Origin of the sequence: Streptomyces sp. NBC_00250 (assembly GCF_036192275.1) — a bacterium.
Classification (GTDB): Bacteria; Actinomycetota; Actinomycetes; order Streptomycetales; family Streptomycetaceae; genus Streptomyces.
Genome location: NZ_CP108088.1, coordinates 8,002,305 through 8,463,677, shown reverse-complemented (window position 1 = coordinate 8,463,677; position 461,373 = coordinate 8,002,305). Strand labels below are relative to the sequence as shown.

The following is a 461,373-nucleotide window of genomic DNA, read 5'->3' as shown; positions in this document are numbered from 1 at the left end:
CCTCGCGTCGATACTTGCGTCATGATGCGCATCCGTAAAGATCATTCACCCCAACCCTGACCTGATGCTCCATCAGGAAACGCGGCATCGAGTCGGCATCGGTACCGCACAGAACCGCCCTCAGCCGCTACGAAACGCCAAGGTCAATAACTCGTCACACCCGGCCTGACCTGAGAAAACCCTGCTCAGCGACCTACCTGCTCATCTCACCAGGAGGTATCCGTGAGGATGCTGATCAACGTGCCTTAGTTTGGTGCGGCCGCAGGTCAGGGCCATGCTGTGGAGCCGTTGGTCAGCAAACTCCCAGCATCAGTCAGGAGCGGTGTCAGTGGCGACCAAACTCATCCGCGGGATGGGCAGCTTCTTCAAGACCTGCAGCTGCAAACGGCAGGGCGGATGTGCACACCCCTACGCTATCCGGTTCCGCGACGGAACGGGACGACAGTGCGAGGAGTCGGGCTACCCGACGCAGGACGATGCCCTCGATCGTCTCACGCAGATCTACAGGGAGAAGCGCAGCACTCCCGTGCAGCAGTCCGAGTTGAAGCGCACGCTGGGCAAGCAGCGTTTCGGTGAGTACGCAGGCACCTGGTTGCCGCGCCAGCGCCACTTCGCGCCTGGCACGGTACGCACGGTCAAGCAGCTGCTCGACCGCCAGATACTTCCGGCCCTCGAGTCCCGGCGCATCAACACTTTCTCGCCGACCGTCGTAGACGACTTCATCATGTCCATGGAGGAACGCAAGGTCGGGCTGGCCACGCAGCAGAACGCCTTCGACACCCTCAAGAAGATCCTCCGGGACGCCCACCGCAAAGGCGGGATAGCCCACGACCCCTTCCAGGATGTTGTCCCACCGGAGTACATCCCCAACCGGATCACCATCCCCACACTGGAGGAGATCCACGCACTCAAAGAGGCCGCGTCCGAGGCTCTCGTCGTCATCATTGACCTGATGTCCGGGTGTGGGCACCGGAACGGTGAGGCGTACGCAGCCAACCTCGATGGGATGGTCGCGGACGACGTGTACCGCATCACCGAGCAGATCGAGGGGAAGACCCGCCAGCGCGCCCCGCTCAAGCACCGCAGGCCCGGCGACTTCCGCGAGGTCCCCATGCCGGCGACGGTCCGGGACTCCCTCCTCAGGTACGCCCACGATGTCGGCGCAGACGAGAACGGCTTCCTGCTGCGTACTCAGCGCAGCCCCTACTGGTCGCACACCACCCTCGAGTACCAGTGGAGCGCGGCCAGGAAGCGGGCCGGCATCACGCGCAAGCTCAACCCGTACTCCCTGCGCCACTTCTTCGCCTCGAACTGCTTGTCCAAAGGAATACCCATCACCGACGTGGCCGAGTGGATGGGGCACTCGAACATCAACATGACGTACCGCATCTATCGCCACCTGATGCCGGCTTCAATCGGGCGCGCAGCCAAGGTCCTTGAGGCCGGACTCTAGCGGGAAGCCAAAAGGGGCCGGGTTTCCACCGGCCCCTTCTTCACGAAACCTTCTGCTGCTGCGCCCACCTCTCAAGATCCTCAACCTTGAACTTGAGCCGCCCGCCAAAGTAGTAGCGAGGGATACCGTACCTTCGCGAATCGCGATACATCCAGCGCCGAGACATGTCCAAATACTCAGCCGCTTCAGCGATTCCAAGGAACCGACAACTCATATGACACCTCGTTTCTCACCAGCGTTTCGGCCCCGATGCTACGGAGCTAAAGCGGCCACCCCTAATGCGGGAGGACGGGCTCGTGATCCTTGACGAGAGCGGTACCGCGAGTTGACGGCATGCTGAGTGGTCGGCCATGACGGCCTCCGTCGGAGCACCAGTCCAGCTGTCGGAGACGGCTTGGCGCGGGGTTACGACTGGGATGGATTCCACTCCACCGGCTTGCACGGAACAGCCGGGGAGCGCAGCCGGGCCGGCAATCAGCCGCTCCGCATCCGAAGGAATAGACCGAGGCCCTCGCTGATTGTCCCAAAGTCGGCTCGGACACAACGGGGGAAAACTGGTGAGCGAACTCAAACTATTCCGACAGGATGCCGATGGCCGGGATGTTGGGCTTCGTAGCTCGACGGTGGCGCTGGAGGTCGAGCTGCAGCGGCGGGTCGAGGCCGGTCTGGAGCAGATGCTTGGTATCCGGTTCCTGGCGTCGGAGTACGCGACTGGTCCGTGGCATTGGGGGCGGATCGACACCCTCGGGTTGGACGAGAACGGCAGTCCGGTGGTGATCGAGTTCAAGAAGGGCTCCGACAGCGGGGTGCTGTCGCAGGCCGTCTCGTACATGGCGTGGCTGGAGTCGGCGCACCATGAGTTCGAGGCGCTAGTCCGGAGGGTACTGGGCGCGGAGTTCGCCGAGCCGATCGACTGGCGGCGTCCGCGGATGGTCTGCATCGCGGCCGGCTTCTCCCATCACGACCGGGTGGCTGTGCAGCGGCTGCCCGAGCGGATCGACCTGGTGCGCTACCGCGCCTTCGAGGGCGGCCTGCTGAGTCTGCTGCTCGTGGACTCCTCGCCCGGTATGCCGAGCACGATGTCTCGGCGGAGCCGAGAGCGGGACGCGGTGGTCGGCAGCGCGCCGGCGGCTCCTTCGCCTGCGGGTGTCGGTCTTGTCCCGGAGTGTCTGCGGGATCTGTACGCGGAGCTGGACGAGGCGCTCACGGCATGGGGCGAGCTCGAGGTGGCCCCGCTGCGGCACTACATCGCCTACCGACGTCTGGTGAACGTGGCGTCCGTGCTCTTCCGTCCGAAGCACCAGGTGATCCTGGTCTATCTCAGACTCGACCCGGACACGGTCGTGCTGGAGGAGGGCTTCACCCGCGACATGCGCGGCGTCGGGCACCTCGGGACGGGGGACCTGGAGGTGCGTCTCGCCTCGGCAGCGGACCTGGAGAAGGCGGCGCCGTTGATCCGGCGGGCGTTCGAGGCGGCGTGACACAAGCGGAAGGGCGGCTGGAGCATCGGTTACTCGATGCTCCAGCCGCCCTTCCGCGTCTGCGGCCCGCGGCCTCGGGTTCTTCGTTCTCATGATCAGTCCTCTGGTCCGACCAGGGCGAAGTCGTCCTGTTCCAGCTCTGCGCGGAGTCGCTGTTCGGCCACGTCGGCGTAGTGCGAGGACAGCTCGACGCCGACGAAGTTCCGGCCTTCTCGGAGGGCGGCGACGCCCGTGGAGCCGCTGCCGGTGAAGGGGTCGAGGACGGTGCCGCCTTCGGGGCAGATCTGGACGAGCTGCTGCATGATCTCGACGGGCTTCTGCGTGATGTGGACCCGGTCCTTGCGGGGCTGGGAGGCGATGTAGTGGCCGGGCAGGTAGAGGTCGCGGGTGTTGTCGAGGGATCCCTTGACGCCCCAGATGATGAACTCGGAGTCCTGTTTCGGCCCGCCCTTGCGGGGCCGGCTGGCGGGCTTGATCCACGGGATGGTGCCGCTCCAGGTCCACCCGGCCATCTGCAGGGCGTCGGTCGTGGTCGGTTCCTGGCGCCAGTCGGAAAAGACCATGGCCACCGCGTGCTCGGTGGACGCCCTGTACGACTCGGTGAGCAGCTCGGTCAGCCAGGAGCGGTAGGAGCGCTGGTCGCGGTTCTCGCCGGGGAAGTTGGCGAGGTCGTGCGCCGAGTTGCTGGTGACGTACTTGGCGCGCGCGGTGCGTCCGGTGCGCTCCGAGCTCGTACGGCCGCCGGAGTTGTACGGGGGGTCGGTGATCACGGCGTTGACGCTCTCGTCCGGGAGGGACTTCAGCACGGTCAGGGCGTCGCCTCGGTGCAGCGTGTAGCTCATGGGGGCCTCTTTCAGAGAGCGGAGGGGCTTGGGCCCGCGCCGACAGCGCGTAACGGCGCTCGTCTCTGGCGGGGTTGAGCCGGAGGTTAGCCGTGGGTTCCGGCCGGACCTAACGAGGCGGCGGTGGCTCGGGACCAGCCTCGGGGTCGTTTGGCGCGGCCGGAATCGCGGTCTACTGTCTCGCCGTGTCGCCGGGACGGAGCCTCGCTCCACCCCCGCTGACCTGTGTGCATCCGTGTCGCATGGTCCAATCGAGCAGTGCACGGGAAGCACGTTCCTCCTCGTTTCCCCCGCCACCAGGAGCCCCAGTGTTCTGCCTGAGATTACGAGCGCGGCTGGCTGCCGCGCGTGACCTGAGACCGGTGTCCGGGAGCTACCAACTCCCCTGATCCGGGCCCGCCCGAGCGGCGGATGCACATCGGCGCGGTGCCAGCGGCTTTGCACGAGAAGTCGGCACCGCGCCTCCTACGAAACCGAGGAGCCGCTGCGATGCAGCATGCCCTTATACCTCCACGTCCCGACCCGACGCCGTCACCCGGTCTGCGGCGGCCATGAAGAAGACCACCATGTCCGTCGTCGGTCTGTTCGCGACCGGCCCACTGCTGATGGCCGTGCCGGTTCTCGCCTTCGGCGCCGGGACCGCTTCCACCTCCTGCTCGACCGGCGATGCACGGTCTGTGGATACCGCAGCGGTCGCCGACCAGGTGAAGGCCATCCTGGTCGGGGGCGACAAGGGTTCGGTCTCCGTGCCCGGTCTGGACAATCCGGCCGAGCAGATCCCCTACGCCAAGACGATCCAGGCCACCGGCGTCGCAATGAACATCCCTGCCCGGGGGCAGACCGTGGCCCTGGCGACCGCCCTGCAGGAGAGCGGCCTGCGGAACCTGACCTGGGGCGACCGCGACTCGCTGGGGCTCTTTCAGCAGCGGCCGTCTATGGGCTGGGGCACGGCGAACCAGATCCTCGACCCGGTACACGCCAGCACCAAGTTCTACGAGGGGCTCAAGAAGGTCTCGGGCTGGCAGTCCCTGTCCGTCACCCAGGCCGCCCAGGCGGTGCAGCGTTCAGGCTTCCCGGAGGCGTACGCCAAGTGGGAGCCCCTGGCCACGGCCTTGCAGAAGGCCATCGAGCCCCTGCTGTCGAGGGCCGGTGGCACGTCACCGGCCCCGGCGCCGTCCGGCTCGGCCGAATCCGGCAGCCCTTCGCCCAGTACCGCGGGCGGCTGCGGTGCCGAAGAGGACGGGGCCGACTTCGGCACCATCCCGGCCGGCGCGCTGCCGAAGGAGTACAGCATCCCCGCAAGTGCTCCGCCGAAGGTCCAGGCGGCGATCCGGTGGGCGCTCGGCCAGCTCGGCACGCCGTACCAGTGGGGCGGGAGCTGCACCGACTCCCACGGCGACACGGCGATGCGCCGGTGCGACTGCTCCTCCTTGATGCAGCAGGCGTACAAGGCCGCCGGGGTCGCCCTGACGCGGACGACGTACACGCAGGTCAAGGAAGGCAAGTCGGTCTCGGCCGACGCTCTTCGGCCGGGTGACCTGATCTTCACCGAGGGGACGGCCGCAGTGCCCGAGCACGTCGGCATGGCCATCGGGCAGGGCCTGGTCGTGCACGCCCCGCGCACCGGCGACGTGGTCCGCATCGCAACCTTCGCCTCCTGGAAGCCGCAGATTCTCGCGGTCCGCCGAGTCGTCTGACCGGCGCTCCTCCCTTCCCCCTTTCTTCATCGCACCGCCGCCCATCCTCACGGGCTTCGGCGCGCCTTGAATCGAACTGGAGTTCCTCATGTATCTCGCTGACCAGGTCATACAGCTCGCTTACGATCCCGGGATCAAGCCGAACGAGGGCGGGCTGCCGGGCCTGAACGTCCTCAAGCAGGTGATGGGCTCCATCAACCTCTTCGGCCTCGTCGCCGTGGTCGGCGCGCTCGCCGTCAGCGCGGGCGTGTGGGCCTGGGGCCACCACTCCGGCGGCCACCAGGCCGAGGCGAACGGGAAGAAGGGCGTCCTGGTGAGCGCCGGCGCGGCCCTCCTACTCGGAGCCGCGAACGGCGTGGTCGCGTTCTTCAGCACGCTGGGGACGCAGGTCCGCTGATGCCCTCCCATTCCTCGAACCCCGGCGGCGCAAGTCGCGTGCGCCGCCGGGCGCTGCTCGGCACCGCCGTCCTGGCGGTGCTCGTCGCCCTCTCCGGCCTAGCCGCCTACCTCACCCGCGACGGCAGGGCGCCTTCCAAGGCTCCCGATGCGCAGCCGAGTTCGTCCGCGTCTTCTTCTTCCACGGCCGTCTCGCCGTCCGGGCCGCCCGTATCGATCACCCGTCCTCGTGCCCTGCCGGTTCCTCCGAGGACCACCGACCCGATCGCGTTCGGGAAGGCAGCCGCGGCGGCTCTGTGGTCGTACGACACCCGGGCCTACTCTCAGGCCGAGTTGCGAGGTGCTCTGCACGCGTGGCTGTCTTCGGAGGCCAAGTACGCCGACGCGGCCTCGGTCGACAGGGGTATCCCCTCGCCGGTCCTGTGGAAGGAGATGGCCGCCAACCGTCAGTTCGCCACCGCCACGGTGGACGAGGGGCACTTCCCGAACGCGTTCACCCGGGCCCTTCAGGAGGACCCGGGCGCGATCACCCAGGCGTACATCTACGCCGTCACGGTCTCCGGCAAGCAGGCGATCGTTTGGAAGGGCTCGCCGGGCGGCGCGGAGAGCCGTGCCACCACCCTCGCTGTCCAGTGCCGCCCCAACAAGCCCTGCGCCCTGGTCGGCGTCATGCCGTCCGTCGCGCCCTGACCCCCGTACCCGAAAGGAGGTACCACCATGGACGTCTGCGGGATTCCCATGATGGACAAGGTGTGCACCGCCGTCGACTTCGCCACCAACCCAGCCGGAGCCGTCACCGACGGCATCGGCGCGTGGATCGCGAAGTCGGCAGGAGAACTGGCGGCCAGCGCGGCTGACCTCGCCGCCAAGGCCGTTGACGAGACGACCGCTATCGACCTCCATGCCGGATGGTTCCGGGACAACTACGAGCTGCTGCTGCCCATCGGGCTCGCGCTGACCGTCGGCACGTTCTGCATCCAGCTCATGTTCGCGGCCTGGCGGCGCGACGAGCGGGCCATGGCCCAGGCCGCGATCGGCACCATGACCGGCGTCCTGTTCAGCTTCTGCGCCATCGCCTTCACCACCGTCGCCATCACCGTGGTCGACGCACTGTCCGAGGGCCTCTTCCAAGCGGCCAACACGTCGGTCGACGACGCGATCCGCCGCGTCGTGAAGATCAACCAACTGGGGGCGATGTACGGCCTGGGCTGGGGCGTTCCCGCCTTGGTCGCATTCGGGTGCGCGATCGGCGCCTTCCTGTACTGGGGCGTCATGGTCGCCCGGAAGGTCGGCGTCCTGATCATGGTCGCCCTCGCCGTGTTCGCCGGTGCCGGCGGCGGCTGGGAGGTCGCCAAGCGCTGGCGGCGCGGTTGGATCGAGGCCACCGCCACCCTGGTCGTGTCGAAGCTCCTGATGACCGTGGTCTTCCTGATCGGCGTCTCCGCCATGGGCAAGACCGAAGCGAACGACGGTATGTCGGCCCTGTCCGACGCGATGGCCGGCATCGTCGTGATGGTCCTGGTGCTGCTGTGCCCCTACGCCACGTACAAGTTCGTCCGCTGGGCGAGTGACGGCGGCGGCCACGACGACCTGCACCGCACTGGCGTCGCGGGCATGGCCATCGCTGCCGGGGCGGCGAAGACCGCCGGCAGCCTGGCGATGCGGGTCGGCACCGGAACCCCTGCTCCCCAGGGCCCGAGCCAGGTTCCCGGCGCGGGTGCCGACGGTGTCGCCTCCGGCATCAACCCCGCCGGCGGCAACCTCAGCGAGGAGGGCATCGGCGCCGGCCCGCCCAAGCCGCAGACCCGCTTCCGGTACGGCGAAGACCCGAACGCCACCGGCGACAAGGGCCGGGCCCTGATCCAGCGCCCCGGCATCCCGCCGCTCATCACGCGGCCTGGGGAGAGCGATACGGAAAGTTCCGCCGCCGACTCCCAGGGCGCGACTGTCCCTTCCGGTGTGCTCTCCGGCGCGGCGGGGCCGGTCGGCAGCATGACCTACATGCCGTCCGTCGGCCCCGCGCCCACGGGGACCGCTGCCCCGGTCGCGCCGCCGTCCGCGGGGCCGCCGGCCGCCGGTTCCCCGACGCCGACGACCTGGGTGCACCCCACCCAGCCGCCTTCGGGTTCCTGACCCCCCACCCCCGGGGGCGGGCTGTCCCGCCACAGCCCGCCCCCTCCTGAACCGACCACCAAGGGAGTTCCGCCATGCACTCCAGAAGAGCGCCGCACGCCCCGTCCTCCGTTCGCTCTCACCGTCTGGAACCACAATGTCCGGCAAGCATCAGGCCGAAGTCCCCTCGGCCACCGTGAAGTTCCCTCACCGCAGCAGGCGCGGTGTCCTGCTCGGCCTGACCGCCCCGCAGCTACTCGTCGCCGGCCTCACCGGCCTTCTCCTGCTCACCGTGATCCTCACCCGCGGCGTGGTCGGCGCTCTCGCGCTCAGCCCCCTGTGGGCCGTCATCGCCCTGCTCGTCTTCGCCCGCCACCGGGGCCGTGCCCTGGCGGACTGGGCCCCGATCGTCACCCGGTACGCCCTGCGCCGGATGCGCGGCCAGCTCGTCTGGCTCACCCGCCCCTCGCGCCGGCCGACCCGTGAAGGGCTCCTCCACCTGCCCGGCACCGCCGCCAGCCTGCGCGTGACCACCGCTCCCGACGGCCGGTACGGGGCGGTCCACGATCCTCACCAGGGCACGCTGACCGCCGTGGTCAAGGTCTCCTCCCGCGCCTACGCGCTGCTCGACCCGGGCACCCAGCACGCCAACGTCAGCGGCTGGGGACGGGCCCTGGCCGCGCTCGCCCGGACCGGGCAGATCGCCCGCATCCAGGTGATCGAGCGCACCGTCCCGGACTCCGGCGACAGCCTTCGCCGCTACTGGGAGGAGCACGGCCGGGCCGACACCCCGGTGGCCGGCGGGATCTACAACGAGCTGATCCAGAGCGCGGGCCCGGCCGCGGCCCCGCACGAGGCGTACGTCGCGGTGTCGCTGGACGCCAAGGCGGCACACCGGCTGATCAACCAGGCTGGCGGCGGTCTGACCGGGTCCTTCAGTGTCCTGGCACAGTTGACGTCCACCTTCGAGCAGGCCGCGCGGACCGCCGGGCTCAGTCCCACCGGCTGGCTCACTGCCCGCGAGATCGCGGCCGTTGTCCGCACCGCCTACGACCCCAAGGCCCTCGCGGCGCTGGACCGCTGGTCCGCCACCGGCCGCCCTGAGGCTGAGGCCGCCGCTGCCGGACCCGTGGTGGTCGTGGAGAAGGCGGCCCACATCGCGACCGACTCGGCCGTCCACGCCACGTACTGGGTGGAGAACTGGCCGAGGACGGAGACGTCGGCGGGTTTCCTCCACCAGCTCCTGTTCACTGGCGGCGTGCGGCGCACGCTGTCGCTGTCGTACGAGCCGAAGGGTCTGGACGCCGCCCTGCGCGACGTCCAGCGCAAGAAGGCCAGCGTGATCGCGGACGCGGCCGAGCGCACGCGGCGCGGCCAAGTCGACTCCGAAGCGGACTCGATCGAGTACCACGACATCAAGACGCGCGAACGGCAACTCATCGCCGGCCACGCGGATGTTGCCCTGACCGGTCTGCTGACCGTCTCGGCCGACTCCGAGGAGGAGCTGCGTACTGCGTGCGCGGTCGTGGAGACCGCCGCCGTCGGTGCCCAGCTCGACCTCCGGCCGCTGACCTGGCAGCAGGCCGAGGCGTTCACCGCCGCCGCTCTGCCGCTCGCCCTCGCCGTGTGATCCCCGCGCTCCTCTGCTGAAAGAGCACTCCCGTGTCCCGCACACCCAGCCCGACCGCGCAGGACTTCGTGCCCTTCGCCACCGCCGCGCTCGACTTCCACCGCGCGCTCAACCTTCCCGGAGGCCCCCTCGTCGCTAGTCGTGCCGAGCTGGACGCCCTGCACTCCCATCTCGTCACGCTGCACGGGCTGCTCGACGCCCACGCCGTCCGCGTCGGACAGCTCCTCCCGGCCGAGGGCGACCACCTGCGTGCCGCCCGCACCCGGATCTGGCTCGCCGCCGATCACCTCCACGCCGCCTACCACGCAGCTCCCCGGGCGGACTCCGGCGAGGTGCCCGTGAGCGAGGCGTGCCGGGCCGGCCTTCCCGAAGGCGCGCCGGAGCTGACCATCTGCCAGCGCCATCAGCGCACCGCACACCTGGTCCGCCGTCGTACAACACCTGCCGACCTGCACGCCCCGTTCACCGGCCTCGTCCGCCGCTGACCCACCACCGCCTGCCTGGAGAAACGTTCATGCCCCGTACCCGCGCCAGCGCCTCTCCCCTCTTCGTGCCCCACAAGGCATCGCGCACCCAGCGGAAGGCCGCCCGAGCCGGATTCGCGGACGCCCACCGCCAGGCCCGCCTTGCCGGGGCTCCCCCGAAGCACCGCGCCGAGGAAACCGCCTCCCCGGAACTGCGGCCGGTCTACCCGTTGTCCGGACGCCCCGGCCCGGCTTCGGCCCGCGGCGGCAAGCTCAGCCTGCCCGCCCACCGAATGACGACCGCCACCGCCTCCGGGGCCTATCCGTTCGTCGCCGAGGGCGGCCTGGGGGCGGAGGGCGTCTTCATCGGCCGTGATGTCCACGCCGAAGCCGCGTTCTGTTTCGACCCGTTCTCGCTGTACGGCAGCGGCCGGATCGAGGGCTTCACCAACCCCAACGCCGTCCTGGCGGGGATCATCGGCATGGGCAAGTCCGCGCTGGCGAAGTCCATCGCCACCCGGTCGATCGCCCACGGCTACCGGATCTACATCCCGTGCGACCCGAAGGGCGAGTGGACGGGCGTCGCCCAGGCCCTCGGCGGCTACAGCATCGCGCTGGGCCCCGGTCTCCCGGGCCGGCTGAACCCACTGGACGCCCCGGCCCGGCCCACCTCCGTCAGCAAGGACGACTGGGCGACCGAGGTGCGAAAGCGCCGCCTGCTGCTCCTGGCCGGCCTGGCGCGCACAGTCCTGAAGCGCGACCTGCTGCCGATGGAGCACACCGCCCTGGACCTCGCCCTCGACCTGGTCGTCGCCGAGGCCGCCGCCCGTGGCACGGTGCCGCTGCTCGGCGAGATCGCGTACGTCCTCGGCTCCCCTGAGCACCTCGACCGAGCCCTCGGCCACCAGACCGGACACCTGGGGACGGCCGCCCAGGACATCGCGCACGCCCTGCGCCGCCTCGTGCACGGCGACTTGAGCGGCATGTTCGACGCCCCGAGCACTGTGGCGTTCGACCCGACCGCGCCGATGCTGTCCATCGACCTCTCCCGCCTCGGCGGCGCCGGCGACGACACCGCGTTGGTGTTGGCCATGACCTGCGCGAGCGCGTGGATGGAGTCCGCCCTCGCCGACCCCGACGGCGGTCGGCGCTGGGTGATCTACGACGAAGCGTGGAGGGTGATGCGCCACGTCGGCCTGCTGGAGCGGATGCAGAGCCAGTGGAAACTCTCCCGCGGGCTCGGCATCGCGAACCTCATGGTCATCCATCGGCTCTCGGACCTGCTCTCGGCGGGCGACGCCGGCTCGCGCGGCCGGGTCCTGGCCGAGGGCCTCCTGGCCGACTGCAGCACGCGCATCATCTACCGGCAGGAGCCCGACCAGCTCGACGCCGCCGCGTCCCTGCTCGGCCTGACCGGAGTCGAGACCCAGGCCGTGTCCGCCCTGACCAAGGGCCGGGGTCTGTGGAAGGTCGCGGGCCGGTCTTTCATCACGCAGCACATCCTCCACCCGGCCGAACGCGAGCTGTTCGACACCGACGCCCGCATGGCGGCCTGAGCCATGTCCGGACGATCGATCATGCCTGTTTCCCCGGACTCTCCTTCCTCGGCCGAGAACCAGCCGCCGACAGCCACCGATCACCTGGCGTGGCAGAGGCACATCCCGGCGCTGGCCTCCGCCATCGCCGGGATCCGGCAGGCGTCCGACGCCTGGGACGCGGTCTCGGACTCCTACTGCGACGCCGACGGCTGGCCCGTCGACGAGAAGGGGTACGAGGACGGCAAGGTGAGGCGCGATGCCGAGGCGTGGCGGCACGTCGAGGTCTTCCTCGACCACGGTCCCGAGGTCCTGGCCAGCGTACACGCCGCCGCCTGCGGCGCCGACTACGTCGAGGGGCCGATCAGCGAAGACCTCCGCCGGCTACGCGGCATCGACACCGCCCTGGAGCACGCGGGGCAGCTCCGGCGCGAGTGGGACCAGATCATGGCCCTGATGGACGCCTCGCTCCCCGGCTCGCGGAAGCTCTACGAGGGCCGGGCGCAGGAGGAACGGAACGCCGACGGCTGGCACTACGCCGACGAGTTGGCCATCCGCGGCCTGGCCCTCGTACGGGCCGCCGACTACCTGGCCGACCGAGCGGACCCCGAGCAGTCCTCGCGGACCGAACGAGCTCGGGTGGCTCTCGCCCGATCCGCCTCCGGCCGGCGCGGGAGCCTGCCCGCCTCTCCCCCTCCGCCACCGCCGACCGACTCACCGGTGCCGGGCCGTTCCCGCTGACGCCCGTAGCACCGAGCCCCGGCGGGACCAAACCGTCGAATCACCAGAACCTCGTGGACCACCGCCCGCCCGGCACCGCGTGACCTCGGCCCGCGCCGCCAGCCGTCGAGGCGTCCTACCACGGAGAAAAGCCCATGCACCAGGACAACCCCCTGATCACCTTCGAGCAGGAGGGCTCACGCATCACCGCGTGGCCCAGGACCCGCTCCTCCCCTGTTGTCTCCGAGGATCCGAAACGGGATCACGGGTACGGCTACCTCACCGCTCCCCTCCGCCAGCCCCGACCTGGAGGTAACCGTCGAGTACGGCCTGAGCGACTACATCGTCCACGCCGCCCTCCCCGACGGCAGCTCGATGATCATCTCGCCATCACAAGAACCGCCGACCAAGGACCACGAGAGCTGGACGGTGATCCGCCACCGGGAGGCCGGGCCTGCGGTGTACGAAGTGATCTACGACTCGGAACCCGGCGGGCCGCACGCCCAGCACGGCGGCAGCATCCCGAGTCTGCTCGCCGCCGTCGACGCCCGCCTGGACCAGCTCGGCGTACCGCCACGCCCCGAGCAGCAACGCTCCTCCCGGGAGCGCGCTGCCGACGCCGCCCATCCCGACAAGGCCCGGAGTCCGGTAGAACAGACCGCCCTGCCGACCTCTGCCTCGCCACGGGTGAGCGCTGCTCTCGCGCCCTTGCCGTCGGCCGGACCGCGCACGGTCCGCACGCGCCTGGCGACAGACCCGCCCCCGCGTCCCGTGCTGCCACCCGCGCGTCCCTCCACCGCCCCTGGTCGCTGAACTCTTCCCGCCTCGGAGTACGCCGTATGCCTCTCACCAGCAGAACCGCTCCGGCCCTCGACCTCCCCCGTCATCGAGCCTGCACCGGATGGATCAGCCGTGTTGCCCACCATCGCCGAAGAGCTGCTGCCCGACGTCGCCGTCGGCCGCCACCCCGACTACGGCATCGTCGCCGCGAACCCCAAGAACCTTGCCGCCAGCACCTGGATGCTGGAGAGGCTCGACTTCCACCCCGTCTTGGGCAAGCCGACCTTGTACGCCCTGGCCGACCAGCAACGTGACGGGCAGGGCCGCGCCACCCGGGCCGTAGCGCTGCTGCGCAACGCCGGTTTCCGCGTCGACACGGACGCCGTGTTCAACTCCTCTCTCGTCCCCGACGCGGAGCCCGTCCCGTCCCGGACTGCGCTCGGCGAGCCCGATGTCGCGTTCGCCGAGCATCCGCGGCTCGGGATCGTCGCGGCCATCGACAGCCGCGCCTCGGGGCTCACCGGACTCGCCCTGGTCGAACACGGCTGGCGGCACGATCCCCACCTGGACATCTACACGCTGCCCGCCGCTATCGGCCGCGCCAAGGCCCTGGGGAAGGTCGCCGGCGCCACGCTGGCCCTGCACCGCTCCGGTGCTCAGGTCGCGGTGCAGCCCCACCTCGCCCAGGACGTAGCGGCCCGCCACCGCCCCGCACCCGCGCCAGCCGCGTCCCGCGACCGCACCCAGGATGCCGGCATCCGTAGCTCTCCGATCAGCGCCGCCGCGCTCGCCGCCAGCCCAGCCCTTGCCGCCCTCCCGGGCAAGGCACCGGTGCCCGCTCCCGCCACCTCCGTCGCGGCGGCGCGGCCGGTCGACCCCCGCATCGCGTTCTCCCGCGACCGCTGATCAAACTCCCGTAAGGAGACTCCCACATGGCCGTTATCGGTAAGCCCGGCTATCGCAGCCTGCGGAATGCCCTCCGGGGATGGCCGGAAGTACGGTTTGTGACGGGGGAACCGCTACTCGAACAGGTGCCGGTGGGTCAGGCTCCAGGTGATTCTGTCGCCGAGTTGGGTCAGCAGGCCGTTGGATGCCCAGGTGGCCTGGGGCTCGTGCCCTCGCTCGGCAAGGCGGCGCACGAGGTCGGCGTTGTCGCGCTGTCGGGTGATGACGGCGTCGACGATCCCCTCGGTCGAGTTGATCCCGTAGACGGTGCAGAAGAGTTCCAGCCGTCGGCGGCGGTCCGGCGGTCCGGGGTAGTGGAGCCAGCGCAGGCACTCGGCGTCGTCGCGGAACGGGGCAACGTATTCCAGGGCGTAGGCCACGTCGTGCAGCCGCGGCGCGGGGCGGGCGAAGTCCCAGTCGATGATTCCCACCGGCCGGTCGCCCTGCCAGACGACGTTCCAGGGGCCGAAGTCTCCATGGCAGACGACGTCGTCGTCGCCGAGTCTGGCCTCGCCTCCGGACCACGTCGCCCCGGGCGGGGGCGAGAAGTCCGCGCACGCGTCGTGGTAGTCGCGCAGCAGCCGGGCGAAGGCGCGAAGTCCGTCGTCGGACACGACTTTCTCCCAGGCCAGCGGTCCGGCGTCGCCATCGAAGTAGGTGAGGACCTCGCGGCCCTCGTCGTCGAATCCCAGCGGGCGGGGCGCGTAGCGGAAGCCGACCTCTTCCAGGTGCTGCAGAAGCGCGTGGATGGTGGGCGTCCATGGCTGGGCGGGTCTGCGGACGGTGTCACCGATCCGTACGACCCGCCGATGAGCCCCGTCCTGCATTACTTCCTCGCGCGCCATCCCGGTGAAGTTACAGGTCCGGCCGAGCACCAGCATCTCGATATCGCAGGGATGGGCGGCGTGGCCGGCTCGGCCTCAGCGTCGGCTGATCTCGGCGGCGTACTCGGCACCGAAGCCCTGGCTTTCGCGGGTCCAGTTGTCCCCGGTGGACTGGTGGAATCCGAGCAGCCGGCTGATGACGACGGCGGGCAGCTCCGAGGCGATGTCCATCAGCGACGCATGGCGCGCGAGTTGAGGCGGGACGCCGATCGCCTTCAGGCGCCGGCCGAGGGTGTGCGGGTCGATCGGCTGTCCGGGGTAGGTGCTGTGGAACAGCCACTTGGGTTCCTCGATCGGGACGGTGGCCGCGCGGCCGTTCCGGCGCTCGACGAGCTGGCGGATCAGGTCGTCCAGGGGCGCGGGGATCTCGGCGGGGACTCGCCCGAGCTTGAGAGCGAGCGTGTCGCCACGGTCGACGATGTGCTCGGTGGTGAGGCGGCTGATGCGGCCAACGGGCTGGGCGAACAGCAGCAGGAGCAGGCCGGCGGCCCGGTCGGCGACCTGGAGTTGCTCGTCGTGGACGAGGTGGCGGACCAGGGCCCAGCGTTGGTCCTTGCTGATGATGCGCGCGGCGAAGTAGTTGCTGATGACCGGTGCGGTCAGTGGTCGGCTGTGGCCGCGTTTACTGGTCCAGAGCAGGAATCCGCGGACCGTGGCGCGGGTGGTGGGGCCGTCGCTGAGCCAGGCGTCCAGCTGGTCCTGGGTGCAGGTGCCCAGGGTGGCGCCGTCGTCGTGGAGCCATTCCAGCAGGCGGGCCACGTTACGGATCTCGACACGGACGGTCTCGGCCCGGCCGTGGGTGATCAGCTGTCCGCCGGGCAGGCGGCGGAGTCTTCGCAAGGGCTGCCAGTTCGTGTAGTTGCGCAGGATCCTGCGCTCCTCGGCGGACGAGACGCGGGCGATGTTCTTGGTCAACCAGCGTTCCAGCCGGGCCAGTTGCTCGTCCCGGGCGGGCAGGGCTCCTGCTGCGACCAGCGCGGCACGCAGATACTCCACGGTCGGCGCGGTGGCGAAGCGGTCGAGGATCTCGTGAGTGACCGGCCCGTGCTCGGTCGCCAGGGCCTGGAGGACGGCTCTGCGGGCGGAGACCTTGTGAATCCAGTGCAAGACGGTGCGGGGCGGCGGCTTCAGCAGCGCCTGGAAGACGGGTTCCAGTTCCGGGCGCATGAGGCCGCCCTGCGGGCTCAGCACTTCGCGCAGGTCGGCGGAGCGTGCGCAGGCGGGACACCGTCCGTGCCGGTAGAGGCGTTCGACGGACCCGCACTCAGTGCAGGGACGGTGGGCGGCGGGATGCTTGGCCCAGCAGGTCTGGCACAGGGGCTTGCCCTCGGGCGTCCGGCCGCTGGTGCGGAAGACCCCGCCGCAGCCGGCGCACGGCTTGGGCTTGTTGCCGCAGTTTCCGCACAGCGGCTCGCCGGTGGCGGTGCGGTTGTTGACGCGCCGGTGCTTGCCGCAGCTGGCGCACACGGCTTCCTCGCGCTCCCTGGCGCTGCAGGGCAGGCACTTGGGGGCGTCGGTGGCGGCGAAGTAGCACGGTCCGTGTTCACCGCAGGTCGCGCAGATGGCAGTGGGGATCTCCCGGCAGGCTGCGCAGACTCCGCCGTCGTCGGTGCGCAACTTCCTGAACCGCAGCGCACCGCAGACACTGCACGGCCTGTGGTTGAAGGGGTCGTGCTGACGGCAGGTGCCGCACACGGGCTGGCCGTCGAACCTGCGGCCGCCAATCGGCCGGGCGCGTCCGCAGACCGCGCAGGTTGCGATCTTGCTTTCACGTCGGCATGGCTCGCAGCAGCGCAGCCCATCACGGCGCTGTTTGAGGTCGGTGGTGCGCTGGCAGAACGGGCACGAGGGGACGACCACGCCGTGGGCGCCACGATCGATCAGCGCCTGGATCAGGGCGGAGATCTTGGGTGGCCCCTCGGCGCCGCGTCCGGTCAGCAGGCCAGGGGTGTCTTCCAGTACCCACAGCAGCCGGAGCTGACCGGGGCGGGTGGGTTCGACCGAGCAGACGGCCTGCTGTGCAATGCCGGGCGAGACGCCGAAGGGGCCGCCGGCGATCAGCTTGGCCAGTTCCTCGGCCGGGTCTGTGGAGCCCCAGGGCGGATGGGCCCGGCAGCGGGGCCGTCCGGCCCGGTCGCGTCCGGCAAGCGTGGTGCTTCCGCAGATCACGCAGGGGTTGGCGCGCACAATGCGGCGGTTGCTGCAGGCACTGCAGATACGTGCGCCGTCACCGAGGCCGGTCAGTGGACGCTCGCGCCCGCAGTCGCCGCAGCGGGGCAGTACCAGCTTTTCGGCGCCGGCCTCGCGCAGTGCCCGGATGAGCCGTTCGATCGCGCGTGGTCCCTCGGGGCGACCGGACGTCAGCAAGTCCCCTCTGGCCTGGAGAACTTCGGCGAGCATCCGCAGCTGGGGCCGCTGGAGGAAGACCGCCTGGAGCACGGCGACGACGTCGATCCGCTCACACGCGGGATCGGCCGACCGGACGATCTCGCTGATCACGGCCTCGGGCTCCGTAGCGGAGCGCGGCAGCTCAGGCGCGGGCACGACCGGCGCCTACTCGGGCACGATCCGGGCCCGCCTGGGCCGCAAGTCGCCGAGCCCGGCCTCCTTCCCGGGCGCCGTCCCGTCGCCGGCCGCGGCGCTGTGGCGGCGCCGCGAACCCGCTGCCGCAACAGGCTCGATGAGCTCGTCCATGCTGCAGCCCAGGATGTCGAGCAGGGCCATGAGGGTCTTCAGGCTCAGCCGCTCGGGCCGTTCCACCACCAGGCGGTAGGTCTGGCTGGGCGACAGGTCGATACCGCGTTCGGCCAGCAGGGGACGCAGGTCGGTGGTCGAGAACATGCCGCGGGTGGCCATCACCTCCCGCAGATGCCAGCGGTAGTCCAGCTTCGGCGTCACGTCGTCTCCCTACTGTCCGCCCTGAAGGGCGTGGTCCAAGACCTTGCGCATCATCGTGTTCATGAAGTCCCCGCTCACTCCGGTGTACAGGGCGGTCGTGGAGGCGTAGCGGTGGCCGACCTGCCGCTGGACGAAGGCCGGGTCCGCGCCGTCCTCGATCTGGTGGGTCACGTGGCTGTGCCGAAGGCAGTGCGGGACCAGGGCCTTGTCCAGGCCCAGCGCGTCGCGGTAGGCCGCGAACCGGTCCTCGATCTCGCGGGCCTGCAGACGCCCGCCGCGTTCGGTCAGCCACAGCGCCGACTGCTCGGGGGCCGCCGCATAGCGGGGCCGGGCGTTGATGACGTAGTCCTCGACCGCTTCCACGGCCCAGGGCATGACGCTGAGCGTCGTGCGTCGGCGCGGCGGCGACCCCTTGGTCCGTTTGCCGTAACGCACGTGCAGCGAACCGAAGTTGCCCAGCTCCGGGGCTTTCGGGTTGCGGTAGAAGTCGGTGATGTCCAGCCGGGAGGTCTCGGTGCAGCGAGTGCCCCAGCCGTACATCAGCTTGAACACGGTGGCGTCCCGGTAGGCCGCGAGCGCTCCCTTGCGCCCCAGCCGGATCGCCCGGTCGACTTGGGCGTCCGCGTGGTCGAGGAAGACCTGGATCTCCTCGCGCGTCATCGGTCGCCGCTCGGCGCCGCCCTCGTAGTCAGCCAAGTGCGCGGCGGTGTTCCACTCATGGCAGATCTGCACCGGGTGCACCCCGAAGCGGACCTCGCACTCGGCCGGCCACTGGTAGTGCGGCGAGGTGACGTAGTCGCAGAACATCCGGATCGCGCTCTGGTAGCTGCGGATCGTCGACTCCGCCCGCTTCAACTCAGCGATCAGGTACGTCATCCACTCGTCGAGGTCCGACGCCGACCACTGCCACGGATAGGCATTGGTGTACGCGGCGAAGCGCCGCACCACGCTTTGCCGGTCGCTGATCGTGTCCGGCTGCAGGCGGCGTCCGCCGCGCTGCTGCCGTCCCCAGCCCTCGATCATCGCCTCGAAGACCGCGTCCTCGGGGTGCAGCAGAGACACGCCCTGGAGCAGCACGAGCTGCGCTGAAGCCTCCCGCAGTTTCGCTCCGGGCATCCGTCCGCCCCCTCCATTAGCCGCGCGAATCATGCAGATGCACTCACACGCGCAACACCCCAGGCCACTGGCCTCAACTTCGAAGAGAGGTACTCGGCATGAAGCCGCAGAACACCAGCTCAACCAACTCGGGATCACGCATCCAATGCAATTCCCCGCGGTCGAAGACCATCTGGCCGATCGACCACCCCTGCGGTCACCACACCGACCGTGACCTGTCCGATCGGCCGGCCGACCGCCGCACGAGCTTCGCCGAATGGCTCGCCAAACAGGAGTGCACCGACTGCTGGTACGCCTCCAAGAAGAACAACGAGCAGGACAAGGAGGCCTGGGCGAAGGCCAAGCGAGCCGGAGAGCAGGCCGAGTCCGAAACCTGGTCACAGCAGTACCGCATGCCTCCGCTGGAGGGAACCGAGCGCGCCATCCCCTGGGGTGTGCGCTGCCGCCACCAGATCCTGGCCGCCGCATACACCGCCCTGGTCCTCGAAGGCGACGCCAGCGAGGCGGAGTGGAGGGAGATCGAGGAGACCGCTCGCGCCATCACCCGCGCCGGCTGGTGGATCGACCAGCGCTCCTCCGAACCCGACGACCTCACCGAACTGCTCCAGGCCGCCACCGACGCCGACCGCCCCACCGAGAACCCCTACTTCTGACCGCCCAATGCCTCCATGCCCTCGTTACGGGATTTCCGGCGATATTCCCTCTTGCTACGAGATCGTGGTGATTTTGAGGGTCAGATTCGGCACCCAGGGAGCTTCAACAATCTGTGCACGGATCAATCTACCCTTGTCTGTGATCACACAGATCGAGTTACCGGGGATGATTCCAGACTCGGCCACCTCATTCGAATGCATCATGACCCTTTCAAGTCCGCCCCCGTTCGCGGCAGCCTCGCAGGCTTCTTTACTGAAGGGTTGACGCTTCGAAAGAACGCCGGCGCGGCTGTCTCGTGCCGTCCCGAATTCGACCGGGGAGCAGCCGAACCAGTTCAGATCTGCCGGTGCGGCAGCGTCCTCGTCATCCGGCTCGTCCCTGCCGACTCGGGTGACGAAAGGGTACGAGTCAAAGTCGATGTGGCTGGCGTAGTCGCATGTGCTGTCGCCATTGAGGCGGAGAGGGAGCGGCTCGCCCGGGAAGGGCTTGGCTGGCTCGCTGCTCGACTGAGGGCTTTCCACCCTGCCCGAGGCCGAGGGGTCCGGAGACGACGGCGTGGAAGGGGTGGGCTTCGCGGATGGAGTCTCCGTAACCAAGGGCTTCGCGTCTTTCTTCTCGTCACCATCGTCTGAGGTGCTGACAAGGAAGACGCCAGAAATCACAGCCGCCAACACAACGCCACTGGCTCCGATCAGTTGCGCCCTATGTGAGGCACGAGCACCAATATGAGCCGCCCGGATCGCAGGGTCGACAGGTGGTTCCGTATTTGGGTCTTGATTGGAAGAAGGTGACGTGTTGGCGCTGTTCGAGTTGTCGGCTGCCATCTGCTCCCCGTTCTAACCGGCTTGATGCACCCCGATATCTATCGCATGCACCGCGGGGTCGACAACCCGGAACGATTTAAGGCCACTTGGCCTGATCCTGCCCAGGGCATGCGCCAGGGCAGTGTCCTCCATAGATCGTCAACACGCCCGGATCAAAGACGCGCCTACCAGCGATCTCCGGCCGGGCCAAACCCGGAATCCTACGGATCCTCTCCCTGTCGGCCCGACCTCCCGGGCCCTCGTTTCTACGTTCTCTTTCGAGGTAGCCTCCGTGATCGCCCATCTGCAGCGCGCCAGCGACACCGCCAGCCTGCTCGCGTACCTGTGCGGGCCGGGTGAACGCGGTAACCAAGTCAGCCCCCGGTGGATCGCGGGCAATAGTCACGGGGCGCCGATCGAACTGCTCGCCGAGCCGGGCTCGCTGGCCTACTTGGCCCAGGTGATCGACGCTCCCGTCGATCACCTCGGGGCCCGTGCTCCCGCTCGGCCAACGTGGGTCTGCTCGGTCAGGTCCGACCTTCGTCGGCCGGACCTGACCGACGCGCAGGGGGCCGCCGTCGCCCGTCGGCTGGTGTCCGCCACCGGCATCGCCCCGGACGGTGATCCGGACGCCTGCCGGTGGATCGCCCTGCGCAACCAGCCCCGGCAGATGCACGTCGTGGCCACCATCGCCCCGTGAGGACGGCGGCCTGCACCACGGCTATCGCGACGCCTTCCGCCTCCAGACCGAGTGCCGCCGGATCGCGGCCGAACTGGGGCACCTGGCCACCACCTCCCATCCGACTTCCCGTGCCCAGGAGACTTCTGTGCCCGCTCCTCCGATCACCATCTCCTCCGAGTTCAGCGGCAGCGTCGTGGCGAAGGGCGCCAACGACGATTTTTCCGCCATGATCCTCAAGCACGCCGGCTTCCAGCAGATCGAGGACTGGCACGGCCGGCGCCACCGGCTTCCCACCACCACCCCGGTCGCCGACCGGGTCGCCATCGCCAGCCACGCGGCCGAGATGCTCCGTGCCGCCCGCTACGGCGTCGATCTCGCGCCTTCCCTGGACACGGCCCGGATGAGCACCCCGGCGAATCCCCTTGGGCACTACGCCGCCGGAGCCGCGCTCCTTCAGATCACGGACCGGATCAGGTCGGCCGAGAGCGGTGAGGACCTTCGGCGAGCGGTCGACCAGCTGCTTCATCCCGAGCACGGGGTCGTGGAGCGTGTCCGGGAAGCGCTGGAGGCGGCAGGCTGGCAAATCGACGACCTCGACGACGAGGCGTACGCGCTGGCTGACCGGTTCGGCTTCGCGGCGGAGTTCGTCAGCTCGGCGCAGTCGGAACTCGTCGACTCGGAAGACGAGCTGCGCCGTGTCGGCAACCCGCCTCAGTCCCAAACCGAGACGCGGACGCACTCCTCGGATCCGTCTGCTTCTCAGAGTGCGGCGCTGGCCGTGTCGCCTGCGGCGGCCAAGGCCGAGGTCGTCTCGGCCGTCGGCACCGAGTTCACGGACGCCCGCGCGGCTGCCTACCCGCCGCGTGCCTCCGGGCCTCGGCGGTGATCGGGGCGTTCTATTCCTCCGCGACCTCCACCGGCCTGTCGCGTACGTATCTCATGCGGCCTGGCCAGCCAGCACCGTCAACAAGGAGGAACCGTGCCCGAGTACTACTCCAGCATCGGAGAGGCCATCGGCGCCGCGATGCGGCACAACATCCGGCTCGCCCACGGCGGCAGGAGGCCGAGCGTCGACCCACCCTGCAGGTCCGTCGCCTGCCGTCGGCTTCCGCCGATCCGTACTCCGTTCCCGGGATGATCGGTGGCCGGGATCATCGAGGAGGTCAACGGCGCGCTTGTCGGGGCTCTGCCTCAGCTGACCGAGCTCGTCGCCGCTGCCGCCGACTGGGTCCGCGTCCGCCTGGCGTTCGACGACCCGCACCACAACTCCGCCATGGAGACCTGGACGCGGCTGGTTGCCGCCCACGGCCTGCTCCTGGAGGTCCATGAGCAGTTGACGGCTGCTGAGGACGGGATCGCCGCGTGCCCGGCCGAGCGTATCGACCCCCGGCACCACAAGATGATCGGCGTCCTTCGGACGCGGGACCTACTCGACGACGTCCTGGGCGCCGGTGCGGTCGCCTCCGCCCCGGACAGCCGGGGCCCGGAAGCGGACCGTCGGTTCTCCGCGAGCACGTCCTCGTCGTCGACGCCCCCTTTCGCGTCTCCTCCTGCCTCACCCCGCTCTCCGGAAGGGCTCCCCATGGCCAACTTGGCTGACGTCTATGGCACCGACGTCGAGATCTACTCTTGGGCCGATGGCCTGGTCTGGGCCGATGGCCGAACCGACCTTCCCGCCTCAGCCGATCGCGTTCTACGCTCCTGCGGGTTCACCGCTCCGGCCGACCCTGGCAATCCCGCCTCCTACAGCCTCGAATCGCACATTGCCGGCCCGGACCGACAGCTGGCCGCTTCCTCTGCCACGAGCCAGCTGACCGACCTGGGGTACCGCGTCGCGATCGACCCGGACCTGGTCGTCGGCTACGTCGGCGAGACCGTCGATACCGACGCCCGGCGTCTGGCCGCCGCCCGCCGGGTCTCACCCGTCGCGTCCAAGGCCCACACCGGCACCCCGTCGCCCGCCGCGCCGCCTCCGTCCGCGGCGCGTCCCGTCCCCCGCTCCCGCTCCCGCTCCCGCTGAAACGTTCCCATTCGATCCGCAAGGAGTAGCTCCGTGAGCTGCACGAGAGCCGAGCGCGCCCCGCCCCGCCCGCTCGCACCCCAAGGAACTGCCCGTGCCCTCCCCGCGCACCAGCGCGCCGTCGACCACCTCCGGCTCCGACGCGCTCCTCTACCTCCTGTTCGGCGTCCTCGGCGCCGCCATGACCTGCGGCTCCCTCGCCTGGCTGGCCGGCAACCTCACCAACGCCCTTGTCGGCAGCGGCCTATGGGCCCCGTTCCGCGTCACCGACGCCCTGCTGCACCCCGAGGTGCTGTGGCCGGCCTTGAGCACCACCTCGCTGTTGGTCGGCGTCCGCTTCGTCCCCGGCCTGCTCACCCTGGCCCTGCTCACCACCGGCCTGGTGCTGTGGATCCGCTGGCGCTCCGGTGCCAAGACCGGTCTCGCCCGCAAGAGCGATCTGGCGCCGCTGCTGGACAAGGAGATCACCGCCAAGGCCAAGGGCCTGCGGCCGTCCCTCGGCGACCGGGAGCACAAGGAGATCGCTCCCGCCGACCGCGGCATCCTGCTCGGCACCCTCGACCCGGGTCGGGTCGATGTCCGCGCCTCCTGGGAGGACGTGATCGTTGCGATCATGGCCCCGCGAAGCGGGAAGACCTCCGGACTGGCGATCCCCGCGATCCTCGCGGCTCCCGGCCCGGTCCTGCTCACCAGCAACAAGGCGGCGAACGACGCGTTCACCGCCACGGTGGATGCCCGTGCCGAGGTCGGCACGGTCTGGACGCTCGACCCCCAGCAGATCGCCCACCACCCGCGTGAGATGTGGTGGGACGTCCTGGCCGACGCCCGCGACCTTGCCGGGGCGAAGCGGCTGGCCGGGCACTTCGTCGCGGCGAGCGTGGACGAGTCGAGCGGCTCCGACTTCTGGTCCACCGCCGCGTCCAACACCCTCGGCGCCCTGTTCCTGGCCGCCGCGAGCCACCGGCGGCCGATCACCGACGTGCTGGCCTGGCTCGCCTCCCCCGCCGACCGGACCCCGGTCGACCTGCTCACGGACGCCGGTCACTACGCGGTCGCAGCCCAGCTCCAGGGCACCGTCTCCGGTGCGACCGAAACGCGCGACGGCATCTATGAGACGGCGAGGCAGTACGCGAGCTGTCTGCTCGACCCGGACGTCGCCGCCTGGGTCATCCCGAACGAGGACCTCCCCGAGTTCAAGCCCCTCGCGTTTGCCACCTCCCGCGACACGCTGTATCTGCTGAGCAAGGACGGCGGCGGCAGCGCGTCCGCGATCATCGCGGCGGCGGCCGACGCCGTGATGCGCGCGGCCGTGATCGTCGCCGAGCGATCCGGCGGACGGCTCGACCCGCCCGCCCTGTGCGTCCTCGACGAGGCCGCCAACGTCTGCCGCATCTCTGATCTTCCGGACCTGTACAGCCACCTGGGCAGCCGGGGCGTCATCCCGATGACGATCCTGCAGAGCTACCGGCAGGGCCAGCGGTGCTGGGGCGAGGTCGGGATGGACGCCCTCTGGTCCGCCGCCACCGTCAAGATCGTCGGATCGGGCATCGACGACGCCGACTTCGCCGACCGACTCAGCCGACAGGTCGGCGACCATGACGTCCAGACCGTCTCGGTGTCGACGAGCGAGGGCGGCAAGTCCACCTCGGTGAGCATGCGCACCGAGCGGATCCTGCCGCCCGACGCGATCCGCGCCCTGCCCAAGGGCAAGGTGCTTCTCTTGGCCACCGGTCTGCGGATCGCCATGCTCAGCATCCAGCCTTGGTACAAGGAGTCCTCCGCCAAGGTGGTTGGGCCGGCCTCCGCCCGCGCCACGAGGGCGATCACCGAGCGGGCCCTGGCGAAGACCGTCGGCCACGACGACTTCGGGCTGTCGGCATGAGCGCGTCCATGCCGCGTTCTGTCCGGCTGGCGCAGTCGCCGGTCGTCCTGCGCGAGGGCCGGTGGTGGGTGGTCGGCGAGGCCGGGGCGGTTCCCGTCTCCGATCCCTCGTTCGCCACCGTGCTGAACGGCTTCGCCGAGGCGGTGGCCGCTGCCGACCGGGCGGTCGCCGATCTGCGAGCCCGACCGGGTGAGCCATCCGCTTCCAGCATGCGAGGTCGTCGATGAACCCACTGCTGGACGCCGAGCAGGCGGTCCTCGGCGCGGTGCTGCTCGACCCGGGCCAGCTCTCGCACCTGGAGTGGCTCGCGCCGGATCACTTCTACCGGCCGGTCCACCAGGCGCTGTTCGCCGCGCTGCGCAAGCTCCGAGGCGATGGCCACCACGCGGTGGAGGGCGAGGGGCCGGTGCCGCTGTCGTGGGTGACCGATGCTGTCGACGAGGCCGGCCTCCATGTCAGGGGGCTGACCGCGTCGTACGCCCATCTCCTGGTCTCGGCCTGTCCGCGTCCGGCGCATGCTCCGGTGTACGGCCGCATGGTGCTGGAGGGGGCTATCCACCGCACCGTCACCCAGCACGCGATCCGGCTACACCAGGAGGCTCGCACGGGCGCCCTGCGAGGCGAGGTCGAGGGAGCGCTGCACTACGCGGACGTCCTGACGGGGGTGCTCACCGATCTCGCACGGCGGTGGGGCACCGAACCACGCCCCGTCGCGCCCGCGACGTCGCCGGTCACTGTCCCGCCTGCCCTTCCGCAGGCTCAGGCCGATCGGGTTGTCGAGGACGAGGAGTTCCTTCTGGCCGTCCTTGTCGAGCGACCGGCCATGGGCGAGGTGGTGGACTGGCTGCGTCCGGGTGACTTCGTCGACCCGGCCCACGGGCAGCTCTACCGGTGCCTCGGGGCGCTGCACCACCGGGGCGAACCCATCGACCGGATCACCCTGCTCTGGGAGGCCCAGCGGCGCGGCCTACTGGCCGACGGCACGCTGTCGGGCGACCAGTTCGCCGCCATCTGCGACGGCGTGGGGGCCGGTGACGCCGAGTGGCTCGGCAAGCAGGTGATGCGTTCCTCCCTCTCACGTACCGCCTCCGCCTGCGCCCGTGTGGTTCGCGCCTTGGCCGAGGACGAGGCCCTGGCCCCGGGGCGGCTCATCAACCACGCCCTGCACGCGCTCGGCCTGCTCGACGAGGTCCGCGCCCGCTGGGAGAGCGCACACGGCAGGCCGACCTCCCGGGCACGGGCCCCCGCGCCTTCCCCGGGCGGGCCTCCGCTGTCGCGGGTGCACGCGGCCCTAACCCGCAGTACGCCGCGCCCCGCGCCGTCTCCTGCGGACCGGCTCCGCCCTGGTCCCACCCCCGCCGCCGCGCGCCCGCCCTCGCGCAACCACGGTTGACGCCCCTTCCACCGTTCCATCTCCATGTACAGGAATTCATCGTGCCCACGAACTCTCTCTCCGACGCCCTGGCCATACGTGCCACGGCCTCTGCCTTCGACGCCCAGCGCGGCAAGCTCCCGGTCGCGGGCGACCCCCACCGCCTCCCCAGTAGCGTCGCCGTCGCCCAGCAGATCTCCGAACTCGGCAAGCTGATCACCGAGCTGGGCGACGAGGTCCTCTTCCGCACCGTCAACAGGGAGCACGGCTCCAGCACTTCCCTGGCCGTCTCCAGCTTCTCCGCCGCCGTACGACCCGCCGGTGAGGCGGCATCCGCCCTCGGGGAAGTTGCCCAGCAGCTCGCGTTCCTGGAACGGACCGAGCACCTGCACGACCGACCCGATGCACGGGATGCCCGGGAGGCGGCGGGCCAGGTGATCGACGAGGCGCTCGGGACGGCAGACACGGCCCTGCGGGAGGCGGCCGACTCCCTGCACGCCGCCTCGACGGCGGTCTCGCCGCCGTCCTCACGGCTCCGCGCCGCCCTCGGCCGGACCACCACCCCCGTGTACGAGGCCGTATCGGCTGCCCCCGCGGCGCCGGTGTCGGCGACGGCTGTCGCGCCCCGAACTGTACGGGGCCGGTGACATGCCCGCCACCGTCTCCCGCCCTCCACTGATCGGGTCGCTCTGTTCCGGGTACGGCGGCCTCGACCTGGGGGTGCAGGCAGCCCTCGGCGGCACCCTGGCCTGGCACGCGGAGGTCGATCCGAACGCCTCGCGCATCCTGGCCCGCCACTGGCCTGGCGTCCCCAACCTCGGCGACATCACGACCGTCGACTGGTCCGCCGTCCCCCGGGTGTGCGTCCTGACGGCGGGCTTCCCCTGTCAAAGACGTCTCAGTCGCCGGCCGCCGGGCCGGACTCAACTCCCAGACCCGTTCCGGGCTGTGGCTGCACGTCGCCCATGCGGTCAAGGCCCTCCGACCCTGCCTGGTTGTGATCGAGAATGTGCGCGGCCTCCTCACCTCCCCCGCCGGTTCCCCTGGCGACGTGGAACCCTGCCCGTGGTGTCTGGGAGACACCGCAGGTCAGCCTCCTCTGCGGGCACTCGGTGCCGTACTCGGATCCCTGGCCGACCTCCGGTACGACGCGAAGTGGCTCGTGCTTCGTGCCTCCGACGTCGGGGCCCCGCACCGGCGCGAGCGGACCTTCCTCGCCGCCTGGCCCGCCGAAGACCCTGTTCAAGACGCCGACCAGCAACATCGGCAAGAACGGTGGCTCGCAGCACCCGGCCAAGAGGAAGAGCGGGGGCCACGGTCCGAACCTGGCCGACGAGGTCGAGTGGCTCCTGCTGCCGACCCCGAAGGCGTCGGACGGGATCAAGGGCTCGCCCAACCAGCGGCACGGCAATGGGGACATGACCCTGCCCAGTGCGGCGGCCTCACTCTCCCCCGCCCGGCGAACGGGCGGCACGGGCCGTCGCTCCGGCAAGGAGCGGCGCTCTCCCCTGCCGTCGGTGGTCCTGCCGCTGTGGGCGGAGCCGTCGCCGGAAGCCGGGGAGGCGACCGGCAGTGGGGACCGTACACAGCCGCCATCACCCGATGGGAGACGCTCACCCGTCCCGCGCCGGCACCCACGGACGCGGCCGGTCGGCTCCGCGCCGACTTCGTCGAGTGGATGCAGGGGCTCGACGCCGGGTGGGTCACCGCCACCCCGGGGCTCGGACGACCGGCGCAGCTCACAGCGCTCGGCAACGGCGTCGTACCCCAACAGGCTGCACTCGCTCTGCAGTTGCTGGCACCGCCGTTCCCGCGCTGTCCGCGCTGCGCAGCCGGGTAGCGGCTCCCTACCGGGCAATCCCGGCCGGGCCAAACCGCGGTTTCTCCGCATCCTCTCGGGCATGTCGCCGTCTCACAGATGGAGCACGCCCTCATGTCCGACACCAGCCCGACCGCCCCCGCCCCTGAGCCGTTCCGGGTTTCCGACGGGGAGCTCGACGACCTCGCCAGCACCCTCGCCAAGACCATGGCCGAGGTCAGGCGGCACGGCGTCATCCTCGACCGCCTCGGCTCCGAACCCGATCCCGTACCCGCTGCCGACCGGGAGACGGACGGAGCTCCGGAAGCTGAGGCGGCCGACCCCGAGCAGGCCGACGGCCCCGCCTCGGTGTTCATTCTCGCCCTGGGCGGAGAGACGTACGTCGTCGAACTCGCCGCCCTCAGCGACTGGGTGAACCACCTCCTCCTGCCGGTATACGGCCGGGAGATCAGCACGACGCGCCCCTGGTGCGCACATTGGCACGAGCACCCGGAGGCCGTCGCCCGGCTCCACGCCCTCTGGCTCGCGTGGCAGCAGTTCACCGACACGGAGGCCGGCCTGGCCGGTCCGTCGACCTGGCACCGCGACCACCTGGACCAGGCCCTGGTCCACCTCCGCGCCCCGGACGGCCCCTTCGCCGCGTGCACGACGAGCCCAACCCGCCCCAACCACCGGGTCCTGGCCATCCCTGCCCTTGAGCAGTCAGGGGTGGCGGCGTGAACGACGGATTCGACTTCGATTTCGATCTCGACGAACTCGCCCCCGCCGATGCCGCGTCCGAGGAGGCGGTGGAGAGGTTCTGGTCCGGTGACCTGACGGCGCTGTCCCAGCACCACACCACACCCAACGGCTCCCACAGCTTCGTCGTCGCCCACGATCGGTCCGTCACGTGGGGAGCACCCGGCGAGCCTCAGGTCATGGCGATCGCAGTCGCCCGGGATCTCACCCGGTTCACGTTCACCCTGGAGACGAGCTACCACGCCACGATGTCCTTCGCCCAGAACTGGCTGGTCGAACGCGGCTGTCCGCCCGAGAAGATCGCCAAGGTGCACGGCGGCTTCGCGAAGCCCGCCGACGACCTCACCGCGTGGGTCGAACGGCAGATCCGCGAGTCGGGCGGCCGGTACGAGGTCCTCGACAACCACACCTCGGATTCCGACCCGAACGAGTCATGGACGCTGACCCGCGACTCCCGCGCCGCCGAAGCGCCGATCCGGGTCTTCCACGAAGAGTGGGACCAGGACGCCGACACGTACACGATGCGCGAGGGCGCCTTCGCCGACGTGGACGTCGCCCGCTCCTGGCTGGACGACCGCAGCAGCCCGTTGCCCGAGCCACCGGAGTACCGCGATGACAACGGCGCCGTCGTCCGGGCTCGCGTCGCCCGCATCGCTCTCGCCCGGTCGGCCAGTGTCTCCGCGCCGAAGGCCAGCCTCGACTCCCCCCGTACGCCTCCGGCGGGACCGGTCCAGCGTCCAGTACAGGGGAGGCTGCTGTGAGCCGCGCCCGCTTCGCCTTCGCCGCACACCCTGACGCCATCGCGGACCTCCGGGAACTTCCCGACAACATCCGCGACCTGGCGCTGCTGGAGCTGCAGAACCTGGTCCACGGAAGTGACGACTGCCTGCCGCTGAAGGGCCACCTCGCCGGCTTCCACAAGGTCTACGTCGACCCCTCCGTCGCCTACCGGCTGGTCATCCAGTTCCGCCCGGCCCCACCGACCTCGAACCACCAGCGCGAGGTCTACCTCGTCGCCGCCGGAAGCCGGAAGGACTACGCGGTCTACCGCACGGCCCACCTCCGCACCGCCCCTCAGCAGATCACCGAGTCGGCCTCCGCCGCCGAGGCCCGGGTCCAGGCCGCCCGCTCCCGTTCTTCCTTCACCGCCGGCCGCCCGACGGCCTCCCCGGCAGCTCCTCCCGCAACGGCCCACTCCACGGCCGCCGCTTCCCGAAAGGTCCCCCAGCGATGACCACCGATCATGCCCCACTGTCCCGTACCGACCTGGCCGGCCTCCTCGCCGAGGCCGCGCAGAGCGTCTCCGGAATCCTCACCGCCGAGTACCCGACGGCCGCCAGCCGCTCATACCTGCACCCCGTACTGGGCGCGCTGTCCGCCGGTCCGCACGTGGTGGGCGAACTGACCGATCGACTCGAAGAGTTCATGGCCGCCGAGCCGCGTCCCGCCACGCCGGCGGGTCTGTTCACCCTGGCCTCCTACGCCTCCGCGCTGGGCTGGCTCACCGAGTCCCTCGCCGAGCTGACCACCGCCGTCGACCAGATCTGCACGCACGTGGGCATCCCCACGAAACCCGGGGACCTGGCCTTCGCCGCGACCGAAGACGCCGAGGAGGAAGACGGGTTCGACTTCAACTTCAGCGTGCTGGAGCTGGCGGCGATCCGCACCGCCGCCGAGGCCGCCGGCCTCCCGCCGGGCGACTACGTCGACGTGCTCTCCCAGTCGCTACTCGCGGCCTCCCAAATCACCGACGCCTGCATGGAGATCTCCAGCGGCCTGCTCGAAGACGCCGCGTACATCCTCGACGAGGCGGCCGACCGCATCTGGATCGGTGGCGAACCAGGGGGCCTGCCCACTCTGGTCCGTTCGCTGCTCGCCCGGATGGAGTCGGCCGAATGAACCCGCGCGATACGCCCGACCGGCCGACCTTCTTTCCCATCGGTTCGTTCGACGCCCAGCGCATCGAGGACGCGTTTTCCCTGATGGGACCCAAGTGGACCACCTGGTCGGTGATGACCATGGCCCAGGAAGGCCGTCCCATGCGGGTGCGGGATGTCGCCGCCAGGCTCCCCTTCGTCAGCGAGCAGCTGGTCGGCAAGCGGCTGGCCGCCATGCACACCGACGGACTGGTCACCCGAACCGACAAGCGCCACGGGGCTCCGTACCGGCTCAGCGCCCTCGGCGAGTCCCTGACGCACGTGCACCGCACCTTGGCCGACTGGTCTCGGAACTACCTGTCGCCCGGCGCGATGGCCGAAGCCGAACGTGTCGAGGACGCCGTACAGCGTCTGCGACTGCGGCACTCCATCGCCATGATCCAAGTCCTCGACGCGGGCGGCCCCATGCGGTTCGTCCACATCGCCGAAGGCGTCGACCTGGACGTCAGCTTCACCCGGCATCGCCTCCTCCGGCTCCAGGCCGACGGCCTGGTCACCCGCACGGGCCCGCGCCACGGCGACCCCTACGTGCTGACCGGTGCCGGCCGGGAGCTGGGCCCCGTCTACGCGACCGTCGAGCACTGGAGTGCCCCCTTGGCCACGCGGTGGACCCCGTCGCCCCCTGTCCCCGTCGCGACGGCCCAGCGGACCCACTCCGGGCTCCCGTTGGGGTCGGACGACGCCCGGACCGCAGCGGCCCTGCGTCGGAGCGCTGCCGTACCGAACGCCCTGTTCAGCCACGCCTCCCAGCCACAATCACGGGTGCCGACGGCCGCAACCGCCTCGTGGGCCCCGGGACGGGTCAGGTAATCCGGGTGGCGCCCGGAACCAGAGGCACCCCGCCATCGCCACAGCGTCCACGTGCGCTCCGGCCCTTCCCCACGCTGCGCACGCGGGCGCGTTCCCCTCCTCCCACACGCGTCTGGAGCTTCGACCATGCCCGCTCTTCCCGCCCGTCCCGCCACGAAGAGGTACTGGTCAGCCCCATGTGCCTCGCCGGCTCCAACGGGACCGGAGACGCCGGCTTCGCCCCCGTGGCCCACTGGCCGCACCACTACCTCGACGACGGCCCCTGCCAGCTCCTCGTCACCTCTCCCGACCAGCGGATCCGGATCGGCTGGTTCGGCGACGACTTCGAACTGTGGAGGATCACCGCAGCCGAGGAGGCCGTCGCCACGCCCCGATGGACAGCGATCTTCAACCACGTCACCCCGGCCGAGATCGTCGCCGGCCTCACCACCGCCTAGGCCCGCGACTACGCCGAATCCGACCCGTACGAGAACAACGGACGCTTCCTGGCGGACCCGTCGTCGTACTGGGCTGATGCCGTCCAGCCGCTGCTCGATGCCGGCTGGCGCCGAGGGGCAGCCAAATACGGAACCGTCGAGATCACCGCTCCCGACGGACAAGCAGGTGCCCTGATCGACAACCCTCTCTCCGGAAGGGACGACGAGACCGTCACCTTCTGGGCCGGCCCCCGAGGCTGGGGCACGCGCGCGGAGGCCGTGTTCACTGCCCGCACCCCGTCCCACCTGATCGCCGCGACGGCCGCCGTCATGGCGAATTCGGCCCCGGTGGTCCGTGAACGGCACATGATCCACCCCAAGGTGGACCACCTGGTCACGCTGACCCCGATCGTCCCGACTACCGCTCCCCAGGTCTCTCACGCTCCGACCCCGCTCGACGTACGCCGCACCGCTGTCACCGAGGCCGTCCGCCGTGTCGCTCGGGCTCCGCGTACCGCAGCCGACCTCCGCGTGATGGCGGCCCAGAGTCGCACCACGTCCTCGGCGCAGAAGCGGTCGAGCACCCTCGCGCCCATAGCCGCAGCCCGACCGCCGGCCGCTTCGTCGGCTCCCCGGCACAACCGATGACTCTCGCCCGGACCTTCCTGGACGCCCCCTCCGCCCCTCCAGACAACAGGAGTTCCCTCATGCCCGACAGCAGCACGCTCGGCCAGGCCACGTCCATGATCGAGAAGGCGTGGGGCTGGCCATCGGAGCCCTGGAAGTCCTCGCGGTCCGCCGCCCCTGCGACGACCCGCTCCTGCGCTTCGCCATGCACATCCGTACGGCCCTGGCCATCACCGACACCGCGGTGACCGTTCACCAGGACCGTCTGCACGCCCTGACCCGGCCCGGGTACGTGCCGGCCTTCTACGAGCTGGACCGGATCGTCAACTCGGCGGCCAGCCTCCGCGTCGCGCTCGCGGAGAGCGGTACGTACGTGCAGGCGATCAGGCGCGTGGTCGAAACACGAGAATCCGCCTCGACCGCGGACCGGGGCATGGCGGCTCACCTGTCCCGGGCCGCTGTCGCCCGCTCGGGGCTCGCTCCACGGGCCCCGGGGCCAGGTGGCCCGACCAGCCCGTTCCTGCAGCCGTCATCGGGCGGCCGGCGCCCTCCCCGGGGCCGCGTCGCTGAACGATCAGGCGAGGTCCTCGTCGCGGTGGGCATCCTCGGTGCGGGCGCCCACCGCGCGGGCCAGTTGCTCCAACGTCAGCTCGACGTGCCGTCCATCCGCGACCCGGTGCTCCACCACCGCGTCCTCGTCCGGCCACCTGTCGGACTGCGCCCCGACGCACCACTGGCCGACGGCGACCATCGCGATGTCGCCCACGGTCCACGGCCGCCCGGCGGCGCGGATCTTGCGCTCCAGCCCAGCCCCGTCCCAATGTCTGCTCGGCTCCTGCATCCCTGCTCCTCCTTCGCCCCCGTACGGCCGCTGCCACAACTCGGTTGCGACAACCCCGGCCGTCGTTCCATTCCCGCGCCCGAAATTCTGGGCGTCTGCCCGTGATCAGTTCACCCACGGCAGACAGGGCATCCCCTGAAACGACTACGGACTTCGGCACACCCCATGTCAACGTACGGGTGTCGGGAAAAACCGCAGGTCAACGAAGGAATCGTCCAACCGTGAACGCCTCCGCCACCCTCCTGCCCGCCGTCATCCGCCCCGCCATGGAAGACCGCCACTGGCTCTCCTCGGACCACTGCGCCACCCCGGTCCTCGAACTCCTTCGCGCCCTCGACTGGACAGTCGTCGACACCCCGGAGGCCAACGTCCACGCGACGAGCCCGGACGGCCGCGTCTATGTCGGCTGGCTCCCCGAGGACCCCGCCGCCTGGACGCGCGACATCGTCTGGCGGGTCCAGGTGCAGCCAGCCGAAGGCACCGCGTGGGTACAGGAGTTCGGTATCGACACCCCCTCCGAGGCCGTGGCCGGGTTCGTCGCCACCCTCGTCGCCCACTCCCCCTATTGAATCGGTGAGGCGAACGACGCCAGTGGCAGCGCGGGCTCTCCCAATGACCCAGCTCCCTGACGTCCACCGCCCCGCCCATCCAGGGGCTTCTCCCCAACACGAGGAACACACCGTGTTTTTCCACGCCCCGCTCACCAACCACCACGCCGACGGCACCCTCTGCCCGGCGGACCACAAGCACACCAGCTCCGGCAAGCCGCTCCACGCCGACTGCCCGGGGCGCTCGTACACCCAGGCCGTCTGCTCCTGCGGCGGCTGGGAGATGAAGCAAAGCGGCAAGGGCTACGTCAACGAGTGCCGCAAACGGCACCTCGCCGACCACGCCCAGGGGCCGAAGGTCCTCCGGGACCTGCTCCGTCTCGACGCTCCCTGACTCTCCGACCCGCCCACCCGTACCGCTCTCGGAGGCTTCCTTGCCCCAGTACATGACCGTCGGCCACCTGCTCCGCCAGCTCCAGGACCTCGATCCCACCCTGCCGATCCGGCTCGCCGTCAACCCCGACTTCCCCTTCACCCACTACGTGGGGACCGATGTCGTCGTCCAGGACGGCAAGGCGTTCATCCCCGACGACGGCCAGGAGGACTACCTCCCCACGTCGGTACGCGGCGCCCTCACCTGGTCCTGACCCTTCCCCCACTCTCCGGAGGCCCTCATCTCGTCGCACATACTCCCGCTGCACGGCCTCGCCGTACGTCCCATGCCGGACGGCGTACGCGGCGCGCTGGTCCATCGCGTCTCCATACGGCACGACGGCCCACTCGACGTCACATGGCTCGCCGCCAGAGCCCCGAAGCTCCCCCTCGGCCGCATTCGCCTCCACTGGGAGCCCGCCTCTCGCTCCGGCTGGAACGTCACCGCCCACCTGGGCCTGGCCACCACCGAGGTACACCTCGCCTCCTGGCCCGCTGTCCCGGCCGACTGGCCGCGCCTGGTCCGCCCGACCCTCCACGAGGTGACCGGCCTTTGCGCCGCCCTCGCGTTCACGACCGACGCCCTCGACCTCTCGAACCGCCTCGCCAAGGTTTGATCGAGATTCAGAAAGGCCGCCCCTCGCCGATCAGGCAGGGGCGGCCTTGCCGTGCGCCCGGCCGCACATGCGTGCAGGCCTGCATGGCGGTCTTCGACTGGATGGCCTGGTACAACCCCCAAGCGGCGGCACTGCGCCCTCGGTTACCACAGCCCCATCGGCTACGAACGGCACCACGCGGCGAGCGTCGCTAACCTGGACTTGGTCACATAAGAGGCGAGTGCCCATGAAATTGAGCAAAGCCCGCACCTATTACGCGCCACCTCGGGTCGGCGTACAGGCCAAGATCTGTTCGCGCAGGTCGGCGATATCGATGCCCAGGCGTTCGGCTGTCTCGGGGAGTCGAATCCCGGGTACTGCGGTGGCGAGGCGGAGTGCGTCTTCGTGCTGTGCGCACTCCAGCCGAGTGGCGTTTCGTAGGTGTGCCCGTGCCTGTGACGCGGCGTCGCTGATAAGTGCGTGGACCTGTTCCGGATCCGGTGCCGGTGCGGGAGGAGCCGCGGGAGCCGGGAGGCCGGGCACCGGTTCGTCGATCAGTTCGGGTGTGTAGGTGGGTAGCAGGGGCGGTTCGGCGCATTCGCGGTACCAGGCCCATGCGTGGTGGGCGGGGATGTGGATCTTTCCGCCAGGCGTCGTGCGGTTGGTGGTGACAGGCTGGTCCTTGCCGGTGGCGGGGGGCTGCGTGGGGTGTTCGGGTAGTCCGCGGAGTGTGGCGAAGTCGGTGGGGTAGGTGGCCAGGCGTGCGGTGACGGCGTGGGTGAGGGCGGCGATGTGGCGGCACGGTGAGGTTCCGCAGTCGCAGCTGAGGGTGATCTCTTCGGGCGTGGGTTGGGTGGGAACGCCGCCGGTATGGTCCGGGTTGGTCAGGCATTCGGGGAGCTTGCCGGTGCGGACGGCTTGGTGGTGGCCGCAGGTGGGCGAGGCTGCTTGCCAGGCCGTGATCTGGTGGTCGGTGAGGGCTGGCAGGGTGATCGTGGGGTGTGCGGGTGTGGTGTGGTGGCGGTCGGTGGCGGTGGCGCTGATGCGGCCTGGAAAGAGGGTGAGGTGGGTGAGGCCTCCTGCGGACAGGTCGTTGTGGCCGGCGAGCCAGAGGGCCTCGTCGCTGATGGCGGCGTGGAGGAGGGTCTCCCAGGTGCGGGCCCATGTGTTCAGGGTCATCGCTGTGCTCCTAGGGCGATCAGGTCAATGATCTGGTCGTCGGTGAGTTCGGTGAGGGCGGAGTAGCCATCGGCGAGTACGGCGTCGGCGAGGGCCCGTTTGTGCTTGAGGAGTTCGTCGACGCGGTCTTCCAGGGTGTTCTCGGTGATGAGCGGGTGCACGGTGACGGTGCGCTGCTGGCCCAGGCGGTGGGCGCGGTCGATGGCCTGGCTCTCCTTGGCGGGGTTCCAGGGGCGGTCGAAGAGCACGACGTGGTTGGCCTGGGTGAGGGTAAGGCCGGTGCCGCCGGCTTTGACGGTCATGACCATGAGCTGGCCGGAGCGGGCCTGGAAGGTGTCGACGATGCGCTGGCGTTCACGGACGGAGGAGATGTCGCCGCTGTAGTAGAGCGGGGTGTGGCCGTGGCTGCGCAAGTGCCGCAGGAGCAGTTTGGCCATGGTCCGGTACCGGGTGAAGACCAGCGTGGATTCTTCAGGCGCGGTCAAGGTGGGGAGCAGGTCGTCGAGTGCTCCGATCTTGCCGGACCGGGCTGCCGCCTGCTCGGGGTCGTAGTCGTCCTCCAGTGAATCTTTGAGGTACTGGGCGGGCGTGTTGCAGATCTGCTGCAGCTTGTTGAACAGCTCCAGCAGCAGGCCTTTGCGGTGCACTCCGTGGGCGTCGCGGATCTCGTGGAACGTGTCGTCGGCGGTCTGCTGGTAGAGCTCGATCTGTTCCTGGGTGAGGCTGACGACGCGCGGCCGGATGTCCTTGGGCGGCAGCTCAGTCAGGATGCCTGGGTCGCTCTTGCGGCGGCGCAGCATGAACGCGCTCATGAGGCCGGACAGGCGTGCGGTTCGCTCCGTGTCGGCGATGTTGTCCTCGATGGGGCGGGCGAACTGATCGCGGAAGACGCGCTGGGTGCCGAACAGCCCGGGGTTGAGCCAGTCCATGATGGCCCAGGCCTCGGTGAGGTTGTTCTCGACCGGGGTGCCGGTCAAGGCCACCCGGACGCTGGCCTTGATGCGGCGCAGGGAGCGGGCGGTGGCGGTGCGGTGGTTCTTGACCATCTGGGCTTCGTCGGCGACGACCAAGTCGAACGTCATGAGGGCCAGCAGGTCGATGTCGCGGCGGAGTGTTTCGTAGCTGGTGATGACGATCGTGCGTGAGGTGGCGTCTTCGAGGGTGCGGTCGGCTCCCAGGTAGCGCAGGGTCGGCACGGTCGGGGCGAACCGGTGGGCTTCGCGTTCCCAGGTGATGACGACGGAGGCGGGGCAGACGATCAGAGTCGGCCCCGTGGCGCTGGTCGTGATTTCCCGGCGGTGCAGGTGCAGTGCGAGAGCGGTCAGCGTTTTACCCAGGCCCATGTCGTCGGCGAGCATCGCGCCGAAGCCCGCGTCGCTCGTGTTGGCCAACCAGGCCAGGCCGAGCTGCTGGTAGTCGCGCAGGATTGCTTGCAGGGCTCCCGGCTCGGGGACAGGTGTCGTGCGGGAGCCGGTGCGCAGGAAGTCAACGAGGCTGGCAAGAGAAGCCGTCGGCTCGCAAGGCACGGCCTGACCGTCGATGTCGATGGCCCCGGTGAGGGACGCGCGTAGGGCCTGGTCCGAGGGGATCGGGCCGAAGGTGCGGTCGGCGGCACGGCGGGCGGTGTCCTCGTCGACCATCACCCACTGGTCACGCACCTTGGCCAGCGGCCGTCCCGCCTGGCCGATGTCGTCCATCTCCTGGTCGGAGAGGTCGGCGTCGCCGAGCGACAGCTGCCACCGGCCGTCCAGCACGTCGTCGAGAGAGAACCGCGGCCGCGGCACGGCCACGGACGAATCGGCTCCTGCCCCGACCATGACGCGTGTGCGCAGCATGCTGGTCCACTGCTGGTGCCAGTACACGCTGAGTCCGGCCCGTTCCAGTTGATCCCGTGTGGCGCCCAGCAGCAGGACAGCCTCGCTGGCCAGCAGCGTGAACCGGTCGGGTACCGGGCACTCCAGTAGCCGCCCGGCCGGCTCCCACACCTCGGCGATACGCCGCAGCCGCCGACGGATGGACCCCATCACCGCCTCGTCCCCGGCCACCTTGGCAACCGACTGGAACAGCTGCTCCTTACGGCTGTCCGCAGTGGGCTGGGCGACCAGCAGCTCCGCCCACAGCAGTTCCGTGTCGTCGGGGCTGGAGCTCTTCGGGGCGTGTACGGACAGCTTCAAGTCCACCGGCGCCACCTCGGCGCGATCGTCCTCCGCACGATCGACCCACTGGTGCAGAGCGGAACTGCGCTGCTGCCGCGGAATGGGGGCGGCGAAGGGCATGTTCCCCAGGACAGCCGAGGTGCCGGGGCCCCGCAGCATCGCTTCGGCGACGGCGTTGAGCCCGGCACGGATCGCGACACGCGGCGCCCACAATTGGTAGGGCCGGGCGTCGGTGGCTGCCCCGCAGTGAGCGGAAGGCACCATGGCCTGACGCAACTGCCGCGCGTGGTTGCGTTCGTGCTCGTTGAGCGGGCCCAGGCGCCACACGTCGACACCGTGGCTGTCCAGCGTCGGATACACCCGTCCGTCGGCCACCACGGACAGCCCCAGCCGGATCGCCTGACGCCACAGCTGCACGGACGGGGCGAGATGGTCACCGTCGGGTGTCCGTGCCATGGTGTTGGCCAGCAGCCGTACGGGCACCTGCCAGCATCCCACCCGGCGGGGGCCGACCGCGATGCCCTGTCCGGGCAGGAGGAGATCGGCCGTGCAGCATCTGATCGGCTTGTGGCAGGAGCCCGTCACCGGGGTCCCGTCGGCCCGGTAGAGCAGGAATCGGCCGGCCCCGTCCTGCAGATCAAAGGTGATCTCCAGTCCCTGCCGCAGCAGTTCCACCAGCGCGTCCTCGGCGGCTGCCACCTCGTCGCGGCCCGCGAGGGGCCCGGCCGGACTCCGGTGGGAGCCCACGCCGCCCGCACCGGCGGCCGCTTCAGCCTCCGACTCCCGGGCGGCGGGAACACTGCGCTCACCAATCTGGCCCTCCACCGGAGTGGCCAGCAATTCGATCATCGCTTCGGCGGCCTGGCGCTGCGCGTCACGCTTGTTGGGTCCGTGGCCGACGGTCTCCAGCCACTCCACGTGCACCTTGCAGGTGATCTGTGCGGCAAACCCGGCGGGGTCCTTTGCAGGGTCCGCGATGCTCAGTTTGCTGATCTGGCCAGCCTGTCTGAGCTCGTTCAGGAGCATCAGGGGGTTCTTGCCGCCGAGTTCGGGCACCGGGATGCGGCCGAGGCGCAGACCGCGGCCTGCCTTCACGGCGCGCTGAACGGTTTCCAGCAGCTGACGCGCTGCCGTCAACCGCGTGCTGGCTCGGCCGAGCCCCCGGCCGGCGGCTGTGAGCAGCTCACCACGGTGCACACAGGCAGCTACGCACACGAACAACGGCTCGAGCCCCGTGATGCCGGGCGCGCTCGTGAAGACGAGCTCACTGATCACACCGGATTCCGCCAGCACCTTCAGCTGCTCCTGCGGATCCTTCTCCTGCACGGGTCCATCGCCCGTCACAGCACGTGGGCCGTTGCCCTGAATCGGCAGCGGTGCCTGCACCGGCAGGGCGGCCAGCTGGGCCAGCAGCCGGATGACGGCAGCCCCGCGCGCCAGCCGCTTGTTGTTACGCCAAGGGCCGAGCTCGCTGACCTCCTCGCCGTCGACAACGCAGGTCACACGCATCCTGAACAGCGGCTGACCGGACTCGCTCTTGCGTACCTCTTCCGCATAGGACGGCGTCGGTCCGTAGCGCAGTGACTGATGCAGGGTCAGCACAGCAACGGCGACGGCGGGATCGTGAGCCGCAGCCAGCGCCGCCTCGCGGGCAGGCTGCCATGCTGCTGCCCGTGCGGTGAACAAGACGGAGTGCAGGTCGCGCGGGATCAGCTCTCCAGCGCTGATCCGCAGCACGATCTCGGCCACCTCCGCGGGCGCGATCTGGGGGCGTTCCAGAGCTTGTTGAAGACGGGTCGGGAAGGACACGTCCCGAGCCTGAGCCGGTGGCGAGGACGATGAGAAGCGGCCGGCTGGCACCCACCCGGACAGGGGGCTGTCCTGTTCGACCGGCTCGGCTCCGCACAGGTGCCCGAGCAGGCTCACGGCCGCGCTCTGATGGGCGGCCTTGCGGCTGGGGCGCGTCACCACGGCGCCATGGGCGTTCACACCAGGCTGCCGCCACCCGGCTTGAGCGCTGAACATCTGCGGGTTCGCACCAGGCACCTCGCGGATCACGAATGCCGACGGGATCCCGATGTCCTGACAGTGGGTGTGGAGCACGGAGGCGGCCAGCTCAGGCCGGGCCGAGACGATCGCCCACGCACCGGAGACGGCCGCCTGGGCGGAGGGGAGCGACGAGGCCCTCATCAACAGCAGGCGCAGATCCTTGATGCCGAGGCGTCCGGAGCCTCCACGTGCGGCGGCCTCGGCAGCGAGCTCGGCAGGCACATGGCGGTTTTCCCACGCTGCCTCCAACAGCCGGGAGAACACATGCGGATCCACCGACTCAAGAGCAACACGGGAACTGGACGCGGGATGCGGCACACGAACGGTGGGACTCGACAGACGTGGCGGTACGGAGGCCATCTCAACCCTCACGGAGAAACACGAGGAAATGGGGCAGCCGACAGCAAAGCACCTTCGACGTGACCGGTCCCCGGCAGGCAAGATCCGCCGCAGTATGAAGGAGGATGCCGTTGACCGGCACGTTCTCGCCCACGGAGGCCAGCGGGGAGAGCCGGAACATGCCTGCGGCGACCGACTCTTTCGGGGGACAGAACGTCGGGACCGTGCGGTTCACCTGTCAGGAGGACGGCGCACGGCGCCGTCCTCACGCATGCCCCTGCTCTGGCCGCCGTCAGTGCAGCAGGGACGTCACTGAACCGCTCACAGGCGCAGCCACTCGATCGTGTCGGACAGTTCCTGGTGTTCCGATGAGCCCTGGAGGGCGTTGACGCGCTTCTTGTGGAATGCGACCGCTTGGCCGTTCCTGTTCGTACAGCTCTCGCCCGAGGCGGCATCGCAGTAGCCGCATTCCAGGGTCAGCGGCAGCTGTTCGAGTTCGCTCTTGAGATCCGCGTGTCTCACCCACCGGTGGGTGAGACACGCGAAGACCCCTTCGGCAGTCGTACAGGTAGCGCCCCCGTCCACGGGGTAGCCGCACAGTTCGCCGTCGCGCGGATCGTGGTGCTCGCACCGTTCGCTTCCCTCACGTCGTTTGAAGGAGCAGCGCAGCCCTCGGGAGTACTCCACCCAGCGGGAGTCCTCAAGTTCCTCGTCCAACGTCACGGTGCACCGCTCCGGGAAGGGATCCGGGACACCATCGGGCAGCGGCCACTGGTGCTCGACGCAACGCTGGTTCGGCGCACCGACGAACACCCCGCACGGACCCCATGCCGGGTAGTTGGAGTAGCGTCCCGTGCGCGACGATGTCCAGAAGCACACGGGCCGAAGAAGGGCCTCGAACTTATCCCGTAGCTGACGGGCCTCAGGACTGGGTACGTACTGCAGGAGCCGGAAGGCTTCCTCGACCTCCTGGGCGGAGATCTCGACGCGCCGGGCGGCACCATTGCGCCTGCGTGCGATCACGCGTGCCAGCTTGGGCGGAGTGGGGGTGGTCCTCGACATGGAGCCGATTTGTACCGCAGCGCGGCGATGCCGACATGATGTACACGCCGACACCGCCCACGCTGCAAAGAATCAGCGCCTGAACGCTGCAAGCGCAGCTTAGCCGCAAATCGACTGAAAGACGTGGAAGCGGGGGTTCGGCGGCTGGGGCTGCAACGGCAGCGGCACCAGCCGGGTCGCCGCCGCGATCCTCGCCGGCGCCCCGGCCTCGGCACCCCGGAGAAGGCAGCCTTTCCGTGAGCGGCGATCCTTGCCGATCGCGCCTACACGGGCGCCAGCCCCTGGGTCACCACTAGCCTCAAACGACCGGCCGGTGGGGGAGCTCACTCCCGCTCAGCGCACCGTCAACCGCTCCCTCACCCAGACCCGGGCCCCTGTAGAGCGCGCCGTGGCACAGCTGAAGTGCTGCGGAGCCCCTGGCCAACGCTGCCCACACTGCCAGTTACGTCGGCCTCGGCTCCGGCCCGAGCGCCACCGACATGTCGGTGGCGCTCCTCGGCTCTTCGTACTGCGCTCGCCTACTCCAGGTAAGTGCCGGCGAAAACACCGTCGAAGCCGAGCGCAGATAGACCCTCCTCGACGGTGGGGTAGGTCGTGCCGTACGGGCTGGCGGCCAGGGCGTCGAAGTCGGCGCGGCTGATCTCGGGTTCGATCCACTGATTGCTGCACCGGCAGCGGACCCAGACGTTGCGGCCGTGGTTGATGAGCAGCCAGTCGCGTCGGGCCCGGCAGGCCGAGCACATCACGGGCATGCCGCCGAGGGCGAGTTCGTGTGGGTGGCTGACGCAGCGCGTTGCGCCGGGGCCATCGGTCGGCTGCATCTCGTACTGAAGTTGCACCAGGGGGTCGGTGCCCGTGGGAAGTATGGGCAGCGCGGGTGCCGGCTCCGTGGTGCCGTCGGTAGTTCTGGGCACGAGCGTCATCTCCCGGTCGAGGGCTTCCTGTTTTCATCCGTAACAGCAGGTGGAACCGGCTGTCCAGGCATTTCGTAGAGTCTGGTCGGTCGGTGGCAGGCCTTCCGTACGCGCTGATCAGCGGCGCGGTGGGCGGCTGCGCGGGTCAGAGACGGCAGGGCGGGGCGCCGCTGTGGGTGAGTTCCGTTCGCTGGTGCGGTTGGCCGAGGTCTTGGTCGGGCGGGTGCCGGCCTGCGGGCGACGGGAAGCTTCGCCCGCGTGGGCGGGGAGCTGGGCGAGGCGGCGAAGGCGCCAGACCAGGACGTCGTTCACGTCCGCGGCGGTGTCGAGTTCGCGCATGTCGATGGCCTGTTGCAGGAGGTCCTCGGGGTCGTGGCCGGCCTGCTCGGCCTGGGCGAGGGTGGCGACCAGGGCGTCCGTCTTCATCGGCGTGCCGTCTGCTCGTACGCCCTGCTCCGGCAGGGCCGCGCGGAGGGTGGCCTCCTGTGTCCGACGCTGAGCCTCGGGGAGGGCACGGCCTTGGTCGTGCAGCACCCGCATCGGCGTGGCGGCGGCCTGACGGTAGGCAGTTCGCAAATGCTCGGCGGCCTGTCGGGAGGCATGGGCCTGCTGGGCGTGACTGCGGGCGGAGTGCCAGCGGGCGGCTGCGAGGGTGACCAGGACCAGGGTGGAGACGAGCATGGCTGTGGTGCCGCCGTCCTCGCCCCGGCCGAGCGCGCCGCCGGCCTGAACGATGCCCCGGGCGGCCGAGCGGAGAGCCCGGGTGTCGGCGCGCTCTGCTCGGACGTGGCTGCGGGTCGCCCGCTCGAAGGCTCGGGCAGCGGCAGCCAGCTCGGCGCGGGTGGCGGCCGGGGAGGTCTGGGCGACCGCGTCCAGGAGTTCTCCGACGCCGACGAGCTGGGCGGCGGCTTCATCGTCGTCGCCGTCGAGCAGGACGGCGGCACGCTCGGCGATCCCGGTGGCGCTGCGTCGCTCTCGGGCGGGCGGGGACCAGTCCGCCCGGGCGCCGGCGGCTGAAGGCGTTGCCCGCTCGGCGGTACCGTCGGCGAGCCGGAGGCGGATCTTCGGAAGGGACAGGTCGGGGGCCAGTTTGGAACCGGGGTACCAGATCGGTTCACCGTGGCGGTTGCGGTCGCCGGGCAGGGCCACGTTGTAGCCGAGCGCGTCGCCGGACGGGGCGTGGCGCACCTTCACGCGTAGGCCCGCCTCGCGGAGCCGGGTGAAGAACTCCTTCTCGTCGTCTGCTCCCGCGACGGCCTGTCGGACGGCTTCGCGGAGCGTCTCGCGGGAGGTCTCGGGGCGGCCGGTGCGCTCGGCCTTGAACTTCTCGGCGCTGGTGGGGTTCTTCGCTGCGGTGCCGTCGCCGGCGTTGAGGCGGCGCAAGCCCATCTCCTCCTCGATGCGCCGGCAGACGGCCTGGGCCTTGTTGAAGTCATAGTTGAGGCGGGGATTGCGCAGGTCGCCACGGACCAGAGTGGCGACGATGTGGATGTGGTCTTCCGCGTGACGGACGGCGATCCACCGGCAACCGTCGGGATCACCGGCCGGGGCTATGCCGGTGGCGTGGACGATGCGCTGGGCGACGGCGTTCCACTCCTCGTCGGAGAGCCGCCGGTCGCCGGGGGCGGTCCGGACCGAGCAGTGCCAGACGTGCTTGGCGGGCGCGCGGTCGCCGGCTTGCTTGACCCGGAGGTCGAGGGCGGCGGTGAGGCGGGCGAGGGTGACTTGCGGGTCGGTGTCGCGGCCAGGGTCGGGGGCGAAGCCGTCCCAGGAGCCGACGAGGTGCGCGTCGGTGTGCTCCTCGCGCCGACCGGGGCCGTAGAGGTAGACGAGGAGTCCGTGGGTGCGGGAGCCACGTCCAATGTCGGGAACCATCACAGCCGCCTGTCGACCAGGTCGTTCGCCGCGTCGTCGAGGCGGCCGAGGGACCGGGTCAGAACGCTCAGTGCGTGGTCGAGTTCGCCGGGGAGGGGCTGTCCGCCGACGTTGTGGACGTAGGCTATCTGGTTGATGTTGTTGCCGATCCGGGCCAGGGCGGTACGCAGGGCAGCGAGTTCGTCGATGGCCGTGTCGAGTCGTTCGTTGGTGTGCAGGGCGGCCGAACCGCGGGCGGCGGCCAGGCCGGCGGCGGCGAGGAATCGGGCGACGGTGACGCCGCGCAGCGCGGCGGCGGCGACGATCTCGGCTTTCTCAGCGTCGGAGAGGCGGGTGGTCGTCTTGCGGGCGCGCTCGCTCGGGTTGCGGCTGCGGCGGCGCGGCTTGCGGTCGGGGAAGGCGGGCGGGCTCGGGCTCGGCTGCTCGCGGTCGGCGGGCTCGTCTGCTTCTCCCCCGGTGACCGGCGCCCCCTGGTGCTGGTTGCCCGGCTGGTTCCCGAGCGCCCTCGCTCGGGAACCAGCCGGGCCTCCCCGCCCTCTGGGGCGGGGGCAAGTGCGTGCGACGGGCCGTAGGACCGTCGTACGCGATAGCTTGCTCCGCCGGGAGCCGTCGTGGGGGCACGCTGCTCTTCGGTCGTGGTCACCGCCGGGTCGTCGGTGGTCACCGGCTCGTCTCGGGGTTCTGCTGCCGGATTTCTCGGACGAGTTCCTCGATCCAGTCCATGGCGAGGACCGGGTGGTGAAGGGTCCGGGGGCGATCGTGCTGCTCTCGCTGCACGATCCAGGTGGTGTCGGGACCGGGCTGGGCGCGGTGGAGGTGGCCGCGCTGGTGCAGGACGGACAGCCAGGAGTCGACCTCGGCGGGGGTGGCCGGGTGGGTGCGCACGGGGGTGTTCTCCGCTCGTTTCGAGAGGGATGTGGGGTGGGGGACCGGGGGCGGGTGACCGGCTCGGTCACCCACTCCGTGGTGTCCGGTCAGTTCCGGGCGGAGGTGACCGGCTGTCCGTGCTGCTGGCGAAGCTGGGCCATCAGGGCGGTCAGGGTGTCGCTGGACAGGGGGATCTGCTGACCTCGGATCGCCTGGGCGACCACCTTGCGGGTCAGCTTGTCCTCGGCCCTGACCGCTGACCGGGCGATTTTCAGTAGCTCCTCGGTGTCCGGGTCGGACCGCCGGACACTCGGTGTCCGAGCTTCCCGGTCGGTGACCGGGAGGCCGGTGACCGGCGGCTCGGTGCCCGGCTGACCGGCCCGGTCAGCGCCCTCGTCCGGCTGACCGGGGTGACCGGTGACCGCCGGCGGAGTGGCCGGAAGGCCGGTGCCCGGCACCGCGTCCGGCTGACCCGCCCGGTCAGCCCCCCTGTCCGGCTGACCGGGGTGGCCAGTGACCGAGGCGGCGTTGCCCGGACGGCCGATGACCGGGATACCGCTGTCCACCGGGTCACTGCCCCCGGTCAGTGACCGAGGAGCGGGCACCCGCTTCTCCAGGGACAGCGGGGGCCGGCCGGTCGGGTCAGTGACCGGCTGTCCGGCTTCGACCTGACCGGACTCCGGTCGCTGACCGACCCGGTCGGCCCGGGTGACCTCGATGCCGTCGCGCCGGTCACCCTGACCGAGGTCACCGGTCTGACCGACGTCCTCGCGGTCAGCGTGCCCGACCGGCTTCCGGGCGATGAGGATGTAGAGGTGGACGGCACCGGCCAGTGCGAGAGGGGCGATGGTGGACAGCACCGCGACCACCGTGTTGCCGAGCCGCAGCCCGGTGCCGGCGACCGCTTCCTCGTTGAGCCGTACCGCGTGGAGTGCGTTGGCCCAGATGCTGGCGGCGGTGGCCGTGCCGAAGAGCGTCCAGACGTAGAGCCGGGCGCGCAGGGGTGCGTCACGGAGGACCAGGAGGGCTCGGATGCCGTAGGCGATGAACCCGTCGATCACCAGGGGGAAGAGGTAGGTGAGGAAGCCTCGGATGTGGATGGCGACGGCCATCTGCTGGAGGGCGTCGTACGACAGGGCGCACCCCGCGCCGCCGAGGGCGATGACGGCCGCTCGGTCCCAGCCGGATATGTGCGCAGTCTTCGGCACGGTCGTGGCGGTCACGCCGCCGTCCCGAAGTCGTCGCGGCCCAGGTGCTCGCCGGCGGCCTCGGATGGGGCGGTGTCCGACTCGGGCTGGTTCAAGTCTCGGTGGCTCAGGGCACGGCGGAGTTCGCGGTAGAGCTTCTTGGCGTGCTCCCCGCTGATCTTCAGGAGCCAGGCCAGGCGCTGCTCGGTCACTCCGTGGCGGTAGGCGGCGTGGACGACCGCAGTGCGCTCGGCGGTGGTGAGGTGGACGTCGCGTCCGGCGATGGTGTCGTTGACACGGCTGTAGTCGAGGCGGTGGGCGATCTTCCCGTGGAGAGGTCCGCGCTCCTCCTCGGTCAGTCCGCCTCGGATGCCGTCGGTGTCGTTGCCTTCCAGGGCTGCGTCCAGACAGGTGCGGCGGACCGGGCACTGGCCGCACAGCGCCTTCGCTGCGGTGATCTTGTCGGTCTCGTCGGGGGCCGGGAAGAAGATCTCGGGGTCCACCGGGTTGTACTCGGTGCTCTGGCAGACGGCATCGACCTGCCAGGTGTGGTCGCCGAGCGACCGGTGGCGAGCAGGGCGGATCGTCGTGCTGGTCATGCGGGGTGCTCCGATCGCTCTCCGCGCGCAGGGGCGTTGGCGGAGAGGTGCGCTGGGTCGGGGAGGTGCTCGGGGCGGCGCGCAGAGGGCGCGGCCCGGCATGTTGGCCTGGGGCGGGTCAGGCCGCGAGACGGTGGCGTCTGCGGTCGACCGGCTCGAACTCGACCCGGGTGGTCATCTGTGCGAGCCGGGATGCGACGCGGTCACCGAGGTGGGCCCGGAGGTCACTGATCGCCAGGTTGGTGGTGATCAGGGTCGGAAGCTCGTAGTTGTACCGGCGGTTGATCAGCCGGTACGTCACTTCCTCGACCCACTCGCTGGCCTTGGCCGCGCCAAGGTCGTCGATGATCAGCAGCGGGCAGCGGCTGACGGCCGCCAGCTCCCGCTCGCTGTCGGCTCCGGGACGGGGCCGCAGGTCGGCGTACAGGTCGGCGGCGGTGGCCGCGCGCCAGCGCACGCCGACTCCACTCTGCACCAGCCGCCGGACGGCGCCGTACGCCTGGTGCGTCTTGCCCGCGCCGACGACGCCGGCCATCAGCAGGCTGGGGCCGGTGGTGACCTGTCGCCTGGCTCCCTGGTTGGGAGCGACGGCGGCCTCGGTGACGGTCCGGACCCAGGCCAGGACCTGGGGGTGGTCGGCGACAGCGGCCCGGTAGCGCGGGGGCATCCCGGCCGACAGGGCCTCCAGCGGGGAGTACGGCTCGGGCTCCTCGGCCTGTGCGGCGGCGGAGTCGATGTTGCGGGCGGCCAGGATCCGGGCCATCCGGTCCAGGGTGCCCTCGCCGATGGTCTGCGGTTCGCGGTGACGGGTGCGCATCACAGGTCCTCGGCGTAGGCGGCAGCGGCGTTGGACGGGTTGGTCCACGCCTGGTGGGCGGGCACGTTAGGCCGGATTCCCGGTCGCGCCAAACCGCCGGAGCGGGCGTTCATGGCCTCGTTGACCATGCTGGTCAGCACGCTCGGGTGCTTGGGGTTGGCCGCGAAGTTCGCCAGCCCGGCGCGGATGTGCTCCGGGGTGATGCCCTCGCCCAGGAGCTTCTTGGTGATCCGGCCGAGGTGTCCGATCACGTCGCTGGGCGGGCGCTCGTCGCAGGCGGCGACGTACTCGCCGACGAGCTGATTGGCCGAGACGCCATCTGCGGGCGCCGTGCGCCCCGTAGGGACAAGAGATCCAGGATCCAAGATCCTAGATCCAGGCGCCGAACCTTCTCCGAGCTTTCGGGGAGGGTTCGGGGAGTCCTCGACGAATGCGTTCTGACCTGCGCTTTTCGCACCCTCGTGGTGACGGGTTCCGACGATGTCCTCGAAGGCGTCCTGACGGGCGGCGAAGGTCTCGTCCGCGTGCTCGCGAAGAATCGCGGTGGATGGCGGGGGCGGATCAAGGGTTCGGGGAGTGTTCGGCGAAGCCTCGGCGAGTCCGCGGCGAGTGGTGGACGAGTCCTCGGCCCGCTTGGTGCAGGCGCCCTTGCAGGGGGCGCACCGGGCGGCGGCCTGGTGCTGCGGGCAGGAGGGCAGGCGAGACTGGCTCGGCTTGTCGATCTTCTGGTGCTCGGACCAGGTCACGATGTGGAGGTAGCGGCGGCCGTCACAGCCCGTGTACCGGCAGATCAGGCCGGCGGTCGCGAGCTGGTGGAGGTCGTCTTCGACGTGGACCGAGGTGTGCTCGGCACGGAGGGGCCAGAGGAGCCCGGCGATGATCGCGGCGTTGTCACGGTGGCGGCCGTGGTCGTCGGACTGCGTGAGCAGCCCGAAGAAGGTCCGCTCGGCCTCGACGCTCACTTCGGCGAGCGACTCGGAGAAGAACGCCTCCGGCTTGATGGTCCGTATCCGCGCCATGTCAGCGGCCCCGACCGGTGGCGGTCAGGTCGCTGCGGGTGAGGGCGGCGTCGGAGAGCTCGAAGACGTGCGGCCGGGTCCAGTCCGCCTCCGGCCAGACGCGCAGGATCCAGCGGGCGGCGACCCGAACGGTCGTACGGTTCGGCTCCAGGGTCTTCCCGGCCGCGTCCTTGACGATGGCGTGCAGGTGGGGCCACTTCTGCTTCGGATCGTTGAGGCTGACCCGGATTGTGGCCGCGCCCGGGATCACGGCGGCGAGCTGGGCCGCGAGGCGGTGTCGGCGGTCGGTGTCCGGGCAGGTCAGGGTTCCGCTCGGCATGGCGAGCATGCGATACTCCGTTTTTCGTAGGAGCGCGGTGCGGCGGTCTCGTGCAAGAAGCCCTGCCACCCGCGTGATGTGAATTGGCACCTCTCGGGGTGCCGGCCCGGCGCTTGGGAGTTGGTAGCTCCCGGGCGCCGGTTTCAGTTGCCCAGCCACGTCATGGGCCGTGCGCTCACATTTGCCCCGCCTCCTCTCTGGTGCTCGTTCCACCCCTCTCCCGGGGCGCCGCCCGGCGGGGGACGACGAACATACGTAGACACCTGCGGCAAGTCCATCCCCGGCTCGTTGCAGGTCACACAGGGCTCGCGACGGCCGGTATCGGTGAAGGTGGCGCCGCGAACGGCCGACAACGACTGGATAACCGGATCCGACGGCGCGTTGCGCAAGTCGGCACGACAACGCAACATGCATAGGGGTCCCCAGGGCCTGGCGCCATAGAGAGCCGGAGCCTGACGACCAGGTGCGATACGGAAACGTACGTCAGTTGCGCAGATGTATCAAGTCTGGATTACAGTTGCTCCAGAGGCCCCCACCACGGGCCCGATAGCCGCCCTGCAGGAGTTCATGTGCCACGTCAGTTCGACGGCAGTCGCGTACGTGCTGTCCGGCGGGGCAAGGACCTCCACCAGAAGGAGTTGGCCGAGATGGTGGGCGTCAGCGCCCCCACTATCGCGAGATGGGAGAGCGGCCAGGACTTCCCCAAGGGCGAGAAGCTTCCCGCGATCGCCGCGGCGCTTGGCCAGCCGCTCGATGCCCTCTTCCCCCATGACGGTCCACCGGACCTGCAGCTCCTGCGCTGCGACGCCGGCCTCAGCGTGGCGCAGGCCGCTGCGATCATCGGCGCGAGCCGCGTACCGGTGAGTAACGCCGAATCCGGCCGGCGCCGACTCAGCGATGCTTACGTGCAGCCGCTCGCACGGGCGTACGGGGTGACCGCAGAGCAACTGTCGGACGCCCAGGACTGCTCGTTCGGGCTTCGCCCCAGGGCCCCGCGTGACGAGCAGGCGTCCGCCCCCCGCACGGTCGGAGAGAAGATCAACTACCTCCTGCAGCACGGGTACGTTGGTCAGGAAGCGCCCTCTGATGAGGAAATCGCACGGCTCGTCAATGAGCATGCGGGCGTGGCGGCCGTCACCGCCGGCGACATCGATGCTCTTCGCGCGGGTGCCACGACGGAGGCTTCTGATGTGGTGCGTGCCGGCCTAGCCGAGGCGCTCCAGGTCGACGCGGCCCTCTTCCAGGACGATGCCCAGGTCGACCCTGCGGCCCGCGAGTTCCTGGAGGCACTCCGCTTCCTCGGCTCGATTCACCGAGGGCAGATCCTCGGCCTGGCTGCCCGCGGCAACAGCAGGGGCCTGTCTGCCGAGATGATGGCCCACATCAACGAGCTCGTCGGAGAGCTCAAGCACAAGCTGCCCGAGGTGCACGACGGGGAGTGACGCCGCCGGTCAGCACTACTCGCGGGCTTGGACGTCCGAGGTGTATCCGCTCTGCCGGCTTGGTAGCTGATACGGACCGTCGACCGTGCGTGGACAAGGCCGGTACGAGCTGTTTCGCAGCCGCGTCAATGGCCGACAACAGCGAAGGGACTACGGCGATACCCCTTGCTGAGGTATCGCCGTAGTCCCTTCGATCTTGCTGTTCCCGGCGCTCCAACGCCGGAGGCGGAGGCTTGCTCACCCTCCGCGGCCACTGCTACCGCGACTGCCTGCCTCGGCGGGCGAACGTCGACGTCCTGGGCAACTTTGCTGTGCCGAGGTGTGGGCGAGCAGGGGCGATGGCTCAGTTCCGACATCGGGACCGGTCGGACCGCCGAGCGGCCGACGCCGGGCTAGGACGCCGTAAGGTCCACGCCGAGCAGCTCGGAGAGAGTGGCCACCGTCTGCTGGGGGTCCTGGTTGTGCACCCCCGCGAGGCCGAGCTGCTCCGCTGCCTGGACGTAACCCTCGGTGTCGTCGACGAAGACGCACTCCTCGGCCGGCAGATCCATGAGCTTGAGCGTGATCTCGAAGAGCTCGGGGTCAGGCTTGCGCAGCAGGTGCTGCTCGGAGATCACCACGACGTCGTACAGCCGCTCAAGCTCGTAGCCGTCGTACAGGTCCCAAGGCGTCAAGCCCACGGAGTTGGACAGGATGCCCACCTTGATCCCGGCTCGCCTCGCTGCGGCAGCCGCACTGATCATCAGCGGCTCGGGGCGAAGGTCGCCGAAGATGCGGCCCATCAAGTTGCCAGCCGGCACGCCCAGCATCTTGCCGGCAAACTCGTTCCACTCGGTCTGGGAGACCGCTCCGCGCTCGAGGTCGCTGGTGATCCGGACGCCCTCGTCGTCCTTGTACAGGGCCGTGAGGCAGGCGCCCTGTGGAAGTCCCTCGCGCTGCTCGAAGGCGAGCACTGCGGGCAGCAGCGGAGTGGTGAGAACGCCTCCGAAATCGAGGATGAGGCCGGTGCGGCGGTTGGACATGCGAGAACTCCAGATTGCTGAGATTTCGGACGCCCATCCAGAACGGACAGCGTCGCGGCCCGGTTACGTGTGGCGACGGGAGTAGCTGTGCGTCGCAGGCCGGGGTGCACTTACGGGGCGGAGCATGACCTATCAGTCCGCATGACCCACGGTACCAGCCCAGTTCATACAGCAGATGGTGCCAAATCTCACTCACCATCCCGCCATTCAAGATCGCTATGCAGCCTGGTCCCGCTCGACGGGAAATAGGGTCTGAACCGAGAAATCAGACTGTGAACCTCATTGCAGGCTACCGACCCGGTTCGGATTCCACCTCTGCGGAGTGCAGGAGAAGCTCCCGGGCTTGATCCGTGGTGATGTGCGAGTAGGCCGTGCTGACTCGTGCTAGCCACGCCGATTCACTGTCGGTGTCAACGAATGGCTTCTCTCGCAGGGTGACAGCGGCATACAGATTGGCTGGCACGGTGTCAGCGGCCTGGAGTGCGGCCTTGATCCAGTACGCTTCCGCGGCCGGCTCTGGGTCGGGGTGCGAGGCGGTGATGTCCTCGGCGGCGAACATCAAGTCTCGTGGAGCGTAATAGCGCAGCTTCTCGCAAGCGTCAGCAATGTCCTGCGTCCATCGGTCCAGGCGAACATCGATAGGGACGCGGATGTGCATGAGTTCCGCGAGGCGTCTTCCCGGTGGATACAGGCTCGTCCCGGGAAAAGCATCCACCAGGTCAAACCAGAGCGGGTAAGTCCTGCAAAGGGTGCGCCAAGTCTTCCATCGGGCCGCCGCCGCGCGGGTGGTGGGGATGCTCGCGCCTACGGCAACGATCAGGAAGAGCACGTTCATCCATATCGATGTGGAATCTACAAGCAGCTGCACCGTGGTAGCGCTTAGAGGGAATGCGACGGTAGCCCAAACGATGCTGATACGGGCCGCTGTATGGGTCAGGCCCATCCACATCGAAAGCCCCATCAAGCCCAGCCCGACACGCATGCTTGTGCTCTCGGCCTGTCGTGCCGCTCTCGTCCACTGGTAGCCACAAACCGCGGTCGTGATGAGCGGGAAGAAGTAGAAGACGGTCATGTAGACCGCAACCCCCCATTGCCCAGCGTGGTCGATGAGGAAGTTTCGGCTCGGCTTGTCGCGGTCCACCACGGTGAAAAACAGGACCGTGAGCAGGATGACACCTATCGCCCCCACGCCATAAGATGCGCGGGCGATCCGGCGGGAGACCGCTACGTGCCGGGGTACGACTGTCTCCGAGCTCTTCCCGTAGCTGGTGGCGACGTAGGCCAGGGCCGCGATGATCGCTGCAGTACTGGCGAAGTGCCTGAGCAAGGCGCTCAGGTCCACTACAGGAATGCGATCCACCGCATCCATTGCTGCTGGCGTGTAGAGCCACAGAGCTACGGCGAATCCCGCATAGCCGCCCCAGAGCGCCCGGCGGTGAGCATCAGCGTACCGAACTGCAGGGAATCGCCATACGGCGATGACGGTCATCACAGCCGCAGTAAGGTATTTAATGTAGTCGAACACGGAACCAGAGGATATCTGCGCCGGCTGCACGTTTCGCCGGCCCGGAAAGGTCGGCTGACCGCAGCCATAGCTGCCAGTAGGTGGACTGCGCGATGCGGCGGAAGCCGTAAGGCCAGGAACGGTGCCTCGGCGGTCGCCAGCCGATCGCGGTTAGATTCGGCGCCGCGGTGGAGCAGCGACTGGATGAGCAAGTGAATGCTCCAGGAGGCTGACCAAGTCATCTCCCGTGAACGACTGACGGCGCGCCAGCCGCTTTATCAACGAGGCCGAAAGCTCGGCCTGCTTTTCCTCGGGGCTGCCGAAATCTACGCGCCCTTGGACCAGGGCCGACGGGAAACGCCGAAGGACTTCCTGACGAACGCGCTCGGGGACGTATCGCTCGATCTCGGCATCCGTCAGGGAGGTCCCGTGGTCCAGCCACTCGTGCGCGAGCTCATGGAGGATGATGTGCTCGGTTTGATTGCGACACGAACGGCGGCGATAGAGAATGATCGTGAACTCCGGCGCTTTGACCCGAAGGCCGCATGCTGTGCCCAGGCCCCCGTCGGTGTCATCCAGTGGCACTAGCTGAATCTGGCGACCCAACGCGCCCTCCATATTCCGCACCAGCGCCTCGACGCTGAAAGGAGCGGGGATAGGGAGATCGGCGAGCAGTCTCTCGCACTCCTTCACGAGGGCGCGCCGTGAAGGGTCTCTACGCCAACGCATAGTCGCTCCATTGAAATGCCACTGAGGTGTTCACTGCCAGCCCGCGAGGCGCTAGTAGCCAGGAGCTTGTGTTTGAGGTGCGCGGTGGTCGGCCGACACGCTCTGTCTACGCCTAATCGTACAAGGAGGAAAGTGTGGTCCATGCGGACGGGCGTGTTGTGAAGGTCACCAAGCGCGACAGTCTCGCAATCTGGATTCCAAGATCGAAATTTAGTGACGGCGCGTTAATTGATCTTTTTGAATGCTTCTGAGGTGAGGCTGGTCCACCTGTGCTTGCGCGGTCCAGTCCGGTCGGGGCAGGACGCCTTCACTGAGCCTTTTCCAACCTCACACTGAGGCGTGATGAAGGACGAGAACGGCTTGGACGATCGCGGTGATGCGGTTGGTGCTGCAGCGGAGCTTCCGTAGGAGTCGCCAGCCCTTCAGGGTGGCCATGGCCTGCTCTCCGAGGCAGCGGATCTTGGCGTGTGTGCTGTTGTGCCGGTGCTGCCACCGTTTGAGACGACGGCCGCGGAATGGTACCCGGATGCAGCCGCCGGCGCCCTGATACGCCTTGTCGGCCCAGCACTTGAGGCCGGCCTCGGTGAGTGCGTTGACGATGCCGTGGGTGCGGGCGGCGGTCAGGTCGTGGGTGGAGCCGGGCAGCGCGGGCGAGGCCCATAGCAGCCGCCCGAAGGGATCGGTGAGGACTTGGACGTTCATGCCGTGACGTTTGTGTTTCCCGGAGTAGTACGGAGTGTCGGCGGCGATCCGGTCGATCGGCAGCAGGGTGCCGTCGAGGATGACGAAGTTCGGATCGTCCTCATCGCCTCGGCCAGGGACGGGGCGAGGGCGGACAGGGCCTCGACGGCTTCACGTATGTAGCGGTAGACGGTCGCGATCCCGATGCCGAATCCGGCGGCGAGCTGGGCGTAGGTGTCACCGCACCGCAGGTGGGCCAAGGCGAGCAGAGCCTGACGTGCGGCGGAAAGGCGTCGCCATCGCGTCCCGATCTCCCGCCGCCTGGCTGCCAGCTGTCCGGTCAGGAACCGCAAGGTGCGGCTGGACAGATCAATCGAGGACGGGTAGACAAGCACGCGAAGCTCCTGGCAGACACAGGTGATCTTGGTCGAGAACCCGTCTACCAGGAGCTTCGTCGTTGCGCAGGACTGTCCAACTCACGGTCAGCACCGCCAGCTTGGAAAAGGCTCACTGACAAAGTGACGAGTTGACTGGCCAGCGTCTTAAGTACGGCCGCGATGAAGTTCACAGGAGAGTGTCGAGCATCCGTACTCTCCCGCTCGACGTTGTTGGCACTGCTGAGCGTCAAGAGGACCTTTCCGTAGAACATCACAGGGTCCGGCTCCTCGACGTCCACGGCTCTGTCGTCGATGCCCCGCGCCCGCCACTGATTCGCAATATGACGGAGATGGAGGAGGAATCTCGCTCGGGCTGACGCATCCTCTTCACTGACCGGCGACTCCTGGAACGTCGAAGCCATCAGCTGAAGCCGTTCGACAACTTTCGAGGCTGTGGGAAGCGGGAGCGTCGGTCCGACGCGGATCCCCGCGAACTGAACCTCAGGCGTGGGTGCGGTGCTCACCGATGGGAAGGGCTTTTTGCCTCTGCGGCATGAGGAGCGCCCGTCCCGCGGACAGTCGGGGCAAAGGTAACGAAGGTATGCGTTCCGGGACAGCAACTGCTCCTGGGCATACTTGATGAGCCGAATCGCTTCCAAAGCGATCCCCTCGGCTTCCACGCTGCGATCTCCGAGCGAAACGGTGAAGCGCTCAATCGGCCTGGAAGAGCGATCTTGAATCGCAATGTCGGCCAGGAGGCCAAACACCCACCCCTTCAAGGCGGCATTCAGCCCGTCTAGCGTTGAGGCGGCGGCACGACCATCGCTGAGGTCCGAGTAACAGAGGAGGGCCACACATGCTCCTTACAGGTAGCGACGAGGTTGCTACCTCTAGGCCTGGGACGAGGTCGTATCGGCAAACATTCTCCGGGACCGATATGTGACATGCGTCACGCCCTGCTGCGCCCGTGGTGAGTGAGTAGATCCGGCCGACGGGCGCCCAGCGGCTTCAGCCCGATCTCACCAGGCGGGCGCCAGCAGCAGGTCTCGGATGACACCGCCGAGGGCTCGGGGTCCCGGCCCATCGGCCTGATGACCCTGCGAGTCGGCGTTCTGCCCACCCTCGGTGGGCTCAGTTCTGGTCTCATTCATCCCCGTCCGGACACGTCCCGAAGGGCCAACCCGAACACTCCGCCCCAGGTCAGGATGGGTATGACCCCCGGCGTACGGCCATACGAACGTTTGGAAAGCGTGTTGCGGGCAACCCCTCACGAGTTCGAATCTCGTATCCTCCGCACCCGCCCGCCAGGGCAAACGTAAGGCTTCGACCGCAGTGCGGTCGGGGCCTTCATCGTTCCGTGGTTGCAGATTCGGTTCAGGTCACCCGATCAGGCACTGTCATCAGCATCGATCAGGAGCCTCTGGGCGGCATCGCGGTGTTGCCGCGAGCCAGCGGAGCCCAGAGCGAACTTCTGGCCGAGGTCACTCGAACCTCTGGTTCCGAAGGGCACCCGACACCTCACGTGCTGGGCGATACGGGGCTGTTGGTCTGCGGGGACCGATACCCGGCGGGCGCCGGCTGCGGGCTGCGGGTACCGATGGCGACGGTGGGTAGTTGAGGCAGGCTGACGTGGACCTCCAGGCCCCCGTCGGGGTTCGGACGGGCGGTGACGGTCCCGGCATGGACCTGGGCGATGGAGCGGACGATGGACAGGCCCAGTCCGGCGCCCTTGGTGGAGCCGGTGCGAGCGGTGACGCCTCGCCGGAAGGGCTCAAACAGCTCGGGGAGGGTGTCCGCGGGCACGTAGGGTCCGCTGTTGTGGACGACCAGTCCACCGTGCGGGGATGTGCGGATCTGCAGCGCGCCGCCGCGGTGGTTGTGCCGGATCGCGTTCTGGACCAGGTTGGTCACGAGGTGGGTGAGCAGGACCGGGTTGCCCAGGACGCTGACCGGGTGCAGGTCCAGGTCGACCGTGACGCCGGAGGCGGTCGCGACGGACTCATGTTGGCGGGCCACCTCGGCGGCCACTTCGTCCAGCGCGACCGGTTCGCGGTGGGTGAGCCCTTGTTCGCCCTGGGCGAGGAGCAGCAGTCCGTCGATGAGGCGTTCGGCACGGCGGTTGGCGTCGAGGAGCTGCTGCCTGACCGTGTTGAGGCTGTCGGGTGAGGGGGAGGTGTCGGCGAGACCGATCTGGATGGCGGCGCGTTGGATGGTCAGGGGGGTGCGTAGTTCGTGGGAGGCGTTGGCGATGAAGCGCCGCTGACTGGAGAAGGCGTTGTGCAGCCGGTCAAGGAGGTCGTCGAAGGTGTCGGCGAGTTCCTTGAACTCGTCGCGGGGGCCGGTGAGGGCGATCCGTTCGTGCAGGTTCTCCCAGGACAGCCGCCGGGCGGTCGTAGTGATCGCGTGGACCGGTCGCAGGACGTGCCCGGCCATCCACCAGCCCAGCAGCATAGCGAGGAGCACCAGCAGGGCGAGTGCGATGCCGGAGACGGTCAGTAGCTCCTGCAGCATTTCGTGCCTGTATCGCGCGATGGCGTCGGTCACCGCCCCCGGCACGATGTTCGGCGGCTGCACGGCCGACTGCCGCCATTGCCCGGGCAGCGAGGGGAGCGGTCCGACGATGGGGGGTCGGGAGCCGAGCGGTGTGCCCGCTTCGGTTCCGACGGACACGGTCCTAGCAGTGGCCGTGCGCTGCTGGAACCACAGGTAGATGACGGTGATCAGTAGCGTGCCGGCGAGGAAGAACAGTCCGCCGTACAGGGCGGTCAGGCGGACCCGTACGGTCGGCAGCAGGCGGCGTACCTTCCTGGGGTGGTCGGCCTGGACGGGCGGGTGGACGGGGTTGGGGTGCACGGGCGCCGCGTTCATATCCGGTAGCCGATGCCAGGCAGGGTCTCGATCATCGGGGGCTGTCCGAGTTTGCTGCGGAGCCTGGAGAGGGTGACGCGGACGGCGTTGGTGAACGGGTCGGCGTTCTCGTCCCAGGCGCGTTCCAGCAGCTCCTCCGTGCTGACCGCCGCCCCCCTGGCCCGCAGCAGCACTTCGAGGACGGCGAACTCCTTGCGGGACAACGCCAGATAGCGGCCGTTCCGGTGGACCTGGCGGTTCGCGGCGTCGAGCACGAGGCCGCCCTTTTCCAGGATGGGCGGCAGTGCGGTCTGGGTGCGGCGGCCGAGCGCCTGGACTCGGGCGACCAGTTCGTCGTATTCGAAGGGCTTGGGCAGGTAGTCGTCGGCGCCCAGCCGCAGTCCTTGGACCCGGTCGGCCACCGTGCCGGCTGCGGTGAGCATGAGGATGCGGGTGCGGGCGCCTCTCCCGGTCAGCTCCCGGCAGATCTGGTCACCGTGGACGCCGGGCAGGTCGCGGTCCAGCACGAGCACGTCGTAGTCGTTGACCGCCAGCCGCTGCTGGACGCTGGGGCCGTCGTAGGCGATATCGACGGCCATCGCGTACGCGCGCAGACCCGCTGCCACCAGGTCGGCGAGCACGTGCTCGTCCTCGGCCACCAGTACGCGCATCGCTCGTTCCCTTCTTCCTGTCCGCGGGTCGCCGCCGGGCATATATCGGGCGCCGGCTTTCCCTGCGCCAAGTGGTATCGCGTCGAATGTTTCTGCGGCATAACAGAAAACTGGAACGCCCATGAAATGCCGAGCCGCGTATTCCTTGGTGCCGACGGCCGAATCCGGCCCTAGGACGAAGGGTACGAGAAGATGAAGATCAGCACACTGATCCGGCCTGCTCCCACGCTGCGCACGCCTTCCAGGCTCCGGCGGGGGCTGGCCGGTGTGGGGGTGGGAGTGGCGGCACTGGTGCTGGCCGGCTGCGGCGGCGGCCAGGACGGCGGCCCGAAGGTGGCCAGCCTCGGCAACGGCTCGCAAGCCGGGAGTTCGGCGAGTCCGTCTCCGGGGGCGGCGAACCCCGAGGACGCACAGTTGCAGTTCGCCCGCTGCATGCGCGACAAGGGCGTGGACGTGCCGGACGCGCAGGCGGGCGGTTCCGTCAGGCTCGGCGGTCCGGGCCAGGACCCGACCAAGGTGCAGGCGGCCCTGCAGGAATGCCAGCATTTCCTCAGCGCCGGCGGTTCGAACATGAACGACCCGAAGGCCAAGGACATGCTCACCAAGATGGCCCAGTGCATGCGCGAGCACGGCGTGAACATGCAGGACCCGGACGGAAGCGGTTCGCTGCGCGTCGAAGGAAATGTGGACCCGCAGAAGATGGACGCGGCGAACAAGGCGTGCCAGTCGGTCATGTCGAAGCCGGCCGGCTCTGCGCCCGGGAGCGGTGCGGGATGATCCACCGACAAGAACAGGATGACGTGCCAATGAACCCTGACCACGGCGCAGCGGCCGGCCCCGGCACGGTCACCGGCCCACCCGACCCCGACCCGATCACCGCTGCCCTCCCGGTACCCGGCACGCCTGCCTCCGAGGCGGCGCGCCCTGGCCGGCGGGGAGGTCGCTGGCTGGTCGTCTGCACGGCGCTGGTCTTGGTGGCAGGCTGCGCCGCAGCGTACCTCGCGGTCCGCCCCACGGGAGACAAGCAGGTAGCCGGCACGGCCCGGCCGACGACAGCAGCGGTCACCAGAACCGACCTGGTGGAGCAGGACAAGGTCGACGGGACGCTCGGCTTCGACGGCTCCTACACGATCACCGCGGGCTCCGGTTCCGGTCCCGGCACGGCGGGTGGCGGCCCATCCAGGACGTCCGGTGCGTCGAACGCGGGTGCCAACGTGCTGACGTGGCTGCCCGCTCAGGGACAGACCATCGAGCGCGGCCAGCAGGTCTACCGCGTGGATGACAAGCCGGTTCCGCTGCTGTACGGGTCGGTCCCGTCCTGGCGTGACCTGAAAGTGGGCGTGTCCGACGGTGCGGACGTGCAGGAGCTGAAGGAGAATCTCAAGGCCCTCGGCTACGGCAGCGACCTGGCCGACGACAAGCACTTCAGCGATGCCACCGCCCAGGCGGTCAAGAGCTGGCAGAAGGCTCAGGGGCGGTCACAGACCGGCACGGTCGCGCTCGGGGATGTCGTGGTGGAGCCCACCGCGATCCGGGTCGCCTCCGTCACCGGGACGGTCGGCGCCCCCGCTTCCGGCACGGTGCTGAGCGCCACCGGTACGAACCGGGTGGTCAGCGTGAACCTGGCGACCGGCAAGGTGGCCTTGGCCAAGCAGGGAGCGGCCGTGCAGGTACAGCTGCCTGGCGGCACGACGACCTCAGGTCACATCAGCGACGTCGGCACCGTCGCCACAGCCCCCGACAACGCCGGCAGGGCGGGCCCGGCAGGCAACAGCCAGGCCGGCTCCGGCACCGACAACGCCACCATCAAGGTGAAGGTCACGCTCGACAAACCCGCGGACGCGGGCAGACTCGACGGGGCCCCGGTCACGGTGCTGTTCACCAGCGACGAGCGCAAGAACGTGCTGGCCGTACCGGTGACGTCGCTGCTGGCCACCGTCCAGGGCGCCTACGCCGTCCAGGTCGTGGCCGACGACGGCACCACCCGCCTGGTGCCCGTCACGCTCGGCATCTTCGCCGGTGGCAACGTGGAGGTCACCAGCCCGGACCTGCACGAAGGCGTGAAAGTGGAGGTCCCCTCCTCATGATCCCCGTCATCGAACTCGACGGCGTCGGCAAGTCCTACCCCGGGGGCGTACACGCACTGCGCGAGGTCTCCTTGCGGGTATGGCCCGGCGAGCTGCTGGCCGTCGTCGGCCCCTCCGGGTCCGGCAAGTCGACGATGCTGCAGCTCATGGGAACCCTGGACCGGCCAACCGCTGGACACGTCAGGGTGATGGGCCACAACGCCGCCCGCCTGACCGACCGTCAGCTGTCAGCCGTGCGCTCCCGCTGGATCGGCTTCGTCTTCCAGCAGTTCTTCCTCACCCCACACCTGAGCGCGGTGGAGAACGTCGCCACCGGGCTGCTCTACCACGGTGTGCCACGACGCCGCCGCCGCTCCCTCGCCGCCGAGGCGCTGGGACGCGTAGGCCTGGGCCACCGGCTCGCCCACCGGCCCCACGAACTCTCCGGCGGTGAACGCCAGCGCGTGGCCATCGCCCGCGCCCTGGTGGGGCGGCCCGCGATCGTGCTCGCCGACGAGCCCACCGGAGCGCTGGACTCCGCCTCCGGCACCCAGGTGATGCGGCTGCTGCACGAGCTCAATGCCGACGGCACCACCATCGCCGTCATCACCCACGACCAGACCATCGCCCGATCGCTGCCCCGCCGGGTCGAGATCCTCGACGGCCGCATTCGCTACGACAGCGAACCACTCGACCCGATGACAGCCGCGGTGATACTGCCCCCGCCGCGCTACGAGCCTAGGGACGAGACGTGAACACGGTCACCGCACCGACCCGGACCGAGGCACCCGCCCCACTACCGGCGTCCGCCCGCCTCAGCCCCGGCGACGTCATCCGTGTCGGACTGGTCGGCGTCCGCGGGCGCCCGCTGCGCGCGTGCCTGTCCGCCCTCGGCATCGCGATCGGCATCGCCGCGATGGTCGCCATCCTCGGCATCACCGCCGGCAGTCAGGCACAGATCGAGGCCCAGATCGCCAAGGTCGGCACCAACCTGCTCACCGCCACCACCGGACAGGACCCGTTCGGAACCAAGTCCGAACTGCCCGCGGAATCCGCGACCATGGTGAGCCGGATCGCACCCGTGCGCCAGGTCTCCGCCGTGGGCACGGTCTCCAACGCCACCGTGCACCGCAACGACAAGACCGACCAGCGCGACACCGCCGGCATCGCCGTCCAGGCCACCCGGCTCGACCTGCCCGCCACCATCGGCGCCACGATCGCCAAGGGCACCTGGCTCAACGCGGCCACCGAGCAATACCCCGCAGTCGTCCTCGGCTCCGTCGCCGCCGACCGGTTCGGCATCCACACCCCCGGCACGGCCGTCTACCTGGGCGGCCAGTGGTTCACCGTCGCCGGCATTCTGAGCCCCGTCACCCTCGCCCCCGAGATCGACCGCTCCGCCCTGATCGGCTGGGACGCCGCCGCCAAGCTCGGCTTCGACGGACACCCGACCACCATCTACGTACGCTCCGCCGACGAGGCGGTCAACGACGTGCACGACGTTCTCGCACAGACGGTCAACCCGCAGCACCCCGAACAGGTGAACATCAGCCGCCCCTCCGACGCCCTCACCACCGCGCTCGCCGTCAAGAACACCTTCAAGCTGATGTTCCTCGGGCTGGGAGCGATCGCCCTGCTGGTCGGAGGTATCGGAGTCGCCAACACCATGGTCATCTCCGTGCTCGAACGACGAGCCGAGATCGGCCTGCGCCGGGCCATCGGAGCCGGCCGCGGCCAGATCAAGCTGCAGTTCCTCACCGAATCTGTGGCCCTCTCCGCCCTCGGTGGCATCAGCGGCGTGGTCATCGGTCTGGCCGTCAGCGTCGGCTGGGCACTCAACCAGAACTGGCCCGTCACCATCCCCACCCAAGCCGTCCTCGCCGGCGTAGGGGCCGCCGTCACCATCGGAGCCCTCGCCGGCCTCTACCCGGCAACCCGCGCTGCCCGCACCTCCCCCGCCGAAGCACTCGCATCCAGCTGACCACCACCGTTCACCACACCCGGTGCTCCTCACGCGGACAAGCAACTCCCCGGTCTCAGTTCTGGTCTCATTCACCACCGTCCGGCCAGGTTCAACGACTGGCCAACAACCACCTCCGCCGCAGGTCAGCACCGGTACGGACGCCGGTGAACTGCATTCGAAGGTGGCAGCACCGGCACAACAGCACACACGCCAAGATCCGCTGCCTCGGAGAGCAGGCCATGGCCACCCTGAAGGGCTGGCGACTCCTACGGAAGCTCCGCTGCAGCACCAACCGCATCACCGCGATCGTCCAAGCCGTTCTCGTCCTTCATCACGCCTCAGTGTGAGGTTGGAAAAGGCTCGCTGATCGTTTCAGAATGACGCGCTTGGTCAGATGGATGTGCGCTGCGAAGATGCGACCTCGACCGGACGGTGGAGGACGGGGGCACCAGATGACGCAGTGGCGGCTCTTGCGGGGAGATGTCCTGGTCGGTGAGCTCAGTGAGTACGGCTGTGATCAGCCGTTCTTCCTGGCGCGTTTCACCCCGGGACCAGGCGGGGAGAGCGTGAGGGCGTTGTTCGAGGCCTGGGCGGCCTTCAGAGGCCCGGATCCGGATGGGGCCAGGTTCGTCGCCCTGGCCAAGCCGTTGCAGGACTTGGGGCTCACACTGGCTCCGGTTGACGGCCGGCAGCCTCCGTTGCAGCTCTTCAAGAACTGCATGGTGCGTATCGATGGGTCTGAGGCTCGCCTCCGTTACTGACACAGCGGTTGGCTGTCCGCACGCCGGCGAAGACATATCAGGCTGCAGGCCAGTTCGAGCAGCCCGTGGTGGAGGTTGGCGCGTCGTTCGTAGCGGGTGCGGAGTTGTTCGATTTGGTGCAGCCGGCGAAAGTGCGCTCGACCACCCGGCGCACCTTGCCCGGTCCGGAGCCGTGGGCGCCGCCGCGTCGGGCGATCAGGGGTTTGATGCCACGTTTCCACAGCAGGCGGCGGTACTTGTCGAAGTCGTGGCCCCGGTCGGCATACGGACGGGGCTTGTGGCGGGGACGTCCCAGCAGTCCCGGATCGATGGGATGGCGTCCAGGAACGACAGGAGCTGGGTGACGTCGTGCCGGTTGCCGCCGGTGGGCATGACGGCGAGCGGGGTTCCACGTCGGTCGACGATCAGGTGGTACTTGGAGCCGGGACGGGCACGGGGGACCGGCCAGGGTCCGACATGATGCCCCCTTTGAGGGCCCGGACGTGCGACCCGTCTACGGAGCAGTCGTTCAGGTCCAACAGGCCGGCGTGGCGAAGCTCGGTCAGTAGGGCGGCGTACAGGCGTGGCCAGACGCCGGCCTCGGTCCAGCCCCGCAGCCTCAGGATGACCGGAGCGCCAACTGGGCGGGCACCGCGAACGGCCTCTTCGCCCGAGGTTCGGAAGTTCTTCTCTGTCATAGTGCCCAAGCCCTGCGCCTGTCGCTCACGTGGCCGTGATCCCCAGGGACATGCTCACTCTCAGTCCAGCCCGCCGGTGGCTTCGAGGTGAGCAAGGAAGGTGGCCACGAGGCGGGGGCGGGGGACGTCGGGAACAAGCGCGTCGGCCAGGTCGGCTTCAAGGCCCCACTCCGTGTTGAAGGTGATACTGGTGCCGTCCGGGACGACGCTGTCCCACAGCCACTTAGCGAACTCCGCTGCGGCATGGGCCGTGCAGTCCTCGATGGCGACCCCTTCCGGGGACCGCTTGGCGATGCCCTCCAGTTCCTCCTCGCCGAGCGCGATGCCGAAGTGCATGACGGACCCGTGCACGGGGCCTTCGTCCCCCTCTTCGACACGGACGAACGTGTCCATCTTCCGCTCGCGCAGCTTGGCCTCGATCCCCTCGTAGGTCAGACCCCATGCGGAACCCTCGGCCGGGCCGAAGACGTACATGGTGCGGAGTTCGGCCAGTTCGGACGCGTCCACGCGTTCGCTCTCTCGTCGTGTGCTGCTGCGGTTGGTCAGGGTACGTATCGGGCGTAGCCCTTGACGCCGTAGGCGGCCATCATGACGCGCCAGTAGGCCACGGAGTCCGCGTTGTTGGTGACCGTCTCGACGCCTCGCATCTCCTTGTTCCGAGGGTCGTTGAGAGCGGCGTTGTACTTCGCGAGCTCCTTGCGGTCCTTGTCGTACAGGAAGTCCTTCTTGCCGGACCGGTGGTTCGTGCGGAGTTCGTCGAGCGAGCGGTAGCACGGCTTGTTCGGGTTGTTGACGTACTTGGCCTCGATCGCCATGCCATCGCGGTTACGGAAGCCGTCGACCATCAGGGTGCTGTTGGCGCTGATGCCGAGCGGGATGGGACCTCGTACTCCGGGTATCCGGCGACCCGCTTCTGGTAGGCGATCTCGGCGGGATTCCCGCCGGACACATCTCCGGCGCGCAGGGAGTTCAACCACGTCTGGAAGTTCTGCTGCTCGGGCGCAATGAGGGACGGGAAGCGGGGGTCCTGAGCTGTCGGTGCGGCCATCGGCTGTACGCGAGGCCCGGTCGGCGGTCGATAGACCACGGGGACCGGGAGGGGAAGCCGGATCAGCGGTGCGAGGAAGGGCGGCAGCGACGGGAGAGGGAGGAAGCCGCCTCCGTCAGGTTGCGGCATGGGGACCCTGGACGCCGAGCTGTCGAGCGCGGGCGGGATGTTGCCCAGGCGGGCAATGCGCGTGTCGCCCGTGACGAGTTCGTGGAGCCCGCCCTCGTGCCCCTCGCCGCCGAAGAGTGGGCGCTCCCAGATGGCGAGCGGCTCGCCGATGAGCGGGTTGTCCTCTTCCGGGATCCGCTGGAGCGCAGTGCCGATGTGGTCCGCGTACGCCTCGCAGGCGCTGGCGATCATCCGGCACGCGGACGGCAGGTTCGCCATCAGGGTCTCCTCCTCGCCGGCTTCGGAGGGAGGCGGGGTCTTGCCCACGAACACGGTGAAGAAGGTCTGGACCGCCTCGGCCGTCTCCCCGAGTTGCTGGGCGCTCGCGGTACGCCAGGCGCTGTCGGAGTCCCAGTAGGCGTCGTCGAGGATGCTTGCCGCCGAGCGCCAGGCGTTCGCCGTCTTGGTGAGCTTGTCGCGCTGGCCGTGGAAGCGGGAGCTGAGCAGGTACTGGTCGGTCCAGCTGGTCTCGCCGACGACCTCGGGCAGTTCCTCGGCGTTGTAGCTTCCACGTGGGTTGCAGTCTGGCCTGGAGGGCTGGGAGCCGATGTCGGGCGCTGTGCTCTGGCCGAGCAGGGACGCTGCGATCGCGCTCTCCTGCTTGAGGAAGTCCTCGGCGGCCTTGAGCATGGCGCCGGCTCCGTTCGCCATCACCTGATGGGCGAGGCCTGCCGCCTCGAAGACCGTCTTCACCGCCGGCTTGTACACGGCGGCGAAGGCACGGCCGGCGTTGTCGTCTCCTGCCATCCCGCCATGGGCGCTGAGTTCGGTGAACAGCAGACCCAGCATGTCGTAGATCAGGTCCCGCAGCCGCACCATGGACCACGAAGCGTTGACGTAGTTCCCGGCCTTGTGTTGAAGATTCAAGACTCCCCCGTACCTTCGCCCACCAGGCTGTTCGATGGACCGTACACGTTGGCTAGGGGAGGAGCTCCGCCACACCGGGCACGTGGAGCATCTCTGTCCGATTCCTGCCGGAGGCGGGCTTGACCGCTGCCCTCGTGGGATTCTGATGCCTTGCCAAGCCCTTGGAGCTTCGGCTCCTTCCCGACACGGTATACCCGAGTACCGTCAGCGTCGTTCCCGTCGGACGTGTCCGCCGACGCCGTGGCCAGCACGATCCAGGCGGCCTTGGCGCCACGTTCCGTGACGTGGAACCCCCACTGCCCCCGGGCCAACTCGTTCACGATGCGCAGGCCGCGTCCCCGCTCGACGAGCAACCTGCCCGCTCCCTCGGTCGGTTCGACGTCCGGCGGGGGCGTGGCACCGAGGTAGAGGCCCGTGGGGAGCAGCGGGTCCCCGTCGTGGATCTCGCAGATGTACCTCCCGGCGGCCGAGCGGACGTGCACCTCGTACGGGCCACACGCGTGCTCGTGCGCGTTCGCCACGAGCTCCGAGACGGCTAGGACTCCGTCACTGATGACGTCCCCGGACAGGCCCAGGTCCTTGAGGACGCGTCGCAGGACCGCGCGGGCTTCGCCGGTCGGGTTGAGGGTGTGGTCGGTCCAGCGGTACACGAGGCCGAGAGCGGCGGATGGCGCGCTGATCATCGGGCGACGGACCTCCTGTGGGTGACAGCGATGGCCTTCTCCCGGGGCTGCGGCTTGGTCGCGGAAGTACGACCAGTACGCCGCTGAAAGGCGTACGCCGCAGGGAGCACCTGGCTTCGGGTACGCGGCCCCAGAAGGATCGTGGCTCAAGCACCAGCCACGAGGCCGGTCGCGAGTCACGCGCTCAACGATGGCTGCCGGTGCCCCTGATGCTCATGGGCGTTTATGAGCGCAGGGTGCGAGTGGGCGACAGGGCGCTCCTGCGAGACCGCCGACCCGCCGCCGGCCTTCACCTCCGCCCGTCTGGTCACTGGGAGTATGAGCGGGTGAGCGCTGACGTGTTGGGACGCTGGGTGCCGGATCGTCCCGAGGATGTGGCCACGGTCTTCGCCAAGGCGGACTTCCCGTGGTGGATCGCCGGTGGCTACGCGATCGAACTCGCGGTCGGCCGCGAGCTGCGCGCACATGGCGATCTCGACGTCCTCGTCCTCCGGCGTGACCAGGACCGCGTACGGGATCTCCTGGCCGACTGGGACCTGTACGTGGCGGACCCGCCCGGCCAGGGGGAGCTTCGACCGTGGCGTCCCGGAGAGGTCCTTCGGCCGCCGCTCCACGACATCTGGTGCCGCCGCACACCCGAGGCGCCCTGGTCGGTGCAGCTCATGCTGGACGAGGCCGAGGGTACCCAGTGGGTCTCGCGGCGCACCCCGGAGATCCGGCTCCCGATCGACCGACTCGGGCGGACGAGCGAGACGGGCATCCCGTATCTCGCGCCCGAGGTGCAGCTCTTCTACAAGGCGAAGGCGCCCCGGGAGAAGGACGAGATCGACTTCGAAGCGGTGCTGTCGCTGCTCGGCGCTCCGGCACGCACCTGGCTGGCGGACGCGATCAGTGTGATCGCGCCCGATCACCCCTGGCTCAGGCGGCTCCTGCCGGTCAGCCGAACGTGAGCAGCGGAACGTCGTAGAGGTCGGGGTTCCGGGGCCGGGTCATCGTGGGCGACGTGACTTCTACGACCAGCAGCTCGCTGAGGAACTGGACTTTGGCGCTGAGGAGGTGGCTCGTCCTGCCGTCGGCCGACTGGGCCTTCAGGCCGGCGCTGACATGGATGTGCGGGAGTATCCCGCCGGTGGCCGGGTCGTGAGCGAGGGTGCCGGCGCCGAACGCTTCGACGTTGGTGACGTACGTCTTCGCCCAGACCGGCGCGTCCGGGTCCGCGAGCTTCTCGCAGGCACCCACGATCTCGGCCTCCGCGAAGGCTCCGATGAACGAGGGGATGTAGCCCTGCCGTACGCCGTTGTCCCGGCAGAAGGTGGACAGCGCCGCGAAGAAGTCCTCCCCGTGGTCGAAGGTGACGCCGAAGGTACGGCCGACGGTCAGCTCGTGAGCACGCATGCGCGGGTGTCTCCTGATGGGGTGGGATCAGCGGGCGGAGGCGGTGGTGAAGGTAGCGCGGACCGTCGCCCCGTCGGCGCCCTGGGCGAGCAGGGCGTGCAGCAGGAGCCGCGCCTGGTACGGGCCGAGGTCTCCGGCGCCGATGAGCCCGCGGCCGAGGAGGTCCTTCTCGGAGCCGGGGAAGCCGTACGTGTCGGACAGGACGGGGCCGTTGCCGATGCGGGAGGCGAGGACCACGGGGATGCGGGACGCGAGCTTGGTGAGCCCTTCGACGAGACGCTCCGGGACGTGGCCCACGCCGAAGGCCGCGACCACGAGCCCATCGCAGTTGCCTTGCCACAGGTCGAGCAGGGCGCCGTCGTCGCCGAGGGTGACGGTATAGAGCCCGACACGCGCCTCCCGGTCGGGGGCGCCGACCAACGGTCCACGGGACGACAAGCCGCCACCCACCATCCGCACCCGGTTCTCCGCGATCCGCGCGACCGGGCCGCACGCCGGTGAGGTGAAGGCGGCGGGGCTGGTGGTGTGGGACTTGCGGACGGTCCGTGCCGAGTGGACCTCGTCGCCGAGTACGACGAGGCAGCCGGCGCCCCGGAGTACGGGGTCGGCGGCGGCCTGGACGGCGGCGTGGAGGTTGGCCGGACCGTCGGCGCCGGGCAGGGTGGGGTTGCGCATCGCGCCGGTGACGACGACCGGCTGCTCGTGGCCGTGGTAGAGGTCGAGGAGGAAGGCGGTCTCCTCGATGGTGTCGGTGCCCTGGGTGATGACGACACCGTCGACGTCTCCGGTCTCCAGCTCCGCCGCGACCGCGGCCGACAGTGCGGTGAGGTCCTCGAAGGTCAGGGAGGCGCCGGGCAGACGTCGGAAGTCCCGAACCTTGAGGCCGATGCCGCTCGTGGCCAGGGCGGGTACCGCAGCGAGGAGTTCGTGCGCCGAGAGCGCCGGTACGACTCCTCCGGTGGCGGGATCGGTGGTCATGGCGATAGTGCCGCCGAGGGAGAAGACCGCCACGTTCCTGACCGACTCCGTCATATCCCTGCTCCCCTGTCCGGACGCCGCCGAGCGCGGCCTCACGAGTGGTTCACGCAGGCTATCGGGTCGGCGCCGTCCGGGTCCGAGGAATGATCACCAGCTGCTCGGCGACGAACCGGCAGGCGGCCTCCAGCCCTTCGAGGCCGAGCAGCCGACTGCGCGGCCTGGCGAGCCGCTCCGTGCCGACGGCCGACAACTGTGCGCACCGGCGACCGAGCCAGGAGGCGTCGAGGCCGAGGTACTCCGCCGTTGCCGCGAGGCGCTGTCCGGCCCGCTCGGCCGCCGTGGCCGAGTGGTGGCTGACGTGGCCCGTCACATCGGCGAACGTCCGGAGGGCTCCCGGCCGCGCGGTGACCGCGAGGTGGGACGCTCCATCGGTGCGTACCCATGAGGCGATGACGGCGCGGCGCCCGTGGGAGAGCGCGAAGCCGTCGGTGTGGGCGAAGCCTCCGTCACCGGTCACCCAGGTGCGGATGCCGAAGGACTCCATGACCGCGATGGCGAGGAAGAGCAGAACGCGCTCGTACGCCGGCGAGGAGGCGACCGCCGTCTCGGGGACGCAGAACCCCCGGCCGCTGGTACCGCCCGGACGCCGGGGTGCCATTCGTTCGAGATAGCGGTACTTGTGCCGGAAGAACAGCCAGGTGGCCGCCTCCTCACCGCGCTGTTCCCTGGTCCAGAAGACGGGTGCGTCGCCCAGGTGGTCACGCTGGCCCAGGATGTACCGGGCGGCGGTCTCCGAGCCGATGAGCATCCGGGAGACCTCGGTCAGTCCCTGGTCGGAGGCGATCGGCGAGCCTGGGGAAGCGGTGAGCGAAGCCAGCGAGGTGTGCAGGGTCTGGTCGTCGCCGAGCAGTGCCGCCTCGAATCCCGATACGGCCCACAGGATGCCGTAAGTCAGGTCGTCCAGTTCGTACGCGGCGGGGATGTCGACCGGGTCGGAGGCGGCGGCACGTACGCCGCTCGGTCGGGCGTCGGTGACGAACTGCCGGACCGCCCCGTCCACCGTGCGGTTCGCGACGACGAGCGCGCGCATCGGCATGGTGCGCCAGGCATCCAGCTCCGGGCGGGAGTCGAGTCTCAGGCTGTCCCCGAGGAAGGAGGCCGCGGGAAGGGTCAGTACGGGGAGCGCCGTCGTCGACACGGACCGGCCGGCGGGTAACAGAAGCTGGCCCGGACCTTCCGGCAGCGCCGCGTACCCGCGGGCTCCAGTGTCTGCCGTTCCCGGTCGGAGCGTGGCGTCGGGAATGTGCGGATCGGCCGTGGGCAGGAGCCCGAGCAGCTCCTCCGGGACTCCCAGCGCATCGGTCCACTGGACGAACTGCCGTCGGTCGCGGATCTGCTTGAGGCCACGTTCCAATCTGCTGACCTCGGCCTGGTCGATGCTGACCATCCGCGCCACGCCGGCCTGGGAGAGGCCCGTGTGCTTCCTGAACAGCTTGACGACGGTGCCGAGTTCCCATGCGGCCACGGCTCGCCGGACCGTCGGATCACGCCAGAAGGCCGGGTCGGCCCGTCGGGCGGCCGGCCCGTCCTGGCACGAGGCGCATCGTGTACCGGCGTTGAAGCGACTGAGAAGGGCACCGCAGCGCGTACACCGCCGCTGTCCGCTGTCGACCATGGTCGGCATTCTCTCTCGCTCTGCGACCACCCGGACACGTTCCGCTGGTGGGGCTCATAAACACTCATAGGTGTGGGCCTTCGTGGCGGCCATCGTGGTGGAGCACCACCGACCGGAGCCGCGTGCCGCGACTCCCCGGACGTGAGGATCCGACCTGTGACCTCGTTGACCATGCCGCCCCGGCCACCCGGTTCGCCGCCGCTGGCCCATGCCTGGCAGACGCTGGCGGACGGGCTGCTGACCCAGCGGCTCCATCTCCATCTCGACGAATGGCGGGCTGCCGTCGCCGAGGAGAAGGCGCTGCCGGACGTGCCGGGCGCCGATGTCTCCGTGCTGGCCCAACGCCCGTCTCCGCTGCTGGCAGGCGACGGGCCCGCGATGGCGCTGCTGGAGGACGCCGGGCTCGGCTTCTGGTGGGAGCTGCCCCAGCGGCACGGAGCGGAGTCGCGGAACCGGCGCGGGGCGCTTCACCGCGCCGCCGACACCGCTGCCCAGAACGTCCTCGCGGGGCAGACAGGGGCGTCCTGGTCCGACGCCGTGACCGCCGTCGCCGCCGCCGCCGCGTGGTGGGTGGGCTTCTTCACGGTCATCCGCCACCGCGGGGTGCACCACATCACGCTGGAGCCGCACCCGGGCCCCCTCCACGAACGGGCCCTGGGCACCGCGGTGGGCGTCGTGGCCCACGGCATGGCCACGCGGGTGCTGGAGGCGGCGCTGCGTGACTCCGACGATGACCCGGCCCTCCGCGCCGCGTACTGCCGGGCCATCGAGGCCGGCATCTGCGCCGAGCCCGAGCTCCCCCGCCTCATCGACGAGTTGGCAGAGCTGCGGCTGGTGGACCTGGTGTCCACCACGGCGCGCTGGCGGGGTCGCTTCACCAAGTACGCCGGCGGCACGGGGGCGGGGCAGGTCGAATGAACCACCGCTATCCGTTCATCGTCATCGAGGGGCTCGACGGCACCGGCAAGACGACGCTGCGCAAGGGCCTGTTCCGGCTCTGGGAGGGGCTCTACGGCGTCACCCCGCTGTGCATGCTCACCACCAACTTCCTTGCCGCAGACCAGGCCGCCGCCATCGTCACCGGCAAGTACCAGCCGAACGCCGGGAACCGTGACGCCTACCTGTCCGCGATCGCGGCGGACAAGCGGGCCACGCTGGATCGCCTCGTGCTCCCCCAGCGGCCGGCCCGGCCCGTGATCGCGGATCGCTGGCTCCTCAGCGAGCTGGCCTTCTTCGCCGTGAAACACGACATGAGGGTGTCGGAGACGTACGAGGTGCTGGCCGCGCAGCTCACCGCGGCCCCGGATCTCACGCTCGTCCTGGACCTGGAGACCGACGCCTCGATGAGCCGGGCGCAGGCCCGCCAGGGTGACGCCGTCCGGGCCGACTGGGACGTGCACGACGTCCAGAGCCGGGTTCGCGAGACCTACGAGGCCGTGGTCACGAAGCCCGACGAGTTCCCGCTCCTCGGCGACGTGGTCCGCCTGGACGCCCGCCGGCCCCGGTCCGAGGTGCTGCTCACCGCCTGGGACGTACTGCGCGAACGGCAGCTGGTGCCGTCGCTCGCCGCCCGTGCGGAAGGAGGAGAAACTCATGACTGACGGCACGAAGGCGATGCATCTGCGTGAGGCCCTCGCCGACAGCGAGCGGAAGCACCCGCTCCTGGCGATCGGTGCGGTCAACGCGCTCGCCGCGCATGTCGCAGCGGAATCGGGCTTCGACGCCCTGTGGGTGAGCGGTCTGGAGGTGTCCGCGGCCTCCGGGCTGCCGGACGCCAACGTTCTGGGCCCCCGGGACCTGTCCGACGTGGTCGCCTCACTCGGCCGTGTCACCGAACTGCCCGTCATCGTGGACATCGACAACGCGGGCGGCTCGGGGCGCACGGCGGAGCGGTTCGCGTACGACCTGATGCGCGCCGGAGCCGCTGCGGTGTGTGTCGAGGACAGCGCGTACCCGAAGTGCAACAGCTTCGCGGCCCACCGGGCCCAGAAGCTCGCCGACCGGGACCTTCTGTGCGAGCAGGTGGGGCGTATACGGAAGGTCGCCGGTGACGGCCTCGTGGTCGTGGCCCGCACCGAGGCCCTGATCGCCGGGGAGGACATGGCCACGGCGATCGCGCGCGCCGAGGCGTACGCCGAGGCCGGGGCGGATGCGGTACTCATCCACTCCAAGGACGCGACCGGTGATCAGGCGTGGGGCATCGGACGTGCGTGGAGTCACGGCGTACCGCTGGTCAGCGTGCCGACGGCGTTCCCTGACCTGAGCGCCGCTGAACTCGGCGAGGCCGGCTTCGGCCTCTGTATCTACGCGAACCAGCTCAGCCGTGCCGCCCTCGCGGGTATGCGCACCGCCGCTCGTCAGTTCCGGCGCGGAGGGAGTTTCCGCTCCACCGTCGCGGGGTCTCTGGCGGAGGTCGGCGACCTGATGCGCGTCGGCGAACCGGAGGCGCTGTCGTGCCTCTGACGCCCGAACTGCCTCGGATCAGTGTCTCCGTGAAGGCGGCGATCGTGCGCGACGGTGCCGTCCTGCTGCTGTCGTACGACGACGAGGCCGGGTTCCACTACAACCTTCCCGGCGGCAAGGCCCAGGTCGGCGAGGACCTGCGCCAGGCCGTGAACCGCAAGGTCGCCCAGGAGACCGGCCTCCAGGTCGTGGCCCGGCGTCTGCTGTGCGTCGTCGAGTACGTCCCCGAGTCGTGGCAGGGCGAGTTCGGGGACGTACAGAAGGTCCAGTTCAACTTCCTCGCCGAGCAGGTGGACGACGCCGAGCCGCGCATGCCGGAACCGCCGGACCCCATCCAGGTGGGCTTCGAGTGGGTTCCGCTGGAACGTCTGGGCGACGTGTACCTGCTGCCCCGGATCAACCGGCCGCTGTCGGCGGCGTTGAGCGGGGAGCTCGCCGACCCCTTCGTGGACAGGTGGTGACCTTCATGGATCCGACGCTGAAGGATCTGCGGGAGTGGCTGCTACGGGAGCATTCCGGGACGGTCTGTGCCGACCGGCTCCGTGTGGTCGCCGACGAGCTCGCCGACCTGACCGCCTGCGGTCTGCCGGGAGCCGTGGTGGAACTCGGCTGCTACAGGGGCGCGATGGCCCTCTGGATCCGTAGCGTGCTCGACTCGCTGGGCGACCGCGACCGCGACCGCGAGATCCACGTCTACGACTCCTTCCAGGGCATGCCCGCGCCCGGCGCCGAGGACTCGGACCATCTGGCGACAGGCGAGCTCCGGTCGTCCCCGGACGACGTGCGCGCCACGCACACGACGTGGGGCAGGCCGGCGCCGGTCATACATGCGGGATGGTTCGACGAGACCCTTCCCAATGAGCTGCCCGAGGAGATCGCGTTCGCCTACCTGGATGGCGACTTCTACGGCTCGACTTTCACGGGACTCAAGCACTGCGTCACCCGCCTGGCCCCGACGGGCGTGTTGCTCGTCGACGACTACGCGGACACCGCGGTCAATCCGCGGGCCTGGGACGGGCTCCCGGGGGTGAAGCGCGCCTGCGACGCGTACTTCGGCGCACCTTCGCCCGTGACCGTCGTCGTCGGCGAGGGCGATCTCGCCTTCGGCCGGTACGAGAAGCCGGAGTCCCTCGGATGAACACTGTCCTGGTGCTACGCGGTGCGGCGGACACGAACGCGATCCGCCGCGCCCTGCCCGATGTCCTCGTGCACGAGTTGCCGGACCTGCACTCGCCTCCGCCCGCCGACACGGGCATGCTCGTCCTGCGTTCCGGCGTCCGCCTAGGCGAGCGGGAGCTCGACGCGCTCCCTCGTCTGCGGCACGTCATACGGACCGGCTCCGGCATCGACCACATCGACGTGAACGCCCTCCGGCACCGTGGCATCACACTGCACCGCAACGCCGAGGCAGGCGCGGGCGCCGTGGGCGAGTGGGTACTCGCCGCCGCCCTCGCCCTGGCCCGGCGGATCCCGTTGGGGCAGCACGCGCTATTGCTCGGCCAGCACGAGAAGCAGGCGTGCATGGGTGCGTCACTCGGGAGCCTGGCCGCAGGGATCTGGGGCGCGGGCCCGGTAGGGCTGGCCGCCGACTGGGCCCTCGCGCCCTTCATGGACCGCACGGCCTTCGCTGCGTGGCCGTCGAACCCTCCCGGTCTGCGGGAGCTGTCGCCGACAGCCCTCATGGAGCAGTCGCAGGTACACGTGATCGCTCTGCCGCTGCGTCCCACGACCGAGCAGCTCATCGGCGAGGACTTCCTCACACGCGTCGCTCCGCAGCGGCCTCTGCTGATCTGCGCCGGGCGGCTGGAGACCCTCGACGTCGCCGCCTGCCTGCGGGCGCTGGCGGACGAGAGGCTCTCGGGCCTCGCCCTCGACCCGGTCGAGCGGGAGCACCTGCCGCTCCTCACCGGCTCCACGACGCCGCTCAACTTCCTGACCTCGCCCCACATCGGCGCCCAGCGGTCCGACGTGCGCGGCGCGCTCGACCGATGGGCCATCGATCTCCTCAGGGAGATCACCGCCGACGACAAGATCCTGATCGAAGGAGGCCACCGGTGAACCCATCGGCACGACTGCGCCGGGAGATCGCCGACAGAGTCGCCCAGGCACTGCTCGCGTCCGGCGAGGCCCGCGAGGTCTGGCTGGAGGGAGCCCTCGCCTGCGGCTTCGCCCACGCGGCGAGCGACATCGACCTGCGTGGCATCGTGGACGGCGCCTTTCCGACATGGGAGTCGCGCATCGTGGACGGCGTCCGTGTCGACCTCCAGGCGACGGCGCCGCAGCGGGCAGAAGAGCTCCGTCACCTGCTCCGCTCCTTCGACGTCCACCGCGACGACCTCGGATCGTTCCGCCGGGTACGCGCCTCGATGCACGACCTCATGTGTCTGCGTACCGCTCTCTCCTACAGCTCCGGAAAATGGAACCCGGTGCTCGCTCCCGGGGAGCGCCAGGGCTACCGACGCTGGGCGGTCGCCGACCAGGCCGAGGTGGCGGCGAGTCTCGCCGAGGACCTGACCGGCCTCGTCGAAGACGGCTTGGTCGAGTCGGCCGACGTCGTGTGCCGGAAGCTGGAAACCTGTCTCGCCGCGCTCGGCTGCGCGGCGGCCGGCCACCCGGTCCTGGGCGACAAGTGGCTGCCGCTACTTGTACCCAGCGCGCCGTTCCATCCGCCGATCGACCCCGCCCGCCCGGAAACGTGGGAGTGGTTCCGTCCGGTTCAGCGACGCGTGACCAGAGCGCTCCTGGACTGCTGGCCCGTCGACGACCCGCTGCAGAAGCCCCCCAACCTGGGCGCCCCTGACGCCGGCTGGCTGCCCCAGCGGTACGCCGACGGCTGGTTCCTTCGCCGCGGCGACGTCCACATCCCCATCACCGGCGGACAGCTTCTCGGGTGGCTGTCCACGGTTTCCACCGATGGCGCGTAGACCGCGCCTCTCCTCCTCGGGAGTCCTCTGATGCCCGTCGCCCGCACCGCACCCACGAACCTGGAGAATCTCTACGCCCCGTTGTCGAGCACCGGACCGGACACGGCGGTCTCCGTCATCCTCAAGCTCCGGGGAGAGACCTGCGACATCGACTGCCTGTACTGCTTCGAGAAGCGCAAGGAGTCACCGGGCGGTGCCCGTATCAGCGCGGCACAGGTCCACCGCCTCGGTTCGATCTTCTCCGGGCGTCCGCTCAGCGTCGAGCTCCACGGCGGGGAGCCCCTGACCGCCGGCCGGGAACGGATCGCGGAGATCCTGGACGCGCTCGCCGCACAGCCGAACGTCATCCGCGTGAGCCTCCAGACCAACGGCCTCCAGCTCGACGACGCCTGGCTGGACCTGTTCGAGCGGCACTGTCCGGAGCTGGAGATCGGCATCTCCCTCGACGGGGACGCGCTCGGGAACTCGTGGCGGGTCGGTTACGACGGCCGCCCCACGCATCCCCGAGTGGTCGAAGCCCTGGAACTCCTCGGCCGTCGGGACCGCCGAGTAGGCGTCATCTGCGCCGTCACCCCGTACGTCCTCGGTCGGGCCTCCGAGGTCATGGAGCACCTCTCCTCCTTTCCCGCCGTGACGACGGTCAGCCTGGTGCCGTGCTTCGACGCGGCGGTCACCCGGTCGACCACGGCGGCCGGATCTCGTGCGCCGACCAGTCGGGCACTCCAGCGACGTGCCATCGGCCCCACCGGCCCGGCCTGGGCCGTCACGCCTCGCCAGTACGCCGACTTCGTGCTGGAGGCCGCCCGCCACTGGGTCGGCGACGGCCTGTTCCGCCGCGTCAAGCTGGAACCCGTCGTCTCCGTCATCCGCCGCCTAAGGGGTCTACAAACCCGGTCCTGTCACTTCTCCGACTTGAAGTGCGACCACGTCCTCACCCTCTATCCCGATGACCGCCTGGGAAGCTGCGACGAGCTGCCCTGGCCGCAGGCCGGCCTCGCCGCGCTCGGCGGCGTGCACGCCGAGCCGGACGTAGCCAGCGCCCAGGGCCGCTCTCCCCTGCTTCAGCAAGCACGCTCCCTGGTCACGAAGTGCACGACCTGCGACTACCGCGACACCTGCGGCGCGGGCTGCCCGGCGGTCCGCCTCCGCTTCGCCGCCGCGGGCGACGAAGACGCGTACTGCGACCATCGCATGCGCCTGATCGACGGCGTCGCAGCCCTGCTCGCCCAGCCGGACCTACCGCCCGGCACCTCCTGTTCCCGGCTGCGCTGGCGTCCCGTCCGCCCCAACGACATGCACCACGTCGCCGCCTTCCTGGCCCGCTGGGACGACCCCACGGTGCCCCGCACGCCCGCGCACCTGCAAGTCAGCACCCACGGCAACATCAACACGGTCGGCCTCCCCGGCGTGCACGAGGCAGACGATCTCGACCCCCACCATCCTCAGTGGTACGAGGGCATCGAGCCCGGCGTCCGCCCGGTCGTCGACGTGCTCGCGGCGGGCTGGAACACCGTCACCTATGACAGCTGCCAGGGCCACACCTACGCCGGCCTCCCCGAAACCGAGCCCCGCTTCGCCGCGGTCGGCATCCTGCCGCGCGACCGCGGCGAGTACACACGTACAGCAGCGCGCCTGTGCCGAGCCGCCAGCCGTGCCGAGTCCTCCCTACCCGGCGCGTGTTCGCTGCTCCTCGGTCGCAGCGAGCTCACGTGCCGCACCACCGGCCGGGTGTATCCGACGCTCGACCTCCATCTCGTACCCGCTCCCGGCACCACGCCTGCCGAGTACTTCGAGGACCTCGCCCAGGCCGTACACGTACTCACGGAGGCCCTGGCCGAGGCCGCCTCTGCCCCGCCTTCCACCCCCTGCGCATGCGGAGGCGAGCAATGATCCACATCGCCGAGACTCTGTCGATCCGTACCGTGGAGGGCTTCCTCAAGCCGGACGAGGTCGAGCGACTCAACCTCGTCATGGACGACACGCTCAACTCCCTCGGACGCGACCGGTACGGCACTGGCCGCCGCACCACCATCCACGAGATCCCCGGTCACTCCCCCGCCGAGGCGCAGGACGTCTACGAGCCGGCCAGCCGGATCGAGATGACCGACATCCCGCGCGAGGCGACCACCCTCCTCGACCAGGCCCTGAAGGTCCACATGCCCGCCATCACGCGCACGCTGCCGTCGGTCACCGGCCACCGGCCGTGGATCTACCTCGAATACGGTGCCGGCCAGTACGTCACCCCACATGCCGACGGCATCGCCCCCGATCCCCTCACCCGTCCCCGCCAGATCGCCGCCGCGACGGTCACTCTCACCGACGTCCAGGAGACTGGCGGCGCGTTCTACGTGGAGACCACGGGCAGCGACACCATCTGGACCACCGCCGAGGCGCCGACAGGGTCGGGTTACGCCCAGAGGATGCGCTTCGCACACGACGGGACGGACATGTCCTCCCCCTGGTTCCGCACCATGCCCCGCACCCGATGGAGCGTCGCACCCGCTCCCGGCACGCTCGTGCTCTTCGGCAGCCAGCTCGTCCACGGCACCGAACCGGTCCGCACCGGCCGCGTTCGCAAGTTCCTCACACTCTTCGTCTCCGGGTAGGAGGCTTCGCCGCCATGACCGACCCCCGCGGCCCGCCCCACAACGGCCCCTCCCCCAACCCACGGCCCCGACCAGAGGAGAGAGCGAGCAGTGGCAGAAGACAAGACGTTCGACGAGTTCCTGGAGGCAGTCGCGTCCCTGCGCGACAGCGACCCCGTGCGCACCACCGCGCACACCTCCAACGCGGCCACCGAGACCTGGCTGGCCACCACGGTGCAGCCCGACGCCGCTGAGCCCACCACCGAGGCCTGACCGCCACGGGGCCGGGCCCGTCCCGCCCGGCCCCGTTCCATCCCCGGAGCCCCAGATGAGCACTCTCTCCCCGGAAGTCCTGGTCGCCCTCGACGGCATCGCCGACCACCAGCGCCTACGGACCAGCCGTGTCGCCTCCGTACTCGGCAACCGCCTCGGCTCGTCCGCCCTCGACTACGCCGTGGCCCACCACCTGCTCGAAGGCGCCGAACACTCCGCACGCGCCCGGGACGCGGACCGCCTCGACTGGTACCGCAATGCGACGGTGCGAGACCTGACCCACCTGTCGGCCGGCCCGCACATCGTGCTCAGCCCGCGCCCGGGGGAACTGCTCCGCTCAGAGATCTCCGAAACCGCGTACTACCTCGTAGGCCCCGACACCAGCCCGGCCTCACCCGAGGCCCGTGACCTCGTTCGTGCCGCCCTCGCCTCCGCGACCGAGCACGGCTTCGGCACCCTGCTCACCCAGCACGCCCCCGTCATCTGCCTGCTCAACCGCCGCCGACTCGACGAGACCCTCCACAGCTGGGCCCTCACCCGCCTCCCCGGCACCGTCTTCACCGACTACACCGCCCACCCCGAGATCCTGGCCCGCGACCTGATCCACGAGGCCGCCCACAACTGGCTCAACGACGCCCTGGCCGCGCACGACGTGCACCTCCCCGCCGACGTCACCTTCTTCTCCCCCTGGCGAGGCACCCAGCGCCCCGTCTACGGCTTCCTGCACGCCTGCTGGGCCTTCTCCCTCACCGTGCTGTACGCACGGCAGGCCCGCCGTGCCGCCACAGGGTCTGTGGTCCCCTTCCTCGACGCCCATCTGGGCCAGCAGGAGGGCCAGTTCACCGCCGTCGCTGACTCGCTGGTAGAGGCGCTCTCCTACGTCTCCACCGAGGTGGTCCGTGATCGCATCAGCCGCGCCGTGGGCAGAGCCGCTCACGGGATGTAGCGTCGGTGGGTCGGGCCGCTCCGGAACGGGCCCCGGGTCACCACTCAGGGCACAGAGACGTGCATGTCGATGGGCGGGCCGGGTCCGGCGGTCCATCGCCGCTCAGGCGATGTGACACCACACGGTCTTGCCGTCCGCGACCTGGCAGGCGCCCCAGCGGGTGGCCAGCGCCTGCACCAGCTCGAGGCCCCGACCGTGCTCCGCGTCGTCGTCGGCGTTCGTGACGACCGGCAGCCGCGGGTCCGGGTCGGTCACCACGATCGTCAGACCGCACGCGTTCCAGTACACGTCCAGCCGGACCGGGAACGGCTCACCGCCCACGTCGGCGTGCGTCAGCGCGTTTCCGAGCAGCTCCGTGGCCAGCAGCGCCACCGTGTCGACCATCGGCTCGGCACATCCGCGAACCTTGAGGGTCTCGATCAGCCGCCGCCTCATCGCGCTGATGCCCGCGACGTGATCCGTGCTGAGAGTCAGATCCGGCCCGGAAGCGCCTACGACGCAAGGCCGGGTACAAACGGCTGCTGTAGTCATCAGGACTCCAAGGGATGAATCGGACGATGTATCCACACTCGCCGGTCCACCCACCCCGCACAGCCGTAGTACTACCTGTTCGCTGCCAGGTACGACCCGCGTAGTACCTGGGGTGCCGGATGGCAGGTGTGGCAGCACGTTCCAGGTACTGGGGGGAAGGTCTACGCGGGCCGGGCCCTACCCCGCCAGAATCGTCATCGTCGGCGGTCGGTAGAGGATCACCGCCCAGGGCTCAAGCGTCTGAGTGGCCGGCCATCCAGGTGACGATCTGTGTGCGGGAGCGGAACCCGAGCTTGACGAGGATCTTCTGGACATGGCCCTCAGCGGTGCGCGGGGAGATGGCCAGTGCTGCGGCGATCTCCTTATTGGACAGACCCCGGAAGACCTGAGTGGCGACCTCCCACTCCCGGCGGCTCAGCAGATCCTTGCCAGACGCGGGCGACCCGGTCCGGGCAGTCGCATCCTCGCCAATGGTCACGCCGAGGGCGAAAGCGACCGCCTGGTCGATGCCGAAGCCGTGCCCGCGGGCCACGGCTGCGTCGAACGGGCCCTCGCCGAGTTGCTCGCGGGCCAGTTTCCCAAAGAGCTTCCTCGTGCTGTCGTAGAAGGCGATGGACCTGAGCAGCGTGGCCTTCTCGCCCAGCCTCTCGGTGATGCCCAGGAGAACGGCGCCGCGCTCGTTCTCGCCACTGACGACACCCGCCCCCGCCATGAGCAGGGTGGCCAGGCCCGTGCCCGTGATGTCCCTGAAGGCCTGCGCGATCCGGAGGACTTCACGCCCTCGGCCGACTGCTGCGATCGGATCGAGTCGGCCGAGTTCGGCGAAGCCGAGGGCGATGAGCGCCCAGGAGCGAAACCACTGCTCCCCGTGGTTCACGCAGTAGCCGAGGGCCTCCTCGGCGGCTGCTGCGGCTTGGTCGAAGTCTCCGAGCTGGTCTTGGGCCAGGGCCAGCAGGAGGAGCGCCTGCACCTTGGCCTGCAGCTCGGCCGAGTCCGTCCCGTCCACCTCTCCAAGGCGTCGCAGAGCTTCTTTACCCAGTGCGACTGCCGCGGCCAGGTCACCGTCGCTCAGGGCGATCAGCCCTTGACTGGCCAGGGAACTCGCCGCCAGTGGCCGGTCTCCGAATCGCTCCGCGAGGCTCTCGCACTCCCGCTGCACCCCTGCGGAAGCGGCCTGATCGCCCTGGATGGAGGTAAGATGCCCCAAGGTCCTCAGGGCGCCGGCCCGCGCACGTGACGGCTCGGTATCGAGGGCGAGCGCCCGCTTCAGCCAGTGGCGGCCTTCCCCTACAGGCCCGGACGCAACCCAACATGCGTCCATGGCCGCGAGGATCCGAATGGCCTCCTGGCTCTCACCAGGAGCGGAGAGACTGAACTCGAGAGCGGCGCGCAGATCGGCGCGCATCGCCCGCATCCGCCCCGCCCAACGGACTTGCTCGGGGCCGAACCACTCCTTCTCCATCTGCGTGGCCACGGCAAGGAACCAGTTCCGATGCCGCCGGGCGAATTCAGGCTGACGGCCGGACTCTTGCAAGCGCTCCCGCCCGTACTGAGCGAGCGTGTCCAGAAACCGGTACTGCACGCCTCCGAGCCGCTCCTGCCTCATCAAGATCGACTTGTCCGCGAGGCCGGTGACCGTCTCGAGGACCAGCCCGGCCGGCAGGTCCTCCCCGCCGCACACGTCCTCGGCCGCAGCCAGGCCGAACCAGCCGGCGAACACAGAGGACCGAGCCCACAGCAGGCGTTCTTCGTCCGAACAGAGCTCATGGCTCCAGTCGACGGTGGCCCTCAGGGAGCGTTGCCGGGTGGGGACCGCGCGGTCCCTCGTCGCCAGGACACCAGACTGGTTCTCGATATACTGGAGGATCTGCCCCGGGGACAACACCCGAGTCAGGCCTGCGGCCAACTCGAGCGCCAGCGGCAGGCCGTCCAGCCGAAGGCAGACCAGTGCGACCGTGGCTACGTTCTCCTCCGAGAGAAGGAATCCGCTCGCTGCTGCGGCGCGCTGGGCGAACAGCGTAATCCCTGGATACTCGGCGGCAGCCGCAAGCGTCATGGGACGACCACCGCCCGGATCCTGCGGAGCCGGCACCGGAAGCGCCTTCACAGGCCACTCGGGCTCTCCTCTCATGCCCAAGGAGTGCCGGCTGGTCACGAGCATCCGGACATCAGGGGCCTGCTGCAGGACCACACGGATGAGTTCCGCACAGGCCGAAGCGACGTGCTCGCAGTTGTCGAGCACCAGGAGCATGTTCCGCTCGCGAAGGAAGGCAGTGACAGCCTCCAGCCCACCGCCCCTGGCCGCGCTGTCGATCCTCAGTGCGTCCACCAGCGAGTAGGCCAGTAGACCACCGTCCGTCAGGGGCGCCAGGTCGACGAAGCGCATGCCGCCCCCGAACGACCGGCGAACCCGAGTGGCCACCTGCAGGGCGAGCCGTGTCTTGCCGATGCCTCCGGGTCCGGTCAGCGTGACCACCCTGGAATCGGACAGGAGCGCACTCACTTTGCCGATGTCCTCCATCCGCCCCACGAAGCTCGTCAGCTCGGCGGGCATCTCCCCGGTGGAGCCGCGGTGGAACGGAACGGTATCTGCCATGTTCAATGGTTGCACCCGCTCTCTTGGGACGATCGCATCTGCGACTGCTGCTCCTTGTCAGCCGCCCTGACGGGCGGCCCAGGCGGCTATGTGGGCGCGAGAGGTGAAGCCGAGCTTCGTGAGGATGTGATCCACGTGCCCTTCGACGGTCCGTGGGGAGATCACCAGGTCCTCGGCGATCTTCCGGTTGGACAGGCCCCTTGCCACCAGGCCCGCGACCTGGCGTTCCCGTGGGGTCAGCAGACTGGGCTCCGCGTCCGCGGTGCCCGCATCGGCAGACCGCCCGGGTTCATCGCCTTCGATGCCGAGCGCATGGTCGATCGCCGCGTCGAGATCGAGGGCGTAGCCCCGCGCCACGGCCGCCTCGAAGGGCGTCCCACCGAGCTCCGCTCTGAGCTGCGCGGCGAGAGCATCATTCACCGCGGACTCCATCTCGCTGAGGGCAGGTACTCCGAGCTCGTTGCAGACCTGCCGACGCGCTCCGAGGAGTTCGGCGGCGCGTCCGAAATCGCCCTCGGCCACCAAGGAGCGAACCAGTAGCAAAAAGGAAGTGGCCAGACCCATCACGTTGTCATAGTCACGTGCGATCCGGATGCATTCCCTCGCATACCGGATCACCGCTTGGTGGTCGCCGGCGCCGAACTCCGCGATGGCCCGGCCGGCCAGCGCCCACACTAGGTCCGCATGCCCCCCGAACTCCACGCTGCAGCGTTCTGCCTCCTCGTGGGCGCTGACCGCCTCGTCGTAGTGGCCGAGCATCGCGTGCGCGATGATCACAGCGGCCAACAGCTGTGCCCGCTCCGGCCCTCCGGCGTACTCGGGGCACGCCAGTGCCTGCTTCGCGCGGGCGAGCACCGTGGCGTAGTCGGCCTGGTTCACCGCCAGCTCCGCCTCGACGCTGTGCGCACGGGCGACCATGAGCGGGTCGTTCAGGTGCCGCGCCACGATGTGGCAGTCTTTCAGGGCCGCCTCGGCAGGGGCGTAGTCCGCCCGCCTGGCGCAGATCGAGGCCAGACTCCGGAGGGCCATCGCGCGGGCCAGGGTGGGTTCCGTGTCGGCGGCCAGGGCCCTCTCCAGCCACAGCCGCCCCTCACTCGCCTCAGCGCCCGCATGCCAGTGCGGCAGCAGTCCGGCGGTGAGCTTCAGCCCGGCCTGTCCTTCCCCTGTCGTCGTCACGCAGTACTCCACAGCGGCCCGCAGATTGCGGTACTCACGACGCAACCACCGCGACCAGTCCAGCTGGTCGGGGCCCCACCACTGCGTGGCCATCTTCTCGGTCTGCTGCAGGTACCAGTCGCGGTGGCGCCTGGCGAGCATCCCCTCTTCGCCCGCTGCGCGCAGCCGGGTGGCCCCGTACTGGGCGAGGGTTTCGAGCAGCCGGTACTGCAGCTCGCCGAGTTCTTCCTCGGGGACCAGGATCGATTTGTCCACCAGTCCGGCGAGGATGTCCAGGACCTCCTCCCGCGGTAGGTCCTCGCCCGAGCAGACGCCTTCGGCCGCATCCAGGCCGAACCTGCCGGCAAACACCGAAGCCCGGGACCACAGGAGCCGCTCGTGCGGCGTGCACAGTTCATAACTCCATTCGATCGCCGCCTCCAGGGTGCGGTGCCGGTCGGGCACCGTGCGGTCGGGCGTGCCCATCGCCCCGAGCCGCTCGTCGTAACGCCGGACCAGCTGCCCCGGGGAGAACACCCGGGTCTGGACGGCGGCCAGCTCGATGGCCAGAGGCAAACCGTCCAGCCTGCGGCACAACCGCGCCACCTCCGGCCAGTCCTCCCTGTCAGGGGAGGCCCCACTGGCCGCCGCGGCCCGCTCCGCGAACAGCACCAGCGCCGGGTACTGCACCGGCGCCGGTGCACTCCGCGCGCCTCCCACTCTGAGATCCGGATCCGGGACGCGCAGTGGCGGAACCCGCCACACACACTCACCGGTCGCCCACAGGCGTTCGCGGCTCGTCGCCAAGATCCGTACCCGCGGCGCCCGGCGGATCACCCTGTTGATCAAGGACGCGGCCTCAGCGACGATCTGTTCGCAGTTGTCGAGGAGGAGCAGAACCTGCCGCTCGGACAGGAAGTCCAGGATGACGTCCGCGGCCTCATGCCCCGACCGGTCGTGGATCCGCAGGGCCTCGATCACGGACGCGTCCAACGCCGTGCGAGTCGTCGCCGCGGACAGGTCGATGAACCACACACCGTCCGCGAACGCCCTCCGAAGGGCGGTAGCCACCCGCATCGCCAGCCGCGTCTTGCCAACGCCGCCGATACCCGTCAGGGTCACAACCCGGAACTCGGACAGCGCGGCCCTGACCGCAGTGATGGCCTCCCGACGCCCCACGAAGGTCGTCAACTCCACCGGCATGCCGGTATCACCCCAGCGAGTCCGCACAGGAGTGGCCATATCCGGAACGGTAGGTCGATCCAGCAGACACGGCAACGTGGCGCCCACAACACAGGCAAAACACGCGCGGCGCCTTGTTTTCCGAGCCCTGCCGCTGTTGGGCCGGGCGATGGCGCGTTCTCCAGGGGGCATGTCCGGCGCGGCGGCTGCCCGGCGTGCGGGCAGATGACCGCAGACCCGCAGTGTCACGGCCGCAGCACGCACCGTGAGGGGTGCTTCCAGATCGCTCCGCCAGCGTGCCTCGGGGAGGTGTCAGCCGAGCGCGGACCCTGCTGCGCCGAGGGTGCCGCGCAGCCACTGTTCGACCCCTGGCGTACGCGGCCCGCAGAGCCGTGAATCCCTCGATCGCGAGATCGCGGCGGCGCATCGCCACCTGGCCACAACTCGACGAACGGAAGGCACCCAGGGAAATCGCTTACCTGTGCAATGCGGGAGGGGGTCCGCCACCAGGATGGGACCTCAGGCGGGGAGACTCCACCGCTGGTTGGCGCCACCCCAGCAGGTCCACAACAGGACCTTGGTTCCGTCGGTGGTACCTCCACCGAGGACGTCCAGGCACTTGCCGGACCGGGGGTTGCGCAGCTCGCCGGCCGGGGTGGGCGTCCACTGCTGGGCGCCCGTCGCGTTGCAGTCCCACAGCTCGACCTTGGTGCCGTCGGCGATACCTCCGCCGAAGACGTCGAGGCACTTGCCGAGGGCGCGCAGTTCACCGGACGGGGTGCGGGTCCACTGTTGGGCGTACCCGCCGTTGCACGTGGAGAGCTGAACCTGGGTGCCGTTCGTGGTGGCGGCGCCGGAGACGTCCAGGCACTTGCCCGCGAGGCCGAGCATCGGGCCGGGTGCCGGGGCACTGAAGGCGAAGTCGTCGACGTCGAAGAGGCTTGAGCCTGTACCGGTGAAGGTCAGATGGACGTCTGCGCGACCAGAGGGCACGGCCTTCAAGGTCGTCGAGACGTCCTTGAAGGCCGTCCAGCCCCCGGTGTTCGGGACGGCGACGGAGCCGAGGACCGGGCCGGTCGGGGAGCCGTCACGGATCTGGATCGTGCCGCCCGCCCCGCCAGAAACGACACGCGCCTTGAAGGTGGTCGATCCGCCGACCGGGAGGTTCGCGTACGAGACCCAGTCGCCCGGGTCGAGGTAGCCGAGCGTCTGGCCGTTGTCGGCCCCCTCCTTGGTGACGGGCCGGACACCCTGCCCCGTCTGGAACGACTCGGCTTGGACGGTGCCCGTCCCGCCGCCCGAGGGTGTGCAGTCGGCATTGACTGCCCCTGCCGTGTAGCGGATCCCGCCCAGAAGCATCTTCCGGAACGCCGGGTCGGCATAGGAGTCCTTGGTGTGGCCCATGCCGGTGTACCAGGAGCGTCCACCCTGGTGGTTCTTGCACCACGTGATCGGGTGGTCACCCATGGCGCCGCTGCCGGCGCTGTAGCTGGTCTCGTCGAGGGACGCCAGGACATGCACGGTGGTCCGGGGGTTCGACCTGTAGGCGTACCACTCGTCGAAACGGCTCCATGATGCGGGCAGGTGCGCGGTGCTGGGGTTAACCAGGTCCTCGACCTTGACAGCAGCTTGCTGCTGGGCGGGGTGGGTCTTGAAGTACGCACCGACGAGCTCCCCGTAGAACGGCCAGGAGTACTCGGTGTCGGCGGCGGCGTGGATCCCCACGTAGCCGCCGCCACTGCGGATGTACCCCTCAAACGCCGCCTGCTCCGCGTCGTTGAGGACATCGCCGGTGGTGGAGGCGAACACGACCGTTTTGTAGGGGGAGAGACCGGTCCGGGTGAAGACGGTGTCGTCCTCCGTGACGTCCACGGTGAATCCGTTGGCGGCCCCCAGATCTTTGATCGTCTGGATGGCCGTGGGAATGGAGTCGTGCCGGAAGGTGTCCGTCTTCGAAAACACGAGCACCTTGTACGACGGGTCGGCCGGAGCCGCCGACGCATCCGCCGCCGGGGCGAGGGCGAGCGTGGTCGCCAGGGCCGTGGCGAGGAACGACAAGGCTCTTCTGATCACGTGGAGTCCTTCCGCTTCTGGGTAAGGGTGCCTTGACACGTGCGCACCACATCTTCGTGCCAGCCGCGAGGCTGCCGAGGTCGACGATGCGGTACGGGCCCGGGTCGGCGACGAGGATGCCGCCGCCCCGGGCCGGATGAGTCTCAGTGCCTCCCGCGCGCGCTGCGTCGACGCAGGAAGAAGACGGTGCCGCCGCCGACGGCGATGAGGGCGCATCCGATGATGCCGGCGCTCACGGCATTTTCGGCGGCGGGACCGGCTCCGGTGGTGGCGAGCGCTTCGCCGTGGGCCGACGGGCCGGGGGCGACGGTGACGGGGCCGATGGCAGCAGGGTCTTCGGTGGTGTGGGGTGCCGGGGCCGCGGTGCTGGCGGACCGGGAACGCACCCCGGAGGGTCGGGCCGCGGGAAGCGCCGCACCCGGATCGGTCTTGGCATCGGCGCCGAGCCGGATCCGGACGTCGGCCCCCGTGGCGCTGACCCGCTCGACGCTGATCGACAGCTGCGCCGCGGTGTCGGTGAGCGGGGTGCTGCCGGCTGCGAACGAGCCGCGGGCCGACGTGTCGTCCCGCTTGGCATTGCTGACCATGACCGCGTGGTCGTAGCGGCCTTCCGGGACGCGGTAGAGGTTCACACCCTGGGCGATGTCGATGTCACGGGTGGCGGCATCGGGGATGCGGTATTCGATGACGATGCGGTCGCCGTGCGCGTTGAGCGGAAGGTCGACCGCGCGGACCCCGGAGGTGCCCGCCGTGTGCAGTGGGGTGAGACGCACCGTCGTGGAGCCGGTGGGTGTGACGGTCTGCTGGGTCGTGAGCCACTGGTGGGCCAGGAGCTCGGGCGCGCTCAGGCCCTTCTTCGCACCGCCGGCGCCCATGGGAGTGCGGCTGCTGTAGCCGTCGCGAGTGCAGTCGGTAAGGGTGCCGGCCGGGCACAACTCACGTTCCTGGTGAGCGAATCCGAGGTTGTGTCCCACCTCGTGGTAGACGGCGGCCTTGTCGGCGACCGCTCCTTCGTGGAACCAGGTGACGGGGCCGGGCTGTGAGCCCAGCCCCCACCAGCTGCCGCAGAAATCGGTTCGGAAGACGACCGAGATGCGGTCGTACTCCACGTCGGAGACCGCTTTGCGGGCGAGTTCGGCTATCTTGCCGGTTTCACACGCGGCGGAGTCGTCCAGGTCGATCGTGAACGGCCCGAACACGCCATCGCCCTTGGCTGGGACGACGCTCATCCGATGGCCGGAGTTTTCCGCGTAGTACGAGGCGAGGGAGTCGCCAGCGCCGAAGAAGTTCTGCACGGCCAGGTCATGCGTCTTCTGTGCGTCGGCGAGAGGGTGGTTCTTGAAGTTGACGAGCACCACAGCGTGGCGGTCGACGAGTTCCGGGGCGGCAGCGACCGGTGACGCGAAGAGCGCCTGAGCGGCGGCCACGACGCACGTGGTGCCCGCCGCGATCAGCGGGGCGACCTTGAAGGCCGGGCGCCGCGCGGGCCCGGTGAGCAGGGCAGGTAAGCCGGTAGCGGCTCGGGAGGGGAATAGGCGAAATGCCATCGGAGGGGAGACCTTTGACTTGGGGGTGTGGTGACGCACGCGGCTCGGGGGCGCAGGGGGTAGGGCGCCCTGGTCCGTGGCCGCATCGGGGGGGACGGAGCTTCCGTCGTTGCGCCCGGAAGGCCAGACCGATGTTCCGACCTTCGGGGGGCAACGCAAGCCCGGAGCAGAGCTCAATTCCTGGGATGAATCGCTGTCGCGACGGAGCTAGCGTACCGAATCCACAAGCGGTTTGGAGATTCCTGTTCTTATTTTTGCCTGCTCAAGCAGAAGAGCTCACTCTGGCTGTCACAATTGATCAACCTTCCACCACATAGTCCGACCTCTCATGCATCCGACCGGGCATGGTGAGGATGGGTTGACGACGAGCTTGCTGCCGCGCGGATCGGTGCTGGAAGTTCGGCACACCGGCGGTCACGAACTGAGGGCGGACTGCCGTTCGACGCACAGGCCCACGACCGCCCTGCCCCTACGAGGCCGTACGCCGCATCTGGCGGGGCACGAGGCCCGGACCCTGCGGCAGCCCCGGAAACACCTCCCCCATGACGTGGCGACTGCGGGGGCCGCCCTCTTCCGGATCGCTGCCCAACGGACCGTCTGCCGAGTCGCGACCCGACCCCTCCCCCGGTCCCGGCCCAACCCCGTCCGGGCCGGCGGCGGCGCACCGCGACGCGGTGCGCCGGTGGCGCACAGAGCCGGGCAGCGGTGCACCGTCCTCGGCGAGCAGACGGACGATGACGGCCACCGAACGCCGGTAGCCCCACGCCAGCAACCGAAGGCTCGCTCCGGCCTCGCACCAAACCCTCAGCCGCCGGGCGAGCCGTTGCCGGCCACCCGACGCTCCCCGCCGGCTCTCACAGCACGGACAATCCCTTGCCATGTCCAGCCCCGTCCGGAGATCCCCGCGGTTCCGCGGTCCGGGCGGCTGATCCGAACCGGCTTCCTGGTCGTCCCTCACGAGGTCACCAGACCTCAGTAGGGCATCGGCATGCCGGACGGTGTCCGCAGGTCCTGTGGAGGCCGCGGAGCCGGACGCCGGATTCGACGCTGCAGTACCTGACGCATGGAAACCACCACCTGAGGTTGATCGGACTTCCATGGTCGAAAGGGGCGATCCTGCGTGCCTGAGTAAGCGCTACTCAGTCACCCAGCACACCCGCCGAGTGACGCTCTGGAGCTACGGCGACTGTGTAAACGGGTGCGGGTGCGCAGGGAGCCGCCGCACCAATGGGCGAGGGCCGTACCCGCCGGCGGGTACGGCCCTCGCCCATCAGCTGAGATCTGTTCACGGGGGACGAGTCGGATCAGTCTCCGCCTCGGGGTGGACGCAGCGGACGGATCACGACCATGACCCGGCGCGACTCCTAGTAATGGCCCGCCGCGGCGGGGCTGCCGGTGAGCTGCAGGGTGCTGTCCAACTGCTGCCAGGTGCCTGACGGTCCGTCTCCGATGCGGTACCACTGCCACAGGGTGTTGTCGGTGGCGCGGGCATAGACATTGACCCGGGAACCCACCTGGGCAGCCGTCGGCGCGCCGACGCTCGCGCGGCCGAGGTCGTACCAGGAGGACGACCAGCCACCGGGGGCGGTCCAGCTGAGCTGGCCGACGTTACCTGTGGAGGCCAGCTTGGCGAAAACCTCGATCTGGCCGGGGCCGCCGCTGACCGCGGTCGGCGACGAAGCCAGCGCTCCACCGCGGCTGGTCCAGCCCGTCCACTCGCCGCTGACGTAGCTCTTCTGCCACAGCGCGTTGTCGTTGCCGCGGGCGAAGACGTCGATGCGGTTGAGCGATGCCACCGCGGCCGGGGCGCCGACGATGGTGCCGCTCCCGGTGGGAGTACTGGGGCCGGCGTGGGCGACCGAGCTGGTCGTCCACTTGACGTCGTACCAGTACGCCGGCTTGTCATCCGCGCCGGGCGTCTGCTGGAAGGTCCGCTGGTACATCCGACCGTCGGTGCCGCGGGCGAACACGTCGATGCGGTCCCGACCCAGGCTCGCCGCGGTCGGGCTCGACGTCAGCACCATTCCGGGGAAGCTGGACCAGTTGCCCCATGCTCCGTTTTTGTAGGTGTTCGTCCACAGCGTGTCGTTCGCGCCCCGGACGAACACGTCCGTGCCTCCGGCAGTCGAGACCACGGCGGGCTCGCCCTTGATGGTGCCGGGGCCGGTCGAACCCGCGGTGCCCAGCGCCAGGGTCTGCCACGCGGACCAGGAGGTGCCGTTCCAGTTCTTCTGACTCACGCCCGTCGCGGTCGGGACGAAGAGCGTTTCCGGCCGCTGGTCAGTGGCGCCGGTCAGCTTGAGCATCACGGACTGGTGGGGGGCGAGGGTGAACGGCTTCGAACCCGTCGGGCTGAGGGTTCCCAGGCTCTGACCGGTGTAGAGGTTCTGCACCGCCGGCGTGCCGTCGAGGCCGAGGTCCTTCGTGGTGAACGAGTGGGTCTTCGAGCTGCTGCTGGTGTTCAGGAGCAGGACGGCCCGGGTGCCCCGGGCCGACAGTCGCTTGGACCAGACCTGAACGGATCCGTCGTCCAGGACCTTCTCCCCCTGGCGGTTGGCGCTGTCCTGGGCAACCCCGATCACGGACTCGTTGCCGATGATCGCCGCACTCGCCGCGGTGAGGTCGGTGAGGTCGGTCGCCAACACGAGCGGCGCACCTTGGATGGACCACATCCCGAAGTAGGACTGCTGCTCGTCCGGGGACAGACCGTACAGCGTGCTCGATGTTCCATGGGTCTGCTGCTTCCCGGTGGCCGGGTCATTGCCGAACCCGGGCCCGATCATCAGGTAGTCCGGGTCGTTGTACTGGCCGGCGGCGTGATTGCTGGGGTGGTCGTTCAACTTGAAGTTCTCGTTGACCTGGCCCCAGTTGACCCAGGTCGACCCGCCGTTGGACGTCGTCCCGTAGCCGACATTGCCCGAGAGGTCGCGACCGGTCCGCCAGCTGCGACCTGCGGCACCGCCCCACATCCACGGGCCGTCCGGGGAGGCTGCGCCCCACTGGCAGATGTCCAGCGCCATCGGGTGCTTGACGCCGGCGGAGGTCTTGGCGTCGGCCATGAGGCTGCCCCACGCCTTGTAGTTGTCCCTGACCGTGGGGTAGCTGGACGGCATGCCGCCGCAGTGGTCCAGCTTCAAGAAGTCGAAACCCCAGTCCGCGAACGTGGTCACGTCCTGGGCCTCGTGACCGGCACTGCCGTCCATGCCTCCGCAGCCCGTGGCGCCCGTGTCCGTGTACATGCCGGCCTGCAGGCCGAGGTCGTGGATGTAGTCGGTGAGGTCCTTCATGGTGTTCAACGCACGCGCGGCAACGGTGGTGCCGTTGGACAGCGTGATCGCCTTGGTATGTGCGCCTGTCAGGAAGCCGGCATTGGGGACGAAGACGCCGTTTGCGTCGCGTCCCTTGCCGCCTCCGGACCCCCAGCCGTCGTCGATGCCGACGTTGCGGTAGCCGAGGTCGGCCAGGCTCTTGTGCCGGCCCGAGCCGTTGAGCGGGAGGTTCGCGTTCGGTGTCGCCATCCCGGCCGCCTGGTCGGCGATGATCTTGGCGGAGATCGCCTTCCCGTAGAAGAACCAGGAGTTCCAGCCCATGTGCGGCTTCGTCGCACCGTACACACCGGGCGGCACCAACGCCTCGGCAGGAGTCGGATCGCTGACGGCCGTCACCACCAGCGATCCCCCAAGGACCACTGCGGCGCTCACGGCCACGCTGGTGACGCGCCTTCCGAGCGAACGGGTTGTTCTTGCCCGGCGGACCGCCGGTACCGAGTCGGCCACTAGGACCTCCCAATTCATGTCGAGTGTCTGCGGGAGACCGCAGCACGCACGGGTTCCGGTGATGGCAGAAGCCCGGTTCCAGACAGAACTCATGTCCGTGTACGACGCCGTGGGCCGACCGTCCGACCGGGACGCGTTGCGGCTGCGGTGGTTGCGCGGGCAGGCCGGCCACGCGCTCGCGGCGCGGGCACCGCTTCTGGATGCCCCCTGCACCGCCGGCCTGGGTGTCCGGAAGGACTCGGCCCGTGTGCGACGGCGGGCAGGCGGGGGCGGTCCACCGCGTGCCCGCCGCCCGTGTGTGCCGCCGTTCCGCACCTGTAGCGGGCGGGGAACGGCGACTCCCTCGGTGACGGTGATGCGTCAGGAGGTGAAGGACCACCGCTGATCCGTGCCACTGCCACACGTCGTCAGGGTCAGCCGCGTGCCGTTCGCCGTGGCCGATCCCACCGGCGCCAGGCACTTGCCCCCGCTGCGGATCGATCCCTCGGCCCCGAGGGACCACTTCTGTCCGGCACTCGTGTTGCACGTCTGCACGGTGACTTCCGTGGCGGCACCGCCATCGAGACAGACGCCGTTCAGACCGGTCAGCCGCCCGTCCGACTGGAACGACCACGTCTGGTTGCCGCCGCCGTGGCAGCTGTACAGCGTGGGCTTCGTCCCGGGTGTGGTGCTGCTGCCCGGCAGGTCGGCGCAACTGCCGGAAGCGGCGTTGATCAGTTGCGTGTTGCTCGGCAGCGGTGCCGCCGTGCCCGTGGCGGAGAGTTCGCCGAGGCTCGTCCAGGGGCCGCGGCTGCCCGCTTCGCTGAGCGCCTTGAGTTTCAGGTAGCGGCCGGTCTTCGGAGTCAGGTGCAGGGAGGTGCTTCCGGCGATGTCCGCAAGGGTGCCGGTCGCAACCGGGGAACCCCAGTCGGCCGTGCTGTCGGATACGTACACCTCGTACCGGCCGATCCGGCCGTTCACTCCCCCGTCCTGACGCGGCTGGTGGGAGAGGCCGTCCACGGTGTACCGCTTGCCGAGGTCGATCCGGAGCTCGTGGGGCAGCGCCGTGGGGGTGCCGGAGGACCAGGCGGTGTGCCACAGCGAGGCGGGGTTGCCGTCGATCGCGTTGCCCGCGGGCTGGGAGGCTTCCTGACTGTCGGCCGTGGCGGTCCAGTTCGTCTTCGAAATCTGAGGGGAGACCGGGATCGCGCCGGCGGTCGGGAGGGTGGTCCCGGTCGCCTTGACGGTGAACGCGCCGGACTTGCTGCCGGACTTGATCCACAGGATGCCGCCGCGGTCGGTCGCGTCGAAGTACCAGCCGGTGGTCGCGGCGTTGTAGGCGCTCTTGGAGCTCTGCTGTGCCAGCGCCGTGCTGCCGACGGTGACACCGGTGGGCGCCTTCGCAGTGTGGACGCTGAACTCATAGCCGCGCGAGGCGGGCTTTCCGGTGTAGGAACCGGTGGCGGCCCCCACGGAGACGGTGACGTCGCCGGACCCGGAGGCCGGGGCTGTGACATCCACCTTCTGCTCGGCGAAGGCGCCACCCTCGTGCGCGCGGGTGATGCCGTCGTCCTCGTAGAGGGTGAAGGAGGAGTTGCCACGTGGGTGAATGTCGTAGGTGAGCGTCGAGACGCTCTTTTCGCCCGTGTAGTTCATCTTCGGCCACATCGGGACGATGGCGCCGCCCTTGACGAACAGGGGGAGCGTGTCGAGCGGGGCGCTGTAGCCGTTGATCCAGCCCGGCCCCGTGTAGGTCTTGCCCGTCCAGTAGTCGGTCCAGGTGCCCGCCGGGAGGTAGATGCCGTTGCGCACGTCGGTGTCGGAGACGACCGGGGCGACGAGGAAGGAGTCACCCGCCATGAACTGACCGCTGGTCTCGTTGCCGCGGGCCACGGGGTCGTTCGGGTACTCGAGCACCATGGCCCGGGTGCTGGGGACACCGGTCTCGTGCGCGACGCGGCTCATGCTGTACAGGTACGGCATGAGGCGCATCTTCAGCTGTAGGTACTTGCGGTTGATCGACAGGTACGGCTCCGCGAAGCGCCAGGGCTGCTTGTCCTGGTAACCGGCCTCGGGGTTGGTGAGGCCCCAGCCGGACATCGTCATGAACGCCGGCGTGAACGACTTCCACTGCAGGTCCCGGACGTACGTCTTGGGGCTGCCGCCGTAGATACCGTCCACGTCACCGGTCGCGTAGTTGAGACCGGACAGGCCGGCGCCCGTGATGGCGGGCACGTGCCAGCGCATGTCGTCCCAGGTGCCGCTGGTGTCGCCTGTCCAGACGACCGCGTTGCGTTGGGTGCCGGCCCAGCCGTCGACCGTCCACACGAAACGGCGCGCGTCGGAGTTCTTCTCGATGCCGTCGACGGCCTGCTGGACTCCGTTGAACGCCGACTTGTAGCCGCCGCCGATCCAGGCGACGTCCGTCTTGACACCCCGACTGCCGGAGACCCCGACCTCGTCCTTGATGTTCGCGAGGCCGGTGGAAGTCCACAGGCCGGTCTTGAAGCCCTTCTCGCCGAGCGCCTTCACGGTGTCGGCAAGGTCCGTGTAGCCGCAGCCGTATCCGTCGTTGGGCAGGAACCAGCCCGACGGCATGTCGGCGGCGCGGGCGTCCGAGGCGTATCCGACGACGTCCCTGGTCGTCTGGTGTTCGGCACGTGTGTGATCACCCCGGTAGTCGGGGTTGGACGCGTTCCAGCAGTCGGCGTTGCCGAGCTCGAAGCCCCAGTGGGGGGCCATGAACGGCTTGCCGCTGACATCGGTGTAGTCGTCGAGGACGCCCTTGAGCGAGGTGTCGACGAAATACCAGGCGTCGAACCGGTTCTCGTTGTGGGTGAACGCCCCGGGAGAGCGGAAATCGTACGCGCCGGGCGCCCAGGTGTTGCGCATGACGCCGTAACCCTTGGTGGACATGTAGAACGGCGCCGGGCTGGCGTTGTCGTTCTCGTTCCACTTGTTGTCGACCGCGACCGGGACGGTCTTGCCGCGCAGCGCCCACTCGCCGAGCCGCAGACCCGTGCCGTAGAACTGCTCGTCCGCACCCTGCGCGAGGTGCTGCGTGGTCTTCCCGCTGTCCCAACTGGTGGGCGCTGTCTCCTGCCACACCAGCGTGGTGTTGTCCGCCCGGTAGACGGAGAATTTCAGCGGCGCCTTGTTGACCCGGATCGAAAGTTCCGGAGTGGTGATCCGGTAGTACGAGCCCGCATCGCTGTAGCTCGTCGTCACGGGTCCGAAGTCCGTCTTGACCGCGAGGGCGCTCCCGGCAGGATCGTTCGTGAACGAACCATCAGGTGCGAGCCATATGCGGAAGATGTCACTGCGGGCAAAGGAGATGCGTGCCTTGGCGCCCGAGGACGTCGTGGCGGTGAACGTGGAACCCGACTGACTGAAATCCGTCACCGAACCGGCCGTCTCGACGGCCGCCGTGGCGACTCCCACGGTCCCCGCGGTCGCCATCCCGGCGCCGGCGAGGACCATTGCGATCGCGGTGGCTGTGAATCTCCTGCGGGGTGGGCGTACGCCCGGGTTCGACCCGTATCTCATCGAGGCTCCCTGAGACGGTCCGGGGTACGCGGGGCGCGAGGCCGGACTCTTAGTAGGTTGGCCCGCAATGTACGCGAGACGAAAGCCACATGAAAAGAGATGCGCAGTTACGGTTGATTACAAACATGATTGAGCAGTCATGCTGCATGGACCGTGTCACCTGAGGCCTGGTCAGCCATTGTCGGAGCGCAGGAGGTGGTCGGGCCGAGCAAGCACGTCCGTACGGCGCAGCACCTCACGCGTGACACCCAGCTTCTTCAGTGTCCGGGCCACATGGTGCTCGACCGTTCTGACGGACAGGACCAGCGCCCGGGCGATGTCCTGGTTGGCCGCACCGTCCGCGAGAAGGTGGGCAACCTGCTTCTCCCGGGGTGAGAGGTCGAGGCCGTATCCCCGGCGGCCGGGAGAGGAAGGCCGCCACAGACCGAGATCTCTCAACTTTCCCTCGCAGCGGGCGGTGTCGGCCGTGGCCCCCAGGGCCGCGTACGTGTCGGCCGCCTGCGCGAGCTCGCCGCCGGCGGCTTCGCGGTCCCGCGTACTCATCGCCTCGGCCAGAAGCTCGGCCGCGTTTGCGGCGGCGTAGGGCCGCGTCATGTCCTCGTAGACCGACCGGGCACGGCCGAAGCGGAGCGCTGCCCCCTCCAGATCGCCGTCCTGCCGCAGGATCATGCCACGAGTGAGGGCGAACACGGCCGCAACCGCCGGCGAGTCCGTACCCCGGGTGTCCTCCTCCACCGCGTCGACCAGTCGCTCGGCGGCCTCGCGGTGGCCGCTCTCGAGAGCGGCTCTGACCGCCACGAGCAGCAGCCCGTTGGCCCATGCCCGCGGAGCCGTGGGCGGGGGGTCCAGGACCGGGGCGACGACCGCCCACGCCGCCTCCGCATCGCCTTGGGCGAGGTGGACCTGCGCGATGCCGCTGACAGCCGACACCACCCCGCCTGCCCCGGTGCACCGGCCCTCCAAGGACGCCGCCCGACGGAACTCCTGCAGAGCACGCGCCCATTGGCCTCGGGCAGTGGCGAGGTTTCCCCTGATCCCCGCCGCGGCACGCGTGACCGGAACCATGTCGGGCGCCTCGGCGCCGAGCACGCGGAACCGCTCCTCCAGTCCGTCCCACCGGCCACCCAGCCAGTCAAGAGTCAGCAGAGCGATACGGCTGTTGCACTCCGTCGTCCGGAAGCCGGACCGGGAGCTGAGCACGCGGCACTCCTCCAGCAGACGGGTGCCCCGTCCGTCGAAGCCGCGCTCCACAGCGGCGACGCCGACGTTCTTCAGGGCGCGCAGATGGTGCCCCATGACCTCGCGGTCCTCGACGTCCCTCGGGAGCTGGTCCACGAGGTCCCAGACTTCCGGGTTCCCGTCGAGAGCCATCAGGTCCAGGCTGGTGGCATGCACCGCCGACTTGGCAAGCGCCGACGGAACCTCGAACACCGCGCGTTCGGCCCGCCGCATCCACGCCATGGCCGTCGTGCGGGGCACGTGTGGCTCACCCCGGGCCAGGGACGTCATGGCACGTACGGAGAGGTCGGGCCGGTTCCGCAATTCGTCCACGGCGCGTTCGAGCTCGGCATAGCCCTGCTCGTCGCTCCGCTGATCGATCAGGAACAGTCCGAGGGCGAGTCGGACCTCCCCACGCGCTTCCGGCTCCAGCTCGGGATCCGCGACGATCCGCTGCAGCGCCGTGGCGCCCGCGGCGTAGTCGACGCTGTAATCGGCGATGCGTGCCAGGTTCAGCGCGACGCGTGAGCGGACATCGGGGCTCACGTCCGACTGCCTGAGAATGTCATGGTTGAGGGCGATGGCCACTCCGTCGTCCCCGAGGGTGAGGGCCTGGCCGGCCGCCGCCTCGGCCTCCCGAAGCCACCTGCGGACGTCGCCGAGAGCTCGGGTGTGGTGAGCGATCTGCACGAGGGGCGGAGTCGGCTGCGCCTCCAGGATTCGCCGAGCGCGCCTGTGAAGGCCGTCGCGCACCGGCCCGATGATGTCGCGGTAGACGGCCTGCTGGGCCAAGGCGTGGCGGAAGCCGTACAGTGCGGGGCCGGCCTCGCGCAGCAGGGCCGACCGGACCGTCTCAGCGAGGGCCGCGGTGGCCTGATCCAGGTCCATGACTGCCACCTCGGCCAGGGTGCGGAAGTCAGAGGGGACGGAAAGGACCGCGGCGGCCTGGACGAGGGCGATCGCCGGCTCCGACAGGCGCGCCATGCGCATGTGCACCGCCTCCTGAAGCGCTCGGGGCACCTCCGCGCTCTCCAGCAGCGCAAGCTCGTCGTGCGCGTCCGCCTCCTCGTCCTGCGTCCGGCGCTCCGCCACCCGGCCTGTCAGGCTGAGAAGGTCCTCCTCCACGACGAGCGGCAGCCCCGCACTGCGCTCGTGGACCGAACGCGCCAGCCTCGAGGTGGCCCTCGCGCCGAGAACGGCGCCGACGAGTTCGCATACGTCTCGCTCGGTGAGAACATCGAGACGGATCTCCGCCCCGTTGGTCCCGGGCGGTCGCCGGTAGGGGGCGCCCAGGACCGGAGTGGCCCGGGGCAGGTCCTCGCTGCGGTAGGTGAACACGAGCGTCAGGCCCGGCGGCGGGTCACGTGTCAGCCACAGCAGGAGCTCCCGTGTGGTCTCGTCGGCCCAGTGCATGTCCTCGACCACGAGTACCGCCGGGCAGAGGGCTTCCAGGAGGTTGCGGAGGCCCCCCAGGATCTGGAGCCGCGCGACACGGGGGTCCGCCGACGTATGCGGTTCCGGCGGAAGGCGGTCGGCCAATCCGGGGAGCAGCGGCGCGAGCGCGCCGGTCTGGGGGCTGAGCCGAGCCACGTCGGGGAGCCATTCGGCTGCTGCCGACAACGCCTCGAGTACCGGGCCGAACGGAATCGGCTCCCGCAGCGGGTGGCACCGGCCGACGAGCACGCGTAGGCCACGGTCGCAGAGCGCACGCGTCGCTTCCTGGACCAGGCGGGTCTTGCCGACCCCTGCCTCACCCTCCACGAAGACGACCGCCGTCGGACGCGAGAGCACGGAAGCCAGCAGGGACAGCTCACGCTCCCTGCCTACCATCGGGTAACCGTGCTGCGCGGTTTCGTCCCCTGTGGACCTGTCCACGGACCTTCCGATCATGATGAGTACCTTTTCGCAGGGTCTGCTCGGACGCCGCCACGGGCCCAGTCGCTGACGGGCGCCTCAGGTCGTGCCTCCACACTCGCCCGGCCGGGTTCCCTGCACAGCCGTGGTACTACCTGTTCTCTACCTACACGTGCGTCCGGGCAGTACTCATGCCGGTGGCGCCGACTTGAATCCGACCGGGGCGGACCCCACCGCCCGCCCTCGGCGTCTCCGAAGGCGGGGCGGCTGGACGGAATGGTGGAGGGGACGGCTTCCGTCGCGGCGGCCTCCCCTGGAGCATCCGGGCCGAAATAGCAACCTTTACGAACCCGTCACGGGCGCGAGGTCACGTGTCCGAGCGAGCCGGCGACGTACGGGGTGAGGAGCACGTTCGGGCAGGTCGAACACGGGTGAGCCACCCGGCGGAGCATCCGGCGTGGAGGCGTCGAGGACCGCATTGAGGCGGCCGGCCCTCAGCTCCTCGACCAGGGCCTTCTGGTCCCGCAGCGAGCCGCGCGAGGTGCTCCTGAGGTTGCGCTCCGGTGTGAACGTTGGCCCGCGCCCGCCCGAGTGACACTACGTGCTCCACTTACGGGTACCGAACAGGTAGTACTACGGCTGTGCGCCACACCCGGACCGGCAAATCTGGATACACCACCCGATATGCACAATCCCGGGAGTCCAAATGTCCACCGCAGCCGTCCAGCTCCAGCCTCGGTCCACCTCTGTGGACGCCGATCAGCGCCCTGAGCTGAGTCTCACCATCGACCACGTCGCGGGCATCAGCGCCCTGCGCCGGCGTGTCGTCGAGACCCTCGAGGCCCTCGGCTGCACCGAGGACCTGGTCGACACGGCCGCACTGCTGGCGACCGAGCTGCTCAGCAACGGACTGACGCACGCCGACACCGGCAGCGCGCCCCGCGCGGTCCGCCTGGACATGTACTGGAGCGGCTACGACCTGACCATCGCCGTGACCGACGCGGACCCGCGGCCGCCGGTCGCCAGGACCTCCGACGGCGACGAAGAGCACGGACGCGGCCTCGCACTCGTGGACGCACTGGCAACCTGCTGGGGCAGCATTCCCCTCCCGAACGGGAAGACCGTCTGGTGCCTCCTCAGGTGACGACGACGGCCCGTCCCGGCCCCGCGTTCCTTCGGACCCCGCCGATACCCACCCGGCGGGGTCCCTTGTCGAGGGGGTAGTCGTTGGTGTTGATCCAGCGGTCGTTGACCCTCCGGACGACGCCATGACGTCGCCCGCTGAGCTCCACGGCGGCCGAGGGCGATGCCGTACGCGGTGCCGTACTTCTCGGAGCGCGGCAACGGGTCCGCCACGCCCTTGGCATCACCGGCGTCGCCGCCTCCGCCGAGTCGGACATCATCGACGCGGCTGCCACACGGATCAGAGCGGAACTCGGCGAGGCGACAGTGGCCCGCGGCTTCGCCCACGATCTCAACGGAGCGCTCGACTACGCGCTCGGCATCAAGGAGGAACCCGCACCTGCCACCGAGACGGGCAGCGCACAGGAGGAGGCCCCCACCGTCGCGCTGACCCCACGGGAAGAACAGGTCGCAGCACTGGTGGCACAGGGCATGTCGAACAAGCAGATCGCCGCGCAGCTCGTGGTTTCCCCACGGACCGTGGAAGGGCACGTCGAGCACATCCTCGCCAAGCTCGGCTTCACCTCCCGTGCCCACATCGCCGCCTGGAACGTCAGACAGACAGGGCCGCTGAGGCGGGGACCGCAGACGGCCCGCTGGAGACCAGCGGACCGTCGTCGCGGTGGAGTGTCCCGTCAGTAGGCGGCCTGGGTGACGTTGTACATGCCGTTGGAGCTGATGACTCGGGCGAGGTAGGCCCAGGCGGCGTGGTGGGAGACCCACTCTTCCCGGCCGGGGTAGTTGTCCTCGCCTGCGCTGGTGTAGGTGCGTCGGTCCGCGGACCTTTCCTGCATCTTCTGGACCTTGTTGAGGTGCTGGGCAGCCCAGGTGGCGCCCTTGACGCTGGCGAGGCCGTCTTCCTTGAAGCTGTCGGCGAAGACGTCCATGGTGGCGAACTGCATGCGCCGGGAGGTGCCCCAGTCGTTGCCCATGGGGTAGTAGATGTCGCTGTTGTCGGTCGGGTTGGTGTTGGTGCCCGCGTAGATCTTCCCGCCGGGCGCCCTGAACGTCTTGCCCGCCATCTTGGGGTCGGTGTAGGGCATAGTGCCGGCGGGGAAGTTGAGGTCGACGAGGGCGTCGTACATGCGGTCGTAGCTGCGGCGTACCGCGTAGGGGGTGTCCTGCTTGGACAGGCCCAGGGTGAGCGCGCCGCTGAGGTTGATCGCGAACGACTCCATGTAGTCGGGGTGGACGAGGTCGTGGTTGACGACGGTGCCGTCCTGGTTGACGTTGGAGCCGGCCATGCTGCCCAGCTGGAAGCCGTTGACGGACTTCCACGCGTCCACGCCGGTGCCGACGTCCGAGGGCCGCGAGTTGGCCTTGAGCGAGAGCGCGACGACCTGCTTCATCCACGTCGTCTTGTTGGCGTGGTCGGGCATCATGGATGCGGCCAGGGCGAGGACGGTGTTGTTCCAGGCGACTTCCTCGGCCTTGGTGTCGCCGGGGGAGGCGTAGGTGCCGTCGGCGTTGCGGTAGTAGCCGGGCTGGTAGTTGTTGTAGCGGTTGGCCTCGTACTCCACCATCTTGCGGACATTCTCTCGGTCCGTGGTGGACAGCTTGTCCCACATGAGCCAGCCGGCGGTGCCGGCGAAGGCCGTCCAGTGCGCGCTCTGCCAGTGGTCACCCCAGCCGGTGCTGCCGAGGTTGACCTTGTGCCGGTAGGCCAGCGAGCTGATCAGCTTGACGGTCATCGCCTCTGCCGCCGCCTTGGTCACCCCGGTCTGGGTCGGGGAGTACACGCCCATGCTCAGCGCGGTCGCCAGACCGAATACCTGCGCGGCCCCCGGGCGGATGTTGTTCTCACCGGTGCCGCCGAAGTCCAGGTAGGCGCCCGTCTGCGCGTCGTAGTTCTTCGTGGTGTCCCACCAAGTGGTCACCGCGAACTTGTTGCTGTTGCGCAGGACCGTGACCACCTGGTTGGAGACGGCGTCGGTGGGCTGGGTCAGCGAGGAGAAATCGATCGGGACGACGCTACTGGTCGCTGCGCTGGCGGGACTGGCCAGGAGCACTGTGCTTGCGCCCGCCGGCAACGCCGTTGCGGCCAGGCACAGTCCGATGACGCTCAACGCGCCCCGGTTGATGTTGCGACGGCTGATTCCGGACATGGCGGCTCCTTGATGGGTGTGGCAGGGGTGTGGTGCAGGACCTTCCGGGGTGATGCGCCGGCGAGGGGAAGCCCGTTCGAGGGGCCGCCACCGATACGCGGCGGAGGGGCGGCGACCCCGTCGATGGTGGGGTACTGGACGTTCTCGGTGATCGGCATACCGGGGACCAGGGCCCGTTCCTGGTGGAGGGTCTGCCGGCCTTCGTGCCCTACGGCTACTCCGGTGGCCAGGACTGTAAATCCAATTGTTTTATCTAGTCAACACCCCGGTAAAAAATGGCTGCATCAGCGACGAACAAGGGAGGGATCGCACCTTGATGGAACCGTCCGCGTGGCACAGGAAGACGGCCCACGGCCGCGCCGGTCAGGGCGGGAAGGCGGCCGCGGGCCGTCGCTCAGGGGCGCCGTCGTCAGACGGCGGGCGGTGGGGCTACCGAAACCCGGGCATCCGGGACCACGGCCGGACGTGCGGTTCGCCAGGGCTGTCGCCGGCCCCGAATGGAGGCCTCATCCTTCGCCTGATCCGTCGGCCCGTATGGACCAAGGAAAGCGAGAGGAGGGCGGAGGCCCACCACGACCGAGCAGACCGAGCGACCTGACGGTGGTCGGGAGCATGAGGACGGTTCATGGCGACTCCCTGCAGTGAGGCCCCCTGTCCGACCTGAAGAACGGACCGGACATGTCCCACAGAAGCGCCTTGTCGCCAGCGGAACAATACGGGCCTGTACCTATTCATCCGCGACGGATCCGACGACTGCGTGGGAGCGGCCGAGGAGCTCGAGGCAATGAACTGATCACCGCCGGAAGCGGGAACCCGGTGCTATGCTCGCTGATCGACGGGAGCTCCAACCCGACCGCGCGGGCGCCGATATGGCGTGGCGCGAACGTCCACCCCAGCGACGTGCGCGGTCATCCACGAGCGTGCAAGGTCACCATTGCGGCTGGCGATGGCCTCGTAGACCGCCCGGTGCTGTTCCAAGATGCGGGTCACCCACGCCCTCCCTTTGGGTCCGACTCAGCGACGCGGCGAGGCCTACGGAGAGCTCCACCACCTCACCACTGTTCGCCCGCCCGATCATCGCCATCGTGCCCGTCACCATCCTGTTCGCGCTCATCGAGCGCAAGGTCGTCTCCTACTTGGCGGCCGTATCCGTCGAGTAGCACCACGAGCTGCCCGCCTCCTCCACATCCGGCGGCGAGGCGGGCAATTCTGCCGTCAGTTCCCTCACACAAGAAGGTGGTAACACCGTGCCGAGGCACCGCCATGTCCTGACAGCGGCCACTACCGCTCTGCTTCTCTCCGTCTCCACGGCAGGCTGCGCCGACAAGCACGTCGAGGGAGTCACCTTGCGGTTGGTGGTGGCCGACTACGAGGTGAGGGGCCAGTCCGACAACACCGAGCAGTACTGGAACGATCTGATCACCGCGTTCGAGGCCGCGCATCCCGACATCAAGGTCAAGGTGGACGTCGAGCCCTGGGACTACGTGGACGGCAAGGTCGCCGCCATGGCCAAGGCGGGCCAAGCACCGGACCTGGCGCAGCTGAAGTCGTACGCCGACTTCGCAGAGCGAGGCGATCTCTACTCCGTCGACAGCCTGGTCTCCATCCCCGTGCAGTCGAACTTCGTGCATTCGCTCGCCGTCGCGGGAGAACGCGACAGGACCCAGTACGCCATGCCGTTCACGGCCTCGACCAGGCTCCTCTTCTACAACAAGGATCTGTTCGCAAAAGCAGGCATCAGCAACCCCCCGAAGACCTGGGACGAGCTGAAGGCGGCGGCGCAGAAGCTGAACAGCCGCACCCGTGTCCCGTACCCGATAGCCGTGCCGCTGGGACCCGAGGAGGCCCACATCGAGGCGATGGCCTGGATGCTGGGAGGCGAAGGCGGATACACCAACTTCACTGGGTCGTATGCGATCAGTTCGAAGAACAACCTCAACAGCTTGACATGGCTGAAGGAGAACCTCGTCACGGAGGGGCTCACCGGCCCCGTCCCGGTGAACAAGCTCAACCGCAGGGACGCCTACGCGGCGTTCCTGCGTGGCGAGGCGGGCATGGTCAACGGGCACCCGTCCTTGCTGCAGGCTGCGAAGGCTGCAGGGATCAGAGTCGGTGTAGTACCTGTGCCGAGTCACAGCGGCAAGAGCATTCCGGCACCGGCGGTGGTCGACTGGATGATGGGGTTCAAGCGGAACGGGCACCGCAAGGAACTGGGCACGTTCCTCAACTTCGTCTTCAAGGACAAGAACGTTTGGGAATTCGCAACTCGCAACAATCTGCTGCCCGTCACCGTGTCGGTGACCGAGCAGATGAAAGCGGATGCCGAGCACGAAGACCTGGGGAGGTTCCTGGAGGAGCTGCCGGCCTCGGAACTGCCCCCCGTCGGCAAGAGCTCATGGGCCGTGGTGAGTGACAGCATCAAGCGAAACATAGGCACTGCGATGACCTCCGGCGGCAGTCCCGCCACCACCCTGGACGTAATAGCCAACGACGCCAAGAAGGCCGAGGGGCAGCCGCGTTAGGCGACGGACGGCAATCGGACCCGAGGACGACTCGTCCGGCAGAGCGGTTCTCGCCCCTGCGCCGGCACACTTCAGGCCTGAGGGAGATGGGAGCCGAGCGGGATGGGAGAGCACAAGGCAACCACGTCGTAGACGTCGGTGTCAGGGGCGAGAGCAGCAGGCACTGCTGGACAATGCGCCACTGAAGGACGTACCGCCGTGACTGCGGCCGCCCCGAGTGGAGTGACCACACGCCGCTCTGCAAGCACGGTGCCCGCCGGGTCGGCGACCGTCACAAAGAGCTCGTGGGGGCCGATGTCGACGCCCGTCACGTGCCCGCATTCCACGGGAACCGAGCGCGCCGCGGGGCGGCCGGCGCCGCTGTCCTCGGTTACCAGGAACTCCACCACCCAGGCACCCGCCAGCGCAGCCAGCGCTCGGAACACCGCGGGGCTGGACACACCGGCACCTCGACTAGGCCGCCGCGATCATGAGCTTCGGCGCCCTACGCCACCATCAAATCGGGCAAAACGTTATATCCACACCTGCAACAACACACCAGCAGCGGCCGGCCACCGGGCCGAGCACCTTTTGACGTTCCTCCAGGGCCGACCTACAGTTCCGAATATGGCCACTGCCGTGCAGACCCGCTGGGGTGACGCCGGCCTGCCGGTCGAGTTGACGAGCTTCGTGGGGCGGCGACAGGAGATCGGCGCGGTCAAGGCCGCGCTGTCCGAGGCCCGGGTGGTAACCCTGACGGGCGTCGGCGGCATCGGCAAGACACGGCTGGCGACGCGTGTGGCGACAGGACTGCGTCGGGCGTTCTCGGACGGGGTGCGCTTCCTCGACCTCTCCTCGGTGTCGGATCGGTCAGCACTGGGATCCGCCGTGGTGGAGACCCTGGAGATCCACGACCAGTCGGACCGTGATCCGACAGAGATCATCACCGAGTTCCTGCGCGAGCGGCAGATGCTGCTGGTCTTCGACAACTGCGAGCAGGTCGTCGAAGAGTGCGCGGCCCTCATCAACGCCGTCATCCGGCAGGCTCCGCAGGTACGGGTGCTGGCGACGAGCCGCGAACGGCTGTGGCTCACCGGTGAGCACGTGTGGCGGGTGCCACCGCTGTCCGTCCCGGCCGCGGATCCGGAGCCCGGTGAGGACTTCGCCCGCAGCTCCACCGGGCCCCCGCAGTACCCGGCGCTGGTGCTGTTCGCGGAGCGAGCCGCCGCAGTCGGTGGGGCCGCCCTGGCCCGGGACGACTGGCCCGACGTGGCTCGGCTGTGCCGACGGCTGGACGGCCTGCCGCTGGCCATCGAGCTGGCCGCGGTCCAAACCCGGATGTTCACACCGGGACAGCTCGTGCGGGGCTTCGAGGAGCGGCTGGGCTCTCTGGGCACCTCCGACCGCACGGCGCCGGCCCGGCATCGCAGCCTTGAGGCGGCGATCGACTGGAGCTATGAGCTCTGCTCGCCGCAGGAGCGGCTGCTGTGGGCACGTGCCTCGGTCTTCGCCGGCTGGTTCGACCTCGACGCGGCCGAGGGAGTCTGCTCCGGCGAGGACGTCCCGCCCGAGGCGGTCATGGTGCTGGTCGCCGGGCTGCTGGACAAGTCCGTCCTCGTCCAAGAGGAGCATCTCGGGCAGGCGCAGTACCGGCTGCTGGAGACCCTGGCCCACTACGGACGCACCCGGCTGCGCGCCACGGGCCAGGAAGCGGAACTGGTCCGACGCCACCGCGACTGGTACCTCCAGCTCGCCGAGCAGATGGCAGCGCAGTGGTACGGCCCCGACCAGCTGTCGTGGTCACGCCGTCTGCGCCGCGACTACCGCAACCTGCGCGCCGCCATGGAGCACTGCCTCTCCACGCAGGGGGAGGAACACGCCGGACTCAGGTTCACCGCCGCCCTCCTGCAGTACTGGCACGGCAGCGGCCAAATGGCCGAGGGGCGGGCGTGGCTGGAGCGTGCCCTGACCGCAAGCACGGAGCCGAGCCCTGCACGCGTCATGTCCCTGCGGAACCTGGCCTCGATCTGCGCCAGCCAGCAGGACCTCGCCGCTGCGGAGGCGGCCTGGGAGGAAGGCCTGGCGCTGGCGCGCACGCTGCACGATCCGCTGCTGACCGCACGTGCTCTCGCTGTCGGGGCGGAGCTCGCGGTACACCGCGGCGATTTTGTCGCGGCGATCGCCCACGCGAGGGAGGCCCTTTCCTGCCCGGAGTACGCCGGAGCTCCCGAGCGCGCAGCCTCGCACAGCATGCTGGCCGTCGCGCATGCGTTGCTCGGCAACTACGACGAGGCGGTCTCCGCCTTCGAGCAGACGCAGCGCTGCAATATCGAGTTCGGTGAGCGTTTCGCCCTGTCCTGGACGCTGATCAGTCGGGCCGTCGCGGAGTACGGCGCCGGTGAGAACACCTCCGCGATCACGTACACGCGCGAAGCCATCAGAATCGCGCACGAGTTCAACAACCCGCTTGGTCTGTCGGCGGCCCTAGTGGTCCTGTTGTGCTCAACAGCGGCTGACGGCGATCTCGCACGCGCTGCCGTCCTGCTCGGCGCACGCCGACGCATCTCCCGCGTGTTCGGCATTTCCGAGTTCGTCAGCGACGCCGAGTCCGCCCTCGTCGACACCGCCACCTCGCAGATCAGGCAGGGACTCGGCGAGACCCCGTTCGAGGCGGGGGGGGCCCGCGGCTTCGCCTTCGACCTCGACACCGCGGTCGACTACGCACTCGGCGCCGAGGAGGAGCCCGTGCCGGCAGCCGAGGCGAGCGCCGCACCGGCCGAGCCCAATCCGCTGACCGCGCGCGAACAGCAAGTCGCGGAGCTGGTCGCGCAGGGCATGTCCAACAAGCAGATCGCCGCGAAGCTGGTGATCTCCCCGCGCACGGTCGAAGGGCACGTCGACCACGTCCTCACCAAGCTCGGCTTGACCTCCCGTGCCCACGTCGCCGCCTGGGCCACCCGACACGGCAAGAGCTGATCGCGGGGCGCCCCGAGGTCGACGTTGCCCTGGTCCGATCGCTCCGACGCGGACGGTCAGATGAGTGTGGTGGCGACGTTGATCATGGCCGCTTGAACGTGAGGCTCCACATTCCCGGGCATCACGCAGAGCCACAGGTCAGTTCCCTGCGGGCGGGGTCAAAAGGCAACAGCAGGTCTGCGGTGGGCCACCGGCTGCAGGCATCCCCCACCGGCCGCCAGGGCGCGGAGGAGCCTGAGACCCCTGACCGGGCACGCCCCTACCCGACCGAGGGGCGTCCAGGTAGGGAGTAGGTAGTCCTACGGATGTGTGCGGCGCGGGTACCGGGGAGCGTGTAGGCATTGCCCACGCTTCAGGGAGTTCCGATGACCACAGCAGCCGCTTCCTTCCTGCCCTTCGGTCCCCTGCGCATCCCCGATCCCGCGCCCTTTGGCCGCGGGCGGCCCTGCTCGCGGCCAAAGGGGCCGAACGACATACCGAAAGGTAAAAGCCGAGGTGAGGGACGCGGGGCCCCGGCCTTGCCGGAGCCCCGCGGGACGCTCGCCGGAGGAACTGAATCGTTCCGCCCTATCGCGCCGGCGCCGGACCGCGCGCACATCAGGTCAGTGCGTCGGCCGTCTGCCGCGTCGCGGCGCCCGTCATCGGCACACCACCGTGTCGGCCTGCGACGCGAGCCATGCGGTGCGTGCGGCGCCGAGCAGGCCGCCGTGCCGTCCCATCGCGAACGGTTCCACGGTCACGCGCCGCACGAAGCTCAGAGTGGCCGACTGTGCCAGGTGCTGCCGCAGGGGTTCGAACAGCACCGGGCCCGCGGCCGCCACCCCACCGCCGATCACGACCCGGTCGACGTCACACAGCGTCGCGGTGTCGATGATTCCGCGCGCCAGAGCTCGGGTGCCGCGGTCGAACGCAGCCACGGCCACGACCTGGCCGTCTGCCGCGTCTGCAGCGAGGGCACGGGCGTCGGATCCGGTCCAGCCCTGCTCGCGGGCCCAGCGGACCATGGACGGGCCACTGGCGTACGTCTCGACGCAGCCGGTCGCACCGCACACACAGGGCGGGCCGGCCGGGTCGACCACCACGTGGCCGATGTGGCCGGCGTTGCCGCTGGGACCCGGGTACGCCATCCCGTTGAGCACGAGGCCTCCTCCGATGCCGGTGGACACGACGATGCCGAGCATCGCGACCGCCCCCTGTCCGGCGCCGAGCCAGTGCTCGCCCAGCGCGGCGGCGATGGCGTCACCCACGAGGCCCACCTGCACACCGGGCACGATGTCGCCGACCAGGCTCACCAGCGGGAAGTCCCGCCAGGCCGGGATGTTCACCGGACTCACCGTGCCGCGCGGCGGATCCACCGGCCCTGCGCACGCCAGTCCCACGGCCCGGGGTATCGCGCCGTCCAGCACTGATGTGAGCAGGTGCCGCAGCGCGTCGTCGAGCAAGGGACCGGTGGCGGGTGTGGGGACCTCGGCGTGCCGGTACACCCGGCCCTTCGCGTCTACGAGGCCCGCGCTGATCTTCGTGCCCCCGATGTCCACCGCGAGCACGGCTTCCTGGTCCATGGAGGGTCCTTTCTGTTGCGGCCAGTCCGAGCTGACGCGTTCAGTCCGAGAGGAGTGCCGACAGGTGCGGCGAATAAGTGGTGTGGAGGACGAGCGCCGCGGCGCCCACTACAGCAGCATCGGCGCCCAGCGGGGACAACGTCACATCCACTACGCGAATGTGACGGGACATCACCCTGGTGGAGACGGCTTCCCTGGCCGCTTCGACATAGAGATCTCCGACCTGACGGATGCCGTGGCCGCCGAAGACGACCAGGTCGACGTCGGTCACATTGACGACGTTCACCACCGCGGTGGCGAGGTGCTGCGCAGCTTGACCAAAGACGGCGGTGGCCAGCGGGTCACCGGCGGCCAACGCGTCACGGACGGCCGCACGGTCGACCGAGGCGGGATCGGCTCGGAAGCGCTCGGCCAGCGAACTCCCCACGCCCGCGAGGAGCCTGCGATGCGTCTCGACGACGATCGCGGCCGGGCTCACCAGGGTCTCCAGGCAGCCCCGGTTCCCGCAGTAGCACTGCAGACCGTCCGGCACGACGGAGATGTGACCGAACTCCGCGGCGTTGAACGACCCGCCACGGTGGACTTGGTGATTGAGGATCAGTCCGCCACCGATGCCGGTACCGATGAAGAAGTACGCGAAGTTCGCGGCGCTTCGTCCGGCGCCCGCCCACCGTTCGCCGATCGCCGCGGCGCTGGAGTCGTTGTCCAGGGTCACGGCCAGACCGGTGGCTTTGCCGAGCATCTGCTTGATCGGGACCCTGGCCCAGTGTGCCAGTTGTGGCGGCGCGACCACCATGCCGTGTTCCTGGTCGATCGGGCCGGGGCTGGCCAGCCCGAGGCCGAGGACGCGCTCACGGGGCACAGCCGCCTCCGTCAGCACTTCCTCGACCAGGTCCGCCATCGCGGCCACGACTTCAGCCGGCTCCGCGCCCGCCGGTGTCGGGACCCGCTTCGTGACCAGCGGCCTGCCGAGCAGGTCCACCACGACACACGCGAGTTCGGTCGGATCGAAGTGCACGCCCACGGCGCTGCCCGCGTCGGCGTTGATCCGCAGGGTGGTGCGAGGCTTGCCGGCGCTGCTCACCCGGCTCGCCCCGTCCTCGCGCACGGTCCCCTCGTCGAGCAACCGTCGGACGATCCCGGACACGGTCTGCGGGGTCAGGCCGGTCTTCTGGGCGATCTCCAGCCTGCTGGTGCCATCGGCCCTCTGGATCTGCTCCAGCACTACCGCCTGGTTGTAACGCCCGACTTTGGGCAAATTCGTTCCCGCTCGCCGCATGGAGGCCTCCCTGATCTGCCGCTGACGACATTGTGCACCAGGGCGTTGACTAAGTAAAACAATTGGATTTACAGTCTCGCCACACGCAACACCCCGCAGCACATGAGGTCCAAGCAGTGGATGTGTCACCCCACTCACTGCGGTCCGGATGCGGGAGAGGATCTGGGAGAAAACGATGCCAACATCACCCTTTGTCTCGCTGGGACCGGTTCGGTCCCGTCCCAGCCAGCGGCGCGGAGCGGAGCTCCTGTCATGAGCGCCGCCCCGGCCTTGCTCGAGATGCGCTCGATCACCAAGTCCTTCCCGGGCGTGACTGCCCTAGCTGGGGTCGACCTGATCGTGCGCGCAGGCGAGATCCACGCGATCTGCGGGGAGAACGGCGCCGGGAAGTCGACGCTGATGAAGGTGCTCAGCGGGGTGCATCAGCACGGCACCTATGGCGGCGAGATCTTCTACGGCGGCGACGAGGTCCGCTTCAGAGGCATCCGGGCTAGCGAAGACGCCGGCATCGTCATCATCCACCAGGAACTGGCATTGGTGCCCGGCATGTCGATCACCGAGAACATCTTCCTCGGCAACGAGCCGCGCAAGCGCGGGGCCATCGACTGGAAAGTCGCCCAGCGCCGCGCCCTGGAACTCATGGAGCAGGTGGGCCTCAAAGAGGACCCCGACACGCTCATCATGGACATCGGCGTCGGCAAGCAGCAGCTCGTCGAGATCGCCAAGGCGTTCGCGAAGGACGTGAAACTGCTGATCCTCGACGAGCCGACCGCCGCGCTCAACGAGGCCGACTCCCGGCACCTTCTCGACCTGCTGCGCGAGTTCAAGCGGCAGGGCATCACCTCGATCATCATCTCGCACAAGCTCAACGAGATCGAGGCGATCGCCGACTCCATCACGATCCTGCGCGACGGCCGGACCATCGAGACGCTCGACGTGCGGGCCGACGGGGTCAACGAGGCCCGGATCGTTCGGGGCATGGTGGGACGCGAGCTCAGCAGCCGCTTCCCCGACCACACGCCCGACATCGGCGAGGTGCTCTTCGAGGTCCGCGACTGGACGGTGCGCCACCCGATCTCCACCGAGCGACTGGTGTGCAAGGGGTCCAACTTCACCGTGCGTCGCGGCGAGGTCGTCGGCTTCGCAGGTCTGATGGGGTCTGGTCGCTCCGAGCTCGCGATGAGCCTGTTCGGCCGGTCCTACGGGGTGTGGCTGGGAGGCCGCATCTACAAGAACGGCGTGGAGATACAGGTGAAGTCGGTCTCCGACGCCATCAAGCACGGTCTGGCATACGTCAGCGAGGATCGCAAGGCGATCGGTCTCAACCTCCTCGACGACATCAAGACCTCCGTCGTGGCGGCCAAGCCCGCCAAGGTCGCGCGGCGTGGTGTGATCGACCAGGTCGCCGAGTACCGCACAGCCGAGGAGTACCGCCGCGATCTGCGGATCAAGACACCCACGGTCGATGAGGGCGTCGCCAAGCTCTCCGGCGGCAACCAGCAGAAGGTTGTCCTGGCCAAGTGGATGTTCACCGACCCGGACCTGCTGATCCTCGACGAGCCGACACGCGGTATCGACGTCGGCGCGAAGTTCGAGATCTACGGGATCATCCAGCGGCTCGCCGCGCAGGGCCGGGGAGTCGTTGTCATCTCCTCGGAACTCCCCGAGCTGATCGGTCTGTGCGACCGCATCTACACGATGTTCGAGGGGACCATCACGGGCGAGGTAGCACGCGCCGATGTCGACCCCGAACGCCTGATGACCCAGATGACCACTACCAAGAAGATGCCGGTGTCATGAGCGGATTCCAAGAAGTCAAGAAGAACCTCTTCGGAGGCAGCACCTCCGTCAGCCGGCAGTTCGGCATGATCTTCACCCTGGTGGCGATCATCCTCCTGTTCCAGGTCCTGACCAACGGGCTCACGCTGACATCGGGCAACCTCATCGCGGTCGTCAGTCAGTACTCCTACATCCTCATCCTCGCCATCGGGATGCTGATGGTGATCGTCGCGGGGCACATCGACCTCTCGGTCGGCTCCATCGCGGCGTTCACCGGGATCGTGGTCGCCAAGTCGATGCAGCACTTCGACCTGCCGTGGCCGCTGGCGATCCTGCTCGGCCTGGTGGTCGGCGCGGCCATCGGGGCCTGGCAGGGATTCTGGGTGGCCTATGTCGGCGTCCCGGCGTTCATCGTCACGCTGGCGGGCATGCTGGTGTTCCGTGGCGGCAATCAGTTCATCGGCAACGCCGACACCGTCCCGGTCCCCGAGGGCTTCCGTGAGATCGGCGCGGGCTACCTGCCCGAGGTCGGCCCCAGCACCGGCTACAACAACCTGACACTGTTGCTGGGCATCATCGCCTGTGTCGCCGTGGTGTGGCGGGAGTCGCGTGCCCGGAGCACTCGGCGAGAGATGGGCACACAGAACGCGCCCCTGTGGATCTCCGGCGTACGCCTGGCCCTGATGGTGGGCGTCATCGTCTTCGCCACGCTGCGCTTCGCCGGCGGTCGCGTGGGGACGAGCCTGCCGGTGTCGGGCATCATCCTGATCGTCCTGGTGCTGGCCTACTCCTTCTACACCCGCAACACCGTCGGCGGCCGGAGCATCTACGCGGTGGGCGGCAACGCACGCGCGGCCGAGCTGTCCGGAGTGAAGCTCAAGCGCGTCAACTTCCTCGTCATGACGAACATGGGCATCCTCTCCGCCCTGGCCGGCATGATCTTCGTGGCCCGCTCGGCGGCTTCCGGTCCACAGGACGGGCTGAGCTGGGAACTCGACGCGATCGCGGCGGTGTTCATCGGCGGGGCGGCGGTCTCCGGCGGCCTGGGCACCATCGGCGGCTCGATCGTCGGCGGCCTGGTCATGGCGCTGCTCAACAACGGGCTGCAGCTCATGGGGGTCGGCGTCGACCTGGTGCAGATCATCAAGGGCCTCGTGCTGCTGCTCGCCGTCGCACTCGACGTCTACAACAAGAGCCAGGGCCGCTTCTCGGTCATCGGCTCCCTCACACGTCCGTTCCGCCGCCAGGGGTCATCGCCCACGGCCGAACGGCCTGATTCACCCAGCGACAGCGACCGGACCCCCGTCCGCCCGCTGACGCACCGCAAGACCTCCGTCTAGGCGGACACCTCCCGCTGGACTCACCTCCCGCGATAGCCCACGAAAAAGGAATTCACCATGCGCAACCTCTTCATGAAGGCAGTCGCGGTCGGTGCCGTGACCATGCTGGCGCTCGGCGCCACCGCCTGTTCCAACGAGCGCGACGGCCAGGGGGGCGGTGCGGCCTCCGCCAAGGGCTTCGCGGCCGACTCCCTCATCGGTGTGGCGATGCCGTCCAAGACCTCGGAGAACTGGGTCCTCGCCGGTGACCTGTTCGTCAACGGGCTCAAGGAGGCGGGCTTCAAGGCCGACGTCCAGTACGCGGGGGCCTCGACCACCGTCGCCGACCAGCAGGCCCAGATATCCGCCATGGTCACCAAGGGCGCGAAGGTCATCGTGATCGGCGCGACCGACGCCGCGCAGCTCGCGACCCAGGTGAAGCAGGCCAAGGAGTCGGGTGCGACCGTCATCGCCTACGACCGGCTCATCACCAACACCGCGGACGTGGACTACTACATCGCGTACGACAACTTCGAGGTCGGCCAGCTGCAGGGCAAGGCGCTGCTGGAGGGCATGAAGGCCAAGAAGCCGAAGGGGCCGTGGACCATCGAGCTGTTCTCCGGCTCGCCGGACGACAACAACTCCGCGGTGTTCTTCAACGGTGCGATGGACGTCCTCAAGCCGCTCATCGAGAAGGGCGACGTCGTGGTCGGCTCCGGCCAGACCACGGTCAAGCAGACCGCCATCCAGGGCTGGAAGGCCGAGAACGCCCAGCAGCGCATGGACTCCCTGCTGACCTCCACCTACAACGGCGGCAAGACCCTCGACGGCGTCCTCTCGCCGAACGACACCCTCGCCCGCGCGATCCTCACCTCGATCAAGGGCGCCGGCAAGCCGCTGCCGGTCGTCACCGGCCAGGACTCCGAGGTCGAGTCGGTCAAGTCCATCGTGGCCGGTCAGCAGTACTCCACGATCAACAAGGACACCCGCAAGCTGGTCGCGGAGACCATCAACATGGTCAAGGCGCTGCAGGAGGGCGCTGCGCCGCAGGTCAATGACACCAAGTCGTACAACAACGGTGTCAAGGTCGTCCCGGCCTACCTGCTTCCGCCGGTGATCGTGACCAAGGCCAACGCGGCCGAGGCCTACGCCAACGACCCCAAGCTGGCCGCACTCACCAAGTAACCGCACCAAGGTCGCGCGCGCCGGTACCGCCGGCGCGCGCGTCGCCGTATGCCGGCTCGGAGGTCCCTACGGGCAGGTGTCCGCGGGCACACCGACGGCGCGCCTACGCCTCCCCCGGCGACACCAGGGCCGGAGACCACCCGGAACACCGTCGTCGCCCTGGGCCACAGGCCGGCGTCGCCGGGCTCGGTCCTCTCCGCCTCATCGCACCGCACCTCCTCGCGTTGCTGAGCCCCCTCGTGGAAAGCTGAAACCTTCGATGGACCTCCTCGACAACACCGTCCGCCCCTACCCCTGGGGCTCCACAACCGCTATCGCGGATCTTGTCGGCGCCGCCCCCACCGGCGAGCCGCAGGCCGAGATATGGATGGGTTCCCACCCCGGCGCTCCGTCCCTGACGGCACGCGGACCTCTCAACGAGGTCATCGACGCCGATCCCGTACGCGAACTGGGCGCCGCGGCCGTCGGTACATTCGGTCCGCGCTTGCCCTTTCTCCTCAAGGTCCTCGCCGCCGGCGCCCCGCTCTCCCTTCAGGTACACCCCGACCTCGCCCGGGCACAGGCCGGATTCGCCGCAGAGGAAGCCGCCGCGGTCCCCATCGACGCACCCCACCGCAACTACAAGGATGCCAATCACAAGCCCGAACTGATCTGTGCCCTCACTCCGTTCACCGGTCTGTGTGGCTTCCGTACGTCCGTCGAGGCCGCCAACACCATCGGCGCGCTCGGCGTCGACTCCCTCAAGCCCTACGTCGACGTGCTGCGCACTCACCCGGAAGACGCGGCGCTGCGCGAGGTCATGACGGCCCTTCTCACCGCCGACCGCGAGCAGATGGCGCACACGGTCGCCGAGGCCGCGGCAGCCGCCGCCCGCCTCGGCGGCCCCCATGCCCAGTACGCCGCCCTCGCCCACCACTACCCGAGCGACCCCGGCGTCATCGCCGCCATGTTGCTCAACCAGGTCCAACTCCAGCCCGGAGACGCCCTCTTTCTCGGCGCGGGCGTCCCACACGCCTACCTCGACGGCCTCGGCGTCGAGATCATGGCCAACTCGGACAACGTGCTGCGCTGCGGGCTCACGCCCAAGCACGTCGACGTCCCGGAGCTGCTGAAGGTCGTGCACTTCGAATCGAACGAACCGGCCGTCCTGCGCCCCCGGTCCTTGGCGTCGGGCGAGGAGATCTACGACACCCCCGTCGATGAGTTCCGGCTCTCCCGCTTCGTACGGTCGGAAAACGACGCGCCCACCGACCTCACCGCCCCCACGCCTCAGATCCTGCTCGCCGTCGCAGGTCGGCCCAAGGCGGGCGGAGTGGCCCTCTCCCCCGGCAAGTCGGTCTTCGTACCGGCCGGCGAGACGAACCACCTCTCCGGCACGGGCACGGTCTTTCGTGCCACCGTCGTGGCCTGATGCGACGCTGTCCGACCAGCTGCTGAGCGCTCTCGATTTCCCCCGCGTTTCGATTCCCGTGCGCTGAGAATGCAAAGCGGCCAAAGCCGAACCACTGAGCACGAGAACGTCGGCGGCTTCCTGCGAGGTCGGACTCACGTAACGATGACGTGCTCCACGCGGAACTGGTCCGGCTACGCGAGCCGCTGAAGCTCGCCGAAGGCACCCTCTGTACGGGGAGTGGAGCACCTGCGCGGAGCCGAGCACGTCGCGATCCTCGGCCGCACCGAAGGACGACCGCCACCCGAGCATCCACCGAGTCGGGGTGATGTCCTCCGTGTTGCGGACTTCAGCGCTCCCCTCGGCGCCAAGACCGACGTCAGCAGCGACGACCTCGCAGCCCTCTGGTGTGCCTTCACCCTCACGGCACGTCGAGATCCAAGACGCCGACCTCCCCGCCGGCATCCGCCCCCACCCGCCTCATCGGGTGACCAGCCAGAGCCACGACTCGCCACCCGGCGCGACCTGTCTGCGCGGGGTGGCCGTCGCCCAACGCAGCTGCCGGTTCACAACGCCCGCCTGACATCCCTGCGGAAGCAGGCCGAGAGTCCGTGGCCCTGGTGTACGGCGTCCTGGCGGCAACCACCCACCAGTGCAGGGCTGATCGCCGCGGACCAGACCAGGGAGCCGAGTCGGCTCCGGGTGGCGATTCTGCGGGCGACATCTCGTGAGGTCGAGCTGGCTTCCGAGGTAGTGATGGATACGGAGGGGCAGAGGCGGGCGAGTTCGATTGCCACCTTCCCGACACCGGCGTGCCGAGATCGCGGGCCACGTGGACAGCGAAGCCGAGGGTCGGCGAGCTTGTCGAACCCGGTCGCGCAGGACCCGGGTCGGTGTCGTGCGCGGGATGCCGGTGCCGGCTCGCGAAACGCAGGTCGAGTCGAGGACCTGACCGAAGGCGGTGGCGTCGTTGACGTCGCCGGGCGTGAGCACTCTCGACACGGGCAGGCAGGAATGGCCCTCAGGGCGGCGTCCGGCAGCGATTCGAGCGAATCCACCGCGGAAGATCCCGTCCCGATTGCGCCGAGCGCGATGCCCTCACGGACATCGTGATGTCAGCGGGTGGCTGACGGACCGCACGGGTCGCCGCGGGATGCGGAGAGGAGAACTCCCCACCTCCGCATCCCGCGGGGAACCTCAGGCGTGGATCTGCATGCTGTACAGCGAGTAGCCGTAGGCGGTGCCGCGGGTGATGCCCTTCATCCGGACGTACCTGGCGATGGCGGCCGGGAAGGTGAGGGTGTCGAGGCCGGCGCTGGTCCGGCCGCGTCGCTGGGCCACGGTGGTCCAGGTGGCGCCGTCGTTCGACGTCTGGATGTCGTAGTCCTTGCCATAGGCGCCTTCCCAGTTCAGGCGGGCCGAGGTGAAGGTCTTGGCGCTGCCGAGATCGACCTGGAGCCACTGGTTGTCACTGTAGGCGCTGGCCCAGCGGGTGGTCTCGAAGCCGTCGACGGCGTTGGCGGCACCGAGCGTGCTCACCTCGGACGACGAAGCGGTCGCCGATCGCCCCTGCGCGAGGTCACCAGGGGTGACCTGGCGGGTGATCGTGTCGGGCAGGTAGACCGTGCCCGGGCCCTGGCCGACCGTTGCCACCTTGGCGAGGAAGGCCGCGTAGTCGGTACCGCCTGCCGTGGGAGACCACATCTTCTGGGCGAGCGCTGCGAAACTCTTCTCGATCAGGCCGTGGACCTGCAGTTCGGTGTAGTCCACCCACGTCTGGTCGTTCCAGACCGCGGGCATCGCGCCGAGCAGGTTCGGGTCCTGCGCGGTGAGGTTGTTGGTGCCGCCGAAGATGTGGGGTGCCCAGCTGTTGAAGATGTAGCTGCCGTCGAGGCCCTGGCCGTGGCAGTAGTTCGCGAACGGCACCACGTAGAGCAGACCGTCCTTGGCCGCGAGCCCTGCGAACGCAGGGTTGGTGCTTGCGAGCCGGAACGCGGCCGGGGTCTTGGCGTAGTCGTTGTCGTAGTGGCTGGCGAACCCGTTGTCGTTGAGGTGGATCTGCAGGGTGTTCATCTTCAGCCAGCCCATCCAGCGCAGCTGGGCCTGGATGTACTCGGGCGTGAAGAACCGGCGCCCGACGTCGAGCATGAACCCGCGCACGGCGTAGTCCGGGTAGTCGACCGCGCTGCCTACCGGCAGGCTGACATGGTCTGGTGAGGCGACGACTGCCTGCAGCAGGCTGCGTGAGCCGTAGTAGGCACCCTTGTCACTCCCGCCGACGATCTCGACCTTGGTACCGACGCTGAGCCTGTAGGCCTCAGGCCGCAACTGCGGCTTGGCCGACCCGAAGTCGGCCTGGGAGTCCACGCGCAGGGCGATGTCACCGGCCGCAGCCGTCCCGATCACGACAGGGGGATGCAGCGTGGTCATCGCAGCCACGTCAGCTGCCACCTGACCGGCCAGGTCCTTCAGGCCGGCCGACGCTCCTACCGGCACGACGACCCTGCTGCCGGACGACAGGACGAGCCGCCCCGTTCCGCCCGTCCAGTTCTGCAGTGCGGGCACCACGCCCGGCGGCGCCGAGTTCGCCTGCTCCTCTGCGGCGCTGACGGCAGGCACCAAGGCCACCAGGACTACACCGGCCAGGAGCGACTGCGACAAACGCGCGCGCCATTTGGTACCCATCCGGAACCTCCTGTTTGAGAACGACTGAGTAACGTCACTGTGATTGCGGCTTGTCGGGCCCGGAGAGGGGAGGCCAGGCTGGACCCGGTCCTCACCCCCTGGCCGAGGCGGGATGCAGGCGGAGCGCTCCCGTGCCGCCCTCGTCGCGGCCGGGCGAACTCGCCCTGGCACCGCGATCCGGCACGGGTCCGCTTCTCGGTCAGGACCTGACGCAGGCGAAGTGAGCGGCCGTGGTCGATGTCGATCACACGGTTCGCCGGCCGTCGGCATGGACAGGGAGACGGTTGGCATCCGCCGGCGGCAGGGTGGCCCTTGCGACGCTCCTCCTGGAGGGCCGGGCAGGAAGCGTGGGCATGGCGGCAGTCAGCAGTTTCTGGCCGTGCGGCAGCGCCGTTCGTCTCATGATGGGGTTCCTCGCGACGGGCCGAACGGGTCGGTGAGGCAGACGTCGGACCCATGCCGCACAGGCGGTTCGCCACTCGCTGCGGACGTGTCCGAGGCGTTCATGATGTGTGCGGCCGCGAGCCGGTGTCAACAGTGGTCTAGACATGTATTTTGAATGAATCTTGCGGAATACTGGGCGGCCCAACCAGGCCGAGCGGCCGTGGCAGACAACGCGCGGCGGTGGACTGTCCGAGCCGTCTGGGCGACTCGGTCGCTGTCAACCGAGCGGGGCCGCAGGGGACTTCTGCAGCGGGTCCGCGAGGTCTGGTCGGGACGCCACAGAGGTATCCGCGGAGCTCTCGACCGAGAGTAGCGGCGCATCTACGCTCCACGCCGCATAGGCACCCCATGTTCGATGGGCCCGAAACGATGAACCTAGGACAACATCCCAGGTAATGCCGATGAATGGATTTCGAGCTAATCGCAAACTGGCGATTTAAGGTCCGCCCATTTGACGCCAAGACGCCCGGGACTGACGGAAAGAAGTGGCGAGATGTGGACCAATCTACGTCGATTGACCGCCGGCGTAAGCCTGCTGGCGCTTTTGCTGTCCGGTGCGGGACTCGGGGCGAGCACGTCCGCCTCGGGCGCGACAGCGGTGAGTCTGTACGCGTCCCCGACTGGATCCGGCTCCGTGTGCTCCCAGTCCGCGCCGTGTTCCCTGACCGGGGCGCAGAGCGCGGTGCGGGCGAAGCTGGCGGCAACCCCGGGCGCGGATGTGACCGTTCTGATCGGGGACGGAACCTACCAACTGGGCACCACATGGAAATTCGGTCCGGCGGACTCCGGCACCGCCGGACACCCCGTGGTGTGGAGGGCGGCTGCGGGTGCCCGTCCGGTGGTCTCCGGCGCGACGACGGTCACCGGGTGGACGCAGGTCGGCACCTCCGGTGTCTGGTCGGCGCCGGTGCCCGCGGGCAGTGAGACCAGGCAGCTGTACGTCGACGGCAAGTCGGCGAAGATCTCCCAGGCGAGCAGGGCCGATCTGGGCTTCAACAGCGTGTGGACCGGTACGTCGACGGGGTACACGATCAGTGGCGACAGCGCCGCGACGGCCTGGTTCGGCGCTCTGACAGCCGCTCAGGTCTCCGGCGTCGAATTCACCTATCCCGGTGGCAACGGGCAGTGGACGGACTCCCGGTGCCGGGTCGCGAGCTTTACGGCGTCAACCGGTGCGCTGAACATGACGCAGCCCTGCTGGGAGAGCACCACCTCGCGATCGGGGTTCTCGAACGCCAGCGGCTTGCTGCCATCGATGTCGAGAAACAACAAGCCGACCATGGTGCAGAACGCCAAGTCGCTGCTGAGCGCGGGGGAATGGTACCTCGACTCGGCGGCGAGCAGGCTCTACTACCAGCCCCTGGCCGGTCAGCAGATGAGCTCGCTCGACGTCAAGCTCCCCAAGCTGGAATCGCTGTTGCAGGGCGCCGGGACGCTGGCCAAACCACTGCACGACGTCACCTTCCAGGGCCTTCAGTTCTCCTATGCCACGTGGAACGCGCCGTCCGGCCCGGGCGGATTCTCCGACGTCCAGAGCAACCTGCGGATGTCGCTCGGCAGGAACCAAGGCCTCTGTACCTTCTCCTCACCTGCCGGAACCTGCCCGTTCGGCGCGCTGACGCAGCCCCTGGGCAACGTGGCCTTCACGGCGTCGAACAACGTCACTTTGAAGGGGAACAGGTTCACGGCGCTCGGCGGCGCCGGGCTGAGCGTCATGTACGGGTCGAGGAACACCCTCATTCAAGGAAACGAGTTCACCGACATCGCCTCCACCGCGATCATTCTCGGCTGCACCTACGATCCGACGCCCACCGATCCGACCCACGCCGACGGGATCAGGAAGAACTGCACGCCCGACTCGGCCGCCGTGAGTGGTGACACAATCGGTGAGAACGAGATCCTCACCGGGACCACGGTGTCGGACAACATCATCCACAGGATCGGGATCGACTACGCCTCCGCGTGCGGGATAACGCTGCTGTTCTCCCGCGGTACCACGATCACCCACAACAACCTCTACGACCTGCCGTACACCGGCATCACCGCAGGTGTGATCCAGGGCCACGTCGATGACGCGAACCACCCGCAGAACTCGACCAACATCAACGCCGACAACACGATCAGCAACAACCTCATCCACCACTACCTGTCCGTCCGGCACGACGGGGGCGCGGTGTACGTGGAGGGCCACCAGGCCAAGTACCACTACAAGCCCGACGGGACCATCGACCCGGTCCAGACCCTCGCGCACGGTCTGCAAGTCCCCGGCAACGTCGCCTACGGCAGCCCCGCCGCGAACTTCACCTACTACGACGACGCGGGCGCCGAGTGGGTCAACTGGAAGGGCAACGTCGGCTTCGCCGGCGGCGCCGCGTCCCAAGGCGGATGCTCGCCGACCGGCCACCTGTGGATCACCGACAACTACTTCTCCAACAAGATCCAGTACTACCCATGCGGCCAGCCGATCGACACCCACGCGAGCGGCAACACGACCATTCCGACGGCCCCTGGCCCCACGGACATCCCCAGCACCATGCTGTCGGGCGCCGGTGTCCGGGAGGCGAACTCCACCTTCGCGGGCACCGCGGAACCGAGGATCACCTACGTCTCGCCGACTGGCGGTGCCACGCAGGTGCTGGTCGCAGGCGAGGGCTTCAACTCCGCGACCACGGTGTACGTGAAGAACATCCCGGCAAGCGGTGTCACGCGCCTGTCCACCGGATTCCTCCTCGTACCGGTCCCGGCCGGCACCACCGCCGGTCAGATCGCGGTCGGCGCCCGCGTCGACGACACCGACGCCGACATCACGTACAGCGGGTTCAGCCTCTCGTCCAACCGAACTCAAGGCGACTACCACAACGACGTCCACTACGCCACCGCCAACGGCTCGACCGCGACCTACACCTTCACCGCCACGGGCATCCAGGTATACGGAGAGGAGAACACCGATCAGGGTGACATCGGCGTCAGCATCGACGGTGGTCCACAGCAGCGGGTCAGCACCAGTGACACGCAACGCCGTAGCAACGTCAGCGTGTTCGCCACGGGCGGGCTCGATGAGGGCACGCACAAGATCGTCGTGACGAAGCTGTCCGGCTCGTACGCGGTGCTGGACGGATTCACCCCCACCCACGCTTTGCCCGACCTCGCGGGCCGCGTCGACGACACCGATCCCGCCATCGCCTACAGCGGTTTCTCGACTGACAGCAACCGCGGATTCGGCGACTACAACGACAACATCCACTACGCTTCGGCGAACGGGTCGACCGCGACCTACAAGTTCACCGGCACGACCGTCGCGGTCTATGGCGAGAAGTACACGGACCAGGGCGACATCGGCATCACCATCGACGGTGGAACGCAGAAGGTCGTGAGTACCGTGCCCGCCGACGGAGTGCGAAAAGCCAACGTCGTCCTCTACTCGGCGGCGGGTCTCACGAACGCCGAGCACACCATCGTCGTGACCAAGCTGTCCGGCTCGTACACGACGCTCGACGGCTTCTCGACCACCGGCTGAGCCGACGAGCAGCTCACAGCGCAGCCGGTCACATGGCCTTGGGTTCCAGACAGTGTCTGACAAATGATCACGGACTGGTTTCGGGGCCAGGAAGACTTCGGCGCTGTGGCGGTCGGCGAGCTTGTCGAACCCGGTCGCGATCGCGTGGAACGGCTTGAGACGTGCGAAGCGCCGCTCGACCACGTTGCCGTCGCGGTAGACCTCCTTGTCGAAGGCGGGCGGCCGGCCTGCGAGGCGCCCTCGGCGCCGGCGGTTGGCCGCCTGGTCGCGGCGTTCGGAGATCGCGACGGCGATGGCCGACGCCGCGGAAGGTGCCGGATCGCCCGGCTGGAGTGGGCCTCGGACTGGGAGCCGACCCCAGGTCCAGTATCCCAGGAGCTTCCAGCCGGCGACGGTACGACGCCTGCGAGAGAAGGCACGGTGGCACCACGAGTGCCACCGCGTCTCCCTGCACCGTGTTCCCGGAACTCAGTCCGCGAAGTAGTCGGGGTAACGGGCCCGGAAGACCGGGGCATCCTCCAGGGCCCTGCGGGCGTGCCTGCTGATGTGAGTGTGGCCGTGTACCGCGTCGCCGGTTTCGAGCGCGTTCACGATCGCCGTGTGCTCATGGATGAGGACCTGGACCGTTTCGGGGTCGGGGAGGCTGAGGCGTCGGAAGCGGTCCAGGTGCATCTTTATCGGCTGCATCAGCTGCCACGCGCCGAGGTAGCCGCTGATCTCGAAGATCTGCCGGTGAAGCGCCTCATCGGCGGCGAAGAAACCGTCGAGATCATGGGCCTCGTGACAGCGTTCCTGCTCGGCGAGAAGGGCACGCAGTTCGCTGACGTCCCGCTCCGGCTTCTCGCAGGCCACGGCGAACGCGGCCAGCTCCAGACTCTCGCGGACGAAACACGCCTGTTCCACGTCATACAGCCGGATCGGCTCCACCCGGGTGCCCACCTGCGGCACGACCGAAACCAGCCCCGTCTCCGCGAGGCGCGCGATGGCCTCGCGCAGCGGCGTACGACTGACCTGCAACTGCTCGGCCAGATCCGTCTCCGACAACGACGCACCCGGCTCGATCCGCAGGTCACGAATGGCCGCCGCCAGCTCCTTGTACACACGGTCGGAGGTTCGCTGGCGCGTCCTGGGACGCTCGATCGACGCCAGCGCCGACACTGCGTTCACACCACTACGCTCCGTCTTCACGTCTCTCATCATCGCACGCCATGTATCCAAGTATCCCGCCAGGGGTTGAGGGCGTCCGACGGGTCAGGACGCGGCCCCCAGGGGGTGCCTTTCCGATCATCGGATCGTTGGTCGGGTCGTGAGGGATGAGGAGATTCCTGACCCCGCTTAGGCAGTGATCGCACCGTTGCTCCACCTGCGGGCCGAGCTCGTGGCCGGTGGCGAGATCACCGCCAGGTCCTCCAGGGCATCGCGTTCGAGTTCCGCACCGGCCTGCCCTGGAGGGACCTGCCCGAACTGTTCGGTCCCTGGCAGACCATCCACGGACGGGTTCGCCCGCTGGGCCGCCGGCGGCACCTTCGACCGTCCTGTCAGCGGCCCAGCCGCGGGCGGACGTGGACTGGCTGGTCGCGATCGACTCCACGATCGTCCGCGCCCACCAGCATGCGGCCGCTGAAAGGGGCTCGAGGAACGCGGCCTCGGTCGCTCCCGCGGCGGGCGGATCAGCAAACTCCGCCTCGCCTGCGACGGCCGAAGCCGACCCCTGGCCTTCCTCGTCACCGTCGGCAACCGCAACGACTGCACCCAGACCGAAGCCGGCATCAGCAAGATCCGCGCCCCTGGGCGGGGGCCGGGCAGACCCCGCACCCGGCCTGACCATGTGGTCGCAGACATGGGGTACTCGGCCCGCGCGTTCCGGGCCTGCCTGCGACGGCGCGGGATCAGAACGACGGTCCCCGAACGCGCCGACCAGCTCGTCGGCCGCAGAGGGCACCGGGAACGACCCTGCGCCTTCGACAGGGCCACCTACCGGCGCCGCAACGTCGTCGAGCTGCTTCCACCGCCTCAAGCAATGGCGCGGCATCGCCACCCGCTACGACATACACCCCGACCGCTACCTCGCCGCGATGGCCCTCGCCAGCACCCTCACTTGGCTCGACCATTGATCGACAAGAGCCCATAGGACCTGTCCGGCAAATGATCTTGGGCGGCGAACCGCTCATAGACTCTCTGCCACGGCCCATAGCGTTCCTGCAGGTCACGCCGCGGCGCACCAGTCCGCGACCGCCACGACACCCTGTTGATCACCTGCCGGCGATCCCGCCACGGACGCCCTCGTCCATCAACCCCCGGCAGCAGAGGCGCTCTCCGTGCCCATGCCGCATCCGTCAGCTCACCACGACCCACCACAAGATCAACTATCAGACGACACCAGGGCCCGCCGGCCGCGACCGGGCATCACGTCGCCATGATCCAGAACGGCCTGCACACGCCCGAGGCGCTCCCGCAGCATCCGGACGTCACCGAGGCGATCGTCCGGGAGCGACGCCTCCACGACCCCTCCGTCCGCCTCTCCGACCCCCTCGCCGAAGCCCTCTTCGACCCCGATCTCATCGAGGTCGGCGCCTCCGGGCGGCGGTGGACGCATGCGGAGATGGTGGCCGCCCTGCCCACGCTCCACGGCGGCGCCGAGAACAGCACCCCCATCACCGCAGAGCACTTCGAGGGCACGCTCCTCGCCCCCGGCATCGTCCACCTCACCTACGAGACCCGCATCGCGGACCGGCACGCCCGCCATTCGTCGATCTGGCGCCGCGACGCCGCCGGGGAGTACCGGCTCTACTACCACCAGGCCACGCCGGTGCCGGACGAAACGGCCTGGCCGTAGGGTCCGACCTTGGGCCTGTCTGCCACCTCCCGTCAGGTTCGGCTCGCCCGGCCTGATCCGACACGATTTGTCAGACAGAACCCAGAGGGCTGCCGCGTCCAGACTGGCCCCAGCTTCTCGTGATCGCCAGAGAACCCACGCGTGCGCGTCCGGAGCTTTCCACTGGATTCTCCGGAGCAAATCGCGCGTCAGTCGAGGCCGAGGGCGTTGAGGACGCCCTGGAGATAGCCGATCGCGTGGGCGCGGCCGCGGCTGCAGTATGCGTCGGAGGAGATGTCGAGCCAGGTGTCGGGGTCGCCGACCATGGCCGGTACATGGTCGTCGATGATGAAGCCGTCGAATCCCACGTCGTGGAGGCGGCGTATGACACGGGCGGGGTTGTAGTTGCCCTCGCCGAGGAAGCACTCGCGGAAGGACGGGACGCTTCCCTGGACGTCCCGGAAATGGACGTAGTGGATCGCGCCGAGCGGACCGAGCGTATCGATGACCTCGTTGATGGCGTCTTCGCCGCCCATCTCGGAGACGGTGCCGAGGCAGAAGTCCAGTCCCCAGGCCCGGCTTCCCTTCGCCTGTTCTCGCGCTGCGGCCAGCGAGGCCGGCGAGTTGAAGATGCGCGCCGCGCCGCCCAAAGGCTCGTCCACCGGCGGGTCGTCCGGGTGCAGTGCCAGCCGTACCCCGGCTTCCTCGGCGACCGGCAGGACGGCGTCGAGAAAGTACTGGTGGTTGGCCCACATCTGCTCGGCCGATATGGGATCTGCCAGCGGCTCGGTGGGCGAGAGGCGATAGGAGGCGAGCGCGTTGCCGGCGCCGATGTCGGCCAGGTCAAAGGAGGTGACCTTGGCGCCGCCGCGGCCGGCCACGTCCATGTCGGTGCGCCACACGAACGTCGGAAGCCAGTTGTAGCCGAGCATGTCTATGCCTACCGCGCCCATGTTCCGGATGGTCGTGCGGTAGTTCTCGATCTGTTCGTCCCGCCCGGGAAGGCCCCGCTGGACTTTCCAGAAGTGGGCCAGGGGGACGTTCTCCAGGCCGTCGATCCGCAGCCCGTCGGCGTCGCAGCGATCACGCAGCGCCCGCAGCTCCTCCAGGCTCCAGTAACCCGCCTCGCCGGGCAGCAGGTTGGGGGTGTGGAACTGGACGCCGGTGAGGCCGAGTTGATGGGCGAAGGTCGCTGTCCTGTCGTCGTAGACATCGATGTGACCGAGGGAGAGCCTCAGCGTCATGCTCGTACCGCCTTCTGGGTCTGCCGGCCGAGGCCGTCGATTTCGACCTCGACGAGGTCGCCTTCGGTGAGATAGGGGAACCGGCCGGAGAGCGCGACGCCCTCGGGTGTGCCGGTGTTGACGATGTCGCCGGGCTCCAGGACCGTTACCTGGCTGAGCAGGTGAATCAGCGTGGCAACGTCGAAGATCATGTCTGACGTCGAGGAGGACTGCCGGGGCTCGCCGTTGACCCAGGACCGCAGCCCGAGCGCCTGGGGGTCGGGAACCTCGTCGGGAGTCAGTAGCCAGGGACCCAATGGGTTGAACGTCTCGCAGCTCTTGCCCTTCGACCACTGGCCACCGCTGGTCTCCAGCTGGAGCCGGCGCTCCGAGAGGTCGTTGGAGACGGTGTAGCCGCCGATGCAGACGAGCGCCTCCTCGGGCGACTCCAGGTAGCGGGCCTTCCGGCCTATCACTACGGCAAGTTCGACCTCCCAGTCGGTCCGGTCCGATCCGCGCGGGAGCAGGAGGTCGTCGTGCGGGCCGACTACCGTGTTGGGGGCCTTGTAGAACACCACCGGGTGCTCCGGCGGCAGCACTCCGGACTCTGCGGCGTGGGCGGTGTAGTTCAGGCCGACGCACAGCACGACGCCCGGGCGGGCGACGGGCGGGCCGATGCGCCGACCGGTGACGTCGATGAGCGGCAGATCGCCCGCCTCGAGCGCGGCGCGGGCGCGGTCCACTCCGCCGCCGCCCAGGAAGACGCCGTCGATGTCTGCGGTGACGGAGCGAAGGCAGTGGTACGCGCCGTCCGGGGTGGCCACGACCGGCGTCTCGGCGCCGGGCGGGCCCACACGTAGGAATCTCATGATGACCCTTTCCGCGAGGGAGGCAATGCGGGCCCCATGCGGAGCCCGCCGTCAGTGGCCGGTACCGCCGCCTGTTCGGCTCGTCCGGCGCTCATTCGGCGAAGTACCCGGGGTGGCGGCCCTGGAGGCCGGGGGCGGTATCCAGGACCCTGCGGGCGTGCCTGCTGATGTGGGTGGGTCCGTGTACCGCGTCGCCGGCTTCGAGCGCGTCCACGATCGCCGTGTGCTCGTCGATGAGGACCTGGACTGTTTCGGGGTCGGGGAGGCTGAGGCGTCGGAAGCGGTCCAGGTGCATCTTCATGGGCTGCATCAGCTGCCACGCGCCGAGGTAGCCGCTGATCTCGAAGATCTGCCGGTGAAGCGCCTCATCGGCGGCGAAGAAACCGTCGAGGTCGTGGGCCTCGTGACAGCGTTCCTGCTCGGCGAGAAGGGCGCGCAGTTCGCTGACGTCCCGCTCCGGCTTCTCGCAGGCCGCGGCGAACGCGGCCAGCTCCAGGCTCTCGCGGACGAAGCGAGCCTGCTCCACGTCATGGAGCCGGATCGGCTCCACCCGGGTGCCGACCTGCGGCACGACCGAAACCAGACCGCCGTCGACAAGCCGCGCGATGGCCTCGCGCAGCGGCGTACGGCTGACCTGCAACTGCTCAGCCAGATCCGTCTCCGACAACGACGCACCCGGCTCGACCCGCAGGTCACGGATGGCCGCGGCCAGCTCCCTGTACACACGGTCCGAGGTTCGCTGACGCTTAGGGGGACTACCCACGGATGCGAGGGCCGGTGGGCTGCGCGAGAGGTTTCGACTCGATTTCACGAAAGTGATCCTTGCATACTGGAAAACTTGTATGCAAGTATCCGCGTTACCGCCAGGCTGTCTCCGGGTTACGAGCAGATGCACCTGGAGCTTCTTGCGGAAAGCAGCTGAGTCGCCAACGAGAGAGGAAGACTCGTGCTGACGCATCAGTCGAATACGACACCATCCCCCGGCACCTCCGGCCCGAACGTCCCCGTGCTCTCGGCCACCGGGATCTCCAAGCGCTTCGGCCACGTCACGGCACTGACCGACGTGTCCCTGGAGGTGGCCCCCGGCGAGGTCGTGGCCCTGATGGGCGACAACGGCGCGGGTAAGTCCACGCTGATCAAGATCCTGTCGGGCGCCCTCACTCCGGACAGCGGCGAGCTGCGCGTGCGAGGTGGACAGGTCCACTTCGCCAACCCCTCGGACGCTCGCGCCGCCGGCATCGAGACCGTCTACCAGGACCTCGCGCTGGCCGACGACCTATCCGCCCCCGCCAACCTGTTCCTGGGCCGTGAGCGCCGCAAGGCGGGACTGCTGGGCCGTGTGGGCGTTCTCGACAACAAGCGGATGCGGACCGAGACGGAGGACTATCTGCGAACCCTCGGCGCCCGCGTTCCGGACTACCAGGCTCCGGTGCGGATGTTCTCCGGCGGCCAGCGCCAGACGGTGGCAATCGCCCGGGCCGGGATCTGGGCCCGTGAGCTGGTCATCATGGACGAACCCACCGCCGCGCTGGGCCTCGTCCAGACCGAGCAGGTCGCCCAGCTGATCAAGCGCACTCGGGACCGGGGCATCGCCGTCATCGTCATCAGCCACAGCGTGCCGTTCGTGACCGACGTGGCCGACCGAATCGTCGTACTCCGTCTGGGCACCACCGCCGCCACGCTGTCGCCCGCCACCACCTCGCACGACGAGATCGTCGCCGCCATCACCGGCGCGGCTACCGGAACCTCGACCGACTCGCAGGGAAGCACGCCATGACTCCCCATCTACCCACCCCCACCATCGGCACGGACGCGTCCGGTCCGGACCTGGCGAACCGTGTTCGTCGCACAGCCGCCGCACTGACGAGCAACTGGGTCTTCCTGGCGCTGGTCATCCTCGTTCTGGCCTTCTCGGTTCAGGCCGGCGCAACGTTCTTCAATGTGGACAACTTCCGCAACATCCTGTTCAACGCCTCTGGCACGATGCTCCTTGCCGTCGGCACCGCCTACCTCATCATCGGAGGTCAACTCGACCTGTCGGTGGGATCCGTCCTGGTCTTCAGCCAGGTCATCGCCGCCAAGGTGATCGTCGCGGTCAGCGGGTCCGCGACGGACGGATACCCCAACGCCGGAGCCGCCATCGCGCTCGGCCTCGTCGTTGCCGTGGCCGTTGGCGCGGCGTGGGGTCTGTTCAACGGAATCCTCGTCACCCGGCTGAAGATTCCCTCGTTCATCATCACGCTCGGCACCCTCGGCATGGGGCTCGGCCTGGCACAGGTCATCACCAAGGGCACCGACGTCACCGGGCTGCCGCCGCAGATGGTCACCAGCATCGGCATGCGCCAGGTGCTCGGGCTGCCGCTGCCCGTGTGGATCGCCGGCATCATCGCTGTCGTGGCTGGACTCATCCTTGCCAGAACACAGTTCGGCCGCTATACCTACGCCATCGGCTCCAACCCCGAGGGTGCGCGCCGCAGCGGTATCAAGGTGACCCGGCACCAGATCGTGCTCTTCACGTTCATGGGTGCCCTCGCCGGCCTGGCCGGCGTGCTCGACGTGGCTCGGTTCACCACCAGCGCCGTCAGTGGCCACAGTGCCGACAACCTCGTCGCGATCGCTGCCGTGATCATCGGCGGAGCGAGCCTCTTCGGCGGGCGCGGCACCGTATTCGGCACCGCCGTCGGCGTCATGATCCCCGCCGTCCTCAACAACGGCCTGGTCATCGTCAACGTCCAGCCGTTCTGGCAGACCGTCGCCATCGGCGCGATCCTCATCATCGCGGTCGCCGTCGACGACATCAAGCGCCGCAAGCAGCTACGGGCCTCCTGAACCACCGTCGTATCCCCGCTGTCACCGGCATCCCCCTCCCCGTACCCGTGAACAGAACGGACCGCACCATGTTCCACAAGACCACCCGGGTCGCACTCGCGGTCACGGCCGCAGCCGCTGCTCTCGCCCTTTCGGCGTGCTCCTCGACCACCGGCTCCGGCGGCCAGGAGACCACCGGCGGCAAGCACCGCACCATTGCTTTCATCCCCGGCTGTACGTGTGACCCGTACTACTCCACCGAGATCAAGGGCTTCGAGGACGCGGCCAGGAAGGCCGGCGTCACCCCGATCGTCCAGGGCGCAGCCAACTTCCAGGCGTCCGAGCAGATCCCCGTCCTCCAGGCCGTCATTCAGAAGAAGCCCGACGCGATCGTCATCGATCCCACCGATGCCACCGCGCTCGCCGCCCCGATCGCCGCGGCCGTCGCCCAGGGCATCCCGGTCATGACCACCGGCAACAACGTCAACAGCGACAAGATCTTCACCGCCGTCGCGGCCAGCTCCACCATGGGCGGCAAGCTCGGCGCAGAGGAACTCATCAAGCAGAAGCCCCAGGGCGGCAAGGTGGTGTTCGTCCACATCAAGCCCGGGATCAGCTCCATCGACGACCGTGAGAAGGGCTTCCGGGAGGCATTCGCCGGTAAGTCCGGGTACAAGGTGCTGCCCAACCTGTACGCCGGCAACGACTCCGCCACGCAGGCCGCCGGCCTCGTCCAGGCCGCCATCACCGCCAACCCCGATCTGGTCGCCGTCTTCGCCTCCAACGTCATCACCGCCGAGGGCGCCGCCAACGCCGTCAAGGCAGCCGGCAAGACCGGCAAGATCGCGGTACTCGGCTACGACGCCAGCCCGAACGAGGTCACCGAACTCAAGGCGGGCACACTCACCGCACTCGTCTCACAGAACCCTTACCAGATAGGCCAGTTGGCCATCGAAAACTCCGTCAAGTACCTCGACGGCGACCACAGCATGCCCAAGGACCAGCCGCTCACTCCCCTGGTGATCACCAAGGACAACCTCGACGAGCCGGCCTCGCAGACCGCGCTCTACAAGTAGTGCGGCTTCCCTGAACGTCCCGGGTCGTCCGCCCCCGGCGGCCCCCGGGACACCTCCCCCTAAGACCCGACCCGACAAGGACGCGAGACTCATGGAACTGGACGGCAAATCCGCGCTGGTCACCGGCGGATCCAGCGGCATCGGCCTTGCCGCGGCCAAGCTCCTGGCCGCCCGTGGTGCGCGGGTGGTGTGCGCATCCGTCGCACCTCCCGAGGGCGAAGTCGACGGCGCGATCACCTACGTCGAGACCGACGTCACCGACGAACCATCGGTCGCCGCCGCCGTCGATCACGCCGTCCGGCACCACGGCGGAATCGACATCCTCGTCGCCTGCGCCGGCATCCAGCGCTACGGCACCGCCGCCGACACCCCGCGCACGACCTGGCAGGAGGTGATGGCCGTCAACGTCGAGGGAGCCTTCCTCGCCGCCAAGCACGCCCTGCCCGCTCTGCGCGCCTCCGCGGCAGGTTCGATCGTGCTCGTCTCGTCCGTCCAGGCCTTCGTCACCCAGAGGAACGTCGCCGCGTACACCGCCAGCAAAGGCGCGCTCAACGCTTTCGCCCGCTCCCTCGCCGTCGACGAGGCATCCTTCGGCGTACGCGCCAACACCGTCTGCCCGGGTTCCGTCGACACCCCCATGCTGCGAGCCGCCGCGGCCAGGTTCGCCGGCAGCCCGGAGGAGGCGGACGCACTCGTCGCCACCTGGGGCCGCAGCCACCCGCTCGGGCGGGTAGCCCGTCCCGAGGAGGTCGCCGAGGCCATCGCCTTCCTCGCGAGCGAGCGCGCCTCCTTCATCACCGGGATCGCGCTGCCTGTGGACGGCGGCCTGCTCGCCCAAGTGGCCGTCGCGCTTCCCGACTGATCCTCGCCAAAGCCAACCGACCACCGGAGCAGCGATGTCGGACATCCACATCACCGTCGCCGTCCCGGGGACCGCCCGGGTGGGCGAAGGGCCGTTCTGGGATCCGGCCACCAGCGAACTCACCTGGGTCGACATCCTCGGCGGTGCCATCCACACGTCCGACCCCATCCAGCCGGACCCGCGTACCACCACTTTGCCGACCTTCGTCGGCGCCGCCGTCCCCAAACGCTCCGGCGGTTTCGTCGCGGCCACAACGGAGGGCTTCACGGACATCCGCCAGGACGGCAGCTGGACCACCCGCCGTACCGTCCTACAGGCCGGTCGCCGAATGAACGACGCCAAGTGCGACCCGGCCGGCAGGCTGTGGGCCGGCAGCTGCGACCTGGAATTCGCCACCGCACGTGGTGATCTGCACGTTCTGGACACCGACTGGACCGTCCATCAGGTCCTGAGCGACCTGACCCAGCCCAACGGGCTCGGCTGGAGCCCCGACGGCCGAACCTTCTACCTGATCGACACGGTTGCCCGCGAGGTCAACGCCTTCAGCCTCCTGCCCGGCCGGCTTGCACCCGGCAACCGTCGCAGTCTCGCACTCTTCCCCCAAGGCGACGGAGAACCGGACGGGATGGCGATCGACGCCGAAGGCTGCCTGTGGATCGCCATGTGGGGCGGCGGCCGGCTCGTCCGCCTCGACCCCGAGGGCCGCCTCCTGAAGGAAATCCCCGTGCCCGTCGCCCAGCCCTCCTCCTGCGCCTTCGGCGGCCCCGGACTCGACGTCCTGTACGTCACCACCGCCAGAGAGGGCCTCGGACCCCACCCTGCCGGTCCCGCAGGATCCGTCCTGGCCGTCCACGGTCTCGGCGTACGCGGCCTGCCCGTCAACCGATTCGGAGCCTGACCGGCCATGACATCCTCTCTGTGGCTGCACAACGACCACCTTTCCGTGGAGGTCCGTCCCGACAAGGGCGCCGACATCACCTCGATCACCGAACGCGCCACCGGAATCGACATCCTCTTCCGCACCCCTTGGGGACGCAGCGACCTCGCCGACGCACCCGTCACGGGCGACAGCCGAACCGACTGGCTCGCCCGGTACGGCGGCGGCTGGCAGCAGCTGGTCCCCAACGCGGGCGACGAGCGCACCGTCGACGGCGCCCGCCTCGGCTACCACGGCGAGGCAGCGATCGTGCCCTGGTCGGTGATCGACGCCGACGACTCCCGGATCCAGCTGGCCACCGACCTCATCACCGCCCCGCTCCGGCTCACCCGCACCCTGCGTCTGGACGGCCCCGCACTGAACGTCCGCGACACCGTGCACAACACCGCCGACCAGCCAGTGCCCGTCATGTGGGTCCAACACCCGGGATTCGGCGCCCCCTTCATCGACGAGCACTGCATCATCACCACCCCCGCCCGCACCGTTCTCACCGACGCCGAACAGCCGGGCAATCTGCTGCCACCGGACACCAGCGCCGCCTTTCCGCTCGTCACCACCGCCGACGGCGCAACCGTCGACCTCCGGCACGTCCCCGGCCCGAGCAGTGGACGGTCCGTCTTCGCCTGCCTCACGGACTTCGACGCCGGCTGGTTCACCATCGACAGCCCCACCGCCGGCTTCGGCATCCGACTCGCCTGGGACACCACCCCGTTCCCGCACGCCTGGCTGTGGCAGGAGTGCCACGCAAGCCCGGGATTCCCCTGGTTTCGACGCGCCTACGTCGTCGCCATCGAACCCGCCAACGTCCTGCCCGGCGGCCCTTCCCCGGGCTGCCCCACCCGCGGCAGGGCCCCCCTCCTGCCGGCCGACAGCAGCTGGACCAGCGACATCGTTCTCAGCATCACCGATCTCCCCTGAGGCCAGGGGCCCGCTCGCAACAGACCGGGCTCCGGCACCGGACGGAACACGGAAGGACCCCAGACCCATGGCGTACGTCGGCACCGAACCAGCAGTCGACAACCCGCAAGCAGTGTGCCTAGGCGAGACCATGGCCGTCCTGCTGCCCGGACACCCCGGCCCCACCGAATCCGTCGAAGAGTTCCGGATCGCCGTGGGCGGCGCCGAGTCCAACGTCGCCTGCGGCCTCGCCGGTCACGGGATCCCCACCGCCTGGGTCAGCCGCGTCGGCGACGACGGCTTCGGCCGGCGCATCACCAGCGAACTCGCCTCACACGGGGTCGACATCTCGGCCGTTGCCGTCGATCCCGTACGTCCGACCGGCCTCTACCTCAAAGAAACGCACCCGCACAGCCGGATGCGCTACTACCGTGCCGGCTCCGCCGCTTCCGCCCTCGGCCTCGGCACTCTCACCGACCCCGCTGTCACCCAACTCCTGTCCGGCGCCAGGCTGCTGCACCTCTCGGGGATCACCCCCGCACTCTCTGCCGATTGCTTCGCACTGGTCCGCGCCCTGCTCGGTTCCCGCCGCCCCGGCCTCACCGTCAGTTTCGACCTCAACTGGCGGCCCGGCCTGTGGCGCGACCGAGACCCGGACGTCCTCCTCGAACTCGCCAACGCCGCCGATCTCCTCCTCCTCGGAGCCGATGAGGCCGAAGCCGCCTTCGGCCTCGTCGGCCACACCGCCATCCGGGCAGCGTTCCCCGCCCCCGCGACCGTGGTTGTCAAGAACTCCGAGCACCAGGTCGTCGCGCTCCACTCGGACGGCACCGCCGTCAGCGAACCTGCTCTCGCCGTCGAGGTCGTCGAACCCACCGGCGCGGGTGACGCGTTCGCCGCCGGCTATCTCGCCGCGACCCTGCGCGGCCTGGACCAGCGATCCCGCCTGCGTCTGGGGCACCTCACCGCCGCAACCGCCCTCACCACCCGCGGCGATCACGGCACCCCGCACTCCGCGGAGCTCACCACCGCTCTACTCGCCGCCACGCCCGACGAATGGGCCGCGACCCGGGTCACCGCCGCAGTGGTCCACTCCCCCGCGCTGCCCCGACCGCGCACCTCCACCCGCCCCACGCCGACCCAGTCCGGGAGCACCAGACCATGACCACGCCCGAGTCCTTTCCGGCGGAGCTCACCGCCGACCCGGTCATCGCCGTCATCCGCGCACCCCACATCGCAGACGCACCCGCTCTGTGCGCAGCTCTCGCCCAAGGCGGCATCCGCCACGTGGAGTTCACCTTCACCACCCCGGACGTCACCCGCCACCTCGCCCAAGCCGCCGCCACCAGCGCCCACGTCGGCGTCGGCACCGTCCTCACCCGCCGCCAGGCCGAACTCGCCGTCCAAGCCGGCGCCCGGTTCCTCGTCACACCCGGATGCCGCCCCGAAGTAGCCGAAGTCGCCCACGAAGCGGGGATTCCCGCTGTCCTCGGCGCCCTCACTCCCACCGAAGTGGCCCAGGCCGTCGACCTCGGCGCAGCCGCCGTGAAGATCTTCCCTGCCAGCGGGTTCGGCCCCCGTTACCTCAAGGACCTTCACGGCCCCTACCCGGGCATCCCCCTCATCGCCTCCGGCGGCGTCAACGCCGCCAACGCCGGCGAATACCTCGCCCACGGAGCCCTCGCCGTCTGTGCCGGATCCGAGGTCGTCCCGCCGGTAGCCGTCGCCGAGGGCAACTGGGACGAGATCACGCGCCGCACCGCGGCGTTCATGAGCTCCCTGGCCCGATAGCCCTCATGCGCCGGGCGTGGGCCGGTGCGTTCGGGCAAAGGTCCGCACGCACCGCATTCCTCGCGTCGAGGGCCGACACCACGCTGTGCCGTCACCGCACCGCGCTGCACAGGCTCAGGGCGTTCTCATCACCTTGGGCGCCGCCCGAGTCAAACCCGACTGTTCACACCTGCTCGCCGCCGGACGCCGGCAGCCCCCGCCGACCGATCCGCATCTCCAGCACAAAACCCGGGATGGTCCCCGTCTCATCGCTCTGCCCGAATCGATCAAGGAGCCGCTCATGTCAGACATCAGTCGTCGACAGTTCAGCCGAGGCGCGCTGGGCGCCATCGGGCTGCGTGTGGTCGCGGCAGCCGTGCCCGCGGGCGCGGGCTCGCTGCTGCTGACCGGCCCGGCCGACGCCGCGTCCACCGCCGTCGTCCCGATCGACTTCGCCTCGCTGGTGAAGCCCACGGACGCGATCACCAACCGCGTTGCCACGATCCTGCGCAACACCAACCAGTTCGCGGTCACCACGTGGTGGAACACCACGAAGAACTATGACGCGCAGACCGGCGCCTACCTGAACTTCGGCGGTACTGCCGAGAGCATCATCCGCCCACCCGCTGCCCAGGCGTTCGGTCTGGCCACGGCCCTGAGCCTGGGTGTGTACTCCGCGACACAGACCGGCGTGACCCTCGCCAACGCCCAGGCAATGGCGGTCAGACTGATCGGCTCCCTGGCCTACCGGCACCGGGTCAACCTGGGCAGCACCGGCTGGGGCAGCGTCTGGCAGAGCGCGCACTGGGCGGCATTCGCGGGCACCGCAGGCTGGCTCCTCTGGGACAAGCTCTCCACCACCGACCGCGAGTACGTCCGCAAGATGGTCGAGTACGAAGCCAACCGCTTCAACACCTGGCAGCCCGCCTACTACCGCAACGTCGACGGCACCTACGCCTCCCCCGGCGACACCCAGGCCGAATCGGTCGCCTGGAACAACACCGTCGTCGCCCTGGCGGCGTCCATGATGCCCAACCACGCCAACAAGACGACATGGATGAAGCAGGTCGTCGCACTGTCGCTCAAGGCCAACTCACGGCCCGACGACGTCGGCACCGGACCGAGCTCCGGCAAGACCATCAACGGCTTCAGGCTCGGCAGCATGACCGGCACCAACGTCAACCAGGACGGCACTGTCGTCAACCACGACAGGATCCATCCCGACTACATGGAGTCGTTCGCGATCAATCTCAGCGGCGCACTCACCCTGGCCCTGTCCAAACAGGACACGCCCTACGCCGTACGCCGCAGCTACAACAACATGTACGCGGCACTGGTCGACCACAACTTCCCCGCGGGCACCATGCCTTACACCGACCCCAAGCTCGTAACCCAGACCATCCGGACACCGGGCGGGAAGATCTACGCGGGCACCACCACCAACCCGGACGACACCAGCGACATCTACTATCCGATGGGCAACGACTGGGGAACCGGTCATCGGATGAACTACGCCACCATGGACGTCTTCGCCGACAGCTTCAAGGAAGACGACCTGGCCAGCGTGAAGGGCGCCACCTGGGCGACTCAGCACCTGACCAAGGTCCAGAAGCAGCAAGAGCGATCCACGGACCGCCGCACGTTCATCAGCTCCAGCGAGTTCAACTACAACGGGGCGGAGGAGTGGGTCTCCCACCACGCCGCCTGGGCCTACCTCGCCAGAGTCGTCACTGCCAGCGGCAGGTACAAGATCACTTCGGCCAGCTACTAGTCGCCGACAGTCAGGACCTCCTGGGCCTCTGCTCCGGTGGTCGCCGCATCGCAACACCCCAGCCCAGCGGGCGATGGGCGTCAAGATCCGAGAGACAACAGAGAGGCATGCCGGATCGTCGGCATCAACGAGAGGGCCAGGTGCCCGTGAGGGCCCGCCGTTCGGCGTGGCCCGGCTCGGCGATGGCCTGCATGAGAGCCATTCACTCCCGTTTTACATGTCAAATGCATGTATCTATTCAGACAGGCCATGATCATGCATTTTCGTATGGAATAGGGTCTTCCGCTTCTTGTGTCCGGCCAGTTAGATCACCTCCTACGTGGTGACCGGACGGCCTCGCCTTCTTCGCCGAACAGCCGAGGAGCGATCCCCGCCAGCCGGTTGCCGTATGTCCCGCACACCAACCCCGGGACGGTCCCTTACCACTGCTCCGTCCCCATCGATCAAGGAGTCGCCATGTCTGACCTCAGTCGTCGGCAGTTCGGCCGGGGCGCGTTGGGCGCCATCGGTTTGCGTGTGGTCGCGGCAGCCGTGCCCGCGGGTGCAGGCTCACTGCTGTTGGCCGGCCCGGCCAGTGCCGCCGCTGCCGACGTCGTCGCGATCGATTTCACCGGACTGGTCAAGCCCACGGACACGATCACCAACAGCGTCGCCACGGTGCTGCGCAACTCCAACCAGTTCGCGGTGACCACCTGGTGGAACACGACGAAGAACTTCGACGCGCAGACCGGCGCGTACCTGGACTTCGGCGGCAACGGTGAGAACAACATCCGGCCGGGGGCTGCCCAGGCTTTCGGTCTGGCGACGGCGCTGAGCCTGGGCGTGTACTCCGCGACGCAGACCGGGGTCACCCAGGCGGCGGCGGAGTCGATGACCACGAAGCTGATCCGGTCGCTGGCCTACCGACACAAGGCCAACCTGGCCGGCGGCTGGGGCGACGCAGGTCAGTCCGCGCACTGGGCGGCATTCGCTGGGACCGCGGGCTGGCTCCTGTGGGCCAAGCTGTCCACCACGGACCGCGAGTACGTCCGCAAGATGGTGGAGTACGAGGCCAACCGCTTCAACACCTGGCAGCCCGACTACTACCGCAGGGTCGACGGCACCTACATCTGGCCCGGCGACACTCAGTCCGAGACCATCGCCTGGAACAACTCCTTGATCGCTCTGGCTGCCTCGATGATGCCCAACCACCCCAACAAGGCGACGTGGATGAAGCAGGTCGTCGCGCTGTCACTCAAGGCCAACTCCCGGCCCTCGGACGTCGGTACCGGCCCGGACGCGTGGAAGACCGTCAACGGCTTCAAACTCGGCAGCATGACGGGCACCAACATCAACCAGGACTGCACCGTCGTCAACCACAACCTCGTCCACCCCGACTACATGGAGTCCTTCGCGATCAACCTCAGCGGCGCACTCACCCTGGCCCTGTCCAAGCAGGACACCCCCTACGCCGTGCGCCGCAGCTACGACCGCATGTACGCCGCCCTGGTCGACCTCAACCTACCTGCCGGGACCATGCCTTACTCCGACCCGAACATGGCGGGCAAGACGTTCAGGGCGCCCGGCGGGAAGATCTACGCGGGCACCAGCACCAACCCGACCGACAACAGCGACATCTACTACCCCATGGGCAACGACTGGGGCAACTCCCGCCGCATGCACTTCGCCACCATGGACGTCTTCGCCGACAGCTTCAAGGAAGACGCATACGCCAGCGTGAAGGGAGCCACCTGGGCAGTGCCCCACCTCACCAAGGTCCAGAAGATGCAGGAACGATCCACCGACCGACGCACCTACATCGGCGCAGGCGAAGACTACTACCCCGGCCGGGAGGAATGGGTCTCCCACCACGCCGCCTGGGCCTACCTCGCCAGAGTCGTGGCCGCCAGCGGTAGGTACAGGATCACTCAAGCCGTGTACTAGAGGTCCGCCTCCAAACGGATCTTGCCCCGAGCAGGAATGACGCGAGACCTCCGCTTCGTACGAAGTGGCGGTCTCGTCCTCTCCGGTTGCGATTCCACAGAAGCCTATGAGGCGGTTGAAGCAGCGCTGGACGATGTTGCGTGGACGGTAGATCTGCCGGTCGAATGCCGGTGGCCGCGCACCGCGGCGGCCGCGGTCGTGCCGGCGCCGCCGCTGGTGACCTTCTCCGGGATACCGTGCGCGATACCGCGTCTGCACAGGTAGACGTGGAAGCCACGGCAAGACCGGTGAGGTGAATCTGCTCGCCCCGAAGTCTGTCGTACCGGGCGGGGCCCTGACCGGGCCGGGTGGTGCGCCACTCGGGCGCGAGGATGGCACAAACCCGCGGTTCTTCCGCAGCCACCCAGCCAGTGGCAATCCGCCGCCACAAGCTGCCTCCGCTGGGGGAACGAGGCCTCGTTGGTGAGAGACTGAGCCGCGCCCACCCCTGCCGTCACCTCGTACGCCTGAGGAGCCCCCTCTGGCACATGAGCACTTCCCCCCAAACCCCCGAACGTCCGCCGTTGCTCGCCCAACCGTTGTGGAACACCGTCGAGGTGTTCTTGCCCAGCGCACCGCCGTACGTCGGAATGTCGCGTCGGATCACGGCCGGCGCCATCGAGCGTTGGGACGGCATCCCCCGGAGGTGGCGGCCGACACGGTCCTCATCGTGTCGGAGCTGATGACGAATGCCGTCCAGCACGGGGCGCAACGAGCGGAGTGCCAGAGAGCGAGATCGGCCGGCGCCGAATGGCAGTCGTCCTTCGGGATGGCCGAGAATCGCGGCCCCTGCGGCTGCTGGAGAACGCCGGACCACACCGACAATCTGGCGCCAATCCTGCGCGGCTGATGTCCGTACGGCCTCAACCCCCAGCCTCCGCCAATCCATCCACCCCGCACACCCTCAAAGGCCTGGCTTGAACCCTCGCAGGGGCGGCGTGCACCAAGATCCGGACTATTCCCGGACCAGTCGCGTCCAACAAGCCGTAGGCACCGCAGTTTTCGCTGGTCAGCGTGTGCGCGACGGCTGTACCACCAGCAGACGAAGAACCTGCTGGTCAGCTACTCGCCGAAGAAGCTGGGCTCCTTCTGAGCACACCCAACAGCCTCTGACACGGAGGCCACAGAACCCGCCACACCGCCGACGCACCCCTCACACCGGAGCCGCCGCGTGGCCATCTCGCCTCGCACACCGCCGGCACCCCGCCGCGCTCCCAGACCTCCCGCACGAAAACCTCGCCAGCTAACGGGCCATCGTGCAGCGCACCAAGGAGGACGAACTTCCCCCTCATCGCGGAACTACTCGACCGGCACGACGCCCGCACGAATAGCAGGATGATTGGTGCCTGACATGGAAGTTCAGGGGCGGAAAGTCGTCTCCGCCCCCGGCTCACACAGGTTCTCAGGGAAGAATCGGAACTGGAGTACCGGAACACGGCTACCGGAACAGGCCTACCGGTCCGGGCTGCGCTTCAGAGGAATCTGCAGGAGAAAGGTCTCGCGTCCCTGTCGACGTGACTCGAGTTGTCGGCTCCTTCGGGCTGCCTCAAGCTGGCGGCACGTGATGGGAGCTGGTGCCGCATGGGTCTCGGCGAAAGCGACGAGGGAGAACTCGGCCCGGAAGAGCTGATGGGGCTGGCCGGTCTGCTCAGGGCCTGGCGCCTCGCTGCGGGGCTGAAGGAGGGACGCGGTCGCGCGATCCCTCAGGCAGAGGTGGCGCACGCCATCGGCATGTCCGAGAAGTGGTACGGGCAGCTGGAACGGGGCGCGGTTCCCCGCCTCCCGCATGACGCGGTCGAGAAGCTAGCCTCCGTGTTTCGCTTCGCGTCGGCTGATCTGGGGTGATCTCCAGGTTGAAGGTCGCGGGACTGCCGTCGGACGTTGGGCATGGAGAGGGCCCGGCGCGATGGCCGGGTGCTCCTGGGTCCTGGGGTCGTGGGTGGTCAGGGGCTGCTTGGTCTGTCAGGTGGCCGGTCGGGGTAGTGCCACCAGGCGGTTGAACGCCACGGTTAGTTCGTGGCGCCAGGGCCAGGTGGCGGCGATCCGCAGGTATAGGCGGCGGGCTCCGCGCGTGATCCGGGCGGCAGCGTGCAGGAGGCGGTAGCGGAGCTTCTTGGGTTCGGCGGTGGCCAACTCGCCGTCCAGCAGCAGGGTTCGCGCCCAGGCCAGCAGGTCGATGGCGGTCAGGGACAGCTCCAGCCAGGCCTGGTTGATGGCGAAGTGGCGGGAGGGGAAGCGGCCGAAGCCGGTGGTCTTGCCGCAGCGGATGTGGTCCTCGACCCGGGCGTGAGCCCGGTGGCGGACCTCCAGGTACTGGATGGAGCCGCCGCCGGTGACGGGTGTGTCGGTGAGGAAGACGTGGTGGCGCATGCCTTCGTCCTGGTCGAACAGGGACAGCTGGGCGCCTGGGTGGGGACGCTCGCGGCGGACGATGATGCGGGTGCCGTCCGGGTATCCGGTGAGGTCGACCAGGTCGGTCAGCTCGGCGACCTCGGCGCCGACGCGAAGGGCGCCGTCCTGTTCCAGTGCGGGGTGCCAGACCTGGTCGGGCAGGGCCCGGATGGCTTTGCGGATCTGTTCGGTGACGGCGTGTCCGACGGAGAAGGTGGCCCGGATGCCTCGCTGTCGCAGGGCACGTAGGTGGGCGAGGAAGGCTTTCGCGCTGCCCGCGCTGTCGGCGCGGATGAGGACCGGGGTGCCGTGGCGGTGGGCTTCGGGGATCTGGGCGAGGGCTTGATCGAGGACGGTGATGTGGTCGGCTGCGGTGTTCGCTCCGGCGTTGCCCGGCCGCAGGATGCCGGCGAGGGCCTCGCCGGTGTTGACTAGGAAGCAGAGCATCGGGTGGTAGCCGAAGCCGCGTCTGTAGGTGGCAGCGGACTGTTCCTTCTCGGAGTGGCAGGTGACCAGGGTGGCGTCGATGTCCAGGACCAGGCCTGGTAGTTCACGTCCTCCGGCGTGTGATGCGGGTGTGTGGTGTCCGGTCTCGTCCGCTTGCAGCCAGGCGATCTCGCGGGCCTGGGCCCGGGCTGCCCGTAGTGCGTTCAGGGCTGCGGTGTCGATGCCGGCCAGCACTCGCCAGGCGGTCGGGGTGGAGGCGACGGGGCCGAACACGTCGCGCTGGTCGCGCAGCGCGGCCAGGTCCCGGATCGCCTCGCCTCCGTCGGCGAGCATCACCGCCAGGTCCACCGCGACGCGGCCGGGGTCGTGCCCGGTCCCGCGCGGTCGCAGCCGGTGCAGAGCGTCGCTGAAGGCGCTGGTCAGCGAGGTAGCGTCGGCCAGATCCGCGAGCAGGCGCGAGCCGGCGTGGTTGACCACCCCGTGCCCGTCGGCGCTGACGACGAGTTTGGGGCGTGGCCGTGCAGTGCGCACGCAGAAATCGCCTTCCTAGCGGTACGACCGGGATGTTGGGCAATCCTCATCGTTGCAGCTCAGAAGGCAATCTCGCTTTTCCGATCATGTTTTGGACGCGACCCACGAGGACACGCGCAGGCTGATGACGGCGTGCGTTCACCGCTGCTCACATCACCTAGTGTGAGATGAGCGGTACGTTAAGTTGTTTCGTGAGCCGCTTCGGGCACCGAAGACCAGGCCGCGTTACGGATTGCCGGCGACCGGGCACGCATGCGTCCGGCTGCCGGCATGCGGACCCGTGGACAAGCCCGACGTGCCGACCGGCACGTCGCCCAGGCGTAGGAGAGCCCGATCATGAGCAGCGTGCACGAGTCAAAGACGCTGCGGCGGGACGTGTCCCCGCTGGAGCTCTTCTACGACCTCGTCTTCGTCTTTGCCGTCTCCCAGCTCTCCCACCATCTCCTGGAGCACCTCACCTGGCGGGGCGCCGCCGAGACGGCCGTCCTCCTGGTCGCCGTCGTCGGCACCTGGGTCTTCACCAGTTACGAGGCGACTCTCCTGGGCATCGACCGTCGGGTCACGCGGTGGATGGTCGTCGTGGTCATGGGTATCGGCCTGTTCGCGAACTCCGCGATCCCCCACGCCTTCCAGGACCGTGCCTGGGCCTTCGTGACAGCCCTGCTGTTCGTCCTGTTGTCGGCGGGTACCGTGACGGCTCTGGCCGCGCGCACGGAAGTCCAGCGCGAGCACTACCGCCGCACCCTGGTCTGGATGGCGGCCGCCGCCCCGCTATGGATCGTCGGGGCCGCCGTCGACAGCGGGCCCCGCCTGTGGTGGTGGGCCGCCGCCGCGCTCATCGACCTCTCCGGTACCTGGCTCGCCCACCCGCTGCCCGGCCGCACGTTCAGGAGCCGGGAATTCCCCCTCGACGTGCCCCACATGCTCGAACGCCTTCGGCTGTTCCTCATCATCCTGCTCGGCGAGACCGTCCTCACCGCCGGCCGCGCGATGTCCGACGCCCCCGTCGACGCGCCCAGCATGCTGGCAACCGCAGGTGTCTTCACCGCGCTGGTGTGCCTGTGGGCCACATACTTCGGCGGCGGCGAGGAGGTCGTCACCACCTTCGTCGCCCACACCACGGACCCGGTGGGGGCCGTCCGGCTGGGTGTGAACAGCGCCTACGTGCTCATGGCCGCGCTGGTCGCCTTCGCCGTCGGCAGCGAACTGACCATCGCCCATCCGCTCGGCCACGGCTCGGCGACCCTCGCTCTGCTCCTGTTCGGCGGACCCGCGTTCTACCTCGCCACCGCGGCCTGGTTCTACCGCACCACCACGGGTGGCGCCTGGATCGAACGCCTGGTCGCCTGCGTCGCCCTCGCCGCCGGAGGCGTCGCGGCCGTGTGGCTGCCCCCGCTTGCCTCCCTCGCCCTCCTCGACGCCATCCTCATCGTGACCGCCACAGTCCTCGCACGGGCCCACCGCAAGCTGACGCTCTCGTTGCGGGGCGCCCCCGCAACCTGAGCTTGATCACGGTCCGGCGCCGAACGCGAGTCGACTTTGATCTGTGTTACCGCAGCTCAGCGGGGTTGTACCGGCCCGCGCGGCCGCAGCCGGTGCAGAGCGTCACTGAAGGCGCTGGTCAGCGAGGTGGCGTCGGCCAGATCTGCGAGCAGGCGCGAGCTCGCGAATCCTCAGCATCGGCGCTGACGACGAGTTTGGGGTGTGACCGGGCAGCGTGCACACGGAAAGTGCCGTCCTACTGGTACGGCTGGGACCTTAGACAAGCCTCATCGTTGCAGCTCAGAAGGCACTTTCGCCCTTCCGATCATGATCCGGGCACGACCCCGGATGAAACGCGCAGGCTAACCGCAGGCCCGTAGTTCTCTCCATGCTCGGAGCACCGGTGACCACCTGCCTGAGTAGTTGATACTCAGGTGCTCAGTGCGCCGGGCGTCACTCTCCGTAGCAGGCGGGCGCGCGGGCCGCCGGGACCGGCAGGGTCGCCGGGCCGGCGCTCCTACCGGTGCGCTGCGACCGTGTCCCCGCGCTGGGCGGGCAGCCCTACCGGGGCGACCGCTCCTGGCCGTGGGTCACCACGTGCCGGTGGTGACCCACGGTCGGTGTCAGGCCCGGACCTGGAACGAGTAGAGCGAGTAGCCGTAGCCGGTGCCGCGGGCGATGCCCTTCATCCGGACGTACCGGCCGGTGGCGGCCGGGAAGGTGAGGGTGTCCACACCAGCGCTCGTCCGACCGCGGCGCTGGGCGACGGTGGTCCACGTGGTGCCGTCGGCCGATGTCTGGATGTCGTAGTCCTTCCCGTAGGCGCCTTCCCAGTTCAGGCGGACCGAGCTGAACGTCCTGGCACTGCCGAGGTCGACCTGGAGCCACTGGTTGTCGCTGTAAGCGCTCGCCCAGCGGGTCGCGTCGAGACCGTCCACCGCGTTGGCCCCGGGGAAGTTCGCCGTCTCGGTGGACGACGCGATCGCCCGTCGCCCTTGCGCGAGGTCGTCGCTGATCACCTCGAACGCGTAGAGCGAGTAGCCGAACGTAGTGCCGCGGGCGATGCCCTTCATCCGGACGTACCGGCCGGTGGCGGCCGGGAAGGTGAGGGTGTCCACACCAGCGCTCGTCCGACCGCGGCGCTGGGCGACGGTGGTCCACGTGGTGCCGTCGGCCGATGTCTGGATGTCGTAGTCCTTCCCGTAGGCGCCTTCCCAGTTCAGGCGGACCGAGCTGAACGTCCTGGCACTGCCGAGGTCGACCTGGAGCCACTGGTTGTCGCTGTAAGCGCTCGCCCAGCGGGTCGCGTCGAAGCCGTCCACCGTATTGGCCGCGCCGAGTCCGCTCGTCTCGGCCGACGACGCCGTCGCCGGCCGGCCGATGGCGAGGTCGCCGGGGGTGCGGTTGGGCGTGATGGTGTCGGGAAGGTAGCTGGTGCCCGGGCCTTGGCCGACCGTTGCCGCCTTGGCGAGGAAGGCCGCGTAGTCGGTCCCGCCGGCCGTGGGTGACCACATCTTCTGGGCGAGTGCGGCGAAGCTCTTCTCGATCAGCCCATGGACCTGCAGTTCGGTGTAGGTCAACAAGGTCTTGTCGTTCCAGACCGCGGGCATCGCGCCCAGCAGGTTCGGGTCCTGTGCTTCGAGGTTGTTGGTGCCGCCGAAGATGTTGGGCGCCCAGCTCTTGAAGATGTAGCTGCCGTCGAGCCCCTGGCCGTGGTAGTAGTTCGCGAACGGCACCACATAGAGCAGACCGTCGTTGGAGTTGATCACCTTGTAGCCGTCGGCGATGGCGGACTTGGGCGAGTACCAGCCGTTGTTCCAGCTGTTGATCACCATGTCCTTGTCGTAGCCCGCGCCGCCCCCGGACATCTGGGTGAAGCTGCCCCACGCGTTGACGCTCTTGCCGAGGGACCGTACATACGGTGCGATGGTGTTGACGTAGGTCCTGTACTCGGCCGCCTTCGACGTGGGGTACTCGTCGATGCCGATGTGGACGCTGGGGCCGCGGAACCACGGCGTGAACTCGGCGAACACGCTCTTCATGAACTCGGTGGTGGCGGGCTTGCTCAGGTCGAGGTGGTCCGATTTGCCGTTGTTGAGCCCCAGCTCGGGCTTGAAGTGGATGAACGCCAGCGAGTGCGCGGGCGAGTCGATCTCCGGGATGATCGTGACCGCATTCTTCGCCGCCGTGGTCTCGAAGCCGTCCCAGTCGGCGCGCGAGTAGGACCCGTCCTTTGCCGCGAGCCCCGCGAACTTCGGGTTGGTGCTCGCGAGCCGGAACGCGGCCTGAGTCTTCGCGTAGTCGTTGTCGTAGTCCGAGGCGAACCCGTTGTCGTTGAGGTGGATCTGCAGGGTGTTCATCTTCAGCCAGCCCATCCAGCGCAGCTGGGCCTGAATGTACTCGGGCGTGAAGAACCGGCGCCCGACATCGAGCATGAACCCGCGCACGGCGTAGTCCGGGTAGTCGACCGCGGAGCCCACCGGGAGGCTCGACCGGTCCGGTGAGGCGAGGACGGCCTGCAGCAGGCTGCGCGAGCCGTAGTAGGCGCCCTTGTCGCTCCCGCCGACGATCTCGGCCTTGGTACCGACGGTGAGCCGGTACGCCTCGGGCCGCAACTGCGACTTGGCTGCCCCGAAGTCGGCCTTCGCGTCGACGCGGAGGGCGATGTCACCGTCCGCGGCTGTCCCGGTCACGACAGGGGGATGCAGCGTGGTCATCTCCGCCACGTCGGACGCCACCTGGTTGGCCAGCTCCTTCAACCCGGCCGACGCCCCCGTCGGCACGACGACCCGGCTCCCGGCCGACAACACGAGCCGCCCTGTTCCCCCCGTCCACTGCTGCAGCGCGGGCACCACGCCCGGCGGCGCCGAGTTCACCTCCGCCTGCGTCGCCCCCTGCGCAAGGGCCAACCCCATGGCAGGCACCAACCCCACAACGACCGCTCCGACAAGCAACAGCCGCGACAGACGTGCGCGACAAAAGGTTCTCATTTCGGTCCTCCGTGTCAGGACAAAGGGGGAATACACACCCATACTCACCAACGCTGCCGGCCCGAAAGTCGCCCCTCAAGGGCACGGCACCACGCCATCACACCAGTGGTCTAAACCACTTGTGTGGAGATGCTCCAGCACCACCACTCCCCCGTCAACCCTCCAAACGGCACCAATGCGCAACCGCCGCGACCCGCCTCGTGGTCGGTCCGTCTACAGGGAGCTGAACCTGTCGCCGTCGACGTACTTCGCCCGCTACAAGCGCCCGAAGTCCGCCTGCCAGTTCCGCGACGGACAGCTCATGCCCGTGATCGATGGGGATGCGCTGAGTGGTGACGGCAACGAGCCAGGAGCCAGAGGCCCTGTGGATCACTCCACAGGGCCTCTGAACTGTTGTGCACTCGGCAGGATTCGATCCTGCGACCTGCTGAGCCCCTGTCAGGTGATCGTGAACGGGCGCGTGAACGAGTGCTTCGCGCCCGCGCTGTCGGTCACCGTGAGCCAGGCCGTGTACGTTCCCGGCGCAGCGTAGGTGTGAGTGGTGCTGTAGCTGTGCACACCCGCGCTGTTGTCACCGAAGGACCACACCTTGTCGACGATCGTCCGCCCCGGGGGCGGCGTGACCGTCGCGGAGAAGTTCATCGTCCGCGCCGTCGTCGTCGAAGCGGTGACGGTGGCCGTTCCGCCCGCGCCGGACTCCTGCTTGACGCCCCGGCCGTTGAACCGCAGCCAGTCCAGCGACAGCAGGTCGCCCGTCGCGTTCGGGTTGTTGACGACCAGGTACAGGTCGAACGTCCGGTTCGGGTTGGTCAGCGGCACCGTGGGCGAGACCAGTTGGTCGTAGCTTCCGGTGTTCGGAATGGCCACCGATCCGAGCAGTTGGCCCGTGGGCGAGTCGGCACGGAATTCGACGGTGGCCCCGGCCGCCCCGCACGACGCGCCGAGCGTGACCGAGTTGATCAGCTGAAGGTTCTGCGGGGAGAACTTGATCCAGTCACCGTGGTCGAGGTCGCCGACCCGGACACCACCGTGCGCGGTGGTCCGGTTGAGGCTCACCGCACCGCTGGTGGCGTCGAAGTGCTCAGCCTCCATGAACCTCGGCCGCAGCTCCACCTCGGTGGAGCCGGCCAGGGCCGGGACGGCGCCGTTCAGCGCGCCGCCGTCGGTGTACTGCCCGCTGACCACGGCGTAGAGGTTCTGGCCCTCCCCGTGGCCGTCAGCACCGCTCGGGTCGGTGAGCAGCGTGCCGCTGCACCCGGTGTAGGTGTCCAGCGGGTGGGCGTGCGAGTCGTGCCCGAGCTTGGTCTGGACTATCACACGGGAGCAGTCGATGGTGCCGTCCTCGGGATCGGTGACCGTCACCGTGTACGGAATCCGATCGCCCCATTCATAGATGCCGCCGTCCGGAATGTTGATCTTCACCGTGGGCCGGGTGTTGCCGACGACGATGTCCTTGAGGGCAGAGTTCGATCCGGCCGCGTTGGTGACCGTCAGCTTCGCGGTCTTCTTGCCCGTCGTGCTGTAGGCGAAGGTCGGGTTGGCCGCGGTCGAGTCGACCGTGCCGTTGTTGTCGAAGTCCCACTTGTAAGTGAGGTTCGTCCCGGTGGACCCGCTGCTGGAGAAGGCCACCGTCAGCGGCGCCTTCCCGCTGTCCTTGTCGACCATGATGTTCGCGACCGGCGTCGGCCCGTTGGGGGTGTAGTCGATCCGGTAGATGCCCGAGCCCTCGTTGCTGCCGCCGCGGCCCGAGCCGGCGCCCTCGCCGAAGTCGATGACGTACAGCGCACCATCGGGGCCGAACTCGGCCTCGAACGGCTGGGTCCACGTCATGTCACCGAAGATCCCGTTGATCGACAACAGGTCGCCGACCTTCGTAGGCGCGAACTTCGAGTTGGAGAACGTCTGCGCGGTTTTGTGGACGGACAGCGACTTCCACCACTTGCGCGTCAGCTCGTAGGTGATCCACTTCCCGTCGAAGTACTCGGGAAACTTGTTGAGGTTGGTGTTGCCCGGGTCGTAGGCGTAGACCGGACCGCTCATCGGGCCACCGCCGCCGGTACCCAGCTCGGGGAACTCGGCGGAGGCGGAGTACGCGTACCACACCAGCGGCGGCTTGGACGCCGGCAGGTTCTTCAGGCCGGTGTTGTTCGGGGATTCGTTGACCGGGGCCGCGCAGTCGAACTTCGCACCGGAGGTGTTGGTGGCGAAGTCGTAGTCGTTGAACGGCGTGTTGTTCCCGACGCAGTATGGCCAGCCGTAGTTGCCTGCGGAGGTGATCCGGTCGAACTCGACGGTGCCCTCGGGACCGCGGGTCGCGTTGGCGCTGCCCGCGTCCGGGCCGTAGTCGCCCACCAGCACGGCGTTGGTCTGCGAGTCGACGGTGATGCGGAACGGGTTGCGGAAGCCCATCGCGTAGATCTCGGGCTTGGTCTTCGCGGTGCCCGGAGCGAACAGGTTGCCCGCCGGGATGGTGTAGGTGCCGTCGGCCTTCGGCTTGATGCGAAGGATCTTGCCGCGCAGGTCGTTGGTGTTGCCCGAGGTGGCCTGCGCGTCGAACGCGGCACGGCCCGGCCGTTCGTCGATCGGGGTGTAGCCCGAGGACTGGAACGGGTCGGTGTTGTCACCGATCGCGGCGTACAGATGGCCCGACTTGTCCATGGCGAGCGAGCCGGCCAGGTGCGAGGCCGCCCGGCTGCCGCTGGGCGCGAAGACCGGGATGGTCAGCAGTCGCTTCTCCGAGGAGAGGGCGACCGATGTGCCCGATACGGTGAACCGCGACAGGTTGAACTGTGACTCGGTCTTGTCGGACCACAGGATGTATAACCACTTGTTGGTGGCGAAGTCCTTGTCCAGGGTCAGACCGACCAGCCCGCCGGACTGGCTGGTCTGCTCGGCGGTGTAGTCGAAGTCCAGCAGGGTGGTGACGGCCAGGGTGCTCTGGTCGATGACCTTCAGGGCGCCGGTGCGCTCGATGTAGAAGACCCGCTTGTCGGGCGCCACGGCCAGCTCGAACGGGTCCGACAGGCTCTCGGTGATCAGCGGGACGCGTGTGAAGGAGCTCTTCTTCGAGGCGCTGCAGTCACCCTCGACGGCGCCGGCGGCCCACTCGATGCCGTACCGCAGGTGTTCCAGGAACGCCGGCTCGCTGAACGCCGAGGCCGAGTGGCCGCCGGCCGTGTACCAGGACCGGCCGCCGTCGTAGTTCTGGCACCACGAGTACGCGTGGTCGACGCCCTCGTCCAGCTTGTCGTCGCCGTCACGCACCTTGATCTGGGCGAGCGTATGCACGTTCCCCGTCGGGTTCGTGCGCCAGTTGTACCACTCCTCGCTGCGCTCCCAGAGCTCCGGCAGGTTCTTCGTCGACGGGTGGGCGCGGTCGAGGACCTTGATGCGGCCAGGTCCGGTGCCGCCGGTAGCGTTGTAGTCGGGGTGGAAGTCGAAGATGGTGCCGACGAGACCGGCGTACCAGTCCCAGTTCCGCTCACTCGCGGTCGCGGCGTGCAGGCCGGTCCAGCCGCCCCCGTTGCGAATGAACTTCTGGAACGCCGCGCGCTGGTTCGCGTCGAGCAGCGCCGGCGAGGTCTCGTTGGAGTTCGTGTTGTTGAACACGATGACGTCGAAACGCGCCAGGTTCTCGTCGGTGAACTTGGCGGCGTCCGTCGTGGACTCGACCTCGAAGTCGTGGTCGGTGCCCATCTTCTCGATCGCGGCTATACCCGCGCCGATCGAGTCGTGGGTGAAGAACGTGGTCTTGGAGAAGACCAGCACCCTGAATCGTGGTTCGTGAGCGGCGGACGGCACCGCGGTCACGAGGACGGACAGGACGGCAGCGACAATCGCCGCCACCCATCGGATATGTTTCATCGGCGCTCCAAATCATGCTGGACTGCCAGGGGAAACGCGCAGGCTCATTGCGCAAAAATGCGGCTTGCGGAACTCTTTCGGTCATTTCCAATCACTTCTTGCGACCGAGGTCACCCTACGCCTGGGCCGCGCGGTCGAAGTTGGGGTGTCGTATACACGACACCGCCACATGCCTTCGCATGCGGCAGGCTCGCGAGGGGTTCCGTCGGACCGGACCTACGGACAAACCCGAGCAGGAACCGAGGCGGCACAGGACGGATACCATCCGACGGAATGGGCTTTCCGCGCCGACTTCGCCGCTGGGCCCGTGCCGCCCGCTCAAGGAGTCCGCGCATGAACCGGCCGCAGCGCCATCCGGTCACCCTCGCTGACGTCGCCGCCGAGGCGGGTGTCTCGCTGGCGACCGCCTCGCGCGCGCTGCACCCGGGAGCCCGTCGGGTCAGGGAGAATCTCAAGGCCAAGGTCCGGGACGCCGCGCGCAGGCTCAACTACTCCACGAACGTTCAGGCACAGGCAGTCGCGAGCGGAACCAGCAAGGAGATCGGCCTGCTCGTCCACGACATCGCCGACCCGTACTTCTCCGCCATCGCCGCCGGTGTCATGCGGGCCGCGGACGCACACGGCCTCCTCGTCACGCTCGGCAACACGGCATGCAGTCCGGAACGCGAGATCGACCACTTCACCGCGCTGCGCAGCAGGCGCTGCCGGGCCGTCATCCTCGCCGGCAGCCGCGTCGCCGATGCAAAGCTCAACGATGCCCTGCGGGCGGAAGTCGACGCCTACCATGCAGCGGGAGGCCGCGTCGTGATCATCGGCCAGCACCGGCTGCCGGTCGACACCGTCGTCCTGGAGAACCGTGCCGGCGCCCGGCGGCTCGCCCAGGCGCTGGGCGACCTCGGCCACCGCCGGTTCGGCGTGGTGGGCGGTCCCGCGGATCTGCTCACCACCCGCCACCGTCTCCAGGGCTTCCGGGAAGGGCTGGCCCACGTACCCGGTGCCTCCGTCGAAGCAGTCGTCCACGGTGACTTCACCCGCGACGGGGGTCACGAGTCCATGGGGCAGCTCCTCGCGCAGAACCTCACCCTCGACTGCGTCTTCGCGGCGACCGACATCATGGCCGTCGGCGCGATGGCGAAGTGCCGGGATCTCGGCATCGCCGTCCCCGATGACATCGCCTTCGCGGGCTTCGACGACATCAGCACCCTGCGGGACGTCACCCCCGCACTGACCACGGTGCGGCTGCCGCTGGAACACATCGGGGAGACCGCGGTCGATCTCGTGGTCACCGCGGAGCCCCACGCGGCCCCCCGCCTGCGGCGGGTCAAAGGCGAGGTCGTCGTCCGGGCGAGCACGCCACCACGTGACCGGCGCTGACGCAGAGCCATCTACGGCGGGCGCCCGCACTCACAGGCATGGGTCTGCCCGGCCGGCCGTAGCGACCGGCGCACCTTCTCGCGAGAGGAAGACGGTAGGCGCTGTCCCACGCGTAGGAACGCCTCCCCCGCATGTCCCGAGCGTGTCGTCGAGTCAACCACGGGGTGCACGTTGACTGCGATCGCACCCCTCTCTAGCCTTGTATCCGGACAAGGGAAAGGGCTTTCCACACTCTGTGGGCCTGCATCTTGTCGGTTCAAGGGGCACGACGTCACCTCGGGCCGCGGTACGGCCCTGAGCGCCGCCCTGCGGCAACAACCCATCCGTCACACCGGTCCCCTCCGGACCGCCTCACACCCTTGAGGACACCATGGCGAGACTCACGGTTGAAACCCAGGTTCTGCGCCACCCGCTCCCTCCAGGACCTGACGGTGCCGCTTCCGCCTGCGCTGGCGAAGTGACCGAGGAGACGCGACATCTTCTGGCATTGATGGCGACGGGCGCCACGGACCGGGCCATCGCCAGGATGCTGGGCGTCAGCGAACGGACCGTCCTCAGAAGGATCACCCGCGTGCAGCAGCACCTCGGTGCTCAATCCCGGTTCCAGCTGGGGCTTCTCATCCATGTTCTGCAATGGGTTCCCACATCGGGCCCTCCGGCTCGGCCGGCCGAGCGCGTGACCCGCACGGCTGACGCCTGAAGTTCTCCTGTGGACAAGTCCGTTCGTCCGTCGCCTGCCGGACTTCGGCGCCGGCGTCACCGTCGCCGTGATGTGTGGGAGAGCACTGGTGGCCGCCACCCCGCAGGATGGCATCCAGCGCTCTCAACGGGAAAGACAGGACAGCAGGAACTGCTTGACTTCGGTGGCGTGGAAGCGCGCGCGGGCCTGGTCGGGAGCGGAGCACAGCAGGACGGGAGCGTCTTCGGCATTCACGGGGAGGCGGCCGTGGCTGCCGCGGACGCATCCGGGGTCGGTCGGCACGACGGACATGGTGCCGCGGATGCCGAGCTTCAGCTTGGCCAGGGCAACGGCGGCGCGTGCCATGACGAGTGGATCACCAGGGTCGAAGAACAGCTCCGCCGGGTCGTACCCCGGCTTGCGGTGGATGTCCACGCCGCGGGCGAAGTCCGGGGCGTGCCCGTCGTCCAGCCAGTAGTAGTACGTGAACCAGCTGTCGGGGGCGGCAATGGCGACGAGCTCGCCGGACCGGGCGTGGTCGAGGCCGTGTTCGGCCTGTCCCGAGCGGTCCAGGACCTCCTCGATGCCGTCGAGCTCGCGGAGCACCTCGTGTACGCGCGGCACGTCCGCCGGGTCGGCCACGTAGACGTGGGCGATCTGGTGGTCCGCGGTGGCGAACGCCCGGGAGGTCCACGGGTCGAGGTACTCCATGCCCTGCTGCACGTGCACGTTGAGCAGCCCCGCCCGGCGCAGGGCCCGGTTGATGTCGACGGGGCGGCGCACCTCGGTGATGCCGTACTCGCTCAGGGCCACGACCGTCGCGCCCCGGGCGAGGGTCTCGTCGAGGAAGGGGCCCAGGACCTCGTCGAGGTCACGGGCGGCCTTCCGCGCCTGTGCCGAGTCCGGGCCGTGGCGTTGCAGGTCGTAGTCGAGGTGCGGTACGTAGACGAGCGTGAGGTCCGGGTCATACCGGTCGACGACCCGCCGGGCGGCGTCGACGATCCACCGCGTGGACGCGAGACCGGCCCTGGGTCCCCAGTAGTCGAACAGCGGGAAGACGCCCAGTTCGGCCGTCAGGGCGTCCCGGAGTTCCGGCGGGTTCGTGTAGCAGTCGGGGGACTTGCGGCCGTCGTAGTGGTACACCGGACGCGGGGTGATGGTGACGTCCACGTCGGCGCCCATCGCGTACCACCAGCAGATGTTGGCCACCGTCAGGTCGGGCCGGGTCCGCCGGGCGGTCTGCCAGAGCTTCTCGCCGCCGACCAGTCGGTTGTGCTGGCGCCAGAACGCGACCTCGCCCATGTCCCGGTCGTACCAGCCGTTGCCGACGATCCCGTGCCCGGACGGCAGTTCGCCGGTCAGGAAGGTGGACTGTACCGAGCAGGTGACCGCGGGAAGGACCGTCTCCAGCTCGGCGCTGAAGCCGGCGTCGGCGACCGCACTCAGGCGGGGCATGTCAGCGAGCGCGCGCGGGGTGAGCCCGACGACATCGAGGACCACGACACTCATCACGAACTCCTTTTCACGGCGGAGAGGGGCGCCTCGGTGAGGCCCAGGGTGAGCAGCTCCCGGCGGGTCCAGTCGAGTTCGGCGGCGATGCCCGCGGCCAGTTCCTTCGCGGTGCGCGGCGGGGAGGGCAGAACCGACCAGGTGTACGTCTCGACCTCCAGGTGCGTGGTGCCGGGCCGGTCGGTGGCGAGCAACGCGGCGAGGGCTCGCAGCAGTACCGGCCGTGTGCTGGTCAGCGGCGGCTCGGGGTCGGCGTGCAGGGGGACGTGGAAGTGGGAGCGCCAGGGTGCGTCGCGGTCCATCGCCAGAGGACCGGCCAGCGCCTGGGGCAGGTCGTCGACCCCGGTGCGAGGTACCCCGGCTCGCCGGGTCTGGTGGAGGAACCGGGGTTCGGTGAAAGCGGCCAGCGCCCGGCGGACGTCCGGGTCGGCCGGCCGTTCGGCGTGCAGGGCACAGGACAGCTGCGCCTTGACGACGCCCAACCCGGCCCGGTCCAGCTCCCGCAGGGCCGCGTATGGGTCCTCGAAGGCGACGGCGAGATGGCACACGTCGAGGCAGACGCCGAAATACTCCGGGTCCAGATGGCTCAGATGATGGGCGGCCTGGCCGGTCGTCTCCACGACACAGCCGGGCTCCGGCTCCAGAGCGACCCTGATCGTGCGGCCGGTGTGGTGGCGGATGCCCTCGAGCCTGCGCCCGAGTTCGTCCAGGTTCCGCAGGGCCCGAAGATGGCGCTCCGGGGTCCAGTCGGCGCGCCAGCCGAACGGGAGGGTGGAGATGGAACCGGTCGGGACGTCGTCGGGCAACAGCAGGGCGAGCACCCGCGCGAGGTCGGCCGTGAGCTCCAGCCGCAGCTGCGAGGACCAGTCGGGCCGGTAGACCGCGCCCTTGACCACCGGCTCGTGGAAGCCTTGGTAGGGGAAGCCGTTGAGGGTGACCACCTCCAGCCCGCGCCGGTCGAGTTCGGCGCGGAACCGGAGCGTGGCACCGGGATCACCGGCCAGGACGGAGGCGACGGGCTGAGCGAGCCACAGGCCGACTCCCAGCCGGTCCGCTGCCAGCTGCTCCCGGACGGGGACCGCGTAGGTGTCGAGCTGGTCCAGGATCCCGGCGAGGTCTTCGGCAGGGTGCACGTTGGTGCAGTAGCCGAGGTGGACATCCTCGCCACTGCCGTGACGGAACCTCATCAGTTGCCGCCCCTGCGTACGGAGTTGCCGGCGTACTCCGAGGTGTCCGACGGGCAGCCCCCCTCGGACACGCCCTCCAGCGTGAGCCGCCCGCTCTGTGCGTAGAACTCCACCGGGTTGCGCCAGAGCACCTGGTCAACGTCGTTCTCGGTGAAGCCGGCGGCGCGCATGGCGGAGGCGGTGACGAAGGTCAGCAGCGGGTCGCTGTGACCCCAGTCGGCAGCCGAGTTGACCAGCACGCGGGAGGTGCCGTGATCCTGGAGGATGCGCACCATGCGGTCCGGGGTCATCTTGGTGTCGGGGTAGATGGAGAAGCCCATCCAGCAGCCGGAGTCGGCGACGAGCGGCGCGGTCACCTCGTTGAGGTGGTCGACCAGGACCCTGCCGGGTCCGATGCCGGACGCATTCACGAGCTCGAGGGTGCGGGCGGTTCCCACGGCCTTGTCGCGGTGCGGGGTGTGCACCAGGGCCGGGAGGCCGAACTCCTTGGCGAGGCCGAGCTGGACCGTGAACGCCCGCTCCTCGGCTTCGGTCATCGAGTCGAAGCCGATCTCGCCGACTGCCACGACACGGTCCTTGAGCAGGTACCGGGGCAACTCGTCGAGGACCGGCGCGCACCGCTCGTCGTTGGCTTCCTTGGGGTTGAGGGCGAGGGCACAGAAGTGCTGGATCCCGTACTGGGCGGCGCGGTACGGCTCCCAGCCCAACAGGGCGTCGAAGTAGTCGATGAAGCTGCCGACCGATGTGCGGGGCTGGCCGAGCCAGAACGCCGGCTCGACGAGGGCCCGTACGCCGGCCGCGTGCATCGCCCGGTAGTCGTCGGTCGTCCGGGAGGTCATGTGGATGTGGGGGTCGAAGATGCGCATGGCGCGGGCTCCTGTCATACGGGGAGGTCCTGATCGAGCTGCAGCTGCCGGCGAACATCGTCGGGGACGCGCCGCCCGGCGGCGATGCGTTCGGCAGCGAAGGCCGCGAACATGCGGTCCAGTTCGGGATCGCGGCGGCGGGCCAGGCCCGCCACGGCGTCCAAGGGCACGCCGAGGAACACGCACTTCAGCACGGCCTGCCGCCACTGCTCCTGGTCGAGGCGGCGGGCGGCGTACGGTCCGGCCGCCGCGGTGACGAGCCGGGCGTCGTTGGTCCGCAGTGCGTCCTCGACCAGGCCCTTGGCATGCGCCCCGATCCGTCCGGCCCGGTCGAGCAGGGGCAGGGCGCGCAGCACGGCGGTCCGCTCGGCCGTGTCCCCTCGCTCGTACAGCTCCTTGAGGACGGCGGCGAGTTCGGCTCCGGCGCCGGGCAGGGCTTGGAGCAGTTGGATCCGCGTCGCCTCGCCGAGTCCGGGGTCGGGGCCGACGCTCCGCGCGGCCACCGGGAAGAGCCGGGTGATCGCTGCAGAGTCGGACTCCAGCTGATCGAGTGCCTTGATCGTCCACGGCGGTGCGGAAGCCGCGCGCAGGGCGTCCAGCGAGTGCAACGCGGTCTGCGGGGCACTGTGCGAGTGGCGGGGCAGCTCTACGGCCACGAGTCCGCGGTAGCCGGTCTCCGTCAGTGCCTGCAGCACCGAGGGGAAGTCGACCTCGCCCTCGCCGAACTGCAGGTGTTCGTGGACGCCGCGCCGCATGTCCTCGATCTGGACGTTGACCAACCAGGGGGCGGCGCGCCGGACACAGTCGGCCGGGCTGTCGTCCTCCAGGCAGCGGCAGTGCCCGACGTCCAGGGTGAGGCCGAAGGCGTGCGGGCCGCCGAGCGCGTTCCGGAGGCGCTCGTAGCCGTCCAGGTCGGCGACCAGCATGCCCGGCTCGGGTTCGAATCCGAGCCGTACGCCGGACTGCCGCGCCACCTCGGTCAGGGCGGCGCAGCCGTCGACGAGCAGCTCCCACGCCTCCTCCCCGGGCATTCCCGGGTCGGGTATCCCGCTCCACAGCGACACCGCCTCGGCCCCCAGTTCCGAGGCGATGTGCACGGCACGGGTGAGGAAGTCCAGGCGGTGGGCGCGCCGTTCGGGCTCCGGGTCCAGCAGGGTGGGTGCGTGCTTGTGCCACGGGTCGAGGAGGTAGCGGCCGCCGGTCTCCACTACCGCGCCGAGGCCGAGCGCGGAGAGCTTGCGGTGCACCCGGGTCAGCTGCCGGGCGAGGCCGGGAGCGTACGGGTCGAGGTGGCCGTGGTCCAGGGTGAGTGCCACCCCGGAGTACCCCAGCCCGGCGATGACCTCCAGGGCGTCGTCGAGACGGTGGTTGGCGAAGCCGTTGGTGCCGTAGCCGAAGCGCAGCGCGGTCATGTCGGGGACACCTTTCGCGACAGCCGCCGGGCCAGCGGGAACGCGGCCATCAGCGGCAGGGCGGCGCCCACGTTGCCCGCGCGTGCGGTCAGCGCCGCCTGGAGCGGGATCAGGGCGTGGATGCCGGAAGCGACCGCCCGCCGGAGGCGGGGAGGATCCGGGCGGGCGGTCGCGGCCAGCTGTGCCGGGCCCCCTGCAGCGAGGTAGGCGGCCAACAGCACGGTCGATGCGGCACGGTGGACGGGTTCCGTGCCGCTTGCGGGGAAGGCGGAGGTGACCAGCGCCAGGGCGGTGGAGGCCCCCAGGGCCGCTGCGGGCAGCCCCGCAGTCGCCCCCTCGACCTCCCGCCGGCTCACCAAGGTGAGTGTGTAGGTGTGGCAGCCGATCGTGAGGGCCGCGGGCAGCGCGCTGCGCCACTGGTCGGGGCCCGCGCCCATGAGTACGTCGAGCCCGCGGGCGGCCGCCATGGCGGCCGGCCCGAACGGGGTCTCCTTGACGGCCAGGTCGTACGCCCACACGGTGGCGGCGAGCGGCACGGCGATGCCAAGGTGCCGCCGCCCCCCTGCCGCCGCGGCCAATGCCAGGCCGGCGCCGGTGAGTGCGGCGGCGGCGCCCAGTGCGGTACCGGGGCTGATCCGGCCGGAGGGAAGGGGGCGGCCGGGCCGCTCCTCGGCGTCGACCTCCCGATCGGCCCAGTCGTTCAGCGCCATTCCGGCCCAGTACAGGCAGACGGAGGCCGCCGCGAGCCCGGCGGTTTCGGCGCCGAGCGGCCGGCCGGCGGCAGTGGCCCCGGCCAGGGTGTCGCCCGGGACGGTGAGCGCTGCGGGGGCACGAACCAGTTCCAGCAGGGCGCGCAGGCCGGTCATCGGACGACTCCGGCGTACCAGGCGCGGAGCTCTTCGAACTGGATGACGAGCCGGTGGTCGGGAGCGATGCGGTCGTGCGCGATCGGGTCCTTGAAGAAGAAGCCGAGCTGTCGCTGCGGTCCGGAGGCGCCCGCCTGGCGGGCCCGGGCGAGGAACCGGACGAGGTCGAGGACGAGGGGTGCGGCCAGGGCCGAGTCCCAGCCCTGCCAGGTGAACTGCAGGGTCATCGGCGCGCCGAGGAAGCCCTGGAAGTCGACGTGGTCCCAGGCGGTCTTCCGCTCCCCCATGCTCGGCACGTTGTCGATGTGGGTGAGTCCTTCCACCCGCTCGCCGAGCAGGGCGTCGAGACCGCTGCGCTTGGAGGCGTTCTTGCTGGCCGCGGCGGCCGGGTCGGCGAGGGTGGCGCCGTCTCCGCCGCCGAGCAGGTTCGTACCGGACCAGGACCGCACACGCAGGGCGCGGTGGGCGAACGCTGGCGCGAGTGCGGTGCGGATCAGGGTTTCGCCGGTCTTGGCGTCGCAGCCCGCGTAGGGCAGGCCCTGCGCTTCGGCGAGCCGGCGCAGCGCGGGCAGCCGCATTCCCGGCGAGGGGGTGAAGCCGACGTGGCCGCATCCGGCGCGCAGGGCGGCGTAGGCGTAGAGGGAGCTCGGCGGGAGCTCTGCGTCTCCGGAGGCCAGAGCCTGCTCCAGTGTGTCGAGCTTCTCGTGGGCGGGACGGGGGACGGGCAGGGGTTCCGTCGAGGAGACGTCGACGACCACGACCTGGCCGAGCCGGTGGCGTTGCCGGAAGGAGGTCAGGTCATCGATGAGGGAGGCCGCGGTTTCGGCTTGCGTGGGGCCTCCCGGTCCGCCGGTCGTACCGGTCCTGATCTCCGCGTCGGCCGCCTGGAGCGCGTCGGCGACGAGGGGGAGGAGTGTGGCGGGGAAGACGCCGGCCTCGGCCAGCTGCTCGGCCCGCTTGGAGAGCGGGGTGTCCGTGACGTCGTGTCCGCCGAACACCAGGTCCTCCAGGGCGGGCAGGCCGCTGTGGGCGAACTCCGCCAGCTGGGAGACCATGCCGGTAGGGGGGACGAATCCGCCGCTGACCGCGGCGGCGCCGACGACTGCGGTCGTGGCGACCGAACCGCGGGCTCCGACGAGCCATACGCCGGTCCGGCCGGTGTTCCGGGAGGGGGTGTCACTCATGGCCGTCTCCTTCTGCGGACTGGCTTGCGAATGCGGCGTCGAAGGCGGTGGCCGGGGGGGCTATGCGGGACAGCTCCTGCAGGAAACCAAGTGCTTCGGCGGCGCCGGTCAGGCGGTCCATGCCGGCGTCCTCCCATTCCACGGAGAGTGGGCCGCGGTATCCGATGGTGTTCAGCGCGCGGATGCAGTCCTCCCAGGGGACGTCTCCGTGGCCGGTGGAGACGAAATCCCAGCCGCGGCGCGGGTCCCCCCAGGGCAGGTGAGAGGAGAGCCGGCCGCGGCGGCCGTCGCGGGCGCGGACCCGGGTGTCCTTGCAGTCGGCGTGGTAGATCCGGTCGCCGAACTCCAGGATGAAGTCCACCGGATCGATGTCCTGCCAGATCATGTGGGACGGGTCCCAGTTCAGCCCGAAGGACCAGCGGTGGCCGATGGCCTCCAGGGTGCGCCGAGTCGTCCAGAAGTCGTAGGCGATCTCGCTGGGATGGACCTCCAGCGCGAACCGTACGCCCTGCTCCTCGAACACGTCGAGGATGGGGTGCCAGCGTTCGGCGAAGTCGCGGTAGCCGTCCTCGATGGCGGCGGGCGGGACGGGAGGGAACATCGCGACGGTATGCCAGATCGACGAACCGGTGAAACCCACCACCGTGTCGACGCCGAGCAGGGCGGCGGCTCTGGCCGTGTCCTGCATCTCGCGGGCCGCGTTCCGGCGGACCTGTTCCGGGTTCTCGTCCCAGAGCCGGGCGGGCAGGATCAGCTGGTGGCGGGTGTCGATGGGGTGGTCGCAGACGGCCTGGCCCACGAGGTGGTTGGAGATGGCCCAGACGTCCAATCCGTACTGGGCCAGGACCGCCCGCTTGCTCACCACGTAGTCGGGTTCCGCAAGGGCGCGGTCGACTGCGAAGTGGTCGCCCCAGCAAGCGATTTCGAGGCCGTCGTACCCCCATTGGGAGGCGAGCCGGCACACCTCCTCGAAGGGGAGGTCCGCCCATTGGCCGGTGAACAGGGTGATCGGACGATTCATCGACGGGGTTCCAGTTCTGGCGCGCGGGCCGGAGCGTGTGTGCGGTGCGGGTGCGGCGCGGGGAGCGCATAGACCGGGGCCCGGCGCCCGAGTGTGCGGGCGCCGGGGCGGTGAGGTCCGGGGGCCGCCCCAGGCGCTGGGGTGCGGAGGCGCCGGGACGGCCGGTCGGGTGTGTCAGCCCACCTGGGTGAGCTTCCACTTCTGGTTCGATCCGGTGTGGCAGGCCCACTGGATCAGCTGCTCGTCATTCGCGGTGGACTGGTTCGGAACGTCCACGCACTTGCCGCTGGCCACCGAGACGATCCGGTAGGTGTCGGTGCCGACGGACTCCAGCTTCCACTTCTGGTTCGCGCCGGTGTGACAGGCCCACTGGATCAGCTTCGCGCCGTCGGCGCTGGACTGGCCGTAGACGTCCAGGCACTTGCCGCTGTGCTGCGCGGTCAGGGTGAATGTGCCGTTGCCGGCGTCCGTCAGCTTCCACTTCTGGTTGGTGCTGCCGGTGGCGGTGTACTGGACGACCGCGGCGCCGTCCGTGGCGGAGCTCCTGCTCACATCGACGGCCTTGCTGTTTCCGGCGTTCGTCAGGGTGTACGTCTTCCCGGCCTGCGGGCCGGTGGACGAGCTGTCGCCCGCGCGGAGGAAGGTGAGCGCGTCCAGGTCGAACCCGCTCCCGGTGCGGCCCTTGAAGACGGCGTACACGGTCTGGGTGCCGCCCGGGTCGGTCACGGCGACGGGCGGCAGTGTCTGGTAGGTGTCCCATCCACCGGTGCTCGTCACCGGGACGGTGGCGATGAGCGTGCCCGTGGGCGAGCCCGCGCGCAGTTCGACGGAGCCGCCGGAGGCGGCGGGCGAAGACGCCCGCACCGACACCGACGTGACGCCGGACAGGTTCAGCGGCGAGAAGGAGATCCAGTCGCCGTTGGAGATGTCCCCGATGCGCTTGCCGCCCTCGGCGCCGCTCTGCTCGACGATGCGCACGCCGGACTGAGCAGTGAAGTACTCGGCCTGCTTGTGCCGGGGCTGCAGGGTGGCGGTGGTGGTGCCCTGCAGGCCTCCCTTGTCGGTGTAGTCGGCGGAGAGGACGTAGAACGTGTTCGCGTCCGCATCGTGACCGGAGGCGGTCGTCTGGATCTCGCCCGAGCACCCGGTGAACTGGCCGGTGTCGTGGCTGTGGCTGTCGTGTCCCAGCGCCGCGGTCACGACGACCTTCGAGCAGTCGACGGTGCCGTCCTCGGGGTCGGTGACCTTCACCGTGTACTTGATCTTGTCGCCGAACGCGATGACCCCGCCGTTGCCGGGCGCGGTGAACGTGACCTTGGGACGGGTGTTGCCGACGACCACGGGCACGCTGGTGGTGCCGGTCTTCCCGCCGGCGTCCTTCACCGTCAGCCGCGCGGTGTAGTCGCCGTTGGCGGTGTAGGTGTGGGTGGGGTTCTGAGCTGTGGAGCTGGACCCGTCGCCGAAGTTCCACGAGTAGGTGAGCGCGTCACCGTCCGGGTCGGCGGAGCCGGCGGCGGAGAAGGTGACCTGGAGCGGTCCCTGGCCGGAGTCCGGGGTGGCGGATGCCTTGGCGACCGGGGTGCGGTTGCCGGCGACGTATTCGATCCGGTAGATGCCGTCGTCGGTGTTGGCGTGGCCGTAGCCGAGGCCCCATTCAGCGAGGTACATCGCTCCGTCGGGGCCGAACTTCATGTCGATGGCCGCGTGCGGGGCGATCTGCGCGACCAGCGGGTTGATCTTCAGCAGGCCGCCGTTGGCGTCGAGGCGGAACTCCTTGACGGTGTTGCGGCTCCACTCGTAGAAGAACGGCGTCTTGTCGTAGTACTGGGGGAACTTGCGCTCCGAGGTGCTGGCCGCGTCGTAGTGGTAGAAGGGGCCGCCCATCGGGGCACCGCCGCCGCCGGTCGCTATCTCGGGGAACTCCTTGGATTCGTGGTAGTTGTACCAGACCGTCGCCGGCTTGGCCGCGGGCAGCTTGGTCAGGCCGGTGTTGTTCGGCGAGTCGTTCACGGGGGCCGCGCAGTCGAACTTCGCCCCCGAAGTGCGGGTGGTGAAGTCGTAGTTGTTGAACGGCGTGTTGTTGCCCGTGCAGTACGGCCACCCGTAGAAGCCCGGCGTCTTGATCAGGTTCCACTCGACCGTGCCCTCGGGGCCGCGGTCGGGGTTGGCCGCGTGCGAGTCGGGACCGTAGTCGCCGAGGGAGATCCAGCCGGTGTCCTTGTCGACCGCGAACCGGAACCCGTTGCGGAAGCCCATGGCGTAGATCTCGGGCCGGGTCTTGGCGGTGCCGGGGGCGAACAGGTTGCCCGACGGGATGGTGTAGGTGCCGTCGGCCTCGGGGTGGATCCGCAGGAGCTTGCCGCGAAGGTCATTGGTGTTGGCAGAGCTGCGCTGAGCGTCGTAGTGCTCGCGGCCCTGCCGTTCGTCGATCGGCGAGAAGCCGTCCGAGGCGAACGGGTTGGTGTCGTCGCCCGTCCCGATGTACAGGTTGCCGCCGGGGCCGAAGGCGAGGTAGCCGCCGGTGTGGCCGGGCTCGTCGACGGTGCGGTAGGCCGGCACCTCGATGAGCTTCTTCTCACTGGTCATGTCCAGCGTGTCGTTCGCGTTGACCTTGAACCGGGAGACCCGGTTGACCTCGGCCGTGCCGGCGGGCGAGTAGTTGAGGTAGATGAAGCGGTTGGTGGCGAAATTCGGGTCCAGTGCGAGACCGATGCCGCCGTCCTCACCGCCGTCGTAGACGTCCAGGATGCCCGCGGTGTGCGTCTCCGTCTCGCCCTCGTGTTCGTGGATGACGTGCACGGACCCGGAGCGAGAGATGTAGAAGACCTTGCCGTCGGATGCCACGTCCAGCTCCATGGGCTGGTCGGGCGCGCCGTCGAGCGTCACCTTCTGGAAGCGGCTGGAGACGGTACCGCCGCAGTCTCCGGCCTCCGCGCCCGCGGCCCACTTCACGCCGCCGAGCAGGTGCTTCTTGAAGTTCGCGTCGGAGTACGAGGACGCTTCGTGGCCCATCGCAGTGGCCCAGACCTTGCCGGTCTCGGCGACACGGCACCAGGAGATCGGGTGGTCGGCGCCCATCTTGGAGCCGCCCGCGTCGTAGGTGGTCTCGTCCGCGGTGACGAGCACGTGGACGTTGCCACGCGCGTTCTTGTCGAAGTTGTACCACTCCTCGGAGCGCACCCACTTCTCCGGGAGGCCCTTGGTGGACGGGTGCACCCGGTCGGCGACCTTGGCGGTTCCCTGCTGGATGGTGGAGTGCGCCGTCATGTGCGCGCCGCCCATGACGGTGTCGTCCCACCAGGGGAACTGAGAGTCGATGTTCATGTCCGTGGCGTTGTGGACGGCGACGACGCCGCGGCCGCTACGGACGTACTTCTGCATGCCCTGGCGCTGTGCGTCGTTGTCCCAGACCATCCCGGAGGTCTGGAACATGATGACGGCGTCGTATGTGTTCAGCGTCGACGAAGTGAAGATCGAGGAGTCCTCGCTCTTGTCGAGCTGGAAGTTGTTGTCCTTGGCGAGCTGCTCGAACATCGTGGTGCCGGCGGAGATGGAGCCGTGCCGGAAGGCACCGGCAGCCGTCTTGGTGAACAGCAGCACCTTGAACGCCGGTGCGGCGAAGGCCTGTTGGGCTGGTATCTGGACGAGAAGCAGCGCCAACAGCGTCCCGGTGAGTACCGAGAGCGCGCGGCTCAGGCGTGAGCGATGCACTGGAAGTCTCCCTGGTAGGGGGCGGAAAGTCAGCCTCAGAGGGTTCGAAGGAACGCCAGGCCGTCCTTGGCCAGGGCGTCCTGGGTCACGGCCAGCGGCCGCCACACGGAGGCGGCGGTCGCGATCGTCGCGTTGTCCGGGGTGAAGGACTCGATGACCAGCGGGCCTCGGTAGCCGGCCTCGTCGACGGCCAGGGCGAAACCCGGCCAGTCGAAGTGGTCGGCTCCGGGAGCTCCGCGGTCCGTCCCGCACACCTGGAGATGTGCGATCCGGGATCCGGCGTCCCGGATCGCCTGCAGCGGGCTCCTTTCCTCGATGTTGAGGTGATAGGTGTCGAGGGCGAGCCCGCATTCCTCGGGCAACGCCTCCAGGGCCTGCTCAACGGTGTTGATCAGGCTCGTCTCGTAGCGGTTGAGCGGCTCCACGCCGATCCGCACCCCCCGGTCGGCGGCGTAGGCCACCACCGGCTTGAGGTTCTCGCTCAGTTCGGCGTAGGCGGACCTGCGCTCGTCGCCGTTGAGCTTCCAGGTCCGTCCGACCGAGGCGTACGCCGGCCCGCTGATGGCGGGGGCGCCCAGGGTCACCGCGACGTCTACGCAGTGCCGCAGGTAGTCCTGGGTCTCGCGGACCACCTCGGCGGGCGCGGCGACCAGTTCCCGGCCCGGCGGCATGACGAGCACCACGGAGGCGGCCAGGCCCAGCCGGGCCAGCAGGTCCGCGGCCCGGGCCGGGTCCCAGTCGCCCGGCTGCTCCACCGGGAGCTCGATGACGTCGAACCCCCACTCGGCGATGCGAGGGGCGAGCCGTTCCACTCCCCCGTCGGTCAGCGGTGAGGCCCAGACCCAGGTGTTGACCCCGAGGGAACGCATCTACTTCCCGCCCCACTTCTGCGGGTATCCGGGCATGTCCTCGCAGCCGCAAAGCGCGTAGTGCAGGGGCGGCAGTCCGGGCTTGAGGTACTGGTCGAGGTTGTCCTGGGTGACCTTGGGCTGGGGCAGGTTCCAGACCTTCGGCACGCTCTCGCCCTTGAGGATCTTCAGTGCCGCGATGACCGGGGTGCGCCACTGGTAGGTGGGGTAGGTCGGCGCGACGGCCGTCAGGCCGGCGTCCTTCCACTTCTGCAGGAAGTCCTGCTGGTCCTCCCCGTTGATCGGCGGGACGGGCAGGCCGGCGTCCTCGAAGGCCTCCACGGCGGCGACGGAGTTGGCGCCCGCGTCCATCCAGACCCCGTCGATCTTGCCGAAGCGCTGGATGTAGTCGCTGACCACAGCCTTGGTCTTGGCGGCATCACCGTCGGTGAACTCCACGCCGACGACGTCGAGTTCGCTCTTGTCGAGGGCTTCCTTGGCGGCGGACCAGCGGGTCTCCAGGACGTCCACGCCGGGCAGGATGCGCAGGGCGAGGATCTTTCCGCCGGGCTTGACCTTGTCGATCAGGAACTCGGCCGCGTCGGCGCCGAAGGCGTACCCGCCGATGGGCTTGATGAAGGTGACGGGGCAGTCCGTCTGCACGCCCCGGTCGAAGACGATCACGGGGATCTTGGAACAGGCTCCCTTGACCGCGGGGGTGAGCGTGGCGGTGGTGTTGGGTGAGACGATCAGGGCGTCGCAGCCCTTCGCCTGCAGTTCGGCGATGTCGGAGATCTGCTTGTCGTCCTTGCCCTCGGCGTCGAGGACGGTGAACTTCGCGATCTCCTTGTGGAGCGCGACCTCGGCCTGCATCGTCTTCCAACCGACCTGCCGCCAGGGGTTGTTCACCGCGGCATTGGAGAAGCACAGGTTGTACGGGCCCGCCTTCTTGTGGGCGGAAGTGTCGATCGGCTGCGGGTCGATGGCCTGCTCCCACGGCTTGTCGGCGGGGCCGGTGGGCTGCTTCGCGCGCATCGCGAGCTGGGCATCGTAGTCGGCCTGGACGAAGAACTTCGACTGCGCGCCGGTCTTCGACTTGCCGGCCTCCTTGCCGCCCGTGGCCGCCGGGCCTCCGGGGCTGTCGGTGGAACAGCCGGCCAGGGGGATGAGAGCGGCGAGTACGGCGCCTGCGACGAAGCGTCGGGGGGTGGGCGGCATGACTATCCCTTCGAGGGGGCGGGGGTGGGTGCGGCGGGTGTGGTACGGGTGGGTACCGCCCAGGAAGGCAGGCGTACGGAGCCCAGGGCCACGGCGGCGATGAGGATGACGCCCTGCACGGTGGCTTCCAGCGCGCCCGAGATGCCGTACAGGTTGAGCAGGGTGAACAGTGCCTCCAGCGTGAAGGCGCCCGCCATGGCTGCGACGACCGAGCCACGGCCGCCGCCGAGCACGACCCCGCCGAGCACGACCGCGGTGACGGCCTGGAACTCCAGGCCCTGGCCGACCTGGGCGGAGACGCCGGCGAACCCGCCGAGCAGGATCGCGCAGACGGCCGCCGAAAGCCCGGACAGGGCGAAGGCGACGGTCTTGACCCGCAGCACGCGCACGCCCGAAAGGGCGGCGGCCCGCGGATTGTCGCCGGTGGCGACGAGGGTACGGCCGAAGTCGGCGCGCATCGCCACGACAACGGCGGCCGTGACCGCCAGCAGGATCAGGACGGACCACGGTACGGTCCCGAGGCTGCCGCGCCCGAAGGTACGGAACTGCTCGGTCACCGCGCCCCGCGGGGCACCGCCGGTCCACAGGAAGACAGCACCGGCGAGCACCAGCATCATGCCGAGGGTGGCGATGAACGACGGTACCCGCAGGACGGTCGTCACCAGGCCGTTGACGAGGCCGACGAAGGTTCCGAGGACGAGCAGGAGGAGCAGCACGGGCCAGGTGGCACCCGGGTCCCCGTCGATCAGCGCGGCGGCGACGACGACCTCGGCGGTGACGAGCGAGCCGACCGACAGGTCGAACTCGCCGGAGACGACGACGAAGTACTGGCCGGCGGCAAGGATCGCCAACGGGGCGGCTCGCTTGACGAAGGCGAGGAAGCCCGGGAGTTCGAGGAAGTACGGGTTCGCCACCGCGATGGCGATGAGCAGCGCGGCGAGGACCGCGAAGACGGGCAGGTTGCGCCTCACTGGGAACGCCTCCGTCGGGCATAGATCGCCAGGGCGGCGACGAGAACGATGCCGCGTACGACGTCCTTGGCGAAGGAGTTGACTTCGAGCTGGTTGAAGACGCTGTCCAGCACGGCCAGGAGCAGGACGCCTCCGACGGTGCCCGCCACGCCGCCCCGGCCGCCGGCGAGAGCGGTGCCGCCGAGGACGACGGCGGCGATGGACTCCAGGTCGTAGCCGCCGTCCGTGCCGACTGTGGGCGCTCCGGCACCGAGCCGGGCTGCCAGCAGCAGGCCGGCCACCCCCGCGAAGAGCGAGCAGAGCACGTGGGCGGTGATGATGACGCGGTCGGTGCGCACGCCCGACAGCCGGGCGACGTCGGGGTCCCCGCCGACGGCGTGGATCCGGTAGCCGAGGGTGGTGCGGCGCAGCAGGAACCAGGCCGCCACCGCGATCGCGGCCCACAGCAGGGCTGAGACGGGGACCGGGCCGATGCGGTCGTAGCCCAGTCGCTGGAAGGATTCGGGCACCGCCCCCGCGGGTCCGTCGTACCGCTGGTCCAGGATGCCCTTGATGATCAGGGCGATGCCCAGGGTGGCGATGAAGGCGTGGACCTTCAGCCGGGTGATGACCAGCCCGTTGACCAGGCCGGTGAGGGCGCTGACGGCCAGCACGGCGCCGATCGCCGGCAGCACGCCGTAGCCGGCCATGGTCTCCGCGGCGACCAGGGAGACGAGGCTGATGAGGAAGGCCACCGACAGGTCCAGGGACCCGGCGAGGATCACGAGGGTCTGGCCGACGGCCACGATGCCGAGCGCCGCCGACCGCTGGAGGATCCCGACGGTGTTGACCTGGCTGAAGAACTGGCCGTCGTCGACCAGGAAGAGGCCCCAGGCCAGCAAGGTCAGGAGTGTCAGTGCCAGGTAGACCGGCCGGGCCGGGCTGTCGGAGCCCAGGTCACGGAAGGCGGCCGCCTTCGGTACGGGGATGCGCAGTTGTTGGGTCATGATGCGGCTGCCAGTTCCATCACGGCTTCTTCCGAAGCGCCTGCGGGGAGGTGACCGGCGATCCTTCCGTCCCGCAGGACGACGATGCGGTCGCTCATTCCGATGAGTTCGGGGAGCTCGGAGGAGATCATCAGGACGGCCATGCCGCGTTCGGCGAGTTCTCGTACAAGCTCGTGGATGGCCGCCTTCGCGCCGACGTCGACGCCGCGGGTCGGTTCGTCGAAGAGCAGCACGTCTGGGGCGACGGTCAACCACTTGGCGAGGACGACCTTCTGCTGGTTGCCGCCGGAGAGGTAACGCACCTCCTGTTCAGGGCGGGGCGGGGCGAGACGTACCCGGGCCAGCAGGTCCAGGACCGCCGATCCGGTACGGCCCCGGCGGGCCCTGGCGACGAGGAGTGCGTTGTCGCGGACCGACTGGTGCAGGGCAAGCCCCTCGGACTTGCGGTCCTCGGTGACGAGGCCGATGCCGAGGGCGATGGCCTGCTGTACCGAGCCGGGCCGCCGCGGGGTCATCTCGCCCCGGGTGAACGGCGCGGCGCCGAACAGTGCCTTGGCCAGTTCGGTGCGGCCCGCCCCCTGCAGACCGGCCACGCCGACGATCTCCCCCGCGCGGAGGTCGAGGTCGATGCCGTCGAGCGTGTCGTTGCCGCCGCCGCGGACGGAGATCAGCGTGGCACCGGGCGGCCGCACGGCGCGCGGAGGGTAGTAGTCGGTCAGCTCGCGGCCGACCATCAGGCGGACCAGGTCGGCGGTGGTGAGCTCGTCGGTGGCCCTGGTGGTGACCTTCCGGCCGTCCTTGAGGACGGTGACCCGGTCGGAGAGGTCGAAGATCTCGCGCAGCCGGTGGGAGACGTAGAGGACGGCGATGCCGCGGTCACGCAGCCGGCGGACGATGCCGTAGAGGAGTTCGACCTCATGCTCGGCGAGTGCGGCGGTGGGTTCGTCCATGACCACGATCCGGGCGTCCACCGAGAGCGCCTTGACGATCTCGACGACCTGCTGCTGGGCCAGCGACAGGCGGCGTACGAGGTCACGCGGTCCGAAGGAGTCCTCGCCGAGCGAGACGAGCAGCTCGGCGGTGGCCGCCTCCATGGCATCCCGGTCGACGAGTCCGCGGCGGGCGGGCTCGCGGCCGAGGAAGACGTTCTCGGCGACGGTCCGTTCCGGCAGCAGGGTCAGTTCCTGGTAGATGATCGACACTCCGGCCCGCTGGGCGTCCAGGGGGTGGCCGAAGTTCACAGCGCGGCCGTCGATCTCCACCGTTCCCTCGTCGGGCGCGTGCACCCCGGCGAGGACCTTCATCAGGGTGGACTTCCCGGCACCGTTCTCCCCGATGAGCGCGTGCACCTCGCCCGCCGCCACGTCCAGGTCGATGTCGCTGAGGACCCGGGCGCCGGGGAAACTCTTGCCGATGCCGGTCATCCTCAGCATGTGACCCACCTGTCGGTTCGAGCGGACTCCAGCACGGCGTCGGTGATGACGGCGGCCCGCGCACCGTGGGCGAAGGTCGGCAGTCCGTCACGGTGTTCGCCGCGCACCGCGGCGTAGGTGTCGGCGACGAACGCGTCGAAGCAGTCGTGGAACCCCTGGGGGTGGCCGGCCGGGAGCGGGGAGTAGGCGCGGGCGGATTCCGAGAGGGTCAGCGGATCCCGTACGAGGGCGCGGGAGCCGGTCCGCGCGCCGAACCACAGCTGCTCGGGGTTCTCCTGGTCGAAGGCGAGGCTGCCGGTGGTTCCGGAGATCTCCAGGAAGAGCCGGTTCTTGCGTCCGGGCGAGACCTGACTGACGGTGAGCGAGCCGAGGGCCCCGGAGGCGGTGGCGAACTGCACGGTGGCGATGTCCTCGGTGAGGACACGCGCGCCCGCCCTGTTGCTGACCACCACGGCGGTCTGGGCACAGACCTTGGCGATCCGTTCTCCGGTGACGAACTCCGCCAGGTCGCACCAGTGCGAGCCGATGTCGCCCACGGTCCGGCCGGGCCCCCCGAGTGCGGGGTCGACGCGCCAATTACTGTCGCTCGACTCCAGCAGCCAGTCCTGCAGGTAGCTGCCCTGAATCAGGCTGACCCTGCCGATCTCGGCGAGCCTGGCACGGGCCTCGCGGACCATCGCGTGGAAGCGGTACACGAACGGAACGGTGGCGACGAGCCCGGTCTCAGCGGCGCGTTCGGCCATCAGCGTCGCCGTCGCCGCGTCGATCGCGAGCGGCTTCTCGCAGACGACGGCCAGGCCGGCGTCGAGCGCCTTCAGCGCGAGGGGGGCGTGCAGGTGGTTCGGGGTGCAGACGTGCACCACGTCGACGGAGCCGGACTCGATGAGCTCCTCGGCCGAGCCGAAGGCGCGGTCCGCACCCAGGAGTCGGGCGCCCTCGGCCGCGGCTTCCGCGTCTGCTGCGGCGACGCCCACGAGTCGTGCGCCCGCCTGCCTGATGGCCCTGGCATGCACGCGACCGATGAAGCCAGTTCCGATGATCCCCACTCTGACTTCCGATTTTTGGCGTCGTATATCTGACATGGTTCGGGATCGTAGGGAGGACTTATGTCGAGCGTCAAGCAAAAGTGCAGGGGTCAGATACAATTGCCCGCGTGGCACAGTCCGCTGTGACCGATGCCGTCGACGATGAGGAGACATCGAGTGACCACGGAGGCAGCAGGCGCAGGCGCACTTCTGGCGATCCTGCGTGACGGCCACGCCCGTACCCGCACCGACCTCGGGCAGCTGACCGGCCTCGCCAGGTCGACGGTGTCGCAGCGCCTGGACTCGCTGCTCGAACAGCAGTGGATCACCCCGGCCGGAGAAGCAATCTCCTCGGGCGGACGGCCCGCCGTGGCCTTCACCTTCAACGGCGCGGCACGTCTGGTGCTCGCCGCCGACCTCGGCGCCACCCACGCGCGGATCGCACTCACGGACCTCAACGCCCATGTACTGGCAGAGCTCAGCCGGGACATACGGATCGACGAGGGTCCCGAGCAGGTACTGCCATGGCTCGTCGAAGCGTCCGGGACACTTCTCGCGGAATGCGGCCGCACGGCCGCCGAGTTGTGCGGTGTCGGCATCGGACTTCCGGGACCGGTGGAGCACAGCACCGGAAGGCCGGTCAACCCGCCGATCATGCCCGGCTGGGACGGCTTCGACGTGACGGGGTGGCTCGGCTCCCGACTCGGCGTGCCCGTCCTGGTCGACAACGACGTGAACATCATGGCTCTCGGGGAGCACTGGGCAGCGGACCACGAGGTCGAACACCTCCTCTTCGTCAAGGTCGGTACCGGCATCGGGTGCGGAATCGTCACGGAGAACCGGCTCCACCGGGGCGCTCAGGGAGCGGCCGGCGACATCGGCCACATCCAGGTGGCGGCTGCCGCGGACCAGCTCTGCCGGTGCGGCAACACGGGCTGCCTGGAAGCCATCGCCGGTGGTGCGGCCCTCGCGGCGCGGCTGACCGCAGCGGGCGAGAACGCCACCGACGGCCGGGACGTGGTTCAACTGGTCCGCGCGGGGAGTCCGTTGGCCGTTCAGCTGGTCCGCCAGGCGGGGCGGGACATCGGGGAGGTCCTCGCCTCCTTGGTCAATTTCTTCAATCCCGACACGATCGTCGTCGGCGGGGATCTCGCAGATGTCGGCGAGCACCTCCTGGCTGGCATCCGCGAGACCGTCTACAGCCGCTCACTGCCCCTGGCCACACAGCACCTGACCATGCGGGGGCGCGTGCTCGGCGACCAGGCCGGTGTCATCGGCGCGTCCGTCATGGTGATCGAGGACGTCCTCGCCCCGGCTGCGGTGGACCGCTCGGTGGCGGCGGACTGAGCAGGCCGCGAACGGTACGGCGGCGCGTACGGGGCCGGTTCACATGGACGTCGGCGAGGCCGACGGGGAGTGCGGACGATACGCCAAGCACCACGACAGGCACACAGACGCGATGCAGGCGGACGTGGACGGGGAGGGGCCACGGGAACCTCGGGTTGTCTGAAATTTCACCAAGAGAACACAATCGCACCCCGCCTCATCGGCATGCGGATGCAACAATCAACCACCATCGTGTTGATTCACGCGTGAAGTGCGGGTGTTACACGCAAGTTTGCGCATGAGGAAGGGAAGCGTCAATACACCGATCACCGACCGGACATGGCCCAGCTCGCGTGCGGGAACGGTCGGCGCACCGGGCAGGCCTGACAGGTTGCTATCGGGACCGGGAGTCGAACGCGCAGCCGTCCGGGGCGACTTACGACGGCGTCCTTCGGCCCGCTGCCCGGCAGGGTGCTCGTCGGGCGGCAGGCCGAGGCGGACCGCCGTCCGCTACGCGTTCGTCGGCCGACGCCGAGGACATGCCCACGGCACCCCGGCTGCGGCCACCCGACCGCGCGGGCGCCACGCCCAGACGGCGAGCCGCCGGCCGCAGCCGGGGTGCGCGAGAGATCTCAGAGCGGCAATTCCACCCCGACCTCGGTCAGCAGACGGTGGATGAGGGCGTGGCTCCGGCGGTGGCTCCAGGCCAGCTCCCCGACGGTGGCTCCGTCCTCGTACAGGGTCCTCAACTCCTGCGCGAACCGCTGGCGTTCAGCACCCTTGAGCAAGCGTTGGTCGAGCCTGGACACTGGGGACGACTCCGGCATCAGCCGGACCACTGGCTGGCAGTCGGGGCACGGCCGCGCCGCACCGCCGGGACCTCTCGGCAGCACACCCCAACTCTCGCAGCTCGGGCAGCCGTCGGCCGCATCCAGGTCCGGCCGGAAGTCCACGGCCCGCCACGGTCCGGCCGACCTGGCCAGGTCGGCTGCTTGTCTCTTGCTCATGGCATGTCCTCATTCGTGCGATCCGCCGGCCGTCAGGACGGCCGGCGCCTTCCGAACGGCGTCCGCAGCTCCGGCGGAGGCACCGGGATCGGACACGGGACTCGTCGTACAGGAATCTGACGCATCACCATCACCACCTGATGTCGAGGGATACCTCCCATCCTTGAACTGGGCCTTTGCCCGCACCTGAGTAGTCGCTACTCAGATGGGGGCGAGCTCTCCAGGGCACCGCTGCTCGCCCGGACAGTCGGGAACGCTCCCGCGGCCCGGCCTCATCAACCCCGGGTCACATGGACGCCTCAGCGGACGTCCTCGCCGTCCAGCGCGGCGGCGAGTTCGCTGCGGTTGGACACCCCGAGCTTGGTGTAGACCGTGTGGAGGTGGTTGTCGACCGTGCGGATCGACAGATGGAGCGCCTCGGCGATCTCCCGGCTCGCGATGCCACGCGCCGCCAGCCGGGCGATGTCCCATTGTCGGGACGTGAGCCGGGAGGCGGTCTCCGCCACGGCGAGCAGGGGCGTGCGGACCCCTTCGCAGGCACGGGCCAGAGCGCCGGACCGCTGGGCGGCGGCAGCGGCACGGCGGCCCTGGCCGGCGGCCCGCAGGGCGGCCGAGGCCGCCGCGGCGGCCTCGGCCGCCGGCAGGTCGATGCCCAGAGCGTGCAGCTCGTCGGCGGACGCCAGCAACAGGTCGGGGTCGGCGGCGTCCAGCGCCGCCGCGAAGCGCGCCTGGGACGCGACCAGGGGGCCGTCGCAGGACTCGGCCAGCTCGGCGAGCCGCGCGGCAACGTCCCCCGGAGCGCCCAGCCGAGCGATGTCGGTGAGCACGAGGGCCTCGGACGGATACGTACCCGCGGCCCTGGCACGGTTTGCTGCCGCGGCCAGCACCGTGCGGGCACCGGACAGGTCGCCGCGAGCCGCCCGTAGCCAGGCCGCGCCCAGGCTCTCCCAGCCCGCCCCGAAGAAGTGGGGGTGCCCCGCGGCCTCCCCGACCGCGCGCTCGGCCGCATCCAGGTCGCCCAGCAACGCGGCGGCCGCACCCAGACCACTCATGGCCGAGCCGCTGACCCTGCTGCTGTAGGCCTTGCCGAGGGCCACGGCCTCGGCGTACCAGCGGCGCGCGCCGGCCGGGCGGCCGGCGATCCACGCGATCGAACCGAGGACCCATGCCAGGAAGCACCTGGCGACCGGGATGTCGGCCCCCGTGACGTCGGCGTATGTCGTCTCGGCCATCTCTCGGGCCTCGTCCAGCCTGCCCTGGACACACAGGGTGAGAGCCAGCGTGATGTCCACATTGGCTCCCACCGTGCTGGGCACTGATTCGTCGGCGATGCGCAGGAACTCCGCCCGCACCTTCGTACCGAAGGCCAGGCCCTCCGCACCCCGCCCGGCCTGCGCCAGGGCGTGCCCCTTGCAGATCGCGTTGACGATCGCCGCCATCAGATCGGGTCCGTCGCTGAGAGACCCGTCCATGTCGTCCAGCAGTTCCAGGGCCCGGGGCACGTCGCCCGCGAGCGCGTACATCGCCCCCTCGCAGTGACGCAGGGTCGTACGGCCGGCGTTACTGATGATGTGGGGACTCACCGCGGCGATATGGGCCTTGGGGTCGAGGACGGGATCGGGGGACAGCAGCAGGCTGGTGGTCCGGGCAGGGAGGAACGCGAGGGCATGCCGCTCACTCTGCAGCCGGGCCTCGGCGGCCGCGAGGGCCAGCTCGGCCTCGCGCGAGCGGCCGAGTTCCAGCAGTGCCCCGATCAGCATCAGTCGTGACATCGTTGTGTGCGATTGGTCAGGCATGGCTTCTAGCAGGGTGCGGACCTGGCCGTAGTCGCGGGCGTAGCGGGCCAGCAGGGCTGCTTGGACCAGCTGGCCCGGGTCGGCGCTGCCGGTGGCGGCCAGCTGCCACTCCACGATCCTGCGCGGATCGTCCCGCCATCGTTCGCCGCGCTCCTGGGCCCTGCGAATCTGGGCGTTCAGGAGTCCCCGCCGCCGGTCTTCGGGCACCGCCGCTCGCAGTACCTCGCCGTACAGCGGATGCGCCAGCCGGACGGTGGTCCGCCGTCTCTCGGCCGTGACCGAGATCAGGTCCACGGCTTCGAGGTGTGCGAGCTCCCCCGGCCCCGCCTCCGCCTGGACGTCCTCCAGCAGGAGCGGCTCGCACAGCGCCAGCAGTTCCAGTGCGGGCCGGGCGGTCTCGCGGGCCGGGGCGAGCCGGGCCTCGATGAGAGGGGCAAGTCCCTGGGTTCCCACGCTCCGTTCCTCGGAGAGCTGCCAGATTTCGCCGTCGAAGGCCAGCGATCCGTCCTCGATGGCAGCGAGCACGAGTTCGCGCAGGTACAGGGCGTTTCCGTCCGAGGCGGTGGCCAGCCGGTGGACGGCGCGGCCGGCGACCGGTCCGCCCAGCGCCGCCTCCAGCACCGCCGCCGTCTGCGTCGTGTCGAACACCGACAGATCGATGCGATGCACCGCATCGCCCCTGGACAAGGCGGTCACCGCGTCGGAGACCGCCTCACCGGTCCGAATCGTCGCGATCAGCCGCATGAGGCCTGCGTCCATCAGTTGGCGCAACAGGACGGCGGAGGCCCCGTCCAACAGGTGGAGGTCGTCCACCAGCAGCACCCGCCCCCGGGACCCCGCCCCGCCCGGCCGGACGTCGGCAAGGCTGCTCGCGACCTGGGCGAACCCGGCGACCGGGTCGCTCATGTCCACCCCGGAGGGAATGAGGTGAGCGATCGCGGCCAGCGGCACATGGGCGGCAGCAGCGGTGGCGGTCGCGCGGCCCACAGTGAACCCCGCAGCCTCCGCCCGGTCCAGACAGGAACCGGCCAGCCTCGTCTTGCCCACCCCGGCCGGACCCCAGACCGTCACGGCCTGCAGATCCGGTGAGTTCCAGACCTGGTCGAAGGCCGCGAGTTCAGCGTCCCGCCCGACGAACGGCCAGCGGGACGCCAGGTCCGATACGACCACCAGAGCCTCCCGCGGTACGAAAGCCTACGGAAGCAACGCCCTTCCACAGCCACATTCGCACAGGGTCGAACAGTGCGTCGACCTTGGCGGGAGGCAGTTCACCCGGGCGGCTCCCGGCGTCATCCGAGTCAGCGGCAACGTACGGGGAATCCCTCGCAGGCCGCTCGGTGGAGGCGGCTCCTGCCCAACCGGCTCTTGCCGACCCCCGCCGGTCCGTGTGAGGCGACAAGCTTGCGCTCCGGCCGCAGATGCGCCTGAGCAAGCGGAAGCTGCTGCCGGTCCTGGACCAGCGCGGAGTGCCTGATCAATCGCCGCTTTGCTCCTTGAGCAGGGCGGCGAGTTCCCGGCGCGTGGAGACGCCCAGTTTGGTGTAGATCGTTTGCAGGTGGTTGTCCACGGTACGGGTCGACAGGCGCAGCGACGCCGCGATCTCCTTGCTGGCAATGCCCTTGGCCGCCAGATGAGCGATGTCCTGCTGCCGGGGGGTGAGCTGGACGGGCGCATTCGCCGCGGCGAGGAGGGGGGTGCGGGCCCCCTCGCAGCCGCGGGCCAGGACCGCGGACTGCTGGGCGGACGCCGTTGCCCGCCGACCCTCACCGCCTCGGCGCAGCGCGGCCGCCGCGGCGGCTGCGGCTTCGGCAGCCATCAGATCCATGCCCAGGGCATGCAGCTCGTCGGCCGATGCCAGCAACAGGTCGGGGTTGGCTGCGTGCAGTGCGGCTGCGAGACGCGCCTGAGCCGCGACCAACGGGCCGTCGCAGGATTCGGCCAGCTCGGCGAGCCGCGCGGCCACGTCCCCTGGAGCGCCCAGCCGGGCGATGTCGGTGAGGACGAGCGCTTCGAACGGAAGCAGACCGGCGGCCCTGGTCCTGTCAGCCGCCTCTGCGAGCGCCGTGCGGGCACCGGGCAGGTCACCCCGGGCGACGCACAGCCAGGCGACGCCCAAGGCGTCCCAGCCCGCGCCGAAGAGGTGGCGGTGGTCCCCGGCCTCGCCGAGCGCGCGCTCGGCCGCATCGACGTCGCCCAGCAGCGCGGCGGCCGCCGCCAGGCCGCGCATGGCCGGACGGATCATCCTGATGTCGTAGGCCTTGCTGAGGGCCGCGGTCTCGGCGTACCACCGCCGTGCCTCGGCAGGATGGCCGGCCAGCCAGGCGACCGACCCGAAGACCCAGGCCAGGAAGCACCTCACCACAGGGATGGCGGCCCGGTTGACCTCGGCATAGGCGGTCTTAGCCACCTCGCGGGCCTCGGCCAGCCGGCCCTCGGTGCACAAGGCGACCGCCACCATGTTCTCCACCGTGGCCCCCACCGTCTTGGGAATGGACTCGCCGCTGATCCGCAGGAACTCCGCCCGCAAGCGGGCGCCGAGGACCAGCGCCTGCTCCCCGCGGCCGACCTGGGTCAGGGCGTGGCCCCTTGTGACCGCGGCGAACATCGTGAGCAACGGGTTGGGACTGCCGTCGAGGGACCCGTCCATGTCGTCGGTCAGTTGCAGGGCCCGGGGCACGTCGCCCGCAAGCACGTACATCGCCCCCTCGCAGTGACGCAGGGCCGTGCGCCCGGCGTCACTGGTGATGTGGGGACTCACGGCGGCGATGTACCCGGTGGGGTCCAGGACGGGGTCTCCCGACAGCGCCATGCCGTTGGCGCGGATCAGGAGGACGGCCAGGGCCTGTCGCTCACTGCGCACATCGGCCTCGGCCGCGGCGAGGACCTGGTCCGCGTCGCGCGGGCGGCCGAGTTCCAGCAGTGCCTCGATCAGCATCAGCCGGGACCTGGCCGTGTGCCCTTCCTCGGGCATCGCCTCCAGCAGGGCCCGTACCTGAACGTAGTCGCGGGCGTACCGGGCCAGCAGGGCGGCCTGGACCAGCTGGGCCGGATCGGCGCTGCCGGTGGCGGCCAGCTGCCACTCCACGATCCTCCGAGGATCACCCTGCCACCGCTCGCCGCGGTCCTGGGCCCGGCGGATCTGGGCTTCCAGGAGGTCCCGCCGCCGAAGGGTCGGAATCACCGCTCGCAGTACGTCGCCGTACAGCGGATGCGCCAGCCGGACGGTGCTTCGTGGATGTTCCGCGGTGACCGAGATCAGATTCGCGGCTTCGAGCTGTGCGAATTCCCCCGGCCCCGCCTCCGCCTGGACGTCTTCCAGTGAGAGGGGCTCGCAGAGGGCCAGCAGTTCAAGCGCGGGCCGGGCGGTCTCGGGTGCCGCTGCGAGTCGGGCCTCGACCAGATGGGCCAGGGCCTGGGTGCCCACGCTCCGCTCTTCGGAGAGCTGCCAGATCTCGCCGTCGAAGGCCAGCGATCCGTTCTGGACCGCGCCCAGCACCAGCTCGCGGAGGTACAGGGCGTTTCCGTCCGAGGCGGTGGCCAGCCGGTGGACGGCGCGGCCGGCGACCGGTCCGCCCAGCGCCGCCTCCAGCACCGCCGCCGTCTGCGTCGTGTCGAACACCGACAGATCGATGCGATGCACCATGTCGCCCGCGGAGAGCTCGGTCACCGCGTCGGAGATCGGCTCGCCTGTGCGGACGGTGCCGATCAGCCGTACGAGCCCGGCGACCGTCAGCTGCCTCAGGAGAACCGCGGAGGCGACGTCCAGCAGGTGGAGGTCGTCCACCAGCAGCACCCGCCCCCGGGACCCCGCCCCGCCCGGCCGGACGTCGGCAAGGCTGCTCGCGACCTGGGCGAACCCGGCGACCGGGTCGCTCATGTCCACCCCGGAGGGAATGAGGTGAGCGATCGCGGCCAGCGGCACATGGGCGGCAGCAGCGGTGGCGGTCGCGCGGCCCACGGTGAACCCCGCAGCCTCCGCCCGGTCCAGACAGGAACCGGCCAGCCTCGTCTTGCCCACTCCGGCCGGACCCCAGATCACCACGGCCCGGAGACCGGCCGAACTCCAGGCCTGGTCGAAGGCCGCAAGTTCAGCGTCCCGCCCGACGAGCGGCCAGCGAGACGCACGTTCCGGTCCGACCACCACAGCCTCCGCGGCACGACGACATGACCGACAGGATTATTCCTTCCGATTCCAGGTCAATTGGCGGACAGACCTCGGCCACGCCGGTGGCGTTTCCACTGGACGGAGTAGTTCCGGACGAAAGCGCTGCCTTCCGTCACCGCGTGCACCTCGACCCGCCCGGGCGCCTCCGGACCCAGGCCAGAGCCCACGGAGTCACATCCGGCACGCTCGCCCTGGCCTTCGGGCTCGCGGCCGTGCAGCGGGTCGCGACGTCCTGCCAGTGGACGTTCAAGCTGTTCGACGTCGGGCCCCCGTGGTCAACGGCCACGAGCTTCAGGTCACCAAACTTCCCCCACCACCCCCTCCGAACGGCGCAGACCATTGATCGTGGTGGCCTGCACCCTGGGGGCCCTCGCTCTGGCGCCTGACGGCACCGAACACAGGGTTCGCAGGGGCCAGGCTGACTCGACGACGGATCAGAAGCCGGTCGCGGAGCCCGCGCAGCGGCCCCCGGCCGCCGTCAGGGGCCGGGGGCTTCTGCCGGGCCGTGAGTTCGGCAGGCGATCGCCGCCGCCGTCCCCCGGCATCGCCGGTCGTCACGACCGCGTCAGTCGTGCGCGCTGCTCGCACCGAGCAGATCCCGGATCTCCGCGGCCAGGCCGTGGAACACGTCGGTCGCCAGGGTGGCTCCATAAGCCCGCTCGCGCGGCAGCTCGACCGGGAGCGTGCGAACGATCCGGCCCGGTCGAGGGCTCATGACTTCGATGCGGGTGCCGAGGTAGATCGCCTCGGCGATCGAGTGCGTGACGAGCACGACGGTGACACCGGTCTCGCGCCAGATCCGGTTCAGCTCGATGTTCATGGTCTCGCGGGTGAGCGCGTCCAGGGCACCGAACGGCTCATCCATCAGCAGGACGGGCGGCTCGTGCAGCAGCGCGCGGCACAGCGCCGCACGCTGTTGCATGCCGCCGGACAGCTCGTGCGGGAGTGCGTCCTCGAATCCCCGGAGCCCGGTCATCTCGATCAGGTAGTCGGCCCGCCGCTCGGCCTGGGCCCGGTCCATCCCGCGGATCTCGGCCTGGAGGAGGATGTTCTTGCGCACGCCGCGCCACTCCAGCAGGGCTGACCGCTGGAACGCGAACCCGACGTCACGCTGCGGGCCGTCCACCTGCGTGCCCAGTAGTTCAACCGAGCCGACCGTGGGGCGGACCAGTCCGGCGATGATCTTGAGTAGTGTCGATTTGCCGCAGCCGGAAGGACCGACGATGCTGATGAACTCGCCGGGCTGGATACTCAGCGACACGTCGGCCAGCGCCGTCGTCTGGGCACGCTTGGTGGAGAAGTGGCAGGTCAGGTCGCGAACGGCGATCGCAGGAAGCTTGGTGGGTGCGTGCATCAGCGCACCGCCTTGGCGAGCGAGGCGTCCCAGTAGTCGGCAGCCGGACCCGCCTTCTTCAATCCCGCCTTGTCCTTCAGCAGCTTGATCATGTCTGTCCACTGCTGCACGGTGTTGACCCCGGGCGCACCCGCCTTTTCGAGCTGCAGCAGCGGGACGGCCTTGTCCAGCTGCTTGCGCATCACGTCCTCCGGGGGTGCCATATCTGCCTTGCCTCCCATGGCCTTGACCGCCGCGGCCGGATCCTTGACTGCCTCCGTCCAGGACGTCTGGACCGCCCGTACCATCTTCTGGACCAGGTCCTTGTCCGAGGCGATGGTCTTCTCGTTGACCACGAGGCCGGTGCCCAGCAGGTTCAGGCCGGTGTCGGCGAAGAGCATCACGTCGACCGGCTTGCCGCTCTTGGCTTCGATCGTCGGGGCCTGGTCGTGGAAGAAGCCCATGATGGCGTCGACCTTGCCCTCGCTCAGGGCCGCGATCTTGCCAGCCGCGTCGACGTTGACCAGTTGCACGTCGCCGGGCTTGAGGCCGTTGAGTTCCAGCCAGGCCGGGAACGTCGCCCACATCGCGTCGCCGGCGGTGCCTGCGACCTTCTTTCCCTTCAGGTCAGCGGGGGCCTTGATGTTCCGGCCGGCGAAGAACTCCAGCGACGCCGGCCCCTTCTGCAGGAACACGCCGGCGGACTTCACGGGCATGCCGCTGTCTATCGCGTGCAGCAGTGGAGAGGTGTCCGCCCAGCCGAAGTCGGTGTGGCCCTGGCCGACCGCCTTGATGGTGTTGCCGGACCCGGTGCCGGTGTTGATCGTGAGCTCGATGCCCTCGGCTGCGAAGTAGCCCTTCTCCAGACCGTAGTAGAGCGGGGCGTGCTCGCCGTAGGGGGACCAGTTGAGCGTGAGAGAGACCTTGCGCTTGCCGTCCGCGGTGCTCTGCGGCCCGCTCGCGCCGCCGCACGCGGTCAGCGTGGTGGCGGCGACGAGCCCGGCCGCCAGGGCGGCGAGCGGACGGCGCGAACGAAGATGGTGCTGCGTCATGGGAGTGGCCTTCGGTACAGGGGGATCAGGAGGTCGTGAGTGCCGCGCCGTCACGGCGGCTGGCGTGCCAGGGGATGAGGAGGGACTCCGCGAGCTCGATCACGACGAAGAGCACGATGCCGATGGCCGACATCAGGAACAGGTCGGCGAACAGCAGCGGCGCGTCCAGGTTGCCGCTGGAGGCGAGCAGGACGTATCCCAGGCCTTCCTGGGCGCCGACGAACTCACCTACGACGGCGCCGACCACGGCCAGTGTCACCGCGACCTTCAGACCCGCCATCACGTGCGGCAGTGCTCCGGGCAGCCGGAACTTGAGGAAGGTCTGCCATTTACTGGCGCCCATCGTCGCGGAAAGCTCCAGCAGCTCAGGGTTGATCGACCGCAGGCCCGCCACGCTCGACACGACGACGGGGAAGAACGCGATCAGCACGGCGAGCACGATCTTCGGAGTCACCCCGAACCCGAACCACACTACGAGGATCGGGGCGATCGCGATCTTGGGAATCACCTGGGCGAAGAGGATGACCGGGTAGATGGCCCGCTCCAGCGTCTTCGAGTACACGATCAGCACTGCGGTCCCCACCCCGATGACGGCGGCCAGAACGAAGCCGATCAACGTCTCGTACGTGGTCACCCACGTGTGGCCCATCAGCTCGGACCGCTGGTCCACGAGGACGTCCAGCACGTCACCCGGCGGCGGGATCAGGTACGGCGCCACCATCTCCTGCCAGGCCACGAACCACCAGACGATCAGGAGCACGCCCAGGAGCAACGCCGGCCTCCAGGAGGCTTCGGCGACACGGGCTACTCGGGCCGCGGAGTCGGGCCGGGCCGGGGGCCGCTTGCCCACCGGCCCGGCACCCGGATTCCCGGGAGCGGCCCCGACGGGGTGCGACGGTTGCGCGGACTCTGGAGTGTGGGTCGCGGCCACAGCGGGCAACCCAGTCTGATGCGGTGAGGAGGGCCTCATCGTTCAACCTCTTCGTCGTCACTGCGGAGCAAGATGGCCGCGCGTCAGGACCGCGGCGGGACACCTTGCACGTACACGTCAAGAAGGCCGCACATTCCGTGCCTGCGGCGGCCGGTCGGTTCCGCCAGCGCACGGACCACGGCCGCCGGAAGGTGCTCGCCGCTGCCCCGCTCCAGGGCCTCCAGATAGCCCGCAGTCGCGGCGGCGGCGCGCTGGGCACCGTCACGCCATCGCTGCCGCCACTCGGGGATGCGGGGACGGACCAGGTTCACCGCGTCGGCATGGAACTGATCGAGCGCTGTCGGCCCGTCGGTCGCGTACGCGGCCCGCAGAGCCGTGAATCCCTCGATCGCGAGATCGCGGCGGCGCATCGCCGACGCCAGGCGGGTCTCGCCCGTACCGGTCAGCGTCGCCGCGACCGCGTAGGCTGCCGGGTCGGCCAAGTGCGGCTGCGGAAAAGTGAGAACGGCGTCTCCGGCCTCCGGGAGCCCGCTGTTCGACATGAGGACGAGAATCGTCAGTTCGTCTTCGTTGACCAGGCGGTGGATGGTGCCCGGGTCAAACCACACGACCGCACCCGGCTCCAGCCGGGTGTCGGTGCTGCCGCGGGAGTTCAGCGTCTGGACCACTCCGCGACCCGAAAGGACGTAGTACCCCTCGGAACAGGCGAGGTGCATGTGGGGCGACCCGCCGACCAGACCGTCGGCCGCCGGGGCCCCGTCGTACACCCGGAGCTTTGAAATCCCCACCCCGCCCGGAAGCTGATCACTCATCTCAGTTCCCCTTACGGAAAGGGCTTTCCCTAGCGAGCAGCAAGGCTAGGGCGGACCGCGACCGGCGTCAATGGACCAGTCACAGGGAGTATCCGGCCCGTTCTCCTGGTGACAGGCGCGTCCCTCCCGGAGCGTGTGTCGCCGGCGCGTCAACGGCAGGCCGCTGGGCAGTCGGACAAGGGCCGCCGATGACCGCCCAGCCCGCAAGGATCCCGGCACCCGGTCCGTCCGGCGGCCGGAGCGCGCTCCGGGCAACGGCCGCCGGACTCCAAGCCCCGATCCCTCGCGGTCCGTTGTGTGGGGATGCAGCCTCCGGACGCGTCGCAGTGCCGTGGCTGGCGAGGTACGCACAGCGCACCGGAGGGCCGAGCACGACGACCCCGATGCTCGTACGACCGCGCTCGCGCCCCGGGTCATCCTCCTCCACCGGTGGGTGGGACGGGACACTCCTCGTCGTGCAGCGGCGCCGCCTGCCTGACGGGCGGTCAGGCGTGCCGAGGTCCAGGCCCCGGCGTTGCCGTTGAAGCAGCAGTTCGATTCAACGCCGGAGCCTCGCTTGCAGGTCGGGGCAGCTTGATCCTTCTCCGAGTGGCAGGTGTACGGCGTGACGTCGAGACCCAGGACCAGCCCGGGCAGTGCACCTCCCCCAGACTGGGCTGCGGTTGACCCTCGTCCTCGCCCCGCCCAGGCCCGCGGCCAGGCCACCTCCCGGGCCTGGGCGCGGGCTGATCGCAGCCGGTCCGGTACCCGTTCGTCGATGGCCGCCGGCAGTCGCCAGGCCGTCGGCGTGGAGGCGACCGGGCCGAGCACCTCGCGCTGGTCCCGCTGGACGGCAGCTGGGCAGATAGATCGGATGCCTCTTTCTGCCGCCACGCTAGGCTGGGGCGGCCGACGCCCCGGCAGGCGGCGTACGGCACAACTGCGGCCAAGCCGGGCGCGGCCGGCCGAACGCTCGGACACGGGGATGCGTCGTTTGGGCCCACCGGGCTTCGGTAGGCCCAACGGTCGTCCCGAGCCGAGGCCGGACCGCGCTTCGCGCACGGGCCGCGACTGCCCTGCCCCTACGAGGCCGTACGCCGTACCTGACGGGGCACGAGGCCCGGACCTCGCGGCAGCCGCGGAAACACCTCCCCCACGACGGAGCCCTCGCTGGGGCCGTCCTCTTCCGGACGGTTGGCCATCGGACCGTCTGCCGAGTCGCGACCCGGCTCCTCTTCCGGCCTCGACCTCACCCCATCCGGGCCGGCGTCGGCGCGCCGCGACGAGGTACGTCGGTGTTGCGCAGAGCCAGGCAGCGGCGCGCCGGACTCGGAGAGCAGGCGGACGATGACGGCCGCCGAACGCCGGTATCCGCACGCCAGCTCGCGGATGCTCGCTCCGCGCTCGTACAAGGCCCTCAACTGCCGGGCGAACCGCCGGCGTTCCAACCCCCTCGCCCAGCATCCTTCGAGCCTGGACGCCACGCCCTGCGGCATCGGACGGGCCACCGGTCGGCGATCCGGACACGACGTGGCCGGCACCCACGGGCCGCCCGGCGCCGCTCGCCGACTCTCACAGCGCCGACAATCGCCTGCCGCATCCAGGCCCGGCCGGAAGTCCCCGCGGCTCCGCGGTCCGAGCGGCTGCTCCGGACCTGCTTCATGGTTGTCCTTCACGACGTCACCGGCCTTCAGTAGGGCATGGGCTTGCCGGACGGCGTCCGCAGATCCTGTGGAGGCCGCGGAACCGGACGCTGAACTCGACGCTGCAGTACCTGACGCATGGAAACCACCACCTGAGGTTGCTTGGACTTCCATGGTCGAAAGGGACAATTCTTCCCACCTGAGTAAGCGGTACTCAGTCACCCGGCACAGCCGTGGGGTCACACTCCGGAGCTGCTGCGGGCGGGGGTCGGTAGCGGGCAGGTGGGGCCCTGGAAGCCGTGCACAGGCGGGAATGCGGTGTACGCGGATGCGCGACCTTGCAGGCGTCGCCCGGCTCGCCGTGCGAGACCGGCGCGCCCAGTCCCCGGCTTGGTTCCCGGCTCACAATGCCGGGGTCCGTCTGCGTAGTCCGCGGGCGTGCTGGATCGACAAGGCGGCTTGGAGCGGCCAGCTGGGATCGTCGCCGCCGGCGGCCGGCGGCCGCCCCACGGCTCTGCACTCAAGCAGGCTGGGCGGTCGGGAGCATCGAGCCCGCCGAGCGGGGTCAGGCGGCACTCAAGCGAGCGCTGGAAACGCTACGAACCCGGTGCAGAGCACCGACGTCCGGCAGTTCGGTGACCGTGCAGCCGCTCACCACCATGAGGTGCAGGTCCGAGTAGGCGTCCTCGCCGCCCATGCCCCGCGCAGAGCCGGCCGTGATCAGGACGACCCGGAAGATTCCGTCGGACACGCGCGCGAGCAGGCACGAGAGGGCAGGGCGTTCGTCGTCGACCGTGCGGATGACGTCTTCGAAGAAGACCGGCGCCGGCAGCTCGAGCCCGGATGCGAATTCTCGGAGCTCGTGGCGTTGCTCCTCAAGTACCTGACAGCCTGCGGAGGCGCACAGATAGGCGGCAACCGGACCGTTCTCACGATTGATGTACCTGCTGAGGGGTGTGCCCATTTCCTCGGCTCCTCGGTACGCAGTGGGGGATGCGGGGGCTCCCGCTCGACATCGATCCGCAAGGAAATGCGGTTTGAAGAACCTGGTCGAGCTTTCATGCCAAATTCGGGCTCGCCCGGACGTCAGGCACTACTTCTACGCGCACGGTACATGAAATCGGCGCAAATCAGACCCATGGACCCACGCAAATAATTCTCTCCTCGGACCCGTCAGGATTCCCTGGGTCGGCGTCGCACTGCCTGCCGGATCTGCACGGATGACCAAAGCGGATGACCAAAGGGGGTCCGGGTGGACCGGAAACTGACGAGGGGGAGGCAGCTCCGGCCCACCCGGAGTCTGTGCCGGTTCGGCAAGGGAGTCTTGGGGAAACTCACCGAATCTGGACGGCATTCGGATCACCTAGGTGACGGCCATTGCACAGATACCGTCAGGTTCGCCGAAGCAATTCCATGGGCGGGATGGGTTGCAATTTCATCGCAACCACTGGTGAGAGTTTGCACTGAATTCCAGACGGCGTCAATGGTCTGCTCCACCAACATTCCCCTTAGATCGTCAAAAACTTCAGGAACCCACGCGTACCATCAATTCTCAATAACATTGCCACAGGTGCTCAGGCTGACGAATGGCCGCCACGGAGCCGGCTTACACGTACGACGCAGAGGAGGCCAGACGGTGCCGACGGGCGCCCTCTGGTCGGAGATGTCATCGCGATCACATCCTCTCCGGTGTACGGCGGGTCCTGCTCCGTGCTTCCAGGAAACGCCCCGGAGGTCCTGAGTCCCTGAGCAATCACTACTCAAACCGCCGCGGTCTCCCTGAACCAGCTGGCCAGCCCAGCCGGATCCATCCTCTGCGCACCCGTCAACGCCTCAGCCCCTGCCGCCCGCTCCTACCAACCGGAATGAAGCGCAGCGCCGAGTGACGGGATCGCTCCCCCGCGTCATGGACGTGCGCTACGCACTCCGCGTACCAGTCGTACGGCACGAAGCAGTCAGCAGTACGGCTGTGCAAGGCACACGGGCTGACCTGACCCCACAGCGACCCGGTCCGCGGACCGCGGCCTCAGAGCACGCTCACGCTGACCGGGCACTCCCCCGCCGGCGGATCGTGCCCTCGGCCTGCTGGGGCGAGAGTGTCCAGTCGTGCGTTTCATGCACCCTCTTTGATTGAGAATACGCGAAGGGAGCATTTTCTGAGCATGTGTTGACACACTACTGTGCCCCCCGTCAGAGTCGTGCCGCAAACGAGCCCGAGTCTGCATCGAGGAGCGTCATGCCCAAATTCCCTGCCGTGTCACGCCGTTCGCTCATGGGAGGAGCGGTCGCCACTGGAGCGGCCATGGCCATCGGCTCGACGGCACCGGCCGTCTCCGCAGTGCCGTCGGCCTCCGCTCCGCGGCGCCGACCGGGGCAGAAGACCATGGTCAACGTCCGCTATGACGCGTACAGCACGGTCCGTGTCGGAGTGATCGGGCTCGGCAACCGTGGTGCCGGCATGAGCCTCGGCTAGGCCGCCGTACCCGGATGCACCGTGACCGCCGTGTGCGACATCCGCCCCGACCGTGTCAAGCGGACCGCCGATCAGCTCGTCGCCAACGGCGAGCCCCGGCCCGCCGAACTCGGTGGCTCCGACGCCTCGTTCGAGGAACTGCTGAAACGCGACGACGTCGACCTCGTCTACATCGCCACGCCCTGGGAGTTCCACTACCCGCAGGGCAAGGCCGCGCTCCTCGCCGGCAAGCACGTCATCGTCGAACTGCCCATCGCCACCGAACTCGACGAACTGTGGGACCTCGTCGACACCTGCGAGCGCACCCGTCGACATCTGATGCTCGCGGAGAACTGCAGCTACGGCCGGAACGAACTCGCGATGCTGAAGATGGCCCACGAAGGCCTCTTCGGCGACATCACCAACGGCCACGGCGGCTACCTGCACGACCTGCGCGCCCTGCTCTTCTCCGACACCTACTACACCGACTCCTGGCGCCGGCTCTGGCACACGCGCAGCACCGCCAGCTTCTACGCGATGCACGGTCTCGGTCCCATCGCCGCCGCCATGGACATCAACCGCGGCGACCGCATGACGAAGCTGCGCGCCACCGCCACGGAGCCCAAGGGCCTCGCCGACTACCGCGCCCGGTTCGTCGACCGGTCGCACCCGTCGTGGAAGGAGACGTACATCAACGGCGACCTCGTGACGTGTCTGATCGACACGGCACAGGGCCGGGTCATACGCGCCGAGCACGACGTCAGCTCCCCCCGCCCCTACAGCCGGATCAACACCCTCGCCGGCACCCGCGGCATCTTCGAGGACTACGCCGGTGTCATCTCGTCCGGCGGCGGGCGCATCTACGTCGAGCCCGACCACAGCGGCCACACCTGGCGGGACTTCGCCTCCTACCGCAAAGAGTTCGATCACTGGCTCTGGAAGAAGATCGGCGACGACGCGGCCAACAACGGCGGCCACGGCGGCATGGACTACGTCTTGCAGTGGCGCACCGTCCAGCTGATGCGGACCGGGCAGGTCCCCGACATCGACGTCTACGACTCGGCGAGCTGGTGCGCGCCCATCCCGCTCAGCGTCGCCTCCCTCGCCGCCGGCGGACGCCCGGTCGCCTTCCCGGACTTCACCCGGGGCGACTGGGTCAAACTGCGCACGGGCCTCGACTCCCGCGCCTCCGAGATGCCGCCCGCCACATAACAGCATGAGGGTCAGGATGTAGGCACCACCGTGGTCGGCATGGACCGTCCCGACCTCAAGCCCCTCGGTGCCTACGGCGAATTCGACCCGAACTCCCGCGGCCGGCCCACCTTCGGTGCAGATCCTGGCGAGCAGGGCCGCCCCCACGCACCCCGCCCGGTCGCCGACCGCGGCGGGGTCCTGGTCGCGCGCGGTCTGGAACGTCAGCCGTCCGGCGAGCGCACCCGCAGGGGTGCGAGGCGAGCCTTGCCTGCGTCGTCCAGTTCGCCATCGATGACCAGTCGTCCGGGGGCGTATGGGTGAGCCCTGTCGGGATCGCGTCGACCAGGTCTTCCACGGTCTACGCGACGGTCGCGCGCGACGGGATCACCTGCGTCGGCCGGTGATACAGCTCGCCGGCGCTGACTCGCCGGCACCGAGGTACGGCAGAGCGGCTGGGCGGGGGCTGGCGGCGACGTGCGGCATGCCTGCGACGGCCTCCTCGCCGCCTGCACCGCGGGAACGGAGTGCACGTCCCCGCCACGGTCTCGTTCTCGGTGACCGGGACCATCGAGACCACGAGGTCTTGGTCGCGGGCACGAAGGCCTGGACGGAGACGCTTGTCCGTGGTCACGAACCCGCTGAGTTCTTCGTGGATCCGGGCTTCCGGTAGACCGTGGTGCCCCGCCCGCTCGGTGACACCCGTGTCCACCTTCATGAGTCAACGAACCCGTCTGGGGCGATGCTCGGCCGCCCGTCGAAGAACGACTGCGGGACCGACCGACTGGCAGACCATGTCCAAGCCGCCGAGGGAAATTCCGCCACCCCGCCCCGACTGCCAACCGGCCATAGATGGCACGGCCCACAGCCGCGGCGGCGGCCGACCCTGCGGCGACGACGGTGGAGCGGGAGAGGGAACCTCTGCCCGCCCCCCTGTCAGCCGTTCACGGAATCGACTTCGGTGCTGCACTTCCGTTGCGGGTATCAGTTCGGCTACAACACCGGGACTGGGTAATCCTGCGGACTTCGCGGTTCAGGCCGAAGGACGTCCGGTCTCAGGACCAACAGGCCTTGTCCCCGGCGCTGTTCTTGTTCAGCCAGAGGCTGAGGTAGCTGAGGCCGTAGATGACGCCGATGCGCTGTTCCTTGCCGAAGTAGCTGTTCTCGCTGCCGTTGGCGTAGGTGTGGCCGTCCGTGAAGCGGGCCTGCAGGGCGATCTGCGCGTCGTTGTGCAGCTTCTCCCAGGTCGACGCCTTGGTGGCGACAAGGCCGTCCTGGCCGTGCATCGAGACCAGGGCGTCGAAGCCGCCGAAGTAGCCGGCGAAGGTGCTGCCCCAGTCGTTGCCTTCCGGGTAGAAGATGTTGGAGGACCCGGGCTGGTAGATGGTGTTGGTGCCACCGGAGGAGGTCGGGTAGCGCTTGTCGACGAGGGCGTCGTAGACGTAGTTGGTGTTGTGCAGGGCGGCGACCGGGGCGCACTTCTTCGCCAGTCCCGCCGTGGCGGCCTCGTTGAGTCCCTGGTCCAGGATCATGTAGATCGGGTGCAGGAGGCCGTGGTTCGTGACGGTGCCTTCATCGCTGATGTTGGTGCCCTTCAGCCAGGTGGACATCTGGATGCCGTTGATGCTGGCCGGGTTGGTCAGGTCGGCCGGGCGGGCGGTGGCGGACAGCAGCAGCTGCTTGTGCCGGGTGCTCCAGGCGGCGGCCTGAGGGTGGTTGGGCATCATGGCTGCGGTGAGGCCCAGCAGGGCGGCGCTCCACTGGTTTTCCTCGACCTTGCTGTCGCCGGGTTCGGCCGAGGTCCCGTCCTTGCGGAGGCCGTACAGCTCTTTGCCGCTGGTGCCGATCAGGAAGGTGTCGTTGCCCGTAGTGAGCCGGTTGGCCTCGGCGACCAGCATGTTCACGACCTTGTCGCGGTCGGTGACCGAGAGCTTGTCCCACATCAGCCAGGCGGCCATGCCGTCGTAGTAGGCCCACAGCGCGGTCTGCCAGCCGGAGCCCCAGGCAGTGGCGCTGTTGGTGTTGTTGGCCTTGTGGCGGGCGGCGACGGTACGGATCAGGTTGATGTCGCGGGTAGTGGCATTGGCCGCACTCAGGTTGACCGGGTTGTACACGCCCAGCTTCAGCGCGATGGCGGCCGAGAGCGCGGTCATGGCGGGCAGGCGGACGGCCTGTTCAGCGTTCCCACCCAGGTTCAGGTAGCCGTCGGCCTCGTAGGCCGTGTACTTGGACGCGTACGCCGGGCCGATCAGGTAGCGGGATTCGTTGGCCAGGATGGTCTTCATCCGCTGGCCCATCGCATCGGTGCCCGCGTAGGTGCCGAACGAGCTCCAGTCGATCGCCTTGACCTGGTCCGCGGGCGAGGCGCCGTGGGCAGTGGAGACCTGCAGCGTTGTTGCCATTATCGCGCCGACCGCCATCGTGGTGAGATACCGAGCAGGTCTTGTGAGCTTCATGAGTGCTCCTGTATGTGTGCGAGTCCGGCGTCATGCCGACGGGAGATTCCCCGGGCGGGCGCTCCGCGGTGCCGTCCCGTGCGGCTCACCGGGTCAGCCCGGCGGGATGGCTGCGGTACCGTCGCCGAGCGGCAGGCTGACGGATGGCGATTAGTATCGAACCGTTCGATACTCGCGGGGCATACTGTGGGGTGGTCTAGGCCACCTGTCAAGAGGTAGGGGAAGAGCAGTGACGATCGCGCCCACGGCGACCGGGCCTCATGTGCTGCGGCGCATCAACGCCACCGCGGTGCTCGACGCCCTGCGGTCCACCGACGGCATGACCGCACGGGTGGCCGCCCTGGTCGCCGCCACCGGCCTGTCCCGACCCGCGGTGTCCCGGGCGCTGGCCGCGCTGGCCGACGTCGGAGCGGTGGAGTTCCTGGTCACCGAGGACAACGGTGTGGGCCGCCCCGCGCAGCGAGCCCGGTTCCGCGCCGAATGCGGACACGTGGCGGGCATCGACCTCGGCCCCCACAAACTGCTGGTGACACTTGCCGACCTGGCGGGCACCGTGTGCGCCGAGCGACGTGTGGCCACCCCGTACGGGGTGGCCGGCCCCGAAGCGGCCGGACTGCTGCGGACGGCGCTGGCGGAGGTCGCGGCGGACGCGGGCCTGGAGCCGACGGCGCTGTGGGCGGTCACCGTGGGCACTCCCGGCGTGGTCGACGTCGAACGCGGTGAGGTCGTGCTCGCACCGAGCATCCCAGGCTGGGCGGGCCTGCCGCTGCTGGCCGAGCTGCGGGACTGGCTGGGCTGCCCGGTGCTGGTCGAGAACGACGTCAACCTGGCCGTGGCGGCGGAGCGCTGGCGCGGCCCGGCCGAGGACAACCTGCTCTACGTCCACTGGGGGGAGCGGATAGGGTCGGGCATCGTCATCGACGGCAAGCCCCACCGTGGCGCGTCCTCGGCAGCTGGTGAGCTCGGTTTCGTCGACCTCGCAACCCCCTTGGACGAAGAGCCGGCGCCGGTCGTCGAGGGACTAGGCCCCTTCGAGCGGCTGGTCGGGGCACGAGCGATCCTGGCACTGGCCACGGAACGCTGCACCGGGCCACTGCGCGAGACCCTCCGCTCCAGCGGCGACGTGGCCGTCCTGTTCGAGGCCGCGGCAATCGGCGACGAGGAGGCCGTCTCGGTGGTGCGAACCGTGGCCCGCCGGTTCGCGCGCGGCCTGGCGACGCACCTGCTGGCTCTTGACCCCGAGTGCGTGGTCGTCGGCGGCGGCGTGTCGGGCGCGGGTGACGTGCTCTTCGACGCCGTCCGCACCGAACTGGCGCGGATGCTGCTGACGCCGGTCGAGCTCCGTATCTCCGCACTGCGTGAGAAGGGCGTGGTTCTCGGCGCGATCCGTATGTCGCTGGACACTGCGGAGCAGCGCCTGGCCGGCATGCTCTGACCGTCCACGGACGACCGGGCGGCGGACCCTCGAGTAGGACCGTGCCCGCGTCACACTTCGTTGCACAGGAGTTCCGACTCCTCTCCCTGCTCCCTCTGGGCGCCAACCGTCGCTCGCCGCCGAGGCCACCACGACGAGCGGTCGCAGGATCATGACAGGCCTACCCTCGTGGTCGGGTGAGCGAGCCGTTCACCGGTCGGCGGCTCACCTCCGGAGGGCGAGGACCTGTTCTCGGTGAGACGGTCACCGCAGATCTACGCCGGCGCTATCGGGCGACCACCACCTAGCGCCCGAGTTCGGCCTCTGCCGCGGCATCGGCTATTTGACCCAGTGCCTTGGCTGGACTGCCACCGGGCGTCATCGCACTGCCGAGGTTCCGCTTGACGCTGTCGCTCACCAACGCCCATGAAGTCTTGCCGACGGGGGGCAGCTCCGAGGCAGGCAGCTCATCCAGAAACTTCCTCAGGTCCTTGTTGCGGTCATCTGCCCTCATCTGCTCGGTTACCGAAACAGTGACGGGCAGCAGGTTGTTGAGCGTTGCGAACTCCCTCACGTTCTCGTCGCTGAAGACGAAGTTGAGGAACTTGCCGAGTTCCTCACGGTGCCCGTTCCGCTTGAAGGCCATGATCCAGTCGACGGCCGCCGGCGCCCGTGGGGCTTTGGCGTCCCGTCCGGGCACAGCTACCGTGCCGACCTTAATCCCTTCCTTCTGCGCATCCTGCAGCAAGGAGGGAAATCCGTTTACCATGCCCACCTCGCCGCGCAGGAACGCCGCGTACGCCTCCTTGCGGTTGAGCCGCCCCGGTGGAACGGGACCGGTGAGCCCCTCCTCGACGAGGTTCTCCTTCACCCAGTTCAGGCTTTCGATGTTCTCCTTCGAGTTGATCGTGTAGGACCCGTTGAGGCCGGTGTAACCGCCTCCGCCCCCCAGCATCCAGGACATCGTCTCCATCTGGGCCTCCTCGGGTCCCAGCGGCACCGCCATCGGGCACGGGACCTCAGTACGGTCCCTCAGTCGCCGCGCCACGGCCTTCAGCTCGTCCCAGGTCGCCGGGGGCCGGCCGACGCCCGCCTCTGCGAACAGCTCCTCGTTGTAGAAGAGGAGCCTGGTCGAGGCCGCGAACGGCATACCGTACTGAATTCGTCTCTGCTCTCCCGCTTCGGCGAGCGGCCGAACGAAGTTCGCCTGCACGGGGATCGAGAGCAATGCGTCGGCAGCGTAGAGCTCGCCCTGTTCGGCGTAGTCGGCGTACGCCCCGATCTGCGCCAGGTCAGGCGCTTCGCCCGCCTCCACCATGTCGGCGACCTTGCCGTCTATGGAGTCCCAGGACACGACCTCCACCTGGACCGTGATGTCGGGATGCGCGGACTCGAACGTGGAGATCAGATCACCCCAGTACTGCTCGGTGCTGTCCGACTGGCCCCCCACCTCGTAGTCGGCGGCCACCAGCCGCAAGACGACTTGATTCCCGTGGTTGTCGGCGCAGCCTGCCAACGAGGCGGAGAAAATGAGAGCGGTAGTGGCCGCAGTCAGGACATGGCGGTGCCTCGGCACGGCATATACCCCTTCTTCTGCGCGGGAGCTGATGACAGAACTGCCCGCTCGCCTGCCGCCGGATGTCAGGCGAGCAGGCAGCGGGGCAGCTCGTGTACTACTTGACGGATCCGGCAGTCAGTCCGGAGACGACCTTGCGCTCGATGAGCGCGAACAGGATGACGACGGGCACGATGGCGATGACCGAGCCGGCGAAGAGGTAGTTCCACTGGACGGTGTAATTGCCGATGAAGCTGTTGATGCCGACCGTGAGGGGCTGGCTCTCCGGGATGGTGGAGAGCGTCAGGCCCATCACGAACTCGTTCCATGCGGCGATGAAGGTGAAGATCATCGCGGTGACGACACCCGGCATCGCGAGCGGCAGGGTGATCCGCAGGAGGGCGCCTCCCCGGCCGAGGCCATCGATCATGGCCGACTCTTCGAGGGCCTCGGGGATGGAGGAGAAGTATGCGGTGAGGATCCAGATCGCGAAGGCCAGGTTGAAGGCGGCGTTGCAGAGGATCAGGGTCCACACGGAGTTGAGCATGTCGAGCTGGTAGAACTCGCGATAGAGCCCGACCAGCAGCGACGTCGGCTGGAACATCTGGGTGACCAGCACCAGAAGCAGGAACAGTTTGCGGCCGCGGAACTTCATGCGCGCGGTGTAGTACGCGGCGGGAATCGCGACCAGCAGGACGAGCAGGGTGGAGCCCCCGGCGACGAGCAGCGTGACACGGAGGTTGTCCCCGAGGTGTGACTCCCGCCAGACATTGACGAAGTTGGCCCACTCGAACTCGCTCGGCAGATAGGTGGGGTCGCGCAGTTCGTGCGCCGGCCGAAGGGCGGTGATGACCATCTCCGCGTACGGCAGCAGGAACACGCCCGCCAGCAGCCAGGCCGCCGCCGCGATCAGCAGGGTGCGCGGGCTGCGCGTCCGACGGCGCTGGGGGGTGGCGGCGTCCTTGCCCGTGGGTACGGGGGTGGAGACTGCGGGGGGCGAGGGGGTGAGGGTGTGCTGGGTCATCGGCTCTCCTCCTGGTTCCAGCGGCTGGCCTTGAGGAAGAGGGCGACCATGACCACGACGAGGGCGAAGTTGACGACGGACATCGCCGCGGACTGGCCGATGTCGGAGTTCTTGAGCTGGTACATGAACACGGTGGTGGTGGCGGTGTCGCTGTCCGGACCGCCGCGGGTCATGCTCCAGATGATGGGAAACGAGTTGAAGACGTTGATCAGGTTGATGACCATGCCGACGAGCAGCGCCGGCCGCAGCAGCGGGAGGGTGATCCGCAGGTAGGTCTGCCAGGCGTTGGTGCCGTCGACCTTGGCGGCCTCGTAGACCTCGGCGGGGATGGTCTGCAGCCCGGCGAGCAGGGTGTAGGTCGTGAACGGCAGTGAGACGAAGACGGCGACGAACATCATCCAAGGCCAGGCCGTGGACGGGTCGCCCAGCCAGTCCTGGGGACCTTCGATGAGGCCGAGGTCCGTCATCGCGGTGTTGAGCACGCCGGCGGTCTGGTTGAGCATCCATTTGAAACCGATGGCGGTCATCACCACGGAGGCGGCCCATGGCGCGATCAGTGACCAGCGGGTCACGCGGCGACCGGGGAACTTCTGGTTGAACAGCTGGGCCAGCGCCAGTGAGATCAGCATCGTGGCGGTGACCACGACCAGCGTCCACACCACGGTCGCCGCGACGACCGAGGGCAACGACGGCTCCTCGAACAGCTGCTTGTACTTGTCGAATCCGGCCGAGCCGCGAACGAACCCGCTGCTGCTGATTCTCAGGAACGACGTCCGGACCATTTCGTAGACGGGCCAGAGCACGACCACCACGATGAGCAGGACGGCAGGACCGATCCAGGGCAGCGGGCCGAGGCGGGCCAGGCCGCCCCGGCCCTTGCGGGCGGGGCGGGCGGCAGCGGATGCTTTGGGGGACACGAGGGGTGCCTTCCGTGACGGTGCGGTGCGGAGGGCTACTTGTCGGCGACCGCGGTCTCGGCCTTCTTCTGCAGCTCGGCCAGCACCTTCGCCGGGTCGTTCACGGCGGTGCCGCCGCTCTTCTTGATCTCTGCGGAGACCGTGTCCCAGGTGGTGTCGCCCAGCGGGTAGAAGACCGCGTTCGGCAGGACGGCGAAGAACGGCTCCAGGTCCTTGTGCTTGCCGTTGGCGGTCATCTCCTGGAGCGTGTCCTTGGTGACCGGCATCAGGTTGTACATCTCGTCGAACTTCAGCGTGTTCTCCTTCGAGTACGCGAAGTCGAGGAATTTGCGGACCTCTTCCTTGTGTCCGCCGTCCTTGAAGGCCATCATCCAGTCGGCCACGCCGAGGGTGGACTTCAGCGCCCCCGCCTTGCCGGGGATCGGCGCGACACCGTAGTCGACCTTGCCGTCCTTGGACATCTGAATCAGGGAGGGGTGCCCGTTGAGCATCGCTGTCTTGCCAGCCGCGAAGTCGGCGAACGCCGTCTTGCGGTCGGTGGTGGCGGGGTTGGCGTAGGTCAGGCCGGGCTCGACGAGATTCGACTTCAGCCAGGAGAAGGCTTCGATGTTCGCCTTGCTGTCGAGCGTGTACTTGCCCGCCTCGTCCGTGTAGCCCCCGCCGTTGCCGAGTTCCCAGATCAGCGACTCGCCCTGGGCCTCCTCGGGGCCGAGGGGTAGCGCGTACGGAGTGACGCCCGGCACCTTGGCCTTGATCTTCGCCGCGACGGACACGAGTTCGTCCCAGCTCTTGGGCGCCTCCGTGATGCCGGCCTTGGCGAACACGTCCTTGTTGTAGAACAAGGCGCGGGCGGAGGAGACGAACGGGATACCGTACTGCGTGCCGTCGACCTCGCCGGCCTTGGCGAAGCTGTCGATGACGTTCGCCCGGGTGCGCTCGGACAGCACCTCGTCCGCCTTGTACAGCAGGTCGTCCGCGACCTTGTCGGCGTAGCCGCCCGTCTGGAGGACGTCCGGCACGTTCCCGCTCTGGATCATCGTCTTGACCTGGGCGTCGATGTCGTTCCAGTTGATCACCTGGACATCGACCTTGATCTTGGGGTTGGCGGCGGTGAAGCGCTCCGCCACGTCCTTCCAGTAGGCCGTCGAACTGTTCGACGCCTTGTCGCCGTAGTCGGCGGCGACGAGCTTCAGGGTCACATCGCCGTTCTCCGAGCCGCCCCCGCCGTTGCCGCCGCCGCACGCCGTGAGGGTGAGCACGCCGAGCGTGCAGGCCGCCACGAACAACCGCTTGTTCATCATCAGTACCGCCTTGTGTCTTCCGGCCGTCGACGCGACGCAGCCAGTGGGGTCTGGGAACAGGAGAAGGCTCGGAGGATGCGCGAAGCTAGGCAGCATTCGGCGCTTTCACTCACTAACGAGCACCTGTCGTGAGCAAAGTAAACACGACGACCGCCCCGGCACCAAGGTCCGTTATGAGAACGACGCCGAACCCAGCTGGCGGGCATGCTCCGTCCGCTTCGCAGGACTCCGCTGAGCGAGGGGGAAACACCTTGAAGCGGGCACCGCTTCGCTCGCACCGACCGCCAAGAGGGAAGTAGCGCTAGCACCGTGAGCTGCGCCTCGATGCGGTTCGGCCAGGAGGAGTTGGTCGGGGTGCAGGCGGCCTCGACGCTGTGCGCCGCCGCCCAGGCGCCGACCCGCCGACACTCCAGGGGGCGAACAGGTGCCGCACTCCGCCGTAGCGGTTGTACGCGCCCGTCGCCGGCGGCATGGCCCACGATCGGGGTCCTTGTGCCGGCCAGCGCACGACTCCGGGCCTCCACCGGGCGGCCGCATGGCCCGACCGGTGGAGGCCGGCTGCACTCTCGGACCCCGGATACAGGTCGGCGCCGGTAGGGGCATACCCGTACCGGCGCCGCGCCGCTGCGTCGCGCCCAGCGGCGCGGCGCACGGAGTCAGACGGTGACCACCTCGATGCCCGCCTCGGTGAGCCGTGAAGCCATGTCCGGAGCGAGATCGGCGTCGGTGACGATGACGTCGATCCGGTTCAGGTCACAGATCCTCGCGAAGGCACGCTTGCCCACCTTGGAGGAGTCCGTAGCCAGGACCACCTTGCGGGCGCGCTCCGTGAACAGCCGGCTGATGCCTGCCTCGTCCTCCTGCATCGTCATGACCCCCAACTGCGGGTCGATGCCGTCGACGCCGAGCACGACCACGTCGAGAACCACGTCATTCAGCACCCCTGCCGCCAGGGGGCCGACCAGCTCATAGGTCTGCGGCCGGGCCACACCGCCGGTCACCACGATCTTGAACTGCGGTCGAACCGCCAGCTCGCCGGCGATGTTCAGCGCGTTGGTGACGACGGTGTACATCGGGCCGGAAGGGGCCTCACCCGCCTCGGCCGGGCCTGTGCCCGCCCGGAGAACGAGCGCCCTCGCCACCTCCGTGGTGGTCGTGCCTCCGTTGAGGCCGACGACGTCCCCCACGCTCAGCAGGTCCGCCACCGCGTTGGCGATCCGCTGCTTCTCGGCGGCTCGGCGGGAGGACTTGTACCGAAGGGGGAGCTCGTACGAGACGCCGTGCCCGATCGCGCCGCCCCGGGTGCGGACCAGTAGCCGCTGCTCGGCAAGCTCGTCGAGGTCCCTGCGGATCGTGGCGGCCGACACCGCCACGGCCGCGGCTGCCTCCTCCACGTCCAGCTTGCCCTCGACGGCCAACAACTCGAGCAACTTGCTCCACCGCGCCTGCTTGGACATCCGCTGCACCCCTCCTTGCCCTTGGGACTTCCATCGGACGCACGGGTCCCGCTGCTCCGCCCTGAGGAATCACGGCAGGCAGCCGAAGCATGCGCGAAGTTGATCGTAGCGCCGCAGCATCGAGCACCGGCGGCGACAAGTGTTTTTCTGCACGCCAGACAAGTACGAGGCGTCCCGCTCTGGACCCAAGGGGCCTCCACAGTGGATACTGCGAACATGAGAACTGAATGATTTCGCTTGCTTGGGTCCTTCGGCACGCACAATCGATCATCCAGAATGGTTCGACAGCAATGGACATCAGCACGTCACTCACCTCGGCTACGCTCGTCGGTTCGGGAGCACGCGTATCTGACCAGGGTCGTACCCCGGACTGTGTGATCGCTCTGGACGTCGGGGGAACCGGCATGAAGGGCGCGGTCCTGGACCGCTCCATGAAGACGATCGCGTCACTGCGCCGTCCGACGCCACGCGGCGACGGACCGGACGCGGTGATCGACGGCATCAGCGACACGCTTCTCGATCTGGAAAGGCTGGCCGCGGAGCAGAGTTTGACGGCGCATGACGCGGGAGTTGTGATTCCGGGCATCGTCGACGAGCGTCGGCAGAGGGCCGTCTGGTCGGCCAACATCGGCTGGCGCGACGTCCCGCTCGCCGCCGTTCTCACCGCTCGTACGGGGCTGTCCGTGACGCTGGGCCACGACGTCCGGGCGGGCGGCATGGGCGAGTGTGTCCTCGGCGCGGCACGCGGTGCGCAGAACGTGCTCTTCGTGGCGATCGGCACGGGTATCGCCGCCGCCCTCGTCTGCGACGGCCAACCGGTCCACTCGGGTGGATTCGCCGGCGAACTCGGCCATGTGGTGGTCCGCGGCGGCACCGATTGTGCCTGCGGCGGGACGGGCTGCCTGGAGACCGTCGCGTCCGCCAGCGCCGTCGCGACGGCGTACACAGCGCGCTCCGGACATCCAGTGGCCGGCGCGGCGGAAGTGGCTGCGCTGGTCGAGGCCGGTGACCCTGCGGCCCAGGCCGTATGGAACAGGGCCACCGAAGGACTAACGGAGGCGCTGGCCACTGTCACGACGCTGGTCGCCCCCGAGCTGATCGTCCTCGGCGGAGGTCTCACCGAAGCTGACCGACTCCTACTGGATCCCGTACGCGACGGGCTGGCCGCACGACTCACCTTCCAACGCGTTCCGATGCTCGTGCGCGCCGAGTTCGGGGACCGCGCCGGGTGTCTGGGCGCCGGCCTGGCCGCATGGCAGGCCGCCGGTCACCGCATTCCCACCACCCCACCGACAGGAGCATCCGCCTCGTGATCGTCACGGTCACCCTCAACGCCGCCCTCGACGTCACGTGGGACGTCGCCGAACTGCGCCCCCGGACGTCCCACCGTGTCCACACGACACACGAGCGGGCGGGCGGCAAGGGAATCAACGTCGCCCGGGTACTCGCATTCCTCGGGCACTCGCCGGTCGCCACCGGGCTCGCGGGCGGGCCCACCGGTCGCGCGATACGCGACGAGCTGCGCACCGCGGGGATACGTGACGCGTTCACGGCCGTGGCGGGCGACTCCCGGCGAACCCTTGCCGTGGTCTCGCGCGACGACGGCGACGCCACCGTCTTCAACGGGCTGGGGCCGCAGGTGGCACCAGCCGAGTGGGAAGCCTTCTCACGTCACTACGCCTCGTTGATACGGGGCGCGAGGGTGGTGGTCCTGAGCGGCAGCACGCCTCCAGGACTGCCGCAGGACGCATACGCGCAACTCATCCGCGGGGCGGCCGCCGAGGGGGCGGTGACTGTGCTCGACACCTCCGGCCCCGCTCTGGTGGCTGCCCTGGAAGCCGGTCCCGACGTGATCAAGCCCAATGCGGCAGAGATCAGGGAGGTGACGGGATGCGACGACTCCGCGGCGGCCGCCGCGGAGCTGCGCGCCCGGGGAGCCCGAACGGTCGTGGTGTCGGCGGGTCCGGACGGCCTCCACGCGATCACGCCGGAGGGCACGTGGCGTGCGACGCCTCCCGAGCAGCTGTCCGGCAACCCGACCGGCGCGGGCGACGCGTGTGTCGCCGCGATCGCGTCGGGCCTGGCGGCCTGTGCGCCGTGGCCGGACATCCTGCGCGAGGCAGTCGCACTGTCGGCCGCCGCCGTGCCGTGCGCCGTCGCCGGTGACATCGACGCCGCCGTCTATCTGCGCTTCCGCCGAGAGGTTCGTGTGGACGAGGTTCGCCCCCGATATCCACGCAACTGTTCAGAGTTGCTTGAAAATGAAGCATTTCAAACATAAATTGAAGCAGCTGGTGATCGCAACAGAGCATCCGTCTCCAGCATTCCTTCTCCACTCCTACAAACCCAAGGAATCTCGTGACCACTTTCGAGACCTCCCGGACTTCGGTTGAGATCGCGTCCCAGCCGGAGAGTTGGAGGCGTGCGGGCGAGTCCGTCGCCTCCTTCGCAGAAGTCCTGCCGCGCCGGGGCGAGCGAGTCGCAGTCGTCGGTTGCGGCACCTCGTGGTTCATGGCACTCGCCTACGCGCAGCTTCGGGAGAGCGGCGGCCACGGCGAGACCGACGCCTACGCCGCGTCCGAGTTCCCGGCAGGCCGGGCCTATGACCGCATCATCGCCATCACCCGCTCCGGCACCACCACCGAAGTCCTCGACCTCCTGACGCAGGTCAAGGGCACCATCGCCACCGGCGCGATCACCGCCGACCCCGAAACCCCCGTCATGACGGTTGCCGACACCGTCGCCGTGCTCGACTTCGCCGACGAGCAGTCCGTGGTCCAGACCAGGTTCGCCACCACGGTCCTGGCCCTGCTGCGCGCCCACCTCGAAGCCGAGGACGCTCTGCCGGTCGGGGTACGCCTGCTGGCACAGGCCGTCCAGGACGCCGAGCGCGCCGTCACCGAGCCGCTCGACGCCACCATCTGCGGCGCCGACCAGTTCACCTTCCTCGGCACCGGCTGGACCTACGGCCTCGCACTCGAAGCCGGCCTCAAGATGCGCGAGGCCGCAGGTGCCTGGACCGAGGCCTACCCGGCCATGGAGTACCGCCACGGCCCCATCAGCATCACCGGCCCCGGGCGCGTCGCCTGGCTCTTCGGCCCCGAACCGCGCGGCCTGGCCGAAGACATCGCTCGCGTCGGCGGCACCTACACCAGCGCCTCCGGCGACCAGGCCGACGCCCTCGACCCGCTCGCCGACCTCATCCGGGCCCAGCGCCTCGCCGTCCACCTCGCCGAAGCCCGAGGTTACGATCCTGACCGCCCCCGCAACCTCACCCGCTCCGTCATCCTCACGACCAGCGACGCCTGACAACTGTTCCGTGCTTCGGCAGGGCCGGCATCGCACCAGCCACCGGCCCTGTACCGGTGCGCGCCGGTGGCCCACTCCGCCTCAGTCGTCACACCCGTCCGGCCGGTTGCGGGGACACCGAAACGTCCACGTCACCGGCCGTTCCCTCATCACCACTCAGTGGAGAGCACCCATGCCCCTGACCCGCACCGACGACATCATCGGACCCGCAAGGGACGCCAACACAGGTGTCGGCGCGTTCAACGTCGTCCAGCTCGAACACGCGGAGGCCATCGTCGCCGGAGCCGAGCTCGCCGGACTCCCGGTCATCCTGCAGATCAGCGAGAACACCGCCCGCTACCACGGCTCCCTCGCTCCGATCGCTCTCGCCTCGCTCGCCGTCGCTGGTGCCGCCGCCGTTCCAGTGGCCGTCCACCTCGACCACGCCGAATCCGCGAAGCTCGTCCAGGAAGGCGTGGACCTCGGTTTCACCTCGGTCATGTTCGACGCCTCGAAGCTGCCCTACAACGCGAACGTCGCAGCCACCCGTATGATCACCGACCACTGCCACCGCCACGACGTGTGGGTCGAGGCCGAACTCGGTGAAGTCGGCGGCAAGGACGGTGCCCACGCCCCCGGTGTCCGCACGGACCCCGACGAGGCCCGCGCATTCGCCGCAGCCACCGCCGTGGACGCCCTGGCCGTCGCCGTGGGCAGCTCGCACGCCATGCTCACCCGCGACGCCGAACTCGACCTCGACCTCATCGCACGGCTCAAGTCCGCACTCGACGTCCCCCTCGTGCTCCACGGCTCCTCGGGCGTCGACGACTCCGATCTCGCGAAGGCTGTCGCGGCCGGAATGACCAAGGTCAACATCTCCACCCACCTCAACAAGCTGTTCACCCGTACGGTGCGCGAGCGGCTGCAGGCGTCCCCCGAGGCCGCCGACCCACGCAAGTACCTGGGCCCCGCCCGCGACACCGTGGCCGCCGAAGTCGCTCGGCTGCTGAACGTGTTGGCCGGCCGCTGACGGGTCTCGGCACCTCATGGCGAGGGCCCGGCTGACACCGCAGCCGGGCCCTCGCCTCGTGTGAGCAAGGCGGTCCATAGCGACTCTCGCGCGGTGAGATCGCCTGTCCGAGCTTGGGTTGAGACCGGCTCTGTCCACACAGCGTGCGAGTCGTGAGCGGAACAGTGCGGGGCCATCCTTCTTTCTCGACGAGGGTCCCGTAGGTAGGCAGTCGTAGGAATATTCCTGCCGGAACCGAGCGACGTGATGCCGGCTCAGGACGCCCTCCAGCAAACCGGGATCACCGCCGACCCGTGTTCTGTGCCCACGCGCGGTGGAGCACCCCGGGTCCAGTCGCGTGGCGACGGCGGGCAGGCGGGTTCCGTACACCGCGTGCCCGCCGCCGGTACGTGCCGGCGGCTCCCCTCACCCATCGCGGGTCGGGAGAGCCGCCGGATTCCTTCGGTGACGTATCAGGAGGTGAAGGACCACCTCTGATCGGTGCCGTTGTCACAGGTCGCCAGGGTCAGCCGCGTGCCGTTCGCCGTGGCCGAACCCACCGGCGCCAGACACCTGCCCCCGCTACGGATCGAGGCCTCGGGCCCGAGAGACCACTTCTGTCCCGCGCTCGCGTTGCACGTCTGCACGGTGACGTCCGTAGCGACCTCGCCGTCGAGGCAGGCGCCGTTCAGGCCGCTCAGCCGCCCGTCGGAGTGGAGGGTCCACGTCTGGTTGCCGCCGCCGTGACAGCTGTACAGCGTGGGCTTGGTACCGGGCGTCGTGCTGCTGCCCGGCAGGTCGATGCAGCTCTTGGAGGCGGCGTTGACCAGTTGTGTGTTGTTCGGCAGCGGTGCCGCGGTCCCGGTGGCGGAGAGCTCGCCGATGCTGGTCCACGGTCCACGGCCGCCCGCTTCGCTGAGAGCCTTGAGCTTCAGGTAGCGACCGGTCTTCTGAGTCAGTGGCATGGTGGTGCTTCCGGCGATGTCCGACAGTGAGCCGGTCGCCACCGGGGTTCCCCAGTCGGCCGTTGTCTCCGAGACGTACACCTCGTACCGCCCGATCCGGCCATTGACGCCCCCGCCCTGCCTGGGCAGATGGGTGAGGCTGTCCACGGTGTACCGCTTGCCGAGGTCGATCCGGATCTCGTGGGGCAGCGCAGCGGGAGTGCCGGACGACCATGCGGTGTGCCACAGCGTAGCGGGGTTGCCGTCGATCGCGTTGCCGGCGGGCTGGGAGGCTTCCTGGCTGTCGGCCGTAGCGACCCAGTCCGCCTTGGGGATCTGCGGGGAGACCGGGATCGCGCCGGCGGTCGGGAGGGTGGTCCCGGTCGCCTTGACCGTGAACGCGCCGGACTTGCTGCCGGACTTGATCCAGAGGACGCCACCGCGATCGGCCGCGTCGAAGTACCACCCGGTGGAGGCCGCGTCGTAGGCGCTCTTGGAGCCGTGGTTCGTCAGCGCCGTGGTGCCGACGGTGACGCCGGTGGGCGCCTTCGCCGTGTGGACGCTGAACGCGTAGTCGCGAGAGGCGAGCTTGCCGTCGTAGGTGCCGTTGGCCGTCCCCACCGAGATGGTGACGTCGCCGGATCCGGACGTCGGGGCAGTGACGTCGACCTTCTGCTTGGCGAAGTTACCGGTCTCGTGCTTGCGCGTGATGCCGTCGTCCTCGTAGAGGGTGAAGGAGGAGTTTCCGCGCGGGTGAATGTCGTACGTGAGCGTGGAGACGGCTTTCTCACCCGTGTAGTTCATCTTCGGCCACATCGGGACGATGGCGCCGCCCTTGACGAACAGGGGCAGGGTGTCGAGCGGGGCGTTATAGCCGTTGATCCAGCCCGGCCCCGTGTAGGTCTTGCCCGTCCAGTAGTCGGTCCAGGTGCCCGCCGGGAGGTAGATGCCGTTGCGCACGTCGGTGTCGGAGACGACCGGGGCCACGAGGAAGGAGTCACCCGCCATGAACTGACCGCTGGTCTCGTTGCCGCGGGCCACGGGGTCGTTCGGGTACTCGAGCACCATGGCCCGGGTGCTGGGGACACCGGTCTCGTGCGCGACGCGGCTCATGCTGTACAGGTACGGCATGAGGCGCATCTTCAGCTGTAGGTACTTGCGGTTGATCGACAGGTACGGCTCCGCGAAGCGCCAGGGCTGCTTGTCCTGGTAACCGGCCTCGGGGTTGGTGAGGCCCCAGCCGGACATCGTCATGAACGCCGGCGTGAACGACTTCCACTGCAGGTCCCGGACGTACGTCTTGGGGCTGCCGCCGTAGATACCGTCCACGTCACCGGTCGCGTAGTTGAGACCCGAGAGCCCGGCGCCCGCGATGGCGGGCACGTGCCAGCGCATGTCGTCCCAGGTGCCGCTGGTGTCGCCGGTCCAGACGACCGCGTTGCGCTGGGTACCGGCCCAGCCGTCGACCGTCCACACGAACCGGCGCCCGTCGGAGTTCTTCTCGATACCGTCGACGGCCTGCTGGACACCCTGGAACACCTTCTTGTACCCACCACCGATCCAGGCGACATCCGTCTTGACGCCGCGGCTACCGGAGACCCCGACCTCGTCCTTGATGTTCGCGAGGCCGGTAGAAGTCCACAGGCCGGTCTTGAAACCCTTCTCGTCCAGCGCCTTCACAGTGTCCGTGAGGTCCGTGTAGCCACAGCCGTAGCCGCCGTTCGGCAAAAACCAGCCTGACGGCATGTCGGCGGCACGGGCGTCCGTCGCGTATCCGACGACGTCCTTGGTCGTCTGGTGACGGGCCCGCTGGTGATCACCCTGGTAGTCGGGGTTGGACGCGTTCCAGCAGTCGGCGTTGCCCAGTTCGAAACCCCACTGGGGAGCCATGAACGGCTTGCCGGTCACGTCGGTGTAGTCGTCGAGGACGCCCTTGAGCGAGGTGTCGACGAAGTACCAGGCGTCGAAGCGGTTCTCGTTGTGGGTGAACGCCCCGGGCGAGCCGAAGTCGTACGAGCCTGGCGCCCAGGTGTTGCGCATGACGCCGTAGCCCTTGGTCGACATGTAGAACGGCGCCGGGCTGGCGTTGTTGTTCTCGTTCCACTTGTTGTCGACCGCGACCGGGACGGTCTTGCCGCGCAGCGCCCACTCGCCGAGCCGCAGACCCGTGCCGTAGAACTGCTCGTCGGCGCCCTGGGCGAGGTGCTGCGTGGTCTTCCCACCGTCCCAACTGGTGGGCGCGGTCTCCTGCCACACCAGCGTGCTGTTGTCCGCCCGGTAGACGGAGAACTTCAGCGGCGCCTTATTGACCCGGATGGAAAGCTCCGGAGTGGTGATCCGGTAGTACGAGCCCGCGTCACTGTAACTCGTCGCCGCAGCCCCGAAGTCGGTCTTGATCGCGAGGTCGCTCCCGGCAGGGTCGTCGGTGAACAGGCCGTCGGGCGCCAGCCAGACCCTGAAGATGTCGGAGCGGGCGAAGGAGATGCGGGCCTTGGCACCCGATGACGTCGTAGCGGTGAACGTGGAACCGGACTGGCTGAGACCTGTCACCGATCCCGCCGTGTCGGCGGCAGCCGCGTTTCCGACGGGTCCCGCGGTGGCGAGGCCGGCGCCGACGACGACCGTTACGAGTGCGGTGGCTATGAATCTCCGGCGCCCCGGGCGCCTGCCCGGGTCTGAGCCGAGTCTCATCGAGACTCCCTGCGACGGTCCGGGGTACGCGGAGCGCAGGGCCGGACTTCAGATGGGGGGTTGGCGCGCAATGTACTCCAGGCGACGGCAAGTTGAAAAGATGTGCTGCTTAATGCCTCATGTCGAGCAATATCAAACATGAATGTTGCTCAAGTCGGTGCAACCGATCCAGGAACCCAGCACTGCGTGCCCATAGCCGAGGCGACAAAACACCCAGACAGCAGTCCTCGGTGCAGCAGTGGTCGCAAGTGCCGATGCGAATCTTCGGCTCGCGGGGCGTCCACGGCGCCCATCAGATCTCCAGATCGGGCACTTCGAGGCGGCGGCCCTCGCCGGCGGAGAGGGGACCGAGTTCGGCGAGTCGGACGCCCTTGGCGCCCTCCAGCAGGTCCCAGTGGGACGGCGCGCCGACGGCGACGCGCTTCAGGAAGAGCTCCCACTGGATCTGAAGCCGTTGTCGAACTCGCCGTTGTCCCGTCGACTGGAACTCCACGAGCTCGTCGCGGTCGACCCCGACGGCCCACGAGGAGTTGATCTGGGCGGTGATCCCGCCCTCCAGCTCGAAGATGCCGTACGCGGCGTCGTCGGCGGTCGCCGTGTAGCGCCGGCCCTGTTCGTCGAACCACTCGGGGATGTGGGTGGTGGTTTGGGCGTAGCCGGAGCGGACCGGGGCGACGACGTTGTCCAGCACTTACCACCAGTGCGGGATCATGCCGCCGCCGTCCTCGGCGCGGTAGTTCCACGACGGGCGCTGGGCGTCCTGCCAGTCGCCCTCGCCAGTAGCCGAACTCTCCGCGGACCGACAGGATGCGGCCGAGGAAGCCGCCGTCGACCAGCCGCTTCAGCTTGAGCAGGCCCGGCAGGAACAGCTTGTCCTGCACGGCGCCGTTGCATACCCCGGCCTCACGGGCCACGCGGTCCAACTCCATTGCCACGTCCGGGATTCGGCAGTCGGGTTCTCGGTGCAGACTTGCTTGCCGGCGGCGATCTCTGGGCGGACCGCCTGCTCGCGGGCGGTAGTGACCTGGGCGTCCAAGTAGATCTCGGCGAGCGGGTGGGCGGGCGCCTCGTCGAGCGAAGTGGTCCAGTGGGCGAGCCCGTTGCGGTCGGCGAGATCTTGAGCTTGTGCGCGTCGCGGCCGACCAGGATCGGTTCGGGCCGCACCACCTCGCCGTCACCGAGGGCGAGACCGCCCTGCTCTCGGATGGCCAGGATCGACCGGACCAGGTACTGGAGGTGGCCCATCCGGCCTGTGGCGCCGTTCATCACGACGCAGATCACACCTACGGGACGTGGATGGTCTCCCCTTGCTGTTCACTGAAGGGAGTCAGGCTGTGCGGTGGATGTTCTGGCGGAGCACCGGGTGCGCGAAGGGCAGGCCCGCCGTGTAGCGGGCGAGTTCGCCCGCCGCGGCGGCGGCCATACGGTGCAGCTCGGTGCCGAGGGAGCCGGCGACGTGAGGTGTGAGGAGCACGTTCGGCAGGTTGTACAGGGGCGAATCGGCGGGCAGCACGTCAGGCGTGGTGACGTCGAGGACCGCGTTGAGGCGGCCGTCCACCAGCTCCTCGACCAGGGCGTCCTGGTCGATCAGCGAGCCGCGCGCGGTGTTGACCAGGGTCGCACCGTCGGGCATGAGGGTGAGCAGCCGACGGCTGATCAGGTGCCGGGTGGCGGGGAGTTCGGGCGCGTGGACGCTCACCACGTCACTCACTGCGCACAGCTCGTCGATCGCCACCGACCGGGCACCGAGCTCCGCAGCCTCCTTGGCGTCCACGTAGGGGTCGTGGAGCAGGAGTTCGATGTCGAACGGGCGGAGCAGTTCGAGTACCCGGCGGCCGATCTGGGAGGCGCCGACGATACCGACGGTGCGGTGGTAGTTGCCGATGCCTGGGTTGGCGTAGGCCCAGTCGTACGGGGCACGACGGTCGCGATACTCGGTGGCGAGGCGCAGAACCTGTTTGTTGGCCAACAGGATGGCCGCGACGGTGTACTCGGCCACCGGCAGGGCGTTGGCCCAGGCCGCCGAGGTGACCTGGATGCCACGCTGCCAGCAGGCGTCGGTGATGTGGTGCTTGACCGATCCTGCGGCGTGGATGACGGCGCGCAGGCTGGGCGCGGAGGCCAGGACGGTCTCGTCGATGGGCGGGCAACCCCAGCTGCTGATGATGACCTCGGCGTCGGCGAGGGCCGCGACGGCTTCGGGGGTCGTGAAGTCGTCGACGACGACGGAGGGGTCGAGCGCGGCGAGGCTGGTGAGCCTGGCCATCGTGCCGGAGTCGATCAGGCTGGGCGCCAGCCGGGGGTGCATGGCGAGGACGGCTCGGGGCCGCGAGCGTTCGGGAGCCGCCGGTTCGGCGGTTTCGGCGGGCGCGGTCGGAGGGGTGGTCACTCGATTCTCCTGGATGTGTTCGTGATGGCCTGGTGGCTTTACTTGACGCTGCCCGCGGTGAGGCCGGCCTTCCAGTGCCGCTGCAGGGCGACGAAGGCGACCACCAGGGGGATGACGGCGAGCAGCGAGCCGGTGACGACCAGGGGGTAGTACTCAGGGAAGGCACGGGTTTCCGTGTTCCAGGTGTAGAGGCCGAGGCTGAGCGGGAAGAGCTCGTTGTCGGAGAGCATCACCAGGGGCAGGAAGAAGTTGTTCCAGATGGAGGTGAACTGGAAGAGGAACACCGTGACGTAGCCGGGCATCACCATGCGCAGGCCCACCGACCAGAAGGTGCGCAGCTCGCCGGCGCCGTCCATGCGGGCGGCTTCGAGGACTTCACCGGGGATGTAGCCGGCGCAGAACACCCGGGAGAGATAGACCCCGAAGGGGGCGACCAGCGAGGGGAGGAACACCGCCCAGAAGGTGTTGACCACGCCGACCTTGGAGGCGATCAGGTACATCGGCAGCGCGAGTGCGGTGGTGGGCACCATCACGCCGACCAGTACCAGGCCGAACAGCGCCTCCTTGCCGCGGAAGGCGTATACCTCGAAGGCGTAACCGGCGCAGACGCACACGAACGCGCAGAGGAGGGCGCCTATTCCGGCGTAGAGCAGGGAGTTGACGTACCAGTTGAAATAGACACCGCCGTCGGCGGTGGCGACGTTGTGCAGGTTCTGGGCGAGGTTGAAGTGTTCGGGGGTGAGGGCGCGCCCACCGAGGAGGTCGCCGGTCTTCTTGGCAGCGGCGGTGAGCAGCCAGCCGAGCGGCAGCAGGGTGTACGCGGTGGCCAGCGCCAGCGCGCCGTTGACCGCGATCTTCGAGAGGTACAGCGGCCGCCGTGCCGGCCGGTGCGGCGCGTGCGCGGACGCGGCCCCGTGGGCGCGGTCCCGCTTGGGGCGGGTGAGGATGGTGGTCATGCGGTGGCCTCCGCTCGACGGTCGGACCGGCCACGGGTGAGCCGGGTGACGACGAAGGACAGGGTGGCGGCTACGAGGGCCAGCAGGACGGAGGCGGCTGCGGCGAGGCCGTAGTCGCCCCGCTCGAAGGCGGCGGCGTAGGCGTACATATTGGGAGTCCAGGTGCTGATCACGCCCGGGGCCGTGCCGTGCAGGATCATCGGCTCGGTGAACAGCTGGAGCGAGCCGATCATCGTGAACATCCCGACCATGGAGATCGAGGCCCGGATCAGCGGGATCTTGACGCTGAACGCGGTGCGCAGCGGCCCGGCGCCGTCGACCACTGCGGCCTCCAGGACCTCGCGGGGGATGGCCTGCAGCGCAGCGTAGAAGATCACCATGTTGTAGCCGGTCCACTCCCAGACCGCGATGTTGACCACGGCGGGCAGCGGGTGGCCGAGCGCGTCGGCCTGCGCGCCGACGGAGTTCAGCGCCTCGATGACCGGGCTGATGCCGGGGGTGTAGAGGTACATCCAGATCAGCGCGGCGATGATGCCGGGCACGGCGTGCGGCAGGAACAGGGCCAGCTGGAAGAAGCGGCGGGCTCGGGCGAGCGCGGAGTCCAGCAGCAGGGCCAGCAGCAGCGAGAGGCCGATCATCACCGGGATGTAGAGCAGGCAGTACTGGGCGGTGGTCCAGAAGCCGGCCAGGAAGGCGTCGTCGGTCAGTGCCCGGGTGTAGTTGCCGAGGCCGGTGAAGACCGACTGGGAGCCGCCGAAGCCGAGGCCCGAGCGCTTCTCGCTGAACAGGCTCAGGTAGGCCGCGTAGCCGATCGGGATCAGCGTGCAGGCCGTGAAGAGCAGCAGGAACGGGGCGAGCAGGAGGGCAGGTGCCCCGTGCCTCCCGCGCCGCCTGACGGCGGCGGCGCGGGAGGTCGGCGTACGCGTCGCGGGGTGCGTCACTCGGCGACCTTGAGTCCGCGGTTCTTCAGCTCGGCGACCGTGGCCCGCTGGCCGGCGTCGATGGCCGCCTCGATGGTGCCGCCGTTGGTCAGCTTGCCGAACGAGTCCTTGATCGCGCTGTTGGTGGCACCCATCGCCGGGCCCCACTGCCAGCCCTGCTTGATGGACTTGCCTCCGTCGATGAAGACCGAGTAGATGTCCTGGCCACCGTAGAAGTCGGTGCCGAAGGCGGCCTTGGCGACCGGTACGAGCGCCGGCGCGGCGGGGAACATCGACGAGGTGCCCGAGGCGATACGCGCCTTTATGCCCTCGGGGGTGGTGGTGGCCCAGGTGGCGAACTCGACGGCGGCCTTGGCCTTCTTGCTGTCCTTGGAGACGGCGAACACGCTGCCGCCGAGCATGCCGCTGGCGGGCTGTCCGTCCCAGGTCGGGATCGGGGCCACGGCCCACTTGCCGCTGGTGTCCGGCACGGTGCCCGTCAGTACGCCGCCTCCCCAGGAGGCGCCGAGGTAGGCGGCGGTCTCGCCCTTCTGCAGGGAGGCCGTCCACTGCTGGCTGAACGACGGCTGCACCCGGACCAGGTCCTCGTCGATCATCTTCTGCCAGTACTCGGAGACCTTGCCGGTCGCCGGGTTCTTCAGGTTCACCTTCCAGGTGTCACCGGCGGCGGTGAACCACTGTGCCCCGGCCTGCCAGGACATCGCCTCGAAAACGCCCGGGTCATCGGGGAAGAAGGTGCCGATCCGGGCCTTCGGGTCCGCCTTCTTGAGCTTCTGGGCGGCCGCGCGGTACTCGTCCCAGGTCTTCGGCGGGGAGGTGATGCGGGCCTTCTCGAAGAGGTCCTTGCGGTAGAAGAACGCCTGCGGGGCCGCGTCGATCGGCAGCGCCCAGTTGGAGCCGCCGAGGGTGGACAGCTCGACGGCCTGCGGCAGGTACTTCGCCTTCAGGTCGTCGGAGACGAGCTTGGTGATGTCCTGCACGGCGCCCTGGCTGACGAAGTCGGGCAGGGCGCCGTACTCGGTGTTGAAGAGGTCGGGGGCGTTGCCCGCCTTCACCGCGTTGGAGATCTTGGCGTAGCCCCCGGCGTTGCCGGAGGGGATCGCCTCGAACTTCACCTGGACGTCCTTGTGCGAGGCGTTGAACGCGTCGACGACCTCCTGGGTGCCCTTGGCCCAGCCCCAGAAGGTGATCGTGACCGGCTTGCCGTCCTCGGCGGGGGCGGCGCTGTCGGCGCTCTCGCAGGCCGTTACGAGCGCCATGGAGACCGCGGCGGCGGTGAAGGTGGCGGCGACGCGCGCTCTGCGACGGCGTACGGAGGAAAGGGTGACGGACATGGGCGCGGCTCCTGTGGAGGGGGCGATGTGCCGGAAGCTGCCGACGGTCGAGCGGTGGACCGTCGGCGGGGTGCGGCCATCCTGCGACCGCCTTCGATCGGAGTCAAGAGGATTAGATCAAATGATCTGATGTGATCCCATCGTGACCAACTGAACTCTCTCACTCCCTTGATGCTCATGGATAAGCTCGGAAGCCGATCGAGCGCGCTCGGGATCATTCGGTCGGTACTCCCGGCGGACGGACCCGGGCCACCCACGATCCGATCACTCTCCCAGCCCAGGAGCACCCGCATGCCCCCGCTCGCGCTTCCCCCCGAAGACCGGACCCTCAGCCCCTGCACCGGCTGGACCAGGGCCCACTGGGAGGCCGTCGCCGACGGCCTGCTCGCTGCCGCCGGAGAGCACGCGGGCCCCGAGTGCGCGCTGATCAACCTCCCGGGCGACCGGCCCAGCCTGTCCGGACGGCGCTCAGACGGACTGGAGGGCTACGCGCGCACCTTCCTGCTCGCGGCCTTCCGGGTCGCCGGGGCCGATGGCGAGGACCCTCGCGGACTGCTACCGAGGTACGCCGCCGGACTGGCAGCGGGCAGCCGCACCCCGACCACCGAGCGGGACCTCGTCGACGGGGACCACGTCTCCTGGCCTCTGATCACCGACCGCGGCCAGGCACTGGTGGAGGCCGCCTCCATCGCCGTGGGTCTACGCCTCACCCGTCGGTGGCTCTGGGACCGCCTGGACGGGCAGACCCGCGACCAGGTGCGCGCCTGGCTAGCCCCGGCCCTGCATGTCACCCACGTGGACAACAACTGGTGGCTCTTCCCCGCGATGGTCGGCGCCTTCCTGGCCGAGACGGGCGGCCCTGCCGGGGCCGACCCGGACGCGGACGGCGCCGCCCTTCGCGCGGTCGAGCAAGGCCTGGCGAAGATCGAGCAGTGGCACCGCGGCGGCGGCTGGTACACCGACGGCCGCCCCCGCGCCTTCGATCACTACAACGGCTGGGCCTTCCACCTCTACCCCGTCCTGCACGCCCACCTCTCCGGCGACGGGAAGCTGCTCGACACCCACGGCCGGCGGCTCGCCTCCTTTCTCGGCAGCTACGCCAGGACCTTCGGCACGGACGGCGCTCCCGTCCACCAGGGCCGCTCGCTCATCTACCGCTTCGCCGCGACGGCACCCCTGTGGGCCGGATCCCTCAGCGGCCACACGCCGCTGACCCCCGGCACCACCCGCCGCCTCGCCTCCGGCGCCCTGCGCTATTTCCTCGACGGCGGCGCCCTCGACGCGGACGGCCTGCTGACCCTCGGCTGGTTCGGGCCGTACCCGCCAATGGTCCAGTCGTATTCCGGCCCGGCCTCGCCCTATTGGGCGAGCAAGGGGTTCCTCGGACTCCTGCTGCCGGCCGACCATCCGGTGTGGACCGCCGTCGAAGAACCCGGCCCGGCCGAGACCGCGGACGCCGTCGTCGCGCTGCCGCAGCCCGGCTGGCTGATCCAGTCAACCGCCGCGGACGGGCTGGTCCGGCTGCACAACCACGGCAGCGACGACCAACCTGACGACCAGGTACTGCCCGACAGCCCGCTGTACGCCCGGCTCGCTCACTCCACTGCCACCGGGCCGGTCTTCGACGGGCCCCCGGACAACCACTTCGGCCTGGTCGTCGGCGGCGAGCTGAGCGAGCGAGGCCGGATCCAACCCCTCGGAACCGGCGGCGGCTGGGCCGCCTCCGCCCACTGTCCCCGGATCGGCGGCGTCGAACTGGACGGAGTCACCATCACCTCTCTCGTCCTCGCCTCGGGCGCCGACGAGGTCCACATCCACCTGGTCACCGGGGCCGAACCCGGCACCGAGGTACGGCAGAGTGGCTGGGCCCCGGCCGGTGGCGACGTGCACAGCGCCTCCGACCACCTCCGCGCCACCGCCACCAGGCCGGGGTGCACGCCCCTGGCCTCGACGCTCCAGTGCCTCCAGGGCTTCACCGAGGCCGCCTGCCACCCGCTTCCGACCGGGACTGCCTTCGGGCCCCAAGGCGCGGTCCCGGTGCTCACCGGTCGCACGCCGACCCACGGCCCCGCGCTCCTCATCGCCGCCTCGCGGCTCTCCGGGCCCACCCCCCACCCGTTCCAAGCTGCTCACGTGACAACCGAGGGCCGGACGGTACGTGTGCTCTGGCCGGATGGCAGTGAGCACCACGCGGTCCTCGGACCGACCGAGGTCACCGTCACCGCCATCCCTCAGAAGGGCTGACCTTCATGCCGATAGCCTTCTCCACGCTCGGACTTCCCGGCTTGCCACTCACCGAGGTCCTGCGGCTGGCCGCCGACCACGGCTGGCACGGGCTGGAACTGCGGTGCACGCCCGGCGAGCCGATCCACCCGGCGATGGACGCCGCCGAACGGCGGGCGGCGGCCAGAGCCATATCCACCGCGGGCATCGTCCCACTGGCCCTGGCCGGATACGCCGGCGTCGCGGCCCCGGGCGACGACCGCCCGATCCTCGCCGACCTCCGCGACCAGCTCCGGCTGGCCGCCGACCTCGGCGCCGCGTATCTCCGGGTCTTCGCGCGTGGTGGCGACGGCCCCACGGCCGAGGCGGACGCGCGGGCGGTCCGCCGCCTGGCGGCCGTCGCCGATACCGCCCACTCCCTGGGCGTCCGGGCTCTGCTGGAGACCCACGACTCGCACCGGGGCGGAAGCGACGTGGCCCGGGTGCTCGACGTGGTGGATCACCCGTCCGTCGGAGCGCTCTGGGACGTCATGCACACCGATCTGGCGGGCGAGTCACCCAGGGAGTCGTTCACGGCACTGGGGCCACGCCTCGGCTACGTGCAAGTCAAGGACATCGCCAGTCCGGACGACCTCACGCCGCTGCCGCTCGGTGCCGGCGTGCTACAGCTCGACGCGTGCCTGCGTCTGCTGCCGCCCGGCTGCTGGGTGTCCTGGGAGTACGAGGCGGCGTGGTTCCCCTCGGCCGCGCCGCTGCCGGGACTGCTCGCGGCCGGGAGGCGCTTCCTCGTCCCGCTGTGCGGCTGATCCGACGGCACCCCCTGCCGGTCCGGCCGAATCCCCGTACCGCGGCTACCCGGCCTCCTCGCCGATACCGCCGCCGCACGACGTGCGGACCTTCAGTTCGGGCAACAGCTGAATGTGGTGCACGGGCAGCTCGTACCCACCGTTCAGACGGCGCAGCAACAGCTCCAGCGCCGTGGCGCCTACCGCCCGCTTGGGCGGGGCGACCGCGGTCAGCGGCGACGCGGCGAGGGCCGCGAACACGTCGTCGTACGAGATCAGCGCCAGATCGTCCGGCACCCGCAGACCCCCGGCGCGCAGCAACGGCGCCACCTGGATGGCCTCCTGGTCGTTGTGCACCAGGACGGCGCGAACACCCTGGCCGACAGCCTCGGAGATCCGCGCCGCCACGCCCGCCGACTCCAGCGTCGGACGATGGATGTCGATGACAGGATGCGGCTGAAGCCCGAGCAGCCGAACGCCCTCCGCATAGCCGACGCGCACCTGGTGGGCCGTCCAGGTGTCCTCGCGGGCGACCAGCAGGACCGATGCGTGGCCCAGCCCGCGCAGGTGACGCAGGGCCAGCACGGCGCCGTGCCGGTGGTCCGAGCCGACGGAGTCCAACTCGGCGGCGGCACTGTCCGGGGTGGCGAGCCGCTCGACCAGGACGGCCGGCACTGGCAGCTCACGGACCCACGCCGCCTCGGCGGAACCGTTGGCCGGGTGCCAGTTGGGGGTGAGCAGCAGGCCGTCGGCCCCGGCGTCCAGGAGCTGCGTGATTTGGGCTCGGTCGTCCGCCGATTCGTACGGGGCTATGCCGAGCACCAGCCTGGCGCCGGCCGAGGCCGCCGCCGCGCGAGCCCCCTCGATCACCTCGTCGAAGTACGAGCCGACGGTGGGGACGAGCATGCCCACGACCCGCTCGCGCGCCGTGTGGGTTGCCGAAGAATCTGCCTCGTCGGCCAGCGAGACCGAACCGTGTGAGCGTCGGATCAGCCCGCTCTCGGCGAGCGCCGCGACATCTCGCCGCGCGGTGACCGCAGCAGTGCCGATCCGCTCGGCCAGCTCGATGACGCGGATCGTACCCGCTTCCCGGACGACTTTCAGGATGCGGGCGCGCCGCTGCTCCGCGGTGATGATCATGGTTGGACGCCTCCCCCCGGAGACACCGAGACCGACGGTGCACTCGTGTATGCAATTACTATCACTCGGTCACCGCCCCATCTCCCCCACGCTGAGGATCCGGGCGGAGAGCCGCCGTCCAGCCGGCCGAGCTCGGCCCGGCTGGACGCCCTGCTGGCCACCGCTCGCACCACTCCCAACGGTCGCCCCCCGACTGCCTGAGCCCCGCAGGAACCCCGGAAGGTCTGCTACAGGCAAGGCCGTCGGAGCCGGAGGCGCTGTCACCCTGCCAAGCCATGGCCCCCGCGCGTGTGCCGGAACTCGTCGGCTCGGCACCCCGGAGGGGTCACGGAAAGATGCTCCAGCACTTCGATCGAATGATACAAATTGATCCAGACACAAATTGATCCAGACATTGGTACCGCGTGTCGCGGTCGAGCAAGGACAGGGAGGGAAGCCATGACGATCACGGCCGAGGAACGCCGGGCCCGGATCCTTGACGCCGTACGGGAACTCGGCGCGGTTCGCGTGGTGGATCTGGCCGAACGGCTCGGTTTCCCTGCGGTCACCGTGCGCCGGGATGTTGCGGCGCTCGCCGACATGGGGCTGGTGCGCCGATCGCACGGGGCGGTCTCGGTGCCGGTCAGTGAAGGCTCCGACAAGCCCACGGGGCGTTCCCGGGGCGTCGGCATGCTCGTCCCCACGGTCGGCTCCTACTTCGACGAGGTGATCGCAGGCGCGCGCTCGGCCGCTGCGGCCAGCGGCACCCGTCTGGTGCTGGGGGTCGCCGCGTACGGGACCTCGGGTGACCGTGCGCAGGTGGAGCAGTTGGTGCAGTCCGATGTCGACGGCCTGTTGCTCACCCCGGACTGGATGGTGGACAGCGACAGCGAGGACGGCGCCTGGCTCTGCGACCTGCCGGTGCCCACCGTTCTCGTCGAGCGCCGCGCAGCCGCCGGTAGTGCCTGCGCCAAGCTGGACGGAGTCTCTTCCGACCATCGGCACGGCGTCCTGCTGGCCCTGCGCCACCTGGCCACACTCGGCCACAGTTCGGTGCTGCTGGCAGCCCGCACGGACAGCTGGACGGCGCACCAGGTGCGTGCGGGGTACGAGGAGTGCGTCCACCGGCTGGGTCTCGAGCCCCAGCCGGTGATCGACATCCGCCGGCCCGGGGCCGACAGCGACGCGGTCGCTGCGCAGATCGCCGAAGCCGCCGCCGCGGGTGTTCGGGCCGTGCTGGTGCACAACGACCGGGACGCCATCCAGCTCGCGCCGCTGCTCCGCGCGCGTGGTCTGGAGGTGCCCGACGATGTCGCCCTGATCTCGTACGACGACGTGTTCGCGGCCCTGGCGGCACCGCCGCTGACCGCCGTCTCGCCTCCGAAGCGCGCGGTGGGCGCGGCAGCGGTGGACCTCCTGCTACGCCGCCTCGAGAGCGGCTCGTCGCTGCCCACGCACCACGTCGAACTGCTGCCGGAACTGAAGATCCGTGCCTCCTCCGACAGCGCACGCTGACAGCTCGTCACACCGGCCAGGCAGGACGGTCACCTCCGGTCGTCCGAAGTCCTACGCGTGCCGAGACCGGCGTCACCAGGAGCACCGCGCCGACCCTGGGAACCGCCGCGCCCACCGGAATGGGCGCCCAGGCGCGGTCTGGACCACGCTCGGACGCCCAAGCTCCAGGCAACGGCCGCCACGGGATTCTCCGTCCGCCGGAAGCGGACGAGGAAGGCGCTACCGCTGTGTCACACCATGTTGGAGGCGGGCTCGGTCACGAGGAGAACGGCGGTCTCCCGAACCACATCAGGGAGCCGCTGCTCGTACACCCCACGGGTGGAGCACCGGCACCGGCACGGCGTCGGCGGACATGCCACAACCAGGAAGCAGGCGCACGATCACTTGATCGCCTGAGGTGATAACGCCCTGAAGGTAGATCGATGCAGTGGCGGGATATGCAAGGGCGGGATCGAGCGGTGCTCGGTACGTGCCCATGGGACGGTGCGTGACCTCAGCAGGCCTGTGGGCACGGTGGTTTCGCGGTCCCCCGGCCAGGCACGTGGAGGTTGAGGCACTGACCGGCGTGGCGACCTCCCACGGCTCCGGCTCCCGCCGTCGGCGCCGCTGTCAGGCCCTCTCCGGCAGGCCGTGAGCCGGCACGCCGGCCGGGACGATGCCAGCTGGCGGCGATCGGCCGCTTGCCTGGGACGGCAGTCACGTAGCCGATCCGACGTCGCTCCAGCTCGGTGCTCGGGTGCGGGCCGCCGCCGCAGGCCACGTCGCCAGCGTCCGTAGGCCGCCCCGGCTGGGTGACGCTTGCATCGGTGCACTACCGCATCAGTATCAGAGCCACCCCCTAACGGCCCCGACCGCGCCGCCGATCATCAGAATGCGGAGCACCGCCAGATCGACGTCGTCGATCTGGCGGTGCTCGCGAACCGCGGGAATCGCTCCCACGGCAATGAGGAACGGGTCCGGTCAGACAGTCATGGGCATTGCCCGCACTCAATGGACTGTCGGGGCTCGGGGGACCCGCCCCCGGAGAGGGCGGTCAGGTTACCTTGATGGCGAAGACGCGCACGCTCGGCGCGTTCGGCAGCGTGATCGACGCCAGCGACTTCCCGGACGCGATCGACACCGACTTCGTGTACACACAGAACCCGGTTCCCAGGTCCGCCGGGCCACGGGTGTCATTGCGCCCGAACACCCTGAACGCGACCGTCGCCGGGTAGTTCGTCGCGGGCGCGCAGTTCCAGCTGGGGAAGCCCCACGTCGACGTGCTGGACGTGCCGTCGCTGTAGTTGAGGCGTATGGTCCCACCGGCTTCGCCGCTGCCCGAGGCGCCGAGGAAATTCACGGTCGAACCGTTGTACGCATAGTCGATCGTCTGCCCGAGCGGCTTGACAGAGTCGAAATTCCCGGACGTGGTGTTCGGCCAGGTGTACCCGACGCCGCCGACCGTGACAGTCTGCCCGGCCTTGACGCTGAGCGGCGTTCCGTTCGGCAGCTGGGCGTTGCCTGCCAGCCGGTCGGACGACAGGGTACGACCACTCGCGTCCCAGGTGCCCGCGGTCGGCGCGTCACCGTCGGTGATCGCGGTGGCGTTGCGGGCGACCGAGCCGCCGAGCCCAAAGTTCCACCCGGTGTACGCGGCCGTAGGAGCGACCTTCAGGCGGTACATGGCCGTCGAGCCCGCCGGCACGGTGACGCTGAAGCCGCCGGCCGCGTCGATGGACGACACGTCGGGTCCGAGGATCGTCGAGAGCGTGAACGTCTTCGCGGATGTCCCGATCACCGAGCCCCACGTCGTGGCGGTGACCGGCGCCGTCGCCGAACGGTTCATGATCGCGACGGCGTAGTCGCCGTTGCTCAAAGGCTTGGCGAATACGTCGTACCCGGTGCCCCGGGCCACCCGCTTCGCCGGAACGGCCAACGCGTCCTGTCCCACCGCGATCAGGTCGGCCTTCTTCATGAGGTTCGCCTGCGTGGCCGAGATCGCGCCGCTGGCATTGGAGTTGCGCACGATCGCGACCATGTGGCTGTTCTGCATCGCCCACATCGCATAGCCACCGAGCTTACTGTCGCTCGTCAGGACGGAATCATCGAAGTACAGCCGGTCGGGGTCGAGGAAGTGGCCCTGCTTGCCGTACGAGCGCATCTGCTCGACCATGTCGACGAGCCCGATGGTGCCCGCCCAGCTGGTGGCGCCGACGTCACCACCGATGCGGTAGGCGTGTCCGGCCGGTCCGATGCTGTTCATCATGCGCTGGTACAGCGGCGTGTCGTAGGTGTCGTTCTTCCAGTTCGCGTACGCCGGCGCGGAGATGTTCAGCACCATCGACCGACGCTTGGCGGGGTCGGCGTCCGTCTTGATGGCGTTGATCGCGGCGGCTGCCCGGCGCGCCGACTCGATGGCCGTGTTGATCTCGGTGTCGCTGTCGAGAACGGTGTAGCAGCACTTGTTGCTCGTGTTCGGCTCACCGCAGTAGTCGAGTTTGATGTAATCGGCGCCTACGCTCGCGAGGAACTTGAAGTCCTTCTCGAAGTTGTCGTAGCTGCCCGGAGCGGCGGTCGCACGCCCACCCGAATCGCACATGTACTTGCCACCGCTGGCGTAGACGCCGAAGAACATCCCCTTGCCGTGCAGGTAGTCGCCGACGTCCTTCAGACCGTTGGGATACTTCGTCGGCGACGGGATGAGGTTGCCGGTGGCCGTGTCGCGCCCGTCCTTGCAGTTCGGCACGACGGTGGCATTGGCGTCCCAGTCCGTACAGTCACCCCGCACGGCCCATGTGTCGTCGAACGAGACCGTTTTCCAGCCCAGATCGCGGAGACCGGTGGAGACGGCGTCATCGGCCGTCTTCTTCAAGCTGGCCGCTGTCGTGTTCCGCCAGCCCTCCGAGCGCAGGATCATCCTCGGCGTGGTGGCATAGGAGTGGTCGATGTTCACCGTGTCGCCCGGGACGGGCCGCGACAGCCCGGCCGCCGGTTGCGCCGTCGTTGTGACGACGGTGGCCAGGGTTGCTGTCGCGGTGACCACGGCAGCGGCCAGCCGACGGGCTCGGCGAGGCCCCGCGACACCTCTCCGCTGGTGAGTGGGTGCGTCCATGACTGGGGTCGCGATCACCGCCGCGAGCGAGGCGACGCGCTGGGATGGGGCCACAGGGAGCTCCTTGATGGTCGATGAAGAGTGCGAGGGCGGGTAGAAGCGAGCCCTTCGCAGTCTCGGGTTCCAGGGGAGAGGTTCCGCCGCTGGGGCGCGACTGAGCCGACGGTCGAACTGCGCTGGCTTGGGCGATGTCCAGTCGGCGCAGCTATCCGGCGGTTGTTAGCGTGCATCATGTGACCGCGCCAGATCAGAGTCAAGAGATTCGAATCGAATGACCATAACTCGATCATTTGATCAGCAGGCTTGGGTCGTGACGAGGGACCACAAGGGCGGCTACGGCCGCTTCCGCTTCGACGCCACGGCGGCGCCGAAACCCGGGCCGGGACACGTCATCGCGGTGCAGGTGAACGACGCCGATGTCTCGGGTGTGGCACCGTCGCGCGGCACCTTCACCCGTCTCGGCGGCCTCTACTGCAACAGCCTGTACGCGAGCGACCCGTTGTCGGTACGGATGATGGACTACCCCGCGCCGGGCGTCTCGCTTGAATCTGCGGACCAGCAGCCGGCGTCGACCCGGGCCCTAGCTAGGGGCTGTCTGACAAATGATCACCCGGCGGGTTCGCGGAGCCACAGGATCAGAGCTGCCACGACGACTCCAGCCCGGTAGCGATCGGCGAGCTTGTCGAACCTTGTCGCGATCGCGCGGAACTGCTTGAGACGGGCGAAGCATCGTTCGACCACGTTGCGGGCGCGGTACATGTCCTCGTCGAAGGCGGGTGGGCGACCGCCGTGGGTTCCACGTCGCCGGCGGTTGGCCATCTGGTCGCAGCGTTCGGGGATCGTGGCAACGATGCCCCGGCGCCGCAGCAGGTGGCGTATCGCCCAGCTGGAATACGCTTTGTCGCCCAGCACCCGCGCCGGTGTCGTGCGAGGTCGGCCCGTAACGGCGCGCAGGATGCGGATGCTGTGAAGGACCTGGCCGAAGGCGGTGGCATCGTTGACGTTGCCGGGCGTGAGCACGATGGACAGCGGGAGGCCCCGGCCGTCGACGGCGAGGTGGACCTTGGTAGTCAGCCCGCCCCGGGACCGGCCGAGGGCCTGACGCGCCTGCGAGCGGCCCGGATCTTCTAGTTCGTCCCCGTCTGCGGCCCCTTTTTTGCGGGCGCCGGCCGCGTGCTGGTGGGCCCGGTTGATCGTGGAGTCGACGGAGACGGTCCACTCCACCCGGCCCACCGCGTCGTCGCGGACCTGGACGTGTTCCAGCAGCTTCGCCCAGGTCCCGTCCACTTCCCAGCGAGCGAACCGCTCGTAGACGGTCTGCCAGGGGCCGTACCGCTCGGGCAGATCGCGCCACGGAGCCCCGGTCCGCAGCCGCCACAGCACCCCGTTGACCACCTGCCGGTGATCACGCCACGGACGACCACGCCCATCCACCCGCGGCAACAGGGGCTCTATTCGCTCCCACGCCGCATCCGTCAACTCACCTCGACCTGCCACAAAATCAATGATCAGAGTGCTCGTGCTCGGACTCCCGCGCGGGGTCCGTCACGAAACGGCTCAGCCGGTAGGTGGCCGGCAGCGCCAGGCGCCCGCACAGCGTGTCGATCCGGATCATCGACCCGTCGACTCCTGCCTCCCGAAGACGACACAACCGCGTACGCATCTCCGCCTGGTCCCGAGTCTCAACGACCACTTCCCACTGTCCCGCGTCCGACGCGGTGCGAGCAGCAAGCCGCTGCCGCGCGTCCTCTTGCCGCCGCCTTCTCTTCCCCTGTCCTGGCACCTGCCCAGAATCACTGGCCCGCGTCAGGACGGCAAGGCAATTGGACCGAGCACGCACATCCCCGCTCGGTGATCATTCGCCAGACAGTCCCTAGTGGCGCCAGACCCCTGCGGGGTAAGTCCCAGGAGGTGCCCGCGAACTCTCCGGTGTTGAAGCAGCGCGCCCAGGTAACCACGGTGCCGCCGACTCCCTGTGCGCCCAGCTCAATCTGGAAGGCGTCGACGGACAGGTGCCCCCTCCTGGGCTGGAGCGGAGCTCTGGGCCGTACTGGTTCGCGTAGGCCTCCATGTCCTCGGAAAGATCCGATGGAACTCGGCCGATCAGACGGATTCCTTCGTGCGTGACCCCCTGCGGGCCGAGTCGTCCATCGACCAGCAGGCATGGCCTCCGCCGGTCGGGTGGTGGAGACCTACGAGACCGGGCAGGGCAGACGCCACGTTGTGGAATTCCTACAGGGCCACCGAGATCAGGCCGTAGTCCTCCTCCGGTCTCCTCGGAGCTCAGCATGGACGATCCACCTGCCACACCCCGGCCGTGCCCCTCCGCCTTGACGTGGTCTCCCGCCCAAGCATCCGCTCAGCCGCGAGGGAGCATGCAACTGACTGACGAACCGTCATCAAAGTCAGCATTGAGTCAGCATCCGTCCGACTGAAGCTGACCACAGATAGTCAAACCTGAGAGTCACGACCCGCAGCGGAGGCAGCCAAAGGAAGGCGCGGACACATTCCGCCCCGGAGGCAACCGGAAGCGAATGGCCGCACCGACACACCGCCACGCAGAACCGAAAGTTGCAGATCAGCGCACCCTGCCCCGTGGCTTCAGCGGCGTAGCGGGGAGTTCCGGGGCGTGAAGCGGACCGCCGTCGTAGCCCTTCACCTCACCGAATCGTGAGCCGTTCATCCAGTCCGAACGGGCCTGTCCGATATCCTCGTTCGAACGCCCGATGAAGTTCCACCACATGACGATCTCCTCCTCGCGGTACGAGTGGCGGTTCCTCGCCTGTCCGGGAGTGGTCGTCGTGTGAGGGGCACCGGATGGTCGGGCTGACATCCTGGGGCCATGAATGCTGAGGATCTGTCCCTTCGTCCTCTACTGGTGGTGGACGGGGCCAACGTCGTAGGGTCGGTGCCCGACGGCTGGTGGCGCGATCGGCGTGGGGCCGCCGAGCGGTTGCGTGACCGGCTCGCCGCGGCCGGCGGTCCGGTCGACGGGCCGTTCCCCAGTCCGTACGAGATCGTCCTGGTCGTCGAGGGCCGTGCTCGGGGCGTTGCCTCCGCACCTGACGTGCGGGTCGAGGAGGCTGCCGGCAGTGGCGACGACCTGATCGTCGAACTGGTCCGGAGCGCGAACGGCCGACCGTGCCTGGTGGTCACGGCCGACCGGGAACTGCGCCTGCGCGTACAGGAGGAAGGCGCCCGCTGCACGGGCCCCCGCAGTCTCCCCCCGACGCCAGGTCAAGGGCTTCAGACCACCGCATGACCGTCGAGCTGCGGCTGCGATGAAACCGCAGCTCATGCAGCCTGCTGCCCGCCCACGCGAGGGTGGTCCGGCGGTAGCTGGGTCGCGAACTACTCCCCCGCGCCTGTGAAGATGGGCCAAGAAACTACGCGACCCCACGCGTCACCCGGCCGCTGCACTGCCTGCGTCACTCGCATGTGACGCACCTGGTCGAGTCCGGATACGACCCGTTGTTCTTCTCCTATCGAAGAGTCCTTCGTACTCCATGCATTCCTCAGGCTGCTTCCCAGAGGCCGGCGTCCAGGATCCGGGCGGCCTTGGTGATGCTGCCCGACATCAGATGCCGGTAGGTGCGATACATCTCTTCAATGGACTTGTGCCCCATCCATTCCGCCACGTCGGTGATGGGGATTCCGCTGCCGAGGGCGTTCGAGGCGAAGTAGTGCCGGAAGCCGTACATCCCCACCCCCTCCTCCGGCGGAAGGTTCTTGAAGAGCGCCTTCACCCGGCGCCGCTCCATGCCCTCCGTGAAATAACCGCCCGGGCCGCGCAGCAGGTAGCCCTTTTGCATGGTGCCGTGCTTGGCCGTGTACCGCTCGATCGCCTCCCGCACCGACCGCGGCAGCGGCACCTCCCGGAACTCCCCCACCTTGCGGTGCTTCAGTTTCGCCGGCTTCAGCGTGTTCGAGTGGATCTGCTCGCGCACCCGGTACACGTCCTGCGCCACGACATTGTGGACGTTCACCGCCCGCGCCTCACCATTCCGCAGGCCGCGCCCCGTCATCATGACGATCTCCAGCGCAAGGTCCTCGTCGGCAACCTTCAGCGCCTTTTTCACGTAGCCGAGGGACGGGATGGCGACCGTTGCCCGCACATACTCGGGTTCCTGGACTCCCTTTACCGGGTCGTCCATCATGGCCCCTTGGCGTACGCGTCCCGCAGGATGGTCTTGAGGATCCGGAAGATGTTCACCTGGTTCCCTCGGCCGACCCCGTCGTTCTCCATCTCGTCCAGGAAGCGCTCGACCACCATCGGCGTGACCGAGTTCAGCTTGCGCGATCCAAGGCGGGGGACAACGTACACGTTGATCGAGCTGTCGACGTGCTCACCCGTGGAGTAATCCGTCACCTTGCGCTGCCGGGGCCGCCACTGCTTCGCGTACTCCTCCACGGTCAGCTGACCTAGTTCCCGGCGGGCCGCCGCCACCGACGGCGCCGTCGTCGTCTTCTCCGTGTAGAGCTGTGTGAGGCGTTCGATCGCGTCGTCCTGCGTGCCGTAACCGGACTCCTCACGCTGCCGGCCGAGCGCGTCCCGGAAACGGATCATGTACGGGTGAGGGCAGCGGGTCGGCTTCGCGCAGGCGCAGCCCTTGAAGAAGGGCCCCATGCCGCGGGCGAGCTGTCGGACCATGTGTCGGACCATCCGTTCCAGCCCAAGAAGCGTGCTCAGGCGCCTTGCTGCGGGTCGGAGGTCAGCAAGCGGGGACACAGCGGGGACGCGTGCTGACCGTTTGCTGACCTGAGGGGGGCACATGATGCCCCTGACCTGCGGCGACGCCAAATAGTCAGATCTTGGACTTGAACAGAGTACGCAGCATCGACGCACCTCTAAAATTGGTTTCCCTCACCCTGTTTTTGTAGGTCATAGGATGTTTCCTCAGGCACAACGAGGCGCAGATCCGGGCAGCGTTCCCCAGGTTCTTGGGGACTCAAGCTGACCGCTTGTCGCCTGCCCTTACGCTTCCTCAGCCAGCGGCAGAGGGCTTACCCACCTCCAACCCCATACGGAGGACTCCACAAGTCACGCAGCGCTTCCCTGGAGGTGCTCCTGACCACCGTGCCTCCGATAAGCGCCGACGGAACTGCCGCATCTTCTTATGCCGACGAGGGGAGTCTGTGGAGGGCACAGGGTCCCCGAGCGGGTCGGCGGCAGCGGGCGGAAGGAGCAAGCGGTGGTCGGCCGTGGTTCCGGGCGTTCCAGCCTCGGTGGCCAATTCCTAGTTCCGGGCGTCAGCCAAACGATCACGTGGCGATGAGGTCAGCGTTCACCTTCCAGCGCAGCGTGAAGACCTGGGACGTCGGCCCGGGAGAGGGCGTCGATGATGTCCAGACAACGGCTGCGCATGGAGGGAGGGCTTTGGCGGTACAGCCGCAGGACCGCCGTCACCACGTAGCGGCCGTGAGCCGCATGACGAGTTCGGATGTCGGCCATATCGGCGCCCGTCTGGCCGACGATGTGCTCGCAGGCGTGCAACGCCGCCGGCGGGAGGGGGCCGGTCGCGTCGTGGAGTGCGAAGGCGAGCTCCCCCACGTTGGCGGGGGAAGCCTTGCTGGCGATGAACGCCTGGACAAGCTCGTCGGCCTGGGAGGGAAGCAGGTCGAAGGCGTGCCTCATCACGGCCGATGCGTTGTTGCGGACCTCTTCGTCCTCATCGTCGAGCAGAGGCAGGAGACGTGTGTAGTGGTCGGGGTTGCTGGCGAAGATCCTGGCCGCGCCACGGCGGGCCATGGTGTCCAGCTGCAGCACCGTGGTGGGCAAGCCCGGCGTACCAATTCCTTGGAGCGTCACCACGGCCCAGGTCTGTCCTGCGAGCTCCATCGTCTGCCGTGGACCATGGAGGGCCGCGTCAAGGTGGGGGGCGAATCGTGCGGGGTCGCGGGCCAGAGCTCCGATGAGCAGGCGCTGGGTCGTGTGCGCGTTGTGGACGTTGAGGTCCTGGTGCGTCATCAGCTGGTCCGCGGTGTCCAGCGCGGTCTGCGGATCGTGGTTCATCAAGGCGCGGACGGCTTCGGCGGCGCAAACGCGGACGGCGAGTACGGGGTCGGTGGCGAGTCGGAGGGTGAGGGGTCTGACTTCGGGCAGGTGGCGGGCATCGTGGAAGAGAAGGCTCGCGCACGTGATGGCTGCCTGCCCCCGGGTGGCGTTCAGACCTGCGGTCAGCAGATCGGTGCGGGTGCCTTCTGCGTCCAGGTCGCGGGTGTCCCGCTCGGGGCTGGAGGCCGCCGCGTAGCTCGTGAGGAGGGGAAGCTGGGCGGAGGTGAAGCGGTCGGGCGTGGCCTGGAGCGCACGGCACACCGTGGAGCCTGCCTCTTCGCCGAGAGTCCGGTGGGTGTGGAGGACCAGCTTCTCCCATGTCCCACTGTCCAGATGGGGTGCGGCTGCTTCCACGATCGCGCACAGATACGCCCCGGGCATGTCGGGCCCGAGGGTGAGGGCGAAGGCGGCAAAGCGCGAGGGCTCCTGTCCGGCTCGGGTGCGGAGCGTGCCGGCGAGTTCGCGCGCGCCGCCCTGGGGCGGCCACGACCGCTCGGCCCGGGGCTTGGCGTACTTGTCCAAAGCGCGACGCCATTGTTCGTCAGTCATGTGCGCCGCCGCATGGTCGCTGATCGGAGAAGCGGCCCACGCGGTGACAACCCCCGAAGGCGGGGACGGGGTGGCTCCGGGGAACCTCCGTTCCAGCTCGTCGAGCCTCCGTCGAACCTTGTCGCTGCAACGTACGGGGTCGATCGCCGACAGCAGTTCGTACTGGCCCCAGCCGCAACGGCTGGGGTCTCCCTTCACTCTTCGGCGCTGCTCCGTCGTCGGGTAGTACCCGAGAAGCACTTCGACCAGATGGTCAAGGGTGTCGTCGGTGCAGTCGGCCGTGGCGGCCGCGATGAGTTCACGAGAGGCCCAGCGGGAACTGTCGACCCAGCCCAAATGGAGGTTTCGCTGGTCGCTGCAGAGCCAGTCGAGCGCCTCGTCAGCCGCCCCCAGGGTGGTGTACAGGCGGCAGGTCAGGAAGCGGGCGATCTCCGTTGCCGATCCGCTCAGTCTCGTCAAGGCGTCGGCCGCGGCGGCCGGGTCGGTGGCCGGCAGGGCGCGCAAGGCGGTGTCAAGGGCAGTGAGCAGCTCGGCACCGACGCTGCTGCCGTCCCGTTGTCGGTACAACCAGCGACTGCCTGACCGCCCGTCGAAGGCCTCGTCGGACTCTGCTGTGTGAAGTACGAAGGACAGGATGTTGTCCACGTACGCCTTGGGCGCGGCCTCCGCGATCTGGGACAGGACGGTGGCCGCGGTCTGCGAGTGGGCCGCGAGGTACTCGCCCCCGAACGGCTTGCGGCTGCTGTCGGGAAGCTCCCGGGTCCGTGCCCGGTCCAGGTAGGCGCCGACGAGCCTGGCTACCGGAACGGGGGCGGTCTCGGGGAGGCCGTAGAGCAGCGACCAGAAGTCGCTGTTGTTCGCGATGGGGCCGCGGGCCTCGTCGGCCTGTCCTGTCCGGATCAGGTCGACAGCCAGGTCGACGAGGCCGGGAGCGAGGGACCACTCCATGAGCCTGAGGAGACGCCGTCGCCACTCGGGAGTGGTGCTGATGCGGGGGCGTACCAGCTCTGTTGCCCGCTCTGGCCTGTGCCGCGCCGCGATGAGCAGTTCGGCGAACGCGGCATCGACGGTTTCGGCAGCGGCCAGCCAGCGTTCCCACCTGCCGTCGTGATCCGCGGCATCGAACCAGGCGGGCAGCGCCAGCAACCGGCGCACCTTACGTGCCACCGGGCTCGCGCCCCAGGCGAACGGTTCGATGGCCAGCCAGTCCGCCGGCGTCGCGTCAAGCTGCGCGAGAACGGTGGTGATCACGTCGTGCAGGTGGGAGCGGATCCGGGTGGAGCCGAGCAGCCGTGTCGTGGTCTCACGGAACGGGTCGCGGTCCGTGCCGGCGAGGTGCTCGAGGATCTGGCGGGTCTGTGCCCGTCTGAAGAGGTGCTGTCCGGAGTCGGCCAGGAAGTCGTGGATGTCCCTTCCGGTGGTGAGGAAGGAGCGGGCGAAGAGGTAGTCGAAGTAAGTCTCGTGGAAGAAGCCGATGCGTTCCTCGTCGCCCACCAGGACCCCCTGCGACTTCAAGGCCTCGACATCCTCCAGCGCATAGCTGTCGAGAACAGCGAGGGGCGCTTGCAGGCTCTCCCGTTCGCTCATGAAGGCACACAGAGCGCCGACGATGCCCTGCCAGTCGAAGCGTTCCCTACGGGCTCCGACGCGTCTGCGCACCTCCTTGGTGTAACTGCCGTAGAGCTGCTGCAAAGTTCGGTAGGACACTGCGCGGGCGGCAGGGGGGAGGGTGCTGAAGACCGCCAGGTGCAGAGGGGTGCGCAATAGCTCCAGCGTCACCGGGCTCAGGCTGTCGGGATCGTTCCCACTCGCGGCGAGTACGGCACGCACTGACTCTTCGGTCAGCTCCCCCACTGGGAATCTCGCCGCTCGTGCGTCCGCCGTAATCAGTCTGCTGAGCCTGCCGTCCTGTTCGATGTCGACGGTACGGGCCACCAAGAGCACCTTGATGTTCGGCGCGACCGAGAGTTGAGCGAGTACACCCTCAACGGCCTCGAAAGCATCCGCCATGCGACCGCTGTACAGACTGACAGCGTCCAGCTGGTCGATGACGAAGAGCCCTGGCCTTCCATCGGCGACTCCGGGCAGCAGGATCCCGGGCGAATCCTGCAGATTCATCATGGTGCCGAGATCTCTTGCCGTTCGCACCGACAGATCAGCCTGGTCCATACGAACAGCGGCGATCGGCCACCCCTGGTCTGCGAGGCGTTCCAGTACATCCGCAACAACCGTCGACTTACCCGAGCCCGCCCGTCCCTCGCACAACACGATCTGCGGACCGTTCTCCGCCACCAACCGACCGTACAGCTGGTCGAGGTGAGGACGCGCGGCCAGTCCGAGGATGGGTGCTGTACCACGCACGCGCCGCAGGAACCCGTCCTTGGTGTCCGCCAGGGAATTGAGCGTATTGCTGTCCCCGGCCAACAGCCGGAGTCGAACTCCGTCAAGAGAGAGCAAGTGGTTACGGATCTCGGACCCGGTGAGCCACTTGTGGAGGTTGTCGTCCAGGTATCCGCTCAGCTGCCTGACGATTCCCTCAGGATTCCCTACGAACAGTTGCTCGTAAGTGAGGTGGACCAGTTGGCGCAGGTTCTCCGGCGGGTAGTGCTCCACGTAGGCGGACCGGAGGTACCGCCAGGCGGTCTCCCGGGCTACGGGTCTGCCGTCATCGGCCCAGGTGCCGCACAGGACCGTGAAGTCGCTCCCTTGGGTGTCGGTGAGAATCTCTTCGAACTCGGCGAGGGTGACAGCGGCCCTCGCACGGCCGGCGAGGTCGTGCAGTCTGGGCGCCCCGGTCGAGAGAACGAGTCGCACTTTCCTGCCGCCGGCAAGGTGGCCGGACACGGCCGTGAGAAGGGCTGCCGCGGATTTCAGCGTCCATGGCCCCTTCGAAGCCACGTCCTTCACCTGATCGCACCAGGTCTCCCCCTTGGCCACGAGCTGGAACTCGATGCCCTCACCGGCCTGTCCCGGAGGCTCAAGACGGATCCGCGAGGCCTCTCCGCGCAGAAGGTCCGCAACCTTCAGCGCGGTCCACCAGTCCTCGTATCGGTTACCTGCTTTGTCCGCCGCCCCGCCCGACAGCCCCATCGCGCATCACTTCCCCAGGACGCCGCAACGGACTCCTCACCGCGGAGTCCACGGCCACGAACTGTATTGCCTGCCGGCTCATCCGTGGCCCGTGTTTCGAGCATGCATCCCCACACGGCGACTCGCCATCCAGTCGGTCGCCGCCGAGCCCTAAGGCGCCACACGAAACCTGCCGACAGGGATCGGCCGCTTCCTGCCGCGACGCACCGGTGCACGACCCCACCACCCATGCCGATAATTGCGCCATCATGCACGAATGCAAAGAGCATCCAGCACAAGCCAGACCTGACATGTAGTCAGGGAAGTCAGCAACAGGTCAGCATCAGTACCGCGCGAAACCGCCCCCGGGCGCCATGAACCGCCAAGATCAATAACCGGCCTCACCCATTCTGACCTGCGAAAAGCCTGCTCAGTCACATGCCTGCTAGTCTCACCAGGAGGTATCCGTGAGGATGCTGATCAACGTTCCCGAGACCGTCGTCGCCGACGCGCTGCGCGGAATGGCCGCTGCTCATCCCGAGCTCACCGTCGACGTGGAGCGGCGGATCGTGGTGCGGCGGGACGCGCCCGTGGCGGGGAAGGTCGCGCTGGTGTCCGGGGGCGGGTCCGGGCACGAGCCGTTGCACGGGGGGTTCGTCGGGCCCGGGATGCTGGCGGCGGCGTGTCCCGGGGAGGTGTTCACCTCCCCGGTGCCCGATCAGATGGTGCGGGCCGCGGCCGTCGTCGACAGTGGCGCCGGGGTGCTGTTCGTCGTCAAGAACTACACCGGCGACGTACTGAACTTCGAGATGGCCGCCGAACTCGCCGAGGACGAGGGCATCCAGGTCGCCAAGGTGCTGGTCGACGACGACGTCGCCGTCAAGGACAGCCTGTACACGGCGGGCCGCCGCGGGACCGGCGGCACGCTCTTCGTGGAGAAGATCGCGGGCGCAGCCGCCGAGGAGGGCGCACCCCTTGAGCGCGTGGAGGCGATCGCCCGCCGGGTCAACGAGCGCTCCCGGTCCTTCGGCGTCGCGCTGAGCGCGTGCACCACCCCCGCCAAGGGCAGCCCCACCTTCGACCTCCCGGAGGGCGAACTGGAGCTGGGCATCGGCATCCACGGCGAACCGGGGCGCGAGCGCCGGCCGATGATGACCTCCCGGGAGATCGCGGACTTCGCCGTCGACGCCGTCGTCGAGGACCTCCGCCCGTCGGGCCCTGTCATCGCCCTGGTGAACGGGATGGGCGCCACCCCGCTCCTGGAGCTGTACGGCTTCAACGCGGAGGTGCAACGCGTCCTCGGCGAGCGGGGTGTGCCCGTGGCCCGGACCCTCGTCGGCAACTATGTGACCTCACTCGACATGGCCGGCTGCTCGGTGACCCTGTGCGAGGTGGACGAGGAGCTCCTTCGCCTCTGGGACGCGCCCGTGCAGACGCCCGCGCTGCGCTGGGGCCGGTGAGACGAGGGATGGGAGAGGACAGCGACATGACGGAGACCTCCACCGTGGACTTCGGCGCGGACTTCCTGGTGCGGTGGCTGGCCGCGGTGGCCGAGGCCGTCGACCGGGAGGCGGACCGGCTCACCGAGCTGGACTCGGCGATCGGCGACGCCGACCACGGCACCAACCTCAGGCGCGGGTTCGCCGCCGTGACCGAGACCCTGGCCAAGGAGCCGCCCGCGACGCCGGGCGCGGTGCTCGTCACCGCCGGCCGGCAGCTGATCTCCACCGTGGGCGGCGCGTCGGGGCCGCTGTACGGCACGCTGCTGCGCCGTACCGGCAAGACGCTGGGCGACGAGGAGCGCATCACCCGGCTCCAGTTGGCGGAGGCCCTGGGCTCGGGTGTGGCCGCCGTGTCCCAGCTGGGCGGCGCGCAGGTGGGCGACAAGACGATGCTGGACGCGCTCGTTCCGGCCGTGGAGGGCCTGCGGGGCTCGTTCGGCGCGGCCCGTGCCGCCGCCGAGGAGGGCGCCCTCGCGACCGTACCCCTGCGGGCTCGCAAGGGCAGGGCCAGCTATCTGGGCGAGCGGTCGGTGGGGCACCAGGATCCGGGGGCCACGTCCTCGGCGCTGCTGTTCGCCGCCCTGGAAGAGACCGCGGGGGCGGGGACCGCGCGTACCGAGGGGGCGTCATGAGTGGCGGGACCGGCGCGGGTTCCGTCGGCATCGTGCTCGTCTCGCACAGCGCCGCCGTCGCCGCGGCGGTGGCCGAGCTGGCCCGTGGGCTCGCCGGCGGCGGTGACCTGGCGCCGGTCCTCCCGGCCGGCGGGACGCCGGACGGTGGGCTGGGGACGAGCTCCGAGCTGATCGCGGAGGCGGCGAAGGGCGTCGACCGGGGCGTCGGAGTGGCGATCCTGGTCGATCTGGGGAGCGCGGTGCTCACCGTGAAGGCGCTCCTCGCCGAGGGCGACGAACTGCCCGAGGGCGCGCGCCTGGTGGACGCGCCGTTCGTCGAGGGCGCGGTCGCCGCGCTGGTCACGGCGAGCGCGGGCGGGGACCTCGACGCGGTGGCGGCGGCGGCCTCGGAGGCGTACGCCTATCGCAAGGAGTGACTGCGCGCAGTGAGCGAGGGGCCGCACCGGGTGGCGACCGTGTTGTGATGTACCTGGTCAACGCACTAATGTCGCAGGGCCTTGGTGTACGGGAAACCGGTGCAGTACCGGTGCGGCCCTCGCCACTGTGATCGGGAGGTCCGGCTCCACCCCTGCGGGAAACACCCGCGGGGAAGCCACTGGACCACGACGGGGAATCGTCGTGGTGTGGGAAGGCGGAGTCGGACCGGCATGACCGTCAGCCAGGAGACCGGCCAGGGTGCGTTGTCCATCCACGAGGTGCTGGAGAGGGTCTCCCAACCATGCATATAGCCGAGGGGTATCTGCCCCCTGTGCACGCCGCCGCCTGGGGCGTCGCGTCCGCGCCGTTCGTCGTCCACGGGGTTCGCGCGCTGACCCGCGAGGTGCGGTCGAATCCCGAGTCCACCCTGTTGCTCGGCGCCTCGGGCGCCTTCACTTTCGTTCTGTCGGCACTCAAGTTGCCTTCTGTCACCGGTAGTTGCTCACACCCGACCGGTACGGGTCTGGGCGCGATCCTCTTCCGGCCGCCGATCATGGCGGTCCTGGGGACGATCACCCTGCTCTTCCAGGCCCTGCTGCTCGCCCACGGCGGACTGACCACGCTCGGCGCGAACGCCTTCTCGATGGCGATCGTCGGGCCCTGGGCGGGGTACGGGACGTACGTACTGCTCCGCCGGTTCGGTACGCCCCTGATGGTGGCCGTCTTCTTCGGTGCGTTCGTCGCCGACCTGTCCACGTACTGCGTGACCAGCGTCCAGCTGGCGCTCGCCTTCCCCGACCCGGGCAGCGGGATACCCGGCGCCCTGGCCAAGTTCGGCGGGATCTTCGCCGTGACCCAGATTCCGCTGGCGGTGAGCGAGGGCCTGCTCACGGTGCTCGTGATGCGGCTGCTCACGCAGTCGAGCAAGGGCGACCTGATCCGGCTCGGCGTCCTCGCCGGGCGCAGGACGGACCGACGCGAGGAGGCGGCCGCGCGATGAGCCGGAACGCGAAGATCAACGCCCTGCTGCTGCTCGTCGTCGCGGCGCTGGCGGTCCTGCCGCTCGTGCTGGGGCTCGGGGACCACAAGGAGGAGCCCTTCACCGGGGCGGACGCGGAGGCGGAGACGGCGATCACGGAGCTCCAGCCGGACTACGAACCGTGGTTCAGTCCGCTGTACGAACCGCCGTCCGGAGAGATCGAGTCGGCGCTGTTCGCCCTGCAGGCGGCCCTCGGTGCCGGTGTCCTGGCGTACTACTTCGGTCTGCGGCGCGGCCGTCGGCAGGGGGCGGCCCAGGCGGAGGCTGCCGGGACGGCCGGCACGACACGGGCGGATGACGCTGCTCAGGCGGCCGACGCCGCTGTGACCAAGGCGCCGGAGAACGGCAACGGCCCGGGTTCCGTGTCGGGTGCCGTGTCCGCCGGCGGACAGGACGCGTAGCCGCCGATGTTGCCGATCGACGCGGCGGCGCACAGCAGTCGCTGGCGCCGCCGTCATCCCGCCGAGAAGGCGCTTCTCGGCTTCGGTCTGACGTTGTGCGCGGTGGGTCTGCCGCCGTGGCCGGGTGCTGTTCTCGTGGCGACGGCCACGCTCACGGTGCTGCTCGGGCCGGCCGGTGTGCCGGGCCGGGCGCTGTGGCGGGCGTTCCGGATCCCTCTCGGGTTCTGTGTCACGGGCGCGATTCCGCTGCTCTTCGAGGTGGGCGGCCCCCGGGGGCTCGTGGCCCTCGCGCCGGGCGGTCCGGTGCAGGCGGGCGAGCTGCTCCTGCGGACCGCTTCCGCGTCGCTCGGGGTGCTGTTGTTCGCGTTCACGACGCCGGTGTCGGACGTCCTGCCCCGGCTCGTACGGGCCGGGGTGCCGGCGCCGGTGGTGGACGTGGCGCTCGTGATGTACCGGATCATCTTCCTGCTGCTCGACTCGATGTCCAAGATCCGGCAGGCGCAGGCGGCCCGCCTCGGGCACACCACGCGGGCGGCGACCTGGCGTTCCCTCGCGGGCCTCGGCGCGACCACGTTCGTACGGGCCTTCGACCGGGCACAGCGCCTGCAGTCGGGGCTCGCGGGACGCGGGTACGACGGGACGCTGCGGGTCCTGGTGCCCGCGTGCGCGATCTCCCGCCGCTTCCTGACCGCGTCCGGCGCCCTGCTCGCGGGGCTCGTCGCCCTCACCCTCGTACTGGAAAGGTTCCTTCCGTGACGTCTTCGACGCCCACGACGCCTCCGCCCCCTCCGGCACCCGTCGTGGAGCTGGTGAACGCGGGCTTCGCCTACGAGGACGGGCCCGCGGTCCTGTCCGGTGTGCACTTCGCGGTGGCCGAGGGGCGGGCGGTCGCGTTGCTCGGCCGCAACGGCAGCGGCAAGACGACGCTGCTGCGGCTGCTCAGCGGCGGCCTGCGGTGCGGGAGCGGGTCGCTGCTCCTCGACGGGGTGGAGGTGGCGTACGACCGGAAGGGGCTGACCCGGCTGCGGACCACCGTGCAGCTGGTGGTGCAGGACCCGGACGACCAGCTGTTCGCCGCGTCGGTCGGCCAGGACGTGTCGTTCGGTCCGATGAACCTCGGCCTGCCCGAGGAGGAGGTTCGGCTGCGGGTCCGGGAGGCGCTTGAGGCGCTGGACATCGTGGCGCTCGCGGACCGGCCGACGCATCTGCTGTCGTACGGGCAGCGCAAGCGGGCGGCGATCGCGGGCGCGGTGGCGATGCGTCCCCGGGTCCTGATCATGGACGAGCCGACGGCAGGCCTCGACCCGCACGGGCAGGAGCGGCTGCTCGACGCGCTCCGGAGGCTGCGGGAGTCCGGCACGACCGTGCTGATGGCCACGCACGACGTGGATCTGGCGCTGCGCTGGGCGGACGAGGCGGCGGTGCTCGCTCCTTCGGGACTGCGGACGGGCCCGGTCGCGGAGCTCCTCGCGGACGACGCCCTGCTCGACGAGGCGAGGCTGCGACGCCCCTGGGGCACGGCGGTGGCACGGCTGCTCCGCTCCCAGGGCCTGCTCACCGCGGATGCCGCGGAGCCGCGGACGCCGGAGGAGCTGGACGCCTGGCTGGGGGCGGCCGCGGCGCCGCACGGTGCCGAGTAGCGACACCACGGGCCGCCACCCGCCGCGCTCTGCTCGCCACTCACCGCCGACGCGCTTGCTACCGAGTAGTAGACATCACGTCCCGAACCTTCTGCAACTAGTTGCACAAAGGGGGGAGGTCACCTAGAACTGAGGCTGACGTTCCTGCGCGAGGAGGCGCCCGCATGACCCCGTACCCGCACCTGCTGAGCCCGCTCGACCTCGGGTTCACCACCCTGCCCAACCGGGTGATCATGGGGTCGATGCACGTCGGCCTCGAAGAGACCGAGCACGGCTTCGAGCGCATGGCCGCCTTCTACGCGGAGCGCGCCCGGGGCGGCGTGGGCCTCATCGTCACCGGTGGCATCGCGCCCAACGACGCCGGTCGCCCCTGGGACGGCGGTGCCAAGCTCACCACCACGGACGAGGTCGCCGAGCACCGGCTGATCACCGACGCCGTGCACGAGGCCGGTGGCCGCATCGCGATGCAGATCCTGCACTTCGGCCGGTACGCGTACCACCCCGCCCTCGTCGCGCCCAGCGCGATCAAGGCCCCCATCAGCCCCTTCGTACCGAACGAGCTGACCGACGCCGAGGTCGAGCAGACCGTCGAGGACTACGCCCGCTGCGCCGAGCTGGCCAAGGAGGCCGGGTACGACGGCGTCGAGGTCATGGGCTCCGAGGGCTACCTCATCAACGAGTTCATCGCCGCCGCCACCAACCAGCGCACCGACCGCTGGGGCGGCTCCTACGAGAACCGCGTCCGCTTCCCGCTGGAGATCGTCCGCCGCATCCGCGAGCGCGTCGGCGAGGACTTCATCCTCGTCTACCGGCTCTCCATGCTGGACCTCGTGCCCGGCGGCTCCACCCTGGAGGAGGTCGTCCAGCTCGCCAAGGAGATCGAGGCCGCCGGGGCCACCATCATCAACACCGGTATCGGCTGGCACGAGGCGCGCATCCCCACCATCGCCACCTCCGTGCCGCGCGGCGCCTACACCTGGGTGACGAAGAAGCTGATGGGCGCGGTCTCCGTGCCGCTCGTCACCAGCAACCGCATCAACACCCCCGAGGTCGCCGAGGAGATCCTCGCCGACGGCCGCGCCGACCTGGTCTCGCTGGCCCGCCCCTTCCTCGCCGACCCGGACTTCGTCGCCAAGGCCACGGCCGACCGCGCCGACACGATCAACACCTGCATCGGCTGCAACCAGGCCTGCCTGGACCACACCTTCAACCTGAAGATCACGTCCTGCCTGGTCAACCCGCGCGCGTGCCACGAGACCGAGCTGGTCCTCTCCCCCACCCGCCGCGCCAAGCGGATCGCCGTCGTCGGCGCGGGCCCGGCCGGCCTCTCCTGCGCGGTGTCGGCGGCCGAGCGCGGCCACTCCGTGACCCTGTTCGACGCGGCCGCCGAGATCGGCGGTCAGCTGAACATCGCCAAGAAGGTCCCCGGCAAGGAGGAGTTCGACGAGACGCTGCGCTACTTCCGCGTGCAGCTCGCCGAGCGCGGGGTCGACGTCCGCCTGAACACCCCGGTCGCGGCCGGCGACCTGGACGACTTCGACGAGGTCGTCGTCGCCACCGGCGTCTCCCCCCGCACCCCCGGCATCGCGGGCGTGGACCACCCGAGCGTCCTCAGCTACCTGGACGTGCTGCGGGACGGCGCGCCCGTCGGCGAGCGGGTCGCGATCATCGGCGCGGGCGGCATCGGCTTCGACGTCGCGGAGTTCCTCACGGACGGCGGGGAGGGCGCGAGCCAGGACCCCGAGACGTACTTCCGCCAGTGGGGTGTGGACACCTCGTACGAGAACCGGGGCGGACTGCGCGCGCCCGAGCGCGGCGCGCCGCCGCGCCAGGTGCACCTGCTCCAGCGCAAGGAGTCCAAGGTCGGCGCCGGCCTCGGCAAGACCACGGGGTGGATCCACCGCACCGAGCTGAAGCACCGGGGCGTGGCGATGGTCGCGGGCGTGTCGTACGACCGGATCGACGACGAGGGCCTGCACGTCACCATCGGCGGCGAGCAGCAGCTGCTGCCCGTCGACACGGTCGTGCTCTGCGCGGGCCAGGAGCCGCGCAGGGACCTGTTCGAGGAGCTGGTGGCGGCGGGCCGCGTGGCGCACCTGATCGGCGGCGCGGACGTGGCCGCCGAGCTGGACGCCAAGCGGGCCATCGACCAGGGCACCCGGCTCGCGGCCACCCTGTGATCACCGTGGCCGGCCACTTCTAGGATGCGTCCATGTCCCTCCCGCACGCGATCCTCACCGCGCTGCTCGAAAAGCCGTCCTCCGGCCTCGAACTGACGCGCCGCTTCGACAAGTCGATCGGCTACTTCTGGTCGGCCACGCACCAGCAGATCTACCGCGAGCTGGGCAAGCTGGAGCAGGCGGGGCACATCCGTGCCCTGCCCGCCCCGGTGCCCGTACGGGGGCAGCGCAAGGAGTACGAGGTGCTGCCCGCGGGGCGGGAGGAGCTCGGCACCTGGGTGGCGCGGTCCGAGGACCCGAAACCGATGCGTGCCGCCCTCCTCCTGCGCATGCGGGCGGCCGCGGTGGTGGGCGCGTCGGGCCTCCGCACCGAACTGACCCGCCACCTCGGCCTGCACCGGGAGCAGCTGGACGAGTACCTCGCGATCGAGACCCGCGACTTCCCGACCGAACGCCGTACCTCGGAACCCGACCGGCTGCGCCATCTCGTCCTGCGGGGCGGAATCGAGATGGAACGCTTCTGGGTGGAATGGCTGACGGGCGCGCTGGCGGAACTCGGGACGGAGTGATGTCCGGTGCGGGACCTCGCGGCACCGGCCCTGGTCCACCGCGCAGTCCCTGGGGTGTCCTGCCGATCGGACCTGTCTGATCGGCAGGACACTCTCTAGGCGAACCAGAGGGAGCCGTGCCGGTGCCGTGCGGGAGGTACGTCCACGGTTTCGGCGGCGCTCAGGGTGAGGACTCCGTCCGGGGTGTTCACGAGGCGCAGGAGGAGACCCGCCTGCGTGCGCAGGCGCATCCGCGCCCCGCGTTCCTGCTGGGCGGACCACCGTGCCACGTCGGCGTCCCGGTTGAAGCGGGGCCATCGGTAGACGGCCACGCTGCGGCGGATCGCGCGCGGGCGCGGCCGGCTGCCGCCATGGGTGGCCTCGGAGAGGCAGGCGGCGCTGTAGCGGAGATCGCGCAGGACGAGGGAACGCCAAGGGCCCCCCGGTGCGGTCTCGTTCGCGGGCCAGCGGCGTGAGCCGGGGATGTGGTGTGCGGTGCGTGCCATGGGGCTCCTCGGTCGGCACCGCCAGGGAAGTCCTGGCGGGCTACCTGAAGCCCGTGGGTCCGATGCGGCGTTCACATGCCATGCGCGTCACCCTAGCCGCGGGCCCGTGCGGCCGAAACCGTGCGGCCGTGTCACCCCTTGGCACGTACCGGCGTGGATACTGGACCGTTGAAGTTCCACGACATGAAAGGGCGGGTATGGCCGACGACTTGGGGCACCGTGCGACACGTCACGCGGTGGTCATCGGGGGAAGTCTCGCTGGACTGCTTGCCGCTCGGGTGCTGGCCGAGCACGCGGAGAAGGTGACGGTCGTCGAGCGCGACCGGCTCCCCGAGGGCCAGGAGGCGCGGCCGGGCGTCCCGCAGGGCCGGCATCTGCACGTGCTGATCGCGGGTGGGCAGCGGGCGCTCGACGAGCTGCTGCCGGGGTTCATGGACGAGTTGACCGACCTCGGGGCGCCCAAGGTGGGTGTCCCCGAGGACATGGTCCAGTGGCAGAACGGCAAGTGGTACAGCCGCACGCCCGCGACCGCGCACTTCTACACCGGCTCGCGCCCCCAGCTGGAGTGGCTGGTACGCCGGCGCGTCCTCGCCGACCCCCGGATCGAGCTGGTCGAGGGCACCGAGACGGTGGGGCTCGTCGGCGACTCCTCGCGCGTGCGGGGCGTGCGGCTGCGCGAGCGCGGTGCGGGAGCCGACAAGCAGCCCCGTACGCTGACCGCCGATCTGGTGGTGGACGCGTCCGGGCGGTCCACGAAGGCCGCCGACTGGCTCGCGGGCATCGGCGCGGAGGCCCCGCACGAGGAGACCCTGGACACCGGTCTCGCGTACGGAACCCGCGTCTACCGTTCCCCGGAGGACCAGCCGGGCACCGACGCGACCGGGTACTACATCGTGCCCAACCCCGACCAGGTGTACGGCGGTGTCGTGCTGCCCCTCGGCGACGGGCGTCACCTGGTGACCCTTTCGGGCCTGCGGGGCGACGAACCGCCCACCGACGAGGGCGCGTTCGAGGAGTACGCGAAGCGGCTGCCGCACCCGGTGGTCAGCGACTGGCTCGCTCGGGCCGAGCCCGTGTCCCCGGTGTACGGCTTCCGCAGGACCGCCAACATCCGGCGCCGGTACGACCGTCCGGGGCGCCGCCCGGCCGGATTCCTGGCCACCGGCGACGCACTGTGCGCCTTCAACCCGATCTACGGGCAGGGCATGGCCGTCGCCGCGCTCAGCGCGGTCGCACTGCGCCGGGCGCTCTCCGACACCAAGCGCACCCCGACCACCCGCACCGTGCAGCGCGCGCTGCTCGACGCCTCCCGGCAGGCCTGGGACATCTCGGCGGGCGCCGACAAGAAGATGCCCGGGGCGACCGGTGACGCGGCACGTCCTGGTCCGATGGACAAGGCGGTCGGCTGGTACCTGAGCCGGGTGCAGGCGCGGGCCGCGGGCGACCCGGTCGTAGGCACGCCCTTCCGCGCGGCTCTCACCCTGACCGCCCCGCTGACGAGCCTCTTCGCTCCGTCGGTGGCGCGGGCTGTGCTCTTCGGCCCGGAGGCCGAGACACCCGCGGAGCCGCCGCTGCGAGGCAGCGCCGGGTCGTAACGGCTGCGCGTACGGTCGGGCCGGCGCCGCGCCATGGGGCCCGGGCCGACCGTACGACGACCGCGACTTCCGCCCGCTCCGAGCCAAGCCCGGCACCGGCACCGGCACCGGCACCCGATCAGGCCCTCGGCGACGCCGCCTGTGCCCGTTCAGGCCCCCGGCGCAGCCGCCACCATCCCCGCCGCGATGGCCCCGCCGAGCGCCGCGTAGTCGTCGGCGTTCTGGCCCGCGTAGGCGAGGGCGAAGTCGGCGACGGCTCGGTCGAAGACGTCCGAGCCGCCGAGATAGGCCGCGATCCCGATCCGGTCGCCCGAGCGGGCGTGGGCGCGGGCCAGGGCGCGGCCGCAGAGCGCCGCATAGTCCCGGAGCAGGGCCGGGGACATGCTCTCCACCTCCGCCGAGCCCTTCATGTCGCGCAGCTGGCGCCAGTAGAAGTGGCGTTGTTCGGGGCCGGTCATCCAGCCGAGGAAGATGTCGCTGGCGGCCTGGGTGAGGCGCTGCCCGGAGACGACACGGTGTCCTTGGTGGGTGAACGTACTCGCCGGCAGGTACTCCTCCAGGGCGGACTTCCCGGCCTCCTTGATCTGGAGGATGAGCGGGTCTCCGTCGTCGCGGCCTTCGAGGAGGAGGACGAAGCAGCGGGTGCCGACGCTGCCGACGCCGACGACCTTTCGCGCGGCGTCGACGAAGTGGTAGCGGTCGAGGAGGACACGGCGTTCCTCGGCGAGCGAGCTGCGGTAGTCGTTGAAGATCTTGCCGAAGGTGACCCGGTCGAGGTCCGTGGCCCGTTCCAGGAGCGGCGGGTCGTCGACGATGTGCCGCGCCCCGGTGGCGTCGGTCTCGGTGAGCTTGGTCAGGACCTGGAGGCTGGTGCGGCGGCGGGCGCCGGCGAGCCGGTGCACGAGGCGGGCCCGGTCGTCGCGGCGGACGAGGGGGACCAGGTCGTCGGCGGCGATCCGCTCGTACCAGACGGCGAGCTCGCCGAGTCCGGCGAGCCGGCGCATGGCCGTCCGGTACGCCTCGGTGGCGACGAGGGCCGCGCGGTGGGCCTTGGCCTTGCTGCTGCCGTTCTGGAGGGCGGCGACGGTGATGCTGGCGGCGAGCCGCTTCACGTCCCATTCGAAGGGTCCGGGGAGCGTCTCGTCGAAGTCGTTCACATCGAAGAGGAGCGTCCGTTCGGGTGAGGCGTAGACCCCGAAGTTGAGGAGGTGGGCGTCGCCGCAGAGCTGGACGGTGAGCCCGGTGTGGCGCTGGGCGGCGAGGTCGGCGGCCATGACGGCCGCGGCGCCGCGGAGGAAGGCGAAGGGGGAGGCCGACATCCGGCCGTACCGGAGGGGGACGAGGTCGGGCAGCCGGCCCGCGGACTCGCGCTCCAGCACGTCGATGGGGTCGGGGCGCTGGGAGCTGGGTATCCAGCGGCCGTGGGAGGAGCGGGGGACTCGCTTGCGGGCCGCCCTGCCCCGTGCGGCGCGCTCCGAAGGTGTCGTCATCCGGCCTCGCCCACCTTTCCCGTCGCTGTGGTCTCGCCCCCGTCACCTGGTACCTCATTACAAGGGCCCTCGCTCCTTTCGGCCACTCTGCCGGGCAGCCCTGGCTAAATGGTTTAGACCAATGATAGAAATTGATCACCCACACGGCCCAGGCAATCACGCTGAGCGAAGAGAGGGATTGATCATGGCCGAGCCCGAATCCGAGGCGACGGCAGACGCGCCGCTCTATCTCCGGGTCGCCGCCGCGCTGCGCGAGGACCTCGCCCACCGCCGCATCTCCCCCGGCAGCAGACTTCCTTCGGAACGATCCCTGTCCCAGCGCTACCACGTCAACCGGCAGACGGTACGCAGTGCCCTCCAACTCCTGCGGGACGAAAGGCTCGTGGTCACCGACCGACGCGGCACCTTCGCCGCCGCCGGGTCCGCGGACGCCGGCGAGCCGGTCGTCGCGGCCCTGACCGCCGGCCGGCCGACCTTCCCCGGCGGCCCCCGCGCGGCAGAGGCGCTGGTACGGGCCACGCTCACCTGGGAACCCGCGCCCACACCACTTGCACCGCGGCTCCTGCTCACCCCGGGCGAGCCGACGCTCGTACACCGGCACGTGGTGCACGGGCCGCAAGGAGCGGCGCTCCAGCGGGCGGTGTCGTGGTTCTCCCGGCCGGCGCTCGCGGAGATCCCCCAACTGGCCCGCTACCGGCGGGTCCGGGACCGGCGTCAACAGCCCGACCTGCGACTGCTCTACCACTGGATGCACCAGGCGGGGCTGCGCATCACCCACCGGGAGTCGGTCGGCGTTCCGCCGGGTCCGACCACGACGACGGCCGGCGGCGCGGCCCGGCTGATCGTCCACCGGGTGGTGAGCGATCAGCACGGGCACGCCCTGGAGATCACGGACATCGACTTCTCGGCCCAGTCGGCGGCCTGGACGTACGAGTTCAGCGCCTGACGGTGAGCCGGCTCCTGCCCGGTACGGGGACAGGAGCCGGCCTCACCGGCCTCACCGGGATCACCGGCTCGTCGGGATCACCGGCTCGTCGGGCTCGTCCGGCAGCTCCGGCAGCTCCGGCAGCTCCGGTCAGACGATGCCCTCCGCGATCTCCGCCTCCTCGCGGGCGTTTCCGTACGCCGTAGGCGTCCCGTACGAGCGGCGGGCGACGTACCACCAGACGCTGGCCAGGACGAGCACGACGACCAGTGCGATCACGGCGTAGTTCATGGTGTCGACCGTCACCGGGGACTTCTGCGGCAGACAGAACAGCACGGTCACGATCGCCACCCAGACGACCGCGGTCCAGCCGATCGGCTTGCTCCAGCGGCCCAGGCTCCACGGACCGGGGGTGAAACGGTTCCCGGCGCGCAGGCGCAGATAGATCGGGATGGCGTAGGCGGGCGTGATGCCGATGACGTTGATCGCGGTGACGGCGCCGTAGGCGGTGGCGGAGTACAGCGAGGGAAGCGCGAGCACCGCGGCCACGACCACCGCGAGCCAGACGGCCGGGACCGGCGTCTGGGTGCGGCCGCTGACCTTGCGCCAGATCGCCGAACCCGGCAGGGCGTTGTCACGGCTGAAGGCGAAGACCATGCGGCTGGCGGCGGCCACCTCGGCGTTGCCGCAGAACAGCTGGGCGACGATGACCACGAGGAGCAGGGCGGTGGCGCCGCCGGTGCCGAGCGCGTCCAGGAAGATCTGGGCGGGCGGGACGCCGGTGGCGCTGTTCTGCGTGGCGGTGTAGTCCTGGATGGCGAAGCTCAGCCCGGCGAGCAGGGCGAATCCGGCGAGCCAGGAGACCCAGATGGCCCGGACGATGCCCTTGGAGGCGGCGACGGAGGCGTTCGAGGTCTCCTCGGAGAGGTGGGCCGAGGCGTCGTAGCCGGAGAAGGTGTACTGGGCGAGGAGCAGGCCGATCGCGGCGACGTAGAAGGGGTTGGCCCACCCGGTGTCGTTGACGAACTCGGTGAACACGAAGTCGACGGACTGGTGCCGGTCGGGGACGAACGCGAGGGCTCCGACGATGATCGCCACGCCCGCCAGGTGCCACCAGACGCTGACCGAGTTGAGCACGCTGACCAGGCGGACGCCGAAGAGGTTCAGGACGGCGTGGAGCAGCAGGATCGCGAGGAAGATCAGGAAGGTGGAGCCGGCGGTGGGTTCGAAGCCCCACTGGAGGTTGAGGAAGGCGCCGGTGAAGAGCGCCGCGCCGTAGTCGATGCCCGCGATGGCGCCGAGCAGACCGAGCAGATTCAGCCAGCCGGTGTACCAGCCCCAGCGTCGCCCGCCGAGCCGGTCCGCCATGTAGTAGAGCGCGCCGGAGGTCGGATAGGCGCTCGTGACCTCGGCGAGCGCGAGGCCCACGCACAGCACGAAGAGGCCGACACCGGCCCAGCCCCACAGCATGACGGCGGGGCCGCCCGTGCCCATGCCGAAGCCGTACAGGGTCATGCATCCGGAGAGGACGGAGATGACCGAGAAGCTGATCGCGAAGTTGCCGAAGCCTCCCATCCGGCGGGCGAGGACGGGCTGGTAGCCGAGTTCCCTCAGCCGCGCCTCCTCGTCCTGGGCCGGGGGTGGCGTGCGTATCGCGTCGGTGGGGTCGGGGGCGGTGCGGGACGACATGGGTTCCTCCGGGGACGGGGGGAGCGGGGTCGGGGGGGGATGAACGGTTGGAGAGATGAACCGAGTTGGGGCAGCGGGGGGCGTACGAGGGGCCTTCAGCCGCCGAGACAGCGGGCGCGGGCGCGCAGGAAGACCTCTTCGGCGAGCACGCGGTCGTCCGGGTGAGGGGTTCGGTACGCCCACGGAAGGGTCGTGTAGTACGGGCCGAGCGACTCGAAGACCCGGGCCGCGTCGGGGAAGCGGAGGGCCCCGAAGAGGGCGTGCGCCAGGTGGTTGAGGTCGAGCAGGGAGGCCTCGTCGGTGGCGCAGAAGAGGAACCAGGTGTCGAGGGCGCGCTGGGCTTCGCGTACGGCGTCCTCGGCGACCCAGTGCAGGTCGAGGGCCCGCTCGTGGCCGCGCTCGCGCCGGTAGCGCTCGACGCGCACGTACAGCGGGAGGACGTGCAGGGCGGAGCCGACGGGTGCCGAGGAGGCGGCCCAGTGCGCGTAGTTGACGGCCTCGGAGAGCGGTCCGGGGCGCCGGGCGTACACGAACTGGAGCATGCGGTGGTGCGCCTCGCGGTTGTACGGGTCGCGCTTCTCGGCCTCGGCGAGCAGGCCCCAGGGGCCGGGCGACAGCATGGGGGCCGGTGGGGACAGTCGGTGTTCCTCCATGCGCTGGCGGCCGTCGAGGGCGGCGAGGGCGATCAGACCGACCCAGGGGACGGGGTCGTCGGGGGCCAGGTCGGCGGCCTCCCGGCAGGCGCTCCAGGCCTCCTGCCAGAGTTCCCGGGTACGGGCGTGGCCGGCGCGGTGGGCGCGTACGGCCCGCTCGACGGTGACGCGGCTGTGCATCACGGTGGCGGCGAGGCTTCCGGGCTGTTCTGTCCGCCACATGTGGACGACGTCGGTGCCCGCGGCGACGGCGGCGAGGACCTGGGTGCGGCGGGTCCAGCCGTCCCAGCCCTCCGTCTCGTCGAGGAGCCGGGCCATCGCCACCCAGCGGCCGGTGCGTAAGTCCTGGACGGCGTTGCGCAGGGCGTGGTCGTGGCCCGCGGGGTGGTAGACGGGTCTGAAGCCGTGTCCGGCCATCAGGGGGTGGGGCGTGGTGTGGATGACATGGGTCCTCGGTGGATGGAGGGGGTGGTCAGTCCCCCGGCGGGCGTCCCGGCCGTTGATCGGCGATCACTATAGAGGGCTCTGGACCCGACCGGTCCACTTTCTCTTGTGACAGTAATTATCAAGCCAACGACTGAATTTGACTTACTGTCAGGTACCTCGATCGGACCTGACGTGATCATCCGCGGAGGCTTGACGACGGGCCGCCGCGACGGCACCCTGACCCTTTTCGGTGACCGGATGATCACCGAACGTCCACCGAACAGGAGCGCACGATGACGGGCGGCCCGGTACTCGCCGTCGACCAGGGCACCTCGGGCACCAAGGCCCTCGTCCTCTGCCCCGAGCGCGGAGTCGTCGGCAGCGGTACGGCCCCGGTCCGACCCCGCTATCTGCCGGGCGGCCTGGTCGAGGTCGACCCTCGTGAGCTGTACGACTCCGTGGTCGCCGCCGGGCGCGCGGCACTCGCCGAGGCCGGCACGCCGGTCGTGGCCGTGGGCCTCGCCAACCAGGGGGAGACCGTCCTCGCCTGGGACCCCGCCACCGGCGAGCCGCTCACCGACGCCCTGGTGTGGCAGGACCGCCGAGCGGCCTCCCTCTGCTCCGAACTCGACGCCCACGCGGAGCAGTTGAGACAACTCACCGGACTTCCGCTCGACCCCTACTTCGCCGCGCCGAAGATGGCCTGGATCCGCCGCCACGCCACCGGAGCCGGTGTCGTCACCACCAGCGACGCCTGGCTCGTCCACCGGCTCACCGGCGCCTTCGTCACCGACGCGGCGACCGCCGGACGCACCGGACTCCTCGACCTCGACACGGTCGCCTGGTCGGAGACGGCCCTCGACCTGTACGGCCTGGGCGGCGAACGGCTCCCCCGGGTCGTGGACTGCGACACCCCCGTCGGCACCACCACGGCCTTCGGCCCGCCGCTTCCGCTCACCGGCCTCCTCGTGGACCAGCAGGCCGCGCTGCTCACCCAGAGCGCCGACGACCCGGCCGCCGCCAAGTGCACGTACGGCACCGGGGCCTTCCTGCTCGCCCAGACCGGCGCCGCATCCCGGCGCGCCTCCTCGGGCCTGGTCAGCTGTGTCGCCTGGCGGCTCCGCGGGCAGGTCGCCCACTGCCTGGACGGCCAGGTGTACACCGTCGCCTCGGCCGTGCGCTGGCTCACCGACCTCGGCGTCATCGGCGGCGCGGCGGAGATCGACCCGGTGGGCGGCGGGGTCCCGGACACCGGCGGGGTCACCTTCGTACCCGCGCTCGCGGGGCTCGCCGCGCCCTGGTGGCGGGGAGACGTCCGCGGCTCGCTCACCGGCCTCGGACTCGACACCACGCCGGGCCATCTGGTCCGCGCCCTGTGCGAGGGCATCGCCGCGCAGGTCGTCGAACTCGCCGCGGCCGTCGCGTCGGACCGGGGCGCGCCGCTGACCTCCCTGCGTGCCGACGGCGGGCTCACGCGGTCCGCTCTGCTCATGCAGACCCAGGCGGATCTACTCCAGCTCCCGGTCGAGGTCTCCTCGTTGCCCGACGCGACGGCGCTCGGGGTGGGCGCGGTCGCCCGGCTCGGACACGACCCGGGCCTCACCCTCCGCGAGGCGGTACCGGAGTGGAAGCCGTCGGCCGTCTACGAGCCCCGCATCTCGGGCGACGAGGCGGGCGAGCGCCTGGCGCGGTTCCGCGGCGAGGTGTCGGCCCTGGTGGAGCGGGCGGGCGGCCACGGTGGCGGCTTCGGCACGGAGACCGGCTCCTCCGGGACCGGCTCCGACTCCGGGTCCCGGTCCGACTCCGGGTCCGGCTCCACGTGACCGTCACCCGCACCGGGCCCCTCCCCGGGGACCCCGACGCGGTGTACGACGTCGTGGTCGTCGGTGCGGGGGTCGTGGGCTCCGCGATCGCCCGGGCACTGGCCCGCCACCCCCTGCGGGTCGCACTCGTGGAGGCTGCGAACGACGTCGGCGACGGTACGTCGAAGGCCAACACCGCCATCCTGCACACCGGTTTCGACGCCTTGCCCGGCACCCTGGAAGCGCGGCTCGTACGCGAGGGGTACCGGCTGCTGTCCGCGTACGCGCAGGAGACCGGCATTCCCGTGGAGCCGCTGGGCGCCCTCCTCGTGGCCTGGGACGAGGAGCAGCGCGCCACCCTCCCCCGCCTCGCGGAGAAGGCGGAGCGCAACGGACATCGCACCACCCGACTGCTCACCGCCGCCGAACTCCGCGTGCGAGAGCCTCACTTGGGTCCTGGCGCCCTCGCCGCGCTCGAAGTTCCGGGCGAGTCGGTGGTCTGCCCGTGGACGACCACCCTCGCGTACGCCACGCAGGCGGTCCGCTCCGGGGTCGAGCTGCATCTCAACTGCCGCGTGGAGAAGGTCCGTCCGGGCGATCCGTACCACCGTCTCGTCACCCGGCGCGGGGTGCTGCGGACCCGCCATCTCGTCAACGCCTGCGGGCTCCACGCCGATGCCTTCGACGCGCTGGTCGGCCGCGAGGACTTCACCGTCACTCCGCGCCGGGGCCAGTTGCTGGTCTTCGACAAGTTCGCCCGCGACCTGGTCCGGCACATCCTGCTCCCCGTACCGGGCCCGCTCGGCAAGGGCGTGCTCATCGCGCCGACCGTGTACGGGAACGTCATGCTCGGGCCCACCGCCGAGGACCTGGACGACAAGACCGCCACCGGCACGACGGCGGAAGGGCTCGCCGGGCTCCGCGAGCAGGGCGGCCGCATCCTCCCCGCGCTGCTCGACGAGGAGGTCACGGCCGTCTACGCGGGCCTTCGGGCCGCCACCGGGCAGGAGGACTACCGGATCGCCGCGCACCCGGGTCTCCGGTACGTGACGGTGGGCGGGATCCGTTCCACCGGGCTCACCGCCTCCCTGGCCATCGCCGAGCACGTCCGCGGGCTGCTCGCCGACTGCGGGCTCGACCCGGGGCCCGAACGGCCGCTCGCCCGGCTCCGCATGCCGAACCTCGGCGAGGCCTTCCCCCGCCCGTACCGGGACGCCCGACTCATCGCCCGGGAGCCGGATTTCGGCTCGATCGTCTGTCACTGCGAGCGGGTCACCCGGGGCGAGATCCGGGCCGCGCTCACCTCGACGATCCCGCCGGGAGGCCTCGACGGGCTGCGTCGACGCACCCGCGCGCGTGGCGGCCGCTGCCAGGGCCACTACTGCAGCGCGGAGGTACGGGCTGTGTTCGAGGAGTACGGGGAGGGGGCTCGGTGAACCGCACGGTCGACGTGCTCGTGGTCGGCGCGGGACCCGCCGGGCTCGCCGCGGCCGGTCGCCTCGCGGCGCTGGGCGCCGGACGCGTCGAGGTCCTGGAGCGGGAGCCGGCCGCCGGAGGGGTCCCACGGCACTGCGCCCGACCGGGATTCGGCGCGGACGCCCGGGGCCGCCCCCTCGACGGCCCGGCGTACGCACGCCGTTCGGTGCGGGCGGCGCTGCGGGCCGGGGCCACCGTCCGTACCGGCGTGTCGGCCACCGGCTGGGCGGGGCCTCTGACCCTCGACGTCACCGCCCCGACCGGCCTCGAACGCGTCCGGGCCCGTGCGGTCGTCCTGGCCACCGGGGCCCGCGAACGACCCCGCAGCGCACGGCTCGTTCCCGGATCGCGACCCGCCGGGGTGATGACCACGGGTGAGCTCCAGCGCCTGGTCCTACGGTTCGGGGCGCGCCCTGAGCCCATCGGACGACGGGCGGTGGTCGTCGGTGGTGATCCCGTGGCCCGCAACGCCGTGCGCACGCTCCGCGCCGCCGGGGTGGAGGTGGTGGCCGTCGTCACCGAACGCGCGGCGCGACGCGTGGTGTTCGGGTCCGTCCCGGTGCTCACCGGCGCGGTCGTGACGGAGCTCCTCGGCCGTGGCCGGCTGACCGGGGTCACGGTCCGGGGCGGGGACGGTCGTACGAACCGGCACACGCTGCGGTGCGACACCGTCGTCTTCACCGGGGACTGGATCCCGGACCACGAGCTCGCCCGGGCCGGCGGGTTGCCGCTCGCTCCGGGCACCCGGGGCCCCGCGACGGACGGTGCCTTCCGCACCGCCGTGCCCGGGGTCTTCGCGGTGGGCAACCTTCTGCGCGGCGTGGAGCCGGCGGTGGTGGCCGCCGCCGAGGGGCGGGCGGCGGCAGCGGCCGTACTCGACCTGCTCGCCGGTCACCCCTGGCCCGACGGTGGAGTGCCGGTGCGGGCGGCGGGGCCGCTGCGGTGGGTGACGCCCGGTCTCCTCGGTCCGGTGGCCGCTCCCCTGCTCGTACGGTCGGAGCGCCGGCTCGTGCGACCGGTCCTGACCGTCACCCAGGACGGCGCCCCGCTGCGTCGGGAGAGGGTGAGCGGCTCGCTCGTTCCCTGGCGTTCGGTGCGGCTGGCGCAGTCCTGGACGGACGGGGTGGACCTCGGGGGCGGCCCGGTCGTGGTGGCCGCCGAGGAGTGACGCGCGCGGCGGGGGCGTGCGGGCAGGGGGTGTGCGACTGCCGTGACCGCGCGCGCGGCTGCGACCGGTCGGCCCTTCGGCCAGACTGACCCCCATGTCGGACAAGCGCAGTGCGGGTCTTCTGGTCTTCCGCCGTACGGCGGACGGTGGCGTCGAAGTTCTCATCGGCCATATGGGCGGGCCCCTCTGGGCGTCCCGCGAGGAGGCGGCCTGGTCGATCCCCAAGGGGGAGTACGAGCCGGACGAGGCGCCGGAGGCCGCGGCCGGCCGCGAGTTCCAGGAGGAGCTGGGCCTTCCGGCCCCCGAGGGCACGTGGTGGGACCTCGGCGAGTCCCGCCAGCGCAACGGAAAGCTCGTCACCATCTGGGCCGTGGAGGGCACGCTCGACCCGGCCGAGGTCGTACCGGGCACCTTCACCATGGAATGGCCGCCCCGGTCCGGGGTCCAGGGGGAGTTCCCGGAGATCGACCGGGTGGGCTGGTTCGCCCCGGAGGCGGCTTCTCCGCTGCTCGTGGAGGGTCAGCGGGTCTTCCTGGAGCGGCTCACCGCGCAGCTCGACGGGCAGGGCTGAGGGCGATTGTCAGACCCGTACGAGAGGGTGGTGAGCGCCGAACTGTCGAGAGGGAGCCCGACATGACCACCACGATCACCGCCAGCGAGCGCGCGGCCGCCCAGGCGTACCTGAGGTTGCTCGAATCCACCCAGGCCGTGCTGACCGATCCACAGCTCGCCCCGTACGCGGGGGTGATGCTCACCCATCCGATGGCCGAGGCGGACGAGGCGCTCCGCGCCGCGGGCCTCGCGGGGAACGAGGCCCGGCTGCTGCGACTCGTCTCCTCCCTGCGCTCCTCCCCCGCGACCGCCTGGGGACGGGCCGGGTGAGGGGCCCGCCCGAGAGGGTGCCCGGAGAGTCCCGCCTGGCCTGCGGGCAGACGGCGCTGCTTTCCGGACACGACCTAAGGGCCGTCAGCCGCCCGGACGGACCGGGAGCGCCCTGACGCTGTTGCCGACGAAGCCGGCGTGGCGGTGCAGCTCGGCGTCCGGAACTGCCAGGTCCAGGTCCGGGAAGCGGGTGAAGAGTGCCTCCAGGGCGATGGCCGCCTCCATCCGGGCGAGCGGGGCGCCCAGGCAGTAGTGGGGTCCGTGGCCGAGCGAGAGGTGCTTCACCGTCGTCGTACGTGTGAGGTCGAAGCGGTCTGCGTCCGGGCCGTGGGCCTTCGTGTCCCGGCCCGCCGCCGAGTATCCGGCCAGGACGGGGGTGCCCTGCGGGATGAGAGTGCCGTCGACGGTGAGGTCGCGGGTGGGATAGCGGAACGGGAAGTAGCTGACCGGGCTGTTCCAGCGGAGGGTCTCCTCCACCACGTCCGACCAGGTCGCCCGGCCCGCGGTGACCAGGGCGAGTTGGTCGCGGTGGGCGCAGAGGGCCCGTACCGCGTTGGTCACCAGGTTCATGGTGGTCTCGTGACCCGCGATGATCAGCAGGAGCAGGGTGCCGATCAGCTCGGGCTCGCTCAGCCGGTCGCCGTCCTCGTCCCGGGCGGCGATCAGGGCGCTGGTGAGGTCGTCGCCGGGGGCGGTGGCCTTCTCACCGGCGATGGAGGCGAGGAGTGCGAGGACTTCGCGGTTCGCGGCGACGGCCCGCGCGGGCTCCGTGTCGGTCGCGACGATCAGGCCGGAGAGGTGGTGCAGCCGGTCCTGGTGGGCGGCATCGACACCGAGGAGTTCGCAGATGACGCCGAGTGGCAGCGGCAGCGCGTAGTGACGGCGCAGGTCGGCGACGCCGTCGCCGGTCACGGCCGCCTCGGCGAGTCCGTCGAGGAGCCCGGCGGTGACGGTCTCGACACGCGGGCGGAGTTCCTCGACCCGACGGGCGGTGAAGGCGCTGCTCACCAGGGTGCGCAGACGGCGGTGGTCGGCGCCGTCCGAGGTCGTCATGCCGGGCACGGTGGCGAAGGTCCGCAGCGGCCAGCCTTCGGGTATGCGGCCCTCGGTGAGCGCGGTGAAGTGCTGAGGGCCCTTGGCGACGTCGGGGTGGGAGAGGAAGTCGCGGAGGGCCTCGTGGCCGAGTACCGCCATGCCTTCGATCTCGCCGGGGAGGATCACGGGAGCGACGGCGCCTTCGGCGAGCAGGCGGGCGTTGTCGGCGTGGGGGCAGCCGCCGGACGGGTCCATGCGGTGGGGCCTGCGGCTGCCGGAGGCGTCGTGGTGCGCTGTGTTCACTGGGGGTCTCCTGACTGCGGGGCCCGTGCGGGGCGTGACGGTACGGATCCTGGTGATGCGGGGCCGCGAGGGTGCGGGCCCCAGGGTGCGGGGCATGGACCGGAGGCGCCCGGCCGGGGCGCCGTCCCGTGTGCCCGCCCTCCCCCGGGCTCCGTCCGGGGGACCCCCACCTCCCTGCGGGACGATGGCCCGCACCCGAGGAGGGTGCGCGGGTCGTCGCGTGCGGGGTCAGATCCTACGGTCAACCACGGTCTGCTCGTGCCGGGTTGAGCGGCACATCGCCGTCTCCCGTCTCGGCGGCCCGTCCGCCTCGCCCGAGAAGTTCGGCCAGGCCTCGGCGGGTCGCGGCCACCACGACCCGGTCGGCCGGTTCCAGGACTCGGGCGGGGTCCAGGCGCCAGAGCGGGTCCCGGCCCGCCGGGCCGGGGTACAGGCCGCTTCGGTCCAGGGCGATGACCCGCCATCTGCCCGGGTGGAAGGCCTCGGCCACGGTGCGTCCGTCGAGCAGCGGATGGTCCGCGACGTCCACGGCGGCGAAGAGGAGGACCCGGCGCTCGACCGGCACGGCGCCGAGCACCTGACGGCCCAGCATCGCGCCGGCGAAGGCGGGGGCGGCGAGGTGGGAGACGCTGCGGCTGCGGGTGAGGGCCGCGGGGTGGGCGGTGCGGAGGGTGCGGAAGACGGCGGTGGCGAAGTCGTCGTCGTACAGACGCAGGACGACCCGCAGGTCGGGAGTGACGGCGCGGGCGGAGAGCGCGGCCTCCAGGTTCGTGATGTCGACGCTGGTCAGGGCGAGCAGGGCATGGGCGCGGTCGATGCGGGCGGCCTCCAGGACGCCCTCCTCCGTGACGTCGCCGATGACGGTGGGCACGCGCAGCCGTCTCGCGACGGCGATGCCGCGGGCCTCCGGGTCCGATTCGACGCAGACCACGGGGATGTTCAGCCTGCGTAGCCGGGCGAGGACACGGGTGCCGACCTTGCCGAGGCCGAGGAGGACGACGTGCCCGGAGAGTCCGCGCGGCGGGCGTCGCAGGGTGGTCGCCGTACGGAAGGTGCCGAGGCCCTCGATGAGGGCGGCGACGATCACCGGCAACAGGAGAAGCCCGACGAACCCGGCGAGGATCTGGAGGACCTGACGGCTGGTCGACTCCCCCACCGCCGGGTCACCGATGGCGAAGATGTCCAGCAGCGTCAGATAGGCGGCGTGCAGCGGGTGGTCGCCGGTGGTGAAGGTGGACGCGAGGGCGAGCGCGAGGACGGCGGCCGCCGCGCCCGCCAGGGACCAGCGCAGCCGACGCGAGAAGAGGGAGGCGACGGGCAGGGCGGAGGCGGCCAGGCGGGCGGAGGTCAGGACGGGGCCCGCCGGGGTGACCGCTTCGAGGGTGACGGCGGCGCGGCCGGTGGCGGCGGCCACCGTCCGGTCGTCGGGCAGCAGTCGGGGGCCCGCGTCGCCGCTGCGTTCGGAGCCCTCGCAGCCGGCCGGGTCGCGGGCCGTGGCGGAGAGCAGGGCGAGGGTGCACAGGCCGGGGTCGGGGGCCTCTCCGGCGGCCGGCAGGCGCTCCACGGCGTGCAGCAGCAGGCCCCCGGCCTGGACCACCTTGCTGGTTCCCGCGACGGCGGCCGCGGCGAGACCGGGAGCGGCGGTGTCGACGTCGGAGAGGACCGTGGTGGCGGCGTCGAGCTTCTCGGGGTCGAGGCCCGGTTCGGCGACGGCGGCGGCCTGGTCGAGGAGGGTTTCGAGGTGTTGCCCGAGCTTGCGGTTGTAGAGCCGGATGACCAGGCGCAGCCGGGGGTTGAGGCGGCGGGCGGTGAGCGCGGCCCGGATGTTGGTCTCGTCGTCCTCGTGGACGAGGGCGAGCGCGGCGGCCCGCTCGACCCCGGCGTCGGTCAGCGCCCGGTCGTCGGCCTCGGCCGACTCGACGACCCGCAGGGTGCCGGTGGGATCACCGCCGTCCGCGCCGGTCGCCGCCGGGGCGGGTGGGGCGGTGGTGCCCGTGGTGCGGGTGACGGCGGCCGTGACCCGTCCGAAGAGGGCGAGCGCCCGGCCGGCGCGGGCGCTGGGTGTGCGCGGTGCGTCGGGTCGTGCCGGCACGAGGAGGGTGACCTGCTCGCCGTACACCTCGTGGAGTTCGCCCGCGAGGCGGTGGGCGAGGGCGTCGTCCCCGCAGACGATCATGTGCCCGGCGGGTGTCCGGCGCGGCTGCCGCTCGGTCCGGAAGGCGGGCGCGCCGAAGGGGCCGCCGCCGGTGGTCCCGGGAGACCTGGCGGGGCCGGGGACGGACCGGGAGGCGGGTTCGGCGGGTGGCGCTCCGGCGCTGTCGGCCGGAACGGCGTTGCTCTGGTACGGGTGTGAGGGCACGTCACAAGGATGCCCTGCGCCACCGACAGCGGGCCGGGGAGGCCGTACCACCCGGGCGGGCTCACGACTCGCCGCCGTACGCCACACCCGCTACGCCGGTCGGCGCACTCCGATCTGCGCGTATCACACCTCCTTCCTACGGTGACTGAATGATCGTCACGTCAGCTGTCCGTCATGCCGCCGCCGGTACCGCGGCGGTGCTGTTCGTGCTGTCCGCTCCGGCGGCCACGGCGTCACCCGTCACCTCGGCGTCGACCGCCGCCTCGACCGCGACCACGTCCTCGACGGCGTCCGTCTCCTCGGCCTCCTCGCTCCGGGAGCCCACGCCGCCCGCACGCCAGTACCTCGACCGTGCCCGGCTGGACCGGAAGGGCACACAGGTGCAGCCGCTGCCGGGCGCGCCCGACGTGCCCTCGGTCTCGGCGCTGTCCTGGGTGGTCGCCGACGCGTCCTCCGGCGAGGTCCTCGCCGCGCGCAACGCCCACCGGAAGCTGCCGCCGGCCAGCACCCTCAAGGCGCTGTTCGCCCTCACCGCGCTCCCCGGTCACGCCCCCTCCGAGCAGCACACCGTGGCCGATTCCGAGCTGACCGGGATCGGGGAGGGCAGCAGCCTGGTCGGGGTGAAGGAGGGGTACACGTACAAGGTCTCGGATCTGTGGAACGGTGTGTTCCTCAGCTCCGGGAACGACGCCGTGCACGTCCTGGCCGCGATGAACGGCGGCTGGGAGTCGATGTCCCGGCAGATGCAGGAGAAGGCCAGGTCCCTGGGCGCCCTGGACACCCATGTGGTGTCCCCCGACGGCTACGACGCGCCGGGTCAGGTGTCCTCCGCGTACGACCTCGCGGTGTTCGGCCGGACCGGGCTGCAGGACCCGGCGTTCACCCGGTACTGCTCGACGGCGTACGCGGACTTCCCGGCGGGCTCCTGGTCGTACGGCATCGCCAATACCAACCGGCTGCTGACGGGCGCGGACGGCGTGGCCCGTTACCCGGGGCTCATCGGGATCAAGAACGGCTACACGAGCAACGCGGGCAACACGCTGATCTCGGCGGCCCGGCGCGGCGACCGGACGCTGGTCGTGACGGTGATGAACCCGCAGGGCGGCGGCGGGCTCGCCGTGTACGAGGAGGCGAGGGAGCTCCTCGACTGGGGCTTCGAGGCGGCGGGGCGGGTCCAGCCGGTGGGCTCGCTGCTCCCCGTACCGACGAAGGACGCGGCCGACGCGGGTACCCGGGCCGTGTCCGTGGCCGGTGAGGGCCGTGCCGCGAAGGCCGCCGGTCAGGCGCCCCGGGCCGGAGCGGTGGCGGCGGCCGCGCCCGGCAAGGATCCCGCGCACGAGCCGGGGCCCTCGGGCGCGTCGGTGGGTCTTCCGCTGGCCCTCGTCGGCTCGGCCTGCGCCGCGGCGCTGGCGCTGTGGGGCCGGCGGCGCAGGGCGGCCCACCGGGTGGGCTGATCGAGGCGAGGCGGGCCCCGGCCCATGGACCGCCGGTCGTGCGGCGCCACTGAAGACATCGGACCGGATCGTGCCGGCGACGGTTCGGTGGGCGCCGCACGATCCGGCTTCTAGCCTGCGGGGACGCCGTCCGGGAAGGGCCCTGACGGCCTCACCCGGGGAGTGGTGTGATGACGGACCGGACACTGGCGCGGCGGGTCGCGGAGCGGTTCCGCGAGGTGAACGGCGACCATCCGATGACCGCGGCGGACGACGCGTACGTCACCGGACAGTTCGTCCCTCTGGAGGCGCTGTGCGCCTCGCTCGGCCGGGACGCCGACGAGGCCCGGCGGCTGATGCTGGAGGGGCTGTTGCCGCTGCCGGGCTATCTGCGCTCGGACGGTGCCGAGATGGTGCCGCGCGATCTGTTCCGGCTCGCCGAGGCGGCGGGGAGCTCCGAGCGGCTGCGCGCCTGGTTCACCGCGCACTGGGAGGACCGGGAGCAGGGCGAGGCGGAATGGGCGGCGTATCTGAGCGGGCAGTACGTCTGTCTGCACAGCGTCACCCCGGCGCACATCCGAAGGAAGGACGAGCTGTCGGCCGAGATCGCCGGGGCTCTGGAGACGGCCCCGGCCGAACCGTCTCCGGAATGGCGTGCCGCGCTCCACGCGCGCGTGGACGAGCTCGACGCCCTGGAGCCGGCGTTCACGGCGTACGACCGGCTCCGCTTCGGTGGCCCCACGTCACGCGACACGTGCGTGGACGCGGCACGGGCCCGGTTCCCGAACGGCAGCCCGGCGGCCTGAGCCGGAACCGGGGGCCACCGCTCGGACCGTCAGGAAACCGTCAGGCCCCCACGTACGCCGCCAGGTGCTCCCCCGTGAGCGTCGACCGTCCGGCCACGAGCTCAGCGGGGGTGCCCTCGAAGACGATCTTTCCACCGTCGTGACCGGCGCCGGGGCCGAGGTCGATGATCCAGTCGGCGTGCGCCATGACCGCCTGATGGTGCTCGACGACGATCACCGACTTGCCGGAGTCCACGAGGCGGTCGAGCAGCCCGAGCAGCTGCTCCACATCGGCGAGGTGCAGACCGGTGGTCGGCTCGTCGAGGATGTAGACACCGCCCTTCTCGCCCATGTTCGTGGCCAGCTTGAGCCGCTGGCGCTCGCCGCCGGACAGCGTGGTGAGCGGCTGGCCGAGGCTGAGGTAGCCGAGACCGACGTCCGCGAGCCGGGCGAGGACGCGCTGCGCGGCCGGGGTGCTCGCCTCGCCCGAGCCGAAGAACTCCTCGGCCTCGGTGACCGACATCGCGAGGACCTGGCTGATGTCCCGGCCGCCGAGGAGGTATTCGAGGACCGAGGCCTGGAACCGCTTGCCCTCACAGTCCTCGCAGGTGGAGGCGACGCCGGCCATGATGCCGAGGTCGGTGTAGATGACGCCGGCGCCGTTGCAGGTGGGGCAGGCGCCCTCGGAGTTGGCGCTGAACAGCGCGGGCTTCACACCGTTGGCCTTGGCGAAGGCCTTGCGGATCGGGTCGAGCAGTCCGGTGTACGTGGCCGGGTTGCTGCGGCGCGAGCCGCGGATCGGGGTCTGGTCGATCGACACGATGTCGTCGCTCGCGGGGATCGAGCCGTGCACGAGCGAACTCTTGCCGGAGCCCGCGACGCCGGTGATGACGGTGAGGATCCCGAGCGGGACGTCGACGTCGACGTCGCGCAGGTTGTGGGTCGTCGCGCCCCTGATCTCCAGGGTTCCGGTGGGCTCCCGCACGGTGTCCTTGACGGAGGCCCGGTCGTCGAAGTGGCGGCCGGTCACGGTACCGCCGGTCCGCAGCCCCTCCACCGTCCCCTCGAAGCAGACGGTGCCGCCCGCCGTGCCGGCGCCGGGGCCGAGGTCGACGACGTGGTCGGCGATCGCGATCGTCTCCGGCTTGTGCTCCACGACGAGCACGGTGTTGCCCTTGTCCCGCAGCTGCAGGAGCAGTTCGTTCATCCGCTGGATGTCGTGCGGGTGCAGGCCGACGGTGGGCTCGTCGAAGACATAGGTGACATCGGTGAGCGAGGAGCCGAGGTGCCGGATCATCTTGACGCGCTGCGCCTCGCCGCCCGACAGCGTGCCCGCCGGCCGGTCGAGGGAGAGGTAGCCGAGGCCGATCTCGACGAAGGAGTCGAGGGTCAGCTGGAGCGCGGTGAGCAGCGGCGCGACCGAGGGCTCCTTGAGGGCGCGGACCCAGGTGGCCAGGTCGCTGATCTGCATCGCGCAGGCGTCGGCGATGCTGATCCGCTTGATCTTCGAGGCCCTGGCTCCCTCGGCGAGCCGGGTGCCGTCGCATTCGGGACAGGTGGTGAAGGTGACGGCCCGCTCCACGAACGCGCGGATGTGCGGCTGCATGCCCTCCTTGTCCTTGGCGAGGAACGACTTCTGGATCCGCGGGATCAGCCCCTCGTACGTCATGTTGATGCCCGCGATCTTCATGCGGGTCGGCTCGTGGTGGAGGAAGGCCTGCAGCTCCTTCTTCGTGTACTTGCCGATCGGCTTGGCGGGGTCGACCAGGCCGGACTCGCTGTAGAGGCGGTAGTTCCAGCCGCCCGGGGTGTAGCCGGGGATGGTGAGCGCACCCTCGTCGAGCGACTTGGAGTCGTCGTAGAGCTGGGTGAGGTCGATGTCGGAGACCGAGCCGCGGCCCTCGCAGTTCGGGCACATGCCGCCGGTGCGGTTGAAGGTCGCCTTGACGGTCTTCTTGTTGCCGCGCTCGACGGTGATCGCGCCGCTGGCCTTCACCGAGGGGACGTTGAAGGCGTATGCGCTGGGCGGGCCGATGTGGGGTTTGCCGAGCCGGCTGAAGAGGATGCGGAGCATCGCGTTGGCGTCGGTGGCGGTGCCGACGGTGGAGCGGGGGTCGGCGCCCATCCGCTGCTGGTCGACGATGATCGCGGTGGTCAGGCCGTCGAGCACGTCGACCTCGGGGCGCGTCTGGGTCGGCATGAAGCCCTGGACGAAGGCGCTGTACGTCTCGTTGATCAGTCGCTGCGACTCCGCGGCGATCGTGTCGAAGACGAGGGAGCTCTTGCCCGAGCCGGAGACGCCCGTGAACACCGTGAGCCGGCGCTTCGGGATCTCGATGCTGACGTCCTTGAGGTTGTTCTCCCGCGCGCCGTGCACACGGATCAGATCGTGCCGGTCGGCCGGGTGCGGCTGCTTGTCCGCCCTGGGGGCCTTGCTCATCGTCTCTCCAGCTGTCGCGCGGGGCCGAAAAACGGACCGGCGCGGTGCGTCGTGACCGACGATGGCTGTCTCGCGGGGTCCATGACGGCCACGCTAGCGGCGGCCGGATGACGACGCTTCTCAAATCCTGATCGAGGTTCCGGCGACATAGTGTTCGGCGGCGTGGACGGCCTCGCGGGCGGTGCGTTCTCCCATCAGGACGCACAGGGTGTACGCCGTGTCCTCGAAGCGCCGGCGCGCCGACAGGTCGCACGGCCTGGCCAGCACGGTCCGCTCCAGGGCGCGGTAGTGCCGGAGCAGCCGGTCGACCGTGTTCCTGTCGGGCAGCAGCATGGTGTCCTCCTTCTCCTGAGTCGCTCCATACTCCCGGTCGCGGGCCACGCTCGCGACCTGCACGGACACGCTGTGTGACGACGCCGTGCGGGGGACGCCCCCGGAGTGCGCTTCCGCCGCCCATGGCGGAGGGTCGGAGACATGAACCCGAGCACGATTTCGCGGGTGGTCGTCACCGGCGCCACCGGCAACGTGGGCACCAGTCTGGTACGGCTCCTGGCGCGCGAACCGCGCGTCGGTTCGGTCCTGGGGCTGGCCCGGCGCCGGCCGGGACTCGAACTCCCGGGGGTGGAGTGGGCCGAGGTGGATCTGTCCCGCGAGGGGGACGAGCCCCTGCTCGCGCAGCACGTCGCCGACGCGGACGCCGTGGTGCACCTGGCCTGGCGGTTCGGGCCCACCCACGACCCGGTGGAGACCTGGCGGACCAACGTCCTCGGTTCGGTGCGCGTGTTCGACGCGGTCGCGGCGGCGCGGGTGCCCGTCCTGGTGTACGCCTCCTCGGTGGGGGCGTACTCTCCGGGCCCGGCGGGCGGTGCGCCGGTGTCCGAGGCGTGGCCGACGCACGGCTGGCCGGGGGCCGCGTACACGCGGGAGAAGGCCTATCTGGAGCGGGTCCTGGACACGTTCGAGCGGGACCATCCGATGATCCGGGTGGTCCGGATGCGGCCGGCCTTCCTGTTCAAGGAGGAGTCGGCGAGCGGGCAGCGGCGGATCTTCGCGGGGCGTTTCTTCCCCGGGCAGCTGATGCGGCCCGACCTGCTGCCGCTGCTGCCGGAGTTCGACGGCCTCCGCTTCCAGGTCCTGCACACCGAGGACGCGGCCGCCGCCTACGGGCAGGCGCTGCTGCGGGACGTCCGTGGCGCGTTCAACCTGGCCGCCGAGCCGGTGATCGACGGCGCGGTCCTGGGCGAACTGCTGGACGCCAAGCCGGTACGGGTACCGGCGGGCGCGGTCCGGGGCGCCCTGTCGGCCGCCTGGCGCCTCCGACTGGCCCCGGCCTCCCCCGGCCTCTTCGACGCGCTGCGGCACATGCCGCTGCTCGCGACGGAACGGGCGCGCCGGGACCTCGAATGGGAGCCGACGAGGACGTCCCTGGAGGCCCTGGAGGCATTCCTCCGGGGGGTCCGCTCGGGCGCGGGCGACGACACGGGCCCCTTGGCGGGCCACCGCATCGGCTGACGCGAGGGCGTGGCCCGGGGCGGTGACCCCGCGCCACGCGTCGTACATCAGAGGCCGTGACCTCGTGCCACGCGTCGTACATCAGAGGCCGCGACCCCGCGCCACGCGTCGTACGTCCGGGGCCTGACCTCGTGCCAAGCGTCGCACTTCCGGCGCCGCCGTGTGCGCGCGTCCCGGTGTCAGGGGGCCGGGGTCGGCCAGTCGACGAGGCGGATCGCCGCGCCTGCGGCTTCGCGGCCCCGGCAGTGGGCGCGGTGGCGGCGCACGAGACCTTCGATGTCGAGGCGGCGGGCGAACTCGGGGCGCGCCGCGAGGCGGCGGGCGTAGGCCCACAGGGCGGGGTATCCGGCGACCCGGTCCATCGCGGCGGCGTCCAGGTGCCAGCGGTGGACGGTGTCGAGCTGGACCAGGGTGACCCAGACCTGCACGTCGGCAGCCGTCGGCGCGTCGCCGAGGACGTACGGGTGGTGGGCCAGGCGGCGTTCCAGGGAGCCGAGGGCGGCGAAGAGGACCGTGAGGGGGTCGCGGTGGGCGGCCTCGCCGTCGAGGCCGAGCTCCCCCGCCCGCTGGGCGGCCCGGTTGATGCTCCGCTCGCACAGGTCGGCGATGGCCTCGATCTCGTCCCGGTGCCCCTCGGGCAGCAGGTCGGGGCCTTCACCGCGGAACCGGAGGGCGAGGTCCCGGAGGATGTCGGGGACGTGCGTGCTGACGATCCGTCCGGTCCATCCGTCGCTCAGGACGGGCGCGGCGGCGGGCCCGGCGTAGAGGTGCGCACTCGCCTCGTACAGCGGGCGGAGGACGGCGTATCCGCCGTCGGGCGTGTCGGGGGTCTCGGGCAGTACGGAGAGCGGGAGCGTGTCGTCGAGGCCGAGGAGGCTGTGGGTCAGGGCGATGCTCAGACAGCCGGGGTCGTACGGCGCGACATGGAGGCGGTAGCGGTGCGGTACGGCGTAGTGGCCGCTGTGTACGTCGCGGCCGATCCGGCCCCGGAAGGCGGGCACGGCGGAGGCGGGCAGCAGCGAGGACGGAACGACGGACATGCTTCTCCCTTGGGGGTGCTCGGTGCTGGGTCGTGGCGGCGCGTGACACGGCGCCGGTCGCGGCAGCGCGACGGCGGCACCGGCCGCACGGGGCCCGAGGCAGCAGAGGTACGGGAAGAGGAGGAGACGGGCGCGACGCCCGCGGGGCGGCGGCCTCTCGGCGAACGGACCCTCAGCGGGCGGGACGACCCACCCCGTGGGAACCGCGACTCGCCGCGCTGCAGACGCGCAGCAGATCGATGTGGCGGCGGGAGGTGAGGGGCAGGGGGCGCGGGAGGGGTGCGGCGAGTGAGGTGTCCCGCCGACCGTTGCGTCCCATGGTTCCCTACCTGTTCGCTCGGTTTCCCCGCCCTTGAGTGTCCGACCGGCCATGTGCGGCGTCAAGGGTGCGGTACGGGCCTCCTCCGGGAAGCGTGCGGAATAATGCGCGCATGCGCATTTCAGCCAGGGCCGATTACGCGGTGCGTGCCGCCCTCCAGCTCGCCGCCGCCCAGGACTCGGGTCCGCTGAAGGCGGAGGCCATCGCCGAGGGGCAGGGCATCTCGCACAAGTTCCTCGAAGGCATCCTCGGGGACATGCGCAAGGGCGGTCTGGTGCAGAGCCAGCGCGGCGGCAACGGGGGCTACTGGCTGGCCAGGCCCGCGGAGTCGATCTCGGTCGCGGAGGTCATACGCTGCGTCGACGGCCCGCTGGTCTCCGTCCGCGGCGAACGGCCGCCGGACCTGTCGTACACCGGTCCGGCCGAGTCGCTGCTCACCCTGTGGATCGCGCTCCGGGCCGGCGTCCGTGAGGTACTCTCGGTCTCGCTCGCGGAGGTGGCGGCGGCCAAGCTGCCGGACGGAATCGTCGCGCTCGCGGACGACCCGGAGGCCTGGACCAATCCCTGAGCGCGGCCGGGCAACCGTCCGTCACCAGCGCCGACTTGACCAGGTCTCACGCACCAAGACGAGCCTGTCCAACTTATGGACGCCCCTTGGGGCGACGCGCCCACCTCTGCCACTATCCCTACTATTCCAGTGGGAATACTAGGGATCATGTGAGGTGACGTGAGTACGCCGAGGAAATCGCCGAAGAGACCTGCGATACGCACCGCCTCCGCAGCGGCCGACCGGCCCGCCGACCGCCCGGTCGGACGGACCGTGGACCGGCCCGTCGACCGGACCGCCGACGACGAGATCTGGCCCCGCGTCACCCGCGAACTCGCCGACGACCTCGCCGTCGACGCCCTCGCCAGGGACCGGGCCGGCAAGGCACCGTTCGACGAGGTCGCCCGGCTCCAGGAGGCCGGGCTTCCCGCCCTGTTGACGGCCCCGGGCACGACCCGCCGGGGCGCCGACTGGCGGGCGGCTTGTGCGGTCGTGCGGGAGATCTCCGCCGCCGACAGTTCGGTGGGCGAACTCCTCGCCCACCACTACGCCCTGTCCTGGAGCAGCCGCTTCCTCGACGGCCCCGCACGGGACGCGGGCGCCCCCCTCGCGAGCGGCCTCCCCCTCGACGTCCGCACGGCCGAGGAACACTGGCTGCTCGCCGGCGGCGTCGAACCGCCGCGCAACGAGACCGGCCCCGGCCTCACCCTCTCCCCCGCCGACTCCGGCGGTGGCTGGATCCTCGACGGGAGCCGCACCTTCGCCTCCGCCGTGACGGTCGCCGACCGGCTCGTCGTCGGGGCCCGACCCGGCGGCAGCGGCGACCTGTTCGTCGTCCTGGTGGACCCGTCCGAACCCGGAGTGTTCACCGACGCCGGGGCGGAGCGGGTCGGGCAGCGGCTCGCCGGCGCGGGCACCGTCACGTTCGACCGGGTCCCGGTACCGCCCGAGGACGTGCTGGGCGTGCTCCCCCACGACGAGCACGCCGTCGCCCCCTACTCCACCCTCGCCCCCCTGGCCCTGCGCCTGCTCCTGGTGCACGTCGGGCTCGGCATAGCCGAGGGTGCGCTCGCCGAGGCCCGGGACATCAGCCGCGCCGGCCAGGCCGGACCCGCGCCGACGGACCGGACGGGAGCCCCCACGGACGGTGCCCCACCGGTCGGCGCCGGGGACGATCCGTACCTCCTCCTCGCCTACGGGGAGCTGGCGACGGCCGCGCACGCCGCCGCCGCGGTGGTGGAGCGGGCGACCGACGCCCTGGCCCACGGGCTGCTCGGCGCCTGGTCGCTGGGCGTGGAGGAACGGGCCGACATCGCCGTCCTGGTGGCGGCGGCCGAGACGGTCGCCGGCCGGGCGGCCGTGCACATCACCACCCGCATCCTCGAACTCGTCGACGGTACGGCGGGCGCCGACGCCCGCTCCGGCGGTCCGGGCTTCGACCGCTTCTGGCGCAACGCGCGCGCACTCACCGCCCCCACCCAGGCGGCGCACCGGCTCCGTGACATCGGGGACCACTACCTCAACGGGACCCACCCACGGCTCACCCTGCTGGCCTGACGGCAGGTCCCGGCGCCGCCGGAGGGGAGACGAAGGGACGGACGGACCGGCATGTCGGGACGTCCGGCCCTCTCGTACGGCGGCCGAAGGGCCCAAGCTGGGAGGTGAGGGTCCGGCCGCCCGGCGGGCCCGACACCACACCCACGGAGGCAGCCTGATGAGTCGTGAGATCGTCGCAGGAGTGGACGGATCCCCGGAGAGTCTCGCCGCGGCGGACTGGGCCGCCCGCGAGGCCCTCCACCGGGGGCTCCCGCTACGGCTCGCGCACGCGTGGCGCTGGGAACCGATCGACCTGCCCCTGGTCCAGGACCGCGCGACCCAGGAACGCGCCGCGGACGCGGTCCTGCGCGAGGCGGAGGCCACGATCGCCGCCCGCTATCCGGAGCTCGCCCTCACGGCCGAGGTGCTGGTCGACACACCGGTCGCCGCGCTCCTCGGCGCCGAGGAGCGGGCCGAGATGCTCGTGCTCGGCTCGCGCGGCCACGGGGCCGTCGCCGGATTCCTGCTCGGCTCGTACGGACAGCAGATCATCGCCGCCGCCACCGGCCCCGTGGTGGCCGTCCGGTCCCGCGACGGCGAGCCGGCCGAACCGCCCACCGGACACGTGCTCGTCGGGCAGCTCGGCAGCGCGGAGGACAGCGCCGCCGCGCTCGGCTTCGCCTTCGGGACGGCCGCCGCGCGCGGGGCCTCGGTGCGGGCCGTGCGCGCGTGGAGCCTGCCGCCGCTGTACGCGTACAGCCCGGCCTCGATGCGGCTCGCCGACGAGGCCGGCGGGCTCGTCCCGTACGAGGAGAAGGCGCTGCGCGAGGCCCTCGCGCCCTGGCGGGAGCGCTACCCGGACGTGCCGGTCACCGAGCACGTCGAGCTGGGCAGCGCCGGCCAGGTGCTGCTCTCCGCCTCCGGGGCGGCCCAGCTCCTGGTGGTCGGCCGACGGGCCAAGCGCGGGGCCGTCGGGCCGCGCATCGGTTCCGTCGCGCACGCGGCGCTGCACCTCGCGCCCTGTCCGGTGGCGGTCGTTCCGCAGGACTGAAAGGGTTCGATACGGGTTGACGCGTGAGGTTGACGCGTCATGTTGACGAGGAGTGTCGGGGTGGCCGGGGCCGGAAAGTGTTACCGCCGTCGCCCCGGTGGCTCTCCCAGCGCCGGCCCGTCCGGCGACCACGGCGAGAGAGCGGAGCTCCATGCGGCACCACGACCGTCCCGGTCACCCCGAAGACCCTGAACACACCCCGTACCTCCACGAGGTCGTACGGGACTTCGCCGATGATCCCGTCGCGGAGGAGGACCCGGGGGCGCGCGCGAGCGGGCGTCATCGTAAGGGCGGCGGGGCGAGACGGCGACCGCGCAGGCCGTCCTTCCGCACCGCCGTCACCCTCGCAGGAGCCGCGGCCGCCGTCCTGACGGTGGCCACCGGGGTGTACGTGGCCTCCCCCCGCAACGGTGACAGGACCCCCGTCCCCTCGGCCGCGGAGCCGGTCGGGACATCGGTCGCGCGGACGGTCACCGGGTCGGTCGCGGAAGCCGTGGCGGAACCCGCCGTGCCCTTGGGCTCCCCCGGCACCGCGGGTTCCCCGGGCAGCGCCGGATCCACCGGCACCGCCTCCGAGGCCGCCGTACGGGAGGCACGGCCGACCTCCCCGGCACTGTCGCCACCCTCGACCGCGCCGACACCCTCCCCTCGTACGGCGAGAAGGACGGCGGTCGGCACCGCGGCCCCCGAGTCCCGGCCGGAGACACCTCCCAAGGCGGAGTCGGAGCGACAGCGGGAAGGGGCGCGACGGCCCGAACAGTCCCGGGAACAGCGGCAGGGGCAGGAGCGGCGGGGCGGGACGCGCGCGGCCGAGGCCCCCGCGGTGGAGGCTGGGGCGGGGAAGGCGCCGGCGGGAAAGGTCTCGCGCTTCGTCCACGATGTCATCGCGCTCGCCAACGCCGAGCGGGAGAAGGCCGGCTGCGGCCCGCTGCACAGCGAGAACCAGCTGCGGACCGCCGCCCAGGGCCACGCCGACGACATGTCCGCCCGCGACTACTACGAGCACGACAGTCCGGAGGGCCGTGACGCGGGCGACCGGATGAGCGGCGCCGGGTACGTGTGGTCGACCTGGGGGGAGAACATCCACCGCGGGCCGACGACCCCCGACCGGGCGATGGAGGACTGGATGGAGAGCCCCGGCCACCGGGCGAACATCCTCAACTGCTCCTTCAAGGACATCGGCGTCGGGGTGACGCTCACCGCCAACGGCCCCTGGTGGGTGCAGAACTTCGGCGCCAGGCGCTGAGCACCGCCCCGGTCGTCAGGACGCGGGAGCGGCCAGCTTCTGCACCCAGATCGTGCCGCCGGGACCGGACACCGACGCCACTCCGGTGTCCCGGTACCGGCAGTCGAGCATGTTCTCCTCGTGCATCGACCCGTCGGTCCAGTCGTCGACGACGGACGCCGGGTCGGCGGTACCCCGGTCCAGGTTCTCCGCCCAGGCGCTCCAGTCGTACCCGGCGGCGGTGATCCGGGCGTCCGCGAACTCGCCCTCGGGGCTGGCGTGTCCGAAGTAGCCGCGCGCCGCCATGTCATGGGCGTAGCCGCGGGCCGCCTCGGAAAGGCGGGGGTCGATGCGCAGCGGGGCGCAACCGGCCTGCGCCCGGAGCCGGTTGACGAGCCCGGTCACCCGCTCCTCGCCGGTGGGTGCCGGCGTGGGACGCGGGGTGCGGCGCGGCGTGGGAGGCGGGGTCGTCGGGGCGGGGGTGGTGGGGGTGGCCGTCGGGGTCGGGGAGGTCGTCACGGCCGGGGCGGGGGTTGCCGGGGGCGCGGCGGCCGGCTTTCCGGGCGCCACGCGCGCGTGCGGTTCCTGGGGTACGAGGAGGGCGACCGCGCCGAGGACGGCGATGGTGGCGGCTCCGGCGACGCCGGCGCGGCGGAGCGGAGTCCACCGTGAGCCGGACTCGGCGGCGGCGGTGCCGGTGTCGGTCGCGGTCTCGGTCTCGGTGTCGGTCTGGAAGGCGACGGGTTCGGGGGTGTGGCCGTTCGCGACCGCGACAGCGAGCGGCGGTACGAGGCCGATGCCGACGAGCAGGCCTTCGACGGGGGCGAGGCCGCTGCGGCCGGTGACCCTGGCCGTACAGGTGGTGCAGGTCCGCAGGTGGCGGGCGACGCGTTTGCGCCAGAGCGGGGAGGGCCGGCCGTCCCAGGCCGTGACGGTCTCGGCGAGTTCGGGGCACATCGGTACGGCGTCGAGGGCGCGGACGACGGCGCGGCCGGTCTCCAGGCGTTCCTTCATCCGCTGGACGCGCACCGCGGCGTGCTGCGGGGAGATCCCGCCGAGGCCCTCGGCGAGTTCGGCGCGGGTCAGCTCGCCCGCGGCTTCCAGCCACCACAGGGTGAGCAGTTCGCGGTCGTCCTCGTCGAGCCAGCGGGTGGCGCGGGCCACGTCGCGGCGCTGCCCGGAGAGGCCGAGCCGGAGGATGGTGGCCTCGGTGAAGTCACCGGCGGCCGGGTCGGCGAGTTCGGTGGCCCGGTCGAGGCCGGGCACGGGTGCCTGCTGGCGTTCGCGCCAGCGGCGTCGTATCCCGTTCATGGCGATGGCGACGAGCCAGGACCGGAAACGGGCCGGGTCGCGGAGACCGGTCAGGCCGTCCAGGGCCCGGACCATCGTCTCCTGGACGATGTCGTCGGTGTCGGCATGGCCGTCCAGGGCCCGGCCGACGATGTTGTGGACGAGGGGCAGGTAGGCGCGGACCAGTGCGTCCCTGGCGTGGGCGTCACCGGCCCTGGCCGCCTCCACCAGTGCGGTGGTGCGGCGCTCGTCGCTGTGCATGGATCTGCTCCCTCATCCCTGGTGCGAGTCCCCCGTGGTTCGGAGACCCGTGGGTGCGGGAGGGATAACACTTATCGCTGTTCGGCGCCGATGTCGATCACACCGGTGGTACCGGCAGGGTCGGGACCGTGGCCCCGTTCCCCTCCCGGACGGCTGCCACGACGGCGTCGTGCAGATCGCGGCTCTCCTCCTCCGACGCGCACGGAACGGGACTGCCCGACATGGTGAACCAGTCGGACGCGCCGCTGTACTGCACGGCCACGCTTGCCTGGCCGTCGGCGGCCCAGGTCGTGTGGACGGTCACATCGCCCGTGACGACTCCGGCCTCGACGGTCAGCACCCCACCTCGCCCGGTGTACACACCGGCGGTCGTCCAAGATGCCCAACTCATCCATCCAGGTTCACACCCGGACGGCGGATGCGCCACCGACGGGACCGCCCCGGTCGGAGGAGTTCCGGCCGGGGCGGTCCTGCGGGCGTGTGCCGGATCAGGCGAGGGACGCGACGGCCTCGTTGAAGGTGGTGGACGGGCGCATCACGGCCGCGGCCTTGGCCGGGTCGGGCTGGTAGTAGCCACCGATCTCGGCCGGGGAGCCCTGGACGGCGACGAGCTCGTCGACGATCTTCTGCTCGTTGGCCGAGAGGGTCTCGGCGAGCGGCGCGAAGGCCTTGGCCAGCTCCGCGTCCTCGGTCTGGGCGGCCAGCTCCTGGGCCCAGTACAGGGCCAGGTAGAAGTGGCTGCCGCGGTTGTCGATACCACCGACGCGACGGGTCGGCGACTTGTCCTCGTTGAGGAAGGTGCCGGTGGCGCGGTCGAGGGTGTCGGCGAGGACCTGGGCGCGGGAGTTGCCCGTGGAGGTCGCGAGGTGCTCGAAGCTGGCGGCCAGGGCGAAGAACTCGCCGAGGCTGTCCCAGCGGAGGTAGTTCTCCTTGACGAGCTGCTGGACGTGCTTCGGGGCGGAGCCGCCGGCGCCGGTCTCGAAGAGGCCGCCGCCCGCCATCAGCGGGACGACCGACAGCATCTTGGCGCTGGTGCCCAGCTCCAGGATGGGGAAGAGGTCGGTCAGGTAGTCGCGGAGGACGTTGCCGGTGACCGAGATGGTGTCCTCGCCGCGGCGGATGCGCTCCAGGGAGAACGTCGTCGCGTCGACCGGGGACAGGATCTTGATGTCCAGGCCCTCGGTGTCGTGCTCCGGCAGGTACTGCTTGACCTTGGCGATCAGCTGGGCGTCGTGGGCGCGGTTCTCGTCCAGCCAGAAGACGGCCGGGGCGCCGGTGGCGCGGGCGCGGGTGACGGCGAGCTTGACCCAGTCCTGGATGGGCAGGTCCTTGGTCTGGCAGGCGCGGAAGATGTCGCCCACGGCGACCTCCTGCTCCAGGACGACGTTGCCCTCGGAGTCGACGAGGCGGACGGTGCCGGCCTGGGCGATCTCGAAGGTCTTGTCGTGGGAGCCGTACTCCTCGGCCTTCTGCGCCATGAGACCGACGTTCGGGACGGAGCCCATGGTCGACGGGTCGAAGGCGCCGTTGGCGCGGCAGTCCTCGATGACGGCCTGGTACACGCCGGAGTAGCTGTGGTCCGGGAGGACCGCGAGGGTGTCGGCCTCCTGGCCGTCCGGGCCCCACATGTGGCCGGAGGTGCGGATCATGGCCGGCATCGAGGCGTCGACGATGACGTCGGACGGCACGTGCAGGTTGGTGATGCCCTTGTCGGAGTCGACCATCGCCAGGGTGGGGCCCGCGGCGAGCTCGGCCTCGAAGGAGGCCTTGATCTCGTCGCCCTGCGGGAGGGACTCCAGGCCCTTCAGGACGCCGCCGAGGCCGTCGTTCGGGGAGAGGCCGGCGCCGGCGAGCACCTCGCCGTACTTGGCGAAGGTCTCGGGGAAGAAGGCACGGACGACGTGGCCGAAGACGATCGGGTCGGAGACCTTCATCATCGTGGCCTTGAGGTGCACGGAGAAGAGCACGTTCTCGGCCTTGGCGCGGGCGACCTGCTCGCTGAGGAAGGTGCGCAGGGCGGCGGCGCGCATGACGGCGGCGTCGACGACCTCGCCGGCGATGACCTTCAGCGGCTCGCGGAGCTCGCTGGTGGTGCCGTCGGCGGCGGTGAACTCGAAGCGGAGGGTGTCGTCCTTCGTGACGACGACGGACTTCTCCGTGGAGGCGAAGTCGTTCTCACCCATGGTGGCGACGTTGGTCTTGGACTCGGAGGTCCAGGCGCCCATGCGGTGGGGGTGGTTCTTGGCGTAGTTCTTGACCGAGCCGGGCGCGCGGCGGTCGGAGTTGCCCTCGCGCAGGACCGGGTTGACGGCCGAGCCCTTGATCTTGTCGTAACGGGCGCGGACGTCCTTGTCCTGGTCCGTCTGCGGGTCGTCCGGGTAGTCCGGGAGGGCGTAGCCCTGCGCCTGGAGCTCGGCGACCGCGGCCTTGAGCTGCGGGATGGACGCCGAGACGTTCGGCAGCTTGATGATGTTGGCGCCCGGCGTCTTGGCCAGGTCGCCGAGCTCGGAGAGGGCGTCGGCGATGCGCTGGCCCTCCTCCAGGAACTCGGGGAAGACGGCGATGATGCGGCCCGCGAGGGAGATGTCCCGCGTCTCGACCGTGACGCCGGCCTGCGAGGCATACGCCTGGATCACGGGCAGGAACGAGTACGTCGCCAGGGCAGGCGCCTCGTCAGTGTGGGTGTAGATGATGGTCGAGTCAGTCACCGGGTGCTCCGCTCCACGTCTGCGTATGCGAGATTGCTCGACATCAAGATATCTCGTGATCGAGGTCCTCGGTGAAGGGGCCCACGAGCTCGCCGTCCCGGGGCACTCCGGCGGCCTCCACGAAGGGCCCGCCGAGCCGGTACGGGGCGGGGGCGCCGTCCAGGTCGACACGGCGGAGCAGGCCGAGCAGGACGAGCCCGGCGGCGGCGACCACGCCCGCGGCGAGGGCCTGACCGCAGCGGTGGGCGAGCCGGAGCTCGGCCGGGTCGTAGGGGGCGGTGGCCGGCAGGGAGAGGGTGTCGCCGAGCAGCCAGAGGCCCGCTCCGAGCCCGGCGGCGGCCAGGAGGGCGAGCGGCACGGTCGCCGGGAGGCCGGGCAGGCCGGGTCCGCGCCGTCCGCCGGGACGCACCTTGCCCTTGCGGGCGCGGAGGGCGAGGAGGCCGCAGTGGACGGCCAGGACCACCAGGGCGGCGGCGATGACGTCACCGGGGCGGTGCTGCCCCGCGGCGACGGTGTACGAGCCGACGGCGAGGGCCCAGAGGGTGCCGGCGCCGACGGCGAGGTCGCGCAGCCGGTAGGGGGCGACGAGGGCCAGACCGAAGGCGATGCCCAGGGCGAGGGTGGTCTGGGCGCTGGGGAAGCCGGTGGACATGAGCCCGGCGGTGTCGGCGAGCCGGGGACGTGGCGCGTACCGCTGGAGCAGTCCGGTGAGTGCGAGGGCGGTGACGACCGCTCCGGCGGCGATGCCGGTGAGGGCGTACCGCTTGCGTATCAGGCCCACGGCGAGCAGCAGGACGCCGCCGAGGACCAGGGAGAGGGTGGTGGCTCCGGCGAGCGAGGGGTGCTCGCGGAGCACGGTGACGGCGGCGGTGTCGGCACGCCGGCCCGTCATGGCCGCGTCGCCCCAGCGACGGCCGGTCGCGGTGAGCACGAGGCCCGCGTAGACGACGGTGAGGAGGAGCACGGCCCCGAGGCAGCCACGCCGGGTCCGGGTGCGGACGCGGGTGCTGAACGAACCGGCGGCCTCGCCTGCCACAGCGGCGTACCACCAGGTGTCACCGGTCTCCAGCGGCCTCGGGGAGCCGCCCGCGCGGGGCCTGTCGTAGGAAGCCATGCCCCGATTCGAACCCACGCGCGGCCGCCTCGCCCGCTGGGCGCACCCGAACGAAACGCGGACGCGTTCTCCGGGGAGGGCGGGACGGCGGCGGGACCGGGCGTCCCGGCTCGGGCGCCGGCGGGCCACCGGCCGGGGGCACCGTCACGCCACGGCGAGATGGCGGTTCGCCGTACGGTCGTGGCGCCGTGTCCCGTACAGCGTGAACGCCGTGTTCACCAGGGCCACATGGCTGAGCGCCTGCGGCATGTTGCCGAGCTGGCGGCCCGCCACCGGGTCCCATTCCTCGGCGAGGAGGCCGACGTCGTTGCGGACGTCGAGGACCCGCTCGAAGACGGCCCGGGCCTCGTCGGGGCGGCCGGTCATGGCGAGTGCGTCGGCGTACCAGAACGTGCAGGCGACGAAGGCCCCTTCGGTGCCGCCGAAGTCGTCGAGGTCGTGCGTTCCGCCGTCCCGGACGTCCCCGTAGCGGCGCAGGAAGCCGTGGTCGTCGAGCCGTGCCATCGCCCGGACGGTGCCGAGGACCCGGGGGTCGTCGGCGGGGAGGAAGCCGAGCCGCGGGATCAGCAGGGCGGTGGCGTCGACCTGGTGGCCGCCGTAGTACTGGGTGAAGGACTGCTGCTCGTCGCTCCAGCCCCGGGCGCAGACCTCCGCGCGCAGTTCGCGCCGGAGGGACTGCCAGCGCCTGAGCGAGCCGCGGAGCCCGGCCACCCGGGCGAGGCGGACGGCGCGGTCGGCGGCGACCCAGGCCATGACCTTGGAGTGGACGAAGTGGCGGCGCGGGCCTCGGACTTCCCAGATGCCCTCGTCCGGTTCCTGCCAGCGTTTGCCGAGGTACTCCAGGAGCGAGGCCACCAGGGCCCAGGCCGTGGCGTCGAGGGCGACCCCGGCCCGGACGGCCGAGTAGACGGTGTTGAGGACCTCGCCGTAGATGTCGAGCTGGAACTGGTCGACGGCCGCGTTGCCGAATCTGACGGGCCGTGAGTTCTCGTAGCCGGGGAGCCAGTCGGCGTAGGTCTCGGGGAGCCGCCGCTGGCCCTCGACCCCGTACAGCGGCTGGAGGTCGGCGGGGTCGCCGGCGACGGCGCGGACCAGCCAGTCGTTCCAGGCGAGCGCCTCTCTGCGGTAGCCGCCGCGCAGCAGGCAGGAGAGCGTGAAGGTGGAGTCGCGCAGCCAGCAGAAGCGGTAGTCCCAGTTGCGCTGCCCGCCGATGGACTCGGGGAGGGAGGCGGTGGCCGCGGCGACGACCCCGCCGGTGGGGGCGTGGGTGAGGGCCTTGAGGGTGAGCAGGGAGCGGATCACGGCCTCGCGCGCGGGCCCCTCGTAGCGGAGGGCGGCGGCCCAGTCGTTCCAGAAGGCGAGGGTACGGGTGAGGGCGGCGTCGATGTCGGCCGGCGGGGCCGCGACGGGCGCGGGGGTGTGCGAGGGGCGCCAGCCGAGGACGAAGGCGACCCGCCGGCCGGCGGTGGCGGTGAACTCGACGGTGGTGCGGTCCGGGGTGACGACGGGTTCGAGGCCGGGCCCGCAGGAGAGGTAGGCGGCGTCGGGTCCGGCGACCCAGGCGACGGTACGGCGGTCGACCGAGCGGGTCCAGGGCACGATGCTGCCGTGGTGGAAGCGGACCCTCAACTCGCTTCGTACGTCGACGCGTCCGGCGATTCCCTCGACCACGCGGACGATGCGCGGGGCGTCCTCGCTCGGCGAACGCGGGGGCATGAAGTCGGTGATCCGGACGGTTCCGGTGAGGGATTCCCAGACGGTGTCGAGGACGAGCGTGTCGCCCCGGTAACTCCGGTGCGTGCAGCGGGTCCTGCCGACGGGGGCGAGGAGCCAGCGGCCGTGCCCCGGATCGCCCAGGAGGGCCGCGAGGCACGCGGGCGAGTCGAAGCGGGGCGCGCACCACCAGTCGACGGACCCGTCGGTCCCCACGAGCGCGGCGGTCTCCAGGTCACCGACGAGGGCGTAGTCTTCAATTCGCCCTGCCATGAACGGATTGTATGCCTTATGAGAATCCCCTGCAGGACCGGCCGGGGATTCGACGGATCGCGACCGAAAGCCCGTCAGGGAATCACGAGCGGGCCGGTCGGGAATCATTTCACGAGCGCCCGCATATTCTTCCGGCTCTCGTCGGCAATTCTTGACGGGATCACGCCGGGGCAGGATTCTGAAGAACGCGGGATCTCCGCGGACCGCGGGTTCCCCGCGAGGGAAGGCCGCACCGATGAAGGCCGCATGGACGAAGGCCGTACCGACGAAGCCGTACCCATGAGTAGCGATTCGCATCCCCTGCGCCGCTCGACCGACCGCGCGCCCGGCGCCGGCACGCGGACGGTGAGTCTCGTCCTCACGGTCCGCCCCGGCGGCGGGGACCCGCAGCCGGCGCTCGACCGGCTCCTCGACCAAGTGCCGTCGACCGTGGGGGACGTGGTCCTGGTCGGCGGGCCGGCCGGGAACGGACGGACGCGCAGCGGGCTGACCGTGCGCGGACTCGGGGCCTGGGACGCCTCCCGCGGCGACATTCCGCACGCGGGGCTGCTCGCGGCGACCGGCGATCTGGTCGTGCTGATGAACGCCGACGGCAGCATGTCCCCGCACGAGATCCCGCACTACCTGCACTACCTGGAAAGCGGTTACGACTTCGTCAAGGGGTCACGCTTCATCGCGGGCGGGGATTTCGCCGACTATCCGCTCTCGCGACGGCTCGGACACCGCGCGCTGCTGCGTGTCGCACGCCAGTTGTACGGCCAGCACCTGACCGATCTCTGGTACGGGTTCTGCGCGTTCCGGCGCTCTTTCGTGGACCTCCTCGACCTGCGCGAGGACGGTGTCGAACTGGGGGCCGAACTGGTCACGCACGCCCTGCACTACGGCCTGCGCGTCGCCGAGGTGCCCAGTCTCGAACTGCCGCGCCTGCACGAGCCTTCGCACCCCCGCACGATCCGGGACGGCGCCCGCATCCTCGGCACGCTCCTCGACGACCGGCCGCACAACGCCCTGTCGCGGCTCGCACACCGGCGGCGTTCGCACAGCTCCCAAGGTTGACGAATCACCCCGAACGGTGCTAACGCTTGGAAGAGCACATTTCAGAACAAAGCAGACCCTGAGCGCACACCCTCGGCAGGGTCGGTTGCCGGAAGAGGCTCGTCGTGACCTCCAACCCCCTCAACCGAACGCCGGTGGCATCCGTACCGCACCCCCTGCGGCGGATGACCGACTGGCCCCTCGCCGATGCCCGGCGCCGCTCACTCTGCCGCCCCTCCCACCGACCGGTCGCCCACCCCGCACGCCGGGCGGCCGACCGGATCGCCGCCGCCGTCCCTCCGCCCCGGAGCCGGACGTGCAGGCCCCGGGGGGCGAGCCGCAGGCGACGCGCCCGTACGGCTCACACCCGCACCGCGCGGCGAGCCCGCGGCTCCGACGGACCAGCCGGACCATCCGGACCGGACGGACCGTCCGAACCACCCACGGGCGAGACCCGTAACCACCGCCCCGTCCCCGCACCGATCCGCCGCGCGCCCGTGCGCCCCGCGCCTCGCGCCTTCCCCCGAGGAGGCGAGGCGTGATGGCCGCAGCCCGCGCGTCCGCACCGCTCACCCGCCGGCTCGTCCGTCCGCCGGTCGACCTCGAACTGCTCATCCCGGCCTACAACGAGCAGCGCCGGCTGCCCTCGACCGTGGCCGCCACGGTCGACTTCCTGGCCGAGCGCCCCTGGTCCTCGGCGGTGGTCGTGGTCGACAACAACAGTGCCGACGGCACCCTCGACGTCCTGCAGCGCTTCACCGGCTCCCCCGTCCCGGTCCACGCCATCGGGTGCAGCGACCAGGGCAAGGGCGCGGCGGTCCGGCGCGGCATCGAGACCTCCTCCGCCCGGTACATCGGCTTCGCCGACGCCGACAACGCCACGCCCGTCGAGACCCTGGACCAGGTGATGGAGCTGCTTCGGGCGGGACACGGGGCGGTCATCGCCTCGCGCCACGCGCCCGGCGCGCGCCTCGACGTGGAGCAGTCGGCGCTGCGGCGCGGCGGCGGTCTGATGTTCCGTACGCTCGCGCATCTGTCGCTTCCCGGAGTCGCGGACACCCAGTGCGGGTTCAAGTTCTTCTCAGGTCCGCTGGCCCACGCGATCGTGCGTGACTGTCACATCGACGGTTTCGCCTTCGACGTGGAGCTGCTCGCCCGTGTGGTGCGGGCCGGGCGGGACGTCGTGGAAGTGCCGGTGGTCTGGCACGACGTACCCGGTTCGACGTTCTCGGCACGGCGCGACGGTCTGCGCTCGATGGCCGATCTCCTGCGGATCTCGCTGGCCCGGTGATGAACATGACCGCTCTCGACCGGCTCGCCCGTACCGACATCGCCTTCCTCAACTGGCGCGACCCCGCACACCCCGACGCGGGCGGAGCCGAAGCGTACTGCTGGGAGATCGCCCGGCGGTTCGCGGCGGCCGGAGCCCACGTCACCCTCGTCTCGTCGCGGTACCCCGGCTCGCGTGCCCGGGAGTACCGCGACGGGATCCGCGTCGTGCGCCGCGGCGGCACCTTCGGCGTGTACGCGGCGGCCGCGGCGCACCTGCTGCGGAACCGTCACGCGTACGACGCCGTGGTCGACTTCCAGAACGGGATCCCGTTCTTCTCCCCGCTGTTCACACCCCGCTGGACCACCGACATCTGCGTCATCCACCACGTCCACCAGCACCAGTTCGACACGCGGTTCCGGTGGCCGATGAACGCCGTGGGGCGGGTCCTGGAGAAGCAGGTCAGCCGACGCGTCTACCGGGGTCGGCCCGTGGTGGTCGTGTCGCCCTCCACCCGCGAGGGCACCCGGCGCGAACTCGGCTTCGGCAACCCCATCCACATCGTGCCCAACGGGCGCCCCCGCCCGGCGCTCACGGCCCCCACCGGACGGCGGTCCGCGGTCCCGGCGCTCACCGTCGTCAGCCGTCTGGTGCCGCAGAAGCGGGTCGACCTGATCCTGCGGGCCGTGCCCGCGCTCCAGCGCCGGTGGCCGGAACTGCGCGTCGACCTCTGCGGGGACGGGCCGGAGAGCGAGTCGCTGCGCAAGCTCGCGGCCGGTCTCGGCATCGGGTCCGCCGTCGAGTTCCACGGCTACGTCTCCGACGAGCGCAAGCAGGAGCTGTTCCACCGGGCGTGGCTGACGGTCGTGCCGTCGGTCGCCGAGGGCTGGGGGCTCGCCGTCATCGAGGCGAACACCGTCGGCACCCCCGCCCTCGCCTTCGACGTGCCGGGGCTGCGGGACGCGATCCGGCCGGGCGTCAACGGGTGGCTCCTCGACCCGGACGCCGACCTGGCGGCCGGTGTCGCCGCCGCCCTCGACACCCTGTCCACACCCGACGCGCGGTCGCTGAGCGCGGCCCGCTGCCGTGCCTGGGCCGCCGCCTTCTCCTGGGACGCCAGCGCCGAACGGCTCGCCCAGGTCGTCCTTGAGGACCTCCAGCGCATCCGCCGGCACCGGCGCTCCCGTCGCTCGGCCAACGATCTGTCCGTGGTCACCCGCTTCACCTCCGCGGACCCCGAAGCCACCGAACACGCGGTGCGCACCGCCCTGCGGCAGACCGACGCCTGGCACCGCGACGGTGACGCGTTCCGGCTGCTGCTCCACGGCTGCGACGAGGTACGGGCCCTGAGCGCGCTGCGCCGGCTCGACGTCGCGGAGGCCGACATCACCCTGGCCAACGGCCACGACGTCCTGCTCGGTGCGACGGAACCTGGCGACGGGTCCGCACCGGACCCCGCCCCCGGGCGGCAGCCATGACCGCCGCCGAGCGGGTCGCGGAGCGGCCGGCCGCCGCCCTCCAGGACGAGGTCACGGCCGTGCACGGCGCGCGCTGGATCGCCACCGCGGTGGTGCTGGTCGGCGCGCTGAACTACGCGTACACCCTGGTCCTCACCCGGCTCCTCGACGTCTCCGGGTACGCCACCTTCGCCGCGGGCCAGGGGCTCGTCGTGTGCACCGCGGCGGTCGCCGTGGTCACCGTTCCCTGGATGCTGGCCCAGGCCCTCGCGCGGGCCGGTTCGGACGCGGAGCGCGGCGAGGCGGTCCGCTTCGCCGTGATCACGGCCATCGCGGGCGGCACCGTCGCGGCGCTCGCGGTGGGCTGTGTGGCGATGGAGTTCGCCAGCACGCCGACCACGCTCGTCATCGCCGGTTCCACGCTCGCCATCTACATCACCCGGGTCACCGCGGGTTGGCTCCAGGGCAGCGAACGTCTGCGCACCCTCGCGGTCCTCACCGCTGTGGAGGCCGCGCTCAAGTTCGGCGTGGGCCTGTTCTTCGTGTGGGCGCTCGGCCTCGGCGAGACGGGCGCCCTCGCCGCCTTCGGGATCGCCGTCCTGCCGTACGTGTTCTTCTGGCCGCGTCGCCTCCGCGGCGGGCCGCGGCGCGCGTGGCGGTCGGTGAGCGCGGACCGCCAGCTGTGGCGCCGGGCATCGGGTGTCGCCTCGCTCCAGGGCGTGGTGGCGCTGCTCGCGGCCATGGACATCGTCCTGGTCGCGATGCTGCCCACCGACCGTGCGGCGGCGGCCAGTTACCAGGCGGCGGTCATGCTCGGCCGCGTCCCGCTCTTCCTCGCCGGGGCCGTTTCGATCGCGTTCCTGCCCGCGCTCTCCCGGCGCCGGTCGGGCGACCCGCTGACGGCGAGCGCGCTCCGGATGTACCTGACCGTGGCGCTGCCCCTGACCGTGGTGGCCGCGACGGTTCCCGGCGGGCTGCTCGCGCGGATCTTCCCCGACGGGTACTCGATGGTCTCCACCCTGATGGCGTGCACGGCCACGTCGGGTCTGGCGCTCGGCGCGCTCGCCCTGCTCGTGACGTTCGCCCAGGCGGTCAACGACTACGGCTGTCTGCGGACGCTGCTCGTGGGCCTCGGCCTGTACGTGACCGCCCTGGTGTCCGGCTGGGTCACCGGCGGTGTGCTCGGGATGGCGATCGGCGGGCTGTGCGGGACGGTCGCCGCCCTGGTCCTGCTCGCCGTGCGGCACTCCCGCCGGCACGGGTTCGGGGTCGCGGAGCGGTCGTTCAGCCGGGTCGTGCTGCCGCTGCTCGCGCTCGCCGCGGGACTCGCGCTGCTCCGGCCGTACCCCATGGTCTGGTTCGTGGTCGCTCTGACGGTCTCGGTGGTCGCCCTGTGGCGCTTCTTCGGGCAGCGCCGCGTCGCGCCCGTCCCGGAGCCCGCGGAAGACCCGCGGGACGGTCCGGGCGAGGGCTCGGCCGAGGAGCCCGAACCGGAGCCGCGAACGCCCCCGGGCGGGGCGCGAGGGACCCGGGCCGCGGTCCACGACGAGCGTGCCGTGCCGCTTCTCGTCGACGCCGTCTGGCGGGACCGGGTCCGGCCCGCCGGTGACGAGGAGCTGCTCGGCGCGCTGGCCGCGGCCCGGCGCAACCAGGTCGAGGGCCGGCTGGCCCGCGCGTACCCCCGTCAGCTCGCGGCCACGCTCACCGAGGTGGAGAGCGCGACCGGGCTGTTCCGGCGGAACCTCGTCGAGTCCACGGACCGGCTGCGGGCGGCGGGCATCCCGACCGTCCTGATCAAGGCCGATCTGGCGGGGGACTACGTGTACGGCAACTTCGACCTGGTGGTGCCCCCGGGAAGGCTGAGGGCGGCGCAGGCCGCGCTCGACGGCTGGTACGCGCACCGCACGACGTACTGGCTGGAACGCTCGACGAAGGTGCTCCTGGAGCCCCCCGACGGCCCGGCGGCGCATCTGCACGGATCGGTCTCGTGGTTCGGGGTGCAGGTGGTGCCGACCGACCGGCTCTTCGCCCGCGCGCAGCGGCCCGAGCACGCCGACGGCCACCCGGAGGGACCCGTCGACGGCCGACCCGGCGGCCACCCGGACGGGCCCGTCGACGGCCGGCCCGACGGCCACGTCGAGGTCCGCACCGACGACTACGCCTGGCTGACCCCCTGCCCCTCCGACCGGCTGCGGATCTGGCTGGCGCACGCTCTCTTCCAGAACCTGACCCTGGACCTGTCCGAACTCCTCGCCCTGCGGTCGCTGCTCCACCCCGACGTCGTGGCCGAGGCACGCCGCGAGGCCGCCCGCGAAGGCTGGTGCGCGGGCGGTCGCGAGGCGCTCGCCGTCGCCGTCGAGGCGATGGCGCGGCTCGACCGGGGCGAGTCCGTCCCGCTGCCGCTGCCCCTCCCCGTGCGGACCTCGCTCCGCGTCGGCGCCGAACACTCCGGCCACCTCTTCGGCGAGGGCCGGGTGCGCGCCGCGACCCGCGAGGCATCCCTCCGGGTGCCGCTCGTGATGACCAAGAGACTGCGGAGGCGGGTGCCATGACGACCTCACGAGGCCCTCTCCTCGTCGCCGTGTCCGGACCGGACGGCGCCGGTAAGTCCTCGCTGGTCGGCAGGGTCGCGACACTGCTCCGGGAGCGCGGCCTCACGGTCGTCAGCCTCCACTGCTACGGATGCTTCCTGTGCCGCAGGTTCCCGGTTCCGCCGCGGGTGAGGGATGAGGCGGAACCGGGCGGGGACGGGTGGGCACGGCGCGCCACGGATCCCGAGCGCCGGGGATCCCGGCTGCGCCGTGCCCACGCGTTCCTGGACGCGGGCGAACTGGCGGCCCGCATCACGGTCGCCGGGCTGCGGGCCCGTAGGCACGCGCGGGGCGGCGAGGCCGTCGTCCTGACGGACCGCGGGCCGCTCGACGGCCTGGTGAAGTTCCACCTGCCGGCCGGTTCGGCGGCGGCGTCCGTCTTCCGCCGCATCGCCGACCGCTACGCTCTGACGCTGCTCGTGGAGACCGGGCCCGACACGCTGCGGGGCCGGGGCTGGGAGGAGATCGCCGGTCCCCCGACCGTCTGGTGGGCCCGCTACCGCAGCTGGTCGCGGCGGCTGCCGCGGATCGCACGGCTCGACGGCGAACGGGCTCCGTCCCTGGTGGCGGCCGCGGCGCTCGACCGGATCGTCGACGAGATACGGGAACGCGCGGGCGCAAGGGAGCGGGCCCGCGACGAGGCCCGGCCGCGACGACGGCACGTGGTGGTCTCCATCTACGACGACGCCGAGAACCCCGCCTACCGGGGCGGCGGCGCCCTGGTCATCGGCAAGGTGGCCCACCGGCTCGCCGAGGACTTCCGGGTGACCGTCGTGACGGCGGGCCGGAGCGGCGGCACCGAGGAGCGGAACGGAATCCGTTACGTCCGGCTGCCGGTGTGCCGGGTGGGGCCGCGCGCCGGTCAGCTGCTGTTCCTGACGCTGCTGCCGCTCGTGGCCCGCCGGATCCGGCACGACCTGTGGCTGGAGAGCTTCACTCCCCCGTTCTCGACGAGTTTCCTCCCCCTGACGACGGCGGCCCCCGTCGTGGGCATCGACCAGGGCCGCAGCGCCGAGGCCCTGTGGCGGCGCTACCACATCCCCTTCTTCCTGGTCGAGCGTCTCGGGCTGCGCTGCTACCGGCACATCGTGGTGATGAACCCCGCCGACGGGTCGGTGGTCCGGCGGCTGAGCCCCCGCGCCGACGTGCAGGTGATCGCCAACGGAGTCGAACAGCGTCTCCTCGACGAGACCGGGCTCGGGGCAGGGCAGTTCATCCTGTTCCTGGGCCGGATCGACACCTGGGTCAAGGGCCTCGACCTGCTGCTCGACGCGTACGAGCGGGCCGCGCCGCCGCTGCAACTGCTGCTCGCGGGCAGCGGCACCCCCGCCGAGGAACGTCGGCTCGCCGCGCTCGTCGCCGCCCACACTCACGGTCCGGAGCCCCGGATCCACTGGGTGGGGTACGCGGAGGAGGAGCGCAAGTGCCAACTCCTGCGCGACTGCGCCTTCCTGGTGATGCCCTCGCGCCACGAGACCTTCGGCCTGGTGGCCCTCGAAGGCATGTCGTACGGAAAGCCCGTCCTCCACTTCGACCTGCCCGCGCTGCGCTGGATGAGGGACGGCGGCGACGTGGCCGCACCGCCGTTCGACGTGGCGGCCTTCGGGGACCGGATGAGCGAGCTGGCCACGGACGCGGCGCTCCGCCGCCGGCTGGGGCGGCGGAGCGGGCTCGCCGCGCAGCACTACACGTGGGACGAGATGACGGGCCGCTACCTGGCCCTGGCCCACCGGCTTCTGGACACTCCCGCCTCCCCACGGCGGCCGAGGAAGAGGGGTGCGTCATGGCTGATGACCCGCTGACCAGTTTCGTCCGGACCGTCGTCGGATCGGGCACCCCGATCCTGGTGCTGTCGCCGCACCTGGACGACGCCGTCCTGTCCTGCGGCGGGTTGCTCGGCTGGGACGGGCGACGGGCGCCCGTGACGGTCGCCTCGCTGTTCACGGAGGCCACGCCACCGCCGTACACCCTGTCAGCCCGCCAGTACCTGAAGCAGACAGGCGCCGACGACGCGGAGGAGCTGTTCGCCGAACGGCGCGCCGAGGACCGGCGGGTCCTGGAGCGACTCGACGTCCACTGCCGCCATGTCGGTCTGGTCGACGGCCTGTTCCGGCGGCTGCCGCGCCCACGACGCGGCACGGCACGGCTCGCCCGACTGCTTCCTGAGGTCGCCCATGTGTATCCGACGTACCGGCTGCACCTGTCCCGGGGCAGGGTCTCCCCGCACGACGCCGAGACGCTGCGCGCGGTCGCGGCCACCGTCGACGAGCTGCTGCCCGGCTCCTCCGGCGGCCTGGTCCTCGCCCCGCTGGGCGTGGGCGGGCACGCCGATCACGTCCTCGTCCGCACCGCCGCCGAGCGGAGCGGCCGCCGTGTCGTCTACTACAGCGACTTCCCGTACAACCAGCACGCCGCGCCCGACGCCCGCTTCAGCGGGCGGAACCGGCTCGTCGCCCGTGGCTGGGAGCGGGGCCTCGACCGGAAGGCCGAACTGATCCGCGGCTACGGGACCCAGGCCGACGCGCTGTTCCCCGAGGGGAACATCCCGCGAGTACCCGAGGTGTACCTGCTGCCGAAGACGGGATGGACGGCGACGAAGCCGGCCCCCGCGCGTGGCCCCGGCATCGGGGTCCGTACCGCCGGAGGCGTGTCGTGACGATTCCGCGCACCGCTCCGACGGCCCCCCGGACCGGACCGACGACACCCGTCCGGGCCGCGCGGCGCGGCCCCGTGCCGACCGTGGTCTACGCAGCCGGGGCGGCACTGCTCACCGTCGCCCTGCGACTGATCCAGATCAGCCGGGCGGGCGACCTGTTCGTGGACGAGTCGATCTACCGGCGGCTCGGCGACAGCGCCGCCGCGGGCGGCTTCCCCCGTACCGACGAGGGACTGTTCTTCCTCCACCCGCCCGGCTACTTCTACGTGGAGGCCGGCTGGATGAAGCTCGTCGGCGAGCACTCCGACGTCATCGCGGGCGTGCACTCCTCCCGAGTGCTCAACGCACTTCTGGCCGGGGTCACCGCGGCCCTCATCGTGTTCCTCGTCGCCCGGGTGCGGTCACGCGGCGCGGGCGCGGTCGCCGGCCTGCTGTTCGCCCTGGACCAGTTCTGCATCCGGCAGAACAACCGGGTGCTCCTGGAGACCGGGACGATGGTGTGGATCCTCGCGGGCTATCTGGCCCTGGTGGGGCTCACCCGGCCCGATCCGCCCGGTCGGCCCCGGGCCCGCGCGCTGCTCGCCGGCTTGTTCCTCGGACTGGCGATCCTGACGAAGGACCACGCGGTACTGATCACCGTGCTGCCGCTGCTCGCCGCCCTGCTCCTCGGCTGGGGCCCGCCCCGGAAGCTGGTCGCCCTGACCCTCTCGGTGACCGTGGCCTCGTACGCCGTGTACCTCGCCCTCGTGGCCGGCTTCGGACACTTCGACGCCTTCTGGGAAGCGAAGACCTCCGGCGTGCGGCGGCTGCTCGGAATCGTGCAGGAGACCGGCTTCAACGCGGAGGGCACCCCCTCGCTCGCGGGCCGACTCCTCGACGAACTCCCGGGGTACACGGGCACGTACCTGCTGCTCGCCCTCACCCCGGTGGCCCTCTTCCTGCTGCTGCGACGCAAGGAGCCGGTGTACCGGCTGCTCGCGCTCTTCCACGCCTCGGCGATCGTCACCCTGGGGTACGCGCTCGCCATCGGCACCCTGGAGGAGCAGGCCCTGTATCTGCTGTTCGTGCCGAACCTGGTGGCGCTCGCGGTCACCGTGCCGATGCCTTCCCGGGACCGGCCCGGGCTCCGGCTCGTGGCGTGCGGCGTCCTCGTGGCGCTGCTCGCCGCCCCCGCCGCGGTGTACGCCCGCGACCGGTGGACGCCCGACGACGGCTTCGAGCGGCTCCGGGCGTATCTGCTCACCCATGTGCCGGCGGGAAGCGCGATCGTCACGGTGGACGGGCAGCAGACCCGCGGTGTGACGAACTGGGCGCTGAACGACACCTATCGGCTCGGCCACTGGGTGACGCCGGAGGAGCGGAACGACAACGGTGCCGCCTACCTCGTCGTGCCGTGGCGGGTCATCGAGCAGGGGTACGGCCGTTCCTCGCTCGCGGAGGTGGAGCGGCTCACGGAAGGACTGCGGCCGGTGTTCGCCTTCGACGGTCCCACGTACGGCACGCTGGCCCTGTACCGGCTGCCGTCGACGCTTCCGGGACCGGATGTGACCGCGCTCGCCGTGCCGGGGTCGACGGTGACGGGGCCGCTGCTCCCGGCGCCGGGGCCGGTGGTCGCGACACCGGATTCCACGGTCGGCGCGCCCGGTCCGGCGCTCCCCGTGGCGGGAGTCGGCGATGCGCCAGGGTGAGCGGCGGCCCCGCGTCCTCCTCCTGACCAGCAGCCCGCTGGACGGGGCGGAAGGCTGTGACGTGCGGCTCGCCGCCGACGTCCTCGGAACGCTGCCCGACTTCGACTTCGTCTGGTTCTCCCAGTGGCCGGGCCGCCGGCAGCCCCCACCGGAGCGCGGGCGGCCCGTGCGCATCCTCTCGCGGGACGGGGTGCCGCACATTCCCGAGCGGGTGCAGTCCGCGCTCGCCGGGGCCGCATGGGCCCGCCGGGTCGACCTGGTGCACGCCTTCCTGACCGTCGGCCGAACCTTCCCGACCTTCTCCTGGCTGCGGCCGCTGCTGCTCGGGGGGCGGCCTGTCATCCACACCGTGCCCGGCGTGATGCACACCCGCTTCCTCAAGCACATCCGGCCGCTGGGGACGACGGTCGCCCTGTCCGAGTCGATGGCCCGTCGCCTGCGCGCCGCGAACTTCGGCGACGTACGGGTGGTCCCGCCCATGATCGGCCTGGACGCCTGGCCGTACCTGCCGCGCCCGGAGGGATTCCCCGTGGTGCTGTTCGCGGGGCACCACGATCCGCACGGCGGGGCGGAGACGGCGATCGACGCGGCGGCGGAGGCGGTACGGTCGGGCGCCAGGTTCCGCCTCGTGCTCGCGATGCGCGGACGCCCGGGGCAGGACAACGCGATGCTCGACGAGGCGCTGCGGGAGCGGGCCGGCGCGGCCGGGCTCACGGATTTCGAGGTGCGGGGCTATGTCGAGGACATGCACGCGCTGCTCGCCACCGTCCATGTGCTGCTGTTCCCGCCGGCCGTGCTGGGCGGCAAGGCGGACATCCCGCTCACGGTCCTCCAGGCGCTCGCCTCGGGCCGGCCCGCGATCCTCAGCGACCTCCCCCAGTTCGCCGACTTCGGCCACGCGGTGCTGCGGGCCCCGGCGGGCGACGCGCGCCGCACGGGGCAGCAGCTGGCCTGGCTGCTGGACCAGCCGCGCTCCTGGGACGTGCTCGCCGACCGGGGCCGTGCGCTCGTCGAGGACCACTTCGGTCCCGAGCGTTTCGCGGCCCGGTACGCGGCCCTGTACCGGGAGTTGCTGTCATGACGGTGCTGTGGTGGACGGGGTCCCGGGGGGCGACAGCCGCGCTCGCGGTGGCCGCGGTGCTGCTGTTGCTGGTGGGGGCGTTCGGCGTGCTGCGGCACGAGGCCCCGGAGCCGAAGCCGGAGCGGTACTGGTACGGCACGCTCCAGACCGATCCGGACCGGGCCCGCACCGAGTACGAGCACGGCATCCGGGTGGCCCATCTCCAGATCGACTGGGGCAGGTTGGAGCCGGAACAGGGCGTGTACGACGAGGAGTACGCGCGCGAGGTACGCGACCGGATCGAGGCCTTCCGCGGGGCGGGGCTGCGGGTGGAGGCGGGCCTCGGTCTCAACCATCCGCCGTCCTGGCTGCCGGACGCCTTCCCGGAATCGGTCTACGTGAACCAGTACGGCGAGCGGTCCACCCGCGTCCCGAACATCGTGTTCAGCGAGCCCGTACGGGAACACATCGCCGAGTACGCGCGCGCGGTGGACCGCCTGATCGGCTTCGAGAACTTCTGGGCGGTCCGCGTCGGCGTCAACGAGAGCGGCGAGTTCGCCTATCCGAGCCCGCTGTCGGAGAGCGACGGTCCCGCCGAGTTCTGGGCGTACGACAGCCACGCCCAGGAGAGCAGCCCGTACCCGGGGTGGCGGCCCGGGGAACGGACGTACCACGGGAGGCCGTTCACCCGGGAGCAGGTGGCGCACTGGTACGACTGGTACGTCGGGAAGCTGGCCGGTGCGGTGAACTGGCAGCTCGACCTGTACGCCTCGCTCGGGTACCAGGGAGCTCTCAAGATTCTGATCCCGGGGTCCGGTTTCTACCCCTCGGACCTGCGGGCGGCCGTCGACGCCCGGCTCGTCGACTCGCCGTCGGTCCGGCTGGTCGCGCGCGGCGCCGGGTTCTTCCTGACGCTCCCCCTGGTCGAGCACCGGGACACGGTACGGATCGTCACCACCGCCCTGGTGGACGGGACGGGCGACCCCGTGGACAACGGCTGCTCGCCCGCCGACGCGAGGACGGACGTCGCCGCCCCGAACGACGCGCGGGTGCGGGACTGGTCCTCGGCGCGCTGGGTGGTGGCGGTGGCGCGGAGCGCGGGCTTCACCCGGCTGACCGGGGAGAGCGCGGGGCCGCAGGTGTCCCCGTACCGGCCCGGGGTGACGGAGACGGCGTACCGGCAGATGGCGTCCTGCGGTCTTGAGGGCCTGATGTGGGCCTTCGACGGACAGTTGTACGACGGGACGCCGGGCTCCTCGCTGGAGGACTACGCGGAGACGATCCGGCGTCACCCCTGAGGTGCCGGGGTGGTGGCCGTGGTGCCGGGCCGTTCGGCGGTGAGCAGCAGGATGCCGGTGTCCCCGTAGTCGGGCAGGGTGAGGTCCTTGGCGACCCGGGCGATCCGCAGGCCGGTGGTGCGGGGTGCGAAGACGGCCCGCAGGGCGGTCTCGTCGACCGGGCAGGCCGGCCAGACGGGTCCGGTGCCGATGCGGTAGCTCGGCATGTGTTCCATGAACGCCGCGAGGAGGCGTCCGCCGGGCCTGACCGCGTGGACGAAGGTGTCGCAGACCGCGGTGAACTCGCCGAAGTCCTCGGTGACGCTCTCGGCGACGAAGTTCATCGAGGCGAGGTCGTACGTGCCGGGGGTCAGGTCGTCGACGGTGCCGGGCACGACCCGCACCGGGCGCAGCGCCTCCTTGCAGTCCGGCGGGAGGGCGGGGTCGAGGGATCGGCACAGCGCGTAGAAGGGCTGCCAGGTGTCGTCGGGGCCCTCGTCGAGCTGGTGGCGCAGGTAGCGGACGTTGGCGGCGCTGGGTTCGAGGGCGTCGACACGGCGGCTCGCCGCGCCCGCGAGCATCAGGGGGTAGAGATTGGGGCCCGCGCCCAGTTCCAGGGTGCGGGCCAGGCTGCCGGGGGCGTATCGCCGGTAGACGGCGGCGTGGTGGTGGATGACGTCGATGTCGCAGGGGTGGAGCCGGCGGTAGTTCTCGGCGAGGTAGTCGGAGACGGGCCAGGCGTCCCAGTCGGCGTCCCGGTTGCGGCGCACGGCGGCCCGGCCGGGCGGGCGCGGCCCGGTCGGGCGGGTCGCCCGGGAACGCGGCCAGGTCCAGTCCATCACGGCTCCGGTGTCCGGCCCGCGGTGAGCGCGCCGGGGCGCGTGGCGCCGGCCGGTTGCAGGGGGAAGCGTTCGGCGAGCGCCGTGAGGGCCACGCAGAGTTCCTCGATCTCCTCGTCGGTGTTGGCGGCGGTGATCTGGATGCGGAAGCCGACCCGGTCGCGCGGTACGAGCGGGTAGGAGGCGAGCGTCACGTAGATGCCGCGTTCCCAGAGGAAGGCGGCGACGCCGTCGAGGTCGTCGGACTCGGCGAGCGGGATCTCGATGATCGGCAGTCCGTCGGTGTTGGGCGTGGCGATGCCCAGGGCACGGACGTGGCCGAGGACGCGGGCCGTCTTGCGGTAGAGACCGGCCCGGATCTCGTCCCCGCGCTCGTCGTTGACGTCGAGTCCGGCGAGGGCGGTGGCGAGCGAGGCCGTCGGTGAGGGGCCGGAGTACAGGTACGGGGCCGCCGCCACCTTGAGATGGTCCTTGAGCCACTTCGGGACGGCGAGGAAGGCCAGCAGCGAGGAGAACGCCTTGGAGAAGCCGCCGACCAGGACCAGGTCGTCGTAGGTCTCACCGAGGTGGCGGACGATGCTGTTGCCGCGAGAGCCGTAGGGGCTGGTCTCGCCGGGCAGCCGCTCCCCGATGACTCCGAAGCCGTGGGCGTCGTCGACGTACAGCAGGGCACCGTTCTCGCGGGAGACCCGGGCCAGGGTGGGGAGGTCGGGGAAGTTGCCGGTCATGCTGTTGACGCCGTCCATGCAGATGAGGCGGCTCGCGTCGGCGGGCGCGCCGCGGAGCAGCGCCTCCAGCTCGTCGGGCCGTTCGGCGTGGAAGCGGTGGATCTCGGCGCCCTGGCCGCGGGCGACGACACAGCCGTCGTACACGGTGCGGTGGGCCTGCGCCTCGACGAAGACCTGGCCGGTGCCGGCGAGGAGCGGGATGACCGACTGGTGGATGAGGGTGATGGTGGGCAGCAGCAGGGTGTCGGGGGCGCCGAGGAGTTCGGTGAGCCGCTCCTCGATCCGGGGGTAGAGCCGGGGACTGCCGATGAGCCGGGACCAGCTCGGGTGGGTGCCCCAGCGTCTGACCTCCGGTTCGATCGCCGCGATGACCGTCGGGTCGAGGTCGAGACCGAGGTAGTTGCAGGAGGCGAAGTCGATGAGCCAGTCGTCGCCGACCCTGATGCGGCGGCCGTCGATCTCGTCGATGACGGCGTCGCACATCCGGCTGGTGCGGTGGAGGTGTTCGAGGTCGCGCCAGCGGGACGCGCGCGGGGGGCGCCCCGCCTTCGCGGCCGGGCGGACGGCGGGACGGACGGGCGGCCGCTTGCCGGACGGCGGGGCGCGGTGGAGGTAGGACTCGGCCTGGTGGGCGGTCATGGGGCGGGCGAAGAGGTAGCCCTGCCCGTACCGGCAGCCCATGTCGGCGAGCAGCGCCCGCTGCTCCTCGTGCTCGATGCCCTCGGCGACGACCTGGAGGCCGAGGACGTCGGCGATGCGCACGATGCCCTCCACCAGCGCCACCTGCTGCGGGTCGGTGGTGATGTTGTCGATGAACGACTTGTCGACCTTGAGGACGTCGATGGGGAACTCGCGCAGGTAGCTGAGCGAGGAGAAGCCGGTGCCGAAGTCGTCGATGGCGATGGAGACGCCCAGGTCCTTGAGGGCGGCCATGGTGGTCCTGATCTGGGCGTCCCTGCGCATCAGGACGGTCTCGGTCAGCTCCAGGACGAGGGAGCCGGGCGCGAGTCCTGAGGAGTGCAGGGTGCGGCGTACTCCTTCGAGGAATCCCGGGTCGCGGAACTGGCGGGCGGAGACGTTGACGCTGGCGTACAGCGGGGACTTGCGGGGGCGGGCGCGCTGCCAGCGGGCGATGTCGAGCGCGGCGTGTTCGAGGACCCAGGCGCCGAGCGGCATGATGTGGCCGCTCTCCTCGGCCAGGGCGATGAACTGGTCCGGCGGGACCATGCCGCGGCGGGCGTGCGGCCAGCGGATGAGCGCTTCGAGGCCGGCCGGGGCGCCGTCACGCACCTCGACGATCGGCTGGTAGCGCAGGGCGAACGCGTGGTCGGCGATGGCCGTGTCCATGCCCGCCTGGAGTTCGTGCCGGGCGACGAGCCGGGAGTGGAACTCGGGGTGGAAGAGCCGCCAGCGCTTCTTTCCGGCCGCCTTGGCCGCGTACAGGGCGAGGTCGGCGTGGCCGAGGAGTTCCTCGGCGTGGGCGCTGTCGAGGACGGTCGCGACGCCGACGCTGGTCGACACGGAGACCGCTCCGTCGGTGAGGTGGAAGGGCTGGCTCAGGGTGTGCACGATCTCCGCCGCGAGGGTCTCGGCGTCGCGGGGTTCCCGCGCGCCCTCGATGAGGACGGCGAACTCGTCCCCGCCGAGCCGGGCCGCGGTGTCGGTGAGCCGCAGGACGGAGGTGAGGCGGCGGGCGACGGCGACGAGGAGTTCGTCGCCGACGGAGTGCCCCATGGTGTCGTTGACGACCTTGAAGTCGTCGAGGTCGACGAAGAGCATGCAGGTCAGGGTGGATTCGCGGCGGCCCCTGAGCAGGGCCCGCTCGACCCGTTCGAGGAGCAGGACGCGGTTGGGGAGACCGGTGAGCGAGTCGTGGAAGGCCCGGTGGGTCAGCTCGCGTTCCAGTTTCCGCTGCTCCGTGACGTCCCGGAGGGTGAGGACGAGGCCGTGCACGGTGTGCTCGTCGCGCAGGTTGCTGCAGCGGACCTCGACCTCCAGGTCGGTGGAGCCGCCGTGGAGCAGTTTCCAGTCGTCGCGGGCGTCGACGACGGCGCGGGTGCGCGCGTCGGAGAGGACGCGCAGGGCGGCGGCCGTGTCCCCGGGGGAGATGAGGTCGGTGAGGGGGGTGCCGGGGAGCAGGGAGCGGCCGAACATGGACTCGGCGGAGGGGCTGGCGTACCGCACGGTGTCGTCGTCGTCGACGATGAGGATGACGTCCGAGGTGTTGTGCACGAGGGTGCGGAAGTAGGCCTCGCTGGTGCGGCGGTTGACCTCCTCGCTGAGGGCGAAGCGTTCGAGGGCGAGGGCCGCCTGGGAGGCGAGGGACTGGGCGGGGCCGGAGATCTCGGCGAGCTTCTTCTCCGGGCCGGCCAGGAGCAGGACGCCGAGCAGCGGTTCGGATCCCGCCGGGGCTTGGAGTTCCAGGGGGCAGAGCAGGGCGAAGGGCTCGGGGGCGAGTTCCGCGGCGACGGCCGGGTCGAGCCGGGTCACGGGGATGAGCCGGGTGCCGTCGGAGACGCTCTCGGGCCAGGGCGTCGCGGCGGGCTGCGGCGGCGGCGGTTCGGCGGTGTGCCGGGGCGGGTCGGCGAACGGACGGGCCGACCGGTTCGGGGGGCGGCCCTGCTCGGTGGCCGGCTGCCCGGTCGGCGCGTCCGGCCCGGCCGAACCGGCGGAAGTGGTCGGCTGGGCAGATCCGGCCGATCCGATCGATCCCGTTGATCCGATCGATCCGGTTGATCTGGTTGATCCGGTTGGTCCGGTCGTCGACCCGGTCGGTCCGGTCGATTCGCTCGGGGGTCCGCTCGGCCCCGTCGACGTACCGGGTGTCGCCCCGGTCCTCCGGGAGCGGGTCAGCTCGTCCGTACGGCAGCTCCAGGGGTGGCTCGCGGTGGTCACCCCGCTCAGGCCGCCGCTGCGGTCCCGGGTGAGCAGGAGGACCCGGTGCCCGGTGCCGGGGCCGAAGAGGGTCGCGGACGCCGTCTCCACCGCGCCGGCGACCTCGCGCGGGCTCAGCGCGGCGACGAGGGAGGCGGCGGCCATCCGGAGGCTGCGTTCGCGCGCCTCGGCCTTGCCGTGGTCGTTCATCATGCCCCAGAGCCGGGCGAGGACCAGCAGGAACATCAGGGCCGAGAAGATCGCGATGACGGCGATGTCCTGGTCCCGGTCGTGGCGCAGCGACTGGAAGAGGAGCAGGGCGGGCGCGACGAGCGAGGCACCCGCGAGCAGGGCGAGGCGGCGCTCGGCCACGTGCGGCGCGGGTTCGGGGGCGCGCTCGGTGAGGCCGGTCATCGAGGGGTGGAGGGCGGCGAGCCCCCAGGCGGTGAAGAAGACGACCCAGCCGAGGTCCCAAGGGGTGCCGACCTGCCAGGTGCCCCTGAGCTGGAGGGTGCCGTAGATGACGTCGGAGGCGAGGATGCCGCAGGTGCCGAGGGTGAGGAGCTGCACGGACCGGGATCTGAGGCCGCCGGGGACGAGGAGCCGGGCGAGCATCGCGAGCATCAGCACGTCGCCGAGGGGGTACGCGATGGAGATGGCCTTCTCGGTCCAGCTCATCTCCTCGCTCCTGGCCAGCGGGGTGATGAGGTTGACCCAGGAGAGCAGGGCGAGGCCCGAGGTGAGTATCAGCGCGTCGAGGACGACGCCGAGGTCGCGACCCACGGCCCGGTAGCGGATGAAGCCGAACAGGCCGACGGCGAACAGTGGGTAGGTGACCAGGTACAGGGCGTCGGCGACGGACGGGAACGGCCTGGTCTGGCCGAAGAAGGCCTCCAGCGCGTTGTACGCCGTGTCGCCGCCCACGAAGGCGAGGTTGGCGGCGGCCAGCACGAGCCAGGGCCAGCGCCGGGACGGCTTGTGGAGGTGGACGCCGACGAGGATGGCGCCGACGCCGCCGAGGCCGATGAGTGCCCACAGCACGGTGTGCCGCTCGGGGAACTGCAGGTAGGCGGCCGTCAGCCCGGCCACGATCACGAGGTACACCAGGGTCCATCGGCGCAGTGACCCGGTCGCTGTGAACGGCCGGTTCGGCTGGCGCAGCGACATCGTCGACCGCCCCCTTGCCGGGTCGGACGGACGCCGTCGGGAGCGCCCTGTTCGCGGATTGGACCCCGTACGGTGTCCATTCTCCGGGGCGCCCGGGACGCCTGCATCTCGGCGCCTTCGCGACAGGTGCGGCGGGCCGGCGCTGGTGCGGAGGTTCGGGCGGCGGGTGGTTCGGCGGCGGGTGGTTCGGCGGCGGGTGCGGAGGTTCGGGCGGCCGGTGGTTCGGCGTCGGGTGCGGACGGCCGGCGTCAGGACGAGGCGCGGACCACGAGTTCCGTCGGGAGCATCTGCCGGGGCTGCTCGTCGGGCTCGCTGGGCGCGGCGATCTCCTGGAGGAGCAGCCGGGCCATGGTGCGGCCCATCTCCTCGATGGGCTGGCGGACGCTCGTCAGCGGCGGGTCCATGTGCCGGGCGACGGCCGAGTCGTCGACTCCGACGAGCGCGACGTCCTCGGGAACCCGGCGACCGGCCTCGCGCAGGACGCTCCGGGCGCCCGCGGCCATGACGTCGGAGGCGGCGAAGACGGCGTCCAGGTCCGGTCTGCGGTCCAGGAGTTGCCGCATGGCGCGGCGCCCGCCGTCCTCGGTGAAGTCGCCGTTGGCGACGAGCGTCTCGTCGGGGGCGATCCCGGCCTCTTCCAGGCCTTCCCGGTAGCCGTCGAGGCGGCAGCGGGCCACGTACATGTCGAGCGGTCCGGTGATCGTGGCGACGGCACGGCGGCCGCGCGCGGTGAGATGGGCGACGGCGGTCCGGCCGGCGCCGGTGTTGTCGGAGTCGACGAAGGCGACCCGTTCGTCCTCGGTGCGGCGGCCGTTGAGGACGGCGGGCAGGCCGAGGGCGCGGACCTGGTCGGGCAGGGGGTCGGAGGCGTGCACGGAGACGAGGAGGACGCCGTCGACGCGCTGGGCGGCGAGGTACTGCTCGAAACGCTGCCGTTCCTGCTCGCTGCGGATCAGGGTCAGGAGCAACTGCTTGTCGGCGTCGGCGAGTTCACTGCTGACCCCACGGATGATGTCGAGGAAGTACGGCTCCGCGAAGAGCCGCGCCTCGGTCTCGGGGATCACCAGGGCGACGGCGTCGGTCCGGCTGCCGGCCAGGGCGCGGGCGGCCCGGTTCGGTACGTAGCCGAGTTCCGCGACGGCCTGTTCGACGGCGGCCTTGGCCTGTTCGCTCACCCTCGGGGAGCCGTTGATGACCCGGGAGACGGTGCCGCGGCCGACTCCGGCCCTGGCCGCGACCTCCTCAAGGGTGGGCCTGCCGGTCTGCCGCCCGCTCACCGCCATGTGCCGCTTCTCCCCTCGGGCCGCCGCCCCGCCTGCGTGTGCACGCGAACCTATCAGGCGGGGCGAGGCGGTCCCGGGGCGCCGCGGAAGGGCCGGGGAACGCTCAGGCGCCGGTCGGGGCGAGCTCGGCCATGGCGCCCCAGCCCTGCTGCGGGACCTCGACGTTGATGATCTCGGGGGTGGTGGCGATGGCTCCGGCCATGGTCGCGAGACCGGCCGTGAAGTGCGGGGAGGCGACGTGGGCCGCGCCCGCCTCGGCGTCGGCGAAGGCCTCAAGGAGGACGAAGACGTTCGGGTCGTCGACGCTGCGGGACCAGTCGAAGAAGAGGTTGCCGGGCTCCTCGCGGGTGGCGCGGGTGAAGTCGGCGACCAGGTCGAGCCAGCGGTCGGCGTGGTCGGGGCGGGCGGTGAAACGTACGGCGATGAAGATCATGCGACAAGCCTGCGGCGCACCGGCAGGCGCGGCCAGTCGGCCGGCTCAGGATTCCGGCAGGGCCGGAAACTCCGGCACGGCACGGGTGAGCGCCGCCCGGATCTCGCCCTGCCGTCGTCCGAAGTCGGCGGTGGGCAGCGAGACGGACAGGGCGTGCACGATGCCGTCGCCGCGCTCGGGCAACGCGACGGCGAGACAGGTGTACGCGAGGTCCGCCTCGCCCACGGACACGGCGATGCCCTGTCCGCGCACCCGGTCGACCTCGGCCTCGAAGCGCTCGGCGCTGGTGATCGTCCGCTCGGTGAAGCGGGCCATTCCGTGCTCCGCCAGATAGCGACGGCGCAGCGGGCGGGGCAGCGCGGCGAGCAGGGCCTTGCCGTGGGCGGTCGCGTGGGCGCGCTGTTCGGGGCCCGGCGTGAAGGGGTGCTCCGTGTCGGTGACCGGGGCGGTGGTGTCGACGACGGTGATGAGGCCGTCCCGGTAGGCGGTGTGGTACGCCTCCGCGCCCGTGGCGCGCCGCAGCCGGCCGAGCAGCTCGCCCGTCCCCGCGCCGAGCCCGTGGTGCCGCTGGTGGGAGCGGTGCAGGGCCGGGACGCGGGGCCCGGGGGCGTATCCCTCGGTGGTACGGACGAGGTAGCCGCGCGCGAGCAGGGGCCCGGTCAGGTGGTAGACGGTCGAGAGCGCGCAGCCGAGGCGCCTGGCCAGCGCCTTCGCTCCGACGGGCCGGTCGGCGTCGGCGACGGCGTCGAGGACGGCGAGGGCCCGGTCGACGGACTGGGGCCCGGGGCTCGGGGACGGGTCAGGCATCCGTCCAGCTTAGGCGGGGGTCCCGACGGTGAGGCCTTCGATCCAAGGGCTCCGGGAGCACGCTTCAGGCTCCGGGAGCACGCTTCGGGCCCGGAGCCCTCTCCGCGACCCCGGGAGCCCGCTTCATGGCCCCGGGAACACGCCCTTCGGACCCCGGGCACGTTCCGTACCCCCTCCACTCCCCTCCGTATCCCCGCAGGTCAAACCACCCTTATGTGCATAAGACACTCTTTCGGCGTACCGTCGAGTGGTTCCCCCATCCTCGACGCCACGGGAGAGCGTGTGCCCAGCTCCACGACCGACCATGTCCCGACGCCCCGCGAGGGGCGCCGCCCGCGTCTCCGGACAGCGGCGATCGCGACAGGCGTGGTCGCCGTCGCCGCGGGCGGGCTGTACGTGGCGGGGCTCGTCGCCACCGGCGACGACATATCCGCCGGCACCCGCGTCGGCGGCGTGGACATCGGCGGCATGAGCCGTGCCGACGCCGAGGCCAAGCTGGCGGCCGAGGCCCCGGCCGCGTGGAGCGCGCCGATACCCGTGCGGGTCGGCGACCGCGCCTCGACCGTGACGCCGGCGTCCGCCGGCCTCACCGTGGACCTGGCGAAGACCGCCGAGCGCGCGGCCGATCCCTCCCGCGACCCGTTCACGGTCATCGGGCGGCTCTTCTCGTCCGGCGAGCGCGAGATCGACCCGGTCTTCGCGTACGACGCGGACAAGGCGAACGCCGCCGTGGCCGAGCTTGCCAAGAAGAACGACCGCACGGTGCGCGAGGGGTCCGTGGCCTTCCACGAGGGCAAGGCCGTCTCGACCCAGCCCGTGACCGGGCAGAAGCTGGACGCCGGGAAGGCGGTGGACGCCCTGCGCGCCGCCTACCCCGCCACCACCGGCGCCGCGCCCGTCACCCTTCCCGTCGCCCTGACCGAGCCGAAGCTGGCCGCGGCCGAGGTGACCCGCTTCCTCGACACGTACGCGAAGCCCGCCGTCTCCGGCCCGGTGACGCTCACCGCGGGCCAGGACCGGCTCCGGATCTCCGCCGCGACCCTCGGCGACCACCTCACCGTGAAGAACGAGAACGGCCGGCTGACCGCCGACCTCGACGCCGAGGCGCTGCTGCGCGACCCGGACGTGGCGGACCCGATCTCCGCCCTGACGGGCGCGCCCGTCGAGGCGACCCTCGGCGTACGGGACGGCAAGGCCGTCGTGGAGTCGGAGGGCAGGCCTGGGCACGAGGTGACCGCGAAGGCCCTGGGTGACGCCGTGCGTCCGCTGCTCACCCAGTCGGGTACCGCCGCCCGTACCGCCCCCGTGGCCACGACGGTCACCCAGCCCGAGCTGACGTCCGAGTCCCTCGCGCGGCTCGGGATCACCGAGCAGATGTCGACGTTCACGGTGAACTTCCCGAGCGCGCCGTACCGGACGACGAACATCGGTCGGGCCGCCGAGCTCATCAACGGTTCGGTCGTGCAGCCCGGCCAGGTGTGGAGCTTCAACGAGACGGTCGGCGAGCGCACCCCGGACAACGGCTTCGTCGACGGCACGATGATCCTCGACGGCCAGTACCGCTCCGCGCCCGGCGGCGGTGTCTCGGCGATGGCCACCACCATGTTCAACGCCATGTTCTTCGCCGGGGTGAAGCCCGTCGAGTACGGCGCCCACTCCTTCTACATCGAGCGCTACCCGGCCGGCCGCGAGGCGACGGTCGCCTGGGGCCAGCTCGACCTGAAGTTCCGCAACGACTCCGGGAAGCCGATCTACATCAAGGCGGGCGCGACGGACTCGTCCGTCACCGTGAGCTTCCTCGGGACGAAGAAGTACGACTCGGTGGAGGCGGTCGCCGGAGAGCGCACCAACCTCACGGAGCCGAAGAAGGTCGAGGGCACCGGCAAGGCCTGTGTGCCGCAGCCGCCGCTGGAGGGCTTCGACATCTCGGTGGACCGGGTGTTCAAGAACGACGGCGCGGAGGTCAAGCGGGAGACCTTCAAGACCCACTACACCCCGCGCGACGAGGTCACCTGCAAGCCGGTCGACAAGCCCGACAAGGAGACGGACGCCAGGTGACCGGCATGCGGCCGGTGGGGAGACGGACGCCCGGAAGGGTGTCTTCCCGCACGGCCGGGGCATGACTCCGGAGCACGGCCCACCAGGCCAGGGCCGCCCGCAACCGTCCGGAGGCCCGCCTTGGTGCAGCGCAGCGACCCTTTCGAGCGGCTCCTCGGCGACGCCGTGCGCGCGGGTGTGTGCCCCGGCATGGTCTGGGCCGTCGGTGATGCACGTACGACGGTGTCCGACGGGGCCGTCGGTCTGCTCGACCCGACGCGCCCCGGTGAACCGATGCGCCACGACACGCTGTTCGACGTGGCGAGCCTCACGAAGATCCTTGCCGTCTGGGCGGTGATCGGCACCCTCGTCGACGCCGGGAAGCTCGATCCGACGGCCCCGCTGGGCAGTTACTGGCCCGAGGCGACGGCACGGCCCCTCGCCCGCGCGACGGCGCACCACCTCCTCACCCACACCGCGGGCCTGCCGCTGCGCGCCAACCTCCGGCATCTGTACGGCTCCGACCCGCAGGACGTCCGGGACGGCGTGCTCGCCGAGCAGCTGCGACACCGGCCCGGGGAGGCCGTCGCGTACACCGACCGGGCGGCGCTGATCCTCGGCTATCTCGCCGAGCACCTCACCCGTCGCCCGCTCCCCCGGCTCGCCGAGGAGCGGGTCTGGACCCCGCTCGGCATGGCGGAGACCCGTTACGGCCCGCTGCCCGCCTCGCTCATGGACCGGTGCGCTCCCACCGAGTACGACGAGGAGACCGGAACGCATCTCCAGGGCACCGTCCACGACTTCTCCGCCCGGCTTCTCGGCGGCGCCTGCGGGATCGCGGGGGTCTTCACGACCACGGCCGACGTCGGACGGTTCCTGCGCCACCTCCTCGTCCCGGTGCCCGGCACCTTCTCCGCCGACTGGACGGCCGGCTCGCTGCGCGTCCACACCGGCGAACTCGACCCGCCGCGCGGCCTGTTCTGGCATCCGGCGCCGGGTACGGAACCCCCGGACGACGTCTGGTCGCACTTCGGCTTCACCGGGACGGGCATGTGGGTGTCACCGTCCCGCGGGCGCTGGGCGGTCCTGCTCACCAACCGCCTCCACCTCACCCGTGACCCCGGCCCGCTCGCCCGCGTCAGGGATGTGTTCCGGGCCCTCGCGTTCCCGTGACCGCCTGCGAAATCGACGTGCCTCCGCGCGCCGACTCTGCGACGCTGCACCCCGTTCGAACGATCTTTGCCGACTTTGCCGAGCTTGACCTGTACGGAGTGCGGAGCCATGGGTTTCACCCTTGAAGGACCGGTCCTGGAGGGCGCGCTCGTGCGCCTGGAGCCGCTGGGGCATCACCATGCGGCCGGCCTCGCCGAGGCGGCGGAGGAGAACCGCGACTCCTACGGCTTCACCCCGGTGCCGGAGCGGAATGCGGTCGAGGCCTACATCGACGCGCGGCTCAGCGGCGCGGCCGACGGCCTCCTGATGCCGTACGCGCAGGTGAACGTGGCCACGGGCCAGGCCGTCGGCCACACCTCCTTCCTGGCCCCGCGCCCGTGGCCCTCCGGTGAGGGACTCTGCGCGATCGAGATCGGCTACACCTGGCTCGCCGCCTCCGCGCAGGGCACGGGCGTGAACACGGAGGCCAAGTACCTCCTCTTCCGGCACGCCTTCGAGAGCTGGGACGTGGCCCGGGTCGACCTCAAGACGGACGCCCGCAACGCCCGCTCACGGGGGGCCATCACGAGCGTGGGCGCGACCTTCGAGGGCGTCCTGCGGAACTGGTCCGTCTCCTGGGCCCCGGGCGAGGGCGACCGCCTCCGTGACACCGTCTTCTTCTCCGTCATCGCCGAGGAATGGCCCGAGCGCCGGGCGGCACTCGAACAGCGCATCGCGGGCATCCGGGAGCGGCTGCGCCGGGACCAGGGGTAGGGGGTTTCCCGCCCTCCCCCGTCCCACACGTCCCCGGGACGTCCCGTGGGTTCCCGCGCGGCTCACTCCGCGTCGGGGAGGGCGGCGAGACCTTCGAGGCTCTCCTCGATCCGCTTGGCCAGGTTGTGCGTACGGGCCAGCTCCAGACAGGTCTCCCAGGTCGCGCGGGCGGCGTCCCACTCCCCGAAGTGGTGGTGGGCGCGGGCCGTGAAGACCAGGCAGTCGGCCGTCCCTCCGGCGTCCTCCATCCGGTGCCTGATGCCGAGCGCCTCCGCGAGGGCCGCGAAGGCCTCGTCGCGGCGACCGAGACCGCGCTGGATGTCGCCGTACTTGGTGAGCGAGGTCGCGAGGAAGAGCCATGGGCCGTCGGCGCGCAGCAGCTCGACGACGCGCATCATGTCCGCCGCCGCCCCCTCGAAGTCTCCGGACAGCTGGCGGGCCTCCGCGATCCTGCTGAGCACGAGCGCCTCGCCGCGGGTGTTGCCGGCCTCCCGGTAGAGATCGCGGGAGAGTTCGGCGTACTCCAGCGCCTGCTCGGCCTCCTCGATCTGCGAGTAGAGGGCCGACAGGTTACCGAGGATCGAGGCCCTGGCCAGTACGTCGCCGCGCGCGGTGAACAGCTCCAGGGCGATGCGGAGGTGTGCGAGGCAGTCCTCGTTGCGGAAGGCCATGCCGTGGGCGACGGCCATCCGCCGGTGCAGCCACGCCTGACCGAGCGTGTCGTCGTGGGCGCGGGCGATGTCCATCGCCTGTCCGAGACAGGCGTCCCATTCCGACGTCCACCAGTGCGTACCGGCGTATCCGAACAGCCCCACGGCGAGCCGCCACGCCATGTCGGAGCGGCCCAGTTCCCCGGCGCGGGTGAGGGCGTCCCGGATGGCGGGGAGTTCCCTGGCCGTCCAGCGGATCGCCTCGTCGTCGTCGGCGAACTCGGGCAGCGACAGGGGTTTCCCGGTCTCCCGCTCCAGCGGCGGCGGGGACTGGGTCTCCCGGGTGGCGGCGTGCGACGCGGCCGCGAGGGCCGCGACGTACCAGGAGAGCAGCCGGAGGGTGGCGGCGAGGAGCTCGGCCTCCGTGTCCTCCTCCTCCCCGCGCTGCCACGCGTACTCGCCGAGGAGGTCGTGGAGCACGTACCGGTCGGGCTCCGGGTTGAGGACGAGGTGGGCGTCGGCCAGGACGTCGAGTACGGCGGCGGCGCGGGGCTCGGTGACGTCGAGGAGCGCGGCGGTGGACTGCGGGGTGACCTGGTGGCCCGACCACGCCCGGCCGATGAGCCGGAAGGCCCGCGCCGCCTCGCGCTCCAGGGGCTGGTCGCTGTCGCGCATGGCCACGTAACTCATGGCGAAGGTCCGCTGGACGTCGAAGGTGCCCATGGTGAGGGTCTCCAGGCGGCCCTGGTGCGGGGTGAGCCGTTTCGCCAGGAGTGCGAGGGGCCAGGAGGGACGGGAGGCGAGCCGGCCGCCGACGATGTGCAGCGCGAGGGGCAGGCCCCCGCAGGCGGCCATGATGTCGGCCAGCGCCTCCGGCTCGTGCCGCACCCGATCGGCGCCCGCGAGTTTGGCGAGGAGCGCGTGCTGGTCGGCCGCGGGCAGCGGGGCCAGCGGGACCTTCACGGAGCCCGGCAGGTCGGCGAGCAGCTGCCGGCTGGTGATGAGGGCGGCGCTCGGGCCGCCGGCCGGGAGGAGGGGCGCCACGTGGTCGGCGTTGCGCGCGTTGTCGAGGACCAGCAGGACGCGGCGCTCGGCGAGCGCGGCGCGGAGGAGCAGGGCGCGGTCGTCGGTGTCGTCGGGCAGGGAGTCGTGGTGCACGCCGAGGTCCGAGAGGAAGCGGGCGAGCAGCTCGTGGGCCGTGCGGGCGCCGTGGACGCAGTAGCCGCGCAGGTCGGCGTAGAGGGCACCGTCGGGGAAGGCCTCGCGCAGGCGGTGGGCCACGTGGACGGCGAGGGCGGTCTTGCCGACACCGCCCATGCCGGAGATGACGACGTGTCTGAGACGGGCGGGTGCGGCAGGGGCGGGTCCGCCGGTGGCGGGCAGCGCGTCGGGGCGGCCGCCGGCACGGTCGGTCTCGCCGCCGTCCCGCCGGTCGACGTCACCGCCGGTCTCGCCGCTGCCCCGCCCGTCGGCATCGCCGCCGGTGGGCCCCGCGGCGCCTGCGCCCCCGCCCGTGCCCTGCCCTTCGCCGGCGCCCGTCCGGGTCTCCCCCGGCCCGCCGAGCAGGGCCCGTATCGCCGCCGCCTCGGCCTCCCTGCCGGTGAAGGCGTCTCCCTCACAGGGCAGCTGGAAGGGCGGCTGGGGCGCGGCGCGGCCGGTGTGGGCGCGCGGGCGGGGCGCCGGTTCGCCGGCGAGGACCTCCTGGTGGGCCCGCTGGACGGCGGCGCTCGGTTCCGTGCCGAGCTCCTCGACGAGGCTGCGGCGCAGCCGGTGGTAGACGGAGAAGGCCTCGGCCTGGCGGCCGGACCGGTACAGCGCCAGCATGAGCCGCCGGTGGAATCCCTCCCGCAGGGGATGCTCGGCCGCCAGCGTGCTGAGCGGGGCGACGGCCTCGTGGTGCCGCCCAAGACCGAGCTCGGCGTCGAAGCTCCATTCGAGGGCCTGCAGGCGGGCCTCCGCGAGCTGATGGACGCGGAGCGCGGGCCCCTCGGTGTCGGCGAAGGGGGCAAGGTCCGCGAGGGGTGTGCCGCGCCACAGGGGCATGGCGAGCGCGGTCTCGCGCCGGACCTCCTCCCACTCCTCCCGGCGGTGGGCGTGCCGTACGGCCCTGACCCGGGCCTCGAAGAGGTCGGCGTCGAGCTCGCCCTCGTCGACGAGCAGCTGATAGCCGGGGGCCACGGTGCGCAGCCGCTCGTCGGTCCCGTCGTCCAGGGCGGCCAGGACGCGGCGCAGCCGGGTGAGGTGGTTGGCGAGGGCGGCGTCGGCGCTGGCGGGCACGGAGGCGCCCCACAGGGCCTCCTTGAGGGCGTCCCGGGACACCGCCCGGTTCGCCTGGAGCAGCAGTGCCGCGAGGAGGACCCGGACCTTGGGTCCGGTCACGGGACGCAGTTCTTTCCCGTCGTGGACGACGAGCGATCCGAGCAGCCCGAACTTCACCACCATGCCCCCGCATCAAGGTAGGCGGGCCGCCCGACCGGAGGCGGATCCCGACTGTCCCATCGTACGGTTCGGCACCCCTTGATTGATCAAACCGGCCGGGGGTTACCATATGAGCGCCGCCTAGCTCGAAAGATAAACTTGTGACTGTCAATGACGACTCGTTCACCAGCTGGAAGAACCGCGAGGAGATCGCGGAGTCGATGATCCCGATCATCGGGAAGCTGCACCGGGAGCAGGACATCACCGTCCTGGTCCACAGCCGCTCCCTGGTGAACAAGTCGGTGGTCAGCATCCTCAAGACCCACCGGTTCGCCCGCCAGATCGCCGGCGAGGAGCTGTCGGTCACCGAGACGCTTCCGTTCCTCCAGACGCTCACCACCCTCGATCTCGGGCCGTCCCAGATCGACATCGGCATGCTGGCCGCCGAGTACAAGACCGACAGCCGCGGTCTCACGGTGGAGGAGTTCACCGCCGAGGCCGTCGCCGGGGCCACGGGCGAGAACAAGATCGAGCGCCGTGACGGCCGTGACGTCGTCCTCTACGGCTTCGGCCGCATCGGCCGCCTCGTCGCCCGCCTCCTCATCGAGAAGGCCGGTTCGGGCAACGGTCTGCGCCTGCGCGCGATCGTCGTCCGCGGCGGCGGTGAGCGGGCCGCCGAAGACATGGTGAAGCGCGCCTCGCTGCTGCGCCGTGACTCGATCCACGGCCAGTTCCAGGGCACGATCACGGTCGACGAGGCGAACAGCACGATCGTCGCCAACGGCAACACGATCAAGGTGATCTACGCCAACGACCCCTCCGAGGTCGACTACACGGCGTACGGCATCGAGAACGCCATCCTGATCGACAACACCGGCAAGTGGCGCGACCGCGAGGGCCTGTCGAAGCACCTGCGCCCCGGCATCGACAAGGTCGTCCTGACCGCGCCCGGCAAGGGTGACGTGCCGAACATCGTGCACGGCGTCAACCACGACACGATCAAGCCGGACGAGCAGATCCTGTCCTGCGCCTCCTGCACCACCAACGCGATCGTCCCGCCGCTGAAGGCGATGGACGACGAGTACGGCGTGCTGCGCGGTCACGTGGAGACGGTCCACTCCTTCACGAACGACCAGAACCTCCTGGACAACTACCACAAGGCCGACCGCCGCGGCCGTTCCGCGCCGCTCAACATGGTCATCACCGAGACCGGTGCCGCCTCGGCCGTCGCCAAGGCGCTGCCGGAGCTCAAGGCCCCGATCACGGGCAGCTCGATCCGCGTCCCCGTCCCGGACGTCTCGATCGCGATCCTGAGCCTGCGCCTGGGCCGCGAGACCACCCGCGACGAGGTCCTGGAGTACCTCCGCGACGTCTCGCTGCACTCGCCGCTGAAGCGTCAGATCGACTTCACCACGGCCCCCGACGCCGTCTCGATGGACTTCGTGGGCTCGCGCCACGCGTCGATCGTCGACGCCGGCGCGACCAAGGTCGACGGCGACAACGCGATCCTCTACCTGTGGTACGACAACGAGTTCGGCTACTCGTGCCAGGTCATCCGGGTCGTCCAGCACGTCTCCGGCGTGGAGTACCCGACCTTCCCGGCTCCGGCGGTCTGATCCCCGCCCGGCCCGACAGCACGGCGGCGCGCCGCACTTCCTCCGGGAGGTGCGGCGCGCCGCCGTTCGCCGTCCCCCCGCGGCCCCGCCGCGCGAACCGACCGCGGCCGCCCGGCGTCCCTCCCGGCATGGACACGTTCACGCACGGGATACGCCAGCTCCTGCGGTTCGCGGTACTGGAGGCGCGGTGCTGCGCCTTCGCCGTCGCGCTCGTCGGGGGGATCGCCGTCTCGTCCCTGCTGCCCGAGCTGCCGATCGCCCGCTACGACCTGCTGCTGCTGTACGGGATCGGTCTCACCGTCGTGGCCTGGAAGGTCGGGTGGGACACCGGGCGGGACATCGCGGTGATCGCCGCCTGCCATGCCACGGGCCTGCTCTTCGAGTTGGTCAAGGTACGGATGGGCTCGTGGAGTTATCCGGAGGAGGCGCTGACGAAGGTCGGCGGGGTGCCCCTGTACGGCGGGTTCCTGTACGCGGCGCTCGGCAGTTACGCCTGCCGGGCCCGGCGCCTGTTCGACCTGCGGCTGACGGGCTACCGACCGCGCGCGACGGCCGCGCTCGCCGCCGCCGTGTACGTGAACTTCTTCAGCCACCACTGGCTGCCCGACGCCCGCTGGGCCCTGGCGGCGCTTCTCCTCGTGGCGACGGCGGGGACCTGGGTGCGGTTCCGGGTGGGCGACCGGGACCACCGGATGCCGCTGGCCCTGTCGTTCGTCCTGATCGGCTTCTTCCTCTGGGTCGCGGAGAACGCGGCCACCTACGTCGGCGCCTGGAGCTATCCGGACCAGCTGGACGGCTGGCAGCCGGTGTCCCTCGCCAAGTTCGGCGCCTGGGCCCTGCTGATGACGGTCACGTTCGTCCTGGCAATGTCTTCCCACCCGGCGAGACACGAGAATTGAGGCAATTCCGTGCACGGGTGCAGGGGACGTGGTACAGTCGACAGCAGTTGCAGTCGTGGTTCCCAAAGAAACTTACAAGTGCCTTTGACGATTCGACATCGTCAGGCACTTTCTGTGTTTTCGGTGCAGTTTTCCGGACGGGGCAATCATCACGGCGACTCCGGGTTCCGCACAGTGCGGACCCCTGGGCTACGCCCCGAAGGAGATTTGACATGGCTAACGGCACCGTGAAGTGGTTCAACGCTGAAAAGGGCTTCGGCTTCATCGAGCAGGAGGGTGGCGGCCCGGACGTCTTCGCCCACTACTCCAACATCGCCACCTCTGGCTTCCGTGAGCTCCAGGAAGGCCAGAAGGTGACCTTCGACGTCACGCAGGGCCAGAAGGGCCCCCAGGCGGAGAACATCCTCCCCGCCTGACGTTGACGCGTCCGACGCAGCCGGTGTCCTCACCCGTGTGGTGAGGGCCCCGGCTCGTTGCATTTTCCAGATACTTCAAGCATTCCCAGGCTTTTTCACGGACCGGACGCCGGATTTCATCTCCTCGGCTGGCCGGATCCGCACGCTTGTGGCGTTCGGTACGTTCCTGTAATTCATCGGGCCACGCGGCCCCTCGCGAATTCCTCGAAGCGCACCGTTTCGAGGAAGGTCCCCATGAACAGCACGCACCGCGCAGACCGTACGGACAGGGCGCGACGCGCCACGCAGGCGAAGGAAGAATTCGCCGCGCCGGCCTCCGGCACCCCGGCACTGCCCCCCGCCGCCACCTTCGCCGAGCTCGACCTGCCGGCCGAGGTCCTCGACGTCCTCACGCGGCTCGGCGTCGACGAGCCGTTCCCGATCCAGTCCGCCACCCTCCCCGACGCCCTCGCGGGCCGGGACGTCCTGGGACGCGGACGCACCGGATCCGGGAAGACCCTCGCCTTCGGCCTGCCCCTGCTCGTCCGCGTCGCGGGACGCCGCGCCGAGGCCCGTAAGCCGCTCGCGCTGGTCCTCGTCCCCACCCGCGAGCTGGCCCAGCAGGTCACGGACGCGCTCGCCCCCTTCGCCCAGGCCCTCAAGCTGCGCCTGGCCACGGTGGTCGGCGGCATGTCGATCGGCCGGCAGGCCACGGCGCTGCGCGACGGGGCCGAGGTCGTGATCGCCACTCCGGGCCGCCTCATGGACCTCGTGGAGCGCAAGGACTGCCGCCTGGAGCGCGTGGGCGTCACCGTCCTCGACGAGGCCGACCAGATGGCCGACATGGGCTTCATGCCGCAGGTCACCGAGGTGCTCGACCGGGTGGGCGGCGTGGGCCAGCGCATGCTGTTCTCCGCCACGCTCGACCGCAACGTCGACCTGCTGGTCGAGCGGTACCTCGACGACCCGGTCGTCCACTCCGTCGACCCCTCGTCCGCCACGGTTTCCACGATGGACCACCACGTGCTGCAGGTGCACGGCGCCGACAAGTTCGCCACCGCCACCGAGATCGCGGCCCGCGACGGGCGGGTCATCATGTTCCTGGCGACGAAGGCGGCCGTCGACCGCTTCACCAAGCACCTCCTCGGCAGCGGTGTCCGCGCCGCCGCGCTGCACGGCGGCAAGTCCCAGCCGCTGCGGACCCGCACCCTGGACCGCTTCAGGTCCGGCGAGGTCCCGGTCCTCGTCGCCACCAACGTGGCGGCGCGCGGCATCCACGTCGACGAGCTCGACCTCGTCGTCAACGTCGACCCGCCGGCCGACCACAAGGACTATCTGCACCGCGGCGGGCGCACCGCCCGCGCCGGCGAGTCCGGAGTCGTCGTCACCCTGGTCACCTCCGACGAACGGCGTGACGTGGCCCGGCTGATGGCGGACGCGGGCATCCGCGCCCAGGTCACCCAGGTCCGCTCGGGCGAGGCCGAGCTGAGCCGCCTCACCGGAGCCCGTACCCCCTCGGGCGTACCCGTCGACGGCGCCGCGCCCAGCCAGGAGGGCACGAAGCGCGGCGGCGCGGCCTTCCGCGGCATGGGCACGGTCCCCGGCCGCCCCGGCCGCGCCAAGAACGAGTCCCGCAAGGCCGCCGAGGCCCGCAAGACGGCCGAGGCCAGGCAGGCCGCGCGCATCCGCCGCGGCAAGTGAGGCCGGTGGGGGCCCACGGCTGACGGCGAGTGTCGGCGTTTCGGCCAGCGGGGCGCCGACGGCGGGCCGTCGCAGCCAAGGGTCGGTGTATCCCGCACGCGCGGCTTGTCGCGCCGCCGTGCGGTTCGGGGAGCGTCTGAAACACGTGTGTTCGAAGTCGACGCGGTGTCGTTGAGCTCGGCAACGTGCTCACCGACGCACCCCGGAGGTCCTCTTGAGCGATGCCACCGACACCACCACCGGGACGGGAGGCGGCGGCGGTGTCCCGGCGCCTCGGCCCGCCCCGCTGGCCGCTCCCCCCGCGAGCATGCCCGCCGGTCCTCAGGACGGGGACATGACGGCGGAGCTGGAGGACGCCTACTGGGCCGTCCACGACGGTGCCGCCGCGCAGGCCACCGTCCGCGAGGTTCTGGGACGGCTGCCGAGGATCACCGCCCGTATCGGACGGCTCGCCTGGCAGGCCGACCGCCCCGCCACCCTCGCGGTCGTCGGCTGCCAACTCGCCTCGGCCGCCATGAGCGCCTTCGGTCTGATGGCCTCGGTGGCCGTCCTCCGGGAGCTGTTCGCCGAGGGCCCGACCCCCGACCGCGTCCGCGCGGCCGTCCCGCAGCTCCTCACCGTGGTCGGTTTCCTCGCCGCCCGCGCGCTGCTCGAAGCGGCGGTCGCCGTCGCCCAGGCGCGCGTCACGCCCAAGATCCGTACCGCGCTCGAATGCGAGTTCCTCCGGCTCACGGCGCACGTCCGTCTGGAGGCCGTCGAGGACGCGTCGTGGCACGACGACGTCCACCGGGCCAGTGACCGGGGCCTGTACTTCGCCCGGCAGATCGTCGGCCAGGTCGTCTCCCTCGCCTCCGCGGCCCTCGGGCTCCTCGGCACGGCCGGCGTCCTCGGGATCCTGCACCCGGCCCTCCTCCCCCTTCTGCTGCTGTCCGTCCTGCCCGTGGGCGCGGCCGCCGTGCGCGGCGCACGGAACCGGTTCCGCTCCTTCATGCGCTGGAACGCCCTGCAGCGCCGTGTCCGGGTCTTCTCCTGGCTGCTCATCGACGTGGACGCGGCGGCCGAACTCCGCTCGGACACCGCGCAGGGCGCGCTTCTCGACGAGCACCGCAGGCTGACCACCAGGATCGCCGAGGAGGACACCCGTCTCGGCACCCGCTCGGCGGCGCTGAACCTGGCGGGCCGGACGGTCGGCGGGCTCGGTACCGGCATCACCTACCTCGCCCTCGGGGCCATGCTGATCGCCGGCTGGCTGCCGCTGGCGGCCGGGGCCGGGGCGGTCCTCGCCATCCAGGCCGGGCAGTCGTCCCTGACCCGGCTCGTCGACGTCGCCCACCTCGTGTACGAGCACGCGCTGTGGGTCGACGACCTCCTCGCCGTACAGGAGCGGTGCCGTCGGCTCCTGCCGCGCCGGTCCGCCCTCCGGGCACCGGACCGGGTGAGGACGATCGCCCTGGACGACGTGGGGTTCACCTACCCGGGCAAGGACACGCCGGCCCTCGACGGGATCACCCTGCGGCTGCACGCCGGGGAGACGGTCGCCTTCGTCGGCCTCAACGGTTCGGGCAAGAGCACCTGCGCCAAGGTCCTCGCGGGGCTGTACGAGCCCCAGCGGGGCACCGTCCGCTGGGACGGGACCGATGTGTCCGGGATGGACGCCCAGTCGGTGCACGCGCAGGTCGCCTGTGTGCTCCAGGACCCGCTCCGGCTGCCGTTCAGCGCCCTGTCCAACCTGACCGTCTCCACCGGGACGCTCACCGAGGCCGAGCCGCAGCGCGTCCTGGACGCGGCCCGCGCCGCCGGGGCCGACGAGGTCGTCGCCGGACTGCCCGGCCAGTGGGGGGCGCTGCTGTCCAAGCGGTTCCGGGGCGGGCAGGAGCTGTCCGGCGGGCAGTGGGCAAAGATCGCCGTGGCCCGCGGCCTGTACAAGAAGGCGCCGCTGCTGCTGCTCGACGAGCCGACCGCGAGCATGGATCCGCCGTCCGAACACGCCGTCTACGAGGCCGTGTTGCGGGGTCGGCTGCGTGAGGACCAGATCACCGTGCTCATCTCCCACCGGCTGGCCAGCGTCGTCGACTGCGACAGGATCTTCGTCTTCGACGCCGGCCGCATCACCGAATCGGGCTCGCACGACACCCTGATGGCCCTCGGCGGCACCTACGCTTCGATGTTCACCCTCCAGGCGGGCGGCTACCGCCCGCGCGACACGACCGCCGCGGCCGCGGCCCACCACGGCACCGGTGGCACACCAGAGGAGACCTCGTGAGGGACGACGACCCGTGGAACACGATCCGTTCGCTCGCCACGCGCTTCGCGGAGTTCGACGCCGAGCGGGGCCTCGCGCCGGAGGAGCAGTGGACGCTGCAGGTGCTCAAGCTCACCGAGGAGGTGGGTGAGGCCGCTCAGGCCGTCATCGGGGCCCGGGCGTCCAATCCGCGCAAGGGCCGCAGCCACGACTGGGAGCACGTGCAGGAGGAGGTGGTGGACACGGTGATCACCGGCATGGTCTCCCTGGCCCGGATGCGCCCCGACGACGCACCCGAGTTCTTCGCCTCCGTACTCGCCCGGAAGTCGGCGAAGTTCCTCCCGCACGACGGCGACCCGGTGGTCAGGTCGCGTTGAGCGCCACCGTCGGGTGGAGGCGGGAGGCCCGGATCGCCGGGTAGAGACCGGCGATCACTCCGATGAGGAGCGTGGCCGCCAGGCCGCCGGCGAGGGACCAGGGCGGGACGACCGCCGTCCAGCCCTGGAACCGCGCGAACCCGTACGTCGCCGCCGCGCCGAGGAGCGCGCCCGTCACCCCGCCGAGCGCCGACAACAGCAGTGACTCGGTGATGAACTGGAGCCGGATCGCGTTGCGGGTCGCACCGAGGGAGCGGCGCAGGCCGATCTCCTGACGTCGCTCCAGTACGGAGATGACCATGGTGTTGGCGACCCCGACTCCGCCGACCAGGAGGGCCACGGCGCCCAGGCCCAGCATCAGGGTCGTCAGGCCCTTGTCGGTGGCGGCCTTGGCGGCCAGCGCGTCCGACGGTCGGGAGACCTTGACGCCCGCCTCACCGCCGGGGCTGATCGTGCGGGCCAGGATCGCCCGTACGTCCTCCACCGAGGCGTCCGTGGAGCGCTCGAAGACGGTCGTCGGGTGACCGTCGAAGCCGAAGTGACGCTCGGCGGCGGGGAACCCGACCATCGCGACCCGGTCGAGGTTCGGGACGAGTTCGATGGGTTTCAGGATGCCGACGACGACCACGCGGGTGTCGTTCATCATGATCGTCTCGCCGGTGCCGGTGATGCCGAGGCGGTCGGCGGCCACGGCTCCGAGGACCGTGACCGGCAGCCGTTCGCCGGCCGGGTCCAGCCAGGCGCCCTTGTCGACCTCGCCGCCGAGCGCGGCAAGGAGGTCGATGCGGACCGCCTGGGTGGTGACGCCCGCCGTGCGCTCCTCGGGGACGAGGTCGCTGCGGCGGATCCGGGCGTCGACGTCACCGGTGCCGGTGGCGTGCTGGACCGGGCCGATGCGCTCGACCATCGCGACCGCGTTCTTGGGGAGTTCGACCTTTCTGCCCAGGGCGTCCTCGCCCGCCTCGGCGGTGAGGAGATTGGTGCCGAGCCGGTCGAGCTGGGCCATCAGGTCCGCGCGGCTCGACTCGGACAGGCCGACGACCGCGACCATGGTCGCGATGCCGATGGCGATGCCGAGCGCGGACAGCACCACGCGCGCGCGACGCGCGCGAAGACCGACCGCGCCGACCCGGAGGATGTCTCGGGCGGAGAGACGGGAGGGTTTGAGGGTGCCGCTCGATGTGACGGTGCCGTTCCGTGTGAGGGTGCCGTTCAAGGCGAGGCTCCTTCCCCGGGAAGGGGGCCGCGGGCGTGTCCGGGAAGGGCGCCGCGCGCGTCCCCCGGCCGGGCGGCGCGTTCGTCCGAGACGATCTCGCCGTCCTTGAAGCGGATCCGGCGCGGCAACGAGTCCGCGATCTCGTTGTCGTGGGTGATCACACAGATGGTGGTGCCGGAGGCGTGCAGCTCGTGCAGCAGCTCCATGACGATCTCCCCCGAGGCGGTGTCGAGGGCGCCGGTCGGCTCGTCGGCGAGCAGCAGCCGGGGCTCGCCCACCAGCGCGCGGGCGATGGCCACGCGCTGCTTCTCGCCGCCGGACAGCTCGTTCGGCGTGTGGGCGTGGCGGTGGTCGAGGCGGACCCGGTCGAGCGCGTCCCGCGCCCGCGCCCGGCGTTCCCGCAGCGGCACGCCCGCGTACAGCAGCCCGTCGGCGACGTTGTCGACGGCGTCGCGCCCCGCCGCCAGGTGGAAGTGCTGGAAGACGAAGCCGATGTGGCGGGCGCGCAGTGCGGAGAGGCGGTTGTCGGAGAGGGCGGACACGTCGTACCCGGCGATCCGGACGGTGCCGCTGGTGGGCTTGTCGAGGGTGCCCATGACGTGGAGCATCGTGGACTTGCCGGAGCCCGAGGGTCCGACGACGGCGAGGAGTTCGCCCGCGCCGACGGTCAGGTTCACTCCGCGCAGGGCGTGGACTCCACCGGGGTACGACTTGGTGGCGTCCCGCAGCTCCACGACGGGGACCGGGGGCGGGGGCGCCATGACGGCTGCCGGGGTCATGAGGCCGCCATTCCGACCTTCAGGCCTTCCGTCACGTCCGGGCCGCTGACCTCGATCCGGCCGTCGGCGGTCATGCCCGTCTCCACCCGTATCGTCCTCGTGGTGGTGCCCTGGACGATCTGGAGGCCGTAACCGCCGTTCTCGCCGCGGAGGGCGAGGACCGCCTCGACGGGGACCGCGAGGACTCCCTTGCGGGCCTCGCTGACGAACTTCACGCTGGCCGGCGCCCTGGCGTCCTCGCCGGACGCGGCGCGCGCCCCGCCGTCGAGGACGACCTCGACGACGATTCCTTCCTGCCCGCCCGCGCCGTCCCCGGAGCCGGTCTCCTCGGGGCGTACGGTTCCGGCGACGCGCCCGGCCACGGTCTTCCCGCTGGGCAGGGTGACCTCCACCTTGGTGCCGGACGCCGTGAGCGCGCCGTCGGTCTGGTCCAGGTGGGCCCGGACGACCGGCTTGGTGGAGGCGATCGTCAGGACGGGTTCGCCGGGGCCGACCTGGTCGGCGAGCGCGGCGTCGGCGGAGACGACCTTGACCTGGGCGGGCTGGAAGACGACGTCTCCCCGGCCGACCTTGCCGGTGGGCTCGCGGTTCAGGGACTTCTGCCACCGCTTGACGGCGGTCTCGGTGTCCTTGTCGTACCGCGTGTCGACGTAGAGCCCGGAGCCGTACCCCAGGTCGCGAAGGTTGCGCTCCAGTTGGAGTACGTCGCTGCCCCGGTCGCCCGACTTCATCTCGCGGAACATCGGGACGGGACCGTAGAGCAGGGTGACGGGCTTGTCGTTCAGCTCGTACAGCGCCTGCCCCATGGTGAGTGTTCTGCCTTCGGAGGCGGCCACGGTGACGGTGCCGTCGACGGCGGACTTGACGGGGCGGCGCTGGGCGAAGTCGAGCCGGCCGTCTACGGTCTTGGACTGGACGAGGTCGGTGCGTACGACGGTCGCGGTGGCGGGCGGCAGGTCGCCGCCCTTCCCGGCCGGGGCGCCCCGGCCGTCGCCGAGGATGCCGACGTCGGCGACGAACACGACTCCCCCGGTGACGGCGGCGGCGACCGTCACCGCGCCGAGCACGCGGAAGGCGGTGCGGCGCTTCACTGCATGCCGTCCAGACCGTCGAGCAGCTTCGTCTTGCACGCCTCGCGGGCCTGCTTGTACGCCGGCGAGTCGCCGTCGATGGTCGGGGAGGCGGGGTTCGGGTCGCCGCCCGGCTGGGCGTTGCCGCCGCTCATGGTCGGGTTGGTGAACCGGGAGACGCCGTTGTCGCGCATGCACTTGGCGTGCGCGAGCATCGACTCGTAGTCCTTCTGCTGGTCCCGCTTGGGCTCGGCCAGCATGACCTTCTGGAGTTCGTCGACGCAGACACCGTTCTTGCCGCCCTTGGCGGCCTCCATCTGGCCGGGCCGGGAGGAGATCTCCTCGACCTTCCCCCAGTCGAGGTGACCGCTGAGCTTGGGGTCCGGGAAGTCCTTGTAGCCGCCCTTGACGCGCATGCACCGGACGTAGGCCAGCTGGGCGTCGTAGAAGGCGCTCTTCCCGGCGGGCCGGGTGCTGGGAGTGCCGGCGACGTCGGCGGACGGCGAGGCGGTGGTGGTGGTCTCCGGAACGGAGGCGATGTCGTCGGTCTGCTGGGTTCCACGGGCGCCGTCGTCACCGCTGCCGCAGGCCGCGGAGAGGAGGAGGACGGGGAGCGCGGCGAGGGCGGTGAGGCGCAGCCGGGCAGTGGCACGGGAGGTGGCACGGGAAGGTGTCTTCGGGCTCATGACCACCACCCTCGTCAGGCCAGGTGATGGCGATTCCATGGCGACATGATGAGAACGTAACAATGCCCCCGACCTGCGCATCGACCCCTGCCGGGAGGACGGAGCGGCGCTCGCGGCACCCATAATCGACCGCATGCCGCATGTACTGCTGATCGAGGACGACGCGTCCGTACGGGACGGAATGGAGCTCGTGCTGCGCCGGCACGGGTACGACGTCGACACGGCGGCCACCGGTGAGGAGGCGCTCGCGCTGCTCGACGCCCCGGGCGGCGGCAAGGTCGAGCTGGTCGTCCTCGACCTGATGCTGCCGGGGATGAACGGCTTCGAGGTGTGCCGCCGCATCCGCGCCCGTACGACCACGCTGCCGGTGATCATGCTGACCGCGCGTGGGGACGACCACGACATCGTGACGGGCCTGGAGGCGGGCGCCGACGACTACGTGGTGAAGCCGGTCACCGCGCCCGTCCTGGAGGCCCGCATCCGGGCGGCCCTGCGGCGGGCGGAACCGTCCGGGCCGTCGCGGACCGGCGACGGCGACCTCGCGGGCCTGGTGATCGACCGCGCCGGTCTCACCGTCACGAAGCACGGTGTCACGATCCCGCTGCCGCCCACCGAACTGCGGCTGCTCCTCGAACTGTCGGCCTCCCCCGGCCGGGTGTTCAGCCGCGAGCAGCTCCTCGAATCGGTCTGGGACCACACGTTCCTCGGTGACTCCCGGCTGGTGGACGCGGCGGTCGGCCGGCTGCGGGCCAAGCTGGAGGACGTACCGGCGAGGCCGCGCTACGTCCAGACGGTGCGGGGCTTCGGCTACCGCTTCGGACCGCTGTGAGCCGCGGAAAGGGCGCTGGGCTCACCAGCACCGGCGGCCGCACTCGCACCGGATCTGAATCCGGCCCCGGCCCCGGCACCGGCAGTGACCCCGGCCATGGCCATGCCACCGGCAGCGGCCCCAGTGGGCGTGGCGGGGGCCCTACGCGGCGCTCCCGGCGGCTCGTCGGCGGGCTGCGGACCCGGCTCGTCGTGACGTTCGTCGTCGTCGCGCTCATCAGCGCGGTCACCGCGACCGCGCTCGCCTACCGGGACGCGCGCACCGCCGTCCTGCGGCGCACCCAGGACGCCGCCGTGAACGACGTGCGGACGCGGGTCACCGCGGTCGCCGCCGACTTCGACCTGCCGCCCGACCAGCGGTCGCTCTCCCGGTTCGCGTCGAAGGTCTCGGACGGCCTCGGCGCCCGCATCGTGGTCGCCCGCTACCACGACCTGGCCGCGGTCTCCGATTCGCTCGCCGACACGGACGGCAGGATCACCGCCGAGCTGCGCACCGCCGTACGGGCCGGGGACGGGTCCCGGTTCCAGCGGGTCATGTGGCGGGGCGATCCCTATCTGGTGGTCGGCATGCCCGTGACGTACGCGGACGGGGACCGGCGCTCCTCCGGCCTCGAAGTCTTCGTCATCACCGATCTGCGGGCCGAACGCGACGACACCGCCGCCCTGCTCGACTCCGTACGGGCGGGAGTCCTGCCGGTGGTGGTGCTGGCCGCCGTCCTGGCGCTGCTGGCCGCCGGAACGGTCCTCCGTCCCGTACGGAAGCTGGGACGGGCCACGCGCGAGCTCGCGGAGGGCGATCTCGGGAGTCGGGTCGCGGTCACGGGGCACGACGAACTGGCCGATCTGGCGCGGACGTTCAACGAGACGGCGGACGCCCTTCAGGCCTCCGACGCGCGGCTGCGCGAGCAGGAGGCGAAGGCGCGCCGCTTCGTGGCGGACGTATCGCACGAACTGCGCACACCTCTGGCGGCGATGACGATGGTCGCGACCGTCCTGGAGGAGGACGCCGACCAGCTGCCGCCGGACGCGGCGCGGGCGGCCCGTACCGTGGGCGCGGAGACGGCACGGCTCTCGCGGCTCGTCGAGGACCTGATGGAGATCTCCCGCTTCGACGCGAACGCGGTCCGGCTGAACGCGGCGGAGACGGACCTCGCCGATGCGGTACGGGCGTCGCTCGCGGTGCGCGGCTGGACGGACCGGGTGGAGGTCCGCCTCGACGAGGGGGTACGGGCGGTGGTCGACCGGCGTCGCGTCGATGTGATCGTGGCGAACCTGGTGGGCAACGCGCTGCGGCACGGAGCCCCGCCGGTCACCGTGACCCTCGGCACGACCGGGGCAGCGGACGGGGAGTGGGTGACGGTGGAGGTCGCCGACCACGGCCCGGGGCTGCCGGCGGAGGCCCGGGAGCGGGTCTTCGACCGGTTCTACAAGGCGGATACGGCCCGCACGCGGAGTGCGGCCGACACCGCCGGGCAGGGCAGCGGCCTCGGCACGGCGATCGCCCTGGAGAACGCGCGGCTGCACGGCGGCACGATCGACGTCGTCGAAGGGCCGGAGGGCGGTGCCGTGTTCACACTGCGCCTGCCCCTGCGGCGTACGGAAGAGGGAGCGGAGTGAAGGGACGAGCGGGAGTGCTGCTCTCCGTCCTCGGGATCGCCCTGGTGGGGTGCGGTGTGCAGCCGACGGGGGTGATAGGGGCGGGTGAGCCGGCGTCCGGGCTGACGCGGGGAGTCCGGCTGTACTTCGCGTCGGACAGCGGACTGCGGGGAGTGCCGGTGCTCGACAGGAAGGTCGAGAGCCTCAACGCGGTGGTGAAACTGCTCGCCGGCGGCCCTCCCCCGGCCGAACAGCGTGACGGCCTCACCAACCTGGTCCAGCTCGGCGGCTACACGGTGACGGGCGAGGGCGACCAGGTCACGGTGCACCTGGAGGACCCGTACGCGGCGTCGGGCCGCGACCAGGGCACGGGGCAACTGGTGTGCACCCTGGCCCGCGCGCAGTCCGTGCTCGACCCGACGGTCAGGACCGACGACGTGAAGGTCACGCTGCGCCGGCCGGAGGGCCGGGACCTCGGCCCCTACCGGTGCGGCGAGTTCCTCAACGGGTAGCGCGGGCCGAGCCGGCGGCAGGTCGTCGTGTCCTACCGCTTCACGGGCGCGGCGATCGTGCGTGCGAGGCGTCGCGGGCAAGGCGGGACCTGCCGGACACGACCTAGGTGTCCGCGCGGGACAGAGGGCCGGTGTCGCCTGCCTCGACATGGGGCACGGGACCGCCGCGGGGGTCGGCCTTCAGCAGATCCAGCAGGCCGGTGATCTCGTAGTCGCCCTCCAGCGGATGCCGGAAGCGCATGCCGGAGGACAGGCGGTAGCGGTTGCGCCGCCCCTCGCGCGCGTGCGCCAGGTACCCGGCGGCCTCCAGATCGGCGACGATCGCCTGCACCGTCCGCTCGGTCACCTCGCATGCGACGGCGACGTCACGCAGACGTACATCGGGATCTCGGGCGATCACCACCAGCACTCGGGCGTGGTTCGTCAGGAAGGTCCACGACCGACGATCGCCTGAACTGTCACCCATGCACCCATTATGTGGCGATTTACTCATGAGTCGCAAGACCGGAAATTCATCTCATGTGATTGTTGACGTATTACGGGCCAAAAGAGGACGATAGAGACGAAAGGATCAGGTCTGACCGGCCCATGGGAGCACACCATGCACCCCCTTCCAGGCCGCCCCACCGATCCCCGGGCGCCCGCCGGCGACACCGTCCCCGAGCCGCCCGTGACCGGGCAGGACGCGCAGATGACCGTGGAGGTCACACCGGGCGGCAGTGTCGTCGTCAGCGGTGAGATCGACCATGCCACCGCCCCCGCCCTGTACCGGGACCTCGAGGCCGCGCTGCGCGCGCACCCGGAAGGCGTCACGCTCGACCTGGCGGCCGTCACCTTCTGCGACTGCGTGGGTCTGCGCGCCTTCGTGGCCGCTCGACGCGGGCATCTGAACGGCGGGCGCTGCCCGCTGGCCCTGGGACCCGTGAGCCCACGGATGAGCCGCCTGTTCCGACTGACCGGCACGTGGGAACTCTTCGCACCGCCGATCGCTCCGCGGCAGGCGGGTCAGGGGCGGCGAAGGGGCGCGGGTCGATGAAGAGGCGCGGGTCGACGAAGGGCGCGGGTCAATGAAGAGGCAGCCGCACCTCGATCGTCTTGCCGCCCTCCGGCGGCAGACTCAGCCTGATCTCCTGTGCCAGCAGCTTGATCAGGGGCCAGCCGAAGCCGCCCTCCGCCAGGCCGGTGGCACGCTCCCTCCCGTGGGCGTCCGTGAGGTGCGGCAGCTCGCCGCTCGCGTCAGCGACGGTGATCGTCACCACGCCCGGGTCGAGGTCCACGTCGAAGCCGGTGAGCCCGCCGCCGTGCCGCAGCGCATTGGTCACCAGCTCGGACGTCACGAGCAGCGCGTCCCCGACGGCGGTGGTGGACGGCGGGCTCCCGTTCCCCGTCGCGGCCACCCGGAGCGCTGCCGCCACCTGGGCGCGCGCCTCGGCCGCGTCATGCGGAACGAAGGGCCGGCGGTTCCTGTCCTGCGTGCGATGCCCTGCGGTCACTGTTCTTCCCACCCTGTCTGCGCTCGTCCCACCCTCTTCTCGTCCCCACCGTCTCCTCGCCCCACCCTCTTCTCGTCCCCACCCTCTGCTCTCGTCCTTCACCAAGCCCCTGCCCCGACAATCCGTTCGCATTCCCCCGCCTCTCCCCCTCCGTCACCCACGCGGCCCGTGGGACACGGGAGCGGGCATGAGGCCAGAGGGACCTCGCACGAGGAGCCTTCATGTCGAACAACCGCACCACCGTCCGGAGCGGCCGGTCCGTCCGCCACGACCCCGTCGAGGTGCCGCCCGGGCTCCCGGAGTTCGCGGACATCGCGGAGCTCGCGGAGCTCGCGGATCCCCTGGCGGTGAGCACCGCGGACGCCCGCACGCTCTCGGCGATCCTGTTCACCCGGCTGCGGTCCCTCGACGAGGGCACGTCCTCGTACTCGCACCTACGCAACACCCTGGTCGAACTGAACCTCAGCCTCGTCAAGTACGCGGCGACCCGGTTCCGTCGTTCCGACGAATCCTGGGAGGACGTCATCCAGGTCGGCACGGTCGGCCTGATCAAGGCGATCAACCGCTTCGACCCCGACCGGGGCAACGAGTTCATGTCCTTCGCCCTGCCGACCGTGCTCGGCGAGATACGGCGGCATCTGAGGGACACCAGCTGGAGCGTCCACGTACCGCGCCGTCTGCAGGAGCTGCGCCTGGACCTGGCGAAGGCCGGCGACGCCCTCGAACAGGACCTGGGCCGCCCGCCGACGGCCCCGGAGCTCAGTGCCCACCTCCACATCACCGAGGCGGAACTGCGCGAGGGGCGGATCGCCGCGAACGGGTTCACCAGCCGTTCGCTCGACGTTCCCGTGGACGACGAGGACGGCGGGCCGGGGACGCTCGCGCGCCGCCTCGGCACCGTCGACGACTCCTTCGAGAAGATCGAGAACCTGGAAGCGCTCAAGCCGCTCGTCGCCGCCCTCTCCGCGCGCGACCGGACGATCCTGGCGCTGCGCTTCGGTGACGAGCTGACCCAGGCGGAGATAGGCGAGCGGCTCGGCCTCTCGCAGATGCACGTGTCCCGTCTTCTCAGCCGCATCCTGGGCGGTCTGCGTACGGGCCTGATGGCGGATGACCCACCGAAGACACCCGCGGTCGCGATATGAGCGGACCGGGGAGCGGTCGGCCGCCGGGCGCACGGTGCCCACGTCACCGGCCGGGGGGTCCGCCGAGGGATCCAGGAGGCGGCGGGTCGCCCCGCCGGGGCCCTGACGCGCCGCGGTCCGACGCCCTCGGGGCAGCGGTCCGTCGAGTCGCCGCCGGGACCGGTGTCGCCACCTCCATCCAGAAGGACTTGCCTTCGTCCGCGGGCACGGATCCCCACGCGCGCGTGAGGCGGTCGATCACGATCAGGCCGTTGCCGCCCGGCTGCCCCGGCGCGCCCCGGGGCCGGAAACCGGGAATCCGGCTGCTCCGGTCGCTCACCTCGATCCGCAGGTCCCCCGTGGGACCGGGCGCCGCGTCGGTCGCGGCGCCGGGTGCCGCATCGGCCGGCACTCCGGTGCCCCGCGGTCGGGCGGGAGCGAGTCGGATCACCAGCTCCGTCGGCCCGCCGGCGTGGAGGCAGGCGTTGGTCACCGCTTCCGACACCACCAGGAGTACGTCCTCGATCGCGAGGTCCCGCTCCTCCGCCGTGAGCCCCGTGGCCTCCGGAGGGCCGGGCCAGTCCCAGTCGGTGAGCGCCACGCGGCAGAAGTCACGGCACCGTGCGACCACGGACTCCGGGCTCCGCAGGACGAGCCGTCTGATCTGGCCCCTGGACCGGACCGGTTCACTCATCCCCGCCTCCACCGTGCCCGGTGTCGCGCGGCGCTCACGAGCGCTTCCCCTCGATCAGGTCCCCGGGCAGCTCGTCGTACACCGTGAACACCGCCACGACTCCGGTGATGTCGAACACCCGGTCGACGGGCGGGCGCAGCGCGGCGAGCTCCAGCGCGCTGCCCGCTTCCCGCGCGTCCAGTCGCGTGGTCAACAGCAGGTTGAGCCCGGTCGAGTCGCAGAAGGTCAGCCGTTCGCAGTCCACGACGATCCGCTCGGGGCGCCGTTCCAGGGCCTCGGTCAGCGCCGTGCGCAGCGGCTCCTGGGTGTCGCGGTCGAGCTCCCCCGCCACCGTGACGACGGCCGTGGCGCCGCTCCACCGGACGGCGGCCGTCAGGCGGGGGCCGACAAGCCCGGCATCGCCCGTCCCCGTCGCATCCCTTGGCATCCGGCACTCCGGTTCCCGTCGGCGCAGAATTGCGAGCTGAGGCCGACGATACGCCGGGGCCTCCGGGCACGGCGAGCGGAAGCCGTCCGGCCGCGGAGCGGGGCGGGTGGTGTTCGCCGTACGGGTTCTCGTGTGATGCGACGAAGGGCCCCCGGGGTACGGATGTGACCGGGCGGGCCGGGCAGACGCGGCGTACGGCCCTCTGCGCCACGCGGGCCCTCGGACCGGAAGGTGAGGCGGATGACTGACCGCGACACCGGGCGGGGACGCGAGCGGGGGCAGGAGGAACGCCCGGACGGGCCGGGTGCACGCGGGACCGGGCGGGGACGCGAGCGGGGGCGGGAGGAACGCCCGGACGGGCCGGGTGGACGCGGGACCAGGCGGGGGCGCGAGGAGACCGCGGACGAACGCGCCGACCGGCAGTGGCAGGACCTCATGCAGGAGATCCGGGTGGTCCAGACGGGTGTCCAGATCCTCCTGGGCTTCCTGCTGACCGTGGTCTTCACTCCGCGGTACGAGAGCCTCGGTCCGGGCGACAAGGCGATCTACGTCCTGACCGTGGTCCTCGGATCGCTGGCGACCGGCGCGCTCATCGGACCGGTGTCCTTCCACCGCCTCGTGGCGGGCCGGCGGATCAAACCGCAGGCGGTCGCCTGGGCGTCCCGGCTGACCTTCATCGGGATCCTGCTCCTGGTCGCCACCCTCACCAGCGCGCTCGTCCTCGTCCTCCGCGTGGCCACCGACAACGCGATCGTTCCCTGGCTCGTGGCCGGGGTCCTGGCCTGGTACCTGCTGTGCTGGTTCGCCCTGCCGCTGTGGGCCCGGCGCCGGCACACCGCGAAACGGAGGGAGTGACGGGAGGAGCGGCGGGTAGCCGCACGGAGGAGACGCCCGGAAACACGCGGGAGGAGCACGTCATGCCTCGCGGATCCAGCCCGAACCGGGAACGGCAGTACGAGCACATCAAGGAGAGCGCGGAACGGCGTGGCGAGAGCGAGAAGCGCGCCAGGGAGATCGCCGCCCGCACCGTGAACAAGGAACGGGCCCGGCACGGCGAGTCCAAGACCGCCGGCCGGCTGTCCCTGGAGGACATGTCCTCCGGTGAGCGCGGCGGCCGGCGCTCCCACAGCGGTGCCCAGGGGCGTACGTACGACCAGCTCTACGAAGAGGCCAGGCGCCGCGGCATCGACGGCCGCTCGACGATGAACAAGGCGCAGCTCCGGCGCGCCCTCGGCGGTGGCTGAGCCGGCCTCCCGGGGTCAGGCGTCCTGGATGCGCCGGAAGGGGCGGTCCGCCTCCAGCGCGAACGCGACTTCGAGGAGCGTCCGTTCGCTGCCGGGGCGGCCGGAGAACATGACGCCGATGGGCAGCCCGTCCTCCGTCGCGTTCGCCGCCGGTACCGAGATCGACGGCGTCCCGACGACGTTGTTGACCGGGGTGAAGGCGACGTACGCGAGGATCCGCTCGATCAGTGTCGCGTACGGCACGGTCGGGCTGAGGTGACCGATCTCCGGCGTGGTGTGCGCCAGCACGGGCGTGAGGACGAGGTCGAGGCCGCGGAAGGCCGCCGCGTACGCCTCCCTCGTCCGCTTCAGGCGCCGCAGGACGCCCGGCGTGCGCCGCCAGCTCTTCAGGTAGTCCTCGCGCAGCCCCCGGCTGAGGCCGTCCATCCGGTGCCGGTCGAAGTCCGCGCCGAAGGTCCGGCCCGTGACGCCGAGGAGGAACGACAGCAGGCCCCAGTACGTGAGGAAGTCGTCGGTGAAGCGGGGGTCGAGGTGCAGTTCCACCGGCTCCACGGTGTGGCCGAGCCGTTCGAGCGTCGCGACGGTGTCCGTGACGGCCGTCCGGGTCGCGGTGTCGGCGCGGACGCCGTTCGGGGAGTCGACCAGGAACCCGATGCGCAGGCGCCGGTCCGAGGGGCCTTCGACCAGACCGAGGGGCGGCAGCTTCGGGTTGCGCCAGTGGGTCTCGGCGGCGGCGAGGAACGCGGCGGTGTCCCGTACCGACCTGCTCACGATGCCGTCGGAGACGATGTCGAGGGGCAGTTGGCGGCTCTGGGCGTTCGTCACGACCCGGCCGCGGGTCGGCTTGAGACCGACGAGTCCGCAGCAGGCGGCGGGAATGCGGATCGATCCGCCGCCGTCGTTGGCGTGGGCGATCGGCACCGCCCCGGCCGCGACGAGCGCCGCGCTGCCGCCCGACGAACCGCCCGCGGAGTAGCCGGTGTTCCACGGGTTGCGGACCGGTTCGGCGCCCTCGTACTCGGTGGTCGGGCTGAAGCCGAACTCGGGCAGCCGGGTCTTGCCGAGGACGGTGACTCCGCTGCTCAGGAACTGCCGGGCGAAGGGCGCGTGACGCCGCGCGACGCGAGGGGTGAAGGCCGCACTGCCGTGGCCGGTGGGCAGGCCCAGGTAGTCGGTGTTGTCCTTGACGAAGGTCGGCACTCCGGCGAAGGCACCGCCGCCCGACCCGGCGACGGGCACGGGGGAATCGATGTGCGCCTGGACCGCGTGGAGCCGCTCCTCGACCTCGCGTACGCGCGCGGCCGCGTCCCGGGCGACCTCGGCGGCGCCGACCTCGCCCCGCCGTATCGCCGCGGCGAGCCCGACGGCGTCGTGCTCCCCGAGCGCGTCGTCCCGGAATGCGTGGACCGTGGCCCGTTCCTCGAAAGTCGTCACCGCTACCTCAGCCCCCGGCCGTTTGGATGGTTGGCCGCCAGCATGCCCTACCAACCAGTAACACGCGAGGGGTTGAGCCCGGCCGGAGCCCTTCGATGGATCGAGCCTCAAGACCCTCATGGAGACCGGCGAACCCTGCCGCCCGCCTGAGGACCGGAGGACCGGAGGACCGGAGGACCGGGCGCCGGGACCGGGCACGGGGCAAAGAGAAAGGCAAGGAGGTGATTCCTCTCCTTGCCACTCTCAAGATATAGCGCACGGGGGGCCTTGCGGCAAGGCCCCCGTCGTGGGGCAGAATCTCCAGCCGTAGCCGGTGACCTGCGTGAATGTGTTGTCCGCACGGTACTTGCGCTCGTGGCGGCGTCGAGATCTCGCGACGGGCGGCCGGCTGGATGCGATCTATGGAAACGGGGCGGTTCTCATGTTTGACGTGATCGTTGTCGGCAGCGGTCCGACCGGCTTGATGCTGGCCGGCGAACTGCGGCTGCACGGCGTGCACGTGCTCGTACTGGACAAGGAGGCGGAGCCGACCCGGCAGTCGCGCGCGCAGGGCCTGCACGTGCGCAGCATCGAGGTGATGGACCAGCGCGGTCTGTTGGAACGCTTCCTCGGGCTCGGGAAGCAGGTCACGGCCGGCGGCTTCTTCGCCGGTCTCGGCACCTCGTGGCCCGAACGGCTCGACACGGCCCACTCGTACGTCCTCGGCATCCCGCAGACCGTCACCGACCGCCTGCTGACCGAGCACGCCATCGAGGTCGGCGCGGAGATCCGGCGCGGCCGCGAGCTGGTCGGACTGAGTCAGGACGAGGACGGCGTGACCGTCGAACTGGCCGACGGCGAACAGCTGCGCGCGCGGTACGTCGTCGGCTGCGACGGCGGCCGGAGCACGGTCCGGAAGCTGCTCGGTGTCGCCTTCCCCGGTGAGCCCTCCAGGGTCGAGACGCTGCTCGGCGAGATGGAAGTCTCCGTATTGCCCGAGGAGTTGGCCGCGGTCGTGGCCGAAGTCCGCAAGACCCAGCAGCGGTTCGGTGCCATGCCCATGGGCGAGGGGACGTATCGCGTCGTCGTACCCGCCGAGGGGGTGGCCGAGGACCGTACGGCCACACCGACCCTCGACGAGTTCAAGGAGCAGCTGCGGGCTTTCGCCGGGACCGACTTCGGTGTGCACTCGCCGCGCTGGCTGTCGCGCTTCGGCGACGCCACCCGGCAGGCCGAGCGTTACCGGGTCGACCGGGTGTTCCTCGCCGGCGACGCGGCGCACATCCACCCGCCGACCGGCGGGCAGGGGCTCAACCTCGGCGTCCAGGACGCGTTCAACCTGGGTTGGAAGCTGGCGGCGGAGGTCAACGGCTGGGCGCCGGAGGGACTCCTCGACAGCTACCACACCGAGCGGCACCCGGTGGCCACCGACGTCCTGGACAACACCCGTGCGCAGATCCAGCTGATGTCGACCGAGCCCGGCCCTCTGGCGGTGCGCCGACTGCTCGCGGAGCTGGCGGAGTTCGAGAACGTCAACCGGTACCTGATCGAGAAGATCACGGCGATCTCGGTCCGCTACGACTTCGGCGACGGGCACGAGCTCCTGGGCCGGCGGATGCGGGACCTGGAACTGAAGCAGGGGCGCCTCTACGAGCGGATGCACGAGGGCCGCGGACTGCTTCTCGACCAGACCGGCCGGCTCTCGGTCGAGGGCTGGGCGGATCGGGTCGACCACGTGGTCGAGGTCAGCGAGGAACTGGACGTACCCGCGGTGCTGTTGCGTCCCGACGGCCATGTGGCGTGGGTCGGTGAGGACCAGCAGGACCTGATCGCGCACCTGCCCAGGTGGTTCGGCGCCGCGCAGGGCTGAGCGGGCGGAGCATGCCCGGGAGGTCCCCGGGGAGGCGGGCGGGCCACACGTGATCAGGTGGCGGCCGGCCTCCCCGGGGTGCTCCTGCCGAACCCGGTGCGACGTGGCCGCGGAGGCATGCGCCCCGCCTCCGGGTGCGACGGCCGAGAAGCGACGTCCTCCGGCCGGTGCCACCGGTGCAGAATGGCGGCATGACCTTGAAGATCACCCCCGTGCGGGTGTTGCGCACCGGCGAGGTACCGGAGTCGGCCGTGCTTCCCGTCGCCGACGGGACGGTGACGCTCTGGCGGCTGCCGGTGGCGGAGGATCCCGGCGCGCCCGCCCTCCTGGACGCCGAGGAACGGCAACGGTGGAAGTCGCTGATACGGGAGGACCACCGGACGCGGTATCTCGCCGCGCACGGGGGGTTGCGGCGGCTGCTCGGGCAGTACCTGGGGATGCGGGCGGACGAGGTGGTGTTCGTCAGGGAGGACTGTCCCCTCTGCGCCGCCCCGCACGGACGGCCGGCCGTGCGGGGCGGCGGGGTTCACTTCTCGCTCTCGCACAGCGAGGACCTGATTCTCGTCGGGCTCGCCGCGACGCCCGTGGGTGTGGACGTCGAGGCGCATCCGAAGGCCGAGGTGTCGGCCCTCGTGGCGGACAGCCTGCACCCACGGGAACGGGAGGAGTTCGCCCGGCTGCCCCTGGAGGCCCGGCCGGCGGCGTTCGCCCGGTGCTGGGTACGCAAGGAGGCCTACCTCAAGGGCACGGGAGAAGGGCTGGCCGGCGGGCTCGACCGCACCTACCTGGGACTGGGCCCGGAGCCGGCCGCGATACCCGGCTGGTCGCTGGCCGACGTGAGCGTCGCGCCCTCCTACGAGGCGGCCGTCGCCGTCGCACAACGGTGACCGGAAGCGGCTTGCACGGGCCGCACCCCCGGCCGGAGGACCTCCCGGACGACGCGGCGCAACTCTGCGTCGAAGCCGCGCCGACCGATCGGCGTGGCGCCTTCCCCGCTTGACCTTGACACGGTGACAAGGTCTTCACTGCGGGCAAGGAGGTGGTCCCGATGACCATGGCACGACAGGACACGGACACGACGCGGGCGCTCCAGAGCCTTGAGGACGGCCGCTCGTCGGTGCGGCTGCGGGCGGCACTGGCGGCCGGGACGAACCCGGACCCACGGTTCGTCGACAAGCTCATCGAGCGCTGCGCGATCGAGCCCGACTTCTCCGTGCGCGAGACGCTCACCTGGGCGCTCACCCGTCACTCGCCGTCCCTCACGGTCCCGGCGCTCGTCGACGAGGTCCGCTCGGAGCGGGCACAGGCACGGAGCCAGGCCTTGCACACACTGTCCAAGATCGGGGACCGGCAGGCCTGGCCGGCGATCACCCGGGCGCTGCTTTCCGACGCCGACGACGAGGTGGCGCGGAGCGCCTGGCGGGCGGCGGTCGTGCTCGTACCCGAGGGTGAAGAGGCCGCGCTGGCCGGAGTGTTGGCGACGCAGCTCGGGCGTGGCGGGCGCGCGACGCAGTTGAGCCTCAGCCGGGCGCTGATCGCGCTCGGTGAGGTGATCCTGACGACGCTGCGCACGGCGGCGACGGATCCCGCGCCTCGTGTGCGTCAGCACGCGCTCGCGACGGAGCGGCTGATGCGCGACCCGGATGCCGGGTTCGAGTTCGCGGTCGAGGAGGCGAAGCGCGTCGTCGCCCTCGGCGGGGCGGGTCACGAGGGAGGCTAGGGCATGTTGATCGGCGATGTGGCACGGCGCTCGGGGGTCAGCGCCCGCATGCTCCGGCATTACGAGAAGCTCGGCCTGGTGCGGCCGACGGGCCGTACCGGGGCCGGCTATCGCGAGTACTCCGGCGAGGACATCCGGAGGATCTTCCACATCGAGAGCCTGCGGTCCTTGGGACTGTCGCTGAGTGAGGTCGGGTCCGCGCTGGACGACCCCGGCTTCACGCCGGCGGAGCTCGTCGAGGACCTCATCCGCCGGACGCGAGAACGCATCGCGGCCGAGACGGCGCTGCTCACCCGGCTCCGCCGGATCGGCGCCGCGGAACCGGCCGGCTGGGAGGACGTCCTCCAGACCGTCGCGCTCCTCCATGCGTTGGGGTCGGAGAGCGCCGGGAAGCGGCAGCGCGCGGCCCTGTCCTCGGCGTCCTCGGCGTCCTCGGCGTCCTCGGCCGAAGAGCTACCGGTGCCGGTGGAAGCACTGGTCGAGGCGGCGCTGAGCGAGACGGACCCGAACGTCGCCGGAGCCCTCCGCTGGGCTCTGGCACGTTCGGGCGACGGCGGCTCGATCGCGCTGCTGGCGGAGGGCCTCGGCTCACCGGTCGCCGACGTACGGGAGCGTGCCGTCCAGGCCATCGCCGAGATTCCGGACGACGAGGCGACCGCACTGCTGCGGGTGGCGCTCACGGACACCGACGTCGTGGTCCGCAGGCGGGCGGCTCTCGCGCTCGGGGCACGCGGGGCGGCCGAGGCCGTTCCGACGCTCGTCGACATGGTCGTCGAGGAGGCGCAGGACGTCGACGCGGCGGACGCGCTGAGCGCACTGGCGAGCCGTCCCGAGGAGGCGGACCGGATCGCCACCGGGCTCGTCGACCGCCTGGCCCGCAGCACCGCCGAACCGTCCGCACGTCGACGACTGGCGCAGGCACTCGCGGACATCCCGGGCGAGGTTGCGTCCCGCGCCCTCGCGGACCTGGCACACGACGAAGACCGCGGAGTCGCGCTCACGGCGGGCTACATCCTCACGCTGCGCGAGGCGCGATAGCGGACCCTTCCCGGGGTTCGCGGGTGTCCCGGGCCGCGAACGGATCCGGCCACCCGCTCGGACGGGGGAAGGGGACCCACCGGCCTCAGGAGCTCTGCGGGGGTCCGATGACCTCCTGCCCGATCTGTTCGGCGAGCCACTGGGCGAAACGGTCCTCGTAGCCATCGCCGTTGCGGCGCCGCACGTGGACGAGGACCAGGTGCGTGTCGGTGCGGGCATCCAGCTCAATGGATTCGCAGTTGAGCAGGAGCGTCACCTCGGCGTGCTTGCCCTCCCCGTGCAGGTCCCGCTCCGGAGCCTCCGGCCAGAGCAGAGAGGCCCAGTGCACCTCGGCCGGGTGGGGGCCGACTGCCGCCGTGAAACGGTCCTCGACGCTTCCGACGGCCTGAAGCTGCAGGGAGACGGTGAAGGGCGGGAACGCCGCGACCTCGGCCAGCCCAGGGGGCAGCTCCCCCTCGGGAATCGAGCGGGCCAGATCCGGATCCAGGTCGAACGGAGCGGAGTAGGACACGAACCACGCGCCGGGAAGGGCGTCCAGCAGGCGCTTCACTTCGGCCAGGGTGGACACCTCGGTCTCCACCGACACGTCGGACCAGGGCTGGACGCCGAACGCCACCATCCGGCGAGCCACGCTCAGCGCGAGCGCGGGGTCGGGCGTACGGAAGACGGGGTAGGCGATGTCGTTGGACATGCGATGACTCTGCCACGCCCGGTAGGGACGGTCCTGCGATTATTTCGCACGGCGACACCGGGTGTACCCGGATCCGTCCGGCAGTTCGGCGATGCACGCGCGTGGACGTCGATGTGCGTCACGCACTGCGGGTCTTCTTCGAGTATCGCGTCCAGATCGATGGGCGCCCCGAGGCCGAACCACGACAACGCGTAGCCGTCGACCTCCACACAGATGCCGAAGACACGACTGTGGCTGGTCCAGCCGTTGACGCGGCCACGGTTGTTGCTGATCTGAACCCGCTTCCTGGCGGGATCCACGGACGACACCAGGTGCAGGTACACGGTCCCCGCTACGCGGGCGAGGACGATGTCCCCGACCTCCGCCTTCGCCGGGTCGACCGGGGCGACGACCACCTGCTGCCTGCTGCCTGCTGCGTATCAGCGGGACCATCGAGGAGCCGTCGAGCCGGAACGTCACCGTGGCCCCACCGGCAACTCTGCCTGCCACTGCATCCAAGGCGCCCATTCGGTGATCGTGGCAGATCCCCCTGCATCACCCCACCGATCTCCTTCTCCGATCCGACGTGCTTCCCCGCCTGCATTCCCGTCTGCTTGCCCGCCTACTTCGTGACGTCCTTGACGAACACGATGCCGTCGGTGTCCGCCAAGTGGGCCGGGTCCAGCGGGGAGTAGCCGAACCAAGGGGACACGCGGGGCTCGATACGGGTGTCGCCGAGGGCGGTGGTCAGGCGGCGGGCGTCGACGACGTGGAGGTTCTCCGGGAGTGCGTAGAGGGTGCCTTCGAGGGTGGTCGGTGGCGGGGTGTCCACTCCCTGGTGTCTGATCGTGCCGAGTGCCGTCGCCAGGAAGGCGTACTCCGCGCCCAGTTGGGCGCTCACGATCGCGCCCGCGCCCCACCACTCGACCGGCAGGCCGCCCATCCGCATCGTGCTCTTGTTCCGCTGGAGATGGCCGTTGTGGGCGTGGACGAGTACCGGGGCCCGGTCGACGGGGGCCGCGGAGCCGGCGGCCCCGACAGCGGCGGCGTCGACGCCCGCGACAGCGAGGAGGTTGTCGGCCATCATTCGGTCCCGCAGGCTCACCAGCCGCGTCATGCGGCTCGGCGAGGTGTCGGCCATCCAGTAGTGGTAGCGGAGCAGGCCGGTGGCGGTGCGGCCGTACAGGCGGGCCCGGTCCCGGTCGTCGGGCGAGCTCGTCGCGATCAGGTGCGGCCACTGCGCGTCGAGCAGCGCCACCAGGTCGTCGGCGAGCAGACGCAGCTCCGTGGCCTCGGCCGACTGCCCGACGGACCCGGACGGGTCCATCATCGCGGCGGGATTCGTCCACCGGTCGTCGGGGCCGAGCAGGCGGTCGAGCGCTTCCACCGTGCAGGTGGAGTGGAGGAGCTCGGTGTCCACCCGGGTGGAGAGATAGCCGTGGAGTGCGAAGAGGGCCTCCCGGGGGCTCTCGGCGCCGGTGATCTCCAGCGGGCCGTCGAACCCGGCGAAACGGAGCCGGTCGGCCACTGGGCGGCCGTCGTTGAAGGCGCGCATCCAGCGGACGAGCTCGCGGTTGGCAGCCGACGCGCCCCAACCGTGGCTGAACCCCCGCTCCATGACCTCGTCGAGGGTGCCGGCGCCCGTGGTGACGTGGTCGTCCACGAGCAGACCCCTCATGCAGTCGCTCTCGATCGTGATCGTCCGGTAGCCCTCCTCCTCGACGAGCTGCCGGAACAGTTCGTTGCGTACGTCGAGCAGCGCGTCCTCGCCGTGCGTGGGCTCTCCCAGGGCGAGCAGCCGTGGCCTGCCCCGGAGCAGTCCCATGACGGCGGCGGCCTCGACGGCATGGGCGACGTCCTTGATGTCGGTAGCCATGCCTTCAACGGTATCGTTGAACATACGGTTGAGACTTTTGCGTGATATCGGCGGGACCATGGGACGAAACCCTCAAAGCATCGGACACCTCCGGCCCGTCGACCTCGCGCGCGAGCACGGTCTGTCCACGCAGGCGATCCGGAACTACGAGGAGGCCGGCGCCCTTCCGGCCTCCGCCCGCACGCCCTCCGGATACCGCGCCTACACCGCGCTGCACGCGGGCGCGCTCCGCGCCTTCCTCGCCCTGCTACCCGGCCACGGCCACAGGACGGCGACGGCGATCATGCGGGCGGTGAACGAGGACGCTGCAGAGGAGGCGTTCCGTCTCATCGACGAGAGCCACGCCCAGCTCCTCGACGACCGCCGGACCCTCCTGGCCGTGGAGAACGCGCTCCGCGACCTGGCGCCCACCGCGGCGTCCGAGCCCCGAGCGGGGTCGGATCCGGCCGTGGTGTCGGGGCCCGGCGGTACGTTCATCGGGCCGCTGGCGGGGAAGCTCGGCATCCGGCCGGCGACGCTGCGCGCATGGGAACGCGCCGGGCTGGTGCGCCCGCGCCGCGACCCGGTGACCGGATACCGCGTCTACGACGAGGCCGACGTACGGGACGCCCGGCTGGCCCACCAACTCCGGCGGGGCGGCTATCTGCTGGAGCAGATCGCCCCGCTGATCACCCAGGTGCGGGCGGCCGGCGGGCTGGAGCCGCTGGAGGCCGCACTGGGCGACTGGCGGGGCCGGCTGTCCGCCCGGGGGCGGGCGATGCTGACCGGGGCGGCCGAGCTGGAGGCCTATCTGCGTGAGCGCGGCTGAGACCGCGCTCGCCGACCGAGCAGGTGACCTCCGTCGGGCGGCGGTGCGGGGGCGCCGACTTCAGGAGCCGGTCTCCCTGCCGCCCGCCGTGGGCGTTCCAGCGCCACCGCCACCACCGCCCTCACCGTCGCCGCCGTGGCTGCCGTCGCCACCGTCGGCGACATAGCGGCGGAGGCCCGCGAGGGTCACCTCTTCCAGGCTGGCCGCGAAGATCCTGCCGGGGCGTGCGGGCACGGGGAGCATCGAGGGGACGACCAGGACGGTGCAGCCCGCCGCGTCGGCCGAGGCCGCGCCGTCCGGGGAGTCCTCGACGGCCACACAGGCCGCGTCCGGTACGCCGAGGCGCCGGGCGGCGGCGCGGTACGGGTCCGGGTGCGGCTTCGTCCGTACGGTGTCGTCGGCCGAGAGGGTGAAGGCGAAGGGGACGTGCGCGAGCGCGCCCTCGATCACCGAGTCGACCACCGACCGGGGCGAGGCGCTCACGAGGGCGAACGGCACTCCCTCCGCCGCGAGTTCGGCCAGGAGTCGCCCGGCGCCGGGGCGCATCGGCGCGCCTCGGTCGACCCGCTCCTGGAAGGCGGCGGTCAGTGCCGTCGCCACGCCGTCCGCGTCGGCTGTGCCGGTGACGCGTACGAGGTGGGCGGCGGTGTCCTCGACGGCGCGTCCGACGACCTCGGGTGCGTCGGCGTCCGTCAGCCGGTGGCCGATCCGTGCGGCGATCTCCACCGTGGCGTCCCACCAGAGGACCTCGGTGTCGACCAGCGTGCCGTCCATGTCGAAGAGGACGGCGGCGAGTTCGGTCACCGCTCCGCCCTCGGCGCGACGAGCGCGGGGTGCGGGGCGAGGCCGAGGGCGACCCGGGAGCCGGGGGCGAGGGTGGTCGCCTCCCGGGACGACAGGTCCGCCTTGACGCGCGTACCGGCGTGGTCGAGGTGGACGCGGGTGACGGAGCCGAGGAACGAGGTGGAGACGACGGTCGCGTCGCCGTCGGGCGCCTCGGTGACGGTGACGTTCTCCGGGCGGACCAGGACGTCGACCTCGCGGAGCTTCGGCGCCTCGCCGTCGACGGGCAGCCGGGTGCCCGCGACCTCGACCTGGCCGGAGTCCGTCAGGACGCCCGGGAGCCGGTTCATGGTGCCGACGAACTCGGCGACGAACGGGGTCGCCGGGCGTCGGTAGAGCTCGGCCGGGGCGGCGCACTGCTCCAGCTTCCCCGCGTTGAGGACGGCGACGCGGTCCGCCATGGACAGCGCCTCCTCCTGGTCGTGGGTGACGAAGACGGTCGTGATGCCGAGGGAGAGCTGGAGGCGGCGGATCTCCTCCCGCAGGCTGAGCCGTACCTTGGCGTCGAGCGCGGACAGCGGTTCGTCGAGGAGCAGGACGCGGGGCCGCAGGGCGAGCGCGCGGGCCAGCGCCACGCGCTGCTGCTGACCGCCGGACATCTGGTGGGGGTAGCGGTCGCCGTGCTGGGGAAGTCCGACGAGGTCGAGCAACTCGGCGGCACGGACACGCCGTTCGGCAGTCCTGACCTTCCGTACGCGCAGGCCGAAGGCGACGTTGTCGGCGGCGGTCAGGTTGGGGAAGAGGCTGTACGACTGGAAGACCATGCCGGCGTCGCGGCGGTTGGCCGGGACCTGGGTGATGTCGGCGCCGTCGACGAGGACTTCGCCCGCGTCGGGTCGCTCGAATCCGGCGAGGACGCGGAGCGCGGTGGTCTTGCCGCAGCCCGACGGGCCGAGCAGGGCGAGGAGTTCGCCGGGTTCCACCGTGAGGTCGAGGCCGTCGAGGGCGGTGGTGCTGCCGAACGTGCGGCGCAGGCCCCGGAATTCGACGCGCGCCCCGCCGACCGTGACGGGTTCCGTCCGGTCCGCTGTCGCTGTGGACGAGGACATGGGTCAGGACTCCTTGGGCGAGGTGCGGGAGATGCGGGGGGAGCGGGCGCTGCCGGGCGTGCTCGTCGGTGCCGTTCCGGCCCTGGACAGGGCGAGGAGCAGGAGCCAGGTGATGACCAGGCTGAGGAGGGAGACGGCCACCGACATCCGGGCGTGGGCCCCTGAGATGGAGACGATCCACACCGCGAAGGGCCGGAAGCCGAGCAGCGAGGCGATGGTGAACTCGCCGAGGACGAGGGCGAGGGTGAGGAAGGCGGCGCCGGCGAGCGAGGAGCGCAGGTTGGGCAGGATGACGCGGAACAGCACGTACGGCCAGCCGGCCCCGCAGTTGCGGGCGGCCTCGACGAGGGTCGGGACGTCGACGGCGCGCAGTCCCGCGTCGAGGGAGCGGTACACGAACGGCAGGGCCATGACCGTGTACGCGAGGACCAGGACGAAGGGGAAGCTCTCGTTCTGCACCGCGAGGAAGGTCTGGTAGAGCGGGGTCCGCGAGAGGTGGTCGGGTCCCCAGCGCAGGACGGTGCTGATGCCGGTGACGAGCGCGATCGGCGGTACGACGAGGGGCAGCATGCACATCACTTCGACGACCGGTCGCAGCCGGGGCGCGCCGAGGCGTACGGCCACGAGGGCGGGCACGGCGAGCAGCAGGGCGAGGACGATGGTCGCGGCGGCGAGGCCGAGGGAGAGCAGCAGGCTCTCGGTGAAGCCGTCGGCGGCGAGCAGCGCGGTGTACGCCTCGAAGGAGATGCCCTGGCCGGGCGTGTGCACGGTGAAGACGAACGAGGCGATCAGCGGGATGAGGAAGTAGGCGCCGCCGAGGCCGAGGACGACTCCGCGCCAGACGCGGGGCCGACGGCGGGTCCGCCTGCGGGCGGCCGGCGGGGCCGTATCCGCGTCGTCCGTGCCGGGCTTCGGTGCGGCCTCCCGGGCAGTGGGGGTCATCGCAGCCATCGGGCGCTCCTGCGCTGGAGGGGGAGGTAGACGGCCATGACGAGTCCGGCGATCAGGATCATGTCGAGGCCGAGGGCGAGGGCGACGTTCTCCTGGCCGACGAGGACGTTCCCGGAGAGGGCGTCCGCGATCTTGAGGGTGACCAGGGGGACGGAGCCGCCGACGAGGGCCGCCGCGGTGGCGTGCGCGGCGAAGGCGCTGCCGAACAGCAGCACGAACCCGCCGAGCAGGGAGGGCGCGAGGACGGGGATGCCGACGTGGCGCCAGTACTGCCATCCGCCGGCGCCCGCGTTCTGCGCGGCTTCCCGCCACTGGGGCCGCAGTCCGTCGAGGGCGGGGAGGATCACCAGGACCATGAGCGGGATGAGGAAGTACAGGTAGACGACGGCGAGGCCGGTGAACGAGTACAGGTTCCAGCCGAGGCTGCCCAGGTCGGCGAGCTGGGTGACGACGCCGGAGATGCCGACGGTCGCGATGAACGCGAACGCGAGGGGGACGCCGCCGAAGTTGGCGAGGACGCCGGAGGCGGTCAGTACGGCGTTGCGCAGCGCCTGGGAGCGGGAGGTGACCACGGCCTGGGCGATGAGGACGCCGAGGACCGAGGCGATGAGGGCGGTGAGGGCGGAGAGCTGCACGCTGCCGACGAGGGAGCCCAGGTAGGGGCCCTGGAGGGAGCGGCTCAGGTGCTCGCCGGTCAGGGCGGTGGCGCCGGTGCCGGGGTCGGTGCGGGTCACGGCGCCGTACAGGAGGGCGCCGAGCGGCAGTCCGAAGCACAGTCCGGTGAAGGCGATCAGCGGGAGCGCGGCGAGCCAGGTGCGGGGGGCGCCGCGCCGCCGGCGGCGGGTGCCGCCGGCGGTTCCCTTGACGGGGACGGTTCCCTCGGCGGGAACGGTCCCCTCGGTGGGGGTGGAGGAGGCGGAGGGCATCAGGAGACGGCCTTGTCCCACTTCTCGGCGAGGGTGGCCTTGGCCTTGTCGAGCTCGGCGGAGGCCGGGAAGGCGGGGGTGCCGGTGACGGCGGGGAGCTTGGCCACGAAGGTCTTGTCGGCGGTGCCGTCGGCGGTCATGGCCGGGAGCAGCACGGGGCGGGCGTATCCCTTGAGCCAGAGGTTCTGGCCCTCGGCGCTGTAGAGGTACTCCATCCAGAGGCGGGCGGCCGCGGGGTGCGGGGCCTCCTTGTTGATGGCCTGGGAGTAGAACTGGGCGTACACGCCGTCGGTGGGCACGGCGACCTGCCAGTCGACGCCCTTGTCCTTGAACTGGTCGGCGTAACCGGCGTTCAGGTAGTCCCAGTCGATGCTGATGGGCGTCTCGCCCTTCTCGACCGTGGCCGGGGTGGACTCGACGGGGATGAAGTTGCCGCTCTTCTTCAGCGTGCCGAAGAAGTCGATGCCGGGCTGGATGTCGGCGAAGGAGCCCTTGTTGGCGAGGGCGGCCGCGTACACGCCGCCGAAGGCCGAACCGGACTTGGTCGGGTTGCCGTTGAGGGCGACCTTGCCCTTGTACTCGGGCTTGAGCAGGTCGGCGAAGGTCTTGGGGCAGTTCGGGATGCGCTTGGCGTCGCAGCCGATGGAGACGTAGCCGCCGTAGTCGTTGTACCAGCGTCCGGCCTCGTCCTTCTGGGCGGCGGGGATCTTGTCCCAGGCCTCGACCTTGTACGGGGCGAAGAGGCCTTCCTCGGCGCCGCTGCGGGCGAAGGCGATGCCCAGGTCGAGGACGTCGGGGGCGCGCTTCTGGCCCTTGCGGGACTTGACGGCGGCGATCTCGTCGGCGCTGGCGGCGTCCGGGTTCTCGCTCTCGATCTTGATGCCGTACTTCGTCTCGAACGTCTTGATCAGTTCGCCGTAGTTGGCCCAGTCCGGCGGGAGCGCGATGACGTGGAGCGCGCCTTCCTCCTTGGCCGCCTTGACGAGGGCGTCCATGCCGCCGAAGTCCTCGGCGGACGCCGCGGTGGCCGCCTTCGCACCGTCGCCGGCGGCTCCGGCCGCGCCCTCGGGTGCGGCACCACAGGCGGTGACGGTGGTCAGGACGGCGGCGCCGAGCAGTACGGCGGCACCGCGGACGGGGGTTCTGCGCACGGGTTCTCCCAGAGGCGAGTGAAGGAACTTGTCTGAACAAGCCGCCCTTAGTTCGCCCTTACATGCTGTCCGCGAAGTGAACGGAGCATGACCGGCTCCGGGCGCCTCCCGGAAGAGCCGGGGGTGGTGAACAGCAGGTGAATGCAGTCGACTTGGAGCGAAAGAGGCGACGACCACACACCCGCCCCGCCGGGTTAGGCTGACCCCTGCACGGCACACGCTGTGACCAGCTGTGCACAGCCACACACGAACAAAGGGGGATGCCGTGACGGCGCTCTACGTGGAGATCGCGGAGGGACTCCGCCGCTCGATCCTCAGCGGCGAGTACGCCGTCGGCGCCCGCCTGCCCTCGGAGAGCGACCTGGCCACCCGCTGGGCAGCCTCGCGCGGCACCGTACGCCAGGCCGTCGCCCTGCTCACCTCCGAAGGGCTCATCGGCTCACGCCAGGGCGCCCGCCGCATCGTGCTCCGCAGGGAGCGCCGGCACAGCTTCGCGGAACTCCACAGCTTCGCCCAGTGGGCGCGAGCCATGGGCTATCAGGCGACGAGCCGCTTCCTGCACCGGGAGCGCCGCCCGGCCACCCCCGAAGAGGCGCGCCGCCTCGTCCTGCCGGAGGGGGCCGGAGTCCTGGACGTCCTGCGCCTGCGGCTGCTCGACGGCGAACCGGTGATGGTGGAGCGCACGGCGTACGCGGGCTGGGTCGCGCCCACGGTCGAAGCGCTGCCCGCCGACTGCGCCTCGATCATGGACAGCATGGCGGAGGAGGCCGGGATCGTGGCCCACTACGGCGAGCACCTCATCGACGCCGTCCCCGCCGGCAGCGACGACGCCCGACTGCTCCGCGTCCGCAGGGGAAGCCCGCTCCTGCGCCAGCGCCACCTCACCAGCAACCCGGACGGCCGCCCGATCGAATGGACCGAGGACCGCTACCGCGCGGGCAGCGTCACCTTCAACGTGAGCAACTCGGTGGGTACGGCGCCGCTGGTGCGGGACCCGGGATCGCTGCTGATGTGAAACGACGAAGTGGTGGCCGAGATCGCTCTCGACCACCACTTCGCACGACGAGTCGTCGTGTCCGAGGGGGGACTTGAACCCCCACGCCCGATAAAGGGCACTAGCACCTCAAGCTAGCGCGTCTGCCATTCCGCCACCCGGACAAGGTGTGCGTCGCTGTGAGTGATGATCACTCGCGGCGACAAGATGAATATATCAGGGGTCCGACCTGCGGTTCACCCCCGTTTCCGGTGGTCAGCGATCCGGGGCGCCCGCACGGAACGCACACACGGAGAGTCATCACGTGCGCGCGCAGCGCGGTCATGGGTGCTTCACTGGCGGTATGCCATTCCAGAGCTACGGCGTGCTCGCGGGGACCCTCCACAGCCACTTCCGCGACGATCCGGACGACCAGGGCCGCTGGTTCCACATCAATCTGAAGGTGGACGCGCCCGCAGGGCGGTACCACTGCGCCGTCGACGTCGACAGCCACAAGTCCAACGTCGGGGTGCAGTGGAAGACCTTCACCCTGACGGCCTCCGCCGTCGGGCCGGCCGCCGCCCTCGCCCCCGGGTACCACGACCTCGCGTCCGATCCCGACTCCGGCGCGATGGACTGTCTGCGGCATCCGGAACTGGTGGACCGCACCGGCGTCCTCTTCGAGCGCCGCCCGCCGTCCTGGCTGCAGGAGCTCCTCGACCTGCTGGGCTCGCGGCCCTGGCACGCGGGAAGCAACGTCGACGCCGCCGACGCACTGGAGCCGATGCTGGTGCCCGGCCGGCGGATCCTCGTCTTCGGCGAACCGTTCGAGAACGATCCCGAGGGAGACCTCGGCATGCACAACATCCACCAGAACCAGGGGGATCCGTTCGGCTCCCAGTGGTGGCCGGAGAACGGCATCTGGCAGGACGGTGCGACCCTCGTGGAGCGCCCCGACGGCCGGTACGACGTCTTCCTGAACAAGTTCTCCAGCCAGGCGGGCCGGACGGACAGCGCGGGCCACCCCGTCGGATGACGGCGCCGGATCCCCCTACCGGATGAGAACGCCCGATCTCCAGGGTCGGCGCCAGGCATGAGATCCGGCTTCGCGGGCAAACGCCCTGGTGTCAAGGGCGCGCCCCTGGGACGGGTCCCGCCCCCGCTCCTGTCGGAGGTGTCGTCATGGTCCCGCTGCTGCTCGTACTCCTGCTGATCCTCGTCCTCTTCGGAGCCGGATTCGCCGTCGAGGTGCTCTGGTACATCGCCATCGCCGTCCTGGTGCTCTGGGTGCTCGGCTTCTTCATGCGTGGCACGAACGGACGCTGGTACCGCTGGTGAGCTCCGCCCCGCAGCTCAGCTGCCGGTAGGTCTCCGCTGATCACCACGACGGCGATCTTCCCCGGGAGGCATCCGCCGGAGGGTCCCCGGGGCGATGGAGTGCCGGTCGGAGGTCGCGAAGCACCGGCGCCCTCACCGAATCCTCGCCCGCACCGAGCCGGCCGGGGCGGATCGCCGCCCCGGCCCCCCGTCGACCGGTCGTTACGGTGCCATCTCGTACGTGCCCGACAGCGCCTCGACCTGCTGCCAGACCCGGCCCGAGCGGGCCTCGTCGACGACCGGGCGCCGTACGGCCCCCAGCGCCCAGGCCTGCTGCTGCTCGGTGGCGGAGTCCTTGCCGTGCAGCTCGATCGCGTGGGCGGAGAAGTCCCGTACGAGCACGGCGAACAGCTCGTCGAGGACGTCCTCGTCGAGGCCCGTCAGGCGGGCCTGCTCCAGGACCAGCTGGCCGTGGACGACGAGCGCGAACAGCTGGCCGACGGCGAGGAGGAGGTCCAGGTCGCGGCTCTGCGCCTCGTCGGGCGCGGCGGTGCGGACGAACTCGCAGAGGGCGTCGGCCTGTTCGCGGAAGCGGGCGACGTTCGCCACCCCGGCGTACGCGTCGTAGGCCGGACGCCAGTCGTGGAAGCGTACGGACCCCAGGCCGCGGGCCGGTCCCTGCTGGAAGAGGAAGGTGTCGTCGGCCGCGTCCAGGCGGGTCGGTACGGGCTCGTAGCCGGCCGGGTCGAGCAGGTGGTTCCGCATGAACTTCAGGATCAGCGCCAGGTTGACGTGGACCGTGCCCTCCAGCTTCGGCAGGCCCCGGATCTCGATGGCCGCCTGGGCGAAGTAGTTGTCCTTCTCGAAGCCCTTGGCGGCGATGACGTCCCACATCAGGTCGATGACCTTCTCGCCCTCGGTGGTCACCTTCATCTTCGTCATCGGGTTGAAGAGGAGGTAGCGGCGGTCGTCGGGACCGGCGGAGCGGAAGTAGTCGACGGCGCGGTCGCTGAACAGCTTCATGCCGACGAGCCGCACGTACGCGTCGGCCAGCTCGCGCCGCACGTGCGGGAAGGCGGTGACGGGACGGCCGTAGAGGATCCGGTTGTGGGCGTGGGTGACGGCCTCGTACATCGCGTGCTCGCAGATGCCGATCGAGGCGGTGCACAGGTTGAACTTGCCGACGTTGACGGTGTTGAGGGCGGCGTCGAAGGCGGCGCGGCCGGTGTGCAGGACGTCCTCGGGGGCGACCGGGTAGCTCTCCAGGCGGAACTCGCTGACGTACTTCGACGAGTCGACGACGTTCTTGACGAGGTGGTACGCCGGGTGGCGGCTGTCGGCGGCGAAGAAGACGTAGCCGTCGGGGCCCTCGACGTCGGTGCGGCGGCCGAAGACGGAGACGAGTCCGGCCGCGTTGCCGTTGCCGATGTAGTACTTGGATCCGGTGGCGCGGAACCCGCCGTCGGCCTCGGGCTCCAGGAGCATGTCGGTGGAGTAGATGTCGGCGCCGTGGGTCTTCTCGGAGAGACCGAAGGCGAACACCTCGCCCTGGGTGAGGAGTTCGGCGGCGCGGGCGCGGGCGGCGGCGTTGTCGCTCTGCCAGACCGGGCCGAGGCCGAGGATGGTGACCTGCCAGGCGTACCAGTAGTCGAGCCCGTAGAAGCCGAGGATCTCGTTGAGGGCGGCGATGCGGGCGGTGTCCCAGCGCTTGTCCCGCTGCCCCTCGGGCGCGTCGGCGGAGGGCGTCAGGAAGGTCTCGAACAGGCCTTCCTTGGCGGAGAAGGCGAGGAAGTCCCCCAGCCAGGCCCGGGTGCGGTAGTCCTCGATCAGCCGGCGCTTGCCGCGCTCCTCGAACCAGTCGACGGTGGCGCGCAGCAGCCGCCGGGTCTCGGGGTCGAAGTGCGCGGGGTCGTACGTGTGCGGGTTGAACAGCAGCGAGTCGGCCATGAGCTCCATCTTTCGGTCCGGTGGACGAGGGGGGTCGTGACGGTCGGGGGCGCGTCTCAGCGCGGGGCGGCGAGTCGGTGGAGGGTGGCGAGGACGTCGTCGAGCCAGGCGAGCGTCATCCGTTCGTACGCGATGCCGCCGCGCAGCACGACGTGCTGGAGCTCTCTCCCCGCGTCCGGCGCCTCCGGCTCCGCTTCGGCCGACGGGAAGTCGCGTTCCTCGCCGGCGAGGTAGTGGGCGAGCCGCTCCGCGTGTGTGCGCCGGTGCCGCTCCACCTCGTCGATCAGCGCTGCCGGGTCGTCGAAGGCCGCGCCGCGGATCTTCACGGCGAGGTCGTGCCGGAGGCTCTCGGGTTCGACGGGCTCGTGCAGCCAGCTGGACAGGGCGGCCCGTCCCAGGTCCGCGACGGAGTACTCCTTCTTGTCCGGGCGGCCGTGCTGCGGCACGTCCCGGACGTCGACCCAGCCGTCGTTCTCCATCCGCTTCAGCACGCGGTAGATCTGCTGATGGCTGGCGGTCCAGAAGTAGCCGATGGACCGCTCGAAGCGCCGGGCCAGCTCGTAGCCGGATCCGGGCTTCTCAAGGAGGGACACGAGAATCGCGTGTTCGATCGCCACACCCGGAATCCTTCTATGCAACTCGTTGCATAGGCAAGCCCACCCGCCCGGGTGAGACGCGGCTCACCGCGGGCGGGCGCGGTCACTACCGGGCGAGGTCCGCGCGGCGCAGCATCGCCAGCCGGCTCGCCGTACGGTCCAGATCGCGCAGGAGGGCGGAGTCCTCGGGCAGCCCGGCCAGCGGGTCGGCGCCGATCAGGAACAGGCGTGTGTCGCGGTCGCAGCAGACGTCCACCAGGTTGGCGAAGCGCTGCCGGCCGTCCGACGTGCACGAGGCCAGCGGGGGTACGCCGTCCAGGACCAGGGTGCCGAATCGCTCGGCGAGGGCCAGGTAGTCGGGCACCGCCGTGGTGCCCTCGCAGAGCGTGTCGAAGCCGAACCACACCAGGTCGGCGCGGGCGGCCTTGGCGGGCAGGTCGCGGTGGTGCGCGGGCACGAGGACGGCCTCACCGGGCCGCGGCGCGTCCAGTCCCGGTTCGTCCCTCAGGGCTTCGGCCCCGTCCGCCAGGCACGCCCCTTCCGCGAACCTCGGTGCGTCGTGGGACGGCGACGGCCGGCGTCGGAAGTCCGTCGGGCCGGACACGTCGAGGACGTCCATCCGCTCCTCGATCCGCTGGATCGTGGGCTCGAAGAGGTGGTGGTACAGCGGGTCGGGCATCAGGCCGGCGGGCGGGTAGTTGGAGGTGGTCACGAGGGTGACGTGCCGGTCGAGGAGCGTCCGGAAGAGGCGGGCGACGAGCATCGCGTCTCCCGCGTCATGGGCGTGGAACTCGTCGAAGACGAGGAGCCGGCAGTCGCCGAGCAGCTCGTCGACAGCACGGTCGACGGCGCTGTGCCCGCCTTCGCGGTTCCGGCCTTCGTGGGCCACGCCGTCGTGCAGGGCGCGGAAGAAGTCGTGGAAGTGCAGTCGCCGCTTGCGGGCGATCGGCAGCCCGTCGAAGAAGGCGTCCACGAGCCAGCTCTTGCCGCGCCCGACCGGGCCCCACACGTAGAGGTTGCGGGGCGCGGGGCGGGAGCGGCGGAACGGGCCGCCGGTCACCGCAAGTTCGGCGGCGAGCAGGCTGAGCCGTTCGGCGGCCTGCTCCTGTGCCGCGGAGAGGGTGAAACCCCGCTGGTCGGCGGCCTGTTGGAAGTGGGTGCGCATCGCCGCGTACTGCCGGCGCATCGTGTGATTCACACGCGGCGACGCTAGCAGCGGGCCCGGACGCGCCCACCGCCAGGTTCACCTCCGATCGGCGGCCTTGTCGAGTTCCTCGTCGAGGGCCATCGCGGCGGTGATGAGAGCGAGGTGGGTGAACGACTGGGGGAAGTTGCCGAGTTGTTCGCCGGTGCGTCCGATCTCCTCGGCGAAGAGTCCCACGTGGTTGGCGTACGTGAGCATCTTGTCCATGGCGTAGCGGGCCTGGTCGAGGCGGCCGGCCCGGGCGAGCGCCTCTACGTAGAGGAAGCTGCAGAGCGAGAAGGTGCCCTCGGAGCCGCGCAGCCCGTCGGGGGACGCCTCGGGGTTGTAGCGGTAGACGAGGCTGTCGGTGACGAGTTCACGGTCCATGGCGTCCAGGGTGGACAGCCACGAGGGCGCCCTGGGCGAGATGAAGCCGACGAGGGGCATGAGCAGCAGCGACGCGTCGAGCACCTCGCTGTCGTAGTGCTGGACGAAGGCCTTCCGCTCCGGGTTCCAGCCGCGCTCCATCACCTGGACGAGGATCGCGTCGCGCTGCGCGGTCCAGCGCGGGACGTCGGCGGGACGGGCGTACTCGGTGGCGAGACGGATGCCGCGGTCGAGGGCGACCCAGCACATCATCCGGCTGTAGGTGAAGTCCTTGCGGCCGCCGCGGGTCTCCCAGATGCCCTCGTCGGGGCGGTCCCAGTTGTCGCAGAGCCAGTCGATGAGTGCGGAGAACCCCTTCCAGCCCTCGTAACCGGCGAGTTCGGCGAGGTCGGGGGAGTGGGTCATCGCGTAGGCGAACTCGCCGTAGATGTCGAGCTGGAGCTGGTCGGCGGCCCCGTTCCCGGCCCGTACGGGGTAGGAGTCGCGGTACCCGGACAGGTGGGGCAGGACCTCCTCGGTCAGATGGGGGTCGCCGTCGACCCGGTACATGATCTGCATCGGCTCGCTGCCGGGCACGCGCGGGGCGCGGCCGCGGCCGCCGAGCCAGCGCCGGAAGGCGTCGGCCTCCTCGATGTATCCGAGGTCGAGCAGGACCCGCACCGAGAAGGACGCGTCACGGATCCAGGTGTAGCGGTAGTCCCAGTTCCGCTCGCCGCCGACCTGCTCGGGGAGCCCCATGGTGGGGGCGGCGATCGGGGCGCCGGAGGGGGCGTAGATGAGCAGCTTGAGCGTGATGGCCGAGCGGTTGACCATGCTCTGCCAGCGGCCCCGGTAGCGGCACCGGCGGATCCATCCGTGCCAGAAGACGCGGGTCTCCTCCAGCGCCGCCTCAAGGGCCTCCTCGGTGATCGGGTCGGGGGCGGCGGCTCCCGGGGAGGAGGTTTCCAGGACGATTCCGGCGGTCTGGCCGTGCCGGAGGGTGACGGTGGCACGCACGTCCTGCCCGTCGGCTTCCAGGGGGACGGAGCTCCGCAGGTGGACGTCGAGGTCGGGGCCGTGGAAGGTGGCGGTGGCGCCGTCGAGCGTGAGGGTGTGCGGCGCGCGCCCGTAGTCGAAGCGCGGCCGGCACGCGACGTCGAAGGTGAGGGTGCCGCGCACCACGCGCAGGGCGCGTACGAGGCGGTGCCGGTCGGTGGGTACGTCCGACCGGTCGTGCACCGGCATGAAGTCGACCACCTCGCCCACCCCCTCCGGGGTGAGGAACCTGGTGATCAGGACGGCTGTGTCGGGCAGGTAGAGCTGGCGGACGGTCACGTCGTCGTGGGCGGGAGCGATGGTGAAGTGGCCGCCGCGCTCCTGGTCGAGCAGCGAGGCGAAGATGCTCGGAGAGTCGAACCGGGGTGCGCAGAACCAGTCGACCGCGCCCTCGGCGGAGATCAGTGCGGCGGTCTGCAGGTCGCCGATCATTCCGTGGTTGGCGATCGGGGGGTACTCGGGCACGAGCGACCTCGATTCTCCCGCGGCTCCGTGCCTTCGGCGCCACTCCTCGCGTCCACGCAACCCGCAGCCGGCCGCGGCGGCAAGGCGAGGGGGCCGACCGGGCGAATCCCGCCGGTGCCCGCACGCATCCGCGCACCCATGGGCGTCCACGTGCACCCGTGTGCACTCCCTTCCCCGTTGTCCGACCGGTCGGTATGTTGCTTCGGACTGCCGGGCACTCCTTGGAGGACGTCATGCAAGAGACCCCCTCGACCGCAGGGCACTGCGACCCCCGCTTCACCGGCGTACGGGACGCCTTCGAGGCCAACTTCCGTACGGGGGACGAGCTCGGGGCCGCCGTGACGGTCCAGGTCCACGGCGAGACCGTGGTCGATCTGTGGGGCGGCTGGGCGGACGCCGCCCGCACGCGCCGCTGGGAGCGCGACACCGTGGTCAACGTCTGGTCCACGACCAAGGGGGTGACCGCCCTCTGCGCCCATCTGCTCGCCGACCGCGGACTGCTCTACCTGGACGCCCCGGTCGCCTCGTACTGGCCCGAGTTCGCCGCCGCCGGCAAGGAGAAGCTCCCCGTACGCCATCTCCTCTCCCACCGCGCCGGGCTGGCCGGCCTGCGCGAGCCGCTCCCGCTCGCGGAGTTCTACGACTGGGAGGTGACGACCGCCCGGCTCGCGGCGACGGAGCCCTGGTGGGAACCCGGCACCCGGTCCGGCTACCACGCCATGACGTACGGCTTCCTGGTCGGCGAGGTGATCCGGCGCATCACCGGACGACTGCCCAGCGACTTCCTCCGAGAGGAGATCACCGGCCCCCTCGGCATCGACTTCACCATCGGCCTGCCGGAGAAGGAGTCCGCCCGGGCGGCGGAGCTCGTCCACCCCCGCACCTCGTCGGCGAGCGAACAGGCGGCGATCTTCGCCCAGTTGGAGCCCGCCGCCCTGGCCGCCCTGGCCAACCCGCTCGTCGGCGCCGAGCAGGCCAACAGCCCCGAGTGGCGGGCCGCCGAGCTGCCCGCGGCGAACGGCCACGGGACGGCCCGGGCGGTCGCCCAGCTGTACGGCGTCTTCGCCGGGCGCGGCCGGGCCGGTGAGCACCGGATCCTCTCCGAACCGGCCGCCGAAAGGGCCCGCGAGGGGCAGGGCGCCTGCCGGGACCTGGTCCTGGGCGCGGGCTTCGCCCACGACACCGAGTGCGCGCTGGGGCTCTGGCTCAGCGGCCCCAACTTCTCGTACGGCCCCAATCCCCGCGCCTTCGGCCACGACGGCTTCGGCGGCTCCTGCGGCCTCGCGGACCCGGAAGCGGGGGTCTCCGTGGGGTACGTCATGAACCGCATGGGCCCCCACATCGCGGACGACCCCCGCAAGACGGCCCTGGTCGAGGCGGTGTACGCGGCACTCTGACATCGGGCTACGACGGGAACCGGACACCCGGCCCACCCGGACGGAGGGCACGATTCCGGCATTGAGGGGCGTCCACGACTGGACCACCGGGCCGTGGACGCCCCTCTCCGTGCCGCTGAGGAGACACCTCGCACTCCCCGTCCCCGACCGAGGACACGGCCGGATCTGTGCGCGTGCCACTCCCCCGGTGAGCGTCCGGGGATCCGCCGGCCGGACAGCTCGCGACGGCGGGGCGCGAGGCGCGGGAGCAGGTCGACCCGGCGGGTTGAACTGGGGAATCGGTACACAGCCTTCCGCTTTGACGGCCGAGCACATCCCCCTCAACTCGACTCACCACAAGGATGCCTGAAACAGCGTCAGTAAATTTCCGCAAGCGTTTGCGTGACCATGCTCGGCCGCGCCTCTCGCGACCCCTCTCCCGTGCCGATGGACACCCGTCACCCCTTGGACCACATGAACGCGCGTAGATAGGCCGAAAGGCGTCCTTGTCGCCAGGCCGCCCGGATTCGAGGATTCCCCTGTCGAGATTGACAGGTCCATGGCGAGCTGACTCCCTCGCTCCGGACCCGCCCGCTCGGCGCCAAGGGATCGCCCACCCAGCGGTTCCCCCCACTCCCCCACCGGAGGATCCAGTGAACCTCAAGCGTCTGTCCCCCCTCGGCGGCGCCGCCAGGGGCGCACGGCTGATCGCCGTGGCCTCCGCGCTGCTCGCCGCCTCAGCGCTTGCCGTCCCCGCCTCGTCCGCCGCCACGGCCGTGGAAGGCCGGGCCACCGCCTCCCAGCTCGCCGCCGCCGACCAGGCCGTACGCGGAGCCGACGTGCCCGGCACCGCGTGGTACACCGACCAGGCGACCGGGAAGATCGTCCTCACCGCCGACTCCACCGTCTCCGCCGCCGAGATCGCCAAGATCAAGACGGCGGCCGGCGACCGCGCCGCCAACCTGGAGATCAAGCGGACGCCCGGCACGTTCAACAAGCTCATCGCGGGCGGCCAGGCCATCTACGCGGGCGGCGGGCGCTGCTCGCTCGGCTTCAACGTCCGCAGCGGCTCGACCTACTACGCCCTGACGGCCGGTCACTGCACCAACATCGGCAGCACCTGGTACACCAACTCGGCCAACACCACGGTGCTCGGCACCCGCGCCGGCACCAGCTTCCCGACCAACGACTACGGCATCATCCGCCACTCCAACGCCTCGGCGGCGGACGGTCGGGTCTACCTCTACAACGGCACCTACCGCGACATCACCGGCGCGGGCAACGCCTCCGTCGGCCAGTCCGTACAGCGCAGCGGCAGCACCACCGGTCTGCACGGCGGAACGGTCACCGGCCTCAACGCGACCGTCAACTACGGCGGCGGCGACATCGTCTACGGCCTGATCCAGACCAACGTCTGCGCCGAGCCGGGTGACAGCGGCGGCGCGCTCTTCTCCGGCACCACGGCCCTCGGCCTCACCTCCGGCGGCAGCGGCAACTGCTCCAGCGGCGGCACCACCTTCTTCCAGCCGGTGACGGAGGCGCTGAGCGCGTACGGCGTGAGCGTCTTCTAAGCAGGTTCCCGGCCCCGGACCCGACCACGGTCCGGGGCCGTGCACCACAGGCCGGCGGCCCCTCGGGACCGCCGGCCCCACGGCGCTCACGGCGTCTTCGCGTCCACGCGGATCAACGTCTGCCGACCGTTGGCGACCGGCCTCCGCGTGCCGTCCTCCGCGACACCGGGGCCGATGTGGCTCAGCCGGGCCCCGAGGTGGGCCATCAGTCCCTGTCTGTCGAAGCCGTCCTGGACACGCTTGCGGACCTCCGGGTCCGCCTCTTCCCGCCGCGTCGGCTCCTCCACGTGTCCTCCTCAGCCGCTCAGGCGTTCCATCAGGCGTTCCACCAGCAGGAATCCGCCGATGGCGATCATCATGGCACCGGAGACGCGGGTGACGGCTCGGGCCGCCGAGGGCCTGGTGCTCAGGACGGTGCGGGCGAGCACGCCGACGGCGAGGTAGACCAGTGCGCAGGCCGTCATGTGGAGCGTGCCGAGCAGTCCCGTCTGGGCGGCGACGGGCCAGCCGCCCGTGCTGTCGATGAACTGCGGGAACAGCGAGAAGTACAGGATCAGGGCCTTGGGGTTCAGGCCGCTGATCCCCGCGCCCTTCAGCATGATCCGCCCCCGTGAGGAGGCCATGGCCTGTGGGGACGCGGTCGGCACGGCCGGCCGGCGCAGGACGCCCACGCCCAGCCACATCAGATAGGCGGCCCCGGCGACGGTGAGCGCGGTGAGGGCGGTCGCCGAGCCGGCCACGATCACCACCAGACCGGCCACGGCGAGCAGCGTGTACCCGGCGTATCCCGCTATCAGCCCGGCGACGGCGGGAACGACCGACCGGTCCCGCAGCCCGGCCGAGATCGCGTAGGCCCAGTCCGCGCCCGGCGTGAGCACCAGCAGCAGATCCACCGCCAGGAATGCCGCCACCGTCGTCGTGTCCATCGATCGTTCCCTCTCGCGTTTCGTGCTTCGAGAGGGAAGGTTAGGACCGATATGCCCGAAAGTGTTTGCGCATTTACCCCATGATCGCGCCTGGAGAGGGAGAATATTCTCCATGGACGCCCTGGACCGGAAGATTCTCACCGAGCTGCAGATGGACGGCCGCCTGACGGTGACCGAGCTGGCCGCCCGCGTGCGGCTGAGCGTCTCGCCCTGCCACCGCAGGCTGCGCGACCTCGAACGCGAGGGCGCCATCCGCGGCTACCGCGCCGTCGTCGACCCGGCGGCCGTCGGGCTGAACTTCGAAGCCCTCGTCTTCGCCACCCTGCGCTGGGAGGACCAGGACACCGTCACGGCCTTCGAAGAGGCCGTGACGGCCATCCCGCACGTCATCCAGGCCCAGCGCCTCTTCGGCGAGCCGGACTACCTCCTGCGCGTCGCCACCACGGACCTGGTCGCCTACCAGCAGCTCTACGACCAGCAGCTGGCCAAACTGCCGGGGGTCCAGCGGCTGACGTCGACCCTCGTCATGAAGAACGTCATCGCCGACCGTCCGCTGCCGGAGTAGACCGTCGCCCCCGTCTCGCTCGCGCCTGGTACTCGCTCGCGCCTAGTAGCCGTACCGGCTCTTCACATGGCGCCAGAAGTCCCGCAGCATCCAGGTGTCGAAGGGGGTGACCTCGGTGGCGCTCCCGGCGTTCATGACGAAGTTCGAGACGCCCGTCGGGGTCCAGTCGTAGAAGTCGTCCAGGCCGAAGGTGTGGCCCACCTCGTGCAGGTAGACATGGATGTCCTCCTGGCCGAGGGCGTTGACGAAGTACTCCTGCCCGACCCGCTGGCCCCAGTCCCCGCCGGCCCCGCCCTGGAAGCCCTTGGTGAGCCAGAGCGACTGGTCGTAGTGGGCCGGCTCACCGCCCGGGCACTGGGAGTAGTCGCCGTTCTGGTGGAAGAAGCGCCCGCACGGCGGTGCGCACTGCGGAGCGCCCTCGCTGTCGAGGTTCCCGGTGTAGATGTCCACGGAGTCGTCGCTCCACTGGAGGGTGGAGCGGTTCTTGACCGCCCAGCCGACGACGTCGACCTGGACGGTGGCGTACGGCCAGCGGTCGAAGCCCACGAGGCCGCCCATCCACTTGGCGTACTGCTTCTTCAGGGCGGCGTGGATCCGGTCACGCGTCGCGGCGGTGACGGGGGTGTCGGAGTCCCACCGTACGCAGTAGTTGACCTTGCCCTTGTTGGCGATGACCTGGTCCCAGCCGTAGTTCCTGAAGCCGTACAGGTCGGGATAGGTCGACTCGACGTGGTTCCAGACCTCGTTCAGCGGGCGTACGAGCTCGGTGGGCGGGTTCCAGGTGGCGGTGGGCGGCGCCGTGGTCGGGGAAGTCGTCGGCGTGGCCGTCGCGGTCGGCGTGGCCGTCGCAGTGGGGGGCGGTGTCGGTGTGGCGGTGGGGGTCGGTGTCGGTGTGGGGTTCGGGCCGCCGGTGTCCGTCGCGCAGCTCTCCCCGTTCACCTCGAACGCCGTGGGGGCGGGGTTGGCCCCGCCGGACGAGGAGGCCAGGAAGCCCGCGCTCACGGAGGCTCCGGGGGCCACCTCGCCGTTCCAGCCGGCGTTCGTGACGGTCACCGTCGCGCCGGACTGCTTCCAGGTGCCGCTCCAGCCCTGGGTGATCTTCTGACCACCGGCGAGGTCGAAGGTGAGGGTCCAACTCCCCCATGCCGTGGTCTTGTTGTTGGTGACGGACACGGCGCCCTGGAAACCGTCGCTCCACTGCCCGGTCACGGCGTACGACACCGTGCAGGGGGCGGCCGCCCCGCTCGCCACCATCGGAACCGCGGCGAGCGTGCCCGCCGCCAGGACGCCGGCGAGCACGGACGGAAGCGGTCGGAACCGCCGGGGTCGGCGGTGAAGGCCATGGGATCTCGCATGCATGGGCGACTCCTGGTCGGTTGACATCCCCTCGTAGTCGCCGCCCACGACCGGCAGGTTGCCGCCTCAGCGGTCCAGTTCCTTGTGGGCGGTCTCCGGCAGCCGGAGGTACACCGCCGAGGAGACGAGGCACAGGACGGCCACGTACCAGGGGAAGAGACCGGGGAGGTCGAGCTCCTTGAAGAGCGTGCCGACGTAAGGTGCCGTGCCGCCGAAGAGCGCCACCGTCAGCGAGTACGGGAAGCCGATCCCGGCCGCCCGCACGCGCGCGGGGAACAGCTCGGCGTTCACCGCGGCCGAGATCGAGGTGAAGCCGGTCAGCAGCACCATGCCCGCGCACTGCACGAGCAGGAGGGAGAGGAACGAGCCGTCGAGCGCCCGCAGCAGGGGCACACCGAGGACCGCGAAGCCGATGCCGAAGAAGAGCAGGGACGGTTTGCGGCCGAACCGGTCCGAGAGCAGCCCGCCGACCGGCTGCAGCAGCGCGAAGAACGCCAGGGAGAGGGTCCCGGCGAGCAGCGCGTCCGCCTTGTCGATGCCGGTGTTGAGCTCCGCGTACGTGGGGAGGTAGGAGGTCCACGTGTAGTACGCGAGGGTGCCGCCGGCCGTGATGCCACAGATCAGCAGCGAGGCGCGGGGATGATGGCGCAGTGCGTCGAAGAGCCGAGGCCGGGGGGCTTCCCGCAGCGCGACGCTCCGGGTCTCCTCCGCGCCCCGGCGGATCCAGAAGCCGGCGAGGCTGAACACGGCGCCGAGCAGGAAGGGGATCCGCCAGCCCCAGCCGTTCATCCCGTCCTCACCCAGCAGGCTGACGAGCAGGGCGGCGATGCCGGAGGCGGCGAGCTGTCCGGCGGAGGTGGAGACGTACTGGAAGGAGGAGAACAGGCCGCGTCGGCCTGGTCCGGCCGACTCGACGAGGAAGGTGGTCGAGGCCGCGAACTCCCCTCCTACCGACAGACCTTGGAGGAGTCGGGCGACCACGAGCACGACGGGGGCGAGGACGCCGGCGGCGGCGTACGTCGGGGTCAGACCGACCAGCAGACTGCTGCCGCCCATCAGGAGGATCGTGACGGTGAGGGCCGTCCGGCGTCCGTGACGGTCCGCGAGCGCGCCCATGAGGAGTCCGCCGACGGGGCGCATGAAGAAGCCGACGGCGAAGACGGCGAAGGTCGAGAGGAGCGGGACCAGGGAGTTCCCGGAGCTCTTGGGGAAGATCTGGTTCGCGAGGTAGGCGGCCAGGAAGGTGTACGCGTACCAGTCGTACCACTCCACCGCGTTGCCGACGGAGGCCGCGAGGAGCTGCCGTAACGGCCGCCGGGACGGGAGCGGTGGCGGGACGGCGGAGCCGGGGGTGCCTCCGGGGGTGCCGTCGGGGGTGGTGTCGAGGTGCGCGGAAGGCGTGTCTGTCATGATCACGCCCTGCCCCGACTCGCCCCTCCCTACGCTTCCGTCACTTCGGGCACTTCAGGTACTCCAGGCCCTTCGGCCGGATCAGCCCCTTCGGCCTCTTCAGCCCTACAGCTCCTTCAGCCCCTTGAGCTCCTTCAGTCGACCGGCCACGTGTGTGCCGGAGCATTCAGGTGCATGTACTCGATGTACTGCTGCGTCATCCGCCGCAGCGCCTGGTGCCGGTCCGCGTGGTCGATGTCGTGGATGTGGTGGAACATCTCGGACTGCCACACCGCACCGTTGCGGCCGCTGACGCACCGCTGCTCGATGACGCCGAGCAGCGGCTCCCGCGCGGCCGCCTCCAGGCCCATCCGTTCGAGCCCGCGGTCCGCGAGCGGCAGCAGGCGCCGCAGCACCAGCTCGGTCACCGGGACCTCGCCCATGCCGGGCCAGTACACCTGGGCGTCGATGCCGTGGCGCGCGGCGGCGTGCAGGTTGTCCTCCGCGGCCGAGAAGGACATCCGTGACCAGACGGGCCGGTCCTCGTCGACCAGGGCCCGGATCAGGCCGTAGTAGAGGGCGCCGTTGGCCAGCGTGTCGGCGACCGTGGGCCCCGCGGGCAGCACCCGGTTCTCCACGCGGAGGTGCGGAACGCCGTCGACCACGGCGTAGACGGGGCGGTTCCAGCGGTAGACGGTCCCGTTGTGCAGGGTGAGTTCGGACAGTTCGGGGATCCCTCCCCGGTCGAGCGTCTCCTCGGGGTCCTCGTCGTCGCAGAGCGGCAGCAGCGCGGGGAAGTACCGGGCGTTCTCCTCGAAGAGGTCGAAGACGGAGGTGATCCACCCCTCGCCGAACCACACCCGCGGCCGCACTCCCTGCACCTTGAGCTCGTCGGGCCGGGTGTCGGTGGCCTGCTCGAAGAGCGGGATGCGCGTCTCGCGCCACAGTTCCTTGGAGAAGAGGAACGGGGAGTTCGCCGCCAGGGCGACCTGCACCCCCGCCACCGCCTGCGCGGCGTTCCAGTACTCCGCGAACTCGTCCGGCGAGACCTGGAGGTGGAACTGGGTGCTGGTGCACGCCGCCTCCGGCGTGATCGTCTCCGCGTGGGTCCGCAGCCTCTCCACCCCGTCCACCGAGATCAGCAGGTCCTCGCCCCGCGCGGCGAAGATCTGCTCGTTCAGGAGGTGGTACCGGGGGTTCTCGGACAGTGAGTCCGGGCCCGCGTCCGTCAGCTCAAGGGTCGGCAGGATGCCGACCATGACCAGATGCGCGCCGATCGCCGCCGCCTTCTCCTCCGCGTGGTTGAGCGCGCCGCGGATCTCCTGCTCCCAGGAGTCGGGGCCACCGCCCGCACTGAGCCGCCGCGGTTCGACGTTGATCTCCAGATTGAAGCGGCCCAGCTCGGTCGACCAGGAGGGATCGGCGATCGCCTCCAGGACGTCCGTGCTGCGCATGGCCGGTTCGGCGGCGGCGTCCACGAGGTTCAGTTCGATCTCGATGCCGACCTGGGGCCGCTCGAAGTCGAAGCGCGACTCCCGCAGCATCCGCGCGAACACGTCGAGGCACGTGTGCACCTTGTTCCGGAACCGGCGACGGTCCTCACGGGTGAACTCCAGCGCCGGAACGTCACGTCCCATCGGTCCCTCCCGAGTCTCGTCGGCACGGACCCCCACCATCCAGCGTCCCACTCCCCGGGCGGCCCAACCACCGAAGCGGACCGGATCCCCTCACGCGGAGGTCCGTCGCGAGGGCCCCGATATCTCCTCGATGCCTGTCAGTGCTCGGGCGTAGGCTTCGCTTCACTCGACTTCACCACGCCGTGGGCGCTCGGTACGGCTACGGCGGTGCGGGGGCCGGGTGGCGGACGAGGCGGTACGGGACGGGGGCGGGGACGCATGACGGATGGGACGACCGGGACGGCTGACAAGGCTGGGCCGGTACCGAGGTGGGGATCGGCCCTCGATTCGGTCGTGGTGTACGCGCAGGGGGCGCTCTGCCGCCGCCTGGCCAGGGGCAGCGTGCCCCCGGACGGCCGCGTACGGATCACGGGGCTGCCCCGCACGCTGGATCCCGGCTCGCTGCGGGCCCGGGTCCTGGGCGCCTCCGGTGTCCGGGTCACCGAGGCCCGGGTGGAGATCGAGGCCGAGCCGCTCGGTCCGGACACCCGCGCGTCCGAGGGGCTGCGGCACGAGGTCGAGCGACTGCGTGACGCCTACGCGGCGGCGGCGGAGCGCCGGGACCGGCAGCAGAAGCTGATCGCGGAGGTCAGCGGTCTGCGCCCGGTGCCGCCGGGCCGCAAGCGCGAGGACCCGCACCGCCGCACCCCGGTCGACGCGTGGCTGGAGCTCGCCGACTTCGTCGACGAGCGACTGACCGGACTGCACGCCCGTCTCGCCGAGCTGGAGGAGGCGCTGGTCCAGGCCGAGCACGAGCTTTCCGTCGCCGCCGACAGGCTCGACCGCGCTTCCACCGATGCCGCGTCGACGCATGTGGAGACCACGGTCTCCGCGGTCCTGACCCTCGTGGGCACGGCTGACGCGGAGGTGGAGACCACGACGGAGACGGAGCCGGGCTCGGAGTCGGGGACGGGGTCCGGGGTCGAGGTCGAGCTGGAGTACGGCGTGCCCGGCGCCGTCTGGGTGCCGGCCTATCGCCTGACCCACCGTCAGGGCGACGGCACCGGCCGTCTGGTGCTGCGCGCCTCGGTCGCCCAGCGCACCGGCGAGGACTGGACCGGCGTGCGCATCGCTCTGGCCACCGCCGACCTCCGGCGCCGCACCGACCTGCCCAAGCTCCGCTCGATCCGGATCGGACGCCGTCAGGCGGCCCCCGCTCCTTCCGGCTGGCGCGAGCCCCCTGCGGGGCTCGCCGACCTGTTCACCGGGTACGCGGGGGCCGGCCCCCGTCCCGTGAGGGTCCGGGCACCCGGGGCTGCCGCAAGCGCCGACGCCCCGCCCGTGGCCGGCGGGGGAGGCTTCATGTCCGATCCCGTGCCTCCCCCGCCCCCGGCGCCGCAGGGCTACGGCGCCGCGCCGTCGCCGGAGCTCCCGGTGCCGGGCAGCGCGTACGGCTCCTCCCCCGAGGCCTTCCGGCGCGCGGCTCCCGACGTCGCACGGTCGGGCCCCGCACAGCCGGGCGGCAGGCCGCGTGGCGGCGGCATGCCCTTCGCGGGCGCCCCGGCCCCCGCCGCCATGGCCCCCATGGCTCCCGGCGCGGCCGCGGCACCCCCGCCCCCGCCTCCGCCGCCCGGCCCGCCCCAGCCGAGCGGCGACGAGCTCGACTACGCCGCCCTGCTGCTGAGCGGCCCCGAGGAGCAGGCCGCCCGCAGAGGCCGTCTGTTCCCGGCCTCGTCCTTCGACGCGGTGGCCGTCGAGTACCGCCGTCGCGCCGAGGCGGTGGCCGGGCTGCCGCTGCCCGGACACGCCGTGCGGCCCCGCGAGTCGGCGGGCTCCTTCGACCACCGCTTCGATGCCGCCGCCCGCGCCGACGTGCCGTCGGACGGCACCTGGCACACCGTCACCGTCGGGGAGATCCCGGTCGGGCTGCGCACCGAGTACCTGTGCGTGCCGTCCGTGGAGCCGACGGTGTACGCGACGCTGGTGCTGTCCAACGCCACTGATCAGGCGCTGCTCGCCGGCCCGGTGGAGGTCACCGTCGACGACGACTTCCTGCTGACGGCCGCACTGCCCACGCTCGCCCCCGGCGGGGTGCGCCGGGTGGGGCTCGGCCCCGCCGAGGGCATCCGGGTCACCCGGCGCACGAACCTGCACGAGTCGACCGCCGGCCTGCGCAACAACGTCACCGTGCTCGACCACCGCGTCCACGTGGAGCTGGCCAACGGCCTCGCGAGGCCCGCCACGGTCGAGGTCCGCGAGCGCGTACCGGTCTCCTCCGAGTCGGACGTCCGCATCGAGGAGCGGGCCGACTGGACGACTCCCCCGGAGGGCGCCGGGTCCGAGCAGCACGCCCCCGGCACCCGCGTCTGGCGGGTCGACCTGCCCGCCGGTGGCACCGCCGCCCTCGACGGCGGTTACGAGATCCGCATCCCGGCCGGCAAAGCCCTGGTCGGCGGCAACCGCAGGAGCTGAGACACACCATGTCCACCGCCTCGAAGACGATCACCGGCGACGGCACGACCGTGCCCGTGTCCGCCGTGCCCGTGACCGCCGCTCCCGTCACCGCCGTCACGTGTCTGGAGGATCGCGCGCACATCGAGCGCACCGTCGAGCTCGATCTGGCGGCCGGCGTCCAGCGGCTGCGCCTCGGGCCGGTCAGTGCGCTGGCCGTCGACCGTACCCTCCATGCCGAACTGACCTCCGGTCACCCGGCCACCGTGCTCGACGTACGCGTCGTCCGCAGCTGGGAGCCCCGCCCGCCGCGGCCGCCGGCCGACGACGACTCCGCCCTCCGCCATCGCGTCCACGCCCTCGAGGAGGAGCGGCGCACCCTGGAGCAGCAGCGCGACCGACTGCGGACCCGCCTCGAACTGCTGGGCCGCGTCGCCACCGATGTGCTGCGGGACATCGGCGAAGGTACCGGCTTCGGGGAGGCCGAAGGGCCGCGCTGGGCCCGTGAACTCGACCGGGTGGACGCCGAGCGCGACACGTACGGCGAGCGACTCCGCACCGTCGACGCCCGGTTGGCAGGGATCGACACCGAACTCGGCGAGGTCCACCGGGCCGTGTACCTCTCCGAGGAGGAACCCGCCGAGCTGGTCGCCCATGTCGAGCTGACCGTGGAGGCCACCGCCGCCGGCCGGGTCGGGCTGCGGCTGAGCCACCTCACGCCGTGCGCCCTGTGGCGGCCCGCGTACCGGGCCGTGCTCGACGGCGGTTCCTTGACGCTCGAAACCGAGGCGATGGTCTGGCAGCGCACGGGCGAGGACTGGAGCGACGTACGGCTGACGTTGTCGACGGCCCGGTCGGCACTGGCCACCGAACCGCCGTCGCTGGGCGAGGACCGGCTGACGCTCAAGGACCGCACGGCGGCGGAGCGGCGCACGGTCGACGTCGAGATGCGCGAGGAGGAGATCGGGGACCTCGGCCCGCTCCAGGTCCTCGGGCTGCCGGGTGTGGACGACGGCGGTGAGACGCGGGTGCTGCACGCCCCCGCGCCGGTCTCCGTGCCCTCGGACGGCCGCGCCCACCGGGTGCCGCTCTCGGTCTTCTCCACGGCCGCGAGCAGCGAGTACGCCTGCTCGCCCGAGGTGTCCCCGCTGGTCACGCAGGTGGTGCGGTTCGACAACCGGTCCGGCCATGTGCTGCTCGCCGGGCCCGTGGACCTGGTCCGGGGCAGCGGCTTCAGCGGCCGGGGCACGCTGGACTTCACCACCCCCGGCTCCCCCGTCGAGCTCGCCTTCGGCAGCCGCGACGACCACCGGGTGGTCCGGGAGACCGAGGAGGCCCGCGACACCGCCGGAATCACTCAGCGGACCGTGGTCACCCGCACGGTCCGGCTGCACCTGTCCCGCTTCTCGGCCCCCGGGGAGTCGGACGATCGGACGGTCGTCCTCCGGGAGCGGATCCCGGTCTCGGAGGTGTCGGCGGTGGAGGTGCGGCTCCGCAAGGAGGGCTGTTCCCCGGCGCCGGACGCGGTCGACGCCGAGGGCATCGTCCGCTGGGACGTCACCCTGCCGCCGGGCGGCCGCCGCACAGTCACCCTGGTGTACGAGGTATCGGCGAGCTCCAAGGTCGCCGGTATCTGAGCGACGTATGGCCGGAGGCCCGGGGCTGCGGAGGCAGCGCCGGGCCCCGGTAGCCACCTCGCCCCCCGGCACGCGGGCCCCTGATTCAGCACCCCGGTGCTTGGGCGTCTGATTCAGCAGCCCCCGGTGGTTCGGGCGCCTGATTCAGCGGCCCGCCGGTGGTTCGGGCGCCTGATTCAGCGGCCCGCCGGTGGTTCGGGCGCCTGCCGCTGACGCGGCTGGTTCAGGGGCCGCCCGGACCGGGAAGACACGCCGGGCACAGTCCCCGGTAGACGACCTCGGCCTCGGTCACGGTGAAGCCGAACCGGTCCTCGGCCGGGAGGGCGGCCATCGGGTCGCCGGTCGGATGGACGTCCCGGATCGTGCCGCAGCCCTCGCACACCAGGTGCTGGTGCGGGTGATGCGCGTTGGGGTCGTACCGCTTCGCGCGGCCGTGGGCGGAGACCTCCGCGACTTCGCCGAGTCGGCCCAGTTCGCCCAGGATGTTGTAGACGGCCGCCCGGGAGATCTCGGGCAACCGCTCCGCCGCGCGGGCGTGCACCTCGTCGGCCGTGAGGTGCACGTGATCGCCGGCGAGGACCTCGGCGACGACACGCCGCTGGGAGGTCATCCGCCAGCCACGCCCACGCAGTCGCCCCAGCAGGTCGCTCATAGGATTTCACCTTTCTCGCATGAATTCCGAGGACGGGAAAGTCTTCGGCCGTCGAACCGGGCCGCCCAGGACTTTTCGAATTCCCATCGCTTGTTACGCGATGGCGCCCTGCGTGTTCTCTTAGCAGTGCGGTCCGCAGTGCGCGACCATACGGACGCCGAGTCGCCGTGCTCGACACCTGAAAAGCAGACGACGTCACGAGCAAGCGGCCGGCAGACGGAAACATCGCGACAGGAAGAAGGACGGACGTGTCCGGCAGCGACAGCGAGAACCCGGCGATCTCCTCCCCGACCCCGAAGGAGACGCGCCCCAGGACGAACCGGGACTGGTGGCCGAACGAGCTGGACCTCCAGGTCCTCCACCAGAACTCGCCCCAGGCCAATCCGATGGACGAGGACTTCGACTACGCGGCGGAGTTCGCGACCCTCGACGTCGACGCGCTGAAGCGGGACGTCTTCGAGGTGATGACGGCCTCGCAGGACTGGTGGCCCGCCGACTACGGCCACTACGGGCCGCTCTTCATCCGGATGAGCTGGCACGCGGCGGGGACGTACCGCATCGAGGACGGCCGGGGCGGTGGCGGCTCCGGCGCGCAGCGATTCGCGCCGCTGAACAGCTGGCCGGACAACGCGAGCCTCGACAAGGCGCGGCGTCTGCTCTGGCCGGTGAAGCAGAAGTACGGCCGGAAGATCTCCTGGGCCGATCTTCTGGTTTTCGCCGGCAACTGCGCCATGGAATCCATGGGATTCAAGACCTTCGGTTTCGGATTCGGCCGGGAGGACATCTGGGAGCCCGAGGAGGTCTTCTGGGGCTCCGAGGACACCTGGCTCGGAGATGAGCGCTACAGCGGCGACCGGGAACTCAGCGGCCCGTTCGGCGCCGTGCAGATGGGCCTGATCTACGTCAATCCGGAAGGCCCCAACGGAAATCCGGACCCGATCGCTGCGGCCCGGGACATTCGCGAGACGTTCCGTCGCATGGCGATGAACGACGAGGAGACGGCCGCCCTCATCATCGGAGGCCACACCTTCGGCAAGTGCCACGGCGCGGTCGATCCCTCGTGCGTCGGCCCGGAGCCCGAGGCCGCACCCATCGAGCAGCAGGCCCTCGGCTGGCGGAACACGTGCGGCAGCGGCAAGGGCGCCGACACGATCACCAGCGGCCTTGAGGGCGCGTGGACCACCGCACCGACGACGTGGGACAACGGGTACCTGGACAACCTGTTCCGCTACGACTGGGAGCTGACGACGAGCCCGGCCGGAGCGCAGCAGTGGACTCCGACGGATCCCGCCGCCCAGGGCACGGTCCCCGACGCCCATGATCCGTCGAAGCGGCACGCTCCGATGATGCTGACGACGGACCTCTCGCTGAAGCTCGATCCGGTCTACGCGCCGATCGCGAAGACCTTCCACGAGAACCCGGACAAGCTCGCGGACGCGTTCGCGCGGGCCTGGTACAAGCTGCTCCACCGCGACATGGGCCCCGTCTCGCGGTACCTCGGACCGTGGATCGCCGAACCGCAACTGTGGCAGGACCCCGTTCCCGCCGTCGATCACGCCCTGGTCACGGACGCGGACATCGCCGACCTCAAGCGCAGGATCCTCGCCTCGGGGGTCTCCGTCTCCCACCTGGCCACCACGGCGTGGGCGTCGGCGGCCAGCTTCCGCGGCACCGACAAGCGCGGCGGTGCCAACGGCGCACGGATCCGGCTCGCGCCGCAGAAGGACTGGGAGGTCAACGACCTGCCCGAGGTCGCCGGGACGGTGGAGGCCCTCGACCGGATCCGGCAGCAGTTCAACGACTCCCGGACGGACGGAGTGCGGGTCTCGCTCGCCGACCTGATCGTGCTCGGCGGCTGCGCGGCCGTCGAACAGGCCGCGAAGGACGCCGGGCACGCCGTCACGGTCCCGTTCTCTCCGGGGCGTGCGGACGCCTCGCAGGAGCAGACCGACGTGGAGTCGTTCGCCGTGCTCGAACCCCGGGCGGACGGGTTCCGCAACTACCTCCGGACGGGCGAGAAGCTGTCGCCGGAGACCCTCCTCCTGGACCGCGCCGCCCTGTTGACGCTGACGGCTCCCGAGATGACGGTCCTCGTCGGCGGCATGCGGGCGCTGAACACCGGCTTCAAGGGCTCCCGGCACGGCGTGTTCACCGACCGGCCGGGGACCCTGACCAACGACTTCTTCGTGAACCTCCTCGACATGGCCACGGAATGGAAGCCGTCGACGGCGACCGAGAACGTCTACGAAGGCCTGGACCGCGCCACCGGCGAGGCCAAGTGGACCGCCACCGCGGCCGACCTCGTCTTCGGCTCGAACTCCCAGCTCCGCGCCCTCTCGGAGGTCTACGGGTCCCGGGACGCGGGAGAGAAGTTCGTGCGGGACTTCGTGGCGGCATGGGACAAGGTGATGAACCTGGACAGGTTCGACCTCTCCTGAGCGTGCTGTCCCGGCCGGCCGTCCACCGACCGGCCGGGACACCGCCCAGCGGGGATCGAGCACCGTCGGGGACGCGGACACTCACTCTCCGAGGAGGCGGCGGGCTTCCGAGAGGAGGCGCAGGAGTTCGGTGCGCGAGGGGTCGTCGGGGGTGTCCGGGGCCGGCCGGCGCGGGGCGTGGGTGGTGAGGACGTGCAGGGCGACGGCCGCCTGGCGGGCGAAGAGGCTCAGCAGGTCGAGCTCGGACAGGCTGGAGCGAGCCTGCGGAGACGGGTCGAGCACCTCCAGCACGCCGAGGACCCGGTCCCCGTGGAGGAGCGGGGCGGCCATCAGCGCGTTCGGGACGTAGCCGGTGGACTCGGCGACGTTGCGGTCGAAGGACGCGCTGTCGTGCAGGTCGTCGACCACCATCGGCTCGCCGGAGGCGGCGACCCAGCCGGCGATGCCCCGGCCCGCCGGGAACCGCCGGCCCACCAGGAACTCCTGGCCCTGCCCGGAGACGGCCTCGAAGACCAGCTCGTCCGCTGCCGCCTCCAGGAGCAGGATGGAGCTCGCCTCGGCACCGAAGATGGCCCGCGCGGTGTCCACCACCGACTGCAGGAGCTCCGCCATGGCCGGATCCGGCCGGGGCGTGGGTGACATGGCGGGGGCGATCGTCTGGACCATGGGGGTTCCCTTCCGGCGCCGGTCGTTACCGGCGGCCGTGGACACGGACGTTGGCTGCGGACAGGTACAGGGCGTTCTTCAGCTGGAACGGCGTCAGCCGGGGACGGCTCGACAGGATCCGCGCGCAGAGCCCGGCGACGAACGGGGTGGCGAAGCTGTTGCCGGACGTGCGGATCGACGTACCGCCGAGCCACGCGACCGGGACCCGCTGACCGGGGGCGAAGAACTCCACCGGGGGCTCCGGGTTGTAGAGGTGGAGGTCCGGGTCGTCCTCCTGGTGGCTGCCGACCGAGATCACCGAGGAGAAGCGCCAGGGGAAGCTCTCCACGTGCGTGTTGTGCGCGGAGGCGACGATGACGGTCTGCTGGAAGTACGCCTCGTCGGCCAGCCGGCGCAGTTCCTCCACGAACCGGTCGTGGCTGGTGGACAGGCTCAGGTTCACCACGTCGAACCGTTGGCGCACGGCCCACCTGATCCCTTCGAGGAGGATGTCCCCGCTGCCGGAGAACCGTTCGCCGAGCACCCGGACGCTGGACAGCTCGCAGTCCGGGGCGGTTCGCCGGATGATCCCGGCGCAGGCGGTGCCGTGACCACAGGCATCCCCCTCCTCGGTCTCCTCGACGTGGACTCCGTCGTCGTCCTTGAAGACGCGCCACGACCGAGCGACGGGGCCGACCATGGGATGGTCCCGTTCGACACCCGAGTCGACGACGCAGACCCGTACGCCACGCCCGGTCCCGCCGGGGAGACCGCCGGCAGGCGGGTCCGGTGGGCTGTCGGCCTCCACGGGTACGTCGGCGGGGCCCCGCCCGCGCAGGCCCCAGGTGAGGCCGGGAGCCGGGGATGGTCGCTGCCCGGTGGTCATCGCGGTGTCTCCTTTCCGGCTCCGGCGGCCCGCCCGTGGGCAGGGCCGTGTCCCGGCAAGCGGCTCCGGCACTCTTCGGCCAGGGCCTCGGCCTGGCGTACGGCGGGGAGGTGGCCCTTGGCGGCGAAGCTCCGGCGGGCACGCGCCGCGGCCTCGGCGGCGTCGGCCGGGCGTCCCAGGGCGAGTTCGGTTCGGGCCGCGTCGAGGGCGGCGAGGCCCTGGACGATGGGCGAGTCGGTGCGGGCTGCGGTGGCGAGCGCCCGGGCGGCGAGGCGACCGGCGGTCGCGGCCTCCCCTCGTAGCGCGGCGACACGGGCGCGCAGTCCGTCGAGGTCGGCCGACTCGGCACGCGGCCGGTCGGGGGCCGATCGCTCCCCCGACCGGCGGCCCGCCGACTCCAGTGCGGCGAGGGTGCCGTGTGCGGTACGCCAGTCGCCGAGGTCGAGGCGGATGCGGGTGGCGTCGAGCAGGGCACTGCGCAGCAGCCCTGTCGCGCCCAGCTCCCGCGCGGCGGACGCGGCCCGCTCCAGGCTGAGCAGTGCCTCCTCCCGGCGGCCGGCCAGGTCGGCCACGGTCGCGGTGAAGATCGGCAGGAAGGCGTCGGCCTCGGCGTAGCCGAGCCGCTGCGCGAGCTGTTCCGCCTCCGCGAGGCAGGCCACGGCCCCGGCACGGTCGTCGTGGAGGGCAAGGACCACGGCCAGCGGGCAGTTGAGCGTCAGCCGGACGGCCCGGCGTCCGGCCCCCTGCTCGGCGAGAAGGGCGCGACAGCGGGCGACGGCGTCGGCGACGGGCTGGGGCCCTCGCCAGAGGGAGACCCCCATGGCGCCGAGGGCCGCGGCCCGCTCCGGCTCGGCGTCGGCGCTCACGGCGTGGCCGAGGGCCCGTGCGAGCAGCCGCTCGGCCTCCCCGTGCCGGCCCTGCTCCTGAGCGCGCTGGGCGAGCCGCAGACAGGCCCTGGCCTGACCGAGCTCGTCACCGGCCGCGGCGAAGACAGGCAGGGTGGCGGAGGCGGCTTCGGCCGGAGACTCGTCGGTGCCCGGGGACGGAGCCTCCCGTGGCCCACCGCGCCGGGACCGGCTCGCCTCGACGCGACTGTCCTCGGACCGGCTGCTCTCGGACCGCCTGTCCTCGGATCGAGTTCCGGCGGGTCGGCCTTCGGCGGATCTGCTTTCTGGGGATCGGTTTTCAGAGGGTCGGCTTTCAGGGGATCGGCTTTCAGGGGATCGGCCGACGGACGCGAGCCCGAGTCGGGCGTGGGCGGCCTCCACCGCGTCCGGGCCGTCCGCCGGGGCCTCGGCCAGGACCGCTTCGAGCAGCACCCTGCCTTCCTGGACGCGCCCGAGGTCGAGCAGCGTCTGGCCGAGCCGCCGTCGTGTCGCCGTACTTCCCGGTTCGCCCGCCGCGTACCGGGCCGTGGACCTGGCGAGCAGGTCGGCGGCCCACACGGGGTCGGCGTGGGCCAGCGCGAGACGTCCGGCCTCCGCGAGGGCGTCGGCGGCGCGCCGACGCAGACCGTCGGTGTGCGCGTCCTGCGCACCGAGCTCGACGCGGTAGCGGTACGCCTGTTCCAGATGGGCCCCGACGGCGGCGCTCCCCCGTTGCCGGACCGTGTCGAGCCGTGCCGCCCGTTCGTGCCGGTCGGCCCGGTCCTGCTTGGACTGGCTGGTGTGGACGACCTCCTGGATCAGCCCTCCGGCGAAGCGGAACGCACCACCGTCCGGCCTGATCAGACGGTGCCGGACCAGCCGGCGCAGGGTGGTTCCGAGTTCGGCGGCGGTCCACGCCTCGCCGGGAGGTCCGGCGAGCGCCGTGAGTTCGTCGGCGGTGAAGTCGCCGCCGAGGACGGACGCGATGCCCAGGGCGCGCTGTTCGGGCGGTTCGAGCGCGTCGATCCGGGCGCCGATCAGGGCCTGGAGCGGCAGCGGGACGCTGTCCGCGTCGACGGGATCACCCGCGACCAGCAACTGCTCCAGGTGCAGCGGGTTGCCGCCCACCCGCGCCAGGACCTGCGGGGCGAGTGGCCCGCTGTCGGCCGTACGCCCGGTGAGCTCGGCCGCGAGGAGCTGCGCCTCGATGTCGGAGAGACCGCCGAGCGGCACGGCGCCCAGGGCGAGTTCGGGCCGCGCGTCGAACAGTTGGGGGCGGGTGAGCAGGACGATCAGGACGGCCGCGTCGGCGAGTGCGCGCACCAGCCGGTCGAGGGCGTCGAAGAGCGGCTGCGCGGCCCAGTGGCAGTCGTCGATCACCAGCACGACGGGCTGGGTCTCGGACAGTTCGGAGAGGACCTTGGCGAGTGCCGCGCAGGTGTCCGCCGGGGAAGGGTTGGGAGTGCCGTCGAGGAGCAGACCCTGGTGGAGAAGGTCGAGTTCGGGCGACGGTACGACGGTGCCGACGCTCTTCAGGAGTCCGGCCACGGCATCGGCGAGCGGCCCGAGACTGGGCTGCTCGCCCCGCGCCCGGCAGCGCCCGGCGCCATGACGGACGCCGGGGGCCGCGGGGGCGGTCGAGGCCGCAGGCCGGTCGGGGGTCGGGCCCAGGTCCGGCGCCAGGGTCGAATCCGGGGCGGGGGACGAAGCCTGGGCCGGGGGCGAAGTCTGGGCCGGGGACGAAGCCGGGGCCGGGGACGAGGTCGATGCCGGGTTCGAAGCCGGGGCCGTCACCCTGGCCCGGTCGAGCCACTCCCGTACGAGGCGCGTCTTGCCCTGGCCCGCCTCCCCGCCGATCACCAGGCGATCCACCCTCCGCGCCCGCACCAGTCGCCCCAACGCCTCGTCCATGAGGTTGAGTTCATGCTCACGGCCGACGAAGCCGAGGTCGAAGCGGCGCAGTGTCTCCGGGTCCGCCTCCTCGTCCAGGCCGGTCAGGCGATGGGCCGTGACCCGGTCGCTCTTGCCCTTGAGCAGGAGCGGGCCCGCTTCCGTCGTCCGGATGCCCGGCCCCACGGCCGCCAGGGTGTCGGGCCCGATGAGGATCTCTCCGGCCGCGGCGTTCTGTTCCAGGCGCGCGGCGACGTTGACCATCTCGCCGGAGACCATCGCCTGGCGCTGCGTCGCCGAACCCGTCACCGCCTGACCGGTGTTGATACCGATGCGCATCTGGAGCCGTACGCCGACGGCTTCCTCCAGGCGCGCGTTGAACCCGGTGAGCGCCTCCCGCATCGCCAGGGCGGCGGAGGCCGCACGGCGGGCGTCGTCCTCCCGGACGGTCGGAACGCCGAAGACGGCCATCACGGCGTCCCCGATGAACTTCTCCACGGTGCCGCCCTGTTCCTCGATCCGCAGCCGCATCAGGTCGAACCAGCGGAGCGTCACCGACCGCAGGGTCTCCGCGTCGAGCGCCCCGGAGAGCGCCGTGGAGCCCACCAGGTCGCAGAAGAGGACGGTCACCACCTTGCGGCCGGTCGCTCTGGCCGTGACCTGCCCGGGGGCGCACGGACTGCCGCAGGAAGGGCAGAACCGGGCGCCCGGCGGCAGTGCGCTCCGGCACGAGGCGCAGGACATGGATTCCTCCGGTGGACGGCGGACGGCGGACGGCGGACGGCGGACGGGCGACGGTCGACGGCGGTGGCGGTGGCGGTGGCGACGGCACCTGTCGGTACAGCTGCCCGTACAGCCGCGGCTGCGGGTACGCGTACGGCCGGCGTCAGAACAGGGCGCCGCCCGCCACGTCCGCGTGGGCCTGCACCTCGGGGGCCGCCGCGTCGAGCCGTCCCCTGATGTCGACGAGCAGCGCGAGTTCTTCGGGGGTCAACGCCCGTACGACTTCCTGTTGTTCTTCGCTGAGGGCGTCCACGTCGAACCCGGCGGCGGCGAGCACCTCCAGGGTCGGCTCGGGCGTCGCGTCTCCGGCCGAGGCGTTGTCGCCGTACGGAGTGGCTTCGTCGGTCATGGGTGTCCTCCGGGGTCGGCGGCGAGGGAGAGGAAGAGCCGGGTGAGCAGGTTGGCCGTGTGCAGCGCGCTGACGGAGACGGCGGTCTGCCTGGCGGGCGTCGGCGCGAGCGCGTCGAGGACGCGATGCAGGTCGTCGAGGTGGCCGCCGTCCAGCTCGGCGTGTTCCCGGAGCGTGCGGAACGCGCCGCCGGGCAGTCCGGTGACCTCGGCGAGGCGGTCCGCGAGCCGTGGCCCGGGGGCGTTGCCCTCCAGGACCGCGATGTAGCCCAGGAGGGAGGCGGGGTCTTCGTGCTCGATCCGGTAGTACTGGGCCCCGGCGAGTTCGACGGCGGCAGGGTGCGGCACGGCGGCCGGACCGGCACCCGCGGCGGCCAGGTCGTCGAGCAGCCAGGCGTCGTGGTCGCGCTCCTCCTCCGCGTGACGGACGTAGTACGCCGCCAGGCGCCGCGAGGCCGGGTCGTCCCGCTCGGCGCACCGCTCGGCGCCCCGCAGGAGGAGTGGCACCGAGGCCCGTACGAGCGGATGCATGGCGGCGAGATAGCGCACGTACCGCTGCCGCAGTCCTTCCGGTCTCCACAGGGCGGCGGTCGCGGCCCTCAGGACGGGGGTGGTGGGCGTGAGTTTGGTGCGGAGTGCGAGGGATGCGGTGGCGTTCATCGGCAGCTCGTCTCCTCTGTCGCGGGGCCGTTCGGGGCTTCGGGCCGGAGCTCGACCAGGTGCGCGTAGCGTGCGCAGCCCGTCCGTCGCACCAGGGCGGCGGGTCCGGCGGCGAGCTGCTGGCCCGTGGTGAGCCGGTCGAGGAGTTCGCCGACCCGGCCGCCGGCGTCGCGGGCCGCGCCCGCGAGGACCTCGGGACGGTCGGCGAGTGCGTGACAGCTGCGGCAGTAGCCGGTCGGGGCAGGTGAGGTCGCGTAGCGGGCGTGCAGCCGCTGGGGGCCGACGGCGCGCAGCATCCGCAGCACCGGGGAGCCGAGGGAGCGCTCGCGGACGGCCGGCCAGTCGTCGTCGGCGATGTGTCCGAGCCGGAGGTGCCGGGGGACGGGGCGTCGGTCGACCGTCCACTGGTTGCAGCAGGCGGCCACGGTCCCGTCGAAGGCGACCACCGGCCAGGCCGCGAGTGCGCACGGTGTCGCGCGGGTGCCGTCGGGTCCCGGCGGTGTCGGCCGGGCGAGGCCGGCGGCGCGGCCGAGTGGCCGTACCTCGTTGACGAGCATGGGCAGCCGGGAGCCGAAGGCCCGGCGGACGTCGGCGACGACGTCGGCCAGATACGGGTCGTCGGCGTCGGTGCCGGTGAGGTGGATGCTGGCGGCGACTCCGGCGTCGAGTACGGCGCGGAGGGCGCGCAGCACATCCGCGCGCGGGACCTCGCGCTCGTGGTGGACGTCCAGGCTCGCCGAGAAGTGGTCGAGGGCGGTGATCGCCCGCATGATCCGGTCGGGGACGCGTCCGCCACGGGCGAAGAACATCCCGCTGAGGAGCGCCACCCGGGAGCCCCTGGCGCGGGCGAGACCGGCCAGGCGGGCAGCCAGTCCGGGTAGCAGCAGCGGTTCGCCGCCGGTCAGCATGACCACTTCGGGGCGGTCCTGCGCACCGAACGAGCCGATGAATCGCAGGAGTTGCTCCTGGTCGGGTGCTTCGGAGGCCGACGGGGAGGATCCGGTGGAGCAGTGCGCGCAGCTCATGGGGCAGCGGCGGGTGAGCGCCACCAGGAGACCGCCGCAGGGCACCGGCCGCAGGCCGATCAGCTCCGCCAGGTCCATGTCCGTCTCCTCCTCGGTGACCCCTCCGCGTCTCCTCCGTGCTCGTGCCGTGCGCGGAGCATGCCTGGATCGTGGCCCCGGGCGGCTGCCTTCCGGTTCAGGAACGCCTGGTGATCGGTTGGTTCCCAGGTCCGGGTGGGTGCGGTCGGGTGCCGGGCGCCGGGGGCGGCCTCCCGGCAGGGGCTTCGGCCCACGTCCCGGGGTCGTACCGCGTCGGCGTCGTCGACGTATACCGGCGTCGAACCGACGACCAGGCGTTCCCATACCCGCCCTTCGTACGTTTTTCCCAGCCGGCGCAGCGACGCCGTCAAACGAGGAGGACGCACATGCCCGAGAACACGAACCCGAAGCCGGTCGAGGACGAGGACATCGAGGTCGTGGCGCACGGGGAGGCCGAGGAGGACGAGGCCGGCTGCATCATCAACAACTCCAGCGACATCTCCTGACGCGACCCGTCTCGTCCTGAGTACCTCGCGGGCCCCCCGGTTCTCGGCGGATCACGCCAGGAACCGGGGGGCCCGCGGCCACTCACCGTCCCCACCCTTCTCCCACCGCCTGCCACCCCTCGCCTTCCCCCTTTCCCCCTTCCCCTTTCCCCCGCCGGCCCGATCCCGAGGGAGCGCGCACGTCGTGAAGATCCTGCTCTGCCCGCTCAGCGACGGCGGCTACCTCTACCCGGCGCTCGAGGCCGGCCGCGAGCTGCGCCGCCGCGGCCATGACGTCAGCGTCCTCGCCAGATCCTCGGCCGCGCCGGTCGTCGCCGAGGCCGGGCTGCCGTGCGCGGCGGCCGAGGACTTCGGCGGCCGGCGGGCGTTCTCCGCCACGTGGTGGGGGAAGACCGGTGCGGCGCAGTACCGGGCGATCCTGCGGGCGGCCCGGGCGGTACAGGCCGATCTTCTCGTCACCTCGGTGCTGTGCAACGGCGCCCTGCTCGCCGCCGAAGTCCTGGACGTTCCGGTGGTCGTGGTCGGGCTCTCGGTTCATCTGTGGGACTACCGGAGCGGCGGTGCCGGGGAGACACACCTGGGCAGGACCCGGGAGAGCCGGACCCGCGACAGTCGGGCCCTCCACGCCGCCACGCGGGAGGAAGTCGGCCTGGCCGGGCGCGCCTCCCGCTGGGACGACGATCCGCTCCTCGGTGACGCGCTGCTGCTCCGCGGGGATCCGGCACTCGAGCACCCGGGCGCGGAACTCCCCGGGCGGGTGCGGTACGTGGGACCGCTGCCCTGGGAACCAGCCCCCGGACAGGGCGAGTTGGAAGCGGTCGGGGATCACCTGGAGCGGACGGGCAGGGGCAAGCCCGTCGTCTACGTCCACCTCGGCCGCTTCTTCGGCGGCCGAACCCTCTGGCCGCGGCTCAACGAGGCGTTCACCGGCGGACCGTTCCAGGCGGTGGTCGAGCAGGGGCGGTCCACCGACCCCGCACCCGCCCCGGAGGCCGACATCCTGCTCGTACGGAAGCCTTGGATGGGACCGCTCGTCGACGCGGCCGACCTGGTGCTGGCCAACGGCACCTCGGCCCCGGTCCTGTCGGCCCTCCTGCGCGGCCGCCCCCTGGCGCTCTCGCCCAACGGGTCCGAGCAGCCGCTGCTCACCGGCGCCTGTGTCCGGGCCGGCGTGGCCGTGCGCGACCCGAAGACCCCGTCCGTGGACCTGTCGGCGCTGCTGGATTCGGTGTCGCGCGACGCAGGCCTACGGACCCGAGCCCGCGCGCTCGGCGACAGGCTGGCCGCGGTGGACGGCGCGGCCCGCGCGGCCGACCTGATCGAGCGGGTGGCTGTGGCATCCGTAACCCCGAAGGAGAACCATGAGTACGCGATCAGTCGGCCTCGATGAGGCCGTGGCACGTCTGTCCATGGGTGCGCGGCACTGGCTGGCACGGCAGGCGGGGTACCTCGACTCGCCCGCCGGTCACGCGGAGCTGCCGGTGACCCCGCGCGTCAAGGCCCTACTTCAACTCGCGCTGCTCTGCCGCTATTGGGGGAAGTCCGTGCCCGCCGAGGCCGCCCTGGGCCGGGCGACCTCGATCGTGGAACGGGCCTGGCGACGACCGGAATTCCCGCACCTCCTCACCCTCGACCACCGGTACGCACGACAGTTCGAGCTGATGTACGCGGGGCTGGCACCCGCCGGGGCCGTCACCGACGCACCCGGCGCCGTCCTGGCCCGGTTGAAGGGCGACGGCTATCTGACGGCGCGCCGCAAGGCCCCGTACCTCCACCTCGAAGCCCGGTTCTACGCCGATCTCGCGGGCGCGGAGCACGAGTTCGCCCCGTACGAGGAGCTGTACGCGGCCAGCCTGCCCGCCCGGGCCGCCACCCTGCCCGTGGCCGACCTCGACGTCTGTGTGGTCACGCACACCGTCTTCTATCTCAGCGACTTCGGCTTCCGTGACCCCGGCCTGACCGAGGACGCCCGGGCACAGGCCCTGCAGGTCGTGGAGCGGCTCACGCACCACTGCCTGGGCCTCGGCGAGTGGGACCTGGTGGGCAAGCTGGTGCTCGCCCAGTACTGCCTGGGCGCGGATCCGCTGAGTACGCCCTCCGGGGCGGCCGGCATCCGGATGCTCGCCGAGGTCCAGGCGCCGGACGGGGCGATACCCGGGCGGTCCGTCGTCAGACGCGCCCCGGCGGACGCGACGCCCGTGGAGTACTTCCGTAAGTCCTACCAGGCGACCCTCGTCACGGCCCTCACGACGCTGATCGTCGCGAACGGCCGGCCCGGCGGGCACTCCCCCGCGGGAACACCTGCAGTGAGGGAGACGGCACGGTGAGCATCGACCGAGCGACGAGCGGCGACCGAGCGGCGGAGACCGGCCCAGCGGCGAGCGGCGACCGAGCGGCCGGCACCGACCCGACGGCGCACCTCGACGAGGCCACGGCACTCGACCTCGCCGCCTCCGGCGCGCGCCTGCTCCGGGGCGAGCGCGACTGGTGGTTCCTCGGCCCCGGCGGGGTGGCCCGTCTCGGCGTCCGGCACGTCACCGCCGACGGTGCCCTGCGTCCCGAGGCCGAGCAACAGCTGCGCGACAGCGGCATGTTCACCCCTGCCACGGTTCGCGCCTACGCACTGACCGTCCTCACCAGCACCCACTGCAACCTGGGCTGCGGCTACTGCTTCCAGAACACCGCCCAGGACCTGGCGGGCGGCAGCAGGCCGCCGCGGATCGCCCGGACCCGCCTCACCTCGGAGACGATCACCTCGATCCTCGGGTTCACGGAGCGCCGGATGGCGGCCGTCGGCCTGGAGAAACTCCGGATCCTCCTCTTCGGCGGCGAGCCCCTCCTCAATCCGCGTGGCTGTCTCGAACTCCTGGAGCGTGCCGCGGACATCGCTCCCACCTCGGCCTGGATGATCTCCAACGCCACCCTGCTCTCCCCGTCCCTCGCGCGACGGCTGCACGAGCGCGGGCTGACGTCCGTCCAGGTCACCTTCGACGGCGACCGCGACGACCACGACCGGATCCGGGTCGGCAGGGCGGACGGCAGCGGGACCTTCGACAAGATCGTCCGCAATATCGTCGAGGCCTCCGAGGCGACGCCGCTCCGGTGGACCCTGCGGGTGAACGTCTCCCAGGAGACCTTCCACGGAGTCGACGCGCTGATCGACCGGCTCGCGACCGCGCTCGACCCCGGGCGCTGCACGCTGTACTTCGCCCGGGTCGGCGACGTGGGCGTCGGATTCGCCAACAGTCTGCTGCACACGGGCGAGCTCTCGGCCGCGTTCACCCGGTGGCAGCGCCGGGCACTCGACCTCGGCTTCACCGTGAACCGCCCCGGCGGCCGGAAGACCTGCGTCACCTGCGGTCACACCGGCGGCCGTTACGGCGCGGTCGTCAGCGCCGACGGGACGCTCGCCAGCTGCTGGGAGACCGCGGGCAAACCCGACTGGGAGGTCGGCACGGTCACCGACGGCTATCTGCCCAGCGCGGAGACCGGTGACCGCTGGATCGCATGCCAGGACCTCTACAGCTACGACGAGGACGCACGGACCCTCGCCAGGTTCCGCGACACCGTCGACACGGCCCTGCTCGACCATCTGCACGAGACGGGGCGCCTGTAGCCATGCCCACACCTCTGGAGCAGCTCTCCGCCGGCGCGCTCGACTGGCTGGGACGGAATCTGGACCACTTCGACCCCTTCTCGGAGAGCACCCGTCCGGCGACGCACGGAAAGGCCAAGGCCGCACTGGAGTTGGGGCTGCTCTGTCACCGCGCGGCACGCCCGAACGACGCTCCGGACCCCTTGAGCGGGGCGACCGCCCTCGTACGGAAGCTCTGGCAGGACCCGGACTTCCCCGAACTCTTCGACGACATCCCCGCATACGCCTCCACATACCGACTGATCTACGCAGCCCTTGCGCCCGACGGCATCGACGGCACGCAATGCCGGGCGGCGCTCGCGCTTCTGGACCCCGGCTTCCTCTCGCCGCGCGGGAAGTCGCCGTACCGGCGCATCGAGATCCGTCACTACGCGGACAAGGCAGGCGTACGCCACGGCATGGAGCCGTACGCCCGACTCCTGCCGCAGAGCCCGGTGGTGGCCCTCCGCGCGGCCGGGCAGCCCGAGGGCTCGAAGGACTCGGACGGACTCGCCCCGTACGCCGTGGAGCCGCTCACCACCCCGCAGGCGTACGCCCTCACGCACACCGCCTTCTACCTCGGCGACTTCGGCCGGACCGACCCCCGGCTCGACGCCGGCGCTCTCGACCACGCACAGGGCCTGATCCGCCGGATGCTGCTCCACTGCGTCGCACACGACCGGTGGGACCTGGCCGCCGAGCTCGTCCTCGCACAGTTCGTCCTCGGAGGCGATCCGCTGCGTACGCCCTCGGGGGCCGCCGCCGTGGAATGCCTGGTACGGGCCCAGCGCCCCGACGGCGCGATCCCGGGACGGTCCGCGGCGCTCAAGGCGCCTCCGTCGGCCACCGCCGCAGAGTTCTTCCGGAAGGCGTACCACACGACTCTGGTGACCGCCCTGATGGCGACGGTCGTCTCGTCCCCGGGGCGGCTGTCATGATGCCGCGCCTCACCCTGATCAACCGCGACTACACCCGGCTCTGGTTCGGTCAGGCCGTCTCGTCCGTCGGGGACGCCGTCTTCAGCACGACGCTGGTGCTGTGGGTGGCCACCGTACTGGCGAAGGGCGAGGCATGGGCGCCGATGGCGGTCAGCGGGGTGCTGATGGCATCCAGCGTCGCCGTCCTGGTCATCGGTCCGCTCGCGGGCGTGTTCGTCGACCGCTGGGACAAGCTCGCGACGCTGCTCCGCACCGAGGTGGTGCGCGGAGCGCTGGTGGTGGTCCTGACCGTCGTCTCCTTCCTGCCGACCGATGCGCTCCCGTCCGGCGTCTGGCTCGCCCTCGTCTACACGACCGTGCTCCTGCTGCACGCCGCCGGCCAGTTCTTCTCACCGGCGCGCTTCGCGATCCTCGCGGACCTCGTGACCGGGGAGGCCGACCGCGCCCGGGCGGCCGGCATCGGCCAGGCCACCGGCGAGACGGCCTGGATCATCGGCCCCCCGATCGCCGCGCCGCTGCTCTTCACCGCCGGGATCCAGTGGGCCCTCCTCTTCAACGCGCTGTCCTACGCGGTGTCCTACGTCGCCATCCGTTCGATCGACGTACGTCCGTCGGCCGACGCCGCGGAGGCGAAGGATTCCGCGCCGAAGCCGGACCGCAAGCAAAAGACCAGTCTGCGAAGGGAGTTCGCGGACGGTGTGCGGTTCTTCGCGCGCAGCCGGTTCCTGGTCGCGCTGCTTCTGCTCGCCGTCATCGGACAGTTCGGACTCGGCGCGCTGAGCACCCTCAACGTCTTCTTCACCACCGACAACCTCCACGCGGACGCCCATCTCTACGGCTACATCGGCATGGCCATGGGAGTGGGCGGCATCGCGGGCGCGTTGAGCGGGGGCCGGGTCGTACAGTGGCTCGGGGCGCGGCGGAGCACCTGGGTCAGTCTGCTGGTGAGCGGCGTTCTGCTGGTGGCCTACTCCCGTCAGACCGGCTTCCTCGGCGGCATCGCGCTGCTCTTCGTCTTCACCGTGCCGCTCACCGTGCTGAACACGGCGATGGCTCCGCTGCTGCTCGCCGCGGCGCCCGCGGAGTTCCGGGGGCGGGTGATGGCCGTGTTCTATCCGGTGACGAAGCTGGCGTCGATGCTCGCCGCGGTGCTGTCCGGCTGGCTCGCCGGCTCCGTGCTGCGGGATGTGGCGGGCTCGGTGGGCGGTGTCCGGTTCGGCCCCATCGACACGATCTTCGCGGCGTCCGGAGTGATCGTCGTCCTGGCGGGAGTGTTCGCCTGGCTCGCCCTGCCGGGCACGGAGGAGGCCGAGGTGGCCGCCGGGAAGGCCGCCGAGGGGACCGCCGACAGGGGGACCGAGGAGACGACCGAGGGATCGCCCGAGAAGGCGGTCGCCGACGCTGTGGCCGAGGAGGCGGTGGTCGCGAAGGCTGCCGCCGCCGCGGTGACCGTCGACCGCGCCGCGGGCACCCGCTCCCGGCACGCCACGCCGCCGGCCGGGGCCCTCGGCCACCGACCGCCCCCCGACCACGAACGAGGGAGCCCCGAGTGACCACCGACGCCCGAGCGACACGGCGCCGCCCGTACCCGCACGCGGAGCGGCAGGACATCGTCGAGGAGATCCACGGCGTGCGCGTCCCCGACCCGTACCGACGGCTGGAGGATTCCGCGGCCCCCTCGACGGTCCGCTGGAGCGCGGAGCAGGAGGCCCTCTACGCGGCCGAGCGCGCGGGCCTGGCCGATCTGGGGCGGTGGGAGGCGGAGGTGGCGGCGCTGAGCGCCGTCGATCGCGTCCGGTCACCCAAGGTCCGCGGCGACAGGGTCTTCTGGCTGCGGCAGCACGCCGGCCAGGAGCATCCGGTGCTCGTGGTGGCCGACGCCGGGGCGGCGACCGGGTCCGGGAAGGGCGCGCCGGAGCGGGTGCTCCTCGACCCCCACGGCCTCGACCCGTCCGGCCGCACCGTGCTCGATGCCTGGGAACCCTCCGTGGAGGGCGATCTGCTGGCCTGCCAAGTGTCACGGGACGGCACGGAGGACTCCGTGCTCCAGGTGATCGACGTATCCACCGGGCAGGTCGTCGACGGGCCGCTGGACCGGGTGCGGAAGTCGTCGATCGGCTGGCTGCCCGGCGGCGGGGCGTTCTACTACGTCCGGCACCTGGACCCGCGGCTGCACCCCGGAGAGGAGCGCTACCACCGCCGGGTCTGTCTGCACCGGGTCGGGACGCCGGCGGACGCGGACGCCGTGGTCTTCGGGGAGGGCCGGGACAAGACGGAGTTCTACAGCGTCTCCGTGACTGCCGACGGGCGCTGGCTCGGCATCACGTCCACGCTCGGCACCGGCCGTGGGACCGACGTCCACCTGGCCGACCTGTCCGCCGGGCCCCTCGACCGCCCGCAGCTCAGGCCGGTCCAGGAGGGCAGGGGGGCCGCCACCAGGCTGCACGCGATGTCCGGCACCGGTCCGACGGATCCGGTGTGGCTGCGGACCGACCGCGACGCGGCGCGCGGTCGCGTCGTCGCGTGCCGGCCGGACGAACTCCACCTGGGGCCGGATGCGTGGCGCGAGGTGATCCCGGAGCGGCCGGACGCGGTGCTGACCCACCTGGTCGTGCTCTCGGGACCGGAGCTGAAGCATCCGCTCGGCCTGGCCGCCTGGACCCGCGACACGGTGGCCGAGGTGACCGTGCACGACCTGGTCGAGGGTCGGCAGGTGGCCACCGTCCCGCTCCCCGGCACCGGCGCGGTCGGCGACTTCTCGGCGGGGCAGCCCGGCAGTCACGAGGCCTGGTTCGCGTACACCGACTTCGTCACGCCCGTACGGGTGCTCCACTTCGACGCGCGCACGTTTCGCGCGACGCGCTGGGAGCGGGAGGCCCCCGACGCCCCGGCGGTGGACGGCGCGGTCACCCGCCAGGTCGCGTTTCCCTCCCGGGACGGGACGACGGTACGGATGTTCGTGATCTCCCCCACCGGGCGCCCCGACGGGCCGCGCCCGGTGCTGCTCACGGGGTACGGCGGATTCGGCCGCACGATGTCGCCCCGGTACCGCGCCCAGGTCCTGGCCTGGGTCAGGGCCGGCGGGGTGTTCGCCTGGGCGGGGCTGCGCGGTGGCGGCGAGGAGGGCGAGGAATGGCACCGGGCCGGCAGCGGGGCGCACAAGCAGAACACCTTCGACGACTTCGCCGCCGCTGCCGACCGGCTGATCGCGGAGGGCTGGACCGAGCCCGGCCGGCTCACGATCATGGGCGGCTCCAACGGCGGGCTGCTCGTCGGCGCGGCGCTCACGCAGGAGCCCGGGAAGTACGCCGCCGTGGTGTGCTCGTCCCCGCTCCTGGACATGGTCCGCTACGAGCTGTCGGGCCTCGGCCCCAGCTGGACACCCGAGTACGGCAGCGCGCAGGACCCGGCGCGACTGCCGGTGCTGCTCGGCTACTCCCCGTACCACCGCGTCACCCCCGGCACCGCATACCCGGCGGTGCTGCTGACCGCGGCGGACGGCGACACGAGAACCGACCCCCTGCACGCCCGCAAGATGTGCGCCGCCCTCCAACACGCCACGTCGGGCACCGGCCCGGTCCTCCTGCGCCTGGAACACGGCGTCGGCCACGGCGACCGCGCGGCATCCCGAGCATCGGCACTCCAGGCGGAGTGCCTGGCCTTCCTGGCATCCCATGTGGGCCTCCGGGCCCCGGGGGCCGGCGCGACGACACCGTGAAGCACCGTCCGACCACCTCGGCCACGGACACGGGGGCGGGCCCGGCGGTGCGACTCGGCACGACGACACCGGGGCCCGGCCCGGCAGTGCGACTCCGCACGACGACACCGGGGCGGGCCCGGCGGTGCGACTCCGCACGACGACACCGCCGCCGCTCACCGGCCCCTCCTGCGTGAAACCGGCGCCGCTCACCGGCCTCTCCTGCGTGAAGCCGCCGCTCCGCGGTGCTGACGTGGCGCGAAGCCGCCGCTCCGCCCTACGTCAGTACCGGCGTCCCGTATCCCGCGGCCCGCGCGTACAGCCGTATCAGGTGGGGCATGTCGTACTGCGCCGCGTGGGCCATGACCTCGCCGCCCGGTGAGGTGACCATTCCGGCATCGATGAGTGCCTCCACCACCCTTACGGCGTGCCGCTCGTCGCAGCCGAGGGCCTCCGCCGCCTCCGTCAGGCCGAACGGGCCGTCGCCGGTGCCCGCGGCCAGCCGACCCGCGTCCCGGCCGCACTCCTCCGGCAGCGTCTCCCGGCCGCGGGCCAGCCAGCGCCGCACGGACACGTCCCCCGAGGTCAGTTCGTCCAGGGCGCCGGCCGGGTCGGTGAGCCGGTCCGCGAACTCCCGCAGCGGTACGTGGCGGAGTACCGCGAGCCGCATCCCGCTCACCCGGACCGCGAGCGGCGAGCCTCCGCAGGCCCGCACGATCCGCAGCGCGGCGTCCCGGTCCGCCCGCACCCGCTGCCGACCGACGAGCCCGGCGAGGAGTTGCACGGCCTCGGCGGTGTCGAGCGGGGGGAGCGTCACCCGGTGCACGGGCGCCAGGCCGCCCAGTTGGCCTCGTGCGGTGAGCAGCACCCTGCCGCGTCCGCCGTACGGGAGCAGCGGTCGTACGGCACGCTCCTCGGGCACGTCGTCCAGGATCACCAGCACCTCGTGTTCCGCCAGCCACTCCCGCCACGCCTCGGGGCTCGAAAGGCCGGTCTGCCGCGTTCGTTCGCCGAGTTCCGCGAGTACGGCGGGCAGGGGGCGGGTTCGCCCGTCCGCGTCCCGCAGGGAGACGCAGAGCCGTCCCTCGGCGAACCGGTTGCCCAGCAGGTGGGCGGCCCGTACTGCCAGCGTGGTCTTGCCCGCCCCGGCGGGTCCGGACAGCAGCACGACATCGGCCGCGTCCCTGCCCTCCAACAGGGTCAGGAGGTACCGGAGTTCGTCCCCATGCCCTGTGAAGTCGACCAGGTCGGGCGGAAGAACCGTCGCAGCCGGCGGGCCGACGGCGGACGTCCCGCCCGTCGGCCCGGCACCCGCGTCCGCCCCGGCCCCGGCCTCGACCCCTGCGTCGCCGGCGAGGATCGCCCGGTAGCGCGCGGCCATGGCGCCGCTCGGATCCAGGCCGAGTTCCCGGGCGAGGAGCTGCCGGTAGTCGTCGTACGCCGCGAGCGCCTCCGCCTGTCGGCCCGTCCTGCTGAGGGCGCACATCCAGGCGGACCGGAGGCGTTCCCGCAGCGGGTGCCGCTCCACGAGGTCGCCCAGCCCCTCGACGACCGCCGGGGCTCCGCCCAGCTCCAACTCCGCCTCCGCCCAGCTCTCGTACGCCGTCAGATGGCGCAGCAGCAGCCGCTCGGCCTCCTCCGCCAGTCTGGGTGACTGCCGCAGGTCGTCGCCCAGCGGCGGCCCCTGCCACAGGTCGAGGGCCTGCCGCAGCAGTCGAGCGGCCGAGGCCGGACGCTGCCCCTCGGCCGCCCGTACCAGGGAGCGGAACCTCAGGAGGTCGAGCTCGTCCTCCGCCACGCGGAGGACGTATCCGGCACCGGTGTGGACGAGCCGGGGCCGGGGCGTCCGGTCATGGTCGCCCTCCCCCAACAGCGCGCGCAGGGCGCTGACGTACACCTGGATGTTCTTGCGGGCGGTACGAGGGGGCTCCTCCGGCCACACGCCATCGGTCAACGCGTCGACGGAGACCGGGCGGTTGGCGGATACGAGCAGCAGGGCCAGCACCATCCGTTGCTTCAACGGGCCCAGTGCGACCGGCCGTTCGTCGCGGTGGACCGCCAGCGGGCCGAGGACGGAGAACCGGAGTGTGCCGGGTGACGCTGCGGGTTGCGCGGACGGACTCGGCATCGAGCAAACCTCCGTGTGATGACGGGAGTCGGTCGGTCTGCTCGATGATCCACCGCCCTGAGTCCTCACACATCGGTACCGGACCCTCACAGTCGGGCCCCAGACGGCCGCGCCCTGGGGGACCGGACCCCCATGGGGACGGGTGCGCCCCCCATCCCGGGTCCGTCGACCCCCCATGCCCATGTCCCTTGCCAGTCCGATCGGACCCCTCAGGCACGTCAGGCGGGTCGGACCGCTCGGGCGAGTCAGGTCGCTCAGGCCGACGTCGGTCGAGAAGCGGCGCCGGTCGGTCCCTCGTCCTCCGCCCGCTCCGCCGACAGCGCGCAGAGCGCCGAGCGGTCCGCGCACCGGGTCTTGGTCATCAGGCTCGCCATGTGTTTCTCCACCGTCCGGGGCGAGATGCACAGGCGCTGGGCGATCTGCAGGTTGCCCGGGCGCTCCTTGAGCAGGACGAACACCTCGTACTCGCGCGGCGTGACGCCCGCGGTGCGCAGTTCCGCGGGGATCCGCTCCCGGCCGCCGCGGCGCTGCGGGACGCTGACTCCCGCCTGCCGCAGGACCGCACGGCACGCACCGGCCACGGGCTGGACGCCCGCCTCGTGGAAGTACTCCTCGGCGGTCCGCAGCCAGGCGACCGGCTCGCCCCAGGAGTCGGCGAGGGCCGCCTCCGCGACCAGCCGCAGGGCGAGATGCCACGCCTGCGGGAACACCGCCGCCGCGTGGCCGGCCTCCTCCACGGCGCGCCTCGCGCCGTCCCGGTCACCGTCCCGGCCGCGCAGCACCGCGTCCGCCATCCCGAGGAACATCCGGTTCCAGGCCAGCTGGCCGCCGGGTGAGGCGAGCGCCTCCTGATACACCTCCCGGCCTCCACCACGACCCCCCGCCGCGCCGTCCCCGCCGCCACCCTCGCCGGCGCCGTCGAGGATCCGTAACAGCGGGCGGAGCCCGTACCGCCCGCTGAGGTAGAAGAAGCTCGGATGCTCCCGCTCCCAGGCGAGGGCCGCATCGAGCTCGGCAGTCGCGCGCTTCCGGTCCTCCGCCATCAGCGCGCCCACGGCCTGGCACAGTCCGCGCTGCAGGGGCACGAGCATCGATTCCTCGCCGCCCGCCCTGCGGAACCGGGCGAGGGCCCTGTCCAGCTCGCGGACCCGCCCCTGGTGGGCGGCGAGCGTGGCGTCCACGAGCAGCAGATAGCGGTGCGCCGACAGGTTCTGCAGGCGGGCGCTGGCTTCCACGGACCGGTCGACGATCTCCCGGGCCCGGTCCCAGCGCCCGCCCAGCACGCTCTGCATGGCCAGCAGCCCGTCGACGGTCTGGAGCACTGCCAGCGAGCCGAGTTCGTGGGCCGCCGCGCGGGCGGTCTCCAGCTGGGTCGCCTCCCCGGTGCGCATGAACGCGTTGGTGCCGAGCCGCACCAGCGCCTCGGCCCGGGACACCGCGAGCCGGTGCTTCTCCGCGACCTCCAGCATCCGCCCCAGGCAGGCGTCGGCCTCGTCGAAGCCGCGCTCCCGGGACAGGAGGGCGAGGAGCTGCCATGCCTGGCAGGCCACCACGGGCCGGCCGCGCTGCTCGGCGGTGAGCGCGGCACTCCTGGCGGAACGTTCCGCCTCCTTCAGTCGCTCGCGACCGTCCCGGCCCACCGAGGCATGCCCCTCGCCCCGAGCCCCATCGTGGGGGCCTTCCCCTTCCACCTCTCCGGCACCTGGCCCACCGGTTCCGGTGGCACCGCGTCCAGGTGTTCCGCCCCGGCCGTCCCGCTCCGGCAGCAGCGCCAGATGGCCCTCGACCACCACGAGCGCCGCCTCCTGCTCCGGCCGAGGCTCGGCCCCGAGCAGGGCGCGGGCCGCCCTGATCCGGCGGCGCGCCTCCTCCTGCTGCTCCGCCATGGTCGCGACCCAGGCGACCTGGGTGTGCGCCTGGGCCCGTTCCTCCGCCGCACGCGACCCGACGGGCACCGGCGGCAGATCGTCGAGCAGCGCGGACGCCTCGTCGACCCGCCCGGACTCGGCCTGGGCGATCGCCAGTTGTACGGTGACCTCGTCCCGCTCCCCGTCGGCCGCGAGGCCCCGGGCCCGCTCCAGGAGCACGGCGGCCGAGCCCGACGCGCCGGCGTCCAGCATCTGCCGCCCGACCTGGGCGAACTGCCGGGACGCAGCCACCTTGTCACCCGCCGCAAGGCGCAGCGTGGCCACCAACTGACTCTGTTCCCCTGACATTTCACCGGGGAGTCCGCCGCCGGAGAGATCTCCGGCGGACTCCTCGATGGCCTGGGCCGCGCGCCGGGCGAGCGCGGCCTGCTCGGCCGGCGGCAGCGAGGCCCTGAGCGCGTCCGCCGTGAGGACGTGGCGGAAGGTGTAGTGGTCGTGGGCGGCACCGTCCGGGGCGATGATCCCCGCCTCGGATGCGGACCGGAGGTGGGCGAAGAGCGCCCGGTCGTCGAGTCCGGTCACCGCTCTGAGCGCTCCGACCGAGAACCGGCCGCCGAGCGTCGCCGCGATGAGCAGAAGTTCACGGACCGGTTCGTCGAGCCGGCCGAGCCGGCGTGCCCAGCTGCGGACCGCGCCCGTGGGCACCGTCGCCTCGCCGTGATCGGCGAGCAGCCACCCGCCGTCCGACCTGCTCAGCCGCCCCATGTCCAGCAAGTCGGCCAGAAGCACTTCCACGAGGTAGGGGTTACCGCCCGCGCGCTGGGAGAGCTGTCGATGCGCGGCCGGGGGCACGTCACCCGGACCCGCGTCCAGACACGCGTCCACCATGTTCCGCACCGCCGCCTCGTCCAGCGGTCCGAGCTCCGCCACCGAGGCGGTGTTGCGCAGTTCCACGGCGAGTGCGAGGTCCAACGCCGGGCCGGGGTCGGGCCGGAGCGTGCCGACCAGCAGGACCGGGAGGTCCGCCACGTTGTCGACGATGTACTCGACGACCGCGACCGTCTCGGTGTCGGAGTCGTGGAGGTCCTCGAGGAGGATCACGCAGCCCCGCTCGCGGCCGAGGACCGCGAGCAGCCTGAGCAGCGCCTCCGCCAGTTCGACGAGCGAGATCGTGTATCCGGGGGCCGCCGCGGCGGCCCGCCACTCCGGTACGAGACCGGCCAACGCCGGCCGGTAGGGGTCGAGTTCGGGGTCGTCCGGGGCGCCGGCCGCCCGGAAGCGCGAGGCCAGTGCCTCGACCAGTGGCCGGAAGGGCACGACGAGCCCGGTGGAGGTGGCGCGGCCGCGCAGCACCGGCATGTCCCCGCCGTACGCGCGGAGGGCGCACTCGCCGGCCAGCCGGGACTTGCCGATCCCCGCCTCGCCGACGAGGAACACGGCCCGTCCGGCGCCCCTCCGGACGCTTTCCAGGGCCTCGCCCAGTAACTCGATCTCGGCGTCCCGCCCCACGATGACCGACGACGTCGCACGCATGGACGCAGGCTACTTGAACCCTTTCGTACACGGCAGAGGGCCGGGGAGCACCCCGGCCCACGCCCTTTCCCGCACGGCGTCACCCCGGTGACCTCGCCGGGTCACCCCCGTGATGTCGCCGGTTCATCCCCGGACACGGCGCCGGGTGACGCGCCCGCTCTCCCGTCAGGACACCGTGATGGTGCCGGTGGTGTAGGGCATGTCCCATGAGGCGACCGCGTCCGCATCCGCCGTTCTGAGCAGCCGGCTGCGCCGCCCGAGCATGCCGCCGGAACCGAGCGTCACCTCGCCCACCGGGTCGTCCTGGGCCGCGGCCTCCGCGCCGGCGCCGCCGTTGACGTACCTCACCGAGTCACTGATCTGCATGGTCCTCACTCGTCCTTCGTGTCCGCGGGAGTGGTGGTCGTGCTGAGCTGTGCGTTGGTGCGGGTGGTGCGGGTGGTGCGGTCCTCGGCCTTCCGCTTTCCGCCATGCGTCTTGCGCCTTCTGCCGTCGGTCAGCGGTCAGCGGTCAGCGGTCGTACGTGGTGCGCGTGGGCGGTCCGGACACCCCCTGGGAGCTGCGCAGGAGGAGAAGTGACGGCACGCGCTCCGGGAAGCCCGCCCGGAGGAGTCCGTGCCCGATCCCCGCGAGGCCGGTCAGCAGTCCGGGGTGCGGAACTCCGTCCGGGGCGCCGCTCCGGGCGCCGTGCTCCTCGACGGAGGCGAGGAGTGCCCCGGCCCTGCGGATCCAGTGCGGCCGGGCCTCGGGGAGCGCGGTGTGGCCCAGGAGTTCGCACACTCCGGCCTCTCCGTGGCACAGGCTGTCGTCGGGAGCCGGCCCGTTCTGACCCAGGCGCTCGACGGTCGTACGGGCCCAGGCCGCGAGCTGTGGGTCGTCCAGGGCGCCGGGCGCGTCCAGCACCGCGAGCGCGATTCCGGCCTCCCCCCGGCACCAGGCCGAAGCCCGGGCGCCGCCGCCTGCGGGTCCGACGCCCGGGGCAGGGGCGGAGGCTCCCCCGTGGCCCCCGCCCTCCCCCAGGTCGCGAGCGGCTTCGGGGAGCGCGCCGACGGCCGCCCGGATCGCGGAAAGGCCCGCGCGCCGGTACCTCTCGGCGGCCCCGACCCCCGCCCCTGCGGTGGCCTCGACCTCGGCGAACCGCAGCAGGGCCCATCCGATCCCGGCGGCCCCGTCCGCGAAGCCCCGCCCGACGGCCGCGAGATCGGCGCCCGTGGAGCCGACTCCCGTGAGATCGACTCCCGTCAGATCGACTCCCGTCAGGTCGGCTCCCTCGGGACCGGCTCCCGTCACATCGACTCCCGTGAGATCGGCAGCGACCAGCCGGTCCGCGCACGCCCGCGCGGCCCGCCGGATCTCCAGGTCCTCGCCCCCGCCCCCGCCTCCACCCGGCCCAAGTCCCTCACCGCCCCGCGCCCCCTGGCCGGCCACCAACGCGACCAGCCCGCCCGCGAGACCCGCGCCCACCCCGTACTCCGGCTCGACCCTCGTCGCCGCGGCGACCAGCCGCAGTGCGGCGGACGCCCAGGCGCCGACGTCCGGGTCGTCCAGCAGCCGGGCCGTCTCGGCCAGCGCGTACGCGATGCCGCCGAGGCCGGAGTGGGCTCCCGAGCCCACCGCGCCGAGCTCCTCGGGCCGCACCCGTAGCGCGTCGAGCAGTCCGGGCATCGGCGCCAGGGCCGTACGGGCCGCCTCTGCGTAGTGTCCGGCGCCGGTGAGCGCCGCCAACTGGGCGAGGAACAGTGCCGGTCCGGTGTAGCCGCCTGCGAGATCTGCCGCCATCGGGCCGATCCGCCAGTAGCGGTCGTCGAGGAGTTCCAGGCCGATCCAGTTGCTGCGCGGTCCTTCGCGGTACGCGAGCGAGACCAGCTGGTCGCCGACGGACCGGGCGGCCGAGAGCAGCCGTTCCGGCTCGGGGGCGCGGCCCGCGGTGCGGGTGCGCGGCCCCTCGGCGGGCCGGTGTGCGGGCGTTCGGGAGGTCGTCGCCATGGCGGCCCGTACGATCCGTTCCTGGTCCTGCCGGTCGACGGTGTCCAGGGCGCCGAGCTTCGCGGCGACGCGGGCGATCCCCGGCAGGTCCGTGCGGTCGGCCGGCGGCCGCTCCGGTGCGCCCCACAGGTGGTCCCGGCCAGGCCGGGCGGTGAACAACGGCACGTCTCCGGACCAGAGTTGGGCGATCTCCTCGTCGATGAGGCCGGGTGCGAGGACCGGGCCGAACCGATCGGTCCGCAGGGCCTCCAGAACATGCTGCCGTTCGTCGGCGTCCTTCAGGAGATCGGGGTGTGTCGACTCGTCGAGGAGCATGGTGTACACCCAGGTGGGACGCACCACCACCCGCACCTCGTCCTCCGCGAACGCCTCCAACAAGCCCGCCCCGTCGACAAGTTCGTCCCTTGCCGCGCCGATCGCGGTGTATCCGGCCCGGAACCCGGCGCAGAGCGCCTCGATGTGGGCCCCCGGCTCGATGGGCTCGCCGCTCGCACGTCGCGGCCGGTTGGCGGATTCGCCGAACGTCCCCGCCCTGCGCACCAGGCGCATCCGGTCCGTGCCTGCGTCGGCGAAGTCCGCCCTCTCCACGGGCGACACGCCCTCCCGGCCGCCGCCGACCGCGGACACGTCCAGGGCGCTGTGGTCGCCCACCAGGAGCTGCGGCAGCAGCCCGACGCGGTACACCGAGTCGTGGAGCGCGCGGGCGGCGGGGTCCTCCGTGCCGGAGCCGGGCAGGGGCGGGTGGAACAGGGTCTCCACGTCGACGAGGACCGGGTGGGCACCGACGGCGATCAGGTTCTCGTGGTGCAGGTCGGTCCCGTCGAGCAGATGCAGCAGCGCGAGCAGCGCGCCCTGGCGACGGTAGAACTCCTCGACCTCCGCTTCGGCGGCGCAGGGCCGCGCGGCGACGAACTCCACCCAGCCGTACTCGCCGCGGTCGAGCAGTCGCAGGGTACGCAGGTCCACGGAATCGGGCAGCGCGTTGAACCAGGCGACGAGGTCGTTGAAGTGGCGGTGCACGGCGAGGGGGCGTGGCTTGTACACCAGCCGAGTCCCGTCGGCGAAGCTCAGCAGCATGACGCTCCGGCCGCCCCGGTGCCCGTCACCGGCGCCCGGCTCGATGCCCACGAGCAGTCCCGGGTCCCCGCCCGACTCCTTGAGAAGACCTGCGACCAGCAGGGCACGGTCGTCGGCGAGCCGTTCCAGCGCCTCCGCCACCGCGTCCGCCGCGTCGAGGGCCGCCCGCCCCAGGATCCGCGCGAGCACCGGCCGCCCGGCCAGCAGGTCCGACAGGCCGCGCCGGGAAGCGGTACGCGCCAGGAAGTCCCGGAACCGGGCCTGTGTGTCGTCCCCGTCGAGACGCCCGGCGCTCCGTGCCTCGTGCAGTTCGAGGACCAGCGTCCGCGCCGCCGCCCGCGCCAGCCTGCCGCTGAGCTGCCGCTCCAGGTCGTCCCGTACGGCGGTCATGTCCACGAGCTCACGCGCCCGTCCCGTGACGCGCCGCTCCAACCGCTCCCCCGCGCGGTCGGTCAGCGGCCGAAGGGCCCATTCGAATCCGCTGAGCCCGGGATAGTCCCGCGAGGGCGCCGCGGCCTCCAGGGGAGCGGCGGCCACCGCCTCCTCGACCAGCAGGGCCCAGTCCGGGCGCCCATCGCCCCCGTGGCCGCTCACCTCTGCGTGCCCGCCCTCGTCCTCGCGGAGCAGCCCGCCGTCCCACCACCGCTCGACCTCCGACAGCGAAGCCGCAGCCTGCTCGTGTCCGGCCTTCACCGCCATCGCCCCTCCTCGAACCGCCCCGGCCCGGCCCCCCGCTCCGGGCCGTGTCCGATCCTGGTACGAGGGACGCCTCCGCGGCATGGGGAACAACCCCCCATGTTTTTCACCCGAGCGCCGCCGCAGACACGTCCGCGCGTGGGGGCGCCGGGTCCGCCGCCGGTCGGAGAGTGTCCGACACGGTCCGCATGCGGGGGCGTACGACGGCGGCGTGCGGGGCTCGCGGAACCATCCGAGGTGAGTGACCGTCACAGCGGCGGCCGTACCCCTCGGCGGCGGTCAGACGAAGTCGTCCTGTGCACGCGGCTTCGGCTCCTCGCCGCGGGCGATGCCGAGGGTGGCGAGGAGATCCTCGTGGAGTTCCATCCACACCGTGTGGCAGGAGTCCTCCTTGACCCGGTCGACCCACGACAGTTCGCCCCGCCGGACGCGTGTGAGCGCGCCGGTGAAGCGTGCTCCGTACCCGCCGAGGCGGACGATCCGCGCCCCGAGCTCCACGGACAGGGACTCCAGGACCCGGCCCAGTTCGGTGAGCTCGTCGAGCACCCGCCCGTCCCACTCCGCGTCCCCGTGGTCGTTGACGGTGAGCCGCCCCGGGCCGTCCGGCCGCAGCTGCCAGTCCGTACAGGCCCTGAGGCAACGGTCGTTGTACGCGAGGAACATCTCGTACTGCTCGCGTACGAAGGGTCCGAGCCCCGTCTCGGCCAGCTCCCCGGCGAGCCGCCGCTCGCCTTCGGCGCGTCCGGATTCGGTGAGGGTCCACCCGCGTGTCCCGGCGAACGCGCGCCGGGTCACCCAGCCCCTCGCCTCGTGGTCGAGGAGCGCTTCCCGTACGACCTCGGGGTCGAGCCCGTAGCGCGCGGCAGCCTCGCCGTCGCCGACCAGGCCCTTGAGCCGTACGGCATGCAGGGCGAGCAGGTCCGGCGCGGAGACGACGGGACGGGCCGAGGGGTCCTGGAGATCGCTGGGGTTCGCCACGCGACAGAGCATAGGTCGACGCACCATCACCGCGTCCAGTGCCACCGGACCGGCGACCGGCACCGCGAGCCCTGAGGCCGGTGACGAGGGGGGCTCAGGCCTGTGGCGACGGGCGACGTACGAGAAGGAGGGCGACGTCGTCCATGCGGTGGGCGCCGTACTTGACGTGCAGGGTCAGTTCGTCGGCGAGCCGGTCCATGTCCGGGGCCCGGGACACGGCGAGCCGCTCCACCAGATCCGCCATGGACGTACCGATGTCCAGGCCCGGAGCCTCGACCAGACCGTCGGTGTACAGAGCGAGCACGGAGCCCCGGTCCCAGGGCAGCTCCATGGTGTCGTACGTGACGTTCGGGGCGATCCCGAGGAGGAGCCCCGGGGGCACCACCAGGATCTCGGCGCTGCCGTCAGGACGGCGCAGGAGGGGCGGTGGATGGCCCGCGCTCGCCAAGCGCAGACGATGCTTGCCGAGGTCGAACTCGGCGACCAGACAGCTGGTGAAGCGGTCCGCGTCGAGGTCGTCGAGCAGCCGGTTGGTGCGCGCCAGGATGTCGCCGGGCGACGCACCGGCCGCGGCGTGGGCGTGGACGGCGGTCCGCACCTGCCCCATGAGCGCGGCGGCGGTCGTGTTGTGTCCCTGGACGTCGCCGATGACGGCGACCACGGAGGTGGGGGTGGCGCGGATGAGGTCGTAGAAGTCGCCGCCGATGTCCATGCCTTGACCGGCCGGCAGATAGCGGGCGGCGACGTCGATGCCGGGCAGCGGGGCCAGTCCGTGCGGCAGCAGGGCCGTCTGGAGGCTGCGCGCGAGGGAGTGCTCGGCGTCGTAGAGCCGGGCCCGGGCCAGGGCCTGGGCGATCAGCCCGGCCAGTGAGGTGAGCAGCGCCCGCTCCGCCGCGGGGAAGGGACGCGGGCGTTCGTACGAGAGGACGAGCGAGCCGACGGGACGGCCGGAGACGATCAGGGGCAGGAACGCCCAGGCGTTGCGGCGCCCGTAGCGCGGGGCGCCGGGGTGGGCACGGTGGAAGTCCTCGTGCGTGGGGAAGAAGAGGGGGACGCCCGTGGAGAGCACGAGGGCGTCGGCGACCGGCGCCGTGAGCGGCTTGCCGTCGATGAGCTCCACGAACTCCTCGCTGTAGCCGCGGTGGCCGACGACACGCAGGCGTCCCTCGTCGGCGGTCATCAGGACGAGTCCGTCCGGGCCGAAGGCCGGCACGATCTGGTCCGCGACGAGTTCGACGACATCGCGCACGCCGGCCGCCTCCGTCAGGGACGCCGCCAGATGCATGAGTTGGTAGAGCGCGGTGACACCGAAGGACTCGCCGGGCCGCGTCGGCGCCGCGGAGACAGGGGTGGAGACCTGCTCGCCGTCGGCCGAGGGGGCGGCATCGGCCGGGGAGGCCTCGTCGGCGCCGGTCCCGAACCCGGACACGAATGCGGATGCGGCACCGGCCGCGGGACCGCCGCCGGAGACTGCGCCCTCCGCCTTCGGGATGATGAGGACGCTGATGCCGGTGGCGTCCGGGTAGAGCTCGAACAGCAGCGAGGGCGCCGACCGCCGCGTCACGGTGAACGACGTCGGCCGGCGGGTGACGACGGCGGCACGGTAGCGGTCCTCGAAGGCGGGGTCGTTGAGCCACAGCAGCACCTCCCACGGCCGTCGGCCGAGAAGGGCTGCCGCACCGGCGTCCACCAGCTCGGCGGCGGCGGTGTTGATGAAGGTGATCCGCCCGTCGAGGTCCAGGGCGCAGCATCCCATCGGCAGGCGCTCCGCGAGGTCGAATGCAGCGGTCGCCACGCCCGGGTCGGGCTCGGAGGGGCGCGTCGGATGCACGACGAGCGGCTCGGCGGGGTGGGGCGGTGGTGGATCCTGGTCGGCGGCCCACCGCAGGAGCCGTGACGACCTGCGGGAGTGGGTGTCGAGGATCCTGTGTTCGCGCGCGTCGAGCTCCGGCGGGTGCGAGACCGGCCAGAGCAGGACGACACCGCCCCATACGGTCGTGGCGTCGGCGATGGGGGCGGCCGCGAGCATGAAGTCGTACGGCACCACCATCCCGATCTTGGGGTAGCGGTGGGCGATCTCCTCGCGCCCGCCGAGCCAGACGACCCTCCGATCCCGGATGGCGTCGGCCACCGGTATGGGGGCGTCGGCCGGAATACGTACCCAGGGGGCGGCGATCTCCCGCGACACGCCGGAGATGAGCACCAGGCGCAGCATCCGGTCCCCCGGGACCGACAGGTAGACGAGCCCCACCGAGGCCTCGGTGTCCCGCATGAGGCCGGTGAGCACGGCGGCCATCCGACCATCGGCGAAGACGTCTTCGGTCTCCGCGCCGGCACCCGTGTCCGTGGGCCCTTCCACCCGTCTCACCCGCCTGCCGCGGCCGACAGGGCACGGCGCGGGGCCCGGCGGCGTCCGCCCGGCCACGTGCCGGGGCCCGGCGGCCCGGTACCCGGCCGACGGCCGCACATGTCACGCATAGTCGGACGATACGTCTACGGCCCGGCGACCGCGCGACCAAGCCGAAGCGCCCACCGGAAACGGTGACCGGCCGTGAGCTATCGTGCACAGTCGCCCGCAGCCCCGCTCGTGAGGGCAGGTCGGAACCAGGAGAAACCGCATGTCAGAGGCCATACACGGCAGCACGACCAGCCCCGGCACCGGCCATCCGCCCGCCTCGGCGCGCCGGTCGGCCCGGCCGCTCACCGGGGTGGGCCGCACCGTCGCCCTGGTGCTGTACGTCTGGGCCGCGGCCGCCGTCGTGTCCGGCGTCTCCTTCCTCGTCCCGAGTGCGGAATGGGTCGCCATCTCCGCCGGAGTGGTGCTGTGCCTGCTGTTCGGGGTGCTGCTGCACCTGCTGCACCGAGGCATCTGGCTGGTGCTGCTCGCCGCCGTACCGGCGCTGTTCGTCCTGGTCGGGGCGGTCCAGTACGCACCCGAACTGGCCCTCGAACGGTACGGGGTCCGCGAGAGCGTCGTCGTGGTGGCGGACAGCGCCGCCGCCACCGGTGGCAAGAACCACGAGCTCACCCTGCGCGGATCGGACGGCCGGGAGCTGGGGGAAAAGCTGGTGTACCGCGGCAACGGCGCCCCGGACGTCGGCGAACGCCTCGACATCGTGCGCGACGCACGCGGCAAGGTGCCGATGGAGCAGGCCGACCAGGTCGACGCGGCCGGCCGGCTGGACGAGCTGATCGGCGGCCTCGTCGTCTGGACCCTCCTGGTCCTCATGGCCGGCTGGCGGGGCCATGTCGCACGCCGCCGCGATCTGGAGCTCTACGTCGGCGCCCGCTCCTGAGTCACCGGGACCGGCCGGGGCCGGCGAGTCGCCGGGCGCGAGGAGAGCACGGAGGACACCGAGCCTGCCGAGACCGCCCGGCCCCCGCGACACCCGCGACACCCGCGACACCCGCCGACAGGCTGCCCGCAGGTTCTTTCGTGCGGTGAAGTCGTTCCGCCAGGCGGCGCATCCGCGTCGCGGGTGCCGCCGGATCCCGCGCAAGGCTGGTGGTCCAACGGGCACCACAGGCCGTCGCAACGTCGAGGGGCAGCCACACGCATGCTCGCCGCGATCACCATCGTCATCATGGCCGCCGCACTCGCCGCCGGCCTTTTCGCCAACCGCCTGCGGCGGCGCCGCGCGGAGGAGGCCGCCGGGGACGAGGAGGCGTCGATCAGCGATCTGATCAGCCCCCTGGAGACCCTTGCGGTGCTCCTCGTGGCGTTCGTGATCGTCGTGGCGGCCGAGTCGTACGGCACGGCCGGCACGGGCGTCGGCTCCGAGGCCCACCGGGTCGACCAGCTCTACGAAGTGGCCGACTACGCCCCCGAACCCCAGCGCGAGGGCGTACAGGGGGCGGCGGTCTGTTACGCGCGGGCGATCATGACGTACGAATGGCCGGCCATGGTCGACAGGGGCTAGCAGGCGCCCGAGGCCTCGGTCTGGTCCGCCGACCTCCGCCGCCACTTCAAGGAGCTCGCGCACCGGGACAGCAACACGTTCGAGCTTCTGGTGGAGACGGACGACGAGCGTTCCGTCGCCCGCCAGTCCAGGCTCTCGGAAGCCATGCCGGCGATCCCGCCGATCGTGTACTGGTTCATGGTGATCTCGCTGGCCGCGACGGTCGGCGCCTTCGCCTTCGGGCTGCCGCGCCGGCGCGGGGCCTCCCACTTCGTCCTGCTCTTCGTGTTGGCGGGGCTCTTCACGGGTTCGCTCCTCCTCATCGAGGACATCGACAAGCCGTTCTCGGGACAGATCCGCATCACGAGCGACGCCATGGCCGTCACGGCGGCGGACATCGCGGAGGACTTCGCCACCGACCACCCCGGCCGCCCGCTCCCCTGCGATGCCACCGGTCTGCGCACCGCCGCACGCTGAGCGGGGGCGAGCGCCGCGCAGCGGGCTGCCGCTCTTCGGGGCATCCCGTGGTCGGCCGCCGCGCGGCTTCGGCACGCGGCACGGGGGGCGGGATATCTGTGGGCGCAGATGGCGGTCGACGGCGACCGCCCGCGTCAGGAAGGCGGAAGACGGTGACCGTACAACCCATCCCCGAAGGGTACCCGCGGGTCACGCCGTACCTCTGCGTCGACGGAGCCGAGGCCGGGATCGACTTCTACGTGGACGTGCTCGGCGCCGAGGAGCGCATGAGGATGCCGGCCCCCGGCGGCAGAATCGGCCACGCGGAGCTGGCGTTCGGGAACTCGGTCGTCATGCTCGCCGACGAGTTCCCCGACCTCGGGTTCCGCTCGCCCAAAGCGATCGGCGGTACGCCGGTCACGCTGCACGTGTACGTGGCGGACGTCGACGCGGTCTTCGCCAAGGCCCTCGCCCGGGGTGCGAAGGAACTGTCGCCGGTCAAGGACGAGTTCTACGGCGACCGCACCGGCCAGTTCGAGGACCCCTTCGGGCACCGCTGGAACGTCGCCTCGCACATCGAGGACGTCTCCGAAGAGGAGATGGGGAAGCGGGCACAGGAGGCGTTGGCCGCCATGGAACAGGGGTCGAACGGCGCCTGATCCCCCCGGACCTCGCTCGCTCCTGAAGAAACTCCGAAGCGCGGGACGCCGTGATCCAGCCGACCGGATTCCGGCGCACGGCTCACCTGCCGCCCGGGCGGGACCTGCCCCGGCAAGCCCACGGACGCTGTCGGTCAATTCGGGGTGCGTCTGCTCCTTCGCCCCGTCGAGCTCCTGCTCGACGGGGCGAAGCGCTGCGAAGTGGCGGGTGCGGGTGCGGGCTCGGAGGTATCCACACACCTGGCGCACCCGGCACACCCGTAGCGGATGACCACAGCCTGCGCGGTTTTTCGGAAAGTTCCCCAGAGGGATCGATTCCTTCCGCATGAAGCTGTTCTGAACACTGGTCAGGAACGGTTGATGGGTTGACCATCGTCCATGGGGGGCAGGTTTGGAGGGCCGTAGGCCGGGCATCGTCCGGCCTCATGGCAGTGGCGGCCGTCACCACAGGCGGGAGCAGGAACAGCCCAACACGTCCCTCGGGTCGAAGAGAGAAGGAGGTTGGTCCCCATGACAGTGCGCGCCCTCGAGCTGCCCCAGCTGTGGATGCCCTATCCGCTGCGGGTGAATCCGTATCTGTCGGCCCTGCGCGAGGAGAGCGAGACGTGGGCACGCGAGATGGGCATGCTCGACGGCGAGGAAGGACCGTCGGGCCACCGCGCGATATGGACCCGGGCGCAGTTCCATGCCATGACCGTCGACCAGCTCACCGCCTGGGCCCTCCCCGACGCCTCACTCGCCGACCTCCGGCTCAACCACCGGTTCAACATCTGGGCCCTGGCCTGGGACGACTACTTCGCCTCCGCCTTCAAGCAGACCGGTGACCTGGCCGGCGCGCTGGCCTTCACCGCCCGTCTGCACGAGTTCCTGCGACCGGAATACGGCGCCCGGTTGCCGGAGCCGGCGAATCCCGTCGAGCGGGGAATCGCCGACCTGCAGCGGCAGTTCTTCCCGCCGAGGCTGGCGCACTGGCGGCACGAGTTCAACCGGGCCCTGGTGCGCTACGTCGACGCGGGAGTCGAGGAGCTGGCCAACAGCCGTGGCGGCCGGGTCCCCCACCTGATCGAGTACGCGCCGTTCCGGCGCGAGAGCTTCGCCGCCCATACCGCCCCCTATTCCGTCGAGTTGGCGACCGGCGCGCGCATACCCGAGCAGATACGGCAGAGCCGGACCGTCCACGCCTTGCTCGATGCCTTCATGGACTTCATGGGACTGGCGAACGACCTCGCCTCCTACGAACGGGAAGTCCACGAGGAGCACGACGTCAACAACCTGGTCGTGGTCCTGGGCACGTCCCTGGGCATCGCCCTCCACGACGCCGTTCCCGCCGCGCTGAACCTGGTGAACACCCGGCTGCGGGACTTCGAGCACCTCCGGCAGAGCGAACTCCCCCAACTGGTACGGCGATCCGGGCTGAACCACGACGAGCGGGCCGAGCTGGAGACATGGCTCCGGGGTGCCTGCAGTTTCCTCTCCGGCCTCCATGCCTGGTACACCGGAGCACCCCGCTACGCCTCCACCGACGCCACGTTCCAGTAGGTACCGCGGCGCCTCTCCGTCCCGAATCCCGCTCCCGAATCCCGCTCCCGCTCCCGCTCCGAGGGGGTACCGACGGACACGCGTCGGCAGCCCCCTCGTCCGTGGTGCTCGCCACGGTGCGGGGCCTAGCGCCTCCGCAGGAAGCGCCTGACGCGCGCCCGCCAGGAGGGACGGGCTTCGGGCCGGCGTACGGGCTCGGCTTCGGACTCGGCCGCCGGCCCGGACTCGGCCACGGACCCGGCTTCGGCCACCGACCACGGCGGTGCCGACGGCATCCCGGTGCTCGGGGCGGGCGGGGTCGGCAGCGGGCTCGGTACGTCGAAGGCCTGGGGTGCGCGGGCGACGAAGTTCACGGGCAGTGCCGTCAGGTGCCGGGCCCAGGTGGAGGAGCGCCAGCTGAGGCTCTCCTCGGGGATGGACAGGGCGATGTCGGGAAGCCGGGTGAGAAGGATGTCGATGCCGGTGTCGGCGATGATGCGGCCGATGTCCTGGCCGGGGCACTCATGGGTGCCGGCGCTGAAGGACAGGTGCGCGCGGTTGTGGTGCACCGGGGTCGCGGGGTCCGGGCGGATCGCCTCGTCGACGTTTCCGGCGGCCAGGCCGAGCAGGAGCATGTCCCCCGCCTTGATCTGCTGTCCCCCGAGCGTGGTGTCGCCGTTGGCCCAGCGGCCCGGGCACACCATCAGCGGCGGCTCGTCCCAGAGGACCTGCTCGACGGCTTCGGGCAGGGTCATCTGACCGCCGGCCAGCGACCCGCGGAACCGGGGGTCGGTGACCACCATGCGCAGGACGTTGGACATGAGGTTGGCGGTCGTCTCGTAACCGGCGAGGAGGATGAGGCGCAGGTGGTGCTGCACCTCCTCGTCCGAGAGGTTGGCGGGGTGGGCCATCAGCGCGGACGCGATGTCCTGTCCCGGGCGCGCCCGCTTGGCGTCGACGAGTTGCGCGAGGCTCTCCAGGACGTACGCGTTGCTGGCGAGCGACGTCTCGGTGGCCTTGAAGAGGTCACGGGCGGCGTGCACCAGCCTGGGACCGGCCTCGTCCGACATTCCGAGCAGGTGGGTGAGCGTGAGCATGGGCACGTGCTCGGTGAACTGGCCCACCAGTTCCGCCTCGCCGTCCTCGCAGAAGGTGTCGATCACCTGGTGCGCGATGCGGGTGATGGATCGGCGGACTCCGCGGTGGTCGAACTGGCTGAGGCCGGCCGTGACCGCACCGCGCAGTCGCTGGTGCTCCTCGCCGTCCGCGCAGACGCAGTCGGGACGCCAGCCGATCATCGGCACGAGCGGCGAGGTGGCGGGGTCGATCTCCCCGCTCCGCCAGCCGTGCCAGACCCGGGGGTCGCGGGAGAACTGGGTCGGGCGGCTGGCCACGTCACGGTTCTCGAGGTAGCCGAGGACGAGCCAGGCGCGTACGTCGCCGTCGAGCAGCACGGGCGCCACCGGACCGTGCTTGGCACGCAACTCCTCGTACAGGCCCATCGGGTCCGTCTCGGCGGCGCCGCCGTAGAGGCGGGTGGCGCCCCCCGGTCCGGTGGCGGCGTGGGCCGGGCAGCCCGGAGGGGGGATCGCCCCGGGCTTCTCGGTGGTGTGTTCGGCGGGTGGGAGGGTCATTCGGACTCCTGGGCGGCGGCGAGGGTACTCAGGTAGACCATCAGCGACAGCAGGGCGTCACGGCAGGACGCCCGGTCACGTGCGTCACAGGTGACGATGGGCACGGATTCGCTGAGGGCCAGCGCAGTGCGCAGGTCTTCCACGGGGTGGTGCGGAGCCTCCGGGAAGGTGTTGACGGCCACGACGAACGGGACGCGGCGGTCTTCGAGGCGGGTGATGACTTCGAAGCAGACTTCGATCCTGCGGGTGTCGACGAGGACGACGGCGCCGAGCGCGCCTTCGAAGATCCCGTTCCACAGGAACCAGAAGCGCTCCTGTCCCGGTGTCCCGAACAGATAGAGGATCAGCTCCTGGTTGATGCTGATCCGTCCGAAGTCCATCGCGACGGTCGTGGTGTTCTTCCCGTGGGCGCCGGGGTTGTTGTCGATCCCCACGCCCGCCTGGGTCATGGTCTCTTCGGTGGTCAGGGGCGGGATCTCGCTCACCGCCCCGACCATGGTCGTCTTGCCGACCCCGAAGCCGCCGACGACCACGACCTTGACTCCCCTGGCACTGTGGGGAAGCGGCATGTCTGTGCCGCGTGGGCCGGCATCGCGTACGTCAGAGCTTGCGTAGTCCATGGATCACCGCCTCCAGCAGGCCGCGTTCGGGGAATGCCGCGACGGGCACGGGTGCGATGGCCTCGACCCGTTCGTCCTCGACGAGTTGGGACAGCAGCGTGGTGACGACGCTGAAGGGAAGGCTGAGGTACGCGGACACTTCGGCCACCGAGAGCGGGTACGCGCACATGGTGAGGATGGCCGCCTGCTCGGGCTGCATCGCTGCGTCGGGCTCGGATCTCGTGGCGATGAGGGTGACCAGGTTGAAGGTGTTGGCCGCGGAACCCGTGCCCCCGGTAATGACGTAGAGCGGAACGGGATCGGTTTCATTCCAGGGGTCCTGGTTCTCCGAGGTCACATCGCCTGCCCGACGTCCTCACGAGGAGGGCTGGTCATGTGCTGGCCGATCCGGACCACCAACGTCCGCATGCGGTCGCCCAGGAGGCCGGCATCGACCTGGTCGTCGGCGAGCACCGCGAGATACGCCCCGGGACCGGCCGCCATCAGGGAGAAGTAGCCGCCGTCGGCCTCGATCCCGACCATCCGCGTCGATCCGTCGCCCTGCGGGAACCGCTGCGCGATGGCCCTCGCCAGGCTCTGGATGCCGGAGCAGGCCGCGGCGATCGCGTCGGCGGTGTCGGGCTCCGTGTTCGACTGCCCGATGCACAGGCCGTCCGCCGACAGCACGACGACGTGTCGCACGTACGGGACGCCGCCCACGAGCTCCTTGAGCATCCAGTCCATGTTCGGCAGTGGCAGCATGTTACTCGACCTCATCTGACGGCTCGCTGTGCGGAGTGGAAGGTTCGGCGACCGACCTCTTGTCGCCGTTGAAGGCCTCCCACATCAGACCCGGCTGGCGGGACGTGCCGGAGGTTCCCCGGGAGGGGGCCGGGGCGGGGGGTGTGGGCGCCACCTGGACGATCGGCGTCTGGACGGGTGTCTCCCGTCGCCGTTGCGGAAGGCCGTTGACGGTCTTCCTGACCTCACCGGTATCCGTCGGGGCGTCGCCCGGCGGCGTCGGCCTGGGCAGGATCGGGCCGCCCGTGCGCCTCCGTGCGGGCGGCGGCGGGTAGCGCACCGCGGACTGCGGCACGGTGGTGATCAGGTTCCTGGGAACCAGCACCACGGCTCGTACGCCTCCGTAGGCGGAGGTGCGCAGGTCGACCTCGCAGCCGTGCTCGCGGGCCAGCCGGCTGACGACGGGCAGACCGAGCTGCGTCACCTCGCCGAGGCCGGCCAGCTGGATGCCCGACGCCGACTGCTCCATGATGCGTTCGATGCGCTCTCGGACCTCTTCGGTGAGTCCGACTCCTCGGTCCTCGATCTCGATGGCGATGCCGGAGGGCACCTCGCTCGCGGACACCTCCACGGGGGTGTGCGGCGGCGAGAACGTCGTGGCGTTGTCGAGCAGTTCGGCGAGGAGGTGCATCAGCGGCTCGGCTCCCGGGCCGACCACGGCCACGGCCGTCACCGACTGCAGCTTCACGCGGGGGAAGTCGACGATGCGCGACATGGCCCCGCGCAGGACGTCGTAGAGCGGGATCGCCTTCGACCACTGCCGACCGGGCCGTGCGTCACCGAGGACCGCGATGCTGGCCGCGAGGCGGCCGATCAGCGCGGTGCGGTGGTCGACGCCCTGGAGACCGCGGGAGACCACGAGGTCCGTGCCGTGCAGGATCTGCATGGAGTGCAGGTCCTTGGCGAGCTGGTGCACGATCGCCTGCACCCGGCGCGCGACCGCCACGAGTGCCCGCTGGGAGGAGTCACGGGTGAACTCCTCGGCCTCCACGGCCTCCAGGAGCGTCTGCAGAGCCCCCCGGACCGCCTCGGTGAACTCCTCGTCGAGGTGCTCCCCGAAGGTGACGGAACGCAGGATCTCCGAGGCGGGGTCACCCTTCTTCATACGAGCCACAGCCGCCGGGAGAAGCTCTTCGGCGAGCCACACGGTGGTGGCGCGCTGATCGGCCAGCCGCCCGAGCAGCGCGGCCTCGCGTTGCGCGTAGTACTCCTGCGCGTCGGCGGTCGCCCGCTCGTAGCGCTCCACGTCCCCCGATCGAAGCCGGCGCACGGTCACGGCCGAGGTGACGACCGTCAGGACGACCGCGGCCAGACCGCACAGGGCGACCGGTGTCCGTATCTGTGCAGGGGAGAAGAGAAACGCTATGGCAAAGGCTCCCGCCAGAACTCCAGGAGGAAGCAGCCAAACCCGATCGACCGCGGGTGGCCTGGCTCTGGAAATTGAACCTGCACGAACCATCAAGGGGTCCCTAATCAGTCTGGAACGAACGGACTGAGGTGATGCGATGCGCCGACAGGAACGAATCGGGCTTCATTCGGGCAAGTGCCACGTTCCGTCCGCGCTCACCACAGCGTTCATGACTCGCTGTGATCGCAGCGCAACACACGGGGGAGCATAGTCAGTTCGGGTTCGCCATGTGACCGTGCTGGAAGGGCTGCCTCCAGTGGTCACTCTCAACGCATAAAACGACCATTCACTGCACCGAAAATGCAATGAAGCGATCAAACATTGACCCCTGCTCATCAAATTTCGCGGCCCCCGAACTGACGACCGCCCGGCGGCGCGTCACTGGAAGCTGAGCCGGTGCGGGTGGGCGGGATCGGCCGGACAGGTGTGGACACGGAGGAGCCCACGACCCAGGTAGACACCGACCGGGTCGATCACGCTCGGGTCGATCGCCCACGGGTCGTCCGCCCCCGGATCATCAGCCGCGGCGCGGTCCTCGACCGGAACCCAGCTCCGGGAGGCTCCGTCGCACTCCCCCGTGGCGACGGTGAGCAGGGGCGGCATCGGCGTCCCGCACGCCGAGCAGTCGACGGGGGCGGGATCGGTGAGATGCCAGGCGGCGAAACCGCCGACCTTCCAGCCGGGGGCGATGGAGAGGTCGCTCATGTAGTCGATCTCGTCTCCCTCGCCCCCGCCCCCGCCCCCGGCCTCCTCGGCCTCCTCGGCCTCCTCGTCGAGGAGGCTCTCCTCCCAGTCGGAGATCTCCTCCTGAAGGTCCTCGCCGAGCAGACCGAAGTACTCGTGCTCGACGACCTGCTCCGGGTGGACGACGCAGGACGTGGGAACGCACTCCTCGCGTCCGGCGACCGGCGGTTCGGGCTGCGGGGTGAGCACCGCGCCGACGTCGGCGGACCGCCGCCACTTCAGCACCACGTCGACGGTCCGGTCCGGACCGTGGACCTCGAAGGGGCACCAGAACACCTGCAGCAGGTCGCACCCGCGGGGGCCGACGAGGTCCGGTACGTCCCGGGTGTAGAGCTGGGCGACGGCCAACAGCGGCACGGGGTCGGCGTCCCCGAGCGCCGGGACGTGCGTCGCCCGGGTCATCCCGTCGAGCAGCCGCCGTTCCTCCTCGGTGAAGTCCCGCCCCCGCGCCGCGTCCTGGATGCGCCGTCGGAGCCGTACGTCGGACAGCAGATGACCCCTGCCCTTGGGGTGCACGTCGGTGCAGACGGGCCACGGCTCGTCGGCCGGCCACAGCAGCGGGCCCGCCACCGAGCTCTCCCCGGGCTTCGCGGTGCCCTGCCGGGGATGCAGGCGCGTCGCCGTGCGCCGATACGCGGCGAGGCCGGGGAACAGCGCCTCGATGTCGACGGGGCGCGACGGTGTGGTGCGGGTCATGCGGTTCTCCGGAGCGCTACGAGTGGGCACTGGACGCCGTTGCCGACACGGGCGGGCGGGCTGCTTCCGCGCAAGTCTCCCTCGCCATCAGCCGGGGATGAATACCTAGGGGGGTATTTGACTCGCCGCGGCGAGTCGGCTTACGGTCGAGTCAAAGATACCCATGGGGGTATCGAAATCCGGGGAGCCCCGAAAGGACTTGTCGTGTTCTTCACGCAGTTCCGACGACGGTGAGCCCGTGGGCGCGGGCCGGCTCCGCCTGCGGCAAGAGCCTCTCCACCGAGAAGCGGTCCACGATCGGGGAACAGCGCGCCACCAACTACGCCTGTGCGCCGATGAGCCGCGAGGCGTTCGTCGCGCTCGTCACCGCCGGCCAGCCCTCCGCGCCGGGCTACTTCGCCTACGACGCCGAGCTCAACCGCAAGGACCGGCACCGGTACGACGCCGCCACCGCGGCGCGACCGCTCGCCCGGGCCGAGTTCGCCGAGCTGCGCCGCTCGGGTGCGGTCGTCGTCGACGCGCGTTCCCCGCAGGAGTTCGCGGCCGGGCACCTGCACGGCGCGGTGAACGTACCCGCCGACGGGCGGTTCGCCGAGCAGGCCGGCACCGTCCTCGACCCCGCCGACCTGCTCGTCGTCGTCGCGCCGGAGAGCCGGGAGGAGGAGGTCGTCACCCGTCTCGCCCGGATCGGCTTCGACCGCGCGGTGGGCTACCTGCGGAACCCGGAGGAGGCCCTGGAGGAGCTGGCCGACGAGGTCACCCCGGCGAGCCGGCTGACCGCCGCCCAGCTGCGGACCGCTCTCGCGGGCGACAACCCTCCCGTCGTCGTGGACGTGCGCACCTGCGGCGAGCGCGAGGCGAACGGCTCCATCGACGGCGCCCTGCACATCCCCCTGAGCGAGCTTCCGCGCCGCACGGAGGAGCTGCCCACCGACCGCCCCCTCGTCGTGCACTGCGCCGGCGGCCACCGCTCCTCCATCGCGGCCAGCCTGCTGCGACACCGTGGCATCGATGACGTCTCGGACGTCCTCGGCGGCTACGCGACCTGGGCCCTGCCCGCGGCCCCCTCCGCCGCCTGATCCACCCACCGGTCGTCACGGGGGCTCGCCGCCCCGCACCGCCCGGGCCGCCCCACTCCCCCTCGCCCTCCCCCTCTCCCGCTCATACCCCCCTAGGTATTACCTTCCTCGATCCGGAGCCCACGCATGAGCGCCAAGCCCACCCCCACTCCGACCTCCCTCACCCCCGCCGTCCTGCACCGGCTCGTCCAGGAAGGACGCGCCCCGCGCCTGCTCGACGTGCGTACGCCCGCCGAGTTCCGTACGGCCCACATCCCCGGCTCGTACAACGTCCCCCTGGACACCCTGCGCGAGCACCGGGCCGAACTCCGTTCCCACCTCGACGAGGACGTCGTCCTCGTCTGCCGGTCGGGGGGTCGGGCCGCCCAGGCCGAGCAGGCGCTCGCCGGGGCGGGGCTGTCGAACCTGCGCGTCCTCGACGGGGGCATGAACGCCTGGGAGGCTGTCGGCGCGCCCGTGAACCGCGGCCCCGCTCGCTGGGACATGGAGCGACAGGTACGTCTCGTCACCGGTTCCGTCGTCCTGACCACCGGCCTCGTCGGCGTCCTGGTACCGGGCGTCCATCTCGTCGGGACGGCGCTCGGGGCCGGCCTGACCTACGCGGCCCTCAGCAACTCCTGCGCGATGGGCGTACTGCTCTCCAAGCTGCCGTACAACCGCGGCCCGCGTGCTGACATCCGTACGGTGATCGCGGAGCTGCGGAGCACGCCGTGACCGTGCTCGTCGTCGCCGCTTCCCTGCTCATCGGCGTCAGCCTCGGCGTGCTCGGGGGCGGTGGCTCGATCCTCACGGTGCCGATCCTGGTCTTTCTGGCCGGTCAGGACACCAAGGCGGCGATCGCCACCTCGCTCTTCGTGGTCGGCGTCACCAGCCTGGCCGCCCTGCTCCCGCACGCCCGGGCGCGCCGGATCCGCTGGCGCACGGGTCTGCTCTTCGGCGCGTTCAGCATGCTCGGCGCGTACGGGGGCGGGCGGCTGGCGGAGCACACGCCCGGCACCGTCCTGCTCGTCGCCTTCGCGCTGATGATGCCGGCGACGGCGGTGGCGATGCTCCGCGGGCGGCGCCGACAGGAGCGGGAGGGGCCCGAGCCGGGCGGGCGGCCCCTCGCGGGCATCGCCGCCAAGGGCGTGGCCGTGGGTGCCGTGACGGGCCTGGTCGGCTCCGGCGGCGGATTTCTCGTCGTCCCGGCCCTCGCGATCCTCGGCGGACTGCCGATGGGTGCCGCGGTCGGCACCTCGCTCCTCGTCATCGCGATGAACTCGTTCGCCGGACTCGCCGGGCACCTCTCGGGCGTGTCGGTCGACTGGGCCCTCGCCCTGACGGTCACCGCCGCGGCCGTGGTCGGCAGCGTGGCCGGTGCGCGCCTTGCCGGCCGCATCCCACAGGAGACGCTGAGGACGGCCTTCGGCTGGTTCGTCGTCGTGATGGGCGTCTTCGTGCTGGCGCAGCAGCTTCCCCATGGCGCCTGGGCTCACCCCGCCACCTGGGCGGTCCTCGGCACCGGAGTCGGAAGCGGTCTCACGGCCGTACTCGCGTCCCGCGTACGGCGCGCCCCGCGGCACCCCTGACGGGGTGCGCGGGGCCACTGCGGCGCACCTGGTCGTGCGCGCGCCACTGCCGTACGTACTACTGCGGCTCGGTGGCGATCTGGATCAGATTGCCGCAGGTGTCGTCGAGGACGGCGGTGGTGACGGGGCCCATCTCCAGGGGCTCCTGGGTGAAGCGGACGCCGAGGGCGCTCAGGCGCTCGTACTCCGCCCGCACGTCGTCCACGGCGAACTGGGCCAGCGGGATGCCGTCCTGGACGAGCGCGTCGCGGTAGGGCTTGACGGCCGGGTGGCCGGCGGGCTCCAGGAGGAGTTCGGTGCCGCCGCGCTCGTCGGGCGAGACGACGGTGAGCCACCGGTCCGTCTCGCCCAGCGGGACGTCGTGCTTCTTCACGAAGCCGAGGATCTCGGTGTAGAAGCGCTCGGCCTTGGCCTGGTCGTCGACGAAGACGCTGGTCAGATGGATCTTCATGGGGTGCTCTCCTCTGGTCCGGACGGGTGGGGCGCGAGCCATCGCTCGGCGATCTCCCGCAACGGGGCCGTGTTCAGGTCGTGAAACTTGTAGCGGCCCTCCCGCCTGGTCTCGACGAGCCCGGCGGCCTCCAGCACGGCAAGGTGCTGGGAGACCGCCTGACGCGAGATGCCGAGCTGGTGCTTCATGCTCAGGCGCGAGCAGATCTCGAACAGTGTCTGCCCGGACTTCTGCGTGAGCTCGTCGAGGATGGTGCGGCGGGTAGGGTCGGCCAAGGCTTTGAAAAGGTCGTCGGCCACGCCCCCAGGATAGGCAAGCAGTCACTTGCCTATCAAGTCGGGGGCGTCGTGTCGGCCCCACTCGCCCTCGGAATCAGCCCAGACGGATGTGGTCCACCGCCCAGTACCAGTTGTTTCCGGCGTCGTACATCCGGAAGCGGAGCGTCACCGTGCGGGCCGTCGGCGGGATCGTGAGCTCCTGGCTCACCGCCGTGTTCTCGGCGTCGGGCGAGCCGGGGCCGTACCGCAGCACGATCTCCTCCTCCCCGGAGTCGAAGACCGCGCGGACCTCGGCCTTCTGGTCGCCCTCCTGCCGGTAGTGGGAGTCGAAGTCCACCCGGAGGGTCGTCCGCCCGGCCGGAATCGGGACGGCCGGTGAGACCAGGGTCGAGTCGAAGCGGCCCTTGCTCGCGGGTGCGCCGGTGTCGTCCCAGTCGTCCGGGTCGGCGACCGCGACGATGCCGAGGCCCCGGGTGAAGTTCGGGCGGTTCTGGGCACCGGCCGACCAGGCGCGGCGGGTGTGGAAGGTCCAGCCCTGGAACATCGGCGTGCCCTGTGGCATCCCGGCGGCGTTGACGACCGACCAGCCGTCGGGTGCCGTCGCCGTCCAGCCGAGCACCTGCCCCCGCTCGACCAGCTTCCCGGCGAGCGACTGGAAGTCCTCCGCGAGCAGACGCCCGCTCATCGACGGGGCGATCCGGGCCTGGATCTCGCCGTCGGCGAGGCGCAGGCCGTCCGCCGCCCGGCCTCGGGCGACCGCGAGCAGACGGGCCGAGCCGTACGCCGGGGCGTCGGACGGAGCGGTGACGTCCCAGCTCGCGGTGTACGAGGAGCCGGCGGCCACGGTCTGCGGCGGGGTGTCCCCGACCGGCTTCGCCGTCCAGCCGGACGGCACCGTGAAGGCGACGGTCACGTCCTGGAGCTCGACCGGTCCCCGGTTGGTGACGGTGGCGGTGAACCGGGCCGTGGTGCCGCCCGCGACGACCGGTTCGTCACCGGCGGCCGTGCCGACCTCGGCGGTCAGGGCGTCGGGCAGGCCCATCGCCGGATCGGTGACGCCCCGGCGCCGATGCCGATGCCGATCACCGGATCGGCCGCCGGAGGGCTCGGCGAAACGACCGGCGAAGCGGCGCAGGAACCGCGGGTCGTCGGCGGCGCTCACGGCGACGTCGTACCAGCGCTCGGCCGGCACCCGGAGCTTCACCGTCCGTTCGTCGTGTCCGCCGATCCGGACCTCGCGGACCCCGCCGCCGTACGCCAGATCGCCGACGAGGACGGTGCGGGAGCGCCGGCCGCGGTTCTCGATCTCGATCACCAGGTACGCGCGGTCGTCGTCGCACTCCTCCTTGAGCCGGGCCTCCAGCGCGTCGTCCGCGTCACCGCGCAGCTGCCACAGCGAGCCGTTGGGGCCGTGGATCCGCAGGTCGTAGCCGTCGCCCTGGAGGGCACGGGCGCCGGAGAGCCGCTCGTCCGCGCCGACGGTGTAGAAGTCGGGGGTGCTGCCGGGCTCCGCGTACACCTGGAAGACGGCGGCCTGTCGGCCCCGGTTGCGGAGGTCCAGATCCACCTTGCCGTCCCGGACCCTGGAGCGCAGCGACAAGGCGTACGGCACGGGGCGGGCCGGGCGGGTGCCGCGCTGCTGGCGCGGGAAGAACTGCGGCGAGGGCACGGCGATCGACGGCTTCCCCGCCGCAGCCTGACCCTTCGCCACATTGCCGCTGGTGTCGGGCAGTTCCGGCCGGACGACGTCCTCGCCGGAGAAGTCGAAGACGGAGGTCAGGTCACCGGCGACGGAGCGGCGCCACGGGCTGATGTTGGGCTCGCGGACCCCGAAGCGGCGCTCCAGGAAGCGGATCACTGAGGTGTGGTCGAGGACGGTGGAGTCGACGACTCCGCCGCGGGTCCACGGGGACACGACGAGCATCGGCACCCGGAGGCCGAGGCCCATGGCGTGCGGTCCCGAGACCAGGGTCTCCCCGGCGGGCAGGGTGTCCGACCAGGTCAGGCCGCCGTCGGCGGCGCGGACCCGGTAGCGGCCGTCCTGGGAGACGACCCGCATCGCCGTGGCGCCGTCCGCCTGCTTCACCCGGACGACGACCTCGCCGTCCACGGACATGGTGGCCTTGCCTCGGGCGGCGGAGAGCGGTGGCACGGGCGGCATGCAGTGGTCGAAGAAGCCGCCGTGCTCGTCGTAGTTGAGGATGAAGACGGTCTTGGCCCACACCTCGGGGTGGTCCGCGAGCGCCTCGATCAGCCGGGCGGTGAGGTGCTCGCCGAACGGCGGGGGCCAGCTCGCGTGCTCGGAGAGGGCTTCCGGAGCGACGATCCACGAGACCTGCGGCAGACGATCGGCGGCTACGTCCGTGCGGAACGCCTCGACCAGCGCGTCGCCCATCCTGTGGCCGTCGCCCTGGTCGGCCGGGGCGCCGGCCATCGCCATGCCCTTGTCGTGGAGCGGCTCGCCGGGCTTGGCCTGCTGGAAGGACCGGAACCAGGCGAGGGCGTTGTCGTCGTAGTTGTCGCGGGCCTGGTACGTCTTCCAGCTGATCCCGGCCCGCTCCAGGCGCTCGGCGTAGGTGGTCCAGGTGTAACCACCCGGTATGTAGCTGTTGTTGTAGACGACGGTGTCGTTGACGGTGCCGCCGCTGGTGCCCGTCATGAAGTGGTCGCGGTTGGTGTTGGTGTTGCACTGGACCGACGCGTGGTACTGGTCGCAGACCGTGAAGGTGGACGCGAGGGCGTTGTAGAACGGCATGTCGGCGGGCTCGTAGTACCCGTGGCCGAGCCAGCCGCTGCTGCGGCCGGTGACATAGCCGTCGGCGCGCCCGTCGTTCCAGAGCGGGAAGGAATCGACGAAGCCGAACGCGGGGGCGCCGTTGCGGTAGGCGTTGGTGTGGGCCGCGTTCATCGCGAAGGGGACGAGGTGGCCCTCGGCGCGGGAGGGGTCGGGCTGATGGAAGACCGACCTGCCGTTGACGCCGCGGACGGCGGTACGGTCTCCGAGGCCTCGGACTCCGGGCAGGGTCCCGAAGTAGTGGTCGAAGGAACGATTCTCCTGCATGAGGACGACGACATGCTCGATGTCTTCCAGCCGGCCGGGGCGGGCGGGCGCGGCAAGCGCCTCGCGCACGCTCAGCGGGAGCGAGGCCAGTACGGCGGCGCCGGCGGCGCCACCGAGCAGCGCGCGGCGGGAGACGTCGGGGGAGGGAGGCATGACGGGGGAACTCCTTGGTCTTTCGCATCCGGACCTCTTGGTCCAGACCCGTTATGTCTAGGAGATCTCGGAGTCACGCGCTCGGGCTGCCGGTGAACGGAAGACGAACACCGCTGCCGAATCGATGCACTCCACCTGGATCCGGACACCGACCCCCCGCACCGGCACGCACACCGGCGTCGTCCTCGGGCCCGGGCGGCCTTCCGGAACCGAGGCGTTGTCAGTGCCTCGCGATAGCTTCGATCTTGTTCGATCGGGCGTCCGAGAGGGGCTAATTCGTGGGTTTCCAGCATGCGTTGAGGGTCGTTCTGGTCGACGTCAACGACGAGGTGGTGGCGGCCTGGCGGTCCGCGTTCGCGGACACGCCCGAGGTGGAGATCCGACGGGGCTCGCTTCTCGATGTGGACGTCGACGCATGGGTGTCCCCCACCAACGCGCGGGGCCGGATGGACGGTGGCGTCGACGCCGTGGTCAAGCGGCACCTCGGCGCGGGCATCCAGGTGCGGGTGCAGCGGGCGATCCGCGACGGGTTCGGCGGGAGCCTGCCGGTGGGCAGCGCGGTGTGCGTCCCGTCCGGGGCGGCCGTGCCGCGGTATCTGATCTCCACGCCGACCATGCGCCAGTCCTCGCAGAACGTCGGCGAGACGATGAACGTGGCGCTGGCCTGCGCGGCGGCCTTCCAGGCAGTGCACCTGCAGAACCGGGCGAAGCCCGGCAGCATCGGGTCGGTGGCGCTCGTGGGGATGGGCGCGCAGACGGGTCGGGTGCCCGCGCAGGTGTGCGCCAATCTGATGTGGACGGGCTACTCCCTGTTCCACGATCACGGGTTCGCGGACTACGACGAGTTGCGGGCCGCGGTGCTGGGGCAGCTCGACGACATCGAGGGAGCGGGGTCCGCGCGGCGGGTCCGGATCAACGTCCCGCGGCGTCCTTCCTTTCGTCGCTGACGCGAAGGCTCCGCAGACCGGCACCGCACAGGGCGGAAAGGTCGGCGACGACCTCACCGAAGCCGTACAACATGCCGGTGGGCCCGAGGGGGCGGCCGGTTCGAGTTCTGGGAGTTCTGTCCTCGTGAATGATGTCGACGTGACGGCCACCGGCGGTGCGGGTTCCTCCGCCGGGGACCCGCTGGGCCTTGCCGACCTGTTCACCGGTGGCGGTGAGCCGTGGCTTCCGCTGCTGGCACCGGTGATCGAGGCACAGCCGGGGGCCGCCGACTTCATCGGTCCCCAGCGCAGCCCGGAGGTCGTCCCGGTGCGCGAGTTGACGTTCCAGGCGTTGAAGCCGCATCCGCCGCAGAAGTGGAAGGTGGTCGCGTTCGGACAGAACCCGTACCCCCGGCCGGAGAGCGCGACCGGCATCGCGATGTTCGACAACACCTTCAGCGACTGGAAGGACAGCCAGTTCGGCCGGGTGGTCAGCATTCGCTGCATCATCAAGGCGGCGGCGATGTGGAAGTACGGCATCGTGAAGAAGACGCCGATCGCCGACGTCCGCGCCTTGCTGAAGAAGGAGGACACGGTCGCGCCGCCTGAATGGTTCCAGGCGATGCTCACCCAGGGCGTGCTGCTGCTGAACGCGTCCCTGACGGCCAGTGCGGACGGGGCGCTGCCGACCGATCGACACACCTCCTTCTGGCGGCCCGTGGCCGAGCAGATCGTCGAGGAGATCCTCCGGGCGAAGCAGGACGCCGACGAGGAGGACCGGGGCGTGGTGTTCGCCTGGTGGGGCGCGCACGCCCGGAGCCTGAAGAGGGTCGTCCAGCGGCTGGAGAAGAAGTACCCGGGGGTCGAGGTCCGGCACCTCGACCATGCGAATCCGGCGGCCCAGGGGGACATCTTCTGCGAGGGAGAGCACTTCGCCCAAGTGAACGACGCCCTGGCGGCGGTGGGGGCCGAGCCGATCGACTGGCTGCCGCGGAAGGGCTGGGACCGGAAGGCGGCGGGGGCGACCGGCGGTTCGGAGGGCGACGGAGTCGCGGAGCGGATGGGGGCGTTCATCGCTTCGACGATGGAGCTGCACCAGCTGTATCTGGAGCGCCTCACGAGCGTCAAGGACGAGGGACTCGTCCTGCCGGCCGTCACCGGGGTGTTCGACACACCGCTGATGGACTTCCGCAAGGCCGTCGAGCCGGTGTCGCAGGTCCTCGCCCGGCTGGACCGGCACATCGAGCGGTCGAGCCGGTTCGGGGAGGAGGCGTCCGGGGACGGGCTGTCCGCCGACGCGATCTCGGCGCTGCACCTGTACACGTGTGAGTCGGCGTTCTACCGCGAGATCAACGCGGTGCTGCGCTCCCCGGACCGGGAGCGGCTGGTGCCGTACCTGCCGTACCTGCGGCTGCTGTTCTCCGCGATGGAGGCGCTGCCGGCGCAGACGCGGCCGTTGTGGCGTGGCGTGGCGCTGGATCTGCGGTCCCAGTACCCGGTGGGGCAGACGGTGACCTGGTGGGGCGTGTCGTCGTGCACGTCCGAGCTGGGGGTGGCCCGGGCGTTCCTCGGAAGCCGTGGCAGGCGGACCTTGTTCGAGGTCACACCGGCGCGGGCGGTGGCGATCCGGCGCTTCTCCGCCTTCACCGGAGAGGAGGAGTTCATCCTCGCGCCGGGCACCCGGTTGAAGGTGACGGAGGTGAAGGCCGAGCGTGGGGGGCTGTGCACCGTGCGGCTGACGGAGCTGGAGGGCCAGGGGCTGGTGTCCTAGGCCGTGTCCGGAGGGTAGGGCCGGGCGGGCCCTCGTCGGTCAGGGCGCTTCAGCGGCTGTGAACGTGGTCATCAGTGCCCGGGCGCGGGTTCGGAGGGCTTCGTCCTCGTGGATGATGCGGTCTTCGACTCCAGAGCGGACGACCCGGGCGTCACCGTCGGCCAGCTCGGCGAGTCGGCGCAGGTGGTCCGTGGTCAACGCGGTGGAACCGAGGGCTTCCAGGGCGTCACACGCCCCTGTCGGATCGGCGTCCTGTTCGGCGGAGCGCAGGGCCGCCTCGGCGAGCGCGGTGCGGTCCAGCGAGGCGGGGTCGGCCACGGCCGTGAGCGCCACCACCGCTGCCGGGGCCTGCACCGGATCGTCGAGGACGGCTTCCAACCGGGCGGCGAGCGGCCGCCCCGCCGGGCCGAGGAGCGCCGCCGCGCGGGCGGCGCGTACCACCGACCACCGGGACCAGGAGCCGTGTTCGGCGCGGGCGAGGACCGAGTCCAGAACGGCAACGGCCTCGTCCGCGTCTCCGGTGATGCGCCAGAGTGCCTCGGCGAGGGCGGTGTCCGTGTCCAGGGCGGGCGTGGTGGTGCTGTCGGAGTCGCTGAGCGCCTCACGCAGGACGGGGGCCAGCGCCGCTCCCAGGGGACCGAGCGCGCCGAGGATCCCGGCCTCCCAGTCCACATCGCGGCCGCCGGACCCAAGTGCGCGGTCGAGACAGCTCAGCAGTGGCGCGGGCTCGCCGACGAGCGTGTACAGGGCTTTCGCCGCGTGGAGCACTCCCTGTTCGGACGCCGCCCTCAAGCACGTGACGGCACGGGTACGGTCCGGCGGAGCGCAGGCTTCGGCGACGGACGCGATGGCCAGGGCCGCCTGGCTCGGATGGTGCGGGAGCGCCGCGCACAGCTCGGGCAACGCCGGCGCGGCGTCGGCCCCCCACCCGGCCAGCAGGTCGGTCAGCTGCCACGGTTCGTTGCCGGTCAGGGACTCGGGCCGGGAGAGGAGGTCGCGGACCGCGTCGAGGAGACCCTTGTCGAAGGGGAGGGCGGGACCGGCCGGCTTCCGGAGCCCGGTGATCGCACCGAGGGCCCGTGGGCGGTGCCCGAGGCCCGCGGCCAGCAGGGGAAGCGCCTGGGCGGGTGCGACGAGCACGAGCGCCGCCAGGGCCCGGTCCGCGTGGTCGTCGTTCTCGCGCGGGTTTCGTCCGGCGAGCGGGGCGAGGACGTCCGCGGCCGGTGCGGCGACGCTGCCCAGCCGGCCGAGGAGGGAGGCGATGTCGACCACCGACTTCTCGTCGACGGCCGCCGCGCGCAGGCTCGGCACCAGCCGCGACGGAGCACTGCGGGAGAGCATGCAGGCGCGGTCGGCCGCCCAGAGGCCTTCGGCCCGCACTTCGGCCCGGCCGTCGCGCAGGGCCGCGTCGACCAGGGCGAAGGCGGCCTCGCGCTCCGGCTCGCGGCCCCTTTCCAGGAGTGCCTCGACGACGGCGGCCAGCGGTTCGGCGCGCTCCGGGTCGAGGTCGGAGTACAGCAGTTCGGCGGGCAGCAGGGACAGCATCGTCGTGTGCAAGGCCTCGGTCCACGGGGCGTCCGCGTCGAGGTGGGCGAACACGGCGGCCATGCGCACCTCGTCGGCCTGGGACGGGTCCAGTGCGGTGGCGGCCGCCGCCACTCCTGCCCGTGGGTCGAGCCGGGCGATCCCGCCCAGGACCGCCGCGCGAGCGGTGGGTTCGTCTTCCGCCTCCCAACGCGCGCGCAGCGGGGACAGCCCGATCCCGGTCACGCGGGTGTGGGATATCGCCCAGGCGGCGGTCCGGCGGATGTCCGGCTCGGCCGCGGCCAGCAACGGGAGGAGCAGGGGCAGCTGTCGGGCCACCGACGCCCGTAAGGCGCCCGGTGTCACGCCGTGCTCGTCCTCGCTCTCGGCCATGCCGCCGAGCAGCACGAGGACGTCCGCCGAGCGGTGCCCGGCCGCCGCGATCCTGGCGAGGAACGGGACCGCTTCCGCGCTGGCGGCGTAGACCGTCCCCTGGTGCAGCACGCACCCGTACAACTCCGACAGCGCCTCGTCCGCCGCATCCGTGTCGGTGCCGGTCAGCGCCCTCAGCAGATCGGGAACGTCCTCCGCGCTGCCGTACGCGTGGGTGAAGGAGCGCCAGGGGTGGGCGTCCAAGCCGTCGAGGGGATGTACGAGATCCATGCAGACATCGTGCCAGCCGCACCCGGCGGCCGGCGCTACCGCTCCTGCCGTCAACACTTCACGCCAGCTCCCGACAAAACCCAACTTGCAGCACTGCCAAGGGCGTTGTGCGTTCAAGCCCTGAATGCGCGAACTCTTGACGTGTCTGGTTCAGACCTTTACTTTTGCCGATCAGAAAGTGGAATGGCGTTCATGTCCTTGAACTGCCTGGTCGACCCGGTAGATCCGCGGTGGGCTTCGGCGCCCGGCCGCCTCCACCGACGAACCCTCCCCCACCCGAGAGGACCCCCACATGCACCGGACCCGTCTGCCACTCACCGTGGCCGCGCTCGCCCTCGCCGCCGGCGGTCTCACCGCCGCCACCGACACCCCCGCGGAAGCCGCCGCCGGCCGGATCACCGGAATCGGCGGCAAGTGCGTCGACGTCGCGGGGGCCAACACCGCGAACGGCACGCCCGTCCAGCTCTACGACTGCAACGACACGGCCGCCCAGACCTGGGACGTGGGCGCCGACGGCACCGTCAAGGCCCTCGGCAAGTGCCTCGACGTGACCTCGGGCGGCACGGCGAACGGATCGACGGTCCAGCTCTGGGACTGCAACGGCTCCGCCGCCCAGCGCTGGACGGTGACCGCCGCCCGCGACCTCGTCAACCCGCAGGCCGACAAGTGTCTCGACGCCACGGGCAACAGCTCGGCCAACGGCACCCGGCTGCAGATATGGACGTGTACCGGTGCGGCCAACCAGAAGTGGACGGCTCCCCCGGCCGGCGGCACCGGCCCGGCCCCCGGCGGGACCATGGCCGTCGCCCCGTACCTCTACAACGGCTGGGGCAGCCCGCCGAGCCCGACGACCGTCATGAACGCCACCGGCGTCAAGTGGTTCACGCTCGCCTTCGTCCTCAGCAACGGCTACTGCAACCCGCAGTGGGACGGCGGCCGCCCCCTCGTCGGCGGCGTCGACCAGCAGACGGTCAACACGGTCCGGGCGGCCGGCGGCGACGTCATCCCCTCCTTCGGCGGGTGGAGCGGCAACAAGCTGGAGAGCTCCTGCTCCAGCGCGGGCGAACTCGCCGCCGCGTACCAGAAGGTCATCGACGCGTACGGCCTGAAGGCCATCGACATCGACATCGAGGCCGCCGCCTACGACAGCCCCACCGTCCAGCAGCGCACGGTCGACGCCCTCAAGACGGTCAAGGCCGCCAACCCCGGCCTGAAGGTGTACGTCACCTTCGGCACCGGCCAGAACGGCCCCGACACCAGCCTCATCAACCGCGCCGCCGCGGCGGGCCTCACGGTCGACAGCTGGACCATCATGCCGTTCAACTTCGGCGGCAACGGACAGAACATGGGCACCCTGACCGTCCGCGCGGCCGAGGGACTCAAGACCGTGGTGAAGAACGCGTACGGCTACGGCGACGACCAGGCCTACCGCCACACCGGCATCTCCTCGATGAACGGCGTCACCGACGTGGGCGAGACCATCACCCAGGCCGACTTCCGCACCATCCTCGGCTACGCGCAGCAGCGGCACCTGGCCCGGCTGACCTTCTGGTCCGTCAACCGCGACCGGCCCTGCACCGGCGGCGGCGCCGACACCTGCTCCGGCATCGGGCAGCAGGCTTGGGAGTTCACCCGGATCCTGGCCGCCTACAACGGCTGATCCACGGCCGCGACCACGGCCCCGGTACCCCTCCCAAGCGCCTCCGCAGCTCCGTGTCTCCCCCCTTGCCCCACCGTCCAAGGAGCCCCATGCCCGCCCCCGCCCCGCTTCCTCCGTGGAACACCGCGCCCCGGCGCCCCGCCCGCGCCCGCCCGCGTCCCCACCGCCTCGCCGCGGTCCTGGCCACCGGCACAGTGCTCTGCTCGGCCCTCGTCGCGCTCTCCCCCGCCGCTGCCGCACCCGCCGCCGAGTCCGGGGTCACGGCGGCTGCCGAAGTCCCCACCGGCCTGGTCACCGTCGTCAACTCCGGCAGCGGCAAGTGCCTCGACGCCCGCGCCGCCTCGACCGCCAACGGAACCGCCGTCCAGCAGTACGCCTGCAACGGCACCACCGCCCAGCAATGGAGCATCGCACCCACCTCCGACGGCCACGTCCGGATCGGCAGCCGCACCGACTCCGCCCAGGTCGTCGATGTGAGCGACGTCTCCACCGCCGACAACGCCGCCGTCCACCTGTGGACCTACGGCGGCGGCCTCAACCAGCAGTGGCGGGCCGTCGACGAGGGAGCCGGCGCCTTCCACCTCGTCAACCGCAACAGCGGGAAGTGCCTCGACGTCCCCGCCGCGTCCACGGCCGACAGCGTGCAGCTCGTCCAGTACACCTGCAACGGCACGGCCGCCCAGCGCTTCCAGGTCACGCCCGTCAGCACCGCGCCCGGGGACGTCGACCTCGGGCCGAACGTCGTCGTCCTCGACCCCTCGATGCCCTCCGCGACCGTCCAGGGCCGCCTGAACACGATCTTCCAGCGCCAGGAGACCAACCAGTTCGGACCGGAGCGCTACGCCGTCCTGTTCAAGCCGGGCACGTACAACAACGATGTCAACGTCGGCTTCTACACCCAGGTCCTCGGCCTCGGCCAGTCCCCCGACGCCGTGACGATCAACGGCGCCGTGCATGTGGAGGCCGACTGGTTCCCGCCGCAGAACGCGACCCAGAACTTCTGGCGCGGGGCCGAGAACCTCTCCGTCAACCCCACCGGCGGCACCGACCGCTGGGCCGTGTCCCAGGCCTCGGCGTACCGCCGGATGCATGTGCGCGGCAACCTCGAACTGAGCGACGGCGGTTGGTCCAGCGGCGGATTCATGGCCGACACCAAGATCGACGGCCAGGTGCGCTCCGGCACCCAGCAGCAGTGGCTGACCCGCAACTCCCAGCTCGGCTCCTGGACGGGGTCGAACTGGAACATGGTCTTCGTCGGCAGCCAGGGCGTCCCCGGCACGAGCTTCCCCAATCCGCCGCACACGACCGTGGACCGCTCCCCCGTGGTCCGCGAGAAGCCTTTCCTCACCGTGGATTCCGCCGGTGCCTACAAGGTCGTCGTGCCCGCCCCGCGCACCGACTCCACGGGCACCACATGGGCGGCCGGCGGCACCCCCGCCGGGACCCAGCTGCCCATCGACCGCTTCCACATCGTGAAGCCGGGCGCGACCGCGGCCCAGATCAACGCCGCCCTCGCCGCGGGCAAGGACCTCCTGGTCACCCCCGGCGTGTACCACCTCGCCGAGACCCTCCGGGTCACCCGCCCCGACACCGTGGTCCTCGGGCTCGGCCTCGCCACCTTCGTCCCCGACAACGGCATCACCGCGATGACCGTCGCCGACGTCGACGGGGTGAAGATCGCGGGCGTCCTCTTCGACGCCGGTACGGTCAACTCGCCGACCCTCCTGGAGCTGGGCCCCGCCGGATCGTCCGCCTCCCACGCCGCCGACCCGACCTCGCTCCACGACGTGTACTTCCGCGTCGGCGGCGCGGCCGTCGGCAAGGCCACCACCAGCCTGGTCGTCAACAGCGACCATGTCATCGGCGACCACCTGTGGGTCTGGCGCGCGGACCACGGCACCGGCGTCGGCTGGAACACCAACACCGCCGACACCGGCCTCGTCGTGAACGGCGACGACGTCACCATGTACGGCCTGTTCGTCGAGCACTACCAGAAGCACCAGACCGTCTGGAACGGCAACCGCGGCCGGACGTACTTCTACCAGAACGAGATGCCGTACGACCCGCCCAACCAGGCCGCCTGGATGAACGGTTCGACCCAGGGCTACGCCGCCTACAAGGTCGCCGACTCCGTCACCAGCCACCAGGCCTACGGACTGGGCAGCTACTGCTACTTCAACGTGAATCCCGGCGTCACCGCCGAGCACGCCATCGAGGCCCCCAACCGTCCCGACGTCCGTTTCCGGAGCATGGTCACCGTCTCCCTCGGGGGGACCGGCACGATCCGGCACGTCGTCAACGACCGCGGCGGCCCGTCCAACTCCTCGACCAACGTCGCGAACCTGGTGAGCCACCCATGAGACGACACCTGATACGGCTCCTCGGCCTGATGGCCCTCGTCCTCGGCCTCGGCGCCGTCGCACCCGCCCAGGCGGCCCCGGCCGCACCGGAGTTCAAGGTGCTCGCGTTCTACAACGGCACCTGGGACGCGGCCCACATCGACTTCGTGAAGGAAGCCAACGACTGGTTCCCGCGCACCGCGGCCGCCAACAACTTCAGCTACACGGCGACCACCGACTGGAACCTGCTCGCCAACGGCGGTGTGGACGCGTACGACGTCGTCGTCTTCCTCGACGACGCCCCGCAGAGCGCCGCCCAACGCGCGGGATTCGAGCGGTACATGCGCAACGGCGGCGGCTGGCTCGGCTTCCACGTCTCGGCGTTCACGACGAACGCCTCCGGCTGGAACTGGTACTACAACCAGTTCCTGGGAAGCGGGAACTTCCGCTCCAACACCTGGGGCCCGACCACGGCCCTCGTGCGCACCGAGAACGCGACCCACCCCGCGGCGGCCGGGCTGCCCGCGACCTGGACCTCGGCCGTCAGCGAGTGGTACAGCTGGTCGAACAACCTGCGCGCAAACCCGTCCATCAAGGTGCTCGCCTCGGTCGACCCGGCCGGCTTCCCGCTGGGCACCGACCCGAACCAGACCTGGTACAGCGGCGACTACCCCCTCGTGTGGACCAATACGCAGTACCGCATGCTGTACGCCAACTTCGGCCACAACGCCATGAACTACGACACCGGCACCCGGCTCTCCTCCACCTTCGCCAGCCCCACCCAGAACCGTCTCCTGACCGACGGCCTGAAGTGGCTGGCGGGCACCGGCACCACCCCACCGCCGGGCCCCTTCCCGGGGGACTCCTGGTACGCGCTGGCCGCCGAGGCCAACGGTCTGTGCGTCGACGTCCGGGCGGCGGGCACGGCCGACGGCACGCCCGTCCAGCAGTACACCTGCAACGGGACCCAGGCCCAGCAGTTCCGCTTCACCCCCACGACCGACGGCTACAGCCGCATCGGCGTCCGCCCCGCTCCCCAGCAGGTTCTCGACGTCACCGACCGGTCGACCGCCGACGGCGCGCCCCTGCAATTGTGGTCCTCGTCCGGCGGCACCAACCAGCAGTGGCTGCCGGTGGCCGAAGCCTCCGGCCGGTACCACTTCGTCGCCCGCCACAGCGGCAAGTGCCTGGCCACCACCGGCACCGGCACGGTCGGCGTCCCCCTCGTCCAACGCCCCTGCGACGGCTCCCAGTCGCAGAGCTTCCGCCCCACCGCGGTGCCCTAGGCATCACACGAACAGAGGCACCACCCCCACACGGAGGCATCACCCGCACGGAGGCATCACACCCACACGGTTCACCCTTCCGGCGCCGCCGCCCCCCGGGCGGCGGCCTCGGCATGCACGCCCGGTGACCCGGGACGATCATCCGTACATGGCAGGTACTCCCTCACCCCCCGTGCCGACCGACACCACCGTCGAGGCACCCCGCCAGGGGCTGGCGCTCGCGGCCATGCTCTTCGCGGTGTCGATGACCTTCATCGACCAGACCATCGTGTCGATCGCCGCCCCGAGCATCACCGACGAGCTGGGCCTCTCCGCCTCCGGCATGCAGTGGGTCGTCAACGCCTACCTGCTCTCCCTCGCCGCGTTCTTCGCGCTCGGCGGCCGGCTCTCCGACCTCTTCGGACACCGCCTCGTCATGCTGATCGGCACCCTGGTCTTCGTCCTCTCGTCGGTGCTGTGCGGATGTGTGCCGTCCGGCGACCTCGCACAGACCTGGCTGATCGTCTTCCGCGCCACCCAGGGTCTCGGCGCCGCCCTGATGTTCCCGGCGGCGCTGGCCGTCGTCATCGCCGTCTTCCCCGTCGAGCGGCGCGGCCGGGCCCTCGCGCTCTTCTTCGGGCTCTCCGGAGCCCTCACCGCCGTCGGGCCCCTGCTCGGCGGCTGGCTGACCTCCTGGACCTGGCGGGCGATCTTCTGGGTCAACGTGCCGGTGGCCGTCGTCGCCATCGTGCTCGCCCTGCTCGCCCGGATCCCCGAGAGCCGTCGCTCCGAGCGGCTTGACGTCGTCGGCGCCGCGCTCGTCGCCGTCGGGATGGGTCTGAGCGTGCTGGGCTTCCAGCAGGCCTCGTCCTGGGGCTGGGGCTCCCTCGCGACCTGGGCCTGTGTCATCGGCGGCCTGCTCGTACTGGTGCTCTTCTTCGGTTACGAGCGGCGCACCACCCACCCGCTGATCGACTTCGACGTCTTCCGGGACCGGGCCTTCACGGTCGACAGTCTCGTGCTGTTCTTCGCGATGCTCGCCTTCGTGCCGGTCTTCTTCTTCTCGTCCGTGTACGCCCAGGTGTCGCTGAGCGCCTCCCCGAACCAGGCCGCGCTGTTCCTGCTGTACTTCTTCATCGGCTTCGCCATCGCCTCACAGTGGGGCGGCAGGATCCTCGACAAGCGCGGTGCCCGGCCGGCCATGAAGCTCGGCTGCGCGCTCGGCGCGGTCGGCTTCTACCTCTGGGCCCAGAAGATGACCGACCTGTCGATGCACGACCAGTGGCCGTACGCGGCCATGGCGGGCGCCGGTATCGGCTTCCTGCTCGCGCCGGCGTCCACCGACGCCGTCAACCGGGCCATCGGCGCCTCGTACGGCGAGGTCACGGGGATCACCCAGACGATCCGCAACTACTCGGCCGCCATCGGCATGGCCGTCTTCAGTACCCTGCTGGCCCATGTCTCCACGGACCGCATCACCACCACGCTCCAGGACCGCGGCCTGCCGGTGGCCGAGGCCTCGGCCACGGCGGAGAAGGTCGCCGAGGCGGTCACCGGTCACCCGGACGGCCAGGGGCCGACCGGTGACGGGCCGGTGGCGAAGGCCCTGCAAGGGGCCGGGGACGCGATCCGGATGGACTTCGCCGAGGCCAACCAGTGGGTGTTCTACGGCATGGCGATCGCCCTGGCCGTGGCGTTCCTGTGCGCGCTCGCCCATCCTGGGACGCGGGTCACCGAGCGCACCCCGGAGTACTGACCTCCCTCTCCCCGTCGCCGACCTCTTCCCCCACCACCAGGGAGCCAGATGGGCCTCCGCCTGATCCTCCGATGCCGTACCGTCCTCGCCGCCACTGCGCTCGCCGCCGTCACGACGGCGGCCGCGCCCGGCCTGCCGCCGCTGCCCGGCACCACCGCCGCCGCGGCCACTCGCACCTTCTCCCCGTCGGGGGGCTCCATGCCGTCGGCCGCGTCCCCCGAGTCGCCGGACGCCGCCTCGTCAGCCGCGTTCGACCCCGCGCCCGCGCGGGACAGCCTGGAGCGCCTGCTGCCCTCCCGGGCTGAGCAGTTCACCCTGGTCCCGGTCGAGGAACCCGCCTCGGGCGACTACTTCTCGGTCTCGGGCGAGGCCGGGGCGATCCTCGTACGGGGCACCTCCCCGGCCACCCTCCTCACCGGAGTCGGCTGGTACCTGGAACGGGTCGCGGGCGTCGACATCGGATGGCCCGGGTCCAGCGTCGGTCGGCTGCCCGGCACGCTCCCGGCCGTCACCGGGACCATCACCCGGTCGGCGGCCGTACCCCACCGCTACGCCCTCAACGACACCGACGAGGGGTACTCCGGCGCCTACCGCGACTTCGCCTCCTACCAGCACGACATCGACCTGATGGCGCTGCACGGCGTCAACGAGGTCTTCGTCCCGACAGGAGCCGAGTACCCGTACTACCGGGCACTCCAGGAGTTCGGCTACGACGCGGCGGAGTTGCGCGACTGGATCCCCGCCCCGGCCCATCAGGGCTGGTGGCTGCTGCAGAACCTGTCGCACTTCGCCGGGCCGGTCTCGGAACAGCTGATCGAGGCCCGCGCGACCCTCGGGAGCCGGATCTCGGGCCACCTACGCTCCCTGGGGATGGCGCCCGTGCTGCCGGGATTCTTCGGCACGGTGCCCCCGGACTTCGCCGCGCGGAACGACGGCGCGGTCACCGTCCCGCAGGGCAGGTGGGTGGGTTTCGACCGACCCGACTGGCTGGATCCGACCGGCCCGGTCTTCCCCCGTCTGGCCGCCGCCTACTACCGGTTCCAGCAGGAGCGGTTCGGTGCCGGCGACATGTTCAAGATGGACCTGCTGCACGAGGGCGGGATTCCCGGCACAGTCGACGTCGCGGCTGCCGCCGGGGCCGTCCAGCAGGCCCTGGACGCCTCGCATCCCGGCGCCACCTGGGTCATGCTCGGCTGGCAGCACAACCCGACGCCCGCCCTCCTCAGCGGGGTCGACCGCCGCCGGGTGCTGATCGTCGACGGCCTCTCGGACCGCTACGACGGCCTCGACCGCGAGACCCAGTGGGACGGCACGCCGTACGCCTTCGGCACGATCCCCAATTTCGGCGGCCACACCAGCATCGGCGCGAACACCGGCGCGTGGGTGGAGCGCTTCCACACCTGGCTCGCCAAGCCGGACAGCGCGCTGCGCGGCATCGCGTACCTCCCCGAGGGCACCGGCGGGGACCCCGCCGCGTTCGACCTCTTCACCGAACTCGCCTGGCAGCCGGACCCGATCGACCAGAAGAGCTGGTTCGCCGCGTACGCCGCCCGGCGCTACGGCGGTGCGGATCCGCATGCCGCCGCCGCGTGGGAGGAGCTGCGCCGCGGCCCGTACAGCATGCAGACCGGCACCTGGAGCGAGCCGCAGGACGGCCTCTTCGCGGCGCGGCCGAGTCTGACGGCGGCCACCGCCGCGAAATGGAGCCCGAAGACCATGCGGTACGACGCGGCCACGGTGGAGCGGGCGCTCGCGGAGCTGCTGAAGGTGGCTCCCCGGCTGCGGGCCACGGACGCGTACCGTTCCGATCTCGTGGACGTGGCACGGCAGGCGCTGTCGAACCGCAGCCGGGTCCTGCTGCCCCGTATCAAGGCCGAGTACGAGGCCGGTGAACTCGCGGCCTTCCGGGCGCTGGTACGGGAGTGGCAGGCGCACGAGGAGCTGCTCGGACGGCTCGTCGGCTCCGACCGGCGGTTCCTGGTCGGTCCCTGGCTCGCCGACGCGCGTTCCTGGGGCGCCGACCCGGCCGAGCGGGACCGACTGGAGTACGACGCCCGCTCGATCCTCACCACCTGGGCCGACCGGGGACCGAGCGAGACGGGCGGTCTGCGCGACTACGCCAACCGTGAGTGGTCCGGCCTCGTCCAGGACGTCTACGCGCCCCGCTGGGCCGCCTATTTCGCGAGTCTGGACAGCGCGCTGGTGAACGGCACGGCGCCGGTCGCCGTCGACTGGTTCGCCAGGGACCACGCGTGGGCACAGGGCCACCAGCCCTACCCGACGACACCGACGGGTGATCCCGTCGCCCTGGCCGGCGAGGTGCAGGCGGCCCTGGCGGCCACGAGGGAGAAGGCGTGACCGAGGAAGTCTGGCCGATGGTGCACGCCGAGCGTGCGGCGCTGATCGACGACCTGGCCCGCGTCGAGGACGAGCGGTGGCTGGAGCCGTCGCTCTGTGACGGATGGACGGTGCACGACGTGCTCGCCCATCTGGTCGACAACGCCCGCACGACGCGCCTCGGTTTCGTGAAGGGCATGGTCCTCGCGCGGTTCGACTTCGACCGCCAGAACAGGCGCGGTGTGGAGCGCGAGCGCGGGACCACACCGCGGGAGACCCTGGAGCGGTTCCGTCGGGTGTCGTCGAGGAGGTCGGCCCCGCCGGGGGCCCTGGACAGCCGGCTCGTCGAGGAGATCGTGCACGGCGAGGACATCCGTCGGCCACTGGGTCTCTCCCGCGCCTACCCGCCCGACGCCGTCGTCAGATCCCTGCGTCTCCAAGCGCGTACGCCGGTGTCCTTCGGCGGTGCGAAGGAGCTGCTGACCCGGGTCCGGCTCACGGCGACGGACGCCGACCTGACACTGGGAACCGGGCCGGAGGTGAACGGCCCCGCCCTGTCCCTCCTGCTGGCGGTGACGGGGCGTCGGGCGGTACTGGACGACCTCCACGGCCCGGGCGTCGCCACGCTGTCGGCCGGCGCCTGAGCTGCCGGACGGCGGTGGGGGTGACCCCGTACCGCCGTCCCCATTACCGTCCCGAACCGGCCACGCGCAAGACGTCGGCCGGAGAATCCTCGCCGGCGCACTAGACTGGCGGGCTGTTTGGCGTCGGACCGGAACAACCTGGGCAGACCCGGGCTCCGCCGACGACCCGGACGTTGCCGGGAACGAGACGCGAGGTCCGATGGCAGCCACATCCGAGCACGGTGACACCACTCTGCTCCACGACGGGGACGCGTGGGAGGAGGAGTCCGGAAAGTCCGCCCGGTTCTCCGCCGGCCCCGCGGCCCCGGTGCGCACCCTCGTCGACATCTTCGAGGCATCCGTCCTGGCCCACCCCGACGAGCTCGCCCTGGACGACGGCACCACCCGGCTGACCTACCGGGCGCTGGCCGTGGAGGTCGAACGCCGGCGGCGCGCCCTGGCGGCCGCCGGAGTGGGGCTCGGCGACCGGGTCGGCGTCCGGGTGCCCTCCGGGACGAACGAGCTGTACGTGGCCATCCTCGCCGTGCTCGCCGCGGGCGCCGCCTATGTGCCGGTCGATGCCGAGGACCCGGACGAGCGGGCCGAGCTGGTCTTCGGCGAAGCGGGCGTTCGCGCCGTCCTCGGTGCGGATCGGCGGATCGACACCGCAGGGCACTCGGGGTACTTGGGGGACCCCGCCCCCGCCGCACGTCCCGGCCCCGAACACGACGCGTGGATCATCTTCACCTCCGGCTCCACGGGCACGCCGAAGGGTGTCGCCGTCGGTCACCGCAGCGCCGCCGCGTTCGTGGACGCCGAGGCCGCGCTGTTCCTCGTCGAGGAGCCGATCGGACCGGGCGACCGGGTCATGGCGGGACTCTCCGTCGCCTTCGACGCCTCCTGCGAGGAGATGTGGCTGGCCTGGCGCTACGGCGCCTGCCTCGTGCCCGTCCCCCGGTCCCGGGTGCGCAGCGGCGCCGACCTCGGGCCCTGGCTGGTGGAGCAGGAGATCACCGTGGTCTCCACCGTTCCGACGCTCGCCGCTCTCTGGGATCCGGAGACCCTCGACGAGGTCCGGCTGCTGATCTTCGGCGGCGAGGCCTGCCCGCCCGAGCTGACCCAGCGTCTGGTCACCGAGGGCCGCGAGGTGTGGAACACGTACGGCCCCACCGAGGCCACCGTCGTCGCCTGCGCCTCCCTCCTGACGGGCGAGGAGCCCATCCGGATCGGTCTCCCGCTGAACGGCTGGGAGCTGGCCGTGGTCGACGAGTCCGGCGAGCCGGTGCCGATGGGCGGCAGCGGCCAGCTGGTGATCGGCGGCGTCGGGCTCGCCCGCTACCTCGACCCCGAGAAGGACGCCGAGAAGTACGCCCCGCTGGAATCCCTCGGCTGGGAACGGGCGTACCGCAGCGGTGACCTCGTCCGCGCCGAGCCGGAGGGCCTCGTCTTCCTCGGCCGCGGCGACGAGCAGATCAAGCTCGGCGGCCGCCGCATCGAGCTGGGTGAGGTGGACGCCGCCCTCCAGGGCCTGCCCGGTGTCGCGGGCGCGGCCGCCGCCGTCCGTACGGCGCGCAGCGGCAACCAGTTGCTGGTCGGCTATCTCGTCACCCAAGAGGGTTGGGACCACGCGGCGGCGGTCGAGCGGCTGCGCGCCGAACTCCCCGCGGCCCTCGTGCCGCTCCTCGCACCCGTCGCCGAGCTGCCCACCCGTACGTCGGGCAAGGTCGACCGGGACGCGCTGCCCTGGCCTCTCCCCGACCTGGAGACCACCGGTCCCACCGAGCAGTTGTACGGCACCGAGGCCTGGCTCGCCGAGCAGTGGACCGAGACCCTCGGCGTGGCCGTCACCGGCGCCGCCGACGACTTCTTCGCGATCGGCGGCAACAGCCTCGCCGCCGCCCAGCTCACCACCCGGCTGCGCACCCGCTATCCGAGCGCGGCCGTCGTCGACATCTACCAGCAGCCCACCCTGCGCAAGCTGGCCCGGCGCCTGGAGAGGTCCGTCCAGGACGACGGAGCCGTACGGACCGTCGAACCGGTCCCGCTCCGGGCCGGGCTCCTCCAGACCGTCCTGCTGCTCCCGCTGTTCACCGTGGTCGGGCTCCGCTGGACCGTCGCGCTCCTGGCCCTGGGGAACGTCCTGCACCGGTTCGGGCCCTACCCGTGGGCGCCGACCGCCTCGTGGTGGCTGGTCGCGGCCGGTGCGGCGCTGCTCTTCAGCCCGCCCGGCCGGCTCGTGATCGCCGCGGGTGGCGCGCGCCTGCTGCTGCGCGGGGTGAAGGCGGGACGCCACCCGCGCGGCGGAAGCGTCCATCTGCGGCTGTGGACGGCGGAGCGGCTGGCCGAGTGCGTCGGCGCGACCTCCCTCACCGGCTCCTGGCTGGAGCGCTACGCGCGGGCCCTCGGCGCCAAGGTCGGCCCCGAGGTGGACCTCCACTCGCTGCCGCCCGTCACGGGCATGCTCAAGCTCGGGCGCGGCTGCGCCGTGGAGTCCGAGGTGGACCTCTCCGGGTACTGGCTGGACGGCGACCGGCTGGAGATCGGCCCGGTGAAGGTCGGCGCGGGTGCCGTGGTCGGTACCCGCAGCCTGCTGTTCCCCGGGGCGCGGGTCGGCAAGCGGGCCGAGGTGGCCCCGGGTTCGGCCGTGGCCGGGCAGATCCCGACCGGGCAGCGCTGGGCCGGAGCCCCTGCGGGCAAGCTCGGCAAGGCCAAGCGGAACTGGCCCAAGGAGCGGCCGGCGCGTGCGGTGCGCTGGCGCGCGGTGTACGGAGCGACCGGCTTCCTCCTCACGGCTCTGCCCGTGCTCGCCGCTCTTCCCGCTCTGCTGGTCGTGAGCCGCTTCGTGCCCGCCGACGCCGGGCTCGCCGAGGCGCTGCCGGGCGCGCTGCTCGCCGTGGTGCCCGGGGCGCTCGCCTACGGGTTCGCGTACGCGTCGCTCGTGCTGGTCTCGGTACGGCTGCTGAGCCTCGGGCTGCGCACCGGAAGCCATCCGACGCACAGCCGGGTCGCGTGGCAGGCGTGGACGGTCACGCAGCTGATGGACCTGGCGCGGGAGACGCTCTTCCCCCTCTACGCCGGGCTCGTCACTCCCGTCTGGCTGCGGCTGCTCGGGATGAAGATCGGCCGGGGCGCCGAGGTGTCCACGGTGCTCGCACTGCCGAGCCTCACCACCGTCGGCGAGGGCGCGTTCCTCGCCGACGACACCCTGACCGCCCCGTACGAGCTGGGCGGCGGATGGGTGCGGATCGGGCACTCGGAGATCGGCCGCCGGGCGTTCCTCGGCAACTCGGGCATGACCGCGCCGGGCCGCACGGTCCCGGACGACGGTCTGGTCGGGGTGTTGTCGGCGACGCCGAAGAAGGCCAAGAAGGGCAGTTCGTACCTGGGGCTGCCGCCGGTGAAGCTGCCGCGGTCGGCGGCGGACTCGGACCAGAGCAGGACGTACGAGCCGCCCGCGCGCCTGCTGTGGGCGCGCGGCCTGGTGGAGCTGTGCCGGCTGGTTCCGGTGTTCTGCTCGGCCGCCCTGGCGGTCCTGACCGTGGCGGCGCTCTGCGCCCTGGCCACGACGACCGGTCTGGGGATCTGGGGCACCGCGCTGCTGTCGGGGGCGGTCCTCCTCGCCGCCGGTGCGGCGGCGTGCCTGGTCGCCGTGGCCGCCAAGTGGCTGCTCGTGGGCCGGCACCGGACGGGTGAGCACCCGCTCTGGTGCGGGTTCGTGTGGCGCAACGAACTGGCCGACACGTTCGTCGAGGTGCTCGCCGTGCCGTGGCTGATCGGAGCGGTGCCGGGAACACCGGTGCTCGCCCTGTGGCTGCGCGGGCTCGGGGCACGGATCGGCCGGGGCGTGTGGTGCGAGAGCTACTGGCTGCCCGAGACCGACCTGGTCGTGCTGGGCGACGCGGTCAGCGTGAACCGCGGCTGTGTGTTGCAGACTCACCTCTTCCACGACCGGATCTTGAGGACGGATACTGTGGTCCTCCGCGAGGGCGCCACCCTGGGCCCGGGCGGAATCGTCCTGCCCGGCAGTACGGTCGGGGCCCGCAGCACGCTGGGTCCCGCCTCTCTCGTGATGGCCGGGGAATCCGTCCCCGCCGACACCCGCTGGCTGGGCAATCCGATCGAGGCGTGGCGGGCCTGAACGGGCAGCACGAGCACAGCACAGGGCAGGGAGCGGAAGCGGCAGTGAGCGGCCAGCGGACAACGGCATCGGACCCGTACTTTCCGGACCACGGCGACTCCCGGTACCGCGTGCACCGGTACGAACTCGCTCTGGAGTACCGTCCCGGCCCGAACCGGCTGGCAGGCACGGCCCGGCTCAGCGCCATCGCCGGACGGGCGCCGCTCACCGAGTTCCACCTCAATCTCTCCGAGTTCAAGGTGGGCCGGATCCTGGTGGACGGCCGGGCGCCGCACTACGCCCACCGCGGCGGCAAGCTGCGCGTCCGGCCGGCGAAGCCGCTGCCCGCGGGTGCCGCCTTCACCGTCGAGGTGCACTACGCGGGCAACCCCAAGCCGGTGCGCAGCCCCTGGGGCGGCCTCGGCTGGGAGGAGCTGACCGACGGCGCGCTGGTGGCGAGCCAGCCCGTCGGCGCGCCCTCCTGGTACCCCTGCAACGACCGGCCGGCCGACAAGGCCTCGTACCAGATCTCGGTCAACACGCCCTCCGCGTACACCGTGGTGGCGGGCGGCCGGCTGCTCACCCGTACGACCAAGGCCAGCACGACCACCTGGGTGTACGAGCAGTCCGCGCCCACCTCCAGCTATCTGGTCGGTCTCTCCATCGGCATGCACCAGACGGTGCTGCTCGGGGATCCCGGGCTCGGCGGGGTGCCGCAGAGCGCCCATGTGCCGGCGCACCTCCTGCCCCGCTTCTCCCGTGACTTCGCCCGGCAGCCCGCCATGATGCAGCTGTTCGAGGAACTCTTCGGTCCCTACCCGTTCGGCGAGTACGTGGTCGTCGTCGCCGACGAGGAGCTCGACGTCCCGGTGGAGGCCCAGGGCCTCTCCCTCTTCGGCACCAACCATGTCGACGGCGCGCGCGGTTCCGAACGCCTCGTCGCCCACGAGCTGGCGCACCAGTGGTTCGGCAACAGCGTGACCATCGCCGACTGGCGGCACATCTGGCTGAACGAGGGTCTGGCCAAGTACGCCGAGTGGCTCTGGTCGGAGCGCTCCGGCGGCCGTACGACGCACGAGCTCGCGGCCGCCGCACACCGGATGCTGGCCCGGCACCCGCAGGACATGAAGCTCGCCGACCCCGGCCGCAAGCAGATGTTCGACGACCGACTGTACGAGCGCGGGGGTCTCACCGTGCACGCGGTCCGCTGCGCCCTGGGTGACGGCGCCTTCTTCCGCATGCTGCGGGACTGGGCCACCGTGCACCGCCACGGCGTGGTGACCACCGCGGCCTTCACGGCCCACGTGGCCCGCTACGCGACCGAGCCGGTGGACCAGCTGCTCACCGCCTGGCTCTACCAGCCGGCCCTCCCGCCCCTGCCTTCCCCCCACGGCTCCGCGTCGATACCGGAACGCCCCGCGTACCCGCCCACGAACGGCGGATCCACGGGCCGGGGCAGGGCCTCCGCGTAGCGACGCGGCCTTCGCGGCCTTCGGGGGCCTCGACAGCGGGACGGGTGGGACCGCGCGGGGTCGGGTCTCCGTTCTGATCTGACGCCTTCGGCGACCCGTCCCCTGCCACCCTCCGCCCTCGCCTCGGCGTGAAATGTTTCATTCGCGCTGCCCGGATGCCGGAACCATCCGCCCGGCCGGTCAAGAGCCCACGTCTGCCGACCGGTCAAGAACCTTGACGACCCTCACCTCCGGAGCTAGCTTCCCCTCACGTAATGAATCGATTCACTAGTCCGAGGTGACCATGCCTGACATAGCCGCCGTGAAGGCCGCACTCGCCCGCCAGCGGATCGAGACACCCTCCTGGGGCTACGGAAACTCCGGCACCCGGTTCAAGGTGTTCGCGCAGCCGGGCGTACCGCGCACCCCGCAGGAGAAGCTCGACGACGCGGCGCAGGTCCACGCGTTCACCGGCGTCGCCCCCAAGGTGTCCCTGCACATCCCGTGGGACGAGGTCGACGACTACGCGGCTCTCGGCGCGTACGCGAAGGAGCGCGGCCTCGAACTCGGCGCGATCAACTCCAACACCTTCCAGGACGACGCCTACCGGCTGGGCAGCGTCTGCCACCCGGACGCCAAGGTCCGCCGCAAGGCCGTCGACCACCTGCTGGAGTGCGTCGACATCATGGACGCCACCGGTTCGAACGATCTGAAGCTGTGGTTCGCCGACGGCACGAACTACCCCGGCCAGGACGACATCGTCGCCCGCCAGGACCGGCTGGCGGAGGCCTTGGCCGAGGTGTACGGGCGGCTCGGCGACGACCAGCGGATGCTGCTGGAGTACAAGTTCTTCGAGCCCGCCTTCTACACGACGGACGTGCCCGACTGGGGCACCTCGTACGCCCACTGCCTGAAGTTGGGCCCGAAGGCGCAGGTCGTCGTGGACACCGGGCACCACGCCCCGGGAACCAACATCGAGTTCATCGTGGCCTTCCTCCTGCGGGAGGGAAGGCTCGGCGGCTTCGACTTCAACTCGCGCTTCTACGCGGACGACGACCTGATGGTCGGCTCCGCCGACCCGTTCCAGCTCTTCCGGATCATGCACGAGGTCGCCCGGAACGGCGGCCTCGATCCCGCCACGAACGTGGCGTTCATGCTCGACCAGTGCCACAACATCGAGGCGAAGGTCCCGGCCGTCATCCGCTCCGTGACGAACGTGCAGGAGGCCACCGCCAAGGCACTCCTCGTCGATACCGACGCCCTCGCCGCCGCACAGCGGGCCGGTGACGTGCTGGGAGCCAACGCGGTCCTGATGGACGCGTACAACACCGACGTACGGCCGCTGCTGCGCGAACTGCGGGAGGAGCGAGGCCTCGCCCCCGACCCCGTCGCGGCCTACGCCGCCTCCGGTCGGCAGGAGCGGATCGCGGCCGAGCGGGTCGGCGGGGAGCAGGCGGGGTGGGGGGCCTGACCGACGCGTTTCCCCCCGCCGAGCACGGGGCTTCCACTCCCCCGCCTTCACTCACCGCACGTTCTCTTCCGAAGGGCTGATCCCGCATGGCTACCCACCCCGAAGTCGCCGCGCTCCTCGACCGCGCGCACCGGCTGGGCTCCGACCCGCGCAACACCAACTACGCGGGCGGCAACGCGTCCGCGAAGGGCGCCGTCACCGACCCGGTGACCGGCCACGACATCGAGCTGATGTGGGTGAAGGGCTCGGGCGGCGACCTCGGCACGCTCACCGAGGACGGCCTCGCCGTGCTGCGGCTCGACCGGCTGCGGGGGCTCAAGGAGGTGTATCCGGGGGTGGAACGCGAGGACGAGATGGTCGCCGCGTTCGACTACTGCCTCCACGGCAAGGGCGGCGCCGCCCCGTCCATCGACACGGCCATGCACGGTCTCGTGGAGGCCGCTCACGTCGACCACCTCCACCCTGACTCCGGCATCGCCCTGGCCTGCGCGGCGGACGGTGAGGCGCTGACCGAGGAGTGTTTCGGGGAGAAGGTGGCGTGGGTGCCGTGGCGGCGTCCGGGGTTCCAGCTCGGCCTCGACATCGCCGCGATCAAGGAGGCCAACCCCCGGGCCGTCGGTGTGGTCCTGGGCGGGCACGGCATCACGGCCTGGGGCGCGAGCGCCGACGAGTGCGAGGACAACGCCCTGTGGATGATCCGTACGGCGGAGACGTTCCTCGCCGACCGGGGCAAGGAGCAGCCCTTCGGCGCGCCGTCGGAGGGCTACGGCGCGCTGGACGAGGAACCGCGCAGGGAACGGGCCGCCGCCCTCGCGCCCGTCGTCCGGTCGCTCGCTTCCCAGGACCGGCCGCAGGTCGGGCACTTCACCGACTCCGAAGCGGTCCTCGACTTCCTCTCCCACGACGGGCACCCGCGCCTCGCCGCCCTGGGCACCTCCTGCCCGGACCACTTCCTGCGGACCAAGGTCAGGCCGCTCGTCCTCGACCTGCCCGCCACGGCCGAACTCGGCGAGGCCGTCGCCCGGCTGAAGGAGCTGCACACCGCGTACCGCGAGGAGTACGCCGCCTACTACGCGCGCCACGCCACCACCGGCTCCCCCGCGATGCGCGGCGCGGACCCGGCGATCGTCCTGGTCCCCGGCGTCGGCATGTTCTCCTTCGGCAAGGACAAGCAGACCGCCCGGGTGGCCGGCGAGTTCTACGTGAACGCGATCAACGTGATGCGGGGCGCGGAGGCGGTCTCCTCGTACGCGCCGATCGAGGAATCGGAGAAGTTCCGGATCGAGTACTGGGACCTGGAGGAGGCCAAGCTGCGGCGCATGCCGAAGCCGAAGCCGCTGGCCACCCGGGTCGCCCTGGTGACGGGCGCCGGCTCCGGCATCGGCCGGGCCATCGCGCAGCGGCTGGTCGCCGAGGGCGCTTGCGTGGTGGTCGCCGATCTGAACGGGAAGAACGCGGCGGCCGTCGCCGAGGAGCTGGGCGGTCCGGACAAGGCGGTGGCGGTCACCGTCGACGTCACCTCCGAGGCACAGATCACGGAGGCGTTCAAGGCCGCCGCCCTCGCCTTCGGAGGCGTCGACCTGGTCGTCAACAACGCGGGCATCTCCCTCTCCAAGCCGCTGCTCGACACGACGGCCGGGGACTGGGACCTGCAGCACGCCGTCATGGCCCGGGGGTCCTTCCTCGTCTCCCGCGAGGCCGCCCGCGTCATGATCGAGCAGGGGCTCGGCGGCGACATCGTCTACATCGCCTCGAAGAACTCCGTCTTCGCCGGCCCGAACAACATCGCGTACTCCGCCACCAAGGCCGACCAGGCCCACCAGGTCCGGCTCCTCGCCGCCGAGCTCGGAGAGCACGGCATCCGCGTCAACGGCGTCAATCCGGACGGTGTCGTGCGCGGCTCCGGCATCTTCGCCGGCGGCTGGGGCGCCCAGCGGGCCGCCACGTACGGGATCGAGGAGGAGAAGCTCGGCGAGTTCTACGCCCAGCGGACGCTGCTCAAGCGCGAGGTGCTCCCCGAGCACGTCGCGAACGCGGTCTTCGCCCTCACCGGCGGCGACCTCAGCCACACCACCGGTGTGCACGTCCCCGTCGACGCGGGGGTCGCGGCGGCGTTCCTGCGCTGACGGGCGGAACTCGATCGCCCTGGGGCCGGTGAACCGAGGCCGGCTCCAGGTGCGCCCGCCGGTGCCGCCGTTCCCGCTCCCGTTTCCCGCTCCCCCCACTTCCGCGCTTCCTCTCTTCCGCGCTTCCCCGCTCCCCCGTTTCCCCTTCTCCGATCAGCCGCGTGTCCGCGGAGGTACCCACGTGACCACCACCCCCTCGCCCTCCGCCGCCTCGTCCCGCGCCTCCTTCGCCTCCGCATTCGCCGCGGTCGATCTCGGCGCCACCAGCGGTCGGGTGATCCTCGGCCGGGTCGGCCGGGACCGTCTCGACCTCACCGAGGCACACCGCTTCCCCAACACCCCGGTGCGACTTCCGGACGGCCTGCGCTGGGACGTACTGGCCCTCTTCCAGGGTGTCCTCGACGGTCTGCGCACGGCGGCCCGCTCCGGGCCGGTGGCCTCCATCGGCGTGGACAGCTGGGCCGTGGACTACGGGCTCCTCGACGCCGACGGCGCCCTGCTCGGCCAGCCGTACCACTATCGCGACGAGCGGACCGCCGGAGCGGCCGAGCGCGTATGGGCCTCGGTCGGCCGCGAGGAGCTGTACGGGATCACCGGCCTGCAGCACCTGCCGTTCAACACGGTCTTCCAGCTCGCCTCGGCAGCCGGGAGCGTCCAACTGGACACCGCTCGAACCATGTTGCTCATCCCGGACCTCCTGGTCCACTGGCTGACCGGAGCCGTCGGCGCCGAGGAGACCAACGCCTCCACCACGGGTCTGTTCGACGCGCGCACCGGCACCTGGTCCGGGGAGCTGCTCAACCGGCTCTCGCTCGACCCCGGCCTGCTGCCTCCGCTGCGCTCCCCCGGCGACCGGGCCGGGAACCTCCTGCCCCATGTCGCCGCGTACACCGGGCTCGCTCCTCTGACCCCGGTGACCACCGTCGCCTCGCACGACACCGCGTCCGCCGTGGTCGCCGTGCCGGCCACCCGGCCGGACTTCGCCTACATCTCGTGCGGCACGTGGTCGCTGGCCGGGCTCGAACTGGACGCCCCCGTCCTGACGGAGGAGTCCCGTGCGGCGAACTTCACCAACGAGCGCGGCGTCGACGGCACGATCCGCTATCTGCGCAACATCATGGGCATGTGGCTGCTCGAAGAGTGCCGGCGCACCTGGGACAAGGACGGCCTGCCGGACCACCTCCCCACGCTCCTCGCCGAAGCCGCCCGGTCGGCGCCCTTCACCTCGGTGGTCGACCCGGACGCCCCGGAGTTCCTCGCCCCCGGCGACATGCCGGCCCGCATCCGGGACTTCTGCGCCCGCACCGGCCAGCCCGTGCCCGGCAGCCAGGGCGCCGTGATCCGCTGCGTCCTGGAGAGCCTGGCGCTGGCCCACCGTCGCACCCTTCGCCATGCCGCCGACCTCGCGGGCCGCGACATCACCCGCGTCCACATCGTCGGCGGCGGGTCGCGCAACGAACTGCTCTGCCAACTCACCGCCGACGCCACCGGACTGCCCGTCGTCGCCGGACCCACCGAAGCCACGGCCCTGGGCAATATCCTCGTCCAGGCCAGGGCCACGGGTCTGGTCGGCGACCTCGCCGCCATGCGAGAACTCGTCGCCTCCACCCAGCACCTGCGGCGCTACATCCCCCGGGGTGACAGCGCCGTCTGGGACGTGGCCGCCGCCCGACTCGACACCGCCCCGAGGAACTCCTGATGCGCGTCGCCCTCTTCGCCACCTGCGTCAACGACGCGGTCTACCCCTCCACGGCCATCGCGACCGTCAAGGTGCTCGAACGCCTCGGCGTGTCCGTGGACTTCCCCGCCGCCCAGACCTGTTGCGGACAGCCCCAGTTCAACACGGGCTACCGCCGGGAGACCGAGCCGTTGGTACGCCGCACGGCGCGGGCCTTCGAGGGCTACGACCATGTGGTCACCCCCTCCGGCTCCTGTGTCGCCATGGTGCGGGACAACTATCCGCGGATCGGGCGGAAGGCGCGCGCCGAGGGGCGTGGCAGCTCCCTCGCGGACGCCGCCGAGTCCCTAGTTCCGAGGACGTACGAGCTGACGGAGTTCCTCGTCGACGTCCTGGGCGTGACGGACGTGGGGGCGTACTTCCCGCACAAGGTGACCTACCACCCCTCCTGTCACGGTCTGCGCATGCTGGGCCTGGGCGAGCGGCCGCGCAGGCTGCTGCAGGCCGTGAAGGGACTGGAGCTGGTGGAACTGCCGGGGGCCGAAGAGTGCTGCGGCTTCGGCGGCACGTTCGCGGTGAAGAACGCCGACGTGTCGACGGCGATGGGCGCCGACAAGGTCCGCAACTCCCTTGCCACCGGCGCGGAGGTGCTGTGCGGCGCCGACAACTCCTGCCTGATGCACATCGATGGCATGCTGCGTCGTCAGGACGCCCCGCAACGCGCCCTGCACATCGCCGAGATTCTCGCGAGCACGGAAGAGGAGCCCCTGGCATGAGCGGCACGTTCATCGGAATGCCGGCCTTCCCGAAGGCCGCGCACGAGGCCGTACGGAACGTCACCCTGCGGGCGAACCTGCGCCACGCCACCCACACCATCCGCGACAAGCGGGCGGTGGCCGTGGCCGAACTCGACGACTGGGCGGAGCTGCGCGAGGCGGGCAAGCAGATCAAGGACCACACGCTCCACCGGCTCGACCACTATCTGGTCCAGTTGGAGGAGTCCGTCACCGCCGCGGGCGGGACGGTGCACTGGGCGGCGGACGCCGCCGAGGCGAACCGGATCGTCGCCGACCTGGTGAAGGCGACCGGCGAGACCGAGGTCGTCAAGGTCAAGTCGATGGCCACGCAGGAGATCGGTCTCAACGAAGCCCTGGAGGCCGAGGGGATCTCCGCGTACGAGACCGACCTCGCCGAGCTGATCGTGCAGCTCGGCGAAGACCGCCCCTCGCACATCCTGGTACCGGCGATCCACCGCAACCGGGGCGAGATCCGCGACATCTTCCGCTCCGAGATGGGCAAATGGGGCCGCTCGGCGCCCGAGGGCCTCACCGACAGTCCCGCCGAGCTGGCCGAGGCGGCCAGGCTGCATCTGCGGGAGAAGTTCCTACGGGCCAAGGTCGGCATCTCGGGCGCCAACTTCATGGTCGCCGAGACCGGCACCCTGGTCGTCGTCGAGTCCGAGGGCAACGGCCGGATGTGCCTCACCCTGCCCGAGACCCTCATCTCCGTCGTCGGCATCGAGAAGGTCGTCCCCTCCTGGCGCGACCTGGAGGTGTTCCTCCAGACCCTCCCGCGCTCGTCGACCGCCGAGCGCATGAACCCGTACACGAGCATGTGGACCGGCACGAGCGACGACGACGGGCCGTCCGCCTTCCATCTGGTGCTCCTCGACAACGGACGCACGGACGCGCTCGCCGACGAGGTCGGCCGGCAGGCCCTGCGCTGTATCCGCTGTTCCGCCTGTCTGAACGTCTGCCCGGTCTACGAGCGGGCCGGGGGGCACGCCTACGGCTCGGTCTATCCCGGGCCGATCGGCGCCATCCTCACCCCTCAACTGCGGGGAACGGAAAGCGAGATCGACGCCTCCCTCCCCTACGCCTCCTCCCTCTGCGGTGCCTGCTACGACGTCTGCCCCGTCGCCATCGACATCCCCGAAGTCCTCGTCCACCTCAGGGAGAGGGTCGCCGACCAGGGCGGCCGGGGGCACCGGCTGGAGAAGGCCGCGATCAAGGCGGCGGGCTGGGTCCTCGACAACCCTGGCGTCCTGGCGGTGGGCGAGCGCGCCGCGGCCAGGACCCGCCGGCTCCACCCCAGGAAACTCCCCGGTCCGGGCGCGAGCCGATGGACCGACAGCAGGGACCTGCCGCAGATGCCCGCCGAACCGTTCCGCGACTGGTGGAAGAAGAACCGCACATGACCACACCCCCGGCGCCCTCCTCCCGCGAGCGGATCCTGAGCCGCGTCCGTACGGCGCTCGCCGAAGCACCCGACACCCCCTCCGCCCCGCGCGGCTACCTCACCACCCACACCCCCGACGACCCCGCCACGGTCCTCGACCTCCTGCACGAGAACCTCGCCGACTACCGGGCGCACGTGCACCGCGCCATGGAGCGCGAACTCCCCGCCCTGATCGGGGGGTTGCTGGAGGACCACGGGGCGGTCTCGGTCGCCGTCCCACCGGGGCTGCCCGCCGCCTGGCTGTCGGGCACGCCGGTGGAACAACGCCACACGCCCCTCACCCCGTACGAACTCGACGCAACGGACGCGGTGGTCACCGGCTGCGCCCTGGCGATCGCCGAGACCGGCACGATCGTCCTGGACGGCGGCCCGGGCCAGGGCCCCCGCTCCCTCACCCTCGTGCCCGACCTGCACATCTGTGTCGTACGGGCCGCCGACCAGATCGTCGCCTCGGTCCCGCAGGCCATGCCGCTCCTCGACCCGACCCGCCCCCTCACCTGGATCTCGGGGCCCTCCGCGACCAGCGACATCGAACTCGACCGGGTCGAAGGGGTACACGGCCCCCGCACCCTTCACGTCGTCCTGCTCACGACCCGGTAGGGAGCACCCGTGGAGTACGAAGCCGTCCGGGCGGACTCCTGCCCAAGCGACCGAACTCCCGTACAACCACTCGCCTCGATCATGAGTCTGACTGGGCATCATGCGAGGAGAATCGTGAACCACTACATATCAGGGCTCCGGCTCGCCGCCGCCCTTCTCACCCTGACCACGGTCACCGGCGTCACGGGGACTCTCGTCACCGCCCCGGCGGTCGCCGCCCCCACCGACGCCGAGGGCCGGTGCGCGCCGACCGCCCCGGGTCTGCTGCCCGTCGCGGCCGAGATCGTCTCCACCGGCGCCTACGGCTACGTCACGACGTGCACGGACGAGAACGGCGCCACGGCGCTGGAGTGGCACAAGAACGACGGCACGGTGTCACCCCTGGGCGGGCCGTACGGCTACGACTCCGTCTCCGACTACATCGTGACGGGTGACGGCAGCAGGCTCGTCGCGTACCACCCGGCGACGTCCACGTACGTCAACCACAGCGTCGGCACGATCGGATCCGGTGCCGAGGTGGTCGGCGTGGCCGGCTCCGTCCTGTACGTGAGCGTGCCCACGACCGGCGTGGGCCGGGAGCTGTGGCAACTGGAGAACGTGAACGGCGTCGTCCGGAAGACGAAGCTCTCGAACCCGTACCGGGGCGAGACCGAGACCGGCCACAAGGTGGTCGCCGCGGGCAAGGACGCGAACGGCAGGCCCGTCGTGCTGATCCTCGGCAAGGGGCTGCGCGACACCGGCGGGGACGGGGGGCCGGCTCCGTACGCCTGGCGGGCCGTCGTCCCCGTGGTCTCGGGGACGGTCATCGACCCGGCGTGGATGAACGGTTCGGCCGTGTGGAACGCGGCGGCCACCGGCGCCCTCACCTCGAAGTACGAGGCGTGGACCACGAACGTGGCGGGCAGCCACCAGCTCGTGGTGCGCGGATCCGGGATCGTCAGGAACATCCCGCTCGGTGACATCCCGGGGCAGCCCGTCCTCGCCGGGATCGTCGGTGACTCGGCCCTGTACGCGACCCAGCGCGACCCGCTGGTCGGGCCGGAGGCCCTGACCCCGCTGTACGCGCGGAACGTCGTCACGGGCGCCGCGCGCACCAAGCTCCTGGTGAACTACTCCTCCGTCGCCCACGCCGCCGACGGCAGCCTGCTGGTGCGCGGTGCGACGACGGAATCGGACGGCCTGTTCAGGATCACCGAGGGCCTCGGCGGCACGCCGACCGTCACCCTCGTCGCAGAAACCGGCCGGGTCCTCGGCGTCGAGGTGACGGAGTCGAAGGTCCCGACCGCGGTCAACCTGGAGAAGCCGGTCAGCACGGCGATGGAGTGGGCGCTGTCGCGGGGCAACGCCCGCGTCGACCTGACGCTGACGCACAACCGGTCGGGCAGGAAGCAGGTGACGCGCCTGACGGAGTCCGGGGGTCCCGCGCGCTTCGCCTTCTCGTGGGACGGGCTCCTGAACGGGGCCAGCGCCCCGAACGGCGCCTACTCCTGGCAGCTGACCGCCGCCCCGCTCGACGGTGTCGGCGCTCCTGCCACGGCCTCCGGTGGCTTCACGGTGTCCCGCCAGGCCAACCCCCACGACTTCACCGACAACGGCTCCGGGGACCTCCTCGCCCGCGACGCCTCCGGCGTGCTGTGGAGCGACGACCTGTTCGACTGGCCGGTGAACGGGCAGGCGAAGCCTGCCAAGCGGACGAAGATCGGGCCGGGCTGGAACACGTACAAGCAGATCGAGGCCGTCGGGAACATCGGCGGCGGCTCGGACGGCGACCTCATCGCCCTCGACGGCTCCGGTGTGCTGTGGAACTACCTCGGCAAGGGCGACGGCACCTTCACCACCCGCTACCGGATCGGCGGCGGGTGGGGCGGGTACACCCGGCTCGCCGGCGGCTCGGACCTCGGGGCGGACGGCAAGGCGGACCTCTTCGCCGTCGACACCGCGGGCTTCCTGTGGCGCTACCTGGGCACCGGCGACGCGGCGAAGCCGTACGGGCCCCGGGTCCGGATGGGCGGCGGCTGGGGCGTCTACAACCAGCTGACCGCCGTCGGCGACATCGCCGGTGACGCGGGCGGCGACCTCGTCGCCCGCGACAAGGACGGGGTCCTCTGGCTCTACCCGAGCAACGACCACTCGTACTCCGCCCGCGTCCGCGTCGGCGGCGGGTGGGGCGGCTTCAGCCAGCTCGTCGGTGCCGGAGACGTGACGAACGACGGCCGCCCGGACCTGATCGCGTACGGCCCCGCCGGCACGTACGTCTACCGCTCGACGGGCTCCGCCACGGCGCCGTTCAGTCGTCAGTCGACGTCGCTGTACGCGGGCGAGGGCACCAAGTACACCAACGTGTCATGAGCCGTTCCCAGGGGTGACCCCGGCTCCCGTCCGGTACGGCAGTGGTCTGCCGGACCGGACGGGCGGGCGGGAGTCATGCCTCGCGGGAACCCTCGTACATGGCCTCGACGACCTCGGCGTACTCCCGCTCCACGAAGGGCCGCTTGACCTTGAGGCTCGGGGTGAGTTCGCCGTGCTCGACATCGAGGTCGCGCGGCAGGACCGCGAACTTCTTGATCGTCTGCCACCGCTGCAGATCGCCGTTCACCCTCTGGACGAAGCCCTCGATCAGCGCGTGCGCCTCCGGCGAGGAGACGACGTCGGCATAGGTACGGCCCCCGAGGCCGTTCGATGCCGACCAGGGCATGATCGCGGTCTCGTCGAGCGTGATCAGGGCGGTGCAGTAGTTGCGGCCGTTGCCGATGACCAGGATGTTGCTGACGAACGGGCAGACGGCCTTGAAACGGCTCTCGATCTCCGTGGGTGCGATGTACTTGCCGCCCGAGGTCTTGAACAGGTCCTTCTTGCGGTCGGTGATCCGGACGAAGCCGTCCTTGTCGACGTCCCCGATGTCGCCGGTGTGGAACCAGCCGTCACTCTCCAGCACTTCGGCGGTCTTGTCCGGAAGGTTGTGATAGCCCCGCATGACGCCGGGTCCCCGCAGGAGGATCTCCCCGTCCTCGGCTATCCGGACCTCGGTGCCGGGCAGGGGCCTGCCGACCGTGCCCACCCGGAAGTCGTCGACCGGGTTGACCGTGACGGCCGCACTGGTCTCCGTCAGTCCGTAGCCCTCGAGAACGGGCACGCCCGCGCCGGCGAAGAAGTAACCGATGTCGGCGGCCAGCGCGGCACTTCCCGAGGCGCTGCCCCGGAGCTCACCCCCGAAGGCCGCGCGGATCTTGCCGTAGACCAGCCTGTCGGCGACGGCGTGCTGCACGGTGAGCCAGAGGGGCAGCTTGCGCCTTCCCGTGGCCACCATCTGTTCCTGCCCGGTCCTGGCGTGGTCGCGGGCGACCTTCGCCGCCCACAGGAAGATCTTGTACTTGGCGCCGCCCTCGGCCCTCGCCCTGGCCGCGATGCCGTTGTAGACCTTCTCGAAGATCCTCGGTGCGGAAGCCATCACGGTGGGCCGGACGAGGGGCAGGTTGGTGACGATGCGGTCGATGCGCCCGTCCACCGCGATCACGCTTCCCGTCTTCACCTGACCGGCGATCAGGGCGTTGCCGAAGACATGGGACAGCGGCAGCCACAGGAACTGCACGTCGTCGGGGAGCAGCAGCCCGCTGACCTCCTGCGCGACGGCCTGGTAGGACCAGCAGTCGTGCACCAGGCGCACGCCCTTGGGGCGGCCGGTCGTTCCGGAGGTGTAGATCAGGGTGGCGAGGTGATCGGGCCCGATGGCCCGGACCGCCGTGTCGACCGCGTCCGGATGCTCCTGCAGATGGGCCTCGCCGCGCTTCTCCAGCTCGGCGAGGGTCAGTACCTCCAGCCCGTCGCCCCGGGGCGTGTCCGCGTCGGGATCGGGGTCGAAGAGGATGGCGTGGTCGAGGCCGGGCAGACCTTCGGCGTGGGCGGCCACCTTGGCCAGTTGCTCGGCGTTCTCGACGAAGATCGCCCGGCTGCCGGAGTCGGAGAGGATGTACGCCGTCTCATCGGCGTTGGTGCTCGGGTAGACCGCCGTGGCGGCGCCTCCCGCGCAGGCGACGCCCAGGTCGGCGAGGATCCACTCCACCCGGGTCGAGGAGGAGATGGCCACCCGCTCCTCCGGCCGCAGCCCGAGGGTGAGCAGGCCTGCCGCGATGGCCTTCACACGCTCCGCGGTCTGGGCCCATGTCAGCGAGCGCCACTCCTCGGCGCCGGGAGCACCCTCGTCGGCCGCCACGGGGTGGCGATAGGCCTCGCGGTCGGGTGTGGCCGCGACCCTGGAGAGGAAGATGTGCGCCACTGACGGCGGGCGGCTGTCGAGAAGGTTCTGCGCGGAACTCATGGCAACCCCCGGGCCCAGTGCGCCTGCCAATGACTCATTGACCGGCCGGTAACTTGCGAGTTGTGGAGAGGCTAAGGGGAAACCCGGCGGCGCGTAAGGGGAGCAGGAGAGGAAAATGCTCGACGTTTCACTGACGTCCCGTCAGATAGTTGCGGACTCGGGGGAGGAACCGGGGGACGCCCTCGGGGGATGACTCGGCCGATGACCGGGGGGACGACTCGCGGGACGACTCGGGAGATCCCAGCGCCTCGACCAGCGGGTGCTGGGGGCCGAAAGTGTTGTGGATCCAGAAATCCGGGCGCGGTCCCTTCCAGAAGAACTCCAGCGAGTCGCCCACCCGGGCGATGAGTTCCAGGTTGCCCCCCGGCCTGCCGTCCTCGCCTCCGTAGGTGCTCTGGATCATGGTCAACGCCGTGACCTCCAGCTCCTGCGCCACGAAGTAGGGCATGGTCCACGGCAGGCCGTCGACGCCGTTCCTGCGGCGCAGGAACAGCATCCCGCCGGCCGCTGCGGGGCATGCGAGCAGAAGGTCGCCGGGTTCCGTGGTCCGATCCTGGATCAGGACCGGATTACCCATGGCCCCATCGGTGATCGGGTCCGCCAGCTCCTGCCAATCGGTCGACTCCGCGGTCTCGTTCCAGAGGAAGCGAAGCTCGTCCCCCGTCCGCACGACGAGCTGCAGCCCGTTCCGGCCGCCGCCCAGGACACTCTCCACCAAGCCCACGGCGGCGACCTCGCCCAAGCCCGGGGCGAACACGTAGGGAGTGGTCCATGGATACCCCTCCCTGTCGTTCCTGCGGCGCATGGACATCAGGCCGCCGCCGGCGGCGGGACACACCAGGTGGAAGTCACCGGGGTTTCCGTGTCCGGACTGGACGAGCGCCGGAATGCCGGCCGCCCGTCCGGCGATGGGCGCCGGCAACATATGCCAATGGGCCGGGTCTTCGCTGTCGTTCCAGGCGAACTTCAGCTCCTCCCCCGTTCTGGCGACGACTTCGAGACTGCTCCGGCCCTCACCGAGCATGCTCTCCACCATGCCGATCGCGCCGACCCTCCCGAGGTCGGGAAGGATCGAGTAGGGCGGTCCCCAAGGACCGCCGCGTACGTCGTTCTTCCGGCGCATGGAGACGATCCCGCTCCGCCACCCGGGAAAGACCAGCTCGAAGTCGCTCCGGGTGAACTCCCGCCGCCCGCGGAGAGTCGGGTCCGGCCTCTTCTGGATCAGTACCGGATTTCCGTGGATCTGCGTGCTCTTGGAGGCCTGGGCCGCGATGAGTCGCTCTTCGTCGTGCCGGACGCTCTCGACCGTCCTCTTGGACGTCGGCGTCCGCTGCACGACGTCGAACAGTCGGATGTCGTTGTCATCGCGCACGTACAGGACCGGTGTCGCCCACTCAAGGCTGTCGGGGTCGTGCAGCAGCATCGCGACCCGCCCTTGGTGCACCGCGACGTCGACGGGTCGCCCAAGGCCGACCAGCGCCTGGTAGAAGAAGCGGGAGAAGGCGACCGCGGCACTGTCGGACACCGCGAACTGCATGGCGACCACGGCCGGGACGAAGCTCAGCAGCGCCGCAGCCACGCTGGAGTAGAGGTCGTCGTGGCTCCCCTTCCCCGTCTCACACCCGTTCAGGACCACGAGCTGCGGCTGCAGACTCGCCTGTTGGATGGCCCTGCCGAAGTCATCGCCGTGGACGAGCCGCTTGCGGCCCTGCAGGTCACTGAAGATGAGCGCACCCGCCTGCTGCTCCTCGTCGTACTCGCCATGGCCGACGTAGTGGAGCACATGGCAGCCTTCGGACTTGGCGGTGAACTGCTCCAGCATCGCCGCCCAGTTCTCCACCTTCACCCAGCTGAGTCTGGCGACGCTCCCGTCGGCCAGCCACCTCAGGCTTCTCCGTAGATTTCTCTCCTCGCTCTTCACGTCCACGGGTTTCGCGAACGGCGGCGCGGATACGATTCCCTTCACCAGGACCTGAGGTTCCGTCGAAGTCGGACCGAGCGGGCGGGGCAGATCGACACAACGGACGACCTCGTCGTCGAGGCAGAGATATCCGAAGTCCTGACTGTGAATCAACTCCCACGGCAGCGTGGTCAGCTCCGGGGCGTCCATGCGGAGCATCATCCGCAGACTCTCTCCCCGTGCGGCGGCCTGGCGTCTCCGGTCGGCATAGAGGCCGCTCAGGTCGCCGGGAAAAAGCGCCCCGAAGAGCTCGTCGCCGATCTCCCGGGCGGAAAGGTCCCGCGTGGCGAAGGAGCCCCCTGGCGATCTGCTCGCCATCGAAGTGGAACCCGAGCTTTCCTGGAGCAACCCGGACCGCTCTCTGATCTTTTCCACGTCCAACGGAACATCAGAGACCTTGACGGTGGGTTCGGTTCCTGACGTGGCAGTGACCGAATACGTGCCGTCATGGTCACTCGATATTTCCAGTGCAAAAGTATTGCGTTCCACCACTCTGCCCACCTTTCGGCGCCGAACACCTGGGCAGGGACGCGCTCAACTCTACTCTCGGCGCGATGGACAAGGGCTCCCAAGGGTCGCAAGCTGGAAGAAGAACCGCACTGGCACCGATGCGAGACCAGACCGCGGACAAGCCCCTCCGGTCGGCGTGCTCCCGCCGGTGTACCTCAGATGCCCAGGAGGAGCCATGGCCATGGAGGGCTCACTGGTATTCGTGCACGGCACGGGGGTCCGCGAAGGCGCTGAAGACACCCGGCAGCGCATTGTCGACGGTATGGGCATGCATACGAAATCCGTCACCGCACCCCCTTGGGGCCAGAAGGTCGGGCCGGCCGACCTCAGCGTGACGCCCATCCTGCCGGAATCCGCAGCGGCGACACGTGCGGCGATGGGCGCCGTGGCGCCTGAAGGCAGCGAGACCGAAGTAGCCACCTGGGGGCTGCTCATCGAGGATCCGCTGATCGAACTGCGGGTACGCGCCGCCGCACGTCCCGAGAGGACGGGAACCATCGTCGGTGCCCTTGGGCCGAAAACCGAAGTGCAGCAACGGCTGGACCGAGCCGAGGTGGTAGAAGGAGCGCTCAAAACCGCAGGTGTCACGGTGGAAGAGCTGCGCTCGGCTCTCACGTTCGTTCGCGATTCCGAGGCCCTGAGCGGAGCCGTCCGAGCGATGGTCGACCCTCGCGACGAGAGCAAGCCCGTCGATGCCGGCGAGCAGCAAGCGCTGCTCGATGCCGGCGAGCTGCAAGCGCTGCTCGATGCCGTCTCGCGAGCCGCCGTCGCCTTCGTTCTGCAAACCCACCGCAACGCCGATCCTCCGCGACTGTCGCCCATCGCCCTTTCCGGCGACGAGCGAACGCAATTCGTCGACGCGGTCGGCGTAGCATTGTCCGGAACCTCCACGAGGGGATTCTTCACACGATCGCTCTGGAAGACCCTGGGGCCGCTGGCGATGCGCTTCGGTAATTCCCAGGCCATGGAACACCGGGCGAAGCTCATGGACCCCTTCTCGGACTTCATTCGCGACGTGGCATTCTACATACGTCGTGGGGAGAAGGTCCGCAAGGTTCTTTCCGACGCCATTTCCGAGCTGCCGCCGAACAGGCCGGTCGTGGTCGTGGGACACAGTCTCGGCGGCATCGCCATGGTGGATCTCCTGTCCGGCGACGACGCTCCGCACGTGGATCTGCTGGTGACGGTAGGTTCGCAGGCACCCTACCTGTACCTCTTGGACGCCCTGGTGTCACTGCAGCCCGGCACGACCGCGAAGCCGTTCACTCCTTGGCTGAACATCTACAGCCCGGCGGACTTCCTGTCGTTCCGCGCGGCTCCCGCATTCGCGGATGTGAGCGGAATCGTCGACAAGCAGGTCGATGCCGGTGTCCCGTTCCCCGAATCACACAGTGCCTACTGGGCCCATGCGGCCACCTACACCTTGATCAAAGAGAATTGGCCATGACCGGTACGTATGCGGACAGCTGGGCCTTGGTAGTCGGAATCGACGCCTACGACGATCCGCAGATACGGGATCTCAGCGGCGCCGTGCAGGATGCGTGCGAATCGGTGAACTGGCTACGGAAGGCCGGGGTTCCGGACGACCACATCCTTCTGCACGCCCAGCCGACCGAGACAAGTCGCCCGTTGCTCGACGCACTGGGCGCGGGAGTGCCCTGGCACGATGCCACGGCTCCTGGAATCACGAAATCCCTCGCCAGGCTTCGTACCCTGCGCGGCAGTCACCTGTTCGTATTCCTTTTCGGGCACGGCATCTATGATCCGTCCACGAGGAGGCTCTTCGTCACCAGCGAGGCATCGTCCGACGAACACGATGTCTTCTCCAACCTCTCCATCGATGAGCACATCGAATTGTTCCGGTCCATGGAATTCCCGGAGCAACTACTGATCATGGACGGCTGTCAGAACGTGCCGTTCGACGTGAGCGAGCGGTCCAGGGTCCCCGCAGGTATGCCCTTCCAGGGCTTCACGGCCATGGCCGGAAACACACTGGTCTTCTGCTTCGCGTGCCAGCAGGGTGAGCTGGCGATGGAGATAGAGGGCCGAGGCCTCTTCACGCAGAACCTGCTTCCGCACATCGACACACAGAACCCGACCCCCCACGTCCTCCACCTGGATTTCGACACCGGTGACGTCAGTATCGACCTGCGCAAAGCGGTCACTGACATCGTCGGCCCGGAGGTGACCAGAACCGCTTGGACGGAACGCATCGTCCAAAACCCTGGGGTGCAGGTGTACGGCCCGGGTTCGGCGAAGAGTGTCTGGCCTCTCCACCTGCCTCCGACCCCGGCCGCGCGCATGTCCGTAGCCGTGAAACCGGCTTCCGCCGCCAAGGACGTGAGGACGATAGCCGTACAGGTGGAGGGCACGCCCTGGCGCCGAGAGGTTCCCGTACCCCCGCGGAAGACCGTACAGCTGCCTTTTGAGAACCATCTCCCGCACGAGACGAGCCTGAGCGTGATCTGCGAGCTGAAGGCCGACTCGGGCTGGCGAAAGCCGGCCGAACGCCGGATACGCATCGGCGACAGTGACAGCGAGGTCGTCTTCCATTTGAGGTCGGCCCCGTCGGGGACGCGACGAGGCGCGGCCGCGGGGCACCGACCGGGCGACGGCATATGGGCGTTGCCGACCGCACCTGACACCTACCGGTCATCAAGGAAACCGAAGGGCGATGACAACGCCTGGGTCTTCGTCGGCAATGTCGATTCCACCGGTAGCCTCACCTCATCCACGTCTCCAGAGCTCAGCGACAGCCTGCAGGAGCACCTACGGAATGCATCGAACAGGATCGAGGTCACACAGGAAGAGGTCGGCCTCTACGTTTCCGGACGGTACGACGACCGGGAGCTGCTCATACAGTTCGCCTCGGATGTCGCCTCCACCTTCGCCATCCTGACACCGAATGACATCTCGACGGCGATCCGCGAGTCACCGGAATTCCCGGAAGAAACAGCGATCCGGATCGCGTTGCCGGACGGTGGAACCGGGCAACTGGTCGGCCCTCTCACGGACGCTCCCACCGTCACGGTCGGAGAGACCGGACGGTCCGTACGGGAGATCGAGTCGGACCCGCTGATCGGCGTGCCGCCGGGCCATGTCCAGGTGAGAGTCGACCTGCCTTGGGGATCCTGGTCGGAGATGGTCGAGGTGTTCGCGGGGACCGAGAAGACCGTGCGGCTTCCTCGCAGCGTCGAGAACGGCATCGTGCCGCTCAGGGTGAGCATCCAGTCTGGCGTCTGGGAGAAACTTCCCGGGTTCTCCGTCATCGGTCTCGACTCTCGAACCGACACGTGGCTGGTCACGACCTACCCGGAGGAATCCACGTGGGGGACCTGCGTGTCGGTCCCCGGAACCGGCACCGACACCGGCGTGACCTTCCCTCTGCATCCGTCGCTCCCCCTGGCGGTCGAGATCGGCGAAGGTGCGGTCCGGAGCGGACAAGCGGCCCGGGTGGAACCCCTCTCCACCAGTCCGGATCCGGAATGGGACGACCTCGTGTCGCTGGGGAACCTGAGAGGTCATGCCCCCAAAGACCTGCTCGCGGCGGACAAGGACGAGGCACCCGACCCGGTCCTGACCCTGGCCCGCGCCTACGCCTGCTACGCCGCCGGCGAGGACAGGTACACCCGAGGACTCCTGAGACTCCTGAGGGAGCGGGGCAGCGACATCTGCGACATGGACCTCCTGGAGGGAGCGGCGGCGCTTCGGCCGAAGGGTCGCGACCGGAACGGTCCCGTGCCGAAGTCCGTACGCTCCGCCCTCACGCGCTGGGCCGAGGCCGGTACCGTGCCGGTCCTGCGGTGGGGTGTCGCTCCGGCCGTGGTGCTGGCCCGGAGGCTGGGGCTGGACGCGTGGTGCGCTCAGCTGAAGGCCATAGAGGGATCACTGTCACCCGTGTCGGCCTGGACCGTCTGGACGACCCGGCAATCGCCGTGACGGCCCCTCACGTCGGCGGCCCGAGCCTCCCCGCCTGATCGACAGGACGTCTCCTAAGGGCTGTCCCGTAAACGATCTCCGCCTCAGGGGCATCGGGGGTAGCCAGGGTGATCGGCGTAAGGTGACGCGAGGTCGAGCAGGTCATCGCATGGCCAGGTCTCGCCGTCGTACTGGCAGTCATCGCGGTTGTCCCACGGTAGTTCGGGGTCGCCCGTGGCAGGACTGAGCACATGGCGGGCGAGCACGCGTCGCTTGGCCTCGACGTTCCGCAGGACGCGAGCCGGGTCGTGCAGCGCGACGTGCAGGGCGATCGTGGGATGGAAGCCGGAGAGTTCTCCCTGGCAGAAGTCGACCGTGTGCCCGTGAGCGGTCCACTCCCCGCAGCCGTCACCGTCGCAGCGTCGGGCCAGGTCGGCCTCCTCGTCCAGCCGCGCGTGGAGGAACGTCACAAGGTCTTGGCTCATGGGGTCATCCTGGATGATGCGCCAGGCCCGGTCGCCTGATTTTCATGCTGTGGGCGGGACGCAGGCGCCGACGTCGGCGGCCGGGGCCGACCGTGGAAGCTGTCGCTGGAGAACCGAGTGGTGCTGGTCGCCGCGTACTGGCGGACCAACCTCACCATGCGACAACTGGCCCCGCTGTTCGCGGTGTCGAAGTCGGCCGCTGACCGGGTGATCGACCACCTCGGGCCGAGACTCGCTCTGCAACCCCGCCGGCGGTTCGCCAAGGACGCTGTGCTGATCGTGGACGGCACCTTGGTGCCCACCCGCGATCACAACGTCGCCGAGCAGTCGAAGAACTACCGCTGCTCCACCAACCATCAGGTAGTCACCGACGCCGACACGCGCCTGGTCGTGCTGGTCGGCCGACCGCTGCCGGGGAACCGCAACGACTGCCTGGCCTGGGCGGAATCCGGTGCCCGGGTAGCCGCCGTCGGCGATGGTCGTGGCCCTCGCCGGCTAAGTGAGCCCACTCACCCTGAGCTGAGCACGTCCCGATCAGCCGGAAGATCATTTGCGGGACAGTCCTTAGGGCAGGAACTCGTAGAACGGGCCGTCGGGCGCGCGGTCGCGAGAGCACAACGTCACGTCCCTCCCCTTGAGATAGGCCAGCAACCACTCGCTGAACGTCATCTCGTAGAGAGTCCAGGACGGACTGTCCATTTCCTGGACCACGACGCGCCACGGCGACGAGGAGTCGTCAGGGATACGGAGGAAGATCATTTCTCCCGTCGTGGCCGTCGCCACCGGTATCAACTCACCGGGGTTCGTCCCTGCCGGGTCGGGCAGGAACTCGGCCATGTCCTCCTCGCGCCAGAACTCGAGGTCCCCCCTGATCATCGTGCCCAGATCATGCAGCAGATGCTCGGCGGGGTGCTTCAGATACAACTGCCCGTTGATCTCGATCGAACCATAGGCGTCGATGATCTCACGGAAGTCCGCCGGGAATTCGATGCCGAATTCCTTCTCCCTTGCTGTCCATGGCGCCGGATCCGACCAGTTGAACTTGGGCTCACCCAACAGGGCGCGTACCTCTGAGAGCGTTGCCACCACTAGGCCCCTTCTAGCACTTGGAGTCGATACCTGACCGGGAGTTGATCGCAGTGAGCGCCTTCACCGTGGCCACTGATCGGGTGACGGCGGTGAGAGGTCGAGGCGAGGGTCACAAAGCAAAGGCTCCTGCGCAGGTGAGGGAGGTGTTCGAAGTCTCAACCCACCGGCACAGGAGCCCTGTTGGTTCCCTGTCCTGCCGCACTCGACCTCGCGCACGCTCTGGTCGAGCGGGTCACGATGCTCATCGTCACCCGCGAGGGGCCGCAGGTGCAATCTCCCGCCGTACTGGCCTCGATCTTTCGTGACGGTCCGTCGGTTCTTTCGGCGGGCCGTTTCGGCTGTTCGGGCTGGTGGCAGCCAGGCTGATGGCCCGGCTGTCGCGTCGGGTTGGCACCGGGTTCCACGGCTCCGGTCGGGGTAATGCTGCTCGCCGGGACGGGAACGTGCTGCTCAGCCGGGGTTCGGGAGAGCTTCGAGCCGTGCCAGGGCGTCGGTGATCACGCCGGTCCAGGGCCAGTGGCGGGCGAACCGCAGATAGCGGCGCCGGGCGGTCGTGACGATCTGGGCGGCGGCGGAGAGAAGGCGGAACCGGAGGCGGCGGGGCTCCCACCTGCGGATTTCGCCGGTCAGAGCGAGCATCGGCATCCAGGCCGGCAGGTCCAGGGCGAGCTGGACGATCTCCAGCCAGATCCGGTTCTGCGCGGTGTCGTGCAGGGGCAGGTTGCGCAGGCCGGTGGTCCGCGCGGCCCGGATGCGGTCCTCGGCCCGCGCCCGCTGGCGGTGTCGTAGCTCCAGTGCCGCGATCGGCATGACGGTGGTGTTGGTGGCGAAGCAGGTCAGCCGCAGTCCATCGGCGTCGGTGATCCGCAACTGGACACCGGGGTGGGGCCGTTCCTTGCGGACGATCAGCCGCATTCCCTTCGGCCAGCCCTTCAGGCAGTCGCCGGACAGTTCGGCGACCCAGGCGCCGTCGCGGATCTCGCCGCAGGACTCGATCGCTGCCGTCCAGGCCGTGGCGGGAACCTTGAGGACGGCCTGGTGGATCTGCTCGGTGATGGTCATGCCGACCGAGTACGACAGCCACCGGCCGCGCTGGGCGAGCCAGGCGACGAACTCGTGGGTTCCGCCTCCGGAGTCGGTGCGGATCAGGGTCCGGCGTCCGCGCCGGTACTTCTTCGGCATTTGAGCCAGGGCTAGTTGGGTGGTGGTGATGTGGTCGGTGGCGGTGTTGCTGCCCGCGTCGCCCGGCCTGAGCAGGGTGGCCACCGGCTCCCCGCTCCCGCCGCTTCCGTGGTCGACGAAGGCCATCAGAGGATGGTGTCCGAAGGTCTTCTTCCAGGTCGCGGTGGCGTCCTGCTTCTCGGAGTGAGCCGGCACGAGCACCCCGTCCAGGTCCACGATCACCTGCCCCGCGGCATCCGGCGCCGCAGTGCCGGCCAGCTTCCACACGTGCTCGCGCACGCCGGCCCGAGCGGTCCTGATCGCGGACAGGGCCTTCGGCCCGGCTGCGGCGAGGGCGTCGACGAGCCGGGAGACCGTGGGGTCGGAGGCCACCGGCCCGAACACGCCGGGCTCGGCCCGCAGCATGCCGACATCCGCGAGGCAGTCCCCGCCCAGCGCGACCGAGAGGTGCTGCGTCCAGGAGGACCTTGCCTGGATCGTGCACCGCCCGCGGCCGTCGCCATGACGCAAGCGCCGCCGACATCGCCTGGTCCAGCCTGGTCTTGCGGACCGTCTCGACCAGCAGCACGGCCCCGGCCTGGGACACCACCCCACGGCCACCGCCCTCGACGCGGACGCGTGGGTAAGGCAATTGCCAGCGCCCGGACAGGGGTCACCGGGCGCAGGACTGGGGGCGCCGGCTACCGGACAGGGGCGCCTCTCGCGCCTCTGGCTGCGCGTCGCACCCCGTCGGCCTCAGCGGCATCAGGCCAAGGGTGGAAGACAGTTTGTCTTCGGGTTCGCGCCGTCTCAGTCGGCGGCCGGGAACAGGGGTGGCGTGGGCAGCCCCTCCGGCGTGTGTCACGATCTCCCCCAACCTGTGGGGGGTGTTGCTGAATGGCGCAGGACATTGCGCTGCGGCCGGTGGTGGATCCGGCCCTCGAGGACGCGGAGCGCGCGCTGCTGGAGAAGTCCGCCGACGGACTCTTCCCAGCCACGCTGCCGCTGCCCGAGGAGCCGGGGCTGGGCGGCCGTACCAAGGCGGACATCTGGACGGCCCTGGGGGTCTCCGCGGTGTGCGCGCTACTGCCGGTGACGATCCTGTGGGCGCTGATCGGCGTGTGGCCCGGCCTGGCCGTCGGGCTCGCGGCGCAGGCGGGGCTGATCTGGGTCGGGGTCCAGTTCGGGTTCGAGGCGTTCATCCTGACTGTCGTGGTCGTGCACCTGCTGGCCTGGCTGCTGATCGTCGTCCTCGGCTGCGGGACCGACGAGCGGCAGCGGGTGGCCCGGCTGCGCCACGGCCGCTACTACCTGGCCGAGGATTTCGGCGACGACTCCCTGCGCGAGCTGCTGGGCCACTCGCCGCTGCGCCGGATGGAGCGCGCCCAGGCCGCCGTGACGGCGGTACTCCAGTCGCAGGTCGACCGGGACGGGCTGCTGGACGACATCGCCAACGACGTGACACTGCCGGCCCAACAGTACGAGATCGCCCAGCGCCTGGCCGAGCTGACCCGGCTGGCGCGGAAGGTGCGCACCGCTGCCGGGGACGCCTCCGGCTCGCGGGTGGAGGAGGTGCTGCGGACTCAGCGGCAGGCGCTGCGGCTGTCGTCGAGCGCGCTGGAGGAGCGGGTGGAGGCGCTGGAGCGGTACGCCGAGAACACCCGCGCGGCGGACGCGGCGTACCGCGAGTGGGAGGCCGTACGAGAGCTGGAGCAACTCGGCGAGGACATGTACGAGCTGGTGGTGAACACGGTGCGGGACGAGCTGGCCGTCGCCGAGATCGAGGGGCTCGCCGACCGGTCCCGGCTCCAGGACCTGCACCGGGTGCTGGACGAGGCGCGGGAGGCGGGGCTGCTGGCCACGCGGTTCGCCGACGAGCCGGCCGACCGCCGGTCCGGCGACAGCGGCCGGGCGTGAGGGGGAGGACGACATGACGCAGACATCCCAGCCGAGACGCGAGTTCCACTCCGGCCGCGGCAAGAAGACCTTCGACCGGATCCCGGGCGGGTTCTACCTGGTCGGCGCCCTGGTGATCCTCTTCGAGGCGGTCACGCTCGGCGCGGTGGGCCTGGCCCTGGCCGTCGGCGACCCGAGCGACGACGGGGCATCCCCGGACAAGGAATCCCGGCGGGTCGAGGTCACCTACATCGCGACGGGCGACCACCCCTCGGTGAACCTCACCGTCGGGGAGGCGAACGGCAACCACGAGTCCCACGGGGTCGTCATCCTGCCGTACCGCAAGACCGTCGAGCTGGCGGCGGGCGCCGACTTCTATCTGGACGTCAGAAGCCGCGAGGACCAGGAAGGGGGCACTCTCACGTGCACCGTGCTGGTCGGCGGCAAGGTGGTCCAGCAGGCGCACAGCACACCGGACTCCTCGTCCGCCATCTGCGCGGGCAGCACCGCGGACGCCCCGCAGCGGGGCATCCCCGTGCCCACTCTCACCCCCGGCGCCTCCCCGCTGCCCGAGGAGCGGCGGCTCACCGGGACCGTCAAGGTGCCGGACTACCCGGGCGAGGGCTCGCCGGTCATCGGCACCGTCACGGACTCCTCCCTGGAGTACGCGGAGCTGGGCGGCACGTGGGACCGGAGCAAGACGCAGGATCCGGTCTTCGACGGCTTCACCCGCAAGCAGGAGGGGCGCCAGCGCGCACTCGTGAAGTCCACGCAGGTCGACGAGGACATCATGGCCGCGGCCGGCGGCACCGGGGAGCTGCGGGGCGTGGCGGGCGCGGTGATGGACGAGCGGCGGCGCTACGAGTACCCCCGCGACCAGGCGATCCTGGTCGACGTCGCCTCGCAGCCGCTGAAGGTCGACGGACATGACGCCTGGCTGCTGGTCAGCGAGATCCACTTCCACAAACGCGGGGTGCCGTCCACGATGGACCTGAACGCGGTCCTCGTGGTCGACACCGGGCGGGTCCGCCCCTCGGTGCTGTGGGTCGTACTGCCGGAGACGAACAAGAAGCTCTGGCCGGACCTAAACACCCTGGTCGCATCCGTCCAGGTCCGCTGACCTGCACCGATACGGGACGGTCCCGGGCGCGCGACGCGTCCCGGGCCCGTCCCGTAGAGCGCGACGCCGGCCGGGCACGGCATCGAGTCGGCGGCGACCAGGTCGACGAGCGTGCCCGACGCACGGGTGCGGTGCCAGACGATCGTGCAGTAGCGCGAGCGGAGCCACTGCTCCACGTGCTCGTACGTGGTGGCGGTGGCTGGCCATCCGTAGAGGCGTGCGACGTTCAGGCGCAGCACCTCTCGGTCGCGCTGGGCGGGGACTGCCTCGCGGATGTCGGGACGCTGCGGGCCGAGCCCGGCGTGTTCGGGCCGGTGGCCTCCGACCCCACGGTCTCCCGGCTCGTCGACGCCCTCGCCGCAGCCGGGCCGAAGGCCCTGTCCGCGATCAGGACCGCTCGGGCCGGCGTGCGCGAGCACGTGTGGAAGCTGGCCGGCACTGCGGCGCCGGATGCCGCGGGGCAGGTGATCGTGGACCTGGACGGGGTGCTCGTGCCGGCTCACTCCGAGAAGCAGGACGCCACCGCGACCTGGAAGAAGACCTTCGGACACCATCCTCTGATGGCCTTCGTCGACCACGGAAGCGGCGGGAGCGGGGAGCCGGTGGCCGCCCTGCCCGTGGCCGACGAACCCCATCAAGGAATGGTGCGCGTAGGTCCGCTTCCAGGTGGGTGCGGCGTCCTCCTTGTCGGAGTGCGAGATCACCAGCACCCCGTCGAGGTCGACGGTCACCGTCCCGCCCGCATCAGGCGCACTGCCCTCGGCCAGCTGCCAGACCCGCTCGCGGGATTGGGCCCGTGCGGAACGAGTCGCCTGCAGGGCCTTCTGGCTGGAGGCTGCGAGGGTGTTGATCAGGCGGGAGACCGTCGGATCGGAGGCCACCGGCCCGAACACGGCCGGCTCGGCCCGCAGCATGCCGACATCCGCGAGGCAGTCCCCGCCCAATGCGACCGCCAGGGCCACGTCCAACAGGACCCTCGACGAGTCCCATCGTTGCAGGTCAGGAGCACTATCCACTTATTTGATCAAGCCTCGGACACCCCACCTCGTGAAAGCGCGAGGCTAGCGTGCGTTCGCCGCTCCGGTGACCCCCCGGGCGAGGTCCTACGGATCTCGCCCGCGCTGTCGGGCCCCGTCCATGACCTGCCCGCGGCCCGCGCCCGCCGCATCATCCGGATCTGCGAGCGTCAGGTGTCCCCATCCTCGCCGACCGCGCCCCTACGGCGCCGGCACCTGGGTCACCACCGGTCCCACACGCCCGCCGGGCGGTGAACTCAGCCGCAAGCGACGTGGGCAATTTCGTCATTGGACGAGCTACTACCGTTGGGAGCGTCCTCGAAGAAATTGCTGGTCACGCAGTGACCATTCGTATTCTTCTGGATCACCGGGCCGGCATACGAGGAGAACTGGCCATTGTTCACTTGAACGCCGGCGCGCCCGTCAACCGACAGGTTTATGCCCATCGGGTGCTTGATGCCCGCCCACTTCTTGGCGACCAAGACCGCACAGTTGGTGCCATTATTGGCCGAAGAGTAGTAAATTTGAGCGGTGGACCACACGCTTCCGTCCACGCCCATCAAATTCCTTGAATAGACCAAGGACCCGGCACAGCCATAGGATCCGGCGGATGCGCTAGGGGCCAGACCTATGACTCCGGTCGCAGCCATGGCGAGAACGGCGAACGAAGCGGCAGAACGGCGCATGTCTATCCTCTCGGTTGATCGAGTCCATTTGATCCCCGGGTCGCGCTGAACGACGTGGCGACTCCTGCACAAAATTCAACCATCATTTCCCGCGCGGCAGGTGAAAACAGGCCTCTTCGGGAGGGCGAGTGCGGAGCAGAGGCTGACTGGAGTTGTCGGGTTCGGGTGAGATCGAGCGATATCGCCAGACCGCCGATGGTCGCGAGCTCTGCAGAGTCGTGATCCATCTGACCTGCCTTTCAGCTTTCCGAGCACGGACGGAATTTGTCGCGACTGACGACTCATGGTTGCGTGCTACGGGTGGCCGATTTCCATCAGGCCATTCCCGGGACATGACGTACTGGCGGACCGGTGTCGCCTGAATGTCAGGTACCTGTAGTACGTGAAAGCCTTCCAGCCGACGATGCTCAAGGTCCCCCGCGAGGGTGACCGGCGGTGCAGACTCCCACCGCACCGGCGTGCTCTCGTCGCTGCCGCCCGGCGTTCGATGTCGGTCGCGCCCGTGACGCCACCCCTCCCCCGGCCGCTCGACCAGACGCTCGGTTACTCTCGGCGCCACTGACGTTCACTCTGCTGTCCGGGCGAGTGGCGACCGACTCGTCACTCGGGAGACGCGCCGCATGCACACACCACCATCGCCGCCCGCAGCGGAGCGCGCTGACGGAGCGTCCGACTCCTCCGTCAGGATCGGTGCTCTCGTTCCGCTGACGCGGCCCGGCTGGGTCGAGGCGGGCCGGCACGTGCTCGCCGGACTCGAACTGGGCGTACGCGAGGTCAATGACGCCGGTGGGATCGCCGGACGGCCCGTCGAACTGATGGTCCGGGACACCGCCGCCGATCCCCAGAGGGCCGCTGCGGCCGTGGACGAACTGGCGGGCCTCGGCGTGGCCGCCGTGGTCGGCGAGTATCACAGCGTCGTCGCGCGCGCCGTCGCCGCCAGGGCCGATGCCCTCGGTGTGCCGTTCCTCTGCTCGTCAGCCGTTCTCGACGCGCTCACCGACCAGCCGACGGAATGGGTCACACGCGTCGCCCCGGCGCAGTCCCACGGATGGCGGATCTACGCTGACTTCCTCCTCGGCGCCGGCCACACCCGAATCGCCGTGGCAGCCGATCCGAGTGTCTACTGGGCATCCGGGGCCGGGATTCTGCGGGATCACCTCGCCCCACGCGGCGGCACGGTCATCGAGCTCGACATGCGCGGGCTCACCCCCGCGGCGGTGTGCGACGCACTCGTCGAGCACCGCACGACCGCGCTCCTTCTGCTGGTCGGCCACCCTGAGCCGGCGGTGCCGATCGTCAAGGCCGTCCGCCGCGACCCGCGCCTCGCCGAGACCGTGCTGGGTGCTCCGGCCGGGCAGCCGGAGTTCGCCGAATGGGCGACGCTCCTGGGCGCCGACGGCGCCGGGATCCCCTTCCTGCGCTACCTCCCCGAGCGGCTCGGCCCACTCGGTGCGCGCGTCGGTACGGCCCTCCGTGAACGGCTGGGCGAAGCGCCCTCCTTCGTCGCCTTCGAGGGCTACGACACGATCGCCGTCCTCGCCGATGTGCTGCGTTCCCACGGCACGGACCGGAAGCGCATCGCCGAATCCTGGCCGAGCGTCGCGGTCGAGGGCACCCGCGGTCAGATCCGGTTCTCCCGGCCGCCGGGCATCGGCGTGTGGCAGTGGGCCTGGCCGCCCGTCCAGGTCGTCGATCGAGATCCGGCGGAACCAGGTCGCTTCCGCATCCTCCACACGGGCTGAGGACCCCGGCGCCGCCGGTCAGCGAGGGCCTGATCGGCGGCGGCCGCGGAAGCGGCAGGTCACGTGTTCCCGGCCGGGGGCTCCTCCGTCGGACCCTGATCGTCCGCCTCTGTCCGCTCCTCGTCCTTCGGCTCCTCGTCCTTCGGCCCCTCGTCCTTCGGCCCCAGGTAGTGACACAGGGGCGGTTCCTGCGCGAGCACCGCCCCGATGGTGAACGCGAAGGTGACCGCCGCGCACACGACGATCAGCCAGGACAGCATGGTGAGGACGAGGCCCAGGGACCCGTACTCCCCCAGCGCCCTGTTGAACGCGTTGGGCATGTACAGGCGCGCCGTCAGCGCCAGCCCGCTCGTGGCCGTCGCCGCCAGGACCGCACCCGGCAGCAGCGGCAGCCATCGGACGCGGTTGGCGAGGAGCAGATGCTGGGTCCACATCCAGATCCCGGTGCTCACGAGGAAGAAGACCGGCACGCCGACCCACAGGCCCGCCCCGAAGCCGTCCCGCATCGGCCCCTGCATCAGAACCACGAGCAGCAGGGCCAGCAGCCACACCAACCAACGCCAGACCGCGACCCGCGTCTTGGATTTGGGCAGCGCCCAGGCCCGCTCGCAGACCCGGGCCATCGCCCGGCTGAAACTGGTCGCCGAGGCCAGCGCGACGACCAGACCGACCGTACCCGTCGTCTCCTTCAAGTCGCCGTCGGCGGAGTCACCGAGCACCTGCTGCAGCTCGACGTCGGAACGACCGCTCAGTCCGAACATCGCACGCAGGGACTCCCGCAGCTGGTCACGTACCGAGTGCGGGGCGAACGCCGCGACGGCGAACAGGAGCGGCACGGCGGCCAGGAACGCCTGAGCCGCCAGCCGGGTGCCCGCGTCCAGCAGGTTCCCGGACAACAACCGGCTCGCGATCTCGGTCAGGACGGGCAGGCGCGCCTCGGCCCTCGCACGCAGCAGTCGCCATCGTGTCGCAAGGGCCGACATGCGGCCTTCTCCCGGCATCCGCCCCTACGCCTGCGTCCGCGCTTCGCCATCGCCATCGGCGTTGGCGTCGGCGTCGGCGTCGGCGTCCGAAGGCTCGGCCGCGAGGAACCCGGTCACCGCGAAGGCGAAGAGCAGGCACAGGGCGAGACCGACGACGACCCAGCCGGTGGGGTGGTCCCACAGGATGTACACGAGTACGGCGATCCCGACCAGGATCCAGGTGATCCACTTGCGGTGGCGACGGATGAACGGGCCGACCGGTCCCGTGCGCAGGCCCAATCCCTCCGCCGCGGTACGGGTGGCGACGATGCCGGAGTTCCAGATGCGGCGGGTGACGACGGCGGGGCGGCTGGGGCCGGTGAGCCAGGCGGCCAGGGCGAGCACCACGCCGAGGACGATGACCATGCGGACCGTGGTGCGCAGGAAGTGGATCAGCGCGTCGTAGACGGACTCGGCCGCGGGCTGGGAGACGGTGTCGGGCAGGGCGTTGAGGTAGACCGTACGGAACACGGTCAGGCCGACGCCGAGGACCAGGGCCGCGAAGGCGAGCCCGAGTGCCGAGGCGATCAGGGTGCGACGGCGGTGGGTGGAGAGCAGGATGCCCGCGGCGATCAGCAGGAGGGCGAGAAGGGGCAGCCACACCCCCATGATCTGCAGCAGCCGGAATCCGGTCTTGACCTTGCCGATGTCCTCGGACTTGACGACGGTGAAGTCGGTGTGGATCTCGGGGATCTTGCCGGCGATGGTGAGCCCCGAGTCGACCAGCCGTTCCTTGACCCGTTCGATCACGGGCGCGAGGTCGACGGTCACGGTGTCGTTGTTGATCTGTACGGCTCCGTCACCGCTGCCCGTCAGGGCACGGACGAGCGAGGTGTGGATCGCCCTGTTCGCGTCGGTCCAGACCGTCGCGAAGGCGTCCGAGGCCACGACCTCCTGCGTCTTCTCGTGGACGAAGCTCCGGATCGCGCTCTCCAGCGATCCGCCCAGCTTCCCCAGCGCCTTGGCGAGCAGCGGACGCTGGTCGGGGGCGACCCCCTCCAGGAGGTCCTCCAGATCGATCTTCTCCATGACCGCGCCCGTCACCCGGTTCGCGACCGCCACCTGCACGTCCTCGTCGGAGGCGAGAGGGGCGACGGTGGAGACGTACCGGTCGGTGTCGCCGACGATGTCCGCGGTCCAGGCGGCGACGATGCCCAGCGGGGCGAGCAGGCATCCGATCACGATCAGGACGGCGGCCAGGAACGAGCGGCCGCGATGGCGCCGTGGCGGGCGGGCCGCGTCTGCTTCCAGCGCGGCGATCCGGGCTCGCAGTGCGGCCAGTTCGTTCGTGCTTTCGTCCTCCGGCACGGGTGCCTCCTCGCGATTGGACTCAGACAAACCCGCCCGCAGCGTTCCGGCCAGGCGGGGTGGACAAACGGGTGACTCGGGAAGCCTCTGGCCGACGCGGGATGCGCGGGCTCGGACAGCTCAGGTGCGGAGAGTCGCGCCCACCGTCACGTCGGACGGTGGACGCGGCTCGTGGCTCGTGGCTCGTGGCTCGTGGCTCGTGGCTCCTCAGGCTTTGCCGGTACGGCCCTTGCCGCCGGGGCAGTCGCCGTACCCCTGGTCGCCGTATCCCTGGTCCCCGTACCCCTGGTCGCCGTATCCCCCGTCCTCGCAGGGTTCGTCGGCTCGGCTGTTGTCCAGCCTGGCCAGCACGACCTTCTGGTCACCGCTGACGACGTAGGGTCCCGTGACCGGATCGGCGGGCAGGACGTAGCCGTCCGGGACGGCGGTCTCCCTCAGGTAGTAGGTGCCGTTGTCCAGCTCGTCGAAGGAGCACAGGCCCGCGACGCCGGTGGTGCACGGAGTCCCGACCCGGGTGTCGGGGTCAGTGCCACCCGTCTGCAATCCGGTGCGCCCGTTGGTCTCCTCCCACAGCTCGAACGTCGCGCCCCTGAGAGGCAGACGGCTGTCCGCGTCGGACTTGAGGAGCTTGACCGAGCCGGTACCGGGCGAGACCGGCGTGCGGCTGTTGGACGCCGTGACGGACACCCCCGCCGCCGCGTTCTCCTGGGTCAGCTCCAGCGGCCCGAAGACCGGCGACGTCGGAAGGTCGTACCCGTCAGGAGCATCCGTCTCCTGCCAGTAGTACGTCCCCGTCTCCACCGTCCGCTCACAGACACCCTCCGCGTCGGTGGTGCAGGGACCACCGACCACGGTGTCGGGGTCCGGGCCGCTCGTCTGCAGACCCAGCACACCGTTCGTCTCCTCCCACAGCTGGAACGAAGCCCCCCGCAGCACCTCACCCGACTCCACGTCCGTCTTCACCACCCGCACCTCACCGGTGACCGTGTTGGTCCCGTCGCAGTTCGGAAGGTCGCCGTTGAACGGGTAGGCGTGGAACTCCTGGCCGCCGCCGCCCGTGGCGGCGCTGGTGTGGGTGAGGGACCCCGTGGTGAAGAACCGGCCGTTGATGCCGGGCAGGGTGACCGTCGTGCTCGACGACTGCTCCCCGATGAGGAAGCTTCCCTGGAACTGTCCGGTGCCGGACAGGTTCACCGAGGTGGCGTCCGGGAAGTTCCACAGCAGTCGCTCGCGGTAGGCGTTCAGCGGGTCCGTGTCGTCGTCGATGCCGCCGCTGTAGGTGCTGAGCGTACGGTTGGGGCCGAGGACGTTGACGAGGACCGTCGCCGTGTCGGGGATGTTCGCGAAGACGATGCCCTGCTGCTGCCCGGACGGGGTCGTGAGGTTGAATTCGACGTTGAAGACCTGGAGTTGCGAACGTCCGTCACCGGTGAAGAGCGTCTGGCCGCCCTGGTTCTCCGCCGTGCCGGTGGGCGTCCTCGGTTGGCCGTCGACCCGGGCGTAGCAGCGGCTGGCGGCGGTGAGCTGGTCGCGAAGCCCGGCGTACGGCGCGACGGCGTTCGCGTCCTCGACGAGGGTGCCGGTCACCGTGCCCGAGACCGGGCCCGCGTGACGGACGATCCCCTGCTCCGTCTCGATGCCGCCCTTCGTGTCGAGGGTCTGGCCCGCGGCGACGGTGACGCCTCCGCCGGTGGTGAGGAAGTCCGATCCGTCGGGCGGGGGCACTCGGGATCCGACGCCGACGATGCCGAGGTTGTAGTTGCCGCCGGCCTCCGCGTCCTTGTTCTGGTCGAAGTCGTCCAGGACCACGACCCGTCCTTCGGCCTCGGCCGCCCGGCCACGGACGAGGAAGTCCTCCCCCACGAAGATGTTGATCGCCTTGTCACGCCCGGCGATGTCGCCGTTGTCGATCTCGGGGAAGTCGTCGGGGCAGTCCCCGGGGACACAGGGGCCGAGCCCACCGGGAAGGGGGGCGGCGAGCGCGATGGACGCAGCCGGGCCGAGCATGAGCGCGGGTGCCACGACAAGGGACAGAGCGCACGCGAGTCCGACGGAGCCGGAGCCGGTACGTCTCCGACGACGCGCGGGACGTCTGCGGGTATCGGTTTTCATGGCGCGAGTCTCAGTTCCCGCAGGTCGGCGCACCATGCGCGGTGCCCGGGGTTGATCCGCTCGGGGGCCGCGCTCACCGTATGGCGTGAAGGACGCCTGCCAGATGGAGCAGCAGGACCGTGATGCGCCGTGATGCGGACGCGGACGCGGGTGCGGACGCGGGTGCGGGTGCGGACGCGGACGCCGATACGGATGCGGTGCGGACGCCGACAGGGATGCGGGTGCGGCTGCGGATCGGACGCCGCGGCCCAGGGCAGAAGCCGGTGGTCCGGGCGTCAGCCGCCGCGGCCCCCGGTTCGGACCAGGTGGTCGACGCGGTGCGGGAGGTCGTGCCAAGGGCGCGGTGCGACCACCGGAACTCCCACGGCATGTGCCTGATCGGCCAGCCATCGTCCGTAGAGGACGCTCACCCGCGCTCGATGGTGCTGAGGCCCCTCCTTCGGCTCACGCGCCAGGTAGTTGGAGACCACGTGCGCTTCGCTGTCCTCGTGCACGAAGACGGCGCGAACCAGCCCGTTCGTCCCCGCCTGTCCGGGGAGGACGTAGTCCCCTTCGACGATCACCGGCGTATCGGTGTCCACGTGGTTGGCCACCACCGCCTCGACCGCCGGCACGAGCGCCCGCGCGACCGCGATCTGCCGCTCGACCACGGACTCCGGGGTCCGATGCGCGGCTTCGGGGTGCGTACGCCAGTAATGGACCTCGGGGAGATGCTCGGGCCTGGTCACGGCCAGGAGCGCCTCCACGACGTCGTCGATCTCCACGACGGGGACGTCGTACCGCCGCGCCAAGGCCCGGCTGACCCGGGTCTTGCCCATCCCCGACGCACCTCCGACGACCAGCACACGCCAGCCGGGAAGCCCCCGCTCTTCTTCGTCACCGCCCACCCGGGAACTCTATGCGGCCCATCCGTGCGCGGCCCTCTCAGGGGGAGCGCTCAGGGGCGCGCCCAGGGGCGTGATCAAGCCCTTCGTGGGAGGCGGCGCATGGCCCGGCACGTGGCGGGGCACCGATGCCCGCGTGCCCATCACAGACGAGACACTGCGCTTCACCGCCCTGTCGGCGCGGCTGACCGGTTTCGACGAAGAGGACCTGGCGGCCACGGGGCTGACCGATGTGTACCGTGCGGTGGCCTCGGAGCGGCTCGGCCCCCGACGATACGGGCGTCTGCTGCGCGAGGTGCCCGCAGAACCGGACGATGTCGTGGACGGGGAGCTGAGACAGGCCGCCCGGGAGGTGACCTACCTCTGGTACACGGGCAGTTGGCCGGGGTCACCGCCGTACGTGGTGTCCCCGCGCGCCTACGCCGAGGGCCTGGTGTGGAAGGCTGCCGGCGTCAGGGCTCCCGCCACCGACCCCGGGGGTTACGGAAGTTGGGCCGATGCGCCCGACCGGTCGGGACGGGACTCCACGGCCGAGGGGAGCGGCCCGTGACGCGATACGACGTCATCGTCGTGGGCGCCGGCGTCGCGGGCTCGCTCGTCGCCCACCGGCTCGGCCGGCTCGGCCGACGGGTCCTGGTCCTTGAGGCGGGCACAGCGGGCACGGCGGGTATGACAGGTACGGCAGATACGGCAGATACGGCGAGCGCCGCAAGCCCTGCAGACGCCACAGGCGCGGCGGGCCCCGGCCACGAAGGGCAACCGGCCTCCGACCCGCCCAGCGCCGGCTTCCCCTTCCGGCCCCATCCGGCAGCCCCCTGGCCCGACGTGTCGGATCTCGCCG

350 protein-coding genes, 2 tRNA genes, 22 pseudogenes and 1 riboswitch (1 of these 375 cut by a window edge) are annotated in these 461,373 nt (G+C 70.7%); of the genes and pseudogenes, 192 read left to right on the top strand and 182 right to left on the bottom strand.

The features are described 5' to 3' along the window. Nucleotides 1–328: 328 nt before the first annotated feature. Entirely contained in the window at nt 329–1,453 is a 1,125-nt protein-coding gene (locus OG259_RS38140) for a tyrosine-type recombinase/integrase (RefSeq protein ID WP_328946425.1), read from the top strand. A 40-nt stretch (nt 1,454–1,493) separates the two neighbouring features. Here OG259_RS38140 and OG259_RS41885 read toward each other — a convergent pair whose 3' ends face one another. Further along, the gene (locus OG259_RS41885; RefSeq protein WP_443052085.1) at nt 1,494–1,667 is read right to left on the bottom strand and encodes a helix-turn-helix domain-containing protein; all 174 of its coding nucleotides are present in this window, start codon (nt 1,665–1,667) and stop codon (nt 1,494–1,496) included. A gap of 343 nt (nt 1,668–2,010) precedes the next feature. On the opposite strand from OG259_RS41885, the gene OG259_RS38135 reads away from it, so the two are divergent. Then, complete coding sequence (locus OG259_RS38135) at nt 2,011–2,934, top strand: DUF5655 domain-containing protein (RefSeq protein WP_328946424.1); 924 nt, start codon at nt 2,011–2,013, stop codon at nt 2,932–2,934. A 95-nt stretch (nt 2,935–3,029) separates the two neighbouring features. On the opposite strand, the gene OG259_RS38130 is transcribed toward OG259_RS38135, so the two are convergent. Beyond that, nucleotides 3,030–3,776: a DNA-methyltransferase gene (locus tag OG259_RS38130; RefSeq protein WP_328946423.1), complete on the bottom strand. Its 747-nt coding sequence runs from the start codon at nt 3,774–3,776 to the stop codon at nt 3,030–3,032. A 551-nt stretch (nt 3,777–4,327) separates the two neighbouring features. On the opposite strand from OG259_RS38130, the gene OG259_RS38125 reads away from it, so the two are divergent. The 10 genes from OG259_RS38125 (at nt 4,328) to OG259_RS38080 (ending at nt 14,016) form a co-directional block, all read left to right on the top strand. Continuing rightward, nucleotides 4,328–5,473 (top strand): C40 family peptidase, encoded by a 1,146-nt coding sequence (locus tag OG259_RS38125; protein WP_328946422.1) that lies wholly within the window; start codon nt 4,328–4,330, stop codon nt 5,471–5,473. Between the two features lie 88 nt (nt 5,474–5,561). Then, nucleotides 5,562–5,870 (top strand): DUF6112 family protein, encoded by a 309-nt coding sequence (locus OG259_RS38120; protein ID WP_266971882.1) that lies wholly within the window; start codon nt 5,562–5,564, stop codon nt 5,868–5,870. Further along, nucleotides 5,870–6,559: a hypothetical protein gene (locus OG259_RS38115; protein WP_328946421.1), complete on the top strand. Its 690-nt coding sequence runs from the start codon at nt 5,870–5,872 to the stop codon at nt 6,557–6,559. The genes OG259_RS38120 and OG259_RS38115 overlap by 1 nt, the downstream gene beginning before the upstream one ends. A gap of 27 nt (nt 6,560–6,586) precedes the next feature. Continuing rightward, the gene (locus OG259_RS38110) at nt 6,587–8,002 is read left to right on the top strand and encodes an SCO6881 family protein (protein WP_328946420.1); all 1,416 of its coding nucleotides are present in this window, start codon (nt 6,587–6,589) and stop codon (nt 8,000–8,002) included. 136 nt (nt 8,003–8,138) lie between these two features. Beyond that, nucleotides 8,139–9,611: an SCO6880 family protein gene (locus tag OG259_RS38105; RefSeq protein WP_328946419.1), complete on the top strand. Its 1,473-nt coding sequence runs from the start codon at nt 8,139–8,141 to the stop codon at nt 9,609–9,611. A 32-nt stretch (nt 9,612–9,643) separates the two neighbouring features. Then, nucleotides 9,644–10,096, top strand: a complete 453-nt coding sequence (locus OG259_RS38100; RefSeq protein WP_328946418.1) for a DUF6238 family protein — start codon at nt 9,644–9,646, stop codon at nt 10,094–10,096. A 29-nt stretch (nt 10,097–10,125) separates the two neighbouring features. Next, complete coding sequence (locus OG259_RS38095; protein WP_328946417.1) at nt 10,126–11,631, top strand: ATP-binding protein; 1,506 nt, start codon at nt 10,126–10,128, stop codon at nt 11,629–11,631. 21 nt (nt 11,632–11,652) lie between these two features. After that, nucleotides 11,653–12,351 carry a hypothetical protein gene (locus OG259_RS38090; RefSeq protein ID WP_443052084.1) on the top strand — a complete coding sequence of 233 codons (699 nt, stop codon included), beginning with the start codon at nt 11,653–11,655 and terminating at the stop codon, nt 12,349–12,351. A 216-nt stretch (nt 12,352–12,567) separates the two neighbouring features. Continuing rightward, a complete protein-coding gene (locus tag OG259_RS38085; protein WP_328946416.1) occupies nt 12,568–13,143 on the top strand; it encodes a hypothetical protein in 576 nt (191 codons plus the stop codon). Nucleotides 13,144–13,242: 99 nt separating this feature from the next. After that, nucleotides 13,243–14,016 carry a hypothetical protein gene (locus OG259_RS38080; protein ID WP_328946415.1) on the top strand — a complete coding sequence of 258 codons (774 nt, stop codon included), beginning with the start codon at nt 13,243–13,245 and terminating at the stop codon, nt 14,014–14,016. 113 nt (nt 14,017–14,129) lie between these two features. On the opposite strand, the gene OG259_RS38075 is transcribed toward OG259_RS38080, so the two are convergent. From OG259_RS38075 to OG259_RS38060, 4 genes are all read right to left on the bottom strand, one after another. After that, nucleotides 14,130–14,900: an aminoglycoside phosphotransferase family protein gene (locus OG259_RS38075; RefSeq protein ID WP_328946414.1), complete on the bottom strand. Its 771-nt coding sequence runs from the start codon at nt 14,898–14,900 to the stop codon at nt 14,130–14,132. Between the two features lie 75 nt (nt 14,901–14,975). Continuing rightward, nucleotides 14,976–17,483 (bottom strand): hypothetical protein, encoded by a 2,508-nt coding sequence (locus tag OG259_RS38070; protein ID WP_328946413.1) that lies wholly within the window; start codon nt 17,481–17,483, stop codon nt 14,976–14,978. 9 nt (nt 17,484–17,492) lie between these two features. Beyond that, nucleotides 17,493–17,837: a helix-turn-helix domain-containing protein gene (locus OG259_RS38065; protein WP_328946412.1), complete on the bottom strand. Its 345-nt coding sequence runs from the start codon at nt 17,835–17,837 to the stop codon at nt 17,493–17,495. A 9-nt stretch (nt 17,838–17,846) separates the two neighbouring features. Then, entirely contained in the window at nt 17,847–18,953 is a 1,107-nt protein-coding gene (locus tag OG259_RS38060; protein ID WP_328946411.1) for a tyrosine-type recombinase/integrase, read from the bottom strand. A gap of 98 nt (nt 18,954–19,051) precedes the next feature. Between OG259_RS38060 and OG259_RS38055 the strand changes: the two genes are divergently transcribed. Then, nucleotides 19,052–19,606, top strand: coding sequence for a hypothetical protein (locus OG259_RS38055; RefSeq protein WP_328946410.1), 555 nt, complete (start codon nt 19,052–19,054; stop codon nt 19,604–19,606). 54 nt (nt 19,607–19,660) lie between these two features. Here the strand turns inward: OG259_RS38055 and OG259_RS38050 are convergent, their stop codons facing one another. Further along, nucleotides 19,661–20,431 (bottom strand): hypothetical protein, encoded by a 771-nt coding sequence (locus OG259_RS38050; RefSeq protein WP_328946409.1) that lies wholly within the window; start codon nt 20,429–20,431, stop codon nt 19,661–19,663. A 271-nt stretch (nt 20,432–20,702) separates the two neighbouring features. Here OG259_RS38050 and OG259_RS38045 point away from each other — a divergent pair, with 271 nt between their 5' ends. The 21 genes and pseudogenes from OG259_RS38045 (at nt 20,703) to OG259_RS37940 (ending at nt 35,151) form a co-directional block, all read left to right on the top strand. After that, entirely contained in the window at nt 20,703–21,110 is a 408-nt protein-coding gene (locus OG259_RS38045; RefSeq protein ID WP_328946408.1) for a hypothetical protein, read from the top strand. Nucleotides 21,111–21,237: 127 nt separating this feature from the next. Next, nucleotides 21,238–21,978, top strand: a complete 741-nt coding sequence (locus OG259_RS38040) for a hypothetical protein (protein WP_328946407.1) — start codon at nt 21,238–21,240, stop codon at nt 21,976–21,978. Nucleotides 21,979–22,071: 93 nt separating this feature from the next. After that, entirely contained in the window at nt 22,072–22,230 is a 159-nt protein-coding gene (locus OG259_RS38035) for a hypothetical protein (RefSeq protein ID WP_328946406.1), read from the top strand. Nucleotides 22,231–22,233: 3 nt separating this feature from the next. After that, complete coding sequence (locus OG259_RS38030; RefSeq protein WP_328946405.1) at nt 22,234–23,112, top strand: hypothetical protein; 879 nt, start codon at nt 22,234–22,236, stop codon at nt 23,110–23,112. Nucleotides 23,113–23,206: 94 nt separating this feature from the next. Beyond that, complete coding sequence (locus tag OG259_RS38025; RefSeq protein WP_328946404.1) at nt 23,207–24,994, top strand: type IV secretory system conjugative DNA transfer family protein; 1,788 nt, start codon at nt 23,207–23,209, stop codon at nt 24,992–24,994. A gap of 8 nt (nt 24,995–25,002) precedes the next feature. Beyond that, nucleotides 25,003–25,221, top strand: coding sequence for a hypothetical protein (locus OG259_RS38020; protein WP_328946403.1), 219 nt, complete (start codon nt 25,003–25,005; stop codon nt 25,219–25,221). After that, on the top strand, nt 25,218–26,387 hold the full coding sequence (locus tag OG259_RS38015) for a DnaB-like helicase N-terminal domain-containing protein (protein ID WP_328946402.1): 1,170 nt from the start codon (nt 25,218–25,220) through the stop codon (nt 26,385–26,387). The genes OG259_RS38020 and OG259_RS38015 overlap by 4 nt, the downstream gene beginning before the upstream one ends. Nucleotides 26,388–26,428: 41 nt before the next feature. Then, entirely contained in the window at nt 26,429–27,013 is a 585-nt protein-coding gene (locus tag OG259_RS38010; RefSeq protein WP_328946401.1) for a hypothetical protein, read from the top strand. 1 nt (nt 27,014) lies between these two features. Then, nucleotides 27,015–27,197, top strand: a pseudogene (locus OG259_RS38005) (DNA cytosine methyltransferase); the annotation flags it as partial. 115 nt (nt 27,198–27,312) lie between these two features. Continuing rightward, the gene (locus OG259_RS38000) at nt 27,313–28,206 is read left to right on the top strand and encodes a DNA cytosine methyltransferase (RefSeq protein ID WP_443052159.1); all 894 of its coding nucleotides are present in this window, start codon (nt 27,313–27,315) and stop codon (nt 28,204–28,206) included. 93 nt (nt 28,207–28,299) lie between these two features. Continuing rightward, nucleotides 28,300–28,905: a DUF4913 domain-containing protein gene (locus OG259_RS37995; RefSeq protein WP_328946400.1), complete on the top strand. Its 606-nt coding sequence runs from the start codon at nt 28,300–28,302 to the stop codon at nt 28,903–28,905. Then, a complete protein-coding gene (locus OG259_RS37990; RefSeq protein ID WP_328946399.1) occupies nt 28,902–29,684 on the top strand; it encodes a glycosyl hydrolase in 783 nt (260 codons plus the stop codon). Before OG259_RS37995 ends, OG259_RS37990 begins: the two co-directional genes overlap by 4 nt. Continuing rightward, the gene (locus OG259_RS37985) at nt 29,681–30,157 is read left to right on the top strand and encodes a hypothetical protein (RefSeq protein ID WP_328946398.1); all 477 of its coding nucleotides are present in this window, start codon (nt 29,681–29,683) and stop codon (nt 30,155–30,157) included. Before OG259_RS37990 ends, OG259_RS37985 begins: the two co-directional genes overlap by 4 nt. Next, the gene (locus tag OG259_RS37980) at nt 30,154–30,822 is read left to right on the top strand and encodes a hypothetical protein (RefSeq protein ID WP_328946397.1); all 669 of its coding nucleotides are present in this window, start codon (nt 30,154–30,156) and stop codon (nt 30,820–30,822) included. Before OG259_RS37985 ends, OG259_RS37980 begins: the two co-directional genes overlap by 4 nt. Then, nucleotides 30,819–31,670 (top strand): winged helix-turn-helix transcriptional regulator, encoded by an 852-nt coding sequence (locus OG259_RS37975; RefSeq protein WP_328946396.1) that lies wholly within the window; start codon nt 30,819–30,821, stop codon nt 31,668–31,670. Before OG259_RS37980 ends, OG259_RS37975 begins: the two co-directional genes overlap by 4 nt. Before the next feature lie 176 nt (nt 31,671–31,846). Beyond that, nucleotides 31,847–32,734 (top strand): annotated as a pseudogene (locus OG259_RS41880) (DUF317 domain-containing protein). A 109-nt stretch (nt 32,735–32,843) separates the two neighbouring features. After that, entirely contained in the window at nt 32,844–33,659 is an 816-nt protein-coding gene (locus OG259_RS37960; protein WP_328946393.1) for a hypothetical protein, read from the top strand. A 116-nt stretch (nt 33,660–33,775) separates the two neighbouring features. Continuing rightward, the gene (locus OG259_RS37955) at nt 33,776–34,123 is read left to right on the top strand and encodes a DUF317 domain-containing protein (RefSeq protein WP_328946392.1); all 348 of its coding nucleotides are present in this window, start codon (nt 33,776–33,778) and stop codon (nt 34,121–34,123) included. A gap of 112 nt (nt 34,124–34,235) precedes the next feature. Next, complete coding sequence (locus OG259_RS37950) at nt 34,236–34,496, top strand: hypothetical protein (RefSeq protein ID WP_328946391.1); 261 nt, start codon at nt 34,236–34,238, stop codon at nt 34,494–34,496. Nucleotides 34,497–34,536: 40 nt separating this feature from the next. Next, a complete protein-coding gene (locus OG259_RS37945; RefSeq protein WP_328946390.1) occupies nt 34,537–34,749 on the top strand; it encodes a hypothetical protein in 213 nt (70 codons plus the stop codon). A gap of 72 nt (nt 34,750–34,821) precedes the next feature. After that, entirely contained in the window at nt 34,822–35,151 is a 330-nt protein-coding gene (locus tag OG259_RS37940; RefSeq protein WP_328946389.1) for an esterase, read from the top strand. Nucleotides 35,152–35,403: 252 nt separating this feature from the next. Here OG259_RS37940 and OG259_RS37935 read toward each other — a convergent pair whose 3' ends face one another. The 3 genes from OG259_RS37935 to OG259_RS37925 form a co-directional block, all read right to left on the bottom strand. Then, entirely contained in the window at nt 35,404–36,309 is a 906-nt protein-coding gene (locus OG259_RS37935; protein WP_328946388.1) for a hypothetical protein, read from the bottom strand. After that, nucleotides 36,306–40,790 (bottom strand): SNF2-related protein, encoded by a 4,485-nt coding sequence (locus OG259_RS37930; RefSeq protein WP_328946387.1) that lies wholly within the window; start codon nt 40,788–40,790, stop codon nt 36,306–36,308. The genes OG259_RS37935 and OG259_RS37930 overlap by 4 nt, the downstream gene beginning before the upstream one ends. Nucleotides 40,791–41,174: 384 nt before the next feature. Then, a complete protein-coding gene (locus tag OG259_RS37925; protein WP_328946386.1) occupies nt 41,175–41,915 on the bottom strand; it encodes a zinc finger domain-containing protein in 741 nt (246 codons plus the stop codon). A gap of 246 nt (nt 41,916–42,161) precedes the next feature. Here OG259_RS37925 and OG259_RS37920 point away from each other — a divergent pair. After that, nucleotides 42,162–42,387: pseudogene (locus OG259_RS37920) on the top strand (transposase family protein); the annotation flags it as partial. Nucleotides 42,388–42,433: 46 nt separating this feature from the next. On the opposite strand, the gene OG259_RS37915 reads toward OG259_RS37920, so the two are convergent. The 9 genes from OG259_RS37915 to OG259_RS37870 all read right to left on the bottom strand — a co-directional run bounded on the left by OG259_RS37915 (nt 42,434) and on the right by OG259_RS37870 (nt 49,521). Beyond that, nucleotides 42,434–42,838, bottom strand: coding sequence for a hypothetical protein (locus OG259_RS37915; protein WP_328946385.1), 405 nt, complete (start codon nt 42,836–42,838; stop codon nt 42,434–42,436). Nucleotides 42,839–42,946: 108 nt separating this feature from the next. Then, the gene (locus OG259_RS37910) at nt 42,947–44,704 is read right to left on the bottom strand and encodes a relaxase/mobilization nuclease domain-containing protein (protein ID WP_328946384.1); all 1,758 of its coding nucleotides are present in this window, start codon (nt 44,702–44,704) and stop codon (nt 42,947–42,949) included. Then, complete coding sequence (mobC, locus tag OG259_RS41875) at nt 44,704–45,009, bottom strand: plasmid mobilization relaxosome protein MobC (RefSeq protein ID WP_443052158.1); 306 nt, start codon at nt 45,007–45,009, stop codon at nt 44,704–44,706. Before mobC ends, OG259_RS37910 begins: the two co-directional genes overlap by 1 nt. 355 nt (nt 45,010–45,364) lie before the next feature. After that, nucleotides 45,365–45,589, bottom strand: a complete 225-nt coding sequence (locus tag OG259_RS37895) for a hypothetical protein (RefSeq protein ID WP_328946382.1) — start codon at nt 45,587–45,589, stop codon at nt 45,365–45,367. Nucleotides 45,590–45,678: 89 nt separating this feature from the next. Further along, nucleotides 45,679–46,794, bottom strand: coding sequence for a DUF2637 domain-containing protein (locus tag OG259_RS37890; protein WP_328946381.1), 1,116 nt, complete (start codon nt 46,792–46,794; stop codon nt 45,679–45,681). Then, nucleotides 46,791–47,357 carry a WhiB family transcriptional regulator gene (locus tag OG259_RS37885; protein ID WP_328946380.1) on the bottom strand — a complete coding sequence of 189 codons (567 nt, stop codon included), beginning with the start codon at nt 47,355–47,357 and terminating at the stop codon, nt 46,791–46,793. Before OG259_RS37885 ends, OG259_RS37890 begins: the two co-directional genes overlap by 4 nt. A gap of 118 nt (nt 47,358–47,475) precedes the next feature. Then, the gene (locus OG259_RS37880; protein ID WP_328946379.1) at nt 47,476–48,174 is read right to left on the bottom strand and encodes an ATP-binding protein; all 699 of its coding nucleotides are present in this window, start codon (nt 48,172–48,174) and stop codon (nt 47,476–47,478) included. After that, nucleotides 48,174–49,193, bottom strand: coding sequence for a hypothetical protein (locus OG259_RS37875; RefSeq protein ID WP_328946378.1), 1,020 nt, complete (start codon nt 49,191–49,193; stop codon nt 48,174–48,176). The genes OG259_RS37880 and OG259_RS37875 overlap by 1 nt, the downstream gene beginning before the upstream one ends. Nucleotide 49,194: 1 nt before the next feature. Then, nucleotides 49,195–49,521 carry a transcriptional regulator gene (locus OG259_RS37870; RefSeq protein ID WP_328946377.1) on the bottom strand — a complete coding sequence of 109 codons (327 nt, stop codon included), beginning with the start codon at nt 49,519–49,521 and terminating at the stop codon, nt 49,195–49,197. Nucleotides 49,522–50,081: 560 nt separating this feature from the next. Here OG259_RS37870 and OG259_RS37865 point away from each other — a divergent pair. Beyond that, complete coding sequence (locus OG259_RS37865) at nt 50,082–50,954, top strand: helix-turn-helix domain-containing protein (protein WP_328946376.1); 873 nt, start codon at nt 50,082–50,084, stop codon at nt 50,952–50,954. A gap of 392 nt (nt 50,955–51,346) precedes the next feature. Here OG259_RS37865 and OG259_RS37860 read toward each other — a convergent pair whose 3' ends face one another. Next, nucleotides 51,347–51,976: an HAD-IA family hydrolase gene (locus tag OG259_RS37860; RefSeq protein WP_328946375.1), complete on the bottom strand. Its 630-nt coding sequence runs from the start codon at nt 51,974–51,976 to the stop codon at nt 51,347–51,349. 289 nt (nt 51,977–52,265) lie between these two features. Continuing rightward, the gene (locus tag OG259_RS37855) at nt 52,266–53,501 is read right to left on the bottom strand and encodes an MAB_1171c family putative transporter (protein WP_328946374.1); all 1,236 of its coding nucleotides are present in this window, start codon (nt 53,499–53,501) and stop codon (nt 52,266–52,268) included. A gap of 195 nt (nt 53,502–53,696) precedes the next feature. Between OG259_RS37855 and OG259_RS37850 the strand changes: the two genes are divergently transcribed. Next, on the top strand, nt 53,697–54,068 hold the full coding sequence (locus OG259_RS37850) for a hypothetical protein (RefSeq protein WP_328946373.1): 372 nt from the start codon (nt 53,697–53,699) through the stop codon (nt 54,066–54,068). A gap of 468 nt (nt 54,069–54,536) precedes the next feature. Here OG259_RS37850 and OG259_RS37845 read toward each other — a convergent pair. The 4 genes and pseudogenes from OG259_RS37845 to OG259_RS37830 all read right to left on the bottom strand — a co-directional run bounded on the left by OG259_RS37845 (nt 54,537) and on the right by OG259_RS37830 (nt 58,785). Then, nucleotides 54,537–55,285 (bottom strand): annotated as a pseudogene (locus OG259_RS37845) (transposase family protein). A 44-nt stretch (nt 55,286–55,329) separates the two neighbouring features. Then, on the bottom strand, nt 55,330–56,121 hold the full coding sequence (locus OG259_RS37840; RefSeq protein WP_328946372.1) for a hypothetical protein: 792 nt from the start codon (nt 56,119–56,121) through the stop codon (nt 55,330–55,332). 664 nt (nt 56,122–56,785) lie between these two features. Beyond that, nucleotides 56,786–58,135 carry a sensor histidine kinase gene (locus tag OG259_RS37835; RefSeq protein WP_327251143.1) on the bottom strand — a complete coding sequence of 450 codons (1,350 nt, stop codon included), beginning with the start codon at nt 58,133–58,135 and terminating at the stop codon, nt 56,786–56,788. Beyond that, entirely contained in the window at nt 58,132–58,785 is a 654-nt protein-coding gene (locus OG259_RS37830) for a response regulator transcription factor (RefSeq protein WP_328946371.1), read from the bottom strand. The genes OG259_RS37835 and OG259_RS37830 overlap by 4 nt, the downstream gene beginning before the upstream one ends. A gap of 279 nt (nt 58,786–59,064) precedes the next feature. Here OG259_RS37830 and OG259_RS37825 point away from each other — a divergent pair, with 279 nt between their 5' ends. The 5 genes and pseudogenes from OG259_RS37825 to OG259_RS37805 all read left to right on the top strand — a co-directional run. After that, nucleotides 59,065–59,562, top strand: coding sequence for a hypothetical protein (locus OG259_RS37825; protein ID WP_328946370.1), 498 nt, complete (start codon nt 59,065–59,067; stop codon nt 59,560–59,562). Between the two features lie 29 nt (nt 59,563–59,591). After that, nucleotides 59,592–60,872, top strand: a complete 1,281-nt coding sequence (locus tag OG259_RS37820; RefSeq protein WP_328946369.1) for a peptidoglycan-binding domain-containing protein — start codon at nt 59,592–59,594, stop codon at nt 60,870–60,872. Then, complete coding sequence (locus tag OG259_RS37815; RefSeq protein ID WP_327251140.1) at nt 60,869–61,606, top strand: ABC transporter ATP-binding protein; 738 nt, start codon at nt 60,869–60,871, stop codon at nt 61,604–61,606. The genes OG259_RS37820 and OG259_RS37815 overlap by 4 nt, the downstream gene beginning before the upstream one ends. Beyond that, nucleotides 61,603–62,832 carry an ABC transporter permease gene (locus tag OG259_RS37810; protein WP_267039869.1) on the top strand — a complete coding sequence of 410 codons (1,230 nt, stop codon included), beginning with the start codon at nt 61,603–61,605 and terminating at the stop codon, nt 62,830–62,832. The genes OG259_RS37815 and OG259_RS37810 overlap by 4 nt, the downstream gene beginning before the upstream one ends. A gap of 179 nt (nt 62,833–63,011) precedes the next feature. Beyond that, a pseudogene (locus tag OG259_RS37805) lies at nt 63,012–63,161 on the top strand (IS5/IS1182 family transposase); the annotation flags it as partial. 407 nt (nt 63,162–63,568) lie between these two features. On the opposite strand, the pseudogene OG259_RS37800 reads toward OG259_RS37805, so the two are convergent. The 5 genes and pseudogenes from OG259_RS37800 to OG259_RS37780 form a co-directional block, all read right to left on the bottom strand. Further along, a pseudogene (locus OG259_RS37800) lies at nt 63,569–64,174 on the bottom strand (IS5 family transposase); the annotation flags it as partial. A 138-nt stretch (nt 64,175–64,312) separates the two neighbouring features. Further along, entirely contained in the window at nt 64,313–64,759 is a 447-nt protein-coding gene (locus tag OG259_RS37795; protein ID WP_328946368.1) for a hypothetical protein, read from the bottom strand. A 35-nt stretch (nt 64,760–64,794) separates the two neighbouring features. Next, nucleotides 64,795–65,067 (bottom strand): restriction endonuclease fold toxin-2 domain-containing protein, encoded by a 273-nt coding sequence (locus OG259_RS37790; protein WP_328946367.1) that lies wholly within the window; start codon nt 65,065–65,067, stop codon nt 64,795–64,797. 29 nt (nt 65,068–65,096) lie between these two features. Beyond that, nucleotides 65,097–66,335: a hypothetical protein gene (locus OG259_RS37785; RefSeq protein ID WP_328946366.1), complete on the bottom strand. Its 1,239-nt coding sequence runs from the start codon at nt 66,333–66,335 to the stop codon at nt 65,097–65,099. Then, nucleotides 66,332–67,018, bottom strand: coding sequence for an ATP-binding protein (locus tag OG259_RS37780; protein WP_328946365.1), 687 nt, complete (start codon nt 67,016–67,018; stop codon nt 66,332–66,334). Before OG259_RS37780 ends, OG259_RS37785 begins: the two co-directional genes overlap by 4 nt. Before the next feature lie 326 nt (nt 67,019–67,344). Between OG259_RS37780 and OG259_RS37775 the strand changes: the two genes are divergently transcribed. Then, a complete protein-coding gene (locus OG259_RS37775) occupies nt 67,345–67,968 on the top strand; it encodes a nucleotidyltransferase domain-containing protein (protein ID WP_328946364.1) in 624 nt (207 codons plus the stop codon). On the opposite strand, the gene OG259_RS37770 is transcribed toward OG259_RS37775, so the two are convergent. Genes OG259_RS37770 through OG259_RS37760 form a run of 3 tightly spaced genes read right to left on the bottom strand, consistent with a single transcriptional unit; the run spans nt 67,955 to nt 70,916 of the window. Beyond that, on the bottom strand, nt 67,955–68,413 hold the full coding sequence (locus OG259_RS37770) for a PPC domain-containing DNA-binding protein (RefSeq protein ID WP_328946363.1): 459 nt from the start codon (nt 68,411–68,413) through the stop codon (nt 67,955–67,957). The genes OG259_RS37775 and OG259_RS37770 overlap by 14 nt on opposite strands. Nucleotides 68,414–68,440: 27 nt before the next feature. Beyond that, nucleotides 68,441–69,445 carry an asparaginase gene (locus tag OG259_RS37765; RefSeq protein WP_328946362.1) on the bottom strand — a complete coding sequence of 335 codons (1,005 nt, stop codon included), beginning with the start codon at nt 69,443–69,445 and terminating at the stop codon, nt 68,441–68,443. A gap of 58 nt (nt 69,446–69,503) precedes the next feature. Further along, the gene (locus tag OG259_RS37760) at nt 69,504–70,916 is read right to left on the bottom strand and encodes a helix-turn-helix domain-containing protein (protein WP_328946361.1); all 1,413 of its coding nucleotides are present in this window, start codon (nt 70,914–70,916) and stop codon (nt 69,504–69,506) included. A gap of 306 nt (nt 70,917–71,222) precedes the next feature. On the opposite strand from OG259_RS37760, the gene OG259_RS37755 reads away from it, so the two are divergent. The 11 genes from OG259_RS37755 to OG259_RS37705 all read left to right on the top strand — a co-directional run bounded on the left by OG259_RS37755 (nt 71,223) and on the right by OG259_RS37705 (nt 80,257). Continuing rightward, the gene (locus tag OG259_RS37755; protein WP_328946360.1) at nt 71,223–71,984 is read left to right on the top strand and encodes a hypothetical protein; all 762 of its coding nucleotides are present in this window, start codon (nt 71,223–71,225) and stop codon (nt 71,982–71,984) included. After that, nucleotides 71,981–72,667: a dTMP kinase gene (locus OG259_RS37750; protein WP_328946359.1), complete on the top strand. Its 687-nt coding sequence runs from the start codon at nt 71,981–71,983 to the stop codon at nt 72,665–72,667. The genes OG259_RS37755 and OG259_RS37750 overlap by 4 nt, the downstream gene beginning before the upstream one ends. Beyond that, the gene (locus OG259_RS37745; protein WP_328946358.1) at nt 72,660–73,529 is read left to right on the top strand and encodes an isocitrate lyase/phosphoenolpyruvate mutase family protein; all 870 of its coding nucleotides are present in this window, start codon (nt 72,660–72,662) and stop codon (nt 73,527–73,529) included. The genes OG259_RS37750 and OG259_RS37745 overlap by 8 nt, the downstream gene beginning before the upstream one ends. Then, complete coding sequence (locus OG259_RS37740) at nt 73,520–73,990, top strand: NUDIX domain-containing protein (protein WP_328946357.1); 471 nt, start codon at nt 73,520–73,522, stop codon at nt 73,988–73,990. Before OG259_RS37745 ends, OG259_RS37740 begins: the two co-directional genes overlap by 10 nt. Before the next feature lie 5 nt (nt 73,991–73,995). Beyond that, complete coding sequence (locus tag OG259_RS37735; RefSeq protein WP_328946356.1) at nt 73,996–74,667, top strand: TylF/MycF/NovP-related O-methyltransferase; 672 nt, start codon at nt 73,996–73,998, stop codon at nt 74,665–74,667. Beyond that, nucleotides 74,664–75,587, top strand: coding sequence for an NAD(P)-dependent oxidoreductase (locus tag OG259_RS37730; protein ID WP_328946355.1), 924 nt, complete (start codon nt 74,664–74,666; stop codon nt 75,585–75,587). Before OG259_RS37735 ends, OG259_RS37730 begins: the two co-directional genes overlap by 4 nt. Continuing rightward, on the top strand, nt 75,584–76,453 hold the full coding sequence (locus tag OG259_RS37725) for a hypothetical protein (RefSeq protein ID WP_328946354.1): 870 nt from the start codon (nt 75,584–75,586) through the stop codon (nt 76,451–76,453). The genes OG259_RS37730 and OG259_RS37725 overlap by 4 nt, the downstream gene beginning before the upstream one ends. Nucleotides 76,454–76,483: 30 nt before the next feature. Continuing rightward, on the top strand, nt 76,484–78,343 hold the full coding sequence (locus OG259_RS37720) for a radical SAM protein (RefSeq protein ID WP_328946353.1): 1,860 nt from the start codon (nt 76,484–76,486) through the stop codon (nt 78,341–78,343). Next, nucleotides 78,340–79,059: a 2OG-Fe(II) oxygenase gene (locus tag OG259_RS37715; protein ID WP_328946352.1), complete on the top strand. Its 720-nt coding sequence runs from the start codon at nt 78,340–78,342 to the stop codon at nt 79,057–79,059. The genes OG259_RS37720 and OG259_RS37715 overlap by 4 nt, the downstream gene beginning before the upstream one ends. A 90-nt stretch (nt 79,060–79,149) precedes the next feature. Next, a complete protein-coding gene (locus OG259_RS37710) occupies nt 79,150–79,311 on the top strand; it encodes a hypothetical protein (protein ID WP_328946351.1) in 162 nt (53 codons plus the stop codon). 55 nt (nt 79,312–79,366) lie between these two features. After that, complete coding sequence (locus tag OG259_RS37705; RefSeq protein WP_328946350.1) at nt 79,367–80,257, top strand: aKG-HExxH-type peptide beta-hydroxylase; 891 nt, start codon at nt 79,367–79,369, stop codon at nt 80,255–80,257. A 102-nt stretch (nt 80,258–80,359) separates the two neighbouring features. Here the strand turns inward: OG259_RS37705 and OG259_RS37700 are convergent, their stop codons facing one another. From OG259_RS37700 to OG259_RS37660, 9 genes and pseudogenes are all read right to left on the bottom strand, one after another. Beyond that, a complete protein-coding gene (locus OG259_RS37700; protein WP_328946349.1) occupies nt 80,360–80,692 on the bottom strand; it encodes an ATP-binding protein in 333 nt (110 codons plus the stop codon). 328 nt (nt 80,693–81,020) lie between these two features. Next, nucleotides 81,021–83,384, bottom strand: a complete 2,364-nt coding sequence (locus OG259_RS37695) for an ATP-binding protein (protein WP_328946348.1) — start codon at nt 83,382–83,384, stop codon at nt 81,021–81,023. Nucleotides 83,385–83,441: 57 nt separating this feature from the next. After that, on the bottom strand, nt 83,442–85,781 hold the full coding sequence (locus OG259_RS37690; protein ID WP_328946347.1) for an ATP-binding protein: 2,340 nt from the start codon (nt 85,779–85,781) through the stop codon (nt 83,442–83,444). Nucleotides 85,782–86,240: 459 nt separating this feature from the next. After that, complete coding sequence (locus OG259_RS37685) at nt 86,241–87,794, bottom strand: ThuA domain-containing protein (protein WP_328946346.1); 1,554 nt, start codon at nt 87,792–87,794, stop codon at nt 86,241–86,243. A 143-nt stretch (nt 87,795–87,937) separates the two neighbouring features. Beyond that, a complete protein-coding gene (locus tag OG259_RS37680) occupies nt 87,938–89,341 on the bottom strand; it encodes a hypothetical protein (RefSeq protein WP_328946345.1) in 1,404 nt (467 codons plus the stop codon). Nucleotides 89,342–90,705: 1,364 nt separating this feature from the next. Continuing rightward, entirely contained in the window at nt 90,706–93,042 is a 2,337-nt protein-coding gene (locus OG259_RS37675; RefSeq protein ID WP_328946344.1) for a hypothetical protein, read from the bottom strand. A 435-nt stretch (nt 93,043–93,477) separates the two neighbouring features. After that, entirely contained in the window at nt 93,478–96,642 is a 3,165-nt protein-coding gene (locus OG259_RS37670; RefSeq protein WP_328946343.1) for a TIM-barrel domain-containing protein, read from the bottom strand. Nucleotides 96,643–96,813: 171 nt separating this feature from the next. Further along, nucleotides 96,814–99,690 (bottom strand): ATP-binding protein, encoded by a 2,877-nt coding sequence (locus tag OG259_RS37665; protein ID WP_328946342.1) that lies wholly within the window; start codon nt 99,688–99,690, stop codon nt 96,814–96,816. Nucleotides 99,691–100,088: 398 nt separating this feature from the next. After that, nucleotides 100,089–100,266, bottom strand: a pseudogene (locus tag OG259_RS37660) (NAD(P)-dependent oxidoreductase); the annotation flags it as partial. Between the two features lie 154 nt (nt 100,267–100,420). On the opposite strand from OG259_RS37660, the gene OG259_RS37655 reads away from it, so the two are divergent. Both OG259_RS37655 and OG259_RS37650 read left to right on the top strand, forming a co-directional pair. After that, nucleotides 100,421–100,858, top strand: coding sequence for an ATP-binding protein (locus OG259_RS37655; protein WP_328946341.1), 438 nt, complete (start codon nt 100,421–100,423; stop codon nt 100,856–100,858). 305 nt (nt 100,859–101,163) lie between these two features. Then, nucleotides 101,164–101,538 (top strand): response regulator transcription factor, encoded by a 375-nt coding sequence (locus OG259_RS37650; RefSeq protein WP_328946340.1) that lies wholly within the window; start codon nt 101,164–101,166, stop codon nt 101,536–101,538. Here OG259_RS37650 and OG259_RS37645 read toward each other — a convergent pair. Together OG259_RS37645 and OG259_RS37640 are read right to left on the bottom strand one after the other, a co-directional pair. Beyond that, entirely contained in the window at nt 101,532–103,001 is a 1,470-nt protein-coding gene (locus tag OG259_RS37645; protein ID WP_328946339.1) for a hypothetical protein, read from the bottom strand. The genes OG259_RS37650 and OG259_RS37645 overlap by 7 nt on opposite strands. A gap of 819 nt (nt 103,002–103,820) precedes the next feature. After that, nucleotides 103,821–103,991: an FCD domain-containing protein gene (locus OG259_RS37640; protein WP_328946338.1), complete on the bottom strand. Its 171-nt coding sequence runs from the start codon at nt 103,989–103,991 to the stop codon at nt 103,821–103,823. A 257-nt stretch (nt 103,992–104,248) separates the two neighbouring features. Between OG259_RS37640 and OG259_RS37635 the strand changes: the two genes are divergently transcribed. Both OG259_RS37635 and OG259_RS37630 read left to right on the top strand, forming a co-directional pair. Beyond that, nucleotides 104,249–105,523, top strand: a complete 1,275-nt coding sequence (locus OG259_RS37635; protein ID WP_328946337.1) for an extracellular solute-binding protein — start codon at nt 104,249–104,251, stop codon at nt 105,521–105,523. Nucleotides 105,524–106,129: 606 nt separating this feature from the next. Next, a complete protein-coding gene (locus OG259_RS37630) occupies nt 106,130–108,478 on the top strand; it encodes an ATP-binding protein (protein WP_328946336.1) in 2,349 nt (782 codons plus the stop codon). 638 nt (nt 108,479–109,116) lie between these two features. On the opposite strand, the gene OG259_RS37625 is transcribed toward OG259_RS37630, so the two are convergent. Both OG259_RS37625 and OG259_RS37620 read right to left on the bottom strand, forming a co-directional pair. Continuing rightward, nucleotides 109,117–110,040 (bottom strand): ROK family protein, encoded by a 924-nt coding sequence (locus OG259_RS37625; RefSeq protein ID WP_328946335.1) that lies wholly within the window; start codon nt 110,038–110,040, stop codon nt 109,117–109,119. 40 nt (nt 110,041–110,080) lie between these two features. Then, complete coding sequence (locus tag OG259_RS37620) at nt 110,081–111,319, bottom strand: ROK family transcriptional regulator (protein WP_328946334.1); 1,239 nt, start codon at nt 111,317–111,319, stop codon at nt 110,081–110,083. A gap of 252 nt (nt 111,320–111,571) precedes the next feature. On the opposite strand from OG259_RS37620, the gene mmsA reads away from it, so the two are divergent. The 4 genes from mmsA to manA all read left to right on the top strand — a co-directional run bounded on the left by mmsA (nt 111,572) and on the right by manA (nt 117,013). Then, the gene (mmsA, locus tag OG259_RS37615; RefSeq protein WP_328947294.1) at nt 111,572–113,119 is read left to right on the top strand and encodes a multiple monosaccharide ABC transporter ATP-binding protein; all 1,548 of its coding nucleotides are present in this window, start codon (nt 111,572–111,574) and stop codon (nt 113,117–113,119) included. Next, on the top strand, nt 113,116–114,438 hold the full coding sequence (mmsB, locus tag OG259_RS37610; RefSeq protein WP_328946333.1) for a multiple monosaccharide ABC transporter permease: 1,323 nt from the start codon (nt 113,116–113,118) through the stop codon (nt 114,436–114,438). Before mmsA ends, mmsB begins: the two co-directional genes overlap by 4 nt. Before the next feature lie 57 nt (nt 114,439–114,495). Beyond that, nucleotides 114,496–115,602 carry a sugar-binding protein gene (locus OG259_RS37605; protein ID WP_328946332.1) on the top strand — a complete coding sequence of 369 codons (1,107 nt, stop codon included), beginning with the start codon at nt 114,496–114,498 and terminating at the stop codon, nt 115,600–115,602. Between the two features lie 259 nt (nt 115,603–115,861). Continuing rightward, the gene (gene manA, locus OG259_RS37600) at nt 115,862–117,013 is read left to right on the top strand and encodes a mannose-6-phosphate isomerase, class I (RefSeq protein ID WP_328946331.1); all 1,152 of its coding nucleotides are present in this window, start codon (nt 115,862–115,864) and stop codon (nt 117,011–117,013) included. A 1,176-nt stretch (nt 117,014–118,189) separates the two neighbouring features. On the opposite strand, the gene OG259_RS37595 is transcribed toward manA, so the two are convergent. Further along, nucleotides 118,190–119,677 (bottom strand): discoidin domain-containing protein, encoded by a 1,488-nt coding sequence (locus tag OG259_RS37595; RefSeq protein ID WP_328946330.1) that lies wholly within the window; start codon nt 119,675–119,677, stop codon nt 118,190–118,192. Between the two features lie 1,162 nt (nt 119,678–120,839). On the opposite strand from OG259_RS37595, the gene OG259_RS37590 reads away from it, so the two are divergent. After that, nucleotides 120,840–123,638 (top strand): hypothetical protein, encoded by a 2,799-nt coding sequence (locus OG259_RS37590; RefSeq protein ID WP_328946329.1) that lies wholly within the window; start codon nt 120,840–120,842, stop codon nt 123,636–123,638. A gap of 54 nt (nt 123,639–123,692) precedes the next feature. On the opposite strand, the pseudogene OG259_RS37585 reads toward OG259_RS37590, so the two are convergent. Continuing rightward, a pseudogene (locus OG259_RS37585) lies at nt 123,693–123,979 on the bottom strand (IS5/IS1182 family transposase); the annotation flags it as partial. A 127-nt stretch (nt 123,980–124,106) separates the two neighbouring features. Further along, nucleotides 124,107–124,826: a GntR family transcriptional regulator gene (locus OG259_RS37580; protein WP_328946328.1), complete on the bottom strand. Its 720-nt coding sequence runs from the start codon at nt 124,824–124,826 to the stop codon at nt 124,107–124,109. A gap of 174 nt (nt 124,827–125,000) precedes the next feature. On the opposite strand from OG259_RS37580, the pseudogene OG259_RS37575 reads away from it, so the two are divergent. After that, nucleotides 125,001–125,752: pseudogene (locus OG259_RS37575) on the top strand (IS5 family transposase); the annotation flags it as partial. A 43-nt stretch (nt 125,753–125,795) separates the two neighbouring features. Here the strand turns inward: OG259_RS37575 and OG259_RS37570 are convergent. Next, nucleotides 125,796–125,996: pseudogene (locus OG259_RS37570) on the bottom strand (transposase); the annotation flags it as partial. Between the two features lie 58 nt (nt 125,997–126,054). Between OG259_RS37570 and OG259_RS37565 the strand changes: the two are divergent. Further along, nucleotides 126,055–126,474 carry a nuclear transport factor 2 family protein gene (locus OG259_RS37565; protein WP_328946327.1) on the top strand — a complete coding sequence of 140 codons (420 nt, stop codon included), beginning with the start codon at nt 126,055–126,057 and terminating at the stop codon, nt 126,472–126,474. A gap of 188 nt (nt 126,475–126,662) precedes the next feature. Here OG259_RS37565 and OG259_RS37560 read toward each other — a convergent pair whose 3' ends face one another. The 3 genes from OG259_RS37560 to OG259_RS37550 all read right to left on the bottom strand — a co-directional run bounded on the left by OG259_RS37560 (nt 126,663) and on the right by OG259_RS37550 (nt 129,269). Then, the gene (locus OG259_RS37560) at nt 126,663–127,697 is read right to left on the bottom strand and encodes a mannonate dehydratase (RefSeq protein WP_328946326.1); all 1,035 of its coding nucleotides are present in this window, start codon (nt 127,695–127,697) and stop codon (nt 126,663–126,665) included. Beyond that, on the bottom strand, nt 127,694–128,545 hold the full coding sequence (locus tag OG259_RS37555) for a fumarylacetoacetate hydrolase family protein (protein WP_328946325.1): 852 nt from the start codon (nt 128,543–128,545) through the stop codon (nt 127,694–127,696). Before OG259_RS37555 ends, OG259_RS37560 begins: the two co-directional genes overlap by 4 nt. 91 nt (nt 128,546–128,636) lie before the next feature. Beyond that, nucleotides 128,637–129,269 (bottom strand): GntR family transcriptional regulator, encoded by a 633-nt coding sequence (locus tag OG259_RS37550; RefSeq protein WP_328946324.1) that lies wholly within the window; start codon nt 129,267–129,269, stop codon nt 128,637–128,639. Between the two features lie 222 nt (nt 129,270–129,491). Between OG259_RS37550 and OG259_RS37545 the strand changes: the two genes are divergently transcribed. From OG259_RS37545 to OG259_RS37490, 11 genes are all read left to right on the top strand, one after another. Continuing rightward, a complete protein-coding gene (locus tag OG259_RS37545) occupies nt 129,492–130,322 on the top strand; it encodes an ATP-binding cassette domain-containing protein (protein ID WP_328946323.1) in 831 nt (276 codons plus the stop codon). Then, entirely contained in the window at nt 130,319–131,374 is a 1,056-nt protein-coding gene (locus OG259_RS37540) for an ABC transporter permease (protein WP_328946322.1), read from the top strand. Before OG259_RS37545 ends, OG259_RS37540 begins: the two co-directional genes overlap by 4 nt. Before the next feature lie 68 nt (nt 131,375–131,442). Then, nucleotides 131,443–132,429, top strand: coding sequence for a substrate-binding domain-containing protein (locus OG259_RS37535; RefSeq protein ID WP_328946321.1), 987 nt, complete (start codon nt 131,443–131,445; stop codon nt 132,427–132,429). A gap of 91 nt (nt 132,430–132,520) precedes the next feature. Beyond that, a complete protein-coding gene (locus OG259_RS37530; RefSeq protein ID WP_328946320.1) occupies nt 132,521–133,291 on the top strand; it encodes an SDR family oxidoreductase in 771 nt (256 codons plus the stop codon). 34 nt (nt 133,292–133,325) lie between these two features. After that, nucleotides 133,326–134,189, top strand: coding sequence for an SMP-30/gluconolactonase/LRE family protein (locus tag OG259_RS37525; protein ID WP_328946319.1), 864 nt, complete (start codon nt 133,326–133,328; stop codon nt 134,187–134,189). Between the two features lie 6 nt (nt 134,190–134,195). Beyond that, entirely contained in the window at nt 134,196–135,146 is a 951-nt protein-coding gene (locus tag OG259_RS37520; RefSeq protein ID WP_328946318.1) for an aldose 1-epimerase, read from the top strand. 67 nt (nt 135,147–135,213) lie between these two features. Next, complete coding sequence (locus tag OG259_RS37515) at nt 135,214–136,290, top strand: sugar kinase (RefSeq protein WP_328946317.1); 1,077 nt, start codon at nt 135,214–135,216, stop codon at nt 136,288–136,290. Further along, nucleotides 136,287–136,916, top strand: a complete 630-nt coding sequence (locus OG259_RS37510) for a bifunctional 4-hydroxy-2-oxoglutarate aldolase/2-dehydro-3-deoxy-phosphogluconate aldolase (RefSeq protein WP_328946316.1) — start codon at nt 136,287–136,289, stop codon at nt 136,914–136,916. The genes OG259_RS37515 and OG259_RS37510 overlap by 4 nt, the downstream gene beginning before the upstream one ends. A 280-nt stretch (nt 136,917–137,196) precedes the next feature. Next, entirely contained in the window at nt 137,197–138,666 is a 1,470-nt protein-coding gene (locus OG259_RS37505; RefSeq protein WP_328946315.1) for a hypothetical protein, read from the top strand. Nucleotides 138,667–139,122: 456 nt separating this feature from the next. Further along, nucleotides 139,123–140,589: a hypothetical protein gene (locus OG259_RS37500; RefSeq protein WP_328946314.1), complete on the top strand. Its 1,467-nt coding sequence runs from the start codon at nt 139,123–139,125 to the stop codon at nt 140,587–140,589. 1,620 nt (nt 140,590–142,209) lie between these two features. Further along, on the top strand, nt 142,210–142,473 hold the full coding sequence (locus tag OG259_RS37490) for a helix-turn-helix domain-containing protein (RefSeq protein WP_328946313.1): 264 nt from the start codon (nt 142,210–142,212) through the stop codon (nt 142,471–142,473). 117 nt (nt 142,474–142,590) lie between these two features. Here OG259_RS37490 and OG259_RS37485 read toward each other — a convergent pair whose 3' ends face one another. Then, a complete protein-coding gene (locus OG259_RS37485) occupies nt 142,591–143,997 on the bottom strand; it encodes an IS1380 family transposase (RefSeq protein ID WP_328946312.1) in 1,407 nt (468 codons plus the stop codon). Between the two features lie 336 nt (nt 143,998–144,333). Here OG259_RS37485 and OG259_RS37480 point away from each other — a divergent pair, with 336 nt between their 5' ends. Further along, complete coding sequence (locus tag OG259_RS37480) at nt 144,334–145,500, top strand: low temperature requirement protein A (RefSeq protein ID WP_328946311.1); 1,167 nt, start codon at nt 144,334–144,336, stop codon at nt 145,498–145,500. Nucleotides 145,501–146,102: 602 nt separating this feature from the next. Here the strand turns inward: OG259_RS37480 and OG259_RS37475 are convergent. The 3 genes from OG259_RS37475 to OG259_RS37465 all read right to left on the bottom strand — a co-directional run bounded on the left by OG259_RS37475 (nt 146,103) and on the right by OG259_RS37465 (nt 152,333). After that, on the bottom strand, nt 146,103–148,394 hold the full coding sequence (locus tag OG259_RS37475) for a galactose-binding domain-containing protein (protein WP_328946310.1): 2,292 nt from the start codon (nt 148,392–148,394) through the stop codon (nt 146,103–146,105). Between the two features lie 471 nt (nt 148,395–148,865). Then, a tRNA-OTHER gene (locus tag OG259_RS37470) sits at nt 148,866–148,941 on the bottom strand. Next, entirely contained in the window at nt 148,908–152,333 is a 3,426-nt protein-coding gene (locus tag OG259_RS37465) for a ThuA domain-containing protein (protein WP_328946309.1), read from the bottom strand. Before OG259_RS37465 ends, OG259_RS37470 begins: the two co-directional genes overlap by 34 nt. A gap of 333 nt (nt 152,334–152,666) precedes the next feature. Between OG259_RS37465 and OG259_RS37460 the strand changes: the two genes are divergently transcribed. Continuing rightward, nucleotides 152,667–153,707, top strand: a complete 1,041-nt coding sequence (locus OG259_RS37460; protein WP_328946308.1) for a LacI family DNA-binding transcriptional regulator — start codon at nt 152,667–152,669, stop codon at nt 153,705–153,707. 457 nt (nt 153,708–154,164) lie between these two features. After that, nucleotides 154,165–154,407 carry a LuxR C-terminal-related transcriptional regulator gene (locus OG259_RS37455; RefSeq protein WP_328946307.1) on the top strand — a complete coding sequence of 81 codons (243 nt, stop codon included), beginning with the start codon at nt 154,165–154,167 and terminating at the stop codon, nt 154,405–154,407. Nucleotides 154,408–154,530: 123 nt separating this feature from the next. Here the strand turns inward: OG259_RS37455 and OG259_RS37450 are convergent, their stop codons facing one another. The 15 genes and pseudogenes from OG259_RS37450 to OG259_RS37380 all read right to left on the bottom strand — a co-directional run bounded on the left by OG259_RS37450 (nt 154,531) and on the right by OG259_RS37380 (nt 172,680). After that, nucleotides 154,531–155,895, bottom strand: coding sequence for an alkaline phosphatase family protein (locus tag OG259_RS37450; protein WP_328946306.1), 1,365 nt, complete (start codon nt 155,893–155,895; stop codon nt 154,531–154,533). Further along, nucleotides 155,895–157,082, bottom strand: coding sequence for a metabolite traffic protein EboE (gene eboE, locus OG259_RS37445; RefSeq protein ID WP_328946305.1), 1,188 nt, complete (start codon nt 157,080–157,082; stop codon nt 155,895–155,897). The genes OG259_RS37450 and eboE overlap by 1 nt, the downstream gene beginning before the upstream one ends. Further along, the gene (locus OG259_RS37440) at nt 157,082–157,948 is read right to left on the bottom strand and encodes a TatD family hydrolase (RefSeq protein ID WP_328946304.1); all 867 of its coding nucleotides are present in this window, start codon (nt 157,946–157,948) and stop codon (nt 157,082–157,084) included. Before OG259_RS37440 ends, eboE begins: the two co-directional genes overlap by 1 nt. Nucleotides 157,949–157,962: 14 nt before the next feature. After that, complete coding sequence (locus tag OG259_RS37435; RefSeq protein WP_328947293.1) at nt 157,963–158,451, bottom strand: EboA domain-containing protein; 489 nt, start codon at nt 158,449–158,451, stop codon at nt 157,963–157,965. A gap of 69 nt (nt 158,452–158,520) precedes the next feature. Continuing rightward, nucleotides 158,521–159,360: pseudogene (locus OG259_RS37430) on the bottom strand (sugar phosphate isomerase/epimerase family protein); the annotation flags it as partial. Further along, nucleotides 159,357–160,226, bottom strand: a complete 870-nt coding sequence (locus tag OG259_RS37425) for an SCO3242 family prenyltransferase (RefSeq protein WP_328946303.1) — start codon at nt 160,224–160,226, stop codon at nt 159,357–159,359. The pseudogene OG259_RS37430 and the gene OG259_RS37425, both read right to left, overlap by 4 nt. Beyond that, complete coding sequence (locus tag OG259_RS37420; RefSeq protein ID WP_328946302.1) at nt 160,223–161,410, bottom strand: inositol-3-phosphate synthase; 1,188 nt, start codon at nt 161,408–161,410, stop codon at nt 160,223–160,225. The genes OG259_RS37425 and OG259_RS37420 overlap by 4 nt, the downstream gene beginning before the upstream one ends. Further along, nucleotides 161,403–162,431, bottom strand: coding sequence for a sugar phosphate isomerase/epimerase family protein (locus tag OG259_RS37415; RefSeq protein ID WP_328946301.1), 1,029 nt, complete (start codon nt 162,429–162,431; stop codon nt 161,403–161,405). Before OG259_RS37415 ends, OG259_RS37420 begins: the two co-directional genes overlap by 8 nt. Before the next feature lie 174 nt (nt 162,432–162,605). Next, nucleotides 162,606–166,142: a ThuA domain-containing protein gene (locus OG259_RS37410; protein WP_328946300.1), complete on the bottom strand. Its 3,537-nt coding sequence runs from the start codon at nt 166,140–166,142 to the stop codon at nt 162,606–162,608. 35 nt (nt 166,143–166,177) lie between these two features. Further along, a complete protein-coding gene (locus tag OG259_RS37405) occupies nt 166,178–167,011 on the bottom strand; it encodes a sugar phosphate isomerase/epimerase family protein (protein WP_328946299.1) in 834 nt (277 codons plus the stop codon). After that, nucleotides 167,012–168,208: an ABC transporter substrate-binding protein gene (locus tag OG259_RS37400; RefSeq protein ID WP_328946298.1), complete on the bottom strand. Its 1,197-nt coding sequence runs from the start codon at nt 168,206–168,208 to the stop codon at nt 167,012–167,014. A 2-nt stretch (nt 168,209–168,210) separates the two neighbouring features. Beyond that, a complete protein-coding gene (locus OG259_RS37395; RefSeq protein ID WP_328946297.1) occupies nt 168,211–169,179 on the bottom strand; it encodes an ABC transporter permease in 969 nt (322 codons plus the stop codon). Beyond that, nucleotides 169,176–170,165 (bottom strand): ABC transporter permease, encoded by a 990-nt coding sequence (locus OG259_RS37390; RefSeq protein WP_328946296.1) that lies wholly within the window; start codon nt 170,163–170,165, stop codon nt 169,176–169,178. Before OG259_RS37390 ends, OG259_RS37395 begins: the two co-directional genes overlap by 4 nt. Continuing rightward, nucleotides 170,162–171,598 (bottom strand): sugar ABC transporter ATP-binding protein, encoded by a 1,437-nt coding sequence (locus tag OG259_RS37385; RefSeq protein WP_328946295.1) that lies wholly within the window; start codon nt 171,596–171,598, stop codon nt 170,162–170,164. The genes OG259_RS37390 and OG259_RS37385 overlap by 4 nt, the downstream gene beginning before the upstream one ends. Further along, nucleotides 171,592–172,680 carry a Gfo/Idh/MocA family protein gene (locus OG259_RS37380; RefSeq protein ID WP_328946294.1) on the bottom strand — a complete coding sequence of 363 codons (1,089 nt, stop codon included), beginning with the start codon at nt 172,678–172,680 and terminating at the stop codon, nt 171,592–171,594. Before OG259_RS37380 ends, OG259_RS37385 begins: the two co-directional genes overlap by 7 nt. Nucleotides 172,681–172,800: 120 nt before the next feature. Between OG259_RS37380 and OG259_RS37375 the strand changes: the two genes are divergently transcribed. Next, nucleotides 172,801–173,970, top strand: a complete 1,170-nt coding sequence (locus OG259_RS37375) for an ROK family protein (RefSeq protein ID WP_328946293.1) — start codon at nt 172,801–172,803, stop codon at nt 173,968–173,970. A gap of 611 nt (nt 173,971–174,581) precedes the next feature. Here OG259_RS37375 and OG259_RS37370 read toward each other — a convergent pair. The 9 genes from OG259_RS37370 to OG259_RS37335 all read right to left on the bottom strand — a co-directional run bounded on the left by OG259_RS37370 (nt 174,582) and on the right by OG259_RS37335 (nt 187,631). Beyond that, nucleotides 174,582–174,758: a helix-turn-helix domain-containing protein gene (locus tag OG259_RS37370; protein WP_328946292.1), complete on the bottom strand. Its 177-nt coding sequence runs from the start codon at nt 174,756–174,758 to the stop codon at nt 174,582–174,584. A gap of 497 nt (nt 174,759–175,255) precedes the next feature. After that, entirely contained in the window at nt 175,256–177,922 is a 2,667-nt protein-coding gene (locus tag OG259_RS37365) for a helix-turn-helix transcriptional regulator (protein ID WP_328946291.1), read from the bottom strand. A gap of 304 nt (nt 177,923–178,226) precedes the next feature. Then, entirely contained in the window at nt 178,227–180,893 is a 2,667-nt protein-coding gene (locus tag OG259_RS37360; RefSeq protein WP_328946290.1) for a LuxR C-terminal-related transcriptional regulator, read from the bottom strand. Between the two features lie 589 nt (nt 180,894–181,482). After that, a complete protein-coding gene (locus tag OG259_RS37355) occupies nt 181,483–182,271 on the bottom strand; it encodes an ABC transporter ATP-binding protein (protein WP_328946289.1) in 789 nt (262 codons plus the stop codon). Next, nucleotides 182,271–183,302 (bottom strand): ABC transporter substrate-binding protein, encoded by a 1,032-nt coding sequence (locus OG259_RS37350; RefSeq protein WP_328946288.1) that lies wholly within the window; start codon nt 183,300–183,302, stop codon nt 182,271–182,273. The genes OG259_RS37355 and OG259_RS37350 overlap by 1 nt, the downstream gene beginning before the upstream one ends. 25 nt (nt 183,303–183,327) lie before the next feature. Then, the gene (locus tag OG259_RS37345; RefSeq protein WP_443052083.1) at nt 183,328–184,152 is read right to left on the bottom strand and encodes an ABC transporter permease; all 825 of its coding nucleotides are present in this window, start codon (nt 184,150–184,152) and stop codon (nt 183,328–183,330) included. Nucleotides 184,153–184,316: 164 nt separating this feature from the next. Beyond that, nucleotides 184,317–185,045: a cupin domain-containing protein gene (locus OG259_RS37340; protein ID WP_328946287.1), complete on the bottom strand. Its 729-nt coding sequence runs from the start codon at nt 185,043–185,045 to the stop codon at nt 184,317–184,319. Between the two features lie 1,061 nt (nt 185,046–186,106). Further along, nucleotides 186,107–186,520 carry a helix-turn-helix domain-containing protein gene (locus OG259_RS41870; RefSeq protein WP_443052082.1) on the bottom strand — a complete coding sequence of 138 codons (414 nt, stop codon included), beginning with the start codon at nt 186,518–186,520 and terminating at the stop codon, nt 186,107–186,109. Nucleotides 186,521–187,232: 712 nt separating this feature from the next. Beyond that, a complete protein-coding gene (locus tag OG259_RS37335) occupies nt 187,233–187,631 on the bottom strand; it encodes a hypothetical protein (protein WP_328946286.1) in 399 nt (132 codons plus the stop codon). Between the two features lie 1,272 nt (nt 187,632–188,903). Here OG259_RS37335 and OG259_RS37330 point away from each other — a divergent pair. After that, nucleotides 188,904–190,331, top strand: a pseudogene (locus OG259_RS37330) (Gfo/Idh/MocA family protein). A gap of 1,034 nt (nt 190,332–191,365) precedes the next feature. Here the strand turns inward: OG259_RS37330 and OG259_RS37325 are convergent. Further along, complete coding sequence (locus OG259_RS37325; RefSeq protein ID WP_328946285.1) at nt 191,366–192,766, bottom strand: hypothetical protein; 1,401 nt, start codon at nt 192,764–192,766, stop codon at nt 191,366–191,368. A gap of 229 nt (nt 192,767–192,995) precedes the next feature. Here OG259_RS37325 and OG259_RS37320 point away from each other — a divergent pair, with 229 nt between their 5' ends. Continuing rightward, nucleotides 192,996–194,201, top strand: coding sequence for an ROK family transcriptional regulator (locus OG259_RS37320; protein ID WP_328946284.1), 1,206 nt, complete (start codon nt 192,996–192,998; stop codon nt 194,199–194,201). 283 nt (nt 194,202–194,484) lie between these two features. Here OG259_RS37320 and OG259_RS37315 read toward each other — a convergent pair whose 3' ends face one another. The 5 genes from OG259_RS37315 to OG259_RS37290 all read right to left on the bottom strand — a co-directional run bounded on the left by OG259_RS37315 (nt 194,485) and on the right by OG259_RS37290 (nt 200,434). Further along, complete coding sequence (locus tag OG259_RS37315) at nt 194,485–195,648, bottom strand: extracellular solute-binding protein (protein ID WP_328946283.1); 1,164 nt, start codon at nt 195,646–195,648, stop codon at nt 194,485–194,487. 205 nt (nt 195,649–195,853) lie between these two features. Beyond that, nucleotides 195,854–196,759, bottom strand: coding sequence for a carbohydrate ABC transporter permease (locus OG259_RS37310; protein ID WP_328946282.1), 906 nt, complete (start codon nt 196,757–196,759; stop codon nt 195,854–195,856). Continuing rightward, nucleotides 196,756–197,676 (bottom strand): carbohydrate ABC transporter permease, encoded by a 921-nt coding sequence (locus OG259_RS37305; protein WP_328946281.1) that lies wholly within the window; start codon nt 197,674–197,676, stop codon nt 196,756–196,758. Before OG259_RS37305 ends, OG259_RS37310 begins: the two co-directional genes overlap by 4 nt. Before the next feature lie 35 nt (nt 197,677–197,711). Next, nucleotides 197,712–198,974 (bottom strand): extracellular solute-binding protein, encoded by a 1,263-nt coding sequence (locus tag OG259_RS37300; RefSeq protein WP_328947292.1) that lies wholly within the window; start codon nt 198,972–198,974, stop codon nt 197,712–197,714. 659 nt (nt 198,975–199,633) lie between these two features. Further along, the gene (locus OG259_RS37290; protein ID WP_328946280.1) at nt 199,634–200,434 is read right to left on the bottom strand and encodes a DeoR/GlpR family DNA-binding transcription regulator; all 801 of its coding nucleotides are present in this window, start codon (nt 200,432–200,434) and stop codon (nt 199,634–199,636) included. 374 nt (nt 200,435–200,808) lie between these two features. On the opposite strand from OG259_RS37290, the gene OG259_RS37285 reads away from it, so the two are divergent. The 4 genes from OG259_RS37285 (at nt 200,809) to OG259_RS37270 (ending at nt 204,752) form a co-directional block, all read left to right on the top strand. Beyond that, nucleotides 200,809–201,747: an ROK family protein gene (locus tag OG259_RS37285; protein WP_328946279.1), complete on the top strand. Its 939-nt coding sequence runs from the start codon at nt 200,809–200,811 to the stop codon at nt 201,745–201,747. Then, a complete protein-coding gene (locus OG259_RS37280; protein ID WP_328946278.1) occupies nt 201,744–202,715 on the top strand; it encodes a 1-phosphofructokinase family hexose kinase in 972 nt (323 codons plus the stop codon). Before OG259_RS37285 ends, OG259_RS37280 begins: the two co-directional genes overlap by 4 nt. A gap of 77 nt (nt 202,716–202,792) precedes the next feature. Beyond that, nucleotides 202,793–203,743: an SIS domain-containing protein gene (locus OG259_RS37275; protein WP_328946277.1), complete on the top strand. Its 951-nt coding sequence runs from the start codon at nt 202,793–202,795 to the stop codon at nt 203,741–203,743. 172 nt (nt 203,744–203,915) lie between these two features. Then, nucleotides 203,916–204,752 (top strand): class II fructose-bisphosphate aldolase, encoded by an 837-nt coding sequence (locus tag OG259_RS37270; RefSeq protein ID WP_328946276.1) that lies wholly within the window; start codon nt 203,916–203,918, stop codon nt 204,750–204,752. 452 nt (nt 204,753–205,204) lie between these two features. Here the strand turns inward: OG259_RS37270 and OG259_RS37265 are convergent, their stop codons facing one another. The 6 genes and pseudogenes from OG259_RS37265 to OG259_RS37240 form a co-directional block, all read right to left on the bottom strand. Continuing rightward, nucleotides 205,205–208,366 carry a TIM-barrel domain-containing protein gene (locus tag OG259_RS37265; protein ID WP_328946275.1) on the bottom strand — a complete coding sequence of 1,054 codons (3,162 nt, stop codon included), beginning with the start codon at nt 208,364–208,366 and terminating at the stop codon, nt 205,205–205,207. Between the two features lie 292 nt (nt 208,367–208,658). After that, a pseudogene (locus OG259_RS37260) lies at nt 208,659–209,632 on the bottom strand (Gfo/Idh/MocA family protein). Nucleotides 209,633–209,693: 61 nt separating this feature from the next. Further along, on the bottom strand, nt 209,694–210,674 hold the full coding sequence (locus tag OG259_RS37255; protein WP_328947291.1) for a hydroxyacid dehydrogenase: 981 nt from the start codon (nt 210,672–210,674) through the stop codon (nt 209,694–209,696). Nucleotides 210,675–210,793: 119 nt separating this feature from the next. Then, nucleotides 210,794–211,711 (bottom strand): carbohydrate ABC transporter permease, encoded by a 918-nt coding sequence (locus OG259_RS37250; protein ID WP_328946274.1) that lies wholly within the window; start codon nt 211,709–211,711, stop codon nt 210,794–210,796. Continuing rightward, complete coding sequence (locus tag OG259_RS37245) at nt 211,708–212,652, bottom strand: carbohydrate ABC transporter permease (RefSeq protein ID WP_443052081.1); 945 nt, start codon at nt 212,650–212,652, stop codon at nt 211,708–211,710. The genes OG259_RS37250 and OG259_RS37245 overlap by 4 nt, the downstream gene beginning before the upstream one ends. After that, entirely contained in the window at nt 212,649–213,986 is a 1,338-nt protein-coding gene (locus tag OG259_RS37240; RefSeq protein ID WP_443052080.1) for an ABC transporter substrate-binding protein, read from the bottom strand. The genes OG259_RS37245 and OG259_RS37240 overlap by 4 nt, the downstream gene beginning before the upstream one ends. Before the next feature lie 291 nt (nt 213,987–214,277). On the opposite strand from OG259_RS37240, the gene OG259_RS37235 reads away from it, so the two are divergent. Both OG259_RS37235 and OG259_RS37230 read left to right on the top strand, forming a co-directional pair. Beyond that, nucleotides 214,278–216,230 (top strand): DUF2264 domain-containing protein, encoded by a 1,953-nt coding sequence (locus OG259_RS37235; protein ID WP_328946273.1) that lies wholly within the window; start codon nt 214,278–214,280, stop codon nt 216,228–216,230. Between the two features lie 5 nt (nt 216,231–216,235). Then, nucleotides 216,236–217,015 (top strand): sugar phosphate isomerase/epimerase family protein, encoded by a 780-nt coding sequence (locus OG259_RS37230; protein WP_328946272.1) that lies wholly within the window; start codon nt 216,236–216,238, stop codon nt 217,013–217,015. A gap of 45 nt (nt 217,016–217,060) precedes the next feature. Here the strand turns inward: OG259_RS37230 and OG259_RS37225 are convergent, their stop codons facing one another. Next, entirely contained in the window at nt 217,061–218,134 is a 1,074-nt protein-coding gene (locus tag OG259_RS37225; protein ID WP_328946271.1) for a substrate-binding domain-containing protein, read from the bottom strand. A gap of 438 nt (nt 218,135–218,572) precedes the next feature. Here OG259_RS37225 and OG259_RS37220 point away from each other — a divergent pair, with 438 nt between their 5' ends. After that, nucleotides 218,573–219,628, top strand: coding sequence for a substrate-binding domain-containing protein (locus tag OG259_RS37220; protein ID WP_328946270.1), 1,056 nt, complete (start codon nt 218,573–218,575; stop codon nt 219,626–219,628). Between the two features lie 1,033 nt (nt 219,629–220,661). Here the strand turns inward: OG259_RS37220 and OG259_RS37215 are convergent. The 3 genes and pseudogenes from OG259_RS37215 to OG259_RS37205 all read right to left on the bottom strand — a co-directional run. After that, entirely contained in the window at nt 220,662–222,773 is a 2,112-nt protein-coding gene (locus OG259_RS37215; protein ID WP_328946269.1) for an alpha-galactosidase, read from the bottom strand. A 530-nt stretch (nt 222,774–223,303) separates the two neighbouring features. Then, nucleotides 223,304–224,216, bottom strand: a protein-coding gene (locus OG259_RS37210; RefSeq protein WP_328946268.1) for an IS5 family transposase whose coding sequence is annotated in 2 segments (ribosomal slippage) — nt 223,304–223,330 and nt 223,332–224,216 — 912 coding nt in all. Because the reading frame shifts where the segments join, the coding sequence is not laid out codon by codon here. Between the two features lie 1,081 nt (nt 224,217–225,297). Beyond that, nucleotides 225,298–225,477: pseudogene (locus OG259_RS37205) on the bottom strand (pirin family protein); the annotation flags it as partial. A gap of 84 nt (nt 225,478–225,561) precedes the next feature. On the opposite strand from OG259_RS37205, the gene OG259_RS37200 reads away from it, so the two are divergent. Beyond that, a complete protein-coding gene (locus OG259_RS37200) occupies nt 225,562–225,981 on the top strand; it encodes an NTP pyrophosphohydrolase (protein ID WP_328946267.1) in 420 nt (139 codons plus the stop codon). 253 nt (nt 225,982–226,234) lie between these two features. On the opposite strand, the gene OG259_RS37195 is transcribed toward OG259_RS37200, so the two are convergent. The 3 genes from OG259_RS37195 to OG259_RS37185 form a co-directional block, all read right to left on the bottom strand. Then, nucleotides 226,235–226,876: a tyrosine-type recombinase/integrase gene (locus tag OG259_RS37195; protein WP_328946266.1), complete on the bottom strand. Its 642-nt coding sequence runs from the start codon at nt 226,874–226,876 to the stop codon at nt 226,235–226,237. Then, nucleotides 226,873–227,370, bottom strand: coding sequence for a hypothetical protein (locus OG259_RS37190; RefSeq protein ID WP_328946265.1), 498 nt, complete (start codon nt 227,368–227,370; stop codon nt 226,873–226,875). The genes OG259_RS37195 and OG259_RS37190 overlap by 4 nt, the downstream gene beginning before the upstream one ends. 627 nt (nt 227,371–227,997) lie before the next feature. After that, the gene (locus OG259_RS37185) at nt 227,998–232,413 is read right to left on the bottom strand and encodes a hypothetical protein (protein ID WP_328946264.1); all 4,416 of its coding nucleotides are present in this window, start codon (nt 232,411–232,413) and stop codon (nt 227,998–228,000) included. 446 nt (nt 232,414–232,859) lie between these two features. Between OG259_RS37185 and dhaK the strand changes: the two genes are divergently transcribed. The 9 genes from dhaK (at nt 232,860) to OG259_RS37140 (ending at nt 240,772) form a co-directional block, all read left to right on the top strand. Continuing rightward, nucleotides 232,860–233,852, top strand: coding sequence for a dihydroxyacetone kinase subunit DhaK (gene dhaK / locus OG259_RS37180; RefSeq protein WP_328946263.1), 993 nt, complete (start codon nt 232,860–232,862; stop codon nt 233,850–233,852). 26 nt (nt 233,853–233,878) lie between these two features. Further along, the gene (gene dhaL, locus OG259_RS37175) at nt 233,879–234,526 is read left to right on the top strand and encodes a dihydroxyacetone kinase subunit DhaL (protein WP_328946262.1); all 648 of its coding nucleotides are present in this window, start codon (nt 233,879–233,881) and stop codon (nt 234,524–234,526) included. Beyond that, entirely contained in the window at nt 234,523–234,942 is a 420-nt protein-coding gene (locus OG259_RS37170; protein ID WP_328946261.1) for a PTS-dependent dihydroxyacetone kinase phosphotransferase subunit DhaM, read from the top strand. The genes dhaL and OG259_RS37170 overlap by 4 nt, the downstream gene beginning before the upstream one ends. 38 nt (nt 234,943–234,980) lie before the next feature. Continuing rightward, nucleotides 234,981–235,215: riboswitch (cobalamin riboswitch) on the top strand. Between the two features lie 29 nt (nt 235,216–235,244). After that, a complete protein-coding gene (locus OG259_RS37165; RefSeq protein ID WP_328946260.1) occupies nt 235,245–235,943 on the top strand; it encodes an energy-coupling factor ABC transporter permease in 699 nt (232 codons plus the stop codon). Further along, nucleotides 235,940–236,383, top strand: coding sequence for an energy-coupling factor ABC transporter substrate-binding protein (locus OG259_RS37160; RefSeq protein WP_328946259.1), 444 nt, complete (start codon nt 235,940–235,942; stop codon nt 236,381–236,383). The genes OG259_RS37165 and OG259_RS37160 overlap by 4 nt, the downstream gene beginning before the upstream one ends. A gap of 6 nt (nt 236,384–236,389) precedes the next feature. Beyond that, nucleotides 236,390–237,139, top strand: a complete 750-nt coding sequence (gene cbiQ, locus OG259_RS37155; RefSeq protein WP_328946258.1) for a cobalt ECF transporter T component CbiQ — start codon at nt 236,390–236,392, stop codon at nt 237,137–237,139. Continuing rightward, complete coding sequence (locus OG259_RS37150) at nt 237,136–238,023, top strand: ATP-binding cassette domain-containing protein (protein WP_328946257.1); 888 nt, start codon at nt 237,136–237,138, stop codon at nt 238,021–238,023. Before cbiQ ends, OG259_RS37150 begins: the two co-directional genes overlap by 4 nt. A 164-nt stretch (nt 238,024–238,187) precedes the next feature. Beyond that, nucleotides 238,188–240,203, top strand: coding sequence for an NADPH-dependent 2,4-dienoyl-CoA reductase (locus OG259_RS37145; protein ID WP_328946256.1), 2,016 nt, complete (start codon nt 238,188–238,190; stop codon nt 240,201–240,203). 32 nt (nt 240,204–240,235) lie between these two features. Next, a complete protein-coding gene (locus tag OG259_RS37140) occupies nt 240,236–240,772 on the top strand; it encodes a PadR family transcriptional regulator (RefSeq protein WP_328946255.1) in 537 nt (178 codons plus the stop codon). Nucleotides 240,773–240,867: 95 nt separating this feature from the next. Here OG259_RS37140 and OG259_RS37135 read toward each other — a convergent pair whose 3' ends face one another. After that, a complete protein-coding gene (locus OG259_RS37135; RefSeq protein WP_328946254.1) occupies nt 240,868–241,257 on the bottom strand; it encodes a hypothetical protein in 390 nt (129 codons plus the stop codon). Between the two features lie 197 nt (nt 241,258–241,454). On the opposite strand from OG259_RS37135, the gene OG259_RS37130 reads away from it, so the two are divergent. After that, a complete protein-coding gene (locus OG259_RS37130) occupies nt 241,455–242,852 on the top strand; it encodes an NAD(P)/FAD-dependent oxidoreductase (protein ID WP_328946253.1) in 1,398 nt (465 codons plus the stop codon). A 149-nt stretch (nt 242,853–243,001) separates the two neighbouring features. Here the strand turns inward: OG259_RS37130 and OG259_RS37125 are convergent, their stop codons facing one another. Beyond that, on the bottom strand, nt 243,002–244,342 hold the full coding sequence (locus OG259_RS37125) for a DUF2252 domain-containing protein (RefSeq protein ID WP_328946252.1): 1,341 nt from the start codon (nt 244,340–244,342) through the stop codon (nt 243,002–243,004). A 184-nt stretch (nt 244,343–244,526) separates the two neighbouring features. Between OG259_RS37125 and OG259_RS37120 the strand changes: the two genes are divergently transcribed. Beyond that, nucleotides 244,527–245,288, top strand: coding sequence for a GntR family transcriptional regulator (locus OG259_RS37120; protein ID WP_328946251.1), 762 nt, complete (start codon nt 244,527–244,529; stop codon nt 245,286–245,288). Nucleotides 245,289–245,417: 129 nt separating this feature from the next. Here OG259_RS37120 and OG259_RS37115 read toward each other — a convergent pair whose 3' ends face one another. Both OG259_RS37115 and OG259_RS37110 read right to left on the bottom strand, forming a co-directional pair. Further along, nucleotides 245,418–246,956: an amino acid permease gene (locus tag OG259_RS37115; RefSeq protein WP_328946250.1), complete on the bottom strand. Its 1,539-nt coding sequence runs from the start codon at nt 246,954–246,956 to the stop codon at nt 245,418–245,420. A gap of 95 nt (nt 246,957–247,051) precedes the next feature. Continuing rightward, a complete protein-coding gene (locus OG259_RS37110; protein WP_328946249.1) occupies nt 247,052–248,026 on the bottom strand; it encodes a hypothetical protein in 975 nt (324 codons plus the stop codon). A gap of 302 nt (nt 248,027–248,328) precedes the next feature. Here OG259_RS37110 and OG259_RS37105 point away from each other — a divergent pair, with 302 nt between their 5' ends. The 5 genes from OG259_RS37105 to OG259_RS37085 all read left to right on the top strand — a co-directional run bounded on the left by OG259_RS37105 (nt 248,329) and on the right by OG259_RS37085 (nt 253,363). Continuing rightward, on the top strand, nt 248,329–249,858 hold the full coding sequence (locus OG259_RS37105) for an FGGY family carbohydrate kinase (protein WP_328946248.1): 1,530 nt from the start codon (nt 248,329–248,331) through the stop codon (nt 249,856–249,858). Then, the gene (locus OG259_RS37100; protein ID WP_328946247.1) at nt 249,855–251,273 is read left to right on the top strand and encodes an FAD-dependent oxidoreductase; all 1,419 of its coding nucleotides are present in this window, start codon (nt 249,855–249,857) and stop codon (nt 251,271–251,273) included. The genes OG259_RS37105 and OG259_RS37100 overlap by 4 nt, the downstream gene beginning before the upstream one ends. Further along, nucleotides 251,270–252,481 (top strand): FAD-dependent oxidoreductase, encoded by a 1,212-nt coding sequence (locus OG259_RS37095; protein WP_328946246.1) that lies wholly within the window; start codon nt 251,270–251,272, stop codon nt 252,479–252,481. Before OG259_RS37100 ends, OG259_RS37095 begins: the two co-directional genes overlap by 4 nt. Before the next feature lie 94 nt (nt 252,482–252,575). Next, complete coding sequence (locus tag OG259_RS37090; protein WP_328946245.1) at nt 252,576–253,052, top strand: NUDIX domain-containing protein; 477 nt, start codon at nt 252,576–252,578, stop codon at nt 253,050–253,052. A 62-nt stretch (nt 253,053–253,114) separates the two neighbouring features. Continuing rightward, complete coding sequence (locus tag OG259_RS37085; RefSeq protein ID WP_328946244.1) at nt 253,115–253,363, top strand: hypothetical protein; 249 nt, start codon at nt 253,115–253,117, stop codon at nt 253,361–253,363. An 84-nt stretch (nt 253,364–253,447) separates the two neighbouring features. On the opposite strand, the gene OG259_RS37080 is transcribed toward OG259_RS37085, so the two are convergent. Beyond that, nucleotides 253,448–254,653 carry a cytochrome P450 family protein gene (locus tag OG259_RS37080; RefSeq protein ID WP_328947288.1) on the bottom strand — a complete coding sequence of 402 codons (1,206 nt, stop codon included), beginning with the start codon at nt 254,651–254,653 and terminating at the stop codon, nt 253,448–253,450. Nucleotides 254,654–254,942: 289 nt separating this feature from the next. Beyond that, nucleotides 254,943–256,877, bottom strand: a complete 1,935-nt coding sequence (locus tag OG259_RS37075; protein WP_328947287.1) for an NAD-binding protein — start codon at nt 256,875–256,877, stop codon at nt 254,943–254,945. A 332-nt stretch (nt 256,878–257,209) separates the two neighbouring features. On the opposite strand from OG259_RS37075, the gene OG259_RS37070 reads away from it, so the two are divergent. Together OG259_RS37070 and OG259_RS37065 are read left to right on the top strand one after the other, a co-directional pair. Further along, nucleotides 257,210–258,514, top strand: a complete 1,305-nt coding sequence (locus OG259_RS37070; RefSeq protein WP_328946243.1) for a D-alanyl-D-alanine carboxypeptidase family protein — start codon at nt 257,210–257,212, stop codon at nt 258,512–258,514. 170 nt (nt 258,515–258,684) lie between these two features. Next, entirely contained in the window at nt 258,685–259,299 is a 615-nt protein-coding gene (locus tag OG259_RS37065; protein WP_328946242.1) for a DUF6058 family natural product biosynthesis protein, read from the top strand. Between the two features lie 40 nt (nt 259,300–259,339). On the opposite strand, the gene OG259_RS37060 is transcribed toward OG259_RS37065, so the two are convergent. Together OG259_RS37060 and OG259_RS37055 are read right to left on the bottom strand one after the other, a co-directional pair. Then, nucleotides 259,340–261,718 (bottom strand): excinuclease ABC subunit UvrA, encoded by a 2,379-nt coding sequence (locus OG259_RS37060; RefSeq protein WP_328946241.1) that lies wholly within the window; start codon nt 261,716–261,718, stop codon nt 259,340–259,342. 120 nt (nt 261,719–261,838) lie between these two features. Further along, a complete protein-coding gene (locus OG259_RS37055) occupies nt 261,839–262,051 on the bottom strand; it encodes a DUF5133 domain-containing protein (RefSeq protein ID WP_266901737.1) in 213 nt (70 codons plus the stop codon). Between the two features lie 141 nt (nt 262,052–262,192). On the opposite strand from OG259_RS37055, the gene OG259_RS37050 reads away from it, so the two are divergent. After that, nucleotides 262,193–263,230 carry an NAD-dependent epimerase/dehydratase family protein gene (locus OG259_RS37050; RefSeq protein WP_328946240.1) on the top strand — a complete coding sequence of 346 codons (1,038 nt, stop codon included), beginning with the start codon at nt 262,193–262,195 and terminating at the stop codon, nt 263,228–263,230. Nucleotides 263,231–263,409: 179 nt separating this feature from the next. On the opposite strand, the gene OG259_RS37045 is transcribed toward OG259_RS37050, so the two are convergent. Then, complete coding sequence (locus OG259_RS37045; protein WP_328946239.1) at nt 263,410–264,270, bottom strand: glutathione S-transferase C-terminal domain-containing protein; 861 nt, start codon at nt 264,268–264,270, stop codon at nt 263,410–263,412. 172 nt (nt 264,271–264,442) lie between these two features. Then, complete coding sequence (locus tag OG259_RS37040; protein WP_328946238.1) at nt 264,443–264,589, bottom strand: hypothetical protein; 147 nt, start codon at nt 264,587–264,589, stop codon at nt 264,443–264,445. Nucleotides 264,590–264,701: 112 nt separating this feature from the next. Between OG259_RS37040 and OG259_RS37035 the strand changes: the two genes are divergently transcribed. The 4 genes from OG259_RS37035 (at nt 264,702) to OG259_RS37020 (ending at nt 268,969) form a co-directional block, all read left to right on the top strand. Next, nucleotides 264,702–265,157 (top strand): RrF2 family transcriptional regulator, encoded by a 456-nt coding sequence (locus OG259_RS37035; protein WP_328946237.1) that lies wholly within the window; start codon nt 264,702–264,704, stop codon nt 265,155–265,157. 159 nt (nt 265,158–265,316) lie between these two features. Next, complete coding sequence (locus OG259_RS37030; RefSeq protein WP_328946236.1) at nt 265,317–266,693, top strand: acyl-CoA dehydrogenase; 1,377 nt, start codon at nt 265,317–265,319, stop codon at nt 266,691–266,693. Nucleotides 266,694–266,850: 157 nt separating this feature from the next. After that, a complete protein-coding gene (locus OG259_RS37025; protein ID WP_328946235.1) occupies nt 266,851–267,723 on the top strand; it encodes a universal stress protein in 873 nt (290 codons plus the stop codon). A gap of 151 nt (nt 267,724–267,874) precedes the next feature. Further along, on the top strand, nt 267,875–268,969 hold the full coding sequence (locus tag OG259_RS37020) for a CAP domain-containing protein (protein ID WP_328946234.1): 1,095 nt from the start codon (nt 267,875–267,877) through the stop codon (nt 268,967–268,969). Between the two features lie 15 nt (nt 268,970–268,984). Here OG259_RS37020 and OG259_RS37015 read toward each other — a convergent pair whose 3' ends face one another. From OG259_RS37015 to OG259_RS36995, 5 genes are all read right to left on the bottom strand, one after another. Continuing rightward, a complete protein-coding gene (locus tag OG259_RS37015) occupies nt 268,985–270,499 on the bottom strand; it encodes a sigma-70 family RNA polymerase sigma factor (protein ID WP_328946233.1) in 1,515 nt (504 codons plus the stop codon). A 97-nt stretch (nt 270,500–270,596) separates the two neighbouring features. Continuing rightward, nucleotides 270,597–270,890: a hypothetical protein gene (locus OG259_RS37010; protein ID WP_266901755.1), complete on the bottom strand. Its 294-nt coding sequence runs from the start codon at nt 270,888–270,890 to the stop codon at nt 270,597–270,599. Between the two features lie 97 nt (nt 270,891–270,987). Next, nucleotides 270,988–273,207 (bottom strand): NADP-dependent isocitrate dehydrogenase, encoded by a 2,220-nt coding sequence (locus tag OG259_RS37005; RefSeq protein WP_328946232.1) that lies wholly within the window; start codon nt 273,205–273,207, stop codon nt 270,988–270,990. A gap of 43 nt (nt 273,208–273,250) precedes the next feature. Next, nucleotides 273,251–274,321, bottom strand: coding sequence for a phosphatase PAP2 family protein (locus tag OG259_RS37000; RefSeq protein WP_328946231.1), 1,071 nt, complete (start codon nt 274,319–274,321; stop codon nt 273,251–273,253). Nucleotides 274,322–274,465: 144 nt separating this feature from the next. Then, nucleotides 274,466–276,307, bottom strand: a complete 1,842-nt coding sequence (locus tag OG259_RS36995) for a glycoside hydrolase family 15 protein (protein ID WP_328946230.1) — start codon at nt 276,305–276,307, stop codon at nt 274,466–274,468. Nucleotides 276,308–276,586: 279 nt separating this feature from the next. Here OG259_RS36995 and OG259_RS36990 point away from each other — a divergent pair, with 279 nt between their 5' ends. The 9 genes from OG259_RS36990 to OG259_RS36950 all read left to right on the top strand — a co-directional run bounded on the left by OG259_RS36990 (nt 276,587) and on the right by OG259_RS36950 (nt 289,362). After that, on the top strand, nt 276,587–277,363 hold the full coding sequence (locus tag OG259_RS36990) for a glycosyltransferase family 2 protein (RefSeq protein ID WP_328946229.1): 777 nt from the start codon (nt 276,587–276,589) through the stop codon (nt 277,361–277,363). 520 nt (nt 277,364–277,883) lie between these two features. Continuing rightward, nucleotides 277,884–278,633 carry a glycosyltransferase gene (locus OG259_RS36985; protein ID WP_328946228.1) on the top strand — a complete coding sequence of 250 codons (750 nt, stop codon included), beginning with the start codon at nt 277,884–277,886 and terminating at the stop codon, nt 278,631–278,633. Between the two features lie 5 nt (nt 278,634–278,638). After that, complete coding sequence (locus OG259_RS36980) at nt 278,639–280,090, top strand: glycosyltransferase family 4 protein (RefSeq protein WP_328946227.1); 1,452 nt, start codon at nt 278,639–278,641, stop codon at nt 280,088–280,090. Then, nucleotides 280,087–282,621: a hypothetical protein gene (locus OG259_RS36975; protein WP_328946226.1), complete on the top strand. Its 2,535-nt coding sequence runs from the start codon at nt 280,087–280,089 to the stop codon at nt 282,619–282,621. The genes OG259_RS36980 and OG259_RS36975 overlap by 4 nt, the downstream gene beginning before the upstream one ends. After that, nucleotides 282,618–284,462, top strand: coding sequence for a glycosyltransferase family 4 protein (locus OG259_RS36970; RefSeq protein WP_328946225.1), 1,845 nt, complete (start codon nt 282,618–282,620; stop codon nt 284,460–284,462). Before OG259_RS36975 ends, OG259_RS36970 begins: the two co-directional genes overlap by 4 nt. Then, the gene (locus OG259_RS36965) at nt 284,444–285,316 is read left to right on the top strand and encodes a PIG-L deacetylase family protein (RefSeq protein ID WP_328946224.1); all 873 of its coding nucleotides are present in this window, start codon (nt 284,444–284,446) and stop codon (nt 285,314–285,316) included. Before OG259_RS36970 ends, OG259_RS36965 begins: the two co-directional genes overlap by 19 nt. Continuing rightward, on the top strand, nt 285,313–287,004 hold the full coding sequence (locus OG259_RS36960) for an ArnT family glycosyltransferase (protein ID WP_328946223.1): 1,692 nt from the start codon (nt 285,313–285,315) through the stop codon (nt 287,002–287,004). Before OG259_RS36965 ends, OG259_RS36960 begins: the two co-directional genes overlap by 4 nt. Beyond that, on the top strand, nt 286,991–288,085 hold the full coding sequence (locus OG259_RS36955) for a glycosyltransferase family 4 protein (protein WP_328946222.1): 1,095 nt from the start codon (nt 286,991–286,993) through the stop codon (nt 288,083–288,085). The genes OG259_RS36960 and OG259_RS36955 overlap by 14 nt, the downstream gene beginning before the upstream one ends. Next, on the top strand, nt 288,082–289,362 hold the full coding sequence (locus OG259_RS36950; RefSeq protein WP_328946221.1) for a beta-galactosidase: 1,281 nt from the start codon (nt 288,082–288,084) through the stop codon (nt 289,360–289,362). The genes OG259_RS36955 and OG259_RS36950 overlap by 4 nt, the downstream gene beginning before the upstream one ends. On the opposite strand, the gene OG259_RS36945 is transcribed toward OG259_RS36950, so the two are convergent. The 5 genes from OG259_RS36945 to OG259_RS36925 all read right to left on the bottom strand — a co-directional run bounded on the left by OG259_RS36945 (nt 289,353) and on the right by OG259_RS36925 (nt 297,472). Further along, nucleotides 289,353–290,180 carry a class I SAM-dependent methyltransferase gene (locus OG259_RS36945; protein ID WP_328946220.1) on the bottom strand — a complete coding sequence of 276 codons (828 nt, stop codon included), beginning with the start codon at nt 290,178–290,180 and terminating at the stop codon, nt 289,353–289,355. The two genes, OG259_RS36950 and OG259_RS36945, sit on opposite strands and share 10 nt — an antisense overlap. Next, nucleotides 290,180–294,949 carry an aminotransferase class I/II-fold pyridoxal phosphate-dependent enzyme gene (locus OG259_RS36940; RefSeq protein WP_328946219.1) on the bottom strand — a complete coding sequence of 1,590 codons (4,770 nt, stop codon included), beginning with the start codon at nt 294,947–294,949 and terminating at the stop codon, nt 290,180–290,182. The genes OG259_RS36945 and OG259_RS36940 overlap by 1 nt, the downstream gene beginning before the upstream one ends. 248 nt (nt 294,950–295,197) lie before the next feature. Beyond that, nucleotides 295,198–296,232 (bottom strand): LacI family DNA-binding transcriptional regulator, encoded by a 1,035-nt coding sequence (locus tag OG259_RS36935; RefSeq protein ID WP_328946218.1) that lies wholly within the window; start codon nt 296,230–296,232, stop codon nt 295,198–295,200. Between the two features lie 103 nt (nt 296,233–296,335). Beyond that, a complete protein-coding gene (locus tag OG259_RS36930) occupies nt 296,336–296,665 on the bottom strand; it encodes a putative quinol monooxygenase (protein ID WP_328946217.1) in 330 nt (109 codons plus the stop codon). Nucleotides 296,666–296,710: 45 nt separating this feature from the next. Beyond that, complete coding sequence (locus tag OG259_RS36925) at nt 296,711–297,472, bottom strand: IclR family transcriptional regulator (RefSeq protein WP_328946216.1); 762 nt, start codon at nt 297,470–297,472, stop codon at nt 296,711–296,713. Between the two features lie 282 nt (nt 297,473–297,754). Here OG259_RS36925 and OG259_RS36920 point away from each other — a divergent pair, with 282 nt between their 5' ends. The 3 genes from OG259_RS36920 (at nt 297,755) to OG259_RS36910 (ending at nt 301,435) form a co-directional block, all read left to right on the top strand. Continuing rightward, nucleotides 297,755–299,530, top strand: a complete 1,776-nt coding sequence (locus OG259_RS36920; protein ID WP_328946215.1) for a VanW family protein — start codon at nt 297,755–297,757, stop codon at nt 299,528–299,530. 120 nt (nt 299,531–299,650) lie between these two features. Next, nucleotides 299,651–300,682, top strand: coding sequence for a serine hydrolase domain-containing protein (locus OG259_RS36915; protein WP_328946214.1), 1,032 nt, complete (start codon nt 299,651–299,653; stop codon nt 300,680–300,682). Between the two features lie 108 nt (nt 300,683–300,790). Continuing rightward, the gene (locus OG259_RS36910; protein WP_328946213.1) at nt 300,791–301,435 is read left to right on the top strand and encodes a GNAT family N-acetyltransferase; all 645 of its coding nucleotides are present in this window, start codon (nt 300,791–300,793) and stop codon (nt 301,433–301,435) included. A 62-nt stretch (nt 301,436–301,497) separates the two neighbouring features. Here the strand turns inward: OG259_RS36910 and OG259_RS36905 are convergent, their stop codons facing one another. Further along, complete coding sequence (locus OG259_RS36905) at nt 301,498–304,527, bottom strand: AfsR/SARP family transcriptional regulator (protein ID WP_328946212.1); 3,030 nt, start codon at nt 304,525–304,527, stop codon at nt 301,498–301,500. A 137-nt stretch (nt 304,528–304,664) separates the two neighbouring features. On the opposite strand from OG259_RS36905, the gene OG259_RS36900 reads away from it, so the two are divergent. The 6 genes from OG259_RS36900 to OG259_RS36875 all read left to right on the top strand — a co-directional run bounded on the left by OG259_RS36900 (nt 304,665) and on the right by OG259_RS36875 (nt 311,733). Beyond that, nucleotides 304,665–306,119: a glyceraldehyde-3-phosphate dehydrogenase gene (locus tag OG259_RS36900; RefSeq protein WP_328946211.1), complete on the top strand. Its 1,455-nt coding sequence runs from the start codon at nt 304,665–304,667 to the stop codon at nt 306,117–306,119. Nucleotides 306,120–306,247: 128 nt separating this feature from the next. Next, a complete protein-coding gene (locus OG259_RS36895; RefSeq protein WP_328946210.1) occupies nt 306,248–307,018 on the top strand; it encodes a DUF817 domain-containing protein in 771 nt (256 codons plus the stop codon). A gap of 212 nt (nt 307,019–307,230) precedes the next feature. Continuing rightward, nucleotides 307,231–307,434: a cold-shock protein gene (locus OG259_RS36890; RefSeq protein WP_030218719.1), complete on the top strand. Its 204-nt coding sequence runs from the start codon at nt 307,231–307,233 to the stop codon at nt 307,432–307,434. Between the two features lie 234 nt (nt 307,435–307,668). Continuing rightward, nucleotides 307,669–309,114 carry a DEAD/DEAH box helicase gene (locus OG259_RS36885; RefSeq protein ID WP_328946209.1) on the top strand — a complete coding sequence of 482 codons (1,446 nt, stop codon included), beginning with the start codon at nt 307,669–307,671 and terminating at the stop codon, nt 309,112–309,114. Between the two features lie 214 nt (nt 309,115–309,328). Then, nucleotides 309,329–311,377, top strand: a complete 2,049-nt coding sequence (locus OG259_RS36880) for an ABC transporter ATP-binding protein (RefSeq protein ID WP_328946208.1) — start codon at nt 309,329–309,331, stop codon at nt 311,375–311,377. Beyond that, nucleotides 311,374–311,733 carry a MazG-like family protein gene (locus tag OG259_RS36875; protein WP_328946207.1) on the top strand — a complete coding sequence of 120 codons (360 nt, stop codon included), beginning with the start codon at nt 311,374–311,376 and terminating at the stop codon, nt 311,731–311,733. Before OG259_RS36880 ends, OG259_RS36875 begins: the two co-directional genes overlap by 4 nt. Here the strand turns inward: OG259_RS36875 and OG259_RS36870 are convergent. The 4 genes from OG259_RS36870 to OG259_RS36855 are packed head-to-tail and all read right to left on the bottom strand — an operon-like array spanning nt 311,720 to nt 315,484. Beyond that, nucleotides 311,720–312,949, bottom strand: a complete 1,230-nt coding sequence (locus tag OG259_RS36870; RefSeq protein WP_328946206.1) for an ABC transporter permease — start codon at nt 312,947–312,949, stop codon at nt 311,720–311,722. The genes OG259_RS36875 and OG259_RS36870 overlap by 14 nt on opposite strands. Beyond that, the gene (locus OG259_RS36865) at nt 312,946–313,728 is read right to left on the bottom strand and encodes an ABC transporter ATP-binding protein (RefSeq protein WP_328946205.1); all 783 of its coding nucleotides are present in this window, start codon (nt 313,726–313,728) and stop codon (nt 312,946–312,948) included. The genes OG259_RS36870 and OG259_RS36865 overlap by 4 nt, the downstream gene beginning before the upstream one ends. After that, a complete protein-coding gene (locus OG259_RS36860) occupies nt 313,725–314,819 on the bottom strand; it encodes a peptidoglycan-binding domain-containing protein (protein ID WP_328946204.1) in 1,095 nt (364 codons plus the stop codon). The genes OG259_RS36865 and OG259_RS36860 overlap by 4 nt, the downstream gene beginning before the upstream one ends. Further along, a complete protein-coding gene (locus OG259_RS36855) occupies nt 314,816–315,484 on the bottom strand; it encodes a hypothetical protein (RefSeq protein ID WP_328946203.1) in 669 nt (222 codons plus the stop codon). The genes OG259_RS36860 and OG259_RS36855 overlap by 4 nt, the downstream gene beginning before the upstream one ends. Before the next feature lie 133 nt (nt 315,485–315,617). On the opposite strand from OG259_RS36855, the gene OG259_RS36850 reads away from it, so the two are divergent. The 3 genes from OG259_RS36850 (at nt 315,618) to OG259_RS36840 (ending at nt 318,420) form a co-directional block, all read left to right on the top strand. After that, entirely contained in the window at nt 315,618–316,313 is a 696-nt protein-coding gene (locus OG259_RS36850; protein ID WP_328946202.1) for a response regulator transcription factor, read from the top strand. A 191-nt stretch (nt 316,314–316,504) separates the two neighbouring features. After that, the gene (locus tag OG259_RS36845) at nt 316,505–317,929 is read left to right on the top strand and encodes an ATP-binding protein (RefSeq protein WP_443052079.1); all 1,425 of its coding nucleotides are present in this window, start codon (nt 316,505–316,507) and stop codon (nt 317,927–317,929) included. Next, nucleotides 317,926–318,420 (top strand): hypothetical protein, encoded by a 495-nt coding sequence (locus tag OG259_RS36840; protein ID WP_328946201.1) that lies wholly within the window; start codon nt 317,926–317,928, stop codon nt 318,418–318,420. The genes OG259_RS36845 and OG259_RS36840 overlap by 4 nt, the downstream gene beginning before the upstream one ends. Nucleotides 318,421–318,523: 103 nt before the next feature. Here OG259_RS36840 and OG259_RS36835 read toward each other — a convergent pair whose 3' ends face one another. Then, nucleotides 318,524–318,886, bottom strand: coding sequence for a helix-turn-helix transcriptional regulator (locus tag OG259_RS36835; RefSeq protein ID WP_328946200.1), 363 nt, complete (start codon nt 318,884–318,886; stop codon nt 318,524–318,526). A gap of 135 nt (nt 318,887–319,021) precedes the next feature. On the opposite strand from OG259_RS36835, the gene OG259_RS36830 reads away from it, so the two are divergent. After that, the gene (locus tag OG259_RS36830) at nt 319,022–319,456 is read left to right on the top strand and encodes an STAS domain-containing protein (RefSeq protein WP_328946199.1); all 435 of its coding nucleotides are present in this window, start codon (nt 319,022–319,024) and stop codon (nt 319,454–319,456) included. A gap of 28 nt (nt 319,457–319,484) precedes the next feature. Here the strand turns inward: OG259_RS36830 and OG259_RS36825 are convergent, their stop codons facing one another. Further along, a complete protein-coding gene (locus tag OG259_RS36825; RefSeq protein ID WP_328946198.1) occupies nt 319,485–319,913 on the bottom strand; it encodes an ATP-binding protein in 429 nt (142 codons plus the stop codon). 221 nt (nt 319,914–320,134) lie between these two features. Between OG259_RS36825 and OG259_RS36820 the strand changes: the two genes are divergently transcribed. Then, nucleotides 320,135–321,058 carry a SigB/SigF/SigG family RNA polymerase sigma factor gene (locus OG259_RS36820; RefSeq protein WP_328946197.1) on the top strand — a complete coding sequence of 308 codons (924 nt, stop codon included), beginning with the start codon at nt 320,135–320,137 and terminating at the stop codon, nt 321,056–321,058. 43 nt (nt 321,059–321,101) lie between these two features. On the opposite strand, the gene OG259_RS36815 is transcribed toward OG259_RS36820, so the two are convergent. Both OG259_RS36815 and OG259_RS36810 read right to left on the bottom strand, forming a co-directional pair. Further along, on the bottom strand, nt 321,102–321,731 hold the full coding sequence (locus tag OG259_RS36815) for an ATP-binding protein (RefSeq protein WP_328946196.1): 630 nt from the start codon (nt 321,729–321,731) through the stop codon (nt 321,102–321,104). A gap of 34 nt (nt 321,732–321,765) precedes the next feature. Beyond that, on the bottom strand, nt 321,766–322,158 hold the full coding sequence (locus OG259_RS36810) for an STAS domain-containing protein (protein WP_328946195.1): 393 nt from the start codon (nt 322,156–322,158) through the stop codon (nt 321,766–321,768). A gap of 240 nt (nt 322,159–322,398) precedes the next feature. Between OG259_RS36810 and OG259_RS36805 the strand changes: the two genes are divergently transcribed. After that, nucleotides 322,399–323,013: a DUF6328 family protein gene (locus OG259_RS36805; RefSeq protein ID WP_328946194.1), complete on the top strand. Its 615-nt coding sequence runs from the start codon at nt 322,399–322,401 to the stop codon at nt 323,011–323,013. 62 nt (nt 323,014–323,075) lie between these two features. Further along, entirely contained in the window at nt 323,076–323,402 is a 327-nt protein-coding gene (locus OG259_RS36800) for a plasmid stabilization protein (RefSeq protein ID WP_328946193.1), read from the top strand. Between the two features lie 15 nt (nt 323,403–323,417). Here the strand turns inward: OG259_RS36800 and OG259_RS36795 are convergent, their stop codons facing one another. Next, nucleotides 323,418–324,836: an amidase gene (locus OG259_RS36795; RefSeq protein WP_328946192.1), complete on the bottom strand. Its 1,419-nt coding sequence runs from the start codon at nt 324,834–324,836 to the stop codon at nt 323,418–323,420. Nucleotides 324,837–325,257: 421 nt separating this feature from the next. Between OG259_RS36795 and rox the strand changes: the two genes are divergently transcribed. From rox to OG259_RS36775, 4 genes are all read left to right on the top strand, one after another. After that, complete coding sequence (gene rox / locus OG259_RS36790) at nt 325,258–326,685, top strand: rifampin monooxygenase (protein ID WP_328946191.1); 1,428 nt, start codon at nt 325,258–325,260, stop codon at nt 326,683–326,685. Between the two features lie 191 nt (nt 326,686–326,876). After that, nucleotides 326,877–327,572, top strand: coding sequence for a 4'-phosphopantetheinyl transferase family protein (locus OG259_RS36785; RefSeq protein ID WP_328946190.1), 696 nt, complete (start codon nt 326,877–326,879; stop codon nt 327,570–327,572). 161 nt (nt 327,573–327,733) lie between these two features. Next, nucleotides 327,734–328,405 (top strand): HEAT repeat domain-containing protein, encoded by a 672-nt coding sequence (locus tag OG259_RS36780; RefSeq protein WP_328946189.1) that lies wholly within the window; start codon nt 327,734–327,736, stop codon nt 328,403–328,405. A gap of 3 nt (nt 328,406–328,408) precedes the next feature. Then, nucleotides 328,409–329,443, top strand: coding sequence for a HEAT repeat domain-containing protein (locus tag OG259_RS36775; protein WP_328946188.1), 1,035 nt, complete (start codon nt 328,409–328,411; stop codon nt 329,441–329,443). Between the two features lie 85 nt (nt 329,444–329,528). Here the strand turns inward: OG259_RS36775 and OG259_RS36770 are convergent, their stop codons facing one another. Both OG259_RS36770 and OG259_RS36765 read right to left on the bottom strand, forming a co-directional pair. Continuing rightward, on the bottom strand, nt 329,529–330,134 hold the full coding sequence (locus OG259_RS36770; protein WP_328946187.1) for a hypothetical protein: 606 nt from the start codon (nt 330,132–330,134) through the stop codon (nt 329,529–329,531). A 601-nt stretch (nt 330,135–330,735) separates the two neighbouring features. Next, complete coding sequence (locus OG259_RS36765; RefSeq protein WP_328946186.1) at nt 330,736–331,989, bottom strand: erythromycin esterase family protein; 1,254 nt, start codon at nt 331,987–331,989, stop codon at nt 330,736–330,738. Between the two features lie 58 nt (nt 331,990–332,047). Here OG259_RS36765 and OG259_RS36760 point away from each other — a divergent pair, with 58 nt between their 5' ends. Next, a complete protein-coding gene (locus OG259_RS36760) occupies nt 332,048–332,797 on the top strand; it encodes a TioE family transcriptional regulator (RefSeq protein WP_328946185.1) in 750 nt (249 codons plus the stop codon). 60 nt (nt 332,798–332,857) lie between these two features. On the opposite strand, the gene OG259_RS36755 is transcribed toward OG259_RS36760, so the two are convergent. The 5 genes from OG259_RS36755 to OG259_RS36735 are packed head-to-tail and all read right to left on the bottom strand — an operon-like array spanning nt 332,858 to nt 337,684. Continuing rightward, the gene (locus OG259_RS36755; protein ID WP_328946184.1) at nt 332,858–333,601 is read right to left on the bottom strand and encodes an HAD family hydrolase; all 744 of its coding nucleotides are present in this window, start codon (nt 333,599–333,601) and stop codon (nt 332,858–332,860) included. Further along, complete coding sequence (locus OG259_RS36750) at nt 333,598–334,689, bottom strand: ABC transporter ATP-binding protein (protein WP_328946183.1); 1,092 nt, start codon at nt 334,687–334,689, stop codon at nt 333,598–333,600. Before OG259_RS36750 ends, OG259_RS36755 begins: the two co-directional genes overlap by 4 nt. Before the next feature lie 3 nt (nt 334,690–334,692). Further along, the gene (locus OG259_RS36745) at nt 334,693–335,640 is read right to left on the bottom strand and encodes an ABC transporter permease (RefSeq protein ID WP_328946182.1); all 948 of its coding nucleotides are present in this window, start codon (nt 335,638–335,640) and stop codon (nt 334,693–334,695) included. Continuing rightward, a complete protein-coding gene (locus OG259_RS36740; protein ID WP_328946181.1) occupies nt 335,628–336,566 on the bottom strand; it encodes an ABC transporter permease in 939 nt (312 codons plus the stop codon). Before OG259_RS36740 ends, OG259_RS36745 begins: the two co-directional genes overlap by 13 nt. Then, nucleotides 336,566–337,684, bottom strand: a complete 1,119-nt coding sequence (locus OG259_RS36735) for an ABC transporter substrate-binding protein (protein ID WP_328947285.1) — start codon at nt 337,682–337,684, stop codon at nt 336,566–336,568. Before OG259_RS36735 ends, OG259_RS36740 begins: the two co-directional genes overlap by 1 nt. Before the next feature lie 298 nt (nt 337,685–337,982). Between OG259_RS36735 and OG259_RS36730 the strand changes: the two genes are divergently transcribed. Next, a complete protein-coding gene (locus OG259_RS36730) occupies nt 337,983–338,732 on the top strand; it encodes a GntR family transcriptional regulator (RefSeq protein ID WP_328946180.1) in 750 nt (249 codons plus the stop codon). A 58-nt stretch (nt 338,733–338,790) separates the two neighbouring features. Here the strand turns inward: OG259_RS36730 and OG259_RS36725 are convergent. Beyond that, a tRNA-Leu gene (locus OG259_RS36725) sits at nt 338,791–338,875 on the bottom strand. Between the two features lie 179 nt (nt 338,876–339,054). On the opposite strand from OG259_RS36725, the gene OG259_RS36720 reads away from it, so the two are divergent. Then, entirely contained in the window at nt 339,055–339,726 is a 672-nt protein-coding gene (locus OG259_RS36720) for a DUF2278 family protein (protein WP_328946179.1), read from the top strand. A 146-nt stretch (nt 339,727–339,872) separates the two neighbouring features. Beyond that, nucleotides 339,873–340,028 (top strand): hydrophobic protein, encoded by a 156-nt coding sequence (locus tag OG259_RS36715; RefSeq protein ID WP_328946178.1) that lies wholly within the window; start codon nt 339,873–339,875, stop codon nt 340,026–340,028. Between the two features lie 201 nt (nt 340,029–340,229). Here OG259_RS36715 and OG259_RS36710 read toward each other — a convergent pair whose 3' ends face one another. From OG259_RS36710 to OG259_RS36695, 4 genes are all read right to left on the bottom strand, one after another. Beyond that, entirely contained in the window at nt 340,230–341,954 is a 1,725-nt protein-coding gene (locus tag OG259_RS36710) for an acyl-CoA dehydrogenase family protein (RefSeq protein ID WP_328946177.1), read from the bottom strand. Between the two features lie 56 nt (nt 341,955–342,010). Continuing rightward, entirely contained in the window at nt 342,011–342,571 is a 561-nt protein-coding gene (locus OG259_RS36705) for a PadR family transcriptional regulator (RefSeq protein ID WP_328946176.1), read from the bottom strand. 85 nt (nt 342,572–342,656) lie between these two features. Next, nucleotides 342,657–343,748 carry a cell division protein ZapE gene (gene zapE, locus OG259_RS36700; RefSeq protein WP_328946175.1) on the bottom strand — a complete coding sequence of 364 codons (1,092 nt, stop codon included), beginning with the start codon at nt 343,746–343,748 and terminating at the stop codon, nt 342,657–342,659. A 45-nt stretch (nt 343,749–343,793) separates the two neighbouring features. Then, nucleotides 343,794–345,620 carry a glycoside hydrolase family 15 protein gene (locus OG259_RS36695; protein WP_328946174.1) on the bottom strand — a complete coding sequence of 609 codons (1,827 nt, stop codon included), beginning with the start codon at nt 345,618–345,620 and terminating at the stop codon, nt 343,794–343,796. A gap of 233 nt (nt 345,621–345,853) precedes the next feature. On the opposite strand from OG259_RS36695, the gene OG259_RS36690 reads away from it, so the two are divergent. Together OG259_RS36690 and OG259_RS36685 are read left to right on the top strand one after the other, a co-directional pair. Continuing rightward, nucleotides 345,854–347,017, top strand: a complete 1,164-nt coding sequence (locus OG259_RS36690; RefSeq protein ID WP_328946173.1) for a serine hydrolase domain-containing protein — start codon at nt 345,854–345,856, stop codon at nt 347,015–347,017. A 632-nt stretch (nt 347,018–347,649) separates the two neighbouring features. Further along, the gene (locus tag OG259_RS36685; RefSeq protein WP_328946172.1) at nt 347,650–348,567 is read left to right on the top strand and encodes a S1 family peptidase; all 918 of its coding nucleotides are present in this window, start codon (nt 347,650–347,652) and stop codon (nt 348,565–348,567) included. A gap of 86 nt (nt 348,568–348,653) precedes the next feature. Here OG259_RS36685 and OG259_RS36680 read toward each other — a convergent pair whose 3' ends face one another. Together OG259_RS36680 and OG259_RS36675 are read right to left on the bottom strand one after the other, a co-directional pair. Beyond that, nucleotides 348,654–348,854 (bottom strand): hypothetical protein, encoded by a 201-nt coding sequence (locus tag OG259_RS36680; RefSeq protein ID WP_328946171.1) that lies wholly within the window; start codon nt 348,852–348,854, stop codon nt 348,654–348,656. Between the two features lie 9 nt (nt 348,855–348,863). Further along, nucleotides 348,864–349,493, bottom strand: a complete 630-nt coding sequence (locus tag OG259_RS36675) for a LysE family translocator (RefSeq protein WP_328946170.1) — start codon at nt 349,491–349,493, stop codon at nt 348,864–348,866. A 112-nt stretch (nt 349,494–349,605) separates the two neighbouring features. On the opposite strand from OG259_RS36675, the gene OG259_RS36670 reads away from it, so the two are divergent. Next, the gene (locus tag OG259_RS36670; RefSeq protein WP_328946169.1) at nt 349,606–350,058 is read left to right on the top strand and encodes an Lrp/AsnC family transcriptional regulator; all 453 of its coding nucleotides are present in this window, start codon (nt 349,606–349,608) and stop codon (nt 350,056–350,058) included. A gap of 42 nt (nt 350,059–350,100) precedes the next feature. Here OG259_RS36670 and OG259_RS36665 read toward each other — a convergent pair whose 3' ends face one another. The 4 genes and pseudogenes from OG259_RS36665 to OG259_RS36650 form a co-directional block, all read right to left on the bottom strand. Further along, on the bottom strand, nt 350,101–350,997 hold the full coding sequence (locus OG259_RS36665) for a hypothetical protein (RefSeq protein ID WP_443052157.1): 897 nt from the start codon (nt 350,995–350,997) through the stop codon (nt 350,101–350,103). A 42-nt stretch (nt 350,998–351,039) separates the two neighbouring features. Beyond that, nucleotides 351,040–351,312, bottom strand: a pseudogene (locus tag OG259_RS36660) (cellulose binding domain-containing protein); the annotation flags it as partial. A gap of 168 nt (nt 351,313–351,480) precedes the next feature. After that, the gene (locus OG259_RS36655; protein WP_328946168.1) at nt 351,481–352,824 is read right to left on the bottom strand and encodes an MFS transporter; all 1,344 of its coding nucleotides are present in this window, start codon (nt 352,822–352,824) and stop codon (nt 351,481–351,483) included. 134 nt (nt 352,825–352,958) lie between these two features. Then, nucleotides 352,959–354,440 carry a glutamate--cysteine ligase gene (locus OG259_RS36650; RefSeq protein ID WP_328946167.1) on the bottom strand — a complete coding sequence of 494 codons (1,482 nt, stop codon included), beginning with the start codon at nt 354,438–354,440 and terminating at the stop codon, nt 352,959–352,961. Nucleotides 354,441–354,773: 333 nt separating this feature from the next. Here OG259_RS36650 and OG259_RS36645 point away from each other — a divergent pair, with 333 nt between their 5' ends. Next, nucleotides 354,774–356,891, top strand: coding sequence for a DUF4139 domain-containing protein (locus OG259_RS36645; protein WP_328946166.1), 2,118 nt, complete (start codon nt 354,774–354,776; stop codon nt 356,889–356,891). A gap of 8 nt (nt 356,892–356,899) precedes the next feature. Further along, nucleotides 356,900–358,507: a mucoidy inhibitor MuiA family protein gene (locus tag OG259_RS36640; RefSeq protein ID WP_328946165.1), complete on the top strand. Its 1,608-nt coding sequence runs from the start codon at nt 356,900–356,902 to the stop codon at nt 358,505–358,507. A gap of 223 nt (nt 358,508–358,730) precedes the next feature. On the opposite strand, the gene OG259_RS36635 is transcribed toward OG259_RS36640, so the two are convergent. Beyond that, nucleotides 358,731–359,159 carry a Fur family transcriptional regulator gene (locus tag OG259_RS36635; RefSeq protein ID WP_328946164.1) on the bottom strand — a complete coding sequence of 143 codons (429 nt, stop codon included), beginning with the start codon at nt 359,157–359,159 and terminating at the stop codon, nt 358,731–358,733. A 248-nt stretch (nt 359,160–359,407) separates the two neighbouring features. Between OG259_RS36635 and katG the strand changes: the two genes are divergently transcribed. Next, on the top strand, nt 359,408–361,597 hold the full coding sequence (katG, locus tag OG259_RS36630) for a catalase/peroxidase HPI (RefSeq protein ID WP_328946163.1): 2,190 nt from the start codon (nt 359,408–359,410) through the stop codon (nt 361,595–361,597). 81 nt (nt 361,598–361,678) lie between these two features. Here the strand turns inward: katG and OG259_RS36625 are convergent, their stop codons facing one another. The 6 genes from OG259_RS36625 to OG259_RS36600 form a co-directional block, all read right to left on the bottom strand. Continuing rightward, nucleotides 361,679–362,263, bottom strand: coding sequence for a GAF domain-containing protein (locus OG259_RS36625; protein WP_328946162.1), 585 nt, complete (start codon nt 362,261–362,263; stop codon nt 361,679–361,681). Between the two features lie 25 nt (nt 362,264–362,288). After that, the gene (locus OG259_RS36620) at nt 362,289–363,128 is read right to left on the bottom strand and encodes a S8 family peptidase (RefSeq protein WP_328946161.1); all 840 of its coding nucleotides are present in this window, start codon (nt 363,126–363,128) and stop codon (nt 362,289–362,291) included. Continuing rightward, nucleotides 363,125–366,628 (bottom strand): adenylate/guanylate cyclase domain-containing protein, encoded by a 3,504-nt coding sequence (locus OG259_RS36615; protein ID WP_328946160.1) that lies wholly within the window; start codon nt 366,626–366,628, stop codon nt 363,125–363,127. The genes OG259_RS36620 and OG259_RS36615 overlap by 4 nt, the downstream gene beginning before the upstream one ends. A gap of 142 nt (nt 366,629–366,770) precedes the next feature. After that, nucleotides 366,771–367,016 carry an aroma-sacti cluster domain-containing protein gene (locus OG259_RS36610; protein ID WP_328946159.1) on the bottom strand — a complete coding sequence of 82 codons (246 nt, stop codon included), beginning with the start codon at nt 367,014–367,016 and terminating at the stop codon, nt 366,771–366,773. After that, on the bottom strand, nt 367,013–367,675 hold the full coding sequence (locus OG259_RS36605; RefSeq protein WP_328946158.1) for an iron-containing redox enzyme family protein: 663 nt from the start codon (nt 367,673–367,675) through the stop codon (nt 367,013–367,015). Before OG259_RS36605 ends, OG259_RS36610 begins: the two co-directional genes overlap by 4 nt. Further along, complete coding sequence (locus OG259_RS36600) at nt 367,672–368,778, bottom strand: radical SAM protein (protein ID WP_328946157.1); 1,107 nt, start codon at nt 368,776–368,778, stop codon at nt 367,672–367,674. The genes OG259_RS36605 and OG259_RS36600 overlap by 4 nt, the downstream gene beginning before the upstream one ends. 630 nt (nt 368,779–369,408) lie before the next feature. Between OG259_RS36600 and OG259_RS36595 the strand changes: the two genes are divergently transcribed. The 6 genes from OG259_RS36595 (at nt 369,409) to OG259_RS36570 (ending at nt 377,514) form a co-directional block, all read left to right on the top strand. Then, entirely contained in the window at nt 369,409–370,614 is a 1,206-nt protein-coding gene (locus OG259_RS36595) for a glycosyltransferase (RefSeq protein ID WP_328946156.1), read from the top strand. Continuing rightward, nucleotides 370,586–371,551 (top strand): DUF6895 family protein, encoded by a 966-nt coding sequence (locus tag OG259_RS36590; RefSeq protein WP_328946155.1) that lies wholly within the window; start codon nt 370,586–370,588, stop codon nt 371,549–371,551. The genes OG259_RS36595 and OG259_RS36590 overlap by 29 nt, the downstream gene beginning before the upstream one ends. 137 nt (nt 371,552–371,688) lie before the next feature. Beyond that, the gene (locus OG259_RS36585) at nt 371,689–372,840 is read left to right on the top strand and encodes a radical SAM protein (protein ID WP_328947284.1); all 1,152 of its coding nucleotides are present in this window, start codon (nt 371,689–371,691) and stop codon (nt 372,838–372,840) included. Nucleotides 372,841–372,842: 2 nt separating this feature from the next. Beyond that, nucleotides 372,843–373,796, top strand: coding sequence for a DUF6895 family protein (locus OG259_RS36580; RefSeq protein WP_328946154.1), 954 nt, complete (start codon nt 372,843–372,845; stop codon nt 373,794–373,796). Continuing rightward, nucleotides 373,793–375,349, top strand: coding sequence for an MFS transporter (locus tag OG259_RS36575; RefSeq protein WP_328946153.1), 1,557 nt, complete (start codon nt 373,793–373,795; stop codon nt 375,347–375,349). Before OG259_RS36580 ends, OG259_RS36575 begins: the two co-directional genes overlap by 4 nt. Next, nucleotides 375,346–377,514 carry a prolyl oligopeptidase family serine peptidase gene (locus tag OG259_RS36570; RefSeq protein WP_328946152.1) on the top strand — a complete coding sequence of 723 codons (2,169 nt, stop codon included), beginning with the start codon at nt 375,346–375,348 and terminating at the stop codon, nt 377,512–377,514. The genes OG259_RS36575 and OG259_RS36570 overlap by 4 nt, the downstream gene beginning before the upstream one ends. Nucleotides 377,515–377,770: 256 nt before the next feature. Here OG259_RS36570 and OG259_RS36565 read toward each other — a convergent pair whose 3' ends face one another. From OG259_RS36565 to OG259_RS36540, 6 genes are all read right to left on the bottom strand, one after another. After that, on the bottom strand, nt 377,771–379,621 hold the full coding sequence (locus tag OG259_RS36565) for an AfsR/SARP family transcriptional regulator (RefSeq protein ID WP_328946151.1): 1,851 nt from the start codon (nt 379,619–379,621) through the stop codon (nt 377,771–377,773). 254 nt (nt 379,622–379,875) lie between these two features. Then, on the bottom strand, nt 379,876–383,022 hold the full coding sequence (locus OG259_RS36560; RefSeq protein WP_328946150.1) for a helix-turn-helix transcriptional regulator: 3,147 nt from the start codon (nt 383,020–383,022) through the stop codon (nt 379,876–379,878). Between the two features lie 165 nt (nt 383,023–383,187). Next, the gene (locus OG259_RS36555) at nt 383,188–383,388 is read right to left on the bottom strand and encodes a hypothetical protein (protein ID WP_328946149.1); all 201 of its coding nucleotides are present in this window, start codon (nt 383,386–383,388) and stop codon (nt 383,188–383,190) included. A gap of 144 nt (nt 383,389–383,532) precedes the next feature. Then, a complete protein-coding gene (locus OG259_RS36550; protein ID WP_328946148.1) occupies nt 383,533–386,784 on the bottom strand; it encodes a type 2 lanthipeptide synthetase LanM family protein in 3,252 nt (1,083 codons plus the stop codon). Between the two features lie 276 nt (nt 386,785–387,060). Beyond that, a complete protein-coding gene (locus OG259_RS36545; RefSeq protein WP_328946147.1) occupies nt 387,061–387,759 on the bottom strand; it encodes a transcriptional regulator in 699 nt (232 codons plus the stop codon). 94 nt (nt 387,760–387,853) lie between these two features. Further along, nucleotides 387,854–390,055, bottom strand: a complete 2,202-nt coding sequence (locus tag OG259_RS36540) for a SpoIIE family protein phosphatase (protein WP_443052156.1) — start codon at nt 390,053–390,055, stop codon at nt 387,854–387,856. A gap of 322 nt (nt 390,056–390,377) precedes the next feature. Between OG259_RS36540 and OG259_RS36535 the strand changes: the two genes are divergently transcribed. The 4 genes and pseudogenes from OG259_RS36535 (at nt 390,378) to OG259_RS36515 (ending at nt 394,312) form a co-directional block, all read left to right on the top strand. Next, a complete protein-coding gene (locus OG259_RS36535) occupies nt 390,378–391,055 on the top strand; it encodes a hypothetical protein (protein ID WP_328946145.1) in 678 nt (225 codons plus the stop codon). Nucleotides 391,056–391,316: 261 nt separating this feature from the next. After that, nucleotides 391,317–392,135 (top strand): annotated as a pseudogene (locus tag OG259_RS41865) (bestrophin-like domain). Nucleotides 392,136–392,287: 152 nt separating this feature from the next. Beyond that, a complete protein-coding gene (locus OG259_RS36520) occupies nt 392,288–392,773 on the top strand; it encodes a VOC family protein (protein ID WP_328946142.1) in 486 nt (161 codons plus the stop codon). A 510-nt stretch (nt 392,774–393,283) separates the two neighbouring features. Next, nucleotides 393,284–394,312, top strand: a complete 1,029-nt coding sequence (locus tag OG259_RS36515; RefSeq protein WP_328946141.1) for a terpene synthase family protein — start codon at nt 393,284–393,286, stop codon at nt 394,310–394,312. A 125-nt stretch (nt 394,313–394,437) separates the two neighbouring features. On the opposite strand, the gene OG259_RS36510 is transcribed toward OG259_RS36515, so the two are convergent. From OG259_RS36510 to OG259_RS36485, 6 genes are all read right to left on the bottom strand, one after another. Beyond that, on the bottom strand, nt 394,438–395,925 hold the full coding sequence (locus OG259_RS36510) for a cytochrome P450 (RefSeq protein ID WP_328946140.1): 1,488 nt from the start codon (nt 395,923–395,925) through the stop codon (nt 394,438–394,440). Then, a complete protein-coding gene (locus tag OG259_RS36505) occupies nt 395,922–396,545 on the bottom strand; it encodes a GTP-binding protein (RefSeq protein WP_266901944.1) in 624 nt (207 codons plus the stop codon). Before OG259_RS36505 ends, OG259_RS36510 begins: the two co-directional genes overlap by 4 nt. Further along, nucleotides 396,526–396,882: a DUF742 domain-containing protein gene (locus OG259_RS36500; protein ID WP_266901946.1), complete on the bottom strand. Its 357-nt coding sequence runs from the start codon at nt 396,880–396,882 to the stop codon at nt 396,526–396,528. Before OG259_RS36500 ends, OG259_RS36505 begins: the two co-directional genes overlap by 20 nt. Then, nucleotides 396,879–397,286 carry a roadblock/LC7 domain-containing protein gene (locus OG259_RS36495; protein ID WP_266901948.1) on the bottom strand — a complete coding sequence of 136 codons (408 nt, stop codon included), beginning with the start codon at nt 397,284–397,286 and terminating at the stop codon, nt 396,879–396,881. Before OG259_RS36495 ends, OG259_RS36500 begins: the two co-directional genes overlap by 4 nt. Before the next feature lies 1 nt (nt 397,287). Further along, nucleotides 397,288–398,571: an ATP-binding protein gene (locus OG259_RS36490; protein WP_328946139.1), complete on the bottom strand. Its 1,284-nt coding sequence runs from the start codon at nt 398,569–398,571 to the stop codon at nt 397,288–397,290. A gap of 540 nt (nt 398,572–399,111) precedes the next feature. After that, a complete protein-coding gene (locus OG259_RS36485) occupies nt 399,112–400,173 on the bottom strand; it encodes a hypothetical protein (RefSeq protein WP_328946138.1) in 1,062 nt (353 codons plus the stop codon). 230 nt (nt 400,174–400,403) lie between these two features. On the opposite strand from OG259_RS36485, the pseudogene OG259_RS36480 reads away from it, so the two are divergent. From OG259_RS36480 to OG259_RS36470, 3 genes and pseudogenes are all read left to right on the top strand, one after another. After that, nucleotides 400,404–401,252: pseudogene (locus OG259_RS36480) on the top strand (rhodanese-like domain-containing protein); the annotation flags it as partial. 126 nt (nt 401,253–401,378) lie between these two features. Next, nucleotides 401,379–401,966, top strand: coding sequence for a rhodanese-like domain-containing protein (locus OG259_RS36475; RefSeq protein WP_328946137.1), 588 nt, complete (start codon nt 401,379–401,381; stop codon nt 401,964–401,966). After that, entirely contained in the window at nt 401,963–402,820 is an 858-nt protein-coding gene (locus tag OG259_RS36470) for a sulfite exporter TauE/SafE family protein (RefSeq protein ID WP_328946136.1), read from the top strand. The genes OG259_RS36475 and OG259_RS36470 overlap by 4 nt, the downstream gene beginning before the upstream one ends. A 58-nt stretch (nt 402,821–402,878) precedes the next feature. Here OG259_RS36470 and OG259_RS36465 read toward each other — a convergent pair whose 3' ends face one another. The 3 genes from OG259_RS36465 to OG259_RS36455 all read right to left on the bottom strand — a co-directional run bounded on the left by OG259_RS36465 (nt 402,879) and on the right by OG259_RS36455 (nt 406,763). Further along, nucleotides 402,879–403,271, bottom strand: coding sequence for a VOC family protein (locus tag OG259_RS36465; RefSeq protein ID WP_328946135.1), 393 nt, complete (start codon nt 403,269–403,271; stop codon nt 402,879–402,881). Then, the gene (locus OG259_RS36460) at nt 403,268–403,570 is read right to left on the bottom strand and encodes an ArsR/SmtB family transcription factor (protein ID WP_328946134.1); all 303 of its coding nucleotides are present in this window, start codon (nt 403,568–403,570) and stop codon (nt 403,268–403,270) included. The genes OG259_RS36465 and OG259_RS36460 overlap by 4 nt, the downstream gene beginning before the upstream one ends. A 73-nt stretch (nt 403,571–403,643) precedes the next feature. After that, a complete protein-coding gene (locus OG259_RS36455) occupies nt 403,644–406,763 on the bottom strand; it encodes a phosphocholine-specific phospholipase C (RefSeq protein ID WP_328946133.1) in 3,120 nt (1,039 codons plus the stop codon). Between the two features lie 278 nt (nt 406,764–407,041). Here OG259_RS36455 and OG259_RS36450 point away from each other — a divergent pair, with 278 nt between their 5' ends. Continuing rightward, on the top strand, nt 407,042–407,710 hold the full coding sequence (locus tag OG259_RS36450; protein WP_328946132.1) for a macro domain-containing protein: 669 nt from the start codon (nt 407,042–407,044) through the stop codon (nt 407,708–407,710). 124 nt (nt 407,711–407,834) lie between these two features. After that, entirely contained in the window at nt 407,835–409,460 is a 1,626-nt protein-coding gene (locus tag OG259_RS36445) for an ADP-ribosyltransferase domain-containing protein (protein WP_328946131.1), read from the top strand. Between the two features lie 39 nt (nt 409,461–409,499). Here the strand turns inward: OG259_RS36445 and OG259_RS36440 are convergent, their stop codons facing one another. Then, on the bottom strand, nt 409,500–411,647 hold the full coding sequence (locus OG259_RS36440; RefSeq protein WP_328946130.1) for a hypothetical protein: 2,148 nt from the start codon (nt 411,645–411,647) through the stop codon (nt 409,500–409,502). Nucleotides 411,648–411,939: 292 nt separating this feature from the next. On the opposite strand from OG259_RS36440, the gene OG259_RS36435 reads away from it, so the two are divergent. The 15 genes from OG259_RS36435 to OG259_RS36365 all read left to right on the top strand — a co-directional run bounded on the left by OG259_RS36435 (nt 411,940) and on the right by OG259_RS36365 (nt 437,657). Further along, on the top strand, nt 411,940–413,307 hold the full coding sequence (locus tag OG259_RS36435) for a ricin-type beta-trefoil lectin domain protein (protein WP_328946129.1): 1,368 nt from the start codon (nt 411,940–411,942) through the stop codon (nt 413,305–413,307). A gap of 89 nt (nt 413,308–413,396) precedes the next feature. Then, nucleotides 413,397–415,667: an RICIN domain-containing protein gene (locus OG259_RS36430; protein ID WP_328946128.1), complete on the top strand. Its 2,271-nt coding sequence runs from the start codon at nt 413,397–413,399 to the stop codon at nt 415,665–415,667. After that, entirely contained in the window at nt 415,664–416,932 is a 1,269-nt protein-coding gene (locus tag OG259_RS36425) for a ThuA domain-containing protein (RefSeq protein ID WP_328946127.1), read from the top strand. The genes OG259_RS36430 and OG259_RS36425 overlap by 4 nt, the downstream gene beginning before the upstream one ends. Before the next feature lie 148 nt (nt 416,933–417,080). Then, nucleotides 417,081–418,667 (top strand): MFS transporter, encoded by a 1,587-nt coding sequence (locus OG259_RS36420; protein WP_328946126.1) that lies wholly within the window; start codon nt 417,081–417,083, stop codon nt 418,665–418,667. A 48-nt stretch (nt 418,668–418,715) separates the two neighbouring features. Beyond that, nucleotides 418,716–421,025 carry an alpha-N-acetylglucosaminidase gene (locus OG259_RS36415; RefSeq protein ID WP_328946125.1) on the top strand — a complete coding sequence of 770 codons (2,310 nt, stop codon included), beginning with the start codon at nt 418,716–418,718 and terminating at the stop codon, nt 421,023–421,025. Between the two features lie 17 nt (nt 421,026–421,042). Continuing rightward, nucleotides 421,043–421,648 carry a maleylpyruvate isomerase family mycothiol-dependent enzyme gene (locus OG259_RS36410; protein WP_328947283.1) on the top strand — a complete coding sequence of 202 codons (606 nt, stop codon included), beginning with the start codon at nt 421,043–421,045 and terminating at the stop codon, nt 421,646–421,648. A gap of 199 nt (nt 421,649–421,847) precedes the next feature. Further along, nucleotides 421,848–425,765, top strand: a complete 3,918-nt coding sequence (locus tag OG259_RS36405) for a Pls/PosA family non-ribosomal peptide synthetase (RefSeq protein WP_328946124.1) — start codon at nt 421,848–421,850, stop codon at nt 425,763–425,765. Between the two features lie 44 nt (nt 425,766–425,809). Further along, nucleotides 425,810–427,216 carry a M1 family metallopeptidase gene (locus tag OG259_RS36400; protein ID WP_328946123.1) on the top strand — a complete coding sequence of 469 codons (1,407 nt, stop codon included), beginning with the start codon at nt 425,810–425,812 and terminating at the stop codon, nt 427,214–427,216. Nucleotides 427,217–427,499: 283 nt separating this feature from the next. Further along, nucleotides 427,500–428,666 (top strand): L-rhamnose isomerase, encoded by a 1,167-nt coding sequence (rhaI, locus tag OG259_RS36395; RefSeq protein ID WP_328946122.1) that lies wholly within the window; start codon nt 427,500–427,502, stop codon nt 428,664–428,666. An 86-nt stretch (nt 428,667–428,752) separates the two neighbouring features. Further along, nucleotides 428,753–430,792 (top strand): bifunctional aldolase/short-chain dehydrogenase, encoded by a 2,040-nt coding sequence (locus tag OG259_RS36390; RefSeq protein WP_328946121.1) that lies wholly within the window; start codon nt 428,753–428,755, stop codon nt 430,790–430,792. Between the two features lie 181 nt (nt 430,793–430,973). Next, the gene (locus tag OG259_RS36385; protein WP_328946120.1) at nt 430,974–432,491 is read left to right on the top strand and encodes a rhamnulokinase; all 1,518 of its coding nucleotides are present in this window, start codon (nt 430,974–430,976) and stop codon (nt 432,489–432,491) included. Continuing rightward, on the top strand, nt 432,491–433,246 hold the full coding sequence (locus OG259_RS36380; protein WP_328946119.1) for a (Fe-S)-binding protein: 756 nt from the start codon (nt 432,491–432,493) through the stop codon (nt 433,244–433,246). Before OG259_RS36385 ends, OG259_RS36380 begins: the two co-directional genes overlap by 1 nt. Further along, nucleotides 433,243–434,667: a LutB/LldF family L-lactate oxidation iron-sulfur protein gene (locus OG259_RS36375; RefSeq protein ID WP_328946118.1), complete on the top strand. Its 1,425-nt coding sequence runs from the start codon at nt 433,243–433,245 to the stop codon at nt 434,665–434,667. Before OG259_RS36380 ends, OG259_RS36375 begins: the two co-directional genes overlap by 4 nt. Beyond that, nucleotides 434,664–435,308 (top strand): LutC/YkgG family protein, encoded by a 645-nt coding sequence (locus tag OG259_RS36370; RefSeq protein WP_328946117.1) that lies wholly within the window; start codon nt 434,664–434,666, stop codon nt 435,306–435,308. The genes OG259_RS36375 and OG259_RS36370 overlap by 4 nt, the downstream gene beginning before the upstream one ends. A 114-nt stretch (nt 435,309–435,422) precedes the next feature. Continuing rightward, nucleotides 435,423–437,657, top strand: coding sequence for a hypothetical protein (locus tag OG259_RS36365; protein WP_328946116.1), 2,235 nt, complete (start codon nt 435,423–435,425; stop codon nt 437,655–437,657). A 73-nt stretch (nt 437,658–437,730) separates the two neighbouring features. Here OG259_RS36365 and OG259_RS36360 read toward each other — a convergent pair whose 3' ends face one another. Both OG259_RS36360 and OG259_RS36355 read right to left on the bottom strand, forming a co-directional pair. Beyond that, on the bottom strand, nt 437,731–439,623 hold the full coding sequence (locus OG259_RS36360; RefSeq protein WP_328946115.1) for an AMP-dependent synthetase/ligase: 1,893 nt from the start codon (nt 439,621–439,623) through the stop codon (nt 437,731–437,733). Nucleotides 439,624–439,750: 127 nt separating this feature from the next. Beyond that, a complete protein-coding gene (locus OG259_RS36355; protein WP_328946114.1) occupies nt 439,751–442,075 on the bottom strand; it encodes a CHAT domain-containing protein in 2,325 nt (774 codons plus the stop codon). Between the two features lie 193 nt (nt 442,076–442,268). On the opposite strand from OG259_RS36355, the gene OG259_RS36350 reads away from it, so the two are divergent. Continuing rightward, the gene (locus tag OG259_RS36350) at nt 442,269–443,540 is read left to right on the top strand and encodes a hypothetical protein (protein ID WP_328946113.1); all 1,272 of its coding nucleotides are present in this window, start codon (nt 442,269–442,271) and stop codon (nt 443,538–443,540) included. Continuing rightward, complete coding sequence (locus OG259_RS36345) at nt 443,537–446,032, top strand: caspase family protein (RefSeq protein ID WP_328946112.1); 2,496 nt, start codon at nt 443,537–443,539, stop codon at nt 446,030–446,032. Before OG259_RS36350 ends, OG259_RS36345 begins: the two co-directional genes overlap by 4 nt. 83 nt (nt 446,033–446,115) lie before the next feature. On the opposite strand, the gene OG259_RS36340 is transcribed toward OG259_RS36345, so the two are convergent. Beyond that, entirely contained in the window at nt 446,116–446,496 is a 381-nt protein-coding gene (locus tag OG259_RS36340) for a DUF6221 family protein (protein ID WP_328946111.1), read from the bottom strand. A gap of 54 nt (nt 446,497–446,550) precedes the next feature. Here OG259_RS36340 and OG259_RS36335 point away from each other — a divergent pair. After that, nucleotides 446,551–446,970, top strand: a pseudogene (locus OG259_RS36335) (helix-turn-helix domain-containing protein); the annotation flags it as partial. A gap of 90 nt (nt 446,971–447,060) precedes the next feature. On the opposite strand, the gene OG259_RS36330 reads toward OG259_RS36335, so the two are convergent. Further along, complete coding sequence (locus tag OG259_RS36330) at nt 447,061–447,582, bottom strand: SMI1/KNR4 family protein (protein WP_328946110.1); 522 nt, start codon at nt 447,580–447,582, stop codon at nt 447,061–447,063. A gap of 183 nt (nt 447,583–447,765) precedes the next feature. Here OG259_RS36330 and OG259_RS41860 point away from each other — a divergent pair. Next, nucleotides 447,766–447,871: pseudogene (locus OG259_RS41860) on the top strand (IS5/IS1182 family transposase); the annotation flags it as partial. 164 nt (nt 447,872–448,035) lie between these two features. Here the strand turns inward: OG259_RS41860 and OG259_RS36325 are convergent. Further along, a pseudogene (locus OG259_RS36325) lies at nt 448,036–449,398 on the bottom strand (IS1380 family transposase). Between the two features lie 245 nt (nt 449,399–449,643). Here OG259_RS36325 and OG259_RS36320 point away from each other — a divergent pair. The 3 genes and pseudogenes from OG259_RS36320 to OG259_RS36310 form a co-directional block, all read left to right on the top strand. Beyond that, entirely contained in the window at nt 449,644–450,663 is a 1,020-nt protein-coding gene (locus tag OG259_RS36320; RefSeq protein WP_328946109.1) for a hypothetical protein, read from the top strand. A 13-nt stretch (nt 450,664–450,676) separates the two neighbouring features. Further along, nucleotides 450,677–451,762: a hypothetical protein gene (locus OG259_RS36315; RefSeq protein ID WP_328946108.1), complete on the top strand. Its 1,086-nt coding sequence runs from the start codon at nt 450,677–450,679 to the stop codon at nt 451,760–451,762. Between the two features lie 239 nt (nt 451,763–452,001). Further along, nucleotides 452,002–452,376, top strand: a pseudogene (locus OG259_RS36310) (transposase); the annotation flags it as partial. Here the strand turns inward: OG259_RS36310 and OG259_RS36305 are convergent. Together OG259_RS36305 and OG259_RS36295 are read right to left on the bottom strand one after the other, a co-directional pair. Further along, nucleotides 452,347–452,748 (bottom strand): annotated as a pseudogene (locus tag OG259_RS36305) (transposase); the annotation flags it as partial. The pseudogenes OG259_RS36310 and OG259_RS36305 overlap by 30 nt on opposite strands. A 287-nt stretch (nt 452,749–453,035) precedes the next feature. Further along, complete coding sequence (locus OG259_RS36295; RefSeq protein ID WP_328946107.1) at nt 453,036–453,332, bottom strand: hypothetical protein; 297 nt, start codon at nt 453,330–453,332, stop codon at nt 453,036–453,038. A 752-nt stretch (nt 453,333–454,084) separates the two neighbouring features. Here OG259_RS36295 and OG259_RS36290 point away from each other — a divergent pair. Continuing rightward, nucleotides 454,085–455,206 (top strand): ABC transporter substrate-binding protein, encoded by a 1,122-nt coding sequence (locus OG259_RS36290; protein ID WP_328946106.1) that lies wholly within the window; start codon nt 454,085–454,087, stop codon nt 455,204–455,206. Between the two features lie 59 nt (nt 455,207–455,265). Here the strand turns inward: OG259_RS36290 and OG259_RS36285 are convergent, their stop codons facing one another. From OG259_RS36285 to OG259_RS36270, 4 genes are all read right to left on the bottom strand, one after another. Further along, entirely contained in the window at nt 455,266–456,189 is a 924-nt protein-coding gene (locus OG259_RS36285; RefSeq protein WP_328946105.1) for a YhjD/YihY/BrkB family envelope integrity protein, read from the bottom strand. A 24-nt stretch (nt 456,190–456,213) separates the two neighbouring features. Continuing rightward, nucleotides 456,214–457,536, bottom strand: coding sequence for a hypothetical protein (locus tag OG259_RS36280; protein WP_328946104.1), 1,323 nt, complete (start codon nt 457,534–457,536; stop codon nt 456,214–456,216). A 207-nt stretch (nt 457,537–457,743) separates the two neighbouring features. Next, nucleotides 457,744–459,558 carry a choice-of-anchor A family protein gene (locus OG259_RS36275; RefSeq protein ID WP_328946103.1) on the bottom strand — a complete coding sequence of 605 codons (1,815 nt, stop codon included), beginning with the start codon at nt 459,556–459,558 and terminating at the stop codon, nt 457,744–457,746. Nucleotides 459,559–459,923: 365 nt separating this feature from the next. Continuing rightward, nucleotides 459,924–460,535 (bottom strand): hypothetical protein, encoded by a 612-nt coding sequence (locus OG259_RS36270; RefSeq protein ID WP_328946102.1) that lies wholly within the window; start codon nt 460,533–460,535, stop codon nt 459,924–459,926. Nucleotides 460,536–460,668: 133 nt separating this feature from the next. Between OG259_RS36270 and OG259_RS36265 the strand changes: the two genes are divergently transcribed. Both OG259_RS36265 and OG259_RS36260 read left to right on the top strand, forming a co-directional pair. Next, nucleotides 460,669–461,082, top strand: a complete 414-nt coding sequence (locus OG259_RS36265) for a hypothetical protein (RefSeq protein WP_328946101.1) — start codon at nt 460,669–460,671, stop codon at nt 461,080–461,082. Continuing rightward, a protein-coding gene (locus OG259_RS36260) for a GMC family oxidoreductase (protein ID WP_328946100.1) crosses the window boundary here: on the top strand, nt 461,079–461,373 show its 5' end (the start). Its footprint extends 1,631 nt past the window's final position; 295 of the gene's 1,926 nt are visible here — the first part of the coding sequence; it begins with the start codon at nt 461,079–461,081; the stop codon falls past the right edge of the window. The genes OG259_RS36265 and OG259_RS36260 overlap by 4 nt, the downstream gene beginning before the upstream one ends.

What these genes read in the sequence shown, in the direction of transcription:
- OG259_RS41885 (WP_443052085.1), bottom strand. Translation starts at nt 1,667, where the DNA reads ATGAGTTGTCGGTTCCTTGGAATCGCTGAAGCGGCTGAGTATTTGGAC.
- OG259_RS38130 (WP_328946423.1), bottom strand. Translation starts at nt 3,776, where the DNA reads ATGAGCTACACGCTGCACCGAGGCGACGCCCTGACCGTGCTGAAGTCC.
- OG259_RS38125 (WP_328946422.1), top strand. Translation starts at nt 4,328, where the DNA reads ATGAAGAAGACCACCATGTCCGTCGTCGGTCTGTTCGCGACCGGCCCA.
- OG259_RS38120 (WP_266971882.1), top strand. Translation starts at nt 5,562, where the DNA reads ATGTATCTCGCTGACCAGGTCATACAGCTCGCTTACGATCCCGGGATC.
- OG259_RS38115 (WP_328946421.1), top strand. Translation starts at nt 5,870, where the DNA reads ATGCCCTCCCATTCCTCGAACCCCGGCGGCGCAAGTCGCGTGCGCCGC.
- OG259_RS38110 (WP_328946420.1), top strand. Translation starts at nt 6,587, where the DNA reads ATGGACGTCTGCGGGATTCCCATGATGGACAAGGTGTGCACCGCCGTC.
- OG259_RS38105 (WP_328946419.1), top strand. Translation starts at nt 8,139, where the DNA reads ATGTCCGGCAAGCATCAGGCCGAAGTCCCCTCGGCCACCGTGAAGTTC.
- OG259_RS38095 (WP_328946417.1), top strand. Translation starts at nt 10,126, where the DNA reads ATGCCCCGTACCCGCGCCAGCGCCTCTCCCCTCTTCGTGCCCCACAAG.
- OG259_RS38090 (WP_443052084.1), top strand. Translation starts at nt 11,653, where the DNA reads ATGCCTGTTTCCCCGGACTCTCCTTCCTCGGCCGAGAACCAGCCGCCG.
- OG259_RS38075 (WP_328946414.1), bottom strand. Translation starts at nt 14,900, where the DNA reads ATGGCGCGCGAGGAAGTAATGCAGGACGGGGCTCATCGGCGGGTCGTA.
- OG259_RS38060 (WP_328946411.1), bottom strand. Translation starts at nt 18,953, where the DNA reads ATGCCCGGAGCGAAACTGCGGGAGGCTTCAGCGCAGCTCGTGCTGCTC.
- OG259_RS38055 (WP_328946410.1), top strand. Translation starts at nt 19,052, where the DNA reads ATGAAGCCGCAGAACACCAGCTCAACCAACTCGGGATCACGCATCCAA.
- OG259_RS38050 (WP_328946409.1), bottom strand. Translation starts at nt 20,431, where the DNA reads ATGGCAGCCGACAACTCGAACAGCGCCAACACGTCACCTTCTTCCAAT.
- OG259_RS38020 (WP_328946403.1), top strand. Translation starts at nt 25,003, where the DNA reads ATGCCGCGTTCTGTCCGGCTGGCGCAGTCGCCGGTCGTCCTGCGCGAG.
- OG259_RS38015 (WP_328946402.1), top strand. Translation starts at nt 25,218, where the DNA reads ATGAACCCACTGCTGGACGCCGAGCAGGCGGTCCTCGGCGCGGTGCTG.
- OG259_RS37995 (WP_328946400.1), top strand. Translation starts at nt 28,300, where the DNA reads ATGTCCGACACCAGCCCGACCGCCCCCGCCCCTGAGCCGTTCCGGGTT.
- OG259_RS37980 (WP_328946397.1), top strand. Translation starts at nt 30,154, where the DNA reads ATGACCACCGATCATGCCCCACTGTCCCGTACCGACCTGGCCGGCCTC.
- OG259_RS37975 (WP_328946396.1), top strand. Translation starts at nt 30,819, where the DNA reads ATGAACCCGCGCGATACGCCCGACCGGCCGACCTTCTTTCCCATCGGT.
- OG259_RS37940 (WP_328946389.1), top strand. Translation starts at nt 34,822, where the DNA reads ATGCCGGACGGCGTACGCGGCGCGCTGGTCCATCGCGTCTCCATACGG.
- OG259_RS37935 (WP_328946388.1), bottom strand. Translation starts at nt 36,309, where the DNA reads ATGACCCTGAACACATGGGCCCGCACCTGGGAGACCCTCCTCCACGCC.
- OG259_RS37925 (WP_328946386.1), bottom strand. Translation starts at nt 41,915, where the DNA reads ATGTCGAGGACCACCCCCACTCCGCCCAAGCTGGCACGCGTGATCGCA.
- OG259_RS37915 (WP_328946385.1), bottom strand. Translation starts at nt 42,838, where the DNA reads ATGACGCTCGTGCCCAGAACTACCGACGGCACCACGGAGCCGGCACCC.
- OG259_RS37910 (WP_328946384.1), bottom strand. Translation starts at nt 44,704, where the DNA reads ATGGTTCCCGACATTGGACGTGGCTCCCGCACCCACGGACTCCTCGTC.
- OG259_RS37885 (WP_328946380.1), bottom strand. Translation starts at nt 47,357, where the DNA reads ATGACCAGCACGACGATCCGCCCTGCTCGCCACCGGTCGCTCGGCGAC.
- OG259_RS37880 (WP_328946379.1), bottom strand. Translation starts at nt 48,174, where the DNA reads ATGCGCACCCGTCACCGCGAACCGCAGACCATCGGCGAGGGCACCCTG.
- OG259_RS37875 (WP_328946378.1), bottom strand. Translation starts at nt 49,193, where the DNA reads ATGGCGCGGATACGGACCATCAAGCCGGAGGCGTTCTTCTCCGAGTCG.
- OG259_RS37870 (WP_328946377.1), bottom strand. Translation starts at nt 49,521, where the DNA reads ATGCTCGCCATGCCGAGCGGAACCCTGACCTGCCCGGACACCGACCGC.
- OG259_RS37860 (WP_328946375.1), bottom strand. Translation starts at nt 51,976, where the DNA reads ATGTCCAACCGCCGCACCGGCCTCATCCTCGATTTCGGAGGCGTTCTC.
- OG259_RS37850 (WP_328946373.1), top strand. Translation starts at nt 53,697, where the DNA reads ATGCTCCAGGAGGCTGACCAAGTCATCTCCCGTGAACGACTGACGGCG.
- OG259_RS37835 (WP_327251143.1), bottom strand. Translation starts at nt 58,135, where the DNA reads ATGAACGCGGCGCCCGTGCACCCCAACCCCGTCCACCCGCCCGTCCAG.
- OG259_RS37830 (WP_328946371.1), bottom strand. Translation starts at nt 58,785, where the DNA reads ATGCGCGTACTGGTGGCCGAGGACGAGCACGTGCTCGCCGACCTGGTG.
- OG259_RS37820 (WP_328946369.1), top strand. Translation starts at nt 59,592, where the DNA reads ATGAACCCTGACCACGGCGCAGCGGCCGGCCCCGGCACGGTCACCGGC.
- OG259_RS37815 (WP_327251140.1), top strand. Translation starts at nt 60,869, where the DNA reads ATGATCCCCGTCATCGAACTCGACGGCGTCGGCAAGTCCTACCCCGGG.
- OG259_RS37790 (WP_328946367.1), bottom strand. Translation starts at nt 65,067, where the DNA reads ATGGCGATCGAGGCCAAGTACGTCAACAACCCGAACAAGCCGTGCTAC.
- OG259_RS37780 (WP_328946365.1), bottom strand. Translation starts at nt 67,018, where the DNA reads ATGATCAGCGCGCCATCCGCCGCTCTCGGCCTCGTGTACCGCTGGACC.
- OG259_RS37770 (WP_328946363.1), bottom strand. Translation starts at nt 68,413, where the DNA reads ATGCGTGCTCACGAGCTGACCGTCGGCCGTACCTTCGGCGTCACCTTC.
- OG259_RS37765 (WP_328946362.1), bottom strand. Translation starts at nt 69,445, where the DNA reads ATGACGGAGTCGGTCAGGAACGTGGCGGTCTTCTCCCTCGGCGGCACT.
- OG259_RS37750 (WP_328946359.1), top strand. Translation starts at nt 71,981, where the DNA reads ATGAACCACCGCTATCCGTTCATCGTCATCGAGGGGCTCGACGGCACC.
- OG259_RS37745 (WP_328946358.1), top strand. Translation starts at nt 72,660, where the DNA reads ATGACTGACGGCACGAAGGCGATGCATCTGCGTGAGGCCCTCGCCGAC.
- OG259_RS37735 (WP_328946356.1), top strand. Translation starts at nt 73,996, where the DNA reads ATGGATCCGACGCTGAAGGATCTGCGGGAGTGGCTGCTACGGGAGCAT.
- OG259_RS37730 (WP_328946355.1), top strand. Translation starts at nt 74,664, where the DNA reads ATGAACACTGTCCTGGTGCTACGCGGTGCGGCGGACACGAACGCGATC.
- OG259_RS37720 (WP_328946353.1), top strand. Translation starts at nt 76,484, where the DNA reads ATGCCCGTCGCCCGCACCGCACCCACGAACCTGGAGAATCTCTACGCC.
- OG259_RS37715 (WP_328946352.1), top strand. Translation starts at nt 78,340, where the DNA reads ATGATCCACATCGCCGAGACTCTGTCGATCCGTACCGTGGAGGGCTTC.
- OG259_RS37705 (WP_328946350.1), top strand. Translation starts at nt 79,367, where the DNA reads ATGAGCACTCTCTCCCCGGAAGTCCTGGTCGCCCTCGACGGCATCGCC.
- OG259_RS37700 (WP_328946349.1), bottom strand. Translation starts at nt 80,692, where the DNA reads ATGAGGCGGCGGCTGATCGAGACCCTCAAGGTTCGCGGATGTGCCGAG.
- OG259_RS37695 (WP_328946348.1), bottom strand. Translation starts at nt 83,384, where the DNA reads ATGGCAGATACCGTTCCGTTCCACCGCGGCTCCACCGGGGAGATGCCC.
- OG259_RS37690 (WP_328946347.1), bottom strand. Translation starts at nt 85,781, where the DNA reads ATGGCCACTCCTGTGCGGACTCGCTGGGGTGATACCGGCATGCCGGTG.
- OG259_RS37680 (WP_328946345.1), bottom strand. Translation starts at nt 89,341, where the DNA reads ATGGCATTTCGCCTATTCCCCTCCCGAGCCGCTACCGGCTTACCTGCC.
- OG259_RS37670 (WP_328946343.1), bottom strand. Translation starts at nt 96,642, where the DNA reads ATGAGATACGGGTCGAACCCGGGCGTACGCCCACCCCGCAGGAGATTC.
- OG259_RS37665 (WP_328946342.1), bottom strand. Translation starts at nt 99,690, where the DNA reads ATGGTAGGCAGGGAGCGTGAGCTGTCCCTGCTGGCTTCCGTGCTCTCG.
- OG259_RS37655 (WP_328946341.1), top strand. Translation starts at nt 100,421, where the DNA reads ATGTCCACCGCAGCCGTCCAGCTCCAGCCTCGGTCCACCTCTGTGGAC.
- OG259_RS37645 (WP_328946339.1), bottom strand. Translation starts at nt 103,001, where the DNA reads ATGTCCGGAATCAGCCGTCGCAACATCAACCGGGGCGCGTTGAGCGTC.
- OG259_RS37630 (WP_328946336.1), top strand. Translation starts at nt 106,130, where the DNA reads ATGGCCACTGCCGTGCAGACCCGCTGGGGTGACGCCGGCCTGCCGGTC.
- OG259_RS37625 (WP_328946335.1), bottom strand. Translation starts at nt 110,040, where the DNA reads ATGGACCAGGAAGCCGTGCTCGCGGTGGACATCGGGGGCACGAAGATC.
- OG259_RS37620 (WP_328946334.1), bottom strand. Translation starts at nt 111,319, where the DNA reads ATGCGGCGAGCGGGAACGAATTTGCCCAAAGTCGGGCGTTACAACCAG.
- mmsA (WP_328947294.1), top strand. Translation starts at nt 111,572, where the DNA reads ATGAGCGCCGCCCCGGCCTTGCTCGAGATGCGCTCGATCACCAAGTCC.
- mmsB (WP_328946333.1), top strand. Translation starts at nt 113,116, where the DNA reads ATGAGCGGATTCCAAGAAGTCAAGAAGAACCTCTTCGGAGGCAGCACC.
- OG259_RS37605 (WP_328946332.1), top strand. Translation starts at nt 114,496, where the DNA reads ATGCGCAACCTCTTCATGAAGGCAGTCGCGGTCGGTGCCGTGACCATG.
- manA (WP_328946331.1), top strand. Translation starts at nt 115,862, where the DNA reads ATGGACCTCCTCGACAACACCGTCCGCCCCTACCCCTGGGGCTCCACA.
- OG259_RS37595 (WP_328946330.1), bottom strand. Translation starts at nt 119,677, where the DNA reads ATGGGTACCAAATGGCGCGCGCGTTTGTCGCAGTCGCTCCTGGCCGGT.
- OG259_RS37565 (WP_328946327.1), top strand. Translation starts at nt 126,055, where the DNA reads ATGATCCAGAACGGCCTGCACACGCCCGAGGCGCTCCCGCAGCATCCG.
- OG259_RS37560 (WP_328946326.1), bottom strand. Translation starts at nt 127,697, where the DNA reads ATGACGCTGAGGCTCTCCCTCGGTCACATCGATGTCTACGACGACAGG.
- OG259_RS37555 (WP_328946325.1), bottom strand. Translation starts at nt 128,545, where the DNA reads ATGAGATTCCTACGTGTGGGCCCGCCCGGCGCCGAGACGCCGGTCGTG.
- OG259_RS37540 (WP_328946322.1), top strand. Translation starts at nt 130,319, where the DNA reads ATGACTCCCCATCTACCCACCCCCACCATCGGCACGGACGCGTCCGGT.
- OG259_RS37535 (WP_328946321.1), top strand. Translation starts at nt 131,443, where the DNA reads ATGTTCCACAAGACCACCCGGGTCGCACTCGCGGTCACGGCCGCAGCC.
- OG259_RS37530 (WP_328946320.1), top strand. Translation starts at nt 132,521, where the DNA reads ATGGAACTGGACGGCAAATCCGCGCTGGTCACCGGCGGATCCAGCGGC.
- OG259_RS37525 (WP_328946319.1), top strand. Translation starts at nt 133,326, where the DNA reads ATGTCGGACATCCACATCACCGTCGCCGTCCCGGGGACCGCCCGGGTG.
- OG259_RS37520 (WP_328946318.1), top strand. Translation starts at nt 134,196, where the DNA reads ATGACATCCTCTCTGTGGCTGCACAACGACCACCTTTCCGTGGAGGTC.
- OG259_RS37515 (WP_328946317.1), top strand. Translation starts at nt 135,214, where the DNA reads ATGGCGTACGTCGGCACCGAACCAGCAGTCGACAACCCGCAAGCAGTG.
- OG259_RS37510 (WP_328946316.1), top strand. Translation starts at nt 136,287, where the DNA reads ATGACCACGCCCGAGTCCTTTCCGGCGGAGCTCACCGCCGACCCGGTC.
- OG259_RS37505 (WP_328946315.1), top strand. Translation starts at nt 137,197, where the DNA reads ATGTCAGACATCAGTCGTCGACAGTTCAGCCGAGGCGCGCTGGGCGCC.
- OG259_RS37500 (WP_328946314.1), top strand. Translation starts at nt 139,123, where the DNA reads ATGTCTGACCTCAGTCGTCGGCAGTTCGGCCGGGGCGCGTTGGGCGCC.
- OG259_RS37490 (WP_328946313.1), top strand. Translation starts at nt 142,210, where the DNA reads ATGGGTCTCGGCGAAAGCGACGAGGGAGAACTCGGCCCGGAAGAGCTG.
- OG259_RS37480 (WP_328946311.1), top strand. Translation starts at nt 144,334, where the DNA reads ATGAGCAGCGTGCACGAGTCAAAGACGCTGCGGCGGGACGTGTCCCCG.
- OG259_RS37475 (WP_328946310.1), bottom strand. Translation starts at nt 148,394, where the DNA reads ATGGGGTTGGCCCTTGCGCAGGGGGCGACGCAGGCGGAGGTGAACTCG.
- OG259_RS37465 (WP_328946309.1), bottom strand. Translation starts at nt 152,333, where the DNA reads ATGAAACATATCCGATGGGTGGCGGCGATTGTCGCTGCCGTCCTGTCC.
- OG259_RS37460 (WP_328946308.1), top strand. Translation starts at nt 152,667, where the DNA reads ATGAACCGGCCGCAGCGCCATCCGGTCACCCTCGCTGACGTCGCCGCC.
- OG259_RS37450 (WP_328946306.1), bottom strand. Translation starts at nt 155,895, where the DNA reads ATGAGTGTCGTGGTCCTCGATGTCGTCGGGCTCACCCCGCGCGCGCTC.
- eboE (WP_328946305.1), bottom strand. Translation starts at nt 157,082, where the DNA reads ATGAGGTTCCGTCACGGCAGTGGCGAGGATGTCCACCTCGGCTACTGC.
- OG259_RS37440 (WP_328946304.1), bottom strand. Translation starts at nt 157,948, where the DNA reads ATGCGCATCTTCGACCCCCACATCCACATGACCTCCCGGACGACCGAC.
- OG259_RS37425 (WP_328946303.1), bottom strand. Translation starts at nt 160,226, where the DNA reads ATGACCGGCCTGCGCGCCCTGCTGGAACTGGTTCGTGCCCCCGCAGCG.
- OG259_RS37420 (WP_328946302.1), bottom strand. Translation starts at nt 161,410, where the DNA reads ATGAGTGACACCCCCTCCCGGAACACCGGCCGGACCGGCGTATGGCTC.
- OG259_RS37415 (WP_328946301.1), bottom strand. Translation starts at nt 162,431, where the DNA reads ATGAATCGTCCGATCACCCTGTTCACCGGCCAATGGGCGGACCTCCCC.
- OG259_RS37405 (WP_328946299.1), bottom strand. Translation starts at nt 167,011, where the DNA reads ATGCGTTCCCTCGGGGTCAACACCTGGGTCTGGGCCTCACCGCTGACC.
- OG259_RS37400 (WP_328946298.1), bottom strand. Translation starts at nt 168,208, where the DNA reads ATGCCGCCCACCCCCCGACGCTTCGTCGCAGGCGCCGTACTCGCCGCT.
- OG259_RS37390 (WP_328946296.1), bottom strand. Translation starts at nt 170,165, where the DNA reads ATGACCCAACAACTGCGCATCCCCGTACCGAAGGCGGCCGCCTTCCGT.
- OG259_RS37385 (WP_328946295.1), bottom strand. Translation starts at nt 171,598, where the DNA reads ATGCTGAGGATGACCGGCATCGGCAAGAGTTTCCCCGGCGCCCGGGTC.
- OG259_RS37380 (WP_328946294.1), bottom strand. Translation starts at nt 172,680, where the DNA reads ATGTCAGATATACGACGCCAAAAATCGGAAGTCAGAGTGGGGATCATC.
- OG259_RS37355 (WP_328946289.1), bottom strand. Translation starts at nt 182,271, where the DNA reads ATGCACGCACCCACCAAGCTTCCTGCGATCGCCGTTCGCGACCTGACC.
- OG259_RS37350 (WP_328946288.1), bottom strand. Translation starts at nt 183,302, where the DNA reads ATGACGCAGCACCATCTTCGTTCGCGCCGTCCGCTCGCCGCCCTGGCG.
- OG259_RS37340 (WP_328946287.1), bottom strand. Translation starts at nt 185,045, where the DNA reads ATGAGTGATCAGCTTCCGGGCGGGGTGGGGATTTCAAAGCTCCGGGTG.
- OG259_RS41870 (WP_443052082.1), bottom strand. Translation starts at nt 186,520, where the DNA reads ATGCCGCAGGGCGTGGCGTCCAGGCTCGAAGGATGCTGGGCGAGGGGG.
- OG259_RS37335 (WP_328946286.1), bottom strand. Translation starts at nt 187,631, where the DNA reads ATGGGCACACCCCTCAGCAGGTACATCAATCGTGAGAACGGTCCGGTT.
- OG259_RS37325 (WP_328946285.1), bottom strand. Translation starts at nt 192,766, where the DNA reads ATGAAGCTCACAAGACCTGCTCGGTATCTCACCACGATGGCGGTCGGC.
- OG259_RS37310 (WP_328946282.1), bottom strand. Translation starts at nt 196,759, where the DNA reads ATGACCCAGCACACCCTCACCCCCTCGCCCCCCGCAGTCTCCACCCCC.
- OG259_RS37300 (WP_328947292.1), bottom strand. Translation starts at nt 198,974, where the DNA reads ATGAACAAGCGGTTGTTCGTGGCGGCCTGCACGCTCGGCGTGCTCACC.
- OG259_RS37290 (WP_328946280.1), bottom strand. Translation starts at nt 200,434, where the DNA reads ATGTCCAAGCAGGCGCGGTGGAGCAAGTTGCTCGAGTTGTTGGCCGTC.
- OG259_RS37270 (WP_328946276.1), top strand. Translation starts at nt 203,916, where the DNA reads ATGCCCCTGACCCGCACCGACGACATCATCGGACCCGCAAGGGACGCC.
- OG259_RS37265 (WP_328946275.1), bottom strand. Translation starts at nt 208,366, where the DNA reads ATGAGACTCGGCTCAGACCCGGGCAGGCGCCCGGGGCGCCGGAGATTC.
- OG259_RS37255 (WP_328947291.1), bottom strand. Translation starts at nt 210,674, where the DNA reads ATGCACCCCCGGCTGGCGCCCAGCCTGATCGACTCCGGCACGATGGCC.
- OG259_RS37250 (WP_328946274.1), bottom strand. Translation starts at nt 211,711, where the DNA reads ATGACCACCATCCTCACCCGCCCCAAGCGGGACCGCGCCCACGGGGCC.
- OG259_RS37240 (WP_443052080.1), bottom strand. Translation starts at nt 213,986, where the DNA reads ATGTCCGTCACCCTTTCCTCCGTACGCCGTCGCAGAGCGCGCGTCGCC.
- OG259_RS37235 (WP_328946273.1), top strand. Translation starts at nt 214,278, where the DNA reads ATGCCCCCGCTCGCGCTTCCCCCCGAAGACCGGACCCTCAGCCCCTGC.
- OG259_RS37230 (WP_328946272.1), top strand. Translation starts at nt 216,236, where the DNA reads ATGCCGATAGCCTTCTCCACGCTCGGACTTCCCGGCTTGCCACTCACC.
- OG259_RS37225 (WP_328946271.1), bottom strand. Translation starts at nt 218,134, where the DNA reads ATGATCATCACCGCGGAGCAGCGGCGCGCCCGCATCCTGAAAGTCGTC.
- OG259_RS37220 (WP_328946270.1), top strand. Translation starts at nt 218,573, where the DNA reads ATGACGATCACGGCCGAGGAACGCCGGGCCCGGATCCTTGACGCCGTA.
- OG259_RS37200 (WP_328946267.1), top strand. Translation starts at nt 225,562, where the DNA reads ATGAATGCTGAGGATCTGTCCCTTCGTCCTCTACTGGTGGTGGACGGG.
- OG259_RS37195 (WP_328946266.1), bottom strand. Translation starts at nt 226,876, where the DNA reads ATGATGGACGACCCGGTAAAGGGAGTCCAGGAACCCGAGTATGTGCGG.
- OG259_RS37190 (WP_328946265.1), bottom strand. Translation starts at nt 227,370, where the DNA reads ATGGTCCGACAGCTCGCCCGCGGCATGGGGCCCTTCTTCAAGGGCTGC.
- OG259_RS37185 (WP_328946264.1), bottom strand. Translation starts at nt 232,413, where the DNA reads ATGGGGCTGTCGGGCGGGGCGGCGGACAAAGCAGGTAACCGATACGAG.
- dhaL (WP_328946262.1), top strand. Translation starts at nt 233,879, where the DNA reads ATGACGGAGACCTCCACCGTGGACTTCGGCGCGGACTTCCTGGTGCGG.
- OG259_RS37170 (WP_328946261.1), top strand. Translation starts at nt 234,523, where the DNA reads ATGAGTGGCGGGACCGGCGCGGGTTCCGTCGGCATCGTGCTCGTCTCG.
- OG259_RS37165 (WP_328946260.1), top strand. Translation starts at nt 235,245, where the DNA reads ATGCATATAGCCGAGGGGTATCTGCCCCCTGTGCACGCCGCCGCCTGG.
- OG259_RS37160 (WP_328946259.1), top strand. Translation starts at nt 235,940, where the DNA reads ATGAGCCGGAACGCGAAGATCAACGCCCTGCTGCTGCTCGTCGTCGCG.
- cbiQ (WP_328946258.1), top strand. Translation starts at nt 236,390, where the DNA reads ATGTTGCCGATCGACGCGGCGGCGCACAGCAGTCGCTGGCGCCGCCGT.
- OG259_RS37145 (WP_328946256.1), top strand. Translation starts at nt 238,188, where the DNA reads ATGACCCCGTACCCGCACCTGCTGAGCCCGCTCGACCTCGGGTTCACC.
- OG259_RS37140 (WP_328946255.1), top strand. Translation starts at nt 240,236, where the DNA reads ATGTCCCTCCCGCACGCGATCCTCACCGCGCTGCTCGAAAAGCCGTCC.
- OG259_RS37135 (WP_328946254.1), bottom strand. Translation starts at nt 241,257, where the DNA reads ATGGCACGCACCGCACACCACATCCCCGGCTCACGCCGCTGGCCCGCG.
- OG259_RS37130 (WP_328946253.1), top strand. Translation starts at nt 241,455, where the DNA reads ATGGCCGACGACTTGGGGCACCGTGCGACACGTCACGCGGTGGTCATC.
- OG259_RS37125 (WP_328946252.1), bottom strand. Translation starts at nt 244,342, where the DNA reads ATGACGACACCTTCGGAGCGCGCCGCACGGGGCAGGGCGGCCCGCAAG.
- OG259_RS37120 (WP_328946251.1), top strand. Translation starts at nt 244,527, where the DNA reads ATGGCCGAGCCCGAATCCGAGGCGACGGCAGACGCGCCGCTCTATCTC.
- OG259_RS37115 (WP_328946250.1), bottom strand. Translation starts at nt 246,956, where the DNA reads ATGTCGTCCCGCACCGCCCCCGACCCCACCGACGCGATACGCACGCCA.
- OG259_RS37110 (WP_328946249.1), bottom strand. Translation starts at nt 248,026, where the DNA reads ATGGCCGGACACGGCTTCAGACCCGTCTACCACCCCGCGGGCCACGAC.
- OG259_RS37105 (WP_328946248.1), top strand. Translation starts at nt 248,329, where the DNA reads ATGACGGGCGGCCCGGTACTCGCCGTCGACCAGGGCACCTCGGGCACC.
- OG259_RS37090 (WP_328946245.1), top strand. Translation starts at nt 252,576, where the DNA reads ATGTCGGACAAGCGCAGTGCGGGTCTTCTGGTCTTCCGCCGTACGGCG.
- OG259_RS37085 (WP_328946244.1), top strand. Translation starts at nt 253,115, where the DNA reads ATGACCACCACGATCACCGCCAGCGAGCGCGCGGCCGCCCAGGCGTAC.
- OG259_RS37080 (WP_328947288.1), bottom strand. Translation starts at nt 254,653, where the DNA reads ATGGACCCGTCCGGCGGCTGCCCCCACGCCGACAACGCCCGCCTGCTC.
- OG259_RS37075 (WP_328947287.1), bottom strand. Translation starts at nt 256,877, where the DNA reads ATGATCGTCTGCGGGGACGACGCCCTCGCCCACCGCCTCGCGGGCGAA.
- OG259_RS37070 (WP_328946243.1), top strand. Translation starts at nt 257,210, where the DNA reads ATGATCGTCACGTCAGCTGTCCGTCATGCCGCCGCCGGTACCGCGGCG.
- OG259_RS37065 (WP_328946242.1), top strand. Translation starts at nt 258,685, where the DNA reads ATGACGGACCGGACACTGGCGCGGCGGGTCGCGGAGCGGTTCCGCGAG.
- OG259_RS37060 (WP_328946241.1), bottom strand. Translation starts at nt 261,718, where the DNA reads ATGAGCAAGGCCCCCAGGGCGGACAAGCAGCCGCACCCGGCCGACCGG.
- OG259_RS37055 (WP_266901737.1), bottom strand. Translation starts at nt 262,051, where the DNA reads ATGCTGCTGCCCGACAGGAACACGGTCGACCGGCTGCTCCGGCACTAC.
- OG259_RS37050 (WP_328946240.1), top strand. Translation starts at nt 262,193, where the DNA reads ATGAACCCGAGCACGATTTCGCGGGTGGTCGTCACCGGCGCCACCGGC.
- OG259_RS37045 (WP_328946239.1), bottom strand. Translation starts at nt 264,270, where the DNA reads ATGTCCGTCGTTCCGTCCTCGCTGCTGCCCGCCTCCGCCGTGCCCGCC.
- OG259_RS37040 (WP_328946238.1), bottom strand. Translation starts at nt 264,589, where the DNA reads ATGGGACGCAACGGTCGGCGGGACACCTCACTCGCCGCACCCCTCCCG.
- OG259_RS37035 (WP_328946237.1), top strand. Translation starts at nt 264,702, where the DNA reads ATGCGCATTTCAGCCAGGGCCGATTACGCGGTGCGTGCCGCCCTCCAG.
- OG259_RS37025 (WP_328946235.1), top strand. Translation starts at nt 266,851, where the DNA reads ATGAGTCGTGAGATCGTCGCAGGAGTGGACGGATCCCCGGAGAGTCTC.
- OG259_RS37020 (WP_328946234.1), top strand. Translation starts at nt 267,875, where the DNA reads ATGCGGCACCACGACCGTCCCGGTCACCCCGAAGACCCTGAACACACC.
- OG259_RS37015 (WP_328946233.1), bottom strand. Translation starts at nt 270,499, where the DNA reads ATGCACAGCGACGAGCGCCGCACCACCGCACTGGTGGAGGCGGCCAGG.
- OG259_RS37010 (WP_266901755.1), bottom strand. Translation starts at nt 270,890, where the DNA reads ATGAGTTGGGCATCTTGGACGACCGCCGGTGTGTACACCGGGCGAGGT.
- OG259_RS37000 (WP_328946231.1), bottom strand. Translation starts at nt 274,321, where the DNA reads ATGGCTTCCTACGACAGGCCCCGCGCGGGCGGCTCCCCGAGGCCGCTG.
- OG259_RS36995 (WP_328946230.1), bottom strand. Translation starts at nt 276,307, where the DNA reads ATGGCAGGGCGAATTGAAGACTACGCCCTCGTCGGTGACCTGGAGACC.
- OG259_RS36990 (WP_328946229.1), top strand. Translation starts at nt 276,587, where the DNA reads ATGAGTAGCGATTCGCATCCCCTGCGCCGCTCGACCGACCGCGCGCCC.
- OG259_RS36985 (WP_328946228.1), top strand. Translation starts at nt 277,884, where the DNA reads ATGGCCGCAGCCCGCGCGTCCGCACCGCTCACCCGCCGGCTCGTCCGT.
- OG259_RS36980 (WP_328946227.1), top strand. Translation starts at nt 278,639, where the DNA reads ATGACCGCTCTCGACCGGCTCGCCCGTACCGACATCGCCTTCCTCAAC.
- OG259_RS36975 (WP_328946226.1), top strand. Translation starts at nt 280,087, where the DNA reads ATGACCGCCGCCGAGCGGGTCGCGGAGCGGCCGGCCGCCGCCCTCCAG.
- OG259_RS36970 (WP_328946225.1), top strand. Translation starts at nt 282,618, where the DNA reads ATGACGACCTCACGAGGCCCTCTCCTCGTCGCCGTGTCCGGACCGGAC.
- OG259_RS36965 (WP_328946224.1), top strand. Translation starts at nt 284,444, where the DNA reads ATGGCTGATGACCCGCTGACCAGTTTCGTCCGGACCGTCGTCGGATCG.
- OG259_RS36955 (WP_328946222.1), top strand. Translation starts at nt 286,991, where the DNA reads ATGCGCCAGGGTGAGCGGCGGCCCCGCGTCCTCCTCCTGACCAGCAGC.
- OG259_RS36950 (WP_328946221.1), top strand. Translation starts at nt 288,082, where the DNA reads ATGACGGTGCTGTGGTGGACGGGGTCCCGGGGGGCGACAGCCGCGCTC.
- OG259_RS36945 (WP_328946220.1), bottom strand. Translation starts at nt 290,180, where the DNA reads ATGGACTGGACCTGGCCGCGTTCCCGGGCGACCCGCCCGACCGGGCCG.
- OG259_RS36940 (WP_328946219.1), bottom strand. Translation starts at nt 294,949, where the DNA reads ATGTCGCTGCGCCAGCCGAACCGGCCGTTCACAGCGACCGGGTCACTG.
- OG259_RS36935 (WP_328946218.1), bottom strand. Translation starts at nt 296,232, where the DNA reads ATGGCGGTGAGCGGGCGGCAGACCGGCAGGCCCACCCTTGAGGAGGTC.
- OG259_RS36930 (WP_328946217.1), bottom strand. Translation starts at nt 296,665, where the DNA reads ATGATCTTCATCGCCGTACGTTTCACCGCCCGCCCCGACCACGCCGAC.
- OG259_RS36925 (WP_328946216.1), bottom strand. Translation starts at nt 297,472, where the DNA reads ATGCCTGACCCGTCCCCGAGCCCCGGGCCCCAGTCCGTCGACCGGGCC.
- OG259_RS36910 (WP_328946213.1), top strand. Translation starts at nt 300,791, where the DNA reads ATGGGTTTCACCCTTGAAGGACCGGTCCTGGAGGGCGCGCTCGTGCGC.
- OG259_RS36905 (WP_328946212.1), bottom strand. Translation starts at nt 304,527, where the DNA reads ATGGTGGTGAAGTTCGGGCTGCTCGGATCGCTCGTCGTCCACGACGGG.
- OG259_RS36895 (WP_328946210.1), top strand. Translation starts at nt 306,248, where the DNA reads ATGGACACGTTCACGCACGGGATACGCCAGCTCCTGCGGTTCGCGGTA.
- OG259_RS36890 (WP_030218719.1), top strand. Translation starts at nt 307,231, where the DNA reads ATGGCTAACGGCACCGTGAAGTGGTTCAACGCTGAAAAGGGCTTCGGC.
- OG259_RS36885 (WP_328946209.1), top strand. Translation starts at nt 307,669, where the DNA reads ATGAACAGCACGCACCGCGCAGACCGTACGGACAGGGCGCGACGCGCC.
- OG259_RS36865 (WP_328946205.1), bottom strand. Translation starts at nt 313,728, where the DNA reads ATGACCCCGGCAGCCGTCATGGCGCCCCCGCCCCCGGTCCCCGTCGTG.
- OG259_RS36855 (WP_328946203.1), bottom strand. Translation starts at nt 315,484, where the DNA reads ATGAGCCCGAAGACACCTTCCCGTGCCACCTCCCGTGCCACTGCCCGG.
- OG259_RS36850 (WP_328946202.1), top strand. Translation starts at nt 315,618, where the DNA reads ATGCCGCATGTACTGCTGATCGAGGACGACGCGTCCGTACGGGACGGA.
- OG259_RS36835 (WP_328946200.1), bottom strand. Translation starts at nt 318,886, where the DNA reads ATGGGTGACAGTTCAGGCGATCGTCGGTCGTGGACCTTCCTGACGAAC.
- OG259_RS36830 (WP_328946199.1), top strand. Translation starts at nt 319,022, where the DNA reads ATGCACCCCCTTCCAGGCCGCCCCACCGATCCCCGGGCGCCCGCCGGC.
- OG259_RS36820 (WP_328946197.1), top strand. Translation starts at nt 320,135, where the DNA reads ATGTCGAACAACCGCACCACCGTCCGGAGCGGCCGGTCCGTCCGCCAC.
- OG259_RS36815 (WP_328946196.1), bottom strand. Translation starts at nt 321,731, where the DNA reads ATGAGTGAACCGGTCCGGTCCAGGGGCCAGATCAGACGGCTCGTCCTG.
- OG259_RS36810 (WP_328946195.1), bottom strand. Translation starts at nt 322,158, where the DNA reads ATGCCAAGGGATGCGACGGGGACGGGCGATGCCGGGCTTGTCGGCCCC.
- OG259_RS36805 (WP_328946194.1), top strand. Translation starts at nt 322,399, where the DNA reads ATGACTGACCGCGACACCGGGCGGGGACGCGAGCGGGGGCAGGAGGAA.
- OG259_RS36800 (WP_328946193.1), top strand. Translation starts at nt 323,076, where the DNA reads ATGCCTCGCGGATCCAGCCCGAACCGGGAACGGCAGTACGAGCACATC.
- rox (WP_328946191.1), top strand. Translation starts at nt 325,258, where the DNA reads ATGTTTGACGTGATCGTTGTCGGCAGCGGTCCGACCGGCTTGATGCTG.
- OG259_RS36785 (WP_328946190.1), top strand. Translation starts at nt 326,877, where the DNA reads ATGACCTTGAAGATCACCCCCGTGCGGGTGTTGCGCACCGGCGAGGTA.
- OG259_RS36780 (WP_328946189.1), top strand. Translation starts at nt 327,734, where the DNA reads ATGACCATGGCACGACAGGACACGGACACGACGCGGGCGCTCCAGAGC.
- OG259_RS36775 (WP_328946188.1), top strand. Translation starts at nt 328,409, where the DNA reads ATGTTGATCGGCGATGTGGCACGGCGCTCGGGGGTCAGCGCCCGCATG.
- OG259_RS36770 (WP_328946187.1), bottom strand. Translation starts at nt 330,134, where the DNA reads ATGTCCAACGACATCGCCTACCCCGTCTTCCGTACGCCCGACCCCGCG.
- OG259_RS36765 (WP_328946186.1), bottom strand. Translation starts at nt 331,989, where the DNA reads ATGGCTACCGACATCAAGGACGTCGCCCATGCCGTCGAGGCCGCCGCC.
- OG259_RS36760 (WP_328946185.1), top strand. Translation starts at nt 332,048, where the DNA reads ATGGGACGAAACCCTCAAAGCATCGGACACCTCCGGCCCGTCGACCTC.
- OG259_RS36750 (WP_328946183.1), bottom strand. Translation starts at nt 334,689, where the DNA reads ATGTCCTCGTCCACAGCGACAGCGGACCGGACGGAACCCGTCACGGTC.
- OG259_RS36745 (WP_328946182.1), bottom strand. Translation starts at nt 335,640, where the DNA reads ATGGCTGCGATGACCCCCACTGCCCGGGAGGCCGCACCGAAGCCCGGC.
- OG259_RS36740 (WP_328946181.1), bottom strand. Translation starts at nt 336,566, where the DNA reads ATGCCCTCCGCCTCCTCCACCCCCACCGAGGGGACCGTTCCCGCCGAG.
- OG259_RS36720 (WP_328946179.1), top strand. Translation starts at nt 339,055, where the DNA reads ATGCCATTCCAGAGCTACGGCGTGCTCGCGGGGACCCTCCACAGCCAC.
- OG259_RS36715 (WP_328946178.1), top strand. Translation starts at nt 339,873, where the DNA reads ATGGTCCCGCTGCTGCTCGTACTCCTGCTGATCCTCGTCCTCTTCGGA.
- OG259_RS36710 (WP_328946177.1), bottom strand. Translation starts at nt 341,954, where the DNA reads ATGGCCGACTCGCTGCTGTTCAACCCGCACACGTACGACCCCGCGCAC.
- OG259_RS36690 (WP_328946173.1), top strand. Translation starts at nt 345,854, where the DNA reads ATGCAAGAGACCCCCTCGACCGCAGGGCACTGCGACCCCCGCTTCACC.
- OG259_RS36675 (WP_328946170.1), bottom strand. Translation starts at nt 349,493, where the DNA reads ATGGACACGACGACGGTGGCGGCATTCCTGGCGGTGGATCTGCTGCTG.
- OG259_RS36670 (WP_328946169.1), top strand. Translation starts at nt 349,606, where the DNA reads ATGGACGCCCTGGACCGGAAGATTCTCACCGAGCTGCAGATGGACGGC.
- OG259_RS36655 (WP_328946168.1), bottom strand. Translation starts at nt 352,824, where the DNA reads ATGACAGACACGCCTTCCGCGCACCTCGACACCACCCCCGACGGCACC.
- OG259_RS36650 (WP_328946167.1), bottom strand. Translation starts at nt 354,440, where the DNA reads ATGGGACGTGACGTTCCGGCGCTGGAGTTCACCCGTGAGGACCGTCGC.
- OG259_RS36640 (WP_328946165.1), top strand. Translation starts at nt 356,900, where the DNA reads ATGTCCACCGCCTCGAAGACGATCACCGGCGACGGCACGACCGTGCCC.
- OG259_RS36635 (WP_328946164.1), bottom strand. Translation starts at nt 359,159, where the DNA reads ATGAGCGACCTGCTGGGGCGACTGCGTGGGCGTGGCTGGCGGATGACC.
- OG259_RS36625 (WP_328946162.1), bottom strand. Translation starts at nt 362,263, where the DNA reads ATGGTCCAGACGATCGCCCCCGCCATGTCACCCACGCCCCGGCCGGAT.
- OG259_RS36620 (WP_328946161.1), bottom strand. Translation starts at nt 363,128, where the DNA reads ATGACCACCGGGCAGCGACCATCCCCGGCTCCCGGCCTCACCTGGGGC.
- OG259_RS36615 (WP_328946160.1), bottom strand. Translation starts at nt 366,628, where the DNA reads ATGTCCTGCGCCTCGTGCCGGAGCGCACTGCCGCCGGGCGCCCGGTTC.
- OG259_RS36610 (WP_328946159.1), bottom strand. Translation starts at nt 367,016, where the DNA reads ATGACCGACGAAGCCACTCCGTACGGCGACAACGCCTCGGCCGGAGAC.
- OG259_RS36605 (WP_328946158.1), bottom strand. Translation starts at nt 367,675, where the DNA reads ATGAACGCCACCGCATCCCTCGCACTCCGCACCAAACTCACGCCCACC.
- OG259_RS36600 (WP_328946157.1), bottom strand. Translation starts at nt 368,778, where the DNA reads ATGGACCTGGCGGAGCTGATCGGCCTGCGGCCGGTGCCCTGCGGCGGT.
- OG259_RS36590 (WP_328946155.1), top strand. Translation starts at nt 370,586, where the DNA reads ATGAGTACGCGATCAGTCGGCCTCGATGAGGCCGTGGCACGTCTGTCC.
- OG259_RS36580 (WP_328946154.1), top strand. Translation starts at nt 372,843, where the DNA reads ATGCCCACACCTCTGGAGCAGCTCTCCGCCGGCGCGCTCGACTGGCTG.
- OG259_RS36575 (WP_328946153.1), top strand. Translation starts at nt 373,793, where the DNA reads ATGATGCCGCGCCTCACCCTGATCAACCGCGACTACACCCGGCTCTGG.
- OG259_RS36565 (WP_328946151.1), bottom strand. Translation starts at nt 379,621, where the DNA reads ATGCCGAGTCCGTCCGCGCAACCCGCAGCGTCACCCGGCACACTCCGG.
- OG259_RS36560 (WP_328946150.1), bottom strand. Translation starts at nt 383,022, where the DNA reads ATGCGTGCGACGTCGTCGGTCATCGTGGGGCGGGACGCCGAGATCGAG.
- OG259_RS36555 (WP_328946149.1), bottom strand. Translation starts at nt 383,388, where the DNA reads ATGCAGATCAGTGACTCGGTGAGGTACGTCAACGGCGGCGCCGGCGCG.
- OG259_RS36550 (WP_328946148.1), bottom strand. Translation starts at nt 386,784, where the DNA reads ATGGCGGTGAAGGCCGGACACGAGCAGGCTGCGGCTTCGCTGTCGGAG.
- OG259_RS36540 (WP_443052156.1), bottom strand. Translation starts at nt 390,055, where the DNA reads ATGGCCGCCGTGCTCACCGGCCTCATGCGGGACACCGAGGCCTCGGTG.
- OG259_RS36535 (WP_328946145.1), top strand. Translation starts at nt 390,378, where the DNA reads ATGTCAGAGGCCATACACGGCAGCACGACCAGCCCCGGCACCGGCCAT.
- OG259_RS36515 (WP_328946141.1), top strand. Translation starts at nt 393,284, where the DNA reads ATGACAGTGCGCGCCCTCGAGCTGCCCCAGCTGTGGATGCCCTATCCG.
- OG259_RS36510 (WP_328946140.1), bottom strand. Translation starts at nt 395,925, where the DNA reads ATGACCCTCCCACCCGCCGAACACACCACCGAGAAGCCCGGGGCGATC.
- OG259_RS36505 (WP_266901944.1), bottom strand. Translation starts at nt 396,545, where the DNA reads ATGGACTACGCAAGCTCTGACGTACGCGATGCCGGCCCACGCGGCACA.
- OG259_RS36495 (WP_266901948.1), bottom strand. Translation starts at nt 397,286, where the DNA reads ATGCTGCCACTGCCGAACATGGACTGGATGCTCAAGGAGCTCGTGGGC.
- OG259_RS36485 (WP_328946138.1), bottom strand. Translation starts at nt 400,173, where the DNA reads ATGACCCGCACCACACCGTCGCGCCCCGTCGACATCGAGGCGCTGTTC.
- OG259_RS36475 (WP_328946137.1), top strand. Translation starts at nt 401,379, where the DNA reads ATGAGCGCCAAGCCCACCCCCACTCCGACCTCCCTCACCCCCGCCGTC.
- OG259_RS36465 (WP_328946135.1), bottom strand. Translation starts at nt 403,271, where the DNA reads ATGAAGATCCATCTGACCAGCGTCTTCGTCGACGACCAGGCCAAGGCC.
- OG259_RS36455 (WP_328946133.1), bottom strand. Translation starts at nt 406,763, where the DNA reads ATGCCTCCCTCCCCCGACGTCTCCCGCCGCGCGCTGCTCGGTGGCGCC.
- OG259_RS36440 (WP_328946130.1), bottom strand. Translation starts at nt 411,647, where the DNA reads ATGGATCTCGTACATCCCCTCGACGGCTTGGACGCCCACCCCTGGCGC.
- OG259_RS36435 (WP_328946129.1), top strand. Translation starts at nt 411,940, where the DNA reads ATGCACCGGACCCGTCTGCCACTCACCGTGGCCGCGCTCGCCCTCGCC.
- OG259_RS36430 (WP_328946128.1), top strand. Translation starts at nt 413,397, where the DNA reads ATGCCCGCCCCCGCCCCGCTTCCTCCGTGGAACACCGCGCCCCGGCGC.
- OG259_RS36425 (WP_328946127.1), top strand. Translation starts at nt 415,664, where the DNA reads ATGAGACGACACCTGATACGGCTCCTCGGCCTGATGGCCCTCGTCCTC.
- OG259_RS36420 (WP_328946126.1), top strand. Translation starts at nt 417,081, where the DNA reads ATGGCAGGTACTCCCTCACCCCCCGTGCCGACCGACACCACCGTCGAG.
- OG259_RS36415 (WP_328946125.1), top strand. Translation starts at nt 418,716, where the DNA reads ATGGGCCTCCGCCTGATCCTCCGATGCCGTACCGTCCTCGCCGCCACT.
- OG259_RS36410 (WP_328947283.1), top strand. Translation starts at nt 421,043, where the DNA reads ATGGTGCACGCCGAGCGTGCGGCGCTGATCGACGACCTGGCCCGCGTC.
- OG259_RS36405 (WP_328946124.1), top strand. Translation starts at nt 421,848, where the DNA reads ATGGCAGCCACATCCGAGCACGGTGACACCACTCTGCTCCACGACGGG.
- rhaI (WP_328946122.1), top strand. Translation starts at nt 427,500, where the DNA reads ATGCCTGACATAGCCGCCGTGAAGGCCGCACTCGCCCGCCAGCGGATC.
- OG259_RS36390 (WP_328946121.1), top strand. Translation starts at nt 428,753, where the DNA reads ATGGCTACCCACCCCGAAGTCGCCGCGCTCCTCGACCGCGCGCACCGG.
- OG259_RS36380 (WP_328946119.1), top strand. Translation starts at nt 432,491, where the DNA reads ATGCGCGTCGCCCTCTTCGCCACCTGCGTCAACGACGCGGTCTACCCC.
- OG259_RS36375 (WP_328946118.1), top strand. Translation starts at nt 433,243, where the DNA reads ATGAGCGGCACGTTCATCGGAATGCCGGCCTTCCCGAAGGCCGCGCAC.
- OG259_RS36370 (WP_328946117.1), top strand. Translation starts at nt 434,664, where the DNA reads ATGACCACACCCCCGGCGCCCTCCTCCCGCGAGCGGATCCTGAGCCGC.
- OG259_RS36360 (WP_328946115.1), bottom strand. Translation starts at nt 439,623, where the DNA reads ATGAGTTCCGCGCAGAACCTTCTCGACAGCCGCCCGCCGTCAGTGGCG.
- OG259_RS36350 (WP_328946113.1), top strand. Translation starts at nt 442,269, where the DNA reads ATGGCCATGGAGGGCTCACTGGTATTCGTGCACGGCACGGGGGTCCGC.
- OG259_RS36345 (WP_328946112.1), top strand. Translation starts at nt 443,537, where the DNA reads ATGACCGGTACGTATGCGGACAGCTGGGCCTTGGTAGTCGGAATCGAC.
- OG259_RS36340 (WP_328946111.1), bottom strand. Translation starts at nt 446,496, where the DNA reads ATGAGCCAAGACCTTGTGACGTTCCTCCACGCGCGGCTGGACGAGGAG.
- OG259_RS36320 (WP_328946109.1), top strand. Translation starts at nt 449,644, where the DNA reads ATGGCGCAGGACATTGCGCTGCGGCCGGTGGTGGATCCGGCCCTCGAG.
- OG259_RS36315 (WP_328946108.1), top strand. Translation starts at nt 450,677, where the DNA reads ATGACGCAGACATCCCAGCCGAGACGCGAGTTCCACTCCGGCCGCGGC.
- OG259_RS36290 (WP_328946106.1), top strand. Translation starts at nt 454,085, where the DNA reads ATGCACACACCACCATCGCCGCCCGCAGCGGAGCGCGCTGACGGAGCG.
- OG259_RS36285 (WP_328946105.1), bottom strand. Translation starts at nt 456,189, where the DNA reads ATGTCGGCCCTTGCGACACGATGGCGACTGCTGCGTGCGAGGGCCGAG.